Below are 461,373 nucleotides of genomic sequence, written 5' to 3' on the forward strand. Positions count from 1 at the left end.
GCCCCGGTGCGCTGGGAGCCGGGTGTCCCCGGTGACGATCCGGCCATGCGTTTCCCGCACCTGTACGGCCCGCTGCCGGTCGCGGCCGTGATCGGCGTGGAACCGTATCGTCCCGGCCCGGACGGGGTCTACGCCGCGCTGACCGCCTGATACCCGGGCCCTCCGCCGTCGACGCGGCGAATCTGATCGCGCGGCGACCCGAGGTTCGGTTTTCGCTCACACGCCACAGGCCCGCACACGGAACCTGCCGGTTGTTCCGGGCCGGGGTTCGTACGGGGGACCGGTGCGGAGCCGACCGGGCACCCGTTCAGGGATGGGTTGCGCCGCAGCCTGGTCGACGCACCAGGACAGGAGGGCGGCGTCGCATCAGCGCGAGCCCGGTCGGTCCTCCGATCCCACCGCCAGTTCCCGGGCGAGGATCGCGGCCTGTACCCGCGACCGCATTCCCAGCTTGGTCAGCACCCGGGACACATGGGTTTTCACCGTCGTCTCGCCGATGAACAGCTGGGCGGCGATCTGCGCGTTGGACAGTCCCGCGCCCAGGCAATCCAGAACTTCGCGCTCGCGGCCGGTGAGGTCCGCGAGCCCGGCGGGCGGCTGCGGCCGCGGTGCGGCGGCCGCCCCCGCGAACGCCTCGATCACGGTGCGGGTCACCTCCGGTGCGAGGACACCGTCCCCGGCGGCCACTGCCCGGACCGCCTCGATCAACGCCGGGGCCGACGCGGATTTCAGGACGAAACCACCGGCGCCGGCGCGCAGGCTGCGGAACACGTATTCGTCCAGGTCGAAAGTGGTGAGCACGAGGACCCGGGCGAGGTTTTCGCCGGTGATCCGGGCGGTCGCGGTGATCCCGTCCGTACCCGGCATCCGGACGTCCATCAGCACCACATCCGGTCGTAGCGCCCGGGCCTGGGTCAGGGCGACCGCTCCGTCGGCGGCCTCACCCACCACCTCGATATCGCCGGACGTGTCCAGAATCATGCGCAGACCGGCCCGGATGGCGGCATGGTCGTCGGCGAGGAGTACCCGGATCGTCATCGCGCTTCGCCCACCGGTTCGGCCACCGCCGTGAGCGGTAGCCGGGCTCGCACCCACCAGGTGCCCGCTTCGGGGCCTGCCCGGAACGTGCCACCCAGCGCCGCCGCGCGTTCGCGCATATTCGTCACACCGCGGTGCCCGTCCGCGGCGCCGTCGGCCACGACCGGGTGCGCCGCCGCGGTGAGCAGGGGATTGCGCACTGTCAGATCGAGGTCGCCGGCGTCGATGTGCACGTCGATCTCGACCTCCTGTCCCGGCGCGTGTTTCATCGCGTTGGTCACCGCCTCCTGAACGATCCGGTACGCCGCCTGGTCTACCGCGCCGGGCACGGGCAGATCGCCGGTGGCCTGCCGTACCCGGACCCGCATACCCGCCTGCTGTGCCACCGTCACCAGTCCGGGCAGCTGGGCCAGCCGTCCGGGCGCCGTGGTTTCCGGGCGATCGTCGTCGCGGCGCAGCAAACCGATCATGGTCCGCATCTCCTGTAGCCCTTCGACACTGTTGGTGCGGATGGCGGTGAGAATTCCGGTCAGCCGCGGATCACCGCCGGTGCCGTCGACGCCCGCCAGCGCCGCCTCGGACTGCAGCGCGATCGCCGACAGGTGTCCGGCGATCACATCGTGCAGATCGCGCGCCATGGCCTTGCGTTCGTCGGCCACCGCGGCCCGCCGGTCCAGTTCCGCCACCCGAGTCAGCGCGCGGCGCCGGTCGCGCTCGGCCTCGGCGGTCTCCATGTGCGCGCGCACGGTCAGGCCCCACCACAGTGAGGTGCCCACGAACGCCGCCGCCATGATCAGCGCCAATACCATGTAGCGCCAGTTCTCGGTCACCCCCAGCACCACGCCCGCGGCGGTTGCGGACAGCGCCAGCCACGCCACCACCGCCCCTTCCATCTGGCGCCGGGTGCCGTAGACCACGGCCGCGTAGATGAGGTCGGTGTAGACGAGCCAGACCGGCAGCGTCGGCCCGAGCATCAGATCGAAGGACAGCGGCACCAAACCCACCACCATGGCGGTGATCGGCGCCCGCCGCCGCACCAGGAGCACGGCACACACCATCGCCAGCAGCGCGAAACGCGGGGCCAGCGGAGTGGAGGGGCCGTCCTCGGAAACGAACAGCATATGGAAGCCGGCCAGGTACAGCAGCGACCCGAACGCGAACCACGCGACGGCGATAACGATGTCTTTGCCCGTCGCCGATAACGCCGACCACCGTTGCATCCTTCAATCACAGCACACGGTTCGGCGCCTGGAGTCCATCGAAATAACGATCCGCAGTCGTACCGAACACACCCCCGCATCGCTGCTCGCGAACCCGTCACCACAGCCCTCGACAATGCGCCCGGCTGCTCGGGCCGCAGTGCCGGTGATCTTGTCGATTCGGCCCGGACACCCGCGGCGTCCACCGGGTGCGTCGTGCACACTGCCGGTAAAGTGTGGATGCACTGCGCATTCTCGGCCGCAGCGCGCGAAATCGAACCGGTTCCGCCGACCGCGGCGGCCCGGACGGACGGACCCGGCGGATGACTGTTTACACCCAGCAGCTGGGCGGCACGAGTTATCGGTTCGACGGCCTGGTGGAGGTTCTGGCCAAGGCCACCCCGCGTCGCAGCGGTGACGAATTGGCCGGATGCGCCGCCGCTACGGACGCCGAGCGGGCCGCGGCGCAGTGGGTGCTGGCCGAGCTGCCGTTGACCGAGTTCCTGGAACAACCGGTGGTGGCCTACGAATCCGACGAGGTCACCCGGCTCATTCTGGACACCCACGATCGGGCGGCGTTCGCGCCGGTCGCCTCCTGCACCGTGGGGGATTTCCGGGACCGGCTGCTCGGTATCGTCGCCGGTGAGGGCACCGGCGACCCGGCCGCGACCCTGCGTGATCTGGCGCCCGGCCTCACCCCCGAAATGGTGGCGGCGGTCAGCAAGATCATGCGCAATCAGGATCTCATCGCGGTGGCGCGGGCGGCGCAGGTGCGGTCGGCGTTCCGGACCACCATCGGCCGGCCCGGAACGCTGGCCACTCGGCTGCAACCCAACCATCCGACCGATGATCCGCGCGGTATCGCGGCCGCCGTCTTGGACGGGCTGCTGCTCGGCTGCGGGGACGCCGTGATCGGGATCAACCCCGCCACCGACTCCCCGCGCGCCGCGGCCGATCTGCTGGCGTTGCTCGACGATATCCGCACCCGCTTCGATATCCCGGCGCAGTCCTGTGTGCTGGCCCATGTCACCACGACCATCGAGTTGATCGCCGCCGGTGCGCCAGTGGATCTGGTGTTCCAGTCGGTGGCCGGGACGCAGGCCGCGAACGCGGCATTCGGGGTCGATCTGGCGTTGTTGCGCGAGGCCGAGGACGCGGGCCGGTCGCTGCGTCGCGGCACCGTGGGCGACAACGTGATGTACTTCGAAACCGGCCAGGGCTCGGCGCTGTCGGCCGGCGCCCATTTCGGGGTGGGCGGTAAACCGGTGGACCAGCAGACAGTGGAGGCGCGGGCCTACGCGGTCGCTCGGGAACTGCGTCCACTGCTGGTGAACACCGTGGTCGGGTTCATCGGGCCGGAGTATCTCTACGACGGCAAACAGATCGTCCGGGCGGGACTCGAGGATCACTTCTGCGGCAAAGTGCTGGGCCTGCCGATGGGAGTGGATGTCTGCTACACCAACCACGCCGAAGCCGATCAGGACGATATGGACACCCTGCTCACCCTGCTCGGTGCGGCCGGTTGCGCCTTCGTGATCGCCGTGCCCGGCGCCGACGATGTGATGCTCGGCTACCAGAGCCTGAGCTTCCACGACGCCCTCTACGCCCGCCGGGTGCTGGGCCTGCGACCCGCCCCCGAATTCGCGGACTGGCTGGACCGGCTCGGCATGCTGGACGAAACCGGCCGGGTGCGGGCGATACCGCCCTCCGCTTCGCCGTTGCGCGCCTTGTTGTAGGCCCGACGGGGGAGGATGAAGTACGGCGAACGAGGGTGTGGTGATCATGGGGATCGGTGGGCACGAAGCGCGGACGGACAGCGATTCCGGCGATACGTTCTGGGCCGGCTTACGCACGCTGACCCAGGCGCGGATCGGACTGGGCCGCGCAGGTGACGCATTGCCCACCCGGCAGGTGCTCGAGTTCGCCGCCGCCCATGCGTTCGCCCGCGACGCGGTGCACACCGCCCTCGATGTGGCCGCCTTCTCGGCCACGATCGCGGACCTCGGGCTCGGCACACCGATCCACGTGCGCAGCCGGGCGCAGGACCGGGCCGAATACCTGCGCCGGCCCGATTTGGGCCGGCTTCCGGCCGAAGGGCCGAACCCACCGGCACAGATCTCGCTCGAACGGACCGCACCGGAAATCGGGGTGGTACTCGCGGACGGCCTCTCCGCCCGGGCACTCACCGAACACGGCCCGCCGTTACTCGGTGCGCTGGCCGAACTGCTGCGCCCGCGCTATTCGTTCGCGGTGCCCGTGGTGGCGACCCAGGCCCGGGTGGCGCTGGGCGACCATATCGGTGCCGCGCTCGGCGTATCCACGGTCCTGGTCCTGATCGGGGAGCGTCCGGGGCTTTCGGTGGCCGACAGTCTCGGCATCTACCTGACCCACCGGCCGCGCCCGGGCCGCACCGACGCCGACCGCAACTGCGTCTCCAATATCCATCCGCCGGAGGGCCTGGGCTACCGGCGGGCCGCCGAGGTGACGGCCGGCTTGATCGCCGGGGCGCACCGGCTCGGCCGCTCCGGCGTCGAGTTGAAAGACACCTCCCGGGACCTGTTGCCGCCCCCGGCCGCTACCTCACTCGAACCCGGCGACTGACCCCCGGCCCGGATACGCCACGGCCCCTGAGCATCTCGGGAACCGTGGTTCCGGACGTGCTCAGGGGCCGTGGCGCGAGCGGGTTCGCCCGCGGGTCTCAGTCGAGGTAATCCCGCAGGACCTGCGAACGGCTGGGATGCCGCAGTTTGCTCATGGTCTTCGATTCGATCTGCCGGATCCGCTCGCGGGTGACCCCGTACACCTGGCCGATCTCGTCCAGGGTCCGCGGCTGACCGTCGGTGAGGCCGAAGCGCAGCCGCACCACACCCGCCTCACGTTCGGACAGGGTCTCCAGCACCGACTGCAGCTGATCCTGCAGCAGGGTGAAGCTGACCGCGTCCACCGCGACCACGGCTTCGGAATCCTCGATGAAATCACCGAGCTGGCTGTCGCCCTCGTCGCCGATGGTCTGATCCAGCGAAATGGGCTCCCGGGCGTACTGCTGGATCTCCAGCACCTTTTCCGGGGTGATATCCATTTCCTTGGCCAGTTCCTCCGGAGTGGGTTCGCGACCCAGATCCTGGAGCAGCTCGCGCTGGATACGGCCCAGCTTGTTGATCACCTCGACCATATGCACCGGGATACGGATGGTGCGGGCCTGATCGGCCATGGCGCGGGTGATGGCCTGCCGGATCCACCAGGTGGCGTACGTGGAGAACTTGTAGCCCTTGGTGTAGTCGAACTTCTCCACCGCGCGGATCAGGCCCAGGTTGCCCTCCTGGATCAGGTCCAGGAACGCCATCCCGCGGCCGGTGTAGCGCTTGGCCAGCGAGACCACCAGGCGGAGGTTCGCCTCGAGGAGGTGGTTCTTGGCGCGGTTCCCGTCGCGAATGATCCAGTTGTAGTCGCGGCGGATCGTGACCGGCGGCTTCTCGCCGGCCTCGGTGAATTCGCGCATCTTCTCCGCCGCGTAGAGGCCGGCCTCGATCCGCTTGGCGAGTTCGACCTCCTCTTCGGCGTTGAGCAGCGCGACCTTACCGATCTGCTTCAGATAGGCACGCACCGAATCCGCGGAGGCGGTGAGTTCGGCGTCCTTACGGGCCTGGCGCAGCGCCTCGGACTCTTCTTCGTCCCAGACGAAATCGCCGGAGGCCTTGTCGGCCGCGGTCGGCTCGGCGGTCTCGGCTTCGGGTTCCTCCTCGGCGACCTCGGCCACCAGATCGTCGCCCTCGTCGGTGAGATCGTCCTCGGAGACCTCGAGATCGCCGAGATCGGCCACATCCAGCGAATCGTCGTCCGGCTGGTCTTCCCCCGGGCCCGGGGCGCCCGCGCTACCGGCCTTCTTGGCAGGGGCCTTCTTGGCCGCGCCTTTCTTGGCGGCGGCCTTTTTCGCGGGGGCCTTCTTGGCGGCGGCTTTCTTGGCCGGGGCCTTTTTGGCCACGGCCTTGCGCACCGGGCGTGCCGCGGGAACTTCCGTGGCCTCGGCGTCGGCCGGTTCGGCTGTCTGACGGGTATTCGTGGCTACCACGTACGCCCTTTCGTGACGGTCTCGTGCGGCGTCACGCCAGAGTAGTATTCCGGCGGAGCGGTCTGTCGGGTTTACCGGCTAAAACGCCGGTCGGGTGTCCGGCTCACCGCCGGGGTCCTTCCATTGTAACGATCGACCAGTGTGCCCTTGCCCGTGCGGCGGACATCTTCAGGGGGTGATTCCGGCATCGACAGCCATGGCCGCGCCCACGATACCCGCTGTGTTGCGCAGATCGGCGGGCACCACCCGGGTGCGGTTGGTGAGCAGCGGAATCCACTGATCGGCGTCGCGGCTGATCCCACCTCCGGCGACGAACACCGTCGGCCAGAACAGATCTTCCAGTCCCCGCAACACAGTACTGACCCGGGCCGCCCATTCGGGGTAACCGAGGTCCTCGCGTTCTTTCACCGAGGCCGCCGCGCGGTGCTCGGTCTCCATCCCGCCGATCTCGAGATGGCCGAGTTCGGTATTCGGGACCAGCGTGCCGTTGTTGAGCAGCGCCGACCCGATACCGGTGCCGAACGTCAGCAGCAGTACCAGACCCTCGATATCGCGGGCGGCGCCGAAACGGTCCTCGGCCAGTCCCGCGGCGTCCGCGTCGTTGAGCACGGTGACCTCCCGGCCGTCGAGCGCCTCGGAGAACAGGGCCCGGGCGTCGGTGCCGATCCAGGATTTGTCGACATTGGCGGCGGTGTGGGCGACCCCGCCGAGGACCACGCACGGGAGGGTGAGGCCGACCGGGCCGTCCCACTCCGCCTTCGCGACCAACTGCGCGACGGCCTCGGCCACCGCGGCGGGCGTCGCCGGATGCGGGGTGGCGATCTTGATGCGCTCGTGCGTGAGTTCCCCGGTGTCGAGGTCGACCGCGGCGCCTTTGACGCCGCTGCCGCCGATATCGATGCCGAACGCGTGCCGTCCACCGGACATGCGGGTTTCCCTCGTTCCCTGTGCTGGCTGATGTCGTCTTCGCGCCGCACCCGCGCGCCTGCCGGCCGGGCCCTCCGCGAGATCATCGAAACGGTGCCGGTCCGTCACCGGCCTCGCGATGCCGCCCCCGGGCCGACGTGGGCCGGTGTGGTGTGCACGACAAGAGTAATGTGCGTGCCCGGATGCCCGGACCGCAGGATCTGTGCTGCGATGGTAGGCGTGCCGGAATCGATTTGGTCTCTCACCGCTGCCACCGAACCCGCCCCCGCCGACGCGGTGCTGTTACGCCGGATCGCGACCCACCTCGCCGGTATCGCCGCCGCACATGTCCGGGCCCGCCGACCCGAGGTTTTCGGCTCCGCCGGCGCCGCGGATACCGCCGTCCGCACCAAGAGCACCCCGACCGACCCGGTCACCGTCGTCGATACCGAAACCGAACAACTGATCCGGGACGAACTGGCCCGGTTGCGACCCGCCGACCACATTCTCGGCGAAGAAGGCGGCGGTGATCTGGCCGCGGCCGGCGACGATGAGGTCGTGTGGGTGGTCGACCCCATCGACGGCACGGTCAATTTCCTCTACGGCATCCCCGCGTACGCGGTCTCGGTGGCCGCCGTCCGCCGAGGCCGGCCGGTAGCCGGTGCGGTCGCCGATGTCGCGGCGTCGACGGTGTACGCCGCGGGAGCGGGGCTCGGCGCCACCCGGATCGGACCGGACGGCAAGGACACCGTGCTGCGCTGCAATCCGGTGCGTTCGGCCGAGCTGGCGCTGGTGGCGACGGGATTCGCCTACGGCGTGCGCCGCCGTACCGCGCAGGCCGCCTGTGTCGCGACCCTGCTGCCCCATGTTCGCGATATCCGCCGGATCGGCGCGGCGGCACTGGATCTGTGCATGGTGGCCGAGGGCCGGGTCGACGCGCACTACGAGCACGGGCTCAACCCGTGGGATTGGGCGGCCGGTGCCCTGATCGCCGCCGAGGCCGGTGCGGTGTTGCGGTTACCGCCGCCGGCGACCGGCGGCGCGGCGGGTGCGCTGGTGGTGGCCGCCGCGCCCGGAATCGCCGACGAGCTGTTCGCGCTGCTGGACCGGCTGGGAGTATCGGTGCCGATCCCGGAGGAATGAATCGGCGGTGCCGCGTTCGGCGATCAGCAGCGGGCGGTCCGGGCCGCCTCGAGCATATCCGGGTCGATATCCGGGCTTTCGCCGTTCACCGGGTTCTTCAGCGAACGCAGCACCTCTTCGGCGTCGTTGTTCGGCTGCAGCTCGCCGCCGAACAACGCGCCGAGGACCAGATCCACGCTGTCGTCGGGGCGCTTGTCCTCGATCAGCTCGGCGCACGGCACCGCGAGCTGGACCGCGGCCGCGACCGGGCGCCCGCTTTCGCCGAACCGGATCTGACCCGTGCATTCCAGGTCCCCGTTGGCATATATCGGATCGTTACCGTAAGGATCGCCGGGTACGCTGCCGAAGCCGAGATCGCCGAGCTGCGCGGCCACGTGGGCGGCCTGTCCGCGCTGACCGTTGGCGTTGAGCACGCGCAGCTTCGTCTCCGCCATCGGGGCGGGTTCCACCTCCGCCAGCAGGCTCGGACTCATCCGCTGCCCCGGCAGCGGCTGCGGGGCCGCCTTCGGATCGGTGGCCGGGCTCGGCGAATTGCAGGCCATCGGCGTGTGGTCGTCATCGTTGGTGGTCAGCGCCTTGATCCAGAGCGCTGAGCAGATCAACGTGAGTACGACGACCAGGACGAGCCACGGGCGCATCCGCCGGCGCGGGTAGGGACGGCCTTTGGCATCCGTCGAACTGCCTTCGGTGATCAGTGAAACCACGACGACACTGTACGTACCCGCGCCGGCGGTCCGCGCATTACCCGGTGGGCAGCGGGCGCGCCGGGGGAGCGCCCGCCGCAGCGCCGTGACCGCGCGTATCGATTGCCCGGCGGTTCCGACACGACCGGGTTGCGATTGCGACAATTTCCGCACCGTCCGCTATTGTCTGCCCGCCCAGACCGAAACATCGGTGAGTAAATCGGCGTTCGGTCCCGGGAACAAGCAGGGCAACTCATGCGTTGTCCGGACGCTATCGGCGGTGTGTCCACAGATTCACGCTGATAGAAGACCGGTGCGTATGTGAAGTGCACCACCGGCGGGGTGGCTGCCGCGGTCGAAACCGACGGCGTGCGCCGATCCGGATATACGGAGTAAGGACGAGGGGAAGAGACATGGCAACCGACTATGACGCGCCGAGGCGTACCGAAACCGACGATGTATCGGAGGATTCGCTCGAGGAGCTGAAAGCGCGTCGCAACGAGGCCCAGTCCGCCGTCGTGGATGTCGACGAATCCGATACCGCGGAGTCGTTCGAACTCCCCGGTGCGGACTTGTCCGAGGAAGTGCTGACGGTCCGGGTGATCCCGAAGCAGGCCGACGAGTTCACCTGCTCGAGCTGTTTCCTGGTGCATCACCGCAGCCGGCTGGCCAGTGAGGCCGGCGGGCAGATGATCTGCATGGATTGCGCTGCTTGAGACAGGCGCGAGGTCATTCCGCGCTCGGGACTCCGAGCGCGGTCAGGACCTGTTCCGGCCGGCGCGTACTGACCAGCCAGTACGGCGTCGGGTCATCCGGATCGTCGAGTACCAGCAGCACCATGGTGCCGATCCACGGCCGGTGCTGGACATAGGCGGCGGGATCGAGCTGGCGGCCCAGCGCCGCGCTTTTGGCGCTGCGTGGCACGACTGTCGCGCGGGCCACGAACGACACCGGCAGATGCGCCCGATCGACGCGCAGCTCCGGCGTCCCGCTGCCGTCCGGAGCGACCTCCACCCGGTGCCGGCTCAACCACAGCAGCACCCAGACCGGGATCGGGAGCAGCAGCACATACGGCAGCCAGGCCCGTAGGCCCGGCGCTCCCATATGCACCTCCGCGGCGAGCAGGGCGGCGAGTGCGAATCCCACCGGCCACCACCACAGCGGCACCCAGAGGCGTTCGCGATACGCCTGCGGCGCCGGCCGTGCGGGGTGGCCGGATTCGGTGGGTCGGGGCTGGTCGGACACGACTCAACACTAAGCGACATGCGCGCCGCGCCTGCGCGTAGGCTGGTCGGACGTGAACGCACTCTCACCGATACCACTGCTGCGGCTGGACCCGGGAATCCCGATGCCCAGCCGCGCCCACGACGGCGACGCGGGCGTGGACCTGTGCACCGCCGAGGATGTCGTCCTCGAACCCGGGGAACGGGTACTCGTCGGTACCGGTATCGCGATCGCGCTACCGGTGGGCACGGTCGGGCTGATCCATCCGCGGTCCGGTCTGGCGGCCAAAGCCGGCTTGTCCGTGGTGAACACGCCCGGGACGATCGATGCCGGGTACCGAGGTGAGATCAAGGTGTGCCTGATCAACCACGATCCGCGCACACCCATCGAATTACGCCGCGGCGACCGGATCGCGCAGTTGCTGGTGCAACGCGTGGAACTGGTCGATTTCGTGGCCGTGGACCGGCTCGACGATTCCGCGCGCGGCGCGGGCGGGTACGGGTCCAGCGGGGGACACGCGAGTTTGAGGCCGAGCGGCGCGGAAACCGCCCACGGCAAGGAGGCCTGACATGTTCGGACGACGCAAATCGGGCGGACGCAGATCCGGCGACGAGCCCCGCGACACCGGTGCGTACGGCACCGGCGAATACGAGGCCTACGACGACTACGACGACTACGACGACGGCGGCTATCACCGCGCCGGCGAGGAACAGTATCCGGGCGACTACGACGACAGCTATGACGACGGCTATGGCGGGGCCGCCTACAGCGACGCCTACGACGCCGCGATCGACGACCCCGATACCGAACCGCAACGGCGGGGTCCCTACGACTACGACGATGTCGCCGAAGTCCTGGAGAATTTCAGCGATACCCGGCTCGACCTGGGTTCGGTGATCCTGCCTGTACCGCCGGGCGGCCAGCTGCAGGTGGAGATGACACCGCAGGGCACCCCGCAGGCGGTGCACCTGGCCACCGAACACGGCCGGATCACGGTCGCGGCCTACGCCGCCCCGAAGTCGAAGGGTCAGTGGCGTACGGTGGCCGCCGATCTGGCGGAGTCGCTGCGCAAGGACGGCGCCCGCGTCTCGGTCGAGAAGGGGCCGTGGGGCCGGGAACTCGTCGCCGTCACCGAGGGCGCGGATCTGCGATTCATCGGCGTGGACGGCTACCGGTGGATGATCCGGCTGGTCGCCGCCGGTCCCTCCGGTTCCACCGCGGTCGGTAGCCCCCTGGTGGCCGCGGCGCGGACGGTGCTGAGCGAAACGATCATCCGCCGCGGTACCGACGCGCTGCCGGTGCGGGAACCGCTGCCGGTAGTGCTGCCACAGCAACTGGCCGAACAGCTCACGGCCGCGCACCAGCAACAGCAACTCCAGCAGCAGCAGGCGCAACAGGCGGCCGCGGCGCAGAACGCACCCCGGCCGGCGCCGACCGGTGCCGTGCTGCCGCCCCAGCAGCCGCAGCAGCCACGCCGGGGCGCCGAGGGATCGGCGATGCAGCAACTCGGCCGCGGCTGACGAGCGTCGACCCTGTTCCCGCCCGGCGGGAACAGGGTTCAGCGTGTGTAGCGCAGTCCGAGCCGGCCCAGGACGGCCGGGTCGGCCCCCAGCTGGTCGAGAGTTATCTCGGTGATCACCGACCGCGGCGCGCGGCGGGCCCATTCGCGGCCGACAGCCACCGGATGCACCGGGTCGTCCGCGGCGGCCACCACCGCCAACGGGGCCGGTAACCCGTCCAGCAGCGTCGCCTCCGGCCATTTGTACTGGGCCGCCTCCTCCAGCGCCGCGGGCAGTCCCGGCCACTGCGCGCGCCAGGAACGGGTGAGTGCGTCGGCGAGCCAGCGGGGGCTGCTGGCGCGCATCCGTTCCAGGACCGGTTCCAGTCCCTCCGTCCGCAACTGGGCGGCCGTCACCGCGGCGCTGAGGGTGGCCGGGCATTGCGCGGTATCGGGTCCGGTCCAGGCGGGTAGCGCCGCGATGACGCCCGCGACATCGGCGGTGGTGCGGGCGCTTGCCCATTCGACCGCGACCGCCGCGCCCAGCGAGATCCCGGCCGCCAGCACCGGACCGCGCACCGCGGCGGCGTCCAGGGCGGCACGGTAGCCGTCGATCACCGCGCCCGGTTCGGGGTCCACCGCGATCAGGTCGAGGCCGAGCGCGGTACAGGCGGGTTCGAAGGCGCGGCGGGCGAAATGTGCGTCGGAACCGGTGCCGGGGAGGGCGACCACGACTGCCGGACGTGGGGAATCGAACACCGGACCGAGCGTAGCGGTGCCGCCCCCGCCCATCTACAGTGGCGGGTACGGCCACAGCCGGGCCGTAGCAGGAAACTCGGATGACGTGCGACCCACGCCGTCCGCTCACAGGAGAGCATGCGATGTCTTCCTCGGCCGGAAGAAAAGCGGGCGCGAAGTCCGCAACCGGATATTTTCGCAGGCTCGGCCGCAGATTGACCGAGGATCTCGATCAGCTCGACGCCGAGGAGCTGGCGGAGTCGGCGGACGCTTCGGGCGCCTGCCGGGTCTCGGAGTGCCGGCGCGGTGAGGAGGCGACGATGCTGGGCAGATTGCGCAGTGTCGATTCGTGTCCGCAGGCCGCCGGTGCCAATGTGCAGGCGGAGTTTTTCGACGGTACCGATGCCATCACTCTGGTGTGGATCGGGCGGCGCCGGATTCCCGGTATCGAATCGGGCCGGCGCATCATGGTGCGCGGCCGGATCGGCGAGCGCGAAGGCCGCAAAGTGATCTACAACCCCTACTACGAACTGCGCGGAAACAGCTGACGTATGCCATCGAGCGACGAGTACGCCACCACGCCGCTACCGCGGACCACCGCTGCCGCGGATTCGCCGTCCACGGACGAATCCCCGGCGCCCGGGGATGCCGAACCCGGGCAACAGACTTTGCTGGAACAACTGGGCGGTTTCGCGGGACTGATCTACTCCACCGTGCCGGTGGTGGTTTTCGTCCCGGTGAACGCCCTCTTCGGGCTGACCGCGGCGATCTGGGCCGCGCTGGGTGTGGCCGGTGCGGTGCTCGTCTGGCGGCTGGTGCGGCGCGAACCCATCCAACCGGCGATCTCGGGGTTCCTGGGCGTGGGAATCTGCGCGCTGATCGCCTGGCGGATGGGAGAGGCCAAAGGCTTCTTCCTGTTCGGCATCTACACCAGTCTCATCTACGGGGCCGCGTTCCTGATCTCCATCCTGGTGCGCCGTCCCCTCGTCGGTGTCGTGTGGAGTGTGCTCAACGGCCACGGTGGTGACTGGCGCGGCGACCCTCGCGTGGTGCGCCTCTACGATCTGGCGACCGCCACCTGGGTGCTCGTTTTCGGTGCCCGCTACCTGGTGCAACACCATCTGTACGCGGCCGACAGCACCGGCTGGCTGGCTGCCGCCCGGATAGCGATGGGGTGGCCGCTCACCGCGATCGCGCTGGTGGTCACCGTCTGGGCCGTCCGGCGGGCGGGACATCTGCCCGCCGGGTCGGCTGCCCGGCACGCCGCCTGATCCGGACCCGCAGGGTGGCGGATGACCCACCCTTTGGTGTCTATCACCGCGCCGCCGTTCATCGGACGATCGTTGCAGTAGACGATCTGCCGAGAGGACTGGCGAATGCGTACCGAGCAGCACACGATCCCACGCCCGGAGCGGGGGCGCGAGAATCCGGTGCGGTCCCAGAGCCGCCGGGTGTCCGCCGAACTGGACGCCCTGGTCGGCCCCGCGGCCGCCGGTGACCGTCGCGCGACAGCCGAAATCCTGCGGCTCGTCCAGCCGCTGGTGCAGCGGTACTGCCGCACCAGGCTCGGGAACCCCGCCCATCTGCACGTGACGGCCGACGACGTGACCCAGGAAGTCCTCCTGGCCACCGTCGCCGCCATTCCCCGCTACCGGGACCAGGGCAAGTCCTTCCTCGCCTTCGTCTACGGCATCGCGGCCAACAAGGTGTCCGACGCATTCCGTGGCGCCCAGGTACACCCGGCCTATCCGATGGCGGAGGTGCCCGAGGTGGCCTCCACCGCGGCGGGGCCGGAGGAGTGGGCGCTGGCCGCCGAACGCGGCTCGGTGGCCCGTGAACTCATGCAGCAGCTGAATCCGGTACACCGCAAGGTGCTGGTGCTGCGGATCGTGTTCGGGCTGAGCGCGGCCGAGACGGCGGCAGAGCTGGGAACGAGCGCCGGCGTGGTCCGGGTGATGCAATACCGGGCCCTGAACAAGCTACGGGCGCGCGCGGCCCAGCCGGTCGCCGCCTGAGCCGATCCCGACTCGTCACGCTGCGTCGATGGGGCGGTGCGAGGGCTCTGCGTGGTGACGCTGCGCTGCCGCCTCGGATTCGCGCACGCCGGTGGGGCTCAGTATTCGGCATCCTGCGAAGGGGTCAGCCCGGTCTCGGGTGCCGCGGGTTCGGTGGCGGCGCCGATCGGTGCCAGTACCGAGCGCAGCTCCTCCTCGGCCTCCGCGGAAGCCACGAACAGCAGTTCGTCGTCGCCTTCGAACGGGTCGTCCGGTTGCGGCACGATGACCCGGCCGCCACGCAGGATGGTGACCAATGCGGAATCACGCGGCAGGCGCAGGCTGCGGACCGGTTTACCGGCCAGGGTCGTATCCGGCGGCAGCGTGAGTTCGACCAGGTTGGCCTGCCCCTGCCGCAACGTCATCAACCGCACCAGATCGCCCACCGAGACCGCTTCCTCGACCAGCGAGGCGAGCAGGCGCGGTGTGGAGACGGCGACATCCACACCCCAGGCCTCGTCGAAGAGCCATTCGTTGCGGGGGTCGTTGACCCGGGCGACCACCCGGCGCACACCGAATTCGGTTTTCGCCAGCAGGCTGTGCACCAGATTCGCTTTGTCGTCACCGGTGGCGGCGATGACGACCTCGTAGTCCTGCAGGCCCGCGTCCTCGAGCAGTTGCAGTTCACACGCGTCGGCGTGCACCCAGATCGCGTTCGGCACCGAATCGCGGTCGATATGGTCGAGCTGGCGTTCGAGCAGCATCACACTGTGCCCCGAGCGCAAGAGTTCGCGGGCGATGGAGCGGCCGACGGCCCCGGCTCCGGCAATGGCCACCTTCATGATCAGTCCTTGTTCGCTGGGGGTTTCGCGGCCAGCGCGACCGCCTCACCGGCGGAACCGGAGGTCGCGGCCACGTACACGGTGTCGTCGGCCTGGACGACGGTTTTGGCGTCGGGCAGGATGCCCTGACCGAAGCGGATGATGAACGCGACCCGCGCGCCGGTGGCGGTTTCCAGATCGCGGACCGTGCGCCCGTACCAGTCCTCGTGCAGGATCAGCTGAGCGACGGCCACGGTGCCGGTGGGGTCGCGCCAGGTGGTGGTGCCCGCGTCGCCGAGCAGGTTGTGCAGGAAACGATCGGTGGTCCACGGCACGGTGGCGATGGTCGGGATGCCGAGGCGTTCGTAGACGGCGGCGCGTTTGGCGTCGTAGATCCGGGCCACCACCCGTTCGATACCGAACATCTCCCGCGCCACGCGGGCGGAGATGATGTTGGAGTTGTCGCCCGAGGACACCGCCGCGAATGCGCCGGCCCGCTCGATCCCCGCCCGGCACAGCACATCGCGATCGAACCCGACCCCGACCACCCGCTCGCCGGGGAAATCCTCGCCCAGCCGCCGGAACGCGTCCGGGTTGCGATCGATCACGGCGACTTCATGACCTATCCGGACCAGGGCGCGGGCCAGTGATGCCCCCACTCGGCCGCATCCCATGATCACCACGTACACCGTGAACCTCGCTCCTGATTCCGAACGCTTGTACAGCCGTGCGGTCGATACCGCTGCGGCAGCCGTACGGCTGCCGCGCAACGAACCGTACTCGCCGGTTCGCACCCACAGCCAGATTCCCCCTGGCGAACCCGGGCAAACCGGTAATCCGGTAATGCCTCGCAGCACACAACGCCGCGGGGGCATATGCTCCGTCCAGTGTCGAAGTTGACGACCGCCACCAAACGCCTGGTGCTGGGGCGGCCATTCCGTAGTGACTCCCTGGGCCACACCCTGCTGCCGAAACGAATCGCGCTGCCGGTGTTCGCCTCGGACGCGATGTCCTCGGTCGCCTACGCGCCCGAGGAGATCTTCCTCGTGCTGTCGGTGTCCGGGCTCGCGGGCTACGCCTACGCGCCGTGGCTCGGACTGGCGGTGGCCGTGGTGATGATCATCGTGGTCACCAGCTACCGCCAGAATGTGCACGCCTACCCGTCCGGCGGGGGTGACTTCGAGGTGGTCACCACGAACCTCGGTCCCACCGCCGGTCTGACGGTGGGCAGCGCACTGCTGGTGGATTATGTGCTGACGGTCGCGGTCTCGATATCGTCGGCGGCATCGACCATCGGTTCGGCGATCCCGTTCGTCGCCACCCACAAGGTGCTGTTCGCGGTGGCCGCCATCGCGCTGCTCACCGCGATGAACCTGCGTGGTGTGCGGGAATCGGGCCGCGCCTTCGCGCTGCTGTCCTATGCCTTCCTGGCCGGGATGTTCGCCATGCTGGGCTGGGGCCTGATCCGGATCTTCGTGCTCGGCGACGAGGTGCGCGCCGAATCGGCCTCGTTCGAATTGCGGGCCGAGGACGACCATCTGGCCGGCATCGCGCTGGTGTTCCTGCTCGCCCGCGCCTTCTCGTCGGGGTGCGCGGCGCTGACCGGTGTCGAGGCGATCAGCAACGGAGTCCCGGCGTTCCGTAAGCCCAAATCACGCAACGCCGCGACGACGCTGCTGTTGCTCGGCGGGATCTCCATCGTCCTGCTGCTCGGCATCATCGTGATCGCCCGCCAAGCGCATGTCGTATTCGCCGAGGATCCGGCGCATCTGATCGGCGCCCCCGACGGCTATCAGCAGAAAACGCTGGTCACTCAGATCGCGCACGCGGTGTTCGACACCTTCACGCCCGGTTTCTATTTCGTGGCGGTCGTGACGGCGGTGATCCTGGTGCTGGCCGCCAATACCGCCTACAACGGGTTCCCGGTGCTCGGCTCGGTGCTGGCACAGGCCCGGTTCCTGCCGCGGCAGCTGCACACCCGTGGCGACCGCCTGGCGTTCAGCAACGGCATCCTGTTCCTGGCGGTGGGGGCGATCGGGTTCGTGGTGGCGTTCGACGCGGAGGTCACCAAACTCATCCAGCTCTACATCATCGGGGTGTTCGTCTCGTTCACCCTCAGCCAGACCGGCATGCTGCGGCACTGGTCCCGGCTGCTGCGCCGGGAGACCGATCCGGCCGAACGGTCGCGGATGCTGCGGTCGCGGGCCATCAACGCGCTCGGCCTGGTGGCCACCGGTGCGGTGCTGATCGTCGTGTTGATCACCAAGTTCTTCGCGGGCGCGTGGATCGCGATCGTGACGATGGCGGTGATCTTCGTGGTGATGAAGATGATCCACCACCACTACGATTCGGTGGCCCGGGAACTCGAGGAACAAGAATGGGACGGGGTGCTGCCCAGCCGGACGCATTCCATCGTGCTGGTGTCACGGCTGCATCTGCCGACCCGGCGCGCGCTGGCCTATGCCCGGGCCGGCCGTCCGGACACGCTCGAAGCGATCACGGTCAACGTCGACGAGGAGGACACCCGCGCACTCGTCCGGGACTGGGAGAACAGCGATATCTCGGTACCGTTGAAGGTTGTGGAGTCGCCCTACCGGGAGATCACCAAACCCGTGCTCGACTACGTGAAACGGGTGCGTAAGGACGCACCCCGCGACGTCGTGACGGTATTCATCCCGGAGTACGTCGTGGGCCACTGGTGGGAACAGGTACTGCACAACCAGAGCGCGCTGCGGTTGAAGGGGCGACTGTTGTTCGAGCCCGGCGTCATGGTGACCAGCGTGCCGTGGCAGCTCAGTTCCTCGGCGCGGGCCCGGGCCGTGGGCGAGCACACGGCACCCGGTTCGGTCCGGCGCGGGTACGGCGACAATGGGTGAGCTCCGGGCGCTGAGCGACGGACGGGCGCGGGTCTGCGTCACCGAGTCCCGGGCGCGCGTCCGGCGGGTCGGGAAGCGCCGATGACGTCGTGGCGTGATCGCGAGCTCGAGCTGCGGCTGGGGCCACCGGGCCACGGTGGTTTCTGCGTGGCCCGCCACGAGGGACGGGTGGTGTTCGTGCGCCACGGCCTTCCCGGGGAGCTGGTGACGGCTCGGGTCACCGAGGACCGCGGCGGCTCGTTCTGCCGGGCCGATGCGGTGGATATCGTCGAGCCGTCGGCGGATCGCGTGCCGCGGACGTGTCCGGTCTCGGGGCCGGGTGGCGCGGGTTGCTGCGATTTCGCCCATGCCGCCCCCGCGGCCCAGCGGGCGTTGAAGGCGGCCGTCGTCGCCGAACAACTGCGCCGGATCACCCGTATCGACCGGGATATCGACGTGGAGCCGATCCCGGGGGTGGCCGATCCGTCCGGCGGTTGGCGTACCCGCATCCGGCTGGTGGTGGACGACGCCGGACGGGTCGGCGTGCACCGGTATCGGAGCACCGAGGTGATCCCCGATCTGCGCTGCCCGCAGCCGGTACCCGCGGCGCTCGACGGGGTCGGGGAGCGGCTCTGGACACCGGGTGCGGACCTGGTGATCGCGGTGGATGACGAGGGCACCCGGCATATCGTCGAACTCGCCCCTGTCCCGGAACAGAAATACCCGGAACACAAACAACGGGCCGCAGAGGCCCGGGACGGCCGGCGTGGGCCACGCGGCCGGCGGCGTGGCGCGCGCTCGGGACCGGATCGCCGGGCCGCCGCGGTGAGTGGACCCGCTGAGCCGGCTCCCGAGACGGCGAACGGTCAGCGCCGCCGGGCCACGGCCCACCGCGCTGCCGTGCACGCCGCGCGCGACGAATGGGTGATCGAGGGCAGCGGCCGCGCCGTGCAATACGTCGCGGGCCGCCGCTGGGAGGTCTCGGCCGCCGGTTTCTGGCAGGCGCACCGAGGCGCCGCCCGATGCTATTCCGACGTGGTGGCCGAATGGGCCGATCTGTCCGTCGGTGCGACCGCCTGGGACCTCTACAGCGGTGCCGGTGTCTTCGCGGCCCGGCTGGCCGGGCAGACCGGCTCCGCCGGTGCGGTGCACGCGGTCGAATCGGCTCCCGGCGCGGTGTCCGACGGCCTTGCCGCCCTGGGTGATCTGCCCTGGCTGACCCTGCAGGGCGGCCGAGTCGAGCGGTGGGTAGCCGGTCGGCGCGGCCCCCGGCCGCAGGTCGTGGTCCTCGATCCGCCGCGGGCCGGCGCCGGTAAGCCCGTCGTCACCGCGGTTGCGGCGGCCGCACCGGACCGGATCGTGCATATCGGCTGCGACCCGGCCTCCTTCGCCCGCGACCTACGCCTCTACCTCGATGCCGGTTACCGCCTCACCGCCCTGCGCGCCTTCGACGCCTTCCCCGCCACCCACCACGTGGAATGCCTTGCGCTCCTGGAACGCTGAGCCCGGACGCGGGGTGCTGTTCGTCACCGGACGCACGTGCGTGGACCGCTCGCCCCCATACTCGGCGTGAAACCTGGAGGGAGCGAGCATGATCCATCATGTGCAAGTGTGTTGCCCGGCCGGAGCCGAAGAGCGGCAGCGTGAGTTCTATACCGGTGTCCTGGGCTGGACGGAATTGCCGAAACCGCCGCTGCTCGCGGCCCGCGGTGGGTGCTGGTTCCGGGTTCCCGGCCTCGGCGGTCCCGCCGGGGAACTGCATATCGGCGTCGACCCGGACTTCCGCCCGGCGATCAAGGCACATCCCGCGTTCGTTGTGGACATCGACGCGACGGCCGCGGCGGTGACGGCGGCGGGATATCCCGTCACCTGGGCGGATCCGGCCGAGATTCCGGGCCGGCGCCGGTTCCATACGGTCGACGGTGTCGGCAACCGGCTGGAGTTCCTCGCGGGCTGAGGTGATCCGGCACGTCAGCGCAGCTGCCAGGTGACGCGCAGGACCGCGGAAATCTCTTGTTCGCCGGGTTCGACCGGAATCGCGGCAGGGCTCGACGACGCCACCATGCGGACGGCGCCGGGCTCCTGTTGGGCACGCGGTGCCGGGGACGTGGTGTCTTCGGTGATCTCGAGCACGGGGCCCAGTTCGCGGGCGGCGCGGCGGGCGTACTGGCGGGCCTTGTCCAGGGCGTCGTCCCACGCGTCGTCCCGGGCGCGGGTCAGCCGGCGGGTGCGGTCGGCGAAGGTGTACTGCAGGCCGCCGAGCCGGGCGTCGTCGCCGCCGGCGGCCACCGCGTGCGCGATGATCTCGCCGGGACCGGGTGTGGCGGTTGCTTCGCCGGGACCGGGGTGGGTCAGGACGACGCGCAGGCCGCTGGTGGCGATATATCCGGTGATCCGGGAGAGACCGTCCTGCCAGGTGAGATCGGACCGCACCGACAGCACACCAGTGGTGATGTCGGTCTCGGATACGCCGTCGCCGCGTAGCGCTGCGGTAATGGCGGCCACCCGCTGTCCCGCCTGGTCGTAGGCCAGGCCGACGGTGCTCGCCCGGCATTCCACGCCGATACCCAGCACGATCCGATCCGGGATCGCACGCACCGTGCCCTGCCCGAATACGGTGACTGTTCCGGCCTGCGCAGGGTTCATCCGGTCTCCTCGCAATGCGGTGGGGGCGGTCGTCGTACGCCGCGGCCGGGGGTACGCGGTTCGCGCGGCATATGCCGTTCACCTTAGGCTGGACCGATACGCCGGACCGCGGATCCGGCCCGGTGCGGCGGTAGCCAGCCCTCGCCGTCGGGCGAGTACTCGGCCGCGGCTCCTAGACTGGTCGGATCAACTGCGCTATCCGGAGGGAGCGAATCAGGTGGGAGTGCTTTCCCGGGTCGATACGCCCGAAGACGTGCGTCGGCTGTCGGTACCGCAACTGCGGGAACTGGCGGCGGAGATCCGCGAGTTCCTGGTGCACAAGGTCGCCGTCACCGGCGGGCACCTGGGACCCAATCTCGGGGTGGTGGAACTCACCCTGGCGCTGCACCGGGTATTCGATTCGCCCGCCGACCCGTTGATCTTCGACACCGGCCACCAGGCCTATGTGCACAAGATCGTGACCGGTCGTAAGGACCGTTTCGACTCCCTGCGCCGCAAGGACGGGCTGTCGGGGTATCCGAGCCGTGCGGAGAGCGAGCACGACTGGGTCGAGTCGTCACATGCCTCGGCTTCGCTGTCGTATGCCGACGGCCTGGCCAAGGCGTTCGCGCTCACCGGGCAGGACCGCCACGTCGTCGCGGTGGTCGGCGACGGGGCGCTCACCGGCGGTATGTGCTGGGAGGCGCTGAACAATATCGCGGGCGCCCCGGACCGGCCGGTGGTGATCGTGGTCAACGACAACGGCCGGTCCTATGCGCCGACCATCGGTGGCCTGGCGCAGCGGCTGACGGCGCTGCGCACCCAGCCGGTGTACGAGCATATGCTCGACACGGGCCGTCGATTCCTGAAAAGCATTCCCGGCGTGGGCGATTCCGCGTATTCGATGGTGCATGCGGTGAAGGCCGGGATCAAGGATGCGGTGAGCCCGCAGGAACTGTTCGGTGATCTCGGGTTGAAGTATGTGGGCCCGGTGGACGGGCACGATCTGGTCGCGCTGGAATCGGCTCTGCGCCACGCCAAGGAGTTCGGCGGCCCGGTGGTCGTACACGCCGTCACCCAGAAGGGGCACGGCTACGAACCGGCCGAGAACCATGTGGCCGATCAGATGCACGCCTGCGGGCCCATCGACCCGCGCACCGGGGAAGCGGTGAGCAAAGGCGGCGCCGCCAGCTGGACCTCGGTGTTCTCCGCGGAACTCATCGCGCACGCCGAACGCCGCGAGGATATCGTCGCGATCACCGCGGCCATGCCCGGCCCCACCGGCCTCTCGGCGTTCGGTGAGCGTTTCCCGGACCGGCTCTTCGATGTGGGGATCGCCGAACAGCACGCGCTGGCCTCGGCGTCGGGGCTGGCGCTCGGGGGCCTGCACCCTGTGGTCGCCATCTACTCCACCTTCCTCAACCGCGCCTTCGATCAGCTGCTGATGGATGTGGCACTGCTGAAACAGCCCGTCACGCTGGTCCTCGACCGGGCCGGAATCACCGGGGCCGACGGTGCCAGCCACAACGGGATGTGGGATCTGTCATTGCTGGGGATCGTGCCGGGTATGCGGGTCGCCGCGCCGCGTGACGCCGCGACCCTGGCCGAGGAACTGGCCGAGGCGCTCGCGGTGAACGACGGTCCGACCGCACTGCGTTTCCCCAAGGACAGCGTCGGCGCCGACATCCGCGCACTGGAACGCCTCGACGGCGTGGATGTGCTGTGGCTGCCGGACCGGGAAGGTCCCTCGGCGCAGACCCAGCACGGGGATGTGCTGTTCGTGGCGGTGGGTTCGCTCGTGCCGGCCGCGTTGCAAGCCGCCGAACTGCTGGAGGCCGAGCAGGTCAGCACGACGGTGATCGATCCGCGCTGGGTGCTGCCGGTCTCGGACGCCATCGTCAAACTCGCCGAGAACTACCGGCTGGTGGTGACCCTGGAGGACAGCGGTCTGCACGGCGGGATCGGATCCACCATCTCGGCGCGGTTGCGCGCGGCGGGCCTCGATGTGCCCGCCCGCGATATCGGTATCCCGCAGGAATTCCTGGACCACGGCAGTATTGCTCAGGTCCGCCAGGAACTGGGACTGACCGCGCCCGATATCGCCCGCCGGGTCGCCGGGTGGCTCGACGCCCGGTGATCGCCGGGCGAGACGGGCGGCCGCCAACGGCCGATCGGATGAGTGCCGCAGGCGATGGCGCAACCCCGCGCGGCGGCAGGTCGCAGGTCAGCCCTCCGGTGGGGCGGTGAGCGCCCCGGCGAGAGCATCCACCGTGAGCTCGCGTTGCCACGGCCGCGCACCGTGGGATTTGAGGAACCCCTCGATCGCCTCGGCAACCTCGGCCGCCGATTCCGGGCCGAGCCGGTAGTCGGGGAGCCCGTCCCAGCACAGCCGGCGCACCAGATCAGGGGCGAGCAGATTCTCCACCGGCACCGACACCCGCTCCGAGATCTCGGTGATGGCGGCGCGGGCGCGGTTGAGCCGGGCGGCGGCCGCCGGGTCGCGGCGTTCCCAGCGGTTCACCGGCGGCGGACCGTCGTACGGCTGACTCATCCGGGGCAGTTCCTCGTCGGGGAGGGTGCGGGCGCGTTCCACCGCACCCAGCCATTCGCGGGAGTAGCGGCGTTGCCGGGGCCCGCCGAACACCGGTAGTTCGCGGAGTTGCCCGATGCTCTTGGGGTCGGCGTTCGCGGCGGCGATGATCGCCGAATCGGGCAGGATCCGCGACGGCGCGATATCGCGGCCCCGGGCCAGGGTGTCGCGGGTGGTCCACAGTTCGCGCACGATCGCCAGCTGGCGGGCCCGGCGCAAAGTGTGGATACCGGAGGTGCGCCGCCACCGATCCGGTTTCGGCGGGGCCGGCTCCGCCAGCCGGATATGCTCGAATTCCTGCGCTGCCCACTCGGTTTTGTCCTGTTCCCGCAGGGACGCGGCCACCGCCTCGCGGAGTTCGGGCAGCAATTCCACATCGAGCGCGGCGTAGTTCAGCCATGCCTCCGGCAGCGGCCGGGTCGACCAGTCCGCGGCGCCGTGCCCTTTGCGCAGTGCCCGGCCGAGCAACTGTTCGACCATGGCGGCCAGCCCCACGCGGGGATAGCCGGCGAGCCGCCCACCGAGTTCGGTATCGAACAGTTTCGCCGGCCGCAGCCCGAGCTCGGCCAGACCGGGCAGATCCTGATCGGCGGAGTGCAGGATCCACTCCAGATCGTTGATGACGGCCGCCAGCGGTGCCAGCGCGCCGGCCACCGGAATCGGGTCGATGAGGACCGTGCCCGCCCCGGCGCGGCGCAGCTGGATCAGGTACGCGCGCGAGGAGTAGCGGAACCCGGAGGCGCGTTCGGCGTCGACGGCGAGCGGGCCGGTTCCGGCAGCGAGGCGTGCCGCGGCCGCGGCGACCTCGTCCGGGGTAGCGCAGACCGGCGGAATACCGTCGGCGGGGGCCAGCAGGGGAACCGCGGTGGGGGGATCGGGGAGCCCGGTGTCCGGCGTCGAACCTGTCTGCGCGCTGCCTGCCCCCGGTTCCGCCGCCGGTGATTGCGCGGCGCCACCGTCCGGGCGGTCACCGGACAGGTGTTCGGGCTCCTCTACTACCGGCATAAAGGGCCACTCTACGTGGCCGAGGCTACGGCCGATATTCAACCACGGTCGGTGCGGCCCGGTGACGACGGCCGCAGATCGGTGATTCCCGCAGGTGGCAGGCCTGCCGCGTAGGCGAGTACTTCGCCGAAACCCTCGACGTGCGGTGCCATCTCGGTGGTCCGTGCCGTCCAGGAAGCCCGGAGTTCCAGCTGGTGCGCCCGCGGTGGGCCGGCGATATCCCCGTAGCGCACCGAACTCGTCGAGGTCACCGTGCCGCCGAGCGCGGTGAACGGCACATCGCGCGACTCCAGCGCGTCCACCAGCCAGCTCCACGCGACCTCCGGCAGCAGCGGATCGGCCGCGAGTGCGCCGTCGATATCGGCCTGGATATAGGCGACCAGCCGGAACACTCCGTGCCAGGCTTCGTCGCCGTTCGGATCGTGTAGCAGGATCAGCCGGCCGAACGCGTCGCCCTCGGAATCGATGGGCACCACCGGGGAGTCCTCGTGGATCACCTCGGCGCCGAGGGCGTAGGAGTACGGGGCCAGACGCTGCGGCGGCCGGATCGGGGACAGTTCGATCCGCGGGTGTACGGACGCGGCGCCCATCTGCGAAACGGCCATGCGGAACGATGCGGGTTCGTCGCCGGGCCCATCGTTCGGTGCGCCGTCGCGGATATCGAGCGGTGTCACGGGAGATGACGGTAGACCTGTCACAGCCGGGGCGTGGGGAGGCGCGCCGGGCGACCGTTGTTGCTGGATGTGCGGGCAGGCTCGTGGTAAATACCGCGCAACTATCCGGCTGACCGGCCGGGGCCGGGTGCGGCCGCGGATCCGGAAGCGGTCCGGGCTTGCGCGCCGCCGCCCGGCACGCCGAATACGATGGCCGGTGATGAGCACATACACGCGCCGCCAGTTGTCCGATGCCCCGTTCCTGGCCGCCGCAGCCGGGGCGACCCCGGCCCGGCGGCCGGTGTGGTTCATGCGTCAGGCCGGGCGGTCGCTGCCGGAATACCGTGAGCTGCGGGCGGGCATCGGGATGCTGCAGTCCTGTTTCGACCCCGAACTGGTCTGCGAGATCACGCTGCAGCCGATCCGCCGCCACGGTGTCGACGCGGCGATCCTGTTCTCCGATATCGTCGTCCCACTCAAAGCGGCGGGGATCGATCTCGATATCGTCCCGGGTGTCGGGCCCGTGGTGACTTCCCCGGTGCGTACCGCCGCCGATGTGCGGGCCCTGCCGCGGTTGCGTCCCGAGGAAGTCGGTGCCGTCACCGACGGGGTGCGGTTGCTGGTCGGTGAACTGGGGCAGACCCCGCTGATCGGTTTCGCCGGTGCCCCCTTCACGCTGGCCTCGTACCTGGTCGAGGGCGGGCCCAGTAAGCACCACGAACGCACCAAGGCGATGATGCACGGCGATCCGGCCGCCTGGAACGCGCTGCTCGGTGCGCTCACCGATATCACCATCGTGTTCCTGCGGGCCCAGCTCGAGGCGGGAGTGGACGCGGTGCAACTGTTCGACTCGTGGGCGGGCGCGCTGTCGCTGGCCGACTACCGCCGCTATGTACTGCCGCATTCGGAGCGGGTATTCGCCGAGATCGCCGACGCCGGGGTGCCGAGGATCCATTTCGGGGTCGGGACCGGCGAGCTGCTGGGCGCGATGGGTGAGGCGGGCGCCGATGTGGTCGGGGTCGATTGGCGGGTGCCGCTCACCGAGGCGGTCCGCCGGGTCGGGCCCGGAAAGGCGCTGCAGGGCAATCTCGATCCTGCCGTCCTGTTCGCCGGCCGGCCGGTGGTGGAGGCCGAGGCACGGCGGATCGCCGACGAAGCGGATTCGGCGATTGCCATGGGCGCCGCGGGCCATATCTTCAACCTCGGGCACGGGGTGCTCCCGGACACCGATCCCGGCGTGCTGACGGCCCTGGTGGAATTCATCCACGAACTGTGACGGTCCCGGTCGCCGATCGGGGTACGCCGGTCGCTCGGTAACCGACCACCGGTTCCGGGTGGCTGCGGGCCGCCGAGGTACCTCGCGTTCCCGGATCGGCCCAGGTCCGGGTGAGGTGGCGGCCGCTCGCACGCCCGGACGCGTACCCGGAGTAGCCGGGGCCGAGTCGATGTGCGACCGCGGCGCGCACATCCTGTGTTTCCGGTGTCCCGGCGATCGCTCGCCTGCGAGCCGCGTGCGTTGTCGGGCTTCCGGTGCCGTACGGCAAGCCCGAGGTCGTTCGCAGAACTGTTCCATGGTCGCGGACGTGTGCCGGTTCTCCGACCCGTTGCCGGCGGGCGGCGCCGCGCCGCCGGTCCGTGAAGGAACCTGATGACCGGCCGCGGGCACGGCGCAGTCGCCCGGCGCTTTGTTGCCGCAGTGCCGGGGTTCTCCGGATACCCGTGGGATTTCTTGTTTCGCAAACTGTTTCTTCTTCACGCGACGGTGTGCGGGGTGCACGCCGGCGCTGCTGCCGGCCCGGATACGGTCGGGGCATGAGAATCGCGGTGGTCGGTGCGGGGATCAGTGGGCTGGTCTCGGCCTTCAGGTTGCGGCAGACGCTCGGTGCCGCGGCGGATCTCACCGTGATCGAAGGGCGGGGCCGGCTGGGCGGTGTGCTGCGGACGGGTCTGGTCGGCGGCGAACCGGTCGATCTGGGGGCCGAGGCGTTCGTGGGGCGCCGACCGGAGGTGCCGGCGCTGCTGCGCGAACTCGGCATCGCCGACCAATTGGTGCACCCGGCCGGACTCCGGCCGCTGATCTGGGCCGCGGGGCATACGCATCCACTACCCGAGCGGACGTTGATGGGTATTCCGTCCGGCCCCGATACCGTCGCCGGCCTGGTGGACGCGGAAACGGTGGCACGGATTGCCGGCGAACCCACCCGCCTCCTCAGCTGGCGTCCCGGCGCCGATATCGATGTGTACTCGCTGGTGGCCGATCGTTTCGGCGCGCAGACCGTGGCGCGCAGCGTCGACCCCCTGCTCGGTGGTGTCTATGCCGGCATGGCCAGTTCGATCGGGCTCCGCGCCGCCCTGCCCGCGCTGGCCACGGCCCTCGATCGCGGTGCCACCAGTCTCACCGCCGCGGTCTCCGCGACACTTCCGCCGCCTTCGGACGCTCCGGTATTCGGTGCGCTGCGCGACGGCTACGGCGTGCTGCTGCGCGCGCTGGCCGAGCAGACCGCGGCGCATACGGTCCGCGATACCGCGGTCGAGGCACTGAGCCGGGTATCCGGCCGCTGGCGGGTCGACCCGGTCGGTGAGTTCGATGCGGTCGTCCTCGCCACTCCCGCGCCCGTGACCGCCCGCTTGCTGGCCGGGATCGCCCCGGTAGCGGCCCGGGCGGCCGCCGGAATCGAGCTGTCGTCGTCGGCCCTCGTCGTCCTGGAATTGCCGAAGGACACCCCGTTGCCCCCGAATTCGGGCGTCCTGGTCGCCACGGGCGAATCGCTGCGGGCCAAGGCCTTCACCCTGTCCAGCCGGAAGTGGACGCATCTGGCGGCGCGGGACACCGCTGTGGTGCGGGTCTCGTTCGGGCGGTTCGGCGACGACTCCGCTCTCGCGTTGCCGGACGACGACCTCGTCGCCGCGGCCACGGCCGACCTCGCCACGGTCACCGGAGTCCCCATCGTCCCGCTGTCGGCAGCCGTCCAACGCTGGCCCGGTGGCCTGGCCCAATACGCGCCCGGCCATACCGAGCGAGTCGCCGAGATCGAATCCGATCTCAAAGGTTTCGGCGATCTCGCGGTGACGGGCGCCTACCTACACGGTGTGGGCGTACCGGCCTGCGTCGCCGCGGCGACCACCGCCGCCCACCACATCGCCACCGCGGCCACCGACACCGCTTCCCCCACCGGCGCCCCCTAGTCGGCAACGGCCTGCTCGCCGTACGCATTGAGTTCACCGTCGCACACCTTGAATGGTCAACATCCGTGGTTCGGGGCCCGTCTCGTTCTGGAGCGACAGAGCGGGGGAGCGAAGCGGAGGAGCGGCGGAGTGAAGAACGAGACAAAGGGGGGCCCCGAACCACGCGCCGCCGAAGGCGGCGCAATATAGACAGCATGGCGCGACTCGATTACCAAGCCCTCAACTCCACCATTCGCTATCTGATGTTCTCCGTGTACCAGGTGCGGCCGGGTGCGCTGGGGGACGACCGGGCGGCGGCGATCAAGGAGGCGCGGGCGTTCTTCGACGGTCTCGCGGATCGCGATGTGGTGGTCCGCGGGATCTACGATGTGGCCGGTATGCGTGCCGACGCCGATTTCATGGTGTGGACCCATGCCGAGCGGGTCGAGGATCTGCAGGCCGCCTACGCCGACTTCCGGCGGACCACCGAACTCGGCCGGGCCAGCACCCCGGTGTGGAGCAATGTGGCGCTGCATCGGCCGGCCGAATTCAACAAGAGTCATATCCCGGCGTTCCTGGCCGGGGAGGAAGCCGGGAACTACATCTGCGTGTACCCGTTCGTCCGCTCCTACGAGTGGTATCTGCTGCCCGACGACGAACGCCGCAAAATGCTGGCCGATCACGGTAAAGAGGCCCGCGGCTATCCCGACGTGCGGGCCAATACCGTCGCCTCCTTCGCCCTCGGCGACTACGAGTGGATCCTCGCGTTCGAGGCGCCGGAGCTGCATCGCATCGTCGATCTGATGCGGGATCTGCGGGCCACCGAGGCCCGGATGCATGTGCGTGAGGAGACCCCGTTCTTCACCGGTCCGCGCGTCGAGATCGACCAGCTGGTCACCGCGCTGCCCTGAGCAGCGGATACCGACCGCCCGGTCGGGCCCCTGGAAATAGGGGCATGTGCGCCGGGCGGTCGTTACGTAACGTACCGCTGGGCAAACGGAGAGCTCACTCCGCTCAGCTGGTCGAGGGGTGCAGCCGCAGCGAAATAGAGTTGATGCAGTACCGCTTGTCGGTGGGTGTCGGGTATCCCTCGCCCTCGAAGACGTGTCCGAGGTGGCTGTGGCAGTTCGCGCACAGCACTTCGACACGGCGCATCCCCAGCGAATCGTCGGCCCGCAGTATCACGGCATCCGACGACGCGGGATCGAAGAACGACGGCCAGCCGCAGTGCGATTCGAACTTCTCGGTGCTGCGGAACAGTTCGGCTCCGCAGGCGCGGCAGCTGTACACACCTTCGGTTTTCGTATCCGTGTACTCGCCGGTGAACGGCCGCTCCGTACCGGCTTCCCGGAGCACTGCGTACTCCATCGGATCCAGTTTGGCGCGCCACTGCTGCGGCGTGAGCTGGATTTTCGGGGTGGGCAGGGAAGTATCCGCTTCGGAACTCATGCCTCCACGCTAATACGATCGCGCGGCGGCGTCTCGTATCAGCTGCGTACGGCCTGCGTCTCGGCGACCCGAGGGGTGACGGGTTCCGGGACAGCGGGCTGCCGGGCGGCCCGCGCCGGATCCGGTTCGATACCGGGCATCGCGACGGCGCCGGCGGTATGCCGGGAATCGGGGGCGGTCACCATCCACTCGGGATCCAGCTGCGGCAACCGGCCGGCCCGGCGCGCGGCCAGGTAGCGGTCGCCGAGCACACAGAACACCACGATCAGCAGCAGTCCCCAGCCGAAGGTGATCCGCAGGTATTCGAGGTTGCGGCCGATATCGGGCCAGCGGTCCGACAGCCATTTGTCGTAGGACATGAACCCGAATATCGCCAGCCAGGCCGGCCAGTTGCGCAGGACGGAATTGCGCAGCACCACCGACATCAGGAACGGGAACAGCATCATCGAGTAGTACATCTGGCCGAGCGAGGTCAGCAGCCATTCGGCGAGCAGCAGCACACCGGAAGCGGTGGTGACGAAGAACAACTCGTCCTCGCGGTAGTACCGGTACAGAATCCACAGTGAGGCCAGCACCATGACCGCCAGGGACAGCCGGATCACCCACATCAGCCACGGCGGCAGCCCGTAGTACTCGGCGTTGCCGGGGACGGAGCTGTTGAAGTAGTCGCGCGTCTCCAACAGGTACGGCGTGGTGCGGGTGAAGAACTTCTCCGGGTCCTTCGACAGCGGCCAGGCTATGGCGGTCAGCACCAGCGGGACACCGAGTGCGGTGGTGAACACATTCCACTGTTTGCGGACGAGGGCGATCAGCAGTAGCGGCGCCAGCGTCGGTTTGACCGCGATAGTGAGCCCGAGTATCACCCCGGCCCACAAGTCTCGTCTGCGCAACAACAGGATCAGGAACAGCATCTCGGCCAGCAGCAGGCAGCCGTTGACGTTGGTGAACACCAGCGTGTTGATCACCGTCTCGGACAGGAACATCGCCAGCAGCAGCACCGGGGCGGCGATCGAGCGCAGCGTGTAGTTGAACAACCGCAGCAGCAGATACCAGGCGATCAGGATCGCCACCGCGTTGAGCAGGATGAACAACCAGCGCGACTTCTCGTAATCGATCACCGCGATCGGCGCGATCAACAGGGTGCCGCTGGGCGGATACAGGTAGTGCGGGTCCACCGAGTCGAAATTCGCCGTGTACACCGCGCGCCCGTTGAGGAAGTCCAGCGAGGCCTGGTAGACGGGCTTGTAGTCGTCGGTGACGAAACCGTTGACAGCCTTGATGAACACCCGGTTCAGCACGGTCATGACCGCCAGCGGCCAGAGCGCGAACCGGATCACGTCGGCGGTGGTTCGAGCAGTGCGGGGCTCGAGCTGTCGAAGGAACACCACGGCACGGTACACCGGATGGTGCCGTGGTGTTGCCGGGACCCACCCTCGACGCGCGGGGTGGCGGCGGCCGAACCCCCGGTCGCGGGCGGGTCGGCGGACCGCGGTCAGGCCGGGCAGGCGGCGCCGTCGCCCGGGAGCCTGCCGTCCTTCAGGTACTCGACGAGAGCGGTCTGCGCGCATCCGGAATGGGCGCTGACCGGATGACCCCAGCCCTGCCAGGTCATGGTCGCATGCCGGGCGCCCGCGGCGCCGAGCGCGCCGGTCACCGAGGCGTGCGCGGCACCGGTCACCGGGTCGCCGGCCCCGGTGAGCACCAGCACCGGCAACTCCAGGTCCTTCAGGGCGGGCGGGGCCTCCGTGGTGGGCCAGGCCGAGCAGACCAGCATGGACAGTGCGGCCGGCCGGCCGAACGCCGGATACTTCTGCGCCCAGATCACCGAGAGGTCGGTGACCTGCGGTGCGGGTGGTGGCTGCGGCATATCGGTGCATCCGTTGACGAACTGGCCGTCGCCCGCGGTCGCGTTCTCCTGCCGGTCGATGATCGCCTGCAAGGGGCCGCGGTCGCCCCGGTCGGCCGCGGCGAGCGCGTCGGCGAGTTCGGCGATCCGGCCGGACTGGTCGGCGCGCGGGCTGCCGAGGAACCCGGTCACCGCGGTGCGAACCGCGTTTGCCGAAATGTCGCCGAGCTGGCCGGCGGCGGCCTTCCCGACCAATTCGGTGACCTTCGCCCGGGGATCCGGGCCCAGCGAACACGCGATCCCGGCGCACTGCTGCGCGAACGCGGTCAGCGCCGCCTCCGCGCCCTGTACGGCGGTCTCGGTCCGGGTGATCGCGTCCACTCCCACGGGCGCCGGGGCGTCGAGGACGAGCCGGGCCAAGTGGTCACCGTATTTGCGGCCGTACTCCAGCCCCACCGTGGCGCCGGTACCGGTGCCCAGCAACGCGATCCGTTCGACTCCCCACTCCCGGCGCAGTTGCTCGATATCGTCGGCGGCGTGCGCGGCGTCGAATGTGCCGTCGTAGGGCTGCAGGAAATCGCGGCAGGCGATGGTCCCGTTGCGGGACAGTTCGGTCATCGCGGCCACCGGATCGCCGCCGGGCGCGAACTGCGCGTTGTCGTGCAGGCCGGAGCGGATATCGGCGGGCAGGCAGTCGATCGCCTGGGAACTGCCGATTCCGCGGCGATCCACCGCGACGACGGGGTAGGCGGCCAGCAGCGCGCTCGCGGGGCCGGTGACCATACCGGCGAGGGTCGCGGTGGAGGAGCGGTCGACGCCGGAGGTCAGGACCAGCGGGGGGACATCGGCCGGGGTCTGCGGGAGCCGGGCCCGCACCGCACTGGCCCGGAAATTGCCGAGCACGGTGCCCGCGCTGTCGATCGGGGTGGAGAAGTCCGCGCATTCCAGGACCACACCGGGCGCTCCCGGACCCATACCGACCTGGTCGAATGTCTCCCGGGTGCAATCGCGCCAGGCGAGTTCCTTCTTCGGAACCTCGGCCGCGGGCGGCGGCGGGACCTCGGCGGAAGTGGCGGGATCGCCTGGCGCAGGCGGATGTTCGACGGCGACATGCGGACGGTCCGAAGGGCCCGCACCGCATCCGGCGATCATGATCAGCAGTGCCGAGGCCGGCACCAGTGCCCGAGTCCAGCGCATGCGTTACAGCCTGCCAGGTCCGGTCCGGGCTTGCCTGCGCGGGACGCACCCGGCACCGCTCCGATATCGCCCGGCGAGCCCGGGTAGTGGCATCCGTCCCGCGGCCGTCACGTCCGTACCCAGCGGGTGAGCACCGTTCCGTCAGTGTCGAACAGCACGTGGGCGGGCATCATCTGCCGGGCGAATTCCTCGTGGGACACCGAGATCCGCCGCGCCGAGCCGCCGGTCAGCAACGGCGCGGTGGTCAGGCACACCTCGTCGACCACACCGGCGCCCGCCAGCGACCCGAACAGTTGCGGGCCGCCCTCGCACAGCACCCGCCGCAGCCCGCGGGCGGTCAGCGCGGCCGGCACCGCCTGCGGTGCGATGAGGTGATCGCCCACCTCGAGCACCTCCGCGCCCGCGTCGGCCAGTGCGCGTTTGCGGGCGGTGGGTGCGGCGGCGGTGGTCAGTACGAGGGTCGGGGTCCGGGCGGTGGTGATCACCCGGTGATCCGGGGCGAGGTCGGCGGATGCCGTCACGATCGCGATCGGCGGGGGATCGCCGGCGGGGTGCCCGCCGATACCGCGGGCATACAGGGCGCTGCGGAACCGCGGGTCGGTCTGCGCGCCGCCGTAGTTCTCGGCGCGGACGGTACCGGCACCGACCAGCACCACTTCGGCGAGTTCGCGCAGCATATGGAACACCCGCTTGTCCGCCGGGGTACCGAGCACTTCCGAGACGCCGCCGGTTCCGGTGACAGCGCCGTCGATACTGGAAACGAAATTGACCCGCAGCCAACTCCGTTCCGGATCGGGTGGATAGGCGTACAGGTCGGCCAGCTTCTCGTTGGCGAGGTCTGTGAGCTGGATCGCATCGGGGATACGCTGCATAACAACAGCTCATATCACGTCATTAGGCTGCACACATGCAAGAACGCCTCGTCGACCGCCGCCCGGAGGTCCCCGCCGACCAGTTGGTCGCCCAGATGGTGCCCCCGCCCATGTTCGACGAGGTCGGTTTCGACACCTACATTCCCGACCCCAACGAGCCGAGCCAGGCCGCCGCGGTCGCGGCGGGGCGCGCGTTCGCCGACAAGGTCGCCGCGATCCACAAGGCCACCAACAAGAAGTCGCTGTTCGGTAAGAAGAAGCCGCCCCAGGGCGCGGGCCTGTACCTGGACGGCGGGTTCGGTGTCGGCAAGACCCACCTGCTGGCCTCGATCTTCCACAGCGCCCCCGCGCCGAAATCCTTCGGCACCTTCGGCGAACTCACCAATCTGGTCGGCGCGCTCGGATTCGGCAATGCCGTGGAGCGGCTCTCGGCCAACAGTGTCCTGTGCATCGACGAATTCGAGCTCGACGATCCCGGCGACACCATGCTGGTCTCCCGGCTGCTCACCGAACTGTCCGCGAGCGGGGTCTCGATCGCGGCCACCTCCAACACGCTGCCCGGGCAGCTGGGCGAGGGCCGCTTCGCCGCCCAGGATTTCCTGCGCGAGATCAAAAAACTCGGCTCGATCTTCGATACCGTGCGCGTCGACGGCCCCGATTACCGGCATCGTGACCTGCCGCCCGCCCCCGAACCGAGCAGTCCCGAACAGCTGGCCGAACGCGCGGCCGCCACCTCCGGCGCCACGCTGGACGATTTCGACGCGCTGCTGCACCATCTCAGCACCCTGCACCCCTCGAAGTACGGCGCGCTGATCCATGGGGTATCCGCGGTCTTCGTTTCCGGTGTGCACCCGGTGACCGACCAGGCGGTCGCCCTGCGCCTGGTGGTGCTGGCCGACCGGCTCTACGACGCCGGCACCCCGGTGACCGTCTCCGGCGCGAAACTCGACCGGATCTTCTCCCAGGAAATGCTCGACGGCGGGTACCGCAAGAAGTACCTGCGCGCGATTTCGCGGCTGCTCGCACTCTCCCGGTTCGAGGTCGCGGCCTGAGCGAGTCAGGCCCGGAGGCGGTAGCGCAGCGTCACCACGCAGGGCCCTCGCTCAGGCCCGATCGGCACTGCCTGAGCGAGTCAGGCCCGGAGGCGGTAGCGCAGCGTCACCACGCAGGGCCCTCGCTCAGGCCCGATCGGCACTGCCTGAGCGAGTCGGGCCCGGAGGCGGTAGCGCGGCACCGCCTGACCGCCGCTGGGTGGTAGCCCGCGGCCCGCGCCCGGTCTACTCGCGCGCTGCGGGACATGCGGACGCCACGCCGTTTCCGAGTTGACCAGGGGCCCGGCTGTTGGTTTGCTGGGGCGGGCACCACGCGGGGGGTGCCGTCGAATATCGATGGGAGTCCGCCATGGTTCATCGTCCGGCGCGTGTACCGGCTGCCGTCCTCACCGGTCTGGTGGTGGCGTTCGGCCCGGCGACGGCTGTGGGTCTCGCCGATCCACCGGCCGCCGTGGAGGCGGTATCGGCCGACCGGTCGCTGCAGCTGACCGGGGCCCCCAACGCGCGGGATATCGGCGGCTACCGGACCACCGATGGGCGGACCGTCCGCACCGGAATCGCCTTCCGCACCGATCAGCTCACCAACCTCACCCCGGCCGACCTGGCCGAACTGAGCCGGCTGGGTGTTCGCGAGGTCGATGATCTGCGCACCGTGTACGAGCGGGCGCTGGCCCCCGACCGGATTCCCGCGGGCGCCCGGTCCAACTGGTACGACATGATCGGCGCGGCCCCGCTCCCGGAGTTGATGTCGACGCTGGCCGGCGGCACCGATCTGTACCGGGCGTTCATCACCGCGCCGGGCGCGAGCCAGGCCGTGGCCGCGGTGCTGCGGGATATCGTCGAGACCGGGCAGGACCCCGCAGGTGGCGCGGTGGTGTTCCACTGCACCGCCGGTAAGGACCGCACCGGCTGGGTCGCGGCGGTGCTGCTCACCGTGCTCGGCGTCGACCGCGACACGGTCACCGAGGATTTCCTGCTCTCCAACCACTACCGGAACGCCGCCCCCGGCGACGGGCTGGCCGGTGTCCAGCGGGAATGGCTCGACTCCGCCTTCGACCAGGTGCGGGTGAGCTACGGCAGTTTCGACCGGTACGTCAGCGAGGGTCTGGGTCTGACCGCCGCGGAGGTCGAGGCGCTGAAAGCGCGCATGCTGGCCTGATCCGGCTCAGAACACCAGTCGCAGCACGTAATCGTGGTGCAGTTGGCGGCCGACGGTGAACGTTTTGGTACCCACCCGCTCGAATCCGTACTTGGCGTAGAAACGCTGCGCGCGCAGGTTCTGCTGGTTCACCCCGAGCCAGACTCCGGCGTAGCCGGCGCCGCGGGCCCGTTGCAGCGCCGCCGTCATGAGCGCACTCGACACCCCGGTGCCGTGGTGGCCCGGCAGCACGTACATCTTGCTGATCTCGATCACCGGATCCAGCGCGACGGCCGCCGCCACGGCGGGATCGGCCGGGGCGCCGCCGTGCAGGAGCGCGTATCCGACGATTTCGCCCTCGTCTACGGCTTTGAGCACCGTGCGGGCCGGATCGGAGAGGTATTCGCCGAACCGTTCCCCGGACAGTACTTCCGCGAGGAACACGTCGATATCGTCGGGTTCGGTGCCCGGGGGACACGCCAGCGGGAAGGTCGCGGCGGCGACGTCACTGAGTGCTTCGGCGTCCCACAGTCCGGCCCGATCGACGGTGACAGTGGTCATAGCTCCATGAGACCACAGCGCCCGTCGTTCCCGGCGTGTGCGCAGGTCCCCTCGCCGGGAACCGCCGTACCACCCGGCCCGGGCGGCGCCGGAACCGTTTCTCCCGACCTGCGGCGATGAGCCGAAAACCGGCGCCGGCTTTGCTGCCGGACGCATCCGACGTAATCTCTCGCCCATGAGGAGCGGGAACCGCATCGCAATCGTCGGTGCGGGTATCGCGGGTCTGGTCTGCGCGAAGGTCCTGACTGAGGATGGGTTCGCGGTCGAGGTGTTCGATCGTGCCCCCGATATCGGCGGCGTGTGGAGCGAGACCCGCCGTTACCCGGGCTTACGGGCGCAGAGCACCAAGTACACCTACCACTTCTCCGACCATCCGATGCCCAACGACTACCCGCGGGTGCTCGACGGCGCACGGATGCAGGAGTACCTGTCGAGCTATGTGCGCGCCTTCGGCCTGACCGACAAGTTGCGCCTGCGCACCGAGGTGGTGGCGGCCGACCCGGTCGAGGGCGGCTGGCTGCTGGAGATCCGCGACGCCGACGGGGTGCACCGCACCTCGTGCGATCACCTGATCATCGCCAACGGCGTCTTCAGCGAGCCCGAAGTGCCGGACTTCGCGGGCGCGACCGAATTCGCCCGCGCCGGCGGCCAGCTCGGGCATTCCACCCAGTTCCTCGATGTGGAGGCGGTACGCGACCGGTCGGTCGTCGTGATCGGGTACGGCGCCGCCGCCGGCGATATCGCCACCGAGATCAGCCGGGTGGCCGCCGACACCACGGTGGTGGCGCGCCGGCTGCTGTGGAAGATGCCGCGCCGGCTCGCCGCCGGTATCGATGCCGAACGGGTGCTGCTCACCCGCACGGGTGCCGCGCATTTCGGTCATCCCGAGCCCGGCCGGCTCGAGCGGCTGCTGCACGGCCCGGGCCGCTCCTTCCGCGACAGCAACCTCGACCTGATCGAAGCCCTGGTGGCGCAGCGCTCCGGCGCCGCCGAGCTCGGGCTGATCCCCCCGGTACGGTTCGAACAAGCGCAGGACGGGGCCTTCGGTCTGGCGTCGGAGGGTTTCGCCGAACAGGTGACGCAGGGGCGGATCACCGTCCGCGGCCAGACCCGGGTTGTCGGGCTCGGCGGCGGCCCGGCCGGCCCCTACGCCGAACTCTCCGACGGGCAGCGGGTCCGCGCCGATATCGTCGTCTGCGCCACCGGCTTCCAGCAGCGGGTCCCGTTCCTGACCCCGTACGTGCAGCGGCAGCTCACCGACGACGACGGCAATTTCCGGTTGTACCGGCAGATCCTGCCGCTGGACGTCCCGCATCTGACCTTCGCCGGCTACCACACCTCGCTGCTCAGCGCGGTGCGTGCGGAAATCGGCGCGCACTGGACCTCGGCGCTGCTCACCGGAAATCTGGCCGTGCCCCCGGCCGAGACGATGAGCGAGCGGATCGACGCCCGGCTGCGCTGGCTGGACCAGCACACCCGGGGCCGCCACACGCACGGCACGGTCACGCCGTACGCCATTCGCGATATCGACGAACTGTTGGCTGATCTCGGGGTCCGGCTCCCGCTCGCGGCCCGTACCGCGCAGTGGCTGCGGCCGGTGCGGCCCAGCGATTACCGGGTGGTGTCGCGGCGCAAACGCGGTCCCGGCGGGCAGGCGGCGACGCCCGCGGCGACGGATCCGGCGACGGGTGGACCGAACCCGGCTCCGGTGACGGGTGGACAGACACCCGCCCATCCGCCCACCGCTCCGCTCGCCGTCGCCCCGCCGGCCGCCGCGCAGGGAGCGGCCGCGGCACCGGCGCAGCCACAACTCCACGCCCCGGTAGTGCCCGCGGATTCGCCGACCGTCCGGATACCGGAGGCCGTCGTCGCCAGCGCCGTCCGGACGGCAGCCCTGCCCGCCGTGGACCCCGCGGCTCGCACCCGCCCGGTCCCGGAAATCCGGCCTCCGGCGCACCCCGAACCCTCCCGGCCGGCAGCCGCAGCGCGGCCACCGCTGCCCGGTCCGCAGGGCTCCGCCGCCGCGCAATCCCGCTCTGCACCCGTGACCCCGCCGCCACCGCACGACCCGGCGTCGGCGGCGCCCATTCCGCCCTCCGCAACCCGGCCGCCGCACGTAGCTCGGCCGTCGGCCGGTGCGTCCGGGCCCGCGGCGGCCAACTCGCTCGCGGCGGCGAATCCACAGCCCGCGCCGCCCAACCCACGGCCTACGGCCGAGACGCCGCCGAGCCCGGCTCCGGTGACGCCGCGCTCCGCGGCCGCGCAGGAACTTGCCGCCGAGGCTGCCCGCCGGGCCGCGGCCGAGCAGCGGGCCGCCAAGATCGCCGCCCGCTCCAACAGCGCGACAGTGCGGATCGATATGCGTACCGCGCAGCCGCTGATGGAAGGACTCCCGCCGGCGAACACATACCCGGTGCCAGGAGCTGCGGCTGCCGGCGCCGCCGAAACCGGACAGGTTCCGCCTCGCCCCGCGGAGCGGCCGGCCGAGATGGCAGCGCCGGATCCCGCTTCCGCGCAGCCCGCCGACTCCCTGCCAGGTCACGTCGAGTCGGCTTCCGAGGGCTTCGCCGCCGGGCAGCCGGAGCAGGCCGAAGAAACCTTCCCCGAAGCTGTTGCGGGCTCGGCACCGGACGACAGTCACGGAGTAGACGACGCTCGCGGGGCGACCGACAGCCGCGGGGCAAACGAAGCCCACGCCTCCTCGGATCAGTCCGCAGACTCTCGTTCGGGTGCCACCGAACCAGCCGCGGAGGATCTCGCCGGGGGGCAGCCGAGGCAGGCCGAGGCGAGCAGGGCCGGAGCCGTTGCGAGCTCGCCGCCGCACACATCTGAATCTCCTGCCGCGAACGTGGAACCCGTGGCCACAACGACATACCGGGCGCGTGGATCGGTGCAGGTCCCGGAGGAAGAGCCCGGGTCGACTCCCGCGGAGCCGGTGTCCGTGGAAGACATCCGCCCGGCGTCCGGAACGACCCGGGACGCCACCGGATCGAATGCGCCGGGACCTGACGGCCCGGCGGCCGATGAATCCGTTGCTCCGGGGGCCGATGAGTCTGCTGCTCGGACTGCGGCGTCTGTGGCCGAGGGAAACGCCACTGCCGTATCCGATGCCTCCGCGGTGCAGTCCGGAGAAGAAGAACCCGCGCCGGCGGCCGATCGCATCTCCGAGACCGCTTCGCCTGCCGCGGAGGTGCGATCGGCCGAGGACACAGCGGCCGCGGCAGAACCGTCCGAGCTGGGTGCCGGGAACCGAGCGAGTAGCGCCGGCGAGTCTGCGGAGCAACGGGTCGAGCCCGTGGCCGAGGGTGCGGATCCGGAGGGACAGCAGGCCGACGCGGACCCGGAATTGGCCGGATCGACCATGGAGAGGGCCGGAGAATCCGCCCCTGCCGAACAGACAAGCCCGTCGGCTGCAGCGGAGTCGTCCGCGGGCGGCGGTGTTTCTGTAGAGCCGGCCGCGGTAGGAGACGACGAGGCGGCTACTGCGGACCGGACGGCCGAGCAGACCGCGGATGCCGCGGAGATGGGGGCCGGCGGGACAGAGCCGGCGACCACCGGGTCGTCCACGGAATCCACGGAATCGGCGCCGGATCGTCCGGCCGGCGACAGTGCGCGGGATACCCCCGAGCGCCCCGCGTCCCGGTCCGCCGCCAGGCGGACCTGAACCGGGCGTGGCGGATCTCGACCTGAACCTTCTGGTGGCGCTGCACGCCCTGCTCGAAACCAACAGCGTCACCAAGGCAGCCGAACGGCTCAACACCTCACCGCCCGCGATGAGCCGCACACTGGCGCGTTTGCGCCGCGTCTACGATGACCCGCTGCTGGTGCGCGCGGGCCGCGACCTGGTGCCGACACCGCGCGCCCTCGAACTGCGGTTCGAGGTGAGCGCCCTGGTGGAACAGGGCCGGGCGCTGCTGGCGAAACCGGATACCGTCGACCCCACCGCTTTGGTGCGCGGTTTCGCGCTGCACGTCGACGATGCGGTGCTGCCCGAACTCGCCGGTGGCCTGCTGACCGCCGCCCGCGCACAGGCACCCGGGGTCACGCTGCGTTTCGTCCCGGCCGACCCGGCCGGGGCGGCGAGTGCTTTACGGGAAGGCCGGATCGACGTGGAGGTCGGGGTGATCGCCCGGGCGGATCCTCAGACCCGGGTGGAACGCGTCCGCGGTGACCGGCTCATCGGCGTGGCCGCGCCCGGGCATCCGCTGGTCACCGAGCGCGCCACCGTCGCCGCCTACGCCGCGGCGGCGCATCTCAGCATTTCGCCGCGCGGTATCGCCCGCGACGCCATCGACGACCGGCTCGCCCTGCACGGCCGCACCCGCCGCGTCGTGGCGACCGTGCCCGATCTGACCACCGCGCTACTGGCCGTGCGGTCGGGCGCGGTGGTTTGCCCGGCACCGGCACTGGTCGCGGCCACAACGCTACCCGCGATGGGGCTGTGCGCCTTCGAGATCCCGCTGCCGCTGCCGGAGGTGACGATTTCGCTGGCGTGGCATCCGCGCAACACTCCCGACCCCGCGCATGCGTGGTTGCGTACGTTGATCCGTACCGTGCTGGCGTCCGGTGATCCGGTGACCGGGACAGCGCGGGCGGAGAAGGTTCGGCGGGTCCCACTTGGGTAACTGCTGGGGATAAACCTGGCGCTGACCGGCAGTTGTGGCGCACCCTGGGAGTGTCGGTGTGGTGGTCGGGCCGGCGCGGTGTTCGGGTTCAGATGGGTGGTCGCATGCAGACTAAGCGGCGAACGGAAATACGGTGTGGGCGCCGGACAATGCTGTCCGACCTGGGGATTTCGGACGGTCAGCCGCGAGGTGAAGAGACCGGGGAAGCCGCGTCCGGTTATGGTTGCCGCTGCGCCCGTTGTGTGGAAGCCCAATGGAACACCCAGCGCCTGAAGTACTGGCTGGCCGCCCGGCTGCTCGCGTTCGGCGCCGACGAGGCGGTGGTGGACCGCCGGTGCGGGTCGTTGACCATCGATGTGTGGTGGCGGCGCGGCACCGAACAGTTCGCGATCGAGGTGCGTTCCGGGCCACTGACTCAGGAGCTCGCGCAGCAACATACGGATCAGTTGAAGGCTTTGGGTTATGCCGGCGTGCTGTGGTTGTGCGCGCCCGGGTACTGGGTGGCGCAGCTCCCGGCTCTCGGTATCGCCGATCTGGCGCCGGAGTCGTGCGAGTACCGCGCGGCGACCGGCATGCTGGAACTCGGTTCCGAGGGTCTGGTGGTGCCCGGTGAACGCCCCTACGAACTGCGTGAGTTCTTGCGGGAGTGGGTGGCCGGTGAGGTCGCGTGGGGTTATCGCGATCATCTGAGGAAGGGTTGGGCGGCCGTGACCGACTGGGAGAAGCACACTCGTACCCAAGCGCTGATGCTCGAACAGCAGCGTCAGGAACTGATTCAGCAGCGCACGGCGCTGGCCGTGGCCCGGCAGGCGGTGCGGGAGAAGAAGCAGCAGCTCGAGCGCGCGCAGGCCCGGATGGAGCGGACCGCCCAGCGGGCGCGGGAACAGGCCGAGGCAGTGGCCGCGGTGGGCCGGCGGGTCGCCGATCAGGAGCGGGTGCACCGCGCGCTGGAGGACACCATCCGCCGCCTGCACAAGACCATCGACAACTGGCAGGTCGTCACGGTTTTCGTGATGCTGCTGCTCGCCACCTTCATCGCTGCGACCATGTTCATCAAACCTTGACCGCGGCGGGACCGCCGGCGCGCGGCTGTTCTCCGGTCGACAGCCGGAAGGGCGTACGGTCCCAACGCCATTCGTAACGGACGGCCAGTGCGAGCAGATCGATCGGCGCGAGCCCGCGCTCGGTCGCCAGCTGCCGCAGCGCCGGCCACCGCACCGGTCCCTCGGCCAGCAGATCCGTCAGCTGTCGGACGATATCCGTGGCCACCGGGTGCGTGGCGAGTTCCGGTTCGCCCAGGGCGCTTCCGGTCCACAGCATCCAGCCCCACCCGTTCTCGTGCGCCCACGCCCGCGCCGCGCGCGCCTTCTCCCGGTTCACGTGGAAACCGATATGCCCCAGCGGTTGCACATCGATCAGGGCTCTGCGGCCGTCGTCTAGTTCGGCGACGAGTGTCGGAAAGTGCACATGTTCCGCACCGTCGACTCGATAGCCGACGGCATCGGGATACTCCTGGAAGGTCCGGATGCGGTCGTCGTTGTCGAGCAGCCGCATCAGGCGCGCCTCGAGCCCGGAGTCGAAACCGATATCCCGGCCCGGCTTGTGCAGATAGAACCGGCCGCGCCCGTCGTCGTCGAGATCGAAGGAGCGCGCCGCCGCGGTGGGCAGGGGCGCCGCGGCCGCGGACCGCCGCGGCCACTCGATCCGCTGCGGCCACGGCGCGGGCGGCCCCGCCGGCGGCCCGATTTCCCGCAGCCTGGACAACAGGTGATTGGTTTTCTTGCGCCACGCCACGATCCGCTGCGTGACGAAACCCGCGACCCGTTTCGCGTCGGCGGCGCTGTGCCCCGCCAGACGCAATTTCAGGTAGGCCAGATCGTTGGCGGCGATATCACCCTCGGTGGCATAGGTTTCGGCCAGCAGCGCCCGCGTGAGCGCCGAATCCCGCGTGCCCACCGGGTAGCGCCGGGCATACACCGGCACCGGAAGCCGCCCGGAGCGCGCCGTATGCCGCAACAGCTCGCCCACGGCTTTGGTGTGCAGCTGGCGGGCCCGGTCCCGCGAGAAGTCGAACCGGGCCCCGATCCGGGTCAAGGTTTCGGGCCTTTCCCCGGCGATCCCGAGCCGCAACCGCAGAATGGTCCCGGCCCGTTCGCGGTCCACCGCGTACTCGGCGATCAGCTCCCCCAGCGCGTGCGCGCACTCCTCGAGCTCGAACGACAGATGATCGCGCAGATCATCGGGAAAGTCCGCGGCATCGGTGCCCGCACCGTCGTACGCCGTCTCACGGACTGGTTCCGCCTGCACAACACCCCCTTGTCGGGATCCCGGATCACCGGCCGGCTCGAGTACGTGCGGGCCAGCTTATCGGCGGCCGCCGACAAGATCCGGCACCGGCCACCGGAATCCGCGGCGACCGCATGGTCGAACGGCGGCACCGTCACGGCGTCCGCACAAGCCCGAGATCCTGCTCTCGGTCAGCCCCGGCGCCTGCGGACGGCCGCTGCCACATCACGGGCCAGGTCTGCGGGCAGTGCCGCAGCGAAGGTGTGGTGCAGAACCAGCCCGCGCGGCCAGCCGGTGAACAGGACGGCGCGGCGGATCGCGGTACGGCAGGCACGCAGATGAGCGGCGTTTCGATCGGGGTCGACGTCGGGGCCGGAGGTGAGGAGGAACAACACGTACCGCTGAACTGCCTCCGCCGCGGCATCGAGGCCGGCTTGCTGCTCCGGTGTGATGTCGGGGACGTTCATGGCGGGCCTCTTCCTGTGCCGTGGATATCGCCCACGGCGGCCCGCTCGTTTCCCGGCCGATCGAGCGCCTATCCGGCACAGAAGAAAAGACCCGGCCGGAAAGGCCGGGTCTGAACTGTTCTCATGGTGGTGCGCGATACTGGGATTGAACCAGTGACCTCTTCCGTGTCAGGGAAGCGCTCTCCCGCTGAGCTAATCGCGCGAGGTGGAGACGGGAATCGAACCCGTGTGCACGGCTTTGCAGGCCGTTGCCTCACCACTCGGCCACTCCACCGCGCAAAGGGGGAAGGCATTCTATGCGCCTGGCCCTACCTCTCGAGCGGATGACGGGATTCGAACCCGCGACCCTCACCTTGGCAAGGTGATGCGCTACCAGCTGCGCTACATCCGCATTTGCTCCTCGGCGACCTGGCGGCCCTCCGTGGTGCGAGACAGAACATTAGCCGACATCCGGCGAAACCTACAAATCGCCTGGTAGAAGGGCATGAACTACACGGTTGTCATTCATCCGCCGCGACGGGCGGCGGGTGTGCTGCGGACACCGTCGGCGGGTTGCGTCGGTGACCGGTTCTGTCCCGGCAGGTGCCGCGGAACGGCCGTGCCGGTGCTCCGGCAGCGAATGACATGGGGGTGATTTGGTAGCGGATGGGTGGTGCGTGTTAAGGTTCCATCTCGTTCGGAGGCATCGGAAGAAGCCCCCGCACGATTCCCGGTCTCATAGCTCAGCGGGAGAGCGTCCGCCTCACACGCGGAAGGTCGCTGGTTCGATCCCAGCTGGGACCACTCGAATGCCCTCTGATCTTTGCAGCTCAGGGGGTATTTCTTGTTTCGGTCGGTTCTGCGGGTTGCGACTTCGTGCCGACGACTCCATCGGCGTGGTTTCGGGACGCGGAACGGCAGGGCAATCGCCATACCCAGCGAACTCCACAGGCTCGCGAGGGTGTGTCCCCTTCCCCAGCCGAACTCGTTCTGCAACGGGACGATCAGCGGGCCGAGTGTGTACCCGAGAGCGCTGAAGCCCAGCCCGGCACCCACAGTCGCGAAGGCGAGAACTTTCCAGTTGGCCGTGAGCTCTCCCCGGGTGAATGTAGGCACCGCTGCCGTCCCGTGCTCCCCGGAGAGTGTTCCCGCAGCCGGTGTGGCCGGGGCTGCCGCAGCCATCTACGGCATCGATAGTTGGTATCCGCGAGACCCGGTTCCCCTTTCGGTTGATCGCCTTGACACTGGTGACTCGCACCACAGTCAGTCGAACCGTCGATAAGGACAGAACCGTGTCTCAGCTGCTGGCTCACCTCAGCCATGTCGAAATCACCACCCCGGACGTCGCCGCCTCGGCGCGCTTCTACGTCGAGCAGTTCGGGATGCGGGCTATCCATGAGATCGATGGCCGTACGTATCTCCGGTGCTGGGGTGATTACTACACCTACAGCCTGGTGCTCATCGAAGGTCCCGAACCGACGTTGCAGCGTATGGCATGGCGTACGACCAGTTCCGAGGCGCTCGAGCAGGCCGCCGAACGTATCGAGGCCGCCGGAATCACGGGGGAGTGGACGACCGGGTCGTTCGGATTCGGCCGGGCCTACGAGTTCACCGGGCCCTACGGCCACCCGATGCGCCTGTTCTACGACGTGGAGAAATTCACCGCGGAACCGGAATTCGAGTCCATCTACCCGGACCGGCCGGAGAAGCGCTCCGCGCATGCCGGGGCTCCCCGGTTCCTGGATCACGTCACGATCGCGGCCTCCGATGTGCGTGGGTTCTGCGCCTGGTACTCCGAAGTGCTGGGATTCCGGACGATGGCCTTCACCGAGCTCGAGGAAGCGCCCATCACCGTTTTCGGTGTTCTGACGACCAACGAGAAGTCGCACGATCTCGGGGTGGTTCTCGACACCTCGGAACGGGCCGGTCGCATCAACCATGTCGCGTTCTGGGTGGACACCTATCAGGAGCTGCTGGTGTGCGCGGATGTGCTGATGGAACGCGGCACCGCCATGGAGTACGGGCCCTCCATCCACGGCATCGGGGAACAGAACTTCCTGTACTTCCGCGAGCCGAGCTCGATGCGCATCGAATTGAATTCGGGCGGATACCGCAATTACGTACCGGACTGGGAACCGCATACCTGGAAGCCGTCCGAAGGCTCGAACAACCTCTACCGCAACGGCGCCATGCCGCATTCGATGACCGAATCCTTTCCCTACGCCGAAGGTTTCACGGCGACGGAGGAAGGAGCGTCGGAGGAGATGAAAGCCGAGCTGCTCAATCCCTACGCGACCCCCGGCCAGGGCTGACCTGCCCCTCTTCTACCCGGCGCCGTCGCAGTGAAGGAGTGAACGAAGTGAAGATCGCACGCAGGCAGACCGACGATGGGCCCATCCTGGCGGTGCTCGCGGAGGGTGACCTGCTCGTCGACCTCGATCCGGAGACCGAGTTGGCGGCTCTGCTCGCTGACCGAGGCCGAATCCACGACGTCGCCGACCGGGCTCTGGCGCGGCGCAAGACGGTAACCGATCTGGTCGACGCGGCGCTGCTGGCGCCGCTGGACCCCCCGACGTTCCGGGATTTCTCGACGTTTCCGGACCATACGGAGGGAGTGGTGAAACTCCTCGACCCGAACGCCACCGTGCCCGCGGAGTTCTGGGAGATTCCGACATTCTATTTCTCGAACCCCTATGCCATCACCGGTCCCTATGCGGACGTGCCGCTCGCGCCGGGTTGCCTCGATTTCGATTTCGAACTCGAGGTCGGCGCGGTGGTCGGCGCGGCCGGCCGTGACCTGAGCGTCGAGGAGGCAGCCGAGCACATCGCCGGATATGTCGTGATCAACGACTTCTCCGCCCGCGACGTCCAATTCCACGAAATGCGGCTGCGTTTGGGGCCGGCGAAGGGTAAGGACACCGCGACGACCCTCGGTCAGTTCTTCGTCACCGCCGACGAACTCGCCTCCCGGACCTCCGGCCCGTCCTTCGACCTGCGGATGGAGGTCGCGGTCAACGGGGAGACGGTCGGGCAGGACACGCTCGATCATATGGCGTGGAGTTTCCCGGCGCTGGCGGCGTACGCCTCGCGGGGCACCGAGATCCGGCCGGGTGATCTGCTGGGTTCGGGTACCTGTCGCAGCGGATGCCTGGCGGAGTTGTGGGGCAGGCACGGCCGTGACGTACGGCCCGCTCTGCGGCCGGGTGACGTGGTCACCACAACCGTCGATGTCCTCGGCGAGACCCGCAACCGAATCGTCGAGGCCGCGCCGATGCGGCCGATCCGTGCGTGGAGGTCGGCATGACCTACCGGGTGCTGATCACCGATCATCCCGCGGCGACCGTCGAGGTCGAGCGTGCCGTATTCGACGCTGCCGGAGTTGAGATGGTGGTGGCGGAGTCCACCGAGCCGGCATCGCTGGCAGCCCTGGCTGCGGATGTCGACGCTATTGCTACCTGCTTCGCGAAGGTCCCCGCCGAGGTACTCGACAACGCTCCGCGCTGCCGGACCGTGGCGCGGTTCGGCGTAGGCGTGGACAACATCGACGTGGCGCGGGCCGGTGAACTGGGCATCGTGGTGACGAATGTGCCGGTGTACTGCGTAGACGAGGTCGCTGATCACACGCTGATGCTGCTGCTGGCACTGGCGCGGCGGCTGGTGCCGTTCGCCGCCGACACCGCGGCGGGCGGCTGGAATCGCAGTCTCGGCACCGTGCCGGTCCGATTGCGCGGGAAGTCCTTCGGCATCGTCGGTGCGGGTGCGATCGGGTCGGCTCTCATTCCGCGGGTGGCGGCGCTGGGGATGGATGTGCTGGCACTGCGCCGCCACGGTGGCGAGATCGAGGGTGCCACCGTGGTGAGTTCTCTCGACGAACTGCTCACGGCGTCCGATGTCGTTTCGCTGCACCTGCCGTTGAACTCGTCCACGCACCACTTGATCGGCGCGCGTGAGCTCGGGCTCATGAAACCCACAGCGTTGCTGCTCAACACCTCGCGCGGTGGGCTGGTGGATACCGCCGCGTTGACCGCGGCGCTCTCGGCAAGGCGATTGGGTGGTGCGGGTCTCGATGTCACCGAACCCGAACCGCTGCCGGCGGATCACCCGTTGCGGACGATGGCCCACGTGGTGCTCACTCCGCACTACGCGTTCAGTTCCGACGGGTCGATGGCGGATCTGTCGCGTACCGCGGCCCAACACGTCCTCGACGTGCTCACCGGTCGCCGACCGGATTCGATCGTCAATCCAGAAGTACTCGTGTCCCCGGCGCTGCGCACACCGGAGCTGGCGCGATGAGTACCGAGTACGCCGACCTGACCGATACGGTCACCGCGCATCTGCGCGTCCGGGGTCTCGCCGCGCCCGAGGCCGGCCTGACCGTGCGCACACTCACCGGCGGAGTCTCCAACGATGTCGTCGCGGTCACCGGTGACGGTGTCGATGCCGTGGTCAAACGAGCCCTGAGCCGGTTGCGGGTCCGGCAGGAGTGGGAAGCCGATGTGGGCAGGCTGACCACCGAGGGCCGCGCGCTGCGCCTGGCCGCGACGATCGCGCCGGACTCGGTTCCCCCCGTGCTGGATCTGTCCGACGGATTCCTCGTCATCGGCCGGGCCCCCGACCACTGGCATACCTGGAAGGCCGACCTGATGGCCGGTGTGATCGATGTGCACGTCGCCGCCCGGCTCGGCGAGTTCCTGGCGAAACTGCAACGGGGCACTGCCGGCCGGGTCGACCGGCTGCGGGACGAGTTCGGTTCGCGGACCGCGTTCGAGCAGTTACGGGTCGATCCGTTTCACCGGCAGATCCGCGGCAGGTATCCCGAGCTCGCACCGCAGATCGATCGGACGATGGCGGTCATGGCGGAGACCACCGAATGCCTGGTGCACGGTGACTACTCACCGAAGAACGTGCTCGTCGGTGATTCCGCCGCCGAGCTGTGGGTCATCGACTGGGAAGTCGCCCATCTGGGCGACCCGACCTTCGATCCAGCCTGGATTGCCGGGCATCTACTGCTCAAAAGTATCCGCCGGCCCGACTACGGCGACCGTTACCGCGCCGCGGCGGCGACCTTTCTCGACGCCTGGAATTGCGCCGATCCCGAGTCGGTGGCCCAGCTGATCCGCCAAACCGGCTGCCTCGTGCTGGCTCGCGTGGACGGCCGTAGCCCGGTCGACTACCTCGACGAACCCGGAAAGGTGGCCGCCCGCTCGCTCGGCCGCCGGTTGCTCGGCGATCCCCCTCATTCTCTACCGGACGCTTGGAGGCTTCTCGTATGACCGACACCGCAATCCGCGATATCACCGCCTGGGAAGGACTCGACTCACGCGGCAAACCCACCGTCGGGTGTGAGGTGCTGCTCGCCGGCGGTGCGCACGGGCAGGCCTATGTTCCCTCCGGGGCCTCGACCGGCCGCCACGAAGCGCGCGAGTTGCGCGACGGCGGCGCCCGTTACTACGGGCAGGGGGTGCAGCGCGCCGTTGCGAACGCCACCACGATCCTCGCCGAGGCCGTGCGGGGCCTCGATGCTCTCGACCGCGGCGCGGTCGATACCGCGCTGCGGGCTGCCGACGGGACACCGGACCTGGGGGAGGTAGGCGCCAATGCGGTGCTGGCGGTATCGGTCGCGACCGCACTGGCCGCCGCCGATGCCCAGCGCATCCCGCTCCACCGGCTGGTCGCGGCAGCGGGGGACGAGCCGCTGCTGCCGCTGCCGATGGTCAACATCATCTCCGGTGGCGCCCATGCCGGCCGCTCGATCGATGTGCAGGACTTTCTTGCCGTCCCGGTCGGGGCGCAGTCGTTTGCCGAGGCAATCGAGTACACCGCCCGGGTACGCCGGGGCACCGCGGAGGTGCTGGCCGAACGCGGTCATTCGGTCGCGCTGATCGCCGACGAAGGCGGGCTCGGACCAGTACTGCCGACCAACCGGGCCGCGCTGGACATGGTGGTCGCCGGTATCGAGCGTGCCGGACTGCGACCCGGCGCGGATATCGGGATCGCGGTCGATATCGCCGCCACCCAGTTCCTCACCCAGGACGGACACTACGTCCTGGCCGCCGAAGGGGGCCGCCGGCTGAGTGCGGCCGAATTGGTCGACGAGCTCGCCGACTGGTGCGCGAACTACCCGATCATCTCCCTGGAAGACGCACTCGGCGAAGACGACTGGGAAGGCTGGGCGCGGGCGACCGAGCGACTCGGCCACCGGCAACTGCTCGGTGACGACTTCTTCGTCACCGACGCCGAACGGCTGCGTCGCGGGATCCGGGACAAGGTCGCCAACGCGGTGCTCGTCAAACCCAATCAGACCGGCACCCTCTCCGACGCGCACACGGTGGTCCGGCTGGCCCAGGACAACGGCTACCGCACCGTGCTTTCCGCAAGGTCGGGGGAAACCGAGGACGCGTGGCTGGCCGATCTGGCACTGGGCTGGCGGACCGGTCAGATCAAGGTCGGCTCCACCATGCGCTCCGAACGCACCGCGAAATGGAATCGGCTGTTGCAGATCGAGGCCCAGCTCGGCGACCGGATCGAATACGCAGGTGCCGCCGCCATCACCGCCGTGGCCCACGATCGGTTCACCGCATGAACAGGGTGGTCGAGAGCTACGGGCTGGGGACCTTCGCCGACGGCACGCGGACCTTCGCCGGGCTGGTCGCGGGGGACCGGGTGGTCGAGATAGCGCCGGAGCAACTCGGGCCCGGGATAGTCACCACCGCAGATATTTTCGATGCCTGGGATACCGTGCGCACCGCACTACCCGATATCGCCGCGCGCGCGGCGACCGAGGGTGAACCGCTGGCACAGCTGCGCATTCTGCCGCCGGTACAACCGCGGCACATCTTCCAGGCGGGAGCGAATTACCGCAGCCATGTCGCCGAGATCATCGTATCCGGCAAAGCCGCCGACGACACCCGCACCGACGAAGAGCTCGAAGCCGCGGCCGCGGCGATGATGGACGAGCGGGCCCGGACGGGCAGCCCGTTCTTCTTCACCGGCCTGGCCTCGGCGATGTGCGGCGCCGACGACGATGTCCTGCTCGTTCCCGAATCCGACCGGACCGACTGGGAGGCCGAACTCACCGTCGTCATCGGGGCGGTCGCCGACAACGTCGCGCGCGAGAACGCCCTCGACTTCGTGGCCGGCTACACCGTCGCCAACGATGTCAGTGCCCGCGATCTGCAATTCCCCGCCGAACACCGGCCACTCGGCGGGGACTGGCTGCGCGCGAAGAACCGGCCCACATTCCTGCCCGTCGGCCCGTTCGTGATTCCGGCCGAGAACCTCGGCGACTACCGGGACCTCGAGATCGAGTTCCGGCTCAACGGCGAACGGATGCAATACGACCGCGCCGCCAACATGCTCTTCGATGTCCCCACCCTCATCGCCCAGGCCTCCGCCATCACTCCGTTGCTGCCCGGCGACCTCATCCTCACCGGCAGTCCGGCGGGCAACGGCGGCAAGTGGCAGCGCTGGCTGGCGCCCGGTGACGTGATGGAGGCGTCCATCAGCGGAATCGGGACCCTCCGCAATATCTGCCGAGCACCGGGAAAGAAGGCCACACCATGACCTCGGACAACACCGCACACACCTCGCCGGTCGTCGACCCGGAGAATCCGGCCGCCAGCATCGAGGCCATGGCCCACCGATGCAGCAACTGGGGCCGCTGGGGCGAGGACGACGTCCACGGGACGCTCAACTTCCTCGACGACGGCGCCCGGGTCCGCGCGGCCCGGCTCGTCACCACCGGCCAGACCTTCTCGCTGGCACAAGCATTCGACGCCGGAGGCCCGCAGAAAGGATGGCGGCGACGGACCAACCCGGTCCACACCATGACCGACACCGGTCTGGACGCCGAATTCGGTGACCAGGGCTTCCCCTTCGGAATGGGCGGGGCCGACGATGTGATCGCCATGCCGCTGCAGTGCTCGACCCAGTGGGACGGGCTCGGCCATATCTTCGACCACGGCCGCGCCTGGAACGGCCGCCGCGCCGGGAGCGTCGTCACCTCCGAAGGTGACCAGATCACGGGCATCGAAACCGCCGCCGACCGCATCGCGGGCCGCGCCGTACTCCTCGACGCCGGCCGCGCCCTCGCCGGTGAACTCGGACTCGAACATCCCGAACTGCCCGACGGGTTCGCGATCACACCCGAAGCGCTCGATCGCATCATCGACCAGCAGGGCGTCACGTCTCAAGTCGGCCGCGGTGACATCCTGCTCGTCCGCACCGGCCAGTACAGCCGCACCCGGCGCGAAGGCTGGGGCGACTACGCCGGCGGCGCCGCGCCCGGACTGTCGTTCCGCTCCGCGCCGTGGCTGCACGATCGGGAGATCGCGGCGATCGCCACCGACACCTGGGGATTCGAGGTGCGGCCCACCGAATTGACCGGCGCTTTCCAGCCACTGCACCAGATCGTCATCCCCCATATGGGTCTCTACATCGGCGAAATGTGGAATCTCGACCACCTCGCCGAATACTGCTCGCGCACCGGCCGATACGAGGCATTCCTCGTCGCCGCGCCGCTTCCGGTCACCGGCGCTGTCGGGTCGCCGGTCAATCCCATCGCCGTCGTGTGACAACGAAGACACGCCAGAAAGGCACCCGCCCATGCCCTCAACGAAGAAGGTAGGAATCGTCGGCGCCGGTATCGCCGGACTGTCGGCCGGTATCCTGCTGGCCGATCGCGGTATCGATGTCGAGATCCTCGAACGTGCCGACGGTCCCCGGACAGTAGGTTCCGGAATCACGCTGCAAGGCAACGCGCTACGCATCCTGCGCCAACTCGGCGTCTGGGACCGGATCGAGTCGCAGGGGTACTCCTTCGACACCGTCGGCCTGCGCGCCCCCGACTCCGATGCCACCGTCCTGGTCGTCATGAACGACGTGCGGACCGGCGGGGACGATCTGCCGGCGACCGTGGGTATGCACCGCCCGGAACTCGCCGCGATCCTGCGCGACCGGCTGGACGCGGCCGGCGGTCGGATCGAATACGGCGCCGATATCGTCGGAATCGAGTCGTCCGAGAACACCGCGACCGCGGTTACGGCGTCCGGAGAGCGCAGGTCCTACGATCTGCTGATCGCCGCCGATGGCATCAACTCGTCCATCCGGGGTCTGCTCGGCATCGATCTCACCCCCCGCCCCACCGGTGTCGGTGCCTGGCGCGTGGTTGTCCCGCGTCCCGCCGATGTCGTGCGCACCGATCTGATCTACGGCGGCCCGCATCACCTCGCCGGATATTGCCCTACCGGCGACGATTCGATCTACGCCTACATCGTCGAGGACGCCCAGGTCCGCGACAGCGCGCAAGGACCGCAGATCGTCAAGGAACTCGCGGCCGGCTACGGCGGACCGTGGAAACAGATCGCCGACTCGATCGATGAGAACACCCCGGCCAACTACACCTGGTTCACCACCCATCTCGTCGACGGCCCCTGGCATCGCGGCCGGGTGGTCCTGATCGGCGACGCCATCCACAACTGCCCACCGACCATCGCCCAAGGGGCGGCCATGGCCCTGGAAGACGCCGCGGTTCTCGTCGAAGAACTGTTCGCCGGCGACACAGCGCTCGATACGGTGTTCACCCGCTTCCGGGAACGCCGGTTCGAACGAGCCAGGACCGTGGTCGAATCCTCCACCCAGCTCGTGCGGTGGATGGTCGACGGCCACCACGGCGACGTGGCCGAAGTCATCCAGCGTGTCGCCCACATGGTGAAGGAACCGGCATGACGGGCCCGATCGTCGACGTGCACGCGCACGTTCTGCTACCGGCCGTCGAAGCCTACGTCGCCGAACTCGACCCGGCGGGCTTCTTTGCCGCCAAAGAGCTCGACGCCCGTCGCAACGGACCCGAGTCCCTCGCCGCGTCGGGCCGCATGATCGGTGAGCGGTGGCAGCTCCTGACCGACCTGCCCACCCGGCTGGCCGCGATGGACGCCGCCGAGGTCGATGTCCAACTGGTGTCGCCGTCGCCGTCCCACTATTACCCGTTCCTCGGGCCGGACCGGGCGCTGGACGTTGCCCAACGCGTGAACGCGGCCATCGGCGAGCTGGTCGGCCGAGCCCCCGGCCGGCTCCTCGGCCTCGGTGTCGCTCCGCTACAGCATCCGGAACAGCTGGTTCCCGCCCTCGACGACGCCCTCGGCCGCGGACTGCGAGGCGTGGAGATCGGGTCCTTCGGTGCCTCCGCTACCGGCGGACAGGCAGGCACCGTGGAACTGTCCGATCCGGCGCTGAACCCGTTCTGGGCGGCCGCCGAGACGGCGGGTGCCATCGTGTTCCTGCATCCGTTCGGGTGCTCACTCGACGAACGGCTCGACCGGTTCTATCTGGCCAACACCGTGTCGCAACCCGCCGAGAACGCGGTAGCGCTGTCCCACTTGATCTTCGGCGGTGTCCTGGATCGCTATCCAGGTCTGCGCGTGGTCGCCGCGCACGGCGGTGGATACCTTCCGACGGCAATCGGGCGCTCCGACCATGCCTGGCGAGTACGTCCCGAAGCCCGCCGTTGCCGGCAGCTGCCGTCGACCTACCTGCGGCGGCTGTGGTTCGACTCGCTCACCCACGACAGCGGACAGCTCGCGGAGCTCGTACGGGTGGCCGGGCCCACCCGTGTACTGCTCGGTTCGGACTTTCCCTTCGATATGGGAACCGACAACCCCGTCGGCGCGGTTCGGGACGCGGGCCTGCCCGAAGAGGTCGTGCGGGCCGTACTGGCCGGCAATGCCGCGGCACTGCTACCGGACACCGGGGATCGGGAGGACCTGGTCACGTAGGGTTTCGAAGGGACAGGACACCGTGGCCAGGGCGGAGGAGTGCCGGTGAAGGAAGTCGACCTGAACCTGCTGCCGCATCTGCACGCACTGCTCGAACTGCGCAACGTCTCCCGGGCCGCCGAACGCGTGCACCTGAGCCAATCGGCGATGAGCGCGGCACTGGCCCGGCTGCGCCGGCATTTCGACGACGAACTCCTGGTGCGCGCCGGACGCGAGTACACCTTGACCGCGTTCGCCCGCAGTCTCGCGCCGGCCGTCGAGGAGGCCCTGGCGCGGGTCCAGGATGCGATGCAGATGCGATCGGAGTTCGATCCCGCGGAGACCGACCGCACCTTCGTCCTCGCCGCGTCCGACTACGCGACCTCGGTCGTGATCCGGCCGTTGCGCGGCCTGATCGCCCGGGCGGCGCCCCACGTGTCGGTGGAAATTGTCCCCACCGCGGGAATCGACGTCGGCCTCGAGGCATTCGGCCAGGTGGATGTCCTCGTGGGCCCGATGGGATTCGATTTCGGCGGCAGCTACCGGCAGTTGTTCCGCGACGAGTTCGTCGCCGTCGTGGACAGCGGCAACCCATTGCTCGAGCGCGCCGAACTGACCCTCGACGATCTCGCCGCCGTGCCACATGCCGCCGGCGAATTCGGCCCCGGCGTGACGACACCACCCATGCAGTTCCTCGCCGACGCCGGTGTCACCCCGGTCGTGGCGGCCCGGGTATCGGGCTGGCAGATCCTGCCGTTCCTCGTCGAAGGCACCGACCTCGTGGCACTGGTCCCGCGCCTGCTGGCGACCCGATTGGCAACCGGGCTGTCGGTGACCGTCGTGGAATTCGTGGCCGAGCTCGAGATTCCGGTCGTGGAGGCCATGTTCTGGCATCCCCTGCACACCACCGACCCCGCCAACACGTGGCTCCGTGAATCGATCCAGCAGGTCTGTCGCGAAATCCGCGACGAAGACACCGGACCGATTCATCCGGTCCGGATCGGGCCGCCGAAGCCCTGAGCCGCCGTCTACTACCGCCACGGCGCCCCTGTCATCGCCACGGGCCGAGCAGATTCGCCTGCTCACTTCGCCCGTAAATACTGGTCGACCATGGTTGTCGCGGACGTGATCTCCTCGTCGAATGTCGGCGCCGGGCTGATGAAATCAGCACCCTGCATCGTGCGCAGCACGGCCATCGCGTACACGGCACGAAAGGCTTGCCACGCAGGTGTCGAGTCACCGGTCAGCAGTCCGGTGCGCTCCAGCGCGGCGACGAACATATCCCCGAGCAGGGCGGTATGCCGTTTGCCCCGTTCGAAAACCACGCGATGCTCCGGCGCGATCGCGATGACCGGCCGGAGGAACTCGGCGTTTCGCTCGAACAGGAGCAGCACGGCGGTGACCGCCCGGCCGATCACTGCCACCGGCGGCAATCCCGGCTCGTGCGCCGCACGGAACAAGTGGTCCCGATCGATCGCCATCTGCGCCATCTTGTGTTCGTAGACGGCCAGGAACAAGGCCTCCTTGCTCGATGCGCGTTCATAGATGGCCCGCGGATTGATACCCGACGCGTCGCTGAGCGCCGCGATGGTGAAACCTCCGTAGCCCGCGGACTCCAGCAGCGTGATTCCCGCATCCAGCACGCGCTGCCATGCTTCGCGGCTGCGCTTCTGCCGCGGCTGCCTGATCGCGAGTGCCTCGGGAAGTTCCGGAGTTGCCACGTCGCGTTCTGACATTTCGGGGGATTTGCGGGAGGCCATTGACAAATGGTGACACGGCGCACATGATTGTCCGTAACCGAAGTAATCACTTCGGTTTGGTACGAATGGCTCTCGAAACGCCGGCCCGGCCGGTGCGACCACCGCCCGGATTTCCGATGGCGGAGGGCGACGCGGACCCGTACCGCAATCAACGGACTCCTCGGCACTCACCGAAACTGCCCACATTCGACGAAGGGCGGGTGCTGCAACAGCTTCGGAACCAGCCGGGAGTGATGGAAGAGAGGCAGAGATGGCCCGGCAATCAACGAAGAACGGCAGGGTCGCGGTGATCGGTGGTGGCCCGGCGGGCATGGCCACCGCACTGTCGGTGCGTCAGGCAGGACACGAGGTCACCGTGTTCGAGCGCTACCCGCATGCGCGGGTCGCGGGAAATATCCTCAACCTGTGGCCCGGGCCGATCAAAGCGCTCGGGCTGATGGGTGTCGACACCGACGGCCTCGGCGCCGGCTGCTTCACCGAGTTCCGCGGTCACCGCGGAAAGAGACGGGCCCGGATCCAGCTCCCCGACGATATCGTTCGCGACTATCAGGGCGGCTACATCGGGCTGCTGCGCCGTGAGCTCTACGAGCGCCTGCTCGCGACCATGCCGGAAGGCGTGATCCAATTCGAACGCGGCGTCACGAGTTTCGAACAGGACCGCAGTGGTGTCCGCCTGCACATGTCCGACGGCACCATCGAAGAAGCGGATGTACTCATCGGCGCGGACGGTATCGATTCCCTGGTCCGCCGCACCCTGTGGGGTGATTCCCCCAAGCGTGAGCACAATCTGCACGTCCTCGCCGGATTCGTCCTCGGCAAAAAGATCGACGGCGTCGAATACAACGAGAACATCCTCAACCACAGCCGCACCGTCCAGGGCACCTGGAGCGGGATGCTCCACCGCGGCCAGTACGGCTACCAGTGGTGGGTACTCGAAGCCCACGCCGCCGGCGCCGAGTTCACCGAGGATATCGGGACCAGAGCGAGGATGCTGGCCGCCGAATTCGGTGCACCACTGACGACGCTGATCGATGCGACCGACCTCGGTGATATGCAGCGCTGGCCGATCCGCGATCGCAAACCCATCGGCCAGTGGTCCGCCGGCCGGGTCACATTGGCCGGCGACGCCGCCCACCCGACCTCCCCGTACGCCGCCTACGGTGCCGGAATGGCCACCGAGGACGGCTACTTCATCGGCCGTACCCTGGCCGGTATCGACCTCACCGACCGCGACGCCGTGACAGCGGCCCTTGCCCGGTACGAAACGCCTCGTAAACCGCATACCGCGCGGCAGTCGAATCAGGCGTACTACATCGGGCAACTGTTCCACCACACCCCACGGCCACTGCGCGGGCTCCGCGATGCGATCCTCGACCACACTCCGCTCCTGCAGAAAGTGGTGGGTGAGTCCGGCCCCGGCGAGATCATCGAGCAGATCGCACTGATCGACGAAGCCGAACAACGCTTCACCGCCCTACGCTCCTGACCACGATGGATCGCCCGCGGCCACTGAATGCCACGCCGGTCGAGCCGGCGCACGGAACCACCGTGCCCTCAGCGGAGCATCGGGCAGGTACTGGTTCGACACGACGGTGAGTGCCTCGGATGGACGCGCCGAGTGCCGGCAAGATGCCGGCGTCGTCCGGCGCGGACGGCCGGTGCCGAACACCGCCCGAAGCAGGAGTGGGTGCAGCGATCCTGTTCGCCGCCATCGGTCTACTCTGCTTCGGCGTCGGGCTGCGCGCCGACTCCCGGGAATCGATTCCGGTTCGCGTCCGGCCGGATTGAACTCCGTGCCGGGGCAGGTTCCGGGACTGGTCCGGACCGGCTGGGCAGGGCTCGCGGCGGATCGTAAATCCCACTGTTATACCTGGTCAGCGGACACAATATGGCGATGCGACCCTTTGCCCGTGTGCTGCCGGCGGCTGTGGCCGGATTGCTCGTGGTTTTCGCTCCCGCCGCCGTGGCCGCCCCCGGTGCGGCTGTGCCGGCTCCTGTCGCGGGTCTCTCCTCGGGGCAGGCTCCGTTTCCGATGGCCCTCCAGCCCGACGGTGTGCTGGCGCCGGCCGCGGCGCTGGCGGAGGCCAACACCGGACTGATCATGTGGTCGCGGCAGCCGGATACGCGGCTGCCGATCGCCAGTATCACCAAAGTGATGACGGCCGTGGTGGTGCTCGAATCGGGTGATCTCGAGCGCCCGATCACCGTGCCGCAATCGGCCGTCGATTCCTCGGCCGCCTACGGCGGAAGTTCGGCCGGCCTGGTGCCCGGTGAGGTGCTGACGGCCCGCCAGTTGCTGTACGCGATGATGCTGCCGTCCGGGTGCGACGCCGCCTATGCACTGGCCGAGGCCTACGGGCCCGGGCGGGCGGCCTTCGTCGCGAAGATGAACGCCACCGCACAACGCCTGGGCATGCCGAACACCCATTTCAGCGATCCCAGCGGGCTGCCCGTCCCCGATGATTACGCCACGTACTCGACCCCCGCGGAATTGGTGCGGCTCGGCCGGCACGCGATGGGTCATCCGGTTTTCCGGGAGATCGTCGCGGCACCGGTCCACCATCAGGCCGCCGGTCCCGCGAACCGGGCGCACGTCTGGGAGAACACCAACGGACTACTGCAGGAGTATCCGGGCACCACGGGGATCAAGACCGGGTCCACGAACGCCGCCGGGACCTGTCTGCTGTTCGAGGCGTCCCGCGGCGGGCAGCGGCTGATCGGCGTGGTGCTGAACAGCTCACCCCACGATCTCGACGCCGCCACGGCCGATGCCAGGCGCATCATGGACTGGGGTTTCGTCCCGATCATCAGCGGTCTCCCGCTCGGCTGACCGGAGCGGGTACTGAGACGCACTCCGGACGGCCGCGACCGGGTACAGCTCGGTGCCGGCGAATCCGCTGTGGTGTCCGGCGGAAAGAAGGTCTCCGTCCCGGCGATCGGCCGGGACGGAGACGGCTTACGGTGTCAGCAGCCGGTGCCGACGAAATTACCGATGGTGCAGACGGATTCGTGGGTGAGCTTCCAGGTGCCGCCGACCTGTCGCCAGGTGAGGTCGAAGGTCCACGGCTCGTAGCCCTCGGTGGTGGTGACCAGGCCGGCGGCGGCCGTATCGCCGGTGACGGTGACCGGCCCGGGGATATCCCAGCGCCAGCTGGGCGGCGCGATCGCGATCAGCGCGGCGGCGGCATCGAAGGCCGGGAGCCCGGCCTCGCCGGTTTCGAGTTCGGCGGCGCGGGCGGAACGGGGCGCGTTGATATTGAACAGAACACCCATCTTGGCCTTCAGCTCACCGGCGGTGGGGGCGGCAGTGATCCGCGGTGCGCTGATCGGGGCGGCCTGGGCGACGGCGGCGGGGCCCGCGATGCCGAGGGTTCCGAGCGTGGCGGCGGCCGCGAAGCTCAGGGCGGCCAGCTTGTTTCGTGTGCTGATCATCAGTTCGGTACTTCCTGTCGTGTCCGCCGGTCCGGTGCGAGGCTCGGCGCACTATTAAGGTGAGCCTATCCAAACACATCACCGGCGTGGGTGGAAGTGCCTGCGTGCGGACCGGGCCGGGTGTGGGACCGGCCCGGGGTCCGCACGCGGTGCCGCGGGCCGGCTCAGCCGACCGTGAAGCCGCCGCTCGGGTCGGTGTAGCGGGCCTCGTCGAATCCGTGCAGTAGGGCGGCCATCTCGCCGACCAGGCGATACATCGCGTCGACCGCCGCGATCTCGGCAGGGTCGCCGGACCGGAGTTCGGGGGTGCCGGTAGTCATCGGATTTCTCCTCCGTGGACGGTGGGGTACTGCAGGTGGTGATCGGTCCGGCGCTGGAAAGCGTCTCCGGCGCGCAGGACGGCCGCCTCGCCGAAATGGCTGCCGGAGATGGACATCGACAGCGGGGTGCCCGCACCGGACAGTCCGATCGGCACCGCGAGCGTGGGGTTGCCGAGCGGGTTCCAATAAGGCGTGTGCAACGACGGCAGGACGCCGAGCGGATCGAGGGGATCCATGGTGTCGAGCGCGGGGGCACCCAGATGACCGGTCGGGGTGACGATCAGGTCCACCGCGGCGAGCAGTTCCGCCATCCGCTGCTGTGCGATACGCCGGACACGTTGCGCCTGTACGTAATCCGGACCGCTCACCCCGGCCCCGCCCGCGAGGATGATCCGGGTCGGCTGCCCGTAGTCGGTCCATCGGGTGCGCAGTGCCGTCCGGTGGTAGGCGTGCGCCTCGGCGAGCATGACGACGATATCGATAGCCGTCAGCTCCGGGTACATCGGCAGCTCCACCGGAACCACCCGCGCGCCCGCCGCCCGCAGGGTGTCCACGGCGGCGGCGAACAGCGCCGGCTGTGCGGGATCGATTCCGCCGCCGGCGTAGCGGTCCAGATCGTCGACTCCGATGGTGACGCCGTGCAGATCGCCCGTCAGGGCACCGAGGTAGTCGTCGATCGGCCTGCGGGAACTGTACGGGTCGGAGCTGTCGTATCCGGCGATCGCGGCGAGGACGGCGGCGCAGTCGGCGGCACTGCGAGCCATCGGCCCGACGTGGTCGAGGGTGTAGCCGAGCGGCACCACACCGGATTTCGGGACCCGGCCGAATGTCGGTTTGAGGCCGGTGATGCCGTTGAACGCCGCCGGAATACGGATACTGCCCGCGGTATCGGTGCCGATCGCGGCGCAGAACATCCCCGCGGCGACTCCGCTGCCGGATCCAGAACTGGACCCACCGGCCCATCTGCCGGTGTCCCACGCGTTGCGCGGTATCGGGAAGGGTTTGGCCGGATCGGGCGCGCCGATGGCGAATTCCATGGTGGTGGTCTTGCCGGTGACGATCGCGCCGGCCCGTTCCAGGCGGCGGACCACGACGCAATCGCCGGTCGCCGCGCCCCACGCCGGGTCCAGCACCAGGCTCTGCGCGGTGGTCGGGCCCATGGAGTGCGCCAGGATGTCCTTGACGCCCACCGGAATACCCTCGAGCGGGCCCAGCGGCTGCCCGGCCGCGATCTTCTCGTCCGTGCGGGCCGCCGCCGCCCGGGCGTGCTCGTCGAACCGGGTCAGGTACACCCCGATCTCGCCGTCCGCGGTGTCCGCGGCGGCGAGGGCCTGTTCGACGAGTGCGGTGGCGCTCGTTTCACCGGCGCGCAATGCCGCCGCGGCGTCGGTGAGTGTCGGTAGCGGGGGTGCCGGGACTGTGGTGGTCATGGTGATCCTCGTTCTCGGGTCGAACTGTGCTGTCGCGTACGGGAAACACGCGCAGGACAAGCGCGGTGGGCGTCACGGCCGGCGCGACAGCGCGCCGGTCGCATCGATTCGGGGTATGCCGCCGATCTCCAGCTGGAGTTCGGCGCGGCAGGTGCCGAGGGCGTAGTCGATCGCGCAACCCGACGGGTCGCGAATCGTCTGCTCGACCAGCAGGACGGGTTCGCCCGGCAGGATATGCAGCAGCGCCGCCGCGCAGTCGTCGGCACGCCCGGCCTGTACGCCCACATCACAACCGGTGAGATCGACCCCGCTCGAATACAGCAGGGTGTAGAAATCGTCCCGGAAGGTGGTCTGGTCGAGGCCGCTCGCCTCCGGGCCGCGTAGATAGTTGGTGAATACCGCGAGCGGACGGTCGTCGAGCAGCAGCACGTACTCGATACAGAGACAGTCCGCACCGGCCGCCACGGCGCCGAGCCGGCCCGCGATCACCGGCGGGGCGGGAATCCAGGCCCAGTGCAGCAGGCGCGGCGAGATCCGGCCGAGACCCAGATGCTCCTCCAGCGATCGGCCCGCCGGTGGTGGTGCCCCGGCGACCACGTACTCCTCGCGGATCGGGACGGTGCCGAGCCCGCGCCTGCGTTCGATCAGTCCGTCCCGGCGCAACAGGTCGAGCGCCGCGCGGACGACGTCGCGGGAGGCCCGGTGCCGGGTCATCAGCTCGGATTCGCCGGGTAGCCGCCCGGTGCCGAACGCGCCGGAGCGCAGTTCCGCCCGGAGCAGGTCACGGAGCCGGCGGGTCGCCAGCGTCGCCGCGGTGGGCAGCAGCCGCCGGACCTGTCCGTCGAACACCGCGCGCTCACGCGCCCGCTGCTGTGTGCCGAGCCGCTCGTCGTGTTCTGCGATGTGGTGCATGCCGGTAGCGTGCGACCGGGCTCGGTTACGCGGCAAGGCCTCGAAGTAAACGTCCGGTTACTTCACTCCGGGCAGCTCGTTCAGGCGCCTGAACAGGCAACTTTCTATTCCCGCAGCCGTTCCGGGACCCGGCGGGCACACCGGCGGCGCTCTTCGGTCCGGCCCATTGCACAGTTACGCGGCCTCGGTGCCCGCACGGCATCCCCGCCCGCCACCGATATCGGATACGACCAATCTGAGGTGATGCGCGCGCTGGTCGCGATGTCGGTGCTGTCGCTGATCGGCATCCCGCTGTTCTCCGCGCTGCCGGACCGGCTGTGACGCCGGGCCGTCACCATGGGACGGTCGTGCGGGCTGCCGGCGCGGGAATCAGCGGATCGTGCCGGCGGCCACGGTCGGTGGCGGAGTACGAACCGACAGCGGCGGGAGTTCGCCCTCGTAGCGTTCGGCCTCCACCAGGCAACTGTTGGCCGACGGGCCCTGGGTCAGCGAACTGGTGCCGATATCGTTGGTGACCGTATTCGGATTGCCGTGGATATCCAGCGATTCCGGGTCGGCCGGGTCCAGGGGGTCGTACCAGGCGCCGGTCGCCATATGCACGACGCCGGGCCGTACCGCATCGCTGATCCGGACACCGGCGAGCAGGGCGCCGCGGTCGTTGTGGATCCGCACGATATCGCCGTCGCGTAGTCCGCGCGCGGCGGCGTCGGCCGGATTCATCCGCACCGGCTCGCGGCCGCGGATCTTGGATTCCCGGCTGGTGACACCGTGATCGAGCTGACTGTGCAGGCGGGTCGCGGGCTGATGGGAGAGCAGATGCAGCGGAAAGCGTTGTGCCGCTGGGCTACCGAGCCATTCCCGCGGCGGGAACCATGCCGGGTGGCCGAGGCAGTCCGGATAGCCGAAACCGGCAACGGTCCGGGAGAAGAGTTCGATCCGGCCGGACGGCGTCCGGAGCGGATACCGCTCCGGATCGTCGCGGAAATGCTCGAGAGTGTGGCGGGACTCCGGTAGCTGTGGCCGCAGATCGACAGGCCCGCCGGTACGGAACTCCGCGTAACCCGGCAACCGGATACCGGCGGCCGCGGCATTGTCCACGGTGGTGTGCCACAGGTGCTCCACCCACTGCCGCGCGGTGCGTCCTTCGGTGAAGCGCTCCGCGAAACCGAGTCGTCCGGCGAGACCGGTGAAGATCGCGTAGTCGTCGCGCGCCTGACCGTACGGTTCGAGGGTCCGGTGCATCGGTGTGAGCCAGTGATCGCTGCGCCCGCCCGCGAAATCCTCGCGTTCCGCGGAGGCGGTGGTGGGCAGCACGATATCGGCCATCCGGGCAGTCGCGGTCCAGCTGATCTCGTTGACGATCACGGTGCGCGGCCGCGTCCATGCCCGCCGCAGCCGGTTGAGGTCCTGGTGGTGATGGAACGGATTGCCACCGGCCCAATAGATCAGGTCGATCGGCGGGTAGGTGAGCACCCGGCCGTCGTAGGGGAACGTTGCGCCGGGACGCTCCAGCATCTCGCAGAGCCGGGCGACCGGAACGATATCGGGTACCGGGTTGCCCGGCTGCGGTAGCGTGCCGATTTCGAAGGGTAGGTAACGGCGCTGCATATTGTTGGTCATACCGATCCCGGTGCCCATGAGCACCCCGCCGCCGGGCGAACCGATATGGCCCAGCGCGGCCGCGAGTGCCCAGGCCGCCCAGTAACTCTGCTCGCCGTGCTCGGCACGTTGGAGGGCGAACGGGAGTCCGATCAGGCAGCGGTCGCGCGCCATCAGCCGGGCGAGATCGCGAATCTCGGCGGCCGGGACGTCGGCGAGACCGGCGGCCCATTCCGGTGATTTCGCTATGCCGTCGCGGTGGCCGGTGAGGTACTCGGCGAGGCGGTCGAAACCGGTGCAGTAGCGGTCGAGGAAGACGCGATCGTGCCGGTCCTCGGTGATCAGGGTGTGCAGCATCGCGAGCATGATCGCGGTATCGCTGTGCGGGCGGCAGGGTATCCAGCGTGCGCCGAGAGCTGGGTCGCAGTCGTCGCGTACCGGCCCGATATGGACGATATCGACCCCCGCCTCGCGTAGCGCGGTGAGCCGTGCGGGATCCGGATGTGCCCCGATACCACCGGGATTGACCTGGGTATTGCGTTGCGCGGCGCCCCCGAAGAACACGATGCGGGCACAGTGCCGGCTGATCTCCTCGGTGGTGGGTGCCTGCCGGGCCGCGAAATAGGCGTTCATCCCGAGAACGTGGGGTATGAGCACCTCGGCCGCGGCGAAGGAATAGGTGTTCACGGAGGCGGTGTAACCGCCGAACATTTGCAGGAAGCGGTGGATCTGTCCTTGTGCGTGGTGGAATCGGCCGGCGCCGGCCCAGCCGTAGGAGCCGCCGTAGATCGTGCGGTTCCCGCCTTCGGCCCGGGCGGCGCGCAGCGCTGCGGCGGCAATATCGAGGGCTTCGTCCCAGCCGACCTCGACGAACGGTTCGCGGCCGCGGAGTGCCGGGTCGGCGGCCGACCGGTCGCGGTAGTAGCCGAGGCGTACGGCGGGGCGGGCTATCCGGTGGTCCGGATCGTGGAGTGCGGTCAGCGAGCGCCCGATGGGGGAGGGGTGCGGGTCCGCTGTGTGCGGTGTCACCGACAATGTGCCGTCCGCGGCGGTGCCGACGAGGTAATTTCCCCAATGGGTGGCGGTGGGCCGGGCTCGCGTCATCGTCATCCTTTCCGGCAGGCATGGTGCCGGGCGGAAACCCTGGCCGCAGGTGCGGAGGCCGGCCCCGCGGTCACCGTCCGGCACGCCCGGACCTGTCCGTGTCCTACGCGTCTCGGCTCTCCAGTCTGCACCCGACCGCTGGATCGGGCATCGGCCGCTGTGCGGCTGGCCATGCGGCCGATGCCCTCCGCGCCGCCGCCCGCGACTGCGCGTCGCGGGCCCGGTGAGACTCCGCCGCACCGATCAGGCGTTGATGGCCTGCCGATGGCCGTCGCTGCGGGCGATCTCGATCTTGCGTGGTTTGGCCTTTTCCGCGACCGGGACCGTCAACCGCAGCACGCCCTCGCGGTAATCGGCGCGGATGTGCTCGGTATCGAGGCCGTCGCCGAGGAACAACTGCCGGCTGAACACCCCGCGGGGACGTTCGGCGGCGATCATCGACCGGTTCGAATCCAGCTCCGGCCGGGTCGCCCGCACGGTGACCACATCGCGTTCGATATCGAGGTCCAGTGATTCCACGTCGATACCCGGCAGGTCGAATTCCACCAGGAATTCGTCACCCTCGCGCCAGGCGTCCATGGGCATGACGGCCGGGCGTGCCGCGGTACCGAACACCTGCTGTGTGAGGCGATCCAGATCGCGGAAAGGATCGGTGCGCATCAGCATGGTCGCCACCTCCAACTCACTCCGTTCTCGATCGAATTATTCAGATAACTTGCGTCATCTGACACAGATTTTTTCTACCATTGCCAACATATGAGTGCAAGACGTTAGACTAGAAAACCTCATTACAGAGCAGACGAGGACGAGTATGGATCCACAGCGGCGCGATCACCGTCTGCCCGGTTCGGGACAGGCGGTGTATGCGATCTCGGTAGCGGCCGATCTGGCCGGCGTCGGGGTGCAGACATTGCGTTTGTACGAGCAGCACGGCCTGATCACTCCGGAACGCAGCGCGGGCGGCACCCGCAGGTACAGCGGCGACGACCTGGCGCGCCTGCATCGCATCACCACGCTGGCGGCGCAGGGGGTCAACCTGGCCGGTATCGGCCGCATCCTCGACCTCGAAGACGCCAACGCCGCATTGCTCGCCGACCTCGACCGGCTGCGCGCCCGCCGCCCGCGCGGCGGCTGACCGGGGGGAACATGCCGGGGTCGCGCGGGTGGCCGATCTGCGCATTGCTATCTTGAACGACGTTCAAGCTCGGTATGCGAAGGATGGCGTTATGAACGGTGTCGAGGACTCGCGGGCGCCGAAGACTCGCATCACCGCGCGGGATATGGCGCAGATCGCGGTATTCGCCGCGCTCATCGCGGCACTGGGCCTGCCGGGGGCGATCACCGTGGGCTTCAGCGGGGTGCCGATCACCGTGCAGACCCTCGGGGTGATTCTGGCACCGGCGGTGCTGGGCGCGCGTAAGGGCACTGCGGCGGTCGCGGTGTTCATCGCGCTGACGATCATCGGCCTGCCGCTGCTGTCCGGCGGGCGCACGGGTTTGACCGCGCTGGCCGGCCCGAGCGCCGGGTACCTGATCGGCTGGATCCCGGCCGCGCTGGTCATCGGCCTGCTCACGGCGCGGATCGTGCCGAAGTATCCGCTGGTGCCCGCACTGCTGATCAACGCGGCGGGCGGGATCGGGGTCATCTACCTGTTCGGCACCCTCGGTCTGCTGGTGCGCACCGACCTCGGCGCGCTCGCCGCGATCGAGGCCAACGGCGTTTTCCTGCCGGGTGACCTGCTCAAGGTGGTCGTCGCCACGATGGTGGCCAAGGGCGTGCACCGTGCCTATCCGGGTTTGATCCGTGGGTAGCCCCGAACTCGGCGGCAGCGGCGCGGCGCCCGCACTCGACCTCGCCGGCGTCACCCTCACCTATCGGGAGCTCGACCGCGCCGTCGACGGCTGGATCGATCGGTACGAGCCGGGTCCACGCGGTTACGACGCCTCCACGCTGCCGGTCGCCGACGCTCTCATCTGTATCTGCGCGGCCGCGCGTCGCGGGATACCGGTCGCCGTCGAGGACCCGGCGGCGCGACCGAAGCGCGGCGAATGGCCCGCCGAGGCATTCCTGCTGGTCGCGACATCGGGCTCCACCGGCCGTCCGCGTCCGCTGGCCCGTACCGCTGCGTCCTGGTACGACAGTTTCCCGGTTTTCACCGACCTCACCGGCGTGACCCCGCGGGACCGAGTGCTGATCACCGGCCCCTTGCACGCGACCATGCATCTGTTCGGGGCGCTGCACGCGCTGTGGCGCGGTGCCTGCGTCACCGACGACCCCGCCCGGGCGACCGTGGTGCATGCGGTCCCTTCGGTGCTGCGTGAACTGGTGTCGCGGGCGCCCCGGCTGCGGACCGCGATCGTCGCCGGAATCGCGGCCGATCCGGGCGCACTGGCCGCGGCGCGCCACCTCCGGGTCATCGAGTACTACGGCGCTTCGGAGGTCTCGCTCGTCGCCGCCCGGGAGGTTCCCGCACCGCTGCGCCTGCTGCCCGCGGTGCAGGCGCGGATTCGCGACGGGCTGCTGCACGTGCGTTCCCCGTACACCGTGCTCGGGGCGCCGGACTGGTTCTGCGTGGGCGATCTCGCCGAACTCGGCGCGGACGGGGAGTTGCGGGTGCACGGCCGGGGCGAGGCCGTGATCAACGTCGGCGGAACCAGCGTCGTCGCCGAGGATGTCGAGCGCGTGCTCGGTGCCATCGACGGTGTCGCGGTGGCGGCCGTCATCGGCAGCCCGCATGCCGTGCTCGGCGAAACCGTCACCGCGGCAGTGCAATTGGATGGTGCCGAAATCGGCGAGATCCGGCGGCGGGCACGCGGTCTGCTCAGCAAGGAAGCGATGCCGCGCCGTTGGGTGCCGGTGCCGGAAATGCCCACCACGGCCGCCGGCAAGATCGCGCGCGGTCGGTTGAAAGACTTGCTCGTATGAGCACCGACGCTGTTCTCGTCGCCGCCCGGCGCACCCCCATCGGCACGGCCGGCCACGGGTTCGCCGCTCTCACCGTCACCGATCTGGCGGCGCCCGTGCTGGCCGCCGTGGCCGGCGCGCTGCGGGACGCGGGTGTCGATGCTCCGATCGACGATGTCGTGCTCGGCAACTGCCTGGGGCCGGGCGGCGACCCGGCCCGGGTCGCCGCGCTGCAGGCGGGCCTCGGCACCGAGGTGCCCGGGGTGACCGTCGACCGGCAGTGCGGTTCCGGGCTGGATGCGGTGATCCAGGCGGCGCTGCGGGTGCGCAGCGGCGCCGATGAGCTGATCCTGGCCGGTGGCGCCGAATCGGCCAGTACCGCGCCGTGGCGGTTCTGGCCACCCGCCGCGGACGCCGACCCGGTGCGCTACACCCGGGCGCCGTTCGCGCCGGCCGGTTTCCCGGATCCCGATATGGGTGTCGCCGCCGACGATCTCGCGCGGATCCGGGGCATCTCGCGGGAACGCCAGGACGAGTACGCGGCGCGATCGCATACCCTGGCCGCGGCCGCGGATTTCACGGCCGAGATCGTGCCGGTGGCGGGGGTGCGTCACGACGAGCGGATCCGCCGCGGGATGACCACCGCCCGCCTGGCCCGGCTGCGGCCGAGTTTCGGCCCCGACGGCACCGCGACCGCCGGGAACTCCTGCGGTATCTCCGACGGCGCCGCGGTCGTCGCCGTGACCACCCCTCAGCGGGCCGCCGGGCTCCCGGCACTGCGTATCGCGGCCACGGCCGTCGCCGCCGGAGATCCGGCACTACCCGGCCTGGGGCCGGTACCGGCGATTCACAAGGCCCTGCACCGGGCCGGCCGCACGGTATCCGAGGTGGGTGTCGTGGAGATCACCGAAGCCTTCGCGTCGGTGGTACTGGCGGTCGCCGACGAACTGGACCTGGACGAATCACTGATCTGCCCGGAAGGCGGGGCGATCGCCATGGGCCATCCGTGGGGTGCGTCGGGCGCGGTCCTGCTGGCGCGGCTGGCGAGCCGGATGCTGCGCCCGGACGGCCCCGAACTCGGCCTCGCCGCCTGCGCCATCGGCGGTGGACAGGGAGTCGCGATGCTCCTGGAGCGGACGGCATGAACCGGTCGGGCACGAATGCGGTCACGCGGCCTGACCGTGCCGGGCCCGCGGCCGTGCCCGTGGGGCCGGGCACGAGTGCGTCAGGCCAGGCGGTAGCCGGGTGTGCCCACACAGGGCCCGCGCTCATGCCGGGAGGCGCAGCATGAGTGAGATCGTTTTCGGGTCGGTGAGCCATTCCTTCGGTGACCGCCGGGTGCTGCGCGGGATCGATCTGCGGATCGTGGAACGCCGGGTCGGGATCGTCGGGGCGAACGGGTCGGGGAAATCGACCCTGGCCCGCATGATCAACGGTTTGCTCACCCCCACCTCCGGCACCGTGACGGTGGACGGTGTCGACACCGCGCGCAAGGGGGCGCGGGTGCGGCGCAAGGTCGGGTTCGTGTTCACCGACCCCGACACCCAGATCGTCATGCCGACGGTCGCCGAGGATCTGGCGTTCTCGTTGCGCCGCAGTGGCCTGTCGAAAGCCGAGGTCGCCGCGCGGGTGGCCGAGATCCTGGACCGGTTCGGGCTCGCGGGGCATGCCGACCATCCGTCGCATCTGCTGTCCGGCGGGCAGAAACAGTTGCTCGCGCTCGGTGCGGTGCTGATCCGGCGGCCGGAGGTGATCGTCGCCGACGAGCCCACCACCCTGCTGGACCTGCGCAACGCCCGGATCATCGCCGACGCGCTGGACGCCGTCGACCAGCAGGTGATCGTGGTGACACATCAGCTGTCGCTGCTGGCCGGATTCGACCGGGTGATCGTCGTAGACGACGGTGCGGTGGCGTTCGACGGCGAACCGGCCGCCGCCCTGCCGGCCTACCGGGACCTGGTCGAGTGATCGGGCTGTACCGCCCCGGGAATTCGCCGGTACACCGCACCCCGGCGGGGGTGAAACTCGTGTTGCTGCTCGTGACCATCACGGCGGCAACGGTATTCGTGCGCACACCCGTCCAGCTCGGGGTGGTGGCGGCAGGTGCGGCGGCGTTGTTCGTCCTGGCCCGGATCCCGTGGCGGACCGCCCTCGAACAACTGCGTCCGATGGTGTGGATGCTGGCGATCATCGCGGTGTTCCAGATACTGACCACCTCACCCGCACGAGCGCTGGTGGTGTGCGGGTTGCTGTTGCTGTCGGTGGCGCTGGCTGCGCTGGTCACGCTCACCACCAAGGTCACCGATATGCTCGATGCCGTCACCCGGGCGCTGGGCCCGTTGCGGCGGATCGGTGTGGACCCCGACCGGCTCGGGTTGTTGCTGGCGCTGGCGATCCGGTGCGTACCGCTGCTGGCGACGATCGTGCGGGAGGTCGCCGAGGCCCGCCGGGCGCGGGGGTTGCAGTGGTCGATGACGGCGCTGGTGACGCCGGTGCTGGTGCGGTCGTTGCGGACGGCCGACGCGATGGGGGATGCGCTGGCGGCGCGCGGGGTGGACGATGACTGAACTGCTCGCCGAACGGATCGCGCGACAGGTACGGTCCCGTCCCGCGGCACCGGCCGTCCGGACCGCTCGCCACGGTGTCGACTATTCCGGGTTCTGGCAGCGGGTTACGCGGGTCGCCGCGGGCTTGGCCGGAATGCGGCGGGTCGCCGTTTTGCCGACCTCGGATATCGACTCGTTGGTCACGGTGACCGCAGCCGTGCGGGCCGGGGTCTGCGTGGTGCTGTTGCACCGGCATCTGCGGCCGGATCAGCTGGGGCGGGTGCTGGCCGTGACGCGACCCGGTGCCGTGGTGGCGGTGACCGCGCAGCACCGGCGGTTGCGGCGGATGGGGTTCGACGGCCAGCCGCAGACCGCGGCCGGACTGGCACGCGACGGGTCGCCCGGCAGTGCCCGGCCGGATTCCGAACTGCTGGTGGGGATCACCTCCGGGACCACCGGCGAACCGAAGCTCTTCGTCCGCGATCAGGCGTCCTGGGCGGCCACCCTGGACCGCTCCGACCGAGCCTTCGATATCGGGCCGGGCGATACGGTCGCGGTGCCGGGGGTGCTGGACCATACGCATTTTCTCTACGGTGCCCTGCACGCCCTGACCCGCGGCGCGACGGTCGACCTGCGGCCCGCCACGGACGCGCTGATGGCCGGTGCGACCCACCTGTACTCGGTGCCGACCCTCGCCTGGGATGTCGTGCGTTCCGCGGGTGCGCCGTACACCGGGGTACGGGAAGTCCTGTCCTCGGCAGCGCGGTGGCCCCGGAACGGGCGTGCCGCCCTGCAGGAGGTGCTGCCCGACGCGACGCTCACCCATTTCTACGGTGCCTCCGAACTCAGCTTCGTCTCGTTCGACCGGGGCCTCGGCGCGGCCGTCGAACCCGGCGCCGGCGCGGGCGCGGGCGCCGCGGGTGAGTATTCGGCCGGGGAGTTGTTCGACGGGGTCGAGGTGCAGATCCGCGACGGCCGGGTGTTCGTGCGCAGCGATATGGTCTTCCGCGGTTATCTGACCGAATCCGGCGTGGTGGACGGCCCGGTCGACGGATGGGTTTCGGTGGGCGATCGCGGCGCGCTGGACGGCAGGCGGTTGTGGTTGTCCGGCCGGGACAGCGAGATGCTGATCCGGGGCGGTCTCAATGTGGAACCGGCGGCGGTGGAAGCCGCGCTCACCGCGATCCCCGGGGTTACCGAGGCGGCTTGTCTCGGGGTCGCGGACGAACGCTGGGGTCAGGTGCCGGTGGCCGCGGTCGTGGTGGATGAACGGGCGCCGGACACCGGGGAGATCCGCCGGCTGTTGCGTGCGGCGCTCCCGGCGCCGAGTGTGCCGGCGCGGATCGAGGTGCTGGATGCGCTGCCGCGGACACCCCGCGGCAAGCTGGACCGTCCCGCGCTGCGTGCCGCGATCGGTTGAGCACCGGCCGGCGTCACCGGCGTGCCGCGACACATTGCGGTTCGGCAGCGATTGTCATTTTCGTCACGCCCAATCTATTGCCAAGTTTGGGTAGTTCTTTACTATAAGAGGAGTTGACGAACAGCTTCGGCGCCGGCCCGTCCGCGGGTCCGGGCCGGCCGTCCAGGCGCTGTTCGTCCACTCATAATCTCTTGCTCTGCAGCGTATTTCGACAGCGATCCGAGTCGGAAGCGATCGGACGGCGTAGTTCGGTGCGATATCACCAGCAGTGGAGGTGCCCTCTCAGGCTTTGCTAAGTCTTTACTAATACTATGGCGACGGTTTAAGTCTCGGCCCGTTGCCGTGCCGAGTACCTACTTCACCGCGAGATGCCGGTTCGCGGTCTGTGCCCGACTGGACATATTGATCGTCAACCGACCTCGGCTCCGGCCGAGTCGGCGAAGGAGAGCGATGGCAACCAAAATTCCGAATTCCCCTGCGACAGAATCTGGTCCGGACCCAGCGGAACTGCGCGCCGCCGGGTCCGCGAGCCGATCCGTACCCCCCTGGCTGAACTCGATCCTGCGGCACGACCTACCGGCCTCGATCGTGGTATTCCTTGTCGCGCTACCACTTTCGATCGGTATCGCGATCGCCTCCGGCGCCCCCGTGGCCGCCGGTCTCATTGCCGCCGTGATCGGCGGTATCGTCGCCGGCGCGCTCGGCGGTTCCGTTCTGCAGGTGAGCGGTCCCGCCGCCGGACTCACCGTGATCGTCGCCGAATCCATCCACCAATTCGGCTGGAAGGTAACCGGTTTCATCGTCGTCGCCGCCGGCGTGCTGCAGATCCTGTTCGGATTGAGCCGCATCGCGCGCGCCGCGCTGGCGGTGGCTCCCGTGGTAGTGCACGCCATGCTCGCCGGTATCGGCGTCACCATCGCCCTGCAACAGCTGCATGTGCTGCTCGGCGGCGAATCCAACAGCACCGCCTGGACCAATATCACCGAACTTCCCGCGCAACTGCTTTCGCTGCACGGGCCGGCCGCGTTCATCGGCCTGGTGGTCATCGCCATCATGCTGGGCTGGAAATACCTGCCCGAACGCGTCAAGGTCGTTCCGGGGGCGCTGGCCGCGGTCGTCGTGGCCACCGCACTGTCGCTGGTGCTGTCCCTCGACGTCAAACGGGTCACCATCGACGGCTCGCTGTTCGACGCGATCGGCCTACCGGAGTTGCCCCGCAGCGACTGGGCCGCGGTCGTGGTGATGATCCTCACCTTCGCGCTCATCGCCAGCGTGGAAAGCCTGCTGTCGGCCGTCGCGATCGACAAGATGCACACCGGCCCGCGCGCCGATTTCGACCGCGAGATGATCGGCCAGGGGTCGGCGAACGTGCTCTCGGGCCTGCTCGGCGGGCTGCCGGTCACCGGCGTGATCGTGCGCAGCTCCACCAACGTCGCCGCGGGCGCCCGCAGCCGCGCCTCGGCGGTTTTGCACGGTGTCTGGGTTCTGGTCTTCTCGGTGGCCCTGGTCTCGCTCGTGGAACAGATTCCGCTGGCCGCGCTGGCCGGCCTGCTGATCGTCATCGGCACGCAGCTGGTGAAACTGGCGCATATCCGGCTCGCCCACCGCACCGGTGATCTGCTCGTCTACGCCGTCACGCTGCTCGCGGTGGTGTTCCTGAACCTGCTCGAGGGTGTGCTCATCGGACTGGCGCTGGCCTTCGCGCTGCTGATCTGGCGGGTCGTGCGGGTCGCGGTCACCGCCGAACCGCTCGGCGGCACCGAGCGCTGGCTGATCCGGATCGACGGTTCCTGCACCTTCCTGTCGCTGCCGAAACTGTCGACCACCTTCGCGAAGGTTCCGCACGGTGTCGCGGTGACGGTGGAGATGACCGTCGACTTCCTCGACCACGCCGCCTACGACGCCATCACCGACTGGGCCCGGCAACACGAGAGTAACGGCGGCACAGTCGATTTCGTCGAAATCGGGGAGGCGCGGATGGCGCGGGCCGAGGCGGCGCCGCCGTCGCGCAGCCTGGGCCGGGTGGTGCTCGACGACGTCCTCGGGCCGTGGCGGATCGACCGCGACGCGGCGGCGGACAAATCCGGCGCCGGAAACGATCCGCTGGTCAGCGGGATCGCGGCCTACCATCGCAGCCACGCCCATTTGATGCGGCCGCATCTGGACGAACTGCGTGACGGGCAGGACCCGGATTCGTTCTTCCTCACCTGCTCCGATTCCCGGATCGTGCCGAATGTGATCACCAACAGCGGGCCGGGCGATCTGTTCACCGTCCGAAATGTCGGCAACCTGGTGCCCGAGGAAGGTGACGCCTCGGTCGAAGCGGCGCTGATCTTCGCGCTCGAGAAACTGAATGTGCGCTCGGTGGTGGTCTGCGGTCACTCCTCCTGCGGGGCGATGGGTGCCCTGCACTCGGGTGAATCCGCAGGGCCGGGCATCGACCGCTGGCTCGAATACGGGCAGCCCAGCCTCGACCGTTACCGCGCCGGGCATCCCGTGGGCCGGGCTGCCGAGGCCGCCGGGTTCGGGCCGGTCGAGCAGCTGAGCATGGTGAACATCGCCGTCCAGCTGGAGAACCTGCGCCGGCATCCGTCGGTCGGGCGCGCCACCGAGGAACGCGGGGTCACCGTTTCCGGGTTGTTCTTCGATATCGCCAGCGCCCGGCTCATCGAGGTCCGGGTGGACGGGATCGCGCCGATCGAGGACAACGACGGCGTACTCGAGCAGTTGCACAGGGAGCCGGCCTCGGCCGGGAAGTAGCCGCCGGACGGCTACGCAGTCCCAGCTCGTCCATGAACCTACCGCGCAAACCCGCGCCGCATCCGGCGGCGCGGGTTCGCGCGCTCCCTCGGCCGGGCCATCGAGGCGGCCCCGCCGCATTCGCTGCTACCGCGTGCCACAGGGGCCCGGCTCGGCGTTCCTCCCGGCCGATCGGGACCCTGAAGGCACCTCGGCGCCGCCGTGAACCGATGCGGGCCCCGGGTCTTGTTGTAATGCCGACTCGTAGGCTGGTTTCGTGGAGAAATCTTCCGAAACCGCCGTCGATGGCGACGCGGCGAGTACCCGCCCGGTGGGGTCCGATTCCGGGACCGACGAGGGCCCGGCCGGTTCGGGGCCGGCGTTCTGGCGCGCCTTCCGGGGGCGGATCGCGGGGCGCCCTACGCTCGAGCTGGTCTACCGGGTCGGGGTGGCGGTGGTCGGCACCGTGGTGCTCGTGGTCGGCATCATCACCATTCCGTTCCCCGGGCCCGGCTGGGCACTGGTATTCGCCGGTATCGGCATCCTCGCCACCGAATTCGCGGTGGCGCGGCACGCGCTGGTCTGGTTACGGGACAAGTACCGGCGCGGGATGGCCTGGTACATCTCCCGTGGGCCACTGATGCAGGTGCTGGCGTTCCTGGCGACCTGCGCGGTGGTCGTGGCGACGCTGTGGGTGCTCGGCACGTTCGGATTGGTCGGCGACTGGATCGGAGTCGAATGGCAGTGGTTGCACAGTCCCCTGATGTCGTGAGGACGGCGCGGGGGGAGATGCTGGCGGACGAATCGTGGCTGGCCGCCCGGATCGCGGAACTCAACGCGTCCTGGCGGACCGATTCGATGCGGGTGGGAGCCACCCTGTGGTGGTGTATGACCGCCTCCGCGCTGGTCGAACCGGTGGTGCGGGCACTGGCCCGGGAAACCCCGATCACCGCGCCCGCCCTCGACCGGCTGGAACTGTGGTTACGCCCGGACGGCACGGTGGAGAAGGTCCGGTTCCTCGATACCGATGCCGATGCCGCCGGTCCCGCGGAGCTCCGGCACGTCGTCGAACCGCGAACCCGTTCCACGCGCGCCGACAGCGACGGCACGCCGCGGGTGCGGATCGGCGCCCCCGAATCCGGAGTGGGTGCGGCAGCGGCTCCGTCCGGTGCACGGACTGTGATCGGCGGGCCGGGCGGTGAGCCGGCCGGCCCGGGTGAAATCCCGGTGGCGCTACGCGCGACCTTGTCCACCGTGATCGACCGGATCAGTGCCGTCTCGGGGGTGCGGGGGCCGGCGCTGTGGGCTGTCGTGACCGATGTCGTCGCCAGCTGGGCGGTCGATGCGCGGGCCCCGGAGATCGGGCAGCGGCTCGCCGCCGAGATCGGGTCCGCACTGCCCGCCCCCCGGTTCGTCGAGGTCGGCGGCCGGACGTTCGTGAAGCGCGCCTCGTGCTGCCTCGTCTACGAGGCGCCGAACTGTGAAAAATGCGTGAGCTGCCCCAAGCGCCCGCCGACCGAACGTGCGGCCTTGCTCGCGGACTACGCACGGCGCGCCTAGTCCTCCGCAGGACGTGCGAGCACGCCCCCGCCGAAAGTGGGAACCCGCCGGTAGATCGCACGATTGCACACGCCGCGGCGTGTCGGCCGGCACGGTCTGCCGGACGGGCCGAGCACCGCGCCGAGTGCGCCGAAGTTGTCCCACTCCGCTGGCGATGACCGCTCGCCGCACCGGTCGGCCGCGGGCAGCCGACGAAGGGCCGGCGCGTCACTGCGGGTGCCGGTCGAGGTCCTGGGGATGTCACAGCAGGCCGTGTCACCGCTGCGCCATCGGGCGGAGTATCGGCGCCGGACGGTTCGAGCCGGGTGCGGCGTCGGCTCGTCGTCGTGGTGGCCACCCCGGTGAGTCCGTCTTCGTCGCGGGGGCTGTATCCGTCGCCTCCTTCGGTTCGCCGGCCGGGAGCGCCCGCCACGCCTACCGGGAGTCCCGCGGTGGCCGGGGCGTCCGGTGTCCGGCCCGGTCCATCGACACGCGTCCGGGTGTGTCCCGATAGCATGGTCGCGGCCGGGCAATGCCCGGTTACCGATCGACGGAGAAGCCGTCACCGAACCGGGGTAGCCGGGAGTAGTGGCGGTCCGTCCGAAGCCCGAGCGAGCCGGAGCGGATCCGGCCGCGGAACCCGAGGAGAGCGCCACCGTGACCACCACAGCCCCCCGCAGCCCAGTCACCCCCGTCCGGGTGCCGGCCGGGACTACGGCGGGTGCCGCGGTTAGGGAGGCGGGCCTGCCGACCAAGGGTCCGGACACCGTGGTCGTCGTCCGGGACGCCGCGGGTGATCTGAAGGACCTCTCCTGGGCGCCGGAACTCGATACCGAGGTCGTTCCGGTCGCCGCGAACACCGAGGACGGGCGCAGCGTGATCCGGCATTCCGCCGCGCATGTGCTGGCCCAGGCGGTGCAGCAGGAATTCCCGGAGGCTGTCCTGGGGATCGGGCCGCCCATCAAGGACGGGTTCTACTACGACTTCCGGGTCGACCGCCCCTTCACTCCCGAGGATCTGGCCAAGCTGGAGACCCGGATGAAGAAGATCGTCAAGGGTGCGCAGCGGTTCGCCCGGCGGGTGGTCGAGGTGGACCAGGCCCGGATCGAACTGGCCAAGGAGCCGTTCAAACTCGAACTCATCGGGGACAAATCCGGTATCGACGATCCGGAGATCATGGAGGTCGGCGGTAACGAGCTGACCATCTACGACAACCTCGATCCGCGCACCGGCGAACGTGTCTGGGGCGATCTGTGCCGGGGTCCGCATATCCCCACCACCAAGTTCATCCCGGCGTTCAAACTCACCCGCAGTTCCGCCGCCTATTGGCGCGGCGACCAGAACCGCGAGGGCCTGCAGCGTATCTACGGCACCGCCTGGGAATCGGCGGAGGCGCAGGACGAATACCTGACCATGCTCGCCGAGGCCGAAAAGCGCGATCACCGCAAACTCGGTGCGGAACTGGATCTGTTCTCCTTCCCCGACGAACTCGGTTCCGGCCTGCCGGTGTTCCATCCGAAGGGCGGCATCATCCGCAAGGAGATGGAGGATTACTCGCGCCACCAGCATGTGGAGGCGGGCTACGAGTTCGTCAACACTCCGCATATCACCAAGGCGCATCTGTTCGAGACCTCCAAGCACCTCGAGTGGTACGCCGACGGTATGTATCCGCCCATGCATCTGGACGCCGAACTCAACGAGGACGGCACCGTCCGTAAGCCGGGGCAGGACTACTACCTCAAACCGATGAACTGCCCGATGCACAACCTGATCTACCGGTCCCGGGGCCGGTCGTACCGGGAACTGCCGCTGCGGTTGTTCGAATTCGGTTCGGTGTACCGGTACGAGAAGTCCGGGGTGGTGCACGGCCTGACCCGCGCCCGCGGCTTCACCCAGGACGACGCGCATATCTACTGCACCCAGGAACAGGTCGTCGAAGAGCTGACCGGCACCCTGCGGTTCGTGCTCGACCTGCTGAAGGCCTACGGTCTCGACGATTTCTACCTGGAGCTGTCCACCAAGGACCCGGACAAGTACGTCGGTTCCGACGAGCTGTGGGACGAAGCCACCGAAACCCTTCGCCAGGTCGGAGAGGCCTCCGGGCTGGAACTGATCCCGGATCCGGGCGGCGCCGCGTTCTACGGCCCGAAGATCTCGGTGCAGACCCGCGACGCGCTGGGCCGCAACTGGCAGATGTCGACCATCCAGCTGGACTTCTTCGAACCCGGCCTGTTCGAACTCGAGTACACCGCCTCCGACGGCACCAAGAAGCAGCCGGTGATGATCCACCGGGCGCTGTTCGGGTCGATCGAACGTTTCTTCGGGGTGCTCACCGAGCACTACGCGGGTGCCTTCCCGGCGTGGCTGGCGCCGGTACAGGTGGTGGGGATCCCGGTCGCCGACACCTTCGTCGAACACCTCGACGGTGTGGTCGGCCGGTTGCGGGCCGCCGGGGTACGCGCGGAGGTGGATCGCAGCGACGACCGGATGCAGAAGAAGATCTTCAATCAGACCGCGCAGAAGGTGCCGTTCATGCTGCTGGCCGGGGCGCGGGATGTGGAAGCGGGCGCGGTGAGCTTCCGGTTCCGCGACGGAACCCAGGTCAACGGTGTGCCGGTGGCCGACGCGGTCCGGGTGGTCGTGGACTGGGTTCACCGCCGGGACAACAGCTCACCCACCGCGGAGTCGGTGCGTCCCCTGGTGGACGGCGCGGGCGGTGCGCCGGAGTGATACCGGGTCCGCCCGGGCGGGGAAAGGGTATGGATTATGAGTGAGCGCACGGTGCCGGACGGTCTGACCGCATCGGACGAAACCGCCGCGGACGCCGCGGCCGGGGAAATCGTGGATCGCGGTGCGGGCGAACCGGATCGGTTGCAGCGGTTGTGGACGCCGTACCGGATGTCCTATATCGCGGAGGCGGCCACGTCGGCGCCCAAGGGTGCGACGGGTCATCCGTTCACCGATATCCCCGAGATGTCCGACGAGGACGGGCTGGTCGTCGCGCGCGGCGAACAGGTGTACGCGGTGCTGAACCTCTACCCGTACAACCCGGGGCACATGATGGTGGTGCCGTATCGCCGGGTGGCGAACCTGGAGGATCTCACCGCCGCCGAGGCCGCCGAGCTGATGGCGTTCACCCAGCGGGCCATTCGCACGATGAAGAAGGTGTCGCGCCCGCACGGATTCAACGTGGGGCTCAACCTGGGCGGGGTCGCGGGCGGTTCGCTCGCCGACCACCTGCACCAGCACATCGTGCCCCGCTGGGGCGGCGACGCCAATTTCATCACCGTGATCGGCGGGGCGAAGGTGATGCCGCAGCTGCTGCGCGAAACGCGGGCCCTGCTGGCGTCGGCCTGGGAAGAGGCGTAGATGACCGGAACTCCGCGCCGCGCCGGGGCCGGCCGTACGCGGATATCCCGCGGAACCGAGCAGGAGGCGTAGGTGCTGAGCATTTTCGGGCGGGCGACCTTCGCCAAGGCCACCGCGCCGCTCGGCAGAGCACTGGTCGGTACCGGTCTCACGCCCGACGCCGTCACCCTGATCGGCACGGCCGCCTCGATCGCGGCGGCCGTCACCCTGTTCCCCACCGGGCATCTGTTCTGGGGAACCATGGTGATCTGGCTGTTCGTCATGTTCGACATGCTCGACGGCGCGATGGCGCGGGCCCGCGGCGGCGGCACCCGCTACGGCGCCGTCCTCGACGCCACCTGCGACCGCGTCGCCGACGGCGCGATCTTCGGGGGCCTGGCCTGGTGGGCGGTGTATCACGAGCAGAGCAAAGCCCTGTTCGTCGCGACCCTCGTGGTGCTGGTGACCTCGCAGGTCATCTCCTATGCCAAGGCCCGCGCCGAGGCCAGCGGACTGTCCGCCGACGGCGGGCTCATCGAGCGGCCCGACCGGCTGGTGATCGTGCTCGTCGGTGCCGGGCTCACCGGTATCGGCGGCCACTGGGGGATCGAATGGCTCACCTGGGCAGTGCATGTGGCCATGTGGATCTTGGCCGTGCTCAGTATCGTGACGGTGGCCCAGCGGGTGCTGGCGGTGCGAAACTCGCCCGGCGCCCGGGAGATTCTGGGCACCGCGAATCCGGAAACGGAGCAGCCGTCGTGAGCGGATTGCGGGCGACGCTGAGCGATCGCGGATACGCCGCGGGCTGGCGGCTGGTGCGCGCCCTGCCCGAATCCACGGCCCGCGGATTGTTCGACCGCGGCGCCGATTTCGCGGCCCGCAAAGGCGGGCCCGAGCAGTTGCGGCGCAATCTGGCCCGCGTGCTCGGCACCTCGCCCGAGGCGGTTCCCGGCGAACTCGTCCGGGCGAGTATGCGTTCCTACGCCCGGTATTGGCGCGAAGCATTCCGGTTGCCGGCCATGGATCACCGCGACCTCGTGGATTCCGGCCGGATCGTCGTCGAGGGCCGCGAACATCTCGACGCCGCCCTGGCCCGCGGTCGCGGTGTGGTGTTCGTGCTGCCCCATTCGGGGAACTGGGATATGGCCGGCACCTGGCTGGTGCAGAACTACGGCACCTTCACCACCGTCGCCGAACGGCTGAAACCGGAATCGTTGTTCGAACGTTTCGTCGCCTACCGGGAAAGCCTGGGGTTCGAGGTGTTCCCGCTGACCGGCGGCGAACAACCGCCGTTCACCGCGCTGGCACAGCGGTTGCGGGAGAACAGGGTGGTCTGCCTGATGGGGGAGCGGGATCTCACCGGCCGCGGGATCCCGGTCACCTTCTTCGGCGAACGCACCTGGATGCCGGCGGGCGCGGCGAAACTCGCCATCGAAACCGGGGCCGCGCTCATGCCGGTACACGTCTGGTTCACCGTCGACGCGAGCGGCCGCGAGGGCTGGCTGGTGCGCACCCGCGAACCCCTGGACGTCTCCGATGGTGTCGCCGCCGCCACCCAGGCGCTGGCCGACTGTTTCGCCACCGGGATCGCCGAACATCCCGCCGACTGGCATATGTTGCAGCCGCTGTGGGAAACGGACCTGTCCGAAGCCCGGCTGGACCGGATCGCGGCCGAACAGGCGCGGCGCAACACCCGTTCGGTCGACGCCGCCGGGGATCGCGCCCCATGAAAATCGGCATGGTCTGTCCCTACTCGTTCGACGTACCGGGCGGCGTGCAGGCGCATGTGGTGGAGCTGGCGCAGGTTTTCCGCGAACGCGGGCACAAGGTGAGTGTGCTGGCACCTGCCACGGACGGCACCGAACTGCCCGATTTCGTCGTGTCGGCCGGTCGTGCCGTCGCGATCCCGTACAACGGCTCGGTGGCCCGGCTGTCGTTCGGACCCACCGCCTACACCCGGATCCGGAAATGGATCGAGAGCAACGATTTCGATGTGCTGCACATCCATGAACCCAACGCGCCCAGCCTGTCCATGCTGGCGTTGAAGATCGCCGAGGGCCCGATCGTCGCCACCTTCCACACCTCCACCACGAAATCACTGATCCTGTCGACATTCCAGGGTGTGCTGCGGCCCTACCACGAGAAGATCAGTGGGCGGATCGCGGTCTCGGAACTGGCGCGGCGGTGGCAGGTCGAAGCGCTCGGCTCGGATGCGGTGGAGATCCCCAACGGTGTCGATGTGCAGGCGTTCAGCCGGGCACCGCTGCTGCCGGGGTATCCGCGGGCGGGCGGGACGGTGCTTTTCCTCGGCCGCTACGACGAACCCCGCAAGGGAATGCAGGTGCTGCTGGGTGCGCTGCCGGTGCTGGTCGCACGGCATCCCGAGGTCGAGGTACTGGTCGTGGGCCGCGGCGACGAGGCCCGGCTGCGCCGGGAAGCCGGTCCGCTGGCCCGGCATCTGCGTTTCCTCGGGCAGGTCTCGGATCTGGAGAAGGCCTCGGCCATGCGCAGCGCCGATGTGTACGTGGCACCGAACCTCGGCGGCGAGAGTTTCGGCATCATCCTGATCGAGGCGATGGCCGCCGGGACCGCGGTGGTCGCCAGCGAACTGGACGCCTTCCGGCGGGTGCTGCGTGACGGCGCCGCCGGTGTGCTGGTGCCGACCGGCGATTCGGCGGCGCTGGCCGAGGCGTTGAGCGGCCTGCTCACCGATGACGCGCGCCGGGCCGAGCTGGTGCGGACCGCGACCCAGGTGGTGGCCTCCTACGACTGGCCGGTGGTGGCCGAACAGATCCTGCGGGTCTACGAAACCGTGGTTGTCGGCGATCTGCGGGTGCGGGTGGCCGGATGATCACCTTCTCCGCGACCACCGTCCTGGTCCTCGCGCTGGTCGCGGCCCTCGTCGTCGCCCTGGGAGTCTGGGCCTACTCCACGGCCAACCGGCTGGACCGCCTGCATGTACGCACCGATCTCGCCTGGCACGCGCTGGAAGCGGCGCTTGCCCGCCGCGCGGTGGTGGCCCGGGCGGTCGCCATATCGCTGCGCGGGACCGGCCCGCCGGACCCCGGCGCGGACCCGAAACCCGGCGAACTGGCCCGCCGCCTGACCGTCCTCGCCGATCGGGCCGAACGCACCGGCCGCGACGAGCGGGAAGCGGTGGAGAACCAGCTGGCCGCGACCCTGTCGGCCGTCGATATCGCCCGGCTGCCACCGCAGCAGGTCGCCGAACTCGCCGACGCCGAGGCCCGGGTGCTGATCGCCCGCCGCTTCCACAACGACGCCGTCCGCGACACCCTCGCGCTGCGTACCCGCCGCACGGTGCGCTGGCTGCGTCTGGGCGGCACCGCGCCCATGCCCGCATACTTCGAGATCGCCGAACGCGCCACCCCCGCCGCCGCGACCGGCCTGGAGGTCGACACCACCCGGGTATCGGCCCGGGTCGCGATCCTGGACGAACAGGACCGGATCCTGCTCATGCGCGGCCACGACCCGATGCTCCCGGAGGTGTCGTTCTGGTTCACCGTCGGCGGCGGCATGGAACCGGGCGAAAGCCTGCGTGAGGCGGCGGTCCGGGAACTCCACGAGGAAACGGGATACCGCGCCGACCCGGCCGCCCTCCGCGGCCCGCTCTGGCGCCGGGTGGCGGTCTTCCCCTTCAACGGCGACCTGATCCGCTCCGAAGAACTCTTCTTCGCCCTACGGGTCGCCGAATACGAGCCCGAACCCGCGAACCTGACCTATGTGGAACAGCGTTCGATCACCGGTAGCCGCTGGTGCGACCCCGCCGCTATCCGCGCACTCGACGCCGCCGGCGAAACGGTCTACCCCTACCACCTCGACCAACTACTCCCCGAAGCCGCCCGGGCCGCCGATGCAGACACCGACCCCGAGGTTCGATCCATTCGATAAGCCGGCGCGGCCGTCATACAATCCCGCAACAGGCGCGTTTCCATCGCCCCCGAAATCGAACGCAACCACGGCGGCGCCGAGTTCAGCGAGGCATTTGGAGGGTTTGGCCCGTCCCTGCGTTCAGCCCCGCGAGACAATGCGCCGCAGGCGCGAGTATCGCGGGGCTGAACGCAGGGACCAAGGGGGGCCAAACCCCGCGCCGACGGAGTCGGCGCCAAAGATACAGTGATGTACCTCACTGGCGTGATAGGGTCGCACACGGTTTGACGCACCGAGGATTTGTCGATTCGGTGTGTGGAGGTGAAGACGTGTCCTACATCCTGTTCGATTACCTGCTGCCGATTCTCGGGCCCGGCGCCGCCGAGTACTGGGCGAAGCTGCTGGTGGTCAACCCGATCTGAATCGGTTCTCCATGCCCCGCCGGGCCGGTGTCACACCGGCCCGGCGGTGTTTTTTCACCGGTCCAGTCTCCGCGGGGCCGCGCATAACACCAGGTGGTGATCAGTCCAGTCGGCTCCGACTGGATATGAAGGCGGATTTGCGGCCCCCCTAGAATCGTGGTGTTCATCGACTATTTCCCCTGCACCGGACACAGGAGCTGCCGTGACCACGCCCGAGACCACCCAGACCACCGAAGCGACCCGCGAGGCCGGTACCGCCCGCGTGAAGCGCGGTATGGCCGAGATGCTCAAGGGCGGGGTGATCATGGATGTGGTCACCCCGGATCAGGCCAAGATCGCCGAGGACGCCGGTGCCGTCGCGGTGATGGCGCTCGAGCGGGTACCCGCCGATATCCGGGCCCAGGGCGGAGTGTCGCGGATGAGCGATCCGGACATGATCGATGGGATCATCGAGGCCGTCTCGATCCCGGTCATGGCCAAGGCGCGTATCGGTCATTTCGTCGAAGCGCAGGTCCTGCAGAGCCTCGGGGTCGACTACATCGACGAATCCGAGGTGCTCACTCCCGCGGATTACGCCAACCACATCGACAAATGGCAGTTCACCGTGCCGTTCGTCTGCGGTGCCACCAATCTCGGTGAGGCGCTGCGCCGGATCACCGAGGGCGCGGCGATGATCCGTTCCAAGGGTGAGGCCGGCACCGGCGACGTCTCGAATGCGACCACCCATATGCGGCAGATCCGCCAGGAGATCAAGCGGCTGGGCGCGCTGCCCGCCGATGAGCTCTATGTGGCGGCGAAGGAGCTGCAGGCGCCCTACGAGCTGGTCCGTGAGGTCGCCGAAACCGGCAAGCTGCCGGTGGTGTTGTTCACCGCGGGCGGTATCGCCACTCCCGCCGATGCCGCGATGATGATGCAGCTCGGCGCCGAGGGCGTGTTCGTCGGCTCGGGCATCTTCAAGTCCGGTAACCCGGAGCAGCGCGCGAGCGCCATCGTGAAGGCCACCACCTTCTACGACGACCCCGACGTGCTGGCCAAGGTCTCCCGTGGACTCGGCGAGGCGATGGTCGGCATCAATGTCGAGGAGATCGCGCAGCCGCACCGCCTCGCCGAACGCGGCTGGTAACGGGTCGCGCTCTCGCGTCTTTCCGCCGCGGCGTCCGGCGCGCAGGCTTCCGGCGCCGGTGGCCTCGCGGAGGCCGGCGTGTGTGGGCTCACTCGTCCTCGGCGATGCTCTTCATCGCCTTCCATCCGTGCGTGACGCCGCCGCCCGCTCGCAGGGCGGCGGCGACCATGACCGCTTCGGCGATATCGGCCTTGGACGCGCCGGCCTCGACCGCGCGCGCGGCGTGGTCCTCGATGCAGTACGGACATTGCGTGGTCACCGCGACTCCGACCGCGATCAGCTCCCGGGTGGCCAGATCGAGGTTTCCGGTGTTCTTGCCGAACACAGCCTTGTCGAATCCGAAGAACGCCGACACCATCTCGGGCGCGGCCTCCTTGATGTCGGCCATGAACTTGGCTTCCTCATGGGAATGCATCTGCTGTCCTTTCGTCGCGTGCGGCTGCTCCGGCTGCTCGTCGAAGTGACCGCGAGATCATCGATCCCCGGTCGTAGTAGATACCCGAGGGGGGTACGGTTAACCCACCGTACTCATCCCGGATTCCGATCGGTCGGGGACCCCGACGTTCAGAACGCCAGCTGGCGGCACGAGGTTGTGCCGAGTTCGCGTGCGGCCCGCAGATCGCCGCTCCGGCCGCCGGGAAACGCGGCGCCGAGAGCGCGGAGGCGCTGAACACTCAGCCGGAATCGGTGCGCAGAGCGGGACGGTCCGGGTGATCCCAGCGGACGAAATAGTCCGGGATCTCGGGGTTCTCGCGGTCGTGGGCCAGCAGGGCGGGAACGGTCCAGGCGTCTGCGGCTGCCGTGCCGCGGGTGAGCGCGGCCGGGCTGAGGTGGAGCCGCAGGGTGAGGTCGAAGGGGAGGCCGCGGCCCAGCAGCATCGGACCCGCGACGAACAGGACGGTCCCGGGACTCGCGCGGCGGCGGACGGCGCGCGCGGAGCGGTCGGTCGCTTCGACCCACAGGGCGGGTAACCACTGCCCGTCCGTACGCAGCGGGTCGAGAACTTCCCGGCGCAGCGCCGGATAATCGAACCAGCCGTTTCGGTAGGCCGTTTCGTCGCGGCCGAATTCCATTCGCAGCGAGGCGGGCCGGACGTAATCGTGCAGCGAGACCAGTTCGGCGGGCCGGCCGTCGGCGCGGAGACGGTCGGCCGCCAGCCGGGCGAACGCCAGGGGGTGAGCGGCATCGGCGGCGTCGACCGCGACCAGTTGCCCGCCGGAATCGCGTAATCGCCGGGCAACCTGCTCGGCGAGCGCGTCCTTCGTGGTCGGGGTGTAGCGCGGCACCCGTTCATCACAGCAGGTCCGCATCGACGATCGGTGACGGGGATTACCCCCCGGCGGACAATGGGAAATCGGACTGTTCGGGATAATCTCGGCGGATGGCGACTATCGAAGAGGCATTGGAGCTCGAACGCCTCGAGCGCGATATCTTCCGCGGCGCGTACCCCAAAACCCAGCTTCCCCGGACCTTCGGCGGTCAGGTGGCGGGTCAGGCGCTGGTTTCGGCGGTGCGCACGGTGGAGCCGCGTTTCCAGGTGCATTCGCTGCACGGTTACTTCCTGCGCCCCGGTAACCCGTCCGCACCCACCGTGTACATGGTGGACCGGATCCGGGACGGCCGTTCCTTCTGCACCCGCCGGGTGACCGGTGTGCAGGACGGGGCCGCGATCTTCACGATGTCCGCTTCGTTCCACGTCGGTGACGAGGGGCCTTCGCACCAGGACGAGATGGCCGCGGTGGCGCCGCCCGACGATCTGCCCGACGCCAAGACGTCGATGGATCCCGAACGCCTGTGGGCGATGCGGGAGTGGGAGCACTGGGATATCCGGCCGGTCCCGCAGGAACAGGTGACCCAGCGTCCCGGCGTGGTGTCCCCGCAGCAGGTGTGGTTCCGTTACCGGCATCCGCTGCCGGACGATCCGCTGTTCCATGTGTGCACGCTCGCCTATATGAGCGATATGACGCTGCTCGGTTCATCGAAGGTCACCCACCCCGACGAACCCACCCAGAACGCCTCGCTGGACCACGCGATGTGGTTCCTGCGCCCGTTCCGCACCGACGACTGGCTGCTCTACGACCAGTCCTCGCCCTCGGCCGGGTTCGGTCGCGCACTGACCGGCGGGAAGATCTTCGACCGCGGCGGGCGGCTGGTCGCCGCCGTCGTCCAAGAGGGGCTGATCCGCACCCTGCGACAGTGACCTGCGCCGCCGCACCGGGTCTACCGTCGCGCACCTCGCGGGACGCTCGATCGCGATCGAGATCGCCGGGCAGGGGTGCGCGGCCGGTGGGCGGAGGAGCGTATCGGATGCCTCCTCTGGGACCGAGTGGTTCACCCCGGGATGGCGGGGAGCCGTTCGGGGCCGCCCAACCGTTCCTCGGTCCCGAACGGGCGTCTCGGGTCGCCGGCACGAGCGAGCGGTCGCTCGGCGACGGTCCGGCGTGACCGCGGGCACACCGGGCCGCCTCGTAAGCTCGCACAGGTGAACGATGCAGCGGTTTCCCGGGACAGCCGGCCGGAAGTCGATCTCGTGGCGTCCACCGGCCGGCCCACCATCGGTGTGCTGGCTCTGCAGGGCGATGTCCGCGAACACGTCGGGGTGCTGGACCTGTGCGGTGCCGAGCCGGTGCTGGTGCGCCGCCCGGCCGAGCTCGCCGCGGTCGACGCGTTGGTCCTGCCGGGCGGCGAATCGACCACGATCAGCAAACTGCTGCAGGTGTTCGACCTGCTCGAACCGCTGCGGGCCCGGCTGCGCGACGGGATGCCCGCGTTCGGTTCGTGTGCCGGGATGATCCTGCTGGCCGGCGAGGTGCTCGATACCCGACCCGATGCCCGGCATCTGTCCGGGATCGATATGACCGTGCGCCGCAACGCGTTCGGCCGGCAGGTGGATTCCTTCGAAACCGATCTGGAGTTCGCCGGGGTGGACGGTGGGCCGATGCGCGCGGTGTTCATCCGGGCGCCGTGGGTCGAGCGGGTCGGCGACGGGGTCGAAGTGCTGGCCCGGGTGCCCAGCGGCCCGGCGGCCGGCAAGATCGTGGCCGTCCGCCAGGGCAATGTGGTCGCCACCTCGTTCCATCCCGAGGTCACCGGAGATCACCGGGTGCACCGCCTGTTCGTCGATCTGGTTCGCGACCGCTGAACTGCCCGCCTGCCGCGCAGCGAGTAGGGTGGCGGAATTGTCTACCCGGCCCCCCGGTAGCGTGGACCGGCAGAACTGCCATCGACCTGAAGGAAGTAGGGGAATGAGCGGCCACTCCAAATGGGCCACCACCAAGCACAAGAAGGCGGCGATCGATGCGAAGCGCGGCAAGCTGTTCGCCAAGCTGATCAAGAACATCGAGGTGGCGGCCCGAACCGGTGGTGGCGACCCGGAAGGCAACCCGACTCTGTTCGACGCCATCCAGAAGGCGAAGAAATCCTCGGTCCCCAACGACAATATCGAGCGGGCTCGTAAACGCGGCGCGGGTGAGGAAGCCGGCGGCGCCGACTGGCAGACCATCATGTACGAGGGCTACGGCCCCAACGGTGTCGCGGTCCTGATCGAATGCCTCACCGACAACCGCAACCGCGCCGCGGGCGAGGTCCGGGTCGCGATGACGCGTAACGGCGGCAATATGGCGGATCCGGGTTCGGTGGCCTACCTGTTCCACCGCAAGGGTGTCGTCACGCTGGAGAAGAACGGCCTCTCCGAGGACGATGTGCTGATGGCGGTGCTCGACGCCGGTGCCGAGGAGGTCAACGACCTCGGTGAATCCTTCGAGATCATCAGCGAACCCGGCGACCTGGTCGCGGTGCGCTCGGCCCTGCAGTCCGCCGGTATCGACTACGACTCCGCCGAATCCGGCTTCCAGCCGTCGGTGAACGTCGCGGTCGACGTGGACGGGGCCCGCAAGGTGTTCAAGCTGGTCGACGCGCTGGAGGACAGCGACGACGTGCAGAACGTGTACACCAACGTCGATATCTCCGACGAGGTTCTCGCCGAACTCGACGAGTGATCGATCGGCGGTCGGCGGGGGACTGCACTCCCGCCGATACGAACCTGCTCAGCGCGGGATCAGGTTCTCGTAGTACTCCCGCATGGCGGGGTAGTAGTCGTCGAAATCGGGGCGGTCCGCGCCGGTGAGGGCCGCCCCGAGCATATCGAGGTAGTACTCCCAGCCCGGGCCTGCCGAACCGGCGATCTCCGGCTCGGTCAGATGGTGGGTGAACACCAATTCGGTCTGCCCGGCGTGTTCGGTCAGGGTGGCCTCCAGATGCCAGTCGCCGTACGCGTCGACCGTGCGCAGCGCGAGGTGGCGGGGTGGCGTGCAGGCCTCGATCGTGTAGTCGGCCCAGGGCTGCCCCTCTTCGAAGACGAGCTGCACCTGGATGGTCCGGCCGGCTCCGGCTTCCCCTTTCCACGGCCCGAACCAGCGGGCGGTACGTCCGGATTCGGTGATACTCGCCCACACATCCTCCACGGGTGCGCGGAAGGTGCGGGTCAGGATCATGTCCTGCCCGTTCGGCGTGTTCTCCAGTCGTCCGCTCGGTGGCGTGGTCATGCGTAGTTCTCCAGGTCGTCGGGTTCTGCTGTCGTCCGGCCGGCGGGCTTTTCGGGTTCGGCGCGACGGTGTTCGCGGCGGGTCCGGTAGACCTCGGTGGTCAGCGCGTCCAACCGCTCTTCCCAGACCGCGGGAGTGTCGAGGCCGTCGATCCAGGACCGCAGGTCCCGCAACGGTGCGGTGTCCAGGGAGTAGTAGCGCTTCCTGCCCACCAGGTCGTCGTGCACCAGCCCGGCGTCGCGCAGGACGCGCAGGTGACGGCTGATCGCCGGACGACTGATCGCGAACCGCGCCGCGACGGCACCTGCGGTGAGACGCGTCTCCCGCAGCATGAGCAGGATTTCGCGCCGCACCGGGTCGGCGATCGCCGCGGCTACCTCGTCCACGACGAAAGCGTAACCAGGTGGTTACTCTTTTGTCCAGTGCTTCCGGGTCTCGATCGGAGGAAAGGGGCGCGTGCCGTCCGGGCAGGTGTGGGGCGTGGTTGCACAATGACGGCATGGTGGCTGTGACGGTCGTGCGCGGAGATATCACCGAACAGCAGGTCGACGCGGTGGTCAATGCCGCGAACTCCGAGCTGCTCGGTGGTGGCGGTGTGGACGGGGCCATCCATCGGCGCGGGGGGCCGGCGATTCTCGCGGAATGCCGGCAGCTGCGGCAGACCGACTACCCGAGGGGGCTGCCTACCGGCCAGGCTGTCGCCACCACCGCCGGCGACCTGCCGGCCCGCTGGGTCATCCATACGGTCGGCCCGGTGTGGTCGGCCCGCGGGGACCGGGCGGCGCAGCTGGCGCCGCTACTGGCGTCGTGTTACCGCGAATCCCTGCGGGTCGCCGGTGAACTCGGGGCACGCACGGTGGCCTTTCCGGCGATATCCACCGGCGCCTACCGCTGGCCGATGGACGATGCCGCCCGGATCGCTGTCGCCACGGTCCGGGAACAGCCCACCACGGTCGAGGAAGTGCGGTTCGTGCTGTTCGACGCCGCAGCCTACGACGTATTCGCCGCGCAGCTCGCGTAGTAACCGGGGATCGGGATCGACCCGGGCCGCAGTGTTTCGTGGACGGCGCCGGAGTGAATCGCTGCGAGCTTCGGCACGGTGTCCTCGCCCGTGGCGGTCGGCGGTGTCCTGGATCGAAGTGCTGAGTCGTACGTTGATCGGCGCGTAGCGGGCGGTCCGCCGACGGATGCGAGCGCGGGTGGCCGTGCCTGCGGAGCGGACGTCCGTGTCACTGCGGGGGAGAAATCGTGTCCTGCACTAGACTTCGAACAACTGTTCGTTCTGGGAAAGGTTGTGCGGGTGCGGGTGATGGGCGTCGACCCCGGGCTCACCCGGTGCGGGTTGAGCGTGGTCGACGGGGGAGCGGGGCGCAGTGTCCGGGCCGTCGCCGTCGATGTGGTGCGGACCCCGGCCGATCTCGATTTGGCCCGGCGGTTGCTGCGGATCGCCGATGCCGCCGAGGAGTGGATGGGTGTGCACCGCCCCGAGGTGGTGGCGATCGAGCGGGTTTTCGCCCAGCACAATGTGCGCACCGCCATGGGCACCGCGCAGGCGGGCGGGGTGATCGCGCTGGCGGCCGCGCGCCGCGATATCCCGGTGATGTTCCATACTCCCAGTGAGGTGAAGGCCGCCGTCACCGGTAACGGTGGGGCGGACAAGAAACAGGTGACCGCGATGGTCACCCGGATCCTCGGGCTCGCGACGCCGCCCAAACCGGCCGATGCCGCCGACGCGCTGGCACTCGCCATCTGCCATTGCTGGCGGGCACCGCTGATCGAGCGGATGGCCGCGGCGGAGGCGCTGGCCGAACGGGCCCGCCGGCAGTACACGGAACGACTGGAACAGCAGCGGAAGGCGGTGCGCGGGTGATCGCGTCCATACGCGGCGAGGTGGTCGAACTCGCTCTCGACCACGTGGTGCTCGAAGCGGCCGGGGTGGGGTACCAGCTCAACGCCACACCCGCCACGCTGGCCGGTCTCACCCGCGGCGAACAGGCCCGCCTCTACAGCGCGCTGATCGTGCGCGAGGATTCGATGACCCTCTACGGGTTCGCCGATACCGAGGCCCGTGATCTGTTCGGCCTCCTGCAGACCGTTTCGGGGGTGGGACCGCGGCTGGCGATGGCGGTGCTGGCGGTGCTGGAACCCGAGACCCTGCGCAAGGCGCTGGCCGCCGGCGATATCGCGGCGCTGACCCGGGTGCCGGGAATCGGTAAGCGCGGCGCCGAGCGGATGGTCGTGGAATTGCGGGACAAGGTGAATCTGGTGCCGGTCCCCGCGGATAAGCCGGGGGCCGTGCCCGTACCGGTCCGGACGCCGGTGCGCGACCAGGTCGTGGAGGCGCTCACCGGCCTCGGTTTCACGCTGAAGCAGGCCGAACCGGCGGTGGACGCGGTACTTGCCGAACAGCCGGACGCCGATAATTCCACCGCCCTGCGCGCGGCCCTGGGGATGCTGGCATGAGTGAGTCGGGCCCGGAGGCGGTAGTGCAGCGTGACCACGCAGGGCCCTCGCTCATGCCCCGTCGACACCTCGAGGACCGCTAGCGCTCATGGAGTACGACGACGCCTTGGATCCGGAACATTCCCCGGTCAGTGCCGGTTATCTGCCCTCGGACGGTGAGATCGAATCGGGGTTGCGCCCCACCTCGCTGGACGGATTCATCGGGCAGCCCCGGGTCCGGGAACAGCTGACCCTGGTGCTGCGCGGTGCCCGGGCGCGTGGCGGCACCCCCGACCATATTCTGCTGTCCGGCCCGCCCGGCCTCGGTAAAACCAGTCTGGCGATGATCATCGCCGGCGAACTGGGCACGGCGTTGCGGATCACCTCCGGCCCGGCGCTGGAACGCGCCGGCGATCTGGCCGCCATGCTCAGCAATCTGGTCGCCGGGGATGTGCTGTTCATCGACGAGATCCACCGGATGGCCCGGCCCGCCGAGGAGATGCTGTATCTGGCGATGGAGGATTTCCGGGTCGACGTGGTGGTCGGCAAGGGGCCCGGGGCGACGTCCATCCCGCTCGAGATCGCCCCGTTCACGCTGGTCGGCGCCACCACCCGCTCCGGGGCGCTGACCGGGCCGCTGCGCGACCGGTTCGGTTTCACCGGCCATATGGATTTCTACGAGCCCGAAGAACTGCTGCTCATCGTGCAACGGTCCGCGCAGATCCTGGGGGTCGATATCGACGCCGAGGCGGCCGCCGAAATCGCGGGGCGCTCCCGTGGCACACCCCGCATCGCCAACCGCCTGCTGCGCCGCGTCCGGGACTATGCCGAAGTTCGGGCCGACGGCCGGGTCACGCTGCCGGTGGCCCGGGCCGCGCTCGAGGTCTACGACGTAGATTCGCTGGGTCTGGACCGGCTGGACCGGGCGGTGCTGGGTGCGCTGATCCGTGGTTTCGGCGGGGGACCTGTCGGCGTGTCCACCCTGGCGGTCGCGGTGGGCGAGGAGGCCACGACGGTCGAGGAGGTGTGCGAGCCGTTCCTCGTGCGGGCGGGGATGCTGGCGCGCACACCCCGCGGCCGGGTCGCGACCGCGGCGGCTTGGACCCACCTCGGTCTCACACCCCCGCCGGACCTGCCCTTCGGCGTCGTCGAGGCCCGCGGCCGCGAGCCCCAACCAACTCTCGATCTGTTCGGCGGCGGGTCAGAGCCCGAATTCGGTGCGGACGCGCTGTAGGAACGAGTCGACCGCGTCCGCGTTGTAGCCCCGGTTCAGCAGGCTGCCGCCCGGTCGTGGCTCATCGCGCAACCGCATGGTGTCGAGGGGCGCTCGCCCGGCCAGCACCGCGGCGATATGGTCGAGCAGATCATCGACGTCGTCGACTCGGTAGCCGCGGCGACCCCAGGGCGCCATCGGGAAGGTGATGTGGTGCACATCGTCGGGTGTCACCACCCGATTATGGCTGTAACCGGTTGCCCGGCAGGTGGTTCGCCGCGACCGGACGGCCCACCGCCGGATGCGGCCGCGGCGGGTGCAGACCTCGTTTCCGGCGTGCGGGTGTGGCACCGGGCGAACGAACTGGCAGACTGTGGGCGTACCTGTCCCCGCACCCCCAGATCAGGAACTGACTTCGCCCATGGAATCGCTGCTGTTTCCGCTCCTCCTGGCCGGCCTGCTGGCATTCATGTTCCTCGGAATGCGCCGCCAGAAAAAAGAGGCCGACAAGGTCACCCAGATGCAGAACAACCTGCAGGTCGGTGATCGGGTCACCACCACTTCGGGGCTGTACGGCACCGTGGTCGACGTCGACGACACCACGGTCGATCTGGAGATCGCCGAGGATGTCGTGACCACCTGGTTGCGCCTGGCGATCCGTGAGGTGCGCACCGACGACGACCTCGCCGCCGAGAGCGCCGGTGACGAGCCGGCCGCCGAGGCCACCGAGGCGCCCGCGGACGAAACCGCCGCGCCGGCTGCGGAGGAAACCCCGAAGCAGACCGAAACCCGGCTGACCAAGGACTGAATTCCACGGCCCGGCCACCGGACCGGATATCCCGGGCGACCGGTGGTCTCGGCATGTGCCGTGGCCGTTCCACCCCGAACTTCCGTCTAGGAGATGACGACCTGTGCCACCGTCCCAGGGATCGGCGCATCAACTCCGCTGGCTCGCCCTTTTCGGCGTGCTGGTGGCCGCGATATACGCGCTGGTGTTCTTCACGGGTGACAAATCACCGACGCCCAAACTCGGCATCGACCTGCAGGGCGGTACCCGGGTCACGCTGACCGCCCGGACCCCGGACGGGAACCGGCCCAGCCAGGACAGCCTGACCAAGGCCCAGGAGATCATCGAGAACCGGGTGAACGGCCTCGGCGTCTCCGGCTCCGAGGTCGTGATCGACGGCGACAACCTGGTGATCACCGTCCCGGGGGACGACAGCCAGCAGGCGCGGACGCTGGCGACGACCGCCAAGCTCTACATCCGCCCGGTACTGCAGGCCATTCCGGCGCCCGGTAGCCAGCAGGCCCAGCAGCCGCCCGGGCAGCCCAGCCCACCGGCCGTGCCCGAGTCGCCCGCGCAGCCGGCACCGGCTCCGGCGGAGGGGACGCCGCCGGCCGGTGACGGAACCGGCACTCCCGCGGTCCCCGGGCAATCGGCCCCGGAAGCTCCTGCCACGGAACCGGATGCTCCTGCCACCGAACCGGAGGCTGCCGCCACGGAGCCGGAGGCTCCGGCCGCGGCACCGATTCCCGCCGACGAGCTGGAGGTCCGCCCGGCGCAGGCACCCGGAACGCCGCTGCCCGAGCCGCCGGCTCCCACCGAGACCACTCCGGCTCCGGCCCCGGGCGAAACCGCCCCCGCCCCGGCGCCCGGTGAACCTGCTCCGGCCGACGAATCGCTGAGCCCGCAGGAACAGGCGCAGCAGGAGATCGCGGCGGCCAAGGCGCTGCGGCAGAGCACCGACCCGACCATGCAGCAGCTGGCGATGCAGACGATGGACTGCGCGGCGGCCGATCCGCTGGCCGGTAACGACGACCCGAATCTGCCGCTGGTCACCTGTTCCACCGACGGCACCGAGGTCTTCCTGCTCGACAAGAGCCGGATCGACGGTCAGGAGATCGCGGACGCGACCTCCGGATTCAACACCGAACAGTCCCGCCACGAGATCTCGCTGGAATTCAAATCCGGCGGCAGTGACGCGTGGGCGTCGCTGACCGGTGAGTACGTGCAGCAGCGGGTCGCGTTCGTCCTGGACTCGGAAGTGGTCAGCGCCCCGGTGGTGCAGCAGGGCCCGCAGCTCGGCGGACGCACCCAGATCTCCGGTAACTTCAACGCCTCCTCCGCCCAGGACCTGGCGAACACCCTGAAGTACGGTTCGCTGCCGCTGTCGTTCGAGACCTCCGAAGCCGAAACTGTTTCCGCGACCCTCGGTTTCGCCTCGCTGGAGGCGGGCCTGATCGCCGGCGCCGTGGGTCTGATCGTGGTGCTGCTGTACTGCCTCGTCTACTACCGGATGCTGGGTTTCCTGACGGCGCTGTCGCTGATCGGCTCGGGTATCGCGGTCTACGGGATCATGGTGCTACTGGGCCGCTGGATCGGGTTCACCCTGGATCTCGCCGGTATCGCCGGTCTGATCATCGGTATCGGTATGACCGCCGACTCGTTCGTGGTGTTCTTCGAACGGATCAAGGACGAGATCCGGGAGGGCCGCAGTTTCCGTTCCGCGGTACCCCGCGGCTGGCAACGCGCCCGTAAGACCATTCTTTCCGGTAACGCCGTCAGTTTCATCGCCGCGGCCGTACTGTACGTGCTGGCCGTCGGGCAGGTGCGCGGGTTCGCCTTCACCCTCGGCTTGACCACGATCCTCGATGTCGTGGTGGTGTTCCTGGTGACGGCTCCGCTGGTGCAACTGGCCGCCCGTTCCACCTTCTGGGCCAAGCCCTCGGTGAACGGTCTGGGCGCCATGCAGCAGCTCGCCCGTGAACGCAAGGCGGCCGAGGCCGCGGTGGGGAAGGCGTGACGATGAACAGTCCCGTAACCATGGACAAGGCCGAGCCGCCCCGCGACAACGGTGCCCGGCACAGCTGGATGAACCGCCTGTACACCGGGACCGGTGTGCTGGATGTGGTCGGAAACCGCCGCCGCTGGTATCTCATCACCGCGGTGATCGTGCTGATCTGCCTGCTCAGTATCGCGGTGCGCGGTTTCACCTTCGGTATCGATTTCGTCGGCGGTTCCCGGATCCAGCTCCCCGCCGGTGGCGCCACCACCGAGCAGGTGGAGACGGTGTACTCGGACACGATCGGTTCGGAGCCGGAATCGGTGCAGACCGTCGGCACCGGCGACAGCGCGACCATCCTGATCCGCTCGGAGACGCTGGACGCCGAACAACTGGGTGCCCTGCAGACCGCGCTGTTCGAGGAGTTCCAGCCGACCGACGCGAACGGGACGCCGAGCCGCAACGCGATCAGCGCCTCCGATGTGAGCGAAACCTGGGGCGGCCAGATCACCCGGCAGGCGCTGATCGCGCTCGCCGTGTTCCTGGTGCTCGTGAGCATCTACATCGGTATCCGCTACGAACGCGATATGGCGCTGGCCGCACTCGCCGCTCTCGTCTTCGACCTGCTGGTCACCGCGGGCGTCTATTCGCTGGTCGGTTTCGAGGTGACACCGGCCATGGTGATCGGCATGCTCACCATTCTGGGTTTCTCGCTCTACGATTCGGTGGTCGTCTTCGACAAGGTCGAGGAGAACACCCGCGGTGTGCTGCACACCAACCGGCGCACCTACGGAGAACAGGCGAACCTGGCGATCAACCAGACCCTGATGCGGTCGATCAACACCACACTGATCGGCGCGCTGCCCATCATCGGGCTCATGGTGATCGCGGTGTGGATGCTCGGTGTCGGAACCCTGCAGGATCTGGCGCTGGTACAGCTGGTCGGCACGGTGGTCGGGGCCTACTCGTCCATCTTCTTCGCCACCCCGCTGCTGGTGTCGATCAAGGAACGCTGGGGTCCGGTGGCCGCGCATACGAAGAAGGTGCAGGCCCGGCGTACCGGGCGGGTCCCGCAGGAGGCCGGGCCGGCACCGCGGCGCAGCCCCGGTGGCGAGAACCGCGCACCGCGCGCGCCACGCACCACCGGCTCGACCGGGCCCGTGCCCGGCGCGCGCCCCACCGGAAAACGACAGAGGCGGCACTGACATACGAGGGGTACGGTTCGATGCGACTGCCATATCTGCGCCGGACACTCGCGCTGCTCGCGGCCACCGCCGCGGCCTCCGGGCTCGTGGCGGGATGTTCGGGTGAGGACCAGGTTCCCTCGATCGGCTACGCCGTGGATACCGCGGTGGCCAGTTTCAACGGTGGTACGACGGCGGGTGCGGCCTCGGCGCAGGCCGTCTTCGGCCGGGTGCTGACCGGGTTCTTCTACACCGGGCCCGACGGCCAGCCCGTCGCCGATACCGATACCGGGACCGCCAAGGAAGTGCCCGGCGAGGCGCAGACCATCCAGTACCGGCTCAACCCGCAGGGTGTCTACTCCGACGGCGTGCCCACCTCCTGTGACGATCTGGTGTTCACCTGGGCGGCCCGCAGTGGCCGGTTCCCGCGCTTCGATTCGGCGAGTACGGCCGGGTACGAGGATATCGAGCGGGTGGAATGCCAGCCCGGATCCAAGGACGGCACCGTGGTGTTCCGGCCCGGAACCCGGTATCAGCCCTGGCGCACCCTGTTCGGTGCCGGTGAGCTGATGCCCGCGCATGTGGCGGCGCAGGCGGCGAATGTCCCCGATATCGTCGCAGCGGTCCAGAACGACGACCGGGCCGCGCTGGACCGGTTGGCGGATTTCTGGAACACCGGCTGGAACCTCGAACCCGGCGATCTGGATATCGCCCGTTTCCCGGCTTCGGGTCCGTACCGGATCGAATCGTACGGTCTCGAGGACGGACTGGTGCTGGTCGCCAACGAGCGCTGGTGGGGCGAGGCCCCGGCGACCGGGCGGATCGTGGTGTATCCGAAACCGGCGGATCTGGCGGCCCGGATCGAGGACGGTTCGGTGGCGGTGGTGGATATCGGCTCCGGATCGCTGCCCGAGGTGAACCTCGACGCCTACGCTGTCGAGCAGCTACCCAGCCGCGGGATCGAACAACTGGTGCTCAACACCGGAGGGGTGTTCGAATCGACCGCCGCGCGGCGCGCGTTCGCGCTGTGTGTGCCACGGCAGGCGCTGTTCGACCAACTCGGCCGTGTCGCGGAGGCACCGGAAGCCGGGCTCGGCGCGGGAGTGTCCAATTCCCGGACATTGCAGCAGGATTCGCTGTTCTACCCGGCCGCGACCGGCGCGTCGGGCCCGTATGCGACCGGTGATGTCGCGGGTGCCCGGGCGGCACTGGCGGACGCCGGGAAGGACGGGCTGGTCGTGCGGGTCGGCTATCTCGCTCCCGACGTCCGGCGGGCGCGGACGGTGTCGATGATCGCCGACGCGTGCAAGGCGGCCGGAATCACCGTCGAGGACGCCGGGACCCCGGATTTCGGCCCGGCGCAGCTGCGTGACGGCGCGGTGGACGCGGTACTCGGCGGCCCCGGGGGAATGCCCGGCCCCGCCGGTTCGCTCGACGGTATCGCCGCGATCGGCGGCCTGCGCAGCGGAAGCGGCCTCAACGTCGGCCAGTTCCGCAACGGGCGTTTCGATGCCATCACCGAACAGCTTGCGGCCGAAACCGATTCGACCAACCAGCTGCATCTCATGACCGAAGCCGAGAACCTGCTGTGGGCCCAGCTGCCCAGTGTTCCGCTGTTCGCGACACCGCGCACCATCGCCTTCGCCGGTGGTCTGCGCAACGGGATCGCGGGGCCCACTCGGGCCGGGTCGGGCTGGAATATGGATCAGTGGGTGCTGGAGCGGTGAACCGGCGCGGGACCGGTGACGATGGAGGTGTGTCGATGAGCAAGCATGCGGCGGCCGAGCCCGCCGAGATCGCCGCGGAACGCAGTGGTCAGGCCGCCGAGCTGGTCCGGCGCTACACCCGCTGGGCCGACGATTTCCCCGAGCCCGGGGTGCGGTTCGCCGATCTCACACCGGTGTTCGCGGATCCGGAGGGTTTCCGGACCGTGGTGGATTGCCTGGCCGCGCTGGTCCCCGACGCGGATCTGGTCGCCGGCGTGGATGCCCGGGGATTTCTCCTCGGCGCCGGGGTCGCGACAACGCTCGGTACCGGGGTTCTCGCGGTCCGCAAACGCGGCAAACTGCCCCCGCCGGTGATCACCCGCGAATACGAACTCGAGTACGGGACCGCGGCGCTGGAGGTGCCCGCCAGCGGTGTAGACCTGGCGGGCCGCCGGGTATTGCTGCTCGACGATGTGCTGGCCACCGGCGGTACCCTGGCCGCGGCGGCGGATCTGTTCGCCACCGCCGGCGCGCATGTCGTGGCCGCGGCGGTCGTGCTGGAGATCGAAGCCTTGGGCGGGCGGGCCCGCCAGGGCGATTATCCGGTCACCTCGATCGTTACGGTCTGACCGTCACAGGGTGCGCGGCCCCGGTGCGGGCGTGCCGGAGCCCCGTCTCCCCCGCGATGCCCCGGTATACCGAGCCGGTCGGCCCGCTCCGGAGAAAATGCTGGCGTCCTTGCTCACGGTGATGTAACCTCGCCGGGGTCTTGTTCCCGGGGATCGGAGTTGCCGTTGCTCTCATGAGGTAGTCGCTCGTGCGGCCCGCGTTTCTGCGCGCCGCGTCCGTATCGATACCTCAGGGGCAACCGTGGGCACTGTTACTTTTTCCGATCTCTGTTTTTCCTGGCCGGACGGCACGCCGGTATTCGACGGGCTCGATGCCGTCCTCGGATCGGGGCATATCGGCCTCGTGGGGTCCAACGGTGCCGGCAAATCCACGCTGCTGCGGCTGCTGGCCGGTGAGCTGCGGCCGGCCCGTGGATCGATCACCGTATCCGGTCACCTCGGTTATCTGCGCCAGGACCTCGGGCTGGCGGTCGGGCAGCGGGTCGACGCGGTTCTCGGTATCGACGAGGTGCGAAAAGCGTTGCATCGCATCGAAACCGGCACCGGTGTCGACGCCGATTTCGACTGTGTCGGCACCCAGTGGGATGTCGAGGAACGCGCCGTGGCGTTGCTCGGCCGGCTCGGGCTGGGGTACCTCGCCGGATCCGTCGACCAGCTGGACCGCCGGCTCGAGACACTGTCGGGCGGTGAGACGGTACTGCTCGGCCTGGTCGCCGAACTCCTGCGCGAACCGGAGGTACTGCTGCTCGACGAACCCACCAACAACCTCGATTCGGCGGCCCGCGCCCTCCTGTACGACGTCATCGCACAGTTCTCCGGCACCGTCCTGGTGGTGAGCCACGATCGAGAGCTGCTGGAGCGGATGAACACCATCGCCGAACTCCGCGCCGGCCGGTTACGGATGTTCGGCGGTAACTACAGCGATTACGAGCAGATCCTCGAACAGGAACAGGAGACCGCCCGGGCCGCGATCCGCGACGCCCGTAGCGATATGCGCAAACAGTCCCGGGAGCTGGTGGAGGCGCGGATCAAACTGGACCGCCGCAAGCGGTACGGGCAGAAGATGTACGAGAACAAACGGGAACCGAAGATCGTGATGGGGGAGCGCAAGCGGCAGGCCGAGGTCTCGGCGGGCAAACTGCGCAACAACCATCTCGAGAAGGTGCAGGACGCGAAGGAGCGGCTCGAACAGGCCGAAGAGCTGTTACGCGACGACCGCGAGATCCGGGTCGAGCTGCCGGATACCCGGTTGTACCCGGGGCAGGAGGTGGTCGTGCTGGGAGAGGTGCGGCTGGCCAACGGCCCGGTGGTATCGCTGGCGGTCGACGGTCCGCAACGGGTGGCGATCACCGGTCGCAACGGCGCGGGCAAGACCACGCTGCTGCAGCGGATCACCGCCGAACCGCCGCGGGTGCCGTGGCGCATGCTGCCGCAGCGGCTCGATCTCTTCGACGAGACGCGCAGTGTCTTCGAGAACGTGGCGGCCGGGGCCCCGCACGCCGACCCGGAACAGATCCGCGCCCAGCTCGCGCGGTTCCTGTTCCGCGGTGCCGCCGCCGATGTTCCCGCCGCCGCGCTCTCGGGCGGTGAACGCCTGCGGGCGGCGCTGGCCATGTTGCTGCTGGCCGAACCGGCGCCCAAACTGCTGATCCTCGACGAACCCACCAACAACCTGGACCTGGTGAGCCTGCGTCATCTCACCCAGGCGCTGGCGGCGTTCCAGGGTGCCCTGCTGGTGGTGAGCCATGATCCGCGGTTCCTGGCCGATATCGGGATCACCCGGCGGCTCGAACTCACCCCGGACGGGCTCGGCGAGGCGCCGACGGCGGACGAATCCGATGGGCCGGCATGAACCCTGACCCGCGCATTCCGGGAACGCCGGGGTCGCCTACGGTGTTGTATCGGGGTGGTCGGCGTATCGATAGGTGTCGATGGTGTTGCTGTGGGGTTTCCCGTACTGCTGCGGGGGCTAAAGTTGGTGGTCTGAAGCGTTGCGGTGCTGCGCCGCGGCACGGAGAGGTGGTGGCATGACTCAGCATCTGGGCGAGGCGAATGTCGAGCAGACATCGGGATCGCAGTCCAACGGTGCCGGGGTCCCCGCCACCCCGGACCGGCCACGTCCCGCCGCCACGCCCCAGCCGCCCCGCCAGTCGGGCGCCGTACCGAGTTCTGCGTCCCGGCGGGTGCGCGCCCGGCTGGCCCGGCGGATGACCGGTCAGCGGGGGATTCCCGCGGTGAAACCGGTCCTCGAACCGCTGGCCACGGTGCACCGCGACCTGTATCCGAAGGCGAACCTCACCCAGTTGCAGCGTGCCTTCGATGTCGCCGACGAACGCCATGCCACCCAGTTCCGCAAATCCGGCGACCCGTACATCACCCATCCGCTGGCGGTGGCGAATATCCTCGCCGAACTGGGGATGGACACCACGACGCTGGTCGCGGCCCTGCTGCACGACACCGTGGAGGACACCGGGTACACGCTGGAACAGCTGACCGCCGATTTCGGCTCCGAGGTCGCGCACCTGGTCGACGGCGTCACCAAACTGGACAAGGTGAATCTCGGCGCGGCCGCCGAAGCCGAGACCATCCGCAAAATGATCATCGCCATGGCCCGCGACCCGCGCGTGCTGGTGATCAAGGTGGCCGATCGGCTGCACAATATGCGGACCATGCGGTTCCTGCCGCCGGAGAAACAAGCCAAGAAGGCCCGCGAAACCCTCGAGGTGATCGCGCCGCTGGCACACCGGCTGGGAATGGCGACCGTCAAATGGGAGCTCGAGGACCTCGCGTTCGCGATCCTGCATCCGAAGAAGTACGACGAGATCGTCCGGCTGGTCGCCGACCGGGCGCCGTCACGTGACACCTACCTCGCGAAGGTGCGCGCCGAAATCGTGAACACGCTGGCCGCGTCCCGGATACCGGCCACGGTCGAGGGCCGTCCGAAGCACTACTGGTCGATCTATCAGAAGATGATCGTCAAGGGTAAGGACTTCGACGATATCCACGATCTGGTGGGTATCCGCATCCTGTGCGACGAGGTCCGCGATTGCTACGCCGCCGTGGGTGTGGTGCATTCGCTGTGGCAGCCCATGGCCGGGCGGTTCAAGGATTACATCGCCCAGCCGCGGTACGGGGTCTACCAGTCGCTGCACACCACCGTCGTGGGCCCCGACGGCAAACCCCTCGAGGTGCAGATCCGCACCCACGACATGCACCGCACGGCCGAATTCGGCATCGCCGCGCACTGGCGCTACAAGGAGACCAAGGGCCGCCATTCCGGTGACGCCGCCGAGGTCGACGATATGGCCTGGATGCGGCAGTTGCTCGACTGGCAGCGGGAGGCCGCCGATCCGGCCGAGTTCCTGGAATCGCTGCGGTTCGACCTCAAGGCCCCGGAGATCTTCGTCTTCACCCCGAAGGGTGATGTGATCACGCTCCCGCAGAAATCCACCCCGGTGGATTTCGCCTACGCGGTGCATACCGAGGTCGGGCACAAATGTATCGGCGCCCGGGTGAACGGCCGGCTGGTCGCGCTGGAGCGGCAACTGGAGAACGGTGAGGTCGTCGAGGTCTTCACCTCGAAGGCGCCCAATGCCGGGCCCAGCCGCGACTGGCAGAGTTTCGTGGTCTCGCCACGGGCCAAGGCCAAGATTCGCCAGTGGTTCGCCAAGGAGCGCCGGGAAGAGGCGCTGGAGAACGGCAAGGAGCAGATCAACAAGGAGGTCAAACGCGTCGGGCTGCCGTTGCAGCGGCTGATGAACGTCGACGCCATGACCGCGGTCGCGCACGAACTGCACTACGGCGATATCTCCGCGCTCTACACCGCCGTGGGCGAACATCAGGTTTCCGCGCACCATGTGGTGCAGCGGCTGATGGCGCAGCTGGGCGGAATCGGCGATGTGGAGAACGAACTCGCCGAACGCTCCACCCCGTCCACCACTCCGCCGCGGCAGCGGCTCAGCGGGGACGCCGGTGTGCTGATCCCCGGTGCCGAGGGCACCGTCGCGAAACTGGCCAAATGCTGTACGCCCGTGCCGGGCGACGAGATCATGGGCTTCGTGACCCGCGGCGGTTCGGTCAGTGTGCACCGGATCGATTGCACGAACGCCGATTCGCTGCGCGAGCAGTCGGAGCGGATCATCGACGTGGAATGGGCGCCCTCGCCGCATTCGGTGTTCCTGGTGGCCATCCAGATCGAGGCGCTGGATCGCACGCGGTTGCTCTCCGATGTCACCAAGGTGCTGGCCGACGAGAAGGTCAACATCCTGTCCGCGTCGGTCACCACCCACGGCGACCGGGTGGCGATCAGCAAGTTCACCTTCGAGATGGGCGATCCGAAACATCTGGGCCACTTGCTCAATGTCGTGCGCAATGTCGAGGGCGTCTACGACGTCTACCGGGTGACCTCGGCCGCCTGACCGTACCGCCGCCGGCGCCGCGGCCCGCGGATACGAAGGGCCGCGGCGCACCGGTTCGCCGGGCGTTTCGGGGACTTGGCACGCCCTCCGGCGTTGCCGGAAATATGTAACATTCGCGCGGCAACGCGCCGCGGCGTGTACAGGCGACGCTGGCGGGTCGCGTAAACTCTTCGCCGCTTCAGCGGTCATAGCCGGAATCTGTTACCGTTTACTGCGTTTCGTCGCGCTCGGTAACTGCGGTAAGAGTGATTGCGGGTCGCTATGGCTGGATGCAGAAGTTTCTCGGGGATGCTGATCGCACTCACCGTCGCTGTGGCGACCGTGACGGCAGGTTCGCTCACCGCTCCCGCATACGCCCAACCGCCGAATCCGGCGGGCCCGGCCACCGAACTACCGGTCAGTACCTGCCCGGCGTTGTATGCCCTGGGCATCCAGGGGACCGGCGAATCCTCGCCGGACGCCGCGCCCACCACCGATACCGGCATGCTCTCCACGGTGTTCCGGCCGCTGCTGGCCGCGGCACCCGAAGAGGAGCTCGTACAACGCGCCTACGTGCCGTACGAGTCGAGTTTCGGTGGTATCGACGGCGGTAGCGCCACCCCGTACTCGGATTCGGTGAGCGGCGGCCTGATCCGGTTGCGGACCATGGCGGCCTCGGTCGCCCAGCGCTGCCCCGACACCCGGTTCGCGATCGTCGGGTATTCCCAGGGTGCTCATGTCGCTTCGGTGTTCGCCCAGGAAGTGGGGCAGGGCCAGGGCCCGCTGCCCGACGACAGGATCGCGGCCGTGGCCCTCATCGGCGACCCCACCAGAACTCCGGGCGCCCCGCTGTTTCCCGGCGCCCCGGGCAAGGCCAACCCGGATCCGGCCCCGGGCACCGATGGTGCCCAAACCGCGCAGATCGCCGCGCTGCCACAGGCCCCCGCCACCGGTGGCGGTATCGCCCCGAACCGGGACACCCCCGAGGATTTCGGCACCCTGACCGGACGCGTGGCCAGTTTCTGCGCCCCCGGCGATCTCGCCTGTGACGCGCCCGAGGGTGCGCCGATCCTGAAAGCCGTGGCAAGTATCGTCGGCCAGGCCAAACTCAGCGGCGGCGATCCGATCGCCTCGCTCACCTCGGTGGCCCAGGCGCTCGCGTTCACCTCGATCAAAACCGCGACCAAGGTGGTCAACGAGGACGTCTCGGGCACCTCGCTGGCAACCCTGAACATCTCGCCGAAGAAGTCGATCTCCGAGCGGCTGGCCGATGCCGCCGATCCGCGTACGCCGTTGGATATTCCGGGGGCGATGCGAGCATTGCTCAAGGTCGGCATGATCGGACTGAACGCGGTGGTCACGGTCGTGCGTACCGTGCTCAATCCCACGGCGATCGCCGAACTCGCTACAGCGGGGCTGGCCAATCCGCCCGCAGCGCTGCTCATGCTGGGCGTCAAACTGCTGGGGGCGATTCCGCAGCTCATCCCGCCGACCACCGGTATCCGCCTGGTGAGCCAGGCTTTCAACGCGGTGATCGACAATATCCAGGACAATCACGCCCTGCTCGACACCACCACCTGGGTTCGCTACTGGGACACCATCCAGCGCCATCAGGCCTATGGCAATGCGGCGATTTCGGCCACGGGTGAAGCGCCGACGAAGTTCATCGCCGACTGGTTCGCCGCCGCGGCGCGGGATCTCGCGAACGCCCACGGTAGCGGTAGCGAACCGGTATCCGAGCAGACCGCGCCGCCGATCGCCACCGTCCCCGGCGCCGGTACGCCACCGGTGGGTGGATTCTCCGGGCCCGAACCCGGCGCGTCGCCTGCGCCCACTCCCTCCGGTACGGGACAATTCCCATTCGGGACAGGACCCGACGGTGTCTCGCACAGCGAGCCGTCGGCGGGCCGTCCCGCGGCACCCCCGACAACCGAAAACGACTCGTTCTCCGTGAACTGATCGCCGAGAGGGATCGATGATGCGACATCACGTGCCCGGCGCCACGGGAATGGGGGAATGTTGAAGTCCTACAAAAAGCTCGACCGATGGTACGGCCCGCTCGAACCCGAAGGGGAAGGCGGCGCCGCGGACAGCCGGGTCCGGATGTCCGAACCGGAATTCGCCGCGGACGCCGGTGACGACGGCCCCGCCCGCTACCCCGACTACATCGCCCAGGCCGGTAGCGCCTCCGCCGCACCGGATCCCGCGCCCGCCGAACTGTCCGGCCGGCGCAGCGAATTCACCGGCGGCTGGTCCGATTGGGTGGACGAACCGGCCGGTGACCGCGCGGGCGACCTGTTGCGCCTGCCGAGACCCGGCGACGAGGACGAATTCGCCGAACCCGTCCGCATCGGCCGCGGCGCCGGCCGTCTGCGCGATGCCGCCGATAGCGGTCACCCCCGGCGCCGGCGCACTGTCGGTGTGCTGGTCGCCGTGGTCGTCGTACTCGCGATCGCCACGGCCGTGGTGGTGTACCTCCTGGCACCGGGCGCACCGCGGGCCGCGGGCCCCGACGACGGCACCGGCCTGCGCTTCACTTCCGGTAGCGCGCAGACCGGACCCGCCGCCCGCTGCCCCGACGAACAGACCGGCTCGATGGTCCGCGGCGCCGGGGCGGGCGGAACGGAATCCGGGCCGGCCGCGATCCTGCGCTTCCAGTACGCCTACTACGTACAGCGTTCCGGTGCCGCGGCGCATGAGGTGGTCGCGCCCGGGGCCGCGGTATCACCCGCCGACGTGATCCAGGCCGGAATCGACAGCGTCGCGCCCGCCACCGGGCACTGTGTGCGCATCGTGGCCGTGGCCGACGGGCGGTATTCCGTCGAGGTCACCGAGTACCGGCCCGGTGGTGAACCCGCCACCTACAGCAGGCAGACGGTCACCACCGCGGTGATCGACGGCCGCACCCTCATAACGGGTATCACGGCCGGATAGAGGAGAGTGCAGGATGGGCGAGGATTGGAGCCGCTGGCTCGATACCGCACCGGATTCGGTGGATGCGGACGAGGCCGACGGGAGCGGGAAGGCGCCGGTGGTGCGGTTGCGCGGTGAGGGCCGCCGCCGTGCACCCGGCGCGGCCCGGCCGATCCTGGTGGTGGGCGGCTGCGGAGGCGCCGGAACCACCACCACCGCACTGGGCCTCGCCGGTGAGCTCGGACTCGCGGGTACGGCGACGGTGGCCGTGGACGCCACCCCGGCCGGCGGTGATCTCGCCCTGCGCGGCGCAGACGAACATCTGCACCCGATCAGCCTGCAGCAATGGTTGTACGGCCGAGGCGACGACGAACCGGCACCACTGAAGGACTGCATGTCCCGGGCCACCTCCGGAATCGGCCTGCTGTGGCGCGATGCCGCACCCCTGCGCCGCCGGGCCAGCTACCTCACCGTGGCGCGCGCGGTCGACCAGGCCGGGTACACCGGGATCTTCGACGGCGGCAGCCCGATCGCCGGCCGGCAGCTGCGGCCGCTGCTCGACGATGCGGATGTGGCGCTGGTGCTGGCCATTCCGGCGCGGACCGATGCCGCCAACCGGCTGCGAGTGACCCTCGAATGGCTGGACGACGAATACGGCGACCAGTCCGAACCGATGGGCGGCGGTATCGTCGGCGACACCACCATCGTGATCTCGCATCAGCAGCCGGGTGTCGATTCGCGGGTCGCCGACCATCTGCGCGAACACCTCTCGGGCTGGGTCCGCGATATCGTCGAAGTGCCCTACGACCCGCATCTTGCCCGCGGTGAACTGGTCCGTCATATCGACTTGGCCGATCGGACCCGCCAGACCTACGAGCAGCTGCTGGCGGGGGTGGCCGCATGATGCGATCCTGCGATACCTCCGCCTTCGCTCCGGCCTCCGCTGATTACCAGCAATACCGTCGAGAGGAGGCATCATGGCTGTTGCTATGAATCTTCCTCGCCGCCCTGAACGTTCCGCCACTGCCGGAGTGGTCCCGCCGCCGGAATCGCGCCGCGCCGCGATCTGGGATCGTCCGGTGCCGGGCGCCGGGCGTGCACCGCTGGTCTGGTTGCTGGGTGTCCACGGGGGCTCCGGCGCCAGCTCGCTCGCCCATGTCCTGGCGCCCGCGGCGGATTGCGGGCGGCGCTGGCCGGGTGTCTACGAGCGCGAATCGCCGTTCGTGGTGCTGGTGGCCCGGGAAACCATCGCGGGGCTGACGCATGCCCATGATCTGTTGCGCCAGCATCATGCCGGGCTCGCCGGGCCGAGCGAGGTGCTGGGCCTGATCACCGTGGCGGCGCGCCCGGGCCGGATGGCACCGGAGATCCGCCGGTACCGCGATGTCGTCGCCTCGCTCGCCGGGCAGGTGTGGCAGGTGCCGTGGTACGAGGAATGGACGCTGGTCGAGCCGGAGAAATTACCGGTGTGGACGCCCGGGGTGGCGGTCACCGCGCAGCGCCGGCGCCGGGTCGACCCGTTGGACGAAGTCCCGCTCGATATCCGGGAACTCGGCGCGGAGATCGTCGCGGCCGCCCGTGCCGCCCTGGAAGAATCGGAGGCCGCCCCCGCGCGGGGCCGATCGAGATTCGTGGAGGAGTGATGCCGTGATCGCCGTCGAGCACGTTCCCAGTTCCGTGCTCCCCGTGTTCGCGCGGACCCAATGTTGCACCTCAACTATCGAGAAAGGCACCCGATGAGCACCGTACTTCTCGCGGTTCACCAGGTTTACGACACCGCCGTCCTCGCGCAGATCGGCAATCCGACCCCGGAGGCACCGCCCGGTTCGGACAAGATCCTGCAGTTGGTCCGCTATCTCACCTGGTTCGTGCTGCTGTCCGGTATCTGCGGCATCATCTACGCGGGCGGCAAGTTCGCCTGGGAGAAGTGGACCGGTGGCGGTCTGGAATCCCCGAAGATGGTGGCGGGGGCGATGATCGGTGGCGTAGTGGCCACCAGCGCGGGCACCATCATGAACGCCGTCATCGGAACGTAAGGCTGTGATGGAATTGGTCGGGGCGGCCGAACTGCTGGCCTACAAGCAGATGCCGGCCGAGGTACTGGAACCGCTGATGCAGCTGCTGAACTGGCTGCTCTGGTTCGTTCTCATGGGGTGTCTGGCGTGGTTGATCGTCTCGGCGGGCAAATTGTGGCTCACCTTCAAGGGCGATCTGGCGATGAACGATGCCTCGCACGGAGTGCTCATGAGCCTGCTCGGCGCCACCGTCGCCAGCACCGCGTCGGGTATCGCCCTGGCGTTCCTGCCCGGATGAGCCGGGGCGAGGCGAGGGGAACGACCTGCGGATGAATTCGATCCACATACCGGCCGTCCGCCGGTTCGGTGCGCTGCGCGCTGCCGGTCTGCTGTCGGTGGCGCTACTGACCGGGGCCGTCGGCTGCGGTGCGGGTGACGCCGCGGCGCCGCCGGATCTGTCCGCGCCGCCGACGAATGTGCGCTGGCAACCCTTCCAAGGGGTACCGTTGCCGCATACCGATCAAGGTCCGTCCGCGGAAACCGACGGTGCGGCAACAGGTTTCGAGCACACGCCGACGGGCGCCGGGGTTGCGGCGATGGTGCATGCCGTGCGACTGTCGGTGGCCGATGACGGACAATGGTCGAATATCGCTGCCCGGGAAGTGGTTCCGGGGCCGGCGAAGGACGAATGGGCGGTGAACCGGGTGCAGGTGTCCATCAGCGGCCCGGCGGATCCGGTGTACGCGCCGCGCCTGCTCGGCTACCGGATCACCGAGTACACCGAGCAGCGTGCGCTGGTGGATGTGTACAGCGAGTATTCCGACAATTCGAAGGCGGTCAACCATACGGCGGTGGAGTGGTTCGCCCACGACTGGCGGTTACGCCTGCCGGCTCCGGATTCGACCGCCCGGCCGATCGAGCCCATCGACGAATTACCGAGTGAGACAGTGAAAGTGGAGGCACCGACGTGAGCGGGAAGGAGACCTACCAGCGTGACCGCGTCTCCTTCGGCGTCGTGGCGTCCGCGGCGGTACTGGCGCTGATCGTGGTCGTGGGCGTGGTCATGTGGACCGGTCGGGAGGACGAACCCGCGGCCGGGCCGGCTCCCGCGCCGGCGGTGGGCGAGGGTTTCGCCGACCCGGAGCTGGACGTGTTCAATCGCCGGGTCGATATCCCGAACAATCCCGCCGGCCAGGTGCTGCCGCAGGATCCGTCGCCCCAGCGCAACCCCGGGGATCCGGATTGGCTGACTGCGGCGCCGGCGGGTACCACCGGACCCCGGGGCTGGCAGCGGGTGTACGGCGCGTCCGTTCCGTTCTCCACCTCCGACGGTCCGCAGCGGATCGAGGACGGTCTGGCCGTGGGGTATTCGCATACCCCGCAGGGCGCCGCGCTGGCCGCGGCCCAGATCACCTATCGGCTCAACGCCCGTCCCGCGCACCGCGACCTCTACGTGCGGCAGGTGCGGGTGTCGGCGCAGCAGATCGCGGCCTACGACCAGGCGCTGGAAGCGGAACGGCTGCCCGAGCAGCAACCCGAATCGGTCACCAGGTATCTGGTGGCCTCCGATGCGTTCAAGATCGACGACTACGCCGACGACATGGCGATAGTGCGGCTGGCGCTGCGCGCTCCGGCGCTGGACGGGAAACCGGTATGGGTGACCATGCGGCTGATCATGGTGTGGGACGCGGGTGATTGGCGGTTGAAGCCGACCACCTCGCCGAACACGCAGACCGAGTATGTCGAATCGCTGGAGGGGTGGACTCGATGGTGATTCCGATGTTGGGACGGAAAGTGGAAGCTCAGGTAGTGCGCGAAGACAGCGGGCCCGACGGCCGGCGACCGGATCCCGCGGTATCCCGGCGGGTGTCACTGGCCAGACGCTTCGTCACCATCTTCGCGGTGATCTTCACCGTGATGGTCACGACTCCGGCCGTGGCCAACAGCCAGCCCTACGGCTGGGACCAGACCTGCAACGAAATCCACGACGCCCTCGACGATCTCGGTATTCCGGGTATCTCGCTCGGCGATGCCGCCTCGGCGGTGTGCAAGGCGGGTAATGCGGCCGCCCATCCCGGTGAGGCCGCGACGGCGGTCAAGGACAAAGCGTGGGATTCCACCTTCGGCAAGGTGGTGGATTCGCTGATGAACGGCCTGGGCGAGGCCATCATCCTGGCGCTGACCTTCTGGATGAAGGTGCCCAACGAGGTCACCAGTGATTCGGGCACGCTGTTTACCAAGATCAACGACTACACCTATCAGGTGCAGATATTGCTGCTGATCGCCTCGATCATCATCACCGGTCTACGCCTGGCCGAGGCCAGACGCGGGGCGGCCATGGACGAGGCGGCCGAATCGTTCCGGATGTTCACCAGAGTGGTATTCAGTTCGTGGATGCTCGGCGCCGTAATCGTCGCCGGCACCCAGGCCTCCGACCGGTTCGCCGAATGGATCATCCAGGATTCCACCAACGGCAATGCCCGCAACATGGCCGAGCTCATGGTGAAAACCAGTAAGCTGCAAGCCTTCTCACCAGGGCTGGTGCTCATCATCGCGATCGTCGGCCTCCTGGGCGCGCTCGCGCAGATCGTGCTCGCCATCGTGCGGCAGGGACTGCTGGTGATCGCGGCCGGGGTGCTGCCGCTGGCGGCCGCGGCATCCGGGATGAATACCGGCAAACAGTCGTATCAGAAGCTGGTCGGCTGGATCATCGCCTTCATGCTGTGGAAACCGGTGGCCGCGATCGTGTACATGATCGCGTTCACCACCGCCGGTCATGTGGACGAGATGACCCCCGCCGGTGGTCTGCCCGATGCGGAAGAGGCCCAGCGCATGCTCGTGGCGATCGTGCTGCTGTGCAGTGTCGCGTTCGTACTGCCCGCGCTGATGCGGCTGGTCACGCCCGCCGTGGCGATCGTGGGTAGTGGCGGCTCCGGCCTGACCGCCACCGGCGGCACGCTGCTCGCGGCCGCGGGCCTGGGTGCCATGGGAACCAAGGCGGTCGGCGCCAAGGGTGCGGCCGCGCCGGGCCGGGCCGGATACGTCGGCGGCGCGGCGGGTCCGCCGCCACCCGGCGGTGGCCGCGGCGGCGGGGCCCCGCGGCCCGTGCCGCCGCCGCGCGGAAGCGGCGGTGGCGGAGCGCCGGCCGCGCAACCACCACGGTCGGGCGAAGCGCCTCGTGGGGGCGGTGTACCGTCCGGTGCGTCCCGGGTGGCCGGCGGAATCGGTGCCGCCCGGTCCGCGACCGCCGGGATGACCCGCGCCGATCAAGCCATGGGCGATGTCGCGGGTGACCGCTGGACCAACCGTTCCCCCGACCTCGGTAGGAGCACCATCCCGCGATGACGAGCACCGAAACCTACGAACGCCGCTCCTACGGGCTGTGGCAGAAACCGCGCAGCGCCGGGCTTTTCGGGTTGCGGTGGGAAGAGACCGTGCTCGGCTTCGTGGTGGTCATCACCGCGCTGGTCGTCGCCATGGTCGGCGGTTTCCAATGGGGTGCCCTGGTGGGCGGGGTCGGTGTGGTGATCATGGCGCCCCTGGTCATGCGGTACGGGGGTCGCTCCGGCTACGAGACGGGATTGATGATGTTCCATTGGATGCGTTCGCGCAGCCGCGGCGAGCACGTGTACCGCGGCGGCCGGTTCTCCCGGGTGCCGGGTGGTTTCACCCGGCTACCGGGGTTGCTCGCCCCGTCGAAACTCTACGAGGGGATCGACGCCGGCGGCTACAGCTTCGGGATGATCCATCTGCCGCAGTTCGCGCAGTACACGGTGGTGCTACGGGCGTGGCCGCAGGGTCACGAGGCGGTGGACCAGCCGGTGATCGACCGCTGGGTTTCGGCTTGGGGCACCTTCCTGGCCTCGGTCGGGCAGACCAGCGATATCGTCGCCGTCGTCCCGGTGATCGATACCGTGCCGGAGACCGGGAACCGGTTGCTCACCGAGGTTTCCACGATCACCCGGCCCGAGGCACCCGACCTCGCCCAGCAGGTGATGTACGAACTGGCCACCGAACTTCCCCAGGAACGGGTGCAGTTGCTGCCCCGGGTCGCGATCACCTTCAAGGCGACCACCGCCGAACGGCGGAAGAACCCGGCCGAGGAGGCGGTCGAGATCGGCCGCCGGCTGCCCGGGATCTGTTCGGCGCTGGCCGAAGCCGGTGTGCGGGCCCAGCCGATGTCGGCCGAGGAGGTCATCTCCTTCATCCGGCGCAGCTACGATCCCGCCTCGCAGGCCGACCTCGAGGTCGCCGCCGGCGAACCGGAAGGTCACGGCCTGGACTGGGCGGATGCGGGCCCGGTCTCGCACGATGAGAAATGGGATCATCTGATCCACGACGGCGGCCGGTCGGTCACCTGGGAAATGGACACCGCACCGGAGGGCGCGGTGGACGAACGGGTATTGCAGCGGCTGCTCGCGCCGAACCCGGAGGTACCGCGGAAACGGATCGCCATCGTGTACCGGCCGCATTCGGCCGCCGACGCCGCCGAGATCGTGGACGACGATTTCAAGAACGCCCTGGTCGCCCAGCAGAGCGAACGCGGTGTGGTGTCGGCCTCGGCGACGCTGCGGGTGGGCGCGACCCAGCAGGCCCGCGAAGAGCAGGCCCGCGGGCACGGTGTCACCCGGTTCGGTGCGCTCGTCACCATCACCGAACCGCTGCGCGGTGATCTACCGCGGATCGAAGCAATCACCCGCGACCTGTCCACCCAGGCCCGGTTGAAGATCCGCCGGTGCTACCGCTATCAGGCCGCGGCCTTCGCGGCATCGCTCGGCTGCGGGGTGATCCTGCCCGAGCACGCGACCATTCCGAAAGCATTGGCAGGGTGAACGACTGATGGTACGCGAGCACGAGCCCCCTGTACGGGAACGGAACCGGGTCCGGGTCGCCACCGGCGACCGGGCGCGGTCGGGCCGGGACGAGGATCGGCGCGGCCGGGACGGCGAGCCCGGTACCGCCGCCGGACAGCGCCGCGAGGGCGGCCGCTCGCGTACCGAACGCCGGGGCGGTGCCCCGCGCGATACCGAAACCGCCCGGAACCCCCGCGAACGTGGTGCCGGTAACCGGGAGCGCGTGCGCCGCGCCCGGGTCGATACGACCGCCGACCGCGCCATGGGCACGCCCGAATTCGACAAGGCGGCGCGGCGGGCGCGGATGCGGGCCGAGAAACGTAAACAGTCGGGCCCGCCGCTGCTGGATTCGGCGACCAGGTCGCGGCTGGAGGAGGTCAGCCGGGAGGGTGCCGGATTACGCGCCGCCTGGGCGACGTTCCGTATCCGTACCGACGATATCCGGCGCCGTAACTACGCTGCCCGCGCCGAACAGGAATTCCAGGACGGATTCGACCGCCAGACCGCGCAACTGACCGATCGTGGTTTCGCCGGCGCCGGCGGTGGCCGGATGAACGTGGTCGGCCGCCCGGTCGAATACCGGGCCACCACCGCGCAGGTGGCCGGGCTGTGGCCGTGGTCGGTCGGGGCCGGCGCCCCGCTGATCGGTACGCCACTGGGATCGCATCTGCACACCGGCGCACCCGTCTGCTTCGACCCCATGAACTGGTTCATGCGCGGCAGCTTCATCACCGCGCCGAGCCTTTTCGTTCTGGGGCTCAACGGTTTCGGTAAATCCTCGCTGGTCCGCCGGATCGTGCTCGGCGGGGTGGCGCAGAACATCACCCCGCTGATCCTCGCCGATGTGAAACCCGACTACCGGAAACTGGTCGAACTGGTCGGTGGCCAGGTGATCGATCTGGGTTACGGCCACGGCAAACTCAATCCGCTCGCCGGTGGCGTGCTCGGCGATATCGTGCCGCGGTTGCACGAGCATCCGGAACTGCAACGCCAGGTTCTCCAGGATCTGCGCGCCCGGCAGGTCACGCTGATCGCCGGCCTGGTGGAACTGGTGCGCGGGGCGCGGGTCCGCGACTACGAGGAGACGTTGATCTCCACGGCGCTGCGGATCCTCTACCGGGCGGGCAGCGGCTTCACCCCCGATCGGCCGCCGATCATGGAGAATCTGCTCGAGGTCATCATCGCCGGCGGCGAGGAGATGATGCTCGACGCCGGCGCCGACAATGCCGGCGAATACCAGGAGGCGATCCGGGGCCTGCGCCGCTCGTTGCGGGCGCTCACCCAGGGGCCGTTCGGCGCGGTGTTCAACGGGCAGACCACCGTCCCGATCGACACCGATTCGGTTGCCGTGTGCATCGATGTGTCCCACATTCCCCAGGGGGACAAGAAACTCAAGGCCGCCGTCATGCTGGCCTGCTGGGCCGACGGGTTCGCCGCCGTGGAGGCCGCGCATACGCTCACCGACGCCGGGATGGCCCCGCAGCGGTACTTCCAGGTGGTGATGGACGAGCTGTGGCAGGTGCTCGGCCTGGGCGATTTCATGGTCGACCGGGTCGACGAACTGACCCGTCTGCAGCGCGGTATCGCCACGGCGCTGATCATGATCAGCCATACCATCAAGGATCTGCAGTCGCTCGGGTCGGAGGCGGCCATCGCCAAAGCCCTGGGCTTTCTGGAACGTGCGCGCGCCAAGATTTTCGGGGCGCTGCCGGCCGAGGAGATCAAACGGCTGGACAGTACGGTGCCGTTCACCGCCGCCGAGGAAGAGATGGTCACCAGTTGGTCGGCGCCGCAGGCGCTCACCGGAGAGGCCCTCAAACCGGGCCAGCTGCGGCCCGCGCCGCCGGGAACCGGCAAATTCCTGCTGAAGATCGGTGAGGATCGCCGGCCCGGGATCCCGTTCCATATGGAATTCACCGCGGCCGAGAAACTCAGCGGTATCCACGACACCAACCAGCGGTTCGAGGATTTCACCGCCCACCCCGGCCGGACCGGCGCCACCGCGGCCGGCGACGGCGCGTATTCCGGCGGAGGGAGCGGTTCATGATGCCGCACCGATCGTATCGGCGAGTATCACCCGAGGTCCGGGCTGCGGCGGTGGAACAGGTCATCGCACTGACCGGGAAACTGCGCAGCGAATCCGAGGCGTGCCGGGTGGTGGCCGAACAGATCGGGGTGCACACCAATTCGGTGCGTAACTGGGTGCGGGCCGCCGAAGGGCCGAGCCTGGAACGGCTGGACGCGGCCGCGCTGCGGCGCAAGGTCGCGCTGTTGCAGCAGCAACTGGCTGCCGCCGCCGAGGTGAACCGGGCGCTGGCCGATACGCTCAACGAAACCCGGCGTCGCACGTGAACCCTGCGAGGGCGCGGCGGTGAACGCGAAATCGGTGCTGTGGACGGCACTCGGGCTGGTACTGGGACTGATGACGATGATTCTGGTCATCGTGATGCCCGCTGTCGACGATCCGTGTGAAGGCGGTTCGGTCGTCGATCCCAGCGGGTCGGTGCCGCCGGGCGATGATCCGCGGGCGGCGGGGGAGACCCCGGCTTCGACCGCCAACCCGGCCGCCACCGCGACACCCGCCCTCGCCGCCGAGGCGGGGCCGCTGGACCGGACCTGGCCGATGGCGGCCGGAACATTTTCCGTCTCCGACGTCTTCGGCTCGCGCGGCGGCGGTCACAAGGGGATCGATATGGCGGCGCCCGACGGCACCCCCATCTTCTCCGTCGCCGACGGCGTGGTGGTGGCCGCGGGCCCGGCGTCCGGGTTCGGGAACTGGATCGTGGTCGATTCGGTCGATCCGCGCAACGGGCGGGCGTATTCCGCGGTATACGGCCATATGTGGGACCACGGGGTGCTGGTTCGCGTGGGGGAGCAGGTACGGGCCGGTCAGCATATCGGTGCGGTCGGCTCGGCCGGTGAATCCAGTGGCCCGCATCTGCATTTCGAGATCGTGCCCGGTGGCCGGTTCACCGGCGGCCGCCAGATCGACCCGGTGCCGTGGCTCGACGGGGCGCCCACCCCGGATATCGGCGGCGCCCGCGCCCATTCGACCGATCCGGCCTGCGTCCGCGGATTCGGCACGCCCGGCGGGGCCCTCGCCGGCGGAAAGGTGCCGCCGGAACTCGAGATCTGGTACCGCCGGGCCGGTTCCCTGTGCCCCGAGGTGACGCCGTCGCTGCTGGCCGCTCAGGGTCGCCAGGAATCCGGTTTCCGGCGCGGTCTCACCTCGCCGGCGGGTGCCCAGGGACTCGCGCAGTTCCTGCCCGGGACCGCCGCCAGTACCAATCCCGACGACGGGCAGCCCTACGTCATCGATGCCGACGGCAACGGGATCGCCAGCGTCTGGGACGACGGCGACGCCATCATCGGCCAGGGCAGGTACATGTGCGCGATCGCGCACAAGATCACCGGATGGATCGCCGAGGGCCGGGTCCAGGGTGATGTGGTCGCGTTGACGCTGGCCGCCTACAACGCGGGCGAAGGCGCGGTGCTGGCGTCCGGCGGGATGCCCAACCAGTTCCCCGCGCACTATTCGGAAACCCAGCCCTACGTCGCGAATATCCTGGCGATGGAAGCGGAATACCGGGACCCCGGCGCGGCCGGGCGGTTCGCACCCGATACCGAGGCCGTCCCGGGCGACGAGATCGTGCGGGCGGCCCACGAATGGCTGGGCACGCCGTACGTCTGGGGTGGCGGTGGGCCCCAGGGTCCCACCGGAGGCGGCCTCGATGGACCGGGCCTGACCGCGGCCGCGGTATTCGCCGCCTCCGCCGGTGCGGTCTCGCTGCCACGCACCGCCGAACAGCAGTGGGAGGCCGGTACCGAGGTCTCGTTGCGCGAGATACAGCCGGGCGACCTGGTTTTCAGTGAATTCGGCGACCGCGGTCCGGCGCAGGTCGGGATCTACGCCGGAAACGGGCAGATGATCCATGCGGCGCCGGCTGCGACCGCCGACGCCGGCGGAGTGTCTCAGGCCCCGGTCCCCGGCGACGCCCGAGCGAGGAGGGTGCTGTGAACACGCGCGGATCGACGGCTGCTGCGGCGCCGCGGCGGTTAGCCTGGAACCAGAAGACTGGTGCGGGTGCGGGACTGGTGGTGGTGCTGATGCTGGGCATCACGATGCTGAGTGGCTGCGGCGGCGTCGATCCGGGAACGGCCGGTGAGCCGGCTGTTTCGACCACGCGGCAGCTCGAGGCCGTGCCCGCACCGGATCCGGCGACGCCCGACGGTGTCGCGGTGGCCGCGTTGCGCGAGATCTACCGGTGGGAACCGGCCACCGAGGTGCCCGGTGACTCGCTGGAGCGGGCGCGGAGGTTTCTGGGTCCCAGTTTGCTGCGGGTCCTGGAGGCGCCCTCGGATACCGCGTCGGCACCGTCCGTTTCGCTGCGCTGGGGCGAATGGGCGGCGGCGGGCGCCCGGGTCGACGCGTTCACTTTCGCGTCCGGGGATCGCCCGCCCGCGGGCCCGGATCCCGATATACGGCAGTACAAGATCGGAATCGAACAGACCGTCGTCTACCCGGACGGCCGCGAGGAATCCCTGGCGCCGGCCACCGTGATCGCCACCGTGGTGCGCACGCCCACGGGCTGGCGACTCGACGGTTACCGGTGACCACGGGCGGGGACCACTGAGGAGGCAGGTATGGCGAAGAAGAAACCGATCAAGGATCCGGCCGTCCCCGGGCCCGACCCCACCCTCGTCGCGATCTACGTCGGCGGCGCCATCCTGGGAACACTGTGGGTGGCGGTCCATCTCGGCAATATGCTCTCGCTGCAGAAACAAGATATGCCGGTCAACCCGATCGGCATCATCGCCGGAATGGTCCGCGGCGATCTGCGCTGGCCCACCGGGGCCACGGTGATCCTGATCCTGATCGTCGCCGGGCTGATCGGCTTCGTGCTGTGGCGGCGGTGGTCGACGGCCAAACGCAATGTGGGCCGCCTCGCCGTGGACGACAAGGCCCAGTTCATCGGCAACGGCGGCGCCATTTCCGCACTCACCGAAGCCGGGGTCCGGGAGAAGGCCCAGCAACTCGGTGTGCGGCTGGGCTACAACGACGCACCGGGCGTGCCGATCGGGGTCGCGGTGGCCGACGGGGTGATGCTGTACGGGTCCTACGAGGATCTGCATCTGGACATTTGGGGCCCGCGCCAGGGGAAATCCAGTTCCCGGGTCATCCCGGCGATCCTCAACGCCATCGGCCCGGTCCTGGCCACCTCCAACAAACGCGATGTGGTGGACGCGACCCGGGATGTCCGCGAGGCCAAGGGCAGCAAGACGTTTGTCTTCGACCCGCAGGGCGTGGCCGCCGAGGACCCCACCTGGTACTGGAACCCGCTCGACTGGGTGGACGCGCACAGCGACGGGTGCGAGATGCGGGCGGCGCGGCTGGCCGGGCATTTCGCCGACGCCGACGCCGGTTCGGACAGCAAGAGCGACAACTATTTCGACCCGGAGGCCGAGGATCTGCTGGCCGGTCTCTTCCTCGCCGCGGCGGTCGACCGGCGGCCCATCACCCAGATCTGGGAGTGGGTGACCGACCCGCAGAACACCGAGCCCATCCGGCTGCTGCGCGAGGCCGACCACAATTACACGGCGTCCGGCCTGGCCGCCCAGTACAACGCCGATCCCCGTACCCGTAGCGGGATCTTCGGTACGGCCAAGAAGATGGTGCGCTGCCTGAAACTGCGCAATGTGCACAAATGGGTGACACCGCGGTCCAGCACAGACGAACTGGACCGGGTGCAGTTCGACGAACTGGAGTTCATCGAGAAGAACGGCACGCTCTACAGCCTTTCCCTGGAGGGCCGGGGCTCGGCCGCCCCGCTGGTCAGCGCGCTCACCGAGGCCGTGATCGATGTGGCCATGCGGAAGGCGTCGCGGTCGGCGTTCGGGCGACTGCCGATCCCGCTGCTGGCCGTCCTGGACGAGGCCGCCAATGTGGTGCGCTGGAAGGATCTGCCCAAGCAGTACAGCCATTTCGGATCGCGCGGCATCGTGGTGATGACGGTGCTGCAGTCGTGGGCTCAGGGCGCGCGCTGCTGGGGCGAGGACGGGATGAACGCGCTGTGGTCGGCCGCCAACATCAAGGTGCTCGGCAGTGGCGTCGACGACGCGAATTTCCTGCGGGAGCGCTCGGAGGCAATCGGCGAGCATTCGGCGATTTCCGGCTCGGTCTCGGAATCCAAGGGCGGTAAGAGCTATTCGCGCTCGCTCGGCTCGTCGAAGACCTTCACGGTGCAGGCGCTGGCGACATTGCCGCGCGGCCGGGCGATCGTGTTCTCCTCCGGGGCTCCGCCCGTGCTGGTGCGCACTGTGCCATGGTGGGAAGGCGAGTACGCGTCCCAGGTGAAGAAGTCCATCGAACAGCACGATCCGCAGCGCAAAACGCGGATCCCCGACCTCATCGGCTCCCCGTCGCTGATCAAATCGGCACCCCCGGAGCCGGACAACGGCCCGGGCGAGACACCCCCGGGGCCCGATAACGGACCGGAGAACAGGCAGGAGGTTCGACCGCTGTGACCGAGACGACCGAGCAGCAAGGACAACTCGTTTACAACAACGAGGTCGATTTCGTCGAGAACTATCTGAGCGTTGTCTATCGCCGCCAGGTCAGCGACCTCAGCGATACCGTGTGGTGCCCGGAATGGTGGAAGCATATCGAGGCCGTCGTGCGACTGCAGGCGGTATGGCGGGCCTGGGAGCATCTGCGCCAGGATCCCGCGACAGGCCTGAGCGTATGGTTCCTCGACCACGCCGACCCCCATATGGCCGTACTGCTCAATCCCCGTGGTCCGTTCAAGTACTGCAGTGTCCGCAACGGGCACAAGGAAATGCTCGAACCGTTGCCGACGGTCACCCCGCCCGACGGGCTGCTGAGCACGCCGGATGACGAGACCGTTGCGGCTGCCGAGTCCGCGGCGGCCGGTGGCGTGGAGATAACCGACCCGCGGCACTGAGCCGCCGCGGGCCGGGGCATCATCCCGGTGACGAGAAAGCGCCCGCCGGTGGCGGGCGCTTTCTCGGTGCGGCGCAGTCGGCTACCGGCTGCGTTCGAGGCCGCGGGCGAGTTCCTGCTGTTCCCGTGCCCGCTGGACGGCGGGCGCCCGCTCCGGACGGGTGCGTACGGCCTCGCTCGCCGGTTTCGCCTGACTCACCTCGACCAGCATCCGTGCCGCCGCGAGTTCCGGTGCGACTCCGATCCGGGCCAAATGCGCGGCGAGGGCTTCGCGCCGCGCCGCGGAGTCGTAGCTCATGGTCGTGGCCGCGGCGCTCACCTGCTCGGTGGAGCTCTCGGCGAACCGCTCCATCGTGAATCGATCCTTCTGTAGCTGCACGCCGCGGTAGCCGCCGTTCTCCTTGTGCGGGACCGCCGGACCCGGCTTCACCTCCGCCACCGACCGCGAAATGGTCTGGGCCAATGCCAGGTTGCGAGGATCCTTGGCCTTGGCATCGCGGGCTTCGCGGATCTGCAGTTCGCGGGCCTCCTTCACCCGCGCCTCGGTGAGTTTCACGCGGGCCTCGGCCTCGCGCTGGCCGCGTTCCCGGGCCTTGAGCGCGACCAGGGTCGCGATCTGCAACATCGTTTTCATCATGGCCGCGGTTTCCCGGCCGATATCGTCCAGTTCCTCGGACATGGCTGCTCCCGACACTGCGCTGTTCACTATTGGGTGTTCATGGTGCCCGGCGGCGGCGGACCGCGCCGGGCGAATCGGGATTCGCCACACGACCCGCGGACCGCCCGCCGGGTTCTGGCCTTCCGGACACGTGCGCCGGAAGAACCCGCCGGCAGCGCCCCGGCCCGTAACGGCGACCGGCGAGCGCGACATGGTCACGCGCACTCCCTGTTTCGAGATTACCCGAGAACTGGGGGCACAGTCGGTGCAACGTAACGCCGACCAGCATATATCTACGGAATCGGCACGGGTGCGAACCCGCCGGAACCGAGATCAGTCGATACGCACCGAATTCACCGTCACCGGCTGATTCGGTTTGCCGTCACCCGGGCCGTTGGACTCGTCCTGACCGGCCTCGGCGATCTTGTCCAGGGTCGCCAGGCCGCCCTCGTCCACCGTGCCGAAGATCGTGTAGTTGGGCGGCAGCATGGAATCGCCGTAGACGACGAAGAACTGGCTGCCGTTGGTCCCCGGCCCGGCGTTGGCCATGGCCAGGACACCGCGCTGATAGCTGATCGGCGTCTGCAGGGCCGGATCGCCCGGTGCGAACTGGTCGGTGGGGTATTCGTTGTCGAACTGGTAGCCCGGTCCGCCGGAGCCGGTACCGGTCGGATCACCGCACTGCAACACCTTCAGGCCCTCGCCCTGTGTGAGACGGTGGCAGTCCGTGCCGTCGAAATAGCCCTGGCCCGCCAGGCTGGCAAAACTGTTCACGGTGCACGGCGATTCGGCGTTGTTCAGAGTCAGTCCGAGCGGGCCCTGATTGGTGTCCATGCTCAGGCTCAGCGTCGCGTTGCCGTCGCCGGTCTGGATACCCTCCGAGCGCGGCTTCTCCACCGGTTTGGCCGCCGGCTCGGGCGTGTCGTTGTAGGCACAGTTCACGGTGGCCGGTTTCGCCGCCGCGGGCGGCGGCGCGGCCGCGGCGGGTGTGCTCGACAACGAGGCGTCGGGCGTCTGTGAGGCGGCCGTATCCGCATCGTCGGAGCCGCGGGTCAGGAAATACACACCCGTCACCGCGGCGATCACCACGACGACACCGAGCGCGGATCCGGCGATGGTGAGTTGCTTGCGCTTGCGCGCGCGTTCGGCTCGGTTGGCGAGCTGGCGTTCCAGCTTGCGTTTCGCCGCCGCTCTGCGCTGTTCGTTGCTCGGCACTACCACGTTCCTCCCGTGCGGCGGCCGGGCCCGGGCCCGGCCGGTCGCTGCTGGTCTGTTACTTCCGGGACTAGAGTCTGCCATCCCGGGCCGCGCACCCCCGGATATCGCCCGGGACCGCATGCCGGGCCGGCGGGTGCGCGGTAACCGGTTGGACTCGACCCGCCCGGGTGGGGGAAACTGGTTCACCGTGACCAAGACCAGCAGCTTCTCCGCCCCGAAGGGGGTGCCGGATTACGTCCCGCCCGGTTCGGCCGAGTTCGTCGCGGTACGCGACGGCCTGCTCCGCGCCGCCCGACTCGCCGGGTACGGGCATATCGAGCTGCCGATCTTCGAAGACACCGAACTGTTCGCCCGCGGTGTCGGCGAATCCACCGATGTCGTGAGCAAGGAGATGTTCACCTTCTCCGACCGCAGCGAGCGCAGCGTGACCCTGCGCCCCGAGGGCACCGCCGGCGTGATGCGCGCGGTGATCGAACACGGCCTCGACCGCGGCCAGCTCCCGGTGAAACTGAGCTACGCGGGACCGTTCTTCCGCTACGAGCGACCGCAGAAGGGCCGCTACCGGCAGCTGCAGCAGGTCGGGGTGGAGGCCATCGGAGTCGACGATCCCGCGCTCGACGCGGAGGTCATCGCCGTGGCCGACGCCGGGTTCCGCGGCCTGGGTCTCACCGGGTTCCGGCTCGAGATCACCTCGCTCGGCGACGAGACCTGCCGGCCGCAATACCGCGAGCGGCTCCAGGAATTCCTGTTCCGCCTCGACCTCGACGCCGAGACCCGGCGCCGCGCCGAAATCAACCCGCTGCGCGTGCTCGACGACAAGCGGCCCGAGGTACGCGAGATGACCGCGGACGCCCCGCTGATGCTCGATCACCTGTCGGAATCGGCGAAGGCCCACTTCGACCAGGTCCTCGCGCACCTCGACGCCCTGGGCGTGCCGTACGTGCTGAACCCGCGGATGGTGCGCGGTCTGGACTACTACACCAAGACCACGTTCGAATTCGTGCACGACGGCTTGGGCGCGCAATCCGGCATCGGTGGCGGCGGTCGCTACGACGGGCTCATGGCGGAACTGGGCGGGCAGGAACTGTCCGGCATCGGGTTCGGGCTCGGGGTGGATCGCACGGTCCTGGCCCTGGCCGCGGAAGGCGTCGCCGCGGGCGATCCCGCTCGCTGCGAGGTGTTCGGCGTGGCGCTCGGTGACGCCGCCAAACGACGGATGGTGGTACTGGCCGGCGAGCTGCGGGCGGCCGGGATCAGCGTCGACCTGGTCTACGGTGACCGCGGAGTCAAGGGGTCGATGAAGGCCGCCGACCGGTCGGGTGCCCGCTACACCCTGATCCTCGGCGACCGCGACCTGGCCGAGCAGACGATCGGGCTGAAGGATATGCGCACCGGCGACCAGCGCCAGATCCCGTTGGACCGGATCGTCGCGACGCTGTCCGACCGGCCGTAGTACTCTGCGGGCGACCCCGCCCCCCGGAACCGAAAAGCGCCACCGTGACCGATTCGCCGACCGAAGCCCACCAGCCGATCGGGTTGGACCTGGTAGCGCCCGAGATGCTGGCGCCGCTGATGCGGCGCTTCGCGCTGATCGCGGGCATCGTCTCGATCGGGATCGGCGTGGTGGTCGGACTCTTCTTCGGCACGGTGCCCGGGCTGGTCACCGCTCTCGTGCTCGCCGTCCCGGCGGTCGGCCAATTCCTGGCACCACGGCGCCGGCGGCTGTGGTTGACCGGGAACACGCTGTACGCACGCAGGCTGTGGCGCACCCGGCGGCTGGAGGTGCCCGCGACGACCGGGGTCGAGTTGCTGATCTACCCCGGCCGGATCAGTCGCGTGGTACTCCGGCTCACCGCCGGGCCGGACCGGCAGGTCGTACCGCTGGCCCTGTACACGGATGCGGGCAGCGGCCGGGAGCTGCATATCCTCGGGCTGCGCCGGCTGGCCGACGCACTGTCCCGCAGCGAGCTCGCGGCCGGGGTCGCGGTGGCCGACCTGTTGGTCCATCAGTTACGGGCCGAAGCCCGCGATGCGGGGCTCGGGGAACGGCCGCTGTATCGGGCGGTCACGTCAGCGCGCGCCAAGGACTACGTCGCACCCATCGTGCTCACCGACGCGGAAATTGCCGGGTTGTACTGACTCCTGCCTCCACCTTGTCCAGGATGGCCAGGGAACGCAGGGACGGGCCGAAACGTCCAAATGCCTCGCTGGACTCGGCGCCGCCGTGGTTGCGTTGGGTGCTGGGGTGAGTCCTGTGAGTGTCTTGTCGGGCTCGGGGCCGGCGTAGTTGCGTTCGGCTTCGGGGCGTGGTGTGCGGAAATCGGCAACGGTACGACTGGGCGACCCGCTGTGTGGCTGTGTTCGGTGCCGCGGTACTCGGCGGCAGTTGCCTACACGGTCCAGGTTTCCGTGCCGGTGAGCAAGCCCTGCAGGGCGTCGGGGGTTACCGGGTCCTTCTCCTGGGCGACGGTGGTCTGGGCGCGGACGCCGTCGTCGTAGGTGGGGCGGTCGACGGACCGGAAGATGCCGGTGACCACGTGGTCGAGATCCTGGTCGGAGAGGCGAGAGAGGGCGTAGGCGTATTCGGGGTCGTCGCGGTGGGCGTCGTGGACGACGATATCGGTCTCGGCGACCTCCGCCGTCGGTGCCACGGTGAGCCCGAAACCGCGCTGGACCACCGCGTATTCGCCGTCGGCGCCGAAACGCAGGGGTTGTCCGTGGCGCAGCGGGATCAGGCGCGATTCGCTGTCGCCGCGGCGCAGCACATCGAAGGAGCCGTCGTTGAAGATCGGGCAGTCCTGCAGGATCTCCACGAACGAGGTCCCGCGATGTTCGGCGGCGGCGCGCAGCACTTCGGTGAGACCGGCGCGATCGGAGTCCAGGGCCCGGGCCGCGAAGGTCGCTTCCGCACCGAGCGCGATCGAGAGCGTGTTGAACGGGTGGTCCACCGAGCCCATGGGTGTGGATTTGGTGACCTTGCCCGCTTCCGAGGTGGGGGAGTACTGGCCCTTGGTGAGCCCGTAGATCCGGTTGTTGAACAGCAGGATGGTCATGTTCACATTGCGCCGCAGGGCGTGGATCAGATGGTTGCCGCCGATCGAGAGTGCGTCCCCGTCGCCGGTGACCACCCAGACCGACAGATCCGGCCGGGTCACCGCGAGCCCGGTGGCGATGGCGGGGGCGCGGCCGTGGATCGAGTGGATTCCGTAGGCGTCGAGGTAGTAGGGGAAGCGGCTCGAGCAGCCGATCCCGGAGACGAACATCAGGTTCTCCCGGCGCAGGCCCAGCTCGGCCAGGAAACCACGCACGGTGGCGAGGATGACGTAGTCGCCGCAGCCCGGGCACCAGCGCACCTCCTGATCGGAGGTGTAGTCCTTGGCCTTCTGCGGGCCGTCCGCCGTCGGTACGCCGGACAGTCCGGACACCGGTGTGATGCCGAGGTCGGTTCCGGTCAGCGAGGTATCGATAATGGTCATGATGCGCCCCCGTTCCTCCGATAGGTCGCCTGTGCGCGCGCGGTGAAGGCCTTGCTCTGCTCCAGTTCGGCCAGCGTGCCGTCCAGTGCCGCGTCGATCACGCCGACCAGCTCCTGCGCGGAGAACGCCGTTCCCGCCACCTTCGTCCATGGTTGCACGTCCACCAGGTACTTCGCCCGAAGCAGCCAGGCCAGCTGCCCGCCGTTCATCTCCGGTGCGACCACCGTGTCGTAGCGGCGCAGGACGTCGCCGAGGTCCGGGGGCAGCGGGTTGAGATGCCGAAGATGCAGCTGGGCGACCCGCGCGCCGCGGCGCCGGACGCGCCGGCAGGCCTCGCCGATCGGCCCGTAGGAGCTGCCCCAGCCGACGAGCAGGACGCGCGCCGCGCCGTCGGGGTCGTCGACCTCCGCGGGTGGTACGGAGATACCGTCGATCTTGGCCTGGCGCAGCCGCACCATCAGTTCGTGGTTGGCGGGGTCGTAGGAGATGTCACCGCTGCCGTCGGCCTTTTCCAGGCCGCCGATCCGGTGCGCGCGGCCCGCGGTCCCCGGCACCGCCAGCGGCCGGGCGAGGGTTTCCGGGTCGCGGGCGTAGGGCTGGAAATCCCCGTCGCCCGCGGGCTCGAACGCCGGATCGATCGGCTCGAGCTCGCCGACCGCGGGGATGGCCCACGGTTCGGAGCCGTTGGCGATCGCCCCGTCCGACAGCAGCAGCACGGGTGTCCGGTAGGTGAGCGCGATCCGGGCCGCCTCCACCGCCGTGGCGAAACAATCGGCCGGCGACCGCGGCGCCAGCACCGCGACCGGGGATTCACCGTTGCGGCCGTAGAGCGCCTGGAGCAGATCGGCCTGCTCGGTTTTGGTGGGCAGGCCGGTCGAGGGGCCGCCGCGCTGGACGTCGACGATCACCAGCGGCAGTTCGGTCATCACGGCCAGCCCGATGGTTTCGCTCTTGAGCGCCAGCCCCGGACCGGAGGTACTGGTGACCCCGAGCGCACCGCCCAGCGACGCGCCCAGGGCCGCGCCGATCCCGGCGATCTCGTCCTCGGCCTGGAAGGTGGTGACGCCGAAGCGCTTGTGCTTGCTCAGTTCGTGCAGGATGTCGGAGGCCGGGGTGATCGGATAGGTGCCCAGGAACAGCGGGATCCCCGCCAGCGACCCGGCGGTGATGAGGCCGTAGGCCAGCGCGGTGTTGCCGGTGATCTGCCGGTAGGTGCCCGCGGGCAGGGTGGCCGGGGCCACCCGGTAGGTGGTGGCGAAGGCCTCGGTGGTCTCGCCGTAGTTCCAGCCCGCCCGGAAGGCGAGGATATTGGCCTCGGCGATCTCCGGTTTCTTCGCGAATTTCTCCCGCAGGAACTTCTCGGTGCCACCGAGGGGGCGTCCGTACATCCAGGACAGCAGGCCCAGCGCGAACATGTTCTTCGCGCGCTGCCCGTCTTTTTTACCCACCCCGGCCGTTTCGGTGGCGGCCAGGGTCAGCGAGGTCATCGGCACGCGGTGCACGACGAAATCCGCGAGGTCGTCACCGGCCAGCGGGTCGGCGGCGTAGCCGACCTTGGTGAGGTTGCGTTTGGTGAATTCGTCGGTGTTGACGATGAGCGTGCCGCCGCGCGGTAGTTCGGCGAGGTTGGCCTTGAGCGCCGCCGGATTCATCGCGACCAGCACATCCGGCTGATCGCCGGCGGTGAGGATATCGTGGTCGGCGATCTGGATCTGGAACGACGACACACCCGGCAGGGTGCCCTGTGGTGCCCGGATCTCGGCCGGGAAGTTGGGCTGGGTGGCCAGATCGTTGCCGAATGCCGCCGCCTCGTGGGTGAACCGGTCGCCGGTGAGCTGCATACCGTCACCGGAATCGCCCGCGAACCGGATGACGACCCGATCCAGTACCGCTGCACCGGTGGGGTTTTCGGCGGGCGCGGTATCGGACGGGGCGATGTTGTCGGGGTGCGAAACCATACGCGTGCTTCACTTCCTCGTCGAAATGAGCTACCAGTCGCCAACCTACCCTTGCCGGGGGTCGCTGCGCCGGGAAAATGCGTGTCCGGTGCGGCGTGTGCGCCCTTCGACGGGGTCGCGCCGGGCGACGGCTCGGCGGCGCGAACAAGAAAACCGCAGGTAGAGATTCTGTGTGGAGAAGATGCCGGGCGCCGACACTGCGAGACAACTGGCCGGACCGGTGTCCGGGGGAGTGTGGCCTGTCCGTCGATGCTGAGGCCCCGGCGGGCGGGCATTCGACTATCAACTGCGGCGGCGCACTGTGCCGTGCCGGTCGAGCACGCGCGACGCCGCGGTCCCTTCATGGATGATCGCGCGGAATTCCTCCGTGCGACCGGCCGTCGCGGGTGTGGCCTCGGCCGGGCCGTGACGGTCTCCGGGGCCGGCTGTGACGCTCAGGCGAACAGTTCGAGTTGCGGCACGCCGGCCGGCTCGGGCGCGGGAGGGGTCTCAGGTAGTCGGGGCTCCTCGGAGAGCAGTCCGTGCTCGCGTAACAGCGGATCGACCCGCTCCCGGAGCCAGCTCGCGTACTCCGGGGCCACGGTCGCGCCGCGCCGGTAGAGCTGCCGGTACCGGCGCAGCAGCGCCGGATGGGTCTCGGCGAGCCAGCCCAGGAACCAGCCGCGGGTACTGCCGCGCAGATGCAGTGGCAGGACCACCGCCGAGGTGGCCCCGGCGGCGGCGAGTTCGCCGAACAGGTCGTCGAGCTGGGCCCGGCCGTCGGTGAGATACGGGATCACCGGCGCCACCATCACATTCACCGCGAAACCGGCATCACCGCACGCGCGCACCAGATCCAGGCGGGCACGCGGCGTGGGCGTGCCGGGTTCCAGGCCGCGGTGCAACTCCGGATCCAGCAGTGCCAGCGAGATACCGATATGCGCCGGCACTTCGCGGGCGGCCAGGCTCAGCAGCGGCAGATCCCGGTGCAGCAGGGTGCCTTTGGTGAGGATCGAGAACGGTGTCCCGGAATCGGTGAGGGCCCGGATGATTCCGGGCATCAGCCGGTACCGGCCCTCGGCCCGCTGGTAGGGGTCGGTATTGGTGCCCAAGGCCACCCGCTCCCGATGCCAGGAGCGGCGGGTGAGTTCGCGGCGCAGGACCGCCGCGATATTCGTTTTCACGACGATCTGGGTGTCGAAATCCGTTCCGGCGTCGAGTTCCAGGTATTCGTGCGACCCGCGCGCGAAACAGTAGCGGCAGGCGTGCGAACATCCGCGCATCGGATTGATCGTCCACCGGAACGGGAGATTCGATTCGTCGGGAACCTTGTTGAGGGCGCTCTTACACAGGACTTCGTGAAAGGTAATGCCCTCGAACTCGGGAGTCTGTACAGTGCGGGCGAATCCGGCCCGGCCGAGGCCGGGCAGTGCGCCGTCGTCGGCGTCCAGGGTCTGGTTCTGCCACCGCACGCGACCAGTCGAACACGCGTTCTAACTACTGTCAAGCGGCCGGCGTGAAATCCGCGAGCGGGGCGTGCGGATCGGCGAAGAACGCGACCAGATCGCGCACGGTGTCGTCGATGGGGCGCGGCCGGTAGCCGAGTTCCCGGGTGGCCTTGCCGTGATCGACCAGCGGTGCCGAGATCAGCGCCCCGAGCGCGGCCTTGGAGACGATATCGGTGCCCAGGCGTTTCCCGATGGGTTCCATCACCGGGATGAGCCCGGAGACGAGTTTCGGGGAGATGGAGAAGCGGGGGCCCTTCTTCCCGCCGTGCCGGGCCGCCATCCGGCAGAGGTCGAGCATGGAGATCATCTCGCCGCCGAGCAGGTAGTTCTCCCCGGTGCGGCCGTGCGTACCCGCCAGGATGAGGCCGCGCGCCACATCGCGTACGTCGACCAGGTCGAAGCCGCCGTCGATCATGGCGGGAATCCGGCCGCGGGCGGCGTCGCGCAGGGAGCGGTTGATGCGGGACAGTGGGGTCCCGTGGTCGGCGGGTCCGAAGACACCGGTGGGGTTGCAGATCACCGCATCCAGTCCGGCTTCGACCACCTTGCGGAGTGCGATTTCCCCGGCCCATTTAGACCGGTCGTAGACCGGGAGTCCGGCGTCGGTGGACCGCGGCGTGGTCTCGTCGATACTGCCGCCGCAGCTGTACTGGTCGAAGGCGTGGATCGAACTCGCGTGCACGAACCGGCGGACACCGGCCGCGTGGGCGGCCTCGGCCACCACCCGGACGCCCTCGGTGTTCACCCGCCAGGCGAGATCGTTGCGGTCCGCGAGGGTGATCACGGCGACCAGGTGGTACACCACCTCGGCGCCGTCGAGAGCGGCGCGCATGGCGGCCGGGTCCAGTACATCGGCGCTGCGCCAGGTGATATTCGCCGCGCCGGCGTGCCGGGGGGCCACCCGGTCGATGGCGGTGATCTCGTCGCCGCGCTCGGCGAGCAGCGGGAGCAGGTTCGTACCGAGGTAGCCGGCTGCGCCGGTCACTGCGACCTTCATGCGGATGAGAATATAGAACTTGTTCTAATTTGCAACCTGTTCTAGTTTTGCGGGCCGGGCGCGGTCTCGTGCGTGACCGGCGGGGTGGGCTATATTCGGGCGGCAACCATTTGGTGCCGCAGGGGTGCGTGTCGTTGCGGCACACGAGAAGTTCACGCGGTGGCCAAGATGTTCACGACGAATCAGGGGGGAGCCCGATGAGTAATACCTCGGTGGAAACGGCAGCGTTGCGGGCATTCGGTACCACCAACGCCGGGATCGGTACCGAGATCGCGGGCGTGGCCAATATCGATGCCCTGCGCAATGTCGCCGCGCTGACACCGGTTTTCGGTTTGATCGGTGCCGACTATCTGGCCATGTTCGCCGCCGCCCAGGTCCTGCAGACGCGTGATATCAACGATCTCGCCGCCAAGTATCAGCACCTGTCCCAGGCCGCGTTCTCCTCGGCGCTGAACTACGACCTCACCGACGACGGCACCGCCGGCGCGCTCGGGGCCGCGGGGGGTGCGCTGTGAAACCGCTCGACACCACCACCGGTTCCACCGGCCTGATCGCCCCCGAGTTGCAGCAGGCGGTACCGGGCACGGCCGCCGGTCTGCCCGCCGCCGCGGCTCCGGCGGTCGTCGCACCGGATCCGGCCGCGGCCATTCAGGACGTTCCGCTGGGTCAGCTTCCGGAAGGCGAAACGCCGGTCGAGTCGCCGGAATTCGTGCTGGCGCAGAAGGTTTCCGAGGATGCGCCCGCCACCGCCGGGCTGCCCGCCGGACTGCCGGGCCTTTCCGGGCTCACCGGTGACGCACCGCAGGCGCAGGACATCCTGGCGGGCGCCGCCGAAGATATTTCCGGCCAGGCGAACGAGGTGCTGGGTGTCGTTAACCAGGGGGCGGCCCCGGTGATCGAAACCGCCCAGGGTCTGCTCGGTCAGGCGGCGGCAGCCGCGGGAGTGGGCGCGCCGGGCGGTACGCCCACGGCCGGTGTTCCCGCCGCGGCGGCCCCGGCGCTGCCGTCCGATCCGGTGGGCGCCCTGCTCGGCGGTGCCGCGCTGCCGGCGCTGCCCGGTATCGATGTGTTGTTCGCACCGATCCGCGATCTGCTGAGCAGTTTCGGGACCGGGGTCATGGGCGCGCTGGATCCGACCGCCATCCTGAGTCAGGCATCCCAGGTGATCGAGGTGGCGATGGGTGTGGGCAAGAGCAGCCTGTCCGCCATGGGGCAGTCGTGGGAGAGCCCGGCCGCGCAGACCGCGCAGACCGCCGGGCAGGAAGCCAACAACTCCGGTCTGGAGACCAGCCAGCGGGGTTTCGACATCTCGGCGATGACGCAGGCCGCGGCCGCGGTGGTGCAGCAGGGCAATGCGCAGCTCACCTCCATCGCCGCCTCGTTCCTCACCCAGGCGACGGCACTCGCGCCGGTGGTGATGACCCCGCCCGCGCAGACCGCGCTCATCGCCTCGGCCACCGAACATCTGGGCCAGGCCGTGACCGTCACCAACATCACCCGTGGGGATCTCGCGGGCAGGACCGCGGAATTGAGCGGTGTGGTGCAGCAGATGCTCGGGGTGGACGGCCAGCAGGCGGCTCAGGCCGCCCAGCAGGTGGCGCAGAGCGTCGGCGAACCGATGTTGCAGCAGGCGCAGAGCCTCGCCTCGGATCCGTCGACCCTGGAATCCGTGCTGGGCTCCACCACCGGCGATCCGGCGTCGACCACGGTCGCCGGGCTGAGCACCAGCCCCGGAACTCCGGGTAGCCCCGGTATGCCGAGCGGCAGCCCGGGACTGTCGACCGGTGCGCCGGGCGGGACCCCGGGTATCCCCGGCTCGCCGTCGGTACCGGGGGTCCCCGGGGCGACCACCCCACCGCTGACCAACGTGATGCGGCCGGGTGCGCTGCCCACCGGTATGGCGCCCGCCGCCACCAGTCCCGCCTCCAGCGGCTTCATGGGGGGTGCGCCGGGCGCGGCCGGGCAGCGCAACAACGAGGAGGAACACGGCCGCACGGTCGAGTCGTATCGCAGCGCGACCGGTAACGACGATCTCACCGGTCCGCTGGGCGAATCGGCGCCCGAGGTCATCGGCGCGGTGGACTCCGACGAGGACGCCGGCTACGACAGCCAGTTCTGACCCCGCTCAGCGCATACCGTCCGGGCTGTTCAGATCGGTCGACGAATAGGTATCGCAGGACCGCACCTCGCCGGTGCGATATCCGGCGAGGAACCATTTCTGCCGCTGTTCGCCCGCACCGTGCGTCCACGCCTCCGGGTTCACCCGGCCGTGCGCGGCCTGCTGGATCCGGTCGTCGCCGACCGCGGCGGCGGCCGAGAGCGCGTCCCGGATATCGGCGTCGTCGAGTGGCTGCAGCAATGGGCTGTTCGAACCGGGTGCGGGTGTCCGGTCGGCGTAGTGCGCCCAGATCCCGGCATAGCAGTCGGCCTGTAGTTCGGTGCGCACCGCCGCGGACTCCGGGCCCTGCGGGTCCTGCTGGGCCCGGCCGATATCACCGAGGAGAGTCTGGATGTGGTGGCCGAACTCGTGCGCGACGACGTACTCCTGCGCCAGCGGCCCGCCGGCGGCGCCGAACCGGTCCACGAGTTCCTGGAAGAACCCGACATCGAAGTAGGCGGTCCGGTCTGCCGGGCAGTAGAACGGGCCGACCTCGCTGGTGGCGTACCCGCAGCCGGTGGACACCGAGCCGGTGAACAGATTCAACCCGGGCGGCTCGTAGGCGACTCCGGCCTGGTTCGGCAGTTGTTCCGTCCACACCGCGTCCAGGCTCTGTGCGGTGAGCACCACCCGGCAGTCCACATAGGTGTTCGCGTCGGCGCCGGTGCGGCAGTGCCCGGGAGTGCCGGCCGCGACCTCGGTCTGCCCGAGGTCCTGGGCGCCGGTGAACTGGCCGAGTACCGACCCGGGATCGCCGCCCATGAGCAGGGCGATCACCAGGACGATCAAGCCGCCGGCGCCACCGCCGAGGGCGAGTTTGCCGCCGCGGCCGGGGCCGCCGGAGGAGGCGCGGCCGGGGTCGATCCGCGCACCGTCGTCGAAGGTCATGCGGGCATCCCGTCCGAGAACGTAGTTGCTGAGACTTCGCTCGCCTGCCCTCGCAATATATCCGTTTCAGCCTGCTCGGCGGGGCACACTACGATGGCAACCGCATCCGGTGGCCGTCCCCGGTGTGTTCCGAACGTCGAAAGGAATCCCGTGCTGCGCACCCACTTGGCCGGTTCGTTGCGAAGTGAACAGGCCGGTCAGACCGTGACCCTCTCCGGTTGGGTGGCGCGGCGGCGAGACCACGGTGGCGTGATCTTCATCGATCTCCGTGATGCCTCGGGTGTCGCGCAGGCGGTGTTCCGGGAGGGCCCGGCGGCCGAGCAGGCACATCGGCTGCGGGCCGAATACTGCGTGCGGGTCGTCGGCGTCGTGGAACAGCGGCCCGAGGGCAACGAGAACCCCGAACTGCCGACCGGTGCGGTCGAGGTGGACGTCAAGGAACTCGAGGTGCTGAACGAGAGCGCCCCGCTGCCGTTCCAGCTCGACGAGCAGCCCGGCGAGGAGGCCCGCCTCCGGTACCGCTACCTCGACCTGCGCCGCGAGGTCCCGGCGCACGCCATCCGGTTGCGGTCGAAGGTGAACGCCGCGGCCCGCGCGGTCCTCGCCCGGCACGAATTCGTCGAGGTGGAAACGCCCACGCTCACCCGGTCGACCCCTGAAGGCGCCCGCGACTTCCTGGTGCCGGCGCGGCTGCAGCCCGGGAACTTCTACGCGCTGCCGCAGAGCCCGCAGCTGTTCAAGCAGCTGTTGATGGTGGGCGGTATCGAACGGTACTTCCAGATCGCGCGCTGCTACCGCGACGAGGACTTCCGGGCCGACCGCCAGCCCGAGTTCACCCAGCTCGACCTCGAGATGAGCTTCGTCCGCCAAGAGGATGTGATCCTGCTGGCCGAGGACATCCTGGTGGCGCTGTGGGAGCTCATCGGTTACCGCATCCCGACCCCGATCCCGCATATGACCTACGCCGAGGCGATGCGCCGGTTCGGCAGTGACAAGCCGGATCTGCGCTTCGGGATCGAGATCACCGAATGCACCGAATACTTCGCCGAAACACCGTTCCGGGTGTTCCAGGCGCCGTACGTCGGTGCGGTGGTCATGCCCGGTGGCGCGAGCCAGCCGCGGCGCCAGTTGGACGCCTGGCAGGATTGGGCCAAACAGCGCGGCGCCAAGGGCCTGGCATATGTGCTGATCGGTGAGGACGGCACGCTCGGCGGCCCGGTCGCCAAGAACCTCACCGAGGCCGAACGCGCCGGGCTGGCGGCCCATGTGGGGGCCGAGCCGGGCGACTGTGTGTTCTTCGCGGCCGGCCCGGCCAAAGCGCAGCGGGCGCTGCTCGGGGCGGCGCGGTCGGAGATCGCACAGCGGGCCGGGTTGATCGACGAGAACGCGTGGTCGTTCGTCTGGATCGTGGACGCCCCGCTGTTCGAACCGGCCGCCGATGCCACCGCCAGCGGTGATGTGGCCCTGGGGCATTCGTCGTGGACCGCGGTGCACCACGCGTTCACCTCGCCCAAACCGGAATCGATGGACACCTTCGACACCGATCCGGGTTCCGCTCTGGCCTACGCCTACGACATCGTCTGCAACGGTAACGAGATCGGCGGCGGCAGTATCCGTATCCACCGCAAGGACGTGCAGGAGCGGGTTTTCCAGGTGATGGGGATCAGCGAGGCCGAGGCACAGGAGAAATTCGGCTTCCTGCTGGACGCCTTCGCGTTCGGGGCGCCGCCGCACGGCGGTATCGCCTTCGGCTGGGACCGGATCACCGCCCTGCTCGCCGGGCTGGACTCGATCCGCGAGGTCATCGCCTTCCCCAAGACCGGCGGCGGCGTGGACCCGCTCACCGACGCCCCCGCGCCCATCACGGCGCAACAGCGCAAGGAAGCGGGCTTGGACGCCCGGCCGGACACCAAGAAGGCGGCGGAGACCAACGGTGCCTCCAGTGCCGCCGTCACCGAGGCCGGCGCCAAGTAGGCGAAGTCTTGTCTCGGCCGGGCGCGCCCGGCTGTGGTGCTTCGAGCGGGTCACCGCAACCGGGCGGTCCAGCAGTTCAGGGCCGTATCCGATCGGGGCGCAGGCGTACATCCTTGTGGCGAGACTCGGTCGCGAAGCCATAGTGGCACTGGTCCGATTTTGCTGCGTCCGGTGCCGAGGCCGCCGAGCGGCCCACGGAAAACCGGCCGAGTGCGCGGATGCCTCACAGGGAGGAGATGGGACCGCCGGTGAGCGTGCGGTACGCGTAGGTGACCGCGATCGCGGCCACCGGCCCGGCCATCAGCAACCCGAATCCACAGGCGAGCAGGCCCAGCGCGGTCACCACGACGACGGTCAGGACCAGCAGCAGCACCCGCACCGGATCCCGGAGCGCCAGAACGAAACTGGACCTGATCGCCTGCACCGGCGCCATACCTTGATCCAGGGCGAAATGCAGTGAGAACATACAGCCGATTCCCACCAGGATCCCGGGGATCAGGCACAGCGCCGACGCCAGGGTGGTCGCCAGGAAGGCCAGCAGCGCGGTCAGGAACGCGTTGCCCAGATTGCCGATGTAGAAATAGGAGCCGAATCCCGGCCGGTAGCCGTCGGTTTCGTAGAGCGCGCCGCGGACGAGGGCGGCCTGCAGCACCCACAGCCCCGCCATGACGGCGGCGAACAGCACCAGCAACGCGAACATCGACTGCGGTTCGGTGATCCGTACCACCAGATAGAACAGCAGATAGATGATGAAGCCGAGCGAGGTCACCGCCACCCAGGGGCCGGGGTTCAGGCGGAACTTCTCGAAGCCGTAGCTGATCGCATGTCCGATATCGAGGTGACCGGGGATTCCCGTGCCGACGGCCTGGTAGCCGTACACGGGGGAATCCGGCGCCGGCGACTCGGGCGCGGGCCCGGTGCCGGGCGGGCCGTAGCTCGGTTGCCCGGTGGACCGGTCCACGACGGTGCCGCCGGGCGGCGGCTGCGGTCCGCCGGGCGGCGTGTGCCCGGCGGCGGGCGAAACCGGGTCATCGGTCACCGTGCGGGCCGACGGGTCGGTGCCGGCGGTGCCCACGGTGGCGGTCGGTTTACCCGGTCCGGCGCCGGACCCCCCTTCGTGGACCACGCCACCCGGGAAATCAGCGGTCCGCGGGGTATCGCCGGGCGCACCGGAGCCGGCGGGCGGCCGGGGGTCACCGGAGGTGGATCGTGCACCTGCCGTGTCCGGAGCGCCGGGGGAATCGGGGGCGGACTTCGGTGTGTCGGTCACGCTGGCATACCTTTCGGCGGGGCGGGTTTCCGGTGTGGCGCACAGCAGTTCAGATCGAGAAAACCCGACCCGTGCAGCGCTGTCAAGCAGGCGCCGGACGTAGCGGAAAACACGTCTGACACGCCGGGCGACACGGAAAGGTTGTGTAACCGCTCGCTAGAAGTGACCGAATGCGAGTAACTTGAGATGCGATGACTGCACTACTGGCCGAACGAGCCACCGAAGTCGTATCCGCAGCACAACAGTTGCTCACAAAGCGAATGGGTGCTCCGGTGAAGTTGAGCGATCCCGCCGAACTGAGCGGCAGCGGCCGGACCACCGTGCTACGGGTCCGGGTCGCCGAGAACGCCTTCTCCCTACCCCGCACCCTGATCGTCAAGCAGGTGCGCGGCGCCGTCGCCGACCCCAAGAACGTGACGATCATGCCGGGTGTGGCCAGCGTCGATTCGGCCTTTCTCCGGGAAGCGGTCTCCTACCAGTTCACCACGGCGCTCAGCCGCGGCGAACGTCCCGGCGCGTACCTGATCGCGCACAGCCTGCCCGATCGGTTGCTCGTGCTGAGCGATCTGGGGGAGAACACCAAACTCACCGATGTGCTGCGCTCGGGTGCCGAACCGGCCGCCCGGAACGCCATGATGGCGTTCGCGCAGGCGCTCGGCCGGATGCACGCCGCGACCGTGGGCCGCGAACCCGATTTCGTGGCTCTGTTGCGCCGGGTCGACGTCGCGCACCGTGAGGACGGGATCGCCCAGCAGGCCGAGGCCGCCCTCGCGGAGGTCCCCGGGCTGTTGCAGCGCGAACTCGGTGTCGAGGTGCCCGACGAGGTGGCCGAACAGGTCGCGCACGGGGCCCGGCTGTTCGGTGGCGGCCGGTTCCGGGCGTTCAGCCCCTCGGACCTGTGCCCGGACAATGTGATCATCAACGACGAGGGTGCCCGCATCCTCGACTACGAATGGGGTGGCTTCCGCGATGCCACCCTCGATATCGCCTATGCGCTGGTGTCCTTCCCCGGTTGCCTGTGCGATATCGAACTGTCCCGCGAGCGCGCCACCGAGATGGTGGAGGCCTGGCGGGCCGAGGTGGTCGGCGTCTGGCCGGCCCTCGCCGACGACGATCTGCTCGCCGAGAAGATCCTGGAAGCACGCCTGATCTGGGTCTGGCTGAGCACCTACTGGTTCCTGCCCGCGGATCACACCCGGATCGCCGCCGCCCGCGAACACGGACTGTCGGTCCCGCGTTCGGACGCGCTGCTCAACCGCTGGGCGGGCCTCGCCGAAGACGCGCGCTGCCTCGGCAACGACGCGGTCGGTGATTTCGCCGAGGTCATGTGTGCGCTCCTCGACGAACACCTGAGCTGAGCGGTATCCGGCGCCGTCTCCGGAAGCGCGAGCCGGGATTCTCGCGGAGGACCGTCCGAGGGGCTGCGGCACCTCGGTGACCAGCCGCTGAGCCTGGACGTCATCCTTCTCTCGGGGCTGTGGTTCGGAGATGCTCCGCGAGGTACGGCCCCGGTTGATGATGTTGTCGATGTAGACCGTCCGTGGAGGGGCGGGGCTGTGATTTTGGAGGCGCTCCGAGTCTCGGGATAGGGGCCCACTAGATGATGTTTTCCAGGTAGTCCGTCGGTAACGGGGCCGGCTGGACAATCGGAGACGCTCTGCGGTTCGAGGTCAGGCCCTGGTGATGGTGTTTCGAGGTAGTCCGTCCGTGAAGGGGCGGGCTGTATTTTTGGAGACGCTCCGCGTCTCGAGGGCGGGGCCCTGTCAACCCGGCCCGGGAGCTGTTCGGGAAAGTGGTCGGCGGGGGGCGGTACGGTCGCAGGCATGAGTGAGGGGCTGTTCGATATGCCCGGTGCGGGGCCCGGGGCACCGGATTTCGCCGCGGCGGATCAGGTCGCCCGGACCGGTGATGCGCGTGCCCCGCTGGCGGTGCGGATGCGGCCGGCTTCGCTGGACGAGGTCGTCGGGCAGCGGCATCTGCTCGGGCCGGGTTCTCCGCTGCGCCGGCTGGTCGAGGGATCGGGGGCGGCGTCGGTGCTGCTCTACGGGCCGCCGGGGACCGGGAAGACGACGCTGGCCTCGCTGATCTCCCATGCCACCGGACGCCGGTTCGAGGCGCTGTCGGCGCTGTCGGCCGGGGTCAAGGAGGTGCGGGCGGTGATCGATGTGGCCCGGCGACGGCTCACCGCGGGGGAGCAGACGGTGCTGTTCATCGACGAGGTGCACCGGTTCTCCAAAACCCAGCAGGACGCGTTGCTGGCGGCGGTCGAGAACCGGATCGTGCTGCTGGTCGGCGCGACCACGGAGAATCCGTCGTTCTCGGTGGTGGCGCCGCTGCTGTCGCGGTCGCTGGTGCTGCAGTTGCAGTCGCTGACCGCCGACGATATCCGGGTCGTGCTCACCCGGGCCCTCGAAGACCCCCGCGGGCTGGACGGGCAGTACACCGTCACCGAGGAGGCGATCGACCATATTGTCCGGATCGCCGGAGGTGACGCGCGGCGGGCGCTCACCGCCCTGGAAGCGTCCGCGGAATCCTCCCTGGACGGGCGGATCGACCTCGACCTGGTCGCGGCCAGCGTCGACAAGGCCGCCGTCCGCTACGACCGGGCCGGCGATCAGCACTACGACGTGATCAGCGCGTTCATCAAATCCATCCGCGGTTCCGATGTCGATGCCGCCCTGCACTACCTCGCCCGGATGCTGACCGCGGGGGAGGATCCGCGGTTCATCGCCCGCCGGCTGATGATCCACGCCAGCGAGGACATCGGGATGGCCGATCCCACCGCACTGCAGACCGCGACCGCCGCCGCGCAGGTGGTGCAGCTGGTCGGGCTGCCGGAAGCCCGCCTGGCACTGGCCCAGGCCACCATCCATCTGGCGACGGCACCGAAATCCGGGGCCGTGGTGGCGGCGATCGGCGCGGCCATGGCCGACGTGGCGGCAGGTAAGGCCGGCCCGGTGCCGCCGCATCTGCGCGACGGGCACTACTCCGGCGCCGCGCTGCTCGGTAACGCCCAGGGCTACCGGTACCCGCACGACGATCCGGACGGGGTGCTCGCCCAGCAGTACCCACCGGACGAACTGGTCGGGGTGGACTACTACCACCCGACCGACCACGGCAACGAGCGGACAGTCGGCCCGCGGGTGAGCACCCTGCGCCGGATAGTCCGCGGTCTGCGGAATCAGAACGGACGTAGCAGGGCCTAGGCCCTGGTTCGCTCTGCGAGGTCGGGCGAGGCCGGCGACTGGACGCGCGATGGCCGGAGCCGGTGATTGCGGTACGCAGAGCCGGAGCAGGCGCCGGATGAGTGCTGTGGGCGGGGCCCGCCGGCAGCCCGCGCCGGGTCGGAGCGGATGCGGACGTACGCCTGACCCGAGTCGGTGAAAATCGCGTGCGCCGCCCCGGTAGGCTGGATATCTGTGCAGACCCACGAGATCAGACGGCGATTCCTGGACCATTTCGTTCGTGCCGGGCATACGGAGGTGCCCAGTGCATCGCTGATTCTCGACGACCCGAACCTGCTGTTCGTGAACGCGGGCATGGTGCAGTTCAAACCGTACTTCCTCGGTCAGCAGACGCCGCCGTATCCGCGCGCGACCAGCGTGCAGAAATGTGTGCGAACCGGTGATATCGAGGAAGTCGGCGTCACCACCCGGCACAACACCTTCTTCCAGATGGCCGGGAATTTCTCCTTCGGCGATTACTTCAAGGAAGGCGCCATCCGCTTCGCCTGGGAACTGATCACCAAATCCCAGGAGGACGGCGGCTACGGGTTCGACCCGGAACGCATCTGGGTCACCGCGTACGAGGCCGATCCCGAGGCCGCCGAACTGTGGCGGAAAGTGGCCGATATTCCCGAGGAGCGGATCCAGTTCCGCGACGGTAAGGACAACTACTGGGATATGGGCGTGCCCGGTCCCGGCGGCCCCTGTTCCGAGATCTACTACGACCGCGGCCCCGAATACGGCCGGGACGGTGGCCCGGTCGCCGACGAGGATCGCTACCTGGAGATCTGGAACCTGGTCTTCATGCAGGACATCCGCGGCGAGCAGAGCCCCAAACTGGGTCATCCGCCGGTGGGTGTGCTGCCGAAGAAGAACATCGACACCGGTATGGGTATCGAGCGCATCGCGCTGCTGCTGCAGGGCGTCGACAACGTCTACGAAACCGACCTGCTGCGCCCCATCATCGACAAGGCCGAAGAGCTCACCGGCCGGTCCTACGGTGTCGAACACGCCGACGATGTGCGTTTCCGGGTGATCGCCGACCACGCGCGGACCTCGGCCATGCTGATCGCCGACGGCGTGAACCCCGGTAACGACGGCCGCGGTTACGTACTGCGCCGGTTGCTGCGCCGGATCGTGCGCTCGGCCCGGCTGCTCGGCGCCGAACAGCCGGTGATGAGCCAGTTCATGCAGGTCGTGAGCGATCTGATGGCGCCGTCGTATCCGGAACTCGCCACCGATTTCGCCCGGATCGAAACGGTGGCGGTCGGCGAGGAGACCGCGTTCCGCAAGACGCTGGCCACCGGATCGCGGCTGTTCGACGAAACCGTCGAGGAAGTGAAGGCGGCGACCCCGGCCGGTAAGACCGGCACGATCTCCGGCGCCGACGCTTTCACCCTGCACGACACCTACGGGTTCCCGATCGACCTCACCCTAGAGATGGCCGCCGAAGCCGGCCTGTCGGTGGACGAGTCCGGTTTCCGCTCACTGATGGCCGAACAGCGGCAACGCGCCAAGGAAGACGCGCACGCCCGCAAGCACGCCCACGCCGATCTGTCGGTGTACAAGGAACTGGTGGACCGGGGCGATACCGAGTTCACCGGCTTCGACGAGCTGACCTCCGAGGCGCGGGTGCTCGCCTTGATCGGCGACGGGGTCCGGGTGCCCACCGCGACCGCCGGCACCGATATCGAGGTGATCCTGGACCGTAGCCCGCTGTACGCGGAATCGGGCGGCCAGATCGCCGACCGCGGCACGATCACCGCCGCCGGTACCAAGCTCGTCGTCAACGACGTCCAGAAGATCGCCAAGAAGCTCTGGGTGCACCGCTGCACGGTGGAGCAGGGCCAGATCACCGAGGGCGATGTGGTGCTGGCCCAGGTGGATCCCGCCTGGCGGCGCGGCGCCACCCAGGGACATTCCGGCACCCATATGGTGCATGCGGCGCTGCGGCAGGTGCTCGGCCCGAACGCGGTGCAGGCCGGTTCGATGAACAAGCCCGGTTACCTGCGGTTCGATTTCAACTGGCAGGGCCAGCTCAGCGAAGCGCAGAAAGCCGATATCGAGGCGGTGTCCAACGACGGGGTCGGCGCCGACTTCCCGGTGAACACCTTCGTCACCGATCTGCCGAAGGCCCGGGAAATGGGTGCGCTGGCGCTGTTCGGCGAGAACTACGGCGACCGGGTGCGGGTCGTGGAAATGGGCGGGCCGTTCTCCATGGAACTCTGCGGTGGCACCCATGTGGGGCATTCGTCGCAGATCGGTCCGATCACCCTGCTCGGCGAGTCCTCGGTGGGGTCGGGAGTGCGCCGCGTGGAGGCGTTCGTCGGACTGGATTCCTACCGGCACCTGGCGAAGGAACGGGCCCTGCTGGCCGGTGTCGCCTCCATGCTGAAGGTGCCGTCGGACGAGGTGCCGGGCCGGGTGGAGCAGCTGGTCGACAGGCTCAAGGTCGCCGAGAAGGAGCTCGAGCGGTCCAAGATCGCGGCGGTGTTGTCCTCCGCGGGCTCCTATGCCGATGCGGCGCAACGGATCGGTGCGGTACTGCTGGTGGCCGCCGCGGCGCCCGAAGGTGTGGCGGCCGGCGATCTGCGCACCCTGGCGACCGATATCCGCGGCCGGCTGGGATCGTCACCCGCCGTTGTCGTGTTGCTCGGAAATAACGAGGGCAAAGTGCCGTTCGTCGTCACCGTGAACAAGGCGGCCCAGGAACTCGGGTTCGCCGCGGGTGCGCTCGTCGGTGTCTTCGGCCCGAGCATCTCCGGCCGCGGCGGCGGCAAGCCCGAGATGGCCCAGGGTGCGGGATCGGACCCGTCGGGTATCGAGGCGGGCCTGGCGGCGGTCCGCGACCATATCGGCGCACACGCCGGCTGATGGCGGCTGGTTCCGGCCCGGATATCCCGGTCGACCGGCCGGATCCCGATTCCGACCCCGGCCGCGGCCGGCGCCTGGGGATCGACGTGGGAAGTGTCCGGATCGGGGTGGCGGCCAGTGACCCCGACGGGCTGCTCGCCACCCCGGTGGAGACCGTGCCCCGAGCCGGTGCGCCGGTGCGCGGCCGCAAGTCCGGCCGGGGCTCCGGCGGTGCGGTCAAGGGCGGTGCTGCGGCCGCCGGGACGGATATCGCGCGGATCGTGGCGATCGCCGGGGAATACGAGGTGGTGGAGATCATCGTCGGACTGCCCCGGACGCTGCGCGGCGAGAGCGGCACCGCGGCGCGGCTCGCGGTCGAGTTCGCCGGAAAGTTGCGCGACTCGCTGCCCGAAGTGCCGGTCCGCCTTTCCGACGAACGTTTGACTACGGTGTCTGCTGCACGCGCTCTGCGGGACAGCGGTGTCCGAGCACGTGGGCAGCGGCAGGTGATCGACCAGGCGGCTGCTGTATCGATCCTGCAGAGCTGGTTGGACGAACGGAGTTCGATGATGAGGTCGGCCGAGGACGCGGCACGTACCGCGTTGTTCGGGGACGATGTATGACGGATCGGTGGGCGCAGGCGGAGGCGCGATTCCGGCAGCGTGAGGCCGAGCGGAAATACCGCCGCGACGACCGGGCCTGGGAGCGTTCCCGCCGGGCGGCGGCCGCGCCGGTCACCGACGAGCCGCAGCGGTACGACGAACCGGACGCCGGCTGGGATCCGTACGAGGACGACGACACCGCGGTCATACCGCGCTACGTCGACGAGGACGAGTACATCGACGAGGACGACTACGACGACGAACCCGAACGCGATCCGGTACCGAGATCGCGAACCCGTTCGCGTGCCGGTGCCCGTCCGGCGCCGCGCCGCGGGGGCCGGGCCGCCGCGCGCCGGGCTCGTGAGCAGGAAGAGGGTGGCCGCCGCCGCAAGTGGCTGTGGGCGGCCGCCGCGATCGTGCTGGTGCTGATCGTCGGCGCCGGGGGCTACAAACTCTTCAATCGTTACACCCCGCCCGAAGATTTCGCGGGACCGGGCGGTGCGCCGGTGATCGTCCACGTCGCGGCGGGTGATACCGCCACCGAGATCGCCGCCACGATGGCCGATGCCGGCGTCGTGGCCAGTTCCGACGCGTTCTACGAGGCCGCGGTCCAGAACGAGGGGATGAACTCGATCCAGCCCGGCTACTACGAGGTCCCGGAGCGCAGCCCCGCGAAAGATGCTGTCGCGGCGTTGGTCTCGCCCGATTCGCGGGTGGGCAATCTGGTGATCTCCGAGGGCCGGCAGTTGCACGACCAGCACGATGTGAACACCGGTGCGCGCAAGGAAGGGATCTACACCAAGATCGCCGCCGCCAGTTGCGTCGGGCCGGCGGGGCAGCAACGCTGCGTCACCTACGAACAGCTCGAAGAGGCCGGCGCAGGTACCGATCTGGCGGCGCTCGGCGTGCCGGAGTGGGCGATGGACGCCGTGCGGCAGGTACCCGACCGGCGCCGCCAGCTCGAGGGCCTGATCGCCGCCGGCAGCTGGGATTTCGACCCGAACAGTTCCGCGCAGGAGATCCTGCGGAAACTGGTCAGCGAGAGCGCGGCGAGCTACGAGGCCACCGGGCTACTGGAATCCGGCGGTGCCAACGGCCTGAATCCCTATCAGACGCTGATCGGCGCCTCGCTGGTGGAACGGGAAGCGCTGCCCCAGGATATGAGCAAAGTGGCCCGGGTGATCCTGAACCGGCTCGAGGTGGGGCAGCCGCTGCAATTCGATTCCACGGTCAACTACGCCCTCGACAAAACCGAGGTCGCGACCACCGACGCCGACCGCGCGCAGACCACGCCGTGGAACACCTATGCCATGGTCGGCCTGCCCGCCACGCCGATCTCCGCGCCGTCGATCGGTGCGCTGGAAGCGATGGAACAGCCGGAGCCGGGTGACTGGTTGTACTTCGTCACCGTGGACAAAGAGGGCACGACCCTGTTCACCAAGAGCTACAGCGAACATCTGGAGAATATCGAATTGGCTTTGGAAAGCGGGATTCTCGACAGTGGGCGCTGATTCGACACCGGGCCCGGCAGCGGCTGCCGGTACGTCGGCAAGCTCCGCGGCGGGCGCCGATTCGGCGGCCCGCGCCGGTACGGCGGTGGCCGCGGTGCCGCCGGTGACCGGGCCGCGGCGGGCTGCTGTACTCGGCAGCCCCATCACCCATTCCCGGTCCCCGCAGTTGCATCTGGCGGCCTATCGCGCGCTCGGGCTGGACTGGACCTACGACCGGATCGAATGCACCGCCGACCGGTTGCCCCGGCTGGTGGACGAGCTGGGGCCGGAATGGGTCGGACTGTCGGTGACCATGCCGGGCAAGGAAGCCGCGCTGGCCTACGCGAACGAACGGACCGAACGGGCGGTGCTGGTCGGCTCGGCCAACACCCTGGTGCGCACCGAGTCCGGGTGGCGGGCGGACTGCACGGATGTGGACGGTGTACTGGGCGCGCTGCGCGGCGGCGGGGTGACCGGATCGACCGAGGCGGTCGTACTGGGCGCCGGTGGTACCGCCCGCCCCGCGCTGCTGGCGCTCAGCGAACTGGGCGCCCGCCGGATCACCATCGTGGCCCGCGATGCGAGCCGGGCCGCGAACGCGTGCGATCTGGCCGGGCGGCTGGGCGCGCACCCCGAGGTGATCGGCTTCGACGCCGCGGATCTGGCCGATCGCTGTGCCGGGGCCGGCGCGGTGGTCAGTACGGTTCCGTATCGGGCGGCCGCGGCGGTCGCCGAATCGGTGGCGCGGGCTCCCGTGGTGCTCGACGCGCTGTACAACCCGTGGCCCACACCCCTGGCCGAAGCGGTCGCGGCGGCCGGGCATACCGTGATCGGCGGCCTGCAGATGCTGCTCGAACAGGCCTACGGACAGGTCGAGCAGTTCACCGGGAAACCCGCTCCGCGCGCGGCGATGGCGGCGGCCCTGGCCGACCTGGGCTGATGCGCCCGGGTACCGTCAAATTCCTGTAACGGGTTCTAGCTTTACGCCGGGGGCGTTATGGTGATCGGCATGACTGCGTGGTTGTTGCGGGCACTGGCGCTCGGTGGTCTCGCCGTGGTGCTGCGGGTACTCCTCGGATTCGCGATGGGGTTCGTCGCCACCTACGGCCTGTGGCTGCGGCTGTTGTGCCTGGTAGTGCTGATCGGCGCCGCGGTGGCGTGGGGCCTGCGCGACGGCCGCGCCGACCGGCGGGCCAACCCGAACCCGGAACGCGGCGCCGATCTGACGATCCTGTGGCTGCAGGCGGCGGTGGTGGGCGGTATCGCCTGCGGCCTGGTGTCGTGGGTGCTGGATTTCCTGCCGAAGGTCGATCTCGGCGACGCCGGCCTGCTGTTCGAGGCCACCGCCGCCTCCGCCTTCATCGTCCTGCTGATCTTCGTTCCGGCGCTGATCGGCGTGGCCCTGGGCCGGATGCTCGCACGGCGCGAACACGACCGCCCCGCCTCGGCAGGCAAGCTCACCCCGGCCGGTACTCCGGCCTGATCCCTGGCTCCGCGCCGCTCACAGCAGGATGGCGCCGCCTCCGGTGTTACCGGCGCCGGCCACCGCGGAGTATGCCGCCGCGAGCAACGCCGGATCGGGGCCTTCCAGGCGGCCGGGTTTGGCGAGACCGTCCAGCACGACGAAACGCAGTACGCCGGAACGGGTCTTCTTGTCGGTCTGCATACCCTCCAGCAGTTGGGGGAGGGCATCGGGATCGTAGGTGGTGGGCAGCCCCACGCTTTCCAGGATGGCACGGTGCCGGTCGGCGGTGGCGTCGTCCAGACGGCCGGCCAGGCGGCCCAGTTCGGCGGCGAAGACCAGGCCCACCGAGACGGCCGCGCCGTGGCGCCAGCGGTAGCGTTCCCGGCGTTCGATGGCATGGCCCAGGGTGTGGCCGTAGTTGAGGATCTCGCGCAGCGCCGATTCCTTCAGATCGGCGGCGACCACCTCGGCCTTGACCGCGACCGCGCGCCGGATCAGTTCCGGCAGCACCTCGCCGGTCGGGTCGAGCGCGGCCTGTGGATCGCGTTCGATCAGGTCCAGGATCACCGGGTCGGCGATGAAACCGGCCTTGATGATCTCGGCCATTCCGGCGACGATCTCGTTGCGCGGCACGGTTTCCAGCGTCACCAGATCCACCAGCACCGCCGACGGCTCGTGGAAGCAGCCCACCAGGTTCTTCCCGGCCTCGGTGTTGATACCGGTCTTACCGCCCACCGCCGCGTCCACCATCGCCAGCAGCGTGGTCGGTACGTGCACGATCTTCACCCCGCGCATCCACGTCGCGGCGACGAAACCGGCGAGATCGGTGGCCGCGCCACCGCCCAGGCTCACCACCACATCGTTGCGGGTCAGGCCGATCCGGCCCAGCACCTCCCAGCAGAAACCCGCCACCGCGAGTTCCTTACCGGCTTCCGCGTCGGGGATCTCGATCCGGTGCGCGTCGAGTCCGGCCTCGGCCAGGGTCGCGCGCACGACCTCGGCGGTTTCGACCAGCGACGGCTGATGGAAGAGGGCGACGGTGCGCACCCCACCGGCACCGGTCACGACCTCGACCAGATCACCGAGCAGACCGCGGCCGATGATCACCGGGTAGGGCTGGGCGGTGCGGACCTCGATACGCGTCGGTTCTGTCACCTGGGCTGCTCCGTTCCTGTCTGTGCCTGCTCGGCCTGTTCACGTTGTTGTCTGCGGGCCCGCGCACGCCGGGCCCGTGCCCGCCGGGAGCGGCCGGGGGTGCGCAAACCGTCGGCACCGGCGGCCGGCTCGGAACCCGGCTGCCGGTCGTGCTCGGTACCTGTTTCCGTCCGGGCTGTGCCGGAGCTTCCCCCGGCAGGCTTCCCGGCCGCGGTAGCTCCGGATACCGTCCGCGCCTCGGCGACGCCATGAGCGTTCGGCACCGACGCGTCGGCCGTCGCCGGTGCCGCTACGTTCGGCTGGCCGGCGGCTGCCCGGCGAGCCCTCGCCCGAGCCCGCCGCCGTGCCCGCGAACGGCTGGTGCGCTGCGGCGGCGAGGCGCCGGTACGACCCTTCTCCGTGGTTTCCGGCAGTACCGACTCCAAGGCGAGTTTCGCCATGATCGCGCGAACCACGCGGCCCGGGCTGCGCCCGTCGGTGCGCACCCGCACCGACGCGACCTCCCGGTACAGCGGACGTCGGATCCGCATGAGTTCGCGGTATTTCGTCCCCGGATCGGCGCCGCCGAGCAGCGGCCGGTTGTTCGTGGCGCCGGTGCGGCGCAGGCCCTCGGCGATGCTGATCTCCAGGTACACCACCGTCCGGTCGCGCAGCAGTGCCCGGGTGTTCGCCGACAGGATGGCGCCGCCGCCGAGGGAGACCACGCCCCGCTGGGTGCGCAGAGCCCGGCCGACCACTTCTTCCTCGAGCCGGCGGAATTCCGGTTCACCGTCGGTGGTGAAGATCTCGGGAATACTGCGGCCGGCTCTCTCCTCGATCCCGGCGTCGGTGTCGTACAGGTCGACACCCAGCTCACGGGCCAGTTTCCGGCCGATGGTCGTCTTTCCCGCGCCGGGCGGGCCGATCAGCACCACCCGCGGGCTGTGCGGATCGGTCTGCACGATCATTACGCCGGGTCGGCGACGTGTTCGCCCGGGTTCAGGTGCGGGCGACCGCTGATCCGCTTCACGTAGCCGTCGAGGTTGCTCACGGTTTCGGCCACCGAATCGCCGCCGAACTTCTCCAGCGCCGCCTGCGCCACCACCAGCGCCACCATGGATTCGGCGACCACCCCGGCCGCCGGAACCGCGCATACATCGGAGCGCTGGTGGATCGCCGCGGCCTCCGCGCCGGTGGACATATCGATGGTGGCCAGCGCGCGCGGCACGGTGGAAATGGGTTTCATCGCCGCCCGCACCCGCAGCGCCTCGCCGTTGGTCATCCCGCCCTCGAGGCCACCCGCGCGATTGGTCGAGCGCAGGACCCCGTCGGGACCCGGCCGCATTTCGTCGTGTGCTTGGCTGCCCCGCCGCCGCGCGGTTTCGAAACCGTCGCCGACCTCGACGCCCTTGATCGCCTGGATCCCCATGAGGGCCCCCGCGAGCCGCGCGTCGAGCCGGTTCTCGCCGCTGGTGAACGAACCCAGGCCGATGGGCAGCCCGGCCACGACCACCTCCACGACACCGCCCAGGGTGTCGCCGTCCTTCTTCGCGGCCTCGATCTCGGCGATCATGGCCGCTTCGGCGGTGGAATCGAAGGCCCGCACCGGGCTTTCGTCGATCGCGGCCAGATCGGCGGCCGCGGGAACCACACCGGTGGTGTTCGCCGCGGTACCGATGGAGACCACATGCGAGATCACCTCGACCCCGAGCGCCTGGCGCAGGAAGGCCCGCGCGACCGTGCCCGCCGCGACCCGCGCCGCCGTCTCCCGCGCACTCGCCCGTTCCAGTACCGGGCGGGCGTCTTCGAACCCGTATTTGAGCATCCCGGAGTAATCGGCATGGCCGGGGCGCGGCCTGGTCAGCGGGGCGTTGCGGGCGAGATCGGCGAGTTCGGCCTCGTCGACCGGGTCGGCCGACATCACGGTGGTCCATTTCGGCCATTCCGAATTGGCGATCTCGATGGCGACCGGTCCGCCCATGGTGCGGCCGTGCCGGACCCCGCCGAGCACGGTGACCTTGTCGGCTTCGAACTTCATCCGGGCGCCGCGGCCGTAACCGAGCCGGCGGCGCGCCAGCTGTGCGGAGATCTCCGCCGAGGTCACCTCGACTCCGGCGACCATTCCCTCCAGGAGGGCGACGAGAGCGGGTCCGTGAGATTCTCCAGCAGTTATCCAGCGCAGCACGCCGACCATCTTCCCATGTCGGCGCCGCGGCCGGGGCAGGCGGTCGGCCGTGCTCACCGGGCCCGCCGCCGGGCGCCGCGCGCGATTGCCGGGTGATCACCACAGGGCCAGTCCCAGAAGTGTCGCGGCACACATCGAGGGCCCGTGTGGTACCGCGGCGTACCGGCCGCCTGGGCCACGTGCCCGGGCCGGTACGTCCGGTTCCGCTGTAGGCCATGCGGTCCGGCGCGGCAGCCTCGCGGCGTGCGAGGCGAGCAGCAGGCCGATTCCGGCCGCCGCGGTGAACAGCGGCGCCGCGAGCGCCGACCACAGCCAGGCCCCGCCGCCGCCGAGCGCCGCCGCGGCGCCCAGGCCCACGGCCAGTTTCACATCGCCCGCGCCCAGCGCCGCCGGCCACAGCAGATGTATCACCAGGTAGGGGAGCGTCAGCAGCGCCGCGCCCCGGACCGCGACCCCGAACTGCCCGGATATCGCCGCATAGGCCAGTACGCTCACCGCTCCGGTGAGCGTGAGCGGATTCGGCAGCCGCCGGGTGCGGATATCGCAGCGGCTGAGCACACCGCACCATCCGGCCAATACCAGGAAAACGAATGTCGTCACGCGGTTCACGATTCCGCCGGAACCGGCTCCGCGGCGGGCGCCGCCGCGATTTGTGGACAATCGCGGCGATACCCCGGAACTGTGGATACCCTGCGTTTCGGACCGTGCCCGCTGGGCTCGTCCCGGCCGGGCCCTGTGTTTCGCGCGCCGTCCGGCGGTACTTTTGTCGCATGTCTGCTGATGCCGGCCGTGACCCGCTGGTCCGGCCCGATTACGCCGCGCGGCGGGGCCTGCTGCGCAACCTGCTGGTCGAGAACGAGATCGACGGCCTGCTGGTCACCGATCTGGTGAACATCCGCTATCTGACGGGTTTCACCGGCTCCAATGCCGCGCTGCTGGTGCATTCGTGGGATACCGCGGACGCCGAAGAGCGCACGGTGATCGCGACCGACGGCCGCTACGACACCCAGGTCGCCGAACAGGTTCCCGACCTCCGGGCCGAAATCGCCCGCGCGGTCGCCCGGCGTGTCGTCGAACTGGCAGGTGAATGGCAGTTCGGCCGGCTCGGCTTCGAAAGCCATATTGTCACCGTCGAACAGCACCGCGCCCTCGCCGAACTCGGTACCGGCCTCGATTTCGTCGCCACCCCCGGGCTGATCGAGCAATTGCGGATGGTCAAGGACGACTACGAAGTCGACCGGCTGCGCGCGGCGTGCGCGGTCGGTGACGAGGCGCTGGCCGCGCTGCTCGAGACCGGGAAACTGCGGCCGGGGCGCACGGAACGGCAGGTCGCCCGGGATCTCGAATGGGCCATGTTCGAGCGCGGCGCCGCCGGAATCGCCTTCGAGACCATCGTCGCCGCCGGGTCGAACTCCGCCATTCCGCATCACCGGCCCACCGACGCCGTGCTCAGCACCGGCGATTTCGTGAAGATAGATTTCGGGGCCGTCGTGGGCGGCTACCACTCGGATATGACGCGGACCTTCGTCCTCGGACCGCCCGCCGACTGGCAGCGCGACGTCTACGACCTGGTGCACGCCGCGCAACGCGCCGGACGGGAGGCGCTGCGCCCCGGTATCCCGTGCGCCGATGTGGACGCCGCCGCCCGGGAGGTCATCGCCGCCGCCGGGCACGGGTCGCTGTTCGTGCACGGGCTCGGCCACGGGGTGGGCCTGCGCATCCACGAAGCGCCCGGCATCGCGAAAACGGGCACGGGTACACTGCTGTCTGGCGTGGCGGTGACCGTCGAACCAGGTGTGTACTTTCCCGGCCGCGGCGGGGTCCGGATCGAGGACACGCTCGTGGTGCGCGAAGGGGGCCCGGAACTGCTCACCAACACCAGCAAAGACCTGACCGTCGTCGGATGACGCCGGTCGCCCGAGAACCGAGGAGACCCGAACACCGTGGCGGACACCAGCGACTTCAAGAACGGCCTCGTGCTGAAGATCGACGGGAATCTCCAGCAGATCGTCGAATTCCAGCACGTCAAGCCGGGTAAAGGTCCCGCCTTCGTGCGCACCAAACTGAAGAACGTGCTGTCCGGCAAGATCGTCGACAAAACCTTCAACGCCGGGGTGAAGGTGGAGACCGCCACGGTCGACCGCCGGGATATGACCTACCTGTACCACGACGGTTCGGATTACGTCTTCATGGACGGCGAGACCTTCGATCAGCTCTCCATCGCCGAGGCCACCATCGGCGAGCAGGCCCGCTTCCTGCTGGAGAACATGACCGTGCAGGTCGCCATGCACGAGGGCGCGCCGCTGTACGTGGAGTTGCCGGTGACCGCCGAGCTCGAGGTCACCCACACCGATATCGGCCTGCAGGGCGACCGCTCCACCGGTGGCACCAAACCGGCCACCGTGGAGACCGGCGCCGAGGTGCAGGTCCCGCTGTTCATCAACACCGGCGACAAACTCCGTATCGATACCCGCGACGGCAGCTACCTGGGCCGAGTCAACTCCTGACCGTGGCCGACCAGCCCGCGGACAAGAAATCCGCCTACAAGAAACTCGGCGCCCGCCACAAGGCCCGCCGCCGGGCCGTGGACCTGCTGTTCGAGGCCGAGGCCCGCGATGTCGACCCGGCCGATCTGGCCGACGAACGGTCCGAACTCGCCGCCCGTGATCAGGCGGTCGCGCCGGTGCACGCCTACACCCGGACCTTGGTGGACGGTATCGCCGAGGAACTCGACCGGGTCGACGGCACCATCGAGTCCTATCTGCAGGATTGGACGCTGGGCCGGCTGCCCGCCGTCGACCGGGCGATCTTGCGCGTCGCGGTGTGGGAGCTGCTGTACGCCACCGATGTTCCGCCGATCGTGGCCGTGGACGAGGCGGTGGAGCTGGCCAAGGAGCTGTCCACCGACGATTCCCCGGGCTTCGTCAACGGTGTGCTGGGTCAAGTGGTGCTGGTAGCCCCGCAGATCCGGGCCGCCGCGGCGGCCGGTCGCACCGAACCGGAAACGGACGGCTGACGTTGCGCAAGTATCTCGTAGTGGCAATACGTACCGCCGCCTACGATCCGGCGGTGGCGCAACCGCACCGGGAGTTCCTGGGCGCTCTGCGCGCCGAGGGCATGCTTCAGGAGTCCGGCCCCTTCACCGACGGCACCGGGGGCGCTTATATCGTGCTCGCCGATTCCCGCGCGGCGGCGGAAGCGCGCGTATTCACCGATCCTCTGCACACCTCCGGGTCGTGCGAATTGACGGTGCACGAATGGGAGATAACGGGCTGATCCGCCGCTGTGCGATCGCTTGTTCCCACACTCGCCGGCCGTTGTGGCCGAGACCCGATCCGTACTGCCGGGCCGCCGGGCTCGTCATAAGGGATCGCGGGTGGACCGACCCCGTGCGATGAGAGGACGATAGGGTAATTCTCGCAACGTCCTTGATGTAGAGGAGCGCGGACGATGACCGAGCACGCCGCTGTCCTGCCGGTGGGTGGTTGTACCGCCGGGCAGGCCTGGGAAATCTTCGACAGCCTTCCGGCGGCTCCGGTGAACGAGGTGACCACCGGCCGCTGGCGCGGCGAAGAACTGCCCACCGGCCATCCGATGGACGGCACGCTGTCCGAATCGGGTTGGTACGGAAAGCAGTTCGACGCCCCCGATCAGGTGCACCCGCTGCTGTTCACCGATGAGCGGGGCACCGTTTTCGCGGTCGACCCGCGCCGGGTGCCGCTGTCGCTGGCCGGTAAGTTCCCGGCGCACTGGTTGCGGCCCGTGCGGAACAGGTTGCGTACCGTCGCCCCGCTGCTGCGAACCCGGAAACCGACGGCGCGCCTACGCGATATCGAGTACCGGGGTGTGGTGAGTGCGGCCATGGTCTACGACCACCTGCCCATCATCGATCATTTCCGGCGGGTCGACGAGGAGACCCTGCTCGGGGTGATGGATATGCGCGGGATGGCCGAACCCTACTTCTTCGTGCTGCGGCGCTGACTACGGCTGCCCGGCCGCGGAGCCGGTCGGCGCGCTGCCACGCAGCTATGCGGTAGCGGCCGGCCGCAGGATCACCTTGCCCAGCGGGCGCCGCGACTCCACCAGTTCGTGTCCGCGGGCGGCTTGATCGAGCGGCAGGGTGGTTTCGACCGGCGACGCCAGCGCGGGCACCCGGGCGAGGATATCGGTCCGGGCGCCGTCCGCCCGCTGCTGCCAGGCCGGACCGGCGCACGCGGTGAGCGTGAGGCCGCCCGGAATCAGCTCGGCCGCCGATACCTGCGCTGGGGCACCGGAGAGCCAGCCGTAACTCAGCATCCGGCCCGATCCGGGAGTCATGGCCGGGAGAAGCGCCGCCGCCGAGGTGCCGCCGATGGAATCGAAGACGACATCGACGGTGCCCGGCGCACGCTCGGCGAGCTCGTCGGTCCACCCTTCGTTACGGTGGTCGATGACCAGATCGGCGCCCAGCGCACGCGCGTGCTCGATCTTGGCGGGGCCGCCCGCGGTGGCGATCACTCGTGCCGCACCGAACTCCCGGGCCAGCTGGATCAGATAGCTGCCCACTCCGGTCGCCGCGGCCTCGACCACGACCGTCTCCGACCCGGTCAGCTTCGCCGTATTCAGCAGGGTCAACGCGATCGAACCGCTCATGATCGCAGCGGCCGCGTCCTCGGCGGATACCTCGTCCGGGATGAGTGTCGCGTTCTGCGCCGGCGCGCAGACGAACTCGGCATAGGACCCGGACCCGTCGGTGGAGACCACTACGCGCCGGCCCACGAGATCGGCCGCGATACCGGCGCCCACCTCGACGACTTCCCCGGCAGCCTGGAAGCCGAAGATCACCGGCGGCGGCGTGGCCATGGGGAAGGCGCCGGCGCGCAGCTGGGTTTCGGGGTAGAGGACGGGGATCGCGGCGGCGCGGATCAGGATTTCTCCGGCGGCCGGGCGCGGTCGTGGGACCTCGCGCGCCACCAGGACCTCGGGTCCGCCGGTACCCGTCATTACGATTGCCTGCATTGGAACTCCATAACTTGACTGATGGTCCACTTATTGCATGTAAAGATATGGACCGTCGGTCAACTTGTCAACGAAGGTGGTGCCATGCCCCCCGCGAAGGAACGCGCGGACGCAGCCCGCAACCGGCGCGCCATCCTCGACGCGACCGCCGCCCTGCTCGCCGAACACGGTGCCGAGGGCGTCACCATGGACCGGGTCGCGGCCGCCGCGGGGGTGGGGAAGGGGACCATCTTCCATCGCTTCGGCAGCCGCGCCGGGCTACTGCACGAGATGGTCGCCGAACGGGCGCTGGCCTTGCGGGCGCGGGTGGCCGAAGGCCCGCCGCCGCTGGGACCGGGGGCTCCGGCGGCCGACCGGCTGGGTGCCTTTCTCGCGGCCATGGCCGGTCTGGTCGTCGACAATCTGGAGCTGATGGCGATCCTGCGGGCCGAGCCGCCGCATCCACGTACCGAGGAATTGCACCGGTTCTGGCGGGAGCATATGACGAACCTGCTCGCGCAGGTGCGGCCGGACCTGGACGCCGAAACGGTCGGCCGGTTGCTGCTGGATGCACTGGCCGGCGCGACCGTGTCCGAGCTGGCCCGTGCGGGTGAAACCGATCGATTGCTGGCGGCGGTACGGGAACTGGTGGATTCGGTATTACACGCCCGGTAGGAGTTCCGGCGCGCTCAGCGCACTCCGTGCGGACGGAACTGGATGCTGATCCGCGGGCCGGTCACCTGCCGCGATTTCGGCACGGCGTGTTCCCAGGTGCGCTGGCACGACCCGCCCATGACGAACAGGTCGCCGTGACCCGGCCGGAAACGCAGGCTCGGTCCGCCCGCGCGCGGCCGCAGGAGTAGCGGCCGGGGGGCGCCCAGCGTGAGGATGGCGACCATGGTGTCGTGTACGGCGCCGCGCCCCAGGGTGTCGCCGTGCCAGGCCACGCTGTCGCGGCCGTCGCGGTAGTAGCACAGCCCGGCGGTGGTGAACCCTTCGCCGAGTTCCGCCCGGTAATGGTCGCTCAACGCGTTGCGAGCCTCGGCGAGGACGGGATCCGGCAGCGTCGAAGTTTCGCCGTAGAAACACAGCAGCCGCGGTACCTCCACGACGCGGTCGTACATCGGCCGCTGCTCGGCGCGCCACGGTACCGCCGTGACGAGGCGGTCGAAGAGTTCGTCGGCGCCCCGCAGCCAGCCGGGGCGCAGATCCACCCAGGCGCCCGCGCTGAGATGAGTCCGGCGGATTCCCGTCAGCGGTTCCAGCTCGATCGCGCCGAAGCCGTCGAGCAGTGATCGTTGCAGAGGTGCCGGCATGAGATCAGCTTAGCGAACCGCCGAACATACGTTCGATAATGCCGAGGGCTGCCGGCCCGGCTGCCGTGCCGCGGGCGGTCGTCGCCACGAGGGCTGTATCGCTGGGCGGCGGTCGCTTCACCCGGCAGTTCGGTGTCGGGGAACCGGCTCCGTGCGGCGCCGGGTTCCGGGCGCCTCGATCGGGCGAGTCGAAATCGCGCACGCCCGGCGTCGGCCGTCGCCGCCGGTCACGCCCGGGTTCGCTGCCGCGGAAACCGGCATTGCCCGACGCGGCGTCCGCTGCCGGCTGCTCAGGGGTCATCGAAGCGCGCCACTTCGCGTCCGCCGTTCTGTGCCGGGAGGTATCAGCGTCGGCGCAGGATGTCGTGGGCGACGGCGACGGCCGCGTCGAAACATTCGTCGTCGGACAGGGGAAGGTCGCCCATCATCGCGGTACTCCAGCTGATGGCGAGCAGGGCCTGGCGGGCGTGGAAGACATCCAGGGGTGCGTGCTCGGGTTCGGTCATCAGATCGGCGATCAGCCGGAACTGATAGCGCAGGCTGACTCCGAAACCCAGCTCCCGGAAGGCCGGCTGGTTCTCGTGCATGAACCGCACCATGTCGCGGCCGGTGTTGTGCAGCAGGGCGCCGTAGCGGTCGAGGATTTCGGCGGCGCGCGCCGGGCCGGGCGGCGTGTTCCCGGCCCAGGTGATCAATTCGTCGATACCGCGCCGGACGTCGTCGGAGAGGCTGGCGACGATATCTTCCTTCGTCCGGAAGTGGTAGTACAGCGCGGCTTTGGTGACACCGAGGTGTTCGGCGATCTGGCGCAGCGAGGTCTTCTCGTAGCCCTGTTCGGAGAACAGTTCCATCGCCACCGCCCGGATGCGGTCACGGGTATCGCTGCGCCGGGCGGCCAACGGCTTCTCCTCGGGATCGACGGTCTGCGGCAGGAGCCTACTGGGGGCGCTGTCCCGAAGCTCGTCCCGTGATCTTTTGCGGCGCATATTCTCGCCGCCGGTGCGAAGAGGTGGTTAACTAGCCGGGCGGCAAGTAAGTAAAGCCAGGAGGTTCAGGATGACCGAATTGCCCGCCCCGATCCCCACCGCCGGCGTCGCGATGACCGCTCTCGGGGTCGCGCTGGTCCGGGTCCGCGAAACCGCGCGGCCCGACCGTTTGTACGCCGATCCGCTGGCCGAGGCTTTCGTCGCCGCCGCCCGTCCCGCCTTCGACGAAGAGCGCTGGTCGCGCCTGGTGGAACTGGCCGGCCAGTTCTACGACGGCCGCACGCTCGCGGTGAAAGGCGTCGACGATCACATCCGGGAAGCCGTCGCGGCCGGGTGCGCGCAGATCGTCCTGCTCGGCGCCGGCCTCGACACCCGGGCATTCCGGCTCGACCTCCCGCGCGGCATCGCGTTCTTCGAGGTAGACCTGCCCGAACTGTTCGCCTTCAAGGAACCTGTCCTGGCCGCCCACCGGGCGCAGCCCGTGTGCACGCGCCATGTGGTGGCGGCGGATCTACGGGGCGATTGGGACCGGGTTCTGTCGGCACAGGGTTTCCGCACCGACCTACCGACGGCGTGGATCGACGAGGGGGTACTCGGCTACCTCCCGCGAGTGGACGCCTATGCGGTGGCAGCCGTCGCGACCCGGCTCTCCGCGCCCGGCAGCCGGTTCGGGCTCGGGCGTTTCCAGGTCGCCGCGGCCGAACCCCGCTACCGCGCACTGCGCGAACTCGTCCAGGAGGCCCCGGGGGAGCGGCCGGTGAACGGGCTCGGTCCCGACGGGGAATCGTGGTTCGCCGCGCACGGCTGGCAGACCTCCTTCCGCGCCTGGGATGATCTCGTCGCTCCCTACGGGCGGCCGGGGGCCATGGGTGGAGACCCCACTGTCGGGCATGTCCTGGCTGTCCGGGAATGACTGCACCCCGGCGCGGTAACCGTCCTCACACCGCACGCGCCTCCCTGTGAGAGTGGCGGCGCTCACAGGTTGTTCAGCGCCCTCACCTGGTGAAAAGTGCCGTTTGCGGGCTGATAGGCTGCTCGGCGTAAGACATCCTTTAACGGACCGTCCGGTGAGGCGGGGAAGGAGGTCGGCATGGCTGTGCCCGAAGAACGGGCCACCACGTCCGGCGCTGCCGAGGCGGTGCCACCCGTTGAGCGGCATACGCCGGAATGGGTGGCGGCGGGACGGGAACTGTTGTCCCCCTCCGATGTCGGCCGGACCATCGCGCGGATCGCGCATCAGATCATCGAACGCACCGCCCTCGATTCGGGCGAGCCCGCGACGCCTCGCGTGGTGTTGATCGGGATCCCGACCCGGGGCACCACGCTCGCGGCGCGGCTCACCGACAAGATCGAGGAATTCTCCGGTGTACGCCCGGCGCTCGGCTCTCTCGATATCACGCTCTACCGCGACGACCTGCGCAGCAAACCGCATCGTCCGCTGGAGCGCACCTCGGTGCCCGAGGGCGGGGTCGAAGACGCGCTGGTCGTCCTGGTCGACGATGTGCTCTTCTCCGGCCGCACCGTCCGTTCCGCGCTCGACGCCCTGCGGGATCTGGGCCGCCCGCGGGCCGTGCAGCTCGCGGTACTCGTCGACCGGGGGCACCGGGAACTGCCGATCCGCGCGGATTTCGTGGGTAAGAACGTGCCCACCGCGCGCACCGAGGATGTTTCGGTGCTGCTGAGCGAACAGGACGGCCGCGACGGCGTCTTCCTGCATCAGGGGGAGGGACAGTGAGACATCTGCTGACGGTCACCGATCTGGACCTCGACGCGGCCACCGCGCTGCTCGACGAGGCGGAACGGTTCGAACAAGCACTGCTGGGCCGGGAGGTCCGCAAACTGCCCACCCTGCGCGGGCGCACGGTGATGACGGTGTTCTTCGAGAACTCCACCCGGACCCGGGTCTCGTTCGAGGTCGCCGGGAAATGGATGAGCGCCGACGTGATCAATGTGAGCGCGAGCAGTTCGTCGGTGGCCAAGGGGGAATCGCTGCGCGATACCGCGCTCACCCTGCACGCCGCCGGTGCCGACGCGCTCATCGTGCGCCATCCCGCCTCGGGTGCGGCGCATCAGATCGCGCACTGGTTCGAGGGCTGGTCGCGACGGTCGGGCAGTGCGGTGCCGGCGGTGATCAACGCCGGTGACGGTATGCACGAACACCCCACCCAAGCCCTGCTCGACGCCCTCACGCTGCGGCAGCGGCTCGGCGATATCGCCGGGCGGCGCGTGGTGATCGTCGGCGATATCCTGCACAGCCGGGTCGCCCGGTCCAATGCCTTCCTGCTGTCCACGCTGGGCGCGGAAGTGGTGCTGGTGGCGCCGCGCACGCTGCTGCCGGTGGGGGTCGAGGACTGGCCGGTGCGGGTGTCGGTGGATCTGGATTCCGAGCTGCCCGGCGCCGACGCCGTGCTCATGCTGCGGGTTCAGGCGGAACGGATGAACGGCGGGTTCTTCCCGTCGGCGCGGGAGTACGCGGTGCGTTACGGGCTGTCCGAGCGGCGGGTCGGGCTGCTCGACGAGCACGCCGTGGTACTGCACCCGGGCCCGATGCTGCGCGGTATGGAGATCGCTTCCTCGGTAGCGGATTCGCCGCGCGCCGCCGTATTGCAACAGGTGACGAATGGAGTCCACATGCGTATGGCGGTGCTGTTCCGCCTGCTGGTCGGTGTGCAGGAGGCCGCGGCGTGAGCGCGTCAGGCCCGGAGGAGGCAGCGCAGCGTAACCACGGAGGGCCCGCGCGCACGCCCGATGGACACAGCGTGAGCGCGTCAGGCCCGGAGGAGGCAGCGCAGCGTAACCACGGAGGGCCCGCGCGCACGCCCGATGGACACAGCGTGAGCGTGAGCGGGAGCGGGAATGCCGGTGCTGCCACCGTTCTGATCACCGGGGTGCGGCTCTACGGCGAGGGTGATCCGGTCGATGTGCTGATCGCCGATGGGGTGATCCGGGAGATCGGGCCCGAGTTGAGCGCCGACGGTGCCGAGGTCGTCGCCGCCGACGGACAGGTGCTGCTGCCCGGGTTCGTGGATCTGCACACCCATCTGCGGGAACCCGGCCGGGAAGACACCGAGACCATCGAATCCGGTTCCGCCGCCGCGGCGCTCGGTGGGTATACGGCCGTTTTCGCCATGGCCAATACCGCACCCGTCGCCGATACCCAGGTGATCACCGATCACGTGTGGCGGCGTGGCCGGGAGGTCGGGCTCGTGGATGTGTATCCGGTGGGCGCGGTGACGGTCGGGCTCGCAGGTGAGCAGCTCGCCGAAATGGGCACCATGGCATCCGGCGCGAGTGCGGTCCGGATGTTCTCCGACGACGGGCACTGCGTCCACGACCCGCTCATCATGCGGCGGGCGCTGGAGTACGCGCGGTCGCTGGACGTACTGATCGCCCAGCACGCGGAGGAGCCGCGGCTGACCCGGGGCGCGGTCGCGCACGAGGGCCCGACGGCGGCCCGGCTGGGCCTCGCGGGCTGGCCGCGGGCCGCGGAGGAATCCATCGTGGCCCGGGACGCGCTGCTCGCCCGGGACGCCGGTGCGCGGGTACATATCTGTCACGCGTCGACCGCGGGCACGGTCGAGCTGGTGAAATGGGCCAAGGATCAGGGGATCGCGATCACCGCCGAGGTCACGCCGCATCACCTGCTGCTCACCGATGCCCGGCTGGAAACCTATGACGCGGTGAACAAGGTGAACCCACCCCTGCGCGAGGGCTCCGATACCGAGGCGCTGCGGCAGGCGCTGGCCGCCGGGATCGTCGACTGCGTCGCCACCGACCACGCGCCGCACGCCGAACAGGACAAATGCTGCGAATTCGCGGCGGCCCGCCCCGGCATGCTCGGGCTGCAAACCGCGCTGTCGATCGTGGTGGAGACCATGGTGCGGCCCGGGCTGCTGGATTGGCGCGGCGTGGCGCGGGTGATGAGCGAACGCCCGGCCGAGATCGTCGGCCTCGACGATCAGGGTCGCCCGATCGAGGTGGGCGAACCGGCCAACCTCGTCGTGGTGGACCCCGACGCGACCTGGACGGTCGCGGGCGAGCAGCTGGCGAGTATCGCGAGCAATACGCCCTTTCAGTCGATGACGCTGCCCGGACGGGTGACCACGACACTGTTGCGTGGCCGGATCACCGCGCGCGACGGTATCGCCGCCGCACCGGGCTCACTGGTGGGAGGCCGCTGATGGAACGGACGCTCTGGGTAGTCCTGTGCGTGCTGCTGTGGGCGCTGGCGGTCTTCTTGATGTACCGGGGCTGGCGTAATCGCGCGGCCCGGCAGCAGGACCGGATCGGTGAGCTGCCGCCGGTACCGGCCGCGACCGGCGCCCGGATCCTGCCACCGACCACCGGCCTCTACCTGGGCAGCACCATGGCGCCGAGCTGGCAGGACCGGATAGCGGTCGGCGATCTGGGATACCGGGCGACAGCGGAACTGACCCGCTTCGAACAAGGGATCCTGCTGGACCGCGACGGCGCCACGCCGATCTGGATACCGGAGGACTCCATCACCGCCATCCGGACCGAACGCGGGCACGCGGGCAAGGTGATGACCGAGGGCGGCGTGCTGGTGATCCGCTGGACCCTGCCGACCGGAACCGAGATCGACACCGGGTTCCGCGGCGACGACAAAACGGTGTATCCGGCCTGGGCGCGGGCAACGACGGGAGATGACGAATGACGAATACGACAACAGCCGCGGCCCTGGTCCTCGAGGACGGGCGGGTCTTCCGCGGTACCGCCTACGGCGCGGTCGGACAGACCCTCGGCGAGGCAGTGTTCTGCACCGCCATGACCGGCTATCAGGAAACCCTCACCGATCCGAGTTACCACCGGCAGATCGTGGTGGCCACGGCCCCGCAGATCGGCAACACCGGCTGGAACGACGAGGACGACGAATCGCAGCGCATCTGGGTCGCCGGCTATGCCGTCCGCGACCCGGCCCGCCGCCACTCGAATTGGCGTGCCACCGGCACCCTGCCCGGGCAGCTGGAACAGCAGGACATCGTCGGGATCGCCGGGATCGACACCCGCGCGGTGGTGCGGCATCTGCGCAGCCGCGGGTCGATGAAGGCCGGGATCTTCTCCGGTCCGGCGCTGGCCGAGCCGGCCGAGCTGCTCGCCCGGGTCACCGGGCAGCCGTCGATGCTGGGTGCCGATCTGGCCGGTGAGGTCAGCACCGACGAGGTCTACACCGTCGAACCCGAGGGCGAGGCTCGGTTCACGGTGGTCGCGGTGGACCTGGGCATCAAATCCAACACTCCCCGGATGTTCGCCCAGCGGGGGATGCGGGTGCATGTGGTGCCGTCCTCGACGAGCCTGGACAAGATCCTGGAACTGCAGCCGGACGGCGCGTTCCTGTCCAACGGCCCGGGGGATCCGGCCACCGCCGATACCGCCGTCGCCCTCACCCAGGGCATCCTGGACCAGGGGCTGCCGCTGTTCGGTATCTGCTTCGGCAACCAGATTCTCGGCCGCGCGCTCGGCCGCGGCACCTACAAGATGAAGTTCGGGCACCGGGGGATCAACATCCCGGTCGTCGAACACGAAACGGGCCGCATCTCCATCACCGCGCAGAACCACGGGTTCGCGCTGGAAGGTGAGCGTGGCGAACAGTTCGACACCCCGTTCGGCAAGGCGGAGGTCAGCCACGTCTGCGCCAACGACGGCACGGTGGAAGGGGTGCGGCTGGTGGACGGCCGCGCCTTCTCCGTGCAATACCACCCGGAAGCGGCCGCCGGGCCCCATGACGCCGCGTACTTGTTCGACCGGTTCGCCGGTCTGATGAAGGGAGCCTGATGCCTCGCCGTACCGATCTCGAACATATTCTGGTCATCGGATCGGGCCCGATCGTCATCGGTCAGGCGTGCGAGTTCGATTACTCGGGCACCCAGGCCTGTCGCGTCCTGCGCTCGGAGGGCCTGCGCGTCTCGCTGGTGAACTCCAATCCGGCGACCATCATGACCGACCCGGAATTCGCCGACTCCACCTACGTGGAGCCGATCACGCCCGAATTCGTCGAAAAGGTCATCGAGAAGGAACGCCCCGATGCCCTGCTGGCCACCCTCGGCGGGCAGACCGCGCTGAACACCGCGGTCGCGCTGCACGAGCGCGGTGTGCTGGAGAAGTACGGGGTCGAACTGATCGGCGCCGATTTCGACGCTATCCAGCGCGGTGAGGACCGGCAGAAGTTCAAGGACATCGTCGCGAGCGTCGGCGGCGAGAGCGCCCGCTCACAGGTCTGCTACACCATGGACGAGGTCCGGGAGACCGTCGCCGACCTCGGTTTCCCCGTGGTCGTGCGGCCCTCGTTCACCATGGGCGGGCTCGGCTCCGGTATGGCCTACAACGACGAGGATCTGGACCGGATCGCCGGCGGCGGCCTGGCCGCCTCACCCACCGCGAACGTGCTCATCGAGGAATCCATCCTCGGCTGGAAGGAATACGAGCTCGAGCTGATGCGCGACGGTCGCGACAACGTCGTGATCGTCTGCTCCATCGAGAACGTGGACCCGATGGGGGTGCACACCGGTGATTCGATGACCGTGGCCCCCGCCCTGACCCTGACCGACCGCGAATATCAGAAGATGCGCGATCTGGGTATCGCGATCCTGCGTGAGGTCGGCGTGGACACCGGTGGCTGCAATATCCAGTTCGCGGTCAACCCCGCCGACGGCCGGCTCATCGTGATCGAGATGAATCCGCGCGTTTCGCGGTCCTCGGCACTGGCGTCGAAGGCCACCGGGTTCCCGATCGCCAAGATCGCGGCGAAACTGGCCATCGGCTACACCCTCGACGAAATCGTCAACGACATCACCAAGGAAACCCCGGCCTGTTTCGAACCCACCCTCGACTATGTGGTCGTGAAGGCACCGCGGTTCGCGTTCGAGAAGTTCCCCGGCGCCGACCCCACCCTCACCACCACCATGAAATCGGTGGGCGAGGCCATGTCGCTGGGCCGTAATTTCGCCGAAGCGCTGGGCAAGGTGCTGCGGTCCCTGGAAACCAAGGCCACCGGTTTCTGGACCGTCGAGGACGGGAAATGGGCGCCGGCCTCCGCGGAGCAGTCCGATATCGACGCCGCGATCAAGGCGATCCTGACCGATCTGCGCACCCCCACCGAGGGCCGCATCTACCAGGTCGAACGGGCCCTGCGGCTCGGCGCGAGCATCGAGTCCGTCGCCGAGGCCTCCGGAATCGACCCGTGGTTCGTCGCCGAGGTCGCCGGGCTGGTGGAGCTGCGCCGCGAACTCCTCGATACCCCGGTGCTCGACGAATCGCTGTTGCGCCGCGCCAAGTACCACGGCCTGTCCGACCGGCAGATCGCCGCACTGCGGCCCGAACTGGCCGGCGAGGGCGGCGTGCGCGCGCTGCGGCACCGGCTCGGCGTACGCCCGGTGTTCAAAACGGTGGACACCTGCGCCGCCGAATTCGAGGCGAAGACGCCGTACCACTATTCGGCCTACGAACTCGATCCCGAGGCCGAAAGCGAGGTGGCCCCGCAGCCCGACCGGGAAAAGGTGATCATTCTCGGTTCCGGCCCGAACCGCATCGGGCAGGGCATCGAATTCGACTACTCCTGTGTGCACGCCGCGCAGACGCTGTCGGCCGCGGGCTACGAGACCGTGATGGTCAACTGCAACCCGGAGACCGTCTCCACCGACTACGACACCGCCGATCGTCTCTACTTCGAACCGCTCACCTTCGAAGACGTGCTCGAGGTGTACCAGGCGGAGTCCGATTCCGGCACGGTCGCCGGGGTGATCGTCCAGCTCGGCGGGCAGACCCCGCTGGGCCTGGCGCAGCGGCTCACCGAAGCCGGGGTCCCGGTGGTCGGCACCAGTGCCGCCGCCATCGACCTGGCCGAGGACCGCGGGGAGTTCGGTGACGTCCTGGTCGCGGCCGGCCTGCCCGCCCCCAAATACGGCACGGCCACCACCTTCGAACAGGCCCGCAAGATCGCCGCCGAGATCGGCTACCCGGTCCTGGTGCGGCCGTCCTATGTGCTCGGCGGTCGGGGGATGGAAATCGTCTACGACGAAGACTCGCTCGAGGGCTATATCTCCCGCGCGACCGAACTCAGCCCCGAACACCCGGTCCTGGTGGACCGCTTCCTCGAAGACGCCATCGAAATCGACGTCGACGCCCTCTGCGACGGCAACGAGGTGTTCCTCGGGGGCGTTATGGAACATATCGAGGAAGCCGGTATCCACTCCGGTGACTCCGCCTGCGCGTTGCCCCCGATCACCCTGGGCCGCAGCGATATCGAGGCCGTACGCCGCTCCACCGCCGCGCTGGCCGAGGGCATCGGCGTCAAGGGCCTGCTGAATGTGCAGTACGCGCTCAAAGACGATGTCCTCTACGTCCTCGAGGCCAACCCGCGCGCCAGCCGCACGGTCCCGTTCGTCTCCAAGGCCACCGCGGTACCGCTGGCCAAGGCGGCGGCCCGGATCATGCTGGGCGCCACCATCGCCGAACTCCGCGCCGAAGGCATGCTGCCCGAAGGTGACGGCGGGCACGTACCGCTCGACGCGCCGGTCGCGGTCAAAGAGGCGGTGCTGCAGTTCCACCGGTTCCGCGGTCCCGACGGCAGCCAGGTCGATTCGCTGCTCTCCCCGGAAATGAAATCCACCGGCGAGGTCATGGGCATCGACGCCGATTTCGGCACCGCGTTCGCCAAGAGCCAGACCGCGGCCTACGGTTCGCTGCCCACCGAGGGCACCGTATTCGTATCGATCGCCAACCGCGACAAACGGGCCATGGTCTTCCCGGTGAAACGGCTGCACGACCTCGGCTTCCGCATCCTCGCCACCGCGGGTACCGCGGAAATGCTGCGCCGCAACGGTATTCCCTGCGAACAGGTGCGCAAGCATTCCGACCCGGTACCCGCGGCCAACGGAAGCGAGCCACCGGAAGCATCCATCGTGGAGCAGATCCGCGACGGCGAAGTCGATATGGTCTTCAACACGCCCTACGGCAACTCCGGGCCCCGCGTGGACGGCTACGAGATCCGCAGCGCCGCGGTGAGCCAGAACATCCCCTGCATCACCACCGTGCAGGGCGCCGCAGCGGCCGTCCAGGGCATCGAGGCCAGTATCGCCGGCGGCCTGGGCGTACGGTCCCTGCAGGAACTGCATTCGGCCCTGCGTGGCTGAGGACGCGGCGATGACGACCACCTTCGGAGCGCGCCTGGCCGCGGCCCGGCGCACACACGGGCCGATCTGCGTCGGGATCGACCCGCATCCCGCGCTGCTCGAATCCTGGGGCCTGCCGGACGACGCGAACGGCCTGGAAACGTTCGCCGAGATCTGCGTGGAAGCCTTCGACGGAGTGGCGGCGGTGGTGAAACCGCAGGTCGCCTTCTTCGAGGCCTACGGCTCGGCGGGCATCGCGGTCCTCGAACGCACCATCGAGGTGCTGCGCGCCTCCGGAACCCTGGTCCTGGCCGACGCCAAACGCGGCGATATCGGCTCCACCATGGCCGCCTACGCCCGTACCTGGCTCGCCGACGGGCCGTTGGGCGCGGATGCGGTCACGGTATCGCCCTACCTGGGCTTCGGCGCGCTACAGCCCGCCCTGGACCTGGCTTCCGCCAACGGCCGCGGCGTCTTCGTCCTGGCCGCCACCTCCAACCCGGAGGCGGCACGGGTGCAGCGGGCGGTCGTGGACGGGCGCACGCTCGCCCAGACGATGGTCGACGCCGCCGCGGAAGCAAACCAGGGCCCGGCACCGGGCTCGGTCGGGGTGGTGATCGGCGCGACCCTCACCGATATCCCCGACCTCACCGCACTGAACGGGCCGATTCTGCTGCCGGGCGTCGGGGCGCAGGGCGGTACCGCGGCGGCGGTCCGCGCGCTGCTCGCGGAACCTCTGTGGCCCGCCGCGCTGCCGAACGTCTCGCGGGATGTGCTGGGCGCGGGGCCCTCGGTGACGGCTCTACGGGACCGCCTGGCGGCTTTTCAGGAGGAGTTCGCCTTCCTGCGCTGATATCCGGTTTCCCGCGGCGGAACGGCGGCTGAGGGGCCGGATACACGGCGGAGCTATTTTTCGCCGAGGCGCAGGTTCTCTCCGCAGGTCCGCCGCGGAAGTGGGTTTCGGGCGGACGGTCGTGGACGCCGGGATGCCGGCCCGATCGTGCCGAGCCGCACATGCATACCCACCGCGAGGGTGCTGTGTTTTTGGCGCGCTGGCGCGCGCGGGGGTTTGGCCCCCTTGGTCCCTGCGTTCAGCCCGCGATACTCGCGGCTGCGCCGCATTGTCTCGCGGGCTGAACGCAGGGACGGGCCAAACCCTCCAAGTGCCTCGCTGAACTCGGCGCCGCCGTGGTTGCGTTTGATTCCGGGGTTATGAGCCGTGCAAGTGCCTCGCTGAACTCGGCGCCGCCGTGGTTGCGTTTGATTCCGGGGTTATGAGCCGTGCAAGTGCCTCGCTGGACTCGGTGCTGCCGTGGTTGCGTTTGATTCCGGGGTTATGAGCCGTGCAAGTGCCTCGCTGGACTCGGTGCTGCCGTGGTTGCGTTTGATTCCGGGGTTATGAGCCGTGCAAGTGCCTCGCTGGACTCGGTGCTGCCGTGGTTGCGTTCGAGTCTGGGGGTCATGCGCCCATCGGGGCCTCGCTGGACTCGGCGCTGCCAAGGTTGCGTTCGGTTTCGGGTGGGTGGGCCGTGCAAGTGTCTCGGTGGGCTCGGTGCTGCCGTGGTTGCGTTCGTTTCCGGGGGTGTGGGCCTCGGGTGTCTCGTTGGGCTTTGGCGGCGCCGTGGTTGTGTGGGGGACCGGCTGGGGGGCGAAGCCCCGGGTTACTTGTGGACTCGGTGGCGTCCGGTTCGGGGGCGGGAAGGTGGACCTCTCGTTTCGGGTGCCTCGCCGGACTGGTGCTGCTGCTCGGCGCGGAGAAAGGTTTGCCGATCTCGAAAGCTCGGTGCCGCGTGGGGGTCGGTGCGGGCCGGGACGGGGGCAGTTTCGGGGATCGGGGACGGTGAAACACGGGCTGTCGCGTCGTCGCCGGGTCGTGAAAACGTGTTCCTGCGAAAAATTTCCAGAAAATTCCTGGTAGGGCGGCCGGCGGGTAGCGGGGCTGTGGATAACTGCGGTGGTTATCGCACCGCAAATGGGGGCGCTCGGCCAAAAGCCGCTGCTGAAAAGGTGTTTCGTGGTCGGGGCGCAGGTCGTGCGGGGGTGGGCAAGCAGGGATGCGTACCCTCCAGCAAGGGGTCGTTACGCGGTCCGATTCATGCCCTGACCTGGGGGGTGGGTTCGCAATCCGGGGGCGTCGTGGGTACGGTCGCTGAGACTGCCGGGTAGTTCGGCAGGTTTTGATGCAGAACGATGAGACGGAGGAACCGTGGCCCTTCCCCAGCTGACTAGTGAGCAGCGGCAAGCTGCTCTGGAGAAGGCGGCTGCCGCTCGCCGTGCTCGGGCGGAGCTCAAGGATCGCCTGAAGCGCGGCGGCACCGACTTGAAAGAGGTCCTCGGCCAGGCCGAGACCGACGAGATCATCGGCAAGATGAAGGTGCGCGCACTGCTGGAAGCCCTGCCCAAGGTCGGCAAGGTCAAGGCCGAGGAGATCATGACTGAGCTGGAGATCGCGCCGACCCGACGGTTGCGTGGTCTCGGTGATCGGCAGCGCAAGGCGCTGCTCGCCAAATTCGATCTCGGCGCCTGACACCCTCGGTGATCGAGAACATGACGAAGGGTCGGCTGGTTGTACTGGTCGGCCCCTCGGCCGTGGGCAAGTCCACCGTGGTGCGCTGTGTCCGCGAACGGCTGCCGGAACTGGTTTTCAGCGTGTCGGCGACCACCCGGGACCCCCGTCCCGGCGAGGTCGACGGCCGCGATTACCGGTTCGTCAGCCGGGCCGAGTTCGACGCGATGATCTCCGCCGGCGATCTGCTCGAATGGGCCGATATCCACGGTGGACTACAACGGTCGGGTACCCCGGCCGCCCCGGTGCGGGCCGCCTTGTCGGAGGGGCTGCCGGTACTGATCGAGGTCGATCTCGAGGGTGCCCGTTCGATCCGGCGGGCCATGCCGGAGGCCGTGCTGGTGTTCCTCGCGCCGCCCAGCTGGGAGGAGCTGGAGAACCGGTTGCGCAGCCGCGGCACCGAATCGCCGGAGGTGATCGAACGCCGGCTGCAGACCGCGCGCGTGGAACTGGCCGCACGTGACGAGTTCGACACCGTGATCGTGAACGACACCGTGACCAGCGCCTGTGCGCAGTTGGTATCGTTGTTCGTCAGCACGAATTCCAATTCGTAGCCCGATACGCGGCCGTTGACCGCCGCGTATCCGAGCCCCGACCCCGCAGGAGCTTCCTCAGTGAGCAGTACGGATATCGCCGCGCCCGCCTACGACACTCCGATCGGCCTCACCAACCCGCCGATCGATGAGCTGCTGGACCGCACCTCGTCCAAGTACGCGCTGGTGATCTACGCCGCCAAGCGTGCCCGTCAGATCAACGATTACTACAACCAGCTCGGTGACGGCATCCTCGAATACGTCGGCCCGCTGGTGGAGCCGCTGCCGCAGGAGAAGCCGCTGTCGGTCGCGATGCGCGAGATCCACAGCGATCTGCTCGAGCACACCGAGGGCGAATAACCCCCGCTTACCGGGTGAACGGCCGATAGGGCAGGAGGCGCGCGATGGCGCGGGTAGTTGTCGGGGTGGGCGGCGGTATCGCCGCGTACAAGGCGTGTGCCCTGGTGCGGCGGTTCACCGAGACCGGTCATACGGTCCGGGTGATCCCCACCGAGGCGGCACTGCAGTTCGTGGGCAAGGCGACCTTCGAGGCGCTGTCCGGCCACCCGGTGCACACCGGGGTGTTCGCCGATGTGCCGGAGGTGCCGCATGTCCGCCTGGGGCAGGAGGCCGAGCTGGTCGTCGTCGCCCCGGCCACCGCCGACCTGATGGCCCGGGCCGCGCACGGCCGCGCCGACGATCTGCTCACCGCGACCCTGCTCACGGCCCGATGTCCGGTGCTGTTCGCGCCCGCCATGCACACCGAGATGTGGGAGCATGCGGCGACCGTCGCCAATGTCGCGGCGTTGCGCGCGCACGGGGCGACGGTGATGGAGCCCGCGTCGGGCCGGCTCACCGGTGCCGATACCGGCCCGGGCCGCCTGCCCGAACCCGAGGAGATCTTCGGCCTGGCGTCGCTGCTGCTGGAACGCCCCGACGCGGTACCGCGCGATCTGGCCGGAAAGCGGGTCGTGATCACCGCCGGTGGTACCCGCGAACCGCTGGACCCGGTGCGTTTCCTGGGTAACCGCAGCTCCGGCAAACAGGGCTACGCGCTGGCCCGGGTCGCCGCCCAGCGCGGCGCGCAGGTGACGCTGATCGCCGGGAACACGATCGAGATGGCGCCGCCCGCCGCGGTCGATCTGGTGCACATCACCACCGCCGAACAGCTCAAAACCGCGGTCGACAAGCATGCGGTCGGTGCCGACGCGGTGATCATGGCCGCCGCCGTCGCCGATTTCCGGCCCTCCTCGGTGGCCGCCGCCAAGATCAAAAAGGGGAAGGACGAACCCGACAGCATCGCGCTGTCGCGCACCGAGGACATTCTCGCGGGATTGGTTCAGGCGCGCCGCGAGGGGCAGCTGCCCGGTACCGCCATCGTCGGTTTCGCCGCGGAAACCGGCGACGAGGACGGCGATGTGATCACCCACGCCCGGGCCAAACTGGCCCGGAAGGGCTGCGATCTGCTGGTGGTCAACGCGGTGGGCGACGGCAAGGCGTTCGAGGTGGACACCAACGACGGGTGGTTGCTCGGCGCCGACGGCAGCGAACAGGCCCTCGATCACGGATCCAAGGCCCTGCTGGCCAGCCGTGTCCTCGACGCCCTGGGTCCGCTCCTGCGTGAGCGCGCCGCGTCGGGCAACGGTAGCGGCGCCTGATCGTGTGGGCCTCGCGGAGATCGCCGAGCACTGCGATCCTCCTCGCGACGGGTTCTCGCTGCCGCATGAACAGCGCAGCACGTGACTGCCCGGGCGAGGGACACCGAACCGGGAAGTAGGAGCCCCGGGCGAGCCGGGCGCGGAGGCCGTGGGCTGTCGCGTCCCGGCCACCGTTCCGCTGCGGATGCGTCGCCCGGCGAATCGGTTCACCGTGATCGGAACCCTTGCCCTCGCCGGCGGATCCTCGTACTGGTTGTGCGGGCCGGTCGGGCCGGATAATCCCCGTAGCCGTTCCGGTGGCGGGGCACCCGGACCGGAAACCCATCCGGTGTGGTGTCCGGAACCACAAACCCGCCCCGCGTTCTAATAGTCTGGGAGTCCAGGGTCGCGACCGGAGCCGTGCGCTACGGTCCATATCCGGGACACGAGTAACCGTTGAGGAAGAGGGAAACTGTGCGCACGTCCGGTAGCCGGCTATTCACCAGTGAGTCCGTGACCGAAGGTCACCCGGACAAGATCTGTGATGCCATCAGCGATTCCATCCTCGACTCCCTGCTCGCCCAGGACCCGCGCAGCCGGGTCGCCGTGGAAACCCTCGTGACCACCGGTCAGGTGCACGTCGCGGGCGAGGTGACCACGGAGGCGTACGCGGATATCCCGCATATCGTGCGCGAGAAGATCCTGGAGATCGGATACGACTCCTCGGCAAAGGGTTTCGACGGTAACTCGTGCGGTGTCAATGTGGCGATCGGTGCCCAATCGCCCGATATCGCGCAGGGTGTCGATACCTCGCACGAGGCGCGCGTCGGCGGTTCCGATGACGAGATCGAACAGCAGGGTGCCGGTGATCAGGGCCTGATGTTCGGTTACGCCAACACCGACACCCCGGAGCTCATGCCGCTGCCGATCGCGCTGGCGCACCGGCTGTCGCGCAAGCTCACCGAGGTCCGCAAGACCGGTGTGCTGCCGTATCTGCGGCCCGACGGCAAAACCCAGGTCACCATCGAATACGAGGGTGATCGCGCGGTCCGCCTGGACACCGTCGTCGTCTCCACCCAGCACGCCGCCGATATCGACCTCGACAATCTGCTGGCGCCCGATATCCGGGAAAAGGTCGTCGAGGCGGTACTGGCCGATATCGATATCCCGGGCCTGGACACCTCCGATATCCGGTTGCTGGTCAACCCCACCGGTAAGTTCGTGCTCGGCGGCCCGATGGGCGACGCCGGCCTGACCGGTCGCAAGATCATCGTCGACACCTACGGCGGGATGGCCCGCCACGGCGGCGGCGCGTTCTCCGGCAAGGACCCGTCCAAGGTCGACCGTTCGGCCGCCTACGCCATGCGCTGGGTCGCCAAGAACGTGGTGGCCGCCGGCCTGGCCGAGAAGGTCGAGGTGCAGGTGGCGTACGCGATCGGTAAGGCCGCCCCGGTGGGCCTGTTCGTGGAGACCTTCGGCACGGAGAAGGCCGATCCGGCTCGTATCTCGGCCGCCATCACCGAGGTGTTCGATCTGCGTCCCGGCGCCATCATCCGGGACCTGGACCTGCTGCGCCCGATCTACGCACCGACCGCGGCCTACGGGCATTTCGGCCGTACCGATATCGACCTGCCCTGGGAGCGCACCGACCGCGCGGACAAGCTGCGCGCCGCCGCGGGTCTGTAGGTCCGCGCCCCGCGTGCCGCGAACTACCGCCGACACCCCCGGTGACATCGAGTCGCCGGGGGTGTCGGCCGGTTCGAGGGTGCCCGGTGGTGCGCGGCCGGCGAAGAAATCCGCTCCGGCCGGGCAGCCACCGGTATCGCATCCGATCGCCCGGGTTCTGCCGTTGCTCACCCCCGCGCACCTGGACCGCGATTTCGACTACCTGGTGCCTCCGGAACTGGACGAGATCGCCCGGCCCGGGGTGCGCGTCCGGGTACGGTTCGCCGGGCGGTTGGTGGACGGCTATCTGCTGTCCCGGCACACCGAATCGGAGCATCCGGGCAAACTGGTCCGGCTGGAGCGGGTCGTCTCGGCAGAACAGGTGCTCACCCCGGAGATCCTGCGGCTCGCCACCACGGTGGCGGAACGCTGCGCCGGCACCCGCGCCGATGTCCTGCGCCTGGCGATCCCGCCCCGGCACGCGCGGGTCGAGAACGGCGGGCGCGGAAAGAACGAGCCCGGCGAAGCCACCCAGGCAACACCCGACGACCCGGCCGAGCCCGAGACGGTGGATGCGAACACCGGTACGCTGTCGCGGGCGGCTCTCCGTCCAGAAGAAATAGGCCCCCACCAGCCGCCCGGCCCGCTACCGGCGGCCGATTCCGAGCCGGATGCCGGGCTTCGCCCGGACCGCACCGGCACTACGGAAGGCGACAATCGACCGCCGCCCGGTATCGAGCAGGTGGTGCGGCATGCCGAGCAGGTCGGGGACGGCGTGGATGTCGCGGCGTGGCGGCGGTATCGGCACGGGGAATCGTTCCTCGGCGCCCTCGCCGGCCGGCGCGGTGCGCGGGCGGCCTGGCAGGCGCTGCCCGGCGAGGACTGGGCCCGCCGCCTCGCCGAACTCGCCGCGCTCGTCGTCGCCGATGGGCGGAGCGCGATCCTGATGGTTCCCGACCAACGCGACTTGGATCGCGTACTGCGCGAATGCGTTTCGCTGGTCGGTGACGTGGCGGTGGGCTTATCGGCCGGGCTCGGGCCGGCCGCGCGATACCGGCGCTGGCTGGCAGTGCTCCGCGGTACCGCGCGCGTCGTCGTCGGCACCCGCAGTGCTGTTTTCGCGCCCGCGACGGACCTGGGACTGATCGCGATCTGGGACGACGGCGACGACACCTACGCCGAACCCCGCGCGCCCTACCCGCACGCGCGGGAGGTGGCGATGCTGCGGTCGCACGACACCGGTGCGGCGTTCGTGGCCGCCGGATTCGCGCGCACCGCGGAGGTGCAGGCGGTGGTGGAATCGGGTTGGGCACACGATCTGCTCGCCGACCGGGCCACCGTCCGGGCGGCGTCGCCGCGGATCGGGGCGCCGGGAGATTCCGATGCCGCACTCGACCGCGACCCGATCGCCCGCGCGGTCCGGATTCCCGCCGAAGCGTTCGCCGCCGCCCGGCGGGCCCTGGCCGCGGACGAAGCCGTCCTGGTGCAGGTGCCGCGCCGTGGTTACGTCCCGGCCCTGGCGTGCACCAAATGCCGGACGCCCGCCCGCTGCCGGCGCTGCGTCGGGCCACTCTCACTACCCGAGGGCCCGGCCGACCCGTCTGCGCAGGTCGCGCACAGTCCGGCGTGCCGGTGGTGCGGTCGCACCGAGGCCGCCTTCCGCTGTCCCGCCTGCGGTGGGCGGGTACTGCGCGCCGTGGTCATCGGCGCCGCCCGCACCGCCGAGGAACTGGGCCGGGCGTTTCCCGGAGTACCGATCCGCGGCTCGAGCGGCGCCGCGATGCTGGATACGGTGGAGCCGGGCGCACAGGTGGTGGTGGCCACGGTCGGGGCCGAACCGCTGCTGGCCGGCGGCTACGGGGTCGGCCTGCTCCTCGACGGCTGGGCACTGCTCGGGCGTGCCGATCTCCGGGCTTCCGAGGACACCCTGCGCCGCTGGCTGGGTGCCGCGGCACTGGTGAAAGCCGGCGGCCGGGTGCTGGTGATGGCGGACCCGGCCGTGCCGACCGTCCAGGCGCTGCTGCGCTGGGATCCGGCGGGGCACGCGGCCGCCGAACTGGCACAACGCGCGGAGGTCGGGTTCCCGCCCGCGGCGCGGATGGCCGCGATCGACGGAACACCCGACGCGATCGCCGGACTCCTCGCCGTCACCGACCTCCCCGCCGAGATCGAGGTGCTGGGTCCGGTGCCGCTGCCCCCCACCGCTCGCAAACCCTCGGGGTCGCGCGCGGAGGACGACCGGGGGAGCGCGGTGGAAGTCGAACGGGTCCTGCTGCGCGCCCCGCGCGCGCAAGGGGCCGCGCTCACCCGTGCGCTCACGGCCGCGCAGGCTGTCCGCAGCAGTCAGCGGAGCGAGGCGCCCGCGCGAATACAGATAGACCCGCTCGATATCGGCTGAGCTCTGTCTTTGGCGCCGCCTCCGGCGGCGCGGGTTCGGGGCCCCCTTGGTCTCGAATCTTCCCTCCTCCCCTCCTCCGCTTCGCTCCCCCGCTCCGTCAGTCCAGATCCGAGACGGGCCCCGAACCGTGTCATGGCGCCGCCTCCGGCGGCGCGGGGTTCGGGGCTCCCTTGGTCTCGTTCTTCACTCCGACGCTCCTCCGCGACGCTGCCCCGCTCTGTCGCTCCAGAACGAGACGGGCCCCGAACCATCGGGGTGATGCCGCATTTCCCGAACCATTGGGGTGATGCCGCATTTATCGGCTGGCGCATGGTTTGTGCAGGTCAGGAATGTGAACGGGGGCGCGGCGATGCGGGCGATGACCTCGTCGCCGTCCGCGACCGGCCGGTCGCGGACGAGCGGTGTACCGGGGGGTCGCCTCGGTCGGATTCTGGATGGGTGGGTGGCGGATTCTGCCTGCTACCGGCACCGGTGTGCTGTGTGGAGCGGAGGGTGCGAGCTGGGGCGTGCCGAGTGGTTCCGGGTGGTGTCGGCCCGTGGTGGGCGGAGTGGATCCAGGGGATTGCGTTTCGGGGGTTCGCTTCGGAATATTCGACAGCGGGTTGCGTTGGATAGGTTGTCGATATATCGTCGATGCTATGCAAACCGATCAAGTAGCTCACGAGGCTGCAATGGAAAACATGGATATGCGTAAAGAACGACTGCGCTGGGCCCGGCGCCACGGTCCGGACGCCGAGCACGGGGGCCGTGGCGGTTTCCGGCACGGTGGTCCGCCCGGATTCGGTGGTCCCGGTTTCGGTCCGGGCTTCGGGCGTGGGTTCGGACCCGATTTCGGTCCGGGCTTCGGCCGCGGCCGAGGTCGCGGTGGCCGCGGCCGGCGCGGCGATGTGCGGGCGGCGATTCTGCTGCTGCTCGCCGAACGCCCGATGCACGGTTACGAGCTGATCCAGCAGATCCGGGAACGCAGTGATGATCTGTGGCGTCCCAGCCCGGGGTCCGTGTACCCCGCACTGTCCCAGTTGGAAGACGAGGGTTTGATCACTGTCGAGAAGGTGGCCGGCCGCAAGACCGCGCAACTGACCGAGACAGGTACCGCCCATATCGCCGAGCATCGTGCCGAACTCGGTGATCCGTGGGCCGAGGTGAAGGAGGGGGCCGGTGCGCACACCGGCGATCTCCGCGCCCTCATCGGGGCGCTCATGGGGGCGGCCGCGCAGGTCGCCGCCGTCGGCACCCCGGAACAGGCCGCGAAGGCGGCCGAGGTACTCACCGAGGCGCGGAAAGCCCTGTACCGAATCCTCGCCGACGACGAGGAGACCGGGAAGTAACGGGGTGGTCAAGACCTCACCCACCGGTTTTCCCCCGCGGCGGCAGGGTGGAAGATCAAGTGATGAAACGATTTCGACGGCGGGTGGGGCGGCGCAGCGGCGGGCGTGCCTGCCGCCTGCTCACGGTGGCTGTCGCACTGGCTGGGTCGGTGCTGCTCGGGACCACGACCGGCGCCGCCCAGCCACCCGGCTACCTGCCCCCGGAAGTGCCCACCGAGTGGGCGCCGCCGCAGCCCGACCATCTCGGCGCGGTGTTGTACATGAAGGATCACCCCGCCGCGGTGCCCTGGGGGGCGAACGATTTCGGTTGTGTCCCGGACGCCGCACATCCGCGGCCGGTGATCCTCGCCCACGGCACCGACGCGAGCGCCTACACCGACTGGTCGGCCATCGGGCCCCGGTTGGTGGACGCGGGTTTCTGCGTTTTCGCGCTCAACTACGGCGGTAAACCCGGGGCCACCAGCTTCGGCACCGAGGACATCGTGCTCAGTGCCCATCAGCTCGCCGGCTTCGTCAGCGAGGTGCGCACGGCCACCGGGGCGGACCGGGTCGACCTGGTGGGATTCTCCCAGGGCGCCAATGTGACCCGGTACTACATCAACAAGCTCGGGGGCGCGCCCGCCGTAGGCACGTGGGTCGGTCTCGCCTCGCCCAGCTACGGCGGGGTCATGTACGGGCTGGTGCCCGTGGCCCAGCAGATTCCGGGCGCGCTGGCTCTCGCCGAAAAGGTGATCTCGGTGGCCGCGGTGCAGCAGGCGCAGGGGTCGCCGTTCATGCTCGCGCTGAATGCCGGCGGCGATACGGTGCCCGGCGTCCGGTACGTCACCATCGGCAGCCGGGTCGACGAGATGATCCAGCCGTCCGACAATATGGCGTTACGCGGCCCCGGTGCCGAGAACATTCTGATCCAGGACCGCTGCCCCGCGGATCTCACCGGGCATTTCCACATGGTGTACGACCCGTTCGTCGCGCAGTTGCTGCTCGAGGCGCTGGATCCGCAGCAGGCGCCGAGCCCGGTATGCCTGCCGGTCGCTCTCGGTACCGGTATCCCGCAGGTCGTCATCGGCGGAAACATCTGAACGGTTCCGGTACCCGCACGTGACGGATGGGCGGCGGGCCGGCCCGGGTGTGGCGGCCGTGCGTGGCGGTGGGCGGATCCCGGCCACCTAGAATGAAGACTTTCCTGCCTGTCCGATGTCCTCGGGAGCCCACTGTGACCGTCCAGTCCGTCCGCCTGTTCGGCGATCCGATCCTGCGAGCCCGCGCGAGCGAGGTGACCGATTTCGGCCCCGAACTGCGACAGCTGGTGACCGATCTGACCGACACCATGTACGACGACGGCGGGGTCGGGATGGCCGCACCGCAGATTGGGGTCGGCCTGCGGGTATTCGTCTACGACACCGGCGACGCCCGCGGCCATCTGATCAACCCGGTCTGGACCGCGCTCGACGACGAGGAGCAGATCGGGCCGGAGGGCTGCCTGTCCATCCCGGGGGTCAACCACGACACGCGCCGGGCGATGCGGGTGCGGGCGAGCGGGGTCGATCTGACCGGTGCGCCCGTCGAGTTCGCGGCCGAAGGGCTGCTGGCCCGCTGTGTTCAGCACGAAACCGATCATCTCGACGGCACCTTGTTCATCGATCGGCTGGACCCGCCGGACCGCAAACAGGCCATGCGCACCATCCGGGAATCCGACTGGTTCACCGCCGGGATCACCGTCCGGCCGAGTCGCGCGCTGGCCGAGCGGGACCGCTGATGCGGATCGTTTTCGCCGGCACCCCCGACCCCGCGGTCCCCTCGCTGCGCCGGTTGATCGCCTCCCGGCACGAGGTGGTCGCCGTACTGACCCGTCCGGACGCCGTCGCCGGCCGCGGCCGCAGAGTGCAGCGTTCACCGGTCGGGCAGGTGGCCGACGAGCACGGCATCCCCGTGCTCACCCCGCGTAAACCCGCCGATCCGGAATTCGCCGATGCCCTGAAACAGCTCGCGCCGGACTGCTGCCCGGTCGTGGCCTACGGCGCCCTGCTGCCGAGCGAGGTGCTGGATATCCCGCAGCACGGCTGGATCAATTTGCACTTCTCGCTGTTGCCGGCCTGGCGCGGCGCGGCGCCGGTCCAGGCGGCCATCGCCGCGGGTGACGAGATCACCGGGGCGTCGACTTTCCGGATCGAAGAGGGGCTGGACACCGGGCCGGTCTACGGCGTGGTGACCGAGCGGATCGCCGTCACCGATACCGCGGGCGAACTGCTCGCCCGGCTGGCCGAGAGCGGGGCAGCGCTCCTGGAACAAACCTTGCACGGTGTGGAAGACGGTACGTTGCAGGCGATTCCGCAATCCACCGAAGGCGTCTCCTATGCACCGAAGATCACCGTGGAGGCGGCCCAGGTGCGCTGGGACCAGCCGGCGCTCGCGGTCGGCCGCGCCATCCGGTCCGTCACACCGCACCCGGGTGCCTGGACGACGGTGGCCGGCGTCCGGCTGAAACTGGGTCCGGTGGAATTGGTCGAAGAGGTCTTGCCGGAACGGCAGATCGAGGTCCGCAAAACCGGTGTCTACATCGGCACCGCGACCACCGCGGTACGGCTGGACCGGGTCCAGCCGCAGGGCAAACGGATGATGGCAGCACTGGACTGGGCGCGCGGCGCCCGGCTGGAGCCCGGCACGGTGGCCGAATGACCGGCCCGGCCGGTGAGCCGCGGCGGGGGTTCCGGCGCCATCCGAAACCCGAATCGGCAGACGAAGGATCGGCCGGTTCCCGTGATACGGGTCGCGGGGCGGCGAGTGGCGCTGCAGGCAGCGACTCCGGCTCGCGGACCGGTGCCCGTGGTCCGGGCCGTGATCGACCCGCGACCGCGCCACGGGCAACAAGCGCCGACCGACCCAGGAAGGCCCGGGATTCCGGCGGAGTGAGCAAGGACTCCGGCGGATTCGTACCGCGCCCGGATACTGGACAGGGGGACCGCGGCGGGTACCGGCGACGCGACGACCGGCCGGCGGATTCTGCGCCGGACAGTCCGCGGCGGGATGCCGGTCGCGGTGGCCGTCGGCCGGATTCCGGACAGGGCGAGCGCCGTGCCGACCGCCCGGGCCGTGCGTCCGGTGCGGAATCGGGCGGGCGCGGCGGCGACCGCCCCGGCGGCGGGGGAGCGCGATCCGGTGGCGAACGACCGGGGTCGGGAGCCGGGGAAGCCGGTGTTCGTCGCGAACAGCAAGGGCGCCGGGCGGATTCGCATCCGGACCGGTGGACCGGTGCCGGCAGATCGGATCGGGCCGACCAGTCCGATACCTCGAACCGCGGCGGTTACGGTCAGGAACGCGGTGGCCGTACACAGAGGAGCGGTGGCCGTACACAGAGGAATCGCACGGCGGCCGACCGCGGCGGTCCGGGCTCCGATCGATCGGCCGCGCGCCGCGATCGAGAGGCGGGCCGAGGTGGCGAGCGGGGCCCAGATGGCCGGCGTGGAGAAACACCCGCACGGCCCGGCACCCGCGGGGGCTCCCGGCCGGCGGACGACGGCACCGGGCGCGCGGGATCCGGTTCCGGCCGGCGTGACAACGAACGCGGGCGTCCGGGTTCGGGAACGAAAGGCCCGGGCACCGGCCGCCGGCCCGGTGTGGGCGGGCCACGCGGGCGCGGCGATTCCGCTCGGCGTCCCGGACATGTGTCGGATCCGGCGCGCACCGTGGCGCTGGAGACGCTGCGCGCGGTCCGCGAGCGCGACGCCTACGCCAATCTGGTTCTCCCGGCCTTGCTGCGCGAATACTCCGTCCAAGGGCGCGATGCCGCGCTGGCGACCGAACTCGCGTACGGGGCGTGCCGTACCCTCGGTGTGCTCGACGCGGTGATCGCCGACTGCGCCGGCCGTGCGATCGAGGAGATCGACGGTTCGCTGCTGGATATTCTGCGGCTGGGCACCTACCAGTTGCTGCGTACCCGGGTCGAGCCGCACGCGGCCGTGCACACCTCGGTAGAGCTGGCGCGCGCCGAAACCGGTTCCGGCCGGTCCGGTTTCGTCAACGCGGTCCTGCGCCGGGTCACCGAACGGTCGCCGCAGGAGTGGGTGGCGCGACTGGCGCCCGGCGATCCGATCGGGCGGCTGGGCTTCGAATACGCGCATCCGGCGTGGATAGCGCAGGCCTTCGCCGACGCGCTCGGCGCCGACGCCGGCGAGCTGGGTGACCTGCTCGCCGCCGACGACGCCCGCCCGGTGGTACATCTGGTGGCCCGCCCCGGGGACATCACCGCCGAGGAACTCGCCCTGGTCACCGGGGGCGAGGAGGGCCGCTGGTCGCCGTACGCCGTGTACCTCGAAGGCGGCGACCCGGGTGCGCTGGAGCCGGTCCGTGCGGGGATGGCCGCCGTACAGGACGAGGGCAGTCAGCTCGTGGCGCTCGCACTCACCCGCGCGCAGTTGCACGGGGGCGACAACGGACGCTGGCTGGATCTGTGCGCGGGCCCCGGTGGTAAGGCCGCGCTGCTGGGCGCGCTCGCCGCTATCGACGGTTTCCGCGTGGACGCGGTGGAACCGGCCGCGCATCGTGCCGAACTGGTCCGGTCGGCCACCCGTGAGCTGCCGGTCGACGTACATATCGTCGACGGCCGTGCCAGTGGGCTGCCCGCCGGCTACGACCGGATTCTGGTCGACGCCCCGTGTACCGGGCTGGGCGCGCTGCGGCGCCGTCCGGAGGCCCGCTGGCGGCGCACACCCGGTGATGTCGCCGAATTGGCAGTCCTGCAACGGGAGCTGCTGGCCGCCGCGTGGGAACTCCTGCGACCCGGTGGCGTGGTGGTCTACTCGACCTGTTCACCGCACCTCCCGGAAACCGTTGCGGTGGTAGCGGATACTGTACGCCGCACCGAGGCCGAACAGCTGGACGCCCGGGAACTGCTGCCCGGCGTCACCGGCCTGGGTGACGGCCCCACGGTGCAGTTGTGGCCGCACCGGCACGGTACCGACGCGATGTTCGTGGCCGCGCTGCGTAAACCGCTGTAGCGCGACGGCCCGGACACGGCGCGGTAGGCGACGGATATCCGAGCCCGCCGCCGCCGGTCCGGGCAGACTCGCGCTATGAGCCTCAGCTGGGAGAACGTGGTGCGCCTGGCCACCGAACTACCGGAGGTCGCGGAATCGACCTCCTACCGGACCCCCGCGTTGAAGGTGGCGGGCAAGAGTTTCGCCCGGTTGCGCTCGGAAGCCGAGGGCGGCCTGGTCCTGCGCTGCGAAATGGCGGAGAAACAGGCTTTGCTGGCCTCCGGCGATCCGGCGTTCTACACCACCGCGCACTACGACGGGTATCCGTACATCCTCATCGATCTCGACCGGGTCGATACCGAGCAATTGCGGGAACTGCTGGACGCCGCGTGGTGGCTGGTCGCGCCCGCGAAACTGCGCCGCACCAGGGATTCGGGCGACAGCAAGTAAGCGGTGACGACGTGGATCAGCCGACGGCGGCCGGCTCTCCGGCCCGTTCGACCTTGACCCAGGTGCTGTTCACCGCGGCGTTGCCGGAGAGGCGGTCCACCTGCTCCGGATCGTGCAGCAGATTCACATTCGCCCCGGGCAGCGAGGCGGCCACCGTCCAGCCGACACCCGGTTCCCGATGGCCCCAGCCGTGCGGGATCGCCACCGTGCCGGGCCGGATATCGTCGCTGATCTCCACCGGCACGACGATGGCGCCGATCGGCGAGCTCACGGTGACGCGGTCGCCGGCGGCCAGCCCGCGCTCACTCGCATCCCTCGAGTGCATCAGCGCGGTGCAGCGGTCGCGGCCCTTCACCATGGCCGGCACATTGTGCAACCACGAATTGTTGCTGCGCAGGTGACGGCGGCCGATCAGCCGCAGATCGAAACCTTCGCCGCGCGCGGCACCGGCGTCGGCGAGCAGCCGGCGGGCTTCGGCGACGAACGATGCCGGTGCCAGGTGCACCCGGCGGTCGGCGGTCGCGATGAGCGAGCGCAGCCGCGGGCGCAGCGGTCCCAGATCGATTCCGCCGCGCGCCGCGCGGACCTTCGACAGCGTGACCCCCTTACGCCCCCGCCGCAGTACACCGTGCGGACCGACCGCGATGCCCAGCGCTGCCGCCCGCAGCGGACTGAACCGGGCGAAGACCGCATTGAGGGCACGGCCGGTGAGCGAACGCAGCGGTAGCGGCAGGATCTCGGTGGTGAGCCGCGCCATGATCTCCCAGTCCTCGAGACCGTCCTCGGGTGGGTCGACCGCGCGTGCGTTGTAGCGAATGTTGTTGTGCACGCTGAACATCGTCAGCAGGATGTCGAGATCCTCGCGTTCCAGCGGTGATATCGGCGGCAGGATGATATCGGCGTGCCGGGTGGTCTCGGTGATGTACATATCCACGGCCACATAGAAATCCAGCGAACTCAGCGCCTTGTCCAGCTGTCCGCGCTGCGGGGTGGACAGGACCGGGTTCCCGGCATAGGTGATCATGGCGCGGATCTGTTCCGGGCCCTCGTCGAGGATTTCGGCGGCCAGCGCGGCCACCGGCAGTTCGAAACGGAACGATTTGTACTTGCCCGACCGGTCGGTCCAGGCGCCGTGGTACGGCGGCATTCGCCGGGCCAGCGGCAGCAGATCCACCGCCGGGGTGGCATACATCTGGCCGCCGGGCCGGTCGAGGTTACCGGTGATCGCGTTGATGGTGTTCACCAGCCAATGCGTGATCGTGCCGGTGACCGTCTGGCAGACCCCGATCCGGGCGTACATCACCGCCGATTTCGCCGCGGCGTGTTCCCGGGCCAGCCGCCGGATGGTCTCGGCATCGACCCCCGCATACGGCGCGGCCTCCTCCGGCGAGAAGCCGGATACCAGCTCCCGCAGGGTTTCCGAACCGCTGCACCGGTCCCGCACCGCGGTGTGGTCGCACAGATCCTCGGTGAGCAGGACATGCAGAACCGCCAGCAGCAGATACGGGTCGCCGCCCGGGAGCACCGCGACGTGTTCGTCGGCCAAGCGGGCGGTTTCGGTGCGCCGCGGATCGATCACCACCACCGTGCCGCCGCGGGAGCGGACGTCTTTGATCCGGTTCTTGGCGCCCGGCATGGTGGTGACCGAACCGTTGGACACCGCCGGATTGGCGCCGATGATCACCAGCCGGTCGGTGCGGTCGATATCGGCGATGGGCATGAGGAAGTTCGACCCGTACATCTGCCAGGCCACGAATTCCTGCGGGAACTGGTCGATCGAGGAGGCGGTGTAGAAGTTGCGGGTCATCAGGCCCGCGCGCAGTGCCATGGCGTACATGATCGCGGAGTTGTGCGCGGCCGGGTTTCCGAGATACATCCCCACCGCGTGCGGGCCGTGGTCGCGCCGGACCTGCCGCAGCCGGCTGCCGACCTCGCGGAACGCCTCGTCCCAGCCGATGGGTTCGAACCGGTCGCCCACTCGCCGCACCGGCGTCCGCAACCGGTCGGGGTCGTCGTGCAGGCCCGCCATCGCGGTGGCCTTGGGGCAGATGTAGCCCTTGGACAGCACGTCCTCGGGATTGCCTTCGATACGGGTGACCTTGGTGTCCTCGACGGTCACCAGGATGCCGCAGTGGGCCTCACACAGGGTGCACTGCCGGGCGACGGTTGCTGTGGTCATGGCCTCACATCACCTTCTGTCGCGTCGTCGTCGACGCGCTGCCGGGCCGAATTACGGGCTGATCCGGATCCTCGGTTGCTCTGGTCTGCCGAGAGGGGTGAGATCCCCGGCGAATGGTTCGCTGAGATAAATTCCCACTCGATCTCTCAGCTATGAGGGTAGACCGACCCGCGAAGCGGGCACAACAGCCGGCCGGCCGGAAATCCGGCGGCCGGTACCGCTACTCGCGCGCCGACTGTTCCCGCAGCCGAGCCAGCGTTTTGGTGAGAATCCGCGAGACATGCATCTGCGAAATCCCCATCTGGGCGGCGATCTGCGTCTGGGTCATCGACTCGAAGAACCGCATCGTCAGAATGCGGCGTTCGCGTTCGGGCAGGCCGGCCAGCAGCGGCCGGATCGCCACATACTCCTCGACCCGGTCGAACTGGGCTTCCTCCTCACCCAGGGTGTCCAGCAGGGAGGCATCGGTATCGCGGCCCACCGAGGCCGCATCGATCGACGTCGGCTGATAGGCGTTCCCGGCGATCACGGCCTGCGTCACCTCGTCGGGGTCGACATCGAGTTCCGCCGCGATCTCCTTGGCCGTGGGCGAGCGGCCCAGCGACTGCGACAGCGAATCCACCGCCGCCCCGATCCGCAGATGGGTTTCCTTCACCCGGCGCGGTACCCGCATGGCCCAGGTGTTGTCCCGGAAATACCGGCGCACCTCGCCCATGATGGTGGGGACCGCGAACGACAGGAAATTCGAACCACGCGAGACATCGAAACGATCCACCGCGTGCACCAGCCCGACCCGGGCGACCTGGGTCAGATCGTCGAACGGCTCACCACGGCCGCTGAACTTCCGGGCGATATGGTCGGCCAGCGGGATACAACGCCCGATCAGTTCGTTGCGCAACGCCGTATGCTCGGCCGAGTCCGGCTCGGTGGCCGCCAACCGGGTGAACAGTCCCGCGACATCGTCGTACCCGCCGACCTGACCGGTATCCGCCAGGTCGTCCTCGACCTCGTCCTCGTCCGCGGTCTCGGTGGAAGCGGCTTCGTCGCCGGAATCCGCCGCCGCGACCGGTTCACCCGGCCGGCCGGAAGCCGCCGCGGGACCGGGTCCGCCGCCGGTGTCGAGCAGTTCATCCGGATCGAGCGGTTTGTCCTGTTCGGTCACGCTTTCCCCCGGACCCGACGGAACTCGACCGCTGTCGGATATCCGGAAACCTGCTGGTCGAAGGACTCCTGCCGGGCGTCGACGGCATCGGTGAGGGTGCGCAGCACATGCCAGCCGAAACTGCGGGAATCGGGCAGCCCCTCCCGTGCCGAGATACCGGCGACCCGCACTCGCAGATCGTTCTCACCGATGGTGAACACGCAGTGCAGACTGGTACCGGGCGCCGCCGAACCGATCAGTGTGGAACAGGCCTCGTCCACCGCGAGCCGGATATCGGCGACCTCGTCCAACGTGAAATCACTGAGCAAGACCAGAGTTTCGGCGAGACCGCGCACGATCGGCAGCTGCGTCACCGAAGCCGCCACCCGAATCTCCACAGGGGAACCGTGAATCCCCTCTTCCGCCGACGTATTGATCACCCCGGCAGGTTACTGTGTTTTTGGCGCGCTGGCGCGCGCGGGGGTTTGGCTGTGTTTATCTGCGCCGCCTGCGGCGGCGCTGGGTTCGGCCCCCTTGGTCCCTGCGTTCAGACCGCGATACTCGCGGCTGCGCCGCATTGTCTCGCGGTCTGAACGCAGGGACGGGCCGAACCCTCCAAATGCCTCGCTGAACTCGGCGCCGCCGTGGTTGCGTTTGGTTTCGGGGTGGGGCCTCGAGCGCCTCGCTGTGCTCGGCGTCGCTGTGGTGTGTTCGGTTTCGGGATTGTGTGTCCTGTGAGCGCCTTGTTGATCGGGCGCTGCCGTGGTTGTGTCGGATTCGGGCGACCGGTCCGTTGAGTGTTTCGTTGGACTCGGAGCTACCGCTGGGCGCGTTGGGTCAGCGGGTGGGGCGGCACTACACTTCGGCGCTGTGACTGCGTCCGAGCCCACGTCCGAGCCCACGTTCACCCGTCCGGCGGCCCCGATGATCGCCCCGTCCATTCTGTCCGCGGATTTCGCGCGGCTGGCTGAAGAGGCGGGGGCGGTATCGAGTGCGGACTGGCTGCACGTCGATGTCATGGACGCGCATTTCGTGCCGAATCTGACGCTGGGGCTGCCGGTGGTGCAGAGCCTGCTGAAGGCGACCGATATTCCGCTGGACTGCCATCTGATGATCGAGGACCCGGCCCGGTGGGCACCGCCGTACGCCGAGGCGGGCGCCTACAACGTGACCTTTCACGCCGAGGCGACCGACGATCCGGTGGCGGTGGCGCGGGATATCCGGGCGGCCGGGGCGAAGGCCGGGCTGTCGGTGAAGCCGAATACGCCTATCGAGCCGTATCTGGAGATTCTCCGGAATTTCGACACGCTGCTCGTGATGAGTGTCGAGCCGGGGTTCGGCGGCCAGTCGTTCATCTCCTCGGTGCTGGAGAAGGCGAAGGTGGTGCGCCGGTTGGTCGACGCGGGGGAACTACGGCTGGTGGTCGAGATCGACGGCGGGATCAACGCCGACACCATCGAACAGGCCGCGGAGGCCGGGATCGACTGTTTCGTAGCGGGCTCGGCCGTCTACAACACCGCCGATCCGGGTGCGACCGTGGAGAAACTGCGAAGCCGGGCGGCCGCAGCCCGGTCACCGCATCACGCTGCGCACTGACGCTCACGCTGTCGCGGCGCCGGACGGGACGCCGGCGCCCCGGCAGCGAGCGCGTCGCCGGCACCGGCACGTTCCGTGCGCGTCCTGCGGCGGTGGCATCTCGGTGCACTGGGCAGGCGTTGCCCGTGCCCGGCCGACGATCGTGGGGTACCCGGGGATCAGGGGCTGTGCAGGCCGCTTTCGCACACGGCGTCGATCACCGCGTGCTGCGGGGGGCGGGTGCCGTGGGCATCCGGACCGGCGACCCAGAGGCGGTAACCGCTCGCTTCGTCCGCGGCGGAGGGCAGCACTATCTGGCTGCCGGTGCCCGCGACGGTGGTGTAGCGCCGGAACAATTCGGCCGCCGCGGCGGCGGGGAATTCGTCGTGCCGGGTGGGGCCGGTGAGAAAAGTCCAGCGCCGGGCCCGGGGATGCGCGAAGACAGGGCCGGTCAGGCCGGCGATACGTAAGCGTTGCAGCACCCGCTCGCCGAGTTCGGTGGGCATGGTCACCGCACCGTACGCGGCGCCTATATGCAGCAGAATCCGGTGCGATACCGGATCGACGACGGCGGGCAGCAGATCCTTCTCCCGGTACCGCCGGCAGTGTCGTTCCAGCGGGGACTCGGTGAATGTCGTCATGGCGGGTCGGCTTTCCTCGAGGGTGGACGTGCCTGGCTGGGGCGCGGACATCCGGGGGTGGAGGCCGCACGGATCCGTCCGGTGTTGTCATTGCGGGATCCGCTGCCCGGACAACACTGTCGCTGGGCCGAGGGGCACCGGATCGCCGGTCCGCTGCCGGGCTTTGTGCCCGAGGTGCGGTGGTTCGGTCCGGTTGTTCGTGAAGGCTTGTGGCGCACGGTCTTCCGCGGCGGTGGCCGTCATCGGGGCGTTCTGGTCCGGCCGTGCCCCGAGGTGGTCGAGGGCGGTGAAACCGGACACCTCACAATATTGCGTTAGCCGGTGTGAGCGCGCAAATCGAGAAAGATTTCGGGTTTCGATGCGGTCTCGGACGGGAAAGTGTTGGGCGCCGGGACTGGTCCGGACCACGTAGAGGCCTGTCGGAGGAGTCATCGTGACCGGCGCGGAAATGTGACGGCGGTTGCTCCACCGGAAAATTTCCGGCACGAAGACAGTGCGCGTTCCGTGAGTGCACGGCCCCTGCGCCACCGGGCGGGGCGGTCTCCCGGCGAGTGGGCGCCCGTGCCGGCTCGCGGTGGCCGCCCATTAGTCTGGTCGTGGACGGCGAACTGGGAATATTCGGTACCGCTGCCGCCGTTCCGTAGGCGGAACACCGACGCGAACGGGAGAAGGCATGTTCACAGGCATCGTCGAGGAACTGGGCGAGATCGTCGCCTGCGAACAATTGACCGACGCGGCCCGGTTGACGATCCGCGGCAAACTGGTCACCTCCGATGCGGGGCACGGCGATTCCATCGCTGTCAACGGCGTCTGCCTGACCGTCGTCGATGTCCTCGACGATGCGTTCACCGTCGACGTGATGGGCGAAACGCTGCGCCGGTCCAGTATCGGGGGCCTCGGACCCGGCGCGCGCGTCAATCTCGAGCGGGCCGCCGCCGTGAACAGCCGCCTCGGCGGCCATATCGTGCAGGGGCATGTGGACGGTACCGGCACCATCCTGACCCGGACCCCCGGCGAGAACTGGGAGGTGATCCGGATCTCGTTGCCGGACGCGCTCGCCAAATACGTGGTGGAGAAGGGCTCGATCACCGTGAACGGAATCTCGCTGACGGTCTCCGGGCTGGGCCGTACCGAAACCCCGGCCGCCGACGGTACCCACGACTGGTTCGAGGTGTCCCTCATCCCCACCACGCTGGGCCTCACCGACCTCGGTGCCGCCGCCGCGGGGGCCGTGGTGAACCTGGAAGTCGATGTGATCGCGAAGTATGTGGAGCGTCTCCACCAGCGCGGTTGACAGCTCCGGCCGCGCCCGGACGGGCCGGACCGACCCAGTAGTGTGATCACCGACCAATCGAGATGGAGCATTGCAGACGTGACCAGGTTCGACAGCATCGAGCGCGCCGTCGCCGATATCGCGGCCGGTAAACCGGTCGTCGTGGTCGACGACGAGGACCGGGAGAACGAGGGCGACCTCATCTTCGCCGCCGAGAAAGCCACCCCCGAACTCGTGGCGTTCATGATCCGGTACACCTCGGGTTACATCTGCGTTCCGCTGACCGGTGACGACTGCGACCGCCTCGGCCTGCCGCCGATGTACGCGGTGAACCAGGACAAACACGGCACCGCCTACACCGTCTCGGTCGATGCCAAGGAAGGCGTCACCACCGGGATCTCCGGTGCCGATCGAGCCACCACCATCCGGTTGCTGGCCGACGGCGACGCCAAGCCCAACGATTTCACCCGGCCCGGGCATGTCGTTCCGTTGCGGGCGAAGGACGGCGGGGTGCTGCGGCGCCCGGGCCATACCGAGGCCGCGGTGGACTTGGCCCGGATGGCGGGGCTGCGCCCGGCGGGCGTGATCTGCGAGATCGTCAGCCAGAAGGAAGACGGGCATATGGCCCGCACCGATGAACTGCGGGTGTTCGCCGACGAACACGAGCTGGCGTTGATCTCGATCGCGGAGATGATCGCGTGGCGCCGTAAGCACGAGAAGCATGTGGTGCGGGTCGCGCAGGCGCGTATCCCCACCGTGCACGGCGAGTTCACCGCGGTCGGCTATCAGAGCATCTACGACGATGTCGAGCATGTGGCGCTCGTCCGGGGCGATCTCGGTGACGGCGAGGACGTCCTGGTCCGGGTGCATTCGGAATGCCTGACCGGTGATGTCTTCGGCTCGCTGCGCTGCGATTGCGGTCCCCAGCTGGACGCGGCCCTGGAGATGGTGGCCGCCGAGGGTCGCGGCGTGGTTCTCTACATGCGCGGGCACGAGGGCCGCGGTATCGGCCTGATGCACAAACTGCAGGCCTACCAACTGCAGGATTCCGGGCACGATACGGTCGACGCGAATATCGAACTCGGGCTGCCGGCCGACGCCCGCGATTACGGTACGGGCGCTCAGATCCTGGTCGACCTCGGCCTGCGGTCGATGCGGCTGCTCACCAACAATCCGGCGAAACGGGTCGGGCTCGACGGTTACGGGTTGCGGATCACCGATCGTGTCCCGATGCCGGTGCGCGCCAATGCCGAGAACTTGCGCTATCTGCGCACCAAACGCGACCGGATGGGCCACGACCTGGTGGGTCTGGACGATCTGGACCTGGGGGAGACAGCACAATGACCGTAGCCCGATCGAAAGGCGGAATCCGATGAGCGGCACCGGGGTCCCGGAGTTCGCGCTCGCCGACGCGCAGGGGCTGCGGCTGGCGATCGTCGCGTCGCGCTGGCATACCGAGATCTGCGACACCCTGGTCGCCAATGCCGAGCGGGTGGCCGCGGCCGCCGGGGTCCGGCACACCACCGTCGCGCGCTGCGCCGGCGCCATGGAGCTGCCGGTACTGGCGCAGGAACTGGCGCGCACCCATGACGCGGTGGTCGCGCTCGGTGTGGTGATCCGCGGCGATACCCCGCATTTCGAGTATGTCTGCGATGCGGTGACCGCCGGTCTGACCCGGGTCTCCCTCGACGAGAGCACCCCGGTGGCCAACGGTGTGCTTACCACGAACAACGAACAGCAAGCGCTGGACCGGGCGGGTTTGCCGGATTCGGTGGAGAACAAAGGCGAGCAGGCGGCCGCCGCCGCCCTGGACGCCGCCCTGACCTTGCGCGGGCTGCGCGCGGCGGGCTGAGCGATGCCGGTGGTGCGGATACTGCGCCGGGGCGCGAACCCGGCCGCGGGCCGGCCGTCCGACTGGGAGTTCGAGGTGCGGCCGCGGAAAGCGCGCCGGACCGCGGTGATCGTCGCCGGCTGCCTGGTGGTCGCCTTCGTCCTGCTGGGGGTGTTCCTCCGGGTGGACTACACCGGAGTGAACTTCCGGGTGGTGGACCAGTTCGCGATGGCGGGTATCGGTATCTTCGGCGCCGCCGCCGTACTGCTGCTCACCAGGCCGCGGGTGCGCGCCGGGGAACGCGGCGTGGTGGTACGCAATGTGCTGGGCGACAACGAATTCGAGTGGAAACATATCCGGGGTGTCTCCTTCCCGGACCGGAAGGCCTGGGCCCGGCTGGAGCTGGTGAACGACGACTACGTGCCGATGCTGGCGATCCGGTCCAACGACGGCGAACGCGCCGCGGCCGCACTGGACCGGCTGCGGGAACTCGGCGCGAAGTACACCACGCGCTGATCCGGTGCATCGCGGAGACCCCTGCTGCGGCCGAGGATTGCTCGACGGCCGGACGTGCGGGTCGCCGGACCGTCGAGTACGGCCCGAGGGAACACTCAGTGGGCCAGCTTCAGCCCGACGACTCCGGAAATGATCATCGTCAAAAAGACCAGTTTGCCGATCGTGACGGGCTCTTCACCGGTGGCCATGGCGTAGACGACGGTGAGGACCGCGCCGATACCCACCCACACGGAATACGCGGTGCCCACCGGCAGGTCCCGCATCGCGTAGGCGAGGCCGCCCATACTGGCGACGAGCGCGGCGACGAAGAGCAGGGTAGGCGGCCATTTGGAGAAGCCCTCGGTTTTGCCGAGTGCGGTGGCCCAGACCGCTTCCAGAATCCCGGATACCACGAGTACGACCCATGCGATAGACATGACGACCTCCGTGGGTCGTCTTGTCGCACGCCGGGTACGACCCTCTCGTCCGGAAGCCCGCCTCCTCGCGGGCTCTGAAACCAAAATCGCACACCTGCTACCGCCCGGCAACCTTCCCGGCCTGTTCGGCGAGGCACCTCACATCGGTCGCGCTCAGGACCGCCCACATCCGGGGACGCGGGCCTGCCACGGCCGGCTCGGAGCTCGCCGGTCAGCGGGTATCGCCCAGGACCTCGCCCTCGCGGCGCGGGTCGGCGCCGCCCACCCATCGGGTCTCGCCGTCCCGGGCCAGCACACTGAGCCCGCTGGTCTGCGGGGCCACCGACACCTGGTGACCCCGTTCACGCAATGCGGTGACGAGCGGATCGTGGGCGCCGTCGTCGCGGGTGTCGATCGCCGGATGCTCGCCGCCGACACCGGTGACCGGGGTGTTCGCGGCGCCGAACGAGACCGCCGACACCGCCTGCTGCGGGTCCAGCCCCCAATCCAGCATGCCGACCAGCGTCTTCACCACGAACTGGATGATCACCGAGCCGCCAGGGGAGCCGACCACATGGGTGAGGGCGCCCGGCCCGGCCCCTTCGCCCCGTTCGAACACCAGTGTGGGGCTCATGGAGCTGCGTGGGCGTTTGCCCGGTTCCACGCGGTTCGCCACCGGCACGCCGTCGGCGCCGAGCGGGTCGGCGGCGAAGTCGGTGAGCTGATTGTTCAGCAGGAAACCGTCGACCATATGGAACGATCCGAAGGCCGATTCGACGGTGGTGGTCATGGCCGCCGCATTGCCGTAGGAATCGACCACCGAGATATGGCTGGTGCCGTGTTCCGGCTGCTGCGGCCCGGCGCCCAGCGGGTCCGCACCGAAGTCGCCGGGTTTCGCGGTGCCCATACTGCGCGACGGGTCGATGAGCCCGGACCGTTCGCGCAGATATTCCGGATCCACCAGTGTGTTCGGTGAATTGTTCGGCGGGGGTATGTAATCCGGGTCGGCGATGTACTTGTCCCGGTCGGCGTAGGCCAGCCGCTCGGCCTCCGCGATCAGATGGACCGCCTCGGCGCGCGGGACTCCGCCGTTGCGGTCCACCCGTTCCGGTGACAGCGCCGGAATATCGAAGTTCTCCAGGATGCCGAGGGTTGCCGCGACGGTGCTGCCGCCGGACGAGGGACCCGGCATTCCGCATATCTCGTGCTCCCGGTAATCGGTGCACAGCGGGGTGCGCTTCACCGCCCGGTAGCCGTCGAGGTCCGCGGCCGTCAGGGCGCTGGGCGTGCGGCCGCCGGCGCTCGCCGCGGCCGCCGCGACGATATCCCCGGCGATCGGCCCGGTGTAGAAGGCGTCCGCGCCCTCGGTGGCGAGGGTGTTCAAGGTTTTCGACAGCGCCGGGTTGGTGAGCACCGTGCCCGCGGGTTTCGGCGAACCGTCCGGATTCAGGAAGTATTCGGCGGCCGCCGGATCCCGGGCCAGGTCGGGCGCGGATTCGGCGATCTGCCCGGCCAGCCGGGGGCTTATCTCGAAACCCTGATCGGCCAGTGCGACAGCGGGATCGAACAGTTCGCGCCATTCGGTGTGCCCGTGCTCGGCATGCACCATCCCGAGCATCCGCACAACACCCGGGACGCCGATGGAACGCCCGCTGGCACGGGCATCGGGCCGCGGTTCGGTGCGGTCGGTATCGCTGATCCAGCGCAGATAGTTCTCCGTCGCGGCGGCCGGCGCGGTTTCCCGGCCGTCATAGGCCTCGACTGTCCGGTCCTCCGCGTTGTAGTACAGCAGGAACGCGCCGCCGCCGAGCCCGGAGGCCTGCGGTTCGGTGAGTCCGAGCACGGTTTGCGCGGTGATCAGCGCATCCGCCGCGGTGCCGCCCGCGCGCAGCACCTCGCAGGCGGCGCGGGTCGCATGCGAGTTCGCGGTGGATACGGCGTACCCGGTGGTGTGTACCGCGGTCATCTCCGACCGGTACCCCGAGGCGATCTCCGGGTTGGTCGCGAGATCGCGGGTGGCCGGCGCCGCCGAGCCGGTACCGGGAGCGGCGGTGACGGCGGTGCCGTTGGGCACCGGCGTGCACGGCCCCGCGGCGCCGGTGTCGTCGGAGCATCCGGTGACGAAAGCGGCAACGAGCAGCCCCGTCATGGTCAGTGCGTACCGAATCCGTTGTACCGGGCGCATATTCCGCACTGTAGCCGCCCGCGACGACAGAAGCAGCCGAACGCGCGCGCCCCACGGGCGGAGACAATCGATACATGGTTCCGGGGCCACCTCCGCACAGCTCGCCGCGCCCGTGGAGAAGCCGCATCCAGCCCGCTCCGCCCGATCTCCGGGTGATGCCGAGCAAGGCCGTATGCCGATATCAGAGCCGTATCCAGTCAGTCCACTCCCATGGTTCGGGGCCCGTCTCGTTCTGGAGCGACAGAGCGGGGGAGCGCAGCGGAGGAGCGGCGGAGTGAAGAACGAGACTTCGGGGGCCCCGAACCGGCGACGCCGGAGGCGGCGCCATGGATACAGCTGCCGGAGGCGGCGACATACGTACTGTCCGAGGGCGCTACTACGCTGGGCATGTGGCAGATCCCGCGACGTACCGGCCGCAGCCGGGCAGTATTCCGCTCGAACCCGGTGTCTACAAATTCAGGGACTCTTACGGGCAGGTCATCTACGTCGGTAAGGCGAAAAGTCTGCGGAACCGGCTCAACTCCTATTTCGCCGATGTGGCCGCCCTGCATCCGCGGACGCGGCAGATGGTGACCACCGCGGCGAGCGTGGAATGGACCGTGGTTTCCACGGAAGTGGAAGCGCTGCAACTGGAATACAACTGGATCAAGGAATTCGATCCGCGGTTCAATGTCCGTTACCGCGACGACAAGTCCTATCCGGTGCTGGCCGTCACGCTGAACGAAGATTATCCGCGGTTGTTCGTCTATCGGGGCGCGCGCAAGAAAGGGGTCCGCTATTTCGGCCCCTACGCGCATGCGTGGGCGATCCGGGAAACTCTCGATCTGCTGCTCCGCGTATTCCCGGCGCGTACCTGTTCGGCCGGCGTGTTCAAACGGCACGGGCAGATCGGCCGGCCCTGTCTGCTCGGTTATATCGACAAATGTTCGGCGCCCTGTGTGGGCCGGGTATCGGCGGACGAACACCGGCGCATCGTCGACGATTTCTGTGATTTCCTCGCCGGCCGTACCGACCGCATGGTCAAGGAACTGGAACGCCGGATGCACGCCGCGTCCGCGGACCTCGATTTCGAAACCGCGGCCCGGCTCCGCGACGATGTGCAGGCCCTGCGGCGGGCGCTGGAGAAACAGGCCGTCGTTCTCGGCGACGGTACCGACGCCGATGTGATCGCCTTCGCCGGCGACGACCTCGAGGTCGCGGTGCAGGTTTTCCATGTCCGCGACGGGCGGGTGCGCGGCCAGCGCGGCTGGGTGGTGGACAAATCCGGCGACGCCGCCGACACCCCCGAACAGGGCGGGGAACTCGGGGCGCTGGTGGAGCAGTTCCTCACCCAGTTCTACGGTGAGCAGGCCGCCGTCGCCGCGCAGACCGCCGGAGACCAGCCCGCCGCGGTGGTGCCGCGCGAGGTGCTGGTACCGGAGCTGCCCGCCGATATCGACGAGGTCCAGCGCTGGCTGTCGCAGTTGCGGGGCAGTGCGGTGCGGGTGCGGGTGCCGCAGCGCGGTGACAAGAAGGCCCTCGCCGAGACCGTCGCCCGCAACGCCGCCGAGGCCCTCGCACAGCACAAACTCCGCCGGGCCGGCGATCTCACCTCCCGTTCGGCGGCACTGCAGGACATCCAGGACGCGCTCGATCTCGATTCCGCCCCGCTGCGGATCGAATGCGTCGATGTCAGCCACGTCCAGGGCACCGATGTGGTCGCCTCCTTGGTGGTGTTCGAGGACGGGCTGCCCAAGAAATCCGACTACCGGCACTATGCGATCCGGGAGGCGGCCGGCGAGGGCCGGTCCGACGATGTCGCCAGTATCGCCGAGGTCACCCGGCGCCGGTTCCTCCGGTTGCGCCGGGAACGCGACGCCACCGAACAGGCCGATCTCGCCGGTGTCGCGGCGGCCCCGGAGTTCGAGGTAGCGGGGGAGGGGCCGGAGTTCGCGGAGGAACTGATCGCCACCCGGCCCGGGATCGACCCGCGGACGGGCCGGCCACGCAAGTTCGCCTATCCGCCGAACCTGTACGTCGTCGACGGTGGCGCGCCGCAGGTGGCGGCCGCCGCCGAGGTACTGGACGAGCTCGGGATCACCGATGTCGCGGTGGTGGGTCTGGCGAAACGACTGGAAGAGGTGTGGATCCCGGGCGAACCGGACCCGGTGATCCTGCCGCGCACCAGCGAGGCGCTCTACCTGCTGCAACGGGTACGTGACGAAGCCCACCGCTTCGCCATCACCTTCCATCGCAGTAAACGGTCCCGGCGGATGACGGCGTCCGCGCTGGATTCGGTGCGCGGCCTCGGCGCCACCCGGCGCACCGCGCTGGTCACCCATTTCGGCTCGGTCGCGCGGCTCAAGGAAGCAACCGTCGAGGAGATCATCGAGGTGCCCGGGATCGGGCGGGCGACCGCGGAGGCGGTGCTGGCCGCCCTGCACGACCGATAGTCTCGGCGCGGCGCACGGCCAGGCGGCGCCGTGACCGGCGCCGGTCACGTACGTTTGTTCGTGCGCCCCCGCGTCCGTGCGCCTGTGCTCCGCGGCAGGGCCGGGCGCAGGCCGGGAGGCCGGGTGACGAAACGCATTCCCGCACAAGATCCGGGTGGTACATGACTCGCGTCGAATCGAACAGCAGTACGGAAGTGGTGCCGGGTGGGGCGCCGGCCTCGGGGACCCCGGTCGAGGTCGTGATGGTGACCGGGCTGTCCGGCGCCGGCCGGGGAACCGCCGCGCGAGTGCTGGAGGATCTCGGCTGGTACGTCACCGACAATCTGCCCCCGGAACTGATCGGCCGGATGGTGGAGCTCGGCGCCTCGGCCGATCCGCCGATCCGGCGGCTGGCGATCGTGATGGATGTGCGGAGCCGATTCTTCACCGGCGATCTGCCCGCGGTCACCGAACAGTTGCGGGCACGCGGCGTACCCACCCGGATCCTGTTCCTGGAAGCCTCCGACGATGTCCTGATCCGCCGGTTCGGCTTCGCCCGGCGCCGGCATCCGTTGCAGAACGACAGCGCCGACGGCACGCTCTCCGCCGGTATCGCCGCCGAACGGGTGCGGCTGGCCGGGGTCAAGGCCGCGGCCGATGTGGTCATCGACACCACCGAGCTGTCGATCCACCAGCTGCATCGCAAACTGGAAGAGGTGTACGGCGGCGGCACGCCAGTCGCACTGCAGCTGACCGTGCAATCGTTCGGTTTCAAGTACGGTGTCCCGCTGGACGCGGACATGGTGCTGGATGTGCGTTTCCTGCCCAACCCGCACTGGGTACCAGAACTTCGGCAGCACACCGGTCAGGAAACGGTGGTCAGTGACTATGTGCTGTCGCGCCCGGGTGCCGCGGACTATCTGCGGACCTGCGACCACTTGATCGAGCTGACCACCCAGGGTTACCGCCAAGAGGGGAAGCGATACATGACCGTCGCAGTGGGCTGTACCGGCGGCAGACATCGCAGTGTCGCGATCGCCGAGGCCCTCGGCGCGCTCGCGGGCCGCAAAATCGACGACGACGATGCCACCGGCCCGGTCGACGCGGTGCGGGTACTGCACCGGGATCTGGGGCGCGAATGAACGGCTCCGATTCCGACCCCGCGACACAGCGGGGTCCGGCCGTCGTCGCCCTCGGCGGCGGGCACGGCCTCTATGCCACGCTCTCCGCGGTCCGGCGGCTCACCCGGCGCATCAGCGCGGTGGTGACCGTCGCCGACGACGGCGGGTCCTCCGGCCGCTTGCGCCGCGAACTGGGTGTTCCGCCACCCGGTGACCTGCGCATGGCGCTGGCCGCCCTGGCCGCCGACGCCGACGGCGTGCTCACCCGTACCGTGCAGCACCGGTTCGGTGGAACCGGTGCCCTGGCCGGTCACTCCGTGGGAAACCTGCTGCTGGCCGGCCTCACCGAGGTTCTCGGCGATCCGGTGGCCGCGCTCGACAAGGTCGGCGAACTGCTCGGGATCAGCGGCCGGGTCCTGCCCATGTCGACCATCCCGCTGGATATCGAGGCCGACGTCTCCGGTCTCGAGGCCGATCCGCGGGTCAGTCGCTGTATCCGCGGCCAGGTGGCGGTGGCCACGACCCCCGGCAAGGTGCGCCGGGTGCGGTTGCTGCCCGCCGACCCGCCCGCCTGCGCCGACGCGATCGCCGCGATCGAACGGGCGGACGCGGTGATCCTGGGGCCGGGCTCCTGGTTCACCAGCGTCATCCCGCATCTGCTGGTGCCCGGCCTGCGTGACGCGCTGGTCTACACGCGCGCGCGCAAAGTGCTGATCCTGAACCTCGTCGCGCAACCCGGCGAGACGGCGGGTTTCTCCGCGGAACGCCATTTGCATGTATTGTCCCAGCACGCACCGGATTTCGCGGTCGACGAGGTGCTGGTCGATTCCGGGTGTGTGCCGGAGGGGCGCGAGCGCGAACATGTTGCCAGGGCTGCCGGGCAGTTGCGGGCCCGAGTAGTCTTTTCCGAGGTCGCCGACGCGGGAACGGCCCGGCACGATGCCGGAAAGCTCGCCGCCGCACTGGATCAACTGATCCGCGATCCCCGGCCGGCGGTGCCGGGGTTTCGAGTCGAGGGACGGCACATGGGTCAGGATGTGCGGTCCGGGTTGGGTGGAAAGGAGCACGTCTCGTGGCGATGACAGCCGAAGTGAAAGACGAGCTGAGCCGGCTCGCCGTAACACAGGTGAGTGCGCGCAAAGCCGAACTGTCCGCCCTGCTGCGTTTCGCCGGCGGTCTGCATATCGTCGGCGGGCGGGTGATCGTCGAAGCCGAAGTCGATATGGGGTCCATCGCGCGGCGGCTGCGGCGGGAGATCTTCGAACTCTACGGATATGGGTCGGATGTGCATGTGCTCAGCGCCGGCGGCCTGCGCAAATCCTCCCGGTACGTGGTCCGGGTCGCGAAGGAGGGCGAAGCGCTGGCCCGCCAGACGGGGCTGCTCGACGTCCGCGGCCGGCCGGTGCGCGGGCTGCCCGCGCAGGTCGTCGGTGGCAGCGTCGCCGATGCGGAGGCGGCCTGGCGCGGCGCCTTCCTGGCGCACGGTTCGCTCACCGAACCCGGCCGTTCCTCGGCGCTCGAGGTGAGCTGCCCCGGACCCGAAGCGGCGCTGGCCCTGGTGGGGGCCGCCCGCCGGCTCGGCATCTCGGCGAAGGCACGGGAGGTCCGCGGCACCGACCGGGTGGTCGTCCGCGACGGCGAGGCGATCGGCGCGCTGCTCACCCGGATGGGCGCTCAGGACACCCGGCTCACCTGGGAAGAACGCCGGATGCGCCGCGAGGTCCGCGCCACCGCCAACCGCCTGGCCAACTTCGACGACGCCAACCTGCGCCGCTCGGCGCGGGCGGCGGTCGCTGCGGCGGCCCGGGTGGAACGAGCGCTGGAACTGCTCGGCGACGACGTACCGGACCATCTGGCGGCGGCCGGGAAGCTGCGGGTGGAACACCGGCAGGCATCCCTCGAAGAACTCGGCCAGCTCGCCGACCCCCCGATGACCAAGGACGCCGTGGCCGGACGTATCCGGCGACTGTTGTCCATGGCCGACCGCCGGGCCAAGGAACTCGGCGTGCCGGATACCGAATCAGCGGTTACCGCGGAGCTGCTCGACGACGCCTGAGCCGCCGTCCCGCCCGGAAACCTGCGCCCGATCTCCGGCGGGGCGGTGCGCCGGCCCGCCGTCCACCGTGGTCGTCGCCTCGGCTGCGCTGCGTACGGGAGCGAGCAACGGCGGCGATCTTCGTCGTCGGTCGAACAGACCGTGATATCCGGGCCTGTCGAGCGGAACTGCCTCACCGGCCCGTGCGCGGCTGCCGCAGCATGCACCAGGTCAGCGGGCCGCCGTCGGGGATATCCACCTCTGCGGTCACCTGGAAACCGAGGTGTTCGTAGAAGCGCACGTTCGCCGCGGTCGACGTCTCCAGGAATGCCGCGACCCCCTCGCGTTCGGCGGCTGCCAGGCCGGGTTCGATCACTGCGCGGCCCAGTCCGCTGCCGCGGCGGGCGGGGTCGACGCCCACGGTGCCGAGAAACCAGATCGGTTCGTCCGGACGATGCGGGTGCAGTGCTGCTTCCGCCGCCGCGTGCGCCTCGGCGCGGTCGCCGGCCAATTCGGCGAAGCGGGGAGCTAGTTCGGTGAAGACCGCGCCGGCGTCGGTGGCGGGGGTGGTCCACACCGCGACCGAGGCACCCTCGTCGGCGACCCACACCTTGCCGTGGGGTAACCCGATCCTAGTGAGGAAGAGCTTCTGGAACTCGGCGAGCCGGCGTTCGTGCTCGGCTGCGGCGATGGTGTGCCGGGTCCAGGGGTAGTCGGCGAACGCCTTGGTGAGCGTCCGGACGGCCCGGGGAACGTCGGCATCCGTCGCCGGGCGGACCGACGGTGAAGGAGTCGGGTGCGGTTCGCTGTGCATCCGCACCATCCTGTGCGACGGCGGTCGAGGTTGCCAATGGTTTACGCGGGGAGGGGGCGTGGCGACTCGCTCGCCGGAGCACCGCCGCCCGGCGGAGCGGCATCCGGCCGGTCGGCCCGCTCATCCGGGATGTCCTCGCATCCGCAGGCCCGCGACCGGCTCCGGGAGGTCCGGACGCCGGCCGGATAGCCGGTGCTCACGAACACCAGGGGTGTGTCGGAGAGATGAGCCGAAGGCATTAGTGTGAGTGGGGCATCGGAATCATCCGCTTGACAGCTGAGGAGCGAGAAACGTGACTGTCCGGGTAGGTATCAACGGCTTCGGCCGTATCGGACGTAACTTCTTCCGGGCGGTGGAGGCGCAGAAAGCGCTCGGCACCACCGATATCGAGATCGTGGCGGTCAACGACCTCACCGACAACGCGTCTTTGGCGACTCTGCTGAAGTACGACTCGGTCCTCGGCCGGCTGCCCAAGGACGTCTCCCTCGACGGTGACGACACCATCGTGGTCGGTGACCAGCGGATCAAGGCGCTGGCCATCAAGGAGGGCCCGGCGGCGCTGCCGTGGGGCGATCTGGGTGTGGACATCGTGGTCGAATCCACCGGTATCTTCACCGACGCCACCAAGGCCAAGGGGCATCTGGCGGCCGGCGCCAAGAAGGTGATCATCTCCGCGCCCGCCAAGGGCGAGGACATCACCATCGTGATGGGCGTCAACGACGACAAGTACGACGGCAGCCAGAACATCATCTCCAACGCCTCCTGCACCACCAACTGCCTGGGTCCGCTGGCCAAGGTGCTGAACGACGAGTTCGGCATCGTGAAGGGCCTGATGACCACCATTCACGCCTACACGCAGGACCAGAACCTGCAGGACGGCCCGCACAAGGATCTGCGCCGCGCGCGTGCCGCCGCGCTGAACATCGTGCCGACCAGCACCGGCGCGGCCAAGGCCATCGGCCTGGTGCTGCCCGAGCTGAACGGCAAACTGGACGGCTACTCGCTGCGTGTCCCGGTCCCGACGGGCTCGATCACCGACCTGACCGCGGATCTGGCCAAGAAGGCGACGGTCGACGAGATCAACGCGGCGTTCAAGGCGGCCGCCGACGGTCCGCTGAAGGGCATCCTGAAGTACAGCACCGACCCGATCGTCTCCAGCGATATCGTCACCGATCCGCATTCGTCGATCTACGACGCGCCGCTGACCAAGGTCATCGACGACCAGGTGAAGGTCTACTCCTGGTACGACAACGAGTGGGGCTACTCCAACCGCCTCGCCGACCTCATCGGCCTCGTCGGCAAGTCCCTGTAGGTCCGGCGTGAGCATCAAAACTCTGGACGATCTCCTCGCCGAGGGCGTCGAAGGCCGGGGCGTCCTCGTGCGCTCCGATCTCAACGTGCCTCTCGACAACGGCGAGATCACCGATCCGGGCCGCATCATCGCCTCGGTGCCGACCCTGCGCGCGCTGGTGGAAGCCGGTGCCAAAGTGGTCGTCACCGCCCATCTCGGCCGCCCGAAGGGCGCCCCGGATCCGGCGCTGTCGCTGGCTCCGGTGGCGACCCGGCTGGCCGCCGAACTGGGCCGCAATGTGCAGCTCGCCGGTGATGTGGTGGGTCAGGACGCGCTTGCGCGGTCCGAGGGCCTGACCGATGGTGATGTGCTGCTGCTCGAGAACATCCGCTTCGATCCGCGCGAAACCAGCAAGGACGACGCGGACCGGGCGAAGCTGGCGGCCGCCCTGGTGGAACTGGTCGGCGAGGACGGCGCGTTCGTCTCCGACGGGTTCGGTGTGGTGCATCGCAAACAGGCCTCGGTGTACGACGTGGCGAAGCTGCTGCCGCACTACGCCGGCGGGCTCGTGGCGGCCGAGGCCGATGTGCTGGCGAAGCTCACCGAATCCACCGACCGCCCCTACGCGGTGGTGCTCGGTGGATCGAAGGTGTCGGACAAGCTGGCCGTGATCGAGGCGCTGGCCCCCAAGGTCGACACCCTGGTCATCGGCGGCGGGATGTGCTTCACCTTCCTCGCCGCCCAGGGCCTGCCGGTCGGTTCCTCGCTGCTGCAGGAAGAGATGATCGATACCTGCAAGGGCCTGCTGGACCGCTACGCCGATGTGATCCATCTGCCCCGCGATATCGTCGTCGCCGATTCCTTCTCCGCCACCGCGGAATCGAAGGTTGTGCCGGCCCACGAGATTCCCGACGGCTGGATGGGCCTGGATATCGGGCCCGAATCGGTGCAGCGCTTCGCCGTGCTGCTCACCGAGGCGCGCACGGTGTTCTGGAACGGCCCGATGGGTGTGTTCGAGTTCGACAAGTTCGCGGCGGGCACCCGCGGCGTGGCCGAGGCCATTGCGGCGGCCACCGGTAAGGGCGCGTTCACCGTGGTCGGTGGTGGTGATTCGGCGGCGGCCGTGCGTGCGCTCGGTATTCCGGAGGGCGATTTCTCGCATATCTCCACCGGTGGCGGCGCCTCGCTGGAATACCTGGAAGGTAAAACGCTGCCCGGCATCAGCGTGCTCGACGACGCCGAGGAGTCGTAGATGGCCCGGAAACCGCTGATCGCGGGCAACTGGAAGATGAACCTCAACCATCTCGAGGCCATCGCCCTGGTGCAGAAGATCGCGTTCGCGCTGCCCGACAAGTACTTCGACAAGGTCGATGTGACGGTGATCCCGCCGTTCGTCGATATCCGCAGCGTGCAGACGCTGATCGAAGGCGACAAACTGCGGATCACCTACGGTGCGCAGGATGTGTCGGTGCACGAATCCGGCGCCTACACCGGTGAGGTCAGCGCGGCCATGCTGGCGAAGCTGGGGTGCGGGTTCGCGGTGGTCGGGCATTCCGAACGCCGCCAGTACCACAACGAGGACGACGCGACCGTGCTCGCGAAGGCGAAGCAGGCGCTGAAACACGGGATCACCCCGATCGTCTGCATCGGGGAGGGCCTGAACGTCCGGGAGGCGGGCACCCACGTCGAGTACAACCTCGAACAGCTGCGGGGCTCGCTGAAGGGGCTGAAGGCCGAGGAGGTCGCGAAGGTCGTCATCGCCTACGAACCCGTCTGGGCGATCGGCACCGGTAAGGTTGCCACCCCGGCCGACGCGCAGGAGGTGTGCGGTGCCATCCGTGCCGAACTCGCGCAGCTCGCCGGCCCGGAGGTCGCCGAGACCGTGCGGGTGCTCTACGGCGGTTCGGTGAACGCCAAGAATGTCGGTGAGCTGATCAAGCAGACCGATATCGACGGCGCCCTGGTGGGTGGCGCGTCGCTCAAGGGCGACGAGTTCGCCACCTTGTCGGCCATCGCCGCGGGCGGTCCGCTGCCCTGAGCTGGTGAATGAACCGAGGCCCGCCGGGTACGCGCCCGGCGGGCCTCGCCGTTTCCGGGCCGGAGAACGGTGGATAGCCGCTGGAATGGCCGCCCGGGCCGGACAGAAGGTTCGCGACCGGTCCCTGAGACGGCGACGGGCCCGAGGACCGGCGCTTTCGGCCGGCTGCCGGAGATCGGCGCGGCTGTCCGGAATACTGCGAGGCCGGACGACAGCAGACTGCAATTCCGAACGAAAGGAAGCGCAAGTGCGATATATCGTCGAAACTCTGGGCACCTTCACCGCCGCCGCGGCGCTCGCGTTCGCCGTTCCGCTCGGCGCCCACGCGGCCTCCGGTGAGTTCGTCTACCGCTCGCAGATCGGCGGCCCGTCCGTACTGAACGATCTCGAGTCCGGCCGTTGCTACAACACACCCGGTGCCGCCGGGGTCCTCACCAACGACACCGATATGGACGTGGCGGCGTTCCCCGGACCGAATTGCGAGGGCGTGCCCATGGACGCGGAGACGGACGCGTTCGAAAGCGTGGTGTTCGACCGGTAGATCTCGGCGCCGGGTCACGCGTCCGCCAGGCGCCGACCGGCGGACGCGCATCGCGCGGGAGTGGCGCCTATCCGGCCCGCAGCACCAGGCCGTGGCCGTTCGGGTTGCGCAGGGTGAGGGTATCGGCGTCGACGGTGGCTTGTGCGGTGCCGTCGAGGGTGGCCAGCACCGTCTGCTCCACCGCCATGACCTCGGGTGCGCACATCATCCGGGTGGTGGCCGCCGTGAAGGCGATATCGGCGCCGGCGGGGGTATCGGTGACGACGGCACGTCCGGTGATCCGGTTGCAGCCGGCGAAACCAGTGAGGGCGTCGTCCTCGGCGATGGCGAGCGTGGGCCGGACCTCGTCGATCGTGCGGGACTGCACCCGGGCATCCGGGGTGAGCAGCGCGGTGACGACCCATTCGGTGCCGCGGATCGGCCGGTCCGGCTGTACGACCTTCTTGTCCGTGAGCACCACCGTCGACTTCTTGCCGAACAGCGTCAGCCGGTCGCGGTCGAGTTCCCAGGTCGGATCGCCGCGCAGCAGGTCGCCCACCCAGGCGTCCGCGCCGGCGCGTTCACCGGGGCAGGCGGCGAGGGTGCTCGCGAGATCGGATACATGCAGTACGTGGTCGCGCAGGTCCACCGCGCCGCTGTGGGTGTTGCAGCCGGCCTCGGCGGTGATCCGCCCGTCCGCGAAATCCAGGGTCAGCGGTCCGCCGCCGGGGATCGGGGTGCCCGTCACCTCGGTGGAGAGATAGGTCGTACCCATCGGGGTCGCCTCGGGGCCAGGGGCGGCGGAATCACCGTTCCCACAAGCCGTCGACGCGAGCAGGATCAACGTCAGTGCCGCACCGCATCGGAGCGCTCGTCCCGGCATGTCGGCGATGCTACCCGCCGCCCGGTGCTGCCCGCGGCCGCGACATCCGGCCGCCGGCCGACTCGAATCGCGCTGATTTCAACCCTGCCCCGGGCGCCGTCCCCGCCTTATCCTCACCCGTCGAGTTGCTGCCGTACCGAAGGGGACACAATGTCGTTGCTGGAGACCGCGGCCGAACCCACCGCGGCGGCCGGCAACCGGCTCGCCGCGGCCGATACCCGGAAAGCGGTCGCGGCCAGTCTCATCGGGACCACGGTGGAGTGGTACGACTTCTTCCTGTATTCCACCGCGGCAGGCATCGTCTTCGACACATTGTTCTTCCCGAACAGCAGTGCGTTCGTCGGGACCATGCTGTCGTTCGCGACCTTCGCCGTCGGCTTCCTGATGCGGCCGGTCGGCGGACTCGTCTTCGGGCATATCGGGGATCGGATCGGCCGCAAACGCACCCTCGCCCTGACGATGGCGATCATGGGCGGGTCCACCGCCCTCATGGGTGTCCTGCCGACGGCGGCCGCGATCGGTGTCGCCGCACCCATCCTGTTGCTGGTGCTGCGCATGCTGCAGGGTTTCGCGCTCGGCGGGGAGTGGGCCGGGGCGGTGCTGCTGGCCGTGGAACACAGCCCGCGCCGGAAAGTAGGGTTGTTCGGCAGCTATCCGCAGGTGGGGCTCGCTCTCGGGCTCGCGCTGGGCACCGGTGTGTTCGCGTTGCTGCGCACGGTGCTGAGCGAGGACGCGTTCCTGGCCTACGGGTGGCGGATCGCGTTCGGCGCCAGTGTGGTGCTGGTGCTGATCGGGCTGGTGGTGCGGCTGAAGATCGACGAGACACCCGCGTTCCGTGAGGTCGACCGGCTCAACCGGATATCGAAAGTGCCGGTGGTGGAGTTGTTCCGCAGCGCACGGTTGCGGCGCAACACGGTGCTCGGGTTGCTGTCGCGCTGGGGCGAGGGCGCCGCGTTCAACACCTGGGGTGTTTTCGCGATCAGCTTCGCGACCGGGCATCTGGGCTTCGAACAGGTTCCGGTGCTACTGGCGGTGACGCTCGCCGCGCTGGTGATGGCCGCGCTGATCCCGGTGTCGGGATTGCTCACCGACCGGTTCGGCCCACGCCGGGTGTACATCACCGGAATCGCGGCCTACGGGGTACTGGTGTATCCGGTTTTCCTGTTGTTCGAGACCGGCAATATCGTGATCTTCGCCGTAGCCATCGTCGCGGTGTTCGGGGTGGCGCACGCGCTGTTCTACGGCGCGCAGGGCACGCTGTACGCCGGGCTGTACCCGGCCGAGGTGCGGTACACGGGCCTGTCCTTCGTCTACCAGTTCTCCGGTACCTACGCATCCGGCCTGACGCCGATGATCGTCACGGCGTTGATCGCCGCCGCCGGCTCGACGCCGTGGCTGGCCTGCGGGTACCTGGTGGCCACCGCCGTGGTGAGCGTGGTCGCCACGCTGTTCATCCGGGAGGAAGACCGTCTGACCGCGTGAGCGTACGGCGGGCCGGTCAGAGCCCGGCGCTATGCTGTCCCGAGTGACCACCGCCGCATCGAAACCTGTTTCCACCTGGGCGCCACTGCGGTCACCGGTCTATCGCGCGCTGTGGATCGCCCAGCTGGTCTCCAATCTCGGTACCTGGATGCAGATGGTGGGCGCGCAGTGGGTGCTGGTCGACGAACCCAATGCGGCCGCGCTGGTCTCCTTCGTCCAGACCGCGACCACATTGCCCGTGATGATCCTGTCCATCCCGTCCGGCGTCCTGGCCGATCTGCTGGACCGCCGCCACCTGCTGCTGGGCGCGCAGTCGACGATGGCGCTGCTGGCGGCGATCCTCGCGATCGCGACAGCCACCGGTCACACCACCCCGTCGGTGCTGCTCACCCTGTTGTTCCTGCTCGGCTGCGGTCAGGCACTGGTGGCTCCGTCCTGGCAGGCGATCCAGCCCGAACTGGTACCGCGCGACCAGATCCCGTCCGCGGCGGCGCTGGGCAGTATGAATATGAATATCGGCCGCGCGGTGGGGCCGGCGGTCGCGGGTGTGCTGGTGGCGCTGTCCGGCCCGGCGCTGGTGTTCACCCTCAACGCCTTCTCCTTCGTGGCGATCGTCGGCGCCCTGCTGCTGTGGCGGCGGCCGAAAGTGGACCGCGAGTTCCCGAGCGAACGGCCATTGGCCGCATTGCAGGCCGGCACCCGGTTCATCAAATCGGCTCCGGCTATCCGGCGGGTGCTGTTGCGCACCATCCTGTTCGTCGCCCCGGGCAGCGCCCTGTGGGCCCTGCTCCCGGTGATTGCGCGCGATCGACTGGGGCTCGGATCGTCCGGATACGGCATCATGCTCGGCGCGCTGGGGGTGGGCGCGGTGCTCGGTGCGGTGAGCCTGGCCCGGGTACGCGCCCTGCTCACTCCCACCCAGCAGGTAGCGGCCGCCGCCCTGATGTTCGGGATCGCGAGCTGCGGTACGGCCCTGCTGCGAGTCGAGGCGCTGGTACTGATCCTGCTGGTCTTCGCGGGCGCGGCCTGGCTGCTCACCCTCTCGACCATGAACGCCACCATGCAGTTACTGCTGCCCGGCTGGGTGCGGGCGCGCGGGCTCTCGGTCTACATGCTGGTGTTCATGGCCGGTCAGGCGATCGGCTCGGTGGTGTGGGGGCTGATCGCCGGCGCCTACGGCGCGGTAACCGCCCTGCTCGTCGCCGGGGCGCTGCTCGGCGCCAGTGCACTCAGCACCGTCTGGCTGCCCATGCGGCAGTTCGCGGCCGGTTTCGACCTGACCCCGCACGCGTACTGGCCCGAACCACAGCTGGTGGTCGAACCGGATCCGGACGACGGCCCGGTCCTGGTGCTGAAGGACTACGACGTTCCGCCCGACCGGGTGCCCGAATTCCTGAGCGCGATGGGTTTCGTGGGCCGGTCCCGGCAGCGCACCGGTGCCATGGAATGGCGGCTCTATCGCGACGTCGGCGCCGAGGACCGCTACGTCGAAGCGTTCGTGGTGCGTTCGTGGTCGGAGCATATGCAACAGCACAAGGTCCGGCTCACCGCCCAGGATCTGCTGCGTGAACGTGCGGTCGCCGAATTCGCCCACGACGAGACGCTCACCCACCTGGTGTCGGTCGAACCCCGGGCATAGATACACTGTCGGGCATGCGGATGTTCCTGGATATCCTCCTGATCGTCACCAGCCTGCTGCTGGTGCTGATGGTGCTGTTGCACCGCGCCAAGGGCGGAGGTCTGTCCAGCTTGTTCGGCGGTGGGACGCAGTCGGCGCTGTCCGGTTCGACCGTGGCCGAGAAGAACCTGAACCGCATCACCATCTTCACCGGGCTGGTGTGGTTCATCGCGATCCTGGGGATCGGGCTCGAGATCAAGTTCGCCTGATCGTCAGTCGGTGCGCGGTACGCGCCCGTCGATATCGGTGAACCCGTAGTCCTCGGCCAGATCGGCGACCTTCCAGGCTCTTCCGGTGCGTGTGCGCCGGTCCGGATCGGCGGCCAGCGCGACCACCGCGCGGCCCGCGAAGCGGGGGGTCTCGGCCTCGTCCAGATCGAAGCTGCCCTCACCCGGGAGGGTCACGACGCGTTTACCCTCGGCATCGGCCGGGACCAGTTGCAGCAGTTCGGTGGCCACCAGACCCGGCCAGATCGACACGGCCGTGACTTCGGTATCGGCCAAGTCGCGGGCGAAATCCGCGGTCATCCGGTCCAGCGCCGTTTTCCCGACCCCGTAGACGACATTGTGCATAGGGCGCTGGGCTCCGGGCGAGGACACGTTCACGATGAGCCCGCCGGTTTCCAGCAGCAGCGGCGCCGCGTAGACAGCGGCCACGTAATGCGACCGCACGCCGATGCGGAAGGTCTCGTCCCACGCTTTCGGCGGTACCTCCCAGAACTTCCGGCCCAGCCAGCGGGCGGCGGCGGGGGAGTTGTAGACGTTGTTGACCAGTACGTCGAGGCGGCCTTGTTCCGCGCCGATGCGTTCGAACAGGGCCGCTGTCGCCGTGTCGTCGCCGTGGTCGCAGACGACAGGTACGCCGGTGCCGCCCAGTTCGTCGATCCGCGCGGCTGTTTCGTGCACCGTTCCCGGCAGCTTTCCGGGCTGCTGCGATCGTCCGGTGACGTACACGGTCGCGCCGGCCGCGCCCAGTTCCAGCGCGATACCTTTGCCGATCCCGCGGCTCGCGCCGGTGACCACGGCGATCCGGTTCTTCAGGGGGTGTGGTGTTCCGTTCACAGTCCCGGGACGTTACCGTGAAACTGAAACGCGTTCTAGTATTCGGGAGGTTCCGTGACGCCGACGCACCGGTTCATCGACACCGGGGGTGTGCGGATGCACATCGCCGAAGCGGGCGGGGGTGATCCGGTGATCTTCTGTCACGGATTCCCGCACACCTGGTACGTGTGGCATCGCCAGCTCGCTGCGGTGTCGGCGGCGGGTTACCGGGCGATCGCGCCCGATCTGCGCGGCGCCGGTCGCACCGAGGCGCCCGCAGCGATCGACGACTACACCAACGAAGCGGTGATCGGCGATCTGCTCGCCCTGCTCGACGATATCGGCGCCGAGCAGGCGGTGTTCGCCGGTGTCGATTTCGGTGCCGCCCTGCTCTGGGAACTGGGCCTGCGCGCGCCGGAGCGGGTCCGCGGGCTGGTGGTGCTGAACAACCCCTTCGCGCCGCGCGCCCCGAAACGGCCGGGTTATTACTGGGCGAAAATGGCCGAACGGCATTTCCTGCACCTGCAGTATTTCCTGGAACCGGGGGTGGCCGACGCCCATCTCGCCGAGCAGCCGCGGGAATTCCTCTCCCGGGTGTACTACGCGCTCAGCGGCGATTTCCACTACCTGGATGTATGGCAGAACCCACCGGGAACCCGGTATATCGATGCGCTGCCCGAAGCCCCCGAACTGCCGTGGTCCTGGCTGTCGGCCGGTGAATTCGACACCCTCGCCGCGGATTTCGAGCGCACCGGGTTCACCGGTGGACTGAACTGGTACCGCGCGATCGACCGTAACTGGGAGCTGACCGAGGAATACGCCGGGGCCGCACCCCAGGTACCGGTGTATTTCGCCTACGGGGAGAAAGACCCGGATATGGAAGGTTTCAGCGGTCGCGATCCGCTCGACACCATGCGCGCGGCACTCCCGGACCTGCGCGCGGTCCAGCGGATCCCCGGTGCCGGTCACCTGGTGCAGCTCGAATCCACCACCGCGGTGAACGAATTCCTGCTGGGTGCGGTGGGGGAACTCACGGCGTGAAAGTCTCGATCGCCGATCGCTGTGCCGCGGTGTAGGTTCCGGGTGGGCGCCGAGGCCGGACCCGTAACGGCCCCGTAAGAGCTGCTCCGGCCGTGAACGTGGGACGGACATACCGTTCCCCGCGCGTTTCCGGCGCATCCGTAGCCTGGCCCCATGACTGTGCACGGTGTTCTGTTCGATTTCTCCGGCACCCTGTTCCGCTTCGAACCGGTAGTCGACGAGTTGGTCGGACCCGACGGCAAACCCCTGGTGGGTGACATGCAGGCCGAGGTGATGCGGCGGATGACAGCGCCGGTCGGGCAACCGGGCGGTCTGCCGGAAGAACTGCGCGAAGCGTGGGCCCGGCGGGATCTGGATCCGGCGCTGCATCGCGAACTGTACCGGGCGGTGCTGCGCGGGTCCGGAGTCGGCAATCCCGAGTATCTGTACGAGCAATTGCTCTCGCCCGAAGCGTGGCACCCCTTCCCGGATACGGTGGCCGCCCTGCATGCGGTGGCCGCGGCGGGTATTCCGGCCGCGGTCATCAGCAATATCGCCTGGGATATCCGGCCGGTATTCGAACGCGCCGGAGTCGTCGAACAGGTGAAGGAATTCGTGCTGTCCTATGCCGAGGGCGCGGTGAAACCGGATCCGCGGCTGTTCGCGGTCGCCTGCCACCGCATCGGCATCGAGCCCGCCGAGGTGCTGATGATCGGTGACAGCCCAGAGGCCGACGGTGCTGCCGCCGGCATAGGTTGTGCGGTAGCTCTTGTGGATCCACTGCCCGTCGAGCAGCGGCCGCACGCGCTGCTGGATGCGCTGGCGGAGTTCGGTATCGGCTGACCCTGCGGCACCGACCGGTCGCATCGGGTGGGTGCTGTCCGGCCGGCTACCGATCGCTCGGGCGTAGCGGCTCGGCCGGTGGCGCGCTACCCGTCGGGTAGACCCGGTGTCAGGAGCGCGCGCGGGATGCGGTGGCGGCGAGGGTGGTGTACGGCATGGAGAAACTGCCGCCGATCCGGTCGATGGCCGCGCCGACGAGATCCAGCACGACCGCCAGTCGGTCCGGCGCGAGGCGCGTCAGTCCGCCGGTGGTGGGGAGGTGGTCGAGCCACTGGTCCCGGGTGTAGGACTGTTCCCAATCGAAGCGCCACTGCTCCGGTTCGCCGAACCCGCCCGCGCGGCGGAATCCGTCGGCAGCCGCGGCGAACATCGTCTGATAGGTCTCCAGTGCGGATTTCGCCTGAGCGGTCGCCCGGGCGAAGGGGGAATCGGGTGCGACCTTCCGGTAGGCCGCCACGAGGGCGTCGGTGACTTCGGCGGGGGCGTCGAAAGCATGCCCGAATACGGCGATCCGGCCCCCCGGCCGCAGGACGTGGGCCGCCTTGGCGGCGCCGGCGACCGGGTCCACCCAATGCCACGCCTGCCCGGCGACCACCGCGTCGAAGGTGCGGCCGGCCGGATCCCAGGCTTCGAAAGTGCCGATCTCGACCTCGACCCCGGTGCGCCGGGCGAAGCCGGCCATCCGCTCGTCCGGGTCGACGCCGAGGACCGTGCACCCGGCCTGCTGGAACTGGCGCGCCTCGATTCCGGTGCCGCAGCCGACATCGAGAATCTCCGGGCCCGGACTGGCGTCGACGATCCGGGCCACGAGGGCGTCGGGGTAGCGGGGACGTGCCCGGTCGTAGCGCTGTGGGTCGGTGCCGAACGATTCGGCGACGGCGCGCTGCCGGTGTGGTTCCTGACCGGCGGCGGGTGTGGGCTGAGAAGATATAGTGGGCATGCGCCCACACTAGTGGGCGCATGCCCACTAGGCAATCGTTGGGCTCGCCCGGCAAGAGGAGGACGAACGCCGTGCCGACCGGTGTGCATATCCGAGATGCGCGTCAACAGCTGTTCGACGCGGCGACGCGCATCCTGGTGCGAGACGGCGCGAACGCGCTCACCAGCCGTGCGGTCACGACAGAAGCGGGGGTCGCGAAGGGCGTTCTGCACCGCCACTTCGCCGATTTCGACGCGTTTCTCGTCGAACTCGTCGAAGACCGTGTCGCCCGCCTCGGCGACCAGGCGGCGACCCTGCTCGCTTCCGCCGGCACCGGTACTGTTTCCGGCAATCTCACCGACGCGCTGCTGGACCTGTTCGACCCGGTGGCGGTAGGGATCGTGGGGCTCGTCGTCTTCCGCAACGAATTACGGTCCCGGCTGCGCACGACCGCCCCGGGAATCCCGGTTCTCGCCGATGCCGGCGCCATGATCGCCGACTACCTCACCCGGGAATGCGAACTCGGCCGGATCGCCGCCGACGCCGATATCGACTCTCTGGCACTCTCGCTGATCGGCGCCGGGCATCTGCTCTTCGCGGGCGCCGCGGACCGGCCGGACGCCGCGGCGGTCGGAAAAATGGTCGGCACCATCACCGCCGACGTCGTGCAGCGGCGCCTGTTGTGAGACCTGCCCGGCCGGCCGCCGAATGCGGCGACGCCCGGCAGGATAGGTGTTCATGAACCTGCTCTGGGACCAGCACGCCTGCCTGCCTTTACAACTCGGCACGGACGTGGACGAATTGGCCCGTTACCGGCGCCGCGGACCGACATTCGTCTCGGTCAACGCCGGATATTCACCGCACCGGTTCGCGGATTCGGCCGCGCTGATCGAGTACTACCGGGCTGCTATCGACAGCCATCCCGGGCTGGCGGTGATCGATACCGTCGCCGATATCGCGTCGGTGAGCGACGCGGGAAAGATCGCCGTCGCATTCGACCTGGAGGATTCGGGACCGCTCGACGGCGATCTCGACAATGTGCGCGAATTCGCCGGCTTGGGCGTACGGACGCTGCTCCCCACCTACAACCAGGCGAATGCCGCGGGCAGCGGTTGTCTCGACACGGCCGACCACGGGCTGACAGCCTGGGGCCGAGACCTGGTGCGAGAGATGAATACCGCCGGTATGGTTCCGGACGGATCGCACTGCAGCGAACGCACCGGCCTGGATATGTGTGAAGTATCGGCACTGCCGGTGATCTACAGCCATTCGTGTATGCGCGCGGTATGGGACCATCCGCGCAATATCACCGACGACCAGGCGCGGGCATGTGCGGCAACCGGCGGTGTCGTCGGGATAACGGGTGTGGGAATCTTCCTCGGCCCGAACACTCCGACGCTCGAGGCCATGACCCGGCATCTCGAATACGCGGTCGATCTGGTGGGTATCGATCACGTCGGCGTCAGCACCGACCACTCGTTCGACACCGCGGACTTTCTCGCCGAAGTCGCCGCCAACCCGCACCTGTTCGACGAGTCCTATACGCGCTGGGGACCCATCCGCTGGATGCCGCCCGAAACCTTCCTCACCCTGGGCAGCCACCTCGCCGCACAGGGCTGGTCCGAGGGCGCGATCGGCGCGGTGCTCGGCGGCAACTTCCTGCGCGTCGCCCGGGAGAGCTGGGGCCGGCCCGGTCGGGACACCTCGGCTCGGTAGCCGGGCAGGGTGTGGACAGCGCTCGCGGGGTCCCGGGCCGCGGTCGGCGTGTTGGACCACCGGTTCCGGCACGGCGATGAGTTCGGGCGGTTCGCCGGGTCTGTACTACCAGGGCCGGCGGAAGGAATTGGCAGATGACTCTGGGCGAAGTGGTGCTCGACGGGATCGTTTTCGGTGAATCACCGCGCTGGCACGAGGGGCGGTTGTGGTTCTCGGACTGGGGTGCGCACCGGGTGATCGCACTCGGCGACGACGGTCGTGCCGAGGTCGTGGCGACGGTGGAGTCGTTTCCGATGTGTATCGATTTCCTGCCGGACGGGCGGCTGCTGATCGTGGATTCGGCGCACGGCCGGGTGCTGCGCCGCGAGCCGGACGGGGTACTGGCGACGCACGCCGATCTCGCGGCCCTCACCGATAAGCCGTGGAACGATATCGTCGTCGACGGAGGCGGGAATGCCTACATCAACAGCATCGGGTTCGATTTCCCGGGCGGTGAGTTCGCGCCCGGATTCGTGGTGCTGGTGACCCCCGACGGCCGGGTGCGCCGCGTCGCGGAGGATCTCGCGTTCCCGAACGGAATGGCCATTTCGCCGGACGGTCGCACCCTGATCGTCGCCGAATCGTATGCCGAGCAATTGACCGCATTCGATATCGCGGCGTCCGGCGACCTCGGTGGCCGCCGGGTCTGGTCGCCGACACCGGGTGACCACCCGGACGGTATCTGCCTCGATACCGACGGAGCGGTCTGGTATGCCGATGTCGGTAACCGGCGGTGTGTACGGGTAGCGGAGGGCGGGGCGGAACTGACCACGGTCGAGCTGGATCGGGGAGCGTTCGCCTGTGCTCTCAGCCGCGGTACCGAACCCCGGCTCTTCGTCGTCGGCCAGGAATTCGGTGGAACCGGGACGCCGGAGCCGACCGGCCGGGTCGTGGTGTTCCCGGCGCCCGCACCGGGCGCGGGTTATCCGTGATGGGCTGCGGTGCGGTCACCCGTGATCGGTGGTACGGCGGCGCGCGGTAGCCGCACCGGCTCGGTGGCGCGCGGATGATTCACCCGAGTCCGGGATGTCCGGTGCCGGCGATCAACCGGTGGGCGGATGCTTCGATATCGGCTTCGCTCAGCAGGACCGACGCGGCGGCCGGACCGAGGGGGACGAAACTGTCCGCACTGGTCACCCGGGACTGGGCGCCGGTGAACCCGGCGTCCACCAGTGCCGCGCACACCGATTCGCCGACCCCGCCGCTGCGCCGGGTTTCGTCGGCGATCAGGACGCGGCCGGTGGCTTCGGCATGCCGCAGCAGATCCTCGCGGGGGAGCGGGGACAGCCAGCGGAGATCGAGAACCCGGGTGCCGACCCCGCGCTGGGCGAGCCGCCGGGCGACTCGCAGGCTCATCGGAACGGAATTGGCGAAGGCCACGATCGTCAGATCGGTGCCCTCGCCGTATACCCTGGCCTGCCCGATGGGGACGTGGGTGCCGGTGAGGGGTGTCGCCCACTGCTCGTCGCCGGGTTCGTACAGGTCGCGGGTGTGATACAGCGCAATGGGTTCGAGGAGGACACAGACCCGGCCGTCCACCCGGGCCGCCGAGACGCAGGTGCGGAGTACGGCCGCCGCGTCGTCCGGGCGGGATGGGGAGGCCACCACGATCCCGGGGATATCGCGCAACGCGGCCACGGAATTGTCGTTGTGGAAATGCCCGCCGAACCCCTTCTGGTAGCCGTATCCGGCGATCCGCACGACCATCGGATTGCGGTAGCGGCCCGCCGAGAAGAACGACAGGGTGGCCGCCTCGCCGCGCAACTGGTCGAGTGCGTTGTGCACGTAGGCCAGATACTGGATTTCCGGGACGGGAACGAAACCCGCAAGACCGGCGCCGAGGGCAGTACCGAGAATGCTCTGCTCGTCGAGCAGGGTATCGAACACCCGTCGCCCGCCGAATCGGCTACGCAGCCCCTTCGTGACCCCGTACACGCCGCCTTTGCGCGCGACGTCCTCACCGAAAACCAGGACATCGGGGTCGCGGGCGAGCAGATCGGCGAGCGTCCGGTTGAGGGCCTGCGCCACGGTCACCGCATTTGCCGATGCCTCCTCGATCGGTCCGTGGCGAGTTCCGGCCGGCGTGGCCTTCCTATCGGGCGCGACCGCCATCGGCACGGGGCCGACGGCCGGGGCGGACCGGTCGACGGTTGCGCGGACCGTCTCACGACCGTCGGCCGGGACACGGTCCGTTGTTGTGTGCACGGCCGGGTCCGCCGGCGAATCGGCGCCCACCGGTGCCCTCGGCGGGACCGGGCGTACGACGTCGGCGCGCACTGACTCGGGGTGGTCCGGCGCAAGGGACGCGATCACCGCTGCCGCCGAGCCGAGCTTCGGTTCCCGGCACACAGCATCCGCCGTGGCGGCCACCTGCCCGGCCAGTCTGTCGTAGTGGTCGAGTACTTCCCGCGGACTGCACAAGCCCGTGGTGATCAGCAGCCGCGCGGTGGCGGTGACCGGGTCGCATGCCAGGTCGGCGGCAATCGCGGCGCTGTCGCGATAGGCGGTTTCCACATCGGAACCGGCGTGCCCGAACAACCGGACAGTACGCAAACGCAGAAATGCGGGCCGCCGATTCTCGCGGACCCACCCGACGGCAGCGGTGGCGGTGGCGACAGTATCGCGGAGGTCGCAACCGTCCGCGGCGAAATAGCGCAGACCCGGCCGATGACCGTAGGCGTGCTCGATCCACCCCGGCGGCGTCGGGACACTGATGCCGATCCCGTTGTCCTCGCAGACGAACAGCACCGGAACCGGCACACCCAGATACGCCGTGTGCACCGCCGTGTTGATCGCACCGGCGGCGGTCGAATGGTTGGCCGACGCATCACCGAAACCACACAGCACCACGGCATCCCGCGGCCACGGGCAGGCGAGACCGAGCCGGGCGGCGCGGTCGATCGCGAACGCGAGGCCCACGGCGCGGGGCAGGTGGGAGGCGATGGTCGAGGTCTGCGGAATGATGTGGGCCGCGGCGCTACCGAACACCTTGTGCCGGCCGCCGGAGATCGGGTCCGCGGCCGCGGCGACCACCCCCAGCAGTAGATCCCGCACGGGATCCAGGCCCCCGGCGCGGCGTACCCGCTCGAGGAACAGCGCACCGGAACGGTAGTGCGGCAGTAGCGGATCGGTGACCCGGCTCGCGGCGGCCAGCGCGACATTGCCCTCGTGACCGGACGACCCGATGCTGTAGTACCCCCGCCCGCTCGCGCCGAGCCGCCGGGCCGCCAGATCGGCCTGCCTGCTCAGCACCTGCGCGGTGAACAGGTCGAGCCAGTCGGTGTCGGTGAGTCCGGGTCCGGGTGCTCGTTCGCGCGCACTTGCCGCAGCCGGACGCAGTTCCGCGATCTCGGCACGGAATCGTTGTTCGGCTTCGTCGATATTCACCGGACCCTCACCCTGACGAGCCTAAGTCGAGTGACCCGGAGCTTCCGTTGTTCCGCCGCGGCAAGTCGCGGATGCTTTCCACGGCGCGCCGATTCGGCACGACGCACCGAGCCTCCCGCCGGAATCGCGGGGGATGTCGGTCCCGGTAGCGACTTCAGCGCTCCGCCCCGAGCGGGCGCCCGGTGTAGTCGGTCGGCCGCCGTCGGCGATGTGGCGGATAAGCGGGACGAGCAGGAACTGCCCGGCGCCGTGAGCGGGGGCGATGTGACGTCGAGCGCGGATCCGGTGATCACGCTCGGGCCCTGCGGTGGCACGCATGCGGGTGGTGCGTTGCGCCGGCAACGACTGCGCCGCGCTCGACGGCCGGTTCAGCGCAGCGCGGCGGCCGCGTCCCGGTCCAGAATCCAGGTGGTGGACTCCGTGCCGTGAGCACCCGCAGCGGGGATATCGAGCGGGTCGGCGCCGGCCAGCGCGGCCGCGACGGGTTCGGCCTTGTTCGCGCCCGAGACCACGAGGACCACATGCCGGGATCGGCGGATCGCCGGATAGGTCAGGGTGACCCGGACCGGGGGCGGTTTGGGGGAATCGGTCACCGCGACCGCTGGTTCGTGCTGCTCCCCGATGGCGTCGGCATGCCCGGGGAACAGGGAATTGATATGGCCGTCGGGGCCCATCCCCAGCAGATGCAGGTCGAAACCGCCGTGCGCGGCCAGGTGGGCGCGGACCGCGGTGGCGTATTCGGCGGCCGCCTCGACCGGATCCGGGTACTCGCCGTCGGAGGTGGCGACGATGTGCACGCGGGCGGGGTCCACGGGAACGTGGTCGAGCAGGGCCCGATGCGCCTGGCCTTCGTTGCGTTCGGGATCGCCCGCGGGAACGAAACGCTCGTCCCCCCAGAAGATGTCGAGTTTCGACCAGTCGATACCGCCCGGTTCGGTGCGGACCTTCTCCAGCAGCGTGATCCCCGTTCCGCCACCGGTCAGCACCACCGACGCGCTACCGCGTTCGGCCTGCGCCGCGACCACGACCTCGACGAACCGCCGGGCAGCGGCCGTGGTCAGCGCATCGCTGTCGGGGTGGACGTCGACGGTGGCGGCGGGGGAGGTCGCGTCACTACTGGTGGTCATAGGTCACCCTTTCGATTCCGGCCAGCGCTTCGGCGTAGATCTCGTCGGCGTCCAGGCGGCGCAGCTCCTCCGCCAGGCAGTCACGGGTTTCGCGGCGGGCCAAGGCGATCCGTTGTTCGGGCTCGCCGGTGCGGGTCAGCGTCGCGGTGACCCCCGTCTGCGGGCGGGCGATGGCGATCGACACCGTCGGCCGGCGCAGTTCGACCTTCAGCTCTCCGGTCTTGCGGTACACCGGGCAGTCGAGCCGCCCGGCGAGCCAGCCCGCCAGAATGTCCAGGGCCGGTTCCTCGCGCAGGCCCGATACCGTCACCGATTCCACCGGCTCGTGCGGTGGCTCGTCCATGGCGGCCGCGAGCAGCGCCCGCCAGTAGGTGATCCGGCTCCACGCCAGATCGGAATCGCCCACCGCATAGGAACCCTGGCGTTTCTTGATGGTGGCCTGTGGGTCCGGGGCGAAGGTGGCATCGGTGATGCGCCGGGTCGCCAGCCGCCCGACCGAATCCTTGGACGGGAACTCCGGCGCACCCCGCGGCCACCACGCCACCACCGGGGTGTCCGGCAGCAGGAAGGGAATGACCACGCTGCTCTCGTGGCTGATCAACTCGCCCTGTAGGCGCAGCACGATCACCTCGGCGGCACCGGCGTCGCCGCCCACCCGGATCTGCGCGTCGAGCCGGGTCGGCGCGAAACGGTCGCCGCGCGCCAGGACGACCACCCGGCAGGGGTGTTCGCGGCTGGCATCGTTGGCGGCGTCGATCGCCTCCTCGGCCTCGGAACTGTCCAGGGTGCACACGACCAGCGTCAGCACCCGGCCCATGGTGATCACGCCGTTGCTCTCACGCAGCTGCACCAGGCGTTTGGTGACGGCACCGGTGGTGGTGTCGGGAATATCGATGATCACGGCCGCCGCCATTCCCGGCCCGTGCGGGCCAGCATCTCGGCGGCGGAATCCGGGCCCCAGGTCCCGGCCTCGTACTGTTCGGGTTTCCCGTCGGACGCCCAGTGGGCGAGCACGGGATCGAGGATGCGCCAGGACAATTCGACCTCCGCATTGACCGGGAAGAGGGAGGGTTCGCCGAGCAGCACGTCGAGGATCAGCCGTTCGTAGGCTTCCGGCGAGGATTCGGTGAACGATTCGCCGTAGCTGAAATCCATGTTCACGTCCCGGACTTCCATGGACGAGCCGGGCACTTTCGAACCGAACCGCATGGTGATGCCCTCGTCCGGCTGGACCCGGATGACGAGGGCGTTCTCGCCGAGTTCCTCGGTCATGGTCTGGTCGAACGGCAGATGCGGGGCCCGTTTGAACACCACCGCGATCTCGGTGACCCGCCGGCCCAGCCGTTTACCGGTCCGCAGATAGAACGGAACCCCCGCCCAGCGCCGGGTATCGACCTCGAGGGTCAGTGCGGCATACGTCTCGGTCCGCGACTGGGGGTCGAAACCTTCCTCGTCGAGCAGTCCGACCACTTCCTGGCCGCCCTGCCAGCCGGCCGCGTACTGCCCGCGGGCGGTGGTCTCGTCGAGGGGTTCCACCAGTTTCGTGGCGGACAGGACCTTGATCTTCTCCATCTGCAACTGCCGCGGTTCGAAGCTGATCGGCTCCTCCATGGCGGTGAGCGCGAGCAGTTGCAGCAGATGGTTCTGGATCACATCGCGAGCGGCGCCGATGCCGTCGTAGTAGCCGGCCCGGCCGCCCAGGCCGATGTCCTCGGCCATGGTGATCTGTACGTGGTCGACGTAGTTGGCGTTCCAGATCGGGTCGAACAGCTGGTTCGCGAAACGCAGCGCCAGGATGTTCTGCACCGTCTCCTTGCCGAGATAGTGGTCGATGCGGAACACGGTCTCTTCCGGGAACACCCGGTTCACCAGCGCGTTGAGTTCTCGGGCGCTGGCCAGATCGTGTCCGAACGGTTTCTCGATCACCACCCGCCGCCACGGCGCCGGCCCGTGCTCGGAATGCCGGCTGGTGAGCCGGTGCCGGTGCAACTGGTCGAGCACGACCGGGAAGGAATCGGGCGGAATCGACAGGTAGAAGGCGTGATTACCGCCGGTGCCGCGTTCGGCGTCCAGGTGTGCCAGGGTTTCGGCGAGGTGGGCGAACGCCTCGTCGTCCTCGAAAGTGCCCTGGACGAACCGGAAACCCTCGGCGAGGTGGTCCCACACCTCTTGGCGGAACGGGGTCCGCGAATGCGCGCGCACGGCCTCGTGCACGATATCGCCGAAATCCCCGTCCGACATCTCCCGGCGGGCGAAACCGACCAACGCGAATCCCGGGGGCAGCAGCCCCCGGTTCGCCAGGTCGTAGATGGCCGGCATGAGCTTGCGCCGGGAGAGATCTCCGGTGACGCCGAAGATCACCATGCTGCACGGGCCCGCGATACGCGGAATCCGTTTGTCCCGGCTGTCGCGCAGCGGATTACGCCACGCGGTGCCGGATGCCGTCTCTGTGCTCTCCGGAGCGCCGGCCATCGGGGTCAGTTACCTCCTGCTGCCTGCAGTTCGGCTGTGGTGGCCTCGAGCAGTTCCTGCCAGGACTTCTCGAACTTGTCCACGCCCTCGCGTTCGAGTACGGCGAAGACATCGTCGAGATCGATACCCGCTTCCCGGAGCTGTGCGAAGACCCCGGCCGCCTCGTCGGCGGTTCCGGAGATCGTGTCCCCACGAACCTCACCGTGATCGGCTACCGCCTCGAGCGTCTTCTCCGGCAGCGTGTTCACCGTATTCGCGGCGACCAGTTCGGTGACGTAGAGCGTATCGGGGTAGTCGGGGTTCTTCACGCCGGTCGAGGCCCACAGCGGCCGCTGCCGGTTCGCGCCCGCAGAAGCCAGATGGCTGTAGGTCGAGGCGTGCGCACCGCCGGAACCGAAGACGTCCAGGTACTCGGCGTAGGCCAGCCGGGCGTTGGCCACGCCCGCCTTACCGCGCAGCGCCAGGGCTTCCGGGGTACCGATCGCCTCGAGCCGCTTATCGATCTCGGAATCCACCCGGGAGACGAAGAACGACGCCACCGAATGGATCTTGGCCAGATCCTGCCCGGCGACCCGCGCCTTGCGCAGACCGTCCAGGTAGGCGCCCATCACCGAGCGGTACCGCTCCACCGAGAAGATCAGCGTCACGTTGACGCTGATGCCCTGCTCGATGACCGCGGTGATCGCGGGCAGGCCCGCCTCGGTGGCCGGGATCTTGATGAACAGGTTCGGCCGGTCGACGATCTTCCACAGCTCGACCGCCTGGGCCACCGTCTTGTCGGCGTCGAAGGCCAGCCGCGGATCGACCTCGATGGAGACCCGGCCGTCCACGCCGCCGGTCTGCTCGAACACCGGGGCCAGCACATCACAGGCCGCGCGGACATCGTCGGTGGTGATGGTGCGGATCGCGGCCTCGGTATCGGCGCCCCGGGCAGCCAGCTCCCGGACCTGTTCGTCGTAGGCGTGCCCCTTGCTGAGGGCGCCCTGGAAGATGGTCGGGTTGGTGGTGACCCCGACGACCCCGCGGGTGGCGATCAGTTCGGCGAGGTTGCCGGAATTGATCCGATCGCGTGACAGATCGTCCAGCCACACCGACACCCCGGCCGCGGCCAGGGCGGCGACGTTCTCGTTCTGTGCCATGAACCCTTATCCCTTCACATTGTCGAGCGTGCGCTGCGCAGCGGCCACGACAGCCTCCGGCGTGAAGCCGAACTCGCGGAACAAGGTCTTGTAATCGGCCGAGGCGCCGAAATGCTCGATCGACACGATCTCGCCCGCGTCGCCGGTGAACCGGTGCCACGGCATGGCGATACCGGCTTCGACCACGACCCGCGCGGCCACCGCCGGCGGCAGCACCTCGTCGCGATACGCCTTGTCCTGCGCGTCGAACCATTCCACGCACGGCATCGAGACCACCCGGGTGCCGATGCCCTGCTCCTCCAGCGTAGTGCGCGCGGCGACCGCGAGCTGGAGCTCGGATCCCGTGCCGATGAGAATCACCTGCGGCACGCCGGTGGACGCCTCCGCGAGGATGTAACCGCCCTTCGACACACCTTCCAGGCTGGTGCCCTCGAGCACCGGCAGATCCTGGCGGGTCAGCGCCAGCGCGGCCGGCCCACCGGTACCGACGGCATCGCTGGAGACGAACGGCGAGTTGTGCTTACCGCTGTGCTTCTCGATCACGGTGCGCCAGGCGTAGGCGGTTTCGTTGGCGTCACCGGGGCGCACCACCGACAGGCCGGGGATGGCGCGCAGCGCGGCGAGATGTTCGATCGGCTGGTGGGTCGGGCCGTCCTCGCCGAGGCCGATGGAGTCGTGGGTCCAGACGTAGGTCACCGGTACCCGCATGAGTGCGGCCAGCCGCACCGCCGGGCGCATGTAATCGCTGAACACCAGGAAGGTGCCGCCGTAGGGGCGGGTGGGGCCGTGCAACGCGATGCCGTTGAGGATCGACCCCATCGCGTGCTCGCGGACCCCGAAATGCAGGGTGCGGCCGTACGGGCTCGCCTTCCACATTCCGGTGGAGATGGATTCGGGGCCGAAGCTCAGCGAATCCGGGATGGTGGTGTTGTTGGATTCGGCCAGGTCGGCCGAACCGCCCCACAGCTCCGGCAGCGCCGGGCCGACAGCGGCGAGCACCTTGGCCGAGGCCTTCCGGGTGGCCAGGCCCTTCGCATCCGGTTCCCAGGTGGGCAGGTTGTCGGTCCAGCCCGCGGGCAGTTGACCGTTGAACAGCCGGTCGAACAGCGCCTTGCCCTGCGGGACGCGCTGGGCCCAGGCATCGAAGTCGACGGTCCAGTCGGCGTGGGCCTTCGCCCCCCGCTCGGCGGCCTTGCGGGTATGCGCGATGACCTCGTCGGCGACCTGGAAGCTCTGCTCGGGGTCGAAGTCGAGGGCGCGTTTGGTGGCGGCCACCTCGTCGGCGCCCAGAGCGGCGCCGTGCGCGGCGCCGGTGTTCATCTTGTTCGGGGCCGGGTAACCGATGATGGTACGCAGCAGGATCAGCGAGGGTTTACCGGTTTCGGCCTTCGCCGCCGCCAGCGCGGCCTCGATCGCGACGACATCCTCGCCGCCCTCCACCACCTGGACATGCCAGCCGTAGGCCGCGTAGCGGGCCGCGACATCCTCGGTGAACGCGATGGTGGTGTCGTCCTCGATGGAGATCTTGTTGTCGTCGTAGATCACCACCAGGTTGCCCAGCTGCTGGGTGCCCGCGATCGAGGAGGCCTCGGAGGTGACGCCCTCCTCCATATCCCCGTCGGAGGCGATCACGTAGATGTGATGGTCGAACGGGCTGGTGCCGGTCGCGGCCTCCGGATCGAACAGGCCGCGTTCGCGACGGGCCGCCATCGCCATACCCACCGCCGACGCCAGGCCCTGGCCCAGCGGGCCGGTGGTGATCTCCACTCCCTTGGTGTGCCGGTACTCCGGGTGACCCGGGGTCAGCGAACCCCATTTACGCAGGTTCTTCAGATCGTCGAGTTCCAGCCCGAAACCGGCCAGGTACAGCTGGATGTAGAGGGTGAGGCTGGAGTGTCCGCAGGAGAGCACGAACCGGTCGCGCCCGACCCATTCCGGGTCGGCGGGGTCGTGCCGCATGGTGCGCTGGAACAGCGTGTACGCCAGCGGAGCCAGGCTCATCGCGGTGCCCGGGTGGCCGTTGCCCGCCGCCTGGACGGCGTCGGCGGCCAGGACGCGGACCGTATCGACGGCCTTGGTGTCCAGATCGGTCCAGTCGTCCGGGAGGTTCGGCTGGGTGAGGGCGCGGATGTCGTCTGTCACTGACACGACCGTGTTTCTCCTGACATTTTCGAGGCGTCGAAAAAGGTGGCGGGCAGGGCGGCGGACCGGGTACGGCGGGATGACGGTGACGCCGCATACACCCTCATACCCTAGATGCGCCGGGCCGCCCTCGTGCACGACCCCCGGCCAAGCCGGACGCGCCGGTCCCGCAGGCATGTCCGGGTCGTTGTCGGCAGGAGTGTGCGCGAGGTCGCAGGGGCGAGCGGCGGGGCGTACGGGTCGTGGGTCTACCATCGTGTGTAGTAGTAGCCGCGTCGCAGCCGCGCGCTGCTCGCCCGCGAACCGGATGCGATGCGCAGCGGCCTCCGGCTCCGCTCCGGCCGGTGTGGCTGTGAGCGTGTCGGGGTCCGGCTGCGTCCGTTGACAGTGTGCGAGGAGAGACAGTGCGGATCGGTCATGACACGGGGGTCGGCGGCGCCCACGATTCCGCGCCGGCACCCGCGGACCGCGTCCTCGGCAGCGCGGCACTCGCCCGGATCGCCCGCCGGCCGCTGGCCTATATCGCGCTCACCAAACCGCGAGTGATCGAACTGCTGCTGGTCGCCACCATTCCCACCATGCTGCTGGCCGACCGCGGTCACGTCGATATCCGGCTCATCCTGGCCACCCTGTTCGGCGGCTGGATGGGCGCGGCGAGCGCGAACACGCTGAACTGCGTGGCCGATGCCGATATCGACAAGGTGATGAAGCGGACCGCCAAGCGTCCGCTGGCCCGCGACGCGGTGCCCACCTCGCACGCCTTCGTGTTCGGCGTCGCCCTGGGGATCGGCTCGTTCGCGTGGTTGTGGTGGCAGGCGAACCTGCTCAGCGGTGTGCTGGTGGTCGCGACCATCCTGTTCTACGTTTTCGTCTACACACTCGGCCTGAAACGCCGGACCTCGCAGAACGTGGTCTGGGGCGGGGCCGCCGGCTGTATGCCCGCGCTGGTCGGCTGGTCGGCGGTGACCGGGACCATCGGCTGGCCTGCGCTGGCCCTGTTCGGCGTGATCTTCTTCTGGACCCCACCGCACACCTGGGCGCTGGCCATGCGCTACAAGGAGGACTACCGCGCGGCCGGGGTACCGATGCTGCCGGTGGTGGCCACCGAACAGACCGTCACCAAGCAGATCGTCATCTACACCTGGCTCACGGTGCTCACCACCCTCGCGTTGGTCCCGGCGACGGGGGTGATCTACGCCGCGGTGGCGCTGGTCGCCGGCGCCTGGTTCCTCCTCATGGCGCATCAGCTCTATGCGGGTGTGCGGCGGGGCGAATCGGTGAAGCCACTGCGCCTGTTCCTGCAGTCGAACAACTACCTGGCGGTGGTGTTCTGCGGTCTGGCCGTCGATTCGGTCCTCGGCTGGACCACGCTCGGCGACGTCTTCTTCGGCTGATCACGGCGGTAGCCGGTTCGGCCGCGCGCTGGGTGACCGGGCGCGACTACTGAGCGCGCCCGGTGTCACCGTCAGGGCAGCAGGACGATCGAACCGGTCGTCCTGCGGCTTTCCAGGTCCCGGTGCGCCTGCTCGGCGTCGGCGAGCGGATAGGTCGCGCCGATCCGGACGGTGAGCGAACCGTCGGCGACGGCTTCGAAGATATCGCCGGCGCGCCAATCCAATTCGGCGCGATCACGGGTGTAGTGGGCGATATTCGGCCGGGTCACGAATACCGAACCCGCCGCGTTCAACCGCTGCAGATCCACGGGCGGGACGGGGCCGCTGGCCGCGCCGAACAATGCGAGCATGCCGCGGATGCGCAACGAGGCGAGGCTGGCGTCGAAGGTGGCCGCACCGACGCCGTCGTAGGCCGCGGCGACTCCGGTACCGCCGGTCAGTTCGCGGACCCGGTCGGCGAGATCGTCACCGTAGCGCAGCACTTCCCAGGCGCCCGCGCCGCGGGAAAGGGCCTCTTTCTCGTCCGAGGACACGGTGGTGATCACCCGGATATCGCGGGCTGCCGCCAATTGGGTGAGCAGCAGGCCGACGCCGCCCGCGCCCGCATGGACCAGGACGGTCTCACCCGGCTCGGGCCGGTAGACGGATTCGATCAGATAGTGGGCGGTCATCCCCTGCAACAGCGCCGAGGCCGCGACGGGCGGATCGACGCCTTCCGGCACCGCGACCGCGACCGCCTCGTCGATCACCGTGCGTGGCGCGTAGCTGCTGGGCCCGGCGGCCCAGGCCACCCGGTCGCCCACGGCGAACGCGGTGACATCGGCCCCGATTTCGGTGACCACACCGGTCCCCTCGGAACCGGGGATATACGGCAGCGGTCTCGGGTAGGTGCCGGTGCGGAAATACGTATCGATGAAATTGACACCGATGGCGTCGACCTCGACCGAGAGCTGGTTCGGCCCGGGCGACGGGTCGGGAACCTCGGTGAGGGCCAGTACCTCCGGACCACCGTGCCGGTCTACCTGGATGGCGCGCATGGTCCACAGTTCTACACCTGCGCCGCGCCGGCGAGTACGCGGGTCCGGTCGACGGCCCGGGCGGGTGTGCGCCGGAGCGCGGTCCTACTCGCCGGTAAACTCCGGGATATGAGTGCAGAGACCGCTACCGCCACCGTTCGCGCGCCCAAGGCGATCGTCGATTCGGTACGCAAATTCGTCGCCGCGCACGGCGGTTCGGCCGAGGCCGTACCGCAGCCGGTGGGCCGCCGGGGTGTCCGGATCACGCTGGTCGGCGCCGACGGCGTGCTGGGCGACCGGATGGTCGCCGATACCGCCACCGCACAGGCCGTGATCGACGCCGTGGACGGGCTGACCGCCGCGGACGGCTGGGAGCGGGACCTGGTGGCCAAGACCACGCCGCGCGCCGGGCACTGGGCGAAGATGGCCGGCTGGGTTGCAAAGCAGACCCGCTTCCCCCAGGCGCGTAACGAGCGATGAGCGGTCGCGGGCGCGCCGGTCTGTGCGTACTCACAGGCCGCCGGCCCGCGCGTCAGGTAGCGAAAACAGATTCCCGGCCAAAACCTACTGGCGAGTAACAGCTTCGCGCTACCGTTAGGGCTCGAGCGTCAGCCCGGGGGTAGAAGGAGCCGATATGACGGTCAGTAGTCCGACCCGTACCCGACTTACGGTGTCCGGCCGTCCGATTTCGAACCATCTACGCGATGTGTCGTCCCTCTCTCGTCAGATGGTCGGCCATTTCGTCGAGAACGTGGCGCCCTGCGGGACGCTGCCCGGCGATGCGCTACAGGGTGATGTCACCGCGGTGACCCGCCTGTGCCTCGAACTCACCCTCAGCGGCCTCGACGGCCGTGAACTCCCGCAGGAGATCGAGAAGGTTCGCGAGGCCGCGGCCGAATGGGCCCGCGAGGGTATCCCGATCGACACCATCAACCACGCCATCCACGAGGGCTTCAAACTCGGGTTCGATCGCATCCTGTCCACCGCCGGTCCGGCCGATTCGGCCACGCTGGTGGCGACCGCCCGCCGGATGCTGGAAATCATCGACACGATCACCTCGCAGGTCGCCCTGGCCTACGTGGGCGAATACCGCGGGGTGGTCTCCGAGCACCACACCGCCGTGCACACCCTGACCTCCGCGCTGCTGGGCGGGCACAGCACCGCCACCATGGCGCGCGAATGCGGGATCGAGATCGCCGAGTCGTATCAGGTGCTGGCGCTGGCGCTGCCGCCGCATCCGGACGAATCCGCACCGCAGGTGGACGGCCGGATCGTGGCCCGGCGCAAATTGCGCCGGGTGCAGGCCGAACTGGCGCGTAGCTGCGGGGAGCGGGCGTTGTCGCTGCTCAGCATCGACGGCGGCACGGTGCTGCTGCCCGCGCACGCGTTCCCGGACGAATCCCTCGACGAACTCATCAGCCGGTTGTCGGAGGCCGCGCAGGTCGCGATCACCGCCACCCTGGTCACCGCGGACACCGCCGATATCCCCGGCGCCACCGACCGCGCCCACGAACTGCTCGATATCGTCTCGCGCATCACCGACGGCGGCGGACTGCACCGGTTCTCCGATCTCGCCCTGGAATTCCAGATCACCCGGCCCGGCCCCGCCCGGGAGCATCTCAGCGCCATCCTGGATCCGCTCGACGAACATCCCGAGCTCTTGGAAACGTTGCGCCAGCACATCGCGAACAACTTCAACCGGCAGCGCACCGCCCGGCTCATGCATATGCACACCAACACCCTGGACTACCGGCTCAAACGGGTGCGCGTGCTCACCGGCTACGACCCGGCGATACCCACCGGACTGTGGTATCTGACCTCGGCGCTGGTCGCCCGCAGCTATCGGACGCGTCCCGCCGACGCCTGAACGCCGTACCACCGGCGAACGGGCGGGATGCCTACGGACTCCGCAGGTATGCGGTCCCGGCTGCCGCTCGCTTCATCCGGTGGTCGCCCGCAGGGAGGGGCGCGGCCACCGGCGCACGCCTGCTTGCCGGCGGGTCAGGCCGGCTGTGTATCGGGCTGCGGCGCGCTGACCGGGAGGGGTTCGCGGGTGCGCAGTGAGGCCCACAGGGTCGCGGTGGCGGCGGTGCACAGTGCCGCGCCACCGACGTGGATCGCCACCAGGGCTGCGGGGACATCGGTGAAGTACTGCACCACCCCTACCAGCGATTGCGACAGGACAAGGCCGATCAGGACGAAATAGCGATCCCGGACCGGCTTCGTGATACCGGTGGCGTACAGGCCGAAACCCAGTCCGATCAACAGGGCCAGATACCCGATCAGCAACTGCGAATGCAGATGCACCAGGGTGGTGATCTCGATTTCGAGGCGGGCCACCGGGCGGTCGATGCTCTTGTCCCCGGCATGTGGACCGGCGGCGGTGACCAGTGTGCCCGCGACCAGCACGCCCGCCAGCGCCACACCGCTCAGCGCGGTGAGCCATCGCAGGGGCGCCGGCGTCCGGACCGTATCGACACCGTCGTCCGGCGCGGCGACCTTCGCGCACATCACCGCGGCCACCCACACCATGAGCATCGAGGCCAGCAGGTGCAGGGCGACGGTCCACCACAGCAGTCCGGACAACACGGTGATCCCGCCGATGATCGCCTGCAGCACCGTGCCGGCGGGCATGAGCCAGGCATAGACCAGGACCTCCCGGCGCCGCCGGGCGCGGGTCACCGCGAGCACGATGAGCGCGGCACACAACGTCACCGCGAACGTGAGCATCCGGTTGCCGAACTCCACCGCCTGATGGATTCCCGGCACCTCCGACACCCCGACCGGGGTGAAGCTACCGGGGAAACACTGCGGCCAGGTGGGGCAGCCGAGCCCGGAGGCGGTGACCCGCACGATCGCACCGGTCACCGCGATCCCGGCCTGAGAGCCGAGTACCGCCAGGGCGATCAGCAGCTGGGCGCGCCGGGAGGGCAGGGGGAGCCGGTCCACGACTCGCAGGAATGCGCGATAGAGCACGTCACGATGGTAGCGGGCGTCCGGATCGCCTCCGCACCCGGACTACTACAACGTGTCGTGCTCACTCGAAGCGGAACCAGCGGGCGGCGAGGAGGCCGGCGACGGTGCCCCAGACCAGCAGGACCACGACACCCAGCCAGTCGACACCGCCGCCGAGTGCGTGTTCCAGGGCGACCGCCAGGGCACCCGAGGGCACCAGCCGCACGAGAGTGTGCACGATCTCGGGCAACTCCTCGGAGGCGAACACCACGCTGGCGATACCCAGCATGACGAACCAGAGGATATTGGCCAGCGCGAGCACGACCTCGGCCTTCAGCGTGCCGCCCAGCAGCAGCCCCATCGCCGCGAAGGTGGCGGTGCCCAGCGCGATCAGCAGCGCGCCCAGCGCGAGCCCGGCGGGACTCGGCCGCCAGCCCAGCGCGACCCCGATCAGTCCGAGCAGCACTGCCTGCAGGATCACCACCAGCAGAACCGCGCCGCTCTTCCCGGCGACGATGCCCCAGCGTGGCAGGGGAGTGGCGCCCAGTCGCTTGAGCGCGCCGTAGCGCCGGTCGAATCCGACCGCGATCGCCTGACCGGTGAACGCGGTCGACATGACGGCCACCATCATCACGGCCGGCACGATCTTGTCGATCTTGTCCGGGCCCATATCGCCGAACGGCAGCAGCGCCAGCCCGATGAGCAGGGTGATCGGGATGAACATGGTGAGCAGCAACTGCTCGCCGTTGCGCAGCAGCAGCACCAGATCGAGACGCGTCTGCGCGAACAACATGGCGGCCCGCCCGGCCGGCCGCGGGCCGGGAGCGAAGGTTCCGGGTTCGAACCGATTCGCCGAAACGTCCGGCTTGGTCACAAGACCTCCTTCGGAGCCACCGGAAGTGGTGCGCGCGGGCCGGTCTCGCGGAATCGCGTCATGGGCGCAGATCCCGTCCGGTGAGTTCCAGGAAAACATCCTCGAGCCGGCGCTGATCGATGCGGATATCGGTGGCCAGCACGTTCACCCGCGCACACCACGCCGTCACGGTGGCCAGCACCTGCGGGTTGATCTCACCCTCCACCAGATAGGAGCCGGGGCTGGTCTCGGTGGGCGCGAAGCCTTCGGGGAGCGCCCGCTGCAACAGTTCCAGATCCAGGCGCGGTGGCGCGGCGAAACGCAACTGACCGGCCGCACCGTGCGCGGTCACCTCCGCGGGCGTGCCCGAGGCGACGACGCGTCCGTGGTCGATGATCACCAGCTGATCGGCGAGTTCCTCGGCCTCGTCCATCAGATGGGTGGTCAGCAGCACGCTCACCCCGTCGCGGCGCAGGGCATCGATCAACTCCCACACCAGGATCCGGGCCTGGGCGTCCATCCCCGCGGTCGGTTCGTCGAGGAAGACGATCTCCGGCCGGCCCACCAGCGCGCACGCCAGCGACAGCCGCTGCTGCTGGCCACCGGAGAGCCGGCGGTACGGGGTGCGCCGGCTGTCGGCGAGCCCCAGCACATCCAGCAACCAGTCGGGGTCCAGCGGATTCGCCGAATACGAGGCGACCAGGTCGAGCATCTCCCCGGCGCGGGCCCCGGGGTACGCGCCGCCGCCCTGCAGCATCACCCCGATCCGCGGTCGTAGCCGTTCGGAATCGGCGAGCGGATCCAGGCCGAGTACCCGGACGGTCCCGGCGTCGGGGCGCACGAAGCCTTCGCACATCTCCACCGTGGTGGTCTTGCCGGCCCCGTTCGGACCGAGCAGGGCGAATACCTGCGCCGGTTCGACGGTGAAACCGATACCGTCCACCGCGACGGTTTCGCCGTATTTTTTGGCGACGTGGTCCACCTGGACGGCGGGTACACGGGAAGCGGTCACGAGGTCACACCGTATGCCCCGGCCGGCTGTGACGGGGCCGACACCCCCTCCGGCGCCCGCCACGGCAAGGCGTTACGGGTGACCACGATGAACAGCACGGACACGATCACGGTGGCGACCGCGGACCCCACGATCTGGAACACCTCGAGATCGGCACCCCGCGGCATGAGGATCACACTGACCACCGCGGAGATCCCGATGGCCGGAATCCGGAACACCGGCCGGGTCGCCCAGGCGGCCATGGGCACGATCGCCCACAGCAGGTACCACGGCTGGACCACCGGGAACAGCAGCACGATCGCGCCGAGCGACACCCCGAGCGCGCCCACCGGATGAATACGGCCGGTCCAGGTCGCGATGAGCATGCGCACGGTGATGAAACCGGCCACCACCGCGGCGATCGGGCGGGTGATGCTCAACAGTGCGGTGGTGTGATCGCCCAGGCCGAGCAGGACGCCACCGAAACCGGTGACGATTCCCAGCGCCGTCGGCAGCGACATCCAGCTGCGCACCGCACTGGCCGTGTTCAGGGTGTTCAGCCAGCCGAATCCGAGCCCGCTGGCGGTACTGATCACCAGGGTCGTCACCGCCGCGACCACACCGAGCAGTGCCGCGGCCGCGAGTACCGGCCGTATCCCCGGCCCCCAGCGTCGCGCCAGCGCCATCCCGGCGAATCCCAGCGCGATGATCGAGGTGACCTTGACCGACGAGGACAGGCTGATGGTGACCGCCCCGCCGATGAGCAGCCCCCAGCCGCGCGCGTCCAGCAGCGGCGGCCCCGCGTCACCGGGCAGTCCGTGGATCGCGCGCAACATGAACTCCAGCCCGGCCAGCATCAGGCCGAGCATCAGCGCGTCGTTGTGCACGCCGCCGACCAGATGGAACAGCACCAGCGGATTGGCGACCCCCAGCCACAGGGCGCTCACCGGCGCGACCCCGCAGCGCATCGACAGCCGCGGCAGCGCCCAGACGATCAGCGCGACGCCCACCAGGGCCAGCAGCCTGTGCACCCACACCCCGGCCAGGATGTTGTCACCGGTGATCCCGGCGATACCGTGCCCGATCCACAGGAACAGCGGCCCGTACGGCGCCGGGGTCTCGCGCCAGATGTTCGGCACGTTGTTGGTGAGCACATTGTCGATCCCCAGCCCCGCGACGGGTCCCTCCAGATAGGGATCTATACCGCGCGCCGCGATCTCGCTCTGCGCGAGATAGGAGTACACATCGTTGCTGAACATGGGCGGTGCGACACAGAGCGGGATGATCCACAGCAGCAGCGTGCGGTCCAGCTGACGCCGGGTGAGCCGGTGCCGCGGCGATCCGCCGAAGCCGCCCACCGCGAACCGGCCGAGCAGCAGCCAGGCGAGCACCACGGTGACCGTCCCGACCATGCACATGGCCAGTGAACCGGTGTGGGCCCGCGCGAAGATACCCAGCACCCGCATCCCCGAGGTGGGGTTCTGATGCACCGGCTGGGCGCCGATACCGAGCGCGCTGATCGCCATCAGGACGGTCCCGGTGGCGCCCAGCAACCGGATCCGGTCCAGTTGCCGGCGCTCGCGCCGATCGAGACCCGGCACCTCGGATTCGTCGCTGTGCAGTACCGCGATGGTGTGATCCGGGGCCGGCACATCCAGCCCGAGCGCACGCCGCACCAGTTTCCGTGCCCGCTGCGCGCGCGACGCCGCCGATGCGCCCGGGGCGCCTGTCTGTCCTGCCACGGCCATCGACACTAGTTCGCCGGAGTCGCCCGCGGACCCCGGCCCGCGGCACATCGGGTACCGCGTCGCCGCACCGGGCCCGCGGGACTGCCGTCGAGTCCCGGCCCGTCCCGTGGACGGCGGGTCGAGGCATTGTCCAGCTACCGCCTACCCGGCGTAGCGACTCCGGTATTCTCCCGGCGGCAACGGGCAGCGCAGGGTGCCCGAGCCGGTCCGTGCCCGCGGGCCGTGCTCCCGGCGGTGGGCCGTGACCGCCACTGCGCAGCCGGGCAGCAAACACCTGCGGCGCCGAGCCGCCGGTCGAATGCCGGTCCGGTGGAGTGAAGCAGATCACTCGATGAATCGGTGGGAGCCGAGGTGAGCGGTACTTTCTCGGTGGAGCAGGGGATTTCCGTTCTTCACCGCAACGTGCGGGTCGGTCACGACCCCCCTGGTCAGGGCACCCTTATTAGATTTCGGGAACGAATTCCGCCACACTGATGTTGTGAAAACTGTGGGTTTGCCGAATGTGGACGAAAGGGCTGGTCAGCGTGCCGGTACCGGGTCCGTCGGCGTGCCCGGAACCGAGGGGCACACACGCGCCGCGATCGTCCGTCTGCTGCTGGAGGAAGGGCCCATCACCGCGACTGCCATCGGCCGGACCCTGGGCCTGGCGCCGGCGGGGGTACGCCGGCATCTGGACGCACTGATCGAGTCGGGTCAGGCGCGGGCGGGCCGCTCGGCGCCCTGGCAGCAGAAGGGCCGCGGCCGCCCGGCCAAGCAGTACCAGCTCACGGCCGCCGGGCGGGGCACGCTCGGGCACGCCTACGACGATCTGGCCGGTGCGGCCATCCGGCAGCTGCGGGAGATCGGTGGCGAAGCCGCGGTCACCGAATTCGCGCGCAAACGGGCGCGCACACTGGTCGACGGTATCGAGGCATTGCCCGCGGAACCGGCAGATGGCGCCGATCGCAACGGCACCGCGGCGAAAGCCGAGGAGATCGCCACCGCCCTCACGGACGCGGGTTTCGCCGCGAGTACCCGCCGGGTGGGCGCGGGCGTGCAGATCTGCCAGCACCACTGCCCGGTTTCCCATGTCGCCGAGGAGTTCCCGGAGCTGTGCGAGGCCGAACTCGATGCGTTCCGGGAGGTCCTCGGAACCCATGTGCAGCGGCTGGCCACCATCGCCAACGGTGACTGTGCCTGCACCACCCACGTACCGCTGACGGTCCTGCCCACCCCCACCACGGTCCGCCCCGACAACGCTTCACCATCAGCCGTTGCACAGCCCGCAACGGACGCAACGAACGACTCCGGAAGGAGTGCCGAATGACGACCACCACCGACCAGGTGCCACCGCTCACCCAGGAGGAGGCCATTGCCTCACTGGGTAAGTACGGCTACGGCTGGGCCGACTCGGACGTGGCGGGCGCCAGCGCGCAGCGGGGTCTGTCCGAAGAGGTCGTTCGCGATATCTCGGACAAGAAGAGCGAGCCGTCGTGGATGCTGGAGAACCGGCTCAAGGCGCTGCGCATCTTCGACCGCAAGCCGATGCCGAACTGGGGTTCCAACCTCGACGGAATCGACTTCGACAACATCAAATACTTCGTGCGCTCGACCGAGAAGCAGGCCGAGAGCTGGGAAGACCTGCCCGAGGACATCCGCAACACCTACGACAAGCTGGGTATCCCGGAGGCGGAGAAGCAGCGGCTGGTCTCGGGCGTCGCCGCACAGTACGAGAGCGAAGTCGTCTACCACCAGATCCGCGAGGATCTGGAACAGCAGGGCGTGATCTTCCTCGACACCGATACGGCGCTGAAGGAGCATCCGGAGATCTTCCGCGAGTACTTCGGCACCGTCATCCCGGCCGGTGACAACAAGTTCTCCGCGCTGAACACCGCGGTGTGGTCGGGTGGTTCGTTCATCTACGTCCCGCCGGGTGTGCACGTCGATATTCCGCTGCAGGCCTATTTCCGGATCAACACCGAGAACATGGGCCAGTTCGAGCGCACGCTGATCATCGTCGACGAGGACGCCTACGTGCACTACGTCGAGGGCTGCACCGCGCCGATCTACAAATCGGATTCGCTGCATTCGGCCGTGGTCGAGATCATCGTGAAGAAGGGTGGCCGCTGCCGCTACACCACCATCCAGAACTGGTCGAACAACGTCTACAACCTGGTCACCAAGCGGGCCAAGGCCGAGGCGGGCGCGACCATGGAGTGGATCGACGGCAATATCGGCTCCAAGGTCACCATGAAGTACCCGGCCGTGTGGATGACCGGTGAGCACGCCAAGGGCGAGGTGCTCTCGGTGGCGTTCGCCGGCGAGGGCCAGCATCAGGACACCGGCGCCAAGATGGTGCACCTGGCTCCGCACACCTCCTCGACCATCGTCTCCAAGTCGGTGGCGCGCGGCGGCGGCCGGGCCTCCTACCGCGGCCTGGTCCAGGTGAACAAGGGCGCGCACGGCTCGAAGTCGACCGTGAAATGCGATGCGCTGCTGGTCGATACGATCAGCCGCTCCGATACCTACCCGTACGTCGATATCCGTGAGGACGACGTGACGATGGGTCACGAGGCGACGGTGTCGAAGGTATCGGAAGACCAGCTGTTCTACCTGATGAGCCGCGGGATGACCGAGGACGAGGCGATGGCGATGGTCGTGCGCGGCTTCGTCGAGCCGATCGCCAAGGAACTTCCGATGGAGTACGCGCTCGAGCTCAATCGCCTGATCGAACTGCAGATGGAAGGAGCCGTCGGCTGATGGCAGTGGAGAACGTTGCCGAGGCCGCCGAGGCTCGCACACCGGCGATCAACAAGGGCGAGGTGTTCACGTCCTTCGATGTGAACGCCTTCGAGATCCCGTCCGGTAAGGACGAGGCCTGGCGGTTCACCCCGCTGCGCCGGCTGCGCGGTCTGCACAACGGCACCGCCACCGCGGATGGACAGGCCGGTGTCGAGGTGACCGACGTCCCGGGCGTGACCGTCGAGACCGTGGGTCGCGACGACGCCCGGCTGGGCGAGGGCGGCACCCCGGCGGATCGGGTCGCGGCCCAGGCGTACTCCGGGTTCGAGCAGGCCACGATTGTTTCGGTGGGCAAGGAGACCGAGGTCGCCGAGCCCGTCGTCGTGCGGATCACCGGCCCCGGCGAAGGAAAGACGGCCTACGGGCATCTGCAGGTGCGGCTGGCCGAATTCGCCGTCGCGACGGTCGTCATCGACCAGCGCGGCAGCGGAACCTACGCCGAGAACATCGAATTCGTCCTCGGGGACAGCGCCAAACTCACCGTCGTCGCGGTGCAGGACTGGGCCGACGATGTCGTGCACGCCACCGCCCACTACGCCAACCTGGGCCGCGACGCGGTCCTGCGGCATACCGCTGTCACGCTGGGTGGCGATCTGGTGCGGCTCACCGGCACCGTCCGTTACGCCGGACCGGGCGGCGACGCCGAACTGCTCGGCCTCTACTTCGCCGACGCCGGCCAGCACTTCGAACAGCGCCTGCTGGTCGATCACGCCGTCCCGCACTGCAAGTCGAACGTGCTGTACAAGGGCGCGCTGCAAGGCGATCCGGAGTCGCGCAAGGGCGACGCCCGTACGGTCTGGGTCGGTGATGTGCTGATCCGCGCCGCCGCCGAGGGCACCGACACCTTCGAGATCAACCGCAATCTCGTGCTCACCGACGGGGCACGCGCCGATTCGGTGCCGAACCTGGAAATCGAAACCGGTGAGATCGTCGGCGCCGGGCACGCCTCGGCGACCGGCCGGTTCGACGACGAACAGCTCTTCTATCTCCGGGCACGCGGTATCCCCGAGGACGCCGCACGTCGTCTCGTGGTGCGCGGTTTCTTCCACGAGATCATCCAGAAAATCGGGGTACCCGAAGTCGCCGAGCGGCTGGAGGCGGCCATCGAGGCCGAACTCGCCGCGATCGGCGTCTGACCGACCACCCAGCCACAGCCACCGAAGGAATTCAGCAACCCATGACCACCCTGGAAATCAAGGACCTGCACGCCGAGGTCGCCACCCCGGACGGGGACACCGTCAAGATCCTCAAAGGTGTGAACCTCACCGTGAAATCCGGTGAGACCCACGCCATCATGGGGCCGAACGGCTCGGGGAAGTCGACCCTGTCCTACGCCATCGCGGGACATCCCAAGTACACCGTCACCAGCGGCTCGATCACCCTCGACGGTGAGGACGTGCTGGAGATGTCGGTGGACGAGCGGGCGCGCGCCGGCCTGTTCCTGGCGATGCAGTACCCCGTCGAGGTTCCCGGGGTCTCCATGTCCAACTTCCTGCGGACCGCCGCCACCGCCGTGCGCGGCGAGGCGCCGAAGCTGCGCCACTGGGTCAAGGAGGTGAAGGAGTCGATGAACGAACTCGATATCGACTCCGCCTTCGCCGAACGCAGTGTGAACGAGGGCTTCTCCGGTGGCGAGAAGAAGCGGCACGAAATCCTGCAGCTGGGCCTGCTGAAGCCGAAGATCGCCATCCTCGACGAAACCGACTCCGGCCTGGATGTGGACGCGCTGCGCATCGTCTCCGAGGGCGTCAACCGCTACAAGGAGCGGGAGAACGGCGGAGTCCTGCTGATCACCCACTACACCCGCATCCTGCGTTATATCCAGCCGCAGTTCGTGCACGTCTTCGTGGGCGGCCGCATCGTCGCCGAGGGCGGCGCGGAACTCGCCGAAGAACTGGACGCCAACGGCTACGTGAAGTTCACTCAGACCGCCACCGCCGGAGCGTGATATGACAGCGACCCTCCCCGCTTTCGACGTCGCCCGGATCCGGGCCGACTTCCCGATCCTGAACCGTACGGTCCGGGACGGGAAGCCGCTGGTGTACCTGGATTCCGGTGCCACCTCGCAGCGGCCGCTGGCGGTGCTGGACGCCGAACGCGCGTTTCTGCTCGAAAGCAATTCGGCGGTGCACCGCGGTGCGCACCAGTTGTCCGAGGAGGCCACCGACGCCTACGAGGACGCGCGCGCCGAGATCGCCGGATTCGTGGGGGCCGACGCCGACGAGATCGTATTCACCAAGAACGCCACCGAATCGCTGAACCTGGTGACGTACTCGTTCGCCGACGAACGGTTCCCGCACCACGTGGGGCCCGGCGACGAGATCGTGATCACCGAACTCGAACACCACGCGAACCTGGTTCCCTGGCAGGAACTGGCCCGCCGGACCGGTGCGACGCTGCGATGGTACGGAGTCACCGAGGACGGCCGGATCGATCTGTCGTCGCTGGAACTCTCGCCGGCCACCAAGGTTGTCGCCTTCTCGCACCAGTCCAATGTCACCGGCGCGGTGGCGCCCGTCGCGGAACTGGTCCGCCGGGCCCGGGCTGTCGGTGCACTGGTGGTGCTGGACGCCTGCCAGTCGGTACCGCACGCACCGGTCGACTTCCATGCCCTGGATGTGGACTTCGCCGCGTTCTCCGGGCACAAGATGCTCGGACCGTCGGGTGTGGGTGTGCTGTACGGCAAACGGGACCTGCTCACGGTGACCCCGCCGTTCATCACCGGCGGTTCCATGATCGAAACGGTCACCATGGAGGCGACCACCTACGCGCCGCCGCCGCAGCGGTTCGAGGCCGGGGTGCCGATGACCTCCCAGGTGATCGGGCTCGGTGCCGCAGTGCGGTACCTGCGGAATATCGGAATGGACGCCGTGGCCGCGCACGAGCACACGCTCGTCGACGCGGCGCTGGAGGGTCTGGGCGGTATACCCGGTATCCGGATTGTCGGGCCGACCGAGAACGTCGACCGCGGTGGCGCGGTGGCCTTCCTCGCCGACGGGATCCACGCGCACGATCTGGGCCAGATCCTGGACGACGAGGGCGTGGCCATCCGGGTCGGGCACCACTGCGCGTGGCCGCTGCACCGGCGGTTCGGGATCGCCGCGACCGCTCGTGCCTCCTTCGCGCTGTACAACACCGTGGACGAGGTCGAGAAACTGGTCGCCGCGGTGCGGAAGGCCCAGAGCTTCTTCGGGGTTGCCTAGATCATGCGTATGGAGCAGATGTACCAGGAAGTGATCCTGGATCACTACAAGCATCCGCACAATCGCGGGTTGCGCGAGCCGTACGGCGCCGAGGTACACCATGTGAACCCGACGTGCGGCGACGAGGTGACCCTGCGGGTGCAACTCGGCGACAACGGGGACGTCGCCGATGTGTCCTATGACGGACAGGGCTGTTCGATCAGCCAGGCGTCGGTATCGGTGCTCACCGATCAGGTGATCGGGCTGCCCCTCATCGAGGCCCTGGGTGTTGTCGATTCGTTCAACGAGATGATCGGCAGCCGCGGTACCGTCGAGGGCGACGAGGACGTCATCGGCGACGGGATCGCCTTCGCCGGTGTCGCCAAATATCCGGCCCGCGTGAAATGCGCACTGCTGGGCTGGATGGCGTTCAAGGACGCGGTGCTCCGGATCGACGGGGCGGCCGAAGCCGCTGCCGCCGGGGTGGCCGAAGCCGCCGCCCCGGGCACCGCCACGCCGGATACCGACCGAGTACGGAACGGGGAAACACCATGACCGATACCTCCGCCACCGAATCCGCCACGGATTCCGCCCCCGCCGAGGTCGAACTGTCGGCCGAGGAAATCGCGCAGCTCGCCGATCTCGAAGAGGCCATGCGCGATGTGGTCGATCCCGAACTCGGTATCAATGTCGTGGATCTGGGCCTGGTGTACGGGATGCGGGTCGAGGAGAGCACCGCGGTGCTCGATATGACCCTCACCTCGGCGGCCTGCCCGCTCACCGATGTCATCGAGGACCAGTCGCGTAATGCCCTGGTGCGCAGCGGCCTGGTCGACGATCTGAAGATCAACTGGGTCTGGATGCCGCCGTGGGGTCCGGACAAGATCACCGAGGACGGCCGGGAACAGTTGCGGGCGCTGGGTTTCACGGTCTAGCACCCGGGCTCCGGGCAAGAACCACATACGTATTTCGGGCGGCGACCATCGGTCGCCGCCCGAAATCGGTCTATACCCGAATTGGTCCGGATTCGCATCTCGTAGCGGGCGACTGGTACGGACCGATGTCCGTTCTCTGCGTGTCGGTCACATTTCCCGGGTGTTAATGGGGGTGCGCCGGCGGGTGGCCGCTATTTCCGCGTCGCCGAGTTGCTCCCGGGCACGCCGATTGCGGGCTCGCGATTAATGTTTTCCGCCGGGCGGTCCCGGCCGCGGCGACATTCGAACCCACTCAAATATCACTTTTTCCCTGTTGATCGCCAATCGCCGACCGATCGGTCCGATTCGCTGCTCCACCGCTGGTGATAGAGGGCGGTGTCGCCCTGTGGGATGCGGCACGCCCGGCTCCGGGTGTCCGGTCCGCCGGCAATCGCCCCCGTGATCTTTACCGGCGCAATACGTTTCCGCATTCGGCGAGGTCGCGGCATTATCACGGATCGGTGACAATCGATTATCGACCGTTATTGAGAGAGTTCACGACAATGCTGCTACTGTGAGCGAGTCGTCGGGTTCCGGGCCATCGGGAGATGTGTTCCGATGGTCAAGCGCACGGCCGAATGACTTGTCCCTTAGTTACTTTCGAGTAGCCGAAAGTGTCTAAGGGATATGTCACCGGACCGGAACCGCCGGTGCCCGGCGCAGACCTCATCCGGCCAGGGGCGAACATGGTCGGCGTCGCGAGGAAGGCGAGACGAAGCGCCGTGGCATGCCACGGCACCACGTGGCGCGCCTCGAGCCCCGTCAACGACGAGAAAGCTGATGAATCTGAATACCGCCGTGCTGCTTCCCTGGATCCTCGCCGCCCTACTGGTGCTCGGCGTGGCGTGGTACGCCGTCCGGGCCGTCCGCGAACAACAGAAGCGACTCGCTGTGCTGGAACGCGAAATCGCCGTTCGCGAGGACGCGCTCGAACATCTGGCCGCCAGTACGCTACCCGCGTTGTCGGAGTCCGTGCGCCGGTTCGAACAGCCCGCCGTCGGGCCCGAAGTGCCACCGGGACTCGAGAACTCGCGCTTCGCGCAGTGCCTGCGCTGGATCATCGACCGGGCCTCCGAAGATCTGCGCACCGTGCAGAGCGAGACCCGCGAAACCGTCACCTGCGAAACCGAAGAACAGACCCGCGCCGCGGTGGCCGCGGCCGAGCAGGCCGTGCGCACCGAGGCGGAGTCGGGCCGGGAACGCTCGGAAAACCTTGCGCGCGAAGCGACCAGCGCCGCGGTGCGGTCGTTCGGCACCTCCGTGGTGAGCCTCGGCGCCGACGTCAGCCAGGTGGTCAGCGCCGCGTTGCGTGAACACCGCGACGACCGGGTCTACGAAACCCTCATCCGGATCGACCACACCGTGCAGCAGATGATCCGCCAGGCGCAGTCCTACGTGATCGTCTGCGGTGGCCTGCCCGGCCGCCGCTGGCCGGCGCAGTCCCTCACCGATGTGGTGGGCGGCGCGACGGGTCGTGTGCGCGACTATCTGCGCGTGCGGCCCGCCCAGCTCGATCGTGTGGTCATCAGCCGCGCGGTGGAACCGCTGGTGCACACCCTGGCCTCGCTCATCGACAACGCGCTGCGCTATTCGCCGCCCACCTCGTTCGTCGACGTCACCTTCCAGGAAGGCCATCACGGCGTCACCGTGATCGTCGACGACGCGGGCGTGCGGATGAACGCCGAGCAGATGGAAGAGGCCCGCCAGGTGCTGGCCAACGAACGCTCCGTCGATATCCACCAGCTGGGCCCGGCCCCCAAGGTCGGTTTCCCCGGCATCGCCGCCCTCGCTCGCCGCTACGGGTTCACCGTCTACATCGACGGTCCGAACGCCTACGGTGGTATGCGCGCCATGGTCTACATTCCGGAGGCACTGCTGGTCGCTCCCAAGGCCGATAACGACAACGACGCCCTGCCCAACGGCTCCTCCGCGCCGCGGGAGCTGGCGGCGGTACCGGGCGGCCAGGCCTCCTCGGTATCCAGCGGCACCGGTAACGCATTGGCCGGCAACACATTGTCGTCCGCCGCCCCGGCGCATGCGGCCACCGATACCGGCGCCCACACCGCGGTCACGGCATCGGCCGACGCCCCCGCCACCGGCGAGTGGGCCCGGGCGGGCGAGTCCGCGGAGGACGCCGATAACGAGCAGCGTACGACCGTCCACGACATCACCAGCGGTGGTCTGCCCAGACGACGGCGCCGTGCCGCGGCCGTCCCTGCGGACATCAACGATCGCCTGTCCGGGCAACCGAGGACCGAACCGGGGCAGGCTCGCCCCGATATCGCCGCCGCCTGGCAGAGCGGCTCCAAGAGCGGCCGAGCCGCCGCATCCGAACACACCGAAGGGATGACATCCTGATGGGTTCACCGAGGACAGTGGTATCCGACAGCACCAACAAACTGGGCTGGTTACTGGACGATCTCGAGGTTCCCGGCGTCCGATTCGCCGTTCTGCTCTCCGAGGACGGGCTGCGTATCGCGCATTCGGCCGGTATCGCCAAAGACGATGCCGAACGGTTCGCGGCCGCGGCCTCGGGACTGCGCTCACTCGGCAAGGCGCTGGGGGAGTTCTGCGGTAGTACCGGAAACGATGTGCGGCAGAACATGACCGAGTACGACCAGGGCATGATCATGATCACCGCCGCGGGCGAGGGTGCGCTGCTGGGGGTGGCGACCATGACCGATATCGATGTGGGTCTCATCGCGCACCGGATGAACGAGCTGGCCGGGCGGGTGGGCCATGAGCTCGGGAGTGAGCCCCGCAGAAACGCACACGGCGGCGATCTGCAATGAGCCGGTCGCGGCGTGACCCAGACCTGGTCCGTGCCTATGTGCGGACCGGCGGGCGCTCGCGTCCGACCCGTGAGCTGGGTCTGGTGACGTTGGTCGTCGCCGTATCGGACCCGGCGCCGGGCGCCACTCCGGACGCGCGCCGGGTGGTCGATGTATGCGCTCGCGGTGCCCTGTCGATCGCGGAGGTCGCCGCGTATCTCGACCTGCCGCCCTCGGTGGTGACCATCGTCGTCTCCGACCTACTGGACAGCGGACACCTGAATATCCCGACCCCGGCGGAGATCATGCCGGAGATTGCCCTGCTCGAGGAGGTACTCAATGGGCTCCGTGCTCTCCCGGCCTGATCGGTCCGCGGATTACGGTCGCGCGGTCGACTATGTGGCGGAGACGGTGACCCGCTCGGTGAAATTGCTGGTGGCCGGTAATTTCGGCGTTGGCAAAACCACCTTCGTGAGCAGTGTTTCGGAGATCAAGCCACTGCGCACCGAGGAGACCATCACCGAGGCCAGCGTCGGTATCGACGATCTGGGCGGGCTGGGGTCGAAAACGACGACGACGGTCGCCATGGACTTCGGCCGCATCACCCTCAATCCCGAGCTGGCGCTGTACCTCTTCGGCACGCCGGGGCAGCAGCGGTTCATCCCGCTGTGGGAGGAGCTGGCCAAGGGCGCCCTGGGCGCCCTGGTGCTGGTCGACACCCGGCGTATCGAAAAGGCCGACGAGGTGCTCGCCACGCTCGAGGAGCGCGGTGTGCCCTATGCGGTCGGGGTGAACGAGTTCGAGGGATCGAATCGTTATCCGCTGTCGGAGATCCGGGAAGCTCTCGATCTGACTGCCGACACTCCGCTCGTCGCGCTCGACGCCCGAGACCGGCGTACCTGCTTGCAGGGCCTGATCACGCTCGTCGAATATCTGTTCCATCGATTGGAGTCTCGTCTTTGACCACGCAGTACTCTCCGGTTCCGCAGCAGCAACCTCCGTTCACCGGATGCCCGGTGATCCACGGAGAACCCACCGGAGGCGTGGGCCCACGATTCAGTCTCTACGCGGCGGAATTCGCCGACGATCCGCATCGCGCCTATGCCGCGATGCGGAGCCGGTACGGCTCGCTGGTCCCCATCGACCTGGCCCCGGACGTGCCGGCCACCCTGGTGATCGGTTACGACGCGGCCGTGCGAATCCTCAACGATCCGGACCGCTTTCCGGCGGATCCGCGCAGCTGGCAGGGCAGTATCCCGCCCGATTCGCCGGTCAAGCCGATGATGGAGTGGTATCCGAACGCGTTGCGCAACAGCGGTGAACTGCATCAGCGCTACCGGCAGGCCTACGTGCACGCGATCGACGGTATCGATCTGCACGAGCTGCATCAGACGGTGGAACGGATCGCGGTCCCGCTGATCAACTCGTTCAGCGAATCCGGGAAAGCCGATCTCGTCACCGGCTACGCCTTCCCGCTGGTTTTCGAGGTGCTCAACCGGATGGTCGGGTGCACACCGGAACTGGGTGAGCGGGTGGCCAACGGGATGGCCGCTCTCTTCGACACCGTCAACGCCGAATGGGGTATGCAACACCTCAGCGAGGCGCTGATGGAGCTGATCTTCCAGAAGCGCTCCGATCCCGGCAACGATGTCACTTCACGTCTGGTGCATCATCCCGCGAAACTCGACGACGAAGAGTTGCTGTCCAATCTGATCAGCTTCTACGGCGCCGGGGTGGAACCGCAGCAGAACCTGATCAACAACACCCTGCTGCTGATGATGACCGACGACCGGTTCGGCGGCAGCATGCTCGGTGGCAGCCTCTCCACCCGGGACGCGCTGGACGAGGTGCTGTTCAACGACCCGCCGATGGCGAACTTCTGCACCACCTACCCGCGGCAGCCGATTCTTGTGGAGAACACCTGGCTGCCGGCCCATCAGCCGGTGGTGATCAGTTTGGCGGCGTGTAACAACGATCCGGCCATCCGGGGCGGCGACCATACCGGCAACCGGTCCCACCTGGCCTGGAGTATCGGACCGCACAGCTGCCCGGCGCAGTCGCCGGCACTCGTCGTGGTCCAGGGCGCGATCGACCTGCTGCTCGATGCGCTTCCGGAGCTGGAGCTGGCGGTGCCGCCGGAGGAACTGACCTGGCGGCCGGGACCGTTCCACCGGGCCTTGGCCGCGTTGCCGGTCGTCTTCCCGCCCGCACCCCCACTGAACACTGTGTAAGGAGAACGTTCGTTGGAACGCGAAGCCCTCGTCCTGGATATGGCCGGAGCCGATGTCGTCGGCGAATCGGCCAGATTGCGGGCCCAGGGCCCCGCGGCGCTGATCGAGCTGCCCGGTGGCGTACCCGCCTGGGCGGTCACCGATGCCGCGGTGCTGAAGAGTTTGCTGGCCGACCCCCGGGTATCGAAGGACCCGCGGCAGCATTGGACGGCGTTCGTCAACGGTGAGATCACCGAGGATTGGCCGCTGCTGCCGTGGCTCGCGGTGGAGAACATGTTCACCGCCTACGGTGCCGACCATCGGCGGCTGCGCAAACTGGTCTCGCCGGCGTTCACCCATCGGCGCACCGCTGCCCTGCGCCCCCGCGTCGAGGCGTTGGTCGCCGAACTCCTCGACAGCCTGGCCGCCGTACCCGCCGGCGAGGTGGTCGATCTGCGCGAGCGCTACGCCTACCCGGTGCCGATCCAGGTGATCACCGAACTGCTCGGGGTCCCGGATTCGCTCGGCCCGGGCCTGCGGGTCTGTGTCGACCGGTATTTCGATACCACCATCGGGCAGGAAGAGGCGCAGGCCAACTACGTCGAAATGTACGGGCTGGTCACCGAACTCGTCACCTACCGGCAGGCGAATCCCGGCGACGACATCACCAGCGTGATGATCACCAACCGGGACGAGGACGGTTCGCAGCTCACCCAGAACCAGATCGTCGATACGCTGATGCTGGTGATCAATGCCGGTCACGAGACCACGGTCAATCTGCTGGATCAGGCCATCGTCGCCCTGCTGACCCACCCCGAGCAGCGCGCCGCGGCCCTGGCCGGGCAGGTGAGCTGGCCGGATGTGGTGGAGGAGACGCTGCGCTACCAGGCCCCGGTCGCACATCTGCCGCTGCGCTTCGCCGTGGAGGATATCGAGATCGCCGGGCTGCGTATCGGTAAAGGTGAAGCCATCCTCGCGTCGTACGCGGCGGCCAGTCGCGATCCGAAAGTGCACGGCGAGACCAACGATGTCTTCGACCCGAGCCGTGCTGTCAAGGACCACATCGCTTTCGGTCACGGGGCGCATCACTGCATCGGTGCGCCGCTGGCCCGGATGGAAGGCGAACTCGCACTGCCCGCGCTGTTCCAGCGGTTCCCGCGGCTGCGGCTGGCCGTGGCTCCGAGCGAGCTGAAACCCGTGGTGAGCTTTGTTTCCAACGGCCATCAGGAATTGCCTGTGTATCTTTCCTGAGGCCGGTAGCGTACACAGATCGGATACCCACAACTTCATGCTGATGGCTCGTCGCGGACGCCGCTGAACGGGATGTACGGATCGGCGGATATGTCTGCATCACCGCACTATTCGCCGATTCTCACGGACCTCGGAGTGTGACGTCTTGACCACAGCGAAATCTGATCAGTTCTACGCCGTCGAGGGCGCACCGCTGATCCACGGGTCCCCCGTGGATACCACCGGCCCGCGAATCCCCCTCTACACCGCGGAATTCGCGGCCGATCCGCACCGGATCTACCGGGAGATGCGCGGCCGGTTCGGTTCGCTGGCGCCGGTGGAACTCGCGCCGGGAGTCCCGGCCACTCTGGTGATCGGCTATCAGACCGCGGTGCGGATCCTGCACGATCCGGAGCATTTCCCGGCCGACCCGCGGGTCTGGCAGCGCGGTATCCCGGCGGACTGCCCGGTACTGCCGATGATGGAATACCGCCCGAACCCGCTACGCACCGTGGGGCACGACCGCACCCGGTATCGCGCGGCCGCCGTGGCGGCGATCAGTGGTGTCGATATGCACGAAATGCACGCCGTCATCGAGAAGATCTCGGTCTCGCTGATCAACTCGTTCTGTGCCGACGGCTACTGCGATGTGGTGGGGCAGTACGCGTCGCCGCTCATCTTCGCGATCCTCAATACGATGCTCGGCTGCCCACCGGAGCTGGGGCATCGGGCCGCGCAGGGACTCGCCGCCATGTTCGATACCGTGGACGCGGCCGAGGGCAATATCGCCCAGGCCGACGCCCTGCTCGAACTGGCCCGGCTCAAACGGGGCCGACCCGGCGACGACATCACCAGCCGGCTGGTGCAGCATCCGGTGCATCTCAGCGACGAGGAGACCCGGCAGCAACTGGCACTGCTGTACGGCGCGGGCACCGAGCCACCGCAGAACCTCATCGCGAATACGCTGCTGCTGATGCTCACCGACGAACGGTTCGCGGCAACGGTTCTCGACGGCAGCCTGTCCACCCGCGACGCTCTGGACGAGGTGCTGTTCAACGATCCGCCGCTGGCGAACTACTGCGTCAGTTATCCGCGCCAGCCCATGCTGATCGACGGTATCTGGTTGCCGGCGCATCAGCCGGTGATGATCAGCATGGCCGCCTGCAACAACGATCCCGCGATCAATACCGGCGGTCTGTCCCACAACCGGTCGCATCTGGCGTTCAGTATCGGCCCGCACAGCTGTCCGGCCCGTTCGCTCGCGCTGCTGATCGTGCAGGACGCCATCGATCAACTGCTGGACGCGATCCCGGAAATGCGGCTCGCCGTACCTCGTACGGAACTGCACTGGCGTCCGGGCCCCTTCCACCGGGCGCTGGTCTCGCTGCCGGTCACCTTTCCGGCGAGTCCGCCGATTCCTACCGGCGCGCGCTGAAACCGTCGCACGAGGATCGGGACACAGCCGGCCGCCGGCGTACCTCGACGGGCAAGGGATCCGCCGGCCGGGACAGCGCGGTCATCGACCGCGGCGGTACTTCGCGGACCGCTCGGCGCTCAGTTGGTTTCGAGGTCGCGGCGGCGGAAGCCGAACCCACCCGCCGCGCAGAGCAGAACGGCCACCACCAGCGTGATCAGGACCGGCGCCGGCTCGAACGACTGCGCCGGTACCAGCGGGATGTTGTCGAACGGGGAGAGGCTCATCAGCCAGCCGGGAAATTTCAGGGTCGCGCCGAACATCAGCACCACCACGCAGAAGGCCATCGCCAGCCAGGCCGCGGCGGTGAACTGCGGCGCGAACCCGAACAGGAACAGTGTGATCCCGCCCAGCACCCACACCGCCGGGAGATAGGTCAGCGCCGCGCCCGTCAAGGTGACCGCCTGGGAGAGGTCATCGGCCAGGATGCCGTAGGTGAGGCCCATCCCGAAACCACTGAGCGCGACCACGACCACCGACCCGGCCAGCATGATCACCGCGTGCCCGGCCAGCCAGCGCAGGCGGGACAGTTCCGTGGACAGCAGTGGTTCGGCATGCCCGGCCGCTTCCTCCGCGCGCGGGCGCAATCCGGCGGAGATCGTGTACGCCGCGGCGATGATCGCCAGAATGGCCACGGCCATGGCGTAGAAGGCGTCGACCATACTGCCCATGTTCTGGCCGAGTACCTGGTTCAGATCGATCTCGCCCAGCAGATCGTCGACGTCGTCGCCGATCGTGCCGAAGGCGAGGCCGCCGAGGAACATTCCCAGCGACCAGCCGATCAGCCCGCCCCGCTGCAGCCGCCAGGCCAGCCCGAAGGTGCCGTACAGGGATTCGGGCGCGCGGGCCGGTCCGGGCCGCGGCGGGATCAACCCGGCCCCGAAGTCCCGCCGGTCCAGGACCTGCGCGGCCAGTACACCGATGCCGAGTGCGACCACCACCGACAGCAACGCCGGCCACCAGATCTCGCCGTCGTACGGCCGCATCGCCTGTCCCCAGCCCAGCGGCGAGAACCAGGACAGGACGCCGTTGCCGACATCTCCGACCGCGCGCAGCAGATAGGACACGGCCAGGGCCGTGCCGGTGATCGCGTACACGGCCCGGGTGCTGGAGCTGAGCTGCGCGGCCAGCAGGGCGATCGCACCGAATACCCAACCCGCGCAGGTGGCGCCGATACCGAGCGCGACCGAGCCCGCCGTAGGAAGTCCGTAGCCGATCAGACTGAGCGCGATCGCCGCACCGAGCACGATATTCGCGGCCACTGTCACCGTCGCCGCCGCGGCCGGCGGGGCGTAGCGGCCCACCACACCGGACCGGATCAGTTCGTCGCGGCCGGATTCTTCGTTCGACCGGGTATGGCGGCCGATGAGAAACATACTCATCAGCCCGGCCACCAGCATGCCGAACGCACTGGACTGGAACGCGACCTGCCCCTCCACGGTGTTCAGGACCCGCGGTGGCCCGGCCATCGCGATCATGGCGGCATTCCCGGCCATACTCTCGGCGAGGGCGTCCAGTTCGGCTTGTTGCGGGTAGGCGGCATCCAACGCGACCGCCTGGGACCAGTAGATCAGGGTGCCGCCCACGATCCAGGCCACCAGCGGCCACCGTTCGCGGCGCAACGCGAACCGGGTGAGGACACCGGTTCCGGTGAATGTGCCCGCCGGGCGCGATTTCTCCCGGGTGATCACGATTCCGGCACCCCCGCCGCCGCGAGTTCGTCCCCGTAGTGGCGCAGAAACAGCTCCTCCAGGGTCGGGGGCTGGCTGGTCAGCGTCCGGATACCGAACGGGATGAGATGTTCCATCGCCGCGCCCAGATCGGCGGTATCGACCTGGAACCGGATCCGGGTGCCGTCGGCGATCAGATCGTGGACTCCGCGCAGTTCGTCCAAACCGGTGGCCGGGCGCTGGGTTTCGACGTCGACGGAGGTCCGGGTGAGGTGCCGCAGTTCGGCCAGCGTGCCCGATTCGACCGCGCGGCCGTGCCGGATGATCGTCACCCGGTCGCACAGGGCCTCGACCTGGGCCAGGATATGACTGGAGAGCAGCACGGTACGCCCGGCCCGGCGCATCTCCTCCACGCATTCCTGGAACACCGCCTCCATCAGCGGGTCCAGGCCGGAGGTGGGCTCGTCGAGCAACAGTAGTTCCACATCCGAGGCCAAGGCCGCGACCAATGCGACCTTCTGCCGGTTGCCCTTCGAGTAGGTGCGGCCCTTCTTCGTCGGATCCAGATCGAATCGTTCGAGCAGATCGTCGCGTCTGCGCTCGTCCAGGCCGCCGCGTAGCCGGCCGAGCAGATCGATCACCTCGCCGCCGGTGAGGTTGGGCCACAGGTTCACATCGCCGGGGACATAGGCCAGCCGGCGGTGGAGTTCGGCGGCCTGGGACCACGGGTCGCCGTCGAGGATTCGCGCCGATCCGCCGTCGGCGCGCAGCAGCCCCAGCAGGACTCGGATCGTGGTGGATTTCCCGGCGCCGTTGGGGCCGAGGAATCCGTGCACCTCACCCGGGGAGACCTGCAGATCGAGACCGTCCAGGGCGCGCGTGCGGCCGAATGTCTTCACCAGACCCGAGATATCGATCGCGGCAGTCATGGGCCCACAGTATTCCGGTCCGGGTGGGTTGCGCGGTTTTTCCCGCGCCGCGGCAGGGCCCCGCGGGCTCAGCCGGCCCGGTGCAGCTCGAGGAAATCGCCGACCGGGCGGCGCGGGGTCGGGGGTTGCGCGGCGGAGGTGGGCGCCGTGCCGACCCGGATCACCACCTGCGGCCGGCCGGATTCGTGCACCAGGTTCGCGATTGCGCGGCGGCTCACCGGCACCTCGGTGATATGGGTCAGCGGGCAGGTGGACAGGCCGGCGGCGGTGCATTCGAGCAGGACCGCCGACAGCGCTTCACCGGTCCGCAACCAGTCCAGGGGGCTATCGGTGGCCGACCCGATCACCAGCAGCCGGGACGAGTCGGTGAGCTCGCCGCGGCGCAGCGACGGTGGCGCGGCCGGAAATGCCCGGCCCACACCGACCTGGGCCAGTTCGGCCGCCGAGACCAGCGCGGAGATCGGCACACCGTCGGCGGGGGAATCGTTACCGGCCCACCAGTGCAGCTCGTTGAGGTACTGGGGATCGTATTCGCGCAGGGCCGCGGATTGTGCCGAGGCCGCGGCCAGGCGCAATCGGGCGGAATCGTCCAGCACGTCCAAGGCGACCGAATACGTATCGGCCACCGTGCGGACTACTGGTTCCACCCGCTCCCAGTCCCGGGGCGGCAGCATCGGCAGCCGGTCGGTGTAGCGGCGGTCGATGGCCTCGGCGCGTGCCCGGGTGGTGTCGGTGACCTCGTGTGCGGGGGCGAACTCTATTTCGGCGAGGTGATCGGCGGCGGTATCGGGCCGCCGGGTCACCTCGGTCGACCAACCGGCCGCCGCGAACGCGGTGCGGATATGGTCGAGCAGGGCGCCGCAGCTGATGAGCAACTGCCGGCCCTGTGGATCCGCCGAGGACAGCCGCCGCGAGGTATCGCGGTACAGCTGCAGCCGATGACCGTCGAAAACCACCCGCCAGGGTTGGGTGTTGTGCACCGAGGGTGCGCGGCGGGCGAGGGAGAGAGCAGCCTGAACGGTCGGATGGTCGGGGACACGGGCGGAGCCGATTGCGTCCATCTTCCGAGTCTGCCGCCTACCGGTCCGGCCGACCAGCCCGTGCGCTCGATCCGGACCGAATCGTGGTGTTCAGGGCATGGGGCCGATACCGGTGATCAAGGTACGGTCACCGATTCGCATCGTCGTGACCAGTTGCGGGTTGTAGCCCAGCGGCGCGGCGCCGGGCCGGTGTTCGGTGATGGCCACCGTGTACTGGCCGACGAAAGCCCCCGGCGTCACCCGGATGCAATGCGTGGTGCCGGGCGGGATGGAGTCGATACCGCGCTGGATATCGGCGACGGGCGGGACCGGGGCGTCCGGCGCCACCAGGGCCCGGGCCTGTTCCCCGGACCGGGCCACGTAGTAGGCGTACTGGAAACCGAAGATGACATCCGGCCCGGAACCGGTGCCGCCGGGCCCGTTGCCCTGCACGGTGTTGCCGGTGCGCTCGGCGGGGCACTGCGGGTCGGCCACCGGAACGCCCGGCGCCGGTGCGCCGAACATCCCCGGTTCGGTGGGCGCGGGGCCGGTGGCCGGCTCGTCGGCGCCGACCACCGCGAATTGCACGTAGGCGGCGGCCGCCAGCGCCACCACGCCCGCGACGCCCAGCAGTACCGGGAACAGGCCGGCCCGGCCCCGGGTCGAGGTGGGCGCGGCGGTAGGCGGCGAAGCACCCTCACGGGGCGCGAGCCGCGCCCGCAGTCGTTGACGTGCGGTGGAGGGCTCGGTGCCGGCCGCGCCGGAATCCGGCGGGCCGGCCACCGGATCACCACCGATGTCGTCGTACCCACCGGATGCGTGCTCCGCCGCGGCGGGGACGGTGTCGGCCGGTTCCACCACCGCCGGATCCGGGAAATCGCCGAGCCTGGGCGGATACCCTTCGGAGGACGTCATCCATTCGACCCAGTCGCCCTCGTAGCGGGCATCCGGGCCGGGACCGGTCGCGCCCGGTGGTGGTCGATCCATGGCGCGGCCCCCTTCGATCGCTCTGTGCTCGCTGCCCACTGTTCTAGTGGATCGGCGGGCACACCGCAGCATCGGGGCCGCGACGGCTCACCAGTGGACGGTCACCGGATCGCCGATACCGACGTTCTCGTAGTACCAGGCGGCATCGGCGGGCGCCAGATTGATACAGCCGTGGCTGACGTTGGCGTTACCCTGCGCATCCACCGACCAGGGCGCGGAATGGACGAAGACACCGCCCCAGGTGAGGCGTTCGGCCCATTCACCGTCGATGAGATAACCCTCCGGCGAATCGAGCGGGATCCCGATCGTGCGCGAATCGAAGATGATGTTGCGGAACTTCTCCAGCACCGGATACGTGCCGGTTGGGGTCTCGTATCCGGGTTTACCCATGGAAGCGGGCATGGTCCGCACCACCTGACCGCCGATGCTGACGGTGAAGGTGTGGGTGGACATGTTCGCGTCGGCGACCACTCCGCCGTTGGTCTGGAACTGGGTGTGCCGATCGGCGAAGTTCACCGTCACGGCGGTGTTCGCCGGGAGGAATCCGGTGGGCGTCCAGGTGAGTTCCCGGTCGCCCCGCCAGGAATAGGTGCCGGGCAGCGGCTGTCCGGCGGTGACCGACAGCGACTGTTCGGCGCGGGCCCGATCGGTGATCGGCGCCGAGAACCGGACGGTAACCGGATGGGCGATCCCCACGACGGCGCCGTCGGCGGGAGCGACCGATTCGACCGCGGCGGCGGGGGGTGCGTCGGCGGTCATGGCGTTCGCCCCGGCGGGGACGACGACCAGCGACAGTACGATCGCGAGAGCCAGAAAAAGGTGCCGGGCAACAGTATTCATGGTTCCACCCCTTACGGAGGACTGGTGGACAGAGGTCCATCCTAAGGGGTCATGATCAACTGAACCAGCCAGGATATCGTCCCGGCACCTGTTCGCGATGTAGACACACCGGGGGATTGCTATTCGGTGACGAGTTTCCAGTCATCGGGCAGCCCGTGGACGTGCATCGTCGATCCCTCGGCGTGAATACTCACCGTGGCCTGCCCCAATCTCAGGTCGGTCAGGCCCACCTTTCCCCATTCCCTCGGGAGTTGCGGGGTCACCTTCAAAGTACGCGTGGGCGCGCACGGTGACAGGCCCAGGAAGGAGCGCACCAGCAGCAGCGGTGCGGCGCTGGCCCAGGCCTGTGGGGAGCAGGAGGTGGGGTAGGGGACCGGGGAGCGGAAATCGGTGCGGGCGAACCCGCAGAAGAGTTCGGGCAGCCGCCCGCCGAACTCGCCGGCCGCGTCCAGCAACCCGGTGGTGAGCCGTTCGGCCAGTTCACTCGCGCCCGGAATATGCCGGTACCGCAACAGTCCGGCCACGGCGATGGCGGTGTCGTGCGGCCATACCGACCCGTTGTGGTAGCTCATCGGGTTGAACGCGCCCATGGTGGAGGCCAGGGTACGCAGCCCGAAACCGCTGTCCATGGACACATCGGCGAGCCGCTCGACCAGTTCGGCGGCGCGTTCGTCGGAGACGATCCCGGTCCACAGGCATTGCGCGGCATTGCTGGTCAGGGCGTCGACCTGGTTCTTCTGGCCGTCCAAGGCGACCGCGTACCAGCCGTTCTTCGCGACCCAGAACGCCTCGTCGAACCGGTCTTTGAGGTTCTCCGCCTGTTCGCGCAGCCGCCGGGCGGTTCCGGTATCGCCGAAGTACTCCGCGAGCTGGGCGCGGGCCCGCCGCGCCGCGTACACATAGCCCTGGACCTCGCAGAGCGCGATGGACGGTTCGGCCAGATGCCCGGTCGCGTCGTTGATCGCGTCGAAGCTGTCCTTCCAGCCCTGATTGCTGAGCCCGCGATCGGTTTTGCGGCGGTACTCGACGAAGCCGTCGCCGTCGGCGTCGCCGTACTCGTCGATCCAGGCCAGCGCGGCATCGGCGGCCGGCAGCAGTTCCCGGACCACCGCATCGCCGGCGCCCCAGCGCCAGCATTCGGCCAGCAGCATGACGAACAGCGGGGTGGCGTCGACCGACCCGTAGTAGACGGTGCCGCCGAGCACCTGGCCGCTGGCCGGGCCGTGCCGCATCTCGTGCATGATCCGGCCGGGTTCTTCTTCGGTGATCGGGTTGACCTTCGTACCCTGCAGATCCGCCAGCCGCCGCAGCGTGCCGACCGCCAGCGCCGAATCCAGTGGTAGCGCCATCCAGGAGGTGAGCAGGCTGTCGCGGCCGAACAGCGCCATGAACCACGGTGCGCCGGCGGCGACATAGGCGGGGGCACCGTCGGTGCTGCCGTCGATACGCAGGGCGCCCAGATCGCTTTCGGTGCGCTGCAGGACCTCCGACAATGCCGGATCGGTGGCCGTGAGATCGGTGGCGGTGGCCCGCCAGGCCTTGAGCCGGCTGATCGGGCTGTCCTCGTCGTCCCCGAAAGCCATCTGCACCCTGCGGTGCGAGAGCACCGGCTGGGCGAGGATCTCGGTATCCCAGCGGCCGCGCGCCGGCACCACCACCTGCCAGGTGATGGTGCCGGGGAGCATGACCGCGCCGGCCGTGGCGCTGATGGTCAGGCCACGGCCGGGTTCGTTGTGGTCGGTCAGGTGCAGATCGCCGTCCACGGCATTGTGTTCGGCGCCGCCGCCGTGATTGCGACCCTCCTTGACCGCGAACAGATCCGCGAAATCGGAGTCGACGAACAGGGTCACCGTCATCGCGGTGTCCTCGTGACCGAGGTTGTGCACCGTGATGGCCTCTTTGAGGCCGTTGCCGATGAGCCGGCGGCGGACCACCAGCACGGTGCTGTCGGCGACCCCGGCACGCGGGGGTTTACGCAGGATGAACCGGCCTTTGAACGCCTCCGGCGTGAGCACCGTGAGATGTTCGGCGGGCTGGCCGTCCAGCCGGAGTTCCCAGCGTGAGATCACCCGGGAATCGCGATAGAAAAGGCCTTGCGAAGTGCCGGAATGGATATCGCCGAGGGGGTCGGACAAGCAGAAGGTGCTCGCCTCGACCAGGGTGACCGTCCCCCCGCCGCCGTTGACGGCGGCGGGCTGGCCGGAGTTGAGAATTCTCGGCGGTGCGTTCATGCCCTACTCCATACCGGTGTCGTGCCGGCGTCGGCGCGGATCGCGGGTACCGCGGTGCGGCGCATACCGACGGCGGACAGTGTCTGGCCCCTGCTGTGGGCTTCGTCCCACGCTTCGAGTATGCGGTAATACGCCGCCTCGTAGCCCGCACCGAGCTGATCCACGCCGAAATAATCCTCGACGCGGCGGCGGCAGGCATGCGGATCCAGTTCGCCGGCTTTGGCGATGGCGGCGGGCAATTCGTCCGGGTGGTCGCAGATGATGCCGGTGACACCGTCTTCGATCACCTCCTCCACCGCGCCGCCGCGCAGCGCCACCACCGGGGTGCCGCAGGCCATCGCCTCGATCATCACGATGCCGAACGGCTCCTCCCAGCGGATCGGGAACAGCAGGCAGCGCGCGCCCGCGAGCAGTTCCCGTTTGGCGACCGCATCGGCTTCCCCGAAGATGTGGTCGGTATCGGTGAGCAGCGGCTCGATTTCCTTGGCGAAGAACGCCTTCTCCGGCGGCTCGTTGCATTTACCGGCCAGGATGAGCTTGATACCCGCCTCGTGCGCGGCCCGCAGGGCCAGTTGCGGTCCCTTGTAAGGGGCGTAGCGGCCGAGGAACAGCGCGTAGTCCTGCTTTTCGGTGCGGAACGGCCATTCACTGGGGCGCAGTGCGTTGTGCACGCGGCCGATCCAGTTGAAGCTCGGCGCCAGTTCTCGCTGCCGGTCGCTGATCGCGATGAGGCGGGTGTGCTCGTCGAGCGCGCCGTAGTACTCCCACATATCGTTGTCGACCGGCCCGTGCACGGTGACGGCGGTCGGGATGCCCAGGTTCTCGTAGGCCGGGGCGTTGAGCGGGCCGGCGAAAGTGTGGTCGTGGATGATGTCGATATGCCGGGAGCGGGCCAGTTTCTCGACCATGCGCCGCACCTTCAGGGCGTTGACGACCTCGGGGAACGGGTCGCCCAGACGTTCGGCCTGCAGGGACTCCCAGACCGGGACGAATTCGGCATCCGTACCGGGCTTTCCGGCGCCCAGTAGCGTCACCCGGTGCCCGCGCGCGACCAGCGTGTCGGCGAGTTCGGCCACCACGGCCTCGACACCGCCGTAACCGGCCGGGGGCACATCGAAATACGGGGGTGCGACCAGGACGATGTTCAGCGGGTGGTTACGTCCGGCTCCGCCGAACCGGGCGCGCCGGGGTTTTCGCGCCGGAGTATCCGATTCGGATTCCGTATTCGTGAATATGGTGCTCAACTTTCCTCCTCGATTAGTGGCCGCACGACATATGTCGCTCGCCGCCCAGCCAATGGGTGGAGCTGATCAAGAACCATTCATTCGAGAGCACGGTGGTGCTGTCGGAAGTGCGCCGGAAGACCTCCGGCGGGAAAGACGCGCGGCAGACCGGTGAACGTGGCTGCCGCGCCGGGAAATCAATCGCCGCGATGGGCCGAACGGCCGGGCGAAATACCGAAAGCAGGCCGGTCCGGTAGTGCGCCGAAGGCGAGGGTCGAACCGGCCCGTCTGCGGACCAGGCATTCGGGAGAACAGAGTCTGTGGATATCGTGGGCGCGCCGGGCCTGGCCCAGCGTCAAGACCCCCGGATCCGCCGAACAGTCGGCGATGTTGGAGACGACTCCTTGTTCGGTGATGACATCGATACCCGGCTCAGTGACTTCCGCCGCGGCCGGCGCCGATGTGTACCCGATCCTCACCGTTACCTCCTGCACTCGTCGAGCTGGAGCAAACAGTTCCCGGCCGCCGGTGCCTCCGCCGGCCGGTCTAGCTGATGGTGCCTGGGTCGAGCGGTGGAGCAGTATGAAAATCTCCGAACGCCGCCCATTCTACGCGTGCCGTGTTCTTCATAGAATCTCGAATAATCCCAGTTCGGCATATACCTGGTTAATTCGCGCGTGCGGATATGTGCACGTGTTTTCACCCGGCGCGGACGGCATGGAGCACTTCCTGATGTAGTGAATCCGCCCGGGCGGTGATTTCCGAGATCCGGCCCAGTACCTCGGTGAATGCCGCTGTCCGCTCGGCCGGCAGTGAACCCAGATTGATCTCGATATTCAGTTGTGAGGTCACCGCCGCGGCGCGTGCGGCAGCACCGGCGGCGCCGATATCGGTGACTACATTCGGATTTCCGATCGGGAGCAATTCGGTTGCCAAGACCAGGATCCCGTCGGCCTCGTCGACCACCGCCGCGGGCACCCGAGCGGCTTCCAGCAGGGCGGCCTCGATGGCCGCGCCGCGCTGCTCCGATTCCTGATCGGTGTCCTTGGGCAGCTTGTAGGCCGCGCCCACCGCGGTGAAGGCGGCGGCGTCGGCGTCGGCGAGGGCCAGCGCCCGTTCGCGGGCCGAATCGGCGGCCTCGATGATCCGGTCGACGACCGGCCGGTGCTCGGCATCCTTGGCGCGAGTGGTGTACCGCGCGACCATGGCCACCAGGGCGGCGGCCTGGGCCGCATGTAGTGCCGCGACCGCGCCGCCGCCCGGTGCCGGTACCTTCGCCGCGAGTTCGCCCAGGTAGCCGCCGATCGGTGACCCACCGAAACCGGTGGCGGTGGACTCGGGCGATTCGGGGGACTGCGACACGATCAGGCCTTTCTCGACACGGTAGCTCGAAGTTAGCTGCACTGCGCAAGGAGTAACTGCCCTCAACCTACCGCGTCCCCCGGCGTGGCCGGTGCCGGGCCACCCCGTAGGCGGGTTTATGTTGAGGGCATGCGGATCGGATTGAGTATCAATTATTCGGGCGGCTTCACCGAAGCCGCGGCCGAAGTGGCCGATTTGGAACGGGCCGGCCTCGACATCGTCTTCGTGCCCGAGGCGTACTCGTTCGACGCGGTGAGCGCCCTGGGCTACCTCGCGGCCAAAACCTCCCGGCTACAACTGGCCTCGGGGATCATGCAGCTCTACACCCGCACGCCCACGCTCACCGCGATGACCGCGGCGGGCCTGGATTTCGTCTCCGACGGCCGTTTCGTGCTCGGTCTGGGTGCCTCCGGCCCGCAGGTCATCGAGGGTTTTCACGGTGTTCCCTATGACGCGCCGATCGGGCGCACCCGTGAACTCGTCGAGATCTGCCGCAAGGTCTGGCGCCGGGAACGGCTCACCTACGAGGGCAAGTACTACCGGATCCCGCTGCCCGAGGGGGAGGGCACCGGTCTCGGCAAACCGCTGAAGCTGATCAATCACCCGGTCCGCGAACGTATTCCGGTGCTGCTCGCCGCGCTCGGCCCCAAGAATGTCGCGCTGGCCGCGGAAATCGCCGAAGGCTGGCAGCCGATCTTCTTCCTGCCCGAACGCGCCGACGCCGTATTCGGTGACGCCCTGCGCGCCGGAAAAGAACGCCGCGATCCCGAACTCGGCCCGCTCGACGTGTACGCCGGCCCGGCGCTGGCCATCGGTGAGAACGTGGAACCGCTGCTGGAGTTCGTCAAACCCATGCTCGCCCTGTACATCGGCGGGATGGGCGCCAAGGGGAAGAACTTCTACCACACCCTCGCCACCAACTACGGCTACGGCGCCGAAGCCGACCGGATCCAGGAGCTGTACCTGGCCGGGAAGAAGGACGAGGCGACCCAGGTGGTGCCCGACCAGCTCGTCCGGGACGTATCCCTGATCGGCCCGGCCGGTTATGTGAAGGAGCGGATCGCCGCATTCGCCGAGGCCGGGGTCACGGTCCTCAATGTCGCCCCGCTGGCGGCCACCCCGGCCGACCGGGTCGCGCTGATCGAACAGTTGCGCACCCTCTGCGACTGATCCGGCAGGTGTCCGGGCACGGCTCCGCGCCCGGACACCCTCGAGGAGGAGGCCGAGACCGGGCGCCCCGTCGATACGACGTGCCTGCGGGTAGGGACACGTCCTTTGCAACGCCGTCGGCCGGCTGTCCCGGCGGCGGTGAGCCGCGGGGACAGCCGGCCGAAAGCGGTTGTCGCCTCAGGCGTCGCGGAAACTCGCGAGCGCGTCGTCCAGCGTGGAATGCAGGTCGAAGACCTGGTCCAGAGCCGTCATCTTGAGCTGGCGGCTGGTGGCCGGGCCTTCGGCCACCAGCGCGATGGTGGTCTTCTCGCCGGCCCGCTGATGGGCGGCTACCAAGGCGGCCATCCCCGCCGAAGCCAGGAAGCTCACCGCCGCCAGATCGACGACCACACGGTCCGGTCCGGCGTCGAGCGCCGCGTCGATCGCGGTCTCCAGGGCAGGGGCCGTGGCGAGATCGACCTCCCCGGTAACCGTGAGCACGGTGACGCCGTCGTGGTCGGCAATCGAGGTCGTCATCGTATCCGGGATCGGGTTCTCGTCTGGGGAAGAGTTCGTCACATCATCACAATCTGCCATGAGTCTCCCGATCTTGCTGCATCGTGCCCCCGCGGGACCGGTTGTTCGAACCACGCAGGGCGCTGGCCACCGGAAACGTGATCGCCGGCAGGGTCACCGACATCCGCACCCGGGTGCCGGGACCCGGATGGTCGATTTCGAGTTCCTCGGTGAGTGCCCGCATCATATCGATTCCCCGGCCGCGTGGTCCCGGATCGGCGGGCCGGGGCCGCCAGGTCCCGGTATCGGTCGTTTCGATGACCACGCGGTCGCCGTCGCAGGCGGCGGTGAGCACCACCCGTTCGGTATCCGAGGCGCCTTCCTGGTACGCGTGTTCGATGCTGTTGCTACACGCCTCGTTGGTCGCCGCGACGAGATCGGCGGTCAGGTTGTGCGGCACCGCCGCGGCCGACAGCCAGGCCGTGAGGGTGCGGCGCAGCATGGCCAGCCGGTCCGGCCGGGCCGGTAGGTCCAGCCGTAACGGTTCCGGTGGCTGCCGGTACACCACCATGGCGATATCGTCGTCGTAGCCGCCGTCCGGGCGCAAGGCCGAGAGCACCGAATCGGCCACTTCGCGGGGAAGTTTGCGGGCACTGTCGGCCAGCGTCTCGGCGATTTTCGTGAATCCCTCGTCGATATCCTCGCCGCGGCGTTCCACCAGCCCGTCGGTGAACAGGACCAGCGTCGAACCCGGCGGCAGCGGGGTGGTGGCCTCCGGTCGGCGCAGGGTCTCGAAGGTGGCCAGCGGTACCGAGCGACCGCCTTCGAGCAGCCGGCCGGTCTTGTCCACATCGGCCAGGATGGGCGGCATATGACCGGCATTGCTGTAGCGGACCAGCCCGCGCACCGGATCCAGCACCGCCGCGCAGACGGTGGTGCACAGGGCACCGGGGATGCGCGCGGCCACCGGGTCGAGTTCGCTGAGCAGCTGGGCCGGCCCGGCGCCGCGTAACAGCAGCGCCCGGGCCGCGGTGCGCAACTGGCCCATCACCACGGCGGCGGACAGGCCACGGCCCACGCAGTCGCCGACCACCACACCGATGGTCCCGTCGGGCAGCGGTACCACGTCGTACCAGTCGCCGCCGATCTCGAGCGGTGGCAGCGCCGGTTCGTAGTGCACCGAGAACCGGGGCGGGAGTTCGATCGGGCCGAGCATCGCCCGCTGCAAGGTCAGCGAGGTGGAACGGGCCTGATCGAAGTTGCGCGCCCGCTGTACGGCCAAACTCAAATGGCCGATGAGCAGCGAGAACAGGGTCCAGTCGGCGGCATCGACAACCCGCGGGGCGGGGAACCGCAGCCACAGCGCGGCATCGCCGGTTTCACCCAGCGGGGCCACGATGCCCTCGGCGCTGCCGGCCCCCTCGGGGACGGCGATGAGGGTGCGACCCGGCCGCAGACGCGCGCGCTCGAGAATCGCCTCGGTCCCGGGGTTCAAGCCGGTGCCGCCCTCGCCCGCCGGCGGGTTACCCGAGAGGTACACCTTCGGCGCGGCATGACCCGCCCACACCGCCACGACAGCGGTTTCCGCGCCGACCGTACGCCGCAGCTCGTCCAGTCCCACCTCGAGCACCTCGGCCACCGTGGTGGCCGAGGCCAGTGCCGTAGCGAGCCGATTGGCGGCCTGATCGCGCGCCTGCGCGTCGTGTTCGGCGGTGACGTCACGGACGGTGCCCACGAAGATGTGTTCCTCGCCGTCCGGTTTCACGAGAGCGCTGGTGCTCACCCCGATCCAGCGGCGGCGGCCGTCACGATGCTGGATCGGGACGACGAACCGCGCGGCCTCGGTACCCAGATCGGGATACCGGGGGCCCTCCGGAATCGACCACGGATGCGGTATCGGATAGGGCACCCCCGGCGCGCCGTATCCGGTGAGCTCGCCGAAGGCCTTGTTGACCTCGATGATCGTGCCGCGCGCGTCGGCGACGAAGAACCCGTCCTGCAGCGATTCCACCAGGGCGGTGCGGAACTCGTCGCGCCCGGCGAGATCGTCGGCGCGCGAGCGCTGCTGTTCGTAGCGGCGGGTGCCGTCGAGATAGCCGCGGGTCGCCACATCCAGGGTGATCAGGGTTTGCAGCAGGAATTCCAGCGCATGCTCGGCCAGCGGGCTGTCCGCCCGGGCGGCCCCGTCACCGGCGGTTTCCCGTTCGTCCGCTTCGACCTGCACCTGTTTGGCCACGCGGAAATGGTTTTCGGTGAGGTCGAGCAGGCTGATGCCCTCCACCAGCGCGCGGCGGCCGAGTTCGTGGGCTTCGGCGAGCCCGTCGCGTTCGGGAGCGGCGAGATGGCGGCGCAATGCGTCGGCATAGGCGTCGAGGAACGCCGCCAGGATCTCGCTCATCGTTTCTCCCGGCGGATCACGACGCTTCTCGCTCGTGCGCGACCCCGTTCGGAACACCCCGGACCCGGGCGGCGAGAACCAGTGCGTCGTCGGTGTCCTTGGCGTGCCGGTCGACCAGTTCCCGGGCGATATCGGCGGTGGATTTGGCCAGGTCGATACCCTCGTCCGGTGCCACCACCACTCCGTCGGTGGACATCAGCAGCAGATCTCCCGGGCGCACCGGCACCGTCTGCGGCTGCAGGTGCGGCGGCAGCCGGTAGCCGACGATTCCCCCGCTCTGCAACACGGTGGCACTCACCTGGGGGCCGGTGGGCCCCGCGGTGAGCACCTGGGAATCCACGTTCCCGACCCCGAGCCACTGTGCTTCCTCCGCGCCGAACAGCGCCAGGGTGACCGCGGCGCCGCGGGTGTCCGACATCGCCCGGTGGCACAACACCATCAGCACATCCAGTGGTTCGGCGCGGTTCTCGGCCAGCACCCGGGACGCGCGGTCCACCGCGGCGGCCGCGGCCGCCCCGTGGCCGAGACCGTCGAGCACGGCGAACAGGACCGATCCGGTGCCGGTGTCGAGGACCACGCAGCGGTCCCCGGAAACATCCTGACCGGGAAGGGCGCGGCCGGCCACGGCCCATTCGATCCGGCCGATGAACCCGTCCTCATGCACCGTGGGGTACCCACTTCCACATTTCCACCAACGTGCCCTGGCCGGGTGCCGATTCGATGGCCATGCCGTCCATCAGCCGTTTGGCGCCGGGTAAGCCCAGGCCGAGACCCAGACCGGTGGAATAACCGTCTTCCATGGCGCGGGCGATATCGATGATTCCCGGCCCCTGATCCTTGGCCTGAACCACGAGAGCGCGACGACCGTCGCGCTCGTCCACATGCAACCGGATCTCGCCGCTGCCGGCGTAGCTGGTGATATTCCGGGCGACCTCGGAGATCGCCGTGGAGATCATCGTCCGGTCGGTGAGCGTGAAGCCGAGCTCCTCGGCCAGCTCCCGCCCGGCCTGACGTGCGGTCACGATGTCGTTCGACATCTTCACCGCGATTACCACCCGATCAGCGGCCACTGTCACGACCATCTCGGTGGTGGTGGCGGGCCGAGGCCTTCCGGTTCAGCCAAGCCAAGCCCTCCTCGAGGTCCAGTGCCGTGTGCATATCCTCGAAGGTGAGGCCGAGTTGCACCATAGCGAAAGCGACCTCGGGTTGCAGGCCGACGATAACGGTCTCCGCGCCGCGCAGCTGCGTCATATGCGCGATGGTGCGCAATGATCTCGCGGCGAAGGAATCCATCACATCGATGGCCGTCACGTCGACGATGATGCCCTGCGCGCGGTACTTGCTGACCTGGTTCATCAGGTCGTCCTGGAGGCGCTCGGTATCGGCATCGGTCAGCGCGGACTGTACGGATGCGATCAGATATGTGCCTTGTTTGAGGATAGGTACTGGCATAACGGTTCCGTCAGCGCGAATCGCGTTCGCTGCGTTCGGTCACTCTGGACACTTCGTAGCCCAGTAACCGTTCCGCCTCTTCGATACCGCCCTGCAGGTCGCCGACCGCGTTCATCTTCGACAGATCCAGGCCGATCGTCACCAGGGTGAGCGCGATCTCCGAGGAGAGGCCGGTCATGATGACGCTGGCGCCCATCAGCCCGGACGCGTCCACGGTCTGCACCAGGTGGTTGGCGACCGTCGAGTCGATATCGGGCACACCGGTGATATCGATGACGACCACCTTGGCGCGGTTGTTGCGGATCGCCCGCAGCAACTGTTCGGTGAGCTGGCGGGCGCGCTGGCTGTCCAGCACGCCGATTATCGGCAGGATCAGCAGCTGCTCGCGCACCTGCAGAACCGGCGTGGACAGCTCGCGGATGGCTTCCTGTTGCTGCCGGATGACGCGTTCGCGTTCCTGGACGAAGGACACGCCCACGGTGTTGGCGATCCGGTTGGCGGCCGGCTCGTAGGCGTCGAGGACGGCGTTGAGCAGTTCGAAATTCGACTGGTACTTCTCGAACAGCGAGCGGGCCAGCACATCGCGCAGCAGCAGCACCATGCCGAGTACCTCGTCGGTCTCGACTCCTCTGGGGATGATGCGCTCGGACAGATCGCGGGCGTAGGCCTGCAGCGCTTCGACGCTACCGGTTTCCAGTACCTCGACGTAGTTGTCGTACACCGAGGTGGCTTCGGAGAAGACCTCTTCGGGGGTCATGGCGGTGAGCAGCCGGGCCTCGGTGATACGCCGTGCCCACTCCTCCCGCAGTGCGGTGCGGTTCTGGCGCAGATGTTCGACGAGCTGCGGCAGCAGCTTGTCGACGGAAACCTCGGCCAATGAGTCCGCCGAAAGGCCCATGGACACCTCGGACATGTAACTTGTGCCCCTTTCGACGGCGGTCCGGTACATCGTAGTGACTTCGGCGGTCGTGCCGATACCGAGCCTAGTCATACCCTCGCTCCTACGCCGGTGAAACCTGCCGGTCCGGTTTATTCACCGGTTGTGACCGGAAACGCGTCCGGCGTGGCGAAACCGCGTTCCAGCGCCGCCAGTGCGCGGTCGAGATAAACGGTCAGATCCGCGTCCGCGCGGGCGAGCCAGGCGTCGAACGCGGCGCGGGCGGCGGCCAGGGTGGTCCGGCCGACGGCCATCGGGATCAGCGAATCCGGCGGCTGCCCGAGTCGCGTCGCCGCGAACTCGCCCACCGTGCGTTCCCACGCGTCGTAGTGGGTGCCCGCGGTGGCGGCGAGGGCGGGCACATCGGCCACCAGTTTCATCCGGGTGCGCAGTTCGGGGACGTCCTCGGCGCGGTAGCGGTTGGCGTTGACCACCACGCGGCGCACGGCGGCCATCATCGGCTCGTCCGCGGGAACGGCGGCGAAAGCGGCACGGAGTCCGGCGACCTCGTCGTCGAACGAGTACCACAGCACCTCGGCTTTGCCGGGGAAGTAGCGGAAGAAGGTCCGGCCGCTGATTCCGGCGACGGCCGCGATCTGCTCGACTGTTGTTTCCTCGAAGCCCTGTTCGCTGAACAGCCGCATGGCGATCAATTCGAGCTCGCGCTTGGTGGTGCCGCGGGGGCGCCCACGCGGATGCTGTGCCGTCACAGGAAGATTCTGCGCTGTGCGACGGGACGCCGGTGCGTGCGGGTGCACTCTCTTGATTTTGTCAGTGGGTGACGTTAATGTCGGGCCCATGATGGTGGCGGACCTCACATGGCCGGAGGCAGGTGACCTCGGTAACAGCGGTGCGCTGCTCGCGGTGCCCGTGGGGTCCACCGAGCAGCACGGCCCGCACCTGCCGGTCTCCACCGATACCGACCTGGCCGTAGCACTGTGCACCGGCCTGGCCGGTCGCCGCCCGGGCGTACTGGTGGCGCCGCCGGTCGCCTACGGGGCCAGTGGTGAGCACAGTGGTTTCCCGGGCACACTCTCGATCGGTCAGGCGGCGCTGGAACTGCTGATCGTGGAACTGTGCCGGTCGGCCACCGCTACCTTCGAGCGGATCGTGCTGGTCAACGGGCACGGCGGAAACGTGGAACCGCTGCGGCGGGCGGTGGCCCTGTTGCGCAGCGAATCCCGCGATATCCGGCTGTTCCTGCCGCGCTACGCCGGCGACGCCCATGCGGGCCGCACGGAAACCTCCCTGCAGTTGCACCTTTCGCCCGAGCGGGTGCACCTCGGCAAGGCCCGGCCGGGCGATACCCGCCCGCTGGCCGACGTGCTGCCGCAGTTGCGCGCGGGCGGGGTGAAAGCCGTCAGCGCCAACGGTGTCCTCGGTGATCCCACCGGCGCCGTTGCCGCCGAAGGAGAGCGGTTGCTCGGCGAACTCGTCACCCAGTTGTTCGATCAGGTCCGGCAATGGTGGCCGGAACCAGTGGAAAGGATCCGACCGTGAACCCATGGTTCGAAACCGTCGCCGAGGCCCATCGGCGCGCCAAGAAGCGGCTGCCGAAATCGGTGTACGGCGCGCTCGTCGCCGGCTCGGAACGCGGCCAGACCATCGACGACAACCAGGCCGCGTTCACCGAACTCGGTTTCGCGCCGCATGTCGCGGGACCGATCGGCGAACGCGATCAGTCCACGACGGTACTGGGTCAGCAGATCTCCATGCCGGTGATCATCTCGCCCACGGGTGTGCAGGCCGTGCATCCCGACGGTGAGGTCGCGGTCGCGCGGGCCGCCGCCGCGCGCGGAACGGCCATGGGGCTGTCGTCGTTCGCGAGTAAATCCGTCGAAGAGGTCGTCGCCGCCAATCCCACGACGTTCTTCCAGCTCTACTGGTGTGGCAGCAAGGACGATATCGCCGCGCGCATGGCGCGGGCGAAGGCGGCGGGCGCGGTGGGGCTCATCCTCACCCTGGACTGGTCGTTCTCGCACGGTCGCGACTGGGGTTCACCGGTGATTCCGGAGAAACTGGACCTCCGCACCATGGCGGGTTTCGCGCCGCAGGTGATGCTCAAACCGCGCTGGCTCACCCGGTACCTGCGCTCGGGCACCCTGCCCGACCTCACCGCCCCCAATATGGCGCTCGGTGACGCCCCCGCTCCCGGTTTCTTCGGCGCGTACGGCGAATGGATGGGTACCACCGCCCCGGACTGGGCCGATGTGGCCTGGGTCTGCGAGCAGTGGGACGGACCGGTGATGCTCAAGGGCGTGATGCGGGTGGACGACGCCCGCCGGGCCGTCGATGCCGGTGTGGCCGCCATCTCGGTGTCCAATCACGGCGGTAACAACCTCGACGGCACCCCCGCCTCCATCCGCGCGCTGCCGGTGGTGGCCGACGCGGTGGGTCACGAGATCGAGATCCTGCTCGACGGTGGTATCCGGCGCGGTAGCGATGTGGTCAAGGCCGTCGCGCTCGGTGCGCGCGCGGTGATGATCGGCCGCGCGTACCTGTGGGGTCTGGCGGCCAACGGGCAGGCCGGGGTCGAGAACGTGCTGGATATCCTGCGCGGCGGAATCGACTCGGCGCTGCTCGGGCTGCGCAAGACCAGCGTCACCGAGCTGGACCGCTCGGATATCGTGATCCCGGAGGGTTTCGAGCGCCGGCTGGGCGTCGACGCGCCCGCGCAGCTGCGGATCCCGGAGTCGCCCGCCGAAGCGGTATGACCCCGCCGGGATAGTCGTGGCATGACACTGGAGGCGTGAGTATCACAACGGTGTCGTCCAGGATCGTCTACGAAAATCCGTGGCTGACGGTGCGCGAGGACCGGATCGAGCGCGGGGACGGGTCGCCCGGCCTGTACTCGGTGATCGAGAAACCCGACTTCGCGCTCGTCATCCCGATGGAACACGAGGGCTTCCATCTCGTGGAGCAATACCGCTACCCGGTGCGCGCCCGGACCTGGGAGTTCCCGTCGGGCGCCTTTCCCGAGGGGGTGACGGGCACTCCGGAGGAGCTGGCCGCGGCCGAACTCGCCGAGGAAACCGGGTTCACCGCCGGGCGGCTGGAGTGGCTCGGCCGGGTGCAGGTCGCGAACGCGATGACCGGGGAGGGCTGCCACGTGTTCCTCGCGACCGAGCTGTCGCCCGGCGAGCCGAACCGGGAGCTCACCGAACAGGACATGCGGCAACGGTGGTTTCCACGGTCCCGGGTGGAGGAGATGATCCGGGACGGCGAGCTGGCCGACGGTCCGTCGCTGGCCGCCTATCTGCTGCTGAAACTCCGCACGCGGTAGCGCGGCGCGGAGGCGCTCGCCAGGTTACGATTTAGGTTTGCCTTACTTCGGGCTGTCCGGGGGTCGGTCGCTAAGCTCGCTGTGCTCGACCCCCGGTACAGCGGCGTTCACCGTGGCTGTGCCGTGTTCTACCCGCAGCCCACTTCCGAAGGAGTGCGATCGGTGACCGCTCCCGAGTTCCGCTATTCAGACCTGCTCCCGATCGGTGCCGACGACACCCCGTACCGGCTGCTCACGACCGAGGGTGTCAGCACCTTCGAATCCGGTGGCCGGACCTTCCTGCAGGTCGACCCCGAGGTGCTGCGGATGCTCACCGCGGAGGCGATGCACGACATCAGCCACTATCTGCGGCCCGCGCATCTGGCGCAGCTGCGGCGGATCATCGACGACCCGGAGGCCAGCGGCAACGACCGATTCGTCGCGCTGGATCTGCTGAAGAACGTCAACATCTCCGCCGGCGGCATCCTGCCGATGTGCCAGGACACCGGCACCGCGATCGTGATGGGCAAGAAGTCCGAGGGCGTGCTCACCGGTGTGGACGACGCCGAATGGATCAGCCGCGGCGTTTTCGACGCCTACACGAAACTGAACCTGCGGTATTCCCAGCTGGCTCCGTTGACCATGTGGGACGAGAAGAACACCGGTTCGAACCTGCCCGCCCAGGTCGAGTTGTATTCCACGCCGGGCGATTCCGCGCAACCGTCCTACAAGTTCCTGTACATGGCCAAGGGTGGCGGTTCGGCGAACAAATCGTTCCTCTACCAGGAAACCAAGGCCATCCTGAACCCCACCCGGATGCTGGAATTCCTGGACGAGAAGATCCGCTCCCTGGGTACCGCGGCCTGCCCGCCGTACCACCTCGCGGTGGTGATCGGCGGCACCAGCGCCGAATTCGCCCTCAAGACCGCGAAGTACGCGTCCGCGCACTACCTGGACAATCTGCCCACCGAGGGCTCCATGACCGGCCATGCCTTCCGCGATCTGGAACTCGAACAGGAAGTGTTCAAGCTGACCCAGTCGTTCGGGATCGGTGCCCAGTTCGGCGGTAAGTACTTCTGCCACGATGTGCGTGTGGTGCGCCTGCCGCGGCACGGCGCGAGCTGCCCGGTCGCGCTGGCGGTTTCCTGTTCCGCGGACCGGCAGGCGCTGGCCAAGATCACTCCCGAAGGGGTGTTCCTGGAACAGCTCGAACGCGAACCCGCGCAGTACCTGCCCGAGCAGACCGACGAAATCCTCGGCGGCGATGTGGTGAAGGTCGACCTGAACCGCCCGATGGACGAGATCCGTGCGGAACTGTCGAAATACCCGGTGAAGACCCGGCTCTCGTTGTCCGGCCCGCTGGTGGTGGCCCGCGATATCGCGCACGCCAAGATCAAGGAACGCCTCGACGCGGGCGAGGAGATGCCCCAGTACCTGCGCGATATGGCCGTCTACTACGCCGGCCCCGCGAAAACGCCCGACGGTTACGCCTCCGGTTCGTTCGGTCCCACCACCGCGGGTCGCATGGACTCCTACGTCGACCAGTTCCAGGCGGCCGGCGGTTCGTTCGTCATGCTCGCCAAGGGCAACCGGTCCGCGCAGGTGACCCGCGCCTGCAAGGAACACGGCGGTTTCTACCTCGGTTCGATCGGCGGCCCCGCGGCCCGGCTCGCGCTGGACTGCATCAAATCGGTGGAGGTCCTCGAATACCCCGAACTGGGGATGGAAGCGGTCTGGAAGATCGAGGTCGAGGATTTCCCGGCGTTCATCGTCGTCGACGACAAGGGCAACGATTTCTTCGCCGAAACCCAGAAACCGATCGCCCTGCGCGTGCGCACCCGCTCCAAAGAACGCGTCTGATCTCCACCGCGCCCGCAAGGTTCGCTCAATCCGGTTCGAACAGGTGGTCGTAGCCGATCGCGAAGGAGTTGTCGGAGGGATCGACCACCACCCGGAGCCGGTCGCCGACCTGCGGCCGGGGCGAGAGGCTCGGCACCTCACAGACCGCCTTGAACGGGTCGACACCGGGACCGCTGATCCGGACCCGTAGCTCGGCGACATCCGGGGACTCGCCCCCTTGGCGTATCCGAACCGCGGTGATCTCCGCTGTCGCGGGGAGCCCCACGGCCTGGAATCGGCGCTCGGTCCCTCGCCACTCGTAGGTTTGCACCGCGAGTGCTATCCCGATCGGGAAGGTGATGATTCCCGGGCACAGTGCATCGGCCGGCGAAGCCGTCAACGCGACGACCGGACCCGTCAGAATCAGTCCGGCCGCGATCACATACGTGATCACCCCGGCGACCGGCCCGATGAGTTCGACCTGTCTCGGCCCTTTTTCGTCGCTACCGGACACTCTGTACACAGTATGTGGGTGGCCGCCACGGTGGTGGGCTACGCCGGTACCGGACGAGAGATCCGTGGGCCGCTACCCGCCGGGGTGTTGCCCGGTTCGCCGCACCGGCGATACCCTCATTCCGGTTAGCAGAGGCTAACCTTGGAATGGGCTGGGTGAGGTCGAGCTGTGGATTTGAGTAGGCGCCATATCTTCAAGGCCGGCCTCGGGCTGGGCGCGGTATTGCTGGTCGCCGGTTGCGGGAACGGATCTTCGCCCGAAGGTGCGGAGGGTCCGCCGCAGCGGGGCGGGACATTGCGGGTCGGTGCGATCGGGAAATCGTCCAAGATCGAGCGGGATCCGCATCAGACCCTGAGTAACGAGAGCGATTTCCTCATCGCCTCCCTGGTCTACGACGCACTGACCGTTCCGGGGGCGGATCCGAACGTGGCGCCGCGGCTGGCCTCGCGGTGGGAAGCCGATGCGCAGCAGCGGAAGTGGACCTTCACGATCGCGCAGGGGGCGCGTTTCCACGACGGCCGGCCGGTGACCTCGGACGATGTCGTCTGGTCGCTGCGCCGGTTGCGGGAGATCGCCGGCGAAACCAAGGTGCCGGTGCCGTCGGCCGCCGATATCCAGCCCGCCGGCGCCGACGCGGTGGTGCTGACCTGCGCGGCCCCGAACAGCCAACTGCCACTGCTGCTGCGGATGATGACCTTCGTGGTCCCGCGGGGGACCACCGATTTCACCGCGGCGATCGGGACCGGCCCGTTCCGGCTCGAATCCTACGACAACGGCAACGCCCGCCTGGTGCGCAACGAGAACTGGTATGGGGAAGCGCCGCTTCTCGACGCCATCGAGGTGACGCTGTTCGAAAGTCCCGACGCGATGGCCAATGCCATCATGGCCGGCCAGATCGATCTCGCCTCGAGCGTGGGCGCGGTGGCCGGGCGGATGGCGGAAACGCGTGACGAACTCGAGGTGATCCGGCGCCCGGACGATGTCGCGGTCGCGATCGCCATGCGCACCGCCGACGGCCCGTTCGCCGATCCGAAGGTACGCGAAGCGCTGCGTCTCGCGGTGGACCGGGAAGCGATGGTGGCGCAGGTACTTTCCGGGTACGGCACCGTGGCCAACGATATCCTCGGCACCGCCGACCCGGAATACGATACGTCGATCCCGCAGCGGCAGCGCGATCTCGACCGCGCCCGGCAACTGCTCACCGCCGCGAAATTCGACACCGCGAAGTCCTATCGCCTGCTGACGAAACAAGAGGCGGTGGGCGAGGTCGAGTCGGCGAAGGTCTTCGCGAGCCAGGCCGCGGAGATCGGGGTGAAAATCGAGGTCGTGGTGCAGGAGTCGAACGCCTTCTACGACGAGACCTGGCTGACGGCGCCGCTGTACACGGTGAACTGGGGCACCAACGATTCGGTGGTGTTCTTCGCCAGCAAGGTCATGTATTCGCGCACCAAATGGAACGAAACCGGCTTCCGTGACGCCGCATTCGACAAGGCCTACACCGATGCCCTCGCCGCGCCGCCGGGGCCGGAGTTCACCGCGGCCTGCCGGGAGATCCAGCAGATCCAGCACGAGCGCGGCGGTTACCTCGTCTGGGGTATGGCCGACGGTATCGATATCGCCGCCCGCTCCGTGCACGGCCTGCCGACGCTGGGCGGATACGGCCGGGTCCAGCTCGAACGGGTGTGGTTGTCGCGTTGACCGGATTCGCCGCGGTGCTGGCGCGCCGGATCGGCCTGCTGATAGCCCTGCTCGCAGTGGTGTTCGTGATCGTCGACCTGCTGCCCGGTAATGCGGCCCGGGCCGTGCTGGGGCGGGATGCGAGTGCCGAGCAGATCGCGGCGAAAGAACGCGAACTGGGGCTGGACCGGCCGCTGCCGGATCGCTTCGGGGAGTGGTTCGGTGGCGTTCTCACCGGCGATTTCGGCACCACGGCGCGCGGGCAGTCGGTCAACGAGTTACTGGCGGCCAAATTCCCGCAAACGCTACTGCTGGCCTCGATCGCCATGCTGGTCACGGTGGTGCTGGCGCTGCTGCTCGGCGTGTGGTGGGCGGCCCGCCCCACCGGTTTCGCCGCCCGGGCACTGCAACCCGGTTCGGCCTTCGTGATCGCGGTGCCCGAATTCGTCGTCGCGACCCTGCTGGTATTGGTCTTCTCCCTCTGGCTGGACTGGCTGCCCGCGGTGACCTTCACCGACCGGGCCGGCTACCCGGCCGCTCCGGACATGCTGATCCTGCCGGTGCTGGCCCTGGCGATACCGCAGGCCGGCTGGAATCTGCGGGTCGTCCGGGGCGCGGTGGCCGATGCCGCGTCCGCGCCGCATGTGGAAAGCGCGGTGCTCAACGGCCTCCCGGAACGGGCGGTGCTGGTACGCCACATCCTGCCGTTCGCCTTGCCGACCATCGCGATGTCGTTCGCGACCTCGGTGGGCGCCCTGTTCGGCGGCGCGCTCGTCGTCGAGACGATCTTCAATTACCCGGGGATGGGCGCCATGGTCGCGGGATCGGTATCCGACCGCGACACCGCCCTGGTCGCGGCCGTCGTCGCCGTGACCGGGGCGACGATCATGGTCATCCTGCTGGCGGCCGATGCCATCCGGGTCCGGTCGAACCGAGGGCGGGCATGACGATTCCGGCCCTCGCCCGCACGCTTCCGACCAGGCGCGGTCCACGCCGGCTCTGGCTGCCCGCACTGCTCGCCGCCGCCGTGGCCGCTCTCGCGATTCTCGGCCCGGTGTTCGCACCGCATACTGTCGATCACGCGGTGGGTATCACCTTCGCGGAACCGAGCGGGCAGGCCTGGCTGGGCGGTGACCGGCTCGGGCACGATGTGCTGAGCCAGCTGCTGCACGGCGGCTGGGGACTGTTGCTGGTCGCGCTGATCATCGCGATCCTGGTGACCGGTTGCGCGGCCGGCCTCGGCTCCGTCGCCGCGCTGTATCCGCGGATGGGGGCGTGGATCGAGCGCGCGGCGGACCTGGGGATGCTGCTGCCGCCGGTGCTGGCGATGTTGCTGTTCATGCTGTCCTGGCCGGAATCCGGTGCGGTGGGGCTGGTCGTGATCTGTGTGGTCGCCGGGACGCCCTATACCGCGCGGGTTTTCGCGGCCGCGGCCGCGGGCGTGGCGGCCTCCGGTTTCATCGAGGCCGCCCGCGGCCGCGGGGAGGGGGCGGCCTACCTCGTGACCCGGGAGTTGCTGCCGAACCTACGGGAAACGCTGCTCACCCAATTGGGGTTGCGGTTCGTGGAGGCGATGTACCTGGTGAGCACCGCGGCGTTTCTACAGTTGCCGACCACGCTCGGCGCCGCCAACTGGGCGGTGATGGTTCGCGAGAACGCCTCCGGCATCCTGCTCAACCCCGCCGCGGTGCTGGCACCGAGCCTGGCCATCGGCGTGCTCGCGGTGAGTGTGAACAGTGCGGTGGCGGCCTTCGGCCGGGGGAGGCGGGGTATATGACCACCGGCATCGTGGTCGAGGAACTCGCGGTACGCACGACCGCCGGCGTCGAACTGCTGGCACCGGTCTCGATGCGGGTGCCGCCGGGCACGATCACGGCGCTCACCGGCCCCTCCGGTGCCGGGAAGACGACCCTCATGCGGGCGGTACTCGGTCACCTGGCCGCGGGCACCGTACGCGCGAGCGGTTCGGTGCACGTCCGCGGACAGGATGTCTTCGCCCTGGAACATGCTGCCTTGCAGTACTTCCGGCGCGAGCACCTGGCCTACGTCGGCCAGGATCCGGGTGCAGCCCTGAACCCGGCCATGCGAATCCGATCGCTGCTCGCCGAAGCGGCGCCGCGGGCCGGCCGGCCGGAACAGGTTGCGGCACTCCACCGGGTCGGGTTGCCCGAGCGCGTGTTGCGCAGCCGTCCCGGCGAACTGTCCGGCGGCGAACAACGCCGGGTCGCACTCGCGCTGGCACTGGTACGCGGCGCCGGAGTGCTCGTCGTCGACGAACCACTCGCCGGGCTGCACGGGCAGTTGCGTAACGACATCGCCGATCTTCTGCGCTCACTGGCCGACGACGAAGCAGTCGCGGTGCTGGTGTCCGGTCACGACACCGCGATCCTGCATCGGCTGGCCGATGACACGGTCGACCTGGGGGCGCCCCGGGCGACGCCGCTGCCTGCGCGTGCCGCCCTCCCGGACCTGCCCGCGGACGCGGAGGTCGTGCTGCGCGCGGAGGGCATATCCGCGCGAGCGGGCCGCCGGATACTGCTGGAATCGGTCGACCTCGCCGTACGGGCGGGAGAGTCGGTCGCCATCGCGGGACCGTCCGGCGCGGGCAAGACGACCTTCGCGCGGGTCCTCGCGGGCCTGCACACCGAGGCATCGGGAGCTCTCGCGGTGAACGGCCGCCGCCTGGGTATCGGCGCGCGGCGCCGTTCCCGCCGCGACCGCCGCCGCATCCAGCTCATCCCGCAAAACCCGCTGTCCACACTGAACCCGAAACGCACTGTGCTGCAAACCCTGTCGCGCCCGCTGCGATTGAGCGGCGTGCGGTCCCGCGAGATCCCCGGCCGCGCCGCGACACTCCTGCGCGAGGTCGGCCTCGACCCCGGCATGCTGAGCCGTTACCCGGGCGAACTGTCGGGTGGCCAGCGGCAGCGGGTCGCGATCGCCCGGGCCCTGGCCGCCGCGCCCGAGGTCCTGATCTGCGACGAGATCACCTCCGCTCTCGACGCCGAAACGGCCGCGGCGGTCATGGGGGTGGTCGAACGCGCGCGCGCCGGCACCGGGATCACCGTTCTCGTCATCAGCCACGACATCTCCGTGCTCGCGGGACACTGCCACCGGATGGTCGTCCTCGCCGACGGGAAGGTGGCCGAAGCCGGGGACACCGCCACCGTCCTCGCCGAGCCCGGCACCTCGGATACGAGAGCCCTGCTCGCCTGACCCGTTCGGCTTTCCTGCCGGTGGTACCGGATGACAAAGCAGGTAGGCATGTGTCAGCGCACGCGTCAGGCCGGTGTCAGCTCGCCGTCAGCAGGCCCGGCGAAAGTCTTCGTATCGCACCGAGCATACGAAGGAGAAGGTCATCATGTCCCTCACCCAGTCCGACCGGAACAACGCCCCCTCGCACCCCGCCGCCGGCGAGGTCGCGGTAGTGGATCCCCGGGCATTGCAGAAAGCCCTCGACGATATCGTCGCTTCCGGTTTCACCGGTATCACCCTGCGGGTGCACGACGAACAGGGCGAATGGGCCGGTAGCGCCGGCGTGGCCCGGCTGGGCGAGACCGCGGAACCGCCGGTCGACGGGCATATCCGGATCGGCAGCAACACCAAGACATTCATCGCCACCTCGGTGCTGCAGCTGGTCGGCGACGGCACGGTCGGCCTGGACGCCCCGGTGGCCGGCTATCTGCCCGAGTTCGGGATCGACGAGCGGATCACCGTGCGGATGCTGTTGCAGCACACCAGCGGCATCTTCAACTTCACCGGTGAGTACTACCCGGACGGGACGATCGTGCGCGGGATCGCGGCCACGCCGTCCGGTAAGGAATGGGTGGACAACCGGTTCCGGACCTACCGGCCGGAAGAGCTGGTACGGCTGGCACTGTCCAAGCCGCCGCGGTTCGAGCCGGGCACCGGCTGGAGCTATTCCAACACCAACTACGTGCTGGCCCGGCTGCTGATCGAGAAGGTCACCGGCCGTCCGGTCGCCGAAGAGATGCAGCACCGCATCCTGGGACCGCTGGGTCTCACGGGCACGGTCGTACCGACCACGCAGACCGGTGTGCCCGCGCCGCACGCCCACGCGTACTACCGCTACGAAGATGCCGGTGAGCAGCACACCGTCGATGTCACCGAGCACAACCCGTCGTGGATCTCCAGCGGAGGTGACATGATCTCCACTACCCGGGACCTGCAGGTATTCATCTCAGCCCTGAACAGCGGCGCGCTCCTGCCGCCCGCACTGCTGGCCGAAATGCGCACTACATATCCGACCGGTATCCCCGGGATGGATTACGGTCTGGGCGTGTTCGTTCGCGATACCGGCCGCGGCACCGTCATCACCCACAACGGTGGCGCCGCGGGGCACGGGGCATTGATGTTCAGCACACCCGACGGCAGCAAGACGCTGACCGCCGCACTGAACTACGTCGACGATGCCGAGCTCTCGCTGTCGGCGGAGTTCCAGGCGGCGATGCAGCGCCTTATCGACGAGTTCTTCGCCGGCGGGCGGGCCGACGTCCAGCCGGCGAACTGACGAACGGTGGCGTCACCCGGGCTCCGGGCGACGCCACCGTATTCGCACTCCGGCCATGGCCCGACGATGTCGGCAGCTACAGCCAGCCGTTGCGGCGGAAGATCACCACCAGCCCGCCGCAGGCCAGCACCATGACCGTCAGGACCGCCGGGTAGCACCAGGCCAGTTTCAGTTCCGGCATGCGCTCGAAGTTCATCCCGTAGATCCCGGCGATCATGGTGGGGACCGCGGCCAGGGCGACCAGCGCGGAGATCCTGCGCATATCGGTGTTCTGCCGCACCGCGATCCGCGCCAGCGTCGCGCTGATCAGGGCGGAAAGCGCATCGTCGAAGTCGTGTACGCGTTCCGCCGCGGTGGTGTGATGGTCGGCGACATCACGCAGATAACGGCGCACCTCCTTGCTCAACCCGGAATCCGGCCGGATGAGCGATTGCAGCGGCAGCGACAGCGGTATCACCGAGCGCCGCAATTCCACGATCTCGCGTTTGAGCTGGTAGATCGATTCGATGGCGAGCCGGGACCGGGGGCTGAACACCTCCTGTTCCATCTCCTCGACATCGGTTTCGATCTCCTGCACGACCTCCAGGTAGGTGTCGACGACATGGTCGGTGATCGCGTGCAGCACCGCACCCGGCCCGAGACGCAGCCGATCGGGATCGGCTTCCAGTTCCGCCCGGACCTGCCGCAGCCCCGAATGCTCGCCGTGCCGGACGGCGACCACGAAATCCGGACCGAGAAAAATCAGGATCTCGCCGGTGAGCACGATTTCGCTGGTGCTGTGCATATCGTGCTCGACATAGGCGACGGTGCGCAGCCCGAGCACCAGGGTGTCGTCGTAGCGTTCCAGTTTCGGACGTTGCCGGCCCGCCACGGCGTCTTCTACCGCCAGCGGATGCAGCCCGAACACCTCGGCGACCGCACTCATCTGGTCGGCGTCGGGTTCGTGCAGGCCCAGCCAGACGAACCCACCCTCGTTATCGCGTACCTGCGCCAGGGCCTCCGCGAAACCGAACCGCCCGGCCAACCGCTGCCCGTCCCGGTAGATACCGCAGTCCACCACCGCCCGGGCAACCGGGACCGGAATCCGCTTCAACGACACCTTCGGGCGATCACTGCGACGATTCGGGTCGACCAACACTCTGTGAGCGTAGATATCCCCGCGCCGGCGCAACAGTCGTGACCGGAAACCATGTCGCCGGCGCCGCCACCTGTCGTCTCGCTCGGTCGAGATGGCGTCGCGCACGAGGCGCGGCGGGTGGAGTTCGGTTTCCTGCGCACGACGCTGCAGCTGACCACCGGCAACCTCTCGCAGCACTTGACGGTGTTGGAGAAGGCCGGTCTGGTGGAGATCGAAAAGGGTTACGAAGGCCGCCGCGGTCGCACCTGGGTACATCTGACCGCCGCCGGTAAACAAGGCCTCGACGACGAGATCGCGCACCTGAAACGAATCATCGAGCAGGTCGAGGAAAACCGCGCGGCGTTGCGTCCGACGATCGCACCAGCGGCCGAGGGCGGGTAGAACACCGGCCGCGGAGTTCCCGGGCAGGTGCGCCGGCGGCGGGGTGGCCGGCAAACGTTCAACCCGGCGCGTTCCCGGCGCGCAGTTTCCCGGCGCGTTCCCGCGGATCGTAATCGGGGCCGACGCCTTCGATCAGCAGCAGGTCGCCGTCGATATGATCGGCGCGCAGCGGCAGGATCTCCTGGTATGCGGGTGAGTGGTACCAGTCCCGTGCTTCGGTGAGGCCCGGGAACTCGATCAGCACCATGCTCCCCGGCCAGTCGCCTTCCAGGACTTCGACCGGCGCCCCGTGGATGACGAAACGGCCACCGAACGGCTCCAACGTTGCCTGGATACGGTTCAGGTATTCCAGAATATCGGGGTGCGGCCTGCGATTACGCAGATGCGCGAAACCATAAACGGACATAGCTGGAACGGTAGGTTCGTGCTCGATCCGCGGACAATTACCGCACAGGTAATGGCATGGGCATCGGTATACGTGGTTGCCGCGCGGAAGCAGCTCCGGCCGCCGAGCAGGCCGCCGATGGGTCTCGGCGGAAGCGCGTGGACGGGGTCGATGCCGCGTTGCCGTAGCGCTGCGTTCGGGGCTCCCACTGCGCGGTGTCGCAGACTTGTTGGTGTACCGCCGGTCCGACGGGTGCTTCAGCCACCTGCCGGACCGGGTGCACGTTGCCGTGGTTACGGCGCGGGTGGACGGAATTCGGCGGCGTGGTCGCTGATCCATCGCTGATAACCACGTGGTGAATCGCGGTCGTAGCCGGCCGGAACAGGTGTGGGGTGGATAGGTTCTGACAGGGCGCGTTCGTAGTAGCGCAGTAGAGATCCGGCGATCCGAGGGGGTAGGCCCTGGGCGGTCATGAGATCGCGGGCCGCCGGGGGCTCGACCTCTTCGAATCGAATGGCCCTGCCGGTTGCTTGCGCGATCAACCGCACCTGCTCGGCCGGAGTGACGAGTTCTGGACCGGTCAGTACCGGGGCGGCGCCGAGTAGATCGTCGGAGACCAGGGCGCGGACCGCGGCAGCGGCGAGGTCCCGCTCGTGCAGGGGAGCGATTCGGACCTGTCCGTAGGCGGCCCGCACCGGGCCGCCGGCGTTGATCTGGGGCACCCATCGCCGGGTGTTCGCAGCGAACATGCCTGCTCGCAGGAAGGTCCGTTCCAGCCCGGTGGCCGCGATACTTTGTTCGAGATCGCGGTGCAGAATTCCGGTGTAGTTCGCGGGATGGTCGTCGAGTACCGAGGACGAGGAGAGCAGCACGATCCGCCGCACTCCTGCCTCGACGGCCTGCTGGAGGAATGCTTCGGCGGTGTCGTGCATCGTGGCGGGATTGAGGAACACCGCGCGCACGCCCGTGAACATGTGCCGGCCGGGTAGCGCGGATACGACGTCGACGCCGGCCGGTAGTCCGGCGGTGGCCGGGTTCCTGCTGGTGGCCCGGACATCGGCGCCCGTGGTGAGCAGGCCGGTAACTATGTGGGCGCCGACGTTTCCGGTGGCGCCGGTGACGAGATACAACTTCGCTCCTTCGGGTTTTCGGAAGATATGACGGCCTACTGGTCGCGCTGCTCCAGGCGCGACCCGCGGCGCGGTGAGAGGGACAGGAGGTCGGTGGGCCCGTCCAGTTCGATCCGATGCAGGCGATCGCGGGGCACGATGCAGGCGTGGCCGGCCGCGATCGTCAGCGAATCCTCTGCGGCGCCCGGTGTTTCCGGGTGGAGGTACATGCGTATTCCGCCGGTGAGCACCGCCACCAGTTCGTCGCCCGACGGGTGTACTTCCCAGTGGTCGCCGTGGGCGTCGGCGGCGGTTTCCAGGTGGAAGGCGGTCAGCGTCCAGCCGTCGATATCGCCGGTCATCCGGCGTTCCTCGTCGAGCATGGTGCCGTCGGGCAGGATGCGGATTCCGCGTGCGAAGAGGTCGATGGGTGTGAATGTCATTGTGCTTCCTTCATTTCGCCCCGGCGGGTGCCGGGAGGTCGGTGCGATCTGGCGCCACTGCGGTGCGCCCCGGTAGGAGAGTGGCCGCGACAGCTGCCGCGGCGAGGAACAAAACGGCGGCGGCAGCGAGGCTCAGCGCGAAGCCGGCGATCACGCAGGGGCCGAGCGCATCGGTGCGGTAGCTGCCGTCCGGTGTCATGCATGCGAACCAGCCGAGTCCGGCAGTGGTTACGAGTGCGCCGGGCACGAGCAGGGCCCGGGGCGTGAGCCGGGATCCGAGCCGCACGGTAGCGCAAGGTTCACCACGGCCATATCGAGCGCGACCGGGAGTTGTGCCAAGGCGATGGCTCCCGGGGCGGCTCGATCGTATTTATTTTTATACACGTATAAAAAGTAGCCCAGTCCGAACTCGCTGTCGAGGGGTTCGTGCCAAGATGGCTGGGTGACCACTCGCACCGGACGCCCGCCCCGCTTGTCGCGGGCCCAGATCCTGACGGCGGCGAGCGAGCTGATCGCGCAGGACGGCGCCGACGCGCTGACCATGCGACGGCTCGCGGCCCGGCTGGATGTCACGCCGATGGCGGTCTATCACCACGTCCGCAACAAGGAGGAGTTGCTGCTGCTCCTTCTGGACGAGGTCGCCGCGGGTATCGAGCGCCCGGAGCTGCCCGACGACCCGCGGGAGCGGATGATCCGCGCGGCCCGGACGATGCACGACACTTTGGCCCGGGTTCCCTGGGCGGTGGAAGTACTCACCGCCGACGATCTGCTGTCACCGGCGGCCCTGTGGTATCCGGAGCAGATCGTCGATGCGGCCGTCACCTGCGGACTCTCGGCCGCCGACGCCGTTCGGGCCTATCGGGCGATCTGGTACTACACCGCGGGGGAGATCCTGGTCCGCGCCGCGGCGGCGCGCCGCCGCGCGGCCGACGACCGGAAGACATTCCGTGCCAGGCTGTTCGACTCGCTCGATCACACCGAGTGGCCGCGGTTGGCGACCGTGGCCGACGAGTGGGATCGGCTCACCGAAGCGGACACCTACGAACCGGGCCTGCGCGCCCTGGTCGAGGGCCTGCTGGCCGGTCGCTGACAGCGGTCACCGGATCGGCGGCGGATCAGCCGGTGGTGGAACGGGGCGGCTGCGACAGTTCCGCGCCGGCGCCGGATTTCCCGGGGCGGCCGACGTGGGATTCCGTGCGGATGCGTTCGCTCATATGCGGATAGTGCAGTTCGAAGGCGGGGCGTTCGGAGCGGATCTTGGGCAGTTCGTAGAAGTTGTGCCGCGGCGGCGGGCAGCTGGTGGCCCATTCCAGCGAGTTGCCGTAGCCCCAGGGATCGTCCACGGTGACCACCTCGCCGTAGCGGTAGCTCTTGAAGACGTTCCACACGAAAGTGATCATCGAGACGCCGAGCACGAACGAGCCGAGGGTCGAGACGGTATGCAGGGCGGTGAACCCGTCGGCGGCCTGGTAGTCGGCGTAGCGGCGGGGCATACCTTCCGCCCCCAGCCAGTGCTGCACCAGGAAGGTGGTGTGGAAGCCGAGGAAGGTCGTCCAGAAGTGGATGCGCCCGAGTCGTTCGTCCATGAGCCGGCCGGTCATCTTGGGGAACCAGAAGTAGATACCGGCGAACGTGGCGAACACGATGGTGCCGAAGAGCACGTAGTGGAAGTGCGCCACCACGAAGTAGCTGTCGTGCACCTGCCAGTCCAGGGGTGGGCTGGCCAGGATGACCCCGGACAGCCCACCGAAGAGGAACGTGACCAGGAAGCCCACCGAGAACAACATCGGTGTTTCGAACGTCAGATGGCCCTTCCACATGGTGCCGATCCAATTGAAGAACTTCACCCCGGTCGGGACCGCGATCAGGAAGGTCATGAACGAGAAGAACGGCAGCAGCACCGCGCCGGTGGCGTACATGTGGTGCGCCCACACCGCCATCGACAGGCCGCCGATGCCGATCGTCGCGAAGACCAATGCGGTGTAGCCGAAGATCGGTTTCCGGCTGAAGACCGGGAAGATCTCGGAGACGATGCCGAAGAACGGCAGCGCGATGATGTACACCTCGGGATGCCCGAAGAACCAGAACAGGTGCTGGTACAGGAGCACGCCGCCGGCGCCCGGGTCGTAGATGTGGCCGCCGAGGTGACGGTCGTAGGCCAGCGCCATCAGTGCCGCCGTGAGGATCGGGAACGCCAGCAGTACCAGGATGCTGGTCACGACGATATTCCAAGTGAAAATCGGCATCCGGAACATCGTCATACCCGGGGCGCGCAGGCAGACCACGGTGGTCAGCATGTTCACCGCGCCGAGGATGGTGCCCAGACCGGAGACGGCCAGGCCCATGATCCACAGGTCGGCGCCGGGGCCGGGTGAGTGCATGATGTCGGACAGCGGTATGTACGCCGTCCAGCCGAAATCGGCGGCGCCGCCCGGGGTGACGAATCCGGCGGTCGCCATGGTGGCACCGAACAGATACAACCAGTAGCTCAGGGCGTTGAGGCGGGGGAACGCCACATCGGGCGCGCCGATCTGCAAGGGCAGGACCGCGTTGGCGAAACCGAACACCACGGGGGTGGCGTAGAACAGCAGCATGATCGTGCCGTGCATGGTGAACAGCTGGTTGTACTGTTCGGGCGAGAGGAACTGCAGTCCCGGCCGGGCCAGTTCACCGCGCAAAAGCAGCGCCATCAGTCCGCCGACCAGGAAGAACGCGGTCGCCGAGGTCAGGTACATGATGCCCAGGAGCTTCGGGTCGGTCGTGGTCACCAGCTTGCGGATCGCCGAGCCCTTCGGGCCCATTCGTGCCGGAAACGGGCGCGTGGCGGTGAGCTCCGCGGGTCGAGAAGGTGTCACTGCCACGGTCTCTCCTTCGTCCGGTCCACCTGTTCCGCGGCGAAACGCCGGTGCCTGGGCTCCTACCCTCGCCGCGCCCGGCTAAACCCTGCCGGATGGCCCGGGGTGATACGGGTAGCGACACCCCGCCGCACGCAATGGCCAGGCGGTGTGGCCGACCGTGGTGCGCGCACTTGACCTTGTCACTGTGACAAGGTCTTCACTGGCTGTCGGAGGTGGTACCCATCAACGCGACACACAGGAATTCTCAGAACACGCGACTGCTCGGCGCCTTGGGCGCCCGGGACTCGTCGACACGGCTGAAAGCCGCGTTGGCCGCCGGCACGAATCCCGTGCCGGAGTTCGTCGACGCGCTGATAGAGCGCTGCGCCGTCGAACCGGACTTCTTCGTGCGCGACATGCTGACGTGGGCACTGACCAGGCTCCCGGCGCGGCTGACGGTCCCGAAACTGCGCGCCGAGCTCCGGTCCGAACGCGCCCAGGCCCGCAGCCAAGCGCTGCACACCCTGTCGAAAATCGGGGACCCGGCTGCCTGGCCGGCGATCACGCCGTCGTTGCTGCGCGACGCCGACGAGGAAGTCGCGCGCAGCGCATGGCGTGCGGCCGTCGTGCTCGTCCCAGACGGGGCGGGGCCCGCACTCGCCGCGGAACTGGCCACGCAACTCGGTCGCGGTAACCGGGAGGTCCGGCTGAGCCTGAGCCGCGCGTTCGTCGCGCTCGGCGAGGTGGCCGAGCCGGTACTCGCCGCGGCGGCCGCGCACAATGACCCGGAAATACGTGCCCATGCGACCGCCACGCAGCGGCTCCTGAACGACCCCGACGCCGGTTTCGATCTCGCCGTCGGCGCGGCGAAACGTGTCGTGGCGCTCGGTCCCGGCGCGGAGGAGGCGAATGCATGCTGATCGGTGAGGTGGCGCGCCGCTCGGGGGTGAGTACCCGGATGCTCCGGCACTACGACTCCCTCGGGCTGGTGCGCCCCACCGGCCGCACCGTGGGCGGCTACCGGGAGTACGCACCCGAGGACATCCGGCGGATCTTCCACGTGGAGGGCCTGCGGTCGCTGGGCCTGTCGCTGCGCGAGATCGGCCGCGCTCTCGACGACCCCGGCTTCACTCCGTCCACACTGGTCACGGATCTCATCCGGCGAACCGGGGAGCGATTGAACCGCGAGCAGGAGTTGCTCGACCGGCTCCGCACGGTCGACGCGGCCGAGCCCACCGGCTGGCAGGACGTGCTGCGTATCGTCGAACTCCTGCACGGTCTCGGTTCGCCGGATGCCGCGCGCCGGCAGCAGGCCGTCCTGGCCCCGGCCGAGGACGCGTCGCCGCCCGCCGACATGCTGGCGGCGGCCGTTCTCGCCGAATCCGACCCGTACGTCGCCGGATCCCTGCGCTGGGCCCTCGCACGGGCCGACGGTGACGCGGTGGCGGGGCTCGCACCCGGTGTGCGCGCGGCCGATGTGGAGGTCCGCCGGCGCGCGGTGCACGCGCTCGCCGAACTCTCCGGCGCCGACGCCACCGCGGTGCTGACCGCGGCCCTCTCGGATCCGGACGCGACGGTGCGCAGATACGCGGCTCTCGCCCTGGGCGCGCGGGGCGCGACCACGGCCGTCCCGGAACTCGTGCGCACGGTGGTCGACGGCCCGAACGACGTGGAGGCTGCCGAACTCCTGGGCGCGCTGGCGGCGGACGAAGCCTGGGCCGGCCGGATCATGGGCGCGCTGGCCGGCGAGTTCGCCGCGCACCCGGCCGACCCCGCGGTGCGGCGCCGGTTGACCCAGGCCCTCGCCGAGATGCCCGGCCGTCTCGCGCTCGATCTCCTCCGGCAATTGACCCGCGACCCCGACCGCGCTGTGTCCTTGCTCGCCTCGGCCCTCGTAGGCGTGCTCGAAGAGCGATCGGAGGAGTGACGGGCCGTTGCCAGGTCGAGGCCGGCCGGCGAACGCGATGCGCCGGCCGGGTGATCTACTCGCGGTGTGGATGTCGAGACATCGGCGAGAATGGACGGTTCAGGCGCCCATGTTCGGTCCCGGAGCGGCCGACTCGGCCTGCTTCGACTGTCGTTACGGGAAGCGCTTCGAGATGGCGGCCGTGATCGCGTCCGGTGCGTGTTCCTGGATGAAGTGCCGGGCGTGTGGCAGCTCGACTACCTCGAGATCGGTGAATGCGGTACGTATCCGCGGGATACAGGCCTTCGGCCGGAACACCATGTCCCGCATACCCCACACCAGCAGTGCCGGCTTGTCGCCGAGCGCGGCGGGGACCTCTCGGGCGAGCCCGTCCAGCAGGGGGCGTGCGGCACGAATTTCCTTGGGCATCACGGCAAGTCCACGTCGCGCCTCGGCGGTGGGTTGCACTGCACGGTAGTGGTCGGCCTCGGCCGTGGAAAGCTTGCGCCCCAGCTCGCCGAGCAGGAAACGGTCGACGAGGAGATTGTGCTCGAGAATCCGCCGCTGCATCGGCCGGCTGCTCATGATCACGCTGAACGCACGATTCGCCGGCGCTTCGATCGGCCAGAACACAGTGTTACCCAGCACGATCCCGCGCACGCGGTCCGCGCGAGTGACGGCCGCGCCGAGGCCGATGGGCCCGCCCCAATCCTGTCCCATCACCACGAAGCCGTCGAGCCGCAGGTGATCGATCAACTCGCCCAGAACCGCAGTCTGTTCGGCGATCGTGTACCCGAAACCCGCAGGGCGTTCCGATAATCCGAAACCCGGATAGTCGACTGCGATGCACCGATACCGGTCCCGCAGGTCCTTCACGATGTGCCGGTACAGGAAACTCCAGGTAGGTGAGCCGTGGCAGAACAGGATCGGTGTCCCGGCCCCCTCGTCGATGTAGTGCACCCGTCCTGCGGACGATTCGAACCAGCGCGATTCGAAGGGGTACAGATTCCCGTCAGGAACGAAGTCGATCAGCATATGGTCCCTCCCTCCATGGTCAGGCTACCTGTCGGGCGACTGCTCAGCGGCCGTCAGGTTCGCGGGTTCCGGACGCGTTGTTCAACCGGCCGCTGTTCCGGTCCACCGCACCGGCCACACCCCGGCTCATGACGACCGCTTGGGACAGAATCTCGCGGCCGGCCGCGAACGCGCTGTTCACTCTTTCCAGCGCATAGACTTCCAGCGATTTGCCGCTGGGTGGTGCGGTTGCCGCGTCCTTGTTGACCGTTTCGATGAGCTGGGTCACCGCCAGCCGGCCCTGTTCGTCGATCTCCTCGATCCCCGTGGCGACGAGATCGAGCACCTGGCGATCCAGACGCGCGAAGCCCTCGATCATGGCATTGAACTGAGCGACCTTCGCAGCGTAATCGGGTATACCGGCGGATTCCTCGGCGGAAACGCGGGTAGGTAGTGCCACCGGCGGTGTGGTCGGCCGGTTTCCGGTACCGAAACAGCGCCACACATCGCAGAGGTAGGGCGGGAGCTTCCGGTACATATCACCGACGGCGCCGTCGAGTTCGGCGGGCATCTGCAAATTTCGCATTTCGACCGGACAGCCACCATTGCCGATATCCAAGGTGACGACCGTCGGCACCTTGCCTTGATCGGTGGCCCAGAATCCCGCGAACCCCGACGCCACCGCGGGAATGATCCCGGCGTCGTACCGCCCCGATGTCTGCAGCACGGTTTCGGCGGCCTCCAGCCCGAATTTCTGCAGGCCTCCGGCCAGGCCACCGCCGACACCTTCGACGGCGGCCTTCGCCAGGCGCGGCGCCAGCAGCTTCATACCCGCCCGCGCCAGCTCGCCGCCGGCCCATCCACCACCGGCCGCGCCGATCGCCGCGACGCCCGCTTCCGTCAGCACACCGGTCATATCGCGGCCATCCATTACAGCGCCGACACCGGCCAAGGTGCCCGACAATGCCGCGGCCCCCACGAATCCGGCCGGGGTGAATCCACCGACCAACCCGCCGACCAGAGCGCCGGCGTCGGCGTAGGAGTAACCAAGAATGTCCGGCACGCGGCTAATGGTAAGTACGGCAAGTTCGGCCGGTGGCGGCATTTTCGCCGAAGCCGCAGGCCACCGGTGGTTGCGGTGACTCATTTCCTGTTGCTGGGAACGACCGGGCGAATCGTTGCGCGGGCAAGCCCGGCCGGCGTGCCGTGGTCAGTCGAGCCGGTCGGCTTTGTCGTTGAGGTAGCGCTGTTCGACTTGGTTGCCGGTCATTTCGGCGGCGCGGCGGAAAAGTTCGGCTGCGCCGGTGTTGTCGCCGGTTTGCTGGAGGAGGTGGGCGCGGACGGCGTGTTCGCGTTGCCGGGTGAGGGGGTTGCTGTCGAGGTGATGGTGCCGGTTGAGGTCGTCGAGCAGGGCCAGGCCCCGGGCGGGGCCGTGCGCGTGGGCGACGGCTACCACGCGGGCGAGCTGGACGGGCGGTGTGGGAGTGAGGCGTTCGAGCCATAGATAGAGCATGGCGATCTGGGGCCAGTCGGTTCGTCCGGTCTTCGTGGCTGCTGCGTGGGTTGCGGCGATCGCGGCTTGGATCCGGTACGGGCCGGCCGGGCCGTGGTTCCAGACGGCATCGATGAGTGCGGTTCCCTCCTCGATCATTTCGCGATCCCACTGGGTGATGTCCTGTTGCGCGAGGGGTATCAGTTCGCCGGCGTCGGTGCGTGCCGCGCGGCGGGATTCGGTGAGCAGCATCAGTGCGAGCAGGCCCGTCACCTCGGCCTCGTCGGGGACCGTGGCGTGCAGCAACCTGGTCAGCCGGATGGCCTCGCCGGTGAGGTCGACGCGGGTGAGGTCGGTTCCGGCGCTGGCGGTGTAGCCCTCGTTGAAGACGAGATACAGCACCTGGAGGACGGCGGCGATCCGGCTGTCGCGGTCGGCGCCGGTGGGCAGGGTGAAGCGGGCGCCGGCCTTGGCGAGTTGCTGTTTGGCGCGACTGATCCGGGTGCCCATGGTGGCCTCGGAGGTCCCGTAGGCGTGCGCGATCTCTGCGGTGGTCAGCCCGCCGACCGCGCGCAACGTGAGCGCTACCTGGGAGGTGTGGCCGAGGACGGGGTGGCAGCACAGCAGGAGCAAGGTGAGGCTGTCGTCGGTGGCGCGGGTCTGCGCGGCCCGGTCGGGTCGGGCCATGGCGAGTTCGGCGGTACCCGCGTCCAGTTCACGGCGCCGGCGGGCCTGATCGGCGCGCAGCAGGTCGACCATGCGGCGGTAGGCGACGCGGATGAGCCAACTACGCGGGTTGTCCGGCACACCGTCGGCCGGCCATATCCGGGTCGCGGCCAGCAACGCTTCCTGTACGGCGTCCTCGGCGATGTCGAAGCGCCCGAAACGGCGGACCAGCGCACCGAGGACCTGTGGCGCTTCGGCGCGCAGCAGGTCCTCGATCTCGCGGGTCACGCGGTGAAGTCCGCGCCCATGATCGGGCGGATCTCGATCGGTTCACCGAGTGCTTCGACGATGCGTGCGGTGATCTCCACGGCCCGGTCGTGTCCGGCGACGTCGATCACGGCGAAACTGGCCAGGACCTCCTTCAGCTCCGCGAACGGCCCGTCGGTGGCGACCACGCCGTCGCCGGTTCTGCGGACGGTGGTGCTGACGGTGGGATGGCCCAGGCCCTCGGTGGAGACCAGCTCGCCGGAGGCGAACAGTTCCTTCTCCAGCTGCTGGTAGGTGGCGAACGCGGCGAGCGCTTCCTCCGACGGGGTGTCGGCGGTCGCGGCGTCCCACGCGGCGGCCGGGGTGTAGCCGAGCAGCAGATATTTCACGGTGTCCTCCGATGTGGTGGGTTGTCGTCACGGTAATCGGTTCTCTTTCCCGGTTACGGGTTGTCACCGCCACCTCGGAGCCACCGGGCCGATCTCTACACAGGAAGAAGTGATTCAGATCACAGTCGATCCGTGTCGAAGGCCGCGGGACGGCACCGAGGTAGCAGCGAACAAACCACACAGGAGGACGAAAATGAACGAGACCCAGCAGCAGCCCACCCCCGAACTGAAGGCACTGGACCGCCTCGTCGGCACCTGGAAGGTGAGCGGCGGCGCGGAAGGGACCGTGCGCTACGAATGGATGCCGGGCGGGTTCTTCCTGCTCCAGCACATCGATCTCACCCAGTACGGCGAACCCGTCACCGGTATGGAAGTGATCGGCAACCTGCGTCCGTTCGGCGAGCCGACCGGCCCCGACGTGGCCTCGCGCTACTACGACTCCCTCGGTAACACCTTCGACTACGTCTACGAACTGGCCGGTGACACACTCACCATCTGGGGCGGTGTCAAAGGCAGCCCCGCCTACTACCGGGGCACCTTCGACGCCGACGGCACCACCGTCACGGGCGAATGGGTTTACCCCGGCGGGGGCGGATACGCCTCGACCATGACCCGAATCTGAGCAGCGACCCGCGTCGATCCCCGCCACGACGGCCTCGGCCGTGGCGGGGTCGATACGCGGACTGCACTCCCGCGGACGGCGCAGGCAAGTGGCCTCGAGTTCGAGCCCGATGCATCGCCGATCCGCGGAGCGTGCCGCACCTGTGGTCTCCGTCTCGCCGAATCGGCGAACCGTCGCTATCGCTCGGAGACTCCGGCGAATGCCCGGCGTAATGCGGCGGCGGCTTCGGAACGCGCTGTGGCGCCGGCATCGAACGGATGGCGCATGAACTCGTGGATCATTCCCGGGTAGCGGCGGACCTCGACCGCCACCCCCGCGCCGGCCAGTGCGGCGGCATACTCTTCGCCCTCGTCCCGCAGCGCATCGTATTCGGCGGTGACGACCAGTGCCGGCGGCAAGCCGGAATGGTCGGTCGCCAGCAGCGGGGAGACACGCGGATCGAGTTTCTCCTCCTCGCGGCGCAGATAATTGTCCATGAACCAGTGCTGGCCCGCGCGCGTGATGTTGCCGTACCTGCCGGCGAACTCCCGGATGCTGAAATTGCTGCGCCGGAAATCCGTATCGGGATAAATGAGCAACTGGAAGGTCAGCGGCGGTCCTCCGAGATCGCGGGCCATATGCGTAACGACCGCAGCCAGGTTGCCTCCAGCGCTGTCACCGGCGACCGCGATCCTGTCTCCATCGGCGCCGAAACTGCCAGCGTGTGCCGCGACCCACTGCGTAGCGGCGAAACATACCTCCACTGCGGTGGGAAATCTGTGCTCCGGTGCCAAGGGGTAGCCGACCGAGACGACAGCGGCGCCCGCGCCGTTGGCGAGGCTGCGGCACAGGCCGTCATGGGTGTCGAGATCACCGACAACGAACCCGCCCCCGTGGAAGAACACCACGACCGGCAGTGGTGCCACGCCGGCCGGTGTATATATCCGGATGGGGACCTGGTGGCCGGCCGCCGGGATGACGCGGTTCTCGATCGCGGCGACCTGCTCCGGTTCGGCGAGCATCGGGATCTGGCGTCGCAGCCCTTCGCGCGCCTGCTCGGGAGTGAACGTATGCAGTTCCGCGAAGCCGGCGCGCGAGATCCGTTCCAGATATGCCTGTACCTGAGGATGCAACCCGGAGGTGGGTGTATTCGGTGTGCTCATGCCGCTATCCTCTGACTTGAAGCGTGGTTCAAGTCAAGGAGTTGCGGCTGTGGAATTACTCGATATCGCCGAGGTGGCCGCCCGGTCCGGGTTGGCGCCGTCGACCCTGCGGTACTACGAACGGCGCGGGCTCATTGATTCGGCCGGCCGCAACGGATTGCGCCGCACGTTCGAGCCCGATGTACTCGATCGGCTGATGCTCATAGATTGCGCACGTGGGGCAGGTTTCACCCTGGCGCAGATCCAGCGGTTCCTGACAGCGACGCCGGACGACACCGAATTACGCGCCCACCTCGCGCAACGGGCGAATCAACTCGACCACGACATCGCCCGGCTGACCCGCATGCGCGACAGTCTGCACCACGCAGCGACCTGCACCCATGAACCCTTGGTCGAATGCCCCCGGTTCAAATCGACCATCGCCGATACCGGCAACACGCGCGCGGCCTCGCCGGCTCCGGCCGCCTTCACGCCCGCCGCGCCCGCGGTCTCCCGGCCCTGACACATGCGCGGGCTGGTGCTCAGACGGGTCCCTGGGCGGTGAATCCGTCGAATAATCGGCCGCCGAAGATGTTCAGCACGTGGGTGACGGTTTCGGCGATCGGCTCCGCGTTCCCGCGCGCCACCGCGCGCACGCCGTGCGCCAACGCTTTCGCGTATTCCGTGCCGGTATCGCGGTCGAAGGTGGCCAGCTCCCGATGTAACCATTTGCCGGTTCCTGTCCACCGGGCGTGCCCGGTGAGCAGCAGCTCCGCAGTAGCCCGCCATAGGTCGGCGGCGATCAGGAGCCGTTCGTCGTCGTCCACGCAGCCCGCGAGATCGTCCAGCCGGTCGGTGATTCCGTAGCGAGCCGCCAGCAATTCCTCAGTGGTGAGCGGGTCCGGGCCGGCGGCCAGTTGTGCCGCATACAGTTGCTGGAGATACTCGCCGGTGCCGTCGCTGTCGAGCAGGACCAAGGAGTGGCCGATCAGCCGCAGGGTCGCCGGCCGCCGGGTCTTGCGGTCCTTTTCCAGGAAGTACTGCATCGCTTCTTCGGTGTGTACGAACAGCTCGACCGGCCACCCCCGGTGCCGCAGTGATTCTCGATACGGGGCGGGTGGGCCATCGAGAAGCACGCTGATGTCCAGATCCGAAGTGGGCGTCGCTATTCCGAGCACCGTGCTGCCACCCAGCCAAGCTGCCCGTGCCCTGGGGAAGCGTTCACAGACCAGACTCCGCGCGATATCGAACCCGTCGATGCTCATACTTCTATGGGATCCGGTTCCACGCAGCGGAGCAACGGTCCCGGCCGTTTCGCGGCGCGGCTGGTTACTCGCCACAGCAGGCCCGGGGCACCGGACGTGCAGACCTGGGAGGACTTTCACCGACTCCGGATGCCGTGTCGCGCGCGGGGTCGATCGTGCCGAGGCGGCGTCGTAGTTACCGGCAGCAGTTGGGATCGAGGACTACGCAGAGTGCCGCGAGGGCGTCGCGGTGGCCGCGGTGGATGACGTTCATGCCGTGGCGTTCCGAAGTCACCAGCCCGGCTTTCCGGAGCTGACCGAGGTGGTGGCTGACCGTGGATTCGGCGAGCCCGACCGCGTCGGCGAGTTCGCCACCGTTACGGCCGGTCTCGGGGCTTGTCAGCAGCAGCGACATCAGTTTCACCCGAACGGGGTCGGCCAGGGCTTTCAGCCGGAGTGCGACGTGCAGGGCGGCTTCGTCGTCGATCGGCCCGGCTGCTACGGGCGGGCAGCACACGGGTGCGGTCATGTCGATGACGGGCAGCGCTTTGGGCATGAAATCCATCCTACCTACGATGTTGACTTATGTCGAAAAGGTGGCAGACTGGCGCCTGTCAGTACTTCGATATATGTCAAACAGGTGGTGGTCATGATGTCACGTGTTCAGCTCGCACTCAACGTCGACGATCTGGAGCAGGCCGTCGAGTTCTACTCGACCCTGTTCGGGGTCCAGCCGGCGAAGCGTAAGCCCGGCTATGCGAATTTCGCAGTCGCCGAGCCGCCGCTGAAGCTGGTTCTCATCGAGAACCCAGGCCAGGGCGGCAGTGTGAATCATCTCGGGGTGGAAGTGGAGTCCTCGGAGAAGGTGCACGCCGAGATCGCGCGCCTTTCGGAAGCCGGGCTGTTCACCGAGGAGCAGATCGCGACGACCTGTTGCTTCGCCACCCAGGACAAAGTCTGGGTGACCGGCCCGAACAAGGAACGGTGGGAGGTCTACACCGTGCTGGCCGATACCGAGCACTTCGGCACCGAACCCCGCTTCGCCGGAAAGGACGACGGGGAGGCGGTACAGGCGTGCTGCGGCACCGGCGGCGATTCCGCACCCGAGGCTGACGCTGAGGCCGAGTCGCAGGCGGCGTGCTGCGCTCCGGCCGCTGTCGCTCAGTAGACGCTCGGGTCTCGGCGTGACCGATGTGGAGACCGCGCCCGCGGCAGTGGTAGACGGGTTGTCGCGGGCGGGGCGCCGGCGGGTGTTGGCGGTGCTGTGCCTGACCCAGATATCGAGTTGGGGGATCCTGTATTACGCGTTTCCGGTGTTGTCGACCTCGATCACCCGGGAGACGGGGTGGTCGGCGCCGGTGATCACCGCCGCCTTCTCCCTCGGACAGCTCGCGACCGCGCTCACCGGGATCCCGGTGGGCGCGGTCATCGACCGGACCGGCCCGCGGCGGGTGATGACCGCCGGATCGGTTCTCGGGGTCGCCGCACTCGTCGCGATCGCGGCCGCACCGAACCTGGTCGTGTTCTATCTCGGCTGGCTGGCGGCAGGGGTGGCGATGGGCGCGGTCCTGTATCCCCCGGCGTTCGCTGCGTTGACCCGCTGGTGGGGATCGCAGCGTGTGACCGCGCTGATGATCCTGACTCTGGCCGGTGGTCTGGCGTCCACGGTGTTCGCTCCGCTGACGGCCGCCCTGGACTCGCATTCTGATTGGCGCGTCACCTATCTCGTCCTCGCTGCGGTCCTGACGGTGCTGACGGTGCCGGTGCACTGGTTCGGCCTGCAAGGCACATGGCCGGACCCACCGGTCCCGGCCGAGCCCGCGCATGCCGACCACACGCAGATCGCGCGCAGTCCACGCTTCGCCGCGCTGGTCGTCACCATGTGCCTGGCTGCGTTCGCCGGCTTCGCCGGCATCTTCAACCTGGTCGCCCTGCTCCAGGAGCACGGGTTCAGCCCGGGTTTGGCGGCGACCGCGCTCGGACTCGGCGGCGCCGGACAGGTGTTGGGCCGGATCGGGTACCTGCCGCTGGCCCGCTATACCGGTGCCACCACTCGCACCGTGGTGGTCCTGGCCGCGCTCGCCGTCTTCACCGCTCTGCTCGGAGTGGTGTCGGCAGTGTTCGTCTTGATCGCGGTCGCAATCGGAGCCGGGTTGGTTCGCGGTATCTTCACCCTGATCCAGGCCACCGCGATCACCGACCGATGGGGCGCCACCCACTACGGCCGCCTCAACGGGTTGTTGTCGGCGCCGGTGGTGATCGTGTCCGCGCTGGCCCCGTGGGCAGGCACCGTGCTGTCGGCCTGGACCGGCAGCTACGCCCACACCTACCTCATCCTCGGCGCCGTCGCCGCCCTCGCTGCGGTGATCGCGCCTTTCACCGGTACCACCGTTTCGGAGAAAGAGATGTTGTGACAAGCGAATACGACTACGACGCGGTGGTCATCGGCGGTGGCCAGTCCGGTCTTGCTGCCGCCCACTACCTCACCGCCCAACACCTGAACACCGCGATACTCGAAGCTTCCGGGGAGGCGACCGGGTCGTGGCCGCGGTATTACGACAGCCTGACCCTGTTCTCTCCTGCCCGCTACAGCGCCTTGCCCGGGCGCTGCTTCCCCGGTGATCCGGACCGGTATCCCCACCGCGACGAAGTGATCGACTACCTGCGCTCCTACGCCGCCGACGTGGGCGCCGATATCCACACCAGGACCCCTGTCGAGACCGTCACCTATACCGGCGGTAAGGGATTCGCGGTCACCACTGGATCCGGTGCGGTGTTCACCGCACCGCGGGTAATCGCGGCGACGGGTTCGTTCGATTCCCCGTTTCTGCCTGCCGTGCCCGGGCGGGACGAGTTCGAAGGCCGGCTCCTGCACGCCGGCGAGTACCGGACCCCTGGCGAGTTCACGGATCAGCGGGTGATCGTGGTGGGAGCGGGCAACTCTGCGGTGCAGATCGCCGCCGAACTCGCCGAACACACACAGGTGGTGCTGGCCAGTCGGGCGCCGGTGAAGTTCGTGCCACAGCGGCCGCTGGGCCGGGATGTGCATTTCTGGTTCACCGTCAGCGGATTCGACGCCGCCCCGCTGGGCCGGATCGTGAAGGATGCGCCGACGCAGCCGGTGCTCGACGCAGGCCGCTACCGGACCGCGCTTGCGGCCGGGAAACCGCAGCGGCGGGAGATGTTCACCGCGTTCACATCCGAGGGTGTGGTGTGGCGGGATGGTTCTCGCATGCCGGTGGATGTGGTCGTCTTCGCCACCGGTTACCGCCCGCACCTGCCCTATCTCGCCGGTACCGGCGCGGTGACCGAGTCCGGGGTGCCGCGGCAGAGCCAGGGTCTGTCGCCGACCCATCCGGGTTTGGGGTTCCTCGGGTTGGAGTGGCAACGGACTCCGTCGTCGAACTCGCTGCGTGGGGTGGGCCGGGATGCCGCCTATCTGGTGCGGCGGCTACGACCGGCAGCAGCGTGGCGGCGTCGGCCGGTGCGGTGACCCGCTGAGGGCGTCGAGGCGGCGGCCGGTCAGCTCGCCTCCCCCTTGACCGTGGTGCCCGCCGGGTGGGGTTCAGGCGTGGGCGGGCAGTAGCTCGGAGATGAGCGCCTCGACCCGCGCTCGGATTTCGTCGCGGATCGGGCGGACCGCTTCCACACCTCGACCGGCAGGATCTTCCAGGTCCCAGTCGCGGTAGCTGATTCCGGGGAACACCGGGCAGGTGTCCCCGCAGCCCATGGTGATCACCACGTCCGAGGACTGCACCGCGTCGGGGGTGAGGATCTTCGGGGCCTGGGCGGTGATATCGATCCCGACCTCGGCCATCGCCTGCACCGCTGCGGGGTTGAGGTGTTCGGCGGGGGCGCTGCCGGCGGAGCGGACCTCGATCGCCCCGCCGGCGAGGTGGGTGAGGAATCCGGCGGCCATCTGGGAGCGCCCGGCATTGTGGACGCAGACGAACAACACACTCGGCTTATCGGTCACGGCAAGGGCCTTTCAGGCGGTGGGGACGTTGAGTTCGGTGAGCAGGGCACGCACACGGGTTTCGATCTCGGCGCGGATCGGCCGGATATCGGCGACATCGAGACCCGCCGGATCGGGCAGGTCCCAATCCTCATAGCGGCGGCCGGGATAGACCGGGCAGGCATCGCCGCAGCCCATGGTGATGATGACGTCGGCGGCTTTCAGGATCTCCTCGGTCCACGGCTTCGGATACTCGCCGGTGATGTCGATCCCGATCTCGGCCATGGCCTCGACCGCGGCGGGATTGATTTCGTCGCCTGGTTCGCTGCCCCCGGACCAGGCGATGGCGTGCTCGTCGGCGAGGTGGGTGAACAGCCCGAGTGCCATCTGGGAGCGGCCGGCGTTGTGGGTGCACAGGAACAGCACGGTCGGGGTCCCGGTGTGGGTGAGGCCTTCGACCTTGGCCAGGGCGTGCAGGCGTTGGCGGGCGAACCGCTCGGCCAGCAGGGGAAGGAAGTTGACGATGGTGGCGCGGCCGGCGAACTGTTCGTAGGAGGAGTGCAGGAACCGTTCGATGGTTTCCACACCGAAGGTGCCGTCGAACTCCCGCTGTAACCGGGTCGCAGCCGTTTTCAACGCCACATGCTGGTCGATACTCAAATCCGCACGCAACGCGGTCATGGGGACGGGCGATTCGGTCATATCCGTTGTCCGATACTCGAGAAGGAAGGGTCAGGACTGAACAGCTGGGCTGAGTTCGGTAGCAAGGGCTCGGACGCGGGCGGCGATATCGTCACGGACCAACCGCATCCGCTGGATCCCCTCGATCTCGCGCTCCGAGGGTTCATCGGTCTCCCACCGCAGCAACCGCACACCGTCCGGGGCATCGATCCGAGCTTCGCGGCCCAGGATGACCACGAGGTCGGCGGCAGCGAGGAGTTCGGCATCGACCGGTTTCGGGTATCCGTCCGCGATATCGACTCCGACCTCGCCGAGGGCGGCCACCGATAATGCGTTGAGCTTCGTGCCCGGGTCGGTGCCCGCCGACAGCGCGACGACCCGGCCGCCGGCGGCCTGGTGCATCAGCCCGGCCGCCATCTGCGATTTGCCGCTGTTGCGGACACAGACGAACAGCACCATCGGGGCCGTGGTCATCGCGACCCCACTTCGGTTACCGCCGCGGAAGTGCGGAACCGGTTACGCAGGGCCAGCGACACATACACCAGCGCGACCAGGACGGGGACCTCGATCAGCGGGCCCACGACCCCGGCCAAGGCCTGGCCGGAGGTGGCGCCGTAGGTGGCGATCGCGACCGCGATGGCAAGTTCGAAGTTGTTGCCCGCGGCGGTGAACGCGAGCGTGGTGGTGCGCTCGTACCCGAGGCCCATCATCGCGCCGAGTAGGTAGCCGCCGCCCCACATGATCGCGAAATACGCGAGCAGCGGGACCGCGATGCGGACCACGTCGAGGGGCTGGGAGGTGATGCGGTCGCCTTGCAGCGCGAACAGCAACACGATGGTGAACAGCAGGCCGTAGAGTGCCCACGGCCCGATCCGTGGAATCAGCGTGGATTCGTACCAGTCGCGGCCTTTGGCGCGTTCGCCGAACCTGCGGGTGAGGTATCCGGCCAGTAGTGGGATGCCGAGGAAGATCAGTACCGATTTCGCGATCTGCCACGGTGATGCCTCGATGGTGGTTTGTTCCAGTCCCAGCCATCCGGGCAGGACCGAGAGGTAGAACCAGCCCAGGACTGCGAACGTGATGACCTGGAAGATCGAGTTCAAGGCCACCAGCACGGCGGCGGCTTCGCGGTCCCCGCAGGCGAGGTCGTTCCAGATGATCACCATGGCGATACACCGCGCCAGCCCGACGATGATCAACCCGGTCCGGTACTCCGGGAGGTCGGGCAACAGCAGCCACGCCAGCGCGAACATCAGCGCCGGACCCAGTACCCAGTTCAGCACCAGCGACCCGACCAGCAGGCGGCGATCGCCGGTGACCGTGTCGAGGCGGTCGTAGCGGACCTTGGCCAGTACCGGGTACATCATGATCAGAAGCCCGATCGCGATCGGCAGCGAGATGCCGTCGATCTCCACTGCGGCCAGGCCATCGCCGAGGCCCGGTATCAGCCGGCCCAGCAGCAGGCCGGCGGCCATGGCCACACCGATCCAGACGGGCAGGAATCGGTCCAGTGTGGACAGTTTGCCCACCACACCGGACTCCGTGGTATCGGTGGCGCTCACGCGCTCACCACCGCGGCCTCGCCGCTCTCCAGCAGCAAAGCGTCCGAGACCCGCGCCAACGCCTGCGGGACAACTCGGTAGTACACCCAGGACGCGCGGCGTTCGCTGGTCAGCAGCCCTGCTTCGCGCAGCACTTTCAGATGGTGGGAGATAGTCGGCTGGGTGAGGTCGATGCCCTCGGACAGATCACACACACAGGCCTCCATCCCGGCCCGCGAAGCGATCGAACTCAACAGCCGCAACCGCACCGGATCGGACAGCGCTTTGAACACTGCGGCCAACTCCACCGCGGCCTCCGCCGACAAGGGTTCCCGTACCCGGGAGGCGGGATTACAGGCCTCGACCGGTATCACCGGCAACTGCGGTTTAGACATACATCGATATTGACAGTGATCTATTCCGTAGACAAACCAACACCAGATGAACACCGCCACACGTCGCTCTGGGAATTGTTCACCCATTACGGTTCGCCGATCGAGCGGCCGGCGCCCGCAGCGCAATCCGACGATCTCGGGCCGGCACTGCAATGGATGCAGGGCGACCTCGCCACCTCGGCTCGATCGAAACCCTCCGATATCGCTTCATCCGGCACGTCGGCACACCACCCGCGGCATACTGTTCGAGTTCCGGAAGAACCCGCCCGCATAACCGCCCGGCGCCTCGACGTCTCCGCGCCCCTGCGGTGATGGGTCGGCGGTCAGGTGAAGAGTGGTCCGGCCAAGCCTGCGGTGAGGCCGAGGAGGACGCTGACGCCGAGGATGCGCAGCATGGACCAGTCGAGTTTGAAGGCGAGGACCGCGGCGATCGCGGTGATCGCGAGGGCAATGGGTTGGATGCTGGTGGGGTCGGGGAGTTGGAGGTGCAGCGGGCCGGTGGTGACGGTGTGGGTGCCGGTGAACAGGGTGTGGAGGGTGAAGTAGAGGCCGAGGTTGGCGATGACGCCGACGACGGCCGCGGTGATGCCGGTCAACGCGGACGACAGAGTGTGGTTGTGCCGGAGGCGTTCGACATAAGGGGCGCCGAGCAGGATGAACAGGAAGCAGGGCACGAAGGTGACCCACGTGGTGAGCAGGGAACCGAGAACGCCTGCGACCCAGGGGTCGAGTGTTCCGGGATGGTGGTAGGCGCCGAGGAACGCGACGAATTGGACGACCATGATCAGGGGGCCGGGGGTGGATTCGGCCAGGGCGAGGCCGCGGACCATATCGGTGGGGGAGAGCCACCCGTAGACCTCGACGGCGCGTTGGGCGACGAAGGCCAGCACGGCGTAGGCGCCGCCGAAGGTGACCACCGCGGTGCCGGAGAAGAACACGCCTTGAGCGGTGAGTGTGCTGGTGGTGCCGAGGAATACGGCGGCGGCCGCGACGGGGGCGGCCCAGATGAGCAGTCCGATGCCGAGCACGGTGAGGCTGCGCCGGGTCGAGGGTGACTCGTGGTGCAGTGCGTCATCGGCGATCAGCGGCGCGTTCGCGTCGGCGTCCTCGCCGGAATCGCCGGAGTGTCCCGGTGTGGCAGGGTTCTTGCGTCCGAGTGCCCATCCGGCCGCCGCGGCGGCGGCGATGACGATCGGGAACGGGACCGCGAACAGGGTGAGCGCCGCGAAAGCGGCGACGGCGATCGCGATCAGCCCGGGCCGGGTGAGGGCGCGGCGCCCGACGCGTAGGACGGCTTGGGCGACGATGACCACGACGGCGGGGGCGAGGCCGGCCAGGAGGGCGGTGACCAGGGTGGTGTCCCCGAATCCGACGTAGATCGCCGACAAAGCGAGTAGTGCGAGCATGCCGGGCAGGACGAACAGGGTGCCGGCGATGAGGCCGCCGCGGCGGCCGTTGAGCAGCCAGCCGATGTATATGGCCAGCTGCTGGGCTTCGGGGCCGGGGAGCAGCATGCAGTAGTTGAGGGCGTGCAGGAAACGTTGCTGGCCGATCCAGCGTTTCTCCTCGACCAAGGTGCGCTGCATGACCGCGATCTGGCCGGCCGGGCCGCCGAAGGTCTGCAGGGAGATGAGGAACCACGCCTTGGTCGCGGTGCGTAGCGGGATGAGGTCTGTGGTGGTGTCGCGTAGCACGGGGCGTTCCCCTTCTCCATCCGGATCCATGCCGGAAAATGTAACCGTGGTTGCAGTGTTTCGGAATGTGAGAAAAATTGCAACCACGGTTGCGCTATGGTGGGCGGGGTGGTCGCAGACGAGCGAAAGGGTGAGGGTGTGCGCAGCGCATCGTCCGGGCGGGCGCACGCCGCGGGGCAGTGGGTGCTGCTCTCGTATCGGATGCCGCGCAACCCCTCGACGGCGCGGATCACGGTGTGGCGCAAACTGAAACGCCTGGGTGTGGCCTCGCTCGGGGACGGAGTCGTGGCCTTACCGGCCGATGCACGCACTCGCGAGCAACTGGACTGGATCGCCGAGGAGATCGTCGAAGGCGGCGGGGAAGCGATGGTGTGGCTGGCCCGGCCTGCCGCGCTCGGGCCGGAACGCCGCCTGGCGCAGGAGATGGCCGATGCCCGCACCGTCGAGTACACCGCGGTGATCACCGAAGCCGAACAGGCCGCCGCGCTGGCCGAACCGGAGCGGCTGCGGGCATTACGCCGGCTGCGCGCCGAGCTACGCCGGATCCAGCGCCGCGACTACTTCCCGCCGCCGGAGCGCGCCGCCGCGGTGCGTGCGGTGGCGGCCCTGCACCCCGACCACACCTCCGAGGAGTCCGCATGAAATGGGCCACCCGCGCCGGTATCCACATCGACCGCGCCGCCTGCGCCTGGTTGATCCGCCGCGAAATCGATCCGGCGGCAGAGTTCGTGTTCGTCGCCGACCCGGCCGAGGTGCCCGCGCAAGCCACCCCGTTCGATATGCGCGGAGTCGAACTCGGCCACCACGGCGGGGACTGCAGCTTCGAAACCATTCTGCGCCGCCACGATCTCACCGACCCGGTGCTGTGGCGGATCGCCGAGATCGTGCACGAGGCCGATATCGACGACGAACGCTTCGACGCCCCCGAGGCCCCGGGCCTGGACGCGGTCCTGCGCGGATTGTCGATGATCGGCGACGACACCCACACCCTCACCGTCTCCGGCCCGATCTTCGACGGCCTCTACGAGTACTACCGCCGCGAAACCCTCCTCGGCCGCACCCCGGGCTGACCCTGTTCGGCAGGCCGAGTGAGGTAGCTCGGACGGCCGCAGTGTCGAAGCCGGGTGGCGAGGTCACTGAACGGTGCATCTCGGAGTTGACATCGGTCCTGTCCGGCGGACTATCGTGTGAGCCGATGACTACCGGGACGGCGTTGCGCCACGCACGGATGGGTTACCCGGTGCTCTTCTGAGCGCCGCGCGGGCTGGTGCCGGCCCGCCTGTCGAACGAGGATCCTGCCGTATTGCCCGGGCTCCGCCTTCGTCGTGTTGATCACAGGACATCGATCACGACAGAAGGATCCGACAATGACTGCACTGCACGGTATATCGGCCGACGTACAGACACCCGATGGTGTCGCCGACGCGTATGTCACCTACCCCGACGATGGCGCCGTTCATCCGGGGGTACTGGTGATACAGGATGGGTTCGGGCTACGACCCGGCCTGCGCTCGCTTGCCGATCGTATTGCCGCCCACGGCTACACCGTCCTGCTTCCGAATGCCTATTACCGGCACGGGCGCGCACCGGTGATCGAGTTGCCGGACTTCATCGACCCCGCGGAGCGGCCGGAGATCTTCCGGCAGGTCTTCCCGATGATCCGCGAGCTCACACCGGAGCTCCTGCGTTCCGATATCGGCGCCTACCTCGAGTGGTTTACGGCTCCTCTCTGGTCAAGCCTCGGCCAGCAGAGAGGTACCGGCATCTCGGAGCATGACCCGGTAGACGACGTCGGCGAGCTGGCGTTTCAGGCATCGCAGGGCTTCCTTGTGACCTTTCCCGGCGGCACGTTTGCGCTGGTAATAAGCGCGTCCGACGGTATCGCGTCGGATCTGGGTGATCGCGATGACATGCAGGGCGTAGTTGAGCTGACGGTCGCCGGCGCGGGAGAGCCGGTGTCGGCGAGCGTCTCCGGAGGACACTTCGATCGGAGCGACACCGCCATAGGAGGCGAACGCGGCAGCGGATCGGAAGCGGCGGATGTCGCCGGTGTGCGCGAGGATCTTCGCGGCTACCACGGTGCCGACACCATGGATGGTGGTGAGCTGGGTGCGTGATTCGGTGACGACGGCGTGGAGTGAGTCGGTGGCGTTGTCGATGCGGCGATCGAGCCTGCGAAGTTCGGCGACCAGGTCGACAGCAACCTGGCGGAGAGTCCGGCCGTAGTGTTCACGCGGACGCACCGACCGCAGCAGCTGCGCCGCGGCCTCGGCGGTGAGCCGTTTCGGCAGCCCCGCGGGTACCAGTTGGACCAGCAGGCGGTGCAGTCGGTTGGCGGTCTGGGTGCGGGTGCGGATCAGGTCGTCGCGGTATTCGGTGAGCGTGCGCAGCACCTGGGCGGTCGGGTCGGTGCGCATGGACTGCAGTCCGGTGCTGTTGAGTGCGGCGATGCCGACCGACAGGGCGTCGGCTTCGTCTGTTTTGCGGCCGTGGCCGGTCGAGAGCATTCTGACCCGGTGGGCGAGTTTGGCTGGAACATCGAGGGTTTCGATACCGTCGATGGCCAGCTTCTGCGCCAGGGGCGCCCCGAGCCCACGAGCTCCTTCGATCGCCCAGATCGCGTGGGGCCAGGTTTGGGCGAATCGGCGCAGCTGCCGATAGCCGGTGCGGTTGACCTCGACACGAACAGAACCGAGCGGCCGGCACTGTTGATCGACAACGACTGCCGTCCACGATGCTTTGTGCGGGTCGACAGCGATCACGACCTGATCGGTGGGAATGGTTTTCGGCATGACACCTCCAGGAGGACCTACGAACGAGCGGGGTTCCAACGAGGAGGGCAAACCAACTTCGGGCGGTGCAGACCTCTCTCGAGCCACTCCCTGTCGGCGGCCACGGCCGGGACGCATGCCGTTAGAAAGTCAACCCCGGAGGTGACAGGTGTTTCCCGAGCGAACCCGACCGCAGCCTTGAAGATCATGGCTGCAGACCACGAACTCCGGCCCCAATTCAACAAGTTGGTGTTTCCGCAGGTCGCCGAGGGGAAGGTCGGCCTGACCGGCTACTGCATGGGTGCCCGTCTGGCAGTGCTGGCCGCCGCCATGTTCCCCGAACGAGTTGCGGCGGTGGCCGGATTTCACGGCGGGCCGCTTGTCACCGACACTGCGGACAGTCCGCACCTGGCCGTCGAAAATATCAGCGCGGAACTGTATTTCGCCCACGCCGGCGACGATCACCACATGACCCCGGAACACATTGCCCAGTTCGACAAGGCACTGTCCGATGCCGGCATCCGCTACCGCACCGAGGTCTACGAGGGAGTTCGACACGGCTACACCCAGGCCGACACCTCCGACTATGACCCCGAGGCCGCCGAACGGCACTACCGCGAACTGCTGGCCCTGTTCGATCGCACTCTGCGCCGGTAGCCGAGCAAACCTGCCAGGTTGTCCGCGGCGTGGGATATGCGGTGGCCCGCAGGGCGCGCGGTGAGCAGAATGCGGCCATGCCGACGAATCCGGTGCTGACAAGAGCTCACGCACTCTGGGAAGGGCTGGCCGCGGCGCCGGTTTCGTTCTCCTCGCCTGACACTGTGGATGTGGCGATCTCGCCCCGGGCGATGATCTGCCCGAACGGCTGGGCCGGCTTCATCGTGCTGCAAGGGCGGGCGATCGTTACCGCGCCCAGCGTTTCCGCGTTCGCGGCGATTCGCGATGCCATGCCAGAGTTGTCCGTCGAGGACCTCGTCGACCCCGAAAAACTCGGCTGTTTCCTACCTCTGGCCGAAGTGCTGGGCCCGGCTACGCTGGCCTACCTCGACGAGCACGATTTTCGTGCGACCCCACCGGGTTCGGTGTCGGTCGAGCGGATCTCCGCCGAGCATCCCGATCTACGCCGGCTCGAAGTTCTGGCGGGTGAGGACGATCTGGAGGAAAGCGGGCTCCGCGAGATCACCTCCCCGGCCTTCGCCATCCGGATCCAGGACGATGTGATCGCAGCCGCCGGATATCGGACTTGGCCAAGCCGAACAGCCCACATGAGTGTGCTGACTGCGCCCGGGAGCCGGGGGCGGGGCTTCGCGCGCCTGGCGGGTTCTGCGGCAGTGGCGCACGCTCTGCAAGCAGGATTGCTTCCCCAGTGGCGGGCACGCGCTCCGCAGTCGCAACGGGTCGCGTTCGCCCTGGGCTTTCGTGAACTCGGCGCCCAGCTCAGCGCCAGACTGCGTTGAGTGTTCCGTCGAACAAAGTCCAGGTGTGCAGCGCACCGATGCACGCCAAACCCCGGAAGGCTTCACTGCCACCCGGAATTCGCCTGCGTCGGTGCGCTCTCGAATGTTGGATAGGCGCATGACATTGCCTCGAAAAGGTATTCGCAACATCGTGGTCGATGGCGAAAGGTACCGCTGGGTCGTTTCGGGAATCGACGCGCCCATACGTATGGATCTCATCGTCGAGCGAGCTGGAGGTCGTTCGTCCAGGCTGATCGTCGGGACGGAGGGCCCCGTGGTGATCACGCCGGCGCTGGTTGCCCGGATTGTGACGGCGGCTGTACAGGGCGGCTGGGCTCCGCATGAGCGCGGAAAAGACTTCCGCTGCCACCTCTACGAAGACAGTCTTATCCCGTATCGCCCCTCCGAGCGCGCGGCTGCGGTCCAGGCGCTGCTGCTCGGGTCGCACCCTGTACCGGGGTAGAGGCTTACCGTGGTGTTATGACGATTTCTGCTGGTAGTTCCGGGTGGGCGCCGGATGCGTGCACGCTGCCCACCGCGGAGCGGCCGATCCGGGTCGCCGAGTTCGACCGGTTGTTCGCCGACTCCGCACGCAGCGCCCGCCGGGCGCGCCCGGATCGGTTCGAACTCGTACTCGATCCCGCCGCCGAACCGGACGCGCGAGGGCTGGCGGCGCAGGAGTCGAGCTGTTGTTCGTTCTTCACCTTCGACTTCGACACCACGACCGAGGGCCTGGTGATGGGAGTCGAGGTCCCCGCCACGTATGTCGATGTGCTCGACGCGTTTGCCGACCGCGCCCGTACCGCGATCGATAATGCCCGGTGACCGCGCTACGAACCGGTGAGCTCGCGGCCACGGCCGGGGTGAACGCGCAGTCGCTGCGCTACTACTAGCGCCGCGGACTGCTCGCCGAATGACCGGGCCAAGGCGGTTGAGGTTTTCGGTTCGCTGGTTCGCCTTCTCGGCCCTGGAAGCCGCTGGTGGAGTAACACCGACGGCGACGGCGGCTGGAACCCGATGACACGGCATGTGTTCGACCCGGTAGTGATCGGTGTCGGGGCGGGATCGTTGTCACGATCCTCGTTTTCGACGAGGACTGATCCGTCGAAGGTCGGACACGGAAGCAGTTCGTGCCCGACTTCCCGCGAGCTGTCCGCTGGTCTCATCCTCGAGCGTTACGGCAGGTAACGGTCCACTACCTGCCGGTAACTACCAAAAGAGAATTCCTTCCTGCCTGTGCGGGTCAGGGCTGGCCGAACTCGCCGGACTTGGTGCCGGACAGGAATGCGTCCCATTCGGCAGGCGCAAAGACCAAGACCGGGCCGGTGGGATTCTTGGAGTCGCGAATACCGACCCGTCCGTCGGTCAGGTGCGCGGCTTCTACGCAGTCCTTACCGCCATGGCTGCGGGTGCTCTTGAACCAGTTCGTGGCCGTCTGATCGTTCACGTTCGCCACCTTGCCAGTGCCTCGCGGATCAAGCTCTCGTGCCTGGCCGCTGTGACCCCTCCGGATCAGCTCCGTTATGCGGGAGTTCCGCCGCGCTTCGCGAATGCCAGGAAGGCGTCCCATTCATCGGCGCTGAAGACCAGTGCCGGCCCGGCTGGGTTCTTCGAGTCGCGCACGCCGACCATTCCGGCGCTCAGGTGCGCGGCCTCGACACATTCTTTGCTGCCAGAGCTGCGGCTGCTCTTGAACCACCGTGCACCGGACAGGTCAGCGCTGTTCATCATGCTCCTTCGCTATCTTCAGGACCAAGTCCCTGGTCGCATCCTCGGTCAGCGCCGATTGTCCGATTCGGATGCTGGCATCCTGATATCGGGCGATCTCGTCCGGCCGTTCCAAGTATTGGTCGCTGGTATATCCCTGAACGTACACAACTGGTGGCTCGGACATCCATGCGGTTCGCTGCTCTGGGAACTCCAAGAGGACAAACAATCCCACGTCCAGACCGACATGGGTCGCGCTGAACGGTACGGCTCGGACGGATACATTGGGCAGCTCGCTGGCCTCGGCCAGGTAGCGCAGTTGCTCTGCCATTACCGCGCCTCCGCCGACCCGATGGCGCAGGGCGGCTTCGCTGACCAGAATCTCTACCTTCAGGTTCGGATCTTCGCGAAGGCGGGACTGCCTCCGCGCGGCGATCTCGATTCGCTGCTCGACTTCCAGCGTGGACATCCCTGGATTCGCTACCCAGATCATGGCTCTGCGATAAGGCTGTGTCTGTACCAGCCCGGGAAGCAGTGTTGGCGCATAGCTGAGGAATCGGCTGGCCGCGATCTCGAGTCCGAGATACAGATCGAAATCTTTTGGCACCGCCTCGCGATACGCGTGCCACCACGACTTGTACGACAGTCCACCCAGGAGTTCGAGTAGGACCTCCGTAACTTCCTGGGATGCCTTGTAGATCCGGCACAGCTCACGCACCTGCAAGGCGGAGATCCGGGTGGACTGCCCGGTCTCCAAGCGCCACAGGGTCTGATGTCCGACTCCGATGGCCTGCCGGGCTGTTTGCACGCTGACGCCCGACGTCTCGCGCAGATGTCGTAGCTGCCGCCCGAGCATCCGTCGCGCGAAGGTGCTGTCGGTCTCCCTGTCCGTCATCCCACTCCCCTTTGCGCGGGCCTCCACATCCCGCACTGGAACGCAGTGTGCCTCGTACTGGAATGCGCTGGGAGCGGAAACTGGAATGTTGCGGATTTTCTCAGGAATCTGCTTCTCGGAAGCTTCCAAAATGGTCGCCGCGCTTGTCTACTGATGACGCACCCGGTGCAGGCCACATCCCAGAATCGCTGGGAGACACCAGTTCAACGCCAGGAGCGCCGCGAACTGGTGGTCCATCATCCACAGTTTGGTCGCTGATGCCGTGCTGGACCCTGCGCCGGGTGCTTGCCAAGACTATTCCAGGAGCGGTGGATAACTCATGCCTGTCAGCGGTTTCGAGGGTCATGGTCGGTCGTTCGGTGCGCGTCCGGGACGGCTACCGGAGCGAGTTCGTGGTTCCTCCGGAGTTCCGGACGGACCGTTGGCCGTGTTGCCGTCGATCGAGCGGCTGGAGTGCATTGCCGCTGCCGTGCGCCGCTGGTGCACGGACTCGGGGGGTTCACATGACTATCGATGAACGCCCCAAGGCGGTCGCGCTGGTACGGCGTGACCTCCCGGTTTCCGTCGTCGACTTGCATGCTCTGGCGGAAAGGCACGGCTATAGGCTCGTGTTCACGGTCTTCACCGATTCAGGCCCGAAAGTCACGGCGCTGGCGCTGGCCCGGCACGCGGGGGAGCACGGCGCGCTCGCTGTTGTCGTGCCGGGGTTCGAGCATGTGGACGCGATCCGGCACATGGTCACCGATAACGCCGCGCTCATCACCCCGATGCGGCTGTACCCGCGCGGCCACCGCTGGGCCGGGAATGTGGCCGGCCTGGAGCGGCCGGTGAATGGCTGACCTCGCACTGGTGCAATTGGTGCTCGGTCTGCTCGGACTCACCCTCGCCTTGTGGTGGCCCGAACAAGGACGCTGAAACCGGACGTACCTCGTATCGAGGACGTCCGGTTTTGCGCTGCACGCAGCCATGTCGGCGTGGCCGTTGCCTCGGCGGTAAACGAACCCGGGGAGCGCGCGGGCCCCGGAGTTTGTTGCCGCACCGACTACCGTGCGGGCAACCATCTCACCCCGGACCGCGCGGTCGGGCACATCACGTTCGACGAATTCCTCGGCGGCCGTGAAGGAGGCCGGTGATGTGGGACTATGGCCTGCACTCAAATAATTACGGTACGTACTGTAATGTAATGCTGTGACGATCAGCGGTTGGCCCGATTCCCTCGATGTGGTGCAGGTCAGGTTCGCCCGGCCGACCGATCGCCTCGAAGAGGTGATCCAGTTCTATGTGGACGGGCTCGGTTTGAACGAGCTCTACCGGTTCGAGAACCACGCGGGTTACGACGGTGTGATGCTGGGGCTTCCGGGTACGGACTATCACCTCGAATTCACCACCCACGCCGACGGCAGTCCGGGGGACGCGCCGAGCAACGACAATCTGCTCGTGCTGTATTTCTCCTCGGAAGCCCGCATGTACGAAACGGTGGAGCGGCTGGGGGAGTTCGGGGTCGAACCGGTCGCCACCGAGAATCCGTATTGGGCGGCGAACGGGGCGATCGCGTTTCCGGACCCGGACGGCTGGCAAGTGGTTCTCATGCCGCGGCCGGTGTTCTGATGGCGGGCCGAACCCGCGACGACCGAATCGATACCGCCGTGCTGGCTGCGGCGCGCGCCGTACTCGATGCCGAGGGGTATGCGGGGATGACCATCGGCCGGGTTGCCACCGAATCGGGTATTCATCGCCCGGCGATCTATCGGCGATGGCCGTCCAAGCGTCATCTGGTGGTCGATATCGTCGCCGATCTGCTCGGGCTCGAGCCGACAGCGGATACCGGTGACCTTCGCGCGGATCTGGTGGCGTCCATGCGGGAACTGATTGTGGCAGTCCGTGATACCTCGCTGGGCCGGGTACTGCCCGCGCTGGTGGCCGACCTCGCCGCAGATCCGGAACTCCGTGAACAGTTGTGGTCCCGGGTGTTCGGGCCGCGTCGTGACACGACGGCCCGTGCGCTGGAATCGGCGATCGATCGTGGCGAGATCGACCCGTATATCGATATCGGTTTCGTACTCGACGCGGTGGCCGCGCCGATCTATTTCCGCGCCCTGTTCGGGCATCTGCCGCTGCCGGATTCCCTGGCCGAGCAGTCGGTGGACGCGGTATTGGCGGCTATCAGGCGTAATCGGTAACCCTGCGCCGGGCGGTTCCGCTCGGGCAAGATGGTGGATCGCGTGCGTCCCGCGCCGGCCGAACCGAGGCATTCGATCACACGTCGGGCTTCGGATCGGATTACATCTGTGCAGCTCCTGGGTAACGCAGCTGGTCGGGGGCATCGCGGTCGATAAGATCATCCGCATGCCCTTTCCCCTGTCGGCAACAGCTGGTCGTGCCACTGCGCTGGCCGTGTCGGTGGTAGCTGCCGGTGCCCTCGCCTTCGGCGGAGCCGAAGCGGCCGCCTCGCCGTTCCCGGTCCCGCCGCTGACGGAGACCGCGGCGGCGGGGACCGAGGGGCTCGAACCGCTGCTGGCGCTCGCGTACACGATGGCCGAGGGGGAAGCGCATGCGGCGGGGGTGCCGATGTGGATCAATTCCGGTTATCGCAGCCCGGCCGAACAGCAGGCGATGTGGGAGGACGGGTTGCGGACCTACGGTACGCCGGAGGAAACCCGGCGGTGGGTGCTGCCGCCGGAGGAATCCACGCATGTCACCGGGAAAGCCGTCGATATCGCGCCGCGGGAGGGCGCCGCGTGGCTGGAGGCCAACGGGAACCGCTGGGGGCTCTGCCGCACGTTCGACAACGAGTGGTGGCATTTCGAGCTCGTCACCATTCCCGGCACCGCCTGCCCGGCCCGAATCCCGGATGCCGCGCACCGCTGAGCTCATTGGATGCGACCGCGACAGGCGCTCTACGATCCGATCCGCATCGAGCCGCCGGGCCCGGGCCGCTGATCGCACGGGGGGTATGGGCCCGGCGGGTTCTCAGGCGCTGGACAGGGCGCGGAGTTCGTCCATGTATTCCTGGGTTCGGGGGTCGTCGGGGAAATGCGCGAGCAATTCCCGCCCGACCTCCCCGCCGATACACAGCAGCGACGGCAGCGATCGGCGTTTCGCCTCGAAGGCGGACAACCCGTGCGCGACCGCCTGTTCCAGGTCGCGGGCGCGGGCGGCTACCATCGCCAGCGTGAGATGGGCTTCGGCGACCCGCATGGGGTTGCGGACCGTGCCGTCGAGGGCGGTGGAATCCGCGAGGACGGCGCGGGCGAACCGTTCGGCGCGTGCGTCGTCGCCGACCACCCGGCAGCAGTCCATGGCGTAGAAATCGAACTTCTGCGGGTCCACTACGAAATGGTTCTCCAGGTCCTCGGGATGCCCGAGCCGGTCCAGCAGGGTCCGGCCCTCGGCCAGTGCGGCGTCCACCGCGCTGCGATCGCCGAGCCGCGCCCATGCTTTGGCCCGTTGCGCGGCGAGCTGGATACCGACCCCGATATTCGCGCATTCCGGCGGTACCGCCTCGGCCGCCTGGATGACGCCGCGGTTGTTGCCCTGTGTGAGTGCGAACCAGGCCGCCAGTTCCGAACTCCAGCCGATGATTTCGGGATTCTCCGATTCCAGCCCGAGGGAGCGGGCCGCGCGCCGGGTGGCCTCGGCGCCGCCGCGACGCCCGAGATCGTATTCGAGGCAGCCGAGGAGCAGGGCGACCCAGCCCGCGAGTTCCAGGACCTCTTTGTGTTGCGCCAGTGTCAGCCGGCTGTCGAGCAGGGCCGCGATCCGCCGCAGCCAGCCCGATGCTTCACGGTGCAGTTGGTGCGCATCGGTGGAGGCGTAGTCGCGGCAGAGGCGTTCGGCGGTGATCCGGACGGCGTCGAGGGTGGCGGTCGAAACATCGGACATCCGTAGCCGGCCCATGAATTCGAGCGTGTCCATACCGGTGGCGGTGAGTAGTTCGTCGTCGCGGCTGGGCCGGGCCTTGGGGAAGAATGCCGCCGCGACGGTGTCGAAGGCGGCGGCGATGAGTGGGGCGTAGAAATCGTCGGGGCGGGATTCGCCCGATTCCCAACGCCGCCAGTTACGTAGCAGGGTGCTGTCGGTGGGCAGGTTCTGGGACGATTTGGCGCGCAGCGCGCGTACCGCCTCGGCTTGTGACCACCCACGCGCATCGCGTTCCGAGCGCATCCGGATGGCCCACAGCGGACGATCTTCAGCAGCAGTCACGCCGCCAGTATTGCACCAGCAAACTTTTCGTGGACCCCATAGGGCATGAAGATGTCCCCCGCATGACCTCTTCTGCCACTGTTCACCGTCGGTCATGCTCGAATCGGACCGGCCCCGTACCGGTTCAAGCAACACCCCCGCGAACGGGGGATGAGATCCCGGAGCAGGATATGGTTCTCCGCCTCGTGCGGGGAAGGATTCAGGAGGTTCGGGTGGAAGCGTTGGTATATGGGTATTTACGCGACGATCTGGCCGCGGGCGACGGCGACGATATGGAGGCCGCGCTACGTGAGCTGGCAGATGCCCACGGGCTGTGCTTCGCCGCGACTTTCCACGAATCACATGCCGGTGACGGAACGGCGTTCGCCGAACTGACCCGGGAACTCAAACGAGCGGACGCGCATCACGTGGTGGTGCCCTCGCTCGATCACCTCACCGGCCAGACCATCCCTCGCGAACTGCTCATCGCGAAACTGGCCAACGACGCCGCCGCCCGGATCTGGTCGGTGGCGGGCTGAACCGGCGGCCCGGCGGCTCGGCGTTCCCCCTCAGCGCCCGAAGCCGCCGGGCCCCCGCCGGCGCAGATACTTCTCGAATTCGGCCGCGATGGCGTCGCCGTCGATTTTGGCCATCGCCTCGTTCACATCGAGCGCGGCGTCTCCACGCTCCTCGAGCGAGCGCACGTACTCGGCGATCTCCTCGTCGGCGACGGTCATCTCGTTCACCGTCGATTCCCATTCCTCGGCCTGCTGCGGCAGTTCCCGCAGCGGCACCTCGATATCGAGGACATCTTCCACCCGGTGCAGCAGCGCGATCGTGGCCTTCGGGTTCGGCGGCTGGGAGACGTAATGCGGCACCGCCGCCCAGAACGACACCGCCGGGATCCCCGCCTTCACACACTGGTCCTGCAGCACCCCGGTGATACCGGTGGGCCCCTCGTAGCGGGTCTGCTCCAGGTTGAACCGTTCGGCCGCCTCCTTGCTGTAGGCCGAACCCGTCACCGGCACGGGCCTGGTGTGCGGGGTATCGGCCAGCAGCGCGCCCAGGATGACCACCGTCTCCACGCCGAGCTGATCGATGAGCTCCAGCAGATCCGCGCAGAACCGCCGCCACCGCATATTCGGTTCGATCCCGCGCAGCAGGACCACATCGCGCTCGCTGCCCGGCGGGGAGCACACCGACAGCACCGTCGCCGGCCAGACGATCTCCCGGGTGACGCCTTCCACCTGCCGGACCATCGGCCGGTTCACCTGATAGTCGTAATAGTCCTCGGAATCGAGTTCGGCCAGCGGCCGCGCATCCCAGATCAACTCCAGATGCTCGACCGCGCCGCTCGCGGCGTCACCAGCGTCGTTCCAGCCCTCGAAGGCGGCAACGAGCACCGGGTCACGCAACGTGGGCAGTTCCCGATCCACTGGAGATTCACTCGAGCTCACCCCTGCCAGCCTACGGTGCGGGTCGTGACCGGCGCGCAGTATCTGTACCCAGCGCCTGTCGCGGCCGGTCGTCGGCCCGTTCACCGACGGCCCGGTGTGTGAGGGTGGAGTTCGGCAGGTGTGGCGTGGTCGCCCGGAGCCCCGTGGGTGGGGTCGCCCACGGTTTGCCCTTTTCCCGGCGGACTGTGGCCGGTCGCACAGGTGTGAACTAGGCGAACAGCGCGTCGGTGGCGCCCACTACTCTGGAATCCATGTCTGCCTCCCGCTCCGCCGAGTTCGATACCACCTTGCTCGACACGCTCAGCCGCCGTGTCGTGATCGGCGACGGCGCGATGGGCACGATGTTGCAGGCCGTGGACCTCACCCTCGACGATTTCCGCGGGCTGGAGGGGTGCAACGAGATCCTCAACGACACCCGCCCCGAGGTGCTGCGCGATATCCACCGCGCCTATTTCGAGGCCGGTGCCGACGCGGTGGAGACCAATACGTTCGGCTGCAACCTGCCCAACCTCGGTGACTACGATATCGCCGACCGGATCCGGGATCTGTCGGAGAAGGGCACCCGGCTGGCCCGTGAGGTCGCCGACGAGATGGGGCCCGGCCCCGACGGGGTGCCGCGCTACGTCCTCGGCTCGATGGGCCCCGGAACCAAACTCCCCACTCTCGGGCATGCCCCGTACGCGAGCCTGCGCGACGCCTACACCGAGGCCGCGCTCGGCATGCTCGACGGCGGCGCCGACGCGGTGCTCATCGAAACCTGCCAGGACCTGCTGCAGGTGAAGGCGGCGGTCAACGGCACCCGGCGGGCCATGGAAAAGGCCGGGCGGCGGATCCCGATCATCACCCACGTCACCGTCGAGACCACCGGCACCATGCTGGTCGGCAGCGAGATCGGGGCGGCGCTCACCGCCCTGGAACCGCTCGGTATCGACCTGATCGGGCTCAACTGCGCGACCGGCCCCGAGGAGATGAGCGAACATCTGCGCTACCTCTCCCAGCACGCCCGGGTGCCCGTCTCGGTGATGCCGAACGCCGGCCTGCCGGTCCTCGGCGCGAACGGGGCCGAGTATCCGCTCACCCCGGAGGAGCTGGCTGCCGCGCTACGCGGTTTCGTCGCCGACTACGGCCTGGCCCTGGTCGGCGGCTGCTGCGGCACCACCCCGGAGCACATCCGGCAGGTCGCCGAGGCCGTCCGGGAGGTCGAGCCCACCCTGCCGCCTATCGGCGAACGCCGCTCCCCGCAGCCCGAGCCGAGCATTTCCAGCATGTACACCGCGGTGCCGTTCCAGCAGGACGCCAGCGTGCTGATGATCGGCGAACGCACCAACGCCAACGGGTCGAAGGCCTTCCGCGACGCCATGCTTGCCCAGGACTGGGGCAAATGCCTCGATATCGCCAAGGACCAGACCCGCGACGGCGCTCATATGCTCGACCTCTGCGTCGACTACGTCGGCCGCGACGGCAGCGCCGATATGTCCGAGCTCGCCTCCCGGCTGGCCACCGCCTCCACCCTGCCGATCATGCTCGACTCCACCGAGACCCCGGTGCTGCGCGCCGGGCTCGAGCATCTGGGCGGGCGCTGCGCGGTGAACTCGGTGAACTACGAGGACGGCGACGGCCCGGACTCCCGGTTCCAGCAGACCATGCGGCTGGTGGCCGAACACGGCGCCGCGGTGGTCGCGCTGACCATCGACGAGGAAGGCCAGGCGCGGACCGCGGAGCACAAGGTCGCCATCGCCGAACGGCTGATCGCCGATATCACCGGCAACTGGGGCCTGCAGGTCGGCGATATCATCATCGACACCCTGACCTTCACCCTCGGCACCGGGCAGGAGGAGTCGCGGCGCGACGGCCTGGAAACCATCGAGGCCATTCGCGAGCTGAAGCGCCGCCACCCCGAGGTGCAGACCACCCTGGGCCTGTCGAATATCTCCTTCGGCCTGAACCCCGCCGCGCGGCAGGTGCTGAACTCGGTGTTCATGCACGAATGCGTGCAGGCCGGCCTGGACAGCGCCATCGTGCACGCCTCCAAGATCCTGCCGATGAGCCGGATCCCCGACGAGCAGCGCGAAACGGCCCTCGACCTGGTCTACGACCGGCGCCGCGAGGGGTACGACCCGCTGCAGAAGCTCATGCAGCTCTTCGAAGGGGTGTCGACGGCCGATTCGCGGGCCTCGCGCGCCGACGAACTGGCCGCGCTGCCGCTGTTCGAACGCCTGGAGCGGCGCATCGTCGACGGGGAACGCGCCGGGATGGAAGCCGATCTCGACGAGGCGATGCGCGAAGTGCCGCCGTTGAAGATCATCAACGAGACCCTGCTGTCGGGGATGAAAACCGTCGGCGAACTGTTCGGGTCGGGGCAGATGCAACTGCCGTTCGTGCTGCAGTCGGCCGAGGTGATGAAGGCGGCCGTGGCGCATCTGGAACCGCATATGGAGGCCACCGACGACAGCGGTAAGGGTCGCGTGGTGCTGGCCACCGTCAAGGGCGATGTGCACGATATCGGCAAGAACCTGGTGGACATCATCCTGTCCAACAACGGCTACGAGGTGGTGAACCTCGGGATCAAACAACCCATCGCCAGCATCCTCGACGCCGCGGTCGACAAGAAGGCCGATGTGATCGGGATGTCCGGGCTGCTGGTGAAATCCACCGTGGTGATGAAGGAGAACCTCGAGGAACTCAACACCAGGGGAGTGGCCGACCAGTTCCCGGTGTTGCTCGGCGGCGCCGCGCTCACCCGCTCCTACGTGGAGAACGACCTCACCGAGGTGTACGAGGGCGAGGTGCACTACGCGCGCGACGCCTTCGAAGGGCTCCGGCTGATGGACGAGATCATGGCCGCCAAACGCGGCGCCGGGCTCGATCCGGACAGTCCCGAGGCGGAGGAACGGCGGCGCAAGGCCGCCGAACGCAAAGCCCGCCACGAACGTTCGCGCCGGATCGCCGAACAGCGGCGGGCCGCCGAAACCCCGATCGAGGTGCCCGCACGGTCCGACGTCGCCGCCGAGATCGAGGTGCCGGTGCCGCCGTTCTGGGGTACCCGGGTGGTGAAAGGTCTTCCGGTCCACGAATATTCGGGCCTGCTGGACGAGCGGGCGTTGTTCCTGGGCCAGTGGGGGCTGCGCGGGCAGCGCGGCGGCGAGGGACCGAGCTACGAGGAACTCGTGGAATCCGACGGCCGCCCGCGGTTGCGGGCCTGGCTGGACCGGCTCAGCACCGAGAACGTCCTGCAGCACGCGGCGGTGGTCTACGGGTATTTCCCGGCGGTCTCCGAGGGCGACGACGTCGTGGTGCTCACCGAGCCCGAACCCGATGCGCCGGAGCGGTACCGCTTCACCTTCCCGCGTCAGCAGCGCGACCGGTTCCTGTGCGTGGCCGATTTCATCCGGTCGCGGGAGTATGCGCGAAAAACCGGGCAGGTGGATGTGCTGCCGTTCCAGCTGGTGACCATGGGACAGCCGATCGCCGACTACGCCAACGAGCTCTTCGCCGCCGACAACTACCGCGACTATCTCGAGGTGCACGGAATCGGCGTCCAGCTCACCGAGGCGCTCGCCGAGTACTGGCACCGCCGGATCCGCGAAGAGCTCACCCTCGACGGGCACGCGGTCGCCGAATCCGATCCGGAGGACGTAACCGAGTACTTCAAGCTCGGCTACCGCGGGGCCCGCTATTCGTTCGGATACGGTGCCTGCCCGGATCTCGAGGACCGCGCCAAACTGGTGGACCTGCTCGATGCCGGGCGCCTCGGGGTCACGCTGTCGGAGGAATTGCAGTTGCACCCCGAACAATCCACCGATGCGTTCGTGCTGTTGCATCCGGAGGCGAAATACTTCAACGCTTGAGCGCGTCTCGCCCGGGCGGGGCGGCGCAGCGTCACCACGGACGGTCCGCGCGCAGAGGCGTACCCCCCGGGCGCGTTCGGCCCGGGGGTGGTAGCGCAGCCTGTCCATGGCGGGCTCGCGCTCGGGCGCAATGGACACCACCTGAGCCCGCCGGGTCCGGAAGTGGGCGTGACCACGCAGGTTCTGCGCTCACGCGCGAGGAACCCTGCCGGTGCCGAACTAAACCCGTGGGCAATGTGATTGTGATCACTTTCTGGGATGGTCGCTGTGCTGTGCGCCGGCCTCGGACGGGGAAACCGCAGGTTACCAGGGTCTGCGCAGCTCCGGAATCCCGTACTGCCCGCAAGGGTTCGGGGTGCCGGAGCGTACGATTCTCGGGAATTTCCGCCGAGGTTCCCGCGGAACCAGAACTCCGAACGGTGCCGTTCGGGTGCGTTGCACGCGCCGGGTCGACGCGGAACCGTAGGCAACCGCCTGTGACGCGCGGAGTGCTGGACGACTCGGCGGCGAGCAGAAGGGGCCACGACTTCAGATGAGCAAGGATCGGCTGATTGCCGGACGGTATCGGCTCACAGACCCCATCGGCACGGGTGCCATGGGTGTGGTGTGGCGTGCGCTCGATATCCGGCTGCAGCGCACCGTCGCGGTCAAACAGGTGCTGCTGGGCCCGAACCTGACCGAACAGCAGACCGCGGAGGCGCGCAAGCGTGCCCTGCGCGAAGGCCGGATCGCCGCCCGCCTGCACCACCCGAACGCCATCTCGGTCTTCGACGTCGCCGACGAGGACGGCCAGCCGTGGCTGGTGATGGAATACATGAACGCGCCCAGCCTGGCGAGCCGCCTCAACCTCGACGGCACCCTCCCGCCGCTGAAGGTCGCCGAACTCGGTGCCCAGGCTGCCGCCGCGCTGGCCGCCGCGCACGACGCCGGAATCGTGCACCGCGATGTGAAACCGGCGAACATCCTGGTGGGTGACGACGGCACGGTGAAGATCACCGATTTCGGGATCTCCCGGGCCACCGGCGATGTCACCGTCACCGCGACCGGGTTCCTGGCGGGCACCCCCGCCTACCTCGCCCCCGAAGTCGCGCGCGGGGAACAGCCGATCCCCTCCTCGGACGTCTTCGCGCTCGGGTCCACGCTCTACCACGCGGTCACCGGACGGCCACCCTTCGGCGACGGCGACAACCCGTTGGCGGTCCTGCACGCGGTCGCCGGCGGCCAGGTCGAACCGCCGGAAGGCGTGGGTGCACTGGGTCCGGTGGTGATGCGGCTGCTGGAGACCGAGGTCGCGAAACGGCCCACCATGGACGAGGCGCGGGTCATGCTCGAAGAAGTGGCCGCCGGCCGCGCGCCGGAACCGGTCGACACCGCGCCGTCCGCCACGACGAAGGTTCTGCCGCCGACGCTTGCCGCGACGACCGCAATCCCGTCGTCCGAGGTGACCCCCGGAACGCGGCCGGTGGCTCCCGCACCGGCTTTCCGCGACCCCGGGCAGCCGCCGAACGCCGGTCCCGCCCCCGCGCCGGTCGCCCCCGCGGCGCCGCTCCCGGCCGCCGGTCGCGCTTCGGGAACCCGGACCAGAACGGCCGTCCTGGCCGGTGCCGCGGCATTGCTCCTGGTAGTCGTGGCGGGTCTGGTGCTGGCGAATATCGGTAGCGGTGACGAGAGCGCCGCCGGGACATCCGAAACCAGCCAGGCGACCGTCCCCGAGCCGACCGGAGAACCGGCGGGCGAGCCCGGCGAACAGTCGTCGACCACGAGTGCCGCACCCACGACGACCACCACCGAATCCGGTCCGCCGTCGGCCGCGCGGGTGGAACAGTTCGTCCGCGGCTATTACGGGCTGCTACCCGGCAACCCCGCCGCTGCCTGGTCGCAGTTGTCGCCCGAATACCAGGCAACCACCGGGGGATACGCGGACTACACCGGTTTCTGGTCGACGATCAGTGCGGTCAGCATCGGCTCGGTCAGCCAGTCCGGCGACGGTAGCGCGGTCGCGACGGTCACCTACACGATGCGCGACGGGTCGGTGCAGTCGGAGAGCCGATCGTTCCGGGTGGCACCCAACGGCGGACAGCTGGTGATCACTGCCTCGCAGGTGCTGTGACCCTGATCGAACGGGTTTGCCGATAGGTCCCGGCCGGGGTTACCGTCGCCCGGAGCCTCCGGGTTTCCGCCGCATCCGGCACCGGGGCCGGGTTCGATCCACCGTGACGAAAGGTCCGCGCATATGGCCCAGCTCGCCGGGGTGCTCTGGGATATGGACGGCACCCTGCTCGATTCGGAGAAGCTGTGGGATATCGGCGTCCGCGAGCTGGCCCGGGAACTCGGCCGGGAGATGACCCAGGAGGTCAGGCACGCACTCATCGGGGCCTCGGGCGCCAACGCGCTGCGGATCATGTTCACCGAACTGGGACTCGACCCACATCCCGAAGCCGTCGAGTCGGCCGGGGTGTTCCTGGAGCAGCGGGTCACCGAACTCATGACCGGCCCGATTCCGTGGCGGCCGGGCGCGGTGGAGGCGCTGGAGATGGTCCGCGCGGCGGGATTGCCGTGCGCGCTGGTGACCAACACCAAGCGCTCGCTCACCGAACTGGCCCTGGAAACGCTGGGCCGGGACCGGTTCGACGTCTCGGTCTGCGGCGACGAGGTACCGCACGGTAAGCCGGACCCGGCCGTCTATCTCCGTGCGGCGGAACTGTTGAGCCTGGACCCGCGCGACTGTGTGGCGGTGGAGGATTCGGTCACCGGTGTGGCGGCCGCCGCCGCTGCGGGCTGCGGAGTCCTCGTCGTGCCGTGCGAGATCCCGGTCCCGCTCGACCCGGCTCGCACTCATCGCGAAACCCTCATCGGGCTGACCCGTGACGACCTCGAACTGTGCCTGTCGACCCGGCTCCGGCACGCCGAGTCCCGCACCTGCTGATTGTGTTGTTCGCGCCGCGTCCGTCGTCCCCCGGTGCGGGCCCGCCTTCTTCAGGGCCTGAGCCCGGCGGCGCCGGGCGGGTCGGCCGCCGGCATCAGGACCCGCCGATGGTGGCGATGGAATCCGTGCTCGGTGGTCGAGGGTGACAGGGGCTGGGAAACGGTGGGGTACGACAATGTTTTGCCGCGAATAGTGTTGCGAATCAACAAAACCGGACGGTCCGTGACCGGGCTCACGGGCCTTCTCCCGCATTCTCCGGGCGTGTCGCGCATCCGGCGATAACAATATGGCCATGGCCGCCACGGTGACCTTGGACGAGATCGTCGACACTTCCCGCTATCCGCTCGCCGAACCCGATACACCCGGGTGGCATACCGCGGTCGCGGCGGCTCGGGCCGATCTCGCGGAGGACGGCTGCACCGTACTGCGCGAATTCATCCGGCCGGAGCTGCACGCACTGCTGGCGGAGCAGGGCGAGCGGATGGCGCCGCACGCCTACTACCGCACCGAGCGGGTCAATGCCTACAACATCCCGCTCGATACCGAACTGCCCGCGGACCATCCGGGCCGGATCATCTTCGAACGCGGTAACGCCTTCGTCCCGCGCGACCGGATCCCGGCCGAGGCGCTGATCCACCGGCTCTACACCGATGCCACCTTCCAGCGGTTCCTGGCGGCCTGCTTCGGGCGGGCGCAGTTGCACGAATTCGCCGACCCGCTGGCCGGTCTCGTGCTGAACGTGGTGGCGCCGGGCAATGCCCACCCGTGGCATTTCGACACCAACGAATTCACCGTCAGCATGCTCACAACGGCACCGGAGTCCGGGGGCGTGTTCGAGTACTGCCCGAATATCCGCTCGCCGCGTACCGAGAACCTGGGCGACGTCCACGAAGTCCTGACCGGTACCGGCGAACGTTTCGTCCGGCGGCTGACGTTGCGCCCCGGCGACCTCCAGCTTTTCCAGGGAAGATTCTCGCTGCACCGGGTGTCACCGGTGCAGGGCGCAGCCCCTCGGCATACGGCGATCTTCGCCTACAGTGACCGCCCCGGTGTCATCGGCACCGTGGAACGCACCCGCCAATTGTTCGGGCGGGTGCTCCCGGATCATCACGCGGCGGCGGACGCCGTCCGGGGTGACCGGCTGCTCGATTGATCACCGCACACGATCGAGTGGGTACCGCCCTACCGAGAGGAACACAACGTGCCAGTGCCGTTGCACACCACCGGGAAAGCATCCTTCGACGATATCTACTCGAGACCCGACCCCCGCGACTACTATCTGCGCATGTCCGAACTGGACTACCGCATACCGGAACTGGCGAAACCGCATCTGCGGGCACAGATCCTGGAATACCAGGTGGCGACGAATACCCCGCCCACCGTGCTCGATATCGGGTGCTCCTACGGGGTGAACGCCGCACTGCTGCGGCTGGACACCGGCCTCGCGGAACTGACCAGGTCCTATGCCGAACCCGGGCTGAGTACGGAGGATCTCATCGCCCGGGACCGCGACCGCATCCGTGCCGCCGACGCTCTGCAGGGCGTCCGGTTCGTCGGGATGGATGCCTCCGGACCGGCCCTGGACTACGCGCGGGCGGCAGCGCTGCTGGATGCCGTCGTACACGCCGACCTGGAAGCCGCGGAACCCACCGACGAGCAGCGCGCGATCCTGGCGCAAGCCGATCTGGTGATCTCGACCGGTTGTATCGGCTACGTCACCGAGAAGACGATCGTCCGGATCGCGACCGCCCATCCCGGGCGCCGGCCCTGGATGGCACACTTCGTCTTGCGTATGTACGGTTTCGGTCCGATCGAGGCGGAACTGGATGCCCTGGGTTATCGCACCGAGCGGATGCCCGGCGAATTCGCCCAGCGCCGGTTCGCCTCCGACGCCGAACGTGAACAGGTCCTGGAAAACCTCGCCACCGGCGGCGTCGACCCCACCGGCTTGGAGGACCAGGGCTGGTTGTATGCCAATCTCTATGTGTCGCGGCCGATTTCATAGCCCTGGCACACAGGGTTCTGCCCGCCGAGTACTACCGACCCGAACCGGAGAGACGACTTGACCGAACGCACCTTTGCCGCCGAAGACCAACTGCCCAGGGTTCCGTTGCCGACCCTGGAGGACAGCTGCGCCCGCTTCGTGCAGTGGTGTACCCCCTTGCTGACCCCGGCGGAACTGGCAGCCACCGAGGACGCCGTGGCCGATCTGCTGCGGCCCGGCGGCGCGGGTGAGGTTCTGCACGCCGCCCTGCGCGAATACGACGAGACGCCGGGCGTGGGCAGCTGGCTGGACCGGTTCTGGCCGTCCCGCTACCTGGGCCGGCGCGACCGGATCGCGTTGAACGCGAATTTCTTCTTCCTGTTCCGCGACGACACCGCGCTGGCCGCATCCACCGCGGCGGGTCAGGCGGAACGGGCGGCGGGCCTTGTCGCGGCCGCCGTCGACTACAAGCTGGCGCTCGACCAGGAGGAGATCCCGCCGGTCACCCAGCGCGGGCAGCAACTGTCGATGTGGCAGAACAAGTACCTGTTCTCCGAGACCCGGATCCCCGGCGTCGAACAGGACACCGTGCGGGTGCCCTACAGCGACGACTGGCCGGGCCCGTCCGATGCCCGCCACATCCTGGTCCTGCACCGCGGCAGCATGTTCCGGATGGATGTGCTGGGTCCCGACGGCGACCCGTACGCCTTCGAGGACCTCGTCGGCGGTCTGCGCACGATCCTGAAATCCGCCACCGAGCCCGCGCCCGCGGGAACCTCGGTCGGGCACCTGACCACCGCCGCGCGCGCCGACTGGGCCCGCGCGCGTGCCGAACTGCTGACCGATCCGCACAACGCCGCGGCGCTCGACACGATCGAGACCGCGCTGTTCAGCGTCTGCCTCGAGGATTTCGCCCCCCGCGACGAACTGCACGCCTGCGACACCCTGCTGCACGGGGACAGCGCCAACCGCTGGTTCGACAAATCGGTGTCGTTCATCGTCTTCGCCGACGGCCAGACCGGCATCAATATCGAGCACTGCGGGCTGGACGGGACGACGGTGCTGTCCTTCGTCGACACCCTGCTGGCGACCCCGGTGACCGGGCATACCGAACGATCGGGGGCGCGGGACCAGGGGCTGCCGCCCGTCGAACAGATCGAATTCCGGCTCGACGACGACCAGAAGGCCGCGGTGGTGGCCGCGGGTGCGGCGTTCGCGCAGTACGCCGCCGACAACGCCACCACCACGGTGTCGTTCGACGATTTCGGTACCACCCGGGCCAAACAACTCGGCATCTCGCCGGACGCGTTCGCCCAGCTCAGCTACCAGCTGGCCCATCGCCGCAGCAAAGGCCTCACCGGCGCCACCTACGAATCCATCGCGACCCGGCAGTACCGCAACGGCCGCACCGAGGCGATGCGGGTGATCACCCCGGAGATGGTCGTCTTCGTCGATACGATGCTCGACCCCGGCGCCGATACCGCCGCGAAACTCGCCGCGACCCGGGCCGCCGCCGGTGCGCACGTGGCCCGTGCCAAACAGTGCCAATCCGGAGAGGCGCCGGAGCAGCATCTGTGGGAACTCGAATGGATCCAGCGCCGCCGCGGCGCCGAACTCGGCGTCACCGACCCCATCCCGCTGTACAGCAGCCCCGGGTGGACCGTCCTGCGCGACGACTACCTCAGCACAAGCTCGGCGCCGTCGGTGAACATCCGCTACTTCGGTTTCGGCTCCACCAGCCCGAAATGCATCGGAATCGCCTACGTGCTGCTGCCGGACCGGTGGAACCTCTACCTGGCCACCCCGGCCGCGGTGGCCGGCGAGATGTACACCTTCGCCGACCACCTGCGCACCGCGGTCGCCGAACTCGAGGCGCTGCTCGCCGAGCAGTAGATCGCCGGGCCCGAGTGAGTGCCACGGCACAGTGGTGCGCACTCGGGCACAGGCACGGCGCGCGGGTCTGAAACAATGATCCGCCGTGAAGACTTTCGAGGCCCTGTTCGCCGAGCTCCAGGATCGCGCAGCCACCCGGCCCGCCGGGTCGGGTACCGTCGCCGCACTGGACGCGGGCGTCCATACCCAGGGCAAGAAGGTGCTGGAGGAGGCCGGTGAGGTGTGGCTGGCCGCCGAACACGAGGGCGACGAGGCGCTGGCCGAGGAGATCTCCCAGCTCCTCTACTGGGTGCAGGTGCTGATGGTGGGCCGCGGGCTGCGGCTGGAGGACGTCTACCGACATCTGTAGACGCCCCGATCCCTTCCCTCGAAGCCGAAAGGACCAGCCATCATGCTGCGCGTCGCAGTACCCAACAAGGGCGCACTCTCCGAATCCGCCGTCGCCATCCTCACCGAGGCCGGCTATCGCAAACGCACCGACTCCCGCGATCTCACCGTGCTCGATTTGGCCAACCAGGTGGAGTTCTTCTTCCTGCGGCCCAAGGACATCGCCATCTACGTCGGATCCGGGGAACTCGACCTCGGCATCACCGGCCGTGATCTCGCCCTGGACTCCGGAGCCCCGGTGGCCGAGCGGCTCTCGCTCGGATTCGGCGGTTCCACCTTCCGCTACGCGGCCCCGCAGGGCCGGGAATGGACGGTGCAGGATCTGCAGGACAAGCGGATCGCCACCTCCTACCCGAACCTGGTGCTGGCCGATCTGGCCCGCCGCGGGATCGAAGCCGAGGTGATCCGCCTCGACGGCGCCGTGGAGATCTCCATCCAGCTCGGCGTCGCCGACGCCATCGCCGATGTGGTGGGCTCCGGCCGCACCCTGCGCCAGCACAACCTGGTGGCGTTCGGGGATTCGCTGTGCGATTCGGAAGCGGTGCTGATCGAACAAGAGGGCGCCGACCGGGACGACCGGGCGCGTAACCAGCTGATAGCCCGGGTCAAGGGCGTGGTGTTCGCTCAGCAGTACCTGATGCTCGATTACGACTGCCCGAAGAGCCTGCTCGACCGTGCCGCGCAGATCACCCCCGGCCTGGAATCGCCCACCGTCGCGCCGTTGGCCGACCCCGATTGGGTGGCCGTCCGCGCGCTGGTCCCGCGTAAACAGGGCAACGAACTGATGGACCGGCTGGCCGAACTCGGCGCCCGCGCCATCCTCGCCACCGACATCCGCTCCTGCCGCGCCTTCTGAATCTTTTTGCGCCGCCTCCGGCGGCGCGGGGTTCGGCCCCCCTTGGTCCCTGCGTTCGGCCCCGCGATACTCGCGCCTTCGGCGCATTGTCTCGCCGGGGCTGAACGCAGGGACGGGCCGAACCCTCCAAATGCCTCGCTGAACTCGGCGCCGCCGTGGTTGCGTTTTATTTTCGGGGTTGTGAGCACACCAAATGCCTCGCTGAACTCGGCGCCGCCGTGGTTGCGTTTGATTTCGGGGTTATGGGCCGTGCAAGGGTCTCGCTGGGCTCGGCGCTGCCGTGGTTGTGTTGGGTTTGGGGGTAATGGCTGTGTGAGTGCCTCGCCGGACTCGGCGCCGTGATGGCGTTCGGCGCGGGTCAGGCGTCGTGCGAGTGGCTTGCTGGGTTCGGCGCCGCCGTGGTCCCGTTATTTCCGGGATGATGTTCGCCGAACTGGAGGCCGATGCCGGGCGTGTTCGGACCGGTTGGGCGCGACTCCGTATACGAGGGGTGTGGGCGAGGACTCAATCGGATACCGATTCGGCGAAGGTTTCGGCGTCGGTTTCGGCGCCGGGCGCGCCGGCGCCGGGGCGGCCGGGGTACGGGGGCGGGGTTCCGTCGAATGCCGGGCACAGCTTTTTGTAGGTGCAGTAATCACACAGCCAACCCCGATTCGGCGGAAAATCTCCGGTATCGGCGGCGGCGCGCACCGCATCCCACAGAGCCATGAGGGTGCGTTCGAAACGCAGCAGTTCGGATTCCTCGGGCGCGTAGGTGAGCAGTTGCGCGTCGGCCAGGTAGACCAGGCGGAGCTGGGCCGGCACCACCGCGCGCAGGCGCAGCAGCATGAGAGCGTAGAACTTCAGCTGGAACAGGGCGCGCGTCTCCTGGTTGGGGCCGGGTGCACGCCCGGTTTTGTAGTCCACCACGCGCAGTTCGCCGGTGGGCGCCACATCGATGCGGTCGACGAATCCACGCAGCGGGGTGCCGTCGGTGAGTTCGACCTCCAGCCGGGTCTCGCAGGACTCCGGCTCGAAGCGCCTCGGGTCTTCCAGCCGGTAGTAGCCGCGCACCAGGGCACGAACCTCCTCGAGGAAGGTTTCGAGGGCGCCGTCGCCCTCGACCAGGGCCGCCGCCTCCGGCTGGGCGGCGACCACGCGCTCCCAGGCGGGGCCGGTGAGCGCCAGCGCCTGCTCCGGTCCGCGCTCGGTGGCCGGCAGTGCGTAGAGATCTTCCAGGACGGCGTGCACCACGGTGCCGCGGACCGCCTGCCGGGTGGGCGGCTCCGGGATCCGGTCGATGGCGCGGAGCCGGTATTTCAGCGGGCACTGTTTGAAATCCGCTGCCCGCGAAGGCGACAGCGCCGGGCGGGCGGGCCGGGGCGCGACGTCGGGATCGTGACTCGCCGGGGGAGTGCTCGGTGGCGCTGACATACCTGGCAGGCTATCCGTCGGCACCGACACGGTGCCCACGCGAGCGTGCGGTACCGACTCCGCGCGTATTCGCGCGCAGGACATCGCGGAACGGAGATCCATGACGGCCAGACGGACCGGGCCATTCGTCGTCGGCGACCGAGTGCAGCTGACCGACGCCAAGGGCAGGTTGTACACGGTGCTGCTGGAACCGGGTAAACAGTTCCACACCCATCGCGGCGCGATCGACCACGACCAGCTGATCGGTGCCGAGGAGGGCACGCTCGCGCACTCCAACAACGGCACCCCGTACCTGGCATTGCGCCCGCTGCTGACCGATTACGTGATGTCCATGCCGCGCGGGGCGGCGGTGATCTACCCCAAGGACGCGGCCCAGATCGTGCACGAGGGCGATGTCTTCCCGGGCGCCCGCGTGCTCGAGGCGGGTGCCGGGTCGGGTGCGCTGACCTGTTCGCTGCTGCGGGCGGTCGGCCCGGAGGGCGCGGTGGTGTCCTACGAGATCCGCGAGGACCATGCCGAGCACGCCGTCCGCAATGTGGAGCGGTTCTTCGGCGAACGCCCTGCGAACTGGGAGCTGACGGTCGCGGATGTGGCGGAATACGCCGGCGAGCAGGTGGACCGGGTGGTGCTGGACATGCTGGCCCCCTGGGACGCGCTACCGGCTGTTTCGCGGGCGCTGGTGCCCGGTGGGGTGCTGATGGTCTACGTGGCGACCGTGACCCAGCTGTCGCGGATCGTGGAAGCGCTGCGCGAGCAGCAGTGCTGGACCGAGCCGCGGTCCTGGGAGTCCATGGTGCGCGGCTGGCATGTGGTGGGCCTGGCGGTGCGGCCGGAGCACCGGATGCAGGGGCATACGGCGTTCCTGGTGAGCGCACGGCGGCTGGCCGAGGGTGTGGTCACCCCGAAACCGCAGCGCCGGCCGTCGAAGGGCTGACCGGGCCCTCTATCAGCTGAGACAGGGCGCTCGCTATCAGCCGAGGCAGGCGCGCTCGCGGCGGAGTGTGGCACTCCACCGCGAGCGCGGTCGGACGGCCGGAGAGACGTCCCCCGGCCGCCTTCGCGACTGCTGCCGTCCGGGTTTCTGCCCGTACGCGGTGCTGTACCCGTCAGACGTGCGCGCAGGGGATCTGCGCGAAACCGAGCAGAACGCAGGCGCCGGCGTCGGACAGTTTCCAGGTGTCGTCCTGGTGCTGCCAGGTCATCGGCATGGGCGGGGCGCCGTGACCGGTGGGGCTGGTGATGGTGGTCTGTGCGGTGGCCGTCTCGCCGTCGACCGTGACGTCGGCGACCTGGTAAGTGATACCCCGGTAGGTCTGCAGCTTCGCATTGAGCTGTTCGAGCAGGTCACGCCGTTTCTCGCCGTCGACGATCAGGTTCACCTTGTCGTCCACGGAGACGTCCGGATTTGTGATCTGCTCGAGGTTGGACTGTAGGCTCTGCGCCGTGGGCGCGTCCGCGGTATCGCCGTGGTCGTGCCCGTCGCCGTGGTCGTGCGCGGACTCGCCGGTGGTGGCCGCGACGCTACTGGTGGCGGCGGTGCCGGTGTCGTCGTCGGATCCGCAGGCCGTCAGTCCCAGCGCCAGGGCGCCGGCCGCGACTGCCGCCGCCGCGACGCGGGACAGCCGGAGTGTCCGTGCGGGAAGGTGCATAGCTGGCAACCTTTCGGCTAGTCGGTGGGGATCCCCACCGATCGAGGGTTAGGGCAGGCTAACATGGTCTGACCAGCATGATGGTCGCGGGCCAGATGTGATCACCACGAAATCATGTCGGACAGCGCAAACGGGTCGCGCCCGGTAGCGTTGATAGACCGGGACTGGGAGGAGCAGCACATGAGCCCCATCGAGAATTCGGATTCGGCGGCCTGGAGAGAACTCGAGGCAGTACGCGCCGAAGCGGCTGCACTCCGGAGGCAACTCGCCGATTCACCGGATCGCTCACGGGAATTGGAAGCCCGTATCGATTCGCTGACCATTCGCAACACCAAGCTGATGGATACCCTGAAGGAAGCGCGGCAGCAACTCGTCGCGTTGCGTGAGGAGGTCGACCGGCTCGGTCAGCCCCCCAGCGGTTACGGGATTCTGATCGGTGTCTACGAGGATCAGACCGTCGACGTGTTCACCTCCGGCCGCAAGATGCGCCTTACTTGCTCGCCGAACATCGATACGTCCACCCTCGCCTACGGCCAGACGGTCCGGCTGAACGAGGCACTGACGGTCGTGGAGGCGGGCACATTCGATTCCATCGGTGAGATCGGCACCTTGCGCGAGGTCCTCGACGGCGGCCGCCGCGCCCTGGTCGTCGGCCATGCCGACGAGGAACGGGTGGTGTGGCTGTCCGGTCCGCTGTCGAGACTCGCCGAAGCCGACGATCTGGACGATCCGGATTCCCCGATCCGCAAATTGCGGCCGGGGGATTCCCTGCTGGTCGATACCAAGGCCGGGTTCGCGTTCGAACGCATCCCCAAGGCCGAGGTCGAGGATCTGGTGCTGGAAGAGGTGCCCGATGTCGGCTACAACGACATCGGCGGCCTGGGCCGGCAGATCGAGCAGATCCGCGACGCCGTGGAGCTGCCGTTCCTGCACAAGGATCTGTTCCGCGAGTACGCTCTGCGGCCACCCAAGGGCGTTCTGCTCTACGGCCCGCCGGGCTGCGGTAAGACGCTGATCGCGAAAGCGGTGGCCAACTCGCTGGCGAAGAAGATCGCCGAGGCGCGTGGTGAGGATGCCAAGGAAGCGAAGTCGTACTTCCTGAACATCAAGGGCCCCGAGCTGCTGAACAAGTTCGTCGGTGAGACCGAGCGTCATATCCGGATCATCTTCCAGCGGGCCCGCGAGAAGGCGTCCGAGGGCACCCCGGTGATCGTGTTCTTCGACGAGATGGATTCGATCTTCCGTACCCGCGGATCCGGTGTCTCCTCCGATGTGGAGACCACCGTGGTGCCGCAGTTGCTCAGCGAAATCGACGGTGTGGAAGGACTGGAGAACGTCATCGTCATCGGCGCCTCCAACCGCGAGGATATGATCGACCCCGCGATCCTGCGGCCCGGTCGCCTGGACGTGAAGATCAAGATCGAGCGGCCGGACGCCGAATCCGCACAGGACATCTTCTCCAAGTACCTCACCGAGCATCTGCCGCTGCATGCCGACGATCTCGCCGAGTTCAACGGCGACAAGGTGGCCTGCATCCGCGCGATGATCGAGCGGGTGGTGGACCGGATGTACGCCGAGAGCGAGGACAACCGCTTCCTGGAGGTCACCTACGCCAACGGCGACAAGGAAGTTCTGTACTTCAAGGACTTCAACTCCGGCGCCATGATCCAGAACATCGTGGACCGGTCCAAGAAGTACGCCATCAAAGCGGTTCTGGACACCGGTAATCCGGGTCTGCGGATCCAGCATCTCTACGATTCGATCGTGGACGAGTTCTCCGAGAACGAGGACCTGCCCAACACCACGAATCCCGATGACTGGGCCCGTATCTCGGGTAAGAAGGGCGAGCGGATCGTCTACATCCGCACGCTGGTCACGGGTAAGAACGCCAGCGCGAGCCGGGCGATCGACACCGAATCCAACACCGGCCAGTACCTGTAACGGCACCGCGAACAGGGCCGCGCTCCCAAGGGGGCGCGGCTCTTGGCCGCCGCCGTGACGCGAAACAGTGCTCGCGCCGGTCGACGGGAGTGTCCGGCGGTTACGCTCGCGGTATGAGTACTCCGGAAACCGAGATCTGGCACAACCCCCGCTGCACCAAGAGCCGGGCGGCGCTGGCGCATCTGGATGCCGCCGGCACCGAGTATTCGGTCCGCCGGTACCTGGACGATCCGCCCAGCGCCGAGGAGTTGCGGGCCGTCTTGGACCGGCTCGGCGCCGAACCCTGGGAGATCACCCGCACGGGGGAGGACATCGCCAAGGAACTCGGTATGTCCGGCTGGGGTCGTACCGCCGCGGACCGGGAGCGCTGGATCGCCGCACTCGCCGAACATCCCCGGTTGATCCAGCGTCCCATCGTGTTCACCGCAGACGGGCGCGCGGTCGTGGCCCGTGACGAGGATGCTCTCCGTTTGCTGGATTGAGGCATCCCCGTTTGCTGAAGCGTAACGCCGACCCGCACCCGTGAGATCAACCGGAACGGCCCGTGGCGCGGCCGTCGCCGTTCTGCTCGGCCGACCCGATGGACGGGACGGCCGCGTATCCGCGGTGCGGCCGTTCGTGCGGTCGCGCACCGTACCCCGGCCGTCGCGGGCGGTAGTGTCGCCTCATGAAAGTTGAACTGCGGCACAACCCGTCGTCCACCGTGGCACGTTGTGTGCTGGCGGGCGGGGAACCGGTTCGCGTCGAAACCGGCGCCATGGTGGCGCATTCGGCCGGAGTGACGCTCGAAGCCAAGGCCGAGGGCGGGATCCTGGCCGGGCTCAAACGTTCGGTGCTTTCGGGCGAATCGTTCTTCGTCTCCACCTTCACCGCACCCGCGAACGGTGGCTGGGTCGATGTGGCGCCCTCGCTGCCCGGCGATATGCTCGCGCTCCCCATTGCCCCGGACCGGCCGTACTTCATCAGTCGCGGCGGCTGGATCGCGAATTCGGCGGGCGTTCGGGTGGAAAGCCAGTGGGGCGGATTTGCGAACCTCTTCGGCGGTGAAGGCGGATTCGGTCTTCGTGCGGAGGGGCAGGGTGAGGTGGTCGTGGGGGTTTTCGGTGCGATCGATACGTTCGATCTGGCGCCCGGCGAGCAGGTGAGCATCGATACCGGTCATGTGGTGGCCTACGACCTCACGATGCAGTTCACCATCCGCCGGGCGGTATCGGGACGCTCTCTGCAATCGCTGAAATCGGGCGAGGGTCTGGTTTTCGATTTCACCGGTCCCGGGCGGGTGCTGCTGCAAACCCGCAATCCGCGGGCCTTCGCCTCCTGGACGGCGTCGGTTTCCTCCGGCTAGGTCCGGTACCACGACCCCACCGCCCGGCGCGACCGTCAGCTTTGTCCACGGACCACCGCGTAACGGAGGCAGGCGAATTCACCGTTGGCTGCCAGTTCGGTCATCCGCAGTTCCAGTTCGCGCGGCAGGAGCGGGGCACCGGCGCCCAGGGTCACCGGGGCGATGGAGACGATGATCTCGTCCAGCAGGCCGTGATCGGCGAACGTGGCCGCGAGTTCACCGCCGCCCACGATCCAGAGATCTTTTCCGGCGGCCACGTCGGTCATCTCCTTGTGCAACGCGGGGATCTCCGCGCTGGTGAAACGGATATCGGCATCGGTTCGACGCGGGAACTCGCGGTGGGTGCACACCCAGCTGGGCACCGTGTACGGCCAGGGCTGCGTGCCCTCGTTGTCGAGTATCCATCGGTAGGTGTTGGCGCCCATGGCGATCGCGCCGACACCGGCGAGGAACTCGGTGAAGCCCATAGGACCGGATTCGTCGGATTCCCGGGACAGCAACCAGGCGAGCGAATGATCGGTGGTGGCGATATAGCCGTCCAGGCTGGCCGCCGTGTTGTACACGGTGCGGGGGGAGGTCTGCGGGGTGAGCAATTCAGTCTCGCTTTCGTAGCCACTCGATCGGGTCGCCCCAGCCGACGGTGTCGTCCTCGGGCGAGTCGTCGTGGATCCAGTACCGCACCTGCTGGCGGCGATATGCGGAATAAGTGAGCACATGGGCGATCACGCTGCCGAGCACGAAGCTCTCCGGTGGATCGCACAGGGCGTCGATCAGGGTGTCGCCCCAGCCGCTGCGGCGATCGATCTCGCGGATGGTGTCCAGCCAGCGCGGGCCCACTACGTCGAGACGGGCCGACAGCGCCGGGATATCGTCGCCGCCGTGGTCGGGTGTATCGGCACCGTCGATCGAGGCGAGCCACGATTCCTTGGTCCGGATCAGATGGTCGAGCACAGTGGCGACCGAATTTTCCGGCCCGTCCCACGGTAGAACGGTCCCCGCACCGGCCCGGGGACGCCGGTACTGCTCCTCGCTCAGGCCCGTGGCCGCTTTCAGCAGGAGCCGCGTGTCGTCGAGATCGTGGTGCAGCAGCAGCGCGGTCGGGTCCATATCGGAGCGTCCCTTCGGTTCCCCCTCGACCCACAGCGACATGGGCGGATGGAAATGTATCCCGTTCGCCGCCGGCAGCCATCGTGGCGCCCGGCCGGTCGGTGGGGGAGTCGCGCTCGGGGGATGGCCGAAGGCGCGGGTGAATGCCCGGCTGAAGCCCTCCACCGTGTCGTATCCCGCGGCGAACGCCACTTCGGTGACGGAATCGCCCGTGCCGAGCTGCCAGCAGGCACGTTCCAGGAGTACGCGCCGCCGCAGGCTCACCGGCGATTCGCCGGTACCGCGGCTGAACTGCCGGGCGAAATGGAACGGCGAGGAGAAGGCGCCGGCGGCCATCTGGCCGAGGGTCGCGTTGTCCTCGTCGAGAACGGCGTCCAGGAGTTCGCGGAGTCGGTCACGTCGGGTGGTCACGGAGAAATTCTGGCTGCACGGCCTCGGATCCGCTTGACCGATCTTGCGCAGTCGCCGCTCAGCGGCTGTGTCGCTCTGCCGCTCAGGCCCTGTGTGGCTCTCCCGCTCAGCGGCTGTGTGGCTCTGCCGCTCAGCGGCTGCGTCGCTCCAGCCCTTTGCGGTCGTAGGTGAAGGTGGCGACCGCACCGAGGACCAAGCCGATGGCGAGGCCGAGCAGGCTCATCCAGACCCCGCGCGCCAGTCCGGGATTGCCGTGGGCATCGAAGTACAGGATGGCCCGGACACCGAGATAGATCTGGTGCATGGGTTCGAACGCCGCCAACCACGCCATGTACCGCGGGGTGGCCTCCAGCGGGATGGTCGCGCCGGCCGAGGGCAGGCCGAGGACGATGAACAGCACCAGATTGATCAGCAGACCCGCCGAGCCGAACGTCGCCAGGATCGACAAGGCGGTCACGCCCACGGCGACGATCGCCAGCGTGCTGAACAGGAACAGTGCCGGACCGTGGTCGAGCGGCATATCCAGCAGGTTCGCGATCCCCAGGAATATGCCCGAGACAACCGGCGCGGTCACCGCGATCACCCCCCATTTCAGCAGGAGCGTGCGGAACCGGGAATGCGGCGCCGTGGGGTGGTGCACGAACCACGGTCCGTATTCGGTGGGAATGAAGCCGAGCGCCGAATCCACCATCGTGTGCACGATCATGGCCCCGGTGAACCCGGCCAGTACCACCAGCAAGGTATAGAAGAACGCCGACAAGCCGCGGCCCGTCCCGTCCGGCAGCGGCCGGTAGGGCTCGGTGAGGACCTCGATCGGGTCGGCCAGCATCAGGCGCGACGCACCGCTGAGTTCGGTACCGCCGGCGGGCGCCGAGCCGAGTTCGGCGTCGACCGCCGCGGTCAGCTGCTTACCGACCTCGGTCTCCACCTGCGTGAGGGCCTCGTCGGCCACGATCTGCACGATCTGCGTCGCGTAGGTGCCGGTGCGTGGATTGGTGACCACGGTGATCACCGGGCGTTCGATATCGCCGGGAACCACCGCCCCGGCGCCGAGGATCGAGAGTCGCTTGGACAGGTCGCTGGGCAGCACGATCGCGCCGTAGACCTCGCCGTTGCCGAGCAATCGCTGCGCCTCGGCGATACCGGTGACGCGCAGATCGATCTTGTCCGCCGGAACCCGTTCGGTCAGGGCGCCGGTGATCTGGTCGCCGATGTTGATCGGGGTGCCGTCGCGCATATCGCCGTCGTCCTGGTTCACCAGCGCGACCGGGAAGTCGTGCAAGTTCTTCTCCGGGTCGATCACGTAGCCGAGGTACATGGTCGCCAGCAGCGTCATCAGTGCTGTGATCACCAGAATCGGTCCGAGCCATACCCGCCACGCGGTCCTGCGCCGGTCCGGTGTCCCGTCGGCCCGGACCGTGGACGCGTTCGGGGCGTCCGGATCGCCGGCGGTGCCGTTCGGCTCCATCCCGTACTCCCTTCGGCTGCGAGCGACCGTCCACGGGGCCTGCGGCCGGTCGGTTTCCGCTCAGGATCATCGTGGCAGTCACGCGGCAAGTACAGTCCGAGCCGCCCAGTGTGTCGGACAACTCGATCTCGCTTTCTCGTGCCCGAATTCACTGGACCGCCGGGTGTGTCGCGGCCGGGGGACGGCGTGCGGGAATGCGTATGAGCCGTTTCGGCGGGTGGAACGACGCGCCTTGTTTGCTGTCCGCCGCGTCGTTCAGCCGACGCGCACGCAAGCCGATCGCGCGGGGCCGAACCATCGGTCGAGGGCGGCGCGCAGGCCGGTATCGGTGGAACCGTCTGTCGCCCAGGCGATATAGCCGTCCGGCCGGACCAGCAGGGCGGTCGCCTCCGTACCGGACGTGGTGGCGGTGACGATCGAGAGGTCGTCCCCGCTGCCCACGGTGCCGGCGATTCCGGCCCCGAGATCCAGCAGCAGCGGCCGGGCGCCGTGCATGAAATCGGCGAGCCGCCGCGTGCCGTCCGCGGTCTCCAGGGCGAGATCGGGAACCAGCCGCCCCGACAGGGGATGGTCGTCACCGACGTCGTAGCGCACATCCGAACCGGCGAGCAGATGTCCGATATGCCCGGCGACCTCGGGGATGCCGAGCAACTCGGCGAACAGTTCGCGCAACGCGGTCACCTCCGGGCCCGGCGCCAGCAGCGCGGTCTGCGACAGGCTGTGCAGGATGACCCGTTCCGCTACCGGTCGCCGTTCGCTTTCGTAGGTGTCGAGCAGGCCCGCGGGCGCCGTACCCCGCAGATAAGCGGCCAGTTTCCAGCCCAGGTTGATCGCGTCCTGGAGGCCGAGGTTCAACCCGGGCCCGCCGATCGCCGAATGGACGTGGGCGGCATCGCCGAGCAGCAGGACCCGGCCCTTCCGGTACCGGTCGGCCAGCCGGGTGTTCTGGTCGACGATGCGTCGCAGCGCATGCGGTCCGGGTCCGGCCGGCGGTTGCATCGGCAGCTCGGCGCCGAGTACGCGGCGGACACTGTCCCGCAGTTCGCCGAAGGTCATCGGGGTATCCGGCGCGACCGGCGCGGCATCGTATTCCAGCACGCTCACCAGCGGTTTACCGGGAATCAGTTCGGCGAATACGAACATGCCGCCGCTCTCGATCCGGTTGTGCCCGAAGTGGAAACTGCCGGCGCCCGGGATCTCGAGACCCCCGTCGGGTGTGCGGAGTTCGGCCGGGATCTCGGCGTGACCGAGCCGGCTGATGCGGTCGCCTGTGGTGACGCCGGAGAACCCGATGCCGAGCTTCTTGCGCACCGCGCTCCGGCCGCCGTCCGCGGCGACCAGGATCCGGGTGGCCGCTCGATAGCTGCCACCGGAGTGGGTCACCGTCGCGACGACCGTCTCGCCGGATTCGGTGAAATCGTCGAGGCGGTGTCCCCAGCGCACCTCCACGCCGAGTTCGCGGGCGCGGTCGGCGAGCAGACGCACCAGCACCGGCTGCGGAACGGGCAGGCCGTACAGCGGATTCTCCGGTACCTCCGCGAGTTCCAACGCCATACCGGCGAAGATGTAGCGGGGCGCGGGCTCCGGATGTGCGGGCTCGGCGGGAAAGCCGAGGCGCTCGAGTTCCGCGGCGAACCCCGGATACAGTCCGCGCATATCGAGCAGTCGCACCACCTGGCCCACGAGCCCGTTGGCCTTGGGTTCGTCGCTCGGCCCGGGCAGTGGGTCGACGACGACCGGGCGGATCCCGCCGAGGGCGAGTTCGCAGGCGAGCATCAGCCCGTTGGGACCGGCGCCGGCGATGAGCACATCGTGCTCGGTTTCCTGAAGTCTGTTTTCGGACATGCTGGGACAACCTTTTCGGTTCGGGTTTTCGTGGTTCCGGGCACCAGGCGCCGCGTGCTGCGGGCAGGCGGCGGCCCGCCTACGGCTCGTAGACGTCGGGAATTCGTGGACGGGCGAGGATCTAGTGGTTCGGCGTGGGGAATCCCTGGAACAGTTGCGTCAGGGCGTCGCGCAATACGGTCGTGACCGGTTCGGGCGGATCGGAATGGGAATAGGCGTCGAGCGCGACCAGGTACACGGCGTGGACACCGGCCGCCACCAGCTTCGGATACAGGTCGGTGGGCGCGGTACCGGTGCGCTGGGCGATCGCGACCACGAGATCGTCGCCGATCGCTTTCGCCGCGGCGGCCTGCATTTCGGGAGCCGCCTGGAGTTTGCGGGTTTCGGCGAGCATGGCCGGGGTGGGCGGACCGCCGGCGCCGTCCTCGCGCAGTGGTTCGATGAGGGCTTCGGTGAGCGCGGTCCACAGTGGCTCGCCGGCCGGCCGGGTGAGCAGGAGTCCGGCGCTGCGGCGGAGTCGTTCGATATGCCGATAGGCGAGGGCCTCGTATTTCCCGGCGAAGTAGTTGTTGAACGTCCGCACCGAGACCCCGGCGCGTTCGGCGATGTCCTCGCGGACCACGTTGTCGAGGCCGCGCTCGAACATCAGCTCGAGCGCGGCGTCGCTGAGCGCCTTGCGGGTGTCGCGTTTCTTGCGTTCCCGGAGTCCGAGGTTCGGTTCGGTCATGGCTCCAGGGTGTCATAAAGTTGCCCGATAGGCAATATTGCTCAATGGGAAAGTTTTGGGTAGGGCGGTGATGCCCGCCCACCGGCCGGAGGGCGGCCAGGTCAAGCGTCCGGCCGGGCGCGGACGAGGCGCCGGTAGCTGGTGTGCCACAGCCATTCCACCGGTCCTCGCTCGAAGCGGCGCAGCCAGCAGTGCGCGAATACCGCGATCACTGCGACCACCACCAGATAGGTCGCGACGGTGAACGGGACCCGGGCATCCGGAGCGAACCATGCGGCCAGCCCGAAGCCCCAGCCGTAGCAGATGATCGACGCGACCAGGTTCTGCAGGATGTAGCAGCTGAGCGCGGTCCGGCCGATCTCCGACAGTCGGCGGCCGGCGAAACCTGTCCGGGGCCGGCGCAGGTAGAACTCGGCGACCAGGGCGAGGATCGCCAGCGAGACCAGTGGCGCGATCGCGTAACGGGTCACCAGGACCCAATCGCCGCCGCCGAAGACGCCGAGCAACAGGTCGGTCGGCGCGGCGATACCGAAACCGGCGACCAGCAACCGCCGGCGCAGCCGGGCGCCGGCCGGTGCGAATACGCCCGCATGGAAGAGCCGGGCGCCGGCCAGGAACAACGCGATCGACAGCGGCAGGATGAGGATCGGTTCGAACCGGAACAGTCCGGCGTTCTCGAGCCGGAACAGCACCAGATCCCAGAACGACCCGTCGGCATACGGGTTGGGTGACAGCGGCCGGCTCGCGGACCCGTTGCCGGACCCCGCCGTCACGAGGCTCAGGGCATAGACCCCGATCATCGTGAGGTGCAGGCACAGCATGCCGAACAGCCAGCGGCCCTGCGCCCGTGGACTGCGGCCGAGCAGGAACGCCACGATCAGGGCGGTCACCGCGTATCCCATGAGCACGTCGAACTCGGCGATCAGCAGGAAATTGAGCAGGCCGTCGACGAACAGCAGCGCCGCCCGCCACGGGTATCCACCGGGCCAGCGCCGGCCGCCGCGGTGGGCCGAGGCCTGCTGGACGGCCAGGCCGATACCGAACATGACGGTCAGCAGCCCCAGGAACTTCCCCTGGGCGAGCTGCTGGAGCACCTTCTCCGCCCACATCCAGCCGTCCTCGGGTGCGGTGACGAGCCGGTTCAGGTAACCGACCATGCCCTCCGGGTCGGTGAGTATCCAGATATTGGTGCCGAGGGTGCCGAGAATGGCGATTCCGCGCAGCACGTCCAGCGCCACCAGCCGGGTGGGGCGGGGCGGTGAACCGGCCGGCACGGAATCGGCTGCGGTACTGGTCATATCCCGAGCATGCGGGCGGCGGGCGGCAGTGGTCATCCGCCGGAAGTACGACCCGGGGGATGATTCGGTGAGCGGCCCGGGCGCCGATCGCGTGCCGAATACGGATTGTCGCCTACGCTCGAAGCCATGCAGCGCATCATCGGTATCGAGGTCGAGTACGGGATATCCACGCCTACCGAACCGTCGGCCAACCCGATCCTCACCTCTACCCAGGCGGTACTGGCATACGCCGCGGCCGAGGGGGTGCCCCGCGCCAAGCGCACCCGGTGGGACTACGAGGTGGAATCACCGCTGCGCGATGCCCGCGGTTTCGATCTGAGCCGGATGAACGGCCCCGCGCCGGTGATCGACGCCGACGAGGTCGGTGCGGCCAATATGATCCTGACCAACGGTGCCCGGCTCTACGTCGACCACGCCCATCCCGAATATTCCGCCCCCGAGGTCACCGACCCGATGGACGCGGTGATCTGGGACAAGGCCGGGGAACGAGTGATGGAAGCCGCCGCCCGGCACGCCTCCAGCGTCCCCGGCGCGCCCCGGATGCAGTTGTACAAGAACAATGTCGACGGTAAGGGCGCCTCCTACGGCACCCACGAGAACTATCTGATGAGCCGGGAGACTCCGTTCAACGCGGTCATTCTCGGGCTCACCCCGTTCTTCGTCTCCCGCCAGGTGATCTGCGGGTCGGGGCGGGTCGGGATCGGGCAGTCCGGGGACAACCCCGGGTTCCAGTTGTCCCAGCGCTCGGATTACATCGAGGTCGAGGTGGGTCTGGAGACCACCCTCAAACGCGGCATCATCAACACCCGCGACGAACCGCACGCCGACGCCGACAAATACCGCCGGTTGCATGTCATCATCGGCGACGCGAACCTGGCCGAGATGTCGACCTATCTGAAGGTCGGCACCACCGCGCTCGTGCTCGACCTCATCGAATCGGGCGCCGACCTGTCCGATATGCAGCTGGCCCGCCCGGTTACGGCGGTGCACACCCTCAGCCACGATCCCACCCTGCGGGCGAAGGTCGCGCTGGCCGACGGCCGCGAGCTCACCGGCCTCGAGATCCAGCGCCTCTATCACGAACGCGTCGCCAAGTTCGTCGAGGTCCAGGGCAACGACGACGCACGCGTACGGGATGTTCTCGACAACTGGTCGATGATCCTGGACAGACTCGAACGCGACCCGATGGAATGCGCCGATCTGCTCGACTGGCCCGCCAAACTCCGCCTGCTGGAGGGGATGCGCAGCCGGGAAGGGCTGGGCTGGGCCGCACCGAAACTGCATCTGATGGATCTGCAGTATTCCGATGTACGCCTGGACAAGGGCCTCTACAACCGGCTCGTGGCGCGCGGCTCGATGAAACGGCTGGTCACCGAGCAGCAGGTACTGGATGCGATGACCAAGCCGCCCACCGATACCCGGGCCTATTTCCGCGGCGAATGCCTGCGCCGGTTCGGCGCCGATATCGCGGCCGCGAGCTGGGACTCGGTGATCTTCGATCTGGGTGGCGACTCCCTCGTCCGCATCCCCACGCTCGAACCCCGGCGCGGGACCAAAGCGCATGTGGGTGAGCTCCTCGACGGTGTGGATACCGCGGCTGACCTGGTGCAAAAGCTCACCGCCTGAGTACCCCGCACGGCCGGTGCGCGGGGTTCGGGCGGCGAAGGTGGGACGTAATCCGACTACGTGTCGGCCCGGCTGGGTAGTGTTGAAGGACGAGCACACGAGGCTGCTCACGATTCGTCCGGTGCGCACCAGCGCCCGGTCGGTGGAAACAGAGGAGGTCGGCTGCGATGGCACAAGAGCAGACCAAACGCGCCGGGGGCGGCGATGACGACGAAGGCGTCGACGGCGTAGACGCCGCCGGTCAGGAACGGCGCGAGAAGCTGGCGGAGGACACCGACGACCTGCTCGACGAGATCGACGATGTGCTCGAAGAGAACGCCGAAGACTTCGTTCGCGCCTACGTGCAGAAAGGTGGCCAGTGACCGCAGGTGACCCCTCGCGTCTCCATCTGGGGTACGCCCTGTCATCCTTTTCCGAACATCTGCGCCAGAACGCGCCGGACCTGTTGCCGAACAACAGATTCGACGCACTGAGCCAGCCCACCGCCGCCGGAAATCCCGGCGGCGGTGCCGCGGGGGATATCGCGCCGCACGGGACGACCGTGGTCGCGGTGTCCTATCGCGGCGGGGTCCTGATCGCCGGCGACCGGCGCTCCACCCAGGGCAACCTGCTGGCGGGCCGCGATGTGGAGAAGGTCCATATCACCGATACCTTCTCGGCGACCGGTATCGCCGGGACCGTGGGCATGGCCATCGAACTGGTGCGCTTGTTCGCGGTGGAGCTCGAGCACTACGAGAAGATCGAGGGTGTTTCGCTCACCTTCGACGGTAAGGCCAACAAGCTCTCGAAGATGGTGCGCGACAACTTGCCGGCCGCCATGCAGGGGCTGGCCGTGGTGCCACTGCTGGTCGGTTTCGATCAGCAGGCCACGGATCCGGACCGGGCCGGGCGCATCGTCTCCTACGACGTGGTGGGTGGGCGCAGCGAGGAGCGCTTCGGTTTCACCGCCGTGGGCTCCGGCTCCATGTTCGCCCGCACCTCGTTGAAGAAGCTGTACAACAAGGGGATCGACGCCGATCGGGCATTGCGGATCGCGATCGAATCCCTGGTGGATGCCGCCGATGACGACACCGCCACCGGCGGGCCCGATCTGCTGCGCGGAATCTATCCCACGGCGATCCTCATCGATGCCGACGGCGCGGTCGAGGTGGCCGAATCCCGGCTGGAGGAGATCGCCCGCGGTATCGCCGCCGACCGCGAGGCCGCCGAGGAAGGGAGCGCACGGGCATGACCCTGCCGCTGTATGCGTCCGCCGAACAGATCATGCGCGACAAGACCGAACTTGCGCGCAAAGGTATCGGCCGCGGCCGCAGTGTTGTCGTACTCGCCTACGACGAGGGCATCGTCTTCGTCGCGGAGAACCCGTCGGCCACGCTGCACAAGGTCAGTGAGCTGTACGACCGCACCGGATTCGCCGCCGTCGGCAAGTACAACGAATTCGAAAGCCTGCGCCGCGCCGGGATCCTGCAGGCCGATCTGCGGGGCTACCAGTACGACCGCCGCGATGTCAGCGGCCGCGCCCTGGCCAACGCCTACGCACAGGCCCTCGGATCGATCTTCACCGATCAGCTCAAGCCCTACGAGGTGGAGATCTGCGTCGCCGAGGTGAGCTACCCCGAGCAGGAACCGGAATCGGTGCTCTACCGGATCACCTTCGACGGTTCGATCGTCGACGAGCGCGAATACGTGGTGATGGGCGGTACCACCGAGCCGATCGTCGCGGCGCTGAAGGAGTCCTACCGGCCGGGTCTGGATCTCACGGGAGCCATCCGGGTCGCGGTGGAGGCCCTGCAGGCGACCGAGGGCACGGACAAGGAGAAACGGACGCTGGGCTTCGGTTCGCTGGAAGTCGCGACCCTGGAGCGGGCCCGCCCCCGCCGCGCGTTCCGCCGGATCGGCCGCCCCGCGCTCGAAGAGCTGCTGGGCTCGTCGGGATCTGTGGGCGGAGCCGGTTCCGACGAGCGGGAGACCGGCGGAAACCCGGACTGAGTGGCCGGCCCCGGCCACGGGGCGAGGTGCTTTTCGTGGGCCGTGCACCGGCGTCGACGGTGCACGGCCCCGTCTGTCGATTGCGATCGCCGGCGGCGGATGGGCCGGTCCGGCAAGCCGGAGGTCTCCGGCTTCCGCCGTGTCCGGTCCCCGCGGCCGCGACCGCGGCCCGCGCCGTGCTCGGCGTGTGGAGCCGAGGGGCCGCCCAGCGCGGGCGGGCCTGCGCCGATCGTTTGCCGCCGACCCCCTGACGGGGCCCGGCCGGCTTTCCCGTCAGCGAAGTTCCGAGCGGCTCACAAACTCTGTTCGGTGTGTGGGTTGCGACGGTCATATGCGGGTTCGTGCGGGGCCCTCGCCGGGTCCGTATCCGATCGCGCCCGGGCTCCGGGTGCCCAGTGGGCGAACGATCGACGGACCAATCGTTGCCAAGCCGTATACATCGGGTTTTCCGCTCCGACCCGCAGGAATCATTCCGCGCTGTAACCTCGATAGTGTGCAGCGACGAATTATGGGGATCGAGACCGAATTCGGTGTGACGTGCACCTTCCACGGGCACCGTAGGCTCAGCCCCGACGAGGTGGCCCGGTATCTCTTCCGCCGGGTGGTGTCCTGGGGGCGCAGTTCCAACGTATTCCTCCGCAACGGCGCCCGGCTCTACCTCGACGTCGGTTCGCATCCGGAGTACGCCACCGCCGAATGCGACAGCCTGGTCCAGCTGGTCACCCACGACCGGGCCGGGGAACGAGTACTGGAGGAACTGCTCATCGACGCCGAGCAGCGCCTCGCGGAGGAGGGTATCGGCGGGGATATCTACCTGTTCAAGAACAACACCGATTCGGCCGGCAACTCCTACGGTTGCCATGAGAACTTCCTGGTCGTACGGGCCGGCGAGTTCTCCCGGATCTCCGATGTACTGCTGCCGTTCCTGGTTACCCGGCAGTTGATCTGCGGTGCCGGGAAGGTGCTGCAGACCCCGAAGGCGGCCACCTACTGCCTGTCGCAGCGGGCCGAGCACATCTGGGAGGGCGTCTCCTCGGCGACCACCCGCTCCCGCCCGATCATCAACACCCGCGACGAACCGCATGCCGACGCCGAGAAGTACCGGCGCCTGCATGTGATCGTGGGCGATTCGAATATGGCCGAACCCACCACCATGCTCAAGGTCGGGACGGCCGCGCTGGTACTGGAGATGATCGAGGCCGGGGTGTCGTTCCGCGATTTCGCGCTCGACAATCCGATTCGGGCCATCCGCGAGGTCAGCCACGATCTCACCGGCCGCCGGCCGGTGCGCCTGGCGGGCGGCCGGCAGGCCAGTGCCCTCGATATCCAGCGCGAGTACTACGCCCGCGCCGTCGAGCATCTGCGCAACCGTGAGCGGGATCCGCAGGTGGACCAGGTGGTGGATCTGTGGGGGCGCACGCTGGACGCGGTGGAGTCGCAGGATTTCGCCAAGGTCGACACCGAGATCGACTGGGTGATCAAGCGCAAACTGTTCCAGCGCTATCAGGAGCGGTACGGGATGGAACTGTCCGACCCGAAGATCGCCCAGCTGGATCTGGCCTACCACGACATCAAACGCGGTCGCGGTGTGTTCGACCTGCTGCAGCGCAAGGGCCTGGCCAAACGGATCACCGAGGACGACGCGGTCGATGCCGCCGTCGACACCCCGCCGCAGACCACCCGCGCGAAACTCCGCGGTGATTTCATCACCGCCGCGCAGGCCGCGGGCCGGGATTTCACGGTCGACTGGGTGCATCTCAAGTTGAACGACCAAGCCCAGCGCACGGTGCTGTGCAAGGACCCGTTCCGTTCGGTCGACGAACGAGTGGACCGCCTGATCGCCTCGATGTGAGGTAGCGGCGCCCGGCGGCGCGCGGTTTATGGCGCCGTCGCGGGCCGTGGAGCCGAAGACTCCATTACGCTGTGTCGGGTGGCGATATCCAAGGTCGAGCGCCTGATGAATCTGGTCATCGCGCTACTGTCGACCCGGCAGTTCCTGACTGCGGAGCGGATCCGGGAAAGCGTCGCGGGGTACGAGGAGTGCGCCAGCGACGAGGCGTTCAGCCGGATGTTCGAGCGGGACAAGAACGAGCTCCGCGATCTCGGCATCCCGCTGGAGGTGGGTGCCTCGGGCCGGTTCTCCACGGTGGAGGGCTACCGCATCAACCGGGATGCCTACGAACTCCCCGATATCGACCTGACCAGCGAAGAATCGGCGGCGGTCGCGGTCGCGTTGCAGATGTGGGAATCACCCGAGCTCGCGTCGGCGGCCGCGGGTGCCCTGCTGAAGTTGCGGGCCGCCGGGATCCATGTGGAAACCGATACCGCGTTCGCCGCCATACCTGCCGTACCGGCGCGGACGCGGGGGTCCGAACCGGTGCTGGGCAAGCTGCTGGCCGCCATCGACGCGGGGCAGGCGGTGCGGTTCGAACATCGCGGGGCCAGCAATGCGCCGTTCCTGATGCGTGATGTGGAGCCGTGGGGCGTGGTGACACTGCGTGGCCGGTGGTATCTGGTGGGCCACGACCGCGACCGCGATGCCGTCCGGACCTTCCGGCTCTCCCGGATCGGCGACGAGATCACCCCGTACGGCCCGCGCAATGCGGTGCGCCCGCCGGCGGGCACCGATCTGCGCCAGATCGTCGCGAATGTCACCGGCACCGCACCCGTCACCGGATCGGCGACGGTGTGGGTGGCGCAGGGCCGGGGTCGCGACCTGCGCCGCATCGGTGATGTGGTCGGGACCCGGAGCTTCGGGGGCCGGCCCGGCAGCGTGCTGGAGGTGCCGATCCGGTCGCAGCAATGGCTGGCCCGCCTGATCACCGGGCTGGGCCCGGACGCGCTGGTACTCGAACCCGCGGAGCTACGCGCCGATGTGGTGGCACGGCTACGGTCGGTTTTCGATCGGACCGGGGTGCCGCTGTGAGTACCCGTTTGTCCGCGCGACTGTCGCGCCTGCTGAACATGGTCCCGTATTTCGTCGCCAATCCCGGTATCAGTGCCGCGGAGGCGGCCGCGGATCTGGGTGTCACCACCAAACAGCTCATGGCCGATCTGAACCAGCTGTGGATGTGCGGGCTGCCGGGCTACGGGCCGGGCGATCTGATCGACCTGTCGTTCTCGGAGGAGAGCGTGCAGGTCACCTTCACCGCCGGGATCGAACGCCCGCTGCGGCTGACGTCGATCGAGGCCACCGCCGTGCTGGTGGCGCTGCGGTCGATCGTGGACCTGCCGGGCATGGTGGACCCGACGGCCGCGCATTCGGCGATCGCCAAGCTCGAGGCCGCCATCTCCGGTGGTGCGCCCGCCGCCCCGGCGGCCGGCCCGCCGGCCGAAGCGCCCGCCGTCACCACGGTCCGTTCCGCGGTCGCGGCGAGCCGGGCAGTGCGCCTGGAGTACTACTCGGCCAGCCGTGATGTGGTCTCGACCCGGGTGGTGGACCCCATCCGCATCGTGGCGGTGGACGACAACAGTTATCTGCAGGCGTGGTGCCGGGAGGCCGAGGGCGTGCGGCTGTTCCGGTTCGACCGGATCGAATCCGCGGAGGAACTCGGTGAACCGTCCCGCCCGCCGCAGGAGGCGCGGGCCGGCGATGCGGGGCTGGATCTGTTCCAGGACGATCCCGCGGTGCCACTGGCCCGGCTGCTGATCGCGGCCGATTACGGCTGGGTACTCGACCAGTACCCGATGCACCGGACGGCGGTGCATGCGGACGGCAGCCTGGAGGCCACGATGCGTTTCGCCACCCTCGATTGGATGGCGCGGCTGGTGCTCGGATTCGGCTCCGGGGTCACCGTGCTGGGCCCGCCGGAGCTGGTGGCGGCGGTCCGGGACCGGTCGGAAGCCGCACTGGCGGCTTATCAGGGCGCCGGGTTGGACGACTAGCTCGTCGCGGCGGCGCCGGGATATCTGCCGCGGAGGCGGCGCGCGGGTGAACATTCGCCGGGAAACAGGTGTGACGTGGCTGTGAGTGCCCCGCTCGGGTTCGGCGCCGCCATTACGGCAGGTAGCATCGGAAAGACCACAGTTTTGGGAGGTAACCACAATGGGCTCTATGAGCATCTGGCACTGGGTGATCGTCGCGGCGGTGTTCGTGGTGTTCTTCGGCGCCAAGCGGATGCCCGAAGCGGCCCGCGGGCTCGGCCGTTCGCTGCGGATCTTCAAGAGCGAGGTGAGCGAGATGCACAACGACGGTAAGTCCGGGAACACCCCTGCCGCCGCACCCGCTCCGGAACTGCCGGCGGGCCGGGAGACCACCACCCCGGCCACCGAGACCCGGAGCGAGTCGAAAACGCTCTGAGGCCGCTCTCCGCGGGCTCGGGTACCTGCCCGGCCCGGTGACGACGGCTGTCCACCCGGCGCTGCCGACCGGGCACCGGCTTCTCTGCCGTGCGGTGAACGCGGGGGCGGGTCCGGTGTCGCAGGCCGTGCGGAGCGAGGCTCGCTGATACGAGGGCAACCATACCTATGCGAATTCCGTTCGACCCCCGGCGCAGCAAACGGCGCACGAATCCCGACGGCACGATGTCACTGGTCGAGCATCTGCGGGAGCTGCGCACCCGGCTGCTGATCTCGCTGGCGGCCATTGTCGTCACGACGATCGTGGGCTTCCTGTGGTACGCGCATTCGTTCCTCGGTCTGGAGAGCCTCGGCGAGATCCTGCGCGGGCCCTACTGCGACCTTCCCGATTCGGCGCGGGCCTCGTTGTCCCCGGACGGGGAGTGCCGGCTGCTGGCGACCGCGCCGTTCGAACAGTTCATGCTGCGGTTGAAGGTCGGTATGACGGCCGGGGTGGTCATGGCCTGCCCGGTCTGGCTGTATCAGCTGTGGGCGTTCATCACCCCGGGCCTGTACCCGAAGGAACGCAGATACGCGGTCGGTTTCGTGACCTCGGGTTCGGTGCTGTTCGTGGTCGGCGCGATCCTCGCCTACTGGGTTATCGCGCATGCCCTGAGCTTCCTGCTCAGCATCGGCGACAATGTGCAGATCACCGCGCTGAGCGGTTCGCAGTACTTCAGTTTCATCATTCAGCTGCTGATCATCTTCGGAGTCAGTTTCGAGACACCGCTGCTGATCATCGGCCTCAACCTGCTCGGAATCCTCACCTACGAACGGTTGAAGGCCTGGCGGCGCGGCATCATCTTCGGCCTGTTCGTCTTCGCGGCCGTCGTGACACCGCAGGACCCGTTCTCGATGCTGGCGCTGGCGCTGGCGCTCACCGTGCTGTTCGAGGTGGCGGTGCAGTTCGCCCGGATCAACGACAAACGCCGGGCCAAACGCGCCGAACAGGAAATGGGTGCCGTCGACGACGAGCATGCCTCGCAGATCGGGGCACCGGCTCCGGTGGATCCGGCTGCCCCGATCACCGCGGCGGACCCGATACGTGCACCCCGCACCGCCGATTCCGCGGCGGACTATTCGGACACGCTCTGAGGCTGTGCCCGGATCGGTCGCGACCGGCGGATTTTATCGGCGCGACCGGTGTCGGATTCCTCCATTAGTCTCGGGTACGTGACATCGAACGCGTCGCTGACCGCCGAACTCTCCCGGTTCGCCGCCGAGCTGACATTCGAGCTGGATCCGTTCCAGCGCCAAGCGTGTACCGCCCTGGAAAACGGCCACGGGGTGCTGGTCTGCGCGCCGACGGGAGCCGGGAAAACCGTGGTCGGGGAGTTCGCGGTCCATCTGGCGCTCGCCTCCGGCGGCAAATGTTTCTACACCACGCCGATCAAGGCGCTGTCGAACCAGAAGTTCGCGGACCTCACCGAGCGGTACGGCCGGGGCGCGGTGGGCCTGCTCACCGGCGATCAGTCGATCAATCCGGATGCCCAGGTGGTGGTGATGACCACCGAGGTGCTGCGGAACATGATCTACGCCTCCTCGGACGCGCTGCGGGCGCTGTCGTATGTGGTGATGGACGAGGTGCACTATCTGGCCGACCGGTTCCGCGGCGCGGTATGGGAAGAGGTCATCCTGCATCTCCCGGCCGAGGTGCGGCTGGTGAGCCTGTCGGCGACCGTCTCGAACGCCGAAGAGTTCGGCGCCTGGATGGAAACCGTGCGCGGCGATACCGCCGTGGTGGTGGACGAGACCCGGCCGGTGCCGCTGTGGCAGCACGTGATGGTGGGCCGCCGGATGTTCGACCTGTTCGACAGCGAATCCTCCGACCAGCGGGTGCTCGTCGATTCCGACCTGGTCCGCTACATCAAACAGCGGGAGGCCGCCGACCGGATGGAGGGCTGGGGCGGTGGTCCGCGCGGCCGGGGCGGTCCGCGGCGGTTCTTCCGCCCGCTGCCGCGGCCGGAGGTGCTGGCCCGGCTCGACGAGGAAGGGCTGCTGCCCGCCATCACCTTCATCTTCAGCCGGGCCGGATGTGACGGCGCGCTGGCGCAGTGCCTGCGGTCCGGCCTGGATCTGGGTGGTGCCGCCGACCCGGAGGTGGTCGACGCGATCATCGAGAAGCACACCGGCGAGCTGCCGCGCGCGGATCTGGAAGTGCTCGGCTACTGGGAGTGGCGGGAGGCGCTGCACCGGGGCTTGGCGGCCCATCATGCCGGGATGTTGCCCGCCTTCCGGCACACGGTCGAGGAACTGTTCGTCAAGGGGCTCGTCCGCGCGGTATTCGCCACCGAAACCCTGGCCCTCGGGATCAATATGCCCGCGCGCACGGTGGTGCTCGAGCGGCTGGTCAAATTCAACGGCGAAACCCATGCCGAACTCACCCCGGGGGAGTACACGCAGCTCACCGGGCGTGCGGGGCGACGCGGGATCGACGTGGAAGGGCATGCCGTGGTGCTGTGGCAGCCCGAGGTGGATACCAGCGCGGTCGCGGGCCTGGCCTCCACGCGCACGTATCCGCTGCGCAGCTCCTTCAAACCCGGCTACAACATGTCGATCAACCTGATCGACCGGCTCGGCGCCGATGAGGCCCGGTTGCTGCTGGAGCGGTCGTTCGCGCAGTTCCAGGCCGACCGATCGGTGGTGGGCCTGGTCCGCGGGATCGAACGCAACGAAGCGCAGCTGCGCAAACTCGCCACGCAACTCGGCGGCGAGGATGGTGATTTCCTCGAATACTTCGCCCTGCGGGAGCGGATCAAACAGCGCGAACGCCGGCTCACCCAGCAGACCCGTACCGACCGGCGCACGGCGGGGGTCGCGGCGCTCACGGAACTGCGGCGCGGCGATGTAGTCGCCATCGGTGCCGGGCGCCGGGCCGGCCTCGCCGTGATCCTCGAACCCGATGCCACGCCCGGCGATCCGCGGCCGCTCGTACTCACCGAGGACAAATGGGCGGGCCGGGTATCGGTCGCCGATTTCCCGGTACCGGCCGAACCGCTGGGCCGGATGCGGCTACCGCGCCGGGTCGACCATCGCACCGCGCGTACCCGCCGTGACCTGGCCTCGGCGTTGCGCAGCACCGGAATCACCGCGCCCAGCCGCGCACGTCGCGACAAACGCGCCCGCGGGGCGGACGATCCCGAACTGGCGACCCTGCGGCGGACGCTGCGCGCGCATCCCGCCCATTCCCGGCCCGACCGGGAGCAGCTGGCCCGGGTGGGCGAGCGCTACAACCGGGTGCGGCGGGAGACCGAGGCGATGCGGCAGAAGGTCGCGACCACCACGAATTCGCTGGCCCGTACCTTCGACCGGATCGTCGGGTTGCTGGCGGAACGCGGGTTCGTCCACGACGGGGAGGTCACCGCGGACGGGCGGCGGCTGGCCCGGATCTACGCCGAAAGCGATCTGCTGGTGGCCGAATGCCTGCGGCAGGGGCTGTGGCGCGGGCTGGGGCCGGCCGAGCTGGCCGCGGTCGTCTCCATTCTGGTGTACGAATCGCGTTCGGAAGGCGGCTATCTCGGCGCCACCGGCCCCACCGCGCCGATCCGCCGGGCGGTGGCCGACACCATCGCGGAGTGGTCGAAACTGCGTAATGACGAGGCCGAGCACCGGCTGGCACCGACTCGGGAACCGGACCTCGGATTCGTCGGCGGTATCTACAAATGGGCGCGCGGTGACGCCCTGGTCGATGCGATGCTCGCGGGTGGCGATCAGGGCACGCCGCTCTCGGCGGGGGATTTCGTGCGCTGGTGCCGGCAGGTTATCGATCTGCTCGATCAGATCCACTCCACCGCAGACGATACCGAGGTCGCGGCCACCGCGGCCAAGGCCGTGAAGGCGATCCGGCGCGGTGTCGTCGCGGTGGACGCGGCATGAGCGAGTCAGGCCCGGAGGCGGTAGCGGAGCGTAACCACGGAGGGCCCTCGCTCGTGCCCGATGGATACAGCATGAGCGAGTCAGGCCCGGAGGCGGTAGCGGAGCGTAACCACGCAGGGCCCTCGCTCATGCCACGGTAGGCAGAGCGTGAGACCATCGATTGTGATTTGATTTCAACCGCACGCGGGGGGCTACCGTGTGTTCGACAATGCGAGTGGAGGCAACCAGATGAGCGGGCCGCACGGACCGAACGACGCCCCGGGGCCGGGGGAGGGACGTAACGATCCCACCCAGGTCTGGGGTGGCCAGCAGCCGCCCGGCGCGGCGCCGCAGTGGGGGAACCAGCCGCCCGCACAGCCCCCGAACGACCCGCAGCAGACGGCGGCCACCCAGAAATGGGGTGGCGATCAGGGCGGCCAGCAGTGGCAACCGGCCGCGCCGCAGCAACAGCAGCAGTGGAGCCAGCCGCAGCCGCAACCGCAGCAGCCGCAGCAATGGGGTGATCAGACCCAGCAGCAGTGGGGTCAGCAGCCCCCGCCGCAGCAATGGGGGGAGCCGTCCCAGCAGCAGTGGGGCGATCCGAACCAGCAGCAACAGCAGCAGCAGTGGAGCCAGCCGCAGCCGCAAGCTCAGCAGCCCCAGCCGCAGCAGTGGGGTCAGCAGCCGCAGGCGCAGTCGGGTCAGTGGGGGCAGCCGTCCCAGCAGCAGTGGGGTGCGCAGCCGCAGCCGCAGCAGTCCGGCGGCGGTAAAAAGACCGGCCTGATCGTCGGGCTGGCACTGCTGGGCGTGGTGGTCGTGGCCGGTGTCGTGGTGGCGATCCTGATGCTGACCGCCAAGGACGAACTCGATCAGGCCGCGGTGCAGACCGGGGTGACGAAGGTTCTCGAGGAGTCCTACGGGATCGAGGACGTCAAAGATGTCTCCTGCCCCGCGGGCCAGGAGGTCGCGGTGGACGCGACGTTCACCTGTGACCTCAAGGTCGGTGGCGAGGACAAGAAGGTCAACATCAAGATCACCAAGGAGGACGGGACCTACGAGGTCGGCCGCCCCAGCTGAGTTTTTGGCTGTGTTTTCGGCGCGCTGGCGCGCGCGGGGGTTCGGCCCCCTTGGTCCCTGCGTTCAGCCCGCGATACTCGCGGCTGCGCCGCATCGTCTCGCGGTCTGAACGCAGGGACGGGCCCGAACCCTGTAGATGCCTCGTTGGACACGGCGCCGCCGTGGTTGCGTTTAGTTCCGGGGTTGTGGGCGGTGCGAGTGCCTCGTTGGGCTCGGGGTCGCTGTGGTTGCGTTCTATTTCGGGGTTTGCGCCCACTGAGTGCCTCGTTGGGCTCGGCGCCGCCGTGGTTGCCTTCGGTTCGGGGTTGCAGGTGCCTCGGCGCCGCGATGTTGCGTTCGGTTTCGGGGTTATGGGTCGCTTGGTGCCTCGCTGAACTCGGCGCCTGGCCCTGGTCCATGATCTTGCAGACCGGCGGACGCCGTGGTTGCCTTCGATTCCGGGATAGTTGGCCTGCTGAGGGCCCCGCCGGTTCGGCCGACGGCGTCCCGCCGGCCGAGATCAGGATCGGCCCACTGGGGCCCGCCGTCGCGGACACCGCGATGTGCGCTGGGCGCGTTCGGTGCGGAATCGGACCCGGGGGGAGACTGTCAGGCGCAGGTCGCGAGGGCGGCGACCAGCCGTTTGACGGGGCTTTCGGCGTTGTAGCGGTGGGCCAGTTCGTCCAGCGCGTCGGCGTCGGCCGGGATGGGGTGCAGGGTATCGGGGCGGGACAGGATCACATCCGCGTCGCGGACCACCCGCACGACCGGTGCCGCGGCATCCAGGTAGCCGGCGGCGGCGCGCAGTTTCGCCCGGATGCCCTGGGCGAGATCGGCGCCGGGATCGTCCACGGCGGCGCGTAGGGCTTCCAGCGAGCCGAACCTGCTGATCAGCGTTGCCGCCGTTTTCTCCCCGATTCCGGCCGCGCCCGGCAGGCCGTCGGACGAATCGCCGCGCAGGGTCGCCATATCGGCGTAGGCGGGGCCCGCGTTTTCTTCCGGCACACCGTATTTGGCCGCCACCTCGGCGGGACCGAAGAGTTCGGCCTTGGCCAGCCCGCGGCCGGCGTACAGCACCCGCACGGGTGGTTCGGGGGTGTCGCGGACCAGCTGGAGCAGATCCCGGTCGCCACTGACCACCACCACCGGATCGGTGCGTTCGGTCGAGGCGAGGGTACCGAGTACATCGTCGGCTTCCAGCCCGGCCGCGCCGCCGGTAGCGATACCGGCCGCGGCCAGCACCTCCAGGATCATCTCGACCTGCGGCGTCAGCCGGTCCGGGACCACCTCGGCGCCGGGTTCGGCGTCGGCGGAGGTGTCCAGGCGATGCGTTTTGTAGGTCGGCACCAGGTCCACCCGGAACTGCGGCCGCCAATCGAGGTCCAGGCATACCACCAGACGGGCGGGGCGATGCCGGGTGATCAGGGCGGCCACCATATCGGTGAACCCGCGCACGGCGTTCACCGATCTGCCGTCCGGCGCGGTGATCTTGTCCGGGATGGCGTGGAAAGCCCGGAACCACAGACTCGCGCCGTCCAGCAGGAGCAGCGGACGCGGTGCGGATTCGGTCGTGTTCACCCGCCGGAATCTACCGGGCGCCACCGACCGATCCGGTGTGCCGTCCCCGAACCCGGGGTAAGTTCGAGATCATGAGTGCGCATACGGAGGCACGGTTCGCGGCCGAGGTCTACGAGCAGCGGCTGGAGCGGGCGGTACAGCTGATCCGCGCGGCGCATCTGGACGCCCTGCTCATCACTCCCGGCCCCGACCTGCGGTATCTCACCGGTTCGGCGGCGCAATCGTTCGAACGGCTCACCTGCCTGGTGATCACCGCCGATAAGGCCACGCCGTCGGTTGTCGTACCGAAACTGGAGGTGGCCGGGCTCGGGGAATCCGCGGTGGACGAACTCGGCCTGCGGGTCCTGGACTGGGTGGACGGCGTGGACCCCTACGAACTGGTGCAGTCGGCGCTGCATATCGGGTCGCGGGTGGCGGTCGCCGACGATATGCCCGCACGGCATCTGCTGCCGCTGGCGCACAGTTTCAGCGGGCTGCCCGTTTCGGCGACCCCGGTGCTGCGGGAACTGCGCATGATCAAGGATGCCGCCGAGATCGAGGCGCTGCGCCGGGCGGGCGCCGCCATCGATCGGGTTCATGCCCGGATGGGGGAATTCCTGCAGGCCGGCCGTACCGAGGCCGAGGTCGGCCGCGCCGTCACCGAGGCCATCGTCGCCGAGGGGCATACCGAGGCCGCGTTCGTCATCGTGGGCAGCGGGCCCAATGGGGCCGTACCGCACCACGAGGTGTCGGACCGGCGGATCGAGGCCGGCGATGTGGTGGTCGTCGATATCGGTGGCCCGGTGGAGCCGGGGTACTACTCGGATTCCACCCGGACCTATGTGCTCGGTGAGCCCACTCCGGAAATCGCCGCGCGCTGCGCCGAACTGGAACGCGCGCAGGCCGCGGCGGTGGCCGCCGTCCGCCCGGGTATCCCGGCCGCGGCGGTGGACGCGGCGGCCCGCGAACCGCTGGAAGCGGCCGGATTCGGTGCGGCGTTCGTGCACCGTACCGGTCACGGGATCGGCCTGTCGGTCCACGAGGAGCCGTATATCGTCGCGGGCAACGACCTGGAGCTGCGCCCCGGGATGGCGTTCAGTATCGAACCGGGAATCTACTTCCCGGGAGAATGGGGCGCCCGGATCGAGGACATCGTGGTGATCACCGAGGACGGCTGCGAATCGATGAACCAGCGCCCGCACGGTCTCACGGTGCTGCCCGCCTGACGCACATCCAGTGGGGAGCACCTGCCCACTGCACGGGGGGCTCGCACTCACGGCCGGTCGGCGGGAGGGGCCGGGGCGGTGGCGCGGCGAGATCGGTGTATCAGCCGTTCCGTAGCGCCACCCCGCACAGCACCCGCCGGACCTCGATGGCCAGGACCACGCGGGCCGGGTTCTCGCGCGGAGTGCGGTACCGCTCGGCGTAGCGGCGTTCGGCCTCCCGGACCTGCTCCGGCTCGTCCAGGACCGATACCGGGCCCTCGAGGGTCAGCCAGCGCCGCCCGTCGACCTGTCCGACCGCGGCGTAGCCCGACCGCCGGGCATTGCGGGCTTTCACCGACCCGCCACTGGTGATCACGCGGACCAGACCGGCGTCACCGTCCCAGGTGAAACCGACCGGGACGACGTGTGGGGTGCCGTCCGCCCGCAGAGTCGTGAGGGTGGCCAGATGACGCTCGGTGAGAAACTCCGCCGCTGCGGAGGTCAATTCGACAGTTGGGGTTGTCATAGGAGGACCGTAGCGTTCGGCGTGCCGGGGACGAGCACGCAGGCGGGGCGGAGCCTACATACCGGAAGCCTCGCGTGACCAGGGAAGTAGCATGCGCGAGCCGGGGCTGTGGGGTGGCAGGCAGCGTAACCCGGGCAGTCCCCGCACGCCCGATGGGCACTGTCCGGGGACTCGGCGTCTCCCGGTGCGGATCGTGCTACGCGCCGGATGACAGACTGAGCGCATGGTTGTGCGTCGTACACGAGGAATCGACCCGGGCACCGTGCTGGTGCTGGGTGGGCGCAGCGAGATCGGCCTGCAGGTGGCGCTGCGGCTGGCCCCCGGGCGGTCGGTGGTGCTGGCCGCGCGGCGCTGCGAGGAGCTGGACACCGAGACCGCGGCGCTCACCGCGGCGGGGGCGACGGCGGTGCATCCGGTTGAGTTCGACGCCGATGACACGGCGAGCCATCTCGCGCTGCTGAACAAGATCGTCGCCGACTACGGGCCGATCGGTGTCGCGGTCCTGGCGTTCGGTGTGCTGGGGGATCAGGCCCTCGCCGAAGCCGACCCCGGGCACGCGTTGTCGGTGATCCACACCGATTACGCCGCCCAGGTGAGCGTGCTGACCGTGCTGGCCAACGAGTTCCGCGCCCAGGGTAGCGGCCACCTCGTCGTCTTCAGTTCGGTCGCGGGCATCCGGGTGCGGCGCGCGAACTACGTCTACGGGTCGGCCAAAGCCGGTTTGGACGGTTTCGCCAATGGTCTGGCCGATGCGCTGCACGGGACCGGTGTGCACCTGCTGCTGGCGCGGCCCGGGTTCGTCACCGGCCGGATGACCGAGGGGATGAGCCCGGCACCGTTCGCCAGCACGCCGGACCAGGTGGCCGACGCGGTGGTCGGGGCGCTCGGCCGCCGCTCTGTTCGGGTGTGGATTCCCGGAATCCTGCGGCCGATCTTTTTCGGTATGCGCCTGCTGCCCCAGATCGTCTGGCGGCGGCTGCCGCGGTGAGCGCACGGGTGCCCCGCGAGTCACGGGTGCCCCGCGCCGACGGCCGGCTCCTCCCGATCGGTCCTCGACACGGGTGGCGCGATCCTCGGCGGTGCGGCGTCGTCCGGCCGTGGGGGGCGAGCGGCCCGAACACGGTGACCGGTGGCGGAATCGGGTTCGCCGGCCGCGGGACAGGTAGCCCGGCACGGCAACCTGCACCAGGTGACGGCTCGGCCGCCCGATGTGTTCGCAGTGCACGCGGAAGCCGGCGGCTCCGCGATGTACGCGGCGACGCCGACAGCGCTGGGGCGGGAAGGTGGCGAGGGTGAGCGCCGAACCGGCGCTGCGGTGGACCGGACCCCGAATTCCCGTGGTCGGTATCGGTGCCGACGGGTGGGCGGGCCTGCCCGAGACGGCGCGTGCGGCGCTGCGCGACTGCGCGGTAGTGCTGGGGTCGGCTCGGCAGCTGGCACTGTTACCGGAAGAGATCACCGCCGACCGGCAGACCTGGCCCTCGCCGCTGGTGCCGGCGCTGCCGGGGCTGCTCGCGGAACGGCAGGGCATCCGGCTCGGGGTACTCGCCAGCGGCGACCCCATGTACTACGGAATCGGGACCACCTTGGCGCGGCTGCTCGGACCCGGATCGCTGCGGGTGCTGCCCCAACCGTCCTCGGCATCGCTGGCCTGTGCCCGGCTCGGCTGGTCGTTGCCGGAGGTGTGCGTCGTGAGCGCGGTCGGCCGGCCGGTCCGGCGGTTGCTGCCGGAACTGGCGGAGGGGCGGCAGGTCCTCGTGCTGAGCGCCGATGCCGCGACCCCCGCCGCCGTTGTGGAACTGTTGCGGCGCAACGGTTTCGGTCCCTCGGAGGTCACGGTTCTCGAACAACTCGGGGGACCGGCCGAACGAATGGTCGCGGGCCGCGCCGCGGAGTGGGGGGAACCTCCCGGTGATCCGCTCAACATCGTCGCGATAGCGGTGCGTGGCGAACCCGGAAGGCTGCGCCTCACCCGGGTTCCGGGTCTGCCCGACGCCGCCTACACCGGTGACGGGCAGCTCACCAAGGCGGAGGTCCGGGTGCTGACCCTGGCCGCGCTGGCGCCGGCTCCCGGGGAGACACTGTGGGATATCGGCGGCGGGTCCGGCAGTATCGCCATCGAATGGTGCCGGACGCATCCGGCGTGCCGGGCGGTGACGTTCGAAACGCTGGACCGGCGCCGGGAACAGATCACCGCGAACGCGACGGAACTCGGTGTACCCGAGATCGAGGTGCGCGGGGAGGCCGTCGCCGAACTCTCCGGTGATTCCGTCCCGGGTGCTCCCGACGCGATCTTCCTCGGCGGCGGCCTCACCGTACCGGGATTGTTCGACCACTGCTGGTCGCGATTGCCCGTGGGCGGGCGGATGGTGGCCAATGCGGTGACCGCGGAATCGGAGGCGCTGCTGCTTTCGTGGTCGGCCGCGTATGGCGGAAGCCTGCGGCGGTACCAGATCTACCGGGGGGAACCATTGGGCCGATTCACCACTTGGCGGCCGCAGCTACCGGTGACGCAGTGGTCGGTGGTGAAGGAGTCCTAGCGAACGGTGTTGCGGTTCGAACGGACGAATCGGACAGCGGTAGTTCGGACAGCGGTAGTAATGTCACGAAATGTTCCGAGCACGGGTCACCGGACTCGTGCGCAACGGGGAGATTCGATAGTGAGAGACAAGCAGTTCGCCGCTCCCGTGATCATGGCGGCCGCGGCCACCGGTATCGCCGCCGGCACCGGCTTCCTGTTCCCGGGTATCGGTCTGCTGCCGGGCGCGATCATCGGCGCCGGGATCGGTCTCGCGGTCGCCAGTGGCCCGCCGCTGTTCAACTCGGCGCTCGCGTACTTCAGCGGGCAGCCCTGAGAATCCTGCTGCTGGGCGGAACCGGGGAGGCCCGGGAACTCGCCCACGTACTGTCCGGCGAGCGAGGACTCGAGATCGTGTCCTCGCTCGCCGGTCGCGTTGCCGACCCGGTCAACCCCGGCGGACAGGTGCGGGTCGGCGGCTTCGGTGGGGTCGACGGATTGCGGGACTGGCTGGCCGGCAACCGGATCGAGCTGGTCGTCGATGCCACGCACCCCTTCGCCGCGACCATGACCGAACATGCCGCACGGGCGACCGCGGATCTCGGTCTGCCCATGCTGCGGCTGAACCGTCCCGGCTGGACCGCCGGTCCCGGCGACCGCTGGCTCCGGGTACCCGATATGAATTCTGCCGCAGCGGTTTCCGCGGACACCGGAAGCCGGATTCTGCTCACCATCGGCAGACAAGGGGTCGGCGCGTTCGCCGGTTACACCAAGCCCTGGTTCCTGATCCGCGCCATCGACCCGCCCGAATCCACGCTACCGCCCCGGCATGAACTTTTGCTGGCGCGAGGGCCTTTCACCGTGGCGGCGGAAGCCGAACTCCTCGACCGCCACCGTATCGAGGTGCTGGTCACCAAGGACAGCGGCGGTGACGCCACGGCCGCCAAACTCGTCGCCGCCAGGGACAAGGGTATTCCCGTGGTGATCGTGGACCGTCCGTCCGCCCCTGCCGGTCTCGTCGAAGTCTCCTCCGTCACCGCAGTACACACCTGGGTGACCGAATACGCGGCTGCAAAAGGTAATCGCCCCGCTGAAGCGTAGTTGCCCGGCTGCCCCCGCAAAAGGCCGCCCGGATGCCTTTCGGGGCGCGGGCTTCCCGGTCCGGTTGCGTGATCGAGTGCCGCAGTTTCCGTCATGGGCCGGTTGTCCAGTAATCGAATCGGGTGACAGCGCGATCGCCGCGAAAGTGCCCGCTCTGCCCGGGCGCCGCCGCGGGGGCGACACCCTCCGCCTTCTCCGAAATCCTGAGCACACGGACTCGGCAGTACAGGTCACCCATGCCCGCCACGGAGGGCGAGAGTCCCCGATCGCGACGGTCCTCGCGCTCGGTCGGCCTCCGCCGACGTACTCCGGGCGCCGGATCAGGAGGTGAGTAGGTCCGGCAGCCGGTCGAACCATTCGAGGACCGCGCATTCGTATCCGATCCCGAATTCCAGCGTCGCGCGGGCATGCGGGGGCAGGGCCCGGGCGTTCTCGGCCCGGTAGCGGTCCAGGCGTTCCTGGTGGACCTTGCGGCTGTTGTCGATGATCGCGGACAGGTGGGCGGGGTCCAGATGGCCGCCGAAATGCAGGGTGAGCAGCAGCGGGAATCGGATGGTCTCCGCGCCCGGATCACGCGCGATCCATTCGGCGAACTCCGCGCGGCCCGCCTCGGTGATCCGGTACGGGGTGCGTTCCCGCGCACCGGTTTCGCCTTTCACCACCAGACCCGCCGCGTCCATGGTGGCCAGTTCCCGGTAGACCTGGCTCTGGGTGATGGTCCAGAAATCGCCGATCCGTTCCTGGGCCAGTGTCACCAGATCCCAGCCCGACATGGGCCCCTCGTGCAGGAAACCCAGCAGTGAGGCGGCCGTGGAGTTCAGCGGCCGCTTCCGTTTGCCGTTCACCACGTGTCCTTCCGCCGGTGTTATTCCACAGTGGAATGATATCGGATCGCGGTCTCAGCCGTGATAGCGCCGTGCGGTGTAGACACGAGGCGCGGCGGCGTCACCGACTACCGCGGTGGTCGAGGCGCCGATGATCAGCAACGTGCGCATATCCACCTCGGCGGGGTCCAGATCGCCCAATGCCACCACCCGGACCGATTCCGCCGGGCCCCCGACATCGCGGCCGAGCACCACCGGGGTGTCCGGGGCGCGGTGTTCGAGCAGGATGTCCTTCATCGACCCCACCTGCCAGGTGCGTTTGCTGGAGGCGGGGTTGTAGACCGCGATCGTCATATCCGCGGCGGCCACCGCCGCCAGGCGCCGGGCCACCACGTCCCAGGGTTTGAGCCGGTCGGACAGTGAGATGGTCGCGTAGTCGTGACCCAACGGGGCCCCGACCCGGCTGGCCACCGCGTTCGCGGCCGTCACCCCGGGCAGCACCCGCACCGGGACCTCCGCCCACTGCGGGTCGGCGGATTCCTCGAGGACAGCGGCGGCCATGGCGAACACCCCGGGATCGCCGGAGGACACCACGGCTACCCGACCGCCCCGTTTGGCGAGGTCCAGCGCCATCGCGGCGCGTTCGGACTCCACCTTGTTGTCGCTGGCGTGCCGGCGTTGTCCCGGGCTGACCGGTACGCGGTCGATGTAGGTGGTGTAACCGACGAGATCGGTCGCGGTGGCGAGTGCCGCGGTGACCTCGGGGGTGGTCCACGCGGTATCACCCGGGCCGAGACCGACGACCACCACCTCACCGGGCCCGGAGCCGGACTGCTGCGCGGGCTCGCGGAACATCGCGGCGCGCACACCGGCTGTGGTCTCCCCGCCGGGGGCGGCACCCGCTGATCCGGTGTCCTCGAGGCTCTGCTCGCCGGGACCGGTGCACTCGGACCCGGGGTTCGGCCGGCCGGGGAGCGCGGTGGTCGGTTCCGGTCCCGGGACGATGGTGATCGCGAAATACGGGACCTGCGAATCGTCTACATCGCCGGCGGCCAGGACGCGTTCGCGGCCGGTGCTGGCCCGTTCCACGTAGTAGGCGCGGTCGAGGCGCCCGGAGTCGGCGAGAGCCTTGCGGACCGCCGGGTAGGTGCGGCCCAGTTTCATGATCGCGGCCGCATCGGTGCCGGCGAGCCGGCGGGTGAGTTCGTCGGGATCCATCGTGCCGGGCAGTACGGTGAGGACCTGTTCGCCCTCCACCAGCGGAGTGCCCAGCGCCGCCGTCGCCGCGCTCACCGAGGTGATGCCCGGGATGATCTCCGCCTCGAACCGGTCGGCCAGCCGCCGGTGCATATGCATGTACGAGCTGTAGAACAGCGGGTCACCGGCGGCGAGCAGGGCCACCGAACGGCCCGCCGCCAGATGCGCGGCCAGCCGTTCGGCGGCCGCGGCGTAGAACTCGTCGATGGCGCCCTGATATCCGCCGGGGTGGTCGGTCGTCTCGGTGGTGACCGGGTAGATCAGGTGCTCCTCGAGCTGCCCCGGCCGCATATACGGTGCCGCGATACCGCGGGAGATGCTGCGGCCGTGCCGGGCGCTGTGGAAGGCGATCACATCGGCCTCGGCGATGATCCGGGCCGCCTTCACCGTCACCAGTTCCGGGTCCCCCGGCCCCAGTCCGACACCCCACAGTTTCCCGGTCCGCACTGTCATTCCTTCTCGCTCGCGATCGCGTTCAATGCCGAGGCGGTGATGGCGCTGCCGCCACGCCGTCCCCGGACCGTCAGATACTCCAGGCCCGTGGTTTCGGTGAGTGCTTCCTTGGATTCGGCGGCACCCACGAAGCCCACCGGAATTCCGAGCACCGCCGCCGGTGCGGGCGCCCCGGCGGCGACCATGTCCAGGAGATGGAACAGTGCGGTCGGTGCGTTGCCGATGGCCACCACGGCGCCGCCGAGCCGGTCGCGCCACAGTTCGAGCGCGGCCGCCGACCGGGTGGTGCCCAGCCGGGCGGCGAGATCGGGGACCCGCGGGTCGCGGAGCAGGCAGAGCACCTCGTTGTCCGCGGGCAGCCGGGCTCGGGTGACCCCCGAGGCCACCATGTTCGCATCGCAGAGGATCGGCGCACCCGCCCGCAGGGCCTGCCGCGCGGCGGCGACGACACCGGGCGTGAACGCGATATCGCCGGCCAGATCGACCTGACCGCAGCCGTGGATCATCCGCACCACCACCTGCGCGATATCCGCCGGAAACCGGTCCAGCTCGGCTTCGGAACGGATGATCGCGAACGATCGGCGGTAGATCTCACCCGCGTCGGTGAGATAGCCGGTGCGTGTATCGGACATGCGCACACCCTATGCGGCGCCCCGCGCTGCGAGCCGCTGTGGGTGGGCACCGGCCCGTGGCCTGCCCTCGCATGACCGCGCGGTGCGGCGCTGGCGCTCGATGCGTCCGGGAGTTGCCGGCGGGCGATCACGGTGTCGGGCGTTAGTGGCAGCCCCCGCCACTGTGCGGAACAGACGCGGCGCGGGGGTGGTCCGGATGCGCGTCGAGTACCTTGGCGGGGCTCGCACGGTCGAACGGCATACGCCCCGCGCCGATCTCCCGGGCAAGACGCCATCCGGGCCGGCGTGGTGAAACGGACCGTATGTTGCCCGGTTTCCGGGTAGTCCTCGGGTACAACAGGGAAACCGCTACCGACCGAGTGAGGAGCCGCCATGTCGACACCGCCGCTGCCCCCGGAGGCCACCGAAATGCTCGCCCGGGCCAACCCGTGCACCGTCACCACGCTGCGGTCGGACGGTGCGCCGGTCTCCACCGCCACCTGGTACCTGTGGGAGGACGGGCAGGTCCTGTTGAACATGGACGACGGCCGGGTGCGGCTGACGCATCTGCGCCGGGATCCCCGGGTCTCCCTCACGGTGCTCGACGAAGGGAATTGGTACAACCACATCAGCCTGCTCGGCCGGGTAGTGGAACTCCGCGCCGACGCGGACCTTTCGGTGATCGACCGGATGTCGCGGCTGTACACGGGCAATCCCTACCCGAACCGGGTCCGGACCCGGACGACGGCGGTGGTCGCCGTCGACCGCTGGCACGGCTGGGGTGCGTTCAAGGACAGCAACCAGGCATCCACCTGAGCGCCACCGGGCCGGAGCCGGTGGCGTATCGGCGTCCTACTCGCCGACCGATACGTAGCGCCACACCTCGCCGTCGTCGACGTCCTCTTCCGCATCGCCGGGATCGAGATCCAGGCGCACACCGGCGGGTTCGAGCACCTCGCGCAGCCGGGTGCGCATTTCCGCACCGAGGTAGTTGTGATGCAGGTCCAGGCTGCGCAGATGGGTGAGCGGCTGACCGCTCAGCAGCGCGGCCGCGCCGTCGTCGGTGAGGACGCCCAGCGACAGGTCCACTGTCTCGAGCCGCGCCACCACCGGCGCCGCCGCCACCGCCGCGCAGATCCGGTCCTGGATCTCGCTGTTGCGCAACGCCAGGTGCCGCAGGTTCGGGAATTGCTCGCCGCCGAACAGGGGCGCCAGATCGGCGGGCTCGGCATCGCCGCCGTAATCCGGTGTACCCAGCCACAATTCGAGATTCGTGAGCGCGGGCAGCTCGCTCCCGGTGATCCCGCGGACGGCGGCCGCCGGCAGCCCACCTGCCTCGACGGTCAGTTTCCGCAGGTGTTCGTGCCGGACCGCGTCGAAGACGAGTCCCGTGCCACCGCGTATCCCGAGCTCCGTCAGCTCCGGGTACGCCTGCAGTAGCGGCGTGATACGACCCTGGGTGATCCAGGAGATCTCACATTCCTCGCCGATGATGTCGCCGAGGAAGACCGCGCGCAGGCGCGGCAACCGCTCGCGGGCCGCGATCAGGGCGTCGATCACCTTGTCGGCGCTGGAATCGTAGGCTTCCGGCCAGCAGCCCACGATGATCGTGGTGACCGACGACGCATCGACGGTGGCGAGAAACCGCGTGAAGGTCTCCTCCCAGGTGCGCTCGCCGTCCCAGCCGTTCTCGGCGATCCGCCAGGCCGCGGCATCCGCCGCGGGCAGCGCCGCGCTCGTTTCGCTGCCCGGTTCGAGGAAGTCGACGGCCGGCAGGCCGCCGAACTCCTCGAGATATTCGATGATCATGATGCGCTGCACCTCTCGTCACGCCGGCCCCTCGGCCCGGATCGCCGAGGGGATTCATATCAACTCGCCCCGACATCCGCGCGGCAAGCGGCACGGCGGAGTCATTCCGGTGCACTGCCACAGCGGCTTGTTCAACCGCTGTGCCAGTGCACGATCCGGCTTCGGGTCTATCTCTTCGGCCGGGACAACACCCATGGCGCCATATCCGCCACCCGCGCGATGTTGAATCGCCTATGCATCGTTCGTTCGCCAGGTCCCGTGAGGGGCAAGTGCGGCCCGCGTCGGCCGGAACCCGGTGTCCCCGTGGCACGCCCGGGCCGGAAGGTGGCCGGATAGTGGTCAGGTCAGTTGATCGACAGCCTCCGTCAGGCTGGTGAGCCGCTGGATTCCGGCCGGCAGGATGACTGCGTCCCAGCCGGGGCCACCGGCGTACACCCGGGCGCCGGCGGCGGCGCCGGCGCGCACGGCGGAGGTCGGTGCGGTCGATTCGTGGTGTGACCACAGCACCAGATCCGCCGCGCCGGGGAGGCGGGCCAGCGTATCGGTCAGGGCGGCGGTGGGCACGTCGGCGCCGAGCATATGCGCGCCGACCTCACGCTCGGCCAGTGCGGCCCGCAGCACTTCCAGGGGCAGGGCGTGGTTCTCCCCGGCGGTGCAGGCCAGCACGATCGGGTGCGGGCGCAGCCGGTCCGGCGGGTACGCGCGGTGCAGCACCGACGTGATGCACCAGGACAGCAGGTGTTCGACATCGATACAACCCTCACCGCTGTCCTGCCGGGCGACGATCTCGGCGAATGCGGGCCGGCACAGTAGTTCCCAGGTGTCCACTACTCCGAAGGTGTGCAGGTGCGCGCTCAACTGGGTGGTCACCGCCCGGTAGTCGAGGCGGAAGGCGGCGGTGAGCAGGGTGGTCCGGTCGCCCGGGGCGGCCGCCGGGGCCCGGACCGCGGCGGCGGCCCCGGCCGGGGTGGCGCCCGCGGCGATGAGTTCGAGCATCCGCCGCAACTGGTCGATATCGTCCTCGCTGTAGAGGCGGTGGGTGCCCGGCCGGTGACCGGTGGGCCCGATCTCGTAGCGCCGGTTCCAACTCCGCAGCGTCGCCGTCGGGATACCGAGACGGTCCGCGACCGCGCGGACGGTGAAACCGGCGGGGGGAGTGGGACCGGTGCGAGCAGACATCGTCTTATTGTGCCCAGTCCGGTGCGCGGCCCCGGCCGGGCCGGGTCATCGGGGCCGCGGCGGCGCCGCGCCGCGCGCGGAGACGTCGGCGCCGCGCTGCCGGCACCGCCCTACCGCGGGTTCGGGCCGAGCGCCGCCGCGCCGGTATCGCTGTCATTTTCTCCTCCTGCACGCCGCCTGTCTGCATCGATTATGCATCTATATGAGTAGGCTGGACGGCATCGCCTTCCTAGGAGGAGTCACCGTGATCGCACATCGAGTAACTCGCCGCACCCTCGCCCTTGCCTCCGCCCTCCTCGCCTTCGGTGCGCTGACCGCAGGTACCGCCGTCGCTCAGCCGGCACCGCCCGCCGGCCCGGCGCCCGTACCGAGCCTCGATCTGAACCGCTACCTCGGCACCTGGAACCAGCTCGCGGCCGTCCCGCAGCCGTTCAATCTGGAATGCGCCCGCGACACCCGCGCGGAGTACACACTGGACCCGCAAGGCAACGTCGGCGTGTACAACCAGTGCACGACGTGGTCCGGCGGCCGCAACGAGATCCGCGGCACCGCGAAGGTCAACGATCCGGTCACCCGGGCGCAACTGCATGTGAGTTTCCCGGGGGTCCCCGGCCAGGATGCGGTGGACGGCCCGACCAACTACATCGTCACCGCCCTGGCCCCCGACTATTCGTGGGCGCTGGTGACCGATCCGAGCCGGCTCTCCGGTTTCGTGCTCGCCCGCGCCGCGGCATTGGACGCGGCCACCTGGCGGCAGGTCCGTTCCGCGATCGAAGCGGCCGGCCAGAGTCCGTGCCTGTATCTCACCTCACCGACTACCGGCGGCATAGCCGAAATCGCTCCGTTGTGCCTGCGCTGAGCTAACGCCGTAGCGTCGGAAGACCATCGGGAACATCGATTTCCAGTCCGACCGCCCGCCCGCCGTGGCGGCGGAAACTGCCCAACGCAGTGGTGAGCACGAAGATCCGGAACTGGGTGCCGTATTTGGCGGTCAGTGCCCGTTTGGCCCGGCGTATCTCGCCGGGCGGCAGCACCCGGGCGCTGCCGGCTCGCCAGGGTCCGGTCGGCGTGCCGTCGAAGGTGCAGCGGGCGACCTCGACTCGTGGGTTCGCCCGGATTCGCCGGGCCTTCCACGACCGTCCCGGGGTGTAGCCGTACCAGCGGTCCCCGGCGGGTGCCAGCCAGATCGCGGTACCCACCGGGGTGCCGTCGGCGCGATAGGTGCGCAGGGCGAAGAAACGGTCACCGTCGGGGTCGTTCGTGAACGCCATATCCCCAGTGTGGCAACCGGGAACGGCAACGGCCGCGGGATGCACCCGCCGCGCGAACCGAGCAACCGGCCCCGCCGGCCGGTTCCCGGCATAATCCGGATATGGCAGAGGACTGGAACCAGCAGATCATCGAGGAATTCCGGGCCAACGAGGGCCGGGTGGGCGGGCCGTTCGAAGGTGCTCCTATCGTGCTGCTGCACCATCGGGGCCGGAAATCGGGGCGCGAATTCGTGGCCCCGACGATGTATCTGCCCGACGAGCAGGATCCCGGCGACCTGATCTACGTGTTCGCCAGCAAGGCCGGCGCCCCCACGAATCCCGAGTGGTACCACAACCTCACCACCGCCGGCCGGGCCACCGTGGAACGCGGTACCGAAACCTATCCGGTCACCGTCACCGAGGTCGCGGGCGCGGACCGCGACCGGATCTACGCCGAGCAGGCCCGGCGTTACCCGGGTTTCGCCGAATACGAGGAGAAGACCCGCGGTATCCGGACCATCCCGGTGCTTGCCCTGCGCCGCGCCTAGCGTTTACGCCGGCCGCGGCTGGTGCAGGGCTTTCGCGGTCGGCGAGTTCGGAACCCGGGCGGGATCGGGATAGGTGCCCAGGAGCCGGTCGGCGGTGCCGGCGGTGGTGACCGCGAACCAGTAGTGCTCGTTCTTGAAATGGTGCAGTCGATGGTTGCGCCGCACCGTGCGCAGCACGGCCCCGCGCGGCTGGTAATCGGTATGCACCAGGAAGTGGGTCCATTCGTACACCAGGCCGAGCGCGCCGACGGTGGTCAGGAAGGTCAGGCCGAGTTCTGTGCGGCCGAATGCGACGAGCCCGATCACCAGCAGCGCGGGCAGCAGCCAGAGGAATGTCTGCCAGGGGATGAAGACCAGTTCGGGCTGCCGCGGATCGGCATGGTGGGCACGGTGTTTGCGCGCCAGCAGCGAGTCGATCCGCCACCGGCCGACCGTGCGGGGCCGCCAGTGCAGAACGCCGACGTGGATGATCCATTCGACGAACGGGAACGCGGCCACCGCTACGACCGGGATCAGCGCATCGGTGATCTGCCAGTCGCCCGATACGACTCGCGCGGTCGCGGAACACACCAGCAGGCCCAGGATGATCCACGGTGACGGGGCTCGGGCGAAATCCCGGAGCACCGCGGTCAGGGTGAGCCCGCGCCGGGTGGTGTGCGCTTCGTCGGCGGCCATCCGGCGCCTGGCCAGGCGGTCGATCGCGGAGTTGCGGGCGCGGCGGGCGCGCAGCGCTGCGGTGATGTTCATGGCGAGTTCCGTTCCAAACGGTGCAGCAGCGTGTCGAATTCGGTGGTGGCCGCCGACAGCAGCTCACCGGCGCGCGCGCCGGCAGTGTCGCCGTCGCCCGTGGTGACGGCGTCGGCCAGTGCGCGATAACGCTCGGGCCGGCCGACCTCGGCGTCCATCACACCGGCGAGCGCGGCCATCGTCGGCTCGTAGATATCGCGCAATTGGTTGAACAGCAGCCGCAGGACGATCGAATCGGCCGCGTCCACGAGGTGGTCCCAGTACCCGAGCGCCGCGCGTTGCCGGGCCGGGGAGTCCGGCGCCGCGACGAGTTCCCGCACCGCCTCGGAGAGGGCCTGGGCGAGCTCGGTGCCGCCGCGCCGGGCCGCCAGCACCGCGACCTCCCGGCCCAGCGAGGCCCGGGTCTCGAGGATGCTGCGGACCACCGCGTGATCGAGTGTGCCGCCGCGGAAGATCAGTTTCGGCAGCAGTTCCAGTCCGCCGTGGCGGCGCGGATCCCGCACGGTGGTGCTGCCACCCTGCCGGATATCGACCAGACCGGCCCGGGCGAGCCGCTGGACGGCTTCACGCACGGTGGGGCGGGAGACGCCGAGCGCCTCGGCGAGCTGCCGTTCGGCGGGTAGCGCGGAGCCGGGCGCCAGTTCGCCGGTGAGGACATCGTCGACCAGTTGATCGAAGATCTCGTCGGGCACCGAGCGCCGGGCGATCCGTTTCAGGGCCATACCGCGACACTAGGCCGACGATTGGTAAGAGGTCAAGTGGTAAGACCAGTATGCGAGAAGAATGGCCGGGCCGTCGATGGCGATCCGGCGGCCATTCGTGTCGGCCGGTGGTTCCGCCGGATTTCATCACCGGGGTACGGGTCTCGACCGTGTGTCTGTCGCCGAAAGACGATGTGGTGCCCGGGGCAGGGCACCACATCGTTCGGACTGCGGGCGACCGCCGGTCGTGGACTGCTCTCCGGGAGGGTGGGCCGTCGCGCTCAGCGGTCGGCGTCGGTATACCGGATGACGCCGCGAATATTGCGACCCGCGAGCATGTCCTGGTACCCCTCGTTGATCTCCTCGAGCCGGTACTGCTTGGTGACCATATCGTCGAGATTCAGCTTGCCCACCTGGTACATCGACAGCAGATGCGGGATGTCGTAGTGCGGGTTGCCGCCGCCGAAGATGGTGCCTTGGAGGTTCTTCTGCAACAGCGACAGCATGGCCAGGTTCAGTGTGGTCTTGTTCTCGGTGAGGCTGCCCATGGCGGTGAGTACACAGGTCCCGGCCTTGGCGGTGATGCCCATCCAGCTGTCGACGTCCTCGCCGTGCACCTCACCCACGGTGACGATCACCTTCTTCGCCATACCGCCCCAGGTGACCTCCGCGCAGCCGGCGGTGGCTTCCTCGATGGTCGCGTAGGCGTGGGTCGCGCCGAACTTCAGCGCCTGTTCGCGTTTCCACGGCACCGGGTCGACGGCGAAGATGTACCGGGCGCCCGCGTGGACGGCGCCCTGTAGCGCCGACATGCCCACCCCGCCGAGGCCGATGACCGCGACATCCTCACCGGGCCGGATATCGGCCGTGCGGACCGCGGAGCCGTACCCCGTGGTGACCCCGCAGCCCACCAGGCAGGCCACTTCGAACGGGATCGACGGATCGATCTTCACCACCGAACTCTCGTGCACCACCATGTACGGGGAGAAGGTGCCCAGCAGCGCCATCGGATAGACGTCCTGGCCGCGGGCCTGGATCCGGAACGAGCCGTCGGTCACCGACGTGCCCGCGAGCAGCAGTGCGCCCAGATCGCAGAGGTTGCGCAACCCGGCCTGACAGGACGGGCATTTCCCGCACGACGGGATGAACGACAGCACCACATGATCGCCGACGGCGAGGTCTTCGACCGCCTCGCCGACCTCGATGATCTTGCCTGCCCCTTCGTGGCCGCCGAGTACGGGGAACCCCATCATCGGGATTCCGCCGGTCACCAGATGGTGGTCGGAATGGCACATGCCCGCTGCTTCGAGGGCGATCTTCACCTCGTGTTTGCGCGGATCGCCGATTTCGATCTCCTCGATCTGCCACGGCTGGTTGAATTCCCAGATGAGAGCGCCTTTGGTCTTCATCGTGTACTCGCTTTCGTCAGCGCGCTCCGGGCCCGCCACGATGCCGGGCAGTGGGCCTCGATCTCGCATGAACATCTGTATGGACATCAGTCCGGACAACGATACGGCAGTGTAGTCCCCGCCCGTTCCGCTTTCATCGGCCGCCGTGTCCTTCTGCACCTGAAGGGGCGAGATGATGAGAGTGTGAACTAGCATCCATCTCAACGCTTCACCACCTGTGTGTAAAGGAGATCGGATCATGGGTGCTCCGGAAACCGCCGTCACGTCCGCCCCGGTCGGTGCACCGATCGGACCAGGCTCGCTGACCTGGAAATACGCGGGCGACCTCCGCAATATGCTGTTCCTCGGCCGCACCGGCATCCTGCAGAACATGCATCCGGCGGTGGGCGCCGCGCTGCAGGATCATTCGAACTTCTTCGCCGATCCGTGGGACCGGTTGATCCGCTCCCTGCCGCAGATCCAGGGCATGATCTACGACGCCGACAACGAGGCGCAGGCCGGCCGCGTCCGCGACTATCACCGCCCGCTGAAGGGCACCGATTCCCGGGGCGAGCGATACCACGCGCTCAACCCGGACGTGTACTGGTGGACCCACGCCACCTTCGTCGAACTCACCCTCGCGCTCAACGAGCATTTCGGCACCCCGCTCACCGCGGCGGAGAAAGACCAGTTGATCGCCGAGGGGGTCACCTGGTGGCGGATGTACGGACTGTCCGACCGGGTGCTGGTATCGAATTACGCCGAGTTCGAAGAGTATTGGAATCGCACCATCGACGAAGTCCTGGAAGCCAACGCGACCACCGATTTCGCCCTCCGGCTCGGCAGGCACCGTATCCCGGCCATGCCCGGTATCCCGGAACCGGTCTGGTCGGTGATCTGGCGGCCGGTCATGGCGTTCAATGTCTGGCTGGCCAACGCGCTCATGCCCGAACGGGCCCGCGAGATCCTGGACCTGCACTGGAGCCCGCTCGACCGGAAACTCTTCGGCCTCTTCGCGACGACGGTGCGGACCGTGTGGCCGCTGCTCCCGGAGCGACTGCGCTACGCGCCACGCGCATACGCGGGAATCGAGCGCGTCCGCGCCCGCTGAGCACCGCCGGGGTCCGAGCGTTCGGGCCGGCCGGAGTGCCGAGCATCCGCCACGCCGGTGCCAACCGCCCCGGGATCGGGTGTGATCACGGGAATCCGTCCGCGGCTACCAACCGCCAGTTCCGAATGGAAGCCGGTTCCTACCGCACGACCGGATCGTAAGACCGATGGGCCGCGGCGATCCCCGCAGAACGTGCCGCCGAGCGTTTCAGTTATCGGGAGAGATCACCCGATAACCGTCCGGCGTGGCGGTGACCTCGGTGACCTGCCCGGCCGGCCGGCCGCAGCGGCGGTCGCAGCCGGACCAGTGCTGTCGCCCCGCGGTCACGACCGCCGAGGCGGGGATCGCCTCGGCTGCCGCGGTCTGCGATGCGGTGGTGCGGCCCGATTCGGCCGCGGCCGCAGCATCGGCGCGGATATCGGTCAGGGATTTCGCGCAGCCCGGCTGTCCCGCGCAGGCGCTGACCCGCAACCACGGGGAGGCGGCGTCGAATATCAGGCCCATCGGCGCGAGCACCCGCACCACCTGCTCGGCCGCTCCTTCGCCGAGATCGGTGATCACCAGGCTGCGCCAGGGGGTGATCAGGATCGGGCGTTCGATCGCGGCCAGGAATTCGGCGGTCCGCGCCGGCAGCGAACCCAGGCGGACACCCGCGCCGAGCGCCATCAGTCCGTCGTTCTGGTCCAGCCAGCCGATCGGCGGTTCGGCCGCCACGCCGAACTCCACCCGCTCGCGGCCGGGGGAGTGGCCGAGTAGTGCGATCAGGCGTTCGGCGCCGTCGTCGAGTTCATGCAGTCGCCACTGGCCGGTCCCGAGCTCCAGGAACCCGTGTGCGGCGGCGAGCAGCCTGTCCACGGTATCCGCGGCCGTGACCCGGATTCCGGTGTCCGCTCCGGCGAGTACGAGGGCGAACCGATCGTCGCCGACGGCATGGGCACCGATATCCGGGCGCAGACCGCTCACATCGCCGCGGCCGTCGTCGATCGTGAACAGCACGCGGCCCGGGAGGCCGGCCAGCCGGGGCGAACCGAGCAGCCGGGTATCGAGCGCGGAGACCAGCGGGCGGATATCGGGATGTGGACCGATCCGGCCGGACAGGGGCGAAGCGATGATGTTGCGGACCCGTTCGTGGGTCCGGCTCGGGAGCAGTCCCGCCGCGCCCAGCAGGCCGGCGAGCGCATCGGCATCGCTGACCTGCCGCAACTGCACATTGCCACGGGAGGTGAGTTCGATATTCCCGTCGCCCAGTCGCTGCGCCGCCTCGGCCAGCGTCTGCACCTGCTCCGGCGTCAGCTGCCCGCCGGGTACCCGGACCCGGGCCAGCGGTCCGTCGGCGGCCTGGTGCAGCCGGAGGACACCGGGACAGGAATCGGCAGTGGTACGTGGCATGACCCGACCAGGATACGAGCCCGGCGATCCGGCCCGCGCGCAGCCGGGCACCGGTGCCGCGGCCCGGCGGGCGTCATCTGCGAAAACCGGTGCGCTGTGCTGTGATTGTGGTCGGGAGGGTGATCATGCGAAAGGAAGCCGTCGCAGGCGTCTCGAGCCCGGTGCTTCTGGGGCTTGTTCCGGCTGCGCGCGGGAGTATCCGGCACCTGGTGACCACCCCCGCCGAGAGGGTGGGGATATGAATCCGATGAGTACCGAACGCTCCGCGCTGTCGGTTGCTGTCCAGGTGATTGCCGGTGTCCTGGGTGCCGCCGCGGGGCTGCTCTGGCTCGGCTGCGTCGGTATCGCGCTCCCGTTTCATCTCGGTAGCGACCCCGCGGCCGATCCGCATGGTTACGGGCTGATCTTGGGCACCGTGTTCTCCCTACCCACCGGCCTGGTCGCCGCTCTGGCAGCGCCCTTCTCCTTCCCCGCAGGCCATCGGTGGTGGTCCGCCGGGATCGTGATTCCCGTCCTGGTGGTGACCGCGGTCTTGTGGGTCGCGTTCATCGCGACGTCGTAGGCGCCACCGCTGCGCGGGCCCGCCGCGGTGTCGCGGTAGCATCCGAACGCTCGACGGGTGACGAGGAAACCGGTGGAACTCCGGTGCGGTCGCGCCACTGACACAGCCAGACCCTCTCCGGCGAGCACACCGAACCCCGACGGGCGCGTCACCCCAGGAAGGTCACCCTGTGATTCTGCTGCTGTCCACCTCCGATACCGACCTGCTGAGCGCGCGTGCCAGCGGCGCCGATTACCGCTGGGGCAATCCGGCGCGCCTCCTGGTGGAGGATCTGCCGGGCCTGCTCGACGGGGCCGAACTGGTGATCGTGCGGATCCTCGGCGGTAAACGGGCCTGGGAGGACGGGCTGGCCGCGGTACGTGCCAGCGGTGTACCGGTGGTGGCCGTGGGCGGGGAGATGGCGCCCGACGCCGAACTGATGGAATGTTCCACGGTGCCGGTCGGAGTGGCGTCGGACGCGCACAACTACCTGGCCGCCGGCGGTCCGCAGAATCTGCGGCAACTGCACAACTTCCTGTCCGACACCGTCCTGCTGACCGGTCACGGGTTCGAACCGCCGGTGCAGCTGCCCGGCTGGGGGCGGCTCGAGCGGGCCGCGCGGGCGGCGGAGCCGGGTGGGCCGACCGTCGGTGTCGTCTACTACCGCGCACAGCATCTCGCGGGCAACACCGGGTACATCGATGCGCTGTGCACGGCGATCGAGGACGCCGGCGCTGTGCCGCTGCCGGTCTACTGCGCCTCGTTGCGCACGGCGGAACCGGAACTGCTCGAAACGCTCCGGCAAGCCGACGCGCTCGTGGTCACCGTACTGGCGGCGGGCGGCAGCAAACCGGCCACCGCGTCGGCGGGCGGCGACGACGAGGCCTGGGATATCGGCGCGCTCGCCGAACTCGACGTACCGATTCTGCAGGGCCTGTGCCTGACCGGCGGCCGCGCCCAGTGGGCGGCCAACGACGACGGTTTGTCCCCGCTGGATGTCGCGACCCAGGTCGCGGTGCCCGAATTCGACGGGCGGATCATCACGGTGCCGTTCTCCTTCAAGGAGTTCGACGCCGACGGCCTGTCCTCCTACGTGCCCGACCCGGAGCGCGCCGCGCGGGTCGCGGGGATCGCGGTCCGGCATGCCCGCCTGCGCTACATCCCCGCCGAACGTAAACGCCTGGCGCTCATGCTGTCCGCCTACCCGACCAAACACGCCCGCATCGGCAACGCCGTCGGCCTGGACACCCCCGCCAGCGCGATCGCCCTGCTCGGCGAACTCCGTGCCGCCGGATACGATCTCGGTGCCCCCGGCGAGGTGCCGGGACTGGACGAGGGCGACGGCGACGCACTCATGCACGCCCTGATCGCCGCGGGCGGGCAGGACCCCGACTGGCTCACCGCCGAACAGCTGGAAGGCAACCCGATCCGGATCGGCGCCGAGGTCTACACCGCCTGGTTCGAGACCCTGCCCGCGGAACTGCGGGAGGCGGTGGTCGAGGCGTGGGGCCCGTCGCCGGGGGCACTGTATGTGGACACCTCCGCCGATCCGCGCGGCGAAATCGTCATCGCGGCCCTGCGTTTCGGCAATGTGGTGCTGATGGTGCAGCCGCCGCGCGGGTTCGGCGAGAACCCGGTCGCGATCTACCACGATCCCGACCTCCCGCCCAGCCACCACTACCTCGCCGCCTACCGCTGGCTGGCCACCGATACCGCGGCGGGCGGATTCGGCGCCGACGCCGTGGTGCATCTCGGTAAGCACGGCAACCTGGAGTGGCTGCCCGGTAAGACCCTGGGTATGTCGGCCGCCTGCGGCACCGACGCGGCCCTCGGCGATCTCCCGCTGATCTACCCCTTCCTGGTGAACGACCCGGGCGAGGGCACCCAGGCCAAACGTCGTGCGCACGCCACCCTGGTCGATCACCTGATCCCGCCGATGGCGCGGGCGGAGAGCTACGGCGACATCTCCCGGCTCGAACAACTTCTCGACGAGCACGCCAATATCTCCGCCCTCGACCCGGCGAAACTCCCCGCGATCCGGCAGCAGATCTGGACCCTCATGCGCGCCGCGAAAATGGACCACGACCTCGGGCTGGCGGAGCGCCCGGACGAGGACTCCTTCGACGATATGCTGCTGCACGTCGACGGCTGGCTGTGCGAGATCAAGGATGTGCAGATCCGCGACGGCCTGCATATTCTCGGCCGCGCGCCGGCCGGTGAGAACGAGGTGGATCTGGTACTCGCCATGCTGCGGGCCCGGCAACTGTGGGGCGGCGAGATGTCGGTGCCCGGCCTGCGCGAAGCGCTGGGGCTCAGCGAAGCCGGTGGCGAATCCCGCGAACGCGTCGATGCTGTCGAGGCACGGGCGCGGGAACTGCTGGTCGCGCTGCAGGCCGAGCAGTGGTCGCCGGCGGCGGTGGACGGATTGGCCGAACGGTTCGCCGCGGACCTGTTCGGTGCCGCCGGGGGTGATCGCGCCGCCGTGACCTCGGTACTGCGATTCGCGGCGACCGAAGTGGTGCCCCGGCTGCGCGGAACCGCCGTCGAGATCGAGCGCGTACTGCATGCCCTGAACGGTGGCTTCATCCCGGCCGGGCCCAGCGGTTCGCCGCTGCGTGGACTCATCAATGTGCTGCCGACCGGCCGCAACTTCTATTCGGTCGACCCGAAGGCCGTTCCGTCGCGGCTGGCCTGGGAAACCGGTCGGGCCATGGCGGATTCCCTGCTGGAGCGGTATCTGGCCGATCACGGCGAATACCCGCGCTCGGTGGGCCTTTCGGTGTGGGGTACCTCCGCGATGCGCACCTCGGGCGACGATATCGCCGAGGTACTGGCCCTGCTCGGCGTGCGCCCGGTCTGGGACGAGGCGAGCCGCCGGGTCACCACGCTCGAGGTGATCGACCTCGCCGAACTGGGCCGCCCGCGCGTCGACGTCACCGTCCGCATCAGCGGTTTCTTCCGCGACGCCTTCCCGCACGTGCTGGCCCTGCTCGACGACGCCGTCCGCCTCGTCGCCGCTCTCGACGAGCCCGCCGAATCGAATTTCGTTCGCGCCCATATGGTGTCGGATCTGGCCGACCACGGCGACGAACGCCGCGCGACCACCCGCATCTTCGGGTCGAAACCCGGCACCTACGGTGCGGGCCTGCTACAGCTCATCGATTCCAAGAGCTGGCGCACCGACGACGATCTCGCGCAGGTCTACACCACCTGGGGTGGCTACGCCTACGGCCGCGATCTCGACGGGGCCCCCGCGGCCGACGATATGCGCACCGCCTATCGCCGGATCACGGTGGCCGCGAAGAACACCGATACCCGCGAACACGATATCGCCGATTCCGACGACTATTTCCAGTACCACGGCGGGATGGTCGCCACGGTCCGGGCGCTGACCGGGAAGAATCCCGAAGCCTATATCGGTGACAGCACCCGGCCGGATTCGGTGCGCACCCGGACCCTGTCCGAGGAGACGACCCGCGTCTTCCGGGCCCGCGTGGTGAACCCGCGCTGGCTCGAGGCCATGCGCCGCCACGGCTACAAGGGCGCCTTCGAAATGGCGGCCACGGTGGACTACCTGTTCGGCTACGACGCCACCACCGATGTGGTCGCCGACTGGATGTACGAGAAGCTCGCGGAAAGCTACGTTTTCGACGAGACGAACCGCAAATTCATGGAGCAGTCCAACCCGTGGGCGCTGCACGGTATCGCCGAACGTCTCCTCGAGGCCGCCGAACGCAAGCTGTGGGCGCAACCGGAATCGGAAACCCTCGACCGGCTCCGGCAGATCTACCTGGAAACCGAGGGCGAACTCGAATAGCGCCCGCGGTCGTGCCGCCCGCCGGATCCGGTTCGGCGGGCGGCACGGACCGGCAGGAAGCGAATACCGTTCGAGCCGGTGCGGTGACCCGGGTACGTCAGAGCGTCCAGGCGCCCTGGACGTGGTCGTCGTTGGTGGCGAAGACGATTTCCTTCGGCTGCTGCCGGGGCGTGAGACCGAAGGCGATCAGCCCGCTTCGCGGTTGTCCCGGTTCGAGGAAACCGCCCGGATACTCGCCCGGTACCCCGGTCAGCGGGTACACCATGTCACCGTTCGTGGTGATCAGGCGCAGGTCGACGGTCGGCAGGAAATAGGGTTTGCCCGCCGTCTGTTCGGCGCCGACCTCGTAGGCCACGACCGACTGGTCTTCCGCGCGGGGTGCGACCTCGGCGTCGGCGGGGCGGATCGTCACCTTCATGTGGCCGCCCGTGCGAATGGGGAAGGTCGTGCCCAGCGGCCCGGAGGCGACCGGATCGGCGAGGACCGCGGCGGGTGGGCCCGGTTCCGCCGGAGTGGGCTCGGAAACGGCCGCGCCGGCGAAGACGAGGGGCAGGACGACCGCTACAGCGGCCACGACGGTCTTTTTCATCCTCATCCTTCTCCGAAATCTCGTATCACTCGGTGCCCGTGCTGCGTCGTCGCATGCGGTGGGCCCGGTCTGCGGGCCGAGCCGTGCTCGGCCTCCCGCGAGCCTAGGGGCGACACGCCGCTGTGCCCAACCTGCCGGCTCATTGGTGCCGAACCTGTGATATTCGATCTTGCCGAGACCGTACCGTGACCCCTCGTCACCCGCGTGCGGGGGCCCCGATCTCCCGCGCACAGGCCGCTTCGAACAGCTCGCGGGCCGAATCGATCCGATCGGCGAGCATCCCGGGATCGGGTGACATCCCCGCGAGCAGTGTGTCGATATCTCGGAGACCGGCGCGCTCGAGCAGGCGCTTCTCGTTGGTCACCCATTCGCCGCGGGCGGCCGTGACGGCGTGCGCGGTCTGCATCGCCGCGGTGGCGAGTGCACCCGCGGTTTCGGTGAGCCGCCCGTGCGGGGCGTGGGCGGTTCGGGCGTAACGCAGGGTCAGATCGGCCTGGCGGCGCCAGATCGGCGGTGCCACCGTGCGCATGGCCGCCGGGAACTCCGGTTTCGGCAGTTCACCGCGCAGTACCCGGGAGACGGCGAGTTCGCCCACCACGAGGTAACTCGGGATGCCCGCGAGGTGGAAGGCCAGCGGTTCCCAGCGGAACCGCCCCTGTTCGGCCTCCGACCGTTCGTGTTCGATCACCGTGAGATCGCGATAGTGCACGTCGACCGCGCGGCCCTCGACCGTCAGCCAGGCGCCGCCGTTGAACACCCCACCCCACGCGCCGAGCTCGGAGATCTCACCGTCCCAGCCCACCGCGCGCAACGACGCCGGGTCGAAGTGGTCGCGGTAGTAGAGCGCGAAATCCCAGTCGCTGTCCGGGCCGTGGGTGCCCTGGGCCCGGGAGCCGCCGAGTGAGACGGCGACCACCCCGGGCAGGGTGGCGAGGCGGTCGGCGATGTGGTTCACGAAATCGTCGTCGGTGCGCACGGAGTCCTCCCAGGTGGGGATGGCCGGAACGGCATACGGCGGGACCCGAACCTGCTCGTGCCGGCAGAACCGGGCCCGAGGCCGGTCAGGACGGGCCGGTGGCGTTCGTTTCGCCCGACACCGTATCCGCGCCGGGCCGGCCGCGCAGCCGAGTTTCCAGCCCGTCCAGCACGCACATCAGTCCGAAGTCGAAGCCCAGCGCCTGGCCGGCCGTGGAATCCTCGGGCATCACGGTGTGGTAATCGGCGCGCATCTCCGGATAGTCCGTGGCCAGCCCGTCCAGCATGCCCACCACGTCCTGCTGCCGCACCGGGCCACCGTGGGCCTTCTCCATGGCGATCACCGGAACGATCTGGCCGAGCACGAAACTGTTCACCGTCCCCCCGGCGAGGTAGACATCCAGGCCCTGGAAGCCGGCGTCGGTGAACGTCCGGCGCAGCCGCTCACCGAGCCGGAACGCGCGCGGCCCCCAGCTCGGTAACTGGCCGATCAGGGTGGCCGCCCACGGATGCGCGAGCAGCACGGCGCGCAGGTTGTAGGCGTAGGTGGTGAGGGTTTCCCGGAGGCTGCCGGATCCGTCCAGTCCGCCGCCGTCGTCGACCAGACCCCAGAACTCGTCGAGCGCGAGTTCGAGCAGTTCGTCCTTGTTCGCGACATGCCAGTACAGGCTGGTGGCGCCGGCGCCGAGCCGGCCACCGAGTTTGCGCATACTCAGCGCCGGGAGGCCCTCGGAATCGAGCAGGTCGATCGCGGCGCGCACGATCTGGTCCCGGGTCAGGCCCGAGGTCCGGGGCTGCCGGGGTGCCCGTGTCCATACCGAATCGAAACTCTTCGCCACAGCGTCGATCCTATCGCCGCTCGCACGCCGTTCCGTTTCGTCGTACAGTGTGCGAGTGGAATCGAACACTGTACGAGATCCGCGCCGCTGGCTGATCCTGGCGGCGCTGTGCCTGTCCCTGCTGGTGCTGATGATCGACAGCACCGTGCTGAATATCGCGATCCCGTCGCTGATCCGGGAATTGGATGCCACCCCCGCCGATATCCAGTGGATCCTCGACTCCTACGTCCTGGTCTTCGCTGGTTTACTGCTCACGGCCGGCAGTCTGTCGGACCGGTTCGGGCGCCGCCGGATGCTGATCCTCGGCCTCGTGGTGCTGGGGGTGGGGTCTCTGGCCGCCGTCGTGGCGGCCGAACCGTGGCAGGTGATCGCCGCCCGCGCCGTGATGGGTATCGGCGGCGCGCTGCTGATGCCTTCGACTCTCTCGATCCTGATGACCACCTTCGACGAGACCGAACGCCGGATGGCGCTGGCCGCGTGGTCCACGGTCTCGATCCTGGGAATCGTGGCCGGTCCCGTTCTCGGTGGGTTGCTGCTCGAGCATTTCTGGTGGGGTTCGGTGTTCCTGCTCAACATTCCGGTGGCGGTCCTGGCGATCGCCGCCGCGCTCGTCCTCATGCCGGAGACCACCGGTGAACAGCGCCCGGTCGACCTGGTGGGTGTGGTGCTGTCGGTCGTCGCGCTGGGTTCCACGGTGTACCTGATCATCGAGCGGGAGTGGAACGTCCCCGTCCTGGTGCTCGCGGTGGTCTCGGCGGTGGCGTTCGTGCTGTGGGAGCGGCGGCAGGAACAGCCGATGCTGCCGCTGGGTGTTTTCGCGAACCGCGATTTCACCGGCACCTGCGCGACGGTGCTGCTGATGGTGTTCGGGATGGGCGCGGTGATGCTCATGCTCACCCAGTACCTGCAGTTCGTTCTCGGCTACGGACCCATGAAAGCCGGTCTGGCGCTGCTGCCCTACGCCCTGGCCGGGGCGGTGTTCAACGGTCTGGGGGCCACTCTGGGCAAGAACCTGGCGAACAAAACCCTCATCGTCTCCGGGTTGACCGTGATGGCCGTGGCTTTCGCGGTCCTCGCCGTGGGCGGCGGATACCTGTGGGTTCTGGTGAGCATGCTGATCATGGGCATCGGCGGCGGCCTGGCCGGCCCGGCGGCCTACACGGCCATCATGAACGCGATACCGCTGCGGCACGCGGGCGTGGGATCGGCGCTCAACGACACTTTGCAGCAGGTGGGGCTGGCGCTGAGTATCGCGATCCTCGGCAGCGTGCTGGCCGGTGTGTTCACCGCGCGGATGCCCGAGAGCGCACCGGCGCCGGCCCGGGAGTCCATCGGCGCGGCCTTCGAACTCGGCTTCGCCGAGGACGCGAAAACCGCCTTCACCGAGGCGGTTTCGGTGGGCGCGTGGGTGAGTGCCGGCTTCAGCCTGGCGGCCGCACTACTCGGTGCGGTCCTGCTCCGCGCTCGTCCGGTGCCGGCCCGCCCGGCCGAACCGGTCGCCGTGCCGGATTGACCGCGGCCTCTCGGGTCCCTTGCGAGCCGGTCCGGGAATCTGCGCGCCGGCTGGCCCTCGTGTTGCTCGGGCCGGTGCGCCGGGTTGTCCGGTCACTCGGGGCTTGCCGGACTGATGTCCCGTTCGATCAGCGCCGCCAGCCGGGCGATGTCCCGGCCGTCGTGGTCGCCGGTGACCAGTGGTTTCCGGCGTGCACCGCGGTATGCGGACCGGCCGGGCGCGGGGTCGTCGATCAGGCTGATCATCGGGCGGATCGCGGTGTCGGGGCGCGCGCCCAGGAGGCGGCCCAGAACCGCTGCGGAGAGCTGCATCGCCGGGCCGACCTCACCGGCGAAGCTGGTTCGCACCAGCCCGCGGGGCCCCCAGGTCACATAGGAGAGGCGAGGATCTGCCTCCGTGGCGAGAATGCCCAAGAGTTCGTTGGCGCGCCGCTGCTGCGCGTTGGCGCGGGCGAAGGTGAAGCCTGCACGCATTCCGGGGTCGTCGAAATCGATGGCATCGGTGCGCGTGCCGGGCACCGCGGTATTCACCACGACCGGACGCTCGGCCGCGCGGAGCCGGTCGGCCAGACCCGTGACGAACAGGTACTTCGAGACGAAGAACAGCACCCATGACGCCTCGTGACCCTCGGCTGTCACGTACCGGCTCTGCCGGATGAACGACGCCGCGAGCACCAGGGCGTCGATCCGATCGTGCTCGGCCCGAAGCTGTTCGACCACGCGGCGGCTCTCGGCGACCGACGAGAGATCGGCCGCGAAGAACCTCGCGCGGCCCGGCCCGGATGCGGTGGCGCGCAAGGCTTCGAACTTCGCCCGGTCGCGCCCGATGACGACGACCTGCTCACCCGCTCCGAGATAGTGCCGGGCGAGTGCCGCGCCCATGCCGTCGGTACCGCCCGTGATCACGATCGTTCTCATATGCCCACTCCATTTCCGGAACACTCGTTCCGGAACAGCGTACCTCGAGCGGAACCGATGTTCCGGTTCGCTAGAGTGTGGGGGTGGCAGCGGATCGGAAACAGCGGCGAGATGCCGCCGCCAACCGGGAACGGATATTGGAGGCGGCGCGAGAAGCCCTGCGGGACAACGGCATATCCGTGGATATGCGGGCAATCGCCGGTGCGGCAGGCGTCGGGATCGGCACCCTCTACCGGCATTTCCCGACCCGTGACAGCCTGCTGGAGGCCGTCACCGGCACCGATCTCGCCGCACTTGCGGGAGCGCGCCTCCCCGAAGGCGTGTCCGCGCTCGCCGGCCTGCGTGCGTTCTTCACCGCGGCCGCCGACCAGCTCATCGGCAATCAGGCGATGATCGACCTACTGGCCGCCGGGCCGCCGTCGAACGCCGACCTCGAACGGTGCCTGGCGCACCTCACCGAGATCGGGCACGAAGCCGTGCGCCGCGCCCGCACCGATCACACCCTCGCCCCCGATATCACCGCCGGCGATATCGCTTATCAACTTCTCGGACTGCTCCGTATCGCCCAGTTGATTCCCGGTGCCGATACACAGGCCCGGGCGCACCACATCGACCTCGTCCTCCGCGGACTGGCCGCAGCGGACGTACTCAGCTCGTGAGTGGTGCCGAATTCGGTTGTAGTGCGGGGCCGACGGCGTCGAGGGTTCCGGGTTTGCGGCCTTTACCCCAGCCGATCCGGGCGCGGTAGCTACCGAGCAGGCCGCGGCGGATCAGTTCCTGCTCATCCGCGGCGAACGAATCCGGGGGTTCGGGGACCGTGCTGGGGGCGACATACAGGGCGTCGGCCGGGCAGTTCGCTTCGCACTGGAAGCAGGTCTGGCAATCGCTGTGCCTGCTGATCACCGGGATGCCGTCCGGGCCTCGATCGAAAACATTCGTCGGGCACACCGCGATGCACTTGTCGCAGGTAATGCAGCGCTGCGCCGAAACCAGCTCGATCATGAGGCCACTCCGGCCGCCACCGCCTGTTCCGGGCGGACCCGGATACCGTCCAACCCGCTGGTGATCAGGCGATGGTGCTGGTCCGGGTCCTGGCCGGGGAAATCGAGCCGTTTCGCCATACCCCGGGTTTCGGTGCGGGCCAGGGCCGCGTGATACATCCAGCGGGCATGCGCGGTCATCGCCGCCGCCTGCCTGGTGCGCACGCGCTGTTCGTTCGTCCCGCCGAGGGTTTCCCGCACGGTGGCCCAGATATCGTCGAGGGTGGCGAGGGATTCGGTGAGCACGGCGCCGTGGCGCAGGTAGTTCTTGTCGTAGGGGAGGACCTCGCGTTGTACCGCGGCCACCACCTCGCGGTGGTCCCCGGAAACCCGCGTGCCCCCGGGCCGGGCGCCGGAATCGCCGATCGCCCGCACCGGACGGCTGTGCGAGCCGGTTCCCAGCGACCGGGCGTACCGGGCCGCGCCGGCCCCGGCCCAGTTCCCCGAGGAAATCGCCCATGCCGCATTGTGACTGCCGCCGCCGGTGAACCCGCCGCAGATCAGTTCGCGGGTGGCGGCGTCGCCGGCGGCGTAGAGCCCGGGGACGCCCGTCGCGCAATCGTCGGCGACGAGCCGGATTCCGCCGGTGCCGCGGACCGTCCCCTCCGCGATCAGCGTGATCGGGAATTTGTCCGTGAACGGGTCGATACCGCGGCGGTCGAAGGTCAGAAAGAAATTCGGCTGGGCCCGGCGCATGGCCGCGCGGGCGGGCTCGTCGGCCCGGTCCAGCCGGCAGTACACCTTGTCGCGCAGGAGTTCGGCCGCGATCGGTGAGCGGTGCCGGCCGCTCGCGCCGTCCAGCACACTGCCGTCGGCGCGATAGAAGGTCGCGAACTGGTAGAACGCGGTCTTGGTCACCGAGGAGCCTTCGGGCGCGATCCCGTACGCGTTGGAGAATTCCATACCGGACAACTCCGCCCCGGCCTCGACCGCGAACAACGCGCCGTCCCCGGTGTTCACATCACAACCCAGCGCCTTCGACTGGAACGCGCAGCCACCGGTCGCCAGCACCACCGCACCCGCCCGCACGCGATAGCCCTCCCGGGCCTGCCGCCGGTAGCCCAGCGCCCCGGCCACCGCGCCGGTACCGTCGACCAGCAGTTCGGTGACCGGTGCGTGATCGAGTATCCGGACCCCCGCCCGGCGCACCAGGATTCGCATCCGCCGCATGTATTCCGGCCCCTGCAGGCCGTTGCGCAACTGCCGGCCGTCCGGGCCCACCGGGAACGGGAACCGCGCGACCTCCGCGAGCTCGTTCAGGCGGTCGAAGGTTTCGTCCAGTACCCGCTGCGCCCAGCGGCGATCGGCGAGGTAGCCGCCCAGGCTTTCCCGGCTCGCGATCGCCGCCTCCCGCTCGATCGGGTCGGGCGGGACGTACCAGACGCCGGTCCCGGCGGAGGCGGTGGCGCCGCTGGTACCGCAGTAACCCTTGTCGGCGAGCACGACCGCGGCACCCGACCGCGCCGCGCGCAACGCGGCCCAGGTCGCGGCCGGTCCACCGCCCACAACGAGGACATCGGTGCTCAGATCGATCGGATCGGTCATTCGAAACCCCTTGCTGCCTGCCGCGATATCGGCCCGTCTCGGCGAATCACAGGCTGGCACCGGTCCGCGCCCCGGGACAACGGTTGGAATCGGCACTGGTTTAACCCTCGCCCGCCGCTGGGCGCGCGGAGATCATCACCGCCATGCGTATACGTGTGCTGACCCTGCTCGTCGCGGTGCTCGCGGCCGTTTCGACGGTGTCGGCGTGCGGTACCTCCGACGCGACCCGGACCACCCCGGACGGGAAAACGATCATCCGGTACCAGGGCTGGGCCAGCCAGGTGACCTATCCGGAACTCGCCGCCGAACTGGGTTATTTCGGCAAGGTCGCCCTCGAATGGGTCGGTAACACCACCAGCGGCCCGCAGGACATCCAATCGGCGGCCACCGGCGCCACCGATATCGGTGGCGCGTTCAACGGCGCCGTGGTCAAACTCGCCGCGGCCGGTTCGCCCATCACCTCGGTGATCAGCTACTACGGTTCCGACGACGAGAATTTCACGGGCTACTACGTCCTGGACAACAGCCCGATCCGCAGCGCCCGCGACCTGATCGGCAAGAAATTCGGCGTGAACACCCTCGGCGCGCACCACGAATTCGTGGCCCGGGAATGGTTGGCGCAGCAGGGCTTGTCCCCGGAGGAGATCGGGCAGGTGGAGCTGACCGTGGTACCGCCGGTGAACGCCGAACAATCGCTGCGGCAGGGTCATATCGATGCCGTCGCCCTGTTCGATATCTGGCGTGACGAGGCCGTGGCCCGCGGCGGAATCCGGCCGCTGTTCACCGACGGCGGTCTGTACGGGCACTTCAGCTACGGCACCTATATCGTGCGCGACGATTTCCTCGCCCGGAACACCGATGCCGTCGCCGACCTCACCCAGGGCACCGCCCGGGCGATCCGCTGGGCCCAGACCACCCCGCGCGACCAGGTGATCGCCAAGTTCAAGGAGATCATCGAACGCCGCGGTCGTGAAGGGGAGAGCCCGCAGAAGGCCGAGTACTGGAAGAGCACCGGTGTCGCCGGCCCCGGCGGGGTGACCCGTGAGAAGGAGATCCAGTTGTGGATCGACTGGCTGGTCCGCAACGGTGAGATCGAGGAGGGGAAACTCACGGCGGCCGATATCTACACCAACGAGTACAACCCGTACGCCAACGGCACCTATCCGGAGAACGCGGGCCCGGACGGTCAGGTGACCGGCTAGCGCGGATATGTCGACCTGGACAACTCTGCGGCCGCTGCTGCCCACCGTTTTCGTTCCCTCCGCGGTTTTCGGCATCGGTCAGGGCGCCGGCTCCCCGGTGATCGCCCTGACCGCCCGCGACCTGGGCGCCTCCGTGGGCACCGCCGGCCTGGTCGTGGCCCTGGTCGGATTGGGCGCCGTCCTCGGTGACCTGCCCGCCGGCCGCGTGGTCGCCCGGTTCGGCGAACGCCGCTCGATCATCGCCGGCTCGCTGATCGGCACTTTCGGTGTGCTGCTGTCGCTCGTGGCATGGACACCGGCGGTCCTCGCCCTCGGCGCCCTGCTGACCGGGGTGTCCAACGCGGTGTGGGGGCTGGCCCGGCAGAGCTATCTCGCCGAAGTCGTGCCGAGCGAGATGCGCGCCCGCGCCATGGCGACCTTCGCGCTCATGTGGCGGCTGGGTTTCCTGATCGGGCCGTTCGCCGGGGCGCTGGTGATCCTCGCGATCGGCACTCGCGGCGGGTTCGCGGTGCAACTGGCCGGGGTGATCGTCTCCGGTTATCTGATGGCCCGGGTACCGGATCCGCCGCGCACCCACGACGCACCGGCCGGCGGTGTCCCACTCAGCACGATCCTGCGCCGCCATCGCCACCTGCTGGCGACACTCGGCACCGGCTCACTGCTGATGGGTGCGGCACGGGCCGCCCGGGAGGCGGCGCTACCGTTGTGGGCCGATCACATCGGGCTCGACGCCGCGTCGGCCTCCCTGGTTTTCGGGATCGGCGCCGCCTGTGATCTGTTGTGTTCGTATCCGGCCGGGCAGTTGATGGACCGCTACGGCCGGCGGTTCATCGCGGTGCCCTCGCTGGTGATCATCGCGGTGTCGTATTTCGCCCTGCCCTGGTCGCACGATATCCGGACGATCGGCGTCGTCGCGGTGGTGATGGGAATCGGCAACGGTTTCGGCAACGGAGTCATCATGACGCTCGGCGCGGATATCGCGCCGCCCGCCACCCGCGCGGAATTCCTGGCGGCCTGGCGGCTCACCCACGACTTCGGAATGTTCGCGGGACCGCTGGTCGCGGGCGCCGCCGCCACCGTCGTCACGCTGGGGCTCGCGATATCCGCGCTCGGTCTCGTCTCGATATCCGGTGCCGCCGTGATGTACCGCTACATACCCCGATTCGCACCGGCCCCCGGCCGGTCGGCTCCCACCCCGGTGCGGACCTGAATCATGTCCTGGCCGCGGGCGGCGTATCACGTCCCGGCCGCCGCGCTCGAGATGCCGGACCTCGACCCGGGGAGACCACGTTGCCGCCCGGCCGGCCTCGGTGGCCGATTTCGTCGCCGTCGATGTCGAACAGGCGTGTGGCCGGCATGTTTGCTTGTTACGCAACAGTTTCCGGCCCTGCGGTGGGACCGGTGCTGTTTCCCAGGTGCTGAGACGGGTGCAAGGTCGCGGAAAGGATTTCGCAACCGCACCGGATAAGTTGACCCTATGACGCATAGCGTGACCCGCCGGATTCTGCTCGCCACGGGCTGGTGTGCGTTGTTCGCCGCAGCGGCCGGTATCGCGCTCTACCTGGGCGGCTGGCAGCGGCGCGAACTCATCCTGCTCGCATCCGGAGCGACCTACCTGATGCTCGGTGCGCTGGCCGCGCTGCTGTTGTTCCTGCTGGCCAAAGGCTGGCGCAGCGCCGTCGCCGCCGGAATCGTGCTGACCGGGGTGCTGTGGACGCAGATCCCGCTGTTCGTGCCCGACAGCAGCGCTGCCGCCCAGGGCACCGAACTGACCGTCCTGCAGACGAACCTGTTGTTCGGCGGCGCCGACACCGGCGCGGTGGTGGCCGCGGTCCGCGAGCACGAGGTCGATGTCCTGACCGTCGACGAACTCACCCCGAATTCCGTTGCGCGGCTGACGGCGTCCGGTATCGACACCCTGCTCCCGTACCACTACCTGGAACCCGGCCTCGGCGGCGGCGGAACCGGTATCTACAGCCGCTTCCCGCTCACCGAAACCGTCCGCCACCAGGAATTCCAGATGGCCAACCTGTCCGCCACCCTCACCCATCCCGCACTCGGACCGGTCACCGTTTTCGCGTTCCATCCGCTGCCGCCCAATATCGACCACACGGTGTGGCTGAAGGAACTGGCGGCCGCCGCCGCCCTGCTGGAGGCCACCGAAGGACCGGCGGTCGTCGGCGCCGATTTCAACGCCACCAGCGATCACGCCGCCTTCCGCAAGCTCGTGAGCGGCCGCTTCGCCGCGGCGGCCGAGCAGGCGGGCGCGGGCCGGCTGCTCACCTACCCGAACGACCGGTCGTGGGGCCCGGTGATCGGCATCGACCACATCCTGGTGTCCGGCGGGACCACCGACCACATAGAAACTCTCACCATCCCGGGCTCGGACCATCGCGCTGTCCTGGCCGGGCTCCGGCTGTCGGCCTGATCTCGGGCCTCTCGAATTCGGCAACCCTCTCAGGAGATGGACACATGTTTTCCAGCACCCGTCTGCGCATCGTCACCGGCACCGCGATCATCGCCCTCGCCGCCGGCCTGGGTAGCGCCGCCTGCGGCAACGACCGCTGGTGCGAATTCGACGCCACCGATACCGAGGTCGACAACTCGTACTGCGAGAAGGGCACTCCGGGCTACGAATGGGAACCGGACAGCGACGGTTCGAGCAAGAGCAAGAAATCCAAGTCCACGACCTCGAAACGTAACAAGTAACCCGATTCCCGGCGCGCCGGCCGCTGCCCGATCCACGGGCGCGGCCGAGCGAACTCGCTCGACAACGGTTGGTCACGGGAAAGGTGGGTAGCACGTCCGGTGTCGGTGCTCCAGCGCAGTCCAGGGCGCGGAGCCGGGGCCGGAAACGAGGAGCCGTGATGGCGAACAGGGTTCACGATGGGGATGTCGAGTCGAAGGTGTTACCGCTGTCGGGGATGCGATTACAGTGGCGCGGCTCCGACCGGTGCTTCCGGGTCACTCACCCGCAGCCCGGGGGTGCGATCGTGACCGAGGCCGGGCAGGACGAGCTGCTGTGGCGGCCCTGGTCCGGCGCGGCGGACATGGCTGTCGGTGTCTCCGGGCCGATCAATGCCCATGCGCCGGGCCGGTGGTGGGTCGTATGGGGCGAGTACGTGGGCGATCCGGTGGCTGTCACGCTGACCGACGGGGCCACACCCGAAGTCCGGACCGTGGGCGGGCTGTGGGTCAGCGAATGGAGCGGAACCGAACAGACCGCGGTGGTCACCACGCCGGCGCAGCGCACCGAGGTCCGGTTCGCGCCACCGTCGTTCCTCCCGCCGCCCCTGACAACGCTGGGCGAAGAGAGCAGCTGCTGGGTGCACGTGGAAACCCCGGCCACTTTCCGGCCGACGCGTACGTTCGCCGCCGTCCACGGTGCGTAGGTGTCTTCGTCGCCGTGCTCCGGGCCGGCCACATTCGGTAGCACCTCCGGCGCACGGAGCTCGTGGACACCGGTCGGTCGGGTGCGTGGCGATCCCCGATCCCAGGCTTTCGCGCCGGTAGAGTGCCGAACGCATATCAGCACGTCAGTGGGTCTTCTCGGGAACGCAAGGCGATGTGATCGGGGTGGCGATGGACAGGCGTTCGATGTTGTCGATGATGGCTGCGGGAACCGTTGTGGCGCTGACGGGATGTAGTTCGGCGCAGGGTGATCCCGTGGCGGCGGGGGCCCCGGAGGTACCGGAGGTGGGTGGTCCGGCGCCGGTTCGGCCGGCGCTGCTGCCGCCGCCGGGTGGGGCGAAGGCCGCGATTCCGCCGGCCACCATCACGGCGTTGCCCGGAGCGGGGAACTGTCTGGCGCTCACCGTGGACGATGGGGCGAGCGCCGAGGTCGTGGGTGCCTACATACAGTTCGCCAAGGACACCGGGGCGCGGTTCACCTTCTTCGTCACCGCCTACTACCAGTCGTGGATCGCGCATCAGGACGAACTGCGGCCGCTGGTGGAATCGGGGCAGATCCAGCTGGCCAACCACACGTGGGATCACGCCGATCTCACCGCGCTGTCCGATCATGCTGTCGCCGACGATATTTCCCGCTGTAAGTTGTTCCTGCGCAACAGGTTCGGCGTGGACGGTATGCCGTATTACCGGCCGCCGTTCGGGCGGCACAATGCCCGGATCGACCGGATCGCGGCCGATCTCGGGTACACCGTGCCGGTCATGTGGTACGGGTCGCTGTCGGATTCGGGGCTCGTCACCGAGCAGTACCTGATCGACTGCGCTCGTAAATACTTCAATCCGCAGGCGATCGTGATCGGGCACGCCAACTTCCCGCCGGTCACCCGCTGCTACGGACAGTTGGTGGACATCATCCGGGAACGCAACCTGTCCCTGGTCACCCTCGACGACGTGCTCACCGTCGCCTGATCCGGTCAGGGCAGGTGCAGCGGCGGCGAGGGCGGAAACGTGACCGGTAGCGCGGCGAGGGTGCGGTGCAGCGGCCCGGGGCGCCAGGTCAGTTCCGCCGCGGGGACGGCCAGCCGCAGTTCGGGCAGGGCGTCGAGCAGCTGGTCGATGGCTTCCTGGGCGATCAGCTGTGCGGTGTTCTGGGCGGGGCAGGCGTGCGGGCCGGCGCCCCACGCCAGATGGGCGCGGTTGCCGGTGTGGTTGCCGGTGCGGATCTCCGGATCGTTGTTACAGCCGGCCAGGCTGATCACCACCGGCTGATGGGCCGGGAGCCAGGTGTTGTCGATCAGCACCGGTTGCCGCGGGTAGGTAACGCTGGCGTTCGGCAGCGGTGGATCGTCGAACAGGACGTCGTCGAGCGCGTCACGGGTCGATACGGAACCGCCGAGCATATCGTCGGCGAACCGGTCGTCGGTGAGCATCACGCTCAGGGCGTTGATGATCAGGCTCTGCATGGGACCCATCCCGACGCCGTACAACGCGAGGACCTGGTGCACCATTTCCTCTTCGTCGAAACCGGCCGGGTCGTGCAGGAGCCGGGTGGTGAGGTCGTTGCCCGGTTCGCGGCGTTTGGCCGCCACGAGATCGGAGACCGCTTCGCCGAACATGCGGTTACCCGCTTCGGCGTCGACACCGTCGAAAATGGCGGCGGTGGCCGCGGCGGCTCGTTCGCTGATCTCCGGCGGGCAGCCGAGCATCGCGTTGATGACCTCGAAGGTGAGCGGAAACGCATACTCGCGGACCAGGTCCGCCGAACCTCTCTCACAGAACTTGTTGATCAACGGCACCGCGTGATGTTCCACGGTGCGGCGCGCGGCGTGCAGATCGACCCCGTCGAGGGCGGCGGTGGTCGCACCGCGGTAGCGGGCGTGCGCCGGCCCGGCGCTGCGCGGCGCGGCCGGTCGCCACTGCAGGACCGGAAGAACCGGGCAATCCCCGGGGACGGTGCGCTCCCAGGTGCGCGGGTCGGCCGGGAAACGGTCCGGGTCGTTGAGGATTCGCAGGGCGGTGCGATATCCGATCACCAGCGTGGCGGGCACGCCGGGCGCAAGGTCCACCGGGACCAGCGAGCCGTACTGTTCACGCATTTCGCGGTAGGCGCGGTGGGGGTGGGCGGCGAATTCGGGGGTATACAGTGCGACGCGCCGGTCATCGCCGCGTCCGGGTGCGTTGTGCGCACGCGCGGTCTCGGGCGGGGTGGTCATGGCTTGCTCCAGGCAGGTCGGCGGACAACGGCATACGAGTTCGAGTCGTCGGTCCTGGTGAGATTCGGCCGGGTTCCGCTGCGCTGCGGGCTATCGCGATCATAGGTCACATGGGCCGATCGGTCCGGACCACGATGTCCCGATGAGTGGTGCGGTAAGCGACTATTGACAGTTGGTGTCATATTCTGGCCGGAGGCCGGGCGGCGAATCACCCACTGCGGATACGGAGTAGTTCATGGGCATTCTGGATGGCAAGGTCGCATTCATCACCGGCGCCGGGCGCGGGCAGGGCCGCAGTCACGCGGTGCGTTTCGCGCGCGAAGGCGTCGATATCATCGCCGTCGACACCGCCGCGACGATCGACAGCGTGCCCTACCCGCTCGCCGGCGCCGATGACCTGGCCGAAACGGCTCGCCTGGTGGAGGCCACCGGCCGCCGGATCGTGGCCCGGGACGCCGACGTCCGCGACTATTCCGCCCTGACGGCCGCGGTCTCCGCGGGCGTCGACGCCTTCGGGCGACTCGATATCGTGGTCGCCAACGCCGGGATCTCCAGCCCCGCGCCCACGCTCGAGATGAGCGAGGACACCTGGCAGGACATGATCGATATCAATCTCACCGGCGTGTGGAAAACCCTGAAAGCCGCGGTGCCGCAGGTGATCGCCGGTGGCCGTGGCGGTTCCGTGGTGATCACGAGCTCGTTGGCGGCGGTGTACGCCAACGAGAACACGGCGCACTACTCGGCGTCCAAGGCCGGCTTGGTGATGCTGATGAAGGTGCTGGCCAAGGAGCTGGCACCGCAGAACATCCGGGTGAACACGGTGCACCCGTCCACGGTCGCCACCCCGATGATCCTCAACGACGCGACCTACCGGCTGTTCCGCCCGGACCTGGAGAACCCGACCCGCGCCGACTTCGAAGAGGCGGCCCGTACACTCAACCGGCTCCCGGTCGCCGCCGTGGAACCCGAGGACATCACCGATACGGTGCTGCACCTGGTTTCCGACGCCGCTCGCTACGTCACCGGAACCACTCAGATGGTCGACGCGGGCGGCGCTCTGTAAGTACCGGGCCGCGCGGAGACGCCGGCGGTCACCGGCGTCGCCGCGCGGCCGGGCCGGGATCGGACCCGTCGGCGCACGCCGTCACCATCTCCGGAACCGCCGCGTGGTCGGCGATGCCGGCCGCCGCGGGTACCGGGTGATCGGACGACCGACCCAGCTCACGCGTCGGCACCGGGCGAAACCGGCGACGAGTCGGCCGATGGTGGCGGTACGAGCGACCGGTAGCGCCAACCCTGGCGCCCCGGGGCGACGGTGCGGTCGGCGGGGCCGTGTGCCCGGGTGCCGAACGGCAGCCCGTACCAGGCCGGAGCCCGCAGGCCGGTATGGCCGGGCCGGCGGTCGAGTGCTCGTTCAGCGGGCCGGGGATCTCCGTGCTCAGGCGGATTCGGCCAGTTTGTCCGCGGTCCAGATCTGGGCGAGGTCGTCGAGTGGCACGTCGAGTGCGCGGCTCAGGGAGACGACCGTGCCGAAGCTGGGGGACGGCAGCCGGCCGGTTTCGATCTTTCGCAGAGTTTCCGGGGAGATACCTGCTGCCCGGGCGACCTCGGCGAGTTCGCGGTCGGCGCGGGCGATCCGGATTCGGGCCCCCAGGCGGCGGCCGGCTTCGAGCTGTTCGGGGGTCAGGGGGAGGCGGACCATGGGCTCCAGCTTAGAAGTGGTATTAAAGTACCGCAAGGAACGGTATTGAAATACCGGAGACTGATGGAGGTTGTGATGGTGGAGCTGAAAACGCCCGACGAGATCGAGCAGATGCGCGTCACGGGCGCGTTCGTTGCGCAGATACTGGCCGAACTGCGGGCGAAGGCGGCGGTCGGGGTGAACCTGCTCGATTTGGAAATGATTGTGCGGGAACGGATCCGGGAACGTGGTGCGCAGTCCTGCTATTGGGATTACGCGCCGTCGTTCGGGCGCGGGCCGTTCCGCAACACGGTCTGCCTGTCGGTGAACGACGCCGTACTGCACGGGCTGCCGTTCGACTACGCGTTGCAGGACGGCGATGTGCTCACGATGGACCTGGCGGTGAGCATCGACGGCTGGGTCGCCGATGCCGCGACCACCGTGATCGTCGGCACACCCGACCCCGACGACCAGCGCCTGGTGCACGCCACCGAGGAGGCCCTCGCCGCGGCGATCGAGGCGGCGCAGCCGGGCAACCGGATCGGTGATATCTCCGCGGCGATCGCCGCGGTCGCCCGCGCGCACGGCTATCCCGTGAACACCGAATTCGGTGGTCACGGTCTCGGTCGCACCATGCACGAGGACCCGCACGTCGCCAACGCCGGACGGGCGGGCCGCGGGTTCCGGCTGCGACCGGGGCTCACCATCGCGCTGGAACCCTGGTTCGCCAAGACCACCGACCGCATCGTCACCGACCCGGACGGGTGGACGATCCGCTCGGCCGACGGTTCCCGCACGGCGCATTCCGAACACACCATCGCGATCACCCCGGACGGCCCCCGGATCCTCACCGCGGCCTGAACCGGTCCACGGTGCCGAAGTCAGGTCGCCTGGCTCACCGAGGACATGTGGAAGTCCGGGATGCGCAGCGGGGGCATGGACGTGCGGGTGAACCAGTCCTTCCATTCGCGGGGCAGGGTCTGCTCGGTCGCGCCGGCTTCGGTGGTCCGGCGCAGCAGGTCGAGGGGGCTCTCGTTGAACCGGAAATTGTTCACCGCCGCGGTGACCGCGCCGTTCTCCACCAGATACACCCCGTCGCGGGTGAGGCCGGTCAGCAGCAGGGTGGCCGGATCGACCTCACGGATGTACCAGAGGGTGGTGAGCAGCAGGCCGCGTTCGGTGCGCGCGATCATCTCGTCCAGGGTGGCCGCCGAACCGCCGGTGAGCAGCAGGTTCGGCACCGGGACGGTGGGTGAGGTGCCGTAGTCGGCGGCGGTGGCGCGCGGATAGACCAGATCGGCGATCGCCCCGTCGCGCAGCCAATCGACCCGCGGCGCGGGCAGGCCGTTGTCGAAGACGGATACCGTCTCCGACGACGCCTGGGTCGCCACGAACGGCAGGCATTCGAGGCCGGGCGCGGTGGGGTCCGAGGTGAGGGTCAGCGGGATATCGGTGAGTTTCTCGCCGACCCGGGTGCCACCGGGAGCGGCGAACGCGGTGTGGCCTTCCTGCGCGCCGCGGCCCTCCATCGACCAGTACATGTAGATCAGCAGGTCGGCGACGGCGGACGGCGGCAGCAGGGTTTCGTAACGACCGGCGGGCAACTCGACCCGCCGCGCCGACCAGTCGAGCCGCCGGGACAGTTCGGCGAGCAGGCCGGGGGTGTCGACATCGGTGAAATCCGCGGTGCTCGCGCCCACCCAGGCACTGGCCAGCTCCGCGCCCTCCCCGCGTTTGCCGTTGATCTCCACCGACCCGGTCGGCTGGGTGTAGCGGCGGCGGATCCCGGTGGAGGTGCCGAGCCAGGTGGTGTGCATCTGGTGGTGCGCGAAACCGTAGAGGCGGTCGGCGCCGTCGAAACCGGTGGCCAGATCGGCGGCGAGCCCGGAGAACACCTCGATTCCGGTGCCGGCGGCGGGCGCCTCCCAATCCGCCGCCACCGCGGGCACGTCCGGCAGCGGCATCGCGTCGCGCGCGGGTTCGGCGGCCGCCGCGGCGTCCTCGCTGGCCCGCACGACGGCCTCGATATCGGCGGGGTCCACGCTGGTCGAGGCCACACTGCCCACGCGCGCCGACCGCGGGCCGTCGCGCAGTACCGAGATCACCGACCAGCGCCGCGCCACCGAACTGCCGTTCGTGGTCATCGAATTGCCGGCCCAGCGCAGCGACGCCTCGGCTTCGTCGGTGACGATCACCATGGCCTCGTCGGCCCGGGACAACGCGAGTGCCCGTTCGACCACCGCGTTTGCGGGCAGCACCCCCGCACCGGTCAGTGTCGTCATTGTCCCGCCTCCGTCCGGGTATTGAGCACATTCACGCCGCGCACCAGCACCGACGGGCAGCCGTGACTGACCGCCGCGACCTGACCCGGTTGCGCTTTACCGCAGTTGAACGCCCCGCCCAGCTGCCAGGTCGACGGGCCGCCCACCGCTTCCATCGAACCCCAGAAATCCGTGGTGGTGGCCTGGTACGCCACATCGCGGACCTGCCCCGCGAGCTCACCGTTGCGGATGCGGAAGAACCGCTGACCGGTGAACTGGAAGTTGTAGCGCTGCATATCGATCGACCAGCTCTTGTCGCCGACGATGTAGAGACCGTCGGAGACCCGGGAGATGAGCTCCGCCGTGCTGGTGTCGTGCGCCGGATCCGGTTGCAGCGACACATTGGCCATCCGCTGGATCGGCACATGATGCGGGGAATCGGCGTAGGAGCAGCCGTTGGACCGCTCGAGACCGAGCCGGGGCGCGAAAACGCGGTCGAGCTGATAACCGACCAGTACGCCGTCCCGCACCAGATCCCAGCGCCGGCCTGCCACACCGTCGTCGTCGTAGCCGACCGTCGCCAGGCCGTGCCGCTGCACCCGGTCGGCGGTGACCTGCATGACCGGGGTCCCGTACCGGAGGGTGCCCAGCAGATCGGGGGTCGCGAAGGAGGTTCCGGCGTAGGCGGATTCGTAGCCGATGGCGCGGTCGTATTCGGTGGCGTGACCGATGGATTCGTGAATGGTGAGCCACAGGTTGGTGGGGTCGATCACCAGATCCGTCGGGCCGGGCACCACGGTCGGCGCCTTCACCTTCTCGGCCAGCCACTCCGGGATCCGGGTGAGTTCCGTATCCCAGTCCCACACACCGTCCGCGCCGGTGACGTACTCCCAGCCCCGGCCCGCCGGCGGTGCCAGCGTGCGCATGGTCTCGAACGCGCCCGAGGCGGTATCGACGGTGATCGCCTCGAGCTGGGGTTGCAGCCGCACCCGCTGCTGGATGATCGCCGACCCCGCGGTATCGGCGTAGTAGGTCTGTTCCTTGACCTGCAGCAGGGTCGCGGTGACGTGATCGACCCCGTCGGCGGCCGACAACCGGCCCGAATAGTCCTGCAGCAGGGCCACTTTATCGGCCGAGCGGATGGTGAACGGGTCGATATCGTAGGCGGAGACCCAGCGCGCGTCGTCGTAGACGGGTTCGGGCGCCAGCTCGACCCGCTCCCGGTTCAGCGCCCGGAGCGTGGTGGCGACCGCCACCGCCGAGCGCGCGACCTCGGCCGCGGTATCCGGATTCAGCGCGGCATGTGAGGCGAACCCCCAGGTCCCGTCGACGATGACGCGTACCGCGAAACCCAGTTCGACGGTATCGGTCAGCGCCTCCACCCGGCCGTCCCGCAACCGGATCGACTGGGTACACAACCGGTGCACCCGCAGATCCGCGTGCTCGGCACCCGCGGCGCGGGCCGCGGCCAGCGCCGCATCGGCCAGGGCCGCCAGCGGCAGGCCCGCGAATTCGGGATCGATATCGTGCCCGGGGGATTGCCCGCCGGGTTCGGTGGACGTCGCCATGCTCACCCGGACCAACCTAGTCGGCCACCGTGGATTCCGCGTGCACGGGCGGGTGGTCAGCCGAACTGCTGCCAGCCCAGCCGGATCACCATCGCCACCACGACCACGAGCAGCACCGCGCGCACGAATTCCGCCCCCCGGGCCAGCGCCATCCGGGAGCCCACCACCGACCCGGCGATATTCGCCAGGGCCATGGCCCCGCCCAGCGCCCAGAGCACATGGCCGGTGAACCCGAAGAAGATCAGCGCCCCGACGTTCGAGCCGCAATTGATCACCTTGGCCATCGCCGCCGCGCGTACGAACTCCGTACCGAGCAGGGTGGCGAAGGTGATGATCAGGAAGGTGCCCGTGCCCGGGCCGAGCAACCCGTCATAGGCACCGATCAGCCCGGCGGCCAGCGCGATCACGAGAATCGCCTTGCGCCGCGACGGCGGATGCGTGGCCAGGGTGATGCCGATCGACGGCCGGGCTGTCACGAACACCGCCACACCCACCAGCACCACCAGCACGATCGGGATGAACAGGTCGCGGTCGATCAAGGACACCGCCGCCGCGCCGGCCGCCGCGGTGACCGCCGCCAGTACCGCGGCGGGCACCAGCAACCGCCACTGCAGCGGGACCTTGCGGGCGAAGGTGAGCGCCGCGGTCGCGGTACCCGCCACCGCGGACAGTTTGTTGGTGCCCAGGGCGGTCTGCGGCGCGATACCGGGGGATACCAGCAGTAGCGTCGGCAGCACGATCAGCCCGCCGCCGCCCACCACGGCGTCGACCCAGCCGGCGGCCGTCGCGGCGGAGAGCAGTACGAGCCAATCGGTCACATCCATGCCGGTCAGCAAACCAGACGGTGCATCCGGTACTCGGTCGCGTCCATGCTGCGTGTGGCGCGCGGCACGGTAGGCCGCCGGAACCGGGGCCGTGCTCCACGTCGCGGCCGGCCGCAGTCGCGTCGCCTGCGACACGACCGTGTTTCCGGGCCGTGGTGGAGCCGGGTCCTTCGCACGGTCTCACCGCCGGCACACTTGCGCGCCCCGGCCTCCCGGCGAAAGACCCACAGCCGCCGACCCGGCCCGCCGCACGGGCGCCCCGCGTGCTCAGGCCGGATATCGCTCACCGCGGGTGCCCTCCGATCCCGCGCGCGTTCTGACGAAGGCGGCCGGCTCCGGGCGGCGGCTGCGGTGACCGCGGGAGCGGGCACTGCCCGATCTAGGCTGGTCGGGTGCGCCGGTTCAGCCTGTGGCTTCGAGACAAACCTGTCGTCGCCGATTCCGCGCTCGCGTTGTTCTTGCTGGTTCTCGATCTCGTCGTCGCCCGCGACAGCACGAGCCCGGCCGCGTATCTGGTGTTCTCGGTGCTGCTGCCGTTGCCGATCGCCCTGCGGCGGGTCTATCCGCGGGCGATGGCGGTGACCTTCATGGTGCTGTCGTTCTGCACCAGCACCATCGGCTATATCGTCGGCGACCCCACCGTGCACGCCGCACTGCTCGGTCACGGGATCATGCTGTACACGCTGGCCGCTTACGTGGGGCGCCGCGAGGGCCTCTGGTATGCGCTGGCGCTGGTCGCCGACAGCGCGTACGGCATGGCGATGATCACCGGGTTCAACATCCGCGACCTTGCACTCACCGCGACCTACTTCGCTTTCTGCTGGGTGCTGGCCGAGTTCTCCGGAGCCCGGCGCGCCTACGACGCCGAGGTCGCGGCCCGGCACGCCGTCGCCGAATCCGATCGGGAACGCCGCGCGCACGACGCGGTCTCGGCCGAGCGCACCCGGATCGCGCGGGAACTGCACGATGTGGTCGCGCACGCGGTGAGCGTCATGATCGTGCAGGCCGACGGCGCCCGCTACGCCCTGCGCACCGACCCCGCCACCGCCGAACAGGCCTTGGTCACCATCGCCGGCACCGGCCGGGAGGCATTGCGCGAACTACGCCGCACGGTCGCGCTGCTGCGCACCGAGCACGCCCCCGACCAGGTGCCCCAGCACGGCACCGCCGGACTCGCGAAAGTGGCGCAGCTCATGCGGGACGCGGGGCTGGCCGTGGAACTGGAGCTGTCCGGGGAGCTGGACGAATTGACCCCCGAGGTCGGGCTGGGCGTGCACCGGATCGTGCAGGAAGCGCTGACCAACACCCTGCGCCATGCGGGTGCCCATCCGAAGGCCTGGGTGCGGGTGCATCGGCGTACCCGGGATGTCGAGATCGAGGTCACCGATTCCGGTGGCGTTCCGGTGCACCCCGAGTCCCGCATCCAGGGTGGTGGGCTGGGGCTGGCCGGTATGCGCGAACGTGTTGCGGTGCTCGGGGGAAGTCTGGAGGCGGGCCGCACGCCGGCCGGCGCCTGGCGGGTGTACGCCCGGATCCCGCTGGCCTTACCGGATGCGGAATAACGCGTCCCCGCCACTACATTGGAATCCGTGCCGATCACCGTGCTCGTTGTCGACGACCAGGAACTGATGCGTGTAGGGCTGAAAATGGTGCTCGGCGCGCACCCCGATCTCGAGGTGGTCGGGGAAGCCGAGAACGGTGCCGCCGCGATCAGCAAGGCCGCGGATCTGAAACCGGACGTCGTGCTGATGGATGTGCGGATGCCGGTGGTCGACGGTGTCACCGCCACCGGCCGCATCCTCGAGGCCGGGCAGGGCACCCGGGTTCTGGTGATGACGACCTTCGACCTGGACGAGCATGCCCTGGGCGCGCTCCGCGCCGGTGCGAGCGGTTTCCTGCTCAAGGACACCCCGCCGGAGGATCTGATCTCCGCCATCCGCAGTGTCGCGGCCGGGGACGCCGTGGTGTCGCCGAAGGTCACCAAACGGCTCCTCGACCGGCTGATCGCCGAACAGCCCGCACCCTCCCGCGACCCCGCCGTGCTGGAAGTCCTCACCGCCCGCGAGCGGGAAGTGCTGGAGGAGATCGCCGCGGGCCGGTCGAACGCGGAGATCGCCGGCCGGCTCTACCTCTCCGAAGCGACGGTCAAAACCCACGTCGGCCGGGTCCTGACCAAACTGGACCTCCGTGACCGGGTGCAGGCCGTGGTGCTGGCCTACGAAACCGGGCTGGTCCGGCCCGGCGGCTGACCGGCCGGGACACCCCGCACGAACCCGGGTACAGGGCCGATCGGGCAGTGGAGTCGAGCGGGCGGGAGCAAAACGGACATCTCGCGCGTTGTAGGGGTAGTCCGACCGAAAGGTTCGTCCATGCCCGTCCTCGCCTTCATCGCCTACCTGGTCGTCGAGATCGCCACCTTCGCCGCCGCCGTCGCCTGGCTCGGCGCTGTGCCCGCGATCCTGCTCCTCATCGCCAGCTCCGCCGCCGGCATGTTGCTGCTCGGCTCCCAGTGGCGCCGGGTGGGTGAACAGTTCCGGCGCGCCTCCCGTGCGGAGATCACCCCCGGCACCGCGGTGGCCGACGGCGCGCTGGTGGTGGCCGGCAGTGTGCTGATGTTCGTCCCCGGCCTGGCATCCTCCGTGGTGGGCTTACTCATGCTGCTCCCGCCGACTCGTGCGCTGTTCCGTCCGGTACTCGCCGGGCTCGCCGCCCGCCGGGTCGCCAAGATCGCCGCGACCATGCCGCGGCGGGTGACGGTCGTGGACGCCGATATCGTCGACGGCGTCGTGGTGGACGAGTGGTACACCGATGAGCCTCGACGTTCCGCGGTCGCGCTGGAGAAGCGCCCGGTCTCCACCGAAGGCGATGCCCGGCTCGGCTGATCCCGCTTCGGCGGCGCCGTTCGACCAGAACAGCGAGCGCGCGAGGTCCTCGGATGGCGCATGCCGGTCGATGCGATATCCCGGCCGGACTGTTTCGCCGGGATAGACAGCCCTCACCCGCGCAACAGCGGCAGGAGTTGTGTGCCCTGCCGCTCGATCTCCCGCAGATACGGGGTGTCCGACAGGACGAAGTGCGTGATGCCCAGGTTCTGGTATTTGCGCAGCGATTTCGCCACGTCCTCGGCGGAGCCGACCAGCCAGGTGGTCCCCGCCCCGCCACCGCCGAACCGTCCCGGCGTCGTATAGAGATTGTCGTCGAGCACCTCACCGCGGGCGGCGAGATCGAAAAGCCGCTGCTGGCCCACCGCGGTCCGCCGAAGTGGGTTCCCCGGTAGCGGGCCGTGCTGTCCGCCGGAGGCGGCAACGGCCGGCCGAGCCGCCATCTCCGCGACCTTCGCCTCGGCGTCGGCCCAGGCATGCTCGGTGGTGTCGCGCACGAAGGTCGTCACGCGCAACCCGAACTCCAGCGGCGGATGCTCTCGCTCGACCTCCGCGCTGAGCGCTTTCAAGCGTTCGATCCGTTCGGCCACACCGTCGAGTGGCTCGCCCCAGAACAACTGCACATCGGCTTCCGCGGCCGCCACCCGCTCCGCGGCCGCGGACGCTCCACCGAAGTAGAGCGTGGGATGGGTTCGTTTTCCGCGGGTCTCGATCCGGGGCACCACGGTCGAATTCTCGACCTGGAAATACTCGCCGCGATACGTCACGTTCTCCTCGGTCCACAATCTGCGGACGAGCTGCAGGAACTCCCGTGTCCGGGCATACCGATCGGCCTGCTCACCTTCGGTGTCGCCGTAGGCGGCAAGATCGTCCTTCCCCGACACGACGTTGATCCGGAGCCGGCCACCGGTCAGATGATCCAATGTCGCTGCCGCGGTCGCGAAGTTCGCGGGCCGCCAGTAGCCGGGCCGGATCGCGATCAGTGGTTCGAACGAGGTGGTCCGGGCCGCCAGTGCGGTGGCGACCGTGAACGTGTCCGGCCGGCCCCACCCTGTGCCGAGCAGAGCCCCGGTCCACCCGTTGTCCTCCAGCGCCGTGGCGTGGCGGGTGAGGGTGTCCAGGCTGTTGTGTCCCTCGACCGCGTCGTCGCCCCGGTGCCCGGGTCCGACCTGATTCGGTATGTACCACAGGAATTCGGCACTCATGCGCTCTCCGGGTGGTAGGAAACAACGAGCGCCCGCGGCCTGGACGGGATCAGGTTGCGCCGTCGCGCGGGCAGACCGGGGATGATCGGGCACCGCGAACGCTACTGAGCGGCAACGGTCTTGCGGAGCTTTGCGATCACCGTGAACCGAAGTTGGGCGGCCGTCCGCGCCCCGCCCCGTTTCCCGGGTGCCGATCTCGAGTCCTCGGCGCTCAACGACGCGCCGAGGATACGAACACGCCGGGAATCGAACACATTTTCTAACGTAACTCGGAGTAACTCCGATAGCTTGCCCGCATGGTCGGCTCCCCACACGAGGTGATGCACCGCCTCTTCGAACACGATCCCGGCGTTTTCGCCCGAGCGTTCCGCGCTCTCGGGCTACCCTTCGACGACCCCGCCGAGGTCGCGGTCTTCACCAACGATCTCACCGAGATCCGCCCCCCTCGAACGCCGCGTCGACACTTTGCTCCACATCACCACCATCGCCGACGGCCCGTTCTTACTACGTCTTCGCCGAACTCACCGAACTCGGCCTCGGCGGAACCGGAGCCGCGAGAACCTGGAGCAAACTGATGAGCGTGGACCTGTCCTTCTACCGTTCCCGGACCTCCCAGCGCCTGCGCGCCGAGGGCCGCGACGAAGGCCGAGTCGAGGGTCGCGTCGAAGACGTGATCGAGAAGACCCTGCGGCTGTTGGAGGCACGCGGAATCGACGTCCCCGGCCCGGCCCGGAAACGTATCCAGTCCTGCCTGGATCTCGAAGTCCTCGATCGCTGGTTCGACCGGGCGATTACCGCCACCGATATCGCCGAGGTCTTCGCCGAGTAGCCCGCAGCGAGTCGGCGTTCGGCGGGCGATCGCCGCGGCCTGGCCACGCCGCGAGGTGCACGATATCGACCGGACGGATGGTCGAGCCGGTGCAGCCACCGTCGTCGGCCACAGCTGGTTCAGCCCAGAGTGATGAAGAGCTGACGGGTGACTTTGTCGACAAGTGATTCGTCGCGCCCGGTGACGGACACCGACGGGACGATCGGTCCGAACAGTTCGTCACCGGGTGCGATGGGTGAGCCTGCCACGAACTCGTATATGTAGAACTCCTGGAATTTGCTCGTGTAGACCGTTCTGGCGCCGATGGTCGTTGTCGCGTCCGATTCGACGACTGTTCGTTCGCCGTCGTAGTTGTAGCTGATGACGATCTCGTCGGCGTCTTTGCCGGCGACACACATCTGGATGTGCTGCTCTGCCGGTGCGGCCGGAGTGATGCCGAGGGGCGAGAGCGCGGCGCAGGGATCGGCGCCGGTGAGTACAGTGGTCGCGGAATCCGGTGAAGTGCCGTGGGGTGGTTCCGTTGCGAGCAGGGCGATGGCGGTGTCGAGCAGTCGGTGGGCGACTGCGCACCCATCGGTGGGCGGAGCGGCCTCGGTGTCCAGGAAGAGCAGAACTTCCGAGGGGAAGTGCGCGGTCAGTCGGCAATCTCGTGGTTCGGCCGGGTCCCCGCCGGCTTCGTCGCGCTGCTCGGTGATTCGGATATCGCCGACCCGGCGGACCTCGGGCACCGGCACGCCCTGCATCACGCCTTTCTGCACATCCCAGTCGACAGTTAGCGGGGTGGCCGAACCGGTGTCGACGACCGCGCGGCAACTGGTGGGCAGTGTGCTGTGGGAGCCGATTTCGCGCACCGAACCGTGCTCACCGAGGGCGGCGGGCGGCAGCAGTGCGCAGGAATCGATCGCCCGGAGGCGCTGGAGAACTTCCCAGCGTTGTTCGTCGTTCTCGGGAACGGTCGACCACAGGTCCGCCGAGGCGGTGGACACCGCCCCGGAACCGGTGGGAGTTACGGAGCCCGCCGTCGGTGTTCCCGAAATCTGCCCCTGGCAAGAGGTCGCGCTCACTATGAGCGCACCGATCACTGCCAGTCGCCGAAACATCGGACCCCCCTTACGAAACCGCCCGCAACCCTGTCTGCGCGGGGCGACCGTAGCACGGGCAGTGGACGACTGCGAGGTCCGGCAGGCCCGGCGCAGCTCGGATACTGTTCGCGCAATTTCGCGACCTCGGCGGGCCGCTCGGACGCGCTCACGTCGACTTGTCGCCGTGCGAGGCGAGGTGGCGCTCCCGAATACTGGTTCTGGGAGTGACGCGTCGGCACCAGCCGACCCACGCACTACCGATCGTCGGCCAGGCGGTACTCGCCGCGTTCGAGGCGTTCGAGTACGCCGGATGTCCAGCCGGTGAGGTTGTCGAAGACGCCGCTCCACAGTTCGAGGAGGTCGGGGAAGTGTGGGGGTTCGTGGCGGCCGGGGTAGTCGGCGGTCATGGCCAAGAGGTCGTTGCGGACGGCGTGGCTGCGGGTGCGCTGTTCGCGGAGTTTCGCGATGACCTGGGCGCGGGGGAGAGCGTCCATGAAGGCGATACCGGCGCCGAGTTCTTCCATATCTACGCTGGTGAGCGCGGCGTCGAGGCGTTCGAAGAATTCGCGTTCGCCGTCTTCGGTCAGTTCGAATACCGCGCGGCTCGGGCCGCGGCCGCCGCCTTCGGTGCCGAGGGTGCGGAGTTTGCCTTCCTGGGTGAGCTGTTTGATGGCGTGGTAGATGGACCCCGGCTGCACGTTGGTCCAGGTGTCGGCGCGCCAGGACAGGAGTTCGCGGCGGACCGCGTAGCCGTGGGTCGGCTGGTGCCGACGCGTCACTCCCAGAACCAGTAGCCGTACCGCGGACATCGTGCTCCTTCCGTCACCGGAACAGTACGGTAGTCAAATTTGACGACTGGATCGGACCGCGGCTACCTTTGGGTAGTCAAAATTGATTATTGGAGGATTCTCATGGGCGATACCGCAGTCCCCGTACTGTCCACCAGCGACCTGGCACGCACGCTGGAGTTCTGGCGCACCCTCGGGTACGCGGTCACGCACGAACAGCACAAGCCCTATGTCTACGGAGCGTTGCGTGCGCACGACTGCGAGATCCACTACTACGGGGCCCCGGCCGGCGAGAACGAACGGCAGGCACAGGAAACAGCCGGATGCCTGATCATGGTCGACGATGTGGCGGGCCGGCACCGCGAATTCACCGCGGCGCTGCGGAAGCGGTACGGCAAGGTGCCGGCGAAGGGGTCCACCCGCATCACCCGGTTCCGGCCGGGGCAGACACGGTTCAGCGCGGTCGACCCGGACGGCAACTGGATCACCTATATCCAGCTGGGCGAACCGGAGGATGCCGCCGAGTACGGCGGCGCGGCTGAACTGTCCGGGTTGGCGAAGGTGCTCGACAACGCCCGGATTCTGCGGGATTTCAAGGTCGACGACAAAGCCGCCGAACGGGCACTCGAGGCCGGACTGCACCGGCACGGGGCCGAAGCGAGCCGCATCGAGTTGGCCAGAGCGTACGCGGCACTGGTCGAACTGGCGGTCGCGCTGGAGAACCCCGCCAAGGCAGCGGCACGGCGTGCCGATCTGGCGGCGCTGCAGCTGACCGAGACGGAATTGTCGGAACTCGCCGCCGAGGTCGGCGCCGCGGACGATCTCGCCGACTGGCTGGATCCCGGGGCGCAGTGAACCGGTGCACCCCGGCAGGCGGCCCGCTCCCCGCGGGCTTGTGGGGTGACCGGCCCCCTCGGGCCAGTGCGCCGGACCTGATGCCCGGCCGAATCATCGGCCGGGCACCTACGGCATGGGAGGCGGCCGCGCCGGAAACCCCTGCGCACCCCGCGGCGCCGACAGGTCCGGTGTGTTCGAATTCCCCGCGACGGGTTGCCGGTTACTCGGCGGGAGAATTCGCCCGGAGGGTGAGCTCGATGCCGACCGTGCCCTTCTTACCGCGGCGCAGGACACTGCCGAAGACGACCAGCGGGCCGGACAGTTTGTATTTGCGCCGGATCAGCTTGCGTACGTGCTCGCTGCCGTGCTCGTCGAGAATACGGCCGGTGCCGTGCACCACCTCGCCGCGTGGGTTGCCCTTGTAATCGCAGGGCTGCAGTGTCACCTCGGGGTTGCGGCGCAGGCGTTTGACCTTCCAGCTGTCGGTGACGGTCCAGACGTACAGTTTTCCTTCCTCGGCCACCGCCCACAGCGGGGTCGGTACAGGGGTGCCGTCCTTGCGGAACGTGCTGAGCAGGACATAGTCGGCCGTGCCGACCGCGCCGAGCGTGTTGGTCATGTACGCAGCGTAATTCGGTGGCCGGTAACGGGTCGCGTGCGCGCGGTCGTGACCGGTCGCACGGGTCGCGGACCGGTGCGGCAGACTGGTCCACCGTGAGTACGCAGCTGCTGGTCGGAGGTCGGATCTACAGTGCGAGCGCACCCGATGCCACGGCGCTCGCGGTCACCGATGGGGTGGTGGTGTGGCTGGGCGCCGACCATGTGGGGCGCGCACTGCATCCGGAGGCCGAGGTGATCGACCTCGACGGTGCGCTGGTGACACCCGCTTTCGTGGAACCGCACCTGCACACCACGGCGTACGGTCTGCAGCGGTCGGGCCTGGACCTGTCGGAGGCGAAGTCTCTCGCGCACTGCCTGGAACTGGTGGCTAAATTCGCCGCGGACCGGCCCGACGGGGTGATCCTCGCCGACGGCTGGGACGAAACGCGCTGGCCGGAAGGCCGGCCGCCGGCCGTCGCCGAGATCGATGCGGCCGTGCCGCGGGGCCGGCCGGTGTATCTGGCGCGGGTCGACAGTCATTCGGCGGTGGCATCCTCGGCGCTGCTCGACAGCGTTCCCGGGCTGGCGAGCGCGGCGGGATACCGGGCCGGTGAACCGGTCCGCGCGGACGCCCACCATCTGGTGCGGGCGGCGGCGCGGGCGCTGCTCACCCGGGAGCAGCGCGATGCGGCGCGGCGGACGGCGCTGGATATCGCGGCCGCGCGGGGAGTGGTGGCGGTGCACGAATGCGCGGGGCCGGAGATAGAAGGAGAGACCGACCTGCGGGAGCTGCTCGCCTTCGAACACGGCGTGCAGGTGCGTGCCTATTGGGGGCAGGCAGTACGGACCGCCGGCGAGGCACGGGAACTCCTGCACGACCTCGGCGCACACGGTCTGGCCGGCGATCTGTTCGTCGACGGGTCCCTCGGATCGCATACGGCCTGGTTGCGCGACTCCTACGCGGACGACCCCGGAACCGGCGTCTCCTACCTGGATGCCACACAGATCGCCGACCATGTGCGTGCCTGCACCGAAGCGGGGGTTCAGGCCGGGTTCCACGCGATCGGTGACGCCGCCGTGGACGCGGTCGTCGCCGGGATAGCGCAGGTGGTCACCGAACTGGGCGGGCCCGCTGTCGCCGCCCGCGGGCACCGCGTCGAACATGCCGAACTACTCGACAGCTCCCAGATCGAAGCGCTGGCGCGCTGGGGTGTCATCGCCAGCGTGCAGCCCGCGTTCGATCGCGAATGGGGTGGGACCGACGGGATGTACGCCGAACGCCTGGGCGCGACGCGGGCCGCGGCGCTGAATCCGTTCGCCGCCATGGCCGCGGCCGGGGTGTCGCTGGCGATCGGTTCGGACGCCCCGGTCACCTCTCTCGACCCGTGGGCGGCGGTCCGGGCCGCGGTCCACCACCGCACGCCCGGGCACGGCCTCTCGCCGCGTGCCGCCTTCGCCGCGGCGACCCGGGGTGCGTGGCGGGCCGGTGGGGTCCGCGACGGTGTGGCGGGCACGCTGGTACCGGGGGCGCCCGCCTCGTACGCGGTCTGGGAAGCAGACGACCTCGTGGTCACTGCACCCGCGGATTCCGTGCAGCGGTGGTCCACCGATCCGCGGTCGCGGGTGCCCGGCCTGCCGCCGCTCACTCCCGGCGCCGCATTGCCGCGCTGTCTGCGGACCGTGCACCAGGGGACGACGATCTACACCGGGTGACCATGGTGTCACGGCCCGGTACGCGCGATGCCGAACGAAGCCGCGGCGCGGTGTGCCGAAGGCTCGCGCTGCACACGGCGTAGCGCATCGGACGGTGCCGACGGCGATTGGGCGCACGGGCCGGCCCGGAGCCGAGGGTCGGGAGCCGCGGGTCCGGCGCAGCTGGGAGGCGGTCGCCCCGGAAACCCAGGTGCCGGGGTGTGGACAGGAGGCAAGCCCCGCGCCCGTCGGCTGTGGAATCCCGGTCCGGTTCGCCGGATGTGAGTGCCGGGTGCGTGCAGGGCATCGGTGACGCGGTCATCGGGGTGCGCGCCGCGCGTCGACCGGTTCTCGACGGCCGGGCCGTCCGGACCAGGAGGGCGCGGTGATGTCCGGCGGCAGCGCCCGACCGGCTCGCCGGACGTGGTCGGCGTAGGAGGTCCCGGTCGTATGCGCAAATGCCGGGCCCCCGATCCGCGCCTGTAACCGGCCACCGTCCCCTGGTGTGCTCACCGTTGCGAATCGTGCGCAAGTGAAGTCCCCGCGCTCGAAGGGGTCCCTGTCCGGCGCCCGGGTGCATCCGGCCCAGAGGCGGGGCGGGAACGACGGCCGGCCGAGGGAACGACAGGATATACGTGTGGAACAGGGTGACAGGACGGCGAACCGGTGGGCCGATCAGTTGGGCCGATATCCCGCGGTGGTGCGATCGATCGGCGCGGTCGTCTCGGGGCTGCTGCTGTTCGGCAGCTTTCCGCCGCGGCCGTGGTGGTTCCTCGCACCGCTGGGGATCGCGCTGCTGACCCTGGTGTTGCGCAGCGGGGCCGGCTTGCGGGCCGGTTTCGGGTACGGATTCCTCGCCGGGCTGGCGTTCTTCCTGCCGTTGTTGCCGTGGACCGGAATTTATGTGGGTCCCGTGCCGTGGATCGCGCTGTCCACGGCATGCTCGGTGTACGTGGGCCTGTTCGGGGTTCTGGCGCGACTACTCGGCCGGCTCCCGGCTTGGCCCGTCTGGTTCGCCCTGGCCTGGACCGCGGCGGAATGGGGTAGGTCCAGTTTCCCGTTCGGCGGGTTTCCGTGGGGCCGGCTCGCGTTCGGTCAGGCGGACGGGTGGTTCCTGCCGGCGGCGATGCTGGGCGGGGCGCCGCTGGTGAGTTTCGCCGTCGCGCTCACCGGAACCTGCGCCGCGGCAGTTCTCCTGGCCGTCGGTCGCGAATTCTTCGGTGCTCACGACTCGCTCCGGTCTTCCGCGGCGGCGGTGCGCGCGCGCTGGGCCGCCCCGATCGCCGCCGCGCTGACCTGCCTGCTGCTTCCACTGGCCGGCCTCGGCCTGCGGGCGGCGCTCCCGGAACCGATGGCGGGCGACAGCACGATCACCGTGGCGGCGATCCAGGGCAGCGTGCCGCGCCTGGGCCTGGACTTCAACGCTCAGCGCCGCGCGGTCCTCGACAATCACGTCCGGCGGACCGAACAACTGGCCGACGAGGTGGCGGCCGGTCGGTTTCCGGCCCCGGATGTGGTCGTCTGGCCGGAAAACTCCTCCGATATCGACCCGTTGCGTAATCCGGACGCCGCCGCGCTCATTGCCGAGGCGGCCCGCCGGATCTCGGCGCCGATTCTGGTGGGCGCGGTGCTGGTGAACGGTGACCGCACCACGACGAATTCGGTAATGGTCTGGACCGCAGAAGGCGCTACGGGGGAGCGGCACGACAAAAAAATAGTACAACCCTTCGGTGAATACCTTCCCATGCGCGGATTCTTCCGGCTCTTTTCCGACTATGCGGACCGGGCCGGCTACTTCGTTCCGGGTCACGGTGACGGAACAATTCGGGCTTCGGGTACGGAAATAGGGATAGCAACCTGTTACGAGGTCGCTTTCGACCGGGCTTTTCGTGATTCGCTCCGGTCCGGAGCGCAATTGCTGGCGGTCCCGACAAATAATGCGACTTTCGGTGACAGTGAAATGACTTACCAGCAACTGGCGATGTCCAGAGTGCGGGCGGTCGAACACGGCCGGTCGCTGGTCGTCGCCGCGACCTCGGGTGTCAGCGCGATCATCGCCGCCGACGGCGGTGTCCGGCAGGAGAGTGCACTGTTCCGGCCGGAAGCGCTGGTCGCGCAGGTGCCGTTGCGGACGGCGACCACTCCGGCGACGGCTCTCGGGCCGTGGCCGGAACTCGCCGCCGTGCTCGTGACGGTGGTGGGTGCGGTCGTCGCGGTGGTCCGCCGACGGGCGGATCGACGGCTTCCCGAGAGTGCCGGATCGGCTGTTCGCGGCTGACCGGAGCTCGGTTCGCCGCCGTCGGCAGCGGGTTTGCCGAGACTTCGCCGGCCATCGATGCAGTGACTGTAAGTGACCGGTTTATTTTTTGACCGTCGAGGGTAAACAGACTTGCTCTTGATGCGTAGTATCTAGGCAACGCCCGGGCGGCCGGGTAAGAAGTGAGGCGAGATTCCGCCTCGAAGCGTATGACTGCGCCGGAATTCGGACATCGTGGTCCGAAAGCTGTTCCGGCTCCAGGTAACCATTCGGTTTCGACTGCCAATCCATTCAAGGTGACGCTCCGAATAACCAGTCGTGAATCACACCCACGACCGGTATCGATCGGCCGTGGGCTGTTCGGGGAGTGTCGAGCTGTAGAACGGAGTGATTGATGAGATCGTCGGCCACCGGGGTCGATAACGGTTCGTCGGCAGAACTTTCGGCCGAGCCCTTTCCGCTCACACCGGCGCAGACCGCGATGTGGTATGCCCAGCGAATTCAGCCGGAGATCCCTCTCATCATCGCCGAGTACGTGGTGTTCCACGGTGATCTGGACCCGGGCCTGCTGCTGTACGCGATCGAGCGGTTCGGGGTGGAAACCGAGGTGGGGCTGCAGCGGATCGTCCAGGTCGACGGGGTGCCACACCAGGTGGTGGAGCCGGCCCTGCGCCCGGATTGGGCGCGACTGGATCTGCGCGACGAACCCGACCCGCACGCCGCGGCCCTGCGCTGGATGCACGACGATGCCCGTACGCCGATCGATATCGACCACGATCCGCTGGTCTTCAACGCCGTGCTGCGCACGGGCGAACGCGATTACATCTGGTACTCGCGCGCCCACCACATCGTCATCGACGGGTATGCCGCGATGAACGCGCTGGTCCGAACGGCCGAGATCTACACCGCCTACGCCGAGGGCCGCGAACCCGCGGTATCGCGGGCGACCCCCTTGGCCGAGCTGTATGCCGGCGAGAACGACTACCGCAACTCGAAACGCTGCGCGGACGACGCCGGCTACTGGCGCGAAATCCTCGACGGCGCCGGCGAGGTGGTGACCCTGTCCACGGTCGCGAACGCACCGGCCACGGCGGTCGCGGGACGCCGGCTGGCCACCGCCGTACTGAGTGAGACCACCGAGGCCGCGGTCGCCGCGGCGGCCGGGCGGGGTGACACGTCGAATCCGGTGCTGTTCGCCGCGGCCATGGCCTGCTACGTGCGGGCGATCACCGGGGAAAACGATGTGGTGCTGAGCCTGCCCGTCTCCGCGCGCACGACGGTATCGCTGCGCCGTTCGGCGGGGGTGGTGTCGAATGTGGTGCCGCTGCGGATCCGGTTCGATCCCGGCACCACCCTCGAAGATGTGGTGCGCGTGGTGAGCAACCAGATCACCGGGGCCCTGCGCCATCAGCGCTACCGCCACGACGATATTCGCCGCGACTGCGGCTACGACCGCGATACCCGCGGTTTCTTCGGCCCGATGATCAACATCATGCTCTTCGCCCGGCCGCTGCGCTTCGCCGATCTCGACGTCTCCGTGCACGTCCTGGCCACCGGGCCGGTCGAGGATCTGTCGGTCAACCTCTACAACGCCGACGGCGGCCGCATGCATCTCGACTTCGAGGCCAACCCGCAGCTCTACAGCGAGGCCGACGTCGCGGCCCATCACCGGCGCTTCCTGGATTTCCTGGACCGTTTCCTCACCACCGATCTCGGCACCCCGGTGCGCGCGCTCACCGCACTCACCGCGGACGAACACCGGCAGGTCCTGCACACCTGGAACGACACCGTGGCCGCGGTCGAACCCGGCACGCTGGCCAGTATTTTCGACGACCGGGTGGCGCGCTGCCCGGAGGCCGAGGCGGTGCGTTTCGAGGGCGAAGCCCTGACCTACGCAGAACTCGATGCCCGCGCCAACCGGCTGGCGCGGCTGCTGATCGCCCAGGGTGCCGGGCCGGAGCGGGTGGTCGCGTTGTGCCTGCGCCGCAGTCTCGACCTCGTGGTCGCCATGTACGCGGTGGTCAAAACCGGTGCCGCGTACCTGCCGCTGGATCCGGAGCATCCGGTCGAACGGCTGGCGAAGATCGTGCACCGGGCCCGCCCGGTCGCGCTGCTGGCCGCCGCGCGGGACGGTCTGGCGCTTCCGGACAACGTCGCGGTGGTCGCCGTGGACACCGTGGAACTGTCCGCCCTGGATCCGGCGCCGGTCACCGACGCCGACCGGATCGCCCCGCTGCGCGCCGACCACCTCGCCTACCTGCTGTTCACCTCCGGTTCGACGGGCACCCCGAAGGGCGTCGGTGTCACCCACCGCGCGATCGTGAACCGGTTGCGCTGGATGCAGCACGAGTACCGGCTCGACCCCACCGACACCGTGCTGCAGAAGACGCCCGCGACCTTCGACGTCTCGGTCTGGGAGTTCTTCTGGCCGTTGCAGACCGGGGCCCGGCTGCTGGTCGCCCGGCCGGACGGCCACCGCGACCCGGCCTATCTGGCGCGGCTGATCCGCGAAGAACAGGTCACCACAGCGCATTTCGTGCCGTCCATGCTGTCGGTGTTCGTCACCGACGCCGAGGTGGGCGAATGTGTCACGCTGCGGCGGGTCTTCTGCAGCGGAGAGGCGTTGCCGCCGGCGACGGTGCGCGACTTCCGTGCCGCGCTGCCCGGCCCGCAACTGCACAATCTGTACGGCCCCACCGAGGCCGCGGTCGATGTGACCTATTGGGAGTGCCCGCCGGAACCGGTCACCGTGCCGATCGGCGCACCGGTGTGGAACACCCGGACCTATGTTCTGGACAGTGCGCTGCGTCCCGTCCCGCCCGGTGCGGTGGGCGAACTGTATCTGTCCGGGGTGCAGCTGGCCCGGGGATATCTCGGACAGGCCCCGCTCACCGCCGAACGGTTCGTCGCCGATCCGTTCCATCCGGGTGAGCGGATGTACCGCACGGGCGATCTCGCGCGCTGGCAGCTCGGCGGGGCCAAGGCCCGCCAAGGGGTCCTGGAATATCTGGGGCGCACCGATTTCCAGGTGAAGATCCGCGGTCTGCGTATCGAGCTCGGCGAAATCGAGGCGGCGCTGCTGGACGACGAGCGGATCGCCCGCGCGGTGTGCATCGCCCGCGCCACCCCCGCGGGCGATCAGCTCGCCGCCTATGTGGTGCTGCGCGGTGAGGCCCCGCTCGACACCGCGGCGCTGCGCGCCCGGATGGCACGCATTCTGCCGGGGTATATGGTCCCCGCGACGGTGACCGCGCTGCCCGAACTACCCCTCAACAGCAACGGCAAGATCGATCGGGCCGCCCTGCCCGCACCCGGGCCCGTCGGTGAGCGCACGCGGACCGCGCCGCGCACCGAGGTCGAAGAGGTCCTGGTCGCGATCTTCGCGGAACTGCTCGGCGTGCCCGAGGTCGGGATCGACGACGGTTTCTTCGAATTGGGCGGTAACTCACTGGTGGCCGCCCGCGCCGTGGCCCGGATCAACACCGCGCTCGGCACCGCACTGACCATCCGGGATCTGTTCGAGGCCGGCAGTATCGCCGCGCTCACCGAACGGTTCACCGTGCACGAACCCGACCTCACCTCCCCGCAGCTGGTACCGGTGCCACGCCCCGAGCGGATCCCGCTCTCCCCGGCCCAGCAGCGGCTGTGGATCCTCAACCGCTTCGCCGAGCACGCCGCCGCCTACAACATGCCGCTGGCCGTACAGCTCGACGGCAACCTCGATCTCGAGGCGCTGCGCGCGGGGCTGCGCGATGTGCTGCAGCGGCACGAAAGCCTGCGCACCACCTTCCCGGATCTCGGCGCCGGCCCGCAGCAGGTGGTGCATCCGCCGGCCGAGGTGCCGGTATCGCTCGAGCCGGTGGAGGTACCCGGCGACCGAGTCGCCGGCCTGGCCGCGGATTTCGTTTCCCGGCCGTTCGATCTGCGTACCGAACTGCCGTTCCGGGTCGCGCTGTACGCCGTCGACACCGATTGCCACGTCCTCGTCCTGGTGCTGCACCATATCTGCGGTGACGGCTGGTCGGTGGCGCCGCTGGTCCGCGACCTCACCGTCGCGGTCACCGCGCGTGCCGCGGGCCACGCCCCGGACTGGACCCCGCTGCCGGTGCAGTACGCCGATTTCGCGCTGTGGCAGCGCGAACTGCTCGGCGAGGAATCCGATCCGGCGAGTGCGCTGAGCCGCCAGATCACGCACTGGCGGGCCGAGCTCGCCGGCCTGCCCGATCAGCTCGATCTCCCGCTCGACCGGCCGCGGCCGGCGCATCGCTCCACCGCGGGCGGGAAGGTCGAGTTCACCATCCCGGCCGGAACCCGCCGCGCGGCCGCGGAACTGGCCGCGGCGCGCGGTGCGAGCATGTTCATGGTGGTGCACGCCGCCCTGGCGACCTTGCTGTCCCGGATCTGCGGGAGCACCGATATCGTGATCGGCACCCCCATCGCGGGCCGTACCGATCCCGCGCTGGACGAGCTGGTGGGGATGTTCGTCAACACCTTGGTACTGCGCACCGAGGTCGATCCGGCCGCCGATTTCGACCGGATGCTCGATATCGTGCGGGAAACCGATCTCAACGCCTTCGCCAATGCCGATGTGCCGTTCGAGCGGCTGGTGGAGGTGGTGAATCCGGATCGGTCCGGCGCCCGCCACCCGCTGTTCCAGGTGATGCTGTCCTACGACAACGCCGGCGAACTCGACCTGACCCTGCCCGGTGTGCGTACGGAGATCTTGGCCCTGGACGCCGATATCGCGAAGTTCGATCTCCAGCTCGAAATCCACGACGATAATTCCGGCGGCGAACTGCATGCCGAAATCGGCTATGCGACGGATGTTTTCGACGAACGGACGGTCGCGGCGATCGCCCGGCGGTTCGTCACCGTCCTGGAGGCCGTGGTGGCCGCGCCGCAGCGGCCGGTCGGTGATATCGATGTCCTGGACCGGCGGGAATACGGGAATCTGGTCCCGCTGGCGGGCGGTCCGGCGGAACCGCCGGTTTCGCTGGCCGAACTCCTGGGCCGGTCCGCGGTGCGCGATCCGGACGGTATCGCGGTGCGTTACCGCGGCCGTGACACCACCTACCGGGAGCTGGACGAGCGGGCCAACCGAGTGGCCCGGTTGCTGATCGCGCGGGGCGCCGGACCGGAAACCGTGGTCGCGCTGGCGCTGCCGCGCGGGCTGGACGCGATCACCGCGGTCTGGGCGGTCGCCAAGACCGGCGCCGCGTATGTGCCGGTCGATCCCGGATATCCGCGCGACCGGATCGCGCATATGCTCGGCGATTCCGGCGCGCTCCTGGGTATCACCGGCCCGGAACAGCTGGCAGTGGTGTCGGAACGTCCCGGCGCGGTCCGGCAGTGGCTGGTGCTGGGTGATCCCGTCTTCGAGAAGACGTGTGCGGCGGTATCGTCCGCGCCGGTCACCGACGCCGACCGGCTCCGTCCGCTGCGCACCATCCATCCGGCGTATCTGATCTACACCTCCGGATCCACCGGCACCCCCAAGGCCGTCGTCGTCACCCATGCCGGGCTCGCCTCGTTCGCCGCCGAGCAGAGCTACCTGTTCGGGGTCACTCCCGCCGCGCGCACGCTGCATTTCTCGTCGCCGAGTTTCGACGCCTCGGTGCTGGAGTTGCTGCTCGGATTCGCGTGTGGCGCAACGGTCGTCATCGCTCCACCGGAGATCTACGGCGGCAGCGAACTCGCGACCTTCCTGCGCGTCGAACGCATCACCCACGCCTTCGTCACCCCGGCCGCGCTGGCCACCGTCGACCCGGCCGGCCTGGACCGGCTGCAGACGGTCCTCGTGGGTGGCGAGGCCTGCGGACCCGAACTGGTGGCCACCTGGGCGGATCGCTACCGCATGCACAATATGTACGGCCCGTCCGAGGCCACCGTCGCTGCGACGATGTCGGCTCCCATGCGCGCCGGCCGTCCGGTGCCGCTGGGGCATCCGGTGCGCGGTATGCGGCTGTTCATCCTCGACTCCCGGTTGCGCCCGGTCCCGCCCGGCACACCCGGTGAGCTGTATCTCTCGGGTCCCGGTGTGGCCCGGGGCTATCACGGCCGCTGCGCGCTGACCGCCGCCCGGTTCCCGGCCAACCCGTACGGTCGCCGCGGGGAACGGATGTACCGCACCGGCGATCTGGTGGTGGCCGACCGGTCCGGCCGGCTGCGTTTCCTGGGCCGTGCCGACGACCAGGTGAAACTGCGCGGATTCCGGATCGAACTGTCCGAGATCGACCATGTCCTGCGCACCCATCCCGGAGTGCGCCGGGCACTCACGGTGGTGCACACCGACGCGCAGGGCCGCCAGCGTCTGGCCGCCTATATCGTCGCCGATGCCGCCGCCGTGGACCCCGCGGCGGTCCGTGCCACGGTACGCGGCCGGCTGCCGGGCTATATGGTCCCCGACGCGGTGACCGTGCTGCCGGAATTCCCGACCGCCCCCTCCGGCAAGCTCGACCGGAAGGCATTGCCCGAACCGGTCTTCCACGGCGCGGACGCGGCCTCCCGGCCCCCGGCCACCGATACCGAACGGCGGGTGGCGGAGGTGTTCGCCGAGGTGCTGGGTCGCGCGGTGACCGGTGCCGAGGACGGCTTCTTCGATCTGGGCGGTAATTCGCTGCTGGCCACCCGGCTGGTGGCCGGCCTGTACGACCGCTTCGGGGTGGACCTGCCGGTCCGGATCGTGTTCGAGGCTCCGACCGTGGCCGCCCTGGCCGAGCAGGTCACCCGGACTCCGGTGTCCGTCCGGGTCCCGCTCACAGCCTACGATCCGCGGCCCGAACGGCTTCCGCTGTCGCTGCCTCAGCAGCGGCTGTGGTTCCTCAACCGGTTCGCCCCCGAATCCAGCGCCTACAACATCGCCTTCGTGCTCGATATCGAGGGTGCCCTGGACGTACCGGCGCTGCGCGCGGCGCTGGGCGATCTCGTCGAACGGCACGAGGTGCTCCGCACCGTTTATCCCGACGACGGGGACGGCGCCCAGCAGCGGATTCTGCCCGCCGCGTGGGCGCTGCCGCCCCTGGAGCCGCAGGAGACCGATCCGGCCGGGGCCGCGGCGGCCCTGCACGAGGCCGCCACCACCGGTTTCGACCTCACCACCGGGGCCCCGCTGCGCGCGGTTCTGCTGCGGATCGGCCCCGACCGGTACCGGCTCGGGGTAGTGGTGCACCATATCGCCGCGGACGGCTGGTCGATGGCACCGCTGACCCGCGATCTGGCCCTCGCCTACCAGGCCCGCAGTGCCGCAGCGGCGCCGCAGTGGCAGCCCCTCGACGTGCAGTACGCCGATTTCGGGTTGTGGCAACGCGAGCACCTCGGTGCGGGCACCGACCCGGACAGCCTCGCCGCCCGGCAACTCGGTTATTGGCGTGACCAGCTCGCGGGCCTCCCCGAGGAACTGCCCCTGCCCTACGACCGGCCGCGCCCGGCCGAACCGCGGCAGACCGCGGGCACCGTGCGCTGCACCATCCCGGCACCGACCCGGCGGGCGCTCATCGAACTGGCCCGGGCGCAGGGCGTGAGCCCGTTCATGCTGCTGCGGTCGGCGCTGGCCGTCCTGCTGCGCGCGGTGACCGGCAGCCGCGATATCGCAATCGGCACGCCGGTCGCCGGGCGCACCGACCGGCGGCTCGACGAGCTGGTCGGTATGTTCGTCAACACCCTGGCCCTGCGGTCGGAGGTGGACCCGGCCCGCGCGTTCACCGAGCTGCTGCGCGCCGACCGGGATACCGAACTCGCGGCCCTCGCCCATGCCGATATCCCCTTCGAGCAGGTCGTCTCGGCGCTGGGCAGCGATCCCCGCGCGACCGGCCGCCATCCACTGTTCCAGGTCGCGCTCACCGTGCAGGACACTCCCGTCCCGCCGCTGGAACTGCCCGGGCTGTCGGTTTCGGCGGCCGCGCTCGATATCGCCCGGGCCAAATTCGATCTCGAACTGCGGGCGGGAGATCTGCGCGCCGGTGAGCTCGAATTCGTCTACGCCGACGAACTGTTCGACGATATGACGGTCCAGACCCTGGCGGACCGGTTCCTGCGCGTCCTGGCCGCCGTGGCGGCGCGACCGGATATGCCGGTGGGCGATATCGATACGCGGACCGAGCGCGAACGTACCCGCCTCAGCCCGGCCCGCGGGCCCATGCCCGGAATCCCGCGCACCCTCGCCGGATTGTTCGCCGCCACGGTGCTGTCCCACGGCCCCCGCCCGGCGCTATACACCGAGGACACCGTCCTCACCTACGCCGAACTCGACCGCCGCGCCAACCGGCTGGCGCGGGCGCTGATCCGGCGTGGACTCGGCGCGGGGGACAAGGTCGCGCTCGGGCTCACCCGGTCCGCCGATTCGGTGACGGCCATGCTGGCCATCGCCAAATCCGGCGCCGCGTTCGTCCCGGTGGACCCGAACTATCCGGTCGAACGGGTCGCGCATATGCTCGCCGATTCCGGCTGCCGGGTCGGGATCAGCCGTACCGGTCATGCGGACGCGCTGCGCGCCGCCGGCGGCGACCATATCGACTGGCTGTTGCTCGACACACCCGCCGGACGGCGGGAATCCGGGACGTCCGCCGACCCGGTCACCGACGCCGACCGGGTGCGCCCGGTACGGGTCGGGGATCCGGCATACCTGATCTACACCTCCGGATCGACGGGTAAACCCAAGGGCGTCACCGCCACCCACGGTTCGGTCGCCGATCTCGCCGACGAATTCCGGGACCGGCTGGCCGTGTACCCCGGCGCGCGGACCCTGCACTTCTCCTCACCGAGTTTCGATGCCGCGGTGCTGGACCTGCTGCTGGCCATCGGCGCCGGTGCCGCCATGGTGATCGTCCCGCCCGAGGTGTACGGCGGCGACGAACTGGCCGAACTCATGACCCGCGCCGAGGTCACGCATACCTTCATCACCCCGGCGGCACTGGCCACCATCGACCCGGCCCGGTGGCCGCTGCCGCGGTTGCGCGGCCTGATGGTCGGCGGCGAACACCTCGGCCCGGAACTGGTGGCGCGCTGGGCACCCGGGCGGCGGATGTTCAACGCCTACGGTCCGACCGAAACCACCGTCGTGGTCTCGGTGACCCCGGTCGCGGTCGATCGCCCGGCCGGACTGGGTGCGCTGATCCGCGGGGTCCGGGCGGTCGTCCTCGACGAACGCCTGCGTCCCGTGCCCACCGGGGTGCCCGGTGAGCTCTACCTGGGCGGACCCGGTCTGGCCCGGGGTTATCACGAACGATTCGGCCTCACCGCGGCCCGTTTCGTCGCCGACCCGTACGGCCCGGCCGGCTCCCGGATGTACCGCACCGGCGATGTCGTGCGCTGGACCCCCGACGGGGACCTGCGTTACCTGAGCCGTAGCGACAACCAGGTGAAGATGCGCGGTTTCCGGATCGAACTCGGCGAGATCACCGGCGCGCTCACCGCGCATCCGGCCGTGCACTTCGCCCATACCGAGGTACGCCGGGTCGCCGGGGTGGACCGGTTGGTCGCCTACGTCCACCCGGCCGATCCGGCGCACCGGCCCGACGCCGAGGAACTGCGCGACCATCTGGCGCAGCGGCTGCCCCGGCATATGGTGCCGACCGCCTTCGCCCTGCTGGACGAGATCCCGCTGACCCCGGTCGGGAAACTCGATATCGCCGCCCTGCCCGAGCCGCAGGCACCCGCCGCGGGATCCGCCGGACGGGCCCCGCACACCGCCACCGAACAGTTGGTCGCCACGATCATGGGCGAACTGGTGGACGCCGAGGTCACCGATACAGGCGACAGTTTCTTCGATATCGGCGGCAACTCCCTGCTGGCGACGCAGCTGGTGGGCCGGCTGGCCGCGGCCACCGGAGTCCGGCTGGCGGTGCGGACGGTCTTCGCCGCGCCGACCGTCGCCGAACTGGCGGCCCGTCTCGACGGGGAAACGGCCGGGGACACCGGACCGGCCCTGGTCCGCCGGGAACGGCCCGAACGGATTCCGTTGTCGCCGGCCCAGCACCGGCTGTGGTTCCTCAACCGGTTCGGCGGCGCCGATCCCGCCGCGACACCGGGCGCCTACAACATTCCCGTGGTACTGCGGTTGCGCGGTCCGCTGGACCGCGCGGCCCTGGCCACGGCGCTGCATACCGTGCAGCAGCGGCACGAAACCCTGCGGACGGTGTTCCCGGAGATCGATGGGGAGCCCGCACAGGTGGTGCGCGACCTCGGCGAGGCCGCGGTCGAGTTGCTGACTCCGCCGACCGAACCGGGCGGCCCGCACTCCGCCGTCGCGCGGTTCATCGCACCGGGTTTCGACCTGGCGCACGAAATACCCTTGCGGGCAGCGCTTTTCGAGGTTGGACCGGACGATCACATCCTGGTTCTGGTGGTGCACCACATCGCGATGGACGGGTGGTCGCTGGAACCGCTGGCCGCCGATGTGGCCGGCGCGTACCGGGCGGTGCGGCTCGGGTCCGACCCGGGGGCCGATACCGATCAGCTGCAGTACATCGACTACACGCTGTGGCAACGCGAACTACTCGGCGACGAGGACGATCCCGGATCGTTGATCCGCGGCCAGCTCGACTACTGGCGCGAGGCCCTCGACGGCCTGCCCGAACTCCTGGCCGTCCCCGCCGACCGCCCGCGCCCGCCGGTGCCGTCCTACCGCGGCGGCACCGTGGCGGAACGGCTCGACGCCCGGGTGCACCGGGACCTGCGCGAACTGGCGGCCCGCCACAACGTGAGCGTGTTCATGGTGCTGCACGCCGCGCTGGCCGTGCTGCTGCACCGGCTCACCGGAGCCGGCGATATCGCCGTCGGGACGCCGGTCGCCGGGCGCGGGCACCCCGAGCTGGACCGGATGATCGGGATGTTCGTCAACACCCTGGTGCTGCGGACACCGGTCGAATCCGGGCAGCAGTTCACCGATCTGCTCGACACCGTGCGCGAAACCGATCTCGACGCCTTCGCGCACGCCGAGCTGCCGTTCGAGCGGCTCGTCGAAATCCTCAACCCGGTGCGCTCGCAATCGCATCATCCGCTGTTCCAGGTGATGCTCTCGGTACGCGACGAACCGGTGCGGGCGCTGGAATTGCCGGGTCTGAGTATCGAGGCGCTGGATACCGACGCCGGCATCGCGAAATTCGATCTCCAGTTCACCCTCACCGAATGCCGGGACGCGGACCGGTCGCCGGACGGTATCGCCGTCGCGGTGAACTACAGCGCGGATCTGTTCGACGAGCCGACCGCGGCGCGGCTGGGACGCCGGCTGGTGCGGCTGCTCGGCGCGATCGCCGCCGACCCGTCCGTGGTCATCGGCGATCTGGAACTGCTCGAGCCCGCGGAATGGTCGGCGCTGGCTCCGCTGCGCCGCGCCGATCCGGACCATCCGGTCACCCTGCCCGAGGTCTTCGCAGCCGCGGCCTCCGTGGACCGGCGGGCGGTCGCGCTGGCCGCCGCCGGTGTGGAGATCACCTACGATGCGCTCGATCGCTGGAGCAACCGGCTGGCGCGGGTTCTCACCGGTTACGGAGTCGGGCCGGAAACACTTGTGGCACTGGGCATCCCACGCACGGTGGAATCGGTGGCGACGGTGCTGGCGGTGACCAAGACCGGGGCGGCTTTCGTCCCGGTCGACCCGGGGTATCCGGCCGCCCGGATCAGCCATATGCTCACCGATTCCGGTGCCGCGCTGGGCCTGACCCTCGCCGAGTACCGGGCCGGGCTCGCCGGTTCGGTGCGCTGGCTGGCGCTGGACGATCCCGAATTCCGGGAAGAGGTGCTGCACGCGTCGAGCGCACCGCTGTCCGACGCCGACCGGACCGGGCCGCTGCGGATGGACAATCCGGCCTACGTCATCTACACCTCCGGCTCCACCGGCACCCCGAAAGGCGTGGTCGTCACCCATCGCGGGCTGTCGAACTTCGCGGCGGAAACCGCGCAGCGGTTCGAGGTCCGGCCCGGCAGCCGCATCCTGCATTTCGCGACGCCGAGCTTCGACGCCGCCATGCTCGACCTGTTGTTCGCGCTCGGCGGTGCCGCGACCCTCGTGCTGACCCCGCCCGGTGTGGTGGGCGGGGCCGAACTGGCCCGGGTGCTGATCGCCGAACGGATCACCCACGCCTTCATCACCACCGCCGCGCTGGCCACGGTGGACCCGGCCGGTATCACCGACTTCCAGCATGTTCTCGTCGGTGGCGAAGCGCTGCCGGCGGAGGTCGTCGCGCGCTGGGCGCCGGGCCGCAACCTGCACAACGTCTACGGTCCCACCGAGACCACCATCGTCACGGTGGTGTCGCCGCCGCTGGTGCCCGACGGCGCGATCCCGATCGGGGAACCGATCCGCGGGGTCGCCGCGATGGTGCTCGACGCCCGGCTGCGCCCGGCACCGCTCGGGGTCACCGGGGAGCTCTATCTCGCCGGTGGCGCACTGGCCCGCGGCTATCACGATCGCCCCGGGCTCACCGCGCAGCGGTTCGTCGCCAACCCGTTCGGCAAACCGGGGGAGCGGATGTACCGCACCGGCGATCTGGTCCGCATCGGGACGGGTGCCGACGGCGGGCCCGGTGATATCGAGTATGTCGGCCGTACCGACCACCAGGTGAAGATCCGCGGATTCCGGATCGAACTGGGCGAGATCGACGCCGCGCTGAGCCGGCATCCCGCGGTCGAGTTCTCGTATACCGCCGGACATCGCACCCCCGCCGGCGCGACCGCGCTGGTGTCGTATGTGAAGGCCGTACCGGAGACCACCGCGGCCGAACTGACCGCGCACCTGTCCGGCCTGGTGCCCAATTACATGGTTCCGCAGTCGATCATGCTGATCGACCGGCTGCCGTTGACCCCGGTGGGCAAACTCGATCGGTCGGCCCTGCCCGAACCGGTGTTCGCCGGGGGCGAGGGTTATCGGGCCCCCGCGAACCCCGTCGAAGCGGCCCTGTGCGCGATCTTCGCCGAGGTGCTCGGGGTCGAACGGGTAGGCGCCGGGGACGGGTTCTTCGAACTCGGCGGCAATTCCCTGCTCGCCACGAAAGTGGTCGCCCAGGCCCGCGAGGCCGGACTCGATCTGCCGATGCAATTGCTGTTCGGTGAATCCACCCCGGCCGCCCTCGCCGCCCGGCTCGGCGACGGTACCGCGAGCGACGCCATGGATCTCGCGCTCGCGCCGGTGCTGCCGCTGCGGCCCGATACGGGTTCGGGCCGCGCCCCGCTGTTCTGTGTGCATCCGGCCATCGGTTTGTCCTGGTGCTACGCCGGACTGCTCGCCGAACTCCCCGCCGACCAGCCGGTCTACGGGCTGCAGGCACCGCAGGCCGCGGGCGAACCCGGATTCGGCTCGATCGCCGAGGTCGCCGAGCACTATCTGGCCCATATCCGGTCGGTGCAGCCGCACGGGCCCTATCAGTTGCTCGGCTGGTCGCTGGGCGGTCTCATCGCGCACGAGATCGCCGTGCGGTTGCAGGCGGCGGGGGAGGAGGTCGCGTCGCTGACCATGCTCGACAGCTACCGGCTCTCCGACGATCTGGCCGAGCACGCCATGCCGTCGATCGCGGAGATCCTCGGCGAGTTCGGTGGCGAACTCACCGTGGACGGCGCGGAACCGACCCTGGCCGAGGCCGCGGAAATGCTGCGCTCGCGTCCGGGCCCGTTCGCAGCGCTCACCCTCGAGCATCTGGAACGGCTCTACGCGGGCTACGCCGACGGCACCGTACAGGCCAACGGGTTCCGGCCCGGTGTCTACGACGGCGATCTGCTGTTCTTCGCCGCCGCCACCGATCCGGTGAACCGCGAGGCCGCCGACCGGCGGCCCGCCGCGTGGCAGGAATACGTCACCGGCACGGTGCTCGCCCACGACGTGGAGTGCACGCACGCGGAGATGACCACGGCGCAATCGCTGGCGGTGATCGGACCCGTACTGCGCGAGCGTCTCGGCGCCCGCCCGCGCCGGTGACGCCGGCGCGACCACAGCCCGGTATCGAAACGAAGGAGAACGCTCAGTGAAGCCCGCGGTGCAGATCACCGGCCTGGTGAAGAACTACGGCCGGGCCTGCGTTTTGGACGATGTCGATCTCGAAATACCCGCCGGTACCGTGATGGGGCTACTCGGACCCAACGGCGCCGGCAAGACCACCACTGTCCGTATCGTGACCACGCTGTTGCGGCCCAACGCCGGAACGGTGCGGGTCGCCGATGTCGATGTGCTGCACGATCCGGCGGCCGCCCGGCGCCTGATCGGACTGTCCGGCCAGTACGCGGCGGTGGACGCCAACCTCACCGGCTACGAGAACCTGCGCATGGTCGCCCGGCTCTACGGGATGACCCGCGACAGGGCCGCCCATCGCGCCCGGGAACTGCTGGGCCAGTTCGGGCTCGAGGACGCGGCCGACCGCCGGGCCGGAACCTACTCCGGCGGGATGACCCGCCGCCTCGATCTGGCCGGCGCGCTGATCGCCCGCCCGCCCGTGGTGGTCCTCGACGAACCGACCACCGGTCTCGATCCGCGGGCCCGCACCGATATGTGGCGGGTGATCGGCGATCTCGTCCGCGACGGCACCACCGTTCTGCTGACCACCCAGTATCTGGAGGAAGCCGACCGGCTCGCCGACCAGATCACGGTGATCGACAAGGGCCGGGTCATCGCGCGCGGCTCCTCGGACGAACTCAAATCCTCGATCGGCGGCGACCGGCTCACCGTCACCCTGGCCCCCGGCCAGGATCCGGCGCCCGCGCTGCGGGTGCTCGCCGATGTCGGCCTCGGCGAACCCGCACACGAAGTGAGTGTGAACGAGGTGTCGGTGGTGGTCGCCGACGGCTCCCGCACCATGGTCGAAGCGCTGCGCCGGCTCGACGACGCAGATGTGCTGGCCGTCGATGCCCGCGTGCACCGGCCCAGCCTCGACGACGTTTTCCTGTCCCTCACCGGCACTCCGGCGACCCCGGACACCGAGCCGGAATCCAGCGATGTACCCGAGGAGATCATGTCGTGAGCACCGCAGAAGTAGCGGTCGAAGAAACCGAAACCACCGGCCGGACCGAGGAGGACGCCGCGGAAACCGATCACGCTCCCGCCTCGCACCGGATCCCGAAATCGACCGAGCCCCGGCTGCGGATCATCCGCGACAGCGCGATCGTGGCGCACCGCAACCTGCTCACCATCATGCGGGTGCCCACGCTGCTGGTCACCGCCACGGTGCAGCCGCTGATGTTCGTTTTCCTGTTCGCCTACGTTTTCGGCGCATCCCTCGGCGGTGGCGAATACCGGGAATTCCTGATCGCCGGGATCATGGCGCAGACGGTCGCGTTCAGCGCCGCGTTCACCACCGTCGGCCTGGCGGGCGACCTGGAGAAGGGCATCATCGACCGGATGCGGGCGCTGCCCATGTCGCGGCTGGCGGTGCTGATGGGCCGTACGCTCTCGGACCTGGTGGTGAGCATGTTGAGCCTGGTGGTGATGACCGTCTGCGGTTACATCGTCGGCTGGAGTATCGAAGGCGGTGTGGCCGATGCCGTGCTGGCCTACGGGGTGATCCTGCTGTTCGCGTTCGCGATGTCGTGGGTCGGTGCGCTCACCGGTCTGCTCGCGCCGAACGTCGAGGTCGCTCAGAGCGCGGGCTTGATCTGGTTGTTCCCGCTGTCGTTCATCTCCTCGGCGTTCATCTCCGCGCAGACCCTGCCCGGTCCGCTGCGCACCATCGCCGAATGGAATCCGATCACCGCGGTCGCGGCGACCGGCCGGAAACTGTTCGACAACAGCGCGCCGCCGTCGTTCGCCGCGCCGACCGGATGGCCCGCCGAGCACTGTGTGGAATACGCCGTGCTCTGCTCGGTGGTGATCCTGCTCGTCGCGATGCCGTTGGCGCTACTGCGCTACCGCCGCGTCGCCAGCCGCTGACTCGAATACGACAAAGGCCGTACCCGCCGGATGATCCGGCGGGTACGGCCTTGTCAGCCGGTGCCCGTATGCGCGGGCGATGACCCCTGGGGCGGTGTATCAGCCCCGGCGGCGGGTCTTGAGCAGTTCCAGCCGCTCCTTGAGCAGCTCCTCGAGTTCTTCCTTACTGCGCCGCTCCAGCAGCATGTCCCAGTGCGTGCGCGGCGGCTTCACCTTCTTCGCCTCCTGGGTGCTGCCCTCGAGCAGCACCCCCTCCTGGCCGTTGCGGCACAACCAGGTGGGCGGGATCTCGGCGTCGTCCGCGAACGGGACATCGAATTCTTCACCATTGTCGGTCCGGTACCGGGCGATCCGGCGCGGAGCCAGATCATGGTCGCGGTCGGTTTCGTAGCTCACCGCTCCGAGCCGGCTGCCCCGGAGTACGCGATCTGCCATCTGTACAGGTCCTCTCTGTGTTGTCGGCGCGTTACCGCGCGCTGGTCCACGGGTTCCCGGCCATCCGGCCCCGGGACACCGGATCGGTTACGCCTCTCGGCGTATCCGCTGCGGTGCACCGGAACCCGGGCCGGGGCGGACCGGTGGGTTGACCCCTGTGGTTGTGCTGACGCGAGCTTCGTGGGCTCGCGTTTCGCCGGCCGTTGCCTTCCGCCGACCGTTCGGGTCACGTCTGCGAACCGTTCCCGCTCCACGAATCGACGATTCGTGCCGGTCCCGGCCGTGCGCCCTGTTCTTGTCAACGTTCGTGAGGGTCGATCCGTTCCCAGTTCGGGAGAGCCTATTGATTGTACGGCGTCGTGCGCGCGGTGCTGCGCGGTGTGCGGTGTGTGCCGCTGCGCGGCGGCCCATTAGGGTGTCGGGTCATGTCGCGCCGGTTGCAGTCCTGTTTGTGGTGTGGTCGGGAAATCGTTGATACGGAGGCGGGGCGGCGGCGCCGGTACTGCCGGCAGTCCTGCCGCCAGCGGGCTTACGAGCATCGCAACAATGTGAAGGGCACTGGTATCCCCGCCGATTCGGTGGTGCTGAGTGCGGCCGAGGCCGCGGCGCTCGCGGACCGCTGGTTCGCGGCCCGCTGCGCCGCCGAGGATGTGGCCACCGCGATCGACGAGGGTGCCGATACCGCCGAGCTCGCGCGGCTCAGTGCGGTACTGGTCGAACTCGCGCGCGACGCCGAACGGTTGCGCTGATCCCGCTGGAGATTGTTTGCTCCGGATGCGGCGGGCCCGGATTTCGCCGGGCCGGATCCGGTTCGCGAGATCCTCGGCGCGGCGGCAGCGCCGGCGCGGCGCGGATGATCATCACGACGAGCCCCGTGCCGAGCAGCGCCAGGCCGAGCAGGGCGAACAGGGTGGCCGAATCCGGATGGATCAGCGACTGCCCGCGCATCGCCTGCCAGAACGTGATCGCCTGCAGACCACCCCCGCCCAGGACCGCCACCCCGATCAGCCGGCTGCGGGTGCGGGCCGGGCGCAGCCACGAGTACCGTCGCGCGCACCAGGCCAGCAGTACGACAACGGCGAGCAGAACCTGGATTCCGTGCAACCCGACGAAATGCGGTATCCGCAGATCGCCCCCGATGGTGCTCCAGTGGGTGATCGGCATCCCGGCCACGGCGTCCGGCGTGCCCACCGCCGCCCGGGTGTCCGCGTCGACGACGGTATGCCCCGCGGCCAATTCCACCAGCCGGCCGTCGGCGGTGCGGGCGAGCTGGACGCCGGTGAACCCCATCAGATATCCGAGCGCCATCGAGACCACAGCCATCGCCAGCCCGCCCCGAATTGCCCACACAGTCGGCCGATCCGCGCCGGGACGTATCGAAACGATCACGGCGATCAGCAGATTCGCGACGAAAAGGCCGGGTACGCCCGAAGCGAAGATCATTTGCCCGATTTCGTTCACCGGATCGGTTTCGGTATTGAAATGACTGAAGGTGCCGCGGGCGGCCTGGATCACCACGAATCCCACGTCCACGACCGTGGTGACCGCGAAGACAACGCCCAGCCACCAGGTGAAACGCCGTCCCGCATGGGGTAGTGAGAGCAGCCAGGCCAAGGTGAGCGAATACAGCACGAAGGCCAGCCCGAATTTCACCGGTTTCAGCCAGACCGATTCGCCGAGGATCTGCCGGTCGTCGACGAACATGGCGACCAGGCCGAAAAACACCAGACCGGCCATTGCCGCGGAACTGAGCAGCAAAGGCCGGTGCAGGCGCCCGATCACCCGACATGGACCGGAGGTCGTGGTGTGGCCGGAGAATTCCGGCCCGCCGGGAAGCGATATTTCTGACATGGGCCGACGGTAGAAACGCAACCCCACTCGGGGCGTCCCGCTGGGGGACGGAGTGGTTCCGCTACCTGGGTACCGTTACCGGCCGCCGGTATGGAACACGGGTATCGTCAGCCGGGGAAGTTCATGACGTCCATGCCGCGCGCGGCGAACCACGGCTGCGGGTCGATCTTGCCGACACCGGGCTGGTGCACCTCGTAGTGCAGATGCGGGCCGGTGGACTGGCCGCGGCTGCCGACCGTCGCGATCACATCGCCGGCGCGGACCGGCTGGCCGACCTGCACCAGGATGTCCTGCATATGGCCGTACACGCCGACGGTGCCGTCGTCCTGCTGGACGCGGACCCACAGGCCGAAACCGGTGGCCGGGCCGGCTTCGATCACGGTGCCGTCGGTGACCGATTTGATCGGCACACCCTGATTGCCGGCGAAATCGATACCGAAGTGGTTGGCACCCCAGCGGGGGCCGAAACCGGAGCTCACGACGGCGTCGACGGGACGTACGGTGGTCGGCCGGGGCGGCGGGGGCAGCGGGATCCCGGGGATCTGGAAGGGGAACGAGACGGGCTGGGCGGCGGGCTGGGCCGGTGCCGGTGCGGCGGCCGGTTCGGCAGGCGCCTGCGCAACCGCCGTGGCGGCCACTGTGTTGATCTTTTCGTTATCGGAGTCTGCTCCGGCGGCGAAGAGGCCGAAACCGGCGCAGAGCGCGGTCGTGGTGGCGACAACCTGCGTCGTTACGCGACGACGGCCGATCGACGGCACCGTGAGCTTGCGGAGAGGTAACGGAAGGGTCACGGGCATGACTAACAAGCTAGGGGACTTGCATGCCGGGTCAGCAAGCTTGTGGCAACCGTCACGCGGGCGCATAAGCCCAGGTCGCTTATAACCGAACGGTAACGGAAGCGGAAATATCCCGCGTCGAGCTGCACAAATGTGACATTCGGCCGTGATTGACCGCGAGTGTGCGCAATGGAGACACTTTATGAGTGGTCGCTAACAGAGTTGCGCCGCTGATCGCCCTGGCCGACCCCACCCGGCGGGCGATATTCGAAGCGTTGCCCTCGGGGCCGCGCTCGGTGGGTGAGTTGGCGAAACAGGTGGGGATCAGCAGTTCGGCCGTCTCGCAGCATCTGCGCGTACTGCGCGAAGCGCGCCTGGTGATGGTGCGTCCCGTCGGCAACCGCCGGCTCTATTCGCTGGACCCGCGCGGCCTGGGCGACGCCCGCGACTACCTCGAACAGTTCTGGCCGAGCGCCCTGGCCGCCTACGCCGCCGCACTCAATGAAGCCCGCGGCCGGGTCTGAGTCCGCAGCGGTCAGCCCACGCGGCGGTACGCGGCGCCGGCGACCCCGGCCTCGGCGCGCCGCTTCCCGAGCTGCCGGTCGAGGGCCGCGACCACCTCGGTGACGCCGATCTGCAGGAGACCGGGGTCGGGGGACGAGCCCTCACGGTCGCCCGTGCGGCCCGCCCACAACACCTCGTGCCGGGCGAGCAGGTGTCCGGGAGGTCCGCTCTCGGCGGGGGAGGTGGGGCCGAACAGTTGCACCGTGCGGGTACCGAACGCGGTCGCCAGATGGGCGACACCGGTATCGCCGCACAGCACCACCGAGGCCTCGGCCACGGTCGCGGCCAGTTCGATCAGATTCTGCTTCCCGGCCAGCACCCGGTGCCCCGCCAGGCCCGCGCGGGCCGCGATACCGTGGGCGCGTTCGCGGTCGCATTCGTCGCCGGTGAGCACCACCTCGTACCCCAGCACCAGCAGATGCCGGATCACGGCCGCGAACCGGTCGGCCGGCCAGCGCCGCGCGGCGGCGCCCGCACCGACGTGCACGACCACGCAGTCGCGGTGGCTGGTGGTCGCCACCGGGGGGACGAGGCCCAGGTTGCGGCGGTCGGCACCGATACCGTCGAATTCCAGCAGATGGCACCAGCGGTCGATCGGATGCCGCTGCTCGTGCCACTCCGGGCCGGGGATCTCCGGGAACGCCGGATTGCGGTAGGTGAGGATCCGCTCGGCACCGGTTTTGGTGAGTTCCACGATCGGTGTGGTCTCGGCCCCGTGCAGATTGATCGCGAGCTTCGGCGCCGGTCCGTCCCAGCGCAACCCCTGCGGATCGGCGATCGGCACCATCTCGTCCACCAACGCGATCAACTCGACGATCGGACGCAGCCGGTGCGGGGTGGCGAGGACGAGATGATCGCTGCGCCGGGCCCGTCGCAGGGCACGCAACGCCGGAACAGCGGTGAGCAGCTCACCGAGACCGCGTGCCTGAAGCACGAGAACTACCGACACCCGACTCTCCTAGCCACCTGTTGCCCGTTGTGCCGCCCCCTCCCCGCACCACCCCGAGGGCCGGCTCACGACGAGAGCATTCCTTAGCTGGACTACCCGTGGCACCGGTGGGCAAACGTCGGCCGATCGCGTCCTGGATCACATGCCGGGCGGTAGCCGCCGGACGGGCTCACTCGCGGTGGCGTTACGTCCCCGGTCCGGTTCCCGCGCGCCGCACGATCGGGCGGCAGTATGGTGCGCGCCACTTCGGGCGCCGATGTGGTTGCGCGGCCGCCGCTTCGGTAATGTCGGCAAGGTCCGCAGGGAAGACCGGTGCAAGTCCGGGGCTGTCCCGCAACTGTGAGGTTCGTCCGCGAGCCGAAGCCAGATACCTGCGGATGAAGGACTGAACGGTCATGATCACGTGGGTATTGATCGATGCGCCGAACCGGCCGCCGCCGCGCGGGCCGGTTTCGCATGTCTGTGTCGCGTGAACTGCCTGACGCGACGGGAGTCGGATATGCGTGGTGCACCGCCGGAGTTGAATCGCCGCTCGTTTCTCCTCGGCAGTGCCGTCGCCGCGGGTGCGCTGGCCGTCGGGTGCGGTAGCGGCGGATCGGCCGCGGGCTCGGATACTTTCACCGCCGCCTTCCAGGGTTCGGGTGCGGGGGAGGGGATAGACCCCGGCGCGAACACCCTGTTCATCGACGAGGCCCGGATGAAGGCGATCTACGACGGGTTGTTCGAGGTCGATTCGGCGATGGCGCCGATTCCGCGGCTGGCGGAATCCGGCGAACCGAATGCCGACGGCACCCGGTGGCGGATCGCGCTGCGCGACGCCGTATGGCACGACGGTAAGAAATTCACCAGCCGGGATGTGCTCTATACCCTGTCCAGGGTGCTGGGGCCGGCGCGCCGGCGGCCGTTCATCGCGGCTTCGTCACTGGACCGGGTGGACCTCTCCGGATGCCGGGCGGTCGACGATCGGACGGTCGAGATCGCCTTGAAGGAACCGTCCTTCGAGTTCCTGATCGCGCTGTCGGTCTACGGCACCAAGATCGTGCAGGACGGTGCCGCCGATTTCGGCCGCCCGGTGGGCACCGGGCCGTTCGTCTTCGAATCCTTCGATCCCGGCCGGCAGTTCACCGCCACCCGCAACGAGCACTACTGGGACGGTGCTCCCGCTATCGGTGAGCTACGGATACTCAGTGCGGAGGCCGACGCGCGGGTGAACGCGGTCCAGAGCGGGGAGATCGACTATGCCGACAACCTCACCCCGTCCGCGGCGCGCACCCTCCGGGACAGGCCGGGAATCAGGCTGGTCGCCACGCCGAACAGCGGTATCTACTTCTTCGCCATGAAAACCGACCGCCCACCGTTCGACAAGCCGGATGTCCGGCGCGCGGTGATGCGGATGGTCGATCGGGCCGAACTGCTGAAGGTCGCCCTCGAAGGGCAGGGCGAGATCGCCGATGATGTGTTCGGCAAGGGCTACCAGTACTACGCCGACCTCCCGCAGCACGACTACGACCCCGACGAGGCCGCCCGGCTGCTGCGCCGGGCGGGCGTACGCGATCTGTCCTTCGACTTGTTCACCGCGCCGGTGGCCTACGGATTCGTCGAAGCGGCCCGCCTTTTCGCCGATCAGGCCGCGGCGTGCGGGGTACGCGTGAACGTGGTGCTGGGTTCCAAGGACAGCTACTACACCGATGCGCTGGACACCGGCCAGCTGACGATGGGGCAGTCGGGACCGTTGCCGATACCCAACCACTTCGCTTCGCGGCTGCTGAGCGGGGCACCGCAGAACCGCACGAAATGGTCCGATCCCGAATTCGACGGTCTCTATGCCAAGGCCCAGGCCACCCGCAGCGCGCAGGGCCGCACCGCGATCTACCGCACGATGCACGAGATACTGCACGACCGGGGCGGGTTCATCTTCTTCGGTACCACGAACTGGAACAGTGCGGGCGGGGATCGGTTCGCCGGGCTTCCGGCGGCCGTGCCGAACTCCCACGATTGGGCGCGCTTCGACGGGGTGAGCATCCGATGACGGCGCTCGATCCGGCGCTGGCCCGCTATTGGCTCGAACGCTGGGACCGCCAGCAGGAACGCTATATGCCCGATCGCGAATCACGGTTCGAGGTGATCGGTGATGTGCTGATCGAATTGCTCGGCCGGCCCGACCCGCTGATCGTCGACCTGGGCGTGGGCCCGGGCACCCTGTCCGAACGGCTGCTGGCCCGGCCGCCCGGCGCCACGGTGGTCGGTGTCGATGCCGATCCGCTCCTGCTGGCCCTCGCCGGCGCCGCGCACGGTTCGCCACGTTTCCGCACGGTATTCGCCGATCTGCGTGAGCCCGGCTGGTTTGCGGCGCTGGGGCTGGAACGTGCCCCGGACGCCTTCGTCAGCACCACCGCCCTGCACTGGATGAACCGGGAACCGCTACGCGACCTCATCCGCGCCTGCGCCGGCGCCCTGGCGTCCGGCGGGGTGTTCGTCAACGGCGATCACCTCTACGAGGGACCGGACGGTCCGCGGCTGGACGCGGTGGGCCGGGCCCTGACCGCCCGGCGGGCCCGCCGGCTCGGCACCGCGGCGGCGGAGGACTGGCAGGCCTGGTGGGCGGCCGTGGAAAGCGCGCCCGAACTCGCCGGCCTGGTGCGCCTGCGCGACGGTGGGTTCGAGCACACGGTGTACGACCGGCCCAGTGCGCACGACTATCTCGCCTTCGCCCGCGAAGCCGGGTTCGCCGAGGCCGGGACGGTCTGGCAGTACGGCGACGACCGCGTCGTGGTCGCGATCCGGTGACCGGGCGGTGAGAGCCGGAGTCCGGCCGGACGCGCGGCTGATGCTGCGCCGGGCGTGGATCGGTGCCGGACAGCTCGCGATCCTGCTCGTCCTCGTCTTCGCGCTCTCGCTGGTGCTGCCCGGCGATGCCGCCGATGTGCAGAACAACACCATCCTGAGCGAGGACCAGCGCGAACACGCCCGGCATCTGCTCGGACTGGACGTCTCGCCGGTGACCAGGTTCGCCGACTGGCTCGGCGGCGCGGTGCGCGGGGACTTCGGCACCTCGTACGCCGGCGGCGCGAGCGTCGGCTCGGTGATCGCCGAACCCTTCCTCGTCACCGCGTTGCTCGCCGGGCTCACGCTGCTCGTCCTGATCCCGGTCGCGGTGGGTGCCGGTTTCGCGGCGGGACTGGCGCCGGGGTCGGGGCGCGACCGGGTGATCACCTCGATCAGTATCGGATTCGATTCCATCCCCGATTTCGTGTTCGCGGTGGTGTTGGTGGCGGTGCTGTCGGTACGGTTCGATCTGCTGCCCGCGACCTTTCTGGGCGCCGATCTGTCCACTGTGCTGGATCACCCGGAATATCTGGTGCTGCCGCTGGTCGTCACGGTCGTGCGGATGGCCGCGCCGCTGGTGCGGCTCGTCCGGGCCGGGGTGGTCGATGTGCTCGATCAGCCCTATATCGCGCAGGCGCGCCGGCTGGGAGTTCCCCGGTTCTCGTTGCTCGCCCGGCATATGGCGCCCAACGCGCTGGCACCGGCGATACAGGAGCTGGGCCGGACCGGTGGCGGCCTGCTGTCGGGTGTGCTGATCGTGGAAGCGGTGTTCGCGGTACCGGGTATCGCCTCCGAACTCATCGGTGCCATCGCCAACCGCGACGATCCGGTGATCCTGGCGATCGTGGCGATCACCGGGGTGATCGCCGTGGTCGTGAACACGGCGATCGATATGGCCGGTTTCCGGATGAATCCCCGTGCCGCCGCCGGGATCCACCGGTGACGGCACGGCGCGGGTTGTCCGTGGCACTGCTCGCGGTGCCGCTGCTGTGCGCGCTGGGCGGCCCCGTGCTCGCCCGCGGGGCGCCCGGCGAGCGGTCCGCCCCGTTCGGTCCGTCGCCGTGGTCGCCGTTCGGCACCGATCGGCTGGGCCGGGATGTCCTGGCGGCCGCCCTCACCGGCGGGCAGACCTTCCTCGTGGTGGGGGTGCTCACCGTGCTGGGTGCCTACCTGGCCGGATTCCTGATCGGCGTCGCCGCGGCCGCTGCCCCGTGGATGTGGCTGGAGGACTTGCTCATGCGCCCGGTGGATGTGCTGCTGTGTATTCCGGCGCTGCTGATCATCATGGTGGCGGCGTTGCGCACCGAGGGGTCGGCAGTGGCGATCGCCTGCGCGATCGGCCTCGCGCTGGTAGCCCCCATCGCACGGTTCGTCCGGATGGCCGCCGCCGGTGTCGTGCACGGGCCGGTGATGGACGCGCTGCGGATGCAAGGGGAGACCCGCGCGTACCGATACGGGCGCTATGCGCTGCGGGAGATGGCGCGGCCGCTGGCTGCCGATATCGGGGTCCGTTTCACGGCGGCCGTCTATTTCCTGGCCTCCGCGAATTTCCTGGGCCTCGGATTCGATACCACCTCCACGGACTGGGCGGTCTCGGTGGCGGCCAACAAGGACGCGCTGTTGATCGCGCCGTGGTCGGTGGTGCTTCCCGCCGTGCTGATCGTACTGCTCGCGGTGGGGACCAATCTGCTGGTCGACGATCTGCTGCCGGATCCGCGCGGGCTCGCGGCCGGCGCCCGGCGGGCGGGCCCCGATGCCTGAACCGCTGATCACCGTGCGCGACCTCGGTGCCCGCGCGGGGGATACGCCGATCCTGAGCGATATCGATTTCGAGATCGCGCCGGGCGAGGTCCTCATACTGTTCGGGCCGTCCGGCGCCGGGAAGACGACGATCGCCGCCGCCGTGGCCGGTGTACAACGGCCGGGCATCGAACTGACCGGGGAGATCAGCCGGTCCCGGGTGCTACGAGTCGGCTATCTGCCGCAGTACGCGGCCGGAACGCTGAACCCGGCCCGGCGGGTCGGTGCGGTGCTCGGGGAACTGGCCGCGGTAGCGCACCGGCGCGGCGGCGGCCGGGGACGATTGCGGGCGAGTACCCGGCGAGAGCGTATCGCGCGGGTACTGGCGGCCGTGGCGATCGGCCCCGGCGACGACGACCTCGATCGGATCCTGCGGAAATACCCGTTCGAATTCTCCGGCGGGGAGCGTGCCCGGCTGGCGCTGGCGCAAGTTCTGCTGTTCGAACCGGATGTCCTGGTGGTCGACGAGCCGACGGTCGGCCTGGACTCCGTGGCCCGTGCCGCGTTGCTCGCCGGCCTGCGCGGGCTGCGCGCGGCGGGCAGCGCCGTCGTGCTGGTCACCCACGATCCGTTCGTGGTCGAGCAGATCGGCGACCGCACCCTGTTCGTCCGCGCCGGCCGGCTCTCCGGCGCCGAGGGCTGCGGCACCGCCGGGCGGGCGGTGACGGCACGGGCACGGTCGGGTACGTGCGACGGGGGCGCGGCGGCGATCACCACCGAGGTGGCCGCCGCGCACGACGGCGAACCCGTCCTGCGGGTGCGTGATCTGGTGGCCGGACCGCCCCGCGACCCGACCCTGCGAGCCATCGATCTGGACCTGCGCGCCGGGGAAATGCTCGGTCTCCTCGGAGTTTCGGGCGCCGGCAAATCGACCCTCGCCCGGTGTCTCGCCGGGCTCACCCGTCCCGTCGCAGGGGAGGTCCGTGCCGGAGACGACCCCCTGCCGGTTCTGCGGCGGCGCACCCGCCACCAGATCGCCGCGATCCAATACGTCTGGCAGGAATCCGCGGCATCGTTCGACGCGCGCCGCGCCGTTCTCGACCAGGTCGCGGCCACCGGAATCCGGTTGCGCGCGATGGACCGGGCGCAGGCCCGGGCCGCCGCGACCGCGCTGCTGACCGATCTCGGCATCGGCCCCGAGCAGGCGGGCCGCCTCCCCGACGAGCTCTCCGGCGGCCAGCTACAGCGCGCCGCCCTCGCCCGGGCACTGCTCGCACGGCCCCGGGTGCTGTTGTGCGATGAGGTGACCACGGCGCTGGACAAACCCACTGCCGGACTCATCCTCGACCATCTCGACGAATACCGGCGCACGCACGGCGCGGCGGTGCTGTGGATCAGCCACGATCTGCGCAGCCAGTTCGGCCGGGCCGACCGGATCGCGGTACTCGACGGCGGCCGGCTCACCGTGCTCGGCTCACCCGCCGAGGCAGCGATGCGCTCGGGACCAGCAATTTTTGCCCGGCTCCTCCGCGCCGACGGACTCGACCACCGGCTACCGGTCTGACGATCACCGGCAGTGGAAGCCGGCTGTCGTGGCGGGCTGCGACCGGCGACATGCGGGGCGTGGACCGCGGTGAACCCGCCGGCCGGCGTTAGTCTCGTTGAGACACACCGTATTCGAGAGCTCGGCCGAGACGACGAAGGGCGTGCGCAGTGGAGGCGACGACCGCTGGGAAACTGAAACAGCTGCGAGAGAATCTGGCGATCGCGCGGGAGCCGGCCGGTGCCGCGGGGATCGCGAAGCGGGCCGCCAAAGGGATTCGCAGCCCGCGCGAGCGGATCGCCCTGCTGCTGGACCCGGGTAGTTTCGTCGAAATCGGTGCGTTGGTACGGCAACCCGGTGCACCCGACAGTCTGTACGGCGACGGTGTCGTCACCGGGCACGGCACGATCGACGGCCGCCCGGCCGTGGTGATCGCGCACGACCAAACGGTTTTCGGCGGTTCCGTCGGGGAGATGTTCGGCCGCAAGGTCGCGGCGGCCATGAATCTGGCCGCCGAAACCGGCTGCCCTTTCGTGGCGATCAACGATTCCGGCGGTGCGCGAGTGCAGGACGCGGTCACCTCGCTGGCCTGGTACGCCGCCATGAGCCGGCGGCAGCTGGGGTTGTCCGGGGTGGTCCCGCAGGTGTCGGTGATGCTGGGCAAATGCGCGGCCGGTGCCGTGTACTCGCCGATCAACACCGACATCCTGGTCGCTACCGAATCCGCCCACATGTTTGTGACCGGCCCCGACATCATCCGCGAGACCACCGGCGAGGAAATCACCCTGGAGGAACTCGGTGGCGCCTACAACCAGGCACGTAACGGCAATATCCATCACGTCGCCGCGGACGAGGAAGCGGCCTTCGCCTGGGTGCGCGACTACCTGACTTTCATGCCGTCCCATTGCTTCGCCGAACCACCGCTGGTCAACCCGGGCATCGAACCGCACCTCACCGATTCCGATCGCGAACTCGATACGCTCGTCCCGGATTCCGACCGCACCGGCTACGACATGTACGACATCCTGCTGCGGATCTTCGACGACGGCGAATTCCACGAGATCGGCGATACCGCGGCGCGCAATATGATCACCGGCTTCGCCCGGGTCGACGGCCGCAGTGTCGGCGTGGTGGCCAATCAGCCGCTGGTGTCCAGTGGTGCGATCGACGCCCGCGGCTCGGACAAGGCGGCCCATTTCATCCGGCTGTGCGACGCGTTCGGATTGCCGCTCGTCTTCGTCGTCGATACACCGGGTGTGCTGCCCGGTGTCGAGGAAGAGAAGATCGGCGTGATCAAACGCGGCGGCCGGTTCTTCTACGCGGTGGTCGAGGCCACCGTCCCGATCGTCACGGTGGTGGTACGCAAGGCCTACGGCGGCGGTTACGCGGTGATGGGCTGTAAACAACTCGGCGGCGATATCAACCTCGCCTGGCCGACCGCACGGATCGCGGTGATGGGCGCCGAGGCCGCGGTGGGTCTGACGCAGCGGCGCCAGCTCGCCGCCGCCTCCGACGAGGAACGGCCGGTGCTGCGGCAGCAGATGATCGACTTCTACAACACGACGGTGGCGACGCCGTGGACGGCGGCCGAACGCGGCTATATCGACGCGGTGATCGAACCGTCGCAGACCCGGCTGGAGATCCGGGCGGCGCTGCGCCTGCTCCGTGGCAAAACGGTCCGGCACGGCCCGCGCAAACACCACCTCATGCCGCTGTAGCCGCAGGAGCCGACCCCGGCTCGGGCGGCTCGCCGGACAATGCGCCTACGGCCGTCATGACCTGGGCGCCGGCTCCGGTCTCGGTTCCGGCGGTCCGGTCTCGGGATCCGGCTTCGGTTCCGGCCGGTCCGGCTCGCGTCCGCCGGATCTGCGGCGCCGCTCCCAGGCGCGGGCGAGCACGATCGTCACCACGACGTACGCCCAGCCCGCCAGTACGTCCACGACGTAGTGCTCGCCGCCGTAGACCAGCGTGAACGCCATGGCCACGGGAAACAGCGCCAGCGGAACCTTCCACCACCGGTTCCGGGCCAGCGGCCACAGGGCGACCGTCACGAGCAGGGCGAACGCCGCGTGCAACGACGGTAGCGCGGCCACCGGGTTGCCCTGCGCGGCAAGCCAGTCGCCGCTGACATCCACCGACACCAGATGGAAACCGAAGCCCGTACCCCGATGGACCTCGGCCGGGATCACGCCGTCGCGCGCGGCATACCAGGGCGGGGCGGCGGGCAGCAGCACATAGGTGAGCAGGCCGAGATAGGACAGCAGCACGATCCGGCGCATATATTTCGACCAGCGATCCCGGGACTGCACGTAGAAGATCGCGGCGATCAACCAGGGAACCACGAAATGGCTCGTATAGACCATGCCGGTGAGCACGGTCCACCACGGTTGTTCGCCGTCGTGGATCAGCCGCTCCTGCAACCACACCGTGGGGATGGTGCCGCCGAACAGCCACTGCTCCGCGGATACCAGTTCCGCCACGCGCACCGGCATACCGAGGGTGTTGGCGATACCGCGGGTGTGGTCGTACAGCACCAGGGCGGCAATGAGCGGAACCCAGTCGATCAGGGTCCGCACATGGTCGCGCCACGGGCGATCCGGATTGAACGCGGCGATCCCGATGACGATCCAGACGGCCTGGTAGATCCGATCGGTCGGCAACCCGAATACGACGGTGACGACCGCCAATGCCAGGAGGTAGGCCGACCACACACTGTTGCGCAGCAGCCGGCGCGGCCGTTGCCCGGTCGGCGCCTCGATCGTGGGGGCACCCATCTCCCCAGTTTTCCATCAGCCGACTCTCCGGTGAACGGCCGACTACCCGTAAATGACTTTCCGGGTCCTACCATCGACCGGATGAGCGAGCCACGCCGGCCGTTTCCCGGGCCCACCGCGACCCCGGTCGAGCGTATGGGGCGGCCGATATGACCGTGGACGACGTGGCCGACGACCTGTACGGCCGCCCGCCCGGGGAATTCGTGGCCGCCCGCGACGAACAGGTGCGCGCCGCCAAGGCGGCCGGCGATAAACAACTCGCCGCCGCGATCGCGGCCTTACGTAAGCCCACGGTGGCCGCCTGGACGGTGAACATGCTGGTGCGCGCGGCGCCGGAAGAGGTGGCGGCGCTGCTGCGGCTGGGGGAGCAGCTACGCACCGCGCAGCGCGAGTTGTCGGGCGCGCAATTGCGGTCGCTGACCAGGCAGCGGCGGCAGGTCGTCGACGCGCTGGCGGAGCGGGCCGGGGAAATCGCCACGGAACACGGGCACCCGGTCACCGAGGCGGTCCTGCGTCAGGTGGGCGAAACACTGACCGCCGCGCTCGCCGACCCCGACGTCGCCGGCCGGGTGCGTGCCGCGACGCTGGCGTCGGCGGCGAGCTACGCGGGATTCGGCCCGGTGGGGCCGGATCTGGCGGTGGTACGGGACGAGCAGGAGCAGTCCCGGGCTCGCCCGGATCGGGGACCGCGCGGCCCGAAGACCCGGGCGAAGGCGCCCGCAGACGGGCGTTCGAAGGACGAGGAGCGGCGGGCACGGGAAGAGGAAAAGCGACGGGCGAAGGAAGAGGAGGAGCGGCGGGCGGCGGTGGAGCGGGCCCGCGCCGCGCTGGCGGCGGCCGAACTGGACGCGCGGCAGGCCGCCGAGGAACTGCGACGCAGTGAACAACGCGTAGCCGAACTCCGCGACGACCTCGCGGCCGCGGAGGAGCAGCACCGTTTCGCCCGGCAGGCCGATCGCACCGCCCGGAGCGAAGTGCGCAGCGCCACAATCGAACTGGAGCGGGCACAGCGACGTTCGAAGTGAGCGGCGCGGACCAACGATCACCCACAGCCGCGACTCCCTGGCGTACGGTACGCGTGCACCGCGGCGAATCAGCAGCGGGTGGCAAACGCGGACTTCGGTGCGGCGTCCGCCGGGGCTAGGCGTGGTCGGCGAGCGATTCGTGACCGGCGCGGCGTGCGCAGTGAGCGCAGCAGAAGATCTGTGCACCCGCCTCGACACCGTGGCCGAGCACCCGGCAACTGCAGTGCGCGCAGACCGGGGCCAGTTCGCTCGCGGCGCATTCGAAGCTGTCGAATGTCCACGACTGTCCGTCGCGGCTGACGGTGAACGTTTTGTCGTAGTCGTTGCCGCAGGTATCGCAGATGGCCATAGCTTCATACCTCCCGGGCATTTGTTCGTTCTCTTGCTGGTTCCGCTGTCATCCGGGCCGTACCCGGCGCCGTTGCGGGCAAACACCGCCCAGCCGCCAGGTGCGGGCCGGCCGGTTCGCCGGGTTGTGCTCACCCCGCACGGGTGATGCGGTCGTGCCGCGCCGTGCGCGAGGGTGAGGTCATGCATCGACGGGAGGCAGGGACGCTGATGCGCGGTTCGCGGTGCGCCGGCACGGCGGATCCGCGGTCCGGCGCGGTACGCGAACCCGCGGTCGCGCCGCCCGGCGGATCGGCTCCGGCCGCCCGGCTCGCCGGCCGCGGGCTGCCGCGGAGGTGTTGACCGCACGGCGGCCGGACGGATCTCTCTGCCTGCCGTGCTCCGGGGGAGATCAGTCGTGAATCGCGCACTGCGGTGGCTGCGCACGATCCTGCCCGGCGAACGAATCCAGCGCTCCGATGTGCTCGCCGGGCTGTCCGGGGCGGTGGCCAGTGTGCCGGACGGGATGGCGGCGGGGGCGCTGGCCGGGGTGAGCCCGGTGCACGGGTTGTACGGGAGTATGGCGGGCCGGCTCTTCGGCAGTTTCGCCACCAGTACCCGGTTGATGGTCGTCACCGCGACGAGTGCGTCGGCGCTGGCCGCGGGGTCGGCACTGACCGAGGTCGCACCCGATCAGCGTTCCGCGGCGCTCATCCTGCTGACCTTGTTCGCCGGGTGCGTCATGATCGCGGCCGCGGTGCTGCGGCTGGGCCGGTACACGCGGTTCGTCTCGCATTCGGTGATGACCGGCTTCCTGGCCGGTATCGCGGCGAATATCGTCTTCGGGCAGGTGGCGCAGCTCACCGGGGTCTCGGCGGATTCGTCGATCGCGTTGCTGAAAGCCCTCCATGTCGTCACCCATCCGGGCGAAATCGATATCCCGTCGCTGGTGGTCGGTGTGTTCGCGCTCGCGCTGCTCGCCGGACTGGCGCGCACTCGCCTGCGGTTGTTCGCCGCGCTCGCCGCCCTGATCTTCCCGACCGCGCTGATGATCGGCCTGGGCTGGGATTCGGTGACCCGCGTATCCGATGCGGGTGCGATTCCGAGCGGTTTCCCGCTGCCGCATATCCCCGATCTCGCCGCACTGACCCCGTCGCTGCTCGGTGGTGCCGCCGCGGTGAGCGTGATCGTGCTGGTGCAGGGCGCCGGGGTGGCGCAGGCCGTTCCGAACCGGGACGGCTCACCGACCGATCCGAACCGGGATTTCGCCGCCCAAGGGATCGGTAGTATCGCCGCCGCACTTTTCCGCGGGATGCCGGTCGGCGGCTCGCTCGGGCAGACGGCGCTGAACGCCACCGCGGGGGCGTACACCCGGTGGGGCGCGATCCTGTCCGGCGTGTGGTTACTGGGGATTCTGGTCGCCTTCGCCCCGCTGGTCGGCAAGGTACCGATGCCGACCCTGGCGGCGATCCTGATCGTGGCGGCCTCGGGCGCTCTGGAACCGGGCGGTCTCCGGGCGATCTGGAGCAGCGGGTCGACTTCCCGGATCGCGCTCTCGGCGACGTTCCTCGCCACCTTGCTGCTGCCGGTGAGCGCGGCGGTGGGTATCGGGGTGGCGCTCTCGCTGATCCTGCAGTTGAACCGGGAAGCACTGGACCTCAAGGTGGTGCGGTTGCGGGTGGAGGACGGAGATCTGGTCGAGGTCCCCGCACCGGTCCGGCTCGCCGATCACCAGATCGTCATCCTCGACGTGTACGGCAGCCTGTTCTACGCCGGGGCCCGCACCCTGCAGGCCAATCTGCCCGATCCCACCGGTGCCGACGGCCCGATCGTCATCCTGCGGTTGCGCGGCAGGACCTCGGTCAGTGCCACGTTTCTCGCCGTGGTCGGGGATTACGTACGCCGGCTCGACGACGCCGGCGGCGCCCTCTACCTCAGCGGGGTGGATCCCCGGATCCGGGAGCGGTGGACCGACGATCTGCTGGACCGGCAGGGCGTGCGGGTCGAGTTCTTCCCGGCCACCCCGACCATCGGCGAGTCGACGCTCGCCGCCTATGCCCAGGCCAGAGTGCGGTTACGAGAGCAGCCGTGATGAGCGAACTGCTGGTGCTGCTGCTACCGGAGATGGCCGGGTTGATCATCACGCCGGGCGCGGTCGCGGGATGTGTGCTGTTGCTGCTGCGGTCGCGTGCGCCGGTCCCCGACGCGCTCGCGTTCGGTGGTGCGTTCCTCGTCGTCTACTTACTCATCGCGATCACGGCGATCCTGGGCGGCGCGGCCGACCCGGCGGCCGGATCGACGGATACCTCGCACGGTGTCGGCGTGGTCGTCGGAGTGCTGTTCCTGCTGGCCGGGCTGTGGGTGCTGGTGCGCCGCCCGGCATCCCGCCGCCGCGAGGGGCCGCCGAAAATTCTCTGCGAACTCGAGTCCAGTGGTCCGCGGCGTTGTTTCGTACTCGGTATCGCGCTGGCGGTGCTCAACCCGAACCTGTTCCTGATGATGTCCGGAATGAGCTATATCGCCGGCTCTTCGGTGGGGCCGGGGCCGGCGTTGCTGGCGACCGTGCTGCTACTGGTCGCGGCGTCGGTCGATTTCCTGGTACCCGTCGGTCTCTATCTCGCGTTCGGCGACCGGGCGCGCACCTGGCTGGGGTCGCTCGAGTCCTGGGTGCTGCGGCATGCGCGCGGGTTGTCGCTGGCGGTTCTGTTCGGTTTCGGGGCGCTGTTCACCGCGCGCGGAATCATCGGCATGGTGTAGTACCCCGGGTACGGCTGCGTCCCCGGTGCGGATTCACCCTCCGGGGATGAGGTGGGCGCCGGTTCCGGCCGGGATCATCGACGGACAGCCCAGCGGTGAGGCGTACCGGGAGCGGCGATTCCGGGACCCGCCGCGGTGCCGCGAACGAACCGGATCGAGGACGCCCATGTCACTGCTGGTCCCGGACAGTCAACGACGGACCCTCGAGGAGCTCACCGACCGGCTCGACCTGGGATCGGGTGAAACGACCACCAAACGGTCCGCCTTCTGGATCATGCTGACCCTCTCCGGCATCATCGCCGCCTCCGGCGTGGTCGGGGATTCGACCGCCACCGTGATCGGCGCGATGATCGTCGCCCCGCTGTCGGTGCCGATCCTCGGCGTCGGCCTGGGTATCGCGACCGGCCGCGCCGAACTGGTCACGCGCAGTCTGCTGCTGGTGCTGGCGGGAATCGTCCTGGTGGTGCTGGTGGGCTTCCTGTTCGCGCAGGTCCTGCCCAATCCGACGAATGTGCTGACGAATTCGCAGGTGATCGGCCGTACCTCACCGAAGCTGACGGACCTCACCGCGGCGCTGGCCACCGGACTGGTGGGTGTGGTGGCCATCATCCGGCGCGATGTCGGCGACGTCCTGCCGGGCGTGGCCATCGCGATCTCCCTCGTTCCGCCGCTGGCGGTGGTGGGAGTATGCCTGGGTTCGGACGCGCCGGGGCTGGCGGTGGGTGCCTTCGTGCTGTTCGCGTCCAATATGGTCGCCATGATCATCACGGCCACCGTGGTCCTGGTGATCACCGGCTACCCGGCGGAGGCCGGGGCCGGCGCCCGCCGTCGCGGGCGTGCCTACGCGATCCTGGCGGCCGGGCTGATCGTGGTGGCCGTACCCATGGTGGTGAATTCGCTGTCCTCGCTGTGGGCCGATCAGATCGCCGACGCGACCCGCAACTGGCTGGCGGAAATACCCGGCGCCCAGGTCACCGATGTGACATTGCAATCCGATACGGCCACGATCCAGGTGCTCTCTCCGGGTGACCTGCCGCCGACGGACAGTCTCGAACGGTCGGTGCACGATCTGGTGCCGTGGCATCCCGAGGTCGTCATCGTGCACACCGTCGGCAGCCGGATCGCGAACTGACCGCCGGCGAGTTCATCCGATCCGGGTGACGCGGCCGGCGCCGCGCATAGGGCATACCTGGTGCAGGAGAAATCCCGATGAGGAGGGCTGATGGCACGGACGACAGGCGCACAGCGCAACCCGGTCTCCCAAGGCGTCGCGGCGGTGACCTCCATCGGAGTGGCGGTCCTGCTGCTCACCGTGGGGGTGCTGTCGATTTTCGCCGGCGGATCCGCCGTCGCCGCCGACGATCTGTTCGTCGAAGGCCCGGACTACCTGTACCAATTGGACACCACGACCTGGGGCTGGATCCATATCGTGGTGGGTGCGTTGATCGTGATCGCGGCGATCGGCCTGATGGCCGGCGCGGTGTGGGCGCGGGTCACCGCGGTGATCCTGGCGGCGCTGTCGATCATCGGCAATTTCCTGTGGCTCCCGTACTACCCCTGGTGGTCCGTTCTGGTGATCGCCTTGGACATCGTGGTGATCTGGGCCGTTACCACCTGGGTTCCGGACCGCCGGTGAACCGTCGGCCGGCCTCCGCCGGGGCCCGCGGTAGAACTCATCCGCCACGGGTGATGCGGTTCCGCTATCGCGGCCGCCAGGATGGCCCCATGACCCACGCATCGGAAATCGGCCCGGTCGAGCTGGTCGTTCTCTCCTTCCCGGGCGCGCGGATCGACCGGTCGGTGACGGCCGCGCTGGCGGAGGTGGTGGACCGCGGTTACGTCACCGTGCTCGACCTCATCTACCTGACCATGGACGACTCCGGCGGTCTGCGGCAGGTCGAGGTCGACGAATCGCTGACCGATATCGGGCTCGACGGGCTCACGGTCGACTCGCGGGGACTGGTCAGCGACGAGGACCTCGATATCGTGCGGGCGGCGATGGAACCCGGTACCTCCGCCGTGGTGATCGCCTACGAGGAGACCTGGGCCCGGAAACTCGCCGGCACCGTCCGCGGCGCCGGCGGCGAGGTCGCCCTGCACGTGCAGATACCCCGGGATGCCGTGACGGCGGCATTGTCGGCAGCCACGAGGTAAGGAGAAACCCATGGTGTTCCGCGCAGGACGGGTGGGCCGGCCGGGTCTGCTCGGCACGGTCGCCCGCACCGCCGTGGTGGCGGGTACGGCCCGGGCGACCGCGAACGTGGTCGATCGGCACGCGCAGCGGCGTGCCGCGGAAAGCCAGGCCTACGCCGCGCAGCAGGCGCCACCGCCGCCACCGCCGCAGCAGTACGCGCAGCCCGCGCCCGCGCCGGCCGCCGCGGAATCGGAGGACCTGGTGTCCAAACTGCACGAGCTGGGGGAGCTGCACGCCTCCGGTGTGCTCTCCGATGACGAATTCGCCGCCGCCAAAAGGCAATTGCTCGGTTGACCGGGCGCCGCTCCCGCCGTAACGGGTACCGGAAGCACCGGTCGAGAGGATATGCGCTATGGGCTCGGTGATCGGCGACCTGTTACCGCTGGCGGTCGGTGTGGCGATCTCACCGATTCCGATCGTGGCGGTGGTGCTGATGCTGCTGTCCGGCAATGCCCGCGTCACCGGTCCCGGTTTCGCGGTGGGCTGGGTGGCGGGAATCTTCGTGGTCACCGGGATCGTGACCGTGCTCGCGGGCTCGGTGGGTTCGGGTTCCGGCGGTGGCGGAACGGCCGGGGCCTGGATCAAGATCGTGCTCGGTATCGCACTGCTGGTGCTGGCCTTCACCCAGTGGCGGTCCCGGGCCGATACCGGCACCCCGGAATGGATGCGGGCCATCGACGAGTTCACCTTCGGGAAAGCGGCGGGTCTGGCGGTGGTGCTCTCGGCGGTCAATCCGAAGAATCTGCTGCTGTGTGTCTCGGCCGGGATCGTCATCGGCACCGGTGGTCTGGCCTTCGGCGGCGATATCGTCGCGCTGCTGGTGTTCACGGTGCTGGCCGGTGCTTCGGTGCTGGTGCCGGTGGTCGGTTATCTGGTGGCGGCCGACCGTATCTCGGAGCCGCTCGCGGCCGCCAAGAACTGGCTGCAGACCAACAATCACCTGGTGATGGCGATCGTGCTGGCGACCATGGGCGCGGTTGTGCTCGGCAAGGGTATCGGCGGGCTCGGCTGATCCGCGGCCGCGGCGCGAGCTGCGGATTTCACCCGTGCGGTATGAGCGGCGAACACATAACCGCAGATAGCGTCGGTAATGCTGCGCCGTCGACATCATGGAGGCCGTCATGGCAGGAACCTTGACCGTGTGGAAGTTCCCGACCGAGACCGGCGCCGAGACCGCCGTCGCCACCGTGCGGGATCTGCGCCGGCGCAGGCTCATCACCCTGCACGATGCCGCCGTGGTGAGCTGGCCGGCGGAGGCCACCAAACCGAAAACGCGCCAGCTCCGCCATCTTGCCGGAATTGGGGCACTGGGCGGCGGGTTCTGGGGCCTGCTGTTCGGGATCCTGTTCTTCGTGCCGCTGATCGGTGCCGCTGTGGGCGCCGGAATCGGCGCGCTGGCGGGGGCACTGACCGATGTCGGTATCGACGACAAGTTCATCGAGGAGTTGAAGGAGCGGATCACGCCGGGCACCTCGGCGCTGTTCCTGCTCACCTCCGATGCGGTACTGGACCGCGTGCTCGACGAATTCCGCGGCCAGAGCCCGGAACTGATCTCGGCGAATCTATCGCACGAGCAGGAGGACAAGCTGCGCCGGGCCTTCGCGGAATGACGCCCGGGCCCGGCGAAACGGTCCTGCGACCGAAGCGCCGGCCGATCGACGTCAGGGCGCGGACCGGTGCGGGTCCGTCAGGGTCATGCTGATGCCGATGAGCAGACCGACGGTGACGACGCTGAGCGCGCCGAGCAGCGGCCCGAGTACCTCGAGCGCTTCGGCGCCCCGCGGTGCCGCGGACTCGGCCACGGCATGGGCGTGCATAGCGGACATTCCCGTGTAGTGCATGGTCGCCACGCCCGCGGCCATGACGAGAGCGGCGCCCAGTGTCGACGGCAGACCCCAGGAGCGCAGGCTGAACCACAGCGTCGCGGTGGCGGCGACCAGGGCGATCACCAGGGACAGCGCGACCCGTGCCGGGTCGTAGTCGATCTGCGCGTTGGTCTGCATGGCCGCCATGCCGGTGTAGTGCATGGCCGCGATGCCCACGCCGGTGATGGCGCCACCGGTGAGCAGGGCGAAGATTCCGGAGCCGGGTGTGGTGACGAGGTAGAGGCCGATGCCGACCACACCGACGGCGATGGCGGCGCTGAGGACCGTGAGCGGGACATCGAACCGGATCTGCGCCCCGTCGATGGCGAAGCCGAGCATCGCCACGAAATGCATCACCCAGATTCCGGTTCCGCCGATGGCGATCGCGGCCATCGTCAGCCAGCCGAGGCGGCGCGGGCCGCGGCGGGCTTGTTTGGTGCATTGGAGGCCGATGGCGCAGCCGGTGGCCGAGAGGAAGTAGGCCAGCGCGGGCGTGAGCCAACCCAGCGCGAAATGTTCTAGGTGAAGCATGTCCATCCAAACTTCTGCCGGGCATAACCCCGAGCCTGCTGTGTGGGATAGACAGTACGACAAGAAGTTCCACCGAGTGTGCTGATCATTTGCCCCAATTCTCGTGGTGTCCATCACATTTGCTCCGGTGCACGATGAATACGCAATATTGCATTCTCGTGATCGAGTCCGGAGAGCTGGAATCGCAGTCGGTTGGGTCGGCTGAGTTTTCCGAAAACCCAGTGTTCGTGGGATGATTCATGCCCGATTGGTCGCGTGGAACTTCTCGCGAAATGCCGGCGGATACCGACGCCGGTCGCGGGAGAAAATGAGCTGCTCGGCGCGATGTGGCAGATAGCCGCTTCATAACTGAACAGCTCCACTGCACCGGAGTATGCGTCCTGGCGGCGGAGCCGGCCGGTGTAGAAGGTATCGCCGGATACCGTCGTTCGGTTACATGTACATCGGCCGGCCCGGCTGATAGTTCTTGGGTATGACCACTCCGGGTGAGTTCGAATTCGAAGACGTCTACCGCACCGGCGGGCCGTTCGGGCCGGGTGCCGCGCCGCCCTGGAGCATCGGGGAGCCGCAACCCGCGCTCGCCGCCCTGATCGAGCAGGGCAGATTCCACGGGGAGATCCTCGATGCCGGATGTGGTGAGGGCGCGATCTCGCTGGAGCTGGCCGCCCGCGGTTACACCACCGTGGGCCTGGATCTCGCGCCGACCGCCATCGATGCGGCACGTGCCGAGGCCCGTCGCCGCGGCTTGGGCAACGCCACTTTCGAGGTCGCGGACATCACGTCGTTCACCGGATACGACGGGCGTTTCGGCACCGTCGTCGACAGCACGCTGTTCCATTCGATACCGGTCGAGGCGCGGGAAGGCTATCTGCGCTCGATCGCCCGGGCGGCCGCCCCGGGTGCCTCCTACTTCGCCCTGGTCTTCGATCGGGCCGCCGTACCCGCTGATCCGGGACCCGGACCGTCGCCGGTCACCGCCGACGAGTTGCGGGCGGCGGTGTCGAAGTACTGGGTGGTCGACGAGATCGCTGCATCCCGGATTCACGGCAAGATCCCCGCGGCCATGGCGGCGCAGACGGACACTCCGATGTTCCGGCCGGAAGCCATGCGGGACGAGCCGCACGGCCGCAAGTCGCTGCCGGCCTGGTTGCTCTCGGCGCATCTGGGCTGAAGTCTCGGCGTGCGGGTGGCTCGGCCCGGCCGAACTCCCGAAAATGTCCGTTATTTCCGATATTGACCGAGTAATTCGCGCGCGCAGGATAATTCGATGTAATACACTCGTGTAATTCCATGCGACGTATTTGTTTCGACGCCGGAATTCAATTTCTGTTAACCTCTGTTTTCAATAACGTTTGCAAAACGGAACGGATACGTTCGGATTACGCCACTACCAAGGTGGTCGGCGCACACGAGCGTCATCGGTTGGATGATTGATTGGAGAGGGAAATGGGTTCTGTCGACCTGGGTAGCCTGGGAACTCTGCTGGGTGCGTTCGGGAACATTTTCAGCGGATTCGGCGATCTGTCGAGCCTCTCCGCTGAGTAAGAGGTGCTTCGTACGCGCAGGTAAACCTGTAGCAACAGCCCGCCGGATCGCAATCCGGCGGGCTGTTCGTTTCTCTTCCGAATTCGGTACGGATTCACCGGGCCGTGATCGCGGACAAAATGCCGTGCGCGTCAGCGCAATTCGCGACCGGGTTTTGCCGGGATCGAAATCGGATTCCGATTTCTCTCTCGATCAGCCGGCGGCGGCCAGCAGGTCCGCCGCCTTCTCGCCGATCACCACCGCGGGGGCGTGGGTATGGCCGCGGATGATGGACGGCATCACCGACGCATCGGCCACCCGCAGCCCTTCGACGCCGCGCACTTTCAACTCGGGCGTCACCACACTGGCGGAATCGTTGCCCATCCGGCAGGTGCCCACCGGGTGGTACAGGGTGTGCGAATGCCAGGTCAGCGCCTCCTCGAGCGTTTCGTCGAGGGTGTCGAGTTCCCGCTTGGGCTGCAGGAACGGGCCGAGCGCGGACCCCAGTGGCGCGGTATGGGCGATGCGGTGGGCGATCCGCAGGCCCTCGAGCAGGGCGGTGCGATCGGCGCCCTCGCTGTCGGAGAGATACTTCGGGTCCACCAGGACCTTGGCGGCCGGGTCGGCCCCGGCGAGGGTGACGGTGCCCCGGCTGCGCGGGCGCAGCAGGATCGGGCCGAGCGCGACGGCATGGCCCGGCGCGATACCGATTCCCTCGTCGAAGAACGGCGCGGGACCGAAAATGATTTCGAGATCGGGCAATTCGAGATCTGGCCGGCTGCGCACGAAACCGTAGGCCTCTCCCACATTCGAGGTGAGCATACCGCGGCGGCGCAGCAGATAATCGAGCAGCTGGCGTGGCTTCTCGGCATCGAACAGGGTGCCGGAATCGACGCCGAATCCGATGAGCGAAATCAGGTGGTCGCTCATATTGCGGCCGACATCCGGAATATGTTGCAGTACCGGAATATTGTGTGCGCGCAACTGCTGTTCGTCGCCGATGCCGGAGAGCATCAGCAATTGGGGGGTATTGATCGCGCCGCCGCAGAGCACGACCTCTTTCCGGGCCCGGACGGTGAAGACCTGATCGTCTTTCCGGTATTCGACGCCGACCGCGCGGGTGCCCTCGAAAACGACGCGATTCGCATGCGCCCCGGTGACGACGGTGAGATTCGGGCGACGCCGCGCCGGTTTCAGATACGCGTCGGCGGTACTCCACCGCGCCCCGCGTTTCTGGGTGACCATCGTCCGGCAGAAGCCCTCCGGCTGCGCGGTATTGGCCCGCTCGTTCTTGAATCCCGCGAGCTCGGCGGCCGCCAGGAACTTTCCGGTCCACGGGTTCGCGGTGCGCTGATGCGAAATCCGCAGCGGCCCGGTGCGGCCCTCGTCGGGCTCGGACGCACCTTCGACAGCTTCGACTTTTTTGAAGTACTCGACGATCTTGGCGAACGACCAGGCATCGCCGGCCGCGGCCGCCCACTCGTCGTAGTCGGCGCCGAAACCGCGCACCCACATCATGGCGTTCATCGAGGAGGAACCGCCGAGCAGCTTCCCGCGCGGATACAGGATCTGGCGGTTGCCCAGTTCGGGCTGGGGGGTGGTCAGATAACCCCAATCGCATTCGCTTCCGAACAGTTTGGAGAAGGCGGCCGGGATATGGGCGAACCGGTTGGTGTCCTCCGGTCCGGCCTCGAGCGCGAGAACCTGGTTCCCCGGTTTCTCGCTCAGCCGGGCGGCGAGAACCGCGCCGGCCGAACCGGTGCCGACGACGACGTAGTCGACAGTGGACGGCAGCGTCGTATCTGCTTTCATCGGTGTGCTCCAGTGGTTGTTCAGCCGCGCAGGGCGGAGGCGAAAATGGCGGGCAGCCGCGACCAGCGCGGTTCGGTGGCGAAGGCGGTGAGCAGACGCCCGGTCCGCGCGGCGGTGCGATTGGTGACGAACCAGGGCGGTTTCGGGCTCAGGGCCCATTCGCGGTTCAGCAGCGAACGCGGCGCGGGCCGGAACGGCCCCCGGACGACAGTGCGTTCGATCCGGTCGACCAACCAGGCGTTGTGCACGACGCCGATACCGCTCTGGACATCGTCGAGGGTGTGGCCGGGGTAGGCGCCCCAGCTCGCGGTCGGGGTCAGGTATCCCACCGCCGTCCACGCGTTGACCGCGACGGTGCCGTAGCGGAGGCGTTCGATCAGCGTGTCGAACTCCGCGCCGAGCGCCTCGATGGTGTCCGGGTGCGCGACGATATTGACCCCGAGCGTGCCGGTGAATCGTTCGTTGGCGGCATCCGCCGCGGCCGCGGCGAAGGGCGCGCCGGTTCCGGGCAGTTCCACCACACCGAGTACCGGGGCGAAGTACTCGGTCGAGTACAGCGCCTCCGCGGCGCCCGGATCCAGACCGGTCACCAGCGCTCGCTCGCCCTGTGCGCCCAGCCTGCGGGCGTCGGGGTAGGAGGTGCGCGCCCCGGCCACGCGATCGTCGCTGCCCGGATAGTAGGCGCGGCGGGTGGGGGCCCGGTCCAGGGCCGCCGCCAGTGCCTTCAGGAATTCGTCCTTCTGCGGCCAGTCGGCGGAGACGATCACCGCCTGCGCTGCCACGCAGTTGTAACCGCCGTTGTGCAGCCGCTGGGTCGCGATATGTTCGGCCTGGAACTTCAGATCGGCCGCACTCCACCGGCCGGGCAGCACGATCGTCGGCGAGACGCCGCCCAGCTCACTGCTGATCGGTTTGTCCAGCAACGGTGTCCCCGCGGCCTTGCGGGCGGCCGCGTCCGGGCCGGTGCCCCAGACGATCGCGTCGTGGGTCACGGCGCTGCCGGTCATATGGACGTGGGCGACTTTCTCGTGGGCGATCAGGCGTCCGCCGATCTCGGCGCCGCCGGTGAGTATGCGCACCACCCCGAGGTCGATCAGCGGCGCGAAGATCTTCTCGAAGACCGGCAGCAGCGGATCGGTGATCGGGTTCAGTTTGAGCGCGACCACCCGGTTGTGCGCGATGAGTTCGTACACCGTGTCCAGCGGCGCGATCGAGCTGATATTGCCCGCGCCGAGGACCGCGCCGATACCGTGCGTACGGGTCGGATCGAGCTGGGCGAGACCCGCATTGGCCCGGGCCGCGGCCGGGCTGACACCGCGCTGCAGCCAGATCTCGGCGCGGAAGCCGCTGAGCAGCAGTTCGTCGTACAGGCCCGTGGGCAGCACCTGGACGGTCACCTGATTGCCGGCGGCACCGAATTTCGCCTTCGCCAGTGGGCTCACGCCCTGCTCGAGCGATTCGAGCGTGCGCGAGAGGGCGGCGAGCGCGGTCGCGAACGCATAGGGGCCCGATATCCATTCCTCGCCCACCAGCGGCGACGAGGGCTCCAGACCTTTGATCCGTACGGCGGCGTCGACCCATTCCTGGGCGTGCTGCCCGGTGAGCGCGCGTACCCGGTCGAGTAGGGCGCGTCTGCCCGCCAAGGGCAGCCGCGACCATTTCCGCTCGCCCGCGGCAAGGTCGGAGACGGCGGAGTCGATCACGGGATCGGGCGCGGTGGCCTGTTCTGTCTGCACGGTGCACTCCGTTGATGAGAATCGCGCGGTTATCCGGACACTGCTGAGTGTGACTGTGCTCACGACCGAAGGGAATGTGTCGCCGTTGCGGAACTGACCCCCTCGGATTGTGCCCGTGCACAATCCCGGCGTGGCCTGGGTCACTCCTGGACGCGTACACTGCCGGATATGACGACGCCCGCACCCGTGACACCCGCGCCCGAAGCCTCGGCCTTGGCCGCTCGGCTGTCGGACGCCGTCGAGGTGCTGACCGATATCCTCGTGGGCCGTATCGCGGTGGCCGACCCCTCCTACGGAGAATCCGGCCTGCTGACCGAGGACCAACTGGCGCACACCTGCCGGGAAAACCTGGCCTCGGTGATCGGCGCGCTCGCCGGTACGCACCCTTTCCGGCTGCAACCGGCCCGGGCCGCCGGGCGGCTGAAGGCCGAACAGGGCATCCCCATCGCCGCCCTACTGCATGCCTACCGGCTGGGCGGCCGGCTCATCTGGGAGGAACTGACCGCGCGATCGGACGGGCCCGGCGATCCCCGGCTGCACGATCTGGCCACACATCTGTGGGAACTCATCGACCTGTACTCCGACGCGGCCGTCGAGGCCTACCGCGATACCGAGATCCTGCTCGCGCATTCCGACGCCCAGATCCAGAGCCGCCTCATCCGGACCCTTTTCGACGACCACTCCGGAAACCCGGCCCGGGTGCTCGACGTCCTGCGGACCTTGGGTTTCCCGGAGCGAGGCGCGTTCGCCGTGGTCGCCATCGACACCGAACCCACCGCGCCGTTACCGGCGAAACTCGCCGTGGCCCTGGACGGCCTCGGCGTCCGGGCGGTCTGGGATGCACAGATCGACGCGTATATCGGGTTGCTCTCCGCGGCGTCGCCGGCCGCGCTCGACCGCGCGGCCGAGACGATCTCCTCGGTCGTCGCCGACCGGGTCGGTATCAGTACCGTGTTCTGGGCGTCCCAGTCCATTCCCGCGGGGCTCACCGAGGCGCGGCTGGCCGCGCGCTCCGTGCGCACGGGGGCGGCCGGCGCCGTCCGCTTCGGTGACGAACCGGTCGGCCACCTGCTCATCGCCGTACCGGAGGCGGGCCGCCGGGCCGCGGCGCAGATACTCGGGCCGGTTCTCGACCTACCGGAGCCCGAACGCGACGATCTGATCGCCGCCCTGGCAGCCTGGTACCGGTGCGGTGGTTCGGCGGCGGCTGTCGCCGAAAGTATGCACTGCCACCGCAATACGGTGCGCTACCGGCTTCGTAAGATCCGCGATCTGACGGGTCGCGATACCACCGATCCCCGCCAGTCCGCCGAGCTCTACCTGGCGCTGGAAGCACTCACGCTGCTCGGCACCGACTCGGCCGTCCCGCCGCGCGGCGGTCGGCCCGGAGATCGGGCGGACGACCACGCCGGTCCCCGGGCGGTGCACTCTCCGGCTCGCGTTCTGTACCGATAGCGGGGCCACCCGCGTCCCGCTGGGTGACGGCGGCTCGCCGGCCACCGGAACGAGGTCAGGGCAGCACCTGTGGGATCACTTCGGGATGGAGATAGCCGACGAGAGCGCCGATCGCGCCGCCGATGAGCGATCCCGCGGACCCGGTGGCCGATCCGACGGCGGAACCGATCGATCCGCCCACGGACGAGCCGTTCAGTATCGGATCGGGTATCAAGGCGTGCGGGTTGGTCGCGACGTCCTCGCTCTTCTGCAGCGGAATACCGGCCACCGGTATCGCGTGCGGCGTGGTGGCGTCGGCGGTGGACGGGCCCGCGAGAACAAGTGCCGCTACCAGGGGCGCGGCGCTGAACGTCATAACCCGTACTGCCCTGCTCAGGCCGTTTCTTGCCATTTTCATTCCGGCCTCTCCGCCCGCACGGATCTTCCGCGAGCGTGACAAATGGATCGCTCCGGTGGCCTGATTCCCAGGTGGCGGAGGGATCGATTCTATCGGCCGACAGCGAATGCCGCTGCCCAACAGGCGGATCGGTGCCGGCGGCCGCATCGACGACGACCGCCGGTCCGTGCACCTGCGTCGAAGGCCTGTGGCGACCGGATCCGGTGCACGATGCGTTACGGTAGTTCCCTGCCGATGCCGGCGATCAGCCGGGCGAGCCGGCCGGAACTCGCGAACCGAGCAGTTCGAGGGCGTTGTCGCGCATCACCTTCCGGGTGTCCTCGTAGGAGAACTCGGGGAACTGCGGGATATCGGCGGTGAAGGTGGTGGGGTCGGCGAGCCCTTCGCCGTGGGGCCAGTCGGAGCCGAACAGCACCTTGTCCACGCCGATGGTCTCGGCGAGCAGCTTGACATCGTCCTCGTAGTAGGGGGCGATCCAGACATTGTTCTTCAGCTGCTCAACCGGGTCTTCCTCGAAATGGTAGGGCGCGGTGTTCGCCGCTTTCTTCAGCCGTTTGATCAACCGGTAGACGAAGTACGAGCCGTTCTCGATACTGACCACCTTGAGAGCCGGATGGCGGGTGAACACCTGGTGCACGATCATCGAGGCCATCGTGTCGTGGATCGCGCGGTCGTCGAGCAAGACGGTGTCGAGCGGGTCTTTCTTACCGAACCCCTCGAAGGTCGCCTTGCCGCCCCACAGTGCCGCGATGGCGAGGTAGCCGCTGTCGGACAGGTGGAAACCCACCGGTACGCCCGCTTCGGCGAGGCGGGCCCACACCGGGTCGTGCAGCGGATCGCCCAGCGAGCGTGGTTTGACGACTCCCGGGACGGGTGCGGGGCGTACCAGCACCAGCTTCGCGCCGCGCTCCAGCACGAATTCGACCTCGGCGACGGCGGCTTCCGGATCGGCGAGCGAGATGATCGGTGCCGAGATGAACCGCCCGTCGGGACGGTCGAATCCCCAGTCCTCGTCCAGCCACAGGTTGAACGCGTGCAGGGACGCCATCGTGGCGGGGATATCGTGCTTGAGTGCCTCCTCGACGCCGCAGGCGAAGGTCGGCAGCATGAATACCGTTTCCAGCTTCTGCCGGTCCAGGACCTTCACCCGGGCCTCGCGGTTCTGGTATTCGGGATGATCCGGTAGGCGGTCCAGTTTCATGAGCGATCCCGGATCCACGCCTTCGGGGATCTCGCCGCGGAACAGCAGATCGAGGCAGCCCGGTTCGACGATCGGGTCGAAGGTGGGGTTCGGGACGAAGTGGTTGACCTTCTCGCCCATCACCGCCAGTGTGCGTTTGCCGCTGGTGACCATCTGCACGCCGCGGGACCGGAACTCCTTCGGCAGATATCGGGTGAACGCATCCAGTGGTTCGTAGTAGTGGTTGTCGACATCGATGGCGAGATAGTCCAGTTCGGTCATTGTCGTGTCCTTCAGCTGTGATCGGCCGCAGCTCCGGCCTTCCGTCGGCTCGTGTTGTTGTGGCGGTCCGCGATCCGGCCGGTTGTGGCGGCCGCTGCCGGTACACCACGGGCACTCGTGGCGGCGGTGTACCGGCAGCGGCGAAGGCCGGGGACCGTTACTCGGTGGCGGTGTGGGCGGTGGCCGCCTCGATCTGGGAGCGGTAGGCCGCCAGCTTTTCCGCGGCGGTGGTCTGGTGGTGGCTGCGCGCCTTGATGCTGACGTCGTGGCCGGCCGAGGCGGCGCGCAGGGCACCGACGGTCGCCTTCTCGCGCGGCACGTGCGTGAAGGGGTCGAACGAATACCACCGCATGGCATTGAGGTGGGTCATCTTCCGGATCTCGTCGTCGGTGACGTTCTCCGCGTGGAATACCGAGTCCAGCTCTTCCGGAGCTCCCGGCCACATCGAATCGCTGTGCGGATAGTCCATCTCCCAGGCGATGTTGTCGATACCGATCTCGTTGCGCAGCCGGACCCCGATCGGGTCGCTGATGAAACAGGTCAGGAAGTGCTCGCGGAACACCTCGCTGGGCAGCTTGCCGCCGAAGTCCTGCATGGTCCAGGTCGAGTGCATATCGAAGGTCCGGTCGATGCGCTCCAGAAAGTAGGGGATCCAGCCGGTACCGCCCTCGGACAGCCCGATCTTGAGGTCCGGGTACTCCTTGACCGGGCGTGACCACAGCAGATCGGCCGCCGCGGAGACGATGTTCATCGGCTGCAGGGTGATCATCACGTCCGGCGGGGAGTCCGTGGCGGGGATGGAGAGTTTGCCCGACGAGCCGATATGCACATTGAGTACGGTGTCGGTGTCCACCAGGGCTTTCCACAACGGGTTCCAGTACTCGTCGTGGAAGCTCGGATAGCCCAGGGCGGCCGGGTTCTCGGTGAAGGTGAGTGCGTGCACGCCTTTCGCCGACACCCGGCGCACTTCCGCGGCGCACAGTTCGGCGTCCCAGATCACCGGAAGTGCCATGGGAATGAAACGGCCCGGATAGGCGCCGCACCATTCGTCGATATGCCAATCGTTGTACGCCCGCACCAGGGCCAGGGAGAAATCCGAGTCCTCGGTGGCGAACAGGCGGGCGGCGAAGCCCGGGAAGGACGGGAAATTCAGCTGCGCCAGCACACCGCCGGCGTTCATATCCTTGACCCGTTCGTCCACGTCGTAGCAGCCGGGCCGGATCTCGTCGAGGCCCTCCGGCTCCAGGCCGTACTCCTCCTTCGGCCGGCCCGCGACGGCGTTGAGTGCCACGTTCGGGATCACCCGGTCCCGGAACTTCCACATATCCGCGCCGTTCTCCATCCGTACCAGGCGCGGTGCGTCGTCGGCGTACTTCGCCGGCAGATGGTTCGCGAACATATCGGGCGGTTCGATGATGTGGTCGTCGACGCTGATGAGGATCATGTCGTTCTTGTCCACGGAGGTACTCCCTTCGAGCCCTTTACTGTAAGTAAAACTATAATCCCGCGGACGTGACCGATGCCGGTGGTTCGGCTGCGGCCGGGTCCGGATTCTCGAGGGGCAGGCCCAGGAACCGGCGGGCATTGTCGCCCAGGAAATCCCAGGTCCGCCGGGCGTCCATCCCCTCGGCGTATTTCCAGTACGCCTTCGGCTCGGGCAACCCCTCCGGGTGCGGATAGTCCGAGCCGAACATCACCTTGTCCCAGCCGACGGTCTCGACCACATCGGCGACCGAGCCCTCCCAGAACGGGCTCACCCATATGTTGCGGCGGAACACCTCGAGTGGGGCCTCCGGGAAGTTCTGCGGCATCTTCCTGGTCAGGTCCCGCAGATCGTGGAACAGCGGGTGGATCCACGAGCTGCCGTTCTCGACGCTGGCGATCCGCAGCCGCGGGAACCGGGTCAGGGTGCCGTGGCAGATGAGGCTGCCGATCATGTCGGAGATTTCCCGGTGCCCGAGCGCGAGCCACCGGAAGGAACTCATCGCCATGAAATTCTTCGTGGCGGGCGGCTCCCATCTGTTGACGTATTCGTCCAGCGGCGGCTGACTGGCGTGCAGCACGATAGGCAGCCCCGCATCCTGGACATCGCGCCAGAACGGGTCGAACTCGGGTAGGGCAGGCGAACGCCAGCCGTTCACGCCCTTCACCGGCGCCGGCTTGATCAGCGCCACCCTCGCCCCGTTGTCCAGGATGTACTGCAACTCGCGCCGGGCGCCGTCGACCTCGGCGCAGTTGATGATCGGGGTACTGAAGATCCGGTCCTGATAGGCGTAACTCCAGTGCTCCAGCATCCACCGGTTCAACGCGTGGATTATGGCCATGGTCAGCTCGGGGTCGTCGGCCGCGGAATGCTCGACCAGGCTGGCCAGCGTGGGGTAGTTGAGCGTTTCGCGGACGCCCTGGCGATCGAGTTCGTCGATCCGGTCGGCCGGGTTGCGGGTGGCGGCCGGTGCCTCGATGGCACTGCCCTGCATCTCGCGCAGGGTGAGACCTTCGGTGTTCTCGCCGGCGAAGAACTTCTCGTGCGCGCCGGGGGCGGCGACTCGGTCGAAGGTCGGGTTCGGGATGAAGTCGGTGATCCGGCCGTTGATGGCGAGGCGGGTGTGCCGTCCGATCCGGACGTACTGCACCGCTCGGCGGTACTTGTCGGGCAAGTACCTGGTCAGCGCGTCGGCCGTCTCGTACATATGCGAGTCGGCGTCGAAGATCGGGATATCCGGTGCTTGCGTCATATCGATGTTCTCCTGAACCGCTATTTGGCGACGAATCCGGTCGTGTCGAGAATCAGCACGACCCGGTCGGCCACGTCCGCGGGCGGCTCGGCTCCGGTGTCTCCGTACCGTTCGCCCAGTTCCGCGTAGAACTTTCCGTCCTCATCGCCCTGTACGGTCACCAGCCAGCCGCGGGCCTCCAGGCGGCGGGCCGGCGCGTCCGGATCGGTGAGGAAGAACGAATAGTTCGGATTCGCCTGCAGACTGGTGAACTTCCGTCGCGGGATCGTATGGCTCATGCGCAGGTGCGCGCCGTCCCAGGTGAAGCGCATGGGGGACTGCTCCGGTGATCCGTCGGGGGTCACGGTCGCGAGGATGCCCACGAGGGGCCGGTGCAGCAGATCCTCGAGGCCGCCGGGAATTTTCGAGCTCATGTCTCCACCTCGCGACTAGCCGGTAGAAAAGATTACCGTTGATATTACCGTAAGCTACCATCGTATGGTTGGGTGCGGCAGGTTCACGCCGCTCCGCAATGGATACTGTAAGCCTATCGACAGCTGTGGGGACAACGATGCAGCGAATGATCGCACCGGATATATCGACCTGGCCGGACGAAGACTTCCGGCTCGTCGGCGGGGTCTGCGGCGACTGCGGGGCGACGGTCTTCCCGGTCCAGGAACTGTGCCCGCGGTGCAGCCGGTCGGCGGTCGCGGCCGTGCACCTGCCGGCCGAGGGCGTCCTGGTGGCCTGGACCACCCAGGGATTTCTGCCCGGACCCCCCTATCTCGGTGACGAGACCGCGAAAACGTTCGTCCCGTTCGGTGTCGGGCTGGTGCAACTCGGCGACGTCATCCGCGTGGAGGGCAGGCTCACCGAGAACGACCCGCGAAAACTGGAATTCGGCATGCGGGTCCGCCTGACCACCGTTGCGCTCGGCACGGACGCCGACGGTAACGACGTACTCACCTTCGCCTTCCAGCCGCTGTAGACGACCAGGAGTTCCCATGTCAGACGATGTCGCGATCATCGGTGTCGGCCTGCATCCGTTCGGCCGCTTCGAGGGTAAAACGGCGATGCAGATGGGCGCGGACGCGATCCGCGCCGCACTCGGCGATGCCGGATTGGAGTGGAAAGACATCCAGTTCGCGGTGGGCGGCAGCTGGGAAGTCGCCAATCCGGACGCGATCGTGAGCCTGATGGGGCTCACCGGCCTGCCCTTCGTCAACGTGTTCAACGCCTGCGCCACCGCCGCCTCCGCCACCGAGGCGTGCGCCGACGCGATCCGGCTCGGGAAATACGATATCGGGATCGCGATCGGGATGGACAAGCATCCACGCGGTGCCTTCACCGTCGATCCCACCCTGGTCGGGATGCCGAAATGGTACGGCGAGAACGGTCAGTACCTGACCACCCAGTTCTTCGGTATGAAGGCCAACCGCTATCTGCACGACCACGGAATTTCCCGGCGCACCTTGGCCAAGGTGGCGGCGAAGAACTACCGCAACGGCGTACTGAACCCGAACGCGTTCCGCCGCAAGCCGATCGCGGAGGACGACATCCTGGCAGCGCCGATGCTCAACTACCCGCTGACGCACTACATGTTCTGTGCGCCGGACGAGGGCGCCGCCGCCGTGATCATGTGCCGCGCCGATCTGGCGCACCGCTTCACCGGCACACCGGTGTACGTGCGGGCGGTCGAGATCCGGACCCGGAAATACGGTGCGTACGAGGTGAACACGACCTATGCGCCGGTGCAGGAGGAGGTCGCGCCGTCGGTGTACGCCGCGCGCGCCGCCTTCGAGTCGGCCGGGATCGCGCCGACGGATATCGACATCGCCCAGCTGCAGGACACCGACGCCGGCGCCGAGGTGATCCATATGGCGGAGACCGGTTTGTGCGCGCACGGCGAGCAGGAAAAGCTGATCAGCGAGGGGGCCACCGAGATCTCCGGCTCGATACCGGTGAACACCGACGGCGGCCTCATCGCCAACGGCGAGCCCATCGGCGCCTCGGGGCTGCGGCAGCTGCACGAGCTGGTGCTGCAGTTACGCGGCACCGCGGGCGAGCGGCAGGTACCGAACTCCCCGAAAGCCGGGTTCGCCCTGCTCTACGGCGCACCCGGCACCGCCGGCGCCACGATCGTCACCACCTGACCGAGGGGATTCCGTGGGTGATTTCCGGCCGGGCACGACGGCGGGCATTCCAGCGCCTACTGATCCCTGCATATCGACACCTCGAAGTATCGGCTGTCGTTCCGGGATTTCCCGATGGCCGGCGAATATCCGGACCGCGGAACACCCGTTTAGTCAGGTGAAATCCGAACCGCCGTCGACATTGACGTTTGTGCCAGTCATGTACGAGTTGCGCCGGGAGGCGAGAAAGGCGACCACCGGGCCGATTTCCTCGGGCAGTCCGGCGCGGGGCAGTTGGGCGGGATGCCCGAAATGTTCGCCGATCGCGGCCATGAGGCGGTAGGGGTCGGCACTGTCCACGCCGACCGAACGGGCCCAGTTCCGCAGCGCCGGTGTCACGAAGGTACCCGGCGAGACCACGTTGACCAGGATCTCTTCCGGTGCCAGCAAGAGTGACAGATTCTTGGACACGCTGGTGACCATCGCCTTGGCGGCGGTGTAGGCCACCAGGCCGGTGCTCTGCCGCTGGGTGGACTGCGCGGAGAAGTTCACGATCCGAGCCCATTCGGCGCGGCGCAGCAGCGGTAGCGCGGCCTGGACACAGTGGATCATCGTCATCGCGCCGTGGTCGATCGCCGCGCGCCATTGTGCGGGCGAGAGGGTGTCGAACGTGCCGCGCGCATCCGGCCCGACCGCGTTGATCAGAATGTTGAGCCCGCCGCCCCAGCGGTCGGCGAGTTCGTCGAAACGCGCGTCCACCGCCGCGGGGTCGCGGACGTCGGCGGACAAACCCACCGCGTCCGGGCTGCCGCGCTCGGCGAGGTCGCGGGCCGCCTCGGCGACACCGGTCGCGGAGCGGGCGATCACCGCGACGCAGGCGCCTTCCTCGGCCAGGCTGCGCGCGGTGGCCAGTCCCATCCCGCTGCTTCCGCCCACCACGACCGCGGTCGCGCCGGCGAGTCCCAGGTCCATCGTCGGTGTCTCCTGTTGGTTCAGTGGGGCGCGCCGGCGGCGTGTACCAGGTCGAGCGTGCCGAGTTCGCGGATCGCGCGGCAGCTGCGGCGCAGCATCACCCGGAACAGTTCCTCGCCGCGTTCGGTCGGGGTGGCGAACGCGGTCCCGAGCGCGATGATCAACGGGCCCTGCAGCATTCCGAGCCGGTAGTCGAGCAGGCAGGTGTCCAGGTCGTAGCCGCGCACGCCGTATCGGAGCAGGGCTTTGTGGTAGACCCCGACCAGCTCGGTCTCTGTCGCCGCTCGTATTTCCGGCGCCAGGCAGGTGCCGGTGAAGTAGGCCAGATCGCGGGCGGGCAGGCCTACGCCGAGGGTTTGCCAGTCGACCACGGAGAACCGGGAATCGTCGAAGAGCATATTGTCCAGCCGGTAGTCGCCGTGCATCAGCGCGTAGCGCCCGGTATCGGCCAGCAGCCACGGGGTGATCAGTTCCAGCGCGGCGCGCAGGGTGTCCCGTTCTTCGCCGGACAGTGCGGGGCCGATGCGTTCCAGCGTGGCGGGCAGCGCCATGGCGGCCACCTGGCCGAGGCCGTCGGCCGCCGCCGTGTCACCGGGCTTGGGCATCGCGCCCACCGGAAGGGTCAGCCAGTCCGGATCGCACCAGGAGGGGCCGTGCAGACCGGCCAGCGCGGTCACCGCCCGCCGCGCGACCGCCTCGCTGCATCCCGCCACCTGATCGCCGGGTAGCGCCGGCGCCAGATCGTCGAGCAGCAGGACGAATTCGGAGGCATCGTCGCTGACCGCACTGTGGTAGCAGTGCGGTACCGGAATCTTCGTCCGCTGGGCGATTCCGGAGTAGAACTCCACCTCGCTGCGGTAGCCCAGCGTGACCCCGGCGCGTACACCGTCGTCCTGAGCGGGGAGTTTCACCACGAATGTATCCGGTAGCTGCACGGTGGGTGTCCGGTAACTCGCCGTGAGCCGGTAGGTGGCACCGGTCTGGCCGGTGCCGATCGGCTCCACATCCACCTGCTCGACCAGCGCGGTCTCGGCGCCACCGAGTGCGGTGGTGAGCCACTGCGCGGTGAGGTCGTCCGGCCTTCCCGGGATGGCCGAGCCCTCGGCCCGGTACTTCTCGTGGCCCATCCGCGTTCCTTCCGGCAATGAAACTGTAATGCCAACGGTATACTTTACCGGACGATGCCGATGCGACCGTGTGGATCGCAGCGAATCGATCCCGGTGGCCTGCCGGGCGGTTCCGCTGAGCCGGCCACTGCGCGGAGAGGACGATATGAGCAACGCACGAGGCTGGAAGGAAACGCTCGAGGACCTGGACGGCCGCCGGGAGCGGTCGGCGGCCATGGGCGGTCCCGAACGGGTGGCCAAACATCGGGCGAAGGGCAAGCTGACGGCGCGGGAGCGGATCACCCATCTGCTCGATCCGGGGACCTTCCAGGAGTTCGGCGCCCTGGTCGGCGGGGAGGTCGCCGCAGACGCCGTCGTCACCGGCTCGGGCCTGATCGACGGGGCTCCGGTCATGGTGGGCGCGGAGGACTTCACCACCATGGCGGGAACCATCGCGCCGGGCAGTAATGCCAAACGCTATCGCCTGGCGGAACTGGCCGTACGGAACAAGGTCCCGCTGGTGATGCTGCTGGAGGGCGCGGGGTTCCGGCCCACCGGGGCGCACTACGGGCGGACCCCCACCGATCTGCTCGCCCAGGCCCGGTGCTCGGGCCGGGTACCGATGGTCACCGGGGTGCTCGGTGCCTCGGCCGGCCACGGTGCCCTTATCGCCCCGGTATCGGATTTCGCGATCATGAGCAGGCAGGGCGCCATTTTCACCGCGGGCCCACCCGTGGTCCGGGAGTCGACGGGTGAGGACATCAGCAAGGAGGATCTCGGCGGTCCCGGCGTGGCGGTGCCGAGCGGCCTGATCCACAACCTGGCCGACAGCGACGAGGACGCGCTCGACGATATCCGCCGGTACCTGTCCTATTTCCCGTCCAGCGCGTGGTCGTATCCGCCCGCACTGCTCTCCGACGATTCCACCGAGCCGCGGCCGACCCCGGAACTGCTCGACATCATCTCCCGGGACAACCGCAACACCTACGATATCCGGGCCGTCCTCGACGCCGTGTTCGATACCCCGGACTGGTTCGAGGTCCAGCCCGGCTACGGGCCCGCGGTCGTCTGCGCCCTGGCCCATCTCGGCGGCCACCCGGTGGCGGTGGTCGCCAACCAGCCGCAGGTGCTGGCCGGCTCGATCGATACCGCGGCCGCCGACAAGGCCGCGCATTTCATCTCGGTGGCCGATTCCTTCCACCTGCCGCTGGTGTTCCTCGCCGACAATCCCGGCATGCTGCCCGGCAGTGAATCCGAACGCGACGGTGTGCTGCGCGCGGGCGCCCGGATGTTCGTCGCCCAGACGACGGCGACGACGATCAAACTGCACGTCACACTACGCAAGGCCTACGGGTTCGGTTCGATGGTCATGTCGCTCATCGGTTTCGACAATCAGACCGCGGCCTTCGCCTACCCCGGCGCGACCATGGGAGCGATGAGCGCGGCAGCTCTCGGGTTGGCCTCGGGCGCGGACGAGGATGTCGCGGCGCAATTGCGGGAGATGGAACTGCTGGCGTCCTACCACTCGGCCGAACATATGGGTTTCGACGAA

At 68.9% G+C, this 461,373-nt stretch carries 424 protein-coding genes, 4 tRNA genes, 2 pseudogenes and 2 riboswitches (2 of these 432 cut by a window edge); of the genes and pseudogenes, 266 read left to right on the plus strand and 164 right to left on the minus strand.

The window, feature by feature from the left end; genetic code table 11:
- On the plus strand, positions 1-150 hold the end of the coding sequence (locus ACQEVO_RS05940) for a DUF952 domain-containing protein (protein WP_432909621.1). The gene continues 210 nt to the left of window position 1, outside the view; 150 of the gene's 360 nt are visible here — the last part of the coding sequence; the start codon falls outside the window, past its left edge; the stop codon is at positions 148-150.
- A gap of 216 nt (positions 151-366) precedes the next feature.
- On the opposite strand, the gene ACQEVO_RS05945 is transcribed toward ACQEVO_RS05940, so the two are convergent.
- Positions 367-1,038, minus strand: coding sequence for a response regulator (locus ACQEVO_RS05945; protein ID WP_432909624.1), 672 nt, complete (start codon positions 1,036-1,038; stop codon positions 367-369).
- Positions 1,035-2,258 (minus strand): sensor histidine kinase, encoded by a 1,224-nt coding sequence (locus ACQEVO_RS05950; protein ID WP_432909627.1) that lies wholly within the window; start codon positions 2,256-2,258, stop codon positions 1,035-1,037. The genes ACQEVO_RS05945 and ACQEVO_RS05950 overlap by 4 nt, the downstream gene beginning before the upstream one ends.
- A 302-nt stretch (positions 2,259-2,560) precedes the next feature.
- Between ACQEVO_RS05950 and ACQEVO_RS05955 the strand changes: the two genes are divergently transcribed.
- Both ACQEVO_RS05955 and eutC read left to right on the plus strand, forming a co-directional pair.
- The gene (locus ACQEVO_RS05955) at positions 2,561-3,973 is read left to right on the plus strand and encodes an ethanolamine ammonia-lyase subunit EutB (RefSeq protein WP_432909630.1); all 1,413 of its coding nucleotides are present in this window, start codon (positions 2,561-2,563) and stop codon (positions 3,971-3,973) included.
- A gap of 46 nt (positions 3,974-4,019) precedes the next feature.
- On the plus strand, positions 4,020-4,838 hold the full coding sequence (gene eutC, locus ACQEVO_RS05960) for an ethanolamine ammonia-lyase subunit EutC (RefSeq protein WP_432909633.1): 819 nt from the start codon (positions 4,020-4,022) through the stop codon (positions 4,836-4,838).
- Between the two features lie 97 nt (positions 4,839-4,935).
- Here the strand turns inward: eutC and ACQEVO_RS05965 are convergent, their stop codons facing one another.
- Both ACQEVO_RS05965 and ppgK read right to left on the minus strand, forming a co-directional pair.
- The gene (locus ACQEVO_RS05965; protein WP_432909636.1) at positions 4,936-6,306 is read right to left on the minus strand and encodes an RNA polymerase sigma factor; all 1,371 of its coding nucleotides are present in this window, start codon (positions 6,304-6,306) and stop codon (positions 4,936-4,938) included.
- 168 nt (positions 6,307-6,474) lie between these two features.
- Complete coding sequence (gene ppgK / locus ACQEVO_RS05970; protein WP_432909639.1) at positions 6,475-7,233, minus strand: polyphosphate--glucose phosphotransferase; 759 nt, start codon at positions 7,231-7,233, stop codon at positions 6,475-6,477.
- 210 nt (positions 7,234-7,443) lie between these two features.
- Here ppgK and ACQEVO_RS05975 point away from each other — a divergent pair, with 210 nt between their 5' ends.
- Positions 7,444-8,355 (plus strand): inositol monophosphatase family protein, encoded by a 912-nt coding sequence (locus ACQEVO_RS05975; RefSeq protein ID WP_432909642.1) that lies wholly within the window; start codon positions 7,444-7,446, stop codon positions 8,353-8,355.
- 23 nt (positions 8,356-8,378) lie between these two features.
- On the opposite strand, the gene cei is transcribed toward ACQEVO_RS05975, so the two are convergent.
- Positions 8,379-9,059 carry an envelope integrity protein Cei gene (gene cei, locus ACQEVO_RS05980; protein WP_432909645.1) on the minus strand — a complete coding sequence of 227 codons (681 nt, stop codon included), beginning with the start codon at positions 9,057-9,059 and terminating at the stop codon, positions 8,379-8,381.
- 392 nt (positions 9,060-9,451) lie between these two features.
- Between cei and ACQEVO_RS05985 the strand changes: the two genes are divergently transcribed.
- On the plus strand, positions 9,452-9,754 hold the full coding sequence (locus ACQEVO_RS05985; protein WP_432909648.1) for a DUF4193 domain-containing protein: 303 nt from the start codon (positions 9,452-9,454) through the stop codon (positions 9,752-9,754).
- A 13-nt stretch (positions 9,755-9,767) separates the two neighbouring features.
- On the opposite strand, the gene ACQEVO_RS05990 is transcribed toward ACQEVO_RS05985, so the two are convergent.
- Positions 9,768-10,283, minus strand: coding sequence for a DUF3093 domain-containing protein (locus ACQEVO_RS05990; protein ID WP_432909650.1), 516 nt, complete (start codon positions 10,281-10,283; stop codon positions 9,768-9,770).
- A gap of 52 nt (positions 10,284-10,335) precedes the next feature.
- Here ACQEVO_RS05990 and dut point away from each other — a divergent pair, with 52 nt between their 5' ends.
- On the plus strand, positions 10,336-10,830 hold the full coding sequence (dut, locus tag ACQEVO_RS05995; RefSeq protein WP_432909653.1) for a dUTP diphosphatase: 495 nt from the start codon (positions 10,336-10,338) through the stop codon (positions 10,828-10,830).
- 1 nt (position 10,831) lies between these two features.
- Positions 10,832-11,782 carry a DUF3710 domain-containing protein gene (locus ACQEVO_RS06000; protein ID WP_432909656.1) on the plus strand — a complete coding sequence of 317 codons (951 nt, stop codon included), beginning with the start codon at positions 10,832-10,834 and terminating at the stop codon, positions 11,780-11,782.
- 38 nt (positions 11,783-11,820) lie between these two features.
- Here the strand turns inward: ACQEVO_RS06000 and ACQEVO_RS06005 are convergent, their stop codons facing one another.
- Positions 11,821-12,519 carry an alpha/beta hydrolase gene (locus tag ACQEVO_RS06005; RefSeq protein ID WP_432909658.1) on the minus strand — a complete coding sequence of 233 codons (699 nt, stop codon included), beginning with the start codon at positions 12,517-12,519 and terminating at the stop codon, positions 11,821-11,823.
- 122 nt (positions 12,520-12,641) lie between these two features.
- On the opposite strand from ACQEVO_RS06005, the gene ACQEVO_RS06010 reads away from it, so the two are divergent.
- From ACQEVO_RS06010 to shbA, 3 genes are all read left to right on the plus strand, one after another.
- Positions 12,642-13,046: an OB-fold nucleic acid binding domain-containing protein gene (locus ACQEVO_RS06010; RefSeq protein ID WP_280402285.1), complete on the plus strand. Its 405-nt coding sequence runs from the start codon at positions 12,642-12,644 to the stop codon at positions 13,044-13,046.
- 3 nt (positions 13,047-13,049) lie between these two features.
- Positions 13,050-13,769, plus strand: a complete 720-nt coding sequence (locus ACQEVO_RS06015; RefSeq protein ID WP_432909661.1) for a DUF3159 domain-containing protein — start codon at positions 13,050-13,052, stop codon at positions 13,767-13,769.
- Positions 13,770-13,874: 105 nt separating this feature from the next.
- Positions 13,875-14,513 (plus strand): RNA polymerase sigma factor ShbA, encoded by a 639-nt coding sequence (shbA, locus tag ACQEVO_RS06020; protein WP_432909664.1) that lies wholly within the window; start codon positions 13,875-13,877, stop codon positions 14,511-14,513.
- Positions 14,514-14,611: 98 nt separating this feature from the next.
- Here shbA and ACQEVO_RS06025 read toward each other — a convergent pair whose 3' ends face one another.
- Entirely contained in the window at positions 14,612-15,334 is a 723-nt protein-coding gene (locus tag ACQEVO_RS06025) for a potassium channel family protein (protein WP_432909667.1), read from the minus strand.
- A gap of 2 nt (positions 15,335-15,336) precedes the next feature.
- Positions 15,337-16,002, minus strand: a complete 666-nt coding sequence (locus ACQEVO_RS06030) for a potassium channel family protein (RefSeq protein ID WP_432922391.1) — start codon at positions 16,000-16,002, stop codon at positions 15,337-15,339.
- 198 nt (positions 16,003-16,200) lie between these two features.
- On the opposite strand from ACQEVO_RS06030, the gene ACQEVO_RS06035 reads away from it, so the two are divergent.
- The 3 genes from ACQEVO_RS06035 (at position 16,201) to ACQEVO_RS06045 (ending at position 20,125) form a co-directional block, all read left to right on the plus strand.
- Entirely contained in the window at positions 16,201-18,189 is a 1,989-nt protein-coding gene (locus tag ACQEVO_RS06035; protein ID WP_432909670.1) for an APC family permease, read from the plus strand.
- A gap of 81 nt (positions 18,190-18,270) precedes the next feature.
- A complete protein-coding gene (locus tag ACQEVO_RS06040) occupies positions 18,271-19,671 on the plus strand; it encodes a class I SAM-dependent RNA methyltransferase (RefSeq protein ID WP_432909672.1) in 1,401 nt (466 codons plus the stop codon).
- An 88-nt stretch (positions 19,672-19,759) separates the two neighbouring features.
- A complete protein-coding gene (locus tag ACQEVO_RS06045; protein ID WP_432909674.1) occupies positions 19,760-20,125 on the plus strand; it encodes a glyoxalase in 366 nt (121 codons plus the stop codon).
- 14 nt (positions 20,126-20,139) lie between these two features.
- Here the strand turns inward: ACQEVO_RS06045 and ACQEVO_RS06050 are convergent, their stop codons facing one another.
- The gene (locus tag ACQEVO_RS06050) at positions 20,140-20,814 is read right to left on the minus strand and encodes an SIMPL domain-containing protein (protein ID WP_432909677.1); all 675 of its coding nucleotides are present in this window, start codon (positions 20,812-20,814) and stop codon (positions 20,140-20,142) included.
- Between the two features lie 217 nt (positions 20,815-21,031).
- On the opposite strand from ACQEVO_RS06050, the gene dxs reads away from it, so the two are divergent.
- Complete coding sequence (gene dxs / locus ACQEVO_RS06055) at positions 21,032-22,930, plus strand: 1-deoxy-D-xylulose-5-phosphate synthase (protein WP_432909679.1); 1,899 nt, start codon at positions 21,032-21,034, stop codon at positions 22,928-22,930.
- Positions 22,931-23,017: 87 nt separating this feature from the next.
- Here the strand turns inward: dxs and ACQEVO_RS06060 are convergent, their stop codons facing one another.
- Positions 23,018-24,388 carry an HRDC domain-containing protein gene (locus ACQEVO_RS06060; RefSeq protein ID WP_432909681.1) on the minus strand — a complete coding sequence of 457 codons (1,371 nt, stop codon included), beginning with the start codon at positions 24,386-24,388 and terminating at the stop codon, positions 23,018-23,020.
- A 38-nt stretch (positions 24,389-24,426) separates the two neighbouring features.
- Positions 24,427-25,062 (minus strand): DUF3000 domain-containing protein, encoded by a 636-nt coding sequence (locus ACQEVO_RS06065; protein WP_432909684.1) that lies wholly within the window; start codon positions 25,060-25,062, stop codon positions 24,427-24,429.
- Positions 25,063-25,261: 199 nt separating this feature from the next.
- Here ACQEVO_RS06065 and hemE point away from each other — a divergent pair, with 199 nt between their 5' ends.
- From hemE to hemQ, 3 genes are all read left to right on the plus strand, one after another.
- The gene (gene hemE / locus ACQEVO_RS06070) at positions 25,262-26,317 is read left to right on the plus strand and encodes a uroporphyrinogen decarboxylase (RefSeq protein WP_432909686.1); all 1,056 of its coding nucleotides are present in this window, start codon (positions 25,262-25,264) and stop codon (positions 26,315-26,317) included.
- A 536-nt stretch (positions 26,318-26,853) separates the two neighbouring features.
- Entirely contained in the window at positions 26,854-28,227 is a 1,374-nt protein-coding gene (locus ACQEVO_RS06075; RefSeq protein ID WP_432909688.1) for a protoporphyrinogen oxidase, read from the plus strand.
- Positions 28,228-28,421: 194 nt separating this feature from the next.
- Positions 28,422-29,117, plus strand: a complete 696-nt coding sequence (gene hemQ, locus ACQEVO_RS06080; protein WP_432909690.1) for a hydrogen peroxide-dependent heme synthase — start codon at positions 28,422-28,424, stop codon at positions 29,115-29,117.
- A gap of 103 nt (positions 29,118-29,220) precedes the next feature.
- Here the strand turns inward: hemQ and msrB are convergent, their stop codons facing one another.
- The 4 genes from msrB to ACQEVO_RS06100 all read right to left on the minus strand — a co-directional run bounded on the left by msrB (position 29,221) and on the right by ACQEVO_RS06100 (position 33,570).
- On the minus strand, positions 29,221-29,655 hold the full coding sequence (gene msrB / locus ACQEVO_RS06085) for a peptide-methionine (R)-S-oxide reductase MsrB (protein ID WP_432909692.1): 435 nt from the start codon (positions 29,653-29,655) through the stop codon (positions 29,221-29,223).
- Between the two features lie 38 nt (positions 29,656-29,693).
- The gene (locus tag ACQEVO_RS06090; protein WP_432909694.1) at positions 29,694-31,040 is read right to left on the minus strand and encodes a glycosyltransferase family 87 protein; all 1,347 of its coding nucleotides are present in this window, start codon (positions 31,038-31,040) and stop codon (positions 29,694-29,696) included.
- A gap of 107 nt (positions 31,041-31,147) precedes the next feature.
- Positions 31,148-32,698, minus strand: a complete 1,551-nt coding sequence (locus tag ACQEVO_RS06095; RefSeq protein WP_432909696.1) for an alpha/beta hydrolase — start codon at positions 32,696-32,698, stop codon at positions 31,148-31,150.
- Between the two features lie 107 nt (positions 32,699-32,805).
- A complete protein-coding gene (locus ACQEVO_RS06100) occupies positions 32,806-33,570 on the minus strand; it encodes a pyrimidine reductase family protein (RefSeq protein ID WP_432909698.1) in 765 nt (254 codons plus the stop codon).
- A gap of 35 nt (positions 33,571-33,605) precedes the next feature.
- On the opposite strand from ACQEVO_RS06100, the gene zapE reads away from it, so the two are divergent.
- Both zapE and ACQEVO_RS06110 read left to right on the plus strand, forming a co-directional pair.
- Complete coding sequence (gene zapE, locus ACQEVO_RS06105) at positions 33,606-34,622, plus strand: cell division protein ZapE (protein ID WP_432909700.1); 1,017 nt, start codon at positions 33,606-33,608, stop codon at positions 34,620-34,622.
- 349 nt (positions 34,623-34,971) lie between these two features.
- Positions 34,972-35,781, plus strand: a complete 810-nt coding sequence (locus tag ACQEVO_RS06110; protein ID WP_432909702.1) for a tyrosine-protein phosphatase — start codon at positions 34,972-34,974, stop codon at positions 35,779-35,781.
- 6 nt (positions 35,782-35,787) lie between these two features.
- Here ACQEVO_RS06110 and ACQEVO_RS06115 read toward each other — a convergent pair whose 3' ends face one another.
- Positions 35,788-36,321, minus strand: a complete 534-nt coding sequence (locus ACQEVO_RS06115; protein WP_432909704.1) for a GNAT family N-acetyltransferase — start codon at positions 36,319-36,321, stop codon at positions 35,788-35,790.
- Positions 36,322-36,496: 175 nt separating this feature from the next.
- Here ACQEVO_RS06115 and ACQEVO_RS06120 point away from each other — a divergent pair, with 175 nt between their 5' ends.
- The 3 genes from ACQEVO_RS06120 (at position 36,497) to ACQEVO_RS06130 (ending at position 42,010) form a co-directional block, all read left to right on the plus strand.
- A complete protein-coding gene (locus ACQEVO_RS06120) occupies positions 36,497-39,985 on the plus strand; it encodes an FAD-dependent oxidoreductase (RefSeq protein WP_432909706.1) in 3,489 nt (1,162 codons plus the stop codon).
- Between the two features lie 7 nt (positions 39,986-39,992).
- Positions 39,993-40,946, plus strand: coding sequence for a LysR family transcriptional regulator (locus ACQEVO_RS06125; RefSeq protein ID WP_432909708.1), 954 nt, complete (start codon positions 39,993-39,995; stop codon positions 40,944-40,946).
- Between the two features lie 242 nt (positions 40,947-41,188).
- Positions 41,189-42,010, plus strand: a complete 822-nt coding sequence (locus ACQEVO_RS06130; RefSeq protein ID WP_432909710.1) for a hypothetical protein — start codon at positions 41,189-41,191, stop codon at positions 42,008-42,010.
- On the opposite strand, the gene ACQEVO_RS06135 is transcribed toward ACQEVO_RS06130, so the two are convergent.
- The 5 genes from ACQEVO_RS06135 to ACQEVO_RS06155 form a co-directional block, all read right to left on the minus strand.
- Positions 42,000-43,253 carry a hypothetical protein gene (locus tag ACQEVO_RS06135; RefSeq protein WP_432909712.1) on the minus strand — a complete coding sequence of 418 codons (1,254 nt, stop codon included), beginning with the start codon at positions 43,251-43,253 and terminating at the stop codon, positions 42,000-42,002. The genes ACQEVO_RS06130 and ACQEVO_RS06135 overlap by 11 nt on opposite strands.
- 170 nt (positions 43,254-43,423) lie before the next feature.
- On the minus strand, positions 43,424-43,699 hold the full coding sequence (locus tag ACQEVO_RS06140) for a hypothetical protein (protein WP_432909714.1): 276 nt from the start codon (positions 43,697-43,699) through the stop codon (positions 43,424-43,426).
- 127 nt (positions 43,700-43,826) lie between these two features.
- Positions 43,827-43,901 (minus strand) — tRNA-Val (locus ACQEVO_RS06145).
- Position 43,902: 1 nt separating this feature from the next.
- A tRNA-Cys gene (locus ACQEVO_RS06150) sits at positions 43,903-43,973 on the minus strand.
- A gap of 44 nt (positions 43,974-44,017) precedes the next feature.
- A tRNA-Gly gene (locus tag ACQEVO_RS06155) sits at positions 44,018-44,090 on the minus strand.
- Positions 44,091-44,410: 320 nt separating this feature from the next.
- On the opposite strand from ACQEVO_RS06155, the gene ACQEVO_RS06160 reads away from it, so the two are divergent.
- The 11 genes from ACQEVO_RS06160 (at position 44,411) to ACQEVO_RS06210 (ending at position 55,449) form a co-directional block, all read left to right on the plus strand.
- Positions 44,411-44,482, plus strand: a tRNA-Val gene (locus ACQEVO_RS06160).
- Between the two features lie 488 nt (positions 44,483-44,970).
- On the plus strand, positions 44,971-45,990 hold the full coding sequence (locus tag ACQEVO_RS06165) for a VOC family protein (protein ID WP_432909717.1): 1,020 nt from the start codon (positions 44,971-44,973) through the stop codon (positions 45,988-45,990).
- A 47-nt stretch (positions 45,991-46,037) separates the two neighbouring features.
- Complete coding sequence (locus ACQEVO_RS06170; protein ID WP_432909720.1) at positions 46,038-46,982, plus strand: fumarylacetoacetate hydrolase family protein; 945 nt, start codon at positions 46,038-46,040, stop codon at positions 46,980-46,982.
- Positions 46,979-47,971 carry a C-terminal binding protein gene (locus ACQEVO_RS06175; protein ID WP_432909723.1) on the plus strand — a complete coding sequence of 331 codons (993 nt, stop codon included), beginning with the start codon at positions 46,979-46,981 and terminating at the stop codon, positions 47,969-47,971. Before ACQEVO_RS06170 ends, ACQEVO_RS06175 begins: the two co-directional genes overlap by 4 nt.
- Entirely contained in the window at positions 47,968-48,951 is a 984-nt protein-coding gene (locus ACQEVO_RS06180; protein ID WP_432909726.1) for a phosphotransferase family protein, read from the plus strand. The genes ACQEVO_RS06175 and ACQEVO_RS06180 overlap by 4 nt, the downstream gene beginning before the upstream one ends.
- Positions 48,948-50,261 carry a phosphopyruvate hydratase gene (gene eno, locus ACQEVO_RS06185; RefSeq protein WP_432909729.1) on the plus strand — a complete coding sequence of 438 codons (1,314 nt, stop codon included), beginning with the start codon at positions 48,948-48,950 and terminating at the stop codon, positions 50,259-50,261. The genes ACQEVO_RS06180 and eno overlap by 4 nt, the downstream gene beginning before the upstream one ends.
- A complete protein-coding gene (locus tag ACQEVO_RS06190; RefSeq protein ID WP_432909732.1) occupies positions 50,258-51,241 on the plus strand; it encodes a fumarylacetoacetate hydrolase family protein in 984 nt (327 codons plus the stop codon). The genes eno and ACQEVO_RS06190 overlap by 4 nt, the downstream gene beginning before the upstream one ends.
- Positions 51,238-52,251 carry a cyclase family protein gene (locus ACQEVO_RS06195; protein WP_432909734.1) on the plus strand — a complete coding sequence of 338 codons (1,014 nt, stop codon included), beginning with the start codon at positions 51,238-51,240 and terminating at the stop codon, positions 52,249-52,251. Before ACQEVO_RS06190 ends, ACQEVO_RS06195 begins: the two co-directional genes overlap by 4 nt.
- Positions 52,252-52,282: 31 nt before the next feature.
- Positions 52,283-53,404 (plus strand): FAD-dependent monooxygenase, encoded by a 1,122-nt coding sequence (locus ACQEVO_RS06200; RefSeq protein ID WP_432909736.1) that lies wholly within the window; start codon positions 52,283-52,285, stop codon positions 53,402-53,404.
- Complete coding sequence (locus tag ACQEVO_RS06205) at positions 53,401-54,450, plus strand: amidohydrolase family protein (protein WP_432909739.1); 1,050 nt, start codon at positions 53,401-53,403, stop codon at positions 54,448-54,450. The genes ACQEVO_RS06200 and ACQEVO_RS06205 overlap by 4 nt, the downstream gene beginning before the upstream one ends.
- 45 nt (positions 54,451-54,495) lie before the next feature.
- Positions 54,496-55,449, plus strand: coding sequence for a LysR family transcriptional regulator (locus tag ACQEVO_RS06210; protein ID WP_432909741.1), 954 nt, complete (start codon positions 54,496-54,498; stop codon positions 55,447-55,449).
- 62 nt (positions 55,450-55,511) lie between these two features.
- On the opposite strand, the gene ACQEVO_RS06215 is transcribed toward ACQEVO_RS06210, so the two are convergent.
- On the minus strand, positions 55,512-56,165 hold the full coding sequence (locus tag ACQEVO_RS06215) for a TetR/AcrR family transcriptional regulator (protein ID WP_432909743.1): 654 nt from the start codon (positions 56,163-56,165) through the stop codon (positions 55,512-55,514).
- A gap of 274 nt (positions 56,166-56,439) precedes the next feature.
- Here ACQEVO_RS06215 and ACQEVO_RS06220 point away from each other — a divergent pair, with 274 nt between their 5' ends.
- Both ACQEVO_RS06220 and ACQEVO_RS06225 read left to right on the plus strand, forming a co-directional pair.
- Entirely contained in the window at positions 56,440-57,675 is a 1,236-nt protein-coding gene (locus ACQEVO_RS06220; RefSeq protein ID WP_432909745.1) for an FAD-dependent oxidoreductase, read from the plus strand.
- 408 nt (positions 57,676-58,083) lie between these two features.
- Positions 58,084-59,019, plus strand: a complete 936-nt coding sequence (locus ACQEVO_RS06225) for a D-alanyl-D-alanine carboxypeptidase family protein (RefSeq protein WP_432909747.1) — start codon at positions 58,084-58,086, stop codon at positions 59,017-59,019.
- Positions 59,020-59,153: 134 nt separating this feature from the next.
- Here the strand turns inward: ACQEVO_RS06225 and ACQEVO_RS06230 are convergent, their stop codons facing one another.
- From ACQEVO_RS06230 to ACQEVO_RS06255, 6 genes are all read right to left on the minus strand, one after another.
- Complete coding sequence (locus ACQEVO_RS06230; RefSeq protein WP_432909749.1) at positions 59,154-59,621, minus strand: hypothetical protein; 468 nt, start codon at positions 59,619-59,621, stop codon at positions 59,154-59,156.
- 164 nt (positions 59,622-59,785) lie between these two features.
- On the minus strand, positions 59,786-59,941 hold the full coding sequence (locus ACQEVO_RS06235; protein WP_432909752.1) for a hypothetical protein: 156 nt from the start codon (positions 59,939-59,941) through the stop codon (positions 59,786-59,788).
- Positions 59,938-61,371: an amidase gene (locus tag ACQEVO_RS06240; protein WP_432909754.1), complete on the minus strand. Its 1,434-nt coding sequence runs from the start codon at positions 61,369-61,371 to the stop codon at positions 59,938-59,940. Before ACQEVO_RS06240 ends, ACQEVO_RS06235 begins: the two co-directional genes overlap by 4 nt.
- Before the next feature lie 72 nt (positions 61,372-61,443).
- Positions 61,444-62,283: a GntR family transcriptional regulator gene (locus ACQEVO_RS06245; RefSeq protein ID WP_432909756.1), complete on the minus strand. Its 840-nt coding sequence runs from the start codon at positions 62,281-62,283 to the stop codon at positions 61,444-61,446.
- Positions 62,284-62,652: 369 nt separating this feature from the next.
- Positions 62,653-64,986: a molybdopterin-dependent oxidoreductase gene (locus ACQEVO_RS06250; protein WP_432909757.1), complete on the minus strand. Its 2,334-nt coding sequence runs from the start codon at positions 64,984-64,986 to the stop codon at positions 62,653-62,655.
- A 243-nt stretch (positions 64,987-65,229) separates the two neighbouring features.
- On the minus strand, positions 65,230-65,652 hold the full coding sequence (locus ACQEVO_RS06255) for an Hsp20/alpha crystallin family protein (RefSeq protein ID WP_432909759.1): 423 nt from the start codon (positions 65,650-65,652) through the stop codon (positions 65,230-65,232).
- A 145-nt stretch (positions 65,653-65,797) separates the two neighbouring features.
- Between ACQEVO_RS06255 and ACQEVO_RS06260 the strand changes: the two genes are divergently transcribed.
- The 17 genes from ACQEVO_RS06260 (at position 65,798) to pdxS (ending at position 84,915) form a co-directional block, all read left to right on the plus strand.
- Positions 65,798-66,121: a MerR family transcriptional regulator gene (locus ACQEVO_RS06260; protein ID WP_432909761.1), complete on the plus strand. Its 324-nt coding sequence runs from the start codon at positions 65,798-65,800 to the stop codon at positions 66,119-66,121.
- 91 nt (positions 66,122-66,212) lie between these two features.
- Entirely contained in the window at positions 66,213-66,797 is a 585-nt protein-coding gene (locus ACQEVO_RS06265; RefSeq protein WP_432909763.1) for a biotin transporter BioY, read from the plus strand.
- The gene (locus ACQEVO_RS06270) at positions 66,790-67,911 is read left to right on the plus strand and encodes a class I adenylate-forming enzyme family protein (protein ID WP_432909765.1); all 1,122 of its coding nucleotides are present in this window, start codon (positions 66,790-66,792) and stop codon (positions 67,909-67,911) included. Before ACQEVO_RS06265 ends, ACQEVO_RS06270 begins: the two co-directional genes overlap by 8 nt.
- A complete protein-coding gene (locus ACQEVO_RS06275) occupies positions 67,908-69,035 on the plus strand; it encodes a thiolase family protein (protein WP_432909766.1) in 1,128 nt (375 codons plus the stop codon). The genes ACQEVO_RS06270 and ACQEVO_RS06275 overlap by 4 nt, the downstream gene beginning before the upstream one ends.
- Before the next feature lie 142 nt (positions 69,036-69,177).
- The gene (locus ACQEVO_RS06280) at positions 69,178-69,858 is read left to right on the plus strand and encodes an energy-coupling factor ABC transporter ATP-binding protein (RefSeq protein ID WP_432909768.1); all 681 of its coding nucleotides are present in this window, start codon (positions 69,178-69,180) and stop codon (positions 69,856-69,858) included.
- Complete coding sequence (locus ACQEVO_RS06285; RefSeq protein WP_432909771.1) at positions 69,855-70,457, plus strand: energy-coupling factor transporter transmembrane component T family protein; 603 nt, start codon at positions 69,855-69,857, stop codon at positions 70,455-70,457. Before ACQEVO_RS06280 ends, ACQEVO_RS06285 begins: the two co-directional genes overlap by 4 nt.
- On the plus strand, positions 70,450-71,856 hold the full coding sequence (locus tag ACQEVO_RS06290) for a class I adenylate-forming enzyme family protein (RefSeq protein WP_432909772.1): 1,407 nt from the start codon (positions 70,450-70,452) through the stop codon (positions 71,854-71,856). Before ACQEVO_RS06285 ends, ACQEVO_RS06290 begins: the two co-directional genes overlap by 8 nt.
- A 450-nt stretch (positions 71,857-72,306) precedes the next feature.
- Entirely contained in the window at positions 72,307-74,616 is a 2,310-nt protein-coding gene (locus ACQEVO_RS06295) for a SulP family inorganic anion transporter (protein WP_432909773.1), read from the plus strand.
- A 256-nt stretch (positions 74,617-74,872) separates the two neighbouring features.
- Positions 74,873-75,367 (plus strand): TIGR02611 family protein, encoded by a 495-nt coding sequence (locus tag ACQEVO_RS06300; RefSeq protein ID WP_432909775.1) that lies wholly within the window; start codon positions 74,873-74,875, stop codon positions 75,365-75,367.
- On the plus strand, positions 75,364-76,155 hold the full coding sequence (locus tag ACQEVO_RS06305; RefSeq protein ID WP_432909777.1) for a (2Fe-2S)-binding protein: 792 nt from the start codon (positions 75,364-75,366) through the stop codon (positions 76,153-76,155). Before ACQEVO_RS06300 ends, ACQEVO_RS06305 begins: the two co-directional genes overlap by 4 nt.
- 636 nt (positions 76,156-76,791) lie before the next feature.
- A complete protein-coding gene (gene thrS, locus ACQEVO_RS06310; protein ID WP_432909779.1) occupies positions 76,792-78,864 on the plus strand; it encodes a threonine--tRNA ligase in 2,073 nt (690 codons plus the stop codon).
- 36 nt (positions 78,865-78,900) lie between these two features.
- On the plus strand, positions 78,901-79,503 hold the full coding sequence (locus ACQEVO_RS06315; protein WP_432909781.1) for an HIT family protein: 603 nt from the start codon (positions 78,901-78,903) through the stop codon (positions 79,501-79,503).
- Between the two features lie 72 nt (positions 79,504-79,575).
- Positions 79,576-80,244, plus strand: coding sequence for a phosphatidylinositol phosphate synthase (gene pgsA, locus ACQEVO_RS06320; RefSeq protein ID WP_432909783.1), 669 nt, complete (start codon positions 79,576-79,578; stop codon positions 80,242-80,244).
- Positions 80,241-81,212 carry a phosphatidylinositol mannoside acyltransferase gene (locus ACQEVO_RS06325; protein WP_432909786.1) on the plus strand — a complete coding sequence of 324 codons (972 nt, stop codon included), beginning with the start codon at positions 80,241-80,243 and terminating at the stop codon, positions 81,210-81,212. Before pgsA ends, ACQEVO_RS06325 begins: the two co-directional genes overlap by 4 nt.
- On the plus strand, positions 81,209-82,333 hold the full coding sequence (locus ACQEVO_RS06330) for a glycosyltransferase family 4 protein (protein ID WP_432909788.1): 1,125 nt from the start codon (positions 81,209-81,211) through the stop codon (positions 82,331-82,333). Before ACQEVO_RS06325 ends, ACQEVO_RS06330 begins: the two co-directional genes overlap by 4 nt.
- Positions 82,333-83,391, plus strand: a complete 1,059-nt coding sequence (locus tag ACQEVO_RS06335; RefSeq protein WP_432922394.1) for an NUDIX hydrolase — start codon at positions 82,333-82,335, stop codon at positions 83,389-83,391. Before ACQEVO_RS06330 ends, ACQEVO_RS06335 begins: the two co-directional genes overlap by 1 nt.
- A gap of 603 nt (positions 83,392-83,994) precedes the next feature.
- Positions 83,995-84,915 (plus strand): pyridoxal 5'-phosphate synthase lyase subunit PdxS, encoded by a 921-nt coding sequence (gene pdxS / locus ACQEVO_RS06340; RefSeq protein ID WP_432909790.1) that lies wholly within the window; start codon positions 83,995-83,997, stop codon positions 84,913-84,915.
- Positions 84,916-85,003: 88 nt separating this feature from the next.
- Here the strand turns inward: pdxS and ACQEVO_RS06345 are convergent, their stop codons facing one another.
- Together ACQEVO_RS06345 and ACQEVO_RS06350 are read right to left on the minus strand one after the other, a co-directional pair.
- The gene (locus tag ACQEVO_RS06345) at positions 85,004-85,330 is read right to left on the minus strand and encodes a carboxymuconolactone decarboxylase family protein (protein ID WP_432909793.1); all 327 of its coding nucleotides are present in this window, start codon (positions 85,328-85,330) and stop codon (positions 85,004-85,006) included.
- 259 nt (positions 85,331-85,589) lie between these two features.
- On the minus strand, positions 85,590-86,201 hold the full coding sequence (locus ACQEVO_RS06350) for a hypothetical protein (protein ID WP_432909794.1): 612 nt from the start codon (positions 86,199-86,201) through the stop codon (positions 85,590-85,592).
- A gap of 95 nt (positions 86,202-86,296) precedes the next feature.
- Between ACQEVO_RS06350 and ACQEVO_RS06355 the strand changes: the two genes are divergently transcribed.
- The 3 genes from ACQEVO_RS06355 to ACQEVO_RS06365 all read left to right on the plus strand — a co-directional run bounded on the left by ACQEVO_RS06355 (position 86,297) and on the right by ACQEVO_RS06365 (position 88,913).
- On the plus strand, positions 86,297-87,115 hold the full coding sequence (locus tag ACQEVO_RS06355) for an acyl-CoA thioesterase (RefSeq protein WP_432909796.1): 819 nt from the start codon (positions 86,297-86,299) through the stop codon (positions 87,113-87,115).
- A 330-nt stretch (positions 87,116-87,445) separates the two neighbouring features.
- Positions 87,446-88,057, plus strand: coding sequence for a pyridoxal 5'-phosphate synthase glutaminase subunit PdxT (gene pdxT / locus ACQEVO_RS06360; protein WP_432922397.1), 612 nt, complete (start codon positions 87,446-87,448; stop codon positions 88,055-88,057).
- 103 nt (positions 88,058-88,160) lie between these two features.
- Positions 88,161-88,913: a YebC/PmpR family DNA-binding transcriptional regulator gene (locus ACQEVO_RS06365; protein ID WP_432909798.1), complete on the plus strand. Its 753-nt coding sequence runs from the start codon at positions 88,161-88,163 to the stop codon at positions 88,911-88,913.
- A gap of 48 nt (positions 88,914-88,961) precedes the next feature.
- Here the strand turns inward: ACQEVO_RS06365 and ACQEVO_RS06370 are convergent, their stop codons facing one another.
- Both ACQEVO_RS06370 and ACQEVO_RS06375 read right to left on the minus strand, forming a co-directional pair.
- Positions 88,962-89,459 (minus strand): SRPBCC family protein, encoded by a 498-nt coding sequence (locus tag ACQEVO_RS06370; protein WP_432909800.1) that lies wholly within the window; start codon positions 89,457-89,459, stop codon positions 88,962-88,964.
- Positions 89,456-89,845, minus strand: coding sequence for a metalloregulator ArsR/SmtB family transcription factor (locus ACQEVO_RS06375; RefSeq protein WP_432909802.1), 390 nt, complete (start codon positions 89,843-89,845; stop codon positions 89,456-89,458). The genes ACQEVO_RS06370 and ACQEVO_RS06375 overlap by 4 nt, the downstream gene beginning before the upstream one ends.
- Positions 89,846-89,958: 113 nt before the next feature.
- Here ACQEVO_RS06375 and ACQEVO_RS06380 point away from each other — a divergent pair, with 113 nt between their 5' ends.
- From ACQEVO_RS06380 to ruvB, 4 genes are all read left to right on the plus strand, one after another.
- Entirely contained in the window at positions 89,959-90,480 is a 522-nt protein-coding gene (locus tag ACQEVO_RS06380; protein ID WP_432909805.1) for an O-acetyl-ADP-ribose deacetylase, read from the plus strand.
- A 279-nt stretch (positions 90,481-90,759) separates the two neighbouring features.
- The gene (gene ruvC, locus ACQEVO_RS06385) at positions 90,760-91,329 is read left to right on the plus strand and encodes a crossover junction endodeoxyribonuclease RuvC (RefSeq protein ID WP_432909808.1); all 570 of its coding nucleotides are present in this window, start codon (positions 90,760-90,762) and stop codon (positions 91,327-91,329) included.
- Complete coding sequence (gene ruvA, locus ACQEVO_RS06390; protein ID WP_432909811.1) at positions 91,326-91,922, plus strand: Holliday junction branch migration protein RuvA; 597 nt, start codon at positions 91,326-91,328, stop codon at positions 91,920-91,922. Before ruvC ends, ruvA begins: the two co-directional genes overlap by 4 nt.
- A gap of 88 nt (positions 91,923-92,010) precedes the next feature.
- A complete protein-coding gene (gene ruvB, locus ACQEVO_RS06395; protein ID WP_432909813.1) occupies positions 92,011-93,135 on the plus strand; it encodes a Holliday junction branch migration DNA helicase RuvB in 1,125 nt (374 codons plus the stop codon).
- On the opposite strand, the gene ACQEVO_RS06400 is transcribed toward ruvB, so the two are convergent.
- Positions 93,103-93,348: a DivIVA domain-containing protein gene (locus ACQEVO_RS06400; RefSeq protein WP_432909815.1), complete on the minus strand. Its 246-nt coding sequence runs from the start codon at positions 93,346-93,348 to the stop codon at positions 93,103-93,105. The two genes, ruvB and ACQEVO_RS06400, sit on opposite strands and share 33 nt — an antisense overlap.
- Before the next feature lie 187 nt (positions 93,349-93,535).
- Between ACQEVO_RS06400 and yajC the strand changes: the two genes are divergently transcribed.
- The 23 genes from yajC (at position 93,536) to ACQEVO_RS06515 (ending at position 120,556) form a co-directional block, all read left to right on the plus strand.
- Positions 93,536-93,922 (plus strand): preprotein translocase subunit YajC, encoded by a 387-nt coding sequence (gene yajC, locus ACQEVO_RS06405; RefSeq protein ID WP_432909818.1) that lies wholly within the window; start codon positions 93,536-93,538, stop codon positions 93,920-93,922.
- A 103-nt stretch (positions 93,923-94,025) separates the two neighbouring features.
- Positions 94,026-95,918, plus strand: coding sequence for a protein translocase subunit SecD (gene secD, locus ACQEVO_RS06410; protein ID WP_432909820.1), 1,893 nt, complete (start codon positions 94,026-94,028; stop codon positions 95,916-95,918).
- 2 nt (positions 95,919-95,920) lie between these two features.
- Positions 95,921-97,102, plus strand: coding sequence for a protein translocase subunit SecF (secF, locus tag ACQEVO_RS06415; RefSeq protein ID WP_432909821.1), 1,182 nt, complete (start codon positions 95,921-95,923; stop codon positions 97,100-97,102).
- A 20-nt stretch (positions 97,103-97,122) separates the two neighbouring features.
- Positions 97,123-98,808, plus strand: a complete 1,686-nt coding sequence (locus tag ACQEVO_RS06420; protein WP_432909823.1) for an ABC transporter substrate-binding protein — start codon at positions 97,123-97,125, stop codon at positions 98,806-98,808.
- Positions 98,809-98,843: 35 nt separating this feature from the next.
- Complete coding sequence (locus tag ACQEVO_RS06425) at positions 98,844-99,416, plus strand: adenine phosphoribosyltransferase (protein WP_432909825.1); 573 nt, start codon at positions 98,844-98,846, stop codon at positions 99,414-99,416.
- A 241-nt stretch (positions 99,417-99,657) separates the two neighbouring features.
- Positions 99,658-101,268 (plus strand): ATP-binding cassette domain-containing protein, encoded by a 1,611-nt coding sequence (locus tag ACQEVO_RS06430; protein WP_432909827.1) that lies wholly within the window; start codon positions 99,658-99,660, stop codon positions 101,266-101,268.
- A gap of 175 nt (positions 101,269-101,443) precedes the next feature.
- The gene (locus tag ACQEVO_RS06435) at positions 101,444-103,834 is read left to right on the plus strand and encodes a RelA/SpoT family protein (protein ID WP_432909829.1); all 2,391 of its coding nucleotides are present in this window, start codon (positions 101,444-101,446) and stop codon (positions 103,832-103,834) included.
- A 288-nt stretch (positions 103,835-104,122) separates the two neighbouring features.
- The gene (locus ACQEVO_RS06440; protein ID WP_432909831.1) at positions 104,123-105,772 is read left to right on the plus strand and encodes a cutinase family protein; all 1,650 of its coding nucleotides are present in this window, start codon (positions 104,123-104,125) and stop codon (positions 105,770-105,772) included.
- A gap of 57 nt (positions 105,773-105,829) precedes the next feature.
- Positions 105,830-106,747: a hypothetical protein gene (locus tag ACQEVO_RS06445; RefSeq protein WP_432923385.1), complete on the plus strand. Its 918-nt coding sequence runs from the start codon at positions 105,830-105,832 to the stop codon at positions 106,745-106,747.
- A gap of 13 nt (positions 106,748-106,760) precedes the next feature.
- Positions 106,761-107,630, plus strand: coding sequence for a MinD/ParA family ATP-binding protein (locus tag ACQEVO_RS06450; protein WP_432909834.1), 870 nt, complete (start codon positions 106,761-106,763; stop codon positions 107,628-107,630).
- 73 nt (positions 107,631-107,703) lie between these two features.
- Positions 107,704-108,369: a hypothetical protein gene (locus ACQEVO_RS06455; protein ID WP_432909836.1), complete on the plus strand. Its 666-nt coding sequence runs from the start codon at positions 107,704-107,706 to the stop codon at positions 108,367-108,369.
- Positions 108,370-108,462: 93 nt separating this feature from the next.
- Positions 108,463-108,762 carry a hypothetical protein gene (locus tag ACQEVO_RS06460; protein ID WP_195054491.1) on the plus strand — a complete coding sequence of 100 codons (300 nt, stop codon included), beginning with the start codon at positions 108,463-108,465 and terminating at the stop codon, positions 108,760-108,762.
- A gap of 7 nt (positions 108,763-108,769) precedes the next feature.
- The gene (locus ACQEVO_RS06465; RefSeq protein ID WP_432922400.1) at positions 108,770-109,039 is read left to right on the plus strand and encodes a hypothetical protein; all 270 of its coding nucleotides are present in this window, start codon (positions 108,770-108,772) and stop codon (positions 109,037-109,039) included.
- Between the two features lie 31 nt (positions 109,040-109,070).
- Positions 109,071-109,712 (plus strand): hypothetical protein, encoded by a 642-nt coding sequence (locus ACQEVO_RS06470; protein WP_432909838.1) that lies wholly within the window; start codon positions 109,071-109,073, stop codon positions 109,710-109,712.
- Positions 109,709-110,515 (plus strand): hypothetical protein, encoded by an 807-nt coding sequence (locus ACQEVO_RS06475; RefSeq protein ID WP_432909840.1) that lies wholly within the window; start codon positions 109,709-109,711, stop codon positions 110,513-110,515. Before ACQEVO_RS06470 ends, ACQEVO_RS06475 begins: the two co-directional genes overlap by 4 nt.
- 5 nt (positions 110,516-110,520) lie before the next feature.
- The gene (locus ACQEVO_RS06480) at positions 110,521-112,086 is read left to right on the plus strand and encodes a hypothetical protein (protein WP_432909842.1); all 1,566 of its coding nucleotides are present in this window, start codon (positions 110,521-110,523) and stop codon (positions 112,084-112,086) included.
- Positions 112,083-113,573: an SCO6880 family protein gene (locus ACQEVO_RS06485; protein ID WP_432909845.1), complete on the plus strand. Its 1,491-nt coding sequence runs from the start codon at positions 112,083-112,085 to the stop codon at positions 113,571-113,573. Before ACQEVO_RS06480 ends, ACQEVO_RS06485 begins: the two co-directional genes overlap by 4 nt.
- Before the next feature lie 7 nt (positions 113,574-113,580).
- Positions 113,581-115,641, plus strand: a complete 2,061-nt coding sequence (locus ACQEVO_RS06490) for a hypothetical protein (RefSeq protein ID WP_432909848.1) — start codon at positions 113,581-113,583, stop codon at positions 115,639-115,641.
- Positions 115,638-115,946, plus strand: coding sequence for a transposase (locus ACQEVO_RS06495; RefSeq protein ID WP_432909851.1), 309 nt, complete (start codon positions 115,638-115,640; stop codon positions 115,944-115,946). Before ACQEVO_RS06490 ends, ACQEVO_RS06495 begins: the two co-directional genes overlap by 4 nt.
- A 70-nt stretch (positions 115,947-116,016) precedes the next feature.
- Complete coding sequence (locus ACQEVO_RS06500) at positions 116,017-117,612, plus strand: peptidoglycan DD-metalloendopeptidase family protein (protein ID WP_432922403.1); 1,596 nt, start codon at positions 116,017-116,019, stop codon at positions 117,610-117,612.
- A complete protein-coding gene (locus ACQEVO_RS06505) occupies positions 117,609-118,208 on the plus strand; it encodes a hypothetical protein (protein WP_432909854.1) in 600 nt (199 codons plus the stop codon). The genes ACQEVO_RS06500 and ACQEVO_RS06505 overlap by 4 nt, the downstream gene beginning before the upstream one ends.
- 30 nt (positions 118,209-118,238) lie before the next feature.
- Positions 118,239-120,119, plus strand: coding sequence for a type IV secretory system conjugative DNA transfer family protein (locus ACQEVO_RS06510; protein ID WP_432909857.1), 1,881 nt, complete (start codon positions 118,239-118,241; stop codon positions 120,117-120,119).
- Entirely contained in the window at positions 120,116-120,556 is a 441-nt protein-coding gene (locus ACQEVO_RS06515; protein WP_432909859.1) for a DUF4913 domain-containing protein, read from the plus strand. Before ACQEVO_RS06510 ends, ACQEVO_RS06515 begins: the two co-directional genes overlap by 4 nt.
- An 81-nt stretch (positions 120,557-120,637) precedes the next feature.
- On the opposite strand, the gene ACQEVO_RS06520 is transcribed toward ACQEVO_RS06515, so the two are convergent.
- Positions 120,638-121,234, minus strand: a complete 597-nt coding sequence (locus ACQEVO_RS06520) for a hypothetical protein (protein ID WP_432909861.1) — start codon at positions 121,232-121,234, stop codon at positions 120,638-120,640.
- Between the two features lie 312 nt (positions 121,235-121,546).
- Positions 121,547-122,428 carry a peptidylprolyl isomerase gene (locus ACQEVO_RS06525; RefSeq protein ID WP_432909864.1) on the minus strand — a complete coding sequence of 294 codons (882 nt, stop codon included), beginning with the start codon at positions 122,426-122,428 and terminating at the stop codon, positions 121,547-121,549.
- A gap of 190 nt (positions 122,429-122,618) precedes the next feature.
- Here ACQEVO_RS06525 and hisS point away from each other — a divergent pair, with 190 nt between their 5' ends.
- A complete protein-coding gene (gene hisS / locus ACQEVO_RS06530) occupies positions 122,619-123,884 on the plus strand; it encodes a histidine--tRNA ligase (RefSeq protein WP_432909865.1) in 1,266 nt (421 codons plus the stop codon).
- 44 nt (positions 123,885-123,928) lie between these two features.
- Complete coding sequence (locus tag ACQEVO_RS06535) at positions 123,929-124,570, plus strand: hypothetical protein (protein WP_432909866.1); 642 nt, start codon at positions 123,929-123,931, stop codon at positions 124,568-124,570.
- A 251-nt stretch (positions 124,571-124,821) separates the two neighbouring features.
- Here ACQEVO_RS06535 and ACQEVO_RS06540 read toward each other — a convergent pair whose 3' ends face one another.
- The 4 genes from ACQEVO_RS06540 to ACQEVO_RS06555 all read right to left on the minus strand — a co-directional run bounded on the left by ACQEVO_RS06540 (position 124,822) and on the right by ACQEVO_RS06555 (position 130,349).
- Positions 124,822-125,907, minus strand: coding sequence for a 2-oxoacid:ferredoxin oxidoreductase subunit beta (locus tag ACQEVO_RS06540; RefSeq protein WP_432909868.1), 1,086 nt, complete (start codon positions 125,905-125,907; stop codon positions 124,822-124,824).
- Entirely contained in the window at positions 125,904-127,865 is a 1,962-nt protein-coding gene (locus ACQEVO_RS06545) for a 2-oxoacid:acceptor oxidoreductase subunit alpha (RefSeq protein ID WP_432909870.1), read from the minus strand. Before ACQEVO_RS06545 ends, ACQEVO_RS06540 begins: the two co-directional genes overlap by 4 nt.
- Positions 127,866-128,299: 434 nt before the next feature.
- Positions 128,300-129,316 (minus strand): Rv2578c family radical SAM protein, encoded by a 1,017-nt coding sequence (locus ACQEVO_RS06550; RefSeq protein WP_432909871.1) that lies wholly within the window; start codon positions 129,314-129,316, stop codon positions 128,300-128,302.
- Between the two features lie 31 nt (positions 129,317-129,347).
- A complete protein-coding gene (locus ACQEVO_RS06555; RefSeq protein WP_432909873.1) occupies positions 129,348-130,349 on the minus strand; it encodes an NAD-dependent epimerase/dehydratase family protein in 1,002 nt (333 codons plus the stop codon).
- 197 nt (positions 130,350-130,546) lie between these two features.
- Between ACQEVO_RS06555 and ACQEVO_RS06560 the strand changes: the two genes are divergently transcribed.
- Together ACQEVO_RS06560 and ACQEVO_RS06565 are read left to right on the plus strand one after the other, a co-directional pair.
- Entirely contained in the window at positions 130,547-130,864 is a 318-nt protein-coding gene (locus ACQEVO_RS06560; RefSeq protein ID WP_280401535.1) for a type VII secretion target, read from the plus strand.
- Positions 130,861-132,468, plus strand: coding sequence for a hypothetical protein (locus tag ACQEVO_RS06565; RefSeq protein WP_432909875.1), 1,608 nt, complete (start codon positions 130,861-130,863; stop codon positions 132,466-132,468). The genes ACQEVO_RS06560 and ACQEVO_RS06565 overlap by 4 nt, the downstream gene beginning before the upstream one ends.
- A gap of 6 nt (positions 132,469-132,474) precedes the next feature.
- Here the strand turns inward: ACQEVO_RS06565 and ypfJ are convergent, their stop codons facing one another.
- Positions 132,475-133,395 carry a KPN_02809 family neutral zinc metallopeptidase gene (ypfJ, locus tag ACQEVO_RS06570; RefSeq protein WP_432909877.1) on the minus strand — a complete coding sequence of 307 codons (921 nt, stop codon included), beginning with the start codon at positions 133,393-133,395 and terminating at the stop codon, positions 132,475-132,477.
- 150 nt (positions 133,396-133,545) lie between these two features.
- On the opposite strand from ypfJ, the gene aspS reads away from it, so the two are divergent.
- A complete protein-coding gene (gene aspS / locus ACQEVO_RS06575; RefSeq protein ID WP_432909879.1) occupies positions 133,546-135,369 on the plus strand; it encodes an aspartate--tRNA ligase in 1,824 nt (607 codons plus the stop codon).
- A 223-nt stretch (positions 135,370-135,592) separates the two neighbouring features.
- On the opposite strand, the gene ACQEVO_RS06580 is transcribed toward aspS, so the two are convergent.
- A complete protein-coding gene (locus ACQEVO_RS06580) occupies positions 135,593-136,639 on the minus strand; it encodes a hypothetical protein (protein WP_432909880.1) in 1,047 nt (348 codons plus the stop codon).
- 191 nt (positions 136,640-136,830) lie between these two features.
- Here ACQEVO_RS06580 and ACQEVO_RS06585 point away from each other — a divergent pair, with 191 nt between their 5' ends.
- The 7 genes from ACQEVO_RS06585 to ACQEVO_RS06615 all read left to right on the plus strand — a co-directional run bounded on the left by ACQEVO_RS06585 (position 136,831) and on the right by ACQEVO_RS06615 (position 146,291).
- Positions 136,831-137,997, plus strand: coding sequence for a phosphotransferase family protein (locus ACQEVO_RS06585; protein ID WP_432909882.1), 1,167 nt, complete (start codon positions 136,831-136,833; stop codon positions 137,995-137,997).
- A 465-nt stretch (positions 137,998-138,462) separates the two neighbouring features.
- A complete protein-coding gene (locus ACQEVO_RS06590) occupies positions 138,463-139,845 on the plus strand; it encodes a replication-associated recombination protein A (RefSeq protein ID WP_432909885.1) in 1,383 nt (460 codons plus the stop codon).
- Between the two features lie 213 nt (positions 139,846-140,058).
- Positions 140,059-142,737 carry an alanine--tRNA ligase gene (alaS, locus tag ACQEVO_RS06595; protein WP_432909888.1) on the plus strand — a complete coding sequence of 893 codons (2,679 nt, stop codon included), beginning with the start codon at positions 140,059-140,061 and terminating at the stop codon, positions 142,735-142,737.
- The gene (gene ruvX / locus ACQEVO_RS06600) at positions 142,734-143,339 is read left to right on the plus strand and encodes a Holliday junction resolvase RuvX (protein WP_432922406.1); all 606 of its coding nucleotides are present in this window, start codon (positions 142,734-142,736) and stop codon (positions 143,337-143,339) included. Before alaS ends, ruvX begins: the two co-directional genes overlap by 4 nt.
- Positions 143,336-144,829 carry an endolytic transglycosylase MltG gene (mltG, locus tag ACQEVO_RS06605; RefSeq protein WP_432909890.1) on the plus strand — a complete coding sequence of 498 codons (1,494 nt, stop codon included), beginning with the start codon at positions 143,336-143,338 and terminating at the stop codon, positions 144,827-144,829. Before ruvX ends, mltG begins: the two co-directional genes overlap by 4 nt.
- Before the next feature lie 85 nt (positions 144,830-144,914).
- The gene (locus ACQEVO_RS06610) at positions 144,915-145,748 is read left to right on the plus strand and encodes a shikimate dehydrogenase (protein WP_432922409.1); all 834 of its coding nucleotides are present in this window, start codon (positions 144,915-144,917) and stop codon (positions 145,746-145,748) included.
- A 69-nt stretch (positions 145,749-145,817) separates the two neighbouring features.
- Complete coding sequence (locus ACQEVO_RS06615) at positions 145,818-146,291, plus strand: B-4DMT family transporter (protein WP_432909892.1); 474 nt, start codon at positions 145,818-145,820, stop codon at positions 146,289-146,291.
- Between the two features lie 18 nt (positions 146,292-146,309).
- On the opposite strand, the gene aroB is transcribed toward ACQEVO_RS06615, so the two are convergent.
- The 4 genes and pseudogenes from aroB to ACQEVO_RS06635 form a co-directional block, all read right to left on the minus strand.
- Entirely contained in the window at positions 146,310-147,428 is a 1,119-nt protein-coding gene (gene aroB / locus ACQEVO_RS06620) for a 3-dehydroquinate synthase (protein WP_432909895.1), read from the minus strand.
- A 425-nt stretch (positions 147,429-147,853) separates the two neighbouring features.
- A pseudogene (locus ACQEVO_RS06625) lies at positions 147,854-148,375 on the minus strand (shikimate kinase); the annotation flags it as partial.
- Positions 148,375-149,592, minus strand: coding sequence for a chorismate synthase (gene aroC / locus ACQEVO_RS06630; RefSeq protein WP_432922412.1), 1,218 nt, complete (start codon positions 149,590-149,592; stop codon positions 148,375-148,377). The gene aroC and the pseudogene ACQEVO_RS06625, both read right to left, overlap by 1 nt.
- 96 nt (positions 149,593-149,688) lie before the next feature.
- Entirely contained in the window at positions 149,689-150,192 is a 504-nt protein-coding gene (locus ACQEVO_RS06635; protein ID WP_432909897.1) for a prepilin peptidase, read from the minus strand.
- A 170-nt stretch (positions 150,193-150,362) separates the two neighbouring features.
- On the opposite strand from ACQEVO_RS06635, the gene ACQEVO_RS06640 reads away from it, so the two are divergent.
- The 5 genes from ACQEVO_RS06640 to ACQEVO_RS06660 all read left to right on the plus strand — a co-directional run bounded on the left by ACQEVO_RS06640 (position 150,363) and on the right by ACQEVO_RS06660 (position 153,573).
- Positions 150,363-151,499: a M24 family metallopeptidase gene (locus ACQEVO_RS06640; RefSeq protein ID WP_432909900.1), complete on the plus strand. Its 1,137-nt coding sequence runs from the start codon at positions 150,363-150,365 to the stop codon at positions 151,497-151,499.
- A 36-nt stretch (positions 151,500-151,535) separates the two neighbouring features.
- On the plus strand, positions 151,536-152,099 hold the full coding sequence (gene efp, locus ACQEVO_RS06645; RefSeq protein ID WP_432909901.1) for an elongation factor P: 564 nt from the start codon (positions 151,536-151,538) through the stop codon (positions 152,097-152,099).
- 2 nt (positions 152,100-152,101) lie between these two features.
- On the plus strand, positions 152,102-152,608 hold the full coding sequence (gene nusB, locus ACQEVO_RS06650) for a transcription antitermination factor NusB (protein WP_432909903.1): 507 nt from the start codon (positions 152,102-152,104) through the stop codon (positions 152,606-152,608).
- A gap of 20 nt (positions 152,609-152,628) precedes the next feature.
- A complete protein-coding gene (locus ACQEVO_RS06655) occupies positions 152,629-152,868 on the plus strand; it encodes a YciI family protein (RefSeq protein ID WP_432909905.1) in 240 nt (79 codons plus the stop codon).
- Between the two features lie 174 nt (positions 152,869-153,042).
- The gene (locus tag ACQEVO_RS06660; protein ID WP_432909908.1) at positions 153,043-153,573 is read left to right on the plus strand and encodes a DUF4334 domain-containing protein; all 531 of its coding nucleotides are present in this window, start codon (positions 153,043-153,045) and stop codon (positions 153,571-153,573) included.
- A gap of 45 nt (positions 153,574-153,618) precedes the next feature.
- Here ACQEVO_RS06660 and ACQEVO_RS06665 read toward each other — a convergent pair whose 3' ends face one another.
- Positions 153,619-154,590, minus strand: a complete 972-nt coding sequence (locus tag ACQEVO_RS06665; protein WP_432909910.1) for a quinone oxidoreductase family protein — start codon at positions 154,588-154,590, stop codon at positions 153,619-153,621.
- Between the two features lie 84 nt (positions 154,591-154,674).
- Between ACQEVO_RS06665 and ACQEVO_RS06670 the strand changes: the two genes are divergently transcribed.
- On the plus strand, positions 154,675-155,244 hold the full coding sequence (locus ACQEVO_RS06670; protein ID WP_432909913.1) for a TetR/AcrR family transcriptional regulator: 570 nt from the start codon (positions 154,675-154,677) through the stop codon (positions 155,242-155,244).
- Positions 155,245-155,258: 14 nt separating this feature from the next.
- Here ACQEVO_RS06670 and ACQEVO_RS06675 read toward each other — a convergent pair whose 3' ends face one another.
- Positions 155,259-155,885 carry an alpha-ketoglutarate-dependent dioxygenase AlkB gene (locus ACQEVO_RS06675; RefSeq protein ID WP_432909916.1) on the minus strand — a complete coding sequence of 209 codons (627 nt, stop codon included), beginning with the start codon at positions 155,883-155,885 and terminating at the stop codon, positions 155,259-155,261.
- Between the two features lie 344 nt (positions 155,886-156,229).
- Positions 156,230-156,871 (minus strand): TetR/AcrR family transcriptional regulator, encoded by a 642-nt coding sequence (locus ACQEVO_RS06680; RefSeq protein ID WP_432909919.1) that lies wholly within the window; start codon positions 156,869-156,871, stop codon positions 156,230-156,232.
- Between the two features lie 70 nt (positions 156,872-156,941).
- Here ACQEVO_RS06680 and ACQEVO_RS06685 point away from each other — a divergent pair, with 70 nt between their 5' ends.
- The 20 genes from ACQEVO_RS06685 to ACQEVO_RS06780 all read left to right on the plus strand — a co-directional run bounded on the left by ACQEVO_RS06685 (position 156,942) and on the right by ACQEVO_RS06780 (position 181,549).
- Complete coding sequence (locus ACQEVO_RS06685) at positions 156,942-157,784, plus strand: SAM-dependent methyltransferase (RefSeq protein ID WP_432909922.1); 843 nt, start codon at positions 156,942-156,944, stop codon at positions 157,782-157,784.
- Between the two features lie 177 nt (positions 157,785-157,961).
- Positions 157,962-158,606 (plus strand): bifunctional pyr operon transcriptional regulator/uracil phosphoribosyltransferase PyrR, encoded by a 645-nt coding sequence (gene pyrR / locus ACQEVO_RS06690; protein ID WP_432909923.1) that lies wholly within the window; start codon positions 157,962-157,964, stop codon positions 158,604-158,606.
- Positions 158,603-159,559 carry an aspartate carbamoyltransferase catalytic subunit gene (locus tag ACQEVO_RS06695; protein WP_432909925.1) on the plus strand — a complete coding sequence of 319 codons (957 nt, stop codon included), beginning with the start codon at positions 158,603-158,605 and terminating at the stop codon, positions 159,557-159,559. Before pyrR ends, ACQEVO_RS06695 begins: the two co-directional genes overlap by 4 nt.
- 152 nt (positions 159,560-159,711) lie before the next feature.
- Positions 159,712-161,052, plus strand: coding sequence for a dihydroorotase (locus ACQEVO_RS06700; RefSeq protein ID WP_432922415.1), 1,341 nt, complete (start codon positions 159,712-159,714; stop codon positions 161,050-161,052).
- A complete protein-coding gene (locus tag ACQEVO_RS06705) occupies positions 161,052-161,546 on the plus strand; it encodes a transporter (RefSeq protein ID WP_432909926.1) in 495 nt (164 codons plus the stop codon). Before ACQEVO_RS06700 ends, ACQEVO_RS06705 begins: the two co-directional genes overlap by 1 nt.
- Positions 161,543-162,664: a glutamine-hydrolyzing carbamoyl-phosphate synthase small subunit gene (gene carA / locus ACQEVO_RS06710; protein ID WP_432909928.1), complete on the plus strand. Its 1,122-nt coding sequence runs from the start codon at positions 161,543-161,545 to the stop codon at positions 162,662-162,664. Before ACQEVO_RS06705 ends, carA begins: the two co-directional genes overlap by 4 nt.
- Positions 162,664-166,020: a carbamoyl-phosphate synthase large subunit gene (carB, locus tag ACQEVO_RS06715; RefSeq protein ID WP_432909930.1), complete on the plus strand. Its 3,357-nt coding sequence runs from the start codon at positions 162,664-162,666 to the stop codon at positions 166,018-166,020. Before carA ends, carB begins: the two co-directional genes overlap by 1 nt.
- A 10-nt stretch (positions 166,021-166,030) precedes the next feature.
- A complete protein-coding gene (pyrF, locus tag ACQEVO_RS06720; RefSeq protein WP_432909932.1) occupies positions 166,031-166,852 on the plus strand; it encodes an orotidine-5'-phosphate decarboxylase in 822 nt (273 codons plus the stop codon).
- A gap of 1,353 nt (positions 166,853-168,205) precedes the next feature.
- The gene (gene mihF, locus ACQEVO_RS06725) at positions 168,206-168,526 is read left to right on the plus strand and encodes an integration host factor, actinobacterial type (RefSeq protein WP_280397019.1); all 321 of its coding nucleotides are present in this window, start codon (positions 168,206-168,208) and stop codon (positions 168,524-168,526) included.
- Positions 168,527-168,546: 20 nt separating this feature from the next.
- Positions 168,547-169,119: a guanylate kinase gene (gmk, locus tag ACQEVO_RS06730; protein ID WP_432909935.1), complete on the plus strand. Its 573-nt coding sequence runs from the start codon at positions 168,547-168,549 to the stop codon at positions 169,117-169,119.
- Positions 169,120-169,179: 60 nt separating this feature from the next.
- Positions 169,180-169,458 carry a DNA-directed RNA polymerase subunit omega gene (gene rpoZ, locus ACQEVO_RS06735; protein ID WP_068037227.1) on the plus strand — a complete coding sequence of 93 codons (279 nt, stop codon included), beginning with the start codon at positions 169,180-169,182 and terminating at the stop codon, positions 169,456-169,458.
- Between the two features lie 44 nt (positions 169,459-169,502).
- Positions 169,503-170,756, plus strand: coding sequence for a bifunctional phosphopantothenoylcysteine decarboxylase/phosphopantothenate--cysteine ligase CoaBC (gene coaBC, locus ACQEVO_RS06740; RefSeq protein ID WP_432909938.1), 1,254 nt, complete (start codon positions 169,503-169,505; stop codon positions 170,754-170,756).
- 453 nt (positions 170,757-171,209) lie between these two features.
- Positions 171,210-172,421: a methionine adenosyltransferase gene (gene metK, locus ACQEVO_RS06745; RefSeq protein WP_432909940.1), complete on the plus strand. Its 1,212-nt coding sequence runs from the start codon at positions 171,210-171,212 to the stop codon at positions 172,419-172,421.
- A gap of 145 nt (positions 172,422-172,566) precedes the next feature.
- Positions 172,567-174,798 (plus strand): primosomal protein N', encoded by a 2,232-nt coding sequence (locus ACQEVO_RS06750; RefSeq protein WP_432922417.1) that lies wholly within the window; start codon positions 172,567-172,569, stop codon positions 174,796-174,798.
- Between the two features lie 671 nt (positions 174,799-175,469).
- Positions 175,470-176,126: a PadR family transcriptional regulator gene (locus tag ACQEVO_RS06755; protein ID WP_432922420.1), complete on the plus strand. Its 657-nt coding sequence runs from the start codon at positions 175,470-175,472 to the stop codon at positions 176,124-176,126.
- A gap of 62 nt (positions 176,127-176,188) precedes the next feature.
- Complete coding sequence (locus tag ACQEVO_RS06760; protein ID WP_432909942.1) at positions 176,189-177,205, plus strand: esterase/lipase family protein; 1,017 nt, start codon at positions 176,189-176,191, stop codon at positions 177,203-177,205.
- Between the two features lie 134 nt (positions 177,206-177,339).
- Positions 177,340-177,882 (plus strand): peptide deformylase, encoded by a 543-nt coding sequence (def, locus tag ACQEVO_RS06765; RefSeq protein ID WP_432909943.1) that lies wholly within the window; start codon positions 177,340-177,342, stop codon positions 177,880-177,882.
- Positions 177,882-178,802 carry a methionyl-tRNA formyltransferase gene (gene fmt, locus ACQEVO_RS06770; protein WP_432909945.1) on the plus strand — a complete coding sequence of 307 codons (921 nt, stop codon included), beginning with the start codon at positions 177,882-177,884 and terminating at the stop codon, positions 178,800-178,802. The genes def and fmt overlap by 1 nt, the downstream gene beginning before the upstream one ends.
- Before the next feature lie 986 nt (positions 178,803-179,788).
- Positions 179,789-181,120, plus strand: coding sequence for an RsmB/NOP family class I SAM-dependent RNA methyltransferase (locus ACQEVO_RS06775; RefSeq protein WP_432909947.1), 1,332 nt, complete (start codon positions 179,789-179,791; stop codon positions 181,118-181,120).
- A gap of 75 nt (positions 181,121-181,195) precedes the next feature.
- Positions 181,196-181,549, plus strand: coding sequence for an MmcQ/YjbR family DNA-binding protein (locus ACQEVO_RS06780; RefSeq protein ID WP_432909950.1), 354 nt, complete (start codon positions 181,196-181,198; stop codon positions 181,547-181,549).
- A gap of 16 nt (positions 181,550-181,565) precedes the next feature.
- Here ACQEVO_RS06780 and ACQEVO_RS06785 read toward each other — a convergent pair whose 3' ends face one another.
- The 3 genes from ACQEVO_RS06785 to ACQEVO_RS06795 form a co-directional block, all read right to left on the minus strand.
- The gene (locus tag ACQEVO_RS06785; protein WP_432909952.1) at positions 181,566-183,728 is read right to left on the minus strand and encodes a molybdopterin oxidoreductase family protein; all 2,163 of its coding nucleotides are present in this window, start codon (positions 183,726-183,728) and stop codon (positions 181,566-181,568) included.
- 220 nt (positions 183,729-183,948) lie between these two features.
- Positions 183,949-184,722 carry a SigB/SigF/SigG family RNA polymerase sigma factor gene (locus ACQEVO_RS06790; protein WP_432922423.1) on the minus strand — a complete coding sequence of 258 codons (774 nt, stop codon included), beginning with the start codon at positions 184,720-184,722 and terminating at the stop codon, positions 183,949-183,951.
- Positions 184,723-184,886: 164 nt separating this feature from the next.
- Positions 184,887-185,309: an ATP-binding protein gene (locus tag ACQEVO_RS06795; RefSeq protein ID WP_432909955.1), complete on the minus strand. Its 423-nt coding sequence runs from the start codon at positions 185,307-185,309 to the stop codon at positions 184,887-184,889.
- 484 nt (positions 185,310-185,793) lie between these two features.
- On the opposite strand from ACQEVO_RS06795, the gene rpe reads away from it, so the two are divergent.
- On the plus strand, positions 185,794-186,465 hold the full coding sequence (gene rpe, locus ACQEVO_RS06800; protein ID WP_432922426.1) for a ribulose-phosphate 3-epimerase: 672 nt from the start codon (positions 185,794-185,796) through the stop codon (positions 186,463-186,465).
- A 158-nt stretch (positions 186,466-186,623) separates the two neighbouring features.
- Here the strand turns inward: rpe and ACQEVO_RS06805 are convergent, their stop codons facing one another.
- Together ACQEVO_RS06805 and ACQEVO_RS06810 are read right to left on the minus strand one after the other, a co-directional pair.
- Positions 186,624-187,085, minus strand: a complete 462-nt coding sequence (locus ACQEVO_RS06805) for a hypothetical protein (RefSeq protein ID WP_432909957.1) — start codon at positions 187,083-187,085, stop codon at positions 186,624-186,626.
- A gap of 87 nt (positions 187,086-187,172) precedes the next feature.
- Positions 187,173-187,385, minus strand: coding sequence for a hypothetical protein (locus ACQEVO_RS06810; RefSeq protein ID WP_432909959.1), 213 nt, complete (start codon positions 187,383-187,385; stop codon positions 187,173-187,175).
- Positions 187,386-187,758: 373 nt separating this feature from the next.
- Here ACQEVO_RS06810 and ACQEVO_RS06815 point away from each other — a divergent pair, with 373 nt between their 5' ends.
- The 4 genes from ACQEVO_RS06815 (at position 187,759) to ACQEVO_RS06830 (ending at position 190,705) form a co-directional block, all read left to right on the plus strand.
- Positions 187,759-188,379, plus strand: coding sequence for a riboflavin synthase (locus ACQEVO_RS06815; protein ID WP_432909962.1), 621 nt, complete (start codon positions 187,759-187,761; stop codon positions 188,377-188,379).
- Between the two features lie 78 nt (positions 188,380-188,457).
- Positions 188,458-189,702, plus strand: a complete 1,245-nt coding sequence (locus tag ACQEVO_RS06820) for a bifunctional 3,4-dihydroxy-2-butanone-4-phosphate synthase/GTP cyclohydrolase II (protein WP_280401902.1) — start codon at positions 188,458-188,460, stop codon at positions 189,700-189,702.
- A gap of 28 nt (positions 189,703-189,730) precedes the next feature.
- On the plus strand, positions 189,731-190,210 hold the full coding sequence (gene ribH, locus ACQEVO_RS06825) for a 6,7-dimethyl-8-ribityllumazine synthase (protein ID WP_432909966.1): 480 nt from the start codon (positions 189,731-189,733) through the stop codon (positions 190,208-190,210).
- Positions 190,211-190,213: 3 nt separating this feature from the next.
- On the plus strand, positions 190,214-190,705 hold the full coding sequence (locus ACQEVO_RS06830) for a PH domain-containing protein (protein ID WP_432909967.1): 492 nt from the start codon (positions 190,214-190,216) through the stop codon (positions 190,703-190,705).
- Between the two features lie 95 nt (positions 190,706-190,800).
- On the opposite strand, the gene ACQEVO_RS06835 is transcribed toward ACQEVO_RS06830, so the two are convergent.
- Entirely contained in the window at positions 190,801-191,115 is a 315-nt protein-coding gene (locus tag ACQEVO_RS06835; protein WP_432922429.1) for a DMT family transporter, read from the minus strand.
- 15 nt (positions 191,116-191,130) lie between these two features.
- A riboswitch (guanidine-III (ykkC-III) riboswitch) is annotated at positions 191,131-191,199 on the minus strand.
- Positions 191,200-191,332: 133 nt separating this feature from the next.
- On the minus strand, positions 191,333-193,285 hold the full coding sequence (locus tag ACQEVO_RS06840; protein ID WP_432909969.1) for a gamma-glutamyltransferase family protein: 1,953 nt from the start codon (positions 193,283-193,285) through the stop codon (positions 191,333-191,335).
- A 389-nt stretch (positions 193,286-193,674) separates the two neighbouring features.
- Between ACQEVO_RS06840 and uvrC the strand changes: the two genes are divergently transcribed.
- The 4 genes from uvrC to whiA all read left to right on the plus strand — a co-directional run bounded on the left by uvrC (position 193,675) and on the right by whiA (position 198,873).
- A complete protein-coding gene (gene uvrC / locus ACQEVO_RS06845) occupies positions 193,675-195,717 on the plus strand; it encodes an excinuclease ABC subunit UvrC (RefSeq protein ID WP_432909971.1) in 2,043 nt (680 codons plus the stop codon).
- A 242-nt stretch (positions 195,718-195,959) separates the two neighbouring features.
- Entirely contained in the window at positions 195,960-196,838 is an 879-nt protein-coding gene (rapZ, locus tag ACQEVO_RS06850) for an RNase adapter RapZ (RefSeq protein WP_432922432.1), read from the plus strand.
- A complete protein-coding gene (locus ACQEVO_RS06855) occupies positions 196,835-197,899 on the plus strand; it encodes a gluconeogenesis factor YvcK family protein (RefSeq protein ID WP_432909974.1) in 1,065 nt (354 codons plus the stop codon). Before rapZ ends, ACQEVO_RS06855 begins: the two co-directional genes overlap by 4 nt.
- Positions 197,896-198,873 carry a DNA-binding protein WhiA gene (gene whiA / locus ACQEVO_RS06860; protein ID WP_174375588.1) on the plus strand — a complete coding sequence of 326 codons (978 nt, stop codon included), beginning with the start codon at positions 197,896-197,898 and terminating at the stop codon, positions 198,871-198,873. Before ACQEVO_RS06855 ends, whiA begins: the two co-directional genes overlap by 4 nt.
- A 172-nt stretch (positions 198,874-199,045) precedes the next feature.
- On the opposite strand, the gene ACQEVO_RS06865 is transcribed toward whiA, so the two are convergent.
- Positions 199,046-199,666 carry a GNAT family N-acetyltransferase gene (locus ACQEVO_RS06865; protein ID WP_432909976.1) on the minus strand — a complete coding sequence of 207 codons (621 nt, stop codon included), beginning with the start codon at positions 199,664-199,666 and terminating at the stop codon, positions 199,046-199,048.
- Positions 199,667-199,958: 292 nt separating this feature from the next.
- Here ACQEVO_RS06865 and gap point away from each other — a divergent pair, with 292 nt between their 5' ends.
- The 4 genes from gap to ACQEVO_RS06885 all read left to right on the plus strand — a co-directional run bounded on the left by gap (position 199,959) and on the right by ACQEVO_RS06885 (position 203,536).
- Positions 199,959-200,978 carry a type I glyceraldehyde-3-phosphate dehydrogenase gene (gene gap / locus ACQEVO_RS06870; RefSeq protein ID WP_432909979.1) on the plus strand — a complete coding sequence of 340 codons (1,020 nt, stop codon included), beginning with the start codon at positions 199,959-199,961 and terminating at the stop codon, positions 200,976-200,978.
- 7 nt (positions 200,979-200,985) lie between these two features.
- On the plus strand, positions 200,986-202,209 hold the full coding sequence (locus tag ACQEVO_RS06875) for a phosphoglycerate kinase (RefSeq protein WP_432909982.1): 1,224 nt from the start codon (positions 200,986-200,988) through the stop codon (positions 202,207-202,209).
- Complete coding sequence (tpiA, locus tag ACQEVO_RS06880) at positions 202,210-202,995, plus strand: triose-phosphate isomerase (RefSeq protein WP_432909985.1); 786 nt, start codon at positions 202,210-202,212, stop codon at positions 202,993-202,995.
- A gap of 247 nt (positions 202,996-203,242) precedes the next feature.
- Positions 203,243-203,536 carry a hypothetical protein gene (locus tag ACQEVO_RS06885; protein WP_432909987.1) on the plus strand — a complete coding sequence of 98 codons (294 nt, stop codon included), beginning with the start codon at positions 203,243-203,245 and terminating at the stop codon, positions 203,534-203,536.
- 67 nt (positions 203,537-203,603) lie between these two features.
- On the opposite strand, the gene ACQEVO_RS06890 is transcribed toward ACQEVO_RS06885, so the two are convergent.
- Positions 203,604-204,398, minus strand: coding sequence for an META domain-containing protein (locus tag ACQEVO_RS06890; RefSeq protein ID WP_432909989.1), 795 nt, complete (start codon positions 204,396-204,398; stop codon positions 203,604-203,606).
- Between the two features lie 150 nt (positions 204,399-204,548).
- Here ACQEVO_RS06890 and ACQEVO_RS06895 point away from each other — a divergent pair, with 150 nt between their 5' ends.
- The 3 genes from ACQEVO_RS06895 to secG are packed head-to-tail and all read left to right on the plus strand — an operon-like array spanning position 204,549 to position 207,767.
- Complete coding sequence (locus tag ACQEVO_RS06895) at positions 204,549-205,880, plus strand: MFS transporter (RefSeq protein ID WP_432909991.1); 1,332 nt, start codon at positions 204,549-204,551, stop codon at positions 205,878-205,880.
- A 31-nt stretch (positions 205,881-205,911) separates the two neighbouring features.
- Positions 205,912-207,519 (plus strand): MFS transporter, encoded by a 1,608-nt coding sequence (locus tag ACQEVO_RS06900; protein ID WP_432909994.1) that lies wholly within the window; start codon positions 205,912-205,914, stop codon positions 207,517-207,519.
- A gap of 14 nt (positions 207,520-207,533) precedes the next feature.
- A complete protein-coding gene (gene secG / locus ACQEVO_RS06905) occupies positions 207,534-207,767 on the plus strand; it encodes a preprotein translocase subunit SecG (RefSeq protein ID WP_062973979.1) in 234 nt (77 codons plus the stop codon).
- A 3-nt stretch (positions 207,768-207,770) separates the two neighbouring features.
- On the opposite strand, the gene ACQEVO_RS06910 is transcribed toward secG, so the two are convergent.
- Positions 207,771-208,619, minus strand: a complete 849-nt coding sequence (locus tag ACQEVO_RS06910) for an SDR family NAD(P)-dependent oxidoreductase (RefSeq protein ID WP_432909997.1) — start codon at positions 208,617-208,619, stop codon at positions 207,771-207,773.
- 54 nt (positions 208,620-208,673) lie between these two features.
- On the opposite strand from ACQEVO_RS06910, the gene ACQEVO_RS06915 reads away from it, so the two are divergent.
- A complete protein-coding gene (locus ACQEVO_RS06915; protein WP_432910000.1) occupies positions 208,674-209,639 on the plus strand; it encodes an alpha/beta fold hydrolase in 966 nt (321 codons plus the stop codon).
- Positions 209,640-209,792: 153 nt separating this feature from the next.
- Positions 209,793-210,461: an HAD family hydrolase gene (locus tag ACQEVO_RS06920; RefSeq protein WP_432910002.1), complete on the plus strand. Its 669-nt coding sequence runs from the start codon at positions 209,793-209,795 to the stop codon at positions 210,459-210,461.
- Positions 210,462-210,570: 109 nt separating this feature from the next.
- Here the strand turns inward: ACQEVO_RS06920 and ACQEVO_RS06925 are convergent, their stop codons facing one another.
- Positions 210,571-211,401 carry a class I SAM-dependent methyltransferase gene (locus ACQEVO_RS06925; RefSeq protein ID WP_432910005.1) on the minus strand — a complete coding sequence of 277 codons (831 nt, stop codon included), beginning with the start codon at positions 211,399-211,401 and terminating at the stop codon, positions 210,571-210,573.
- A gap of 71 nt (positions 211,402-211,472) precedes the next feature.
- Here ACQEVO_RS06925 and ACQEVO_RS06930 point away from each other — a divergent pair, with 71 nt between their 5' ends.
- The 3 genes from ACQEVO_RS06930 to ACQEVO_RS06940 all read left to right on the plus strand — a co-directional run bounded on the left by ACQEVO_RS06930 (position 211,473) and on the right by ACQEVO_RS06940 (position 214,067).
- A complete protein-coding gene (locus ACQEVO_RS06930) occupies positions 211,473-212,066 on the plus strand; it encodes a TetR/AcrR family transcriptional regulator (RefSeq protein ID WP_432910007.1) in 594 nt (197 codons plus the stop codon).
- Positions 212,067-212,118: 52 nt separating this feature from the next.
- Entirely contained in the window at positions 212,119-213,096 is a 978-nt protein-coding gene (locus ACQEVO_RS06935) for a dipeptidase (protein WP_432910010.1), read from the plus strand.
- A gap of 134 nt (positions 213,097-213,230) precedes the next feature.
- Positions 213,231-214,067: an SMP-30/gluconolactonase/LRE family protein gene (locus tag ACQEVO_RS06940; RefSeq protein WP_432910013.1), complete on the plus strand. Its 837-nt coding sequence runs from the start codon at positions 213,231-213,233 to the stop codon at positions 214,065-214,067.
- Positions 214,068-214,146: 79 nt separating this feature from the next.
- Here the strand turns inward: ACQEVO_RS06940 and ACQEVO_RS06945 are convergent, their stop codons facing one another.
- From ACQEVO_RS06945 to tkt, 6 genes are all read right to left on the minus strand, one after another.
- A complete protein-coding gene (locus tag ACQEVO_RS06945; RefSeq protein ID WP_432910016.1) occupies positions 214,147-216,522 on the minus strand; it encodes a transketolase C-terminal domain-containing protein in 2,376 nt (791 codons plus the stop codon).
- Between the two features lie 368 nt (positions 216,523-216,890).
- Positions 216,891-217,649, minus strand: a complete 759-nt coding sequence (pgl, locus tag ACQEVO_RS06950) for a 6-phosphogluconolactonase (RefSeq protein WP_432910017.1) — start codon at positions 217,647-217,649, stop codon at positions 216,891-216,893.
- Positions 217,636-218,550: a glucose-6-phosphate dehydrogenase assembly protein OpcA gene (opcA, locus tag ACQEVO_RS06955; RefSeq protein WP_432910020.1), complete on the minus strand. Its 915-nt coding sequence runs from the start codon at positions 218,548-218,550 to the stop codon at positions 217,636-217,638. The genes pgl and opcA overlap by 14 nt, the downstream gene beginning before the upstream one ends.
- Positions 218,547-220,121 (minus strand): glucose-6-phosphate dehydrogenase, encoded by a 1,575-nt coding sequence (gene zwf / locus ACQEVO_RS06960; RefSeq protein ID WP_432910022.1) that lies wholly within the window; start codon positions 220,119-220,121, stop codon positions 218,547-218,549. The genes opcA and zwf overlap by 4 nt, the downstream gene beginning before the upstream one ends.
- A 5-nt stretch (positions 220,122-220,126) precedes the next feature.
- Positions 220,127-221,260 carry a transaldolase gene (gene tal, locus ACQEVO_RS06965; RefSeq protein ID WP_432910025.1) on the minus strand — a complete coding sequence of 378 codons (1,134 nt, stop codon included), beginning with the start codon at positions 221,258-221,260 and terminating at the stop codon, positions 220,127-220,129.
- Positions 221,261-221,266: 6 nt separating this feature from the next.
- Complete coding sequence (gene tkt, locus ACQEVO_RS06970; protein WP_432910028.1) at positions 221,267-223,408, minus strand: transketolase; 2,142 nt, start codon at positions 223,406-223,408, stop codon at positions 221,267-221,269.
- A 398-nt stretch (positions 223,409-223,806) separates the two neighbouring features.
- Here tkt and ACQEVO_RS06975 point away from each other — a divergent pair, with 398 nt between their 5' ends.
- Positions 223,807-224,796 (plus strand): heme o synthase, encoded by a 990-nt coding sequence (locus tag ACQEVO_RS06975; protein ID WP_432910031.1) that lies wholly within the window; start codon positions 223,807-223,809, stop codon positions 224,794-224,796.
- Positions 224,797-224,867: 71 nt separating this feature from the next.
- Here the strand turns inward: ACQEVO_RS06975 and ACQEVO_RS06980 are convergent, their stop codons facing one another.
- The gene (locus tag ACQEVO_RS06980) at positions 224,868-225,833 is read right to left on the minus strand and encodes a quinone oxidoreductase family protein (protein ID WP_432910034.1); all 966 of its coding nucleotides are present in this window, start codon (positions 225,831-225,833) and stop codon (positions 224,868-224,870) included.
- A gap of 108 nt (positions 225,834-225,941) precedes the next feature.
- Between ACQEVO_RS06980 and ACQEVO_RS06985 the strand changes: the two genes are divergently transcribed.
- Together ACQEVO_RS06985 and ACQEVO_RS06990 are read left to right on the plus strand one after the other, a co-directional pair.
- A complete protein-coding gene (locus ACQEVO_RS06985; RefSeq protein WP_432910037.1) occupies positions 225,942-226,292 on the plus strand; it encodes a hypothetical protein in 351 nt (116 codons plus the stop codon).
- A 154-nt stretch (positions 226,293-226,446) separates the two neighbouring features.
- Positions 226,447-227,679 carry a PucR family transcriptional regulator gene (locus ACQEVO_RS06990; protein WP_432910040.1) on the plus strand — a complete coding sequence of 411 codons (1,233 nt, stop codon included), beginning with the start codon at positions 226,447-226,449 and terminating at the stop codon, positions 227,677-227,679.
- 134 nt (positions 227,680-227,813) lie between these two features.
- Here the strand turns inward: ACQEVO_RS06990 and ACQEVO_RS06995 are convergent, their stop codons facing one another.
- The 4 genes from ACQEVO_RS06995 to mptB form a co-directional block, all read right to left on the minus strand.
- Positions 227,814-228,788, minus strand: coding sequence for a COX15/CtaA family protein (locus ACQEVO_RS06995; protein ID WP_432910042.1), 975 nt, complete (start codon positions 228,786-228,788; stop codon positions 227,814-227,816).
- 61 nt (positions 228,789-228,849) lie between these two features.
- The gene (locus tag ACQEVO_RS07000; protein WP_432910045.1) at positions 228,850-229,641 is read right to left on the minus strand and encodes an ABC transporter permease; all 792 of its coding nucleotides are present in this window, start codon (positions 229,639-229,641) and stop codon (positions 228,850-228,852) included.
- 58 nt (positions 229,642-229,699) lie between these two features.
- Entirely contained in the window at positions 229,700-230,632 is a 933-nt protein-coding gene (locus tag ACQEVO_RS07005) for an ABC transporter ATP-binding protein (RefSeq protein ID WP_432910047.1), read from the minus strand.
- Complete coding sequence (gene mptB, locus ACQEVO_RS07010; RefSeq protein ID WP_432922435.1) at positions 230,629-232,290, minus strand: polyprenol phosphomannose-dependent alpha 1,6 mannosyltransferase MptB; 1,662 nt, start codon at positions 232,288-232,290, stop codon at positions 230,629-230,631. Before mptB ends, ACQEVO_RS07005 begins: the two co-directional genes overlap by 4 nt.
- Positions 232,291-232,783: 493 nt before the next feature.
- On the opposite strand from mptB, the gene ACQEVO_RS07015 reads away from it, so the two are divergent.
- The 14 genes from ACQEVO_RS07015 (at position 232,784) to ACQEVO_RS07080 (ending at position 246,942) form a co-directional block, all read left to right on the plus strand.
- Entirely contained in the window at positions 232,784-233,665 is an 882-nt protein-coding gene (locus ACQEVO_RS07015; protein WP_432922438.1) for a helix-turn-helix transcriptional regulator, read from the plus strand.
- Positions 233,662-235,098: a Fe-S cluster assembly protein SufB gene (gene sufB / locus ACQEVO_RS07020; protein WP_432910050.1), complete on the plus strand. Its 1,437-nt coding sequence runs from the start codon at positions 233,662-233,664 to the stop codon at positions 235,096-235,098. The genes ACQEVO_RS07015 and sufB overlap by 4 nt, the downstream gene beginning before the upstream one ends.
- Positions 235,098-236,276: a Fe-S cluster assembly protein SufD gene (sufD, locus tag ACQEVO_RS07025; RefSeq protein ID WP_432910052.1), complete on the plus strand. Its 1,179-nt coding sequence runs from the start codon at positions 235,098-235,100 to the stop codon at positions 236,274-236,276. The genes sufB and sufD overlap by 1 nt, the downstream gene beginning before the upstream one ends.
- A 41-nt stretch (positions 236,277-236,317) precedes the next feature.
- Positions 236,318-237,088: a Fe-S cluster assembly ATPase SufC gene (sufC, locus tag ACQEVO_RS07030; RefSeq protein WP_432910055.1), complete on the plus strand. Its 771-nt coding sequence runs from the start codon at positions 236,318-236,320 to the stop codon at positions 237,086-237,088.
- A gap of 1 nt (position 237,089) precedes the next feature.
- Positions 237,090-238,343 (plus strand): cysteine desulfurase, encoded by a 1,254-nt coding sequence (locus ACQEVO_RS07035; RefSeq protein ID WP_432910057.1) that lies wholly within the window; start codon positions 237,090-237,092, stop codon positions 238,341-238,343.
- A gap of 3 nt (positions 238,344-238,346) precedes the next feature.
- Positions 238,347-238,877, plus strand: a complete 531-nt coding sequence (gene sufU / locus ACQEVO_RS07040) for a Fe-S cluster assembly sulfur transfer protein SufU (protein ID WP_432910060.1) — start codon at positions 238,347-238,349, stop codon at positions 238,875-238,877.
- Positions 238,874-239,257 (plus strand): metal-sulfur cluster assembly factor, encoded by a 384-nt coding sequence (locus tag ACQEVO_RS07045; RefSeq protein ID WP_432910063.1) that lies wholly within the window; start codon positions 238,874-238,876, stop codon positions 239,255-239,257. The genes sufU and ACQEVO_RS07045 overlap by 4 nt, the downstream gene beginning before the upstream one ends.
- An 819-nt stretch (positions 239,258-240,076) precedes the next feature.
- On the plus strand, positions 240,077-241,654 hold the full coding sequence (locus ACQEVO_RS07050) for a sensor histidine kinase (protein WP_432910066.1): 1,578 nt from the start codon (positions 240,077-240,079) through the stop codon (positions 241,652-241,654).
- On the plus strand, positions 241,654-242,088 hold the full coding sequence (locus tag ACQEVO_RS07055; protein WP_195054392.1) for a roadblock/LC7 domain-containing protein: 435 nt from the start codon (positions 241,654-241,656) through the stop codon (positions 242,086-242,088). The genes ACQEVO_RS07050 and ACQEVO_RS07055 overlap by 1 nt, the downstream gene beginning before the upstream one ends.
- Positions 242,085-242,432 carry a DUF742 domain-containing protein gene (locus ACQEVO_RS07060; RefSeq protein ID WP_033241677.1) on the plus strand — a complete coding sequence of 116 codons (348 nt, stop codon included), beginning with the start codon at positions 242,085-242,087 and terminating at the stop codon, positions 242,430-242,432. The genes ACQEVO_RS07055 and ACQEVO_RS07060 overlap by 4 nt, the downstream gene beginning before the upstream one ends.
- Entirely contained in the window at positions 242,407-243,030 is a 624-nt protein-coding gene (locus ACQEVO_RS07065; RefSeq protein WP_432910069.1) for a GTP-binding protein, read from the plus strand. Before ACQEVO_RS07060 ends, ACQEVO_RS07065 begins: the two co-directional genes overlap by 26 nt.
- Positions 243,027-244,298 (plus strand): cytochrome P450, encoded by a 1,272-nt coding sequence (locus tag ACQEVO_RS07070; protein ID WP_432910072.1) that lies wholly within the window; start codon positions 243,027-243,029, stop codon positions 244,296-244,298. Before ACQEVO_RS07065 ends, ACQEVO_RS07070 begins: the two co-directional genes overlap by 4 nt.
- Positions 244,299-244,310: 12 nt before the next feature.
- Complete coding sequence (locus ACQEVO_RS07075) at positions 244,311-245,528, plus strand: cytochrome P450 family protein (protein ID WP_432910075.1); 1,218 nt, start codon at positions 244,311-244,313, stop codon at positions 245,526-245,528.
- Between the two features lie 145 nt (positions 245,529-245,673).
- Complete coding sequence (locus ACQEVO_RS07080; protein WP_432910078.1) at positions 245,674-246,942, plus strand: cytochrome P450; 1,269 nt, start codon at positions 245,674-245,676, stop codon at positions 246,940-246,942.
- Between the two features lie 119 nt (positions 246,943-247,061).
- Here the strand turns inward: ACQEVO_RS07080 and ACQEVO_RS07085 are convergent, their stop codons facing one another.
- From ACQEVO_RS07085 to ACQEVO_RS07125, 9 genes are all read right to left on the minus strand, one after another.
- The gene (locus ACQEVO_RS07085; protein ID WP_432910080.1) at positions 247,062-248,672 is read right to left on the minus strand and encodes an ABC transporter permease; all 1,611 of its coding nucleotides are present in this window, start codon (positions 248,670-248,672) and stop codon (positions 247,062-247,064) included.
- Entirely contained in the window at positions 248,669-249,580 is a 912-nt protein-coding gene (locus ACQEVO_RS07090; protein WP_432910082.1) for an ATP-binding cassette domain-containing protein, read from the minus strand. The genes ACQEVO_RS07085 and ACQEVO_RS07090 overlap by 4 nt, the downstream gene beginning before the upstream one ends.
- 68 nt (positions 249,581-249,648) lie before the next feature.
- Complete coding sequence (locus ACQEVO_RS07095; RefSeq protein ID WP_432910084.1) at positions 249,649-250,641, minus strand: Acg family FMN-binding oxidoreductase; 993 nt, start codon at positions 250,639-250,641, stop codon at positions 249,649-249,651.
- Between the two features lie 69 nt (positions 250,642-250,710).
- The gene (locus ACQEVO_RS07100; RefSeq protein WP_432910086.1) at positions 250,711-251,586 is read right to left on the minus strand and encodes a hypothetical protein; all 876 of its coding nucleotides are present in this window, start codon (positions 251,584-251,586) and stop codon (positions 250,711-250,713) included.
- A gap of 87 nt (positions 251,587-251,673) precedes the next feature.
- Positions 251,674-252,426 carry a L,D-transpeptidase gene (locus ACQEVO_RS07105; protein WP_432910089.1) on the minus strand — a complete coding sequence of 251 codons (753 nt, stop codon included), beginning with the start codon at positions 252,424-252,426 and terminating at the stop codon, positions 251,674-251,676.
- 119 nt (positions 252,427-252,545) lie between these two features.
- Positions 252,546-254,657, minus strand: coding sequence for an amylo-alpha-1,6-glucosidase (locus ACQEVO_RS07110; RefSeq protein WP_432910092.1), 2,112 nt, complete (start codon positions 254,655-254,657; stop codon positions 252,546-252,548).
- Positions 254,654-255,805 carry a glycosyltransferase family 4 protein gene (locus tag ACQEVO_RS07115; RefSeq protein WP_432922441.1) on the minus strand — a complete coding sequence of 384 codons (1,152 nt, stop codon included), beginning with the start codon at positions 255,803-255,805 and terminating at the stop codon, positions 254,654-254,656. Before ACQEVO_RS07115 ends, ACQEVO_RS07110 begins: the two co-directional genes overlap by 4 nt.
- A 272-nt stretch (positions 255,806-256,077) precedes the next feature.
- Positions 256,078-256,359 carry a hypothetical protein gene (locus ACQEVO_RS07120; protein WP_432910094.1) on the minus strand — a complete coding sequence of 94 codons (282 nt, stop codon included), beginning with the start codon at positions 256,357-256,359 and terminating at the stop codon, positions 256,078-256,080.
- Between the two features lie 220 nt (positions 256,360-256,579).
- Positions 256,580-257,242, minus strand: a complete 663-nt coding sequence (locus tag ACQEVO_RS07125; RefSeq protein ID WP_432910097.1) for a cyclodeaminase/cyclohydrolase family protein — start codon at positions 257,240-257,242, stop codon at positions 256,580-256,582.
- Positions 257,243-257,371: 129 nt separating this feature from the next.
- Between ACQEVO_RS07125 and ACQEVO_RS07130 the strand changes: the two genes are divergently transcribed.
- Positions 257,372-258,412, plus strand: coding sequence for an LLM class F420-dependent oxidoreductase (locus ACQEVO_RS07130; protein ID WP_432910100.1), 1,041 nt, complete (start codon positions 257,372-257,374; stop codon positions 258,410-258,412).
- Between the two features lie 177 nt (positions 258,413-258,589).
- On the opposite strand, the gene ACQEVO_RS07135 is transcribed toward ACQEVO_RS07130, so the two are convergent.
- From ACQEVO_RS07135 to mftR, 7 genes are all read right to left on the minus strand, one after another.
- On the minus strand, positions 258,590-258,928 hold the full coding sequence (locus tag ACQEVO_RS07135) for an STAS domain-containing protein (RefSeq protein ID WP_432922444.1): 339 nt from the start codon (positions 258,926-258,928) through the stop codon (positions 258,590-258,592).
- Positions 258,929-258,974: 46 nt separating this feature from the next.
- Entirely contained in the window at positions 258,975-261,305 is a 2,331-nt protein-coding gene (locus ACQEVO_RS07140; protein WP_432910103.1) for a SpoIIE family protein phosphatase, read from the minus strand.
- A 16-nt stretch (positions 261,306-261,321) separates the two neighbouring features.
- Entirely contained in the window at positions 261,322-261,969 is a 648-nt protein-coding gene (locus ACQEVO_RS07145) for a SpoIIE family protein phosphatase (RefSeq protein WP_432910106.1), read from the minus strand.
- Entirely contained in the window at positions 261,962-262,375 is a 414-nt protein-coding gene (locus tag ACQEVO_RS07150; RefSeq protein ID WP_280399395.1) for an anti-sigma regulatory factor, read from the minus strand. Before ACQEVO_RS07150 ends, ACQEVO_RS07145 begins: the two co-directional genes overlap by 8 nt.
- Complete coding sequence (locus ACQEVO_RS07155; protein ID WP_432910111.1) at positions 262,365-262,757, minus strand: STAS domain-containing protein; 393 nt, start codon at positions 262,755-262,757, stop codon at positions 262,365-262,367. The genes ACQEVO_RS07150 and ACQEVO_RS07155 overlap by 11 nt, the downstream gene beginning before the upstream one ends.
- Before the next feature lie 10 nt (positions 262,758-262,767).
- Positions 262,768-263,670, minus strand: coding sequence for an STAS domain-containing protein (locus tag ACQEVO_RS07160; RefSeq protein WP_280399396.1), 903 nt, complete (start codon positions 263,668-263,670; stop codon positions 262,768-262,770).
- Between the two features lie 116 nt (positions 263,671-263,786).
- Positions 263,787-264,404 (minus strand): mycofactocin system transcriptional regulator, encoded by a 618-nt coding sequence (gene mftR, locus ACQEVO_RS07165; protein ID WP_432910113.1) that lies wholly within the window; start codon positions 264,402-264,404, stop codon positions 263,787-263,789.
- An 88-nt stretch (positions 264,405-264,492) separates the two neighbouring features.
- Here mftR and mftE point away from each other — a divergent pair, with 88 nt between their 5' ends.
- The 4 genes from mftE to ACQEVO_RS07185 all read left to right on the plus strand — a co-directional run bounded on the left by mftE (position 264,493) and on the right by ACQEVO_RS07185 (position 268,816).
- Positions 264,493-265,194 carry a mycofactocin biosynthesis peptidyl-dipeptidase MftE gene (mftE, locus tag ACQEVO_RS07170; RefSeq protein WP_432910116.1) on the plus strand — a complete coding sequence of 234 codons (702 nt, stop codon included), beginning with the start codon at positions 264,493-264,495 and terminating at the stop codon, positions 265,192-265,194.
- A complete protein-coding gene (gene mftD / locus ACQEVO_RS07175; protein ID WP_432910119.1) occupies positions 265,191-266,408 on the plus strand; it encodes a pre-mycofactocin synthase MftD in 1,218 nt (405 codons plus the stop codon). Before mftE ends, mftD begins: the two co-directional genes overlap by 4 nt.
- A gap of 35 nt (positions 266,409-266,443) precedes the next feature.
- Positions 266,444-266,977 carry an NUDIX domain-containing protein gene (locus ACQEVO_RS07180; protein ID WP_432910122.1) on the plus strand — a complete coding sequence of 178 codons (534 nt, stop codon included), beginning with the start codon at positions 266,444-266,446 and terminating at the stop codon, positions 266,975-266,977.
- A gap of 162 nt (positions 266,978-267,139) precedes the next feature.
- Positions 267,140-268,816 carry a fumarate hydratase gene (locus ACQEVO_RS07185; protein WP_432910125.1) on the plus strand — a complete coding sequence of 559 codons (1,677 nt, stop codon included), beginning with the start codon at positions 267,140-267,142 and terminating at the stop codon, positions 268,814-268,816.
- Between the two features lie 25 nt (positions 268,817-268,841).
- Here the strand turns inward: ACQEVO_RS07185 and ACQEVO_RS07190 are convergent, their stop codons facing one another.
- A complete protein-coding gene (locus ACQEVO_RS07190; RefSeq protein ID WP_432910127.1) occupies positions 268,842-269,309 on the minus strand; it encodes a hypothetical protein in 468 nt (155 codons plus the stop codon).
- Positions 269,310-269,477: 168 nt separating this feature from the next.
- On the opposite strand from ACQEVO_RS07190, the gene ACQEVO_RS07195 reads away from it, so the two are divergent.
- The 5 genes from ACQEVO_RS07195 (at position 269,478) to ACQEVO_RS07215 (ending at position 275,517) form a co-directional block, all read left to right on the plus strand.
- The gene (locus ACQEVO_RS07195) at positions 269,478-271,007 is read left to right on the plus strand and encodes an ABC transporter substrate-binding protein (protein WP_432910129.1); all 1,530 of its coding nucleotides are present in this window, start codon (positions 269,478-269,480) and stop codon (positions 271,005-271,007) included.
- Positions 271,004-271,933 (plus strand): ABC transporter permease, encoded by a 930-nt coding sequence (locus tag ACQEVO_RS07200; RefSeq protein WP_432910132.1) that lies wholly within the window; start codon positions 271,004-271,006, stop codon positions 271,931-271,933. The genes ACQEVO_RS07195 and ACQEVO_RS07200 overlap by 4 nt, the downstream gene beginning before the upstream one ends.
- Entirely contained in the window at positions 271,930-272,763 is an 834-nt protein-coding gene (locus ACQEVO_RS07205) for an ABC transporter permease subunit (RefSeq protein WP_432910135.1), read from the plus strand. The genes ACQEVO_RS07200 and ACQEVO_RS07205 overlap by 4 nt, the downstream gene beginning before the upstream one ends.
- A complete protein-coding gene (locus ACQEVO_RS07210) occupies positions 272,760-274,202 on the plus strand; it encodes an ABC transporter ATP-binding protein (protein ID WP_432910137.1) in 1,443 nt (480 codons plus the stop codon). Before ACQEVO_RS07205 ends, ACQEVO_RS07210 begins: the two co-directional genes overlap by 4 nt.
- A 145-nt stretch (positions 274,203-274,347) precedes the next feature.
- Entirely contained in the window at positions 274,348-275,517 is a 1,170-nt protein-coding gene (locus tag ACQEVO_RS07215; protein WP_432910140.1) for a serine hydrolase domain-containing protein, read from the plus strand.
- A 76-nt stretch (positions 275,518-275,593) separates the two neighbouring features.
- On the opposite strand, the gene corA is transcribed toward ACQEVO_RS07215, so the two are convergent.
- Positions 275,594-276,655, minus strand: a complete 1,062-nt coding sequence (gene corA / locus ACQEVO_RS07220; RefSeq protein WP_432910143.1) for a magnesium/cobalt transporter CorA — start codon at positions 276,653-276,655, stop codon at positions 275,594-275,596.
- Between the two features lie 51 nt (positions 276,656-276,706).
- On the opposite strand from corA, the gene ACQEVO_RS07225 reads away from it, so the two are divergent.
- Positions 276,707-277,036, plus strand: coding sequence for a transcriptional regulator (locus ACQEVO_RS07225; RefSeq protein ID WP_432910145.1), 330 nt, complete (start codon positions 276,707-276,709; stop codon positions 277,034-277,036).
- A gap of 58 nt (positions 277,037-277,094) precedes the next feature.
- Here ACQEVO_RS07225 and ACQEVO_RS07230 read toward each other — a convergent pair whose 3' ends face one another.
- The 4 genes from ACQEVO_RS07230 to ACQEVO_RS07245 form a co-directional block, all read right to left on the minus strand.
- Positions 277,095-277,442 carry a DUF1330 domain-containing protein gene (locus tag ACQEVO_RS07230; RefSeq protein ID WP_432910148.1) on the minus strand — a complete coding sequence of 116 codons (348 nt, stop codon included), beginning with the start codon at positions 277,440-277,442 and terminating at the stop codon, positions 277,095-277,097.
- 272 nt (positions 277,443-277,714) lie between these two features.
- Positions 277,715-278,551 (minus strand): SDR family oxidoreductase, encoded by an 837-nt coding sequence (locus tag ACQEVO_RS07235; protein WP_432910151.1) that lies wholly within the window; start codon positions 278,549-278,551, stop codon positions 277,715-277,717.
- A gap of 35 nt (positions 278,552-278,586) precedes the next feature.
- Entirely contained in the window at positions 278,587-278,973 is a 387-nt protein-coding gene (locus tag ACQEVO_RS07240; protein ID WP_432910153.1) for a cupin, read from the minus strand.
- 10 nt (positions 278,974-278,983) lie between these two features.
- A complete protein-coding gene (locus ACQEVO_RS07245) occupies positions 278,984-279,259 on the minus strand; it encodes a hypothetical protein (RefSeq protein ID WP_432910156.1) in 276 nt (91 codons plus the stop codon).
- A gap of 156 nt (positions 279,260-279,415) precedes the next feature.
- Here ACQEVO_RS07245 and ACQEVO_RS07250 point away from each other — a divergent pair, with 156 nt between their 5' ends.
- Positions 279,416-280,063 carry a TetR/AcrR family transcriptional regulator gene (locus ACQEVO_RS07250; protein ID WP_432910157.1) on the plus strand — a complete coding sequence of 216 codons (648 nt, stop codon included), beginning with the start codon at positions 279,416-279,418 and terminating at the stop codon, positions 280,061-280,063.
- Between the two features lie 25 nt (positions 280,064-280,088).
- Here the strand turns inward: ACQEVO_RS07250 and ctaD are convergent, their stop codons facing one another.
- Positions 280,089-281,774: an aa3-type cytochrome oxidase subunit I gene (ctaD, locus tag ACQEVO_RS07255; protein ID WP_432922447.1), complete on the minus strand. Its 1,686-nt coding sequence runs from the start codon at positions 281,772-281,774 to the stop codon at positions 280,089-280,091.
- A 269-nt stretch (positions 281,775-282,043) separates the two neighbouring features.
- Here ctaD and ACQEVO_RS07260 point away from each other — a divergent pair, with 269 nt between their 5' ends.
- Together ACQEVO_RS07260 and ACQEVO_RS07265 are read left to right on the plus strand one after the other, a co-directional pair.
- Positions 282,044-282,730, plus strand: a complete 687-nt coding sequence (locus tag ACQEVO_RS07260) for a HEAT repeat domain-containing protein (RefSeq protein ID WP_432910160.1) — start codon at positions 282,044-282,046, stop codon at positions 282,728-282,730.
- Positions 282,724-283,737, plus strand: coding sequence for a HEAT repeat domain-containing protein (locus ACQEVO_RS07265; RefSeq protein WP_432910162.1), 1,014 nt, complete (start codon positions 282,724-282,726; stop codon positions 283,735-283,737). Before ACQEVO_RS07260 ends, ACQEVO_RS07265 begins: the two co-directional genes overlap by 7 nt.
- A gap of 153 nt (positions 283,738-283,890) precedes the next feature.
- Here ACQEVO_RS07265 and ACQEVO_RS07270 read toward each other — a convergent pair whose 3' ends face one another.
- The 4 genes from ACQEVO_RS07270 to ACQEVO_RS07285 all read right to left on the minus strand — a co-directional run bounded on the left by ACQEVO_RS07270 (position 283,891) and on the right by ACQEVO_RS07285 (position 287,544).
- Positions 283,891-284,751, minus strand: a complete 861-nt coding sequence (locus tag ACQEVO_RS07270; protein ID WP_432910165.1) for a haloalkane dehalogenase — start codon at positions 284,749-284,751, stop codon at positions 283,891-283,893.
- 43 nt (positions 284,752-284,794) lie between these two features.
- Entirely contained in the window at positions 284,795-285,793 is a 999-nt protein-coding gene (locus ACQEVO_RS07275) for a hypothetical protein (RefSeq protein WP_432910168.1), read from the minus strand.
- A gap of 147 nt (positions 285,794-285,940) precedes the next feature.
- Positions 285,941-287,176 (minus strand): RNA polymerase sigma factor, encoded by a 1,236-nt coding sequence (locus ACQEVO_RS07280; protein ID WP_432910170.1) that lies wholly within the window; start codon positions 287,174-287,176, stop codon positions 285,941-285,943.
- A complete protein-coding gene (locus ACQEVO_RS07285) occupies positions 287,173-287,544 on the minus strand; it encodes a YciI family protein (protein WP_432910172.1) in 372 nt (123 codons plus the stop codon). The genes ACQEVO_RS07280 and ACQEVO_RS07285 overlap by 4 nt, the downstream gene beginning before the upstream one ends.
- 193 nt (positions 287,545-287,737) lie before the next feature.
- Between ACQEVO_RS07285 and ACQEVO_RS07290 the strand changes: the two genes are divergently transcribed.
- Positions 287,738-288,166 carry a hypothetical protein gene (locus ACQEVO_RS07290; protein WP_432910175.1) on the plus strand — a complete coding sequence of 143 codons (429 nt, stop codon included), beginning with the start codon at positions 287,738-287,740 and terminating at the stop codon, positions 288,164-288,166.
- A 176-nt stretch (positions 288,167-288,342) separates the two neighbouring features.
- Here ACQEVO_RS07290 and ACQEVO_RS07295 read toward each other — a convergent pair whose 3' ends face one another.
- Positions 288,343-289,308 carry an alpha/beta hydrolase gene (locus ACQEVO_RS07295; RefSeq protein ID WP_432910178.1) on the minus strand — a complete coding sequence of 322 codons (966 nt, stop codon included), beginning with the start codon at positions 289,306-289,308 and terminating at the stop codon, positions 288,343-288,345.
- 49 nt (positions 289,309-289,357) lie between these two features.
- Here ACQEVO_RS07295 and ACQEVO_RS07300 point away from each other — a divergent pair, with 49 nt between their 5' ends.
- Complete coding sequence (locus ACQEVO_RS07300; RefSeq protein ID WP_432910180.1) at positions 289,358-289,810, plus strand: MerR family transcriptional regulator; 453 nt, start codon at positions 289,358-289,360, stop codon at positions 289,808-289,810.
- 19 nt (positions 289,811-289,829) lie between these two features.
- On the opposite strand, the gene ACQEVO_RS07305 is transcribed toward ACQEVO_RS07300, so the two are convergent.
- Together ACQEVO_RS07305 and ACQEVO_RS07310 are read right to left on the minus strand one after the other, a co-directional pair.
- The gene (locus ACQEVO_RS07305) at positions 289,830-290,552 is read right to left on the minus strand and encodes a nucleotidyltransferase domain-containing protein (protein WP_432910183.1); all 723 of its coding nucleotides are present in this window, start codon (positions 290,550-290,552) and stop codon (positions 289,830-289,832) included.
- A gap of 175 nt (positions 290,553-290,727) precedes the next feature.
- Positions 290,728-291,087, minus strand: a complete 360-nt coding sequence (locus tag ACQEVO_RS07310; RefSeq protein WP_432910186.1) for an Rv2640c family ArsR-like transcriptional regulator — start codon at positions 291,085-291,087, stop codon at positions 290,728-290,730.
- 96 nt (positions 291,088-291,183) lie between these two features.
- Here ACQEVO_RS07310 and ACQEVO_RS07315 point away from each other — a divergent pair, with 96 nt between their 5' ends.
- From ACQEVO_RS07315 to ACQEVO_RS07325, 3 genes are read left to right on the plus strand one after another with little or no spacing between them, the layout of a single operon-like run.
- A complete protein-coding gene (locus ACQEVO_RS07315; protein ID WP_432922450.1) occupies positions 291,184-291,699 on the plus strand; it encodes an ArsI/CadI family heavy metal resistance metalloenzyme in 516 nt (171 codons plus the stop codon).
- A 16-nt stretch (positions 291,700-291,715) separates the two neighbouring features.
- Positions 291,716-292,945, plus strand: coding sequence for an MFS transporter (locus ACQEVO_RS07320; RefSeq protein WP_432910188.1), 1,230 nt, complete (start codon positions 291,716-291,718; stop codon positions 292,943-292,945).
- Positions 292,942-294,024, plus strand: a complete 1,083-nt coding sequence (locus ACQEVO_RS07325; protein ID WP_432910190.1) for a flavin-containing monooxygenase — start codon at positions 292,942-292,944, stop codon at positions 294,022-294,024. Before ACQEVO_RS07320 ends, ACQEVO_RS07325 begins: the two co-directional genes overlap by 4 nt.
- Positions 294,025-294,096: 72 nt before the next feature.
- Here ACQEVO_RS07325 and ACQEVO_RS07330 read toward each other — a convergent pair whose 3' ends face one another.
- From ACQEVO_RS07330 to ACQEVO_RS07350, 5 genes are read right to left on the minus strand one after another with little or no spacing between them, the layout of a single operon-like run.
- A complete protein-coding gene (locus ACQEVO_RS07330; RefSeq protein ID WP_432910192.1) occupies positions 294,097-294,507 on the minus strand; it encodes an arsenate reductase ArsC in 411 nt (136 codons plus the stop codon).
- A gap of 12 nt (positions 294,508-294,519) precedes the next feature.
- Positions 294,520-295,188: an arsenate reductase ArsC gene (locus ACQEVO_RS07335; RefSeq protein WP_432910194.1), complete on the minus strand. Its 669-nt coding sequence runs from the start codon at positions 295,186-295,188 to the stop codon at positions 294,520-294,522.
- Between the two features lie 30 nt (positions 295,189-295,218).
- Positions 295,219-295,641 (minus strand): low molecular weight phosphatase family protein, encoded by a 423-nt coding sequence (locus ACQEVO_RS07340; RefSeq protein ID WP_432910197.1) that lies wholly within the window; start codon positions 295,639-295,641, stop codon positions 295,219-295,221.
- Positions 295,638-296,729 carry an ACR3 family arsenite efflux transporter gene (gene arsB, locus ACQEVO_RS07345; protein WP_432910200.1) on the minus strand — a complete coding sequence of 364 codons (1,092 nt, stop codon included), beginning with the start codon at positions 296,727-296,729 and terminating at the stop codon, positions 295,638-295,640. The genes ACQEVO_RS07340 and arsB overlap by 4 nt, the downstream gene beginning before the upstream one ends.
- The gene (locus ACQEVO_RS07350; protein ID WP_432910202.1) at positions 296,726-297,103 is read right to left on the minus strand and encodes an ArsR/SmtB family transcription factor; all 378 of its coding nucleotides are present in this window, start codon (positions 297,101-297,103) and stop codon (positions 296,726-296,728) included. The genes arsB and ACQEVO_RS07350 overlap by 4 nt, the downstream gene beginning before the upstream one ends.
- A 9-nt stretch (positions 297,104-297,112) precedes the next feature.
- On the opposite strand from ACQEVO_RS07350, the gene ACQEVO_RS07355 reads away from it, so the two are divergent.
- Positions 297,113-297,415, plus strand: coding sequence for a hypothetical protein (locus tag ACQEVO_RS07355; protein ID WP_432910204.1), 303 nt, complete (start codon positions 297,113-297,115; stop codon positions 297,413-297,415).
- 11 nt (positions 297,416-297,426) lie between these two features.
- Here the strand turns inward: ACQEVO_RS07355 and chrA are convergent, their stop codons facing one another.
- Complete coding sequence (chrA, locus tag ACQEVO_RS07360) at positions 297,427-298,827, minus strand: chromate efflux transporter (protein WP_432910207.1); 1,401 nt, start codon at positions 298,825-298,827, stop codon at positions 297,427-297,429.
- A gap of 78 nt (positions 298,828-298,905) precedes the next feature.
- On the opposite strand from chrA, the gene ACQEVO_RS07365 reads away from it, so the two are divergent.
- From ACQEVO_RS07365 to ACQEVO_RS07375, 3 genes and pseudogenes are all read left to right on the plus strand, one after another.
- Positions 298,906-299,439, plus strand: coding sequence for a Chromate resistance protein ChrB (locus tag ACQEVO_RS07365; protein ID WP_432910210.1), 534 nt, complete (start codon positions 298,906-298,908; stop codon positions 299,437-299,439).
- Positions 299,436-299,867 (plus strand): chromate resistance protein ChrB domain-containing protein, encoded by a 432-nt coding sequence (locus ACQEVO_RS07370; protein ID WP_432910211.1) that lies wholly within the window; start codon positions 299,436-299,438, stop codon positions 299,865-299,867. Before ACQEVO_RS07365 ends, ACQEVO_RS07370 begins: the two co-directional genes overlap by 4 nt.
- A 297-nt stretch (positions 299,868-300,164) precedes the next feature.
- Positions 300,165-300,491 (plus strand): annotated as a pseudogene (locus ACQEVO_RS07375) (dienelactone hydrolase family protein); the annotation flags it as partial.
- A gap of 39 nt (positions 300,492-300,530) precedes the next feature.
- Here the strand turns inward: ACQEVO_RS07375 and ACQEVO_RS07380 are convergent.
- Complete coding sequence (locus tag ACQEVO_RS07380) at positions 300,531-301,589, minus strand: IS110 family transposase (protein WP_432910213.1); 1,059 nt, start codon at positions 301,587-301,589, stop codon at positions 300,531-300,533.
- A 186-nt stretch (positions 301,590-301,775) separates the two neighbouring features.
- Between ACQEVO_RS07380 and ACQEVO_RS07385 the strand changes: the two genes are divergently transcribed.
- The 4 genes from ACQEVO_RS07385 (at position 301,776) to ACQEVO_RS07400 (ending at position 303,850) form a co-directional block, all read left to right on the plus strand.
- A complete protein-coding gene (locus tag ACQEVO_RS07385; protein ID WP_432910216.1) occupies positions 301,776-302,225 on the plus strand; it encodes a dienelactone hydrolase family protein in 450 nt (149 codons plus the stop codon).
- Between the two features lie 164 nt (positions 302,226-302,389).
- Entirely contained in the window at positions 302,390-303,025 is a 636-nt protein-coding gene (locus tag ACQEVO_RS07390) for a GNAT family N-acetyltransferase (protein ID WP_432910217.1), read from the plus strand.
- Between the two features lie 25 nt (positions 303,026-303,050).
- The gene (locus tag ACQEVO_RS07395; protein ID WP_432910219.1) at positions 303,051-303,488 is read left to right on the plus strand and encodes a hypothetical protein; all 438 of its coding nucleotides are present in this window, start codon (positions 303,051-303,053) and stop codon (positions 303,486-303,488) included.
- A 17-nt stretch (positions 303,489-303,505) separates the two neighbouring features.
- Positions 303,506-303,850, plus strand: coding sequence for a hypothetical protein (locus tag ACQEVO_RS07400; protein WP_432910221.1), 345 nt, complete (start codon positions 303,506-303,508; stop codon positions 303,848-303,850).
- 418 nt (positions 303,851-304,268) lie between these two features.
- On the opposite strand, the gene ACQEVO_RS07405 is transcribed toward ACQEVO_RS07400, so the two are convergent.
- The 3 genes from ACQEVO_RS07405 to ACQEVO_RS07415 all read right to left on the minus strand — a co-directional run bounded on the left by ACQEVO_RS07405 (position 304,269) and on the right by ACQEVO_RS07415 (position 305,627).
- Complete coding sequence (locus ACQEVO_RS07405) at positions 304,269-304,472, minus strand: DUF397 domain-containing protein (RefSeq protein WP_432910222.1); 204 nt, start codon at positions 304,470-304,472, stop codon at positions 304,269-304,271.
- 74 nt (positions 304,473-304,546) lie between these two features.
- Positions 304,547-304,756: a DUF397 domain-containing protein gene (locus tag ACQEVO_RS07410; RefSeq protein ID WP_432910225.1), complete on the minus strand. Its 210-nt coding sequence runs from the start codon at positions 304,754-304,756 to the stop codon at positions 304,547-304,549.
- Positions 304,740-305,627, minus strand: a complete 888-nt coding sequence (locus ACQEVO_RS07415; RefSeq protein WP_432910227.1) for a helix-turn-helix domain-containing protein — start codon at positions 305,625-305,627, stop codon at positions 304,740-304,742. Before ACQEVO_RS07415 ends, ACQEVO_RS07410 begins: the two co-directional genes overlap by 17 nt.
- A gap of 503 nt (positions 305,628-306,130) precedes the next feature.
- On the opposite strand from ACQEVO_RS07415, the gene ACQEVO_RS07420 reads away from it, so the two are divergent.
- The 4 genes from ACQEVO_RS07420 to ACQEVO_RS07435 all read left to right on the plus strand — a co-directional run bounded on the left by ACQEVO_RS07420 (position 306,131) and on the right by ACQEVO_RS07435 (position 308,495).
- Positions 306,131-306,466 (plus strand): hypothetical protein, encoded by a 336-nt coding sequence (locus ACQEVO_RS07420; RefSeq protein WP_432910229.1) that lies wholly within the window; start codon positions 306,131-306,133, stop codon positions 306,464-306,466.
- Between the two features lie 349 nt (positions 306,467-306,815).
- A complete protein-coding gene (locus tag ACQEVO_RS07425) occupies positions 306,816-307,235 on the plus strand; it encodes a VOC family protein (RefSeq protein WP_432910232.1) in 420 nt (139 codons plus the stop codon).
- Positions 307,235-307,807 carry a TetR/AcrR family transcriptional regulator gene (locus ACQEVO_RS07430; protein WP_432910235.1) on the plus strand — a complete coding sequence of 191 codons (573 nt, stop codon included), beginning with the start codon at positions 307,235-307,237 and terminating at the stop codon, positions 307,805-307,807. The genes ACQEVO_RS07425 and ACQEVO_RS07430 overlap by 1 nt, the downstream gene beginning before the upstream one ends.
- A gap of 166 nt (positions 307,808-307,973) precedes the next feature.
- Positions 307,974-308,495 carry a M15 family metallopeptidase gene (locus tag ACQEVO_RS07435; protein WP_432910237.1) on the plus strand — a complete coding sequence of 174 codons (522 nt, stop codon included), beginning with the start codon at positions 307,974-307,976 and terminating at the stop codon, positions 308,493-308,495.
- A gap of 102 nt (positions 308,496-308,597) precedes the next feature.
- Here ACQEVO_RS07435 and ACQEVO_RS07440 read toward each other — a convergent pair whose 3' ends face one another.
- The gene (locus ACQEVO_RS07440; RefSeq protein ID WP_348536596.1) at positions 308,598-309,830 is read right to left on the minus strand and encodes an XRE family transcriptional regulator; all 1,233 of its coding nucleotides are present in this window, start codon (positions 309,828-309,830) and stop codon (positions 308,598-308,600) included.
- Positions 309,831-310,042: 212 nt separating this feature from the next.
- Here ACQEVO_RS07440 and ACQEVO_RS07445 point away from each other — a divergent pair, with 212 nt between their 5' ends.
- Positions 310,043-310,348: a hypothetical protein gene (locus tag ACQEVO_RS07445; protein WP_280397236.1), complete on the plus strand. Its 306-nt coding sequence runs from the start codon at positions 310,043-310,045 to the stop codon at positions 310,346-310,348.
- A gap of 30 nt (positions 310,349-310,378) precedes the next feature.
- Here ACQEVO_RS07445 and ACQEVO_RS07450 read toward each other — a convergent pair whose 3' ends face one another.
- Positions 310,379-311,266: a PAC2 family protein gene (locus tag ACQEVO_RS07450; RefSeq protein WP_432910240.1), complete on the minus strand. Its 888-nt coding sequence runs from the start codon at positions 311,264-311,266 to the stop codon at positions 310,379-310,381.
- A gap of 251 nt (positions 311,267-311,517) precedes the next feature.
- On the opposite strand from ACQEVO_RS07450, the gene metH reads away from it, so the two are divergent.
- From metH to hisG, 8 genes are all read left to right on the plus strand, one after another.
- A complete protein-coding gene (metH, locus tag ACQEVO_RS07455) occupies positions 311,518-315,114 on the plus strand; it encodes a methionine synthase (RefSeq protein WP_432910242.1) in 3,597 nt (1,198 codons plus the stop codon).
- A gap of 532 nt (positions 315,115-315,646) precedes the next feature.
- Entirely contained in the window at positions 315,647-317,224 is a 1,578-nt protein-coding gene (locus tag ACQEVO_RS07460) for a protein kinase domain-containing protein (protein ID WP_432910245.1), read from the plus strand.
- Positions 317,225-317,347: 123 nt separating this feature from the next.
- Entirely contained in the window at positions 317,348-318,040 is a 693-nt protein-coding gene (locus ACQEVO_RS07465) for an HAD family hydrolase (protein ID WP_432910248.1), read from the plus strand.
- Between the two features lie 292 nt (positions 318,041-318,332).
- Complete coding sequence (locus tag ACQEVO_RS07470) at positions 318,333-319,193, plus strand: HalD/BesD family halogenase (protein ID WP_432910251.1); 861 nt, start codon at positions 318,333-318,335, stop codon at positions 319,191-319,193.
- A 48-nt stretch (positions 319,194-319,241) separates the two neighbouring features.
- A complete protein-coding gene (locus tag ACQEVO_RS07475; protein ID WP_432910254.1) occupies positions 319,242-320,045 on the plus strand; it encodes a class I SAM-dependent methyltransferase in 804 nt (267 codons plus the stop codon).
- A gap of 57 nt (positions 320,046-320,102) precedes the next feature.
- Positions 320,103-321,917, plus strand: a complete 1,815-nt coding sequence (locus ACQEVO_RS07480; protein WP_432910257.1) for a choline/carnitine O-acyltransferase — start codon at positions 320,103-320,105, stop codon at positions 321,915-321,917.
- Between the two features lie 85 nt (positions 321,918-322,002).
- On the plus strand, positions 322,003-322,266 hold the full coding sequence (locus ACQEVO_RS07485) for a phosphoribosyl-ATP diphosphatase (RefSeq protein ID WP_030521337.1): 264 nt from the start codon (positions 322,003-322,005) through the stop codon (positions 322,264-322,266).
- 42 nt (positions 322,267-322,308) lie between these two features.
- On the plus strand, positions 322,309-323,160 hold the full coding sequence (gene hisG, locus ACQEVO_RS07490; protein WP_432910260.1) for an ATP phosphoribosyltransferase: 852 nt from the start codon (positions 322,309-322,311) through the stop codon (positions 323,158-323,160).
- A gap of 504 nt (positions 323,161-323,664) precedes the next feature.
- On the opposite strand, the gene ACQEVO_RS07495 is transcribed toward hisG, so the two are convergent.
- Positions 323,665-324,573: a RecB family exonuclease gene (locus ACQEVO_RS07495; RefSeq protein ID WP_432910263.1), complete on the minus strand. Its 909-nt coding sequence runs from the start codon at positions 324,571-324,573 to the stop codon at positions 323,665-323,667.
- Between the two features lie 100 nt (positions 324,574-324,673).
- Here ACQEVO_RS07495 and ACQEVO_RS07500 point away from each other — a divergent pair, with 100 nt between their 5' ends.
- Complete coding sequence (locus ACQEVO_RS07500) at positions 324,674-325,507, plus strand: tRNA (adenine-N1)-methyltransferase (protein ID WP_432910266.1); 834 nt, start codon at positions 324,674-324,676, stop codon at positions 325,505-325,507.
- Positions 325,508-325,679: 172 nt separating this feature from the next.
- On the opposite strand, the gene ACQEVO_RS07505 is transcribed toward ACQEVO_RS07500, so the two are convergent.
- Positions 325,680-326,222, minus strand: a complete 543-nt coding sequence (locus ACQEVO_RS07505) for a hypothetical protein (protein ID WP_432910268.1) — start codon at positions 326,220-326,222, stop codon at positions 325,680-325,682.
- Positions 326,223-326,402: 180 nt separating this feature from the next.
- Here ACQEVO_RS07505 and arc point away from each other — a divergent pair, with 180 nt between their 5' ends.
- The 3 genes from arc to ACQEVO_RS07520 all read left to right on the plus strand — a co-directional run bounded on the left by arc (position 326,403) and on the right by ACQEVO_RS07520 (position 329,508).
- The gene (gene arc, locus ACQEVO_RS07510) at positions 326,403-328,163 is read left to right on the plus strand and encodes a proteasome ATPase (RefSeq protein WP_432910270.1); all 1,761 of its coding nucleotides are present in this window, start codon (positions 326,403-326,405) and stop codon (positions 328,161-328,163) included.
- Between the two features lie 113 nt (positions 328,164-328,276).
- Positions 328,277-328,645 carry an arsenate reductase family protein gene (locus tag ACQEVO_RS07515; protein ID WP_432910273.1) on the plus strand — a complete coding sequence of 123 codons (369 nt, stop codon included), beginning with the start codon at positions 328,277-328,279 and terminating at the stop codon, positions 328,643-328,645.
- 185 nt (positions 328,646-328,830) lie between these two features.
- Entirely contained in the window at positions 328,831-329,508 is a 678-nt protein-coding gene (locus ACQEVO_RS07520) for a TIGR00266 family protein (RefSeq protein ID WP_432910275.1), read from the plus strand.
- Positions 329,509-329,543: 35 nt separating this feature from the next.
- On the opposite strand, the gene ACQEVO_RS07525 is transcribed toward ACQEVO_RS07520, so the two are convergent.
- The 6 genes from ACQEVO_RS07525 to ACQEVO_RS07550 all read right to left on the minus strand — a co-directional run bounded on the left by ACQEVO_RS07525 (position 329,544) and on the right by ACQEVO_RS07550 (position 336,340).
- Positions 329,544-330,101, minus strand: coding sequence for a dihydrofolate reductase family protein (locus ACQEVO_RS07525; protein ID WP_432910276.1), 558 nt, complete (start codon positions 330,099-330,101; stop codon positions 329,544-329,546).
- A gap of 1 nt (position 330,102) precedes the next feature.
- A complete protein-coding gene (locus tag ACQEVO_RS07530; RefSeq protein WP_432910278.1) occupies positions 330,103-331,026 on the minus strand; it encodes a helix-turn-helix domain-containing protein in 924 nt (307 codons plus the stop codon).
- Between the two features lie 130 nt (positions 331,027-331,156).
- The gene (locus tag ACQEVO_RS07535; RefSeq protein WP_432910280.1) at positions 331,157-332,494 is read right to left on the minus strand and encodes a DUF3533 domain-containing protein; all 1,338 of its coding nucleotides are present in this window, start codon (positions 332,492-332,494) and stop codon (positions 331,157-331,159) included.
- A 255-nt stretch (positions 332,495-332,749) separates the two neighbouring features.
- Positions 332,750-334,339: an FAD-dependent monooxygenase gene (locus tag ACQEVO_RS07540; RefSeq protein WP_432910283.1), complete on the minus strand. Its 1,590-nt coding sequence runs from the start codon at positions 334,337-334,339 to the stop codon at positions 332,750-332,752.
- A 121-nt stretch (positions 334,340-334,460) separates the two neighbouring features.
- Complete coding sequence (locus ACQEVO_RS07545; protein ID WP_432910284.1) at positions 334,461-335,066, minus strand: TetR family transcriptional regulator; 606 nt, start codon at positions 335,064-335,066, stop codon at positions 334,461-334,463.
- A 101-nt stretch (positions 335,067-335,167) separates the two neighbouring features.
- Entirely contained in the window at positions 335,168-336,340 is a 1,173-nt protein-coding gene (locus ACQEVO_RS07550) for a DUF418 domain-containing protein (RefSeq protein ID WP_432922453.1), read from the minus strand.
- Positions 336,341-336,490: 150 nt separating this feature from the next.
- On the opposite strand from ACQEVO_RS07550, the gene dop reads away from it, so the two are divergent.
- The 11 genes from dop to ACQEVO_RS07605 all read left to right on the plus strand — a co-directional run bounded on the left by dop (position 336,491) and on the right by ACQEVO_RS07605 (position 349,249).
- The gene (gene dop, locus ACQEVO_RS07555) at positions 336,491-337,990 is read left to right on the plus strand and encodes a depupylase/deamidase Dop (protein WP_432910285.1); all 1,500 of its coding nucleotides are present in this window, start codon (positions 336,491-336,493) and stop codon (positions 337,988-337,990) included.
- Positions 337,991-338,157: 167 nt separating this feature from the next.
- A complete protein-coding gene (locus tag ACQEVO_RS07560) occupies positions 338,158-338,352 on the plus strand; it encodes a ubiquitin-like protein Pup (RefSeq protein WP_030521323.1) in 195 nt (64 codons plus the stop codon).
- Positions 338,349-339,221, plus strand: coding sequence for a proteasome subunit beta (gene prcB, locus ACQEVO_RS07565; RefSeq protein WP_432910288.1), 873 nt, complete (start codon positions 338,349-338,351; stop codon positions 339,219-339,221). Before ACQEVO_RS07560 ends, prcB begins: the two co-directional genes overlap by 4 nt.
- Positions 339,218-339,979, plus strand: coding sequence for a proteasome subunit alpha (gene prcA, locus ACQEVO_RS07570; RefSeq protein ID WP_432910291.1), 762 nt, complete (start codon positions 339,218-339,220; stop codon positions 339,977-339,979). Before prcB ends, prcA begins: the two co-directional genes overlap by 4 nt.
- Before the next feature lie 493 nt (positions 339,980-340,472).
- Positions 340,473-341,831, plus strand: coding sequence for a Pup--protein ligase (pafA, locus tag ACQEVO_RS07575; RefSeq protein ID WP_280424632.1), 1,359 nt, complete (start codon positions 340,473-340,475; stop codon positions 341,829-341,831).
- 78 nt (positions 341,832-341,909) lie between these two features.
- Entirely contained in the window at positions 341,910-342,905 is a 996-nt protein-coding gene (locus ACQEVO_RS07580) for a helix-turn-helix transcriptional regulator (protein WP_432910293.1), read from the plus strand.
- Positions 342,902-343,864, plus strand: coding sequence for a helix-turn-helix transcriptional regulator (locus ACQEVO_RS07585; RefSeq protein WP_432910294.1), 963 nt, complete (start codon positions 342,902-342,904; stop codon positions 343,862-343,864). Before ACQEVO_RS07580 ends, ACQEVO_RS07585 begins: the two co-directional genes overlap by 4 nt.
- A 160-nt stretch (positions 343,865-344,024) precedes the next feature.
- Complete coding sequence (gene tatA, locus ACQEVO_RS07590; protein ID WP_432910295.1) at positions 344,025-344,279, plus strand: Sec-independent protein translocase subunit TatA; 255 nt, start codon at positions 344,025-344,027, stop codon at positions 344,277-344,279.
- 167 nt (positions 344,280-344,446) lie between these two features.
- Positions 344,447-345,412, plus strand: coding sequence for a twin-arginine translocase subunit TatC (gene tatC, locus ACQEVO_RS07595; RefSeq protein WP_432910297.1), 966 nt, complete (start codon positions 344,447-344,449; stop codon positions 345,410-345,412).
- A 78-nt stretch (positions 345,413-345,490) separates the two neighbouring features.
- Positions 345,491-348,193 carry a DEAD/DEAH box helicase gene (locus tag ACQEVO_RS07600; protein WP_432910299.1) on the plus strand — a complete coding sequence of 901 codons (2,703 nt, stop codon included), beginning with the start codon at positions 345,491-345,493 and terminating at the stop codon, positions 348,191-348,193.
- 228 nt (positions 348,194-348,421) lie between these two features.
- Positions 348,422-349,249 carry a DUF4333 domain-containing protein gene (locus ACQEVO_RS07605; protein ID WP_432910301.1) on the plus strand — a complete coding sequence of 276 codons (828 nt, stop codon included), beginning with the start codon at positions 348,422-348,424 and terminating at the stop codon, positions 349,247-349,249.
- Between the two features lie 588 nt (positions 349,250-349,837).
- On the opposite strand, the gene ACQEVO_RS07610 is transcribed toward ACQEVO_RS07605, so the two are convergent.
- Positions 349,838-350,806 (minus strand): 5'-3' exonuclease, encoded by a 969-nt coding sequence (locus ACQEVO_RS07610; protein ID WP_432910303.1) that lies wholly within the window; start codon positions 350,804-350,806, stop codon positions 349,838-349,840.
- A gap of 71 nt (positions 350,807-350,877) precedes the next feature.
- On the opposite strand from ACQEVO_RS07610, the gene ACQEVO_RS07615 reads away from it, so the two are divergent.
- The gene (locus ACQEVO_RS07615; protein WP_432910306.1) at positions 350,878-352,011 is read left to right on the plus strand and encodes a M24 family metallopeptidase; all 1,134 of its coding nucleotides are present in this window, start codon (positions 350,878-350,880) and stop codon (positions 352,009-352,011) included.
- A gap of 100 nt (positions 352,012-352,111) precedes the next feature.
- On the opposite strand, the gene ACQEVO_RS07620 is transcribed toward ACQEVO_RS07615, so the two are convergent.
- A complete protein-coding gene (locus ACQEVO_RS07620) occupies positions 352,112-352,516 on the minus strand; it encodes a pyridoxamine 5'-phosphate oxidase family protein (protein ID WP_432910308.1) in 405 nt (134 codons plus the stop codon).
- A 223-nt stretch (positions 352,517-352,739) separates the two neighbouring features.
- Between ACQEVO_RS07620 and ACQEVO_RS07625 the strand changes: the two genes are divergently transcribed.
- From ACQEVO_RS07625 to ACQEVO_RS07640, 4 genes are all read left to right on the plus strand, one after another.
- Positions 352,740-353,504, plus strand: a complete 765-nt coding sequence (locus tag ACQEVO_RS07625) for an SDR family NAD(P)-dependent oxidoreductase (RefSeq protein WP_432910311.1) — start codon at positions 352,740-352,742, stop codon at positions 353,502-353,504.
- Positions 353,505-353,808: 304 nt separating this feature from the next.
- Positions 353,809-355,056: a precorrin-6y C5,15-methyltransferase (decarboxylating) subunit CbiE gene (cbiE, locus tag ACQEVO_RS07630; RefSeq protein ID WP_432910314.1), complete on the plus strand. Its 1,248-nt coding sequence runs from the start codon at positions 353,809-353,811 to the stop codon at positions 355,054-355,056.
- A gap of 120 nt (positions 355,057-355,176) precedes the next feature.
- Entirely contained in the window at positions 355,177-355,371 is a 195-nt protein-coding gene (locus tag ACQEVO_RS07635) for a hypothetical protein (RefSeq protein ID WP_432923388.1), read from the plus strand.
- Entirely contained in the window at positions 355,368-356,135 is a 768-nt protein-coding gene (locus tag ACQEVO_RS07640; RefSeq protein WP_432922456.1) for a cobalt-precorrin-6A reductase, read from the plus strand. Before ACQEVO_RS07635 ends, ACQEVO_RS07640 begins: the two co-directional genes overlap by 4 nt.
- 320 nt (positions 356,136-356,455) lie before the next feature.
- Here ACQEVO_RS07640 and ACQEVO_RS07645 read toward each other — a convergent pair whose 3' ends face one another.
- The 3 genes from ACQEVO_RS07645 to ACQEVO_RS07655 all read right to left on the minus strand — a co-directional run bounded on the left by ACQEVO_RS07645 (position 356,456) and on the right by ACQEVO_RS07655 (position 359,301).
- Complete coding sequence (locus tag ACQEVO_RS07645; RefSeq protein ID WP_432922459.1) at positions 356,456-356,908, minus strand: PadR family transcriptional regulator; 453 nt, start codon at positions 356,906-356,908, stop codon at positions 356,456-356,458.
- Between the two features lie 126 nt (positions 356,909-357,034).
- Complete coding sequence (locus ACQEVO_RS07650) at positions 357,035-358,669, minus strand: precorrin-2 C(20)-methyltransferase (protein WP_432910316.1); 1,635 nt, start codon at positions 358,667-358,669, stop codon at positions 357,035-357,037.
- Positions 358,666-359,301 (minus strand): precorrin-8X methylmutase, encoded by a 636-nt coding sequence (locus ACQEVO_RS07655; RefSeq protein ID WP_432910318.1) that lies wholly within the window; start codon positions 359,299-359,301, stop codon positions 358,666-358,668. Before ACQEVO_RS07655 ends, ACQEVO_RS07650 begins: the two co-directional genes overlap by 4 nt.
- Before the next feature lie 372 nt (positions 359,302-359,673).
- Here ACQEVO_RS07655 and ACQEVO_RS07660 point away from each other — a divergent pair, with 372 nt between their 5' ends.
- The gene (locus ACQEVO_RS07660; RefSeq protein ID WP_432910320.1) at positions 359,674-360,096 is read left to right on the plus strand and encodes a PPOX class F420-dependent oxidoreductase; all 423 of its coding nucleotides are present in this window, start codon (positions 359,674-359,676) and stop codon (positions 360,094-360,096) included.
- A gap of 36 nt (positions 360,097-360,132) precedes the next feature.
- Here ACQEVO_RS07660 and ACQEVO_RS07665 read toward each other — a convergent pair whose 3' ends face one another.
- Entirely contained in the window at positions 360,133-361,089 is a 957-nt protein-coding gene (locus ACQEVO_RS07665) for an STM4015 family protein (RefSeq protein ID WP_432910323.1), read from the minus strand.
- Positions 361,090-361,428: 339 nt separating this feature from the next.
- Positions 361,429-362,268: a MerR family transcriptional regulator gene (locus ACQEVO_RS07670; protein WP_432910325.1), complete on the minus strand. Its 840-nt coding sequence runs from the start codon at positions 362,266-362,268 to the stop codon at positions 361,429-361,431.
- 244 nt (positions 362,269-362,512) lie between these two features.
- On the opposite strand from ACQEVO_RS07670, the gene ACQEVO_RS07675 reads away from it, so the two are divergent.
- Positions 362,513-363,127, plus strand: a complete 615-nt coding sequence (locus tag ACQEVO_RS07675; protein WP_432910328.1) for a lipocalin family protein — start codon at positions 362,513-362,515, stop codon at positions 363,125-363,127.
- Position 363,128: 1 nt separating this feature from the next.
- On the opposite strand, the gene ACQEVO_RS07680 is transcribed toward ACQEVO_RS07675, so the two are convergent.
- Entirely contained in the window at positions 363,129-363,539 is a 411-nt protein-coding gene (locus ACQEVO_RS07680) for a PPOX class F420-dependent oxidoreductase (RefSeq protein WP_432910331.1), read from the minus strand.
- Positions 363,540-363,640: 101 nt separating this feature from the next.
- Between ACQEVO_RS07680 and ACQEVO_RS07685 the strand changes: the two genes are divergently transcribed.
- Entirely contained in the window at positions 363,641-364,066 is a 426-nt protein-coding gene (locus ACQEVO_RS07685) for a nitroreductase family deazaflavin-dependent oxidoreductase (protein WP_432910333.1), read from the plus strand.
- Between the two features lie 3 nt (positions 364,067-364,069).
- Here the strand turns inward: ACQEVO_RS07685 and ACQEVO_RS07690 are convergent, their stop codons facing one another.
- The 3 genes from ACQEVO_RS07690 to ACQEVO_RS07700 all read right to left on the minus strand — a co-directional run bounded on the left by ACQEVO_RS07690 (position 364,070) and on the right by ACQEVO_RS07700 (position 366,923).
- On the minus strand, positions 364,070-364,741 hold the full coding sequence (locus ACQEVO_RS07690) for a sterol desaturase family protein (protein WP_432922462.1): 672 nt from the start codon (positions 364,739-364,741) through the stop codon (positions 364,070-364,072).
- Between the two features lie 68 nt (positions 364,742-364,809).
- On the minus strand, positions 364,810-365,535 hold the full coding sequence (locus ACQEVO_RS07695) for a FadR/GntR family transcriptional regulator (RefSeq protein ID WP_432910336.1): 726 nt from the start codon (positions 365,533-365,535) through the stop codon (positions 364,810-364,812).
- 260 nt (positions 365,536-365,795) lie between these two features.
- Positions 365,796-366,923 carry an NDMA-dependent alcohol dehydrogenase gene (locus ACQEVO_RS07700; protein ID WP_432922465.1) on the minus strand — a complete coding sequence of 376 codons (1,128 nt, stop codon included), beginning with the start codon at positions 366,921-366,923 and terminating at the stop codon, positions 365,796-365,798.
- Between the two features lie 238 nt (positions 366,924-367,161).
- Between ACQEVO_RS07700 and ACQEVO_RS07705 the strand changes: the two genes are divergently transcribed.
- Entirely contained in the window at positions 367,162-368,013 is an 852-nt protein-coding gene (locus tag ACQEVO_RS07705) for an oxygenase MpaB family protein (protein WP_432910338.1), read from the plus strand.
- 207 nt (positions 368,014-368,220) lie between these two features.
- Here ACQEVO_RS07705 and cobG read toward each other — a convergent pair whose 3' ends face one another.
- Complete coding sequence (gene cobG / locus ACQEVO_RS07710) at positions 368,221-369,402, minus strand: precorrin-3B synthase (RefSeq protein ID WP_432910340.1); 1,182 nt, start codon at positions 369,400-369,402, stop codon at positions 368,221-368,223.
- 238 nt (positions 369,403-369,640) lie between these two features.
- Between cobG and ACQEVO_RS07715 the strand changes: the two genes are divergently transcribed.
- Together ACQEVO_RS07715 and cobN are read left to right on the plus strand one after the other, a co-directional pair.
- The gene (locus ACQEVO_RS07715) at positions 369,641-369,964 is read left to right on the plus strand and encodes a hypothetical protein (protein WP_432910342.1); all 324 of its coding nucleotides are present in this window, start codon (positions 369,641-369,643) and stop codon (positions 369,962-369,964) included.
- A gap of 169 nt (positions 369,965-370,133) precedes the next feature.
- Positions 370,134-373,760 carry a cobaltochelatase subunit CobN gene (gene cobN / locus ACQEVO_RS07720; protein WP_432910344.1) on the plus strand — a complete coding sequence of 1,209 codons (3,627 nt, stop codon included), beginning with the start codon at positions 370,134-370,136 and terminating at the stop codon, positions 373,758-373,760.
- Between the two features lie 97 nt (positions 373,761-373,857).
- Here cobN and ACQEVO_RS07725 read toward each other — a convergent pair whose 3' ends face one another.
- The 3 genes from ACQEVO_RS07725 to ACQEVO_RS07735 all read right to left on the minus strand — a co-directional run bounded on the left by ACQEVO_RS07725 (position 373,858) and on the right by ACQEVO_RS07735 (position 376,163).
- The gene (locus tag ACQEVO_RS07725; RefSeq protein ID WP_432910346.1) at positions 373,858-374,349 is read right to left on the minus strand and encodes a hypothetical protein; all 492 of its coding nucleotides are present in this window, start codon (positions 374,347-374,349) and stop codon (positions 373,858-373,860) included.
- A 196-nt stretch (positions 374,350-374,545) separates the two neighbouring features.
- The gene (locus tag ACQEVO_RS07730; RefSeq protein WP_432910348.1) at positions 374,546-375,325 is read right to left on the minus strand and encodes a nucleotidyltransferase domain-containing protein; all 780 of its coding nucleotides are present in this window, start codon (positions 375,323-375,325) and stop codon (positions 374,546-374,548) included.
- A gap of 85 nt (positions 375,326-375,410) precedes the next feature.
- Positions 375,411-376,163, minus strand: coding sequence for a TetR/AcrR family transcriptional regulator (locus ACQEVO_RS07735; RefSeq protein WP_432910350.1), 753 nt, complete (start codon positions 376,161-376,163; stop codon positions 375,411-375,413).
- A 55-nt stretch (positions 376,164-376,218) separates the two neighbouring features.
- Here ACQEVO_RS07735 and ACQEVO_RS07740 point away from each other — a divergent pair, with 55 nt between their 5' ends.
- Positions 376,219-377,676, plus strand: a complete 1,458-nt coding sequence (locus tag ACQEVO_RS07740; RefSeq protein WP_432910352.1) for an MFS transporter — start codon at positions 376,219-376,221, stop codon at positions 377,674-377,676.
- Positions 377,677-377,768: 92 nt separating this feature from the next.
- On the opposite strand, the gene ACQEVO_RS07745 is transcribed toward ACQEVO_RS07740, so the two are convergent.
- Positions 377,769-378,593 carry an SDR family NAD(P)-dependent oxidoreductase gene (locus ACQEVO_RS07745; protein ID WP_432910355.1) on the minus strand — a complete coding sequence of 275 codons (825 nt, stop codon included), beginning with the start codon at positions 378,591-378,593 and terminating at the stop codon, positions 377,769-377,771.
- An 83-nt stretch (positions 378,594-378,676) separates the two neighbouring features.
- Between ACQEVO_RS07745 and ACQEVO_RS07750 the strand changes: the two genes are divergently transcribed.
- A complete protein-coding gene (locus tag ACQEVO_RS07750; protein WP_432910357.1) occupies positions 378,677-379,252 on the plus strand; it encodes a TetR/AcrR family transcriptional regulator in 576 nt (191 codons plus the stop codon).
- On the opposite strand, the gene ACQEVO_RS07755 is transcribed toward ACQEVO_RS07750, so the two are convergent.
- Both ACQEVO_RS07755 and ACQEVO_RS07760 read right to left on the minus strand, forming a co-directional pair.
- Positions 379,242-379,595, minus strand: a complete 354-nt coding sequence (locus ACQEVO_RS07755) for a 4Fe-4S dicluster domain-containing protein (RefSeq protein ID WP_432910360.1) — start codon at positions 379,593-379,595, stop codon at positions 379,242-379,244. The two genes, ACQEVO_RS07750 and ACQEVO_RS07755, sit on opposite strands and share 11 nt — an antisense overlap.
- Positions 379,592-381,178, minus strand: coding sequence for an FAD-binding protein (locus ACQEVO_RS07760; RefSeq protein ID WP_432910363.1), 1,587 nt, complete (start codon positions 381,176-381,178; stop codon positions 379,592-379,594). Before ACQEVO_RS07760 ends, ACQEVO_RS07755 begins: the two co-directional genes overlap by 4 nt.
- 143 nt (positions 381,179-381,321) lie before the next feature.
- Here ACQEVO_RS07760 and ACQEVO_RS07765 point away from each other — a divergent pair, with 143 nt between their 5' ends.
- From ACQEVO_RS07765 to ACQEVO_RS07790, 6 genes are all read left to right on the plus strand, one after another.
- Positions 381,322-382,380, plus strand: coding sequence for an ABC transporter substrate-binding protein (locus tag ACQEVO_RS07765; protein WP_432910365.1), 1,059 nt, complete (start codon positions 381,322-381,324; stop codon positions 382,378-382,380).
- 7 nt (positions 382,381-382,387) lie between these two features.
- Positions 382,388-383,590, plus strand: a complete 1,203-nt coding sequence (locus ACQEVO_RS07770) for an MFS transporter (RefSeq protein WP_432910367.1) — start codon at positions 382,388-382,390, stop codon at positions 383,588-383,590.
- A gap of 267 nt (positions 383,591-383,857) precedes the next feature.
- Positions 383,858-384,808, plus strand: coding sequence for an endonuclease/exonuclease/phosphatase family protein (locus ACQEVO_RS07775; RefSeq protein WP_432910370.1), 951 nt, complete (start codon positions 383,858-383,860; stop codon positions 384,806-384,808).
- 44 nt (positions 384,809-384,852) lie between these two features.
- Entirely contained in the window at positions 384,853-385,089 is a 237-nt protein-coding gene (locus tag ACQEVO_RS07780; protein WP_432910372.1) for a hypothetical protein, read from the plus strand.
- A 158-nt stretch (positions 385,090-385,247) separates the two neighbouring features.
- Positions 385,248-385,772 (plus strand): hypothetical protein, encoded by a 525-nt coding sequence (locus tag ACQEVO_RS07785; protein ID WP_432910375.1) that lies wholly within the window; start codon positions 385,248-385,250, stop codon positions 385,770-385,772.
- Positions 385,773-385,977: 205 nt separating this feature from the next.
- Positions 385,978-386,757: a polysaccharide deacetylase family protein gene (locus ACQEVO_RS07790; protein ID WP_432922467.1), complete on the plus strand. Its 780-nt coding sequence runs from the start codon at positions 385,978-385,980 to the stop codon at positions 386,755-386,757.
- Positions 386,758-386,762: 5 nt separating this feature from the next.
- Here the strand turns inward: ACQEVO_RS07790 and ACQEVO_RS07795 are convergent, their stop codons facing one another.
- Complete coding sequence (locus ACQEVO_RS07795; RefSeq protein ID WP_432910378.1) at positions 386,763-388,001, minus strand: cytochrome P450; 1,239 nt, start codon at positions 387,999-388,001, stop codon at positions 386,763-386,765.
- A 235-nt stretch (positions 388,002-388,236) separates the two neighbouring features.
- Between ACQEVO_RS07795 and ACQEVO_RS07800 the strand changes: the two genes are divergently transcribed.
- Positions 388,237-389,064, plus strand: coding sequence for a mycofactocin-coupled SDR family oxidoreductase (locus tag ACQEVO_RS07800; RefSeq protein ID WP_432910381.1), 828 nt, complete (start codon positions 388,237-388,239; stop codon positions 389,062-389,064).
- 375 nt (positions 389,065-389,439) lie between these two features.
- Here ACQEVO_RS07800 and ACQEVO_RS07805 read toward each other — a convergent pair whose 3' ends face one another.
- The gene (locus ACQEVO_RS07805) at positions 389,440-389,703 is read right to left on the minus strand and encodes a helix-turn-helix transcriptional regulator (RefSeq protein ID WP_432910382.1); all 264 of its coding nucleotides are present in this window, start codon (positions 389,701-389,703) and stop codon (positions 389,440-389,442) included.
- Positions 389,704-389,778: 75 nt separating this feature from the next.
- On the opposite strand from ACQEVO_RS07805, the gene map reads away from it, so the two are divergent.
- Entirely contained in the window at positions 389,779-390,543 is a 765-nt protein-coding gene (gene map / locus ACQEVO_RS07810; protein WP_432910385.1) for a type I methionyl aminopeptidase, read from the plus strand.
- A 20-nt stretch (positions 390,544-390,563) separates the two neighbouring features.
- Here the strand turns inward: map and ACQEVO_RS07815 are convergent, their stop codons facing one another.
- The 3 genes from ACQEVO_RS07815 to ACQEVO_RS07825 are packed head-to-tail and all read right to left on the minus strand — an operon-like array spanning position 390,564 to position 394,335.
- Positions 390,564-391,940: a metallopeptidase TldD-related protein gene (locus ACQEVO_RS07815; RefSeq protein WP_432922470.1), complete on the minus strand. Its 1,377-nt coding sequence runs from the start codon at positions 391,938-391,940 to the stop codon at positions 390,564-390,566.
- Between the two features lie 20 nt (positions 391,941-391,960).
- Positions 391,961-393,511, minus strand: a complete 1,551-nt coding sequence (locus tag ACQEVO_RS07820) for a TldD/PmbA family protein (RefSeq protein ID WP_432922473.1) — start codon at positions 393,509-393,511, stop codon at positions 391,961-391,963.
- Between the two features lie 56 nt (positions 393,512-393,567).
- Positions 393,568-394,335 carry a TSUP family transporter gene (locus tag ACQEVO_RS07825; RefSeq protein WP_432910387.1) on the minus strand — a complete coding sequence of 256 codons (768 nt, stop codon included), beginning with the start codon at positions 394,333-394,335 and terminating at the stop codon, positions 393,568-393,570.
- 392 nt (positions 394,336-394,727) lie between these two features.
- Here ACQEVO_RS07825 and ACQEVO_RS07830 point away from each other — a divergent pair, with 392 nt between their 5' ends.
- From ACQEVO_RS07830 to ACQEVO_RS07840, 3 genes are all read left to right on the plus strand, one after another.
- Complete coding sequence (locus ACQEVO_RS07830; RefSeq protein ID WP_432910390.1) at positions 394,728-395,897, plus strand: sensor histidine kinase; 1,170 nt, start codon at positions 394,728-394,730, stop codon at positions 395,895-395,897.
- A 27-nt stretch (positions 395,898-395,924) separates the two neighbouring features.
- On the plus strand, positions 395,925-396,584 hold the full coding sequence (locus ACQEVO_RS07835; protein WP_432910393.1) for a response regulator: 660 nt from the start codon (positions 395,925-395,927) through the stop codon (positions 396,582-396,584).
- Between the two features lie 120 nt (positions 396,585-396,704).
- Positions 396,705-397,217 (plus strand): FxsA family protein, encoded by a 513-nt coding sequence (locus ACQEVO_RS07840; protein ID WP_432910396.1) that lies wholly within the window; start codon positions 396,705-396,707, stop codon positions 397,215-397,217.
- A gap of 113 nt (positions 397,218-397,330) precedes the next feature.
- On the opposite strand, the gene ACQEVO_RS07845 is transcribed toward ACQEVO_RS07840, so the two are convergent.
- Positions 397,331-398,422: an LLM class flavin-dependent oxidoreductase gene (locus ACQEVO_RS07845; RefSeq protein ID WP_432910399.1), complete on the minus strand. Its 1,092-nt coding sequence runs from the start codon at positions 398,420-398,422 to the stop codon at positions 397,331-397,333.
- Between the two features lie 574 nt (positions 398,423-398,996).
- Here ACQEVO_RS07845 and ACQEVO_RS07850 point away from each other — a divergent pair.
- Positions 398,997-399,251 (plus strand): hypothetical protein, encoded by a 255-nt coding sequence (locus tag ACQEVO_RS07850; RefSeq protein WP_432910401.1) that lies wholly within the window; start codon positions 398,997-398,999, stop codon positions 399,249-399,251.
- 119 nt (positions 399,252-399,370) lie between these two features.
- Here the strand turns inward: ACQEVO_RS07850 and ACQEVO_RS07855 are convergent, their stop codons facing one another.
- A complete protein-coding gene (locus tag ACQEVO_RS07855; RefSeq protein ID WP_432910402.1) occupies positions 399,371-400,237 on the minus strand; it encodes a hypothetical protein in 867 nt (288 codons plus the stop codon).
- A 350-nt stretch (positions 400,238-400,587) separates the two neighbouring features.
- Positions 400,588-401,142, minus strand: a complete 555-nt coding sequence (locus tag ACQEVO_RS07860; RefSeq protein WP_432910403.1) for a PadR family transcriptional regulator — start codon at positions 401,140-401,142, stop codon at positions 400,588-400,590.
- Between the two features lie 102 nt (positions 401,143-401,244).
- Between ACQEVO_RS07860 and ACQEVO_RS07865 the strand changes: the two genes are divergently transcribed.
- Positions 401,245-401,976 carry a glyoxalase gene (locus ACQEVO_RS07865; RefSeq protein ID WP_432910405.1) on the plus strand — a complete coding sequence of 244 codons (732 nt, stop codon included), beginning with the start codon at positions 401,245-401,247 and terminating at the stop codon, positions 401,974-401,976.
- A 202-nt stretch (positions 401,977-402,178) separates the two neighbouring features.
- On the opposite strand, the gene ACQEVO_RS07870 is transcribed toward ACQEVO_RS07865, so the two are convergent.
- The gene (locus ACQEVO_RS07870) at positions 402,179-402,577 is read right to left on the minus strand and encodes a PPOX class F420-dependent oxidoreductase (RefSeq protein ID WP_432910408.1); all 399 of its coding nucleotides are present in this window, start codon (positions 402,575-402,577) and stop codon (positions 402,179-402,181) included.
- A gap of 95 nt (positions 402,578-402,672) precedes the next feature.
- On the opposite strand from ACQEVO_RS07870, the gene ACQEVO_RS07875 reads away from it, so the two are divergent.
- The 5 genes from ACQEVO_RS07875 (at position 402,673) to ACQEVO_RS07895 (ending at position 422,354) form a co-directional block, all read left to right on the plus strand.
- Entirely contained in the window at positions 402,673-404,271 is a 1,599-nt protein-coding gene (locus ACQEVO_RS07875) for an amidohydrolase (protein WP_432910410.1), read from the plus strand.
- Positions 404,272-404,887: 616 nt separating this feature from the next.
- The gene (lnt, locus tag ACQEVO_RS07880) at positions 404,888-406,528 is read left to right on the plus strand and encodes an apolipoprotein N-acyltransferase (RefSeq protein WP_432910413.1); all 1,641 of its coding nucleotides are present in this window, start codon (positions 404,888-404,890) and stop codon (positions 406,526-406,528) included.
- Between the two features lie 373 nt (positions 406,529-406,901).
- Entirely contained in the window at positions 406,902-420,413 is a 13,512-nt protein-coding gene (locus ACQEVO_RS07885) for an amino acid adenylation domain-containing protein (RefSeq protein ID WP_432910415.1), read from the plus strand.
- A 46-nt stretch (positions 420,414-420,459) separates the two neighbouring features.
- The gene (locus ACQEVO_RS07890; protein ID WP_432910418.1) at positions 420,460-421,449 is read left to right on the plus strand and encodes an ATP-binding cassette domain-containing protein; all 990 of its coding nucleotides are present in this window, start codon (positions 420,460-420,462) and stop codon (positions 421,447-421,449) included.
- A 122-nt stretch (positions 421,450-421,571) separates the two neighbouring features.
- A complete protein-coding gene (locus ACQEVO_RS07895) occupies positions 421,572-422,354 on the plus strand; it encodes an ABC transporter permease (RefSeq protein WP_432922476.1) in 783 nt (260 codons plus the stop codon).
- 99 nt (positions 422,355-422,453) lie between these two features.
- On the opposite strand, the gene ACQEVO_RS07900 is transcribed toward ACQEVO_RS07895, so the two are convergent.
- Entirely contained in the window at positions 422,454-422,789 is a 336-nt protein-coding gene (locus ACQEVO_RS07900; protein ID WP_280397070.1) for an RNA polymerase-binding protein RbpA, read from the minus strand.
- Between the two features lie 425 nt (positions 422,790-423,214).
- On the opposite strand from ACQEVO_RS07900, the gene ACQEVO_RS07905 reads away from it, so the two are divergent.
- Positions 423,215-423,538, plus strand: a complete 324-nt coding sequence (locus ACQEVO_RS07905) for a hypothetical protein (RefSeq protein ID WP_432910421.1) — start codon at positions 423,215-423,217, stop codon at positions 423,536-423,538.
- Here ACQEVO_RS07905 and ACQEVO_RS07910 read toward each other — a convergent pair.
- Positions 423,489-424,640 carry a hypothetical protein gene (locus tag ACQEVO_RS07910; protein ID WP_432910423.1) on the minus strand — a complete coding sequence of 384 codons (1,152 nt, stop codon included), beginning with the start codon at positions 424,638-424,640 and terminating at the stop codon, positions 423,489-423,491. The two genes, ACQEVO_RS07905 and ACQEVO_RS07910, sit on opposite strands and share 50 nt — an antisense overlap.
- Before the next feature lie 107 nt (positions 424,641-424,747).
- Positions 424,748-425,437: a M23 family metallopeptidase gene (locus ACQEVO_RS07915; RefSeq protein WP_432910425.1), complete on the minus strand. Its 690-nt coding sequence runs from the start codon at positions 425,435-425,437 to the stop codon at positions 424,748-424,750.
- Between the two features lie 185 nt (positions 425,438-425,622).
- Here ACQEVO_RS07915 and ACQEVO_RS07920 point away from each other — a divergent pair, with 185 nt between their 5' ends.
- Positions 425,623-425,940 (plus strand): ArsR/SmtB family transcription factor, encoded by a 318-nt coding sequence (locus tag ACQEVO_RS07920; RefSeq protein WP_432910428.1) that lies wholly within the window; start codon positions 425,623-425,625, stop codon positions 425,938-425,940.
- Between the two features lie 11 nt (positions 425,941-425,951).
- Here ACQEVO_RS07920 and ACQEVO_RS07925 read toward each other — a convergent pair whose 3' ends face one another.
- Entirely contained in the window at positions 425,952-426,929 is a 978-nt protein-coding gene (locus tag ACQEVO_RS07925) for a glycosyltransferase family 9 protein (RefSeq protein ID WP_432910430.1), read from the minus strand.
- 253 nt (positions 426,930-427,182) lie between these two features.
- A riboswitch (cobalamin riboswitch) is annotated at positions 427,183-427,322 on the plus strand.
- Positions 427,323-427,428: 106 nt separating this feature from the next.
- Between ACQEVO_RS07925 and ACQEVO_RS07930 the strand changes: the two genes are divergently transcribed.
- The 6 genes from ACQEVO_RS07930 (at position 427,429) to ACQEVO_RS07955 (ending at position 434,756) form a co-directional block, all read left to right on the plus strand.
- A complete protein-coding gene (locus ACQEVO_RS07930) occupies positions 427,429-428,958 on the plus strand; it encodes an ABC transporter substrate-binding protein (protein WP_432910432.1) in 1,530 nt (509 codons plus the stop codon).
- Complete coding sequence (locus tag ACQEVO_RS07935; RefSeq protein ID WP_432910434.1) at positions 428,955-429,716, plus strand: class I SAM-dependent methyltransferase; 762 nt, start codon at positions 428,955-428,957, stop codon at positions 429,714-429,716. Before ACQEVO_RS07930 ends, ACQEVO_RS07935 begins: the two co-directional genes overlap by 4 nt.
- A 7-nt stretch (positions 429,717-429,723) precedes the next feature.
- Positions 429,724-430,698 carry an ABC transporter permease gene (locus ACQEVO_RS07940; protein WP_432910436.1) on the plus strand — a complete coding sequence of 325 codons (975 nt, stop codon included), beginning with the start codon at positions 429,724-429,726 and terminating at the stop codon, positions 430,696-430,698.
- Positions 430,695-431,516: an ABC transporter permease gene (locus tag ACQEVO_RS07945; protein ID WP_432910438.1), complete on the plus strand. Its 822-nt coding sequence runs from the start codon at positions 430,695-430,697 to the stop codon at positions 431,514-431,516. The genes ACQEVO_RS07940 and ACQEVO_RS07945 overlap by 4 nt, the downstream gene beginning before the upstream one ends.
- Positions 431,509-433,059, plus strand: coding sequence for an ABC transporter ATP-binding protein (locus ACQEVO_RS07950; protein WP_432910440.1), 1,551 nt, complete (start codon positions 431,509-431,511; stop codon positions 433,057-433,059). Before ACQEVO_RS07945 ends, ACQEVO_RS07950 begins: the two co-directional genes overlap by 8 nt.
- 149 nt (positions 433,060-433,208) lie before the next feature.
- Entirely contained in the window at positions 433,209-434,756 is a 1,548-nt protein-coding gene (locus ACQEVO_RS07955; RefSeq protein ID WP_432910442.1) for an acyl-CoA carboxylase subunit beta, read from the plus strand.
- Between the two features lie 54 nt (positions 434,757-434,810).
- On the opposite strand, the gene ACQEVO_RS07960 is transcribed toward ACQEVO_RS07955, so the two are convergent.
- Positions 434,811-435,812, minus strand: coding sequence for a phosphatase PAP2 family protein (locus ACQEVO_RS07960; RefSeq protein ID WP_432910444.1), 1,002 nt, complete (start codon positions 435,810-435,812; stop codon positions 434,811-434,813).
- Between the two features lie 149 nt (positions 435,813-435,961).
- Between ACQEVO_RS07960 and ACQEVO_RS07965 the strand changes: the two genes are divergently transcribed.
- Positions 435,962-436,837, plus strand: a complete 876-nt coding sequence (locus tag ACQEVO_RS07965) for a hypothetical protein (RefSeq protein WP_432910446.1) — start codon at positions 435,962-435,964, stop codon at positions 436,835-436,837.
- 115 nt (positions 436,838-436,952) lie between these two features.
- On the opposite strand, the gene ACQEVO_RS07970 is transcribed toward ACQEVO_RS07965, so the two are convergent.
- Positions 436,953-437,186 (minus strand): hypothetical protein, encoded by a 234-nt coding sequence (locus ACQEVO_RS07970; protein ID WP_432910449.1) that lies wholly within the window; start codon positions 437,184-437,186, stop codon positions 436,953-436,955.
- 396 nt (positions 437,187-437,582) lie between these two features.
- Here ACQEVO_RS07970 and ACQEVO_RS07975 point away from each other — a divergent pair, with 396 nt between their 5' ends.
- The 8 genes from ACQEVO_RS07975 (at position 437,583) to ACQEVO_RS08010 (ending at position 443,725) form a co-directional block, all read left to right on the plus strand.
- Positions 437,583-439,256 (plus strand): SulP family inorganic anion transporter, encoded by a 1,674-nt coding sequence (locus ACQEVO_RS07975; RefSeq protein ID WP_432910452.1) that lies wholly within the window; start codon positions 437,583-437,585, stop codon positions 439,254-439,256.
- The gene (locus ACQEVO_RS07980) at positions 439,256-439,921 is read left to right on the plus strand and encodes a GAP family protein (RefSeq protein WP_432910455.1); all 666 of its coding nucleotides are present in this window, start codon (positions 439,256-439,258) and stop codon (positions 439,919-439,921) included. Before ACQEVO_RS07975 ends, ACQEVO_RS07980 begins: the two co-directional genes overlap by 1 nt.
- 166 nt (positions 439,922-440,087) lie before the next feature.
- A complete protein-coding gene (locus ACQEVO_RS07985; RefSeq protein WP_432910457.1) occupies positions 440,088-441,053 on the plus strand; it encodes a TIGR00341 family protein in 966 nt (321 codons plus the stop codon).
- 90 nt (positions 441,054-441,143) lie between these two features.
- Positions 441,144-441,557 (plus strand): DUF7144 family membrane protein, encoded by a 414-nt coding sequence (locus ACQEVO_RS07990; protein WP_432910460.1) that lies wholly within the window; start codon positions 441,144-441,146, stop codon positions 441,555-441,557.
- Between the two features lie 89 nt (positions 441,558-441,646).
- Positions 441,647-442,075 (plus strand): DUF6325 family protein, encoded by a 429-nt coding sequence (locus tag ACQEVO_RS07995; protein WP_432910462.1) that lies wholly within the window; start codon positions 441,647-441,649, stop codon positions 442,073-442,075.
- Between the two features lie 10 nt (positions 442,076-442,085).
- Positions 442,086-442,409 (plus strand): SHOCT domain-containing protein, encoded by a 324-nt coding sequence (locus ACQEVO_RS08000; protein ID WP_432910465.1) that lies wholly within the window; start codon positions 442,086-442,088, stop codon positions 442,407-442,409.
- Between the two features lie 58 nt (positions 442,410-442,467).
- Positions 442,468-443,127 carry a GAP family protein gene (locus tag ACQEVO_RS08005; RefSeq protein WP_432910467.1) on the plus strand — a complete coding sequence of 220 codons (660 nt, stop codon included), beginning with the start codon at positions 442,468-442,470 and terminating at the stop codon, positions 443,125-443,127.
- A 109-nt stretch (positions 443,128-443,236) separates the two neighbouring features.
- Complete coding sequence (locus tag ACQEVO_RS08010) at positions 443,237-443,725, plus strand: DUF1269 domain-containing protein (RefSeq protein WP_432910470.1); 489 nt, start codon at positions 443,237-443,239, stop codon at positions 443,723-443,725.
- A 51-nt stretch (positions 443,726-443,776) separates the two neighbouring features.
- On the opposite strand, the gene ACQEVO_RS08015 is transcribed toward ACQEVO_RS08010, so the two are convergent.
- On the minus strand, positions 443,777-444,511 hold the full coding sequence (locus tag ACQEVO_RS08015) for an MHYT domain-containing protein (protein WP_432910472.1): 735 nt from the start codon (positions 444,509-444,511) through the stop codon (positions 443,777-443,779).
- A 472-nt stretch (positions 444,512-444,983) separates the two neighbouring features.
- On the opposite strand from ACQEVO_RS08015, the gene ACQEVO_RS08020 reads away from it, so the two are divergent.
- Positions 444,984-445,682 carry a class I SAM-dependent methyltransferase gene (locus ACQEVO_RS08020; RefSeq protein ID WP_432910474.1) on the plus strand — a complete coding sequence of 233 codons (699 nt, stop codon included), beginning with the start codon at positions 444,984-444,986 and terminating at the stop codon, positions 445,680-445,682.
- Positions 445,683-446,248: 566 nt separating this feature from the next.
- On the opposite strand, the gene ACQEVO_RS08025 is transcribed toward ACQEVO_RS08020, so the two are convergent.
- Together ACQEVO_RS08025 and ACQEVO_RS08030 are read right to left on the minus strand one after the other, a co-directional pair.
- Entirely contained in the window at positions 446,249-447,847 is a 1,599-nt protein-coding gene (locus tag ACQEVO_RS08025; protein WP_432910475.1) for a GMC family oxidoreductase, read from the minus strand.
- 20 nt (positions 447,848-447,867) lie between these two features.
- A complete protein-coding gene (locus ACQEVO_RS08030; protein WP_432910477.1) occupies positions 447,868-449,583 on the minus strand; it encodes an aldehyde dehydrogenase family protein in 1,716 nt (571 codons plus the stop codon).
- A 168-nt stretch (positions 449,584-449,751) separates the two neighbouring features.
- On the opposite strand from ACQEVO_RS08030, the gene ACQEVO_RS08035 reads away from it, so the two are divergent.
- Positions 449,752-451,038: a PucR family transcriptional regulator gene (locus ACQEVO_RS08035; protein WP_432910478.1), complete on the plus strand. Its 1,287-nt coding sequence runs from the start codon at positions 449,752-449,754 to the stop codon at positions 451,036-451,038.
- Positions 451,039-451,093: 55 nt separating this feature from the next.
- Here ACQEVO_RS08035 and ACQEVO_RS08040 read toward each other — a convergent pair whose 3' ends face one another.
- The 5 genes from ACQEVO_RS08040 to ACQEVO_RS08060 all read right to left on the minus strand — a co-directional run bounded on the left by ACQEVO_RS08040 (position 451,094) and on the right by ACQEVO_RS08060 (position 456,045).
- Positions 451,094-451,435, minus strand: coding sequence for a glycine zipper domain-containing protein (locus ACQEVO_RS08040; RefSeq protein ID WP_432910480.1), 342 nt, complete (start codon positions 451,433-451,435; stop codon positions 451,094-451,096).
- 244 nt (positions 451,436-451,679) lie between these two features.
- Positions 451,680-452,897 (minus strand): amidohydrolase family protein, encoded by a 1,218-nt coding sequence (locus tag ACQEVO_RS08045; RefSeq protein WP_432910483.1) that lies wholly within the window; start codon positions 452,895-452,897, stop codon positions 451,680-451,682.
- A gap of 157 nt (positions 452,898-453,054) precedes the next feature.
- A complete protein-coding gene (locus ACQEVO_RS08050; RefSeq protein WP_432910484.1) occupies positions 453,055-454,356 on the minus strand; it encodes an amidohydrolase family protein in 1,302 nt (433 codons plus the stop codon).
- A 37-nt stretch (positions 454,357-454,393) separates the two neighbouring features.
- On the minus strand, positions 454,394-455,632 hold the full coding sequence (locus ACQEVO_RS08055) for an amidohydrolase family protein (protein WP_432910485.1): 1,239 nt from the start codon (positions 455,630-455,632) through the stop codon (positions 454,394-454,396).
- Positions 455,633-455,652: 20 nt separating this feature from the next.
- Complete coding sequence (locus ACQEVO_RS08060; RefSeq protein WP_432910487.1) at positions 455,653-456,045, minus strand: pyridoxamine 5'-phosphate oxidase family protein; 393 nt, start codon at positions 456,043-456,045, stop codon at positions 455,653-455,655.
- Between the two features lie 137 nt (positions 456,046-456,182).
- Here ACQEVO_RS08060 and ACQEVO_RS08065 point away from each other — a divergent pair, with 137 nt between their 5' ends.
- Both ACQEVO_RS08065 and ACQEVO_RS08070 read left to right on the plus strand, forming a co-directional pair.
- Complete coding sequence (locus tag ACQEVO_RS08065) at positions 456,183-456,599, plus strand: Zn-ribbon domain-containing OB-fold protein (RefSeq protein WP_432910489.1); 417 nt, start codon at positions 456,183-456,185, stop codon at positions 456,597-456,599.
- Between the two features lie 16 nt (positions 456,600-456,615).
- The gene (locus ACQEVO_RS08070; RefSeq protein ID WP_432910492.1) at positions 456,616-457,764 is read left to right on the plus strand and encodes a thiolase family protein; all 1,149 of its coding nucleotides are present in this window, start codon (positions 456,616-456,618) and stop codon (positions 457,762-457,764) included.
- Positions 457,765-457,917: 153 nt separating this feature from the next.
- Here ACQEVO_RS08070 and ACQEVO_RS08075 read toward each other — a convergent pair whose 3' ends face one another.
- Both ACQEVO_RS08075 and ACQEVO_RS08080 read right to left on the minus strand, forming a co-directional pair.
- Positions 457,918-458,715 (minus strand): SDR family NAD(P)-dependent oxidoreductase, encoded by a 798-nt coding sequence (locus tag ACQEVO_RS08075; RefSeq protein WP_432910494.1) that lies wholly within the window; start codon positions 458,713-458,715, stop codon positions 457,918-457,920.
- Between the two features lie 20 nt (positions 458,716-458,735).
- On the minus strand, positions 458,736-459,842 hold the full coding sequence (locus ACQEVO_RS08080; protein ID WP_432910496.1) for a phosphotransferase family protein: 1,107 nt from the start codon (positions 459,840-459,842) through the stop codon (positions 458,736-458,738).
- Between the two features lie 145 nt (positions 459,843-459,987).
- On the opposite strand from ACQEVO_RS08080, the gene ACQEVO_RS08085 reads away from it, so the two are divergent.
- A protein-coding gene (locus ACQEVO_RS08085) for an acyl-CoA carboxylase subunit beta (protein WP_432910497.1) crosses the window boundary here: on the plus strand, positions 459,988-461,373 show its 5' portion. It continues 111 nt past the right edge of the window; 1,386 of the gene's 1,497 nt are visible here — the first part of the coding sequence; its start codon is at positions 459,988-459,990; its stop codon lies beyond the right edge, outside the window.

Source organism: Nocardia sp. CA-290969 (genome assembly GCF_050936135.1).
Taxonomy (GTDB): domain Bacteria; phylum Actinomycetota; class Actinomycetes; order Mycobacteriales; family Mycobacteriaceae; genus Nocardia.

Excerpts from the sequence above, each read along its gene's own strand:
- ACQEVO_RS06455 (WP_432909836.1), top strand. The coding sequence starts at position 107,704 with ATGGCTGTTGCTATGAATCTTCCTCGCCGCCCTGAACGTTCCGCCACT.
- ACQEVO_RS07410 (WP_432910225.1), bottom strand. The coding sequence starts at position 304,756 with ATGATGAACAGCGCTGACCTGTCCGGTGCACGGTGGTTCAAGAGCAGC.
- ACQEVO_RS06560 (WP_280401535.1), top strand. The coding sequence starts at position 130,547 with ATGAGTAATACCTCGGTGGAAACGGCAGCGTTGCGGGCATTCGGTACC.
- ACQEVO_RS07540 (WP_432910283.1), bottom strand. The coding sequence starts at position 334,339 with ATGTCCGAAAACAGACTTCAGGAAACCGAGCACGATGTGCTCATCGCC.
- ACQEVO_RS06805 (WP_432909957.1), bottom strand. The coding sequence starts at position 187,085 with ATGACGACATTCACCGAGTCCCCGCTGGAACGACACTGCCGGCGGTAC.
- map (WP_432910385.1), top strand. The coding sequence starts at position 389,779 with ATGGTGGAGCTGAAAACGCCCGACGAGATCGAGCAGATGCGCGTCACG.
- ACQEVO_RS06355 (WP_432909796.1), top strand. The coding sequence starts at position 86,297 with ATGGCGACTATCGAAGAGGCATTGGAGCTCGAACGCCTCGAGCGCGAT.
- ACQEVO_RS06115 (WP_432909704.1), bottom strand. The coding sequence starts at position 36,321 with ATGACCACTGTCACCGTCGATCGGGCCGGACTGTGGGACGCCGAAGCA.
- ACQEVO_RS07690 (WP_432922462.1), bottom strand. The coding sequence starts at position 364,741 with ATGGCCGCCGACGAAGCGCACACCACCCGGCGCGGGCTCACCCTGACC.
- ACQEVO_RS07845 (WP_432910399.1), bottom strand. The coding sequence starts at position 398,422 with ATGAGTGCCGAATTCCTGTGGTACATACCGAATCAGGTCGGACCCGGG.
- ACQEVO_RS08080 (WP_432910496.1), bottom strand. The coding sequence starts at position 459,842 with ATGGGCCACGAGAAGTACCGGGCCGAGGGCTCGGCCATCCCGGGAAGG.
- ACQEVO_RS07795 (WP_432910378.1), bottom strand. The coding sequence starts at position 388,001 with ATGACCACCCCGCCCGAGACCGCGCGTGCGCACAACGCACCCGGACGC.
- ACQEVO_RS06495 (WP_432909851.1), top strand. The coding sequence starts at position 115,638 with ATGATGCCGCACCGATCGTATCGGCGAGTATCACCCGAGGTCCGGGCT.
- ACQEVO_RS06290 (WP_432909772.1), top strand. The coding sequence starts at position 70,450 with ATGACTGAACTGCTCGCCGAACGGATCGCGCGACAGGTACGGTCCCGT.
- ACQEVO_RS07500 (WP_432910266.1), top strand. The coding sequence starts at position 324,674 with ATGACGGCCAGACGGACCGGGCCATTCGTCGTCGGCGACCGAGTGCAG.
- ACQEVO_RS07860 (WP_432910403.1), bottom strand. The coding sequence starts at position 401,142 with ATGTCCGCGGTACGGCTACTGGTTCTGGGAGTGACGCGTCGGCACCAG.
- ACQEVO_RS06275 (WP_432909766.1), top strand. The coding sequence starts at position 67,908 with ATGAGCACCGACGCTGTTCTCGTCGCCGCCCGGCGCACCCCCATCGGC.
- sufU (WP_432910060.1), top strand. The coding sequence starts at position 238,347 with ATGCGTATGGAGCAGATGTACCAGGAAGTGATCCTGGATCACTACAAG.
- ACQEVO_RS06215 (WP_432909743.1), bottom strand. The coding sequence starts at position 56,165 with ATGTCAGAACGCGACGTGGCAACTCCGGAACTTCCCGAGGCACTCGCG.
- ACQEVO_RS05950 (WP_432909627.1), bottom strand. The coding sequence starts at position 2,258 with ATGCAACGGTGGTCGGCGTTATCGGCGACGGGCAAAGACATCGTTATC.
- tal (WP_432910025.1), bottom strand. The coding sequence starts at position 221,260 with ATGGCACAGAACGAGAACGTCGCCGCCCTGGCCGCGGCCGGGGTGTCG.
- coaBC (WP_432909938.1), top strand. The coding sequence starts at position 169,503 with ATGGCGCGGGTAGTTGTCGGGGTGGGCGGCGGTATCGCCGCGTACAAG.
- tatC (WP_432910297.1), top strand. The coding sequence starts at position 344,447 with ATGCGAATTCCGTTCGACCCCCGGCGCAGCAAACGGCGCACGAATCCC.
- ACQEVO_RS07140 (WP_432910103.1), bottom strand. The coding sequence starts at position 261,305 with ATGAGCGAGATCCTGGCGGCGTTCCTCGACGCCTATGCCGACGCATTG.
- ACQEVO_RS06985 (WP_432910037.1), top strand. The coding sequence starts at position 225,942 with ATGAGTGCAGAGACCGCTACCGCCACCGTTCGCGCGCCCAAGGCGATC.
- ACQEVO_RS07850 (WP_432910401.1), top strand. The coding sequence starts at position 398,997 with ATGAGCGTGGACCTGTCCTTCTACCGTTCCCGGACCTCCCAGCGCCTG.
- ACQEVO_RS06890 (WP_432909989.1), bottom strand. The coding sequence starts at position 204,398 with ATGCCGGGACGAGCGCTCCGATGCGGTGCGGCACTGACGTTGATCCTG.
- ACQEVO_RS07495 (WP_432910263.1), bottom strand. The coding sequence starts at position 324,573 with ATGTCAGCGCCACCGAGCACTCCCCCGGCGAGTCACGATCCCGACGTC.
- ACQEVO_RS07435 (WP_432910237.1), top strand. The coding sequence starts at position 307,974 with ATGCCCTTTCCCCTGTCGGCAACAGCTGGTCGTGCCACTGCGCTGGCC.
- ACQEVO_RS07225 (WP_432910145.1), top strand. The coding sequence starts at position 276,707 with ATGTCGCCGGCGCCGCCACCTGTCGTCTCGCTCGGTCGAGATGGCGTC.
- ACQEVO_RS06520 (WP_432909861.1), bottom strand. The coding sequence starts at position 121,234 with ATGTCCGAGGAACTGGACGATATCGGCCGGGAAACCGCGGCCATGATG.
- ACQEVO_RS06760 (WP_432909942.1), top strand. The coding sequence starts at position 176,189 with ATGAAACGATTTCGACGGCGGGTGGGGCGGCGCAGCGGCGGGCGTGCC.
- ACQEVO_RS07680 (WP_432910331.1), bottom strand. The coding sequence starts at position 363,539 with ATGGCGTTCACGAACGACCCCGACGGTGACCGTTTCTTCGCCCTGCGC.
- tpiA (WP_432909985.1), top strand. The coding sequence starts at position 202,210 with ATGGCCCGGAAACCGCTGATCGCGGGCAACTGGAAGATGAACCTCAAC.
- ACQEVO_RS07950 (WP_432910440.1), top strand. The coding sequence starts at position 431,509 with ATGCCTGAACCGCTGATCACCGTGCGCGACCTCGGTGCCCGCGCGGGG.
- ACQEVO_RS06440 (WP_432909831.1), top strand. The coding sequence starts at position 104,123 with ATGCTGATCGCACTCACCGTCGCTGTGGCGACCGTGACGGCAGGTTCG.
- ACQEVO_RS07935 (WP_432910434.1), top strand. The coding sequence starts at position 428,955 with ATGACGGCGCTCGATCCGGCGCTGGCCCGCTATTGGCTCGAACGCTGG.
- tatA (WP_432910295.1), top strand. The coding sequence starts at position 344,025 with ATGGGCTCTATGAGCATCTGGCACTGGGTGATCGTCGCGGCGGTGTTC.
- ACQEVO_RS06935 (WP_432910010.1), top strand. The coding sequence starts at position 212,119 with ATGAACCTGCTCTGGGACCAGCACGCCTGCCTGCCTTTACAACTCGGC.
- ACQEVO_RS07050 (WP_432910066.1), top strand. The coding sequence starts at position 240,077 with ATGAATCTGAATACCGCCGTGCTGCTTCCCTGGATCCTCGCCGCCCTA.
- ACQEVO_RS07290 (WP_432910175.1), top strand. The coding sequence starts at position 287,738 with ATGAACGAGACCCAGCAGCAGCCCACCCCCGAACTGAAGGCACTGGAC.
- ACQEVO_RS07715 (WP_432910342.1), top strand. The coding sequence starts at position 369,641 with ATGAATCCGATGAGTACCGAACGCTCCGCGCTGTCGGTTGCTGTCCAG.
- ACQEVO_RS06855 (WP_432909974.1), top strand. The coding sequence starts at position 196,835 with ATGAACGGCTCCGATTCCGACCCCGCGACACAGCGGGGTCCGGCCGTC.
- ACQEVO_RS06025 (WP_432909667.1), bottom strand. The coding sequence starts at position 15,334 with ATGAAGGTGGCCATTGCCGGAGCCGGGGCCGTCGGCCGCTCCATCGCC.
- yajC (WP_432909818.1), top strand. The coding sequence starts at position 93,536 with ATGGAATCGCTGCTGTTTCCGCTCCTCCTGGCCGGCCTGCTGGCATTC.
- ACQEVO_RS05955 (WP_432909630.1), top strand. The coding sequence starts at position 2,561 with ATGACTGTTTACACCCAGCAGCTGGGCGGCACGAGTTATCGGTTCGAC.
- ACQEVO_RS07965 (WP_432910446.1), top strand. The coding sequence starts at position 435,962 with ATGACCGTGGACGACGTGGCCGACGACCTGTACGGCCGCCCGCCCGGG.
- ACQEVO_RS06460 (WP_195054491.1), top strand. The coding sequence starts at position 108,463 with ATGAGCACCGTACTTCTCGCGGTTCACCAGGTTTACGACACCGCCGTC.
- sufB (WP_432910050.1), top strand. The coding sequence starts at position 233,662 with ATGACGACCACCACCGACCAGGTGCCACCGCTCACCCAGGAGGAGGCC.
- ACQEVO_RS07800 (WP_432910381.1), top strand. The coding sequence starts at position 388,237 with ATGGGCATTCTGGATGGCAAGGTCGCATTCATCACCGGCGCCGGGCGC.
- ACQEVO_RS06465 (WP_432922400.1), top strand. The coding sequence starts at position 108,770 with ATGGAATTGGTCGGGGCGGCCGAACTGCTGGCCTACAAGCAGATGCCG.
- ACQEVO_RS07990 (WP_432910460.1), top strand. The coding sequence starts at position 441,144 with ATGGCACGGACGACAGGCGCACAGCGCAACCCGGTCTCCCAAGGCGTC.
- ACQEVO_RS07615 (WP_432910306.1), top strand. The coding sequence starts at position 350,878 with ATGAGTGCGCATACGGAGGCACGGTTCGCGGCCGAGGTCTACGAGCAG.
- ACQEVO_RS06315 (WP_432909781.1), top strand. The coding sequence starts at position 78,901 with ATGAGTGAGCGCACGGTGCCGGACGGTCTGACCGCATCGGACGAAACC.
- ACQEVO_RS06780 (WP_432909950.1), top strand. The coding sequence starts at position 181,196 with ATGAGCCTCAGCTGGGAGAACGTGGTGCGCCTGGCCACCGAACTACCG.
- ACQEVO_RS06175 (WP_432909723.1), top strand. The coding sequence starts at position 46,979 with ATGACCTACCGGGTGCTGATCACCGATCATCCCGCGGCGACCGTCGAG.
- ACQEVO_RS07985 (WP_432910457.1), top strand. The coding sequence starts at position 440,088 with ATGTCACTGCTGGTCCCGGACAGTCAACGACGGACCCTCGAGGAGCTC.
- ACQEVO_RS07645 (WP_432922459.1), bottom strand. The coding sequence starts at position 356,908 with ATGTCGGGCTGGGATCTGGTGACACTGGCCCAGGAACGGATCGGCGAT.
- chrA (WP_432910207.1), bottom strand. The coding sequence starts at position 298,827 with ATGGATCCGGATGGAGAAGGGGAACGCCCCGTGCTACGCGACACCACC.
- ACQEVO_RS06895 (WP_432909991.1), top strand. The coding sequence starts at position 204,549 with ATGTCGTTGCTGGAGACCGCGGCCGAACCCACCGCGGCGGCCGGCAAC.
- ACQEVO_RS07840 (WP_432910396.1), top strand. The coding sequence starts at position 396,705 with ATGCCCGTCCTCGCCTTCATCGCCTACCTGGTCGTCGAGATCGCCACC.
- ACQEVO_RS07350 (WP_432910202.1), bottom strand. The coding sequence starts at position 297,103 with ATGTCTAAACCGCAGTTGCCGGTGATACCGGTCGAGGCCTGTAATCCC.
- ACQEVO_RS06815 (WP_432909962.1), top strand. The coding sequence starts at position 187,759 with ATGTTCACAGGCATCGTCGAGGAACTGGGCGAGATCGTCGCCTGCGAA.
- ACQEVO_RS07765 (WP_432910365.1), top strand. The coding sequence starts at position 381,322 with ATGCGTATACGTGTGCTGACCCTGCTCGTCGCGGTGCTCGCGGCCGTT.
- ACQEVO_RS07790 (WP_432922467.1), top strand. The coding sequence starts at position 385,978 with ATGTTGTCGATGATGGCTGCGGGAACCGTTGTGGCGCTGACGGGATGT.
- ACQEVO_RS07970 (WP_432910449.1), bottom strand. The coding sequence starts at position 437,186 with ATGGCCATCTGCGATACCTGCGGCAACGACTACGACAAAACGTTCACC.
- ACQEVO_RS07625 (WP_432910311.1), top strand. The coding sequence starts at position 352,740 with ATGGTTGTGCGTCGTACACGAGGAATCGACCCGGGCACCGTGCTGGTG.
- carA (WP_432909928.1), top strand. The coding sequence starts at position 161,543 with ATGACGAATACGACAACAGCCGCGGCCCTGGTCCTCGAGGACGGGCGG.
- ACQEVO_RS06230 (WP_432909749.1), bottom strand. The coding sequence starts at position 59,621 with ATGATCAGCACACGAAACAAGCTGGCCGCCCTGAGCTTCGCGGCCGCC.
- ACQEVO_RS07060 (WP_033241677.1), top strand. The coding sequence starts at position 242,085 with ATGAGCCGGTCGCGGCGTGACCCAGACCTGGTCCGTGCCTATGTGCGG.
- ACQEVO_RS07910 (WP_432910423.1), bottom strand. The coding sequence starts at position 424,640 with ATGTCAGAAATATCGCTTCCCGGCGGGCCGGAATTCTCCGGCCACACC.
- ACQEVO_RS07805 (WP_432910382.1), bottom strand. The coding sequence starts at position 389,703 with ATGGTCCGCCTCCCCCTGACCCCCGAACAGCTCGAAGCCGGCCGCCGC.
- ACQEVO_RS07340 (WP_432910197.1), bottom strand. The coding sequence starts at position 295,641 with ATGACCACGGCCCCGATGGTGCTGTTCGTCTGTGTCCGCAACAGCGGC.
- ACQEVO_RS05975 (WP_432909642.1), top strand. The coding sequence starts at position 7,444 with ATGGTAGGCGTGCCGGAATCGATTTGGTCTCTCACCGCTGCCACCGAA.
- ACQEVO_RS06200 (WP_432909736.1), top strand. The coding sequence starts at position 52,283 with ATGCCCTCAACGAAGAAGGTAGGAATCGTCGGCGCCGGTATCGCCGGA.
- ACQEVO_RS07090 (WP_432910082.1), bottom strand. The coding sequence starts at position 249,580 with ATGACTGCCGCGATCGATATCTCGGGTCTGGTGAAGACATTCGGCCGC.
- ACQEVO_RS07270 (WP_432910165.1), bottom strand. The coding sequence starts at position 284,751 with ATGCTGATCGACTTCGTTCCTGACGGGAATCTGTACCCCTTCGAATCG.
- ACQEVO_RS07605 (WP_432910301.1), top strand. The coding sequence starts at position 348,422 with ATGAGCGGGCCGCACGGACCGAACGACGCCCCGGGGCCGGGGGAGGGA.
- cobG (WP_432910340.1), bottom strand. The coding sequence starts at position 369,402 with ATGCCACGTACCACTGCCGATTCCTGTCCCGGTGTCCTCCGGCTGCAC.
- ACQEVO_RS07240 (WP_432910153.1), bottom strand. The coding sequence starts at position 278,973 with ATGACATTCACACCCATCGACCTCTTCGCACGCGGAATCCGCATCCTG.
- ACQEVO_RS07310 (WP_432910186.1), bottom strand. The coding sequence starts at position 291,087 with ATGCCCAAAGCGCTGCCCGTCATCGACATGACCGCACCCGTGTGCTGC.
- ACQEVO_RS07780 (WP_432910372.1), top strand. The coding sequence starts at position 384,853 with ATGTTTTCCAGCACCCGTCTGCGCATCGTCACCGGCACCGCGATCATC.
- ACQEVO_RS07100 (WP_432910086.1), bottom strand. The coding sequence starts at position 251,586 with ATGGATCGACCACCACCGGGCGCGACCGGTCCCGGCCCGGATGCCCGC.
- hemQ (WP_432909690.1), top strand. The coding sequence starts at position 28,422 with ATGGCGCGACTCGATTACCAAGCCCTCAACTCCACCATTCGCTATCTG.
- ACQEVO_RS07305 (WP_432910183.1), bottom strand. The coding sequence starts at position 290,552 with ATGAGCATCGACGGGTTCGATATCGCGCGGAGTCTGGTCTGTGAACGC.
- ACQEVO_RS06120 (WP_432909706.1), top strand. The coding sequence starts at position 36,497 with ATGAGGAGCGGGAACCGCATCGCAATCGTCGGTGCGGGTATCGCGGGT.
- ACQEVO_RS05945 (WP_432909624.1), bottom strand. The coding sequence starts at position 1,038 with ATGACGATCCGGGTACTCCTCGCCGACGACCATGCCGCCATCCGGGCC.
- ACQEVO_RS07465 (WP_432910248.1), top strand. The coding sequence starts at position 317,348 with ATGGCCCAGCTCGCCGGGGTGCTCTGGGATATGGACGGCACCCTGCTC.
- ACQEVO_RS07155 (WP_432910111.1), bottom strand. The coding sequence starts at position 262,757 with ATGCCAGTACCTATCCTCAAACAAGGCACATATCTGATCGCATCCGTA.
- ACQEVO_RS06295 (WP_432909773.1), top strand. The coding sequence starts at position 72,307 with ATGGCAACCAAAATTCCGAATTCCCCTGCGACAGAATCTGGTCCGGAC.
- ACQEVO_RS08035 (WP_432910478.1), top strand. The coding sequence starts at position 449,752 with ATGACGACGCCCGCACCCGTGACACCCGCGCCCGAAGCCTCGGCCTTG.
- ACQEVO_RS07295 (WP_432910178.1), bottom strand. The coding sequence starts at position 289,308 with ATGAGCACACCGAATACACCCACCTCCGGGTTGCATCCTCAGGTACAG.
- ACQEVO_RS06195 (WP_432909734.1), top strand. The coding sequence starts at position 51,238 with ATGACCTCGGACAACACCGCACACACCTCGCCGGTCGTCGACCCGGAG.
- carB (WP_432909930.1), top strand. The coding sequence starts at position 162,664 with ATGCCTCGCCGTACCGATCTCGAACATATTCTGGTCATCGGATCGGGC.
- ACQEVO_RS06280 (WP_432909768.1), top strand. The coding sequence starts at position 69,178 with ATGAGTGAGATCGTTTTCGGGTCGGTGAGCCATTCCTTCGGTGACCGC.
- ACQEVO_RS07775 (WP_432910370.1), top strand. The coding sequence starts at position 383,858 with ATGACGCATAGCGTGACCCGCCGGATTCTGCTCGCCACGGGCTGGTGT.
- ACQEVO_RS06900 (WP_432909994.1), top strand. The coding sequence starts at position 205,912 with ATGCTGTCCCGAGTGACCACCGCCGCATCGAAACCTGTTTCCACCTGG.
- ACQEVO_RS06110 (WP_432909702.1), top strand. The coding sequence starts at position 34,972 with ATGGTTCATCGTCCGGCGCGTGTACCGGCTGCCGTCCTCACCGGTCTG.
- ACQEVO_RS07915 (WP_432910425.1), bottom strand. The coding sequence starts at position 425,437 with ATGCCCGTGACCCTTCCGTTACCTCTCCGCAAGCTCACGGTGCCGTCG.
- ACQEVO_RS06990 (WP_432910040.1), top strand. The coding sequence starts at position 226,447 with ATGACGGTCAGTAGTCCGACCCGTACCCGACTTACGGTGTCCGGCCGT.
- ACQEVO_RS08025 (WP_432910475.1), bottom strand. The coding sequence starts at position 447,847 with ATGAAAGCAGATACGACGCTGCCGTCCACTGTCGACTACGTCGTCGTC.
- ACQEVO_RS06485 (WP_432909845.1), top strand. The coding sequence starts at position 112,083 with ATGACGAGCACCGAAACCTACGAACGCCGCTCCTACGGGCTGTGGCAG.
- ACQEVO_RS06840 (WP_432909969.1), bottom strand. The coding sequence starts at position 193,285 with ATGCGCCCGGTACAACGGATTCGGTACGCACTGACCATGACGGGGCTG.
- ACQEVO_RS07265 (WP_432910162.1), top strand. The coding sequence starts at position 282,724 with ATGCTGATCGGTGAGGTGGCGCGCCGCTCGGGGGTGAGTACCCGGATG.
- ACQEVO_RS07930 (WP_432910432.1), top strand. The coding sequence starts at position 427,429 with ATGCGTGGTGCACCGCCGGAGTTGAATCGCCGCTCGTTTCTCCTCGGC.
- ACQEVO_RS07515 (WP_432910273.1), top strand. The coding sequence starts at position 328,277 with ATGAGTACTCCGGAAACCGAGATCTGGCACAACCCCCGCTGCACCAAG.
- shbA (WP_432909664.1), top strand. The coding sequence starts at position 13,875 with ATGCGTACCGAGCAGCACACGATCCCACGCCCGGAGCGGGGGCGCGAG.
- secG (WP_062973979.1), top strand. The coding sequence starts at position 207,534 with ATGCGGATGTTCCTGGATATCCTCCTGATCGTCACCAGCCTGCTGCTG.
- zwf (WP_432910022.1), bottom strand. The coding sequence starts at position 220,121 with ATGGCCGGCGCTCCGGAGAGCACAGAGACGGCATCCGGCACCGCGTGG.
- ACQEVO_RS06590 (WP_432909885.1), top strand. The coding sequence starts at position 138,463 with ATGAGTGAGGGGCTGTTCGATATGCCCGGTGCGGGGCCCGGGGCACCG.
- pgl (WP_432910017.1), bottom strand. The coding sequence starts at position 217,649 with ATGACCACCAGTAGTGACGCGACCTCCCCCGCCGCCACCGTCGACGTC.
- ACQEVO_RS06010 (WP_280402285.1), top strand. The coding sequence starts at position 12,642 with ATGTCTTCCTCGGCCGGAAGAAAAGCGGGCGCGAAGTCCGCAACCGGA.
- ACQEVO_RS07045 (WP_432910063.1), top strand. The coding sequence starts at position 238,874 with ATGACCGATACCTCCGCCACCGAATCCGCCACGGATTCCGCCCCCGCC.
- ACQEVO_RS06680 (WP_432909919.1), bottom strand. The coding sequence starts at position 156,871 with ATGCGCCGCAAAAGATCACGGGACGAGCTTCGGGACAGCGCCCCCAGT.
- ACQEVO_RS07505 (WP_432910268.1), bottom strand. The coding sequence starts at position 326,222 with ATGCACCTTCCCGCACGGACACTCCGGCTGTCCCGCGTCGCGGCGGCG.
- ACQEVO_RS06075 (WP_432909688.1), top strand. The coding sequence starts at position 26,854 with ATGAGAATCGCGGTGGTCGGTGCGGGGATCAGTGGGCTGGTCTCGGCC.
- ppgK (WP_432909639.1), bottom strand. The coding sequence starts at position 7,233 with ATGTCCGGTGGACGGCACGCGTTCGGCATCGATATCGGCGGCAGCGGC.
- ACQEVO_RS06940 (WP_432910013.1), top strand. The coding sequence starts at position 213,231 with ATGACTCTGGGCGAAGTGGTGCTCGACGGGATCGTTTTCGGTGAATCA.
- ACQEVO_RS07995 (WP_432910462.1), top strand. The coding sequence starts at position 441,647 with ATGACCCACGCATCGGAAATCGGCCCGGTCGAGCTGGTCGTTCTCTCC.
- sufD (WP_432910052.1), top strand. The coding sequence starts at position 235,098 with ATGGCAGTGGAGAACGTTGCCGAGGCCGCCGAGGCTCGCACACCGGCG.
- eno (WP_432909729.1), top strand. The coding sequence starts at position 48,948 with ATGACCGACACCGCAATCCGCGATATCACCGCCTGGGAAGGACTCGAC.
- ACQEVO_RS07315 (WP_432922450.1), top strand. The coding sequence starts at position 291,184 with ATGTCACGTGTTCAGCTCGCACTCAACGTCGACGATCTGGAGCAGGCC.
- ACQEVO_RS07705 (WP_432910338.1), top strand. The coding sequence starts at position 367,162 with ATGGGTGCTCCGGAAACCGCCGTCACGTCCGCCCCGGTCGGTGCACCG.
- ACQEVO_RS07745 (WP_432910355.1), bottom strand. The coding sequence starts at position 378,593 with ATGAGAACGATCGTGATCACGGGCGGTACCGACGGCATGGGCGCGGCA.
- ACQEVO_RS06220 (WP_432909745.1), top strand. The coding sequence starts at position 56,440 with ATGGCCCGGCAATCAACGAAGAACGGCAGGGTCGCGGTGATCGGTGGT.
- ypfJ (WP_432909877.1), bottom strand. The coding sequence starts at position 133,395 with ATGACCTTCGACGACGGTGCGCGGATCGACCCCGGCCGCGCCTCCTCC.
- ACQEVO_RS07760 (WP_432910363.1), bottom strand. The coding sequence starts at position 381,178 with ATGACCGATCCGATCGATCTGAGCACCGATGTCCTCGTTGTGGGCGGT.
- ACQEVO_RS07865 (WP_432910405.1), top strand. The coding sequence starts at position 401,245 with ATGGGCGATACCGCAGTCCCCGTACTGTCCACCAGCGACCTGGCACGC.
- secF (WP_432909821.1), top strand. The coding sequence starts at position 95,921 with ATGAACAGTCCCGTAACCATGGACAAGGCCGAGCCGCCCCGCGACAAC.
- mltG (WP_432909890.1), top strand. The coding sequence starts at position 143,336 with ATGACGGATCGGTGGGCGCAGGCGGAGGCGCGATTCCGGCAGCGTGAG.
- whiA (WP_174375588.1), top strand. The coding sequence starts at position 197,896 with ATGACAGCCGAAGTGAAAGACGAGCTGAGCCGGCTCGCCGTAACACAG.
- pyrF (WP_432909932.1), top strand. The coding sequence starts at position 166,031 with ATGACGACCACCTTCGGAGCGCGCCTGGCCGCGGCCCGGCGCACACAC.
- msrB (WP_432909692.1), bottom strand. The coding sequence starts at position 29,655 with ATGAGTTCCGAAGCGGATACTTCCCTGCCCACCCCGAAAATCCAGCTC.
- ACQEVO_RS06785 (WP_432909952.1), bottom strand. The coding sequence starts at position 183,728 with ATGACCACAGCAACCGTCGCCCGGCAGTGCACCCTGTGTGAGGCCCAC.
- ACQEVO_RS06490 (WP_432909848.1), top strand. The coding sequence starts at position 113,581 with ATGGTACGCGAGCACGAGCCCCCTGTACGGGAACGGAACCGGGTCCGG.
- ACQEVO_RS08065 (WP_432910489.1), top strand. The coding sequence starts at position 456,183 with ATGCAGCGAATGATCGCACCGGATATATCGACCTGGCCGGACGAAGAC.
- ACQEVO_RS06925 (WP_432910005.1), bottom strand. The coding sequence starts at position 211,401 with ATGCCCACTATATCTTCTCAGCCCACACCCGCCGCCGGTCAGGAACCA.
- ACQEVO_RS07670 (WP_432910325.1), bottom strand. The coding sequence starts at position 362,268 with ATGTCTGCTCGCACCGGTCCCACTCCCCCCGCCGGTTTCACCGTCCGC.
- ACQEVO_RS07825 (WP_432910387.1), bottom strand. The coding sequence starts at position 394,335 with ATGGATGTGACCGATTGGCTCGTACTGCTCTCCGCCGCGACGGCCGCC.
- ACQEVO_RS07460 (WP_432910245.1), top strand. The coding sequence starts at position 315,647 with ATGAGCAAGGATCGGCTGATTGCCGGACGGTATCGGCTCACAGACCCC.
- ACQEVO_RS07105 (WP_432910089.1), bottom strand. The coding sequence starts at position 252,426 with ATGAATACTGTTGCCCGGCACCTTTTTCTGGCTCTCGCGATCGTACTG.
- ACQEVO_RS08015 (WP_432910472.1), bottom strand. The coding sequence starts at position 444,511 with ATGCTTCACCTAGAACATTTCGCGCTGGGTTGGCTCACGCCCGCGCTG.
- ACQEVO_RS06450 (WP_432909834.1), top strand. The coding sequence starts at position 106,761 with ATGGGCGAGGATTGGAGCCGCTGGCTCGATACCGCACCGGATTCGGTG.
- ACQEVO_RS06585 (WP_432909882.1), top strand. The coding sequence starts at position 136,831 with ATGACTGCACTACTGGCCGAACGAGCCACCGAAGTCGTATCCGCAGCA.
- ACQEVO_RS07655 (WP_432910318.1), bottom strand. The coding sequence starts at position 359,301 with ATGTCCGATACACGCACCGGCTATCTCACCGACGCGGGTGAGATCTAC.
- ACQEVO_RS06670 (WP_432909913.1), top strand. The coding sequence starts at position 154,675 with ATGCCCCCCGCGAAGGAACGCGCGGACGCAGCCCGCAACCGGCGCGCC.
- ACQEVO_RS07960 (WP_432910444.1), bottom strand. The coding sequence starts at position 435,812 with ATGGGTGCCCCCACGATCGAGGCGCCGACCGGGCAACGGCCGCGCCGG.
- ACQEVO_RS06540 (WP_432909868.1), bottom strand. The coding sequence starts at position 125,907 with ATGACCATTATCGATACCTCGCTGACCGGAACCGACCTCGGCATCACA.
- ACQEVO_RS07665 (WP_432910323.1), bottom strand. The coding sequence starts at position 361,089 with ATGATCATCGAATATCTCGAGGAGTTCGGCGGCCTGCCGGCCGTCGAC.
- gmk (WP_432909935.1), top strand. The coding sequence starts at position 168,547 with ATGACGAAGGGTCGGCTGGTTGTACTGGTCGGCCCCTCGGCCGTGGGC.
- ACQEVO_RS07785 (WP_432910375.1), top strand. The coding sequence starts at position 385,248 with ATGGCGAACAGGGTTCACGATGGGGATGTCGAGTCGAAGGTGTTACCG.
- ACQEVO_RS08010 (WP_432910470.1), top strand. The coding sequence starts at position 443,237 with ATGGCAGGAACCTTGACCGTGTGGAAGTTCCCGACCGAGACCGGCGCC.
- ACQEVO_RS07770 (WP_432910367.1), top strand. The coding sequence starts at position 382,388 with ATGTCGACCTGGACAACTCTGCGGCCGCTGCTGCCCACCGTTTTCGTT.
- ACQEVO_RS07980 (WP_432910455.1), top strand. The coding sequence starts at position 439,256 with ATGAGCGAACTGCTGGTGCTGCTGCTACCGGAGATGGCCGGGTTGATC.
- ACQEVO_RS07560 (WP_030521323.1), top strand. The coding sequence starts at position 338,158 with ATGGCACAAGAGCAGACCAAACGCGCCGGGGGCGGCGATGACGACGAA.
- ACQEVO_RS06095 (WP_432909696.1), bottom strand. The coding sequence starts at position 32,698 with ATGCGCTGGACTCGGGCACTGGTGCCGGCCTCGGCACTGCTGATCATG.
- ACQEVO_RS07055 (WP_195054392.1), top strand. The coding sequence starts at position 241,654 with ATGGGTTCACCGAGGACAGTGGTATCCGACAGCACCAACAAACTGGGC.
- pyrR (WP_432909923.1), top strand. The coding sequence starts at position 157,962 with ATGGCTGTGCCCGAAGAACGGGCCACCACGTCCGGCGCTGCCGAGGCG.
- ACQEVO_RS06040 (WP_432909672.1), top strand. The coding sequence starts at position 18,271 with ATGACGTCGTGGCGTGATCGCGAGCTCGAGCTGCGGCTGGGGCCACCG.
- ACQEVO_RS06015 (WP_432909661.1), top strand. The coding sequence starts at position 13,050 with ATGCCATCGAGCGACGAGTACGCCACCACGCCGCTACCGCGGACCACC.
- ACQEVO_RS06705 (WP_432909926.1), top strand. The coding sequence starts at position 161,052 with ATGGAACGGACGCTCTGGGTAGTCCTGTGCGTGCTGCTGTGGGCGCTG.
- ACQEVO_RS07130 (WP_432910100.1), top strand. The coding sequence starts at position 257,372 with ATGCGGATCGGATTGAGTATCAATTATTCGGGCGGCTTCACCGAAGCC.
- ACQEVO_RS07035 (WP_432910057.1), top strand. The coding sequence starts at position 237,090 with ATGACAGCGACCCTCCCCGCTTTCGACGTCGCCCGGATCCGGGCCGAC.
- ACQEVO_RS07885 (WP_432910415.1), top strand. The coding sequence starts at position 406,902 with ATGAGATCGTCGGCCACCGGGGTCGATAACGGTTCGTCGGCAGAACTT.
- ACQEVO_RS08075 (WP_432910494.1), bottom strand. The coding sequence starts at position 458,715 with ATGGACCTGGGACTCGCCGGCGCGACCGCGGTCGTGGTGGGCGGAAGC.
- ACQEVO_RS06470 (WP_432909838.1), top strand. The coding sequence starts at position 109,071 with ATGAATTCGATCCACATACCGGCCGTCCGCCGGTTCGGTGCGCTGCGC.
- ACQEVO_RS06920 (WP_432910002.1), top strand. The coding sequence starts at position 209,793 with ATGACTGTGCACGGTGTTCTGTTCGATTTCTCCGGCACCCTGTTCCGC.
- ACQEVO_RS08055 (WP_432910485.1), bottom strand. The coding sequence starts at position 455,632 with ATGACGCAAGCACCGGATATCCCGATCTTCGACGCCGACTCGCATATG.
- ACQEVO_RS07135 (WP_432922444.1), bottom strand. The coding sequence starts at position 258,928 with ATGACGACCTCGATTGCCGACCACGACGGCGTCACCGTGCTCACGGTT.
- hemE (WP_432909686.1), top strand. The coding sequence starts at position 25,262 with ATGAGCACATACACGCGCCGCCAGTTGTCCGATGCCCCGTTCCTGGCC.
- eutC (WP_432909633.1), top strand. The coding sequence starts at position 4,020 with ATGGGGATCGGTGGGCACGAAGCGCGGACGGACAGCGATTCCGGCGAT.
- ACQEVO_RS07520 (WP_432910275.1), top strand. The coding sequence starts at position 328,831 with ATGAAAGTTGAACTGCGGCACAACCCGTCGTCCACCGTGGCACGTTGT.
- ACQEVO_RS06980 (WP_432910034.1), bottom strand. The coding sequence starts at position 225,833 with ATGCGCGCCATCCAGGTAGACCGGCACGGTGGTCCGGAGGTACTGGCC.
- rpe (WP_432922426.1), top strand. The coding sequence starts at position 185,794 with ATGATCGCCCCGTCCATTCTGTCCGCGGATTTCGCGCGGCTGGCTGAA.
- ACQEVO_RS06240 (WP_432909754.1), bottom strand. The coding sequence starts at position 61,371 with ATGACCACCACAGTCCCGGCACCCCCGCTACCGACACTCACCGACGCC.
- ACQEVO_RS07095 (WP_432910084.1), bottom strand. The coding sequence starts at position 250,641 with ATGGACGCAATCGGCTCCGCCCGTGTCCCCGACCATCCGACCGTTCAG.
- ACQEVO_RS07210 (WP_432910137.1), top strand. The coding sequence starts at position 272,760 with ATGACCACCGGCATCGTGGTCGAGGAACTCGCGGTACGCACGACCGCC.
- ACQEVO_RS06050 (WP_432909677.1), bottom strand. The coding sequence starts at position 20,814 with ATGAACCCTGCGCAGGCCGGAACAGTCACCGTATTCGGGCAGGGCACG.
- ACQEVO_RS07400 (WP_432910221.1), top strand. The coding sequence starts at position 303,506 with ATGACGATTTCTGCTGGTAGTTCCGGGTGGGCGCCGGATGCGTGCACG.
- ACQEVO_RS06370 (WP_432909800.1), bottom strand. The coding sequence starts at position 89,459 with ATGACCACGCCACCGAGCGGACGACTGGAGAACACGCCGAACGGGCAG.
- ACQEVO_RS08040 (WP_432910480.1), bottom strand. The coding sequence starts at position 451,435 with ATGAAAATGGCAAGAAACGGCCTGAGCAGGGCAGTACGGGTTATGACG.
- ACQEVO_RS06365 (WP_432909798.1), top strand. The coding sequence starts at position 88,161 with ATGAGCGGCCACTCCAAATGGGCCACCACCAAGCACAAGAAGGCGGCG.
- ACQEVO_RS06445 (WP_432923385.1), top strand. The coding sequence starts at position 105,830 with ATGTTGAAGTCCTACAAAAAGCTCGACCGATGGTACGGCCCGCTCGAA.
- ACQEVO_RS07870 (WP_432910408.1), bottom strand. The coding sequence starts at position 402,577 with ATGACCAACACGCTCGGCGCGGTCGGCACGGCCGACTATGTCCTGCTC.
- prcA (WP_432910291.1), top strand. The coding sequence starts at position 339,218 with ATGACCCTGCCGCTGTATGCGTCCGCCGAACAGATCATGCGCGACAAG.
- ACQEVO_RS07470 (WP_432910251.1), top strand. The coding sequence starts at position 318,333 with ATGGCCGCCACGGTGACCTTGGACGAGATCGTCGACACTTCCCGCTAT.
- ACQEVO_RS07725 (WP_432910346.1), bottom strand. The coding sequence starts at position 374,349 with ATGAAAAAGACCGTCGTGGCCGCTGTAGCGGTCGTCCTGCCCCTCGTC.
- ACQEVO_RS07110 (WP_432910092.1), bottom strand. The coding sequence starts at position 254,657 with ATGAACGCACCGCCGAGAATTCTCAACTCCGGCCAGCCCGCCGCCGTC.
- ACQEVO_RS06250 (WP_432909757.1), bottom strand. The coding sequence starts at position 64,986 with ATGACGCGAGCCCGGCCCACCGCCACCCATTGGGGAAATTACCTCGTC.
- fmt (WP_432909945.1), top strand. The coding sequence starts at position 177,882 with ATGCGGATCGTTTTCGCCGGCACCCCCGACCCCGCGGTCCCCTCGCTG.
- ACQEVO_RS07215 (WP_432910140.1), top strand. The coding sequence starts at position 274,348 with ATGTCCCTCACCCAGTCCGACCGGAACAACGCCCCCTCGCACCCCGCC.
- ACQEVO_RS07335 (WP_432910194.1), bottom strand. The coding sequence starts at position 295,188 with ATGACCGAATCGCCCGTCCCCATGACCGCGTTGCGTGCGGATTTGAGT.
- ACQEVO_RS06685 (WP_432909922.1), top strand. The coding sequence starts at position 156,942 with ATGACCGAATTGCCCGCCCCGATCCCCACCGCCGGCGTCGCGATGACC.
- ACQEVO_RS07385 (WP_432910216.1), top strand. The coding sequence starts at position 301,776 with ATGGCTGCAGACCACGAACTCCGGCCCCAATTCAACAAGTTGGTGTTT.
- ACQEVO_RS06265 (WP_432909763.1), top strand. The coding sequence starts at position 66,213 with ATGAACGGTGTCGAGGACTCGCGGGCGCCGAAGACTCGCATCACCGCG.
- ACQEVO_RS06615 (WP_432909892.1), top strand. The coding sequence starts at position 145,818 with ATGACTGCGTGGTTGTTGCGGGCACTGGCGCTCGGTGGTCTCGCCGTG.
- ACQEVO_RS06225 (WP_432909747.1), top strand. The coding sequence starts at position 58,084 with ATGCGACCCTTTGCCCGTGTGCTGCCGGCGGCTGTGGCCGGATTGCTC.
- ACQEVO_RS06060 (WP_432909681.1), bottom strand. The coding sequence starts at position 24,388 with ATGCCGGTAGTAGAGGAGCCCGAACACCTGTCCGGTGACCGCCCGGAC.
- ACQEVO_RS07755 (WP_432910360.1), bottom strand. The coding sequence starts at position 379,595 with ATGATCGAGCTGGTTTCGGCGCAGCGCTGCATTACCTGCGACAAGTGC.
- ACQEVO_RS06180 (WP_432909726.1), top strand. The coding sequence starts at position 47,968 with ATGAGTACCGAGTACGCCGACCTGACCGATACGGTCACCGCGCATCTG.
- ACQEVO_RS07535 (WP_432910280.1), bottom strand. The coding sequence starts at position 332,494 with ATGGAGCCGAACGGCACCGCCGGCGATCCGGACGCCCCGAACGCGTCC.
- dop (WP_432910285.1), top strand. The coding sequence starts at position 336,491 with ATGCAGCGCATCATCGGTATCGAGGTCGAGTACGGGATATCCACGCCT.
- ACQEVO_RS06435 (WP_432909829.1), top strand. The coding sequence starts at position 101,444 with ATGACTCAGCATCTGGGCGAGGCGAATGTCGAGCAGACATCGGGATCG.
- ctaD (WP_432922447.1), bottom strand. The coding sequence starts at position 281,774 with ATGGGCCCGAAGGGCTCGGCGATCCGCAAGCTGGTGACCACGACCGAC.
- ACQEVO_RS06675 (WP_432909916.1), bottom strand. The coding sequence starts at position 155,885 with ATGCCGGCACCTCTGCAACGATCACTGCTCGACGGCTTCGGCGCGATC.
- ACQEVO_RS07700 (WP_432922465.1), bottom strand. The coding sequence starts at position 366,923 with ATGAAGACCAAAGGCGCTCTCATCTGGGAATTCAACCAGCCGTGGCAG.
- ACQEVO_RS06755 (WP_432922420.1), top strand. The coding sequence starts at position 175,470 with ATGGAAAACATGGATATGCGTAAAGAACGACTGCGCTGGGCCCGGCGC.
- ACQEVO_RS08005 (WP_432910467.1), top strand. The coding sequence starts at position 442,468 with ATGGGCTCGGTGATCGGCGACCTGTTACCGCTGGCGGTCGGTGTGGCG.
- ruvB (WP_432909813.1), top strand. The coding sequence starts at position 92,011 with ATGGAGTACGACGACGCCTTGGATCCGGAACATTCCCCGGTCAGTGCC.
- ACQEVO_RS06330 (WP_432909788.1), top strand. The coding sequence starts at position 81,209 with ATGAAAATCGGCATGGTCTGTCCCTACTCGTTCGACGTACCGGGCGGC.
- ribH (WP_432909966.1), top strand. The coding sequence starts at position 189,731 with ATGAGCGGCACCGGGGTCCCGGAGTTCGCGCTCGCCGACGCGCAGGGG.
- ACQEVO_RS06000 (WP_432909656.1), top strand. The coding sequence starts at position 10,832 with ATGTTCGGACGACGCAAATCGGGCGGACGCAGATCCGGCGACGAGCCC.
- ACQEVO_RS07230 (WP_432910148.1), bottom strand. The coding sequence starts at position 277,442 with ATGTCCGTTTATGGTTTCGCGCATCTGCGTAATCGCAGGCCGCACCCC.
- mftE (WP_432910116.1), top strand. The coding sequence starts at position 264,493 with ATGATGGTGGCGGACCTCACATGGCCGGAGGCAGGTGACCTCGGTAAC.
- ACQEVO_RS06510 (WP_432909857.1), top strand. The coding sequence starts at position 118,239 with ATGGCGAAGAAGAAACCGATCAAGGATCCGGCCGTCCCCGGGCCCGAC.
- metH (WP_432910242.1), top strand. The coding sequence starts at position 311,518 with ATGTCTGCCTCCCGCTCCGCCGAGTTCGATACCACCTTGCTCGACACG.
- ACQEVO_RS07695 (WP_432910336.1), bottom strand. The coding sequence starts at position 365,535 with ATGGCCCTGAAACGGATCGCCCGGCGCTCGGTGCCCGACGAGATCTTC.
- ACQEVO_RS06500 (WP_432922403.1), top strand. The coding sequence starts at position 116,017 with ATGACGATGATTCTGGTCATCGTGATGCCCGCTGTCGACGATCCGTGT.
- ACQEVO_RS07065 (WP_432910069.1), top strand. The coding sequence starts at position 242,407 with ATGGGCTCCGTGCTCTCCCGGCCTGATCGGTCCGCGGATTACGGTCGC.
- ACQEVO_RS07905 (WP_432910421.1), top strand. The coding sequence starts at position 423,215 with ATGTCGCGCCGGTTGCAGTCCTGTTTGTGGTGTGGTCGGGAAATCGTT.
- ACQEVO_RS08045 (WP_432910483.1), bottom strand. The coding sequence starts at position 452,897 with ATGACCGAACTGGACTATCTCGCCATCGATGTCGACAACCACTACTAC.
- ACQEVO_RS06255 (WP_432909759.1), bottom strand. The coding sequence starts at position 65,652 with ATGCTGATGCGCACCGATCCTTTCCGCGATCTGGATCGCCTCACACAG.
- ACQEVO_RS06480 (WP_432909842.1), top strand. The coding sequence starts at position 110,521 with ATGTTGGGACGGAAAGTGGAAGCTCAGGTAGTGCGCGAAGACAGCGGG.
- arc (WP_432910270.1), top strand. The coding sequence starts at position 326,403 with ATGAGCCCCATCGAGAATTCGGATTCGGCGGCCTGGAGAGAACTCGAG.
- ACQEVO_RS07420 (WP_432910229.1), top strand. The coding sequence starts at position 306,131 with ATGACTATCGATGAACGCCCCAAGGCGGTCGCGCTGGTACGGCGTGAC.
- ACQEVO_RS06100 (WP_432909698.1), bottom strand. The coding sequence starts at position 33,570 with ATGCAGCGTATCCCCGATGCGATCCAGCTCACAGACCTCGCCAACGAG.
- ACQEVO_RS06420 (WP_432909823.1), top strand. The coding sequence starts at position 97,123 with ATGCGACTGCCATATCTGCGCCGGACACTCGCGCTGCTCGCGGCCACC.
- ACQEVO_RS06045 (WP_432909674.1), top strand. The coding sequence starts at position 19,760 with ATGATCCATCATGTGCAAGTGTGTTGCCCGGCCGGAGCCGAAGAGCGG.
- zapE (WP_432909700.1), top strand. The coding sequence starts at position 33,606 with ATGCAAGAACGCCTCGTCGACCGCCGCCCGGAGGTCCCCGCCGACCAG.
- ACQEVO_RS07430 (WP_432910235.1), top strand. The coding sequence starts at position 307,235 with ATGGCGGGCCGAACCCGCGACGACCGAATCGATACCGCCGTGCTGGCT.
- rapZ (WP_432922432.1), top strand. The coding sequence starts at position 195,960 with ATGGTGACCGGGCTGTCCGGCGCCGGCCGGGGAACCGCCGCGCGAGTG.
- ACQEVO_RS07650 (WP_432910316.1), bottom strand. The coding sequence starts at position 358,669 with ATGACAGTGCGGACCGGGAAACTGTGGGGTGTCGGACTGGGGCCGGGG.
- ACQEVO_RS07370 (WP_432910211.1), top strand. The coding sequence starts at position 299,436 with ATGAAATGGGCCACCCGCGCCGGTATCCACATCGACCGCGCCGCCTGC.
- ACQEVO_RS06555 (WP_432909873.1), bottom strand. The coding sequence starts at position 130,349 with ATGAAGGTCGCAGTGACCGGCGCAGCCGGCTACCTCGGTACGAACCTG.
- ACQEVO_RS08060 (WP_432910487.1), bottom strand. The coding sequence starts at position 456,045 with ATGAGCTCGAAAATTCCCGGCGGCCTCGAGGATCTGCTGCACCGGCCC.
- ACQEVO_RS06245 (WP_432909756.1), bottom strand. The coding sequence starts at position 62,283 with ATGCACCACATCGCAGAACACGACGAGCGGCTCGGCACACAGCAGCGG.
- sufC (WP_432910055.1), top strand. The coding sequence starts at position 236,318 with ATGACCACCCTGGAAATCAAGGACCTGCACGCCGAGGTCGCCACCCCG.
- ACQEVO_RS06140 (WP_432909714.1), bottom strand. The coding sequence starts at position 43,699 with ATGAACGTCCCCGACATCACACCGGAGCAGCAAGCCGGCCTCGATGCC.
- ACQEVO_RS08000 (WP_432910465.1), top strand. The coding sequence starts at position 442,086 with ATGGTGTTCCGCGCAGGACGGGTGGGCCGGCCGGGTCTGCTCGGCACG.
- ACQEVO_RS06830 (WP_432909967.1), top strand. The coding sequence starts at position 190,214 with ATGCCGGTGGTGCGGATACTGCGCCGGGGCGCGAACCCGGCCGCGGGC.
- hisG (WP_432910260.1), top strand. The coding sequence starts at position 322,309 with ATGCTGCGCGTCGCAGTACCCAACAAGGGCGCACTCTCCGAATCCGCC.
- ACQEVO_RS06235 (WP_432909752.1), bottom strand. The coding sequence starts at position 59,941 with ATGACTACCGGCACCCCCGAACTCCGGTCCGGCGACCCTGCCGAGATC.
- ACQEVO_RS06260 (WP_432909761.1), top strand. The coding sequence starts at position 65,798 with ATGGATCCACAGCGGCGCGATCACCGTCTGCCCGGTTCGGGACAGGCG.
- ACQEVO_RS07620 (WP_432910308.1), bottom strand. The coding sequence starts at position 352,516 with ATGACAACCCCAACTGTCGAATTGACCTCCGCAGCGGCGGAGTTTCTC.
- ACQEVO_RS06545 (WP_432909870.1), bottom strand. The coding sequence starts at position 127,865 with ATGGTTTCGCACCCCGACAACATCGCCCCGTCCGATACCGCGCCCGCC.
- ACQEVO_RS06425 (WP_432909825.1), top strand. The coding sequence starts at position 98,844 with ATGAGCAAGCATGCGGCGGCCGAGCCCGCCGAGATCGCCGCGGAACGC.
- ACQEVO_RS06190 (WP_432909732.1), top strand. The coding sequence starts at position 50,258 with ATGAACAGGGTGGTCGAGAGCTACGGGCTGGGGACCTTCGCCGACGGC.
- ACQEVO_RS07685 (WP_432910333.1), top strand. The coding sequence starts at position 363,641 with ATGGCAGAGGACTGGAACCAGCAGATCATCGAGGAATTCCGGGCCAAC.
- ACQEVO_RS07415 (WP_432910227.1), bottom strand. The coding sequence starts at position 305,627 with ATGACGGACAGGGAGACCGACAGCACCTTCGCGCGACGGATGCTCGGG.
- ACQEVO_RS06640 (WP_432909900.1), top strand. The coding sequence starts at position 150,363 with ATGTCTGCTGATGCCGGCCGTGACCCGCTGGTCCGGCCCGATTACGCC.
- ACQEVO_RS07545 (WP_432910284.1), bottom strand. The coding sequence starts at position 335,066 with ATGACCGAACCGAACCTCGGACTCCGGGAACGCAAGAAACGCGACACC.
- ACQEVO_RS07820 (WP_432922473.1), bottom strand. The coding sequence starts at position 393,511 with ATGGCGACGTCCACCGAACCCGGCGGGCAATCCCCCGGGCACGATATC.
- ACQEVO_RS06665 (WP_432909910.1), bottom strand. The coding sequence starts at position 154,590 with ATGCAGGCAATCGTAATGACGGGTACCGGCGGACCCGAGGTCCTGGTG.
- ACQEVO_RS06205 (WP_432909739.1), top strand. The coding sequence starts at position 53,401 with ATGACGGGCCCGATCGTCGACGTGCACGCGCACGTTCTGCTACCGGCC.
- ACQEVO_RS06660 (WP_432909908.1), top strand. The coding sequence starts at position 153,043 with ATGACCGAGCACGCCGCTGTCCTGCCGGTGGGTGGTTGTACCGCCGGG.
- ACQEVO_RS07380 (WP_432910213.1), bottom strand. The coding sequence starts at position 301,589 with ATGCCGAAAACCATTCCCACCGATCAGGTCGTGATCGCTGTCGACCCG.
- ACQEVO_RS07660 (WP_432910320.1), top strand. The coding sequence starts at position 359,674 with ATGTCGACACCGCCGCTGCCCCCGGAGGCCACCGAAATGCTCGCCCGG.
- ACQEVO_RS06380 (WP_432909805.1), top strand. The coding sequence starts at position 89,959 with ATGGTGGCTGTGACGGTCGTGCGCGGAGATATCACCGAACAGCAGGTC.
- ACQEVO_RS07900 (WP_280397070.1), bottom strand. The coding sequence starts at position 422,789 with ATGGCAGATCGCGTACTCCGGGGCAGCCGGCTCGGAGCGGTGAGCTAC.
- ACQEVO_RS06865 (WP_432909976.1), bottom strand. The coding sequence starts at position 199,666 with ATGCACAGCGAACCGCACCCGACTCCTTCACCGTCGGTCCGCCCGGCG.
- ACQEVO_RS08020 (WP_432910474.1), top strand. The coding sequence starts at position 444,984 with ATGACCACTCCGGGTGAGTTCGAATTCGAAGACGTCTACCGCACCGGC.
- ACQEVO_RS06345 (WP_432909793.1), bottom strand. The coding sequence starts at position 85,330 with ATGCATTCCCATGAGGAAGCCAAGTTCATGGCCGACATCAAGGAGGCC.
- ACQEVO_RS07160 (WP_280399396.1), bottom strand. The coding sequence starts at position 263,670 with ATGTCCGAGGTGTCCATGGGCCTTTCGGCGGACTCATTGGCCGAGGTT.
- ACQEVO_RS07205 (WP_432910135.1), top strand. The coding sequence starts at position 271,930 with ATGACGATTCCGGCCCTCGCCCGCACGCTTCCGACCAGGCGCGGTCCA.
- ACQEVO_RS05985 (WP_432909648.1), top strand. The coding sequence starts at position 9,452 with ATGGCAACCGACTATGACGCGCCGAGGCGTACCGAAACCGACGATGTA.
- ACQEVO_RS08070 (WP_432910492.1), top strand. The coding sequence starts at position 456,616 with ATGTCAGACGATGTCGCGATCATCGGTGTCGGCCTGCATCCGTTCGGC.